This window comes from Corynebacterium comes (assembly GCF_009734405.1).
Classification (GTDB): Bacteria; Actinomycetota; Actinomycetes; order Mycobacteriales; family Mycobacteriaceae; genus Corynebacterium; species Corynebacterium comes.
Genome location: NZ_CP046453.1, coordinates 171,715 through 624,568, shown reverse-complemented (window position 1 = coordinate 624,568; position 452,854 = coordinate 171,715). Strand labels below are relative to the sequence as shown.

Below are 452,854 nucleotides of genomic sequence, written 5' to 3'. Positions count from 1 at the left end.
CGAACTGCTCGTTGGCTTCTTCCCGCAGGGTGATGTCGGTGACGAAGTAGGTGAGCTTGACCACCTGATCCAGGGTTCCACCCGCTGAGGCCAGTCGCTCCGTCATGCGTTCGAGCGCCGCGGCGAGCGCCTCCCTGCGCCCGGTGACCGGCTGATAGTCCTCGTCCACTGACAGGGCCCCGGAGACGAAGATGAGATCGCCGGCTCGCTTGGCCATCGCGTAGGGGTGGTCGGAGGTCGGCTGCATGGCAGGGGTCCTTTCGCAGGCTCTGATGAGAGCTGTCACGGTGGCAGTTTCTCCCATCCTCGCCAAGTTCCTCCTCCCCGGCCAGGAAATCCGCCGCCCACCCCCGAAGGAGCCTGAGGGTCCCGATCGGCGTTGGGCAGCGCGGCCTGGGCAGCGCCTCCGACCGTCCCGCAGCATCAGGGAGGGCCCGTCTCCTCCCTACCCGAAAGCGCGTGCCACGGGAGCTGCCTACCATGGGGTGGCATGGAGCTACTCGCACACCTGCTCAGCGCAGACCCGGCCGCCCCTCGACTGACCGTCTACAACGAGACCACCGGTGCCCGGCTGGACTTCTCCGCACAGACGCTGGACAACTGGGCCGCGAAGGTCGGGAACATGCTGCTGGAGGAACTCGATCTGGAACCCGGTTCGTCCATCGTGGTGGACCTGCCCGTCAGTTGGCAGGCCGTGGCCATCGTCCTCGGCGCCCTCGCGGCGGACATCCGGTGGGTCTTCGCCAGCGAGGGGGCCGCGGAGGTGGTGTTCACCTCGCCGTCCGCCTTCGGGCGGTGGGAGGATTCCGGCGCGGACATCGTCCTGGTCACCGACGACCCCTTCGGCCGTGGAGTCGTGGAGACCGGCGGCACCCTGCCCACCGGCACCATCGACTTCGGTCCCTCCGTCCGCTTCTACGGTGACCAGTTCTACGGCCCGGCGCCCGCACTCTTTGACGTCATCCCCACATCCCGTGCGCCCGAACGGGTCCTGTCCACGGGGTGGACCACCGCCGAAGGCCTCGTCCGGACGGTACTTGAGCCGCTGTCGGCCGGCGGTTCGGCCGTGGTGGTGTCAGGGCTGGTGGATTCCGGAAGGCTCGACGCCATCGCCACTGCGGAGAAGACGACCGTCAGGTTGTAGGTGCTACGGTTTTGGCATGGCAACGGTCACATTTGACAAGGTCTCCATCCGATACCCCGGCGCCGATCGGCCGACGGTGAAGGACCTCGATCTGGAGATCGAGGACGGGGAATTCCTCGTGCTGGTCGGCCCCTCGGGCTGTGGCAAATCCACGACGCTGCGTGCGCTGGCGGGGCTCGAGGAGGTGGACTCCGGGAGGCTGCTCATCGACGGCAAGGACGTCACCGGCGTGGAGCCCGGCGACCGGGACATCGCCATGGTGTTCCAGAACTACGCGCTCTACCCGCATCTGTCGGTGGCCAGGAACATGGGTTTCGCCCTGAAACTGGCGAAGATGCCGGCGAAACAGATCGACGAGCGGGTCAACGACGCCGCTGAGATGCTGGGCCTGCAGGAGTTCCTGGACCGCAAGCCGAAGGACCTGTCGGGCGGTCAGCGGCAGCGCGTAGCCATGGGGCGTGCGATCGTGCGCGATCCCAAGGTCTTCCTCATGGACGAGCCCCTGTCGAACCTGGATGCGAAGTTGCGTGTGCAGACCCGTGCGGAGCTCGCCGCCCTGCAGCGCCGTCTGGGCACCACGACCGTGTACGTGACCCATGATCAGGTCGAGGCGATGACGATGGGCGACCGCGTCGCGGTGCTCAAGGACGGCATCCTGCAGCAGGTCGCTCCGCCGCGAGAGCTCTACGACCGTCCCGTCAACGAGTTCGTCGCCGGCTTCATCGGTTCGCCGTCGATGAATCTTTTCCCCGGGGAGGGTGTCACGCTCGGCGTGCGCCCGGAGGCGATGCGGGTGCTCGGCGACGTCGATGAACTCCCCGCCGCCTGGTCCCTCAAGGAGGGCACGGTCGAGCTGGTGGAGGAGCTGGGTTCTGAGTCCTACGTCTACGCCACGTCGGAGGGCGTGCGCCTGGTGGCGCGTCTGGGGGATCGGGAAGTGCCGGAACGCGGGTCGCGGGTGCTCTTCGCTTTTGATCCGGGTGCCGCTCACCGCTTCGATCCGGAGTCCGGCGAGCGGCTCTGAGCACCCACCCCCGGCAAGGGGTGATCTGAAATAAATGCCCTGTCAGGTATTACCTGCGTCACTACATTTGAAGTCACCAAACGTTATGAAAGGTGACCTTCTATGAACGCCTCCATATTCAAGCGCAGGCCGGTACGTTCCCTGGCCGCAGTCGCAATCATCAGCACCCTGACCCTCGCCGGTTGCGCCGACAGCGGTGACGACACCGCAGGGACCGCCACCCAGACGGAAACGGAGACCCGCACGACGGGCGCCGCGACCGGCGAAGGCGACCGGGGCCCGATCACCTTCGCCATGGGCAAGAACGACACGGACAAGATCATCCCGATCATCGAGAAGTGGAACGCCGAGAACCCGGACGAGAAGGTCACCCTCCGCGAGCTCGCCGGTGAGGCTGACGCCCAGCGCGAGACCCTCGTCCAGTCCCTGCAGGCCGGCAACTCCGACTACGACGTCATGGCGCTCGACGTCATCTGGACCGCCGACTTCGCCGCCAACCAGTGGCTCGCCCCGCTCGAGGACGAACTTGAGGTGGACACCTCCGGCCTGCTGGAGGCGACCGTCGACTCCGCCACCTACAACGGCACTCTCTACGCCCTGCCGCAGAACACCAACGGCCAGCTGCTCTACCGCAACACCGAGATCATCCCCGAGGCTCCGGAGAACTGGGCCGACCTCGAGGCATCCTGCGCTGACGCGGAGGCCGCCGACGTGGACTGCCTGACGCTGCAGCTCAAGCAGTACGAGGGCCTGACCGTCAACACCGTCGGCTTCATGGAGGGCTGGGGCGGTTCCGTCCTGGACGAGGACGGCAACGTCACCGTCGACTCCGACGAGGCCAAGGCCGGCCTGCAGGCCCTGGTCGACGGCTACGAGAACGGCACCATCGCCTCCGCCTCCACCTCCGCGACGGAGGAGGAGACCAACCTCGCGTTCGTCGAGGGTGACACCGCCTACGCCATCAACTGGCCGTACATGTTCACCAACGCCGAGGGCGAGACCTCTCAGGTGGCCGGCAACTTCGAGGTCCAGCCGCTGGTCGGCGAGGACGGCGTCGGCGTCTCCACACTGGGCGGCTACAACAACGGCATCAACATCAACTCGGAGAACAAGGCCACCGCGCGTGACTTCATCGAGTTCATCATCAACGAGGAGAACCAGACCTCCTTCGCCGAGCTGTCCTTCCCGCCGGTGCTGGCCTCCATCTACGACGATGAGGCCCTTGTGGAGAAGTACCCGTACCTGCCGGCGCTGAAGACCTCCCTGGAGAACGCTGCACCGCGTCCGGTCTCCCCGTTCTACCCGGCCATCTCCAAGGCCATCCAGGACAACGCCTACGCAGCGCTGACTGAGGGCAAGTCCGTCGATGACGCCACCGCCGACATGAAGGCCGCCATCGAGAACGCCTCCAACTAAGTACTCGAGTCCAGGCAACACCCGCTGAAAACCTGCCCCCTCGGGCAGGTTTTCTGTGGTTCTGTGGGTGGTAACACTTTCCCTAAGGAGCAGCACATGCAGAAACGTGCCAGCCAGGCCCGCTCCGCGGCCCGGCTGATCGCCCCCGCGCTCATCGTCCTGGCCGTGGTCATCGGCTATCCCATCCTGCGCGCGATCTTCCTGTCATTCCAGGCCGACAAGAGCCTCGATCCCGCCACCGGTCTGTTCGTCGAGGGCGGGTTCGCCGGTTTCGACAACTACCTCTACTGGCTCACCAACCGCTGCATGTCGCCTTCCGGCGTCGTCAGCACCTGCCCGCCGGGTGTCCTGGCCACCGACTTCTGGCCGTCCGTCCGGATCACCCTGTTCTTCACCGTGGTCACCGTCTTCCTGGAGACCCTCCTGGGCATGACCATGGCGTTGATCATGAACCGTGAGTTCCGCGGCCGCGCCGTGGTCCGCGCCGCGGTGCTCATCCCGTGGGCCATCCCCACGGCCGTCACCGCGAAGCTGTGGCAGTTCATCTTCGCCGACCGTGGCGTCGTCAACTCGATGTTCGACCTCAACGTCAGCTGGACCACCGATCCCTGGGCCGCAAGATCCGCCGTCATCGTCGCTGACGTCTGGAAGACCGCCCCCTTCATGGCGTTGCTCATCCTCGCCGGCCTGCAGATGATCCCCAAGGAGATCTACGAGGCCGCGCGTGTGGACGGCGCCTCACGCTGGCAGCAGTTCTGGCAGATCACCATGCCGCTGGTCAAGCCCGCCCTCATGGTCGCCATCCTGTTCCGTTCACTCGATGCACTGCGGATGTACGACCTCCCCGTCATCATGATCTCCGCATCCTCCAACTCCCCCACCGCCACCATCTCCCAGCTGGTGGTCGAGGATATGCGGCAGAACAACTTCAACTCCGCCTCGGCCCTGTCGACGCTGATCTTCCTGCTCATCTTCGCTGTCGCGTTCATCATGATCCGCTTCCTCGGTGCGGACGTGTCCGGCCAGCGCGGCGTGAAGGGCCGGAAGGTGACGGGGATGCGGCGGCGTCGAGAAGCAGAGAAGAAAGAGGAGGTGACGGCATGAAACGAGCCGCACTCTGGCACTACGTGGGTGTCCTGTTCATCATGTTCTGGGGGCTCGCCCCCTTCTACTGGATGGTCGTGGTCGCGCTGCGCGACAAGGCCTACACCTTCGACACCACCCCCTGGCCGACGCACGTCACGCTGGAGAACTTCCACGACGCGCTGGCCACCGACAAGGGCAACGACTTCCTCGGTGCGATCGGCAACTCGTTGCTCATCTCCGTGGCGACGACCTCGCTCGCGGTGATCGTCGGTGTGTTCACCGCCTACGCCCTCGCGCGCCTCGAGTTCCGCGGCAAGGGCCTGGTCACCGGCATCATCCTCGCCGCCTCCATGTTCCCCGGCATCGCGCTGGTCACGCCGCTGTTCCAGCTGTTCGGTGATCTCGGGTGGATCGGCACCTACCGCGCGATGATCATCCCCAACATCTCGTTTGCCCTGCCGCTGACCATCTACACGCTGGTGTCCTTCTTCCGCCAGCTGCCCTGGGAGCTCGAGGAGGCCGCGCGTGTCGACGGCGCGTCACGCGGCCAGGCCTTCCGGCTGGTCCTGCTGCCCCTGGCCGCACCGGCGCTGTTCACCACGGCGATCCTCGCGTTCATCGCCACGTGGAACGAGTTCATGCTCGCCCGCCAGCTCTCCACGAACGCGACGGAGCCGGTCACCGTCGCCATCGCGCGCTTCTCCGGGCCGAGCGCATTCGAGTACCCCTACGCGTCGATCATGGCCGCCGGCGCCCTGGTGACGGTGCCGCTGATCATCATGGTCCTGATCTTCCAGCGCCGAATCGTCTCCGGCCTCACCGCCGGCGGAGTGAAAGCGTGAACCGGTGAGTTCGGACCCGGATCCGGGTCGGGAACGCCGCCGGGCACTGCAACACGAGACGCTGCTCGGATTCCTCGGATTCTTCGCCTTCCTGGCACTTGTCCAGGCCGTGGGGAACCTCTTCGCGCCGGAGCCGGCCCTGTGGCCCGGGGTGCTGGCCGGCGTCCTGGTCGGGCTCACGTGGTGGGTGTGGCGGCGGGGCTGAGGCCTCCGCGATTCCGAACTGCCCCACCCTCCGGCCAGCCGAGCCGGGGCCGGACCGGGTTGGGCGTGCGGCGTTGCAGACTCCGTCGCGCCCCGCGCCACCGATCGAACACATGAGTCAGTACCGGGGACGCTGCGTCGGAGGCCCGGGATAGTTTCTTACTTGTCACCGAAAGTTTCGGGGCACAACGTCCCCGGACTTCTATTCCCCCGCCGCACAAGGAGCGCTCCCATGACCAGCCCCGACTCCAACCAGCCCCAGCCTTTCAACCAGGCCTACGCCCCGGCACCCGAGCCCAAGCAGAAAAAGAAGAAGTGGCTCTGGATCGTCGGCATCGGCGCCGTGCTGGTGCTCTTCGCCAACATCGGCGGCGGCGATTCGGATGATGAGGCCTCCACCGCGGCGGACGACACCGCGGTCGAGTCAGTCGAGGCGGTGGAGACCGTCGAGGCCAACGACGTTGAGGCCGTCCCGGCGGCAGCCCCCGCCGAGGAAGCTGCCCCCGTGGAGGAACAACCCAGCACGCTGACGATCGGTGAGTCCGGCGAGACCGGCGGAATGAACGTCACCGTGGGCAACGCCCGCTTCGCCTCCGACGTGCTGGGCAACTACATCTGCACGGATGTGGCGCTGATGAACAACGCCGACTCCAAGAAGAGCTTCAACCAGTTCGACTTCGAACTGGAAAAGCCCAACGGGGTCGTCGCCAACACCACCTTCACCGGCCTGGCCATCAAGAACCTCGAAATCGCCGAGCTCAATCCCGGCGGGACCACCGACGGCACCGTCTGCTTCGACTCCGACGGCACCCCGGGCGAGTACCGGATCGTCTACAAGGGCGGTTTCTTCAACGCCCCGCTCACCTGGTCCGCGGCCCTCTAGGGCGTGTCTCCTAAAGCTCTGAGCCAGGTGAGCACAGCACAGAGCACGACGGCTCCACGATAAACCACGGCGAGTTTGTCATAGCGGGTGGCCAGGCCCCGCCACTGCTTGGCCAGGGCAAACGCCCGCTCGACAACATTGCGGCCCTTGTAGGCATGAGGGTCAAAGGCGGGCGGGCGCCCACCTTTGCTGCCTCTACGTTTACGGGCCGCGATACTGTCACGCTTTTCAGGAATGACCGCCACGATCCCCCGCTTACGCAGGTCACGCCGAATCACCGTCGTCGCGTAGCCACGGTCAGCCAGGACCGCATCCGGACGCGACCGCGCCCGCCCGGGACCCATGCGCGGGACGTGGATGTCGTCGAGCACAGCCTGAAGCATCGCACCGTCGTTGCGCTGCCCGCCGGTGACCACCACAGACAGGGGACGGCCGTGTCCGTCGACGCCGGCGTGAATCTTGCTCGACAGCCCACCGCGCGACCGGCCAATTCCATGACCTGCTGGTTCAGTCAACGCCAGCGGCAGATTCTTGTGATTCGATCGAGCCCCCTGTGTCCTGCTCGGGCCGGGTCGTGTTCGTCGCGTGCTGGTGGGCACGCGCGATCGAGGCGTCGACGGAGACGTTCCAGTCGATCTTTCCTTCCGCATCGGCCACCGTCAGCAGGTAGGTCAGGACGGCATCCCACGTGCCGTCGGCGCAGTAGCGGCGGTGCCGTTTCCAGACGGTCTGCCAGGGGCCGTATTCATCGCGGGGCAGGTCCCGCCACGGGATTCCGGTGCGGTAGCGGTAGATGATGCCCTCAACGACCAGCCGACTGTTGTGAAAGGGACGACCCCGCTGCCCATCACTGCTGGGCAGAAGGCGCTCAACCGTCTCCCACTGGTGGTCGGTCAGGACGCGAAACCGACTTTTGGTGTCACTCACCGATCCAGTATCGCCCCACCGACCAACCTATTTAGGAGACACGCCCTAGCTGATCCCCGCCCACCCCTCACTGGACTGCCAGGCCGGGGGGGATCCGGAATCCGCCCAATTCCGGCGCGGCAGGAACTATCCTGTGGAGAACACATAAGCTCCCATTCAAGGACCAGCCAATGCCCACGCCACCGGTAGCCACCACCCCGCCCGCTGGGGCAGGTCGACGTGACGCGATCAGGTGGGCCCGTTGACGGTGCGCAAGTTCGGGGTCGAGGAGGAGCTGCTTCTCGTCGATGCGGAGACTCTGGAGCCGCTGCCAGTGGCGGAGCGGGTGGTCAATCTTGCCCGGCGGTCGCCCCTCGGCGACTACGAGATCACCCGCGAGTTGAAGCAGGAACAGATCGAGGTGGTGTCGCCGCCGCAGACCACCCTCGATGGACAGCTGGCTGCCATCCGCACCGGCCGCGCCCTGGCGGAGGAGGCCGCCTCCAAGACGGGTGCCCGGGTGGTGTCGCTCCCCACTGCTCCCGGCCCGCTGACCTCCCACCTGGTGTCCACTCCGCGCTTCCGGCAGATCCAGGACAGCTTCGGAATCACCACCGCCGAGCAGCTCACGTGCGGCTTCCACGTGCACGTGGAGATCCGTTCCCGGGAGGAGGGGGTTGCCGTCATCGACAGAATCCGCGGCTGGCTGCCTGTGATCCTGGCACTCAGCGCCAACTCCCCGTTCCTGGGCGGCGCCGACACGGGATTCGCCTCCTACCGCTACCAGCTGTGGAACCGTTGGCCGACCGCCGGGCCCACAGAGATCTTCGGCTCGGCCGCCGCCTATGACCAGCTCTGCGAGACGCTGCTGGCCACCCGGGTGCCACTGGACGTCGGCATGCTCTACTTCGACGCGCGCCTCTCCCAGCGCTACCCCACCGTCGAAGTGCGGGTGGCGGACGTGTGTCTGGAGGCGGAACACGCTGCCGCGATCGCGGCGCTCATCCGGGCGATGGTGGAGACCGCCGCAGGTGAGTGGCGGGAGGGCATCCCACCCGATCAGACCCCCGGCACGCTGATCCGGACCTGGTCCTGGCAGGCCAGTCACGACGGCGTGGACAAGGACCTCATCCACCCCGCCACCCGGCGTCGCGTCCCGGCCGCTGACGTGCTCGCCAGCCTGCTCGACCACGTCCGACCCGCCCTGGTCGAGTACGGCGAGGCGGACGCAGTGTCAGCGACCCTCGAGGCGATCCTGCGCTCCGGTTCCGGGGCGCGGCGCCAGCGCGAGGCGTACGCACGGCGGCTCGACATGCACGATGTCGTCGCGGTCGCGCACGACATCACCCACCAATAGTCTGCCGCAGCCACCGCCAGGCGATGCGCAGCGCGGAATGCGGGAGGGCCAGGCATTCGCGCGGCAGCGCCACCGCCAGGTGGACCGCAGGGGTACTGGCGGCGACCACCTCCACGGGAATGCCCAGATGCCACGCCCACAGGCGGGTGCGCCACACATGGAAATCACTGGTCACGACGGTCCAGCACCGCGTGTCCGGGAGCAGCGCGTGGGCGTTCTCGAGGTTCTCGTTCGTGCTGCGGGCATCCGGTTCCCGGATGATCCGCTGCTTGTCGACGCCGCGCTCCACCAGCCATTCCGCCATCGCCCGGGCCTCGCCGTGTCCGGAGACGACGACGGTCGAGGGGGCGTCGATAAGCGAGAGGGCCTTCTCAAGCCGGGCGCGGAGATTAGGGCCGGGATATCCACGGCTCGTGCCGGCACCGAGAACCAGTATCGGCATGGGGCTCCTAGAGGAAGGACTGCGCGGTGGCACGGAGTGTGTCCGCGTGGAGGACAGCCTCAATCCTATGACGCGGGGTGGTGGCAGCGTGAAGAGACTGATGGGCGGCAATGAGCCGGCGGTGAATCCCGGCGGCCTGCTCTTCGCGCCCCTGCAGCTGCGTACCGATTCCCTTGGTCAGCATGAGCGTGTCCCAGCGGGTGATCGTCTCCGCCAGATCGAAGGAGGCGTCGCGGGCGAGTGCCTCCAGCTCAGCGTCGACGGCCCGGCTGTTCTGCGCGACCCCGCGCGCGGCCCACGCCTGAACGAGGAAGTTGCCACCGTAGAGCAGGCCCACGATGGGCACGGCGACAGCGAGCAACCAGAGCGCAATGCCCACAACCCACAGGATCGCCCCGATGAGGAAGATGACCACGGCGATCATCGCGCAGCCGGAATTGTTCTGCTTCATGAATTCAGCCACATCCACATCGCATCGGCGAGCAGATGGACGAGATAACCGGCCACCAGTCCCGCCACGATGACGGCGGCACCGATGAGCGCGAGGAGCAGAGGGTTGGGCTCGTCCCTCTGCTCCACGTAGGCGGCCACTTCCATCATGCGGGCCCGGACAGCGGTCTGTTCAGACTCGGTGGTGGCGGTGCGTCGGCGCTGACGCAGCCACCGGATGTCGTCGATCGTCGCAGGATTCATGGCCCGAACATAGCGCGGCGGCCGGACATGACCCACCGCGGGTGTTCGAACTAACCCTCGAGCAGTCGCTGCCGCAGGGCATCGTCCTTGGCCTCGACCTCTTCCGCCATCTTCTGCTGGTAGGCGGCCATCTTCTCGGTCAGGGTCGGATCTCCGGCGCCGAGGATGCGCACGGCGAGCAGCCCGGCGTTCTTCGCGCCGCCGATGGACACAGTCGCCACGGGCACGCCGGCCGGCATCTGCACGATGGACAGCAGGGAATCCAGGCCGTCGAGCTCTGCCAGCGCGCGCGGCACCCCGATGACCGGCAGCGGGGTGGCTGCGGCGATCATGCCGGGCAGGTGTGCGGCACCACCGGCACACGCGATGATGACCTTCAGGCCACGCCCGTGTGCGGACTTGGCGTAGGCGAGCATCCGCTCAGGGGTCCGGTGCGCGGACATGACGCCGACCTCCAGCGGTACGCCGAACTCGGCGAGCGCCTCAGCGGCGGGGGCGATGGTGGGCCAGTCGGAATCCGAGCCCATGATGATGCCAACGAGAGGGGTCATTTCAGTTCTCCTTTAAGCGGTGTAACCGTCGGCCCAGCGGGCGTTGACGAGGTAATCGGCGGCCAGGGTCGCTTCCCGACGCACGCGGGGAAGCTCATCACCGGAGAGGTTCACATGACCGATCTTCCGGCCCGCGCGCCAGGTCTTGCCGTAGAGGTGGATCTTGACGTGGGGAAAGCGTGCCCAGACATCCGCCATGCGGCGGGCCATGGGAAGCTCGGGGTCGACTGAGCCGCCGAGCACGTTGGCCATGACGGTGACCGGGGCGGTCCGCTCGACAGAACCCAGCGGGTAGTCCAGGACCGCGCGCAGATGCTGCTCGAACTGGCTGGTCACACAGCCGTCCTGGGTCCAGTGGCCGGTGTTGTGCGGGCGCATCGCCAGCTCATTGACGGCGATGGTGGGCTGGCCGTTGTCGTCGCGGTACTCGAAGAGCTCCACGGCCAGAACGCCCGTGACACCGAGTTCCTCCGCGACGGTCACTGCGAGCTGCCGGGCCCGCTGCGCCAGCTCGTCCGGGAGTTCCGGGGCAGGGGCGACGGCCTCGGTGCAGATGCCGTCGGTCTGTACGGACTCGACGACCGGCCAGGGCCTGACCTCACCGGAGGGGCGGCGGGCGACCATGGCGGACAGCTCGCGGACGAGGGCGACCTTCTTCTCCGCCATGAGGGGGGTGCCGGCGTCGAGAAGCTTCCCCACCAGAGCGCTGAGCTCCTCGCGGGACCCGGGGAACCAGACCCCGTTGCCGTCATAACCACCGCGGCGGGCCTTCAGGCAGACGGCGCCGTCGACGGCGTCGAAGAACGCCAGGGCGTCATCCACGGATTCGATGGCGGCGAAAGGCGGGACCGGGGCGCCGATCTCCCGCAGTCGCCTGCGCATCACCAGCTTGTCCTGCGCATTGACCAGCGCATCCGGGCCGGGCTGCACATTCACGCCCTCGCTGATCAGCTGACGAAGGTGTTCGGTCGGGACATGTTCGTGGTCGAAGGTCACCACGTCGGCGCCACGGGCCGCGGCGCGCAGATCGTCGATGTTCTTGTAGTCCCCGATCACGACGTCGGCCGCAACCTGGGCGGCCGAGGAATCAGGCGCACCAGCCAGCAGACGGATCGACTGGCCGAGCTCGATCGCCTCGGTCTGCATCATGCGTGCCAGCTGGCCGTCGCCGATCACGGCGACAACCGGCATACCGGGGACGTGGGCGTTCGGGTTTCCTGCAGGTTCAGTCACGGCCATAACTATAGCCAGCGCGATCCTTCCGCCAGTAGTTCCACGGCTCAGGCGGTGGTATTCCGACGATCCGCGGGAGCCCGTCTGTTTCCACTTCGCTCTCCCTCAACCCGCGAAACCGGGTGACACAGGCGCATAAGGGGGGTGCGGAGCGGAAAATTCCCCGCCGGAAACTCCCCGAAACTCCCGGACACCCCGGAACGCCCCCGGAAATCCGGCAGGATATTCCGCTACCAGTAGTTCATTTGTGCGGGCGGCAGCGAGGACTCGATCATCGCGGTCACCTTCTTCGCCCGCGGCACATCCGGGAAGTAGAGGGGACGGTCATAGCCCGTGATCGCCAGCGTGATTCCGCTGCGTCGTCTTTTCACCGAACGGATATCGCGGAATGGGATCGAGTCAGTGCGCGCACGCAACGCCCCGGCGCGCACCACGATCCGCCGGTCGGTGACCACGAAACGACGACGACGCGCCTTGAACAGAGGGAGAACGAATCGCCAGAGGGCCAGGACCGCCCAGATCAGGACGATCGTGTTGCGCAGCTGCGGGTCAACGGCCATGCCGGGCTGGTCCAGCCAGCCGATGAGCATCCAGGACAATCCGGTGACCAGGATGAGTTCGAGCACGGGGAAGGTGAGGACGCGCAGCGGCGACGTGAGGTCGGCGCGCACCACTTCTCCCTGGCCAGGCTGGAACAGTCCCATGTGGCGGGATCTTACCCTGACGGCACCGTCGTTCCAGAGCCGACGGCGGGCAGCCCCCGTGCCGGAGGGCGTCAGTAGTCGGCGTCGGTGCGGCGCAGGTGCGTGACGTCGCCGGCGGCGATGAGATGGCGTGATCCGTCCGCCGCGCGGAGGTCGATGCGTCCGTCCGGGGCAACGTCCGTCACGGTGCCGAATAATTCACCTGTGGGCGCCTCGACACGCACGGGCTTGCCGATGGTGATGCATTCGGCCCGGTAATCATCCATGAGGCTACGGTCGCCGGTCGCCCATTGCGCCAGACGGCGGTGCAGCGCCTCGAGCACTGCCACCGCCATGTCCTCGGCGGAGACGTCGATGCCCTGGAGTGCCAGCGAGGTGGCGTGCGGCACGGGCAGCTCCTCCCTGGTCAGGGATACGTTGACGCCGAGGCCGACGACGATGCGTGGGTCCTCGGGGAAGCCGGCGGCCTCTGCCAGGATGCCGCAGATCTTCTGCCCGTCCCACAGCACGTCGTTGGGCCACTTCAGTTCCGGACCTGCCGCGGCATGTGCCACCGAACGCACCGCGTCGAGCACCGCCAGGCCGGTGGCCAGCGGGATGGTGCCCAGCCGGTCCAACTCGGAGGCAGAAGGTCGCAGCAGCACCGAGAGGATGGCCTGGGAGCCGGGCGGGGCGGTCCACGGGCGGCCGAGTCGACCTCGGCCAGCGGACTGGTGTCCGGCGATGAGGGCGGTGAAGGCGGGGGCCGTAACGTCTGCCAGCAGGTCGGCGTTAGTGGAACCAGTGGATTCAGTCCACTGGACCCGGGCGTACTGCGGTAGGCGGCTCGCCAGACGGCGGGAAATTTCGACGGATGTCACGTGCGCCAGCCTAATGCGTCGTATCGGCCCCTTTCTGACACGCCGATGTTTTGCCCATAAAAACGTTTCACCTGCGGTTTTTCAAATCGTGATACTCATCACATGGGTTTCGTTGTGGAAACTGGCGGCCACAGGGTCTACTATTCCCAAACATGACCATTTCCTCACCTTTGACGGACCTGTCCGAGCTGGCCGACGTCACCACCACCGCCGGCAAAATCGCCGACCTGAAGCGTCGCCGTGCCGAGGCCACCTACCCGATGGGTGAGAAGGCCGTCGAGCGCGTCCACTCCCAGAATCGCCTGACCGCGCGTGAGCGTCTGGATTACCTTCTCGACGAGGGCTCCTTCGTTGAAACCGACATGCTCGCCAAGCACCGCACCACCGACTTCGGGATGGGCAAGAAGCACCCCACCACCGACGGCATCGTCACCGGCTGGGGCACCATCGACGGCCGGGAGGTGTGCATCTTCTCCCAGGACGGCACCGTTTTCGGCGGCGCGCTGGGCGAGGTGTACGGCGAGAAGATGATCAAGATCATGGATCTCTCCGTCACCACCGGTCGCCCGCTGATCGGTCTCTACGAGGGTGCCGGCGCACGTATCCAGGACGGTGCCGTTTCTCTGGACATGATCGCACGGACCTTCTACCAGAACATCCACGCCTCGGGCGTCGTCCCGCAGATCTCCGTGATCATGGGTGCCTCCGCCGGCGGCAACGCCTACTCCCCGGCGCTGACCGACTTCGTCGTCATGGTGGAGAAGACCTCCAAGATGTTCGTCACCGGCCCCGACGTGATCAAGACCGTCACCGGCGAGGAGATCACCCAGGAGGAGCTCGGCGGCGCCGATACCCACATGATCACCGCCGGCAACTCCCACTTCACCGCGCAGACCGATGAGGAAGCCCTCGACTGGGTCCATGACCTGCTCGGCTTCCTGCCGTCCAACAACCGCACCGTCGCTCCGCACGAGGAGTTCACCGCGGATCAGGGCGCGGTCTCCGAGAACCTGACCGCCGACGACCTCAAGCTCGACGGAATCATCCCGGATTCCCCCACCCAGCCCTATGACGTCCGCGAGGTCATCCAGTGTCTCACCGACGACGGTGAGTACCTGGAGATCCAGGCTCAGCGCGCCGAGAACGTCGTCATCGCGTTCGGCCGCATCGAGGGCCAGTCGGTGGGCTTCGTCGCCAACCAGCCCGCCGTCTACGCCGGCTGCCTGGACATCGACTCCTCCGAGAAGGCCGCCCGCTTCATCCGCACCTGCGACGCCTTCAACATCCCCATCGTCATGCTTGTCGACGTCCCGGGATTCCTCCCCGGTGCCGGCCAGGAGTACGGCGGCATCCTCCGCCGCGGCGCGAAGCTGCTCTACGCCTACGGCGAGGCCACCGTCCCGAAGATCACCGTCACCATGCGCAAGGCCTACGGCGGCGCTTACTGCGTCATGGGTTCCAAGGGCCTGGGCGCGGACGTCAACCTGGCGTGGCCGACCGCTCAGATCGCCGTCATGGGTGCCGCAGGCGCCGTCGGATTCATCTACCGCAAGGAACTCAAGGAGGCCTCCGAGAAGGGCCTCGACGTGCTCGAGCTGGCGAAGTCCTTCGAGCGCGAGTACGAGGACCACATGCTCAACCCGTACAAGGCCGCTGAGCGTGGTCTCATCGACGCAGTCATCCTGCCGTCCGAGACGCGCGGCATGATCGCCCGCAACCTGCGCCTGTACAAGGACAAGAACGTGTCCCGTCCGGCGCGCAAGCACGGCAACATCCCGCTCTAAACCGCTGACCATCATCCCGGTGCCTGCCCCGTCCGCGTCCCGCATGACGCGGACGGGGTCTCGCCGTCTAGACTTTAGGACCATGACTTCCACCTCCCCTGATCTCACGACCACCGCCGGAAGGCTGGCCGACCTGCGTGCCCGCCTGGCGGAGGCCGAGGCCCCGGTGGGGACCGACGCCGTTGAGGCGGTCCACGCCTCGGGCCGTGCCACCGCACACGAGCGGGCGCTGGCGCTCCTGGACGAGAACTCCTTCGTGGAGACCGACGCCCTCGCCCGCCACCGCTCCACCCAGTTCGGCCTGGACGCCCACCGTCCCCTCACCGACGGTGTGGTGACCGGTTACGGCACCATTGCCGGCCGCAAGGTCTGCGTGTTCTCACAGGACGCCACGGTGTTCGACGGCTCCCTCGGCGAGATGTACGGCGAGAAGATCATCAAGATCTACGATCTGGCCATCAAGACCGGGGTGCCGATCATCGGTATCCACGAGGGTGCGGGCGCACGCGTCGCGGAGGGCATCGTGACCCTGTCGATGTACGCGCGGATCCTGTCCCGCACCACCACGGCATCGGGGCTGATCCCCCAGATCGCGGTCGTGGCCGGCCACACCGAGGGGCTGCACGCCCTGGCACCCGTGTTCGCCGACATCATGGTCATGGTCGAGGACGGCGGTTCGCTGCACCTGGCCGCCACCGATGTGGTGGAGAAGGTCACCGGCACCGCCGCCACGCCGGAGTCGCTCGGCAGCGCTGCGGTCCACGCCACCACCTCGGGTACCGCGCACTTCACTGCGGCCACCGACCTGGACGCCATCTCCCTGGTCAAGGACATCGTCTCCTACCTGCCGGCGAACAACCGCGCAGAGGCGCCCCGCCCGGACACCGAGATCAGTCTCGAGGTCAACGGCACGGACCTCGAACTGGACTCGCTGATCCCGGATTCGGACGCCCACACCTACGACATGCACGACGTCATCCGTCGCGTAGTCGACGAGGGCAGGCTGCTGGAGCTGCAGGCCGGTTACGCCGCCAACATCATCACCGGCCTAGCCCGGATCGAGGGCCGCGCCGTCGGCGTCGTGGCCAACCAGCCCACCGAGCTGGCGGGTTGCCTCGATTCCCCGGCCGCGGAGAAGGCCGCACGCTTCATCCGCACCTGCGACGCCTTCAACATCCCCGTCGTCGAGTTCGTCGACTCCCCCGGCTTCCTGCCTGGTCAGGACGAGGAACACGGCGGTGTCCTGCGCCGGGGGGCAAAACTGGCCTACGCTTACGCCGAGGCGAGCGTGGGAAAGATCACCGTGATCACCCGGAAGGCCATCGGCCCGTCCTATGTCCTCATGGGTTCGAAGGATCTGGGCGCCGACCTCGTCTTCGCCTGGCCCACCGCCGAGATCGCCGTCACCGAGGCCCGCGCCGCAGTCGCGGCCATCGGCGGCGGAATTGACGAACAGACCTACGCCGACAACTACATCAATCCCTATCTGGCTGCCGAGCGCAGCCTCGTTGATGCGGTCATCGAGCCGTCCACCACCCGCGCCCAGCTCATCGAGGGCCTTCGCCTGCTCGACCGCAAGGTCATCCAGCAGCCGGCGAAGAAGCACGGAAACATCCCCCTGTAAGGAGCCGATCGTGACCACCACCACCAAGCCGCTGTTCAGGGTGCTCAAGGGCAACCCGACCACCACCGAGATCGCCGCGCTGACCGCCGTGCTCACGGCCCTGGCCAAGCAGCGCCCGGCCGAGGAGTCCGGTGAGCGTAACCTGTGGGGCCGCCCCGAGGACCGCCTCCAGCGCACCACGCTCTACAACCCGAATGCGTTCCGCAACGTCACCTTCTTCTGATGCGGATCGTTCTCGCGTCCGCATCCCCGTCCCGGCGGATGATCCTCACCAACGCCGGTGTGGATCCGCTCATCCGCCCGGCCGACGTCGATGAGGATGCGCTTCTCGCGTCGCTTTCCCACGCCACGCCGGCCCGCCGCGTCGCTGCCCTCGCTGAGGCGAAGGCACTGTCCGTCGCGGGTGAATTCCCCGACGATGTGGTCATCGGCGGCGATTCCATGCTGCTTCTCGACGGCCGCCTCCAGGGCAAGCCCCACACCCCCGAGAAGACCGTCGAACGGTGGGGGGAACAGGCCGGGAAGGCCGCTGAGCTGCTCACCGGCCACTGTGTGATCCTGGGTGACCGGAAGGTCGTGGAGACCACCTCCACCACCGTGCACTTCGCGGACGCCTCGGAGGCTGACATCGCCGCCTACGCGCGCTCCGGGGAGCCGCTGCAGTGCGCCGGCGCCTTCACCCTGGAGGCCCTCGGCGGCTGGTTCATCGACCGGATCGAGGGCGATCCCTCCTCCGTCATCGGACTGTCGCTGCCGCTGGTGCGCCGGGCCCTCTACTCCTTCGGGCTCGACGCAAGCCACTTCTGGACCCGCTAGAGGAACTCGGCGATCTCCTCCCACAGCAGGGGTGCCAGGGAGTAGGAATAAGGGACGCTGAGGTGGTTGCTGTCCCGGTAGACGTGGACGTTGCCGATCACCGCCGGGCAGTGGCCGTCGACACAGAACCAGGCCGAGGTGTCGACGGCCTTCGCGTTCGGCATGCCCTCGAGGTGGGCCGCCGCCGGATCGGTCGACCGGTAGAACTCGTCCTCGACCACGCCGCATTCGTGGATGTCCCCGATGTCGAGGAAGCACAGGGGCACAGACAGTTCGGAGCCGTCCTCGAAGGTCTTCCACGGGTTGTCACGCAGACCGGCGAAGGGGATGTCGTGGTCGGCGAGGAAATCCCAGAAGGTCGGGTAGGAATCGGGGACCTCCTCCATGCGGCCGCCCTGTTCGATGTAGGGGCGGGTCGTCGTGGAGATCACCAGGTCGGGGTCCGCCTCCGACAGGCGGGTGAGGACCTGCTGGTTGAACTCCACGCAGTCCGGTTCGAAGAGATCGTCGCGTTCCTCCGCGAAAGTGGGGCAGGACTGACGCACCAGCGGGATGACCCGGAAATCGTGTTCCCTGCCCAGCACGTTGAGCGGGGTGACCCACTGCTCGGCGTGGGAGCCCCCGACCAGGTAGACGTCCCGGGTTCCGTCCGGGTCGCCGAAGACGCAGTCCGCACCCCGTTCGTCGACGGGCAGGACCTGCGGATCCTCGCCGAAGAGGGAGATGCAGCCCTCGATCCAGATCTTGGAGACCATCGATCCCACCAGCTCCGGGTCGGGTTTCGGCGTCGCGTCGGGGACCTGCGCACCGATGAGGGCCCGGGCGCCGGGATACCGGGCGGCGTCGAGAAGCACGCCACCGGCGTTGTGCAGGCGCACCTGCCACACGCCCTGCACGGTGAGCAGCGCGACGAGGATGAGGCACAGCGCCCCGCCGCCGACGGCACGGGCACGCGCGGCCCCGGGGGTCCGCAGCTGCGAACGGGCGTCGCGGGCACGCCGCTCGCCTGCCATCGGGCGTCGGGCATGCTGCCGCAACGGCATCTCCACCCGACGGTGGGTGAGATCGGCGAGGAGAATCGACGCCGCCACGACCACGACACCGTGTGCGAGGGAGACGGTCTCCCGCTCCCACAGAGCGAGACTGACGATCAGCAGCGGCCAGTGCCACAGATAGAGCGGGTAGGCGATGTCGCCCAGCCACCGCATCACGCGGTTCGCCAGCCAGCCCGCGACCGGTCCCTGTCCCCCACCGAGGAGCACCAGGACCGCCCCTCCGACGGGGAAGAGGGCGGCGGGGCCGGGGAAGAGGGCGGCGCCGTCGACAAGCAGGCCGGTGGAGAGCACCATCGCCAGGCCCACCCACGTGAACATCTCCCTCAGCCGGGGATGAAAGGCCAGGCGGTGACCGTGGAGCGCCAGCAGCCCGCCGAGCGTGAGCTGCCACATCCGGGTCCACGTGGAGTAGTAGTTCAGCGGCTGGTCCACCAGGTGCATCCACCAGGCGTAACTGAAGGACACCACTGTGACCACCACCAGCAACGGACTCACCCACCGGGTGAGATCCAGCCCGGCGCGTCGGGCCCAGATCACGCCCATGGCCAGGGCGATCGCCAGCAGGTAGAACTGTCCCTGCACCGCCATCGACCAGAGGTGCTGCAGCGGACTGACCGTGCCGGAGGCGACGTTGTAGTCCGCCTGCTGCGAGGCCAGTTCCCAGTTCTGGAGGTAGAGCAGGCTGGCGGTGAACTGATCGATGATCTCCACGCGCCGCATCTGCGGCACCCACCACAGCGCGGCCACGGCCGTTGCGCCCAGGACCACCAGCAACGCAGGATACAGCCGACGCACCGTGCGCCAGATAGGCCACCACGGGTTCGGGGAAGCATCCCCGCGCCCGGCGTAGCGCAACTGAGAACCCAGGAAGAAGTAGCCGCTGAGCAGGAGGAACACATCCACGCCGCCCGAGACCCTGCCCACGAACACATGGAAGAGGACAACGAACGCGATGGCGAGGCCGCGCAGTCCATCGAGGTCGTACCGGTACGGGAGCCGGTTCACGGGTTGTCGGGCCGTCTCCACCCCGTCACGGGTTCTCGTGTCCGACGCGCCCATCATCCCTCTTTTTCTCTCGGCATTAACCCGCAAGGCTACACAGCCCGGGACGCTCAGCCGAAAAGGAAGGCTAGGCTCGGAGGACATGAAACTCAATGACATGCTCGCCCCGCCGCCCGTCCACCTCCCCGCAGATCCGGCCGCCGACTCCGACCCCGCCGCCGCCGGCACCGCGTTCGCCCACCCCGACAGCCCGCTCGTGTGGGCCACCCGCGCCGAGTCGCTTCTCGACGCCGCCGCCACCGGCAGCGACGACGACAAGCTCACCGCCTACGCCTTCGCCCGCACCGGCTACCACCGTTCGCTCGACCGTCTGCGCGCCAACGGTTGGAAGGGCTGGGGCCCGGTCCCCTACTCCCACGAATCCAACCGGGCGGTCCTGCGCTCCATCGCCGCCCTCGCCCGCGCGGCGCGGCTCATCGGCGAGGACGCCGAGTATGACCGTTGCCGCCAGATGCTCTCCGACGCAGACCCGGAGTCAGTCGCACGTCTCCTCGACAACGCACACTGACTTCTGCAGGGTGGTCGGCTCACGCGTGGCGGAAGTCCGGTTCCCGCTTCTCCGTGAAGGCCGCCATGCCCTCCTTCTGGTCATGGGAGGCGAAGGCCGCGTGGAAGAGACGACGCTCAAAGAGCACGCCCTGGGAGAGGGTGGACTCGTCCACGGCGTTGATGGCCTCCTTGACCATGGTGGTGGCCACCTTCGACTTGGTGGCGATGCCGGCGGCGACCTTGGCCACCTCGTCGAGCAGATCGTCAGCGGCGACCACGCGGGCGACCAGACCCGAACGCTCGGCCTCCTCCGCGTCCATCATCCGCCCGGTCAGACACATCTCCATGGCCTTCGACTTGCCGATCGCCCGGGTCAGCCGCTGTGAGCCACCCATGCCCGGCAGCACGCCCAGGTTCACCTCGGGCTGGCCGAACTTGGCGGTGTCGGCAGCGATGATGAAGTCACACATCAGCGCCAACTCGCAGCCACCGCCGAGGGCGTAACCGGACACCGCGGCGATGATCGGGGTCCGCGCCCGGGTGAGCCCGTCCCAGCCGGCGAACTTGTTGCTGCTGAACATCTCGGTGGCGGACGTCTGTGCCATCTCCTTGATGTCCGCCCCCGCAGCGAAGGCCTTCGCCGAACCGGTGATGACGAAGCACCCGACCTCCGGATCGGCGTCATGCTCGGTCAACGCGTCGACCACTTCATGCATGGTGACGTCGTTCAGCGCATTGAGCGCCTTGGGACGGTTGAGGGTGATGGTCAGAACGCGGCCCTCACGTGCGATGAGGATGTTCTCGTAGTCTGTGGTCATTGCCCTGCTCCTTCGTCAGCGTGGATGTGCCGTGGCCCACACTAACGGAGAACGCCGCCCCGGGGAGGGCGGCGATGGATCGGGTGGGCGTCGACAAGCGGGCGGAGCTAGGCCGGAATCTCCACAGCGAACTTCTCCACGACACGGCCGATGGCCTCCCCGGCCACCAGTTCCTGGATACCCATGTCCAGCTCAGAGGTGAAGCCGACACAGGAGCAGTTGATCTCCCCCAGGACGTAGGTGTCGGAGCCGTCCGGGGCGGTGTCGAGCATGAAATCGGCGGTCCAGATCAGCGGGATGTTGTCGCCGCCGAGTTTCTCGGCGATGACGGGGCGGACCTGCGCGAACATGTCGATGAGTTCCTGCCACGCCTCCGGCCGGTCATAGGTGTACTTCGCCCCGGAGAACAGGGTGGCGGAGAAGTTGTCGTCCCCCTCGGCGGGCTTCTTGTGCACCACGAACACCGGGTGCGGACCCACGAGGAGGATACGGATCTCCCCTTCGACGATGCGCGGCATGAAGCGCATGTCCACGAGCATGCCGTTGGCGCCGATGATGTACTGGTCGCAGAAATCCATGAACTCGCCGAGTTCGCGGATCTCGGTGTGGTTGTCCACAGCCTCGGTGGCCTTGATCTTCGTGTCCAACGGAAGCGCGGTACCCGGCGCAACGGTGGCGGCCAGCCCCTTGTCCGCGAGCTGGACGCGCCAGATGCCGGAACCGGTGGATCCACGGTTCTGCTTGAGTACACGCTCGCCGTAGGACAGGGAGGTGGGGAAGTTGTTGTGGAAGGCCTCCACGGCGTAGTACGCGGCGGTGTCCGAGGGAACCAGATCAGTGTCGCGGAGCTTGACCAGTGCGTCCTTCGCGCCGTAGGCCATCATCTCCGCCGGGGTGGACATGCCCACGAGGCCGGCGTCGGTCAGACGGGAGAGAAAGTCGAGGTAGCCCTGCTCGCCACCCGGGATGTTGCCGGGATTGACGCGGGAGATGTAGGCATCGAAGTGTCCGACGACGACATTGAAAAGCTCGTCAGCTCGCTCGGGGTGGAAGAAGAGCACCTCTGCATGCCAACCCGCATCTTTGATGGCGTTGACGATCGGCATGGTGTCTTTCCGGTGTCCGTCGATGAACTTGTCGGATCCGCCCTCAACTTCGAAGACGACGATGGCCTGGTGCACTCTGCACCCCTTTCAGGAAATATTATGGAAATGCCGACGCATGCGAAACCCGCCGATAACCTGGGACTTTAATAGCACCTACCCGGTACTGCACAGCCAGAAATCAAGGAGTAATTAACGACACAGTGAGGGGCTGGGGGTGACCACTTCGAGGGTCCTCCACTACTGTGGAAAAGACTCATAATACTTTTCGCCCAGAAAGGCGGGACCATCGTGGCCGTTCCATTCGACCCCCATCCCCCGTTCCAGGAGTACGCCCACCCGGAGCGCCTGGTTTCCGCGTCCTGGCTGTCCGCTCGCCTGGGTACGCCCGGGCTGCGGGTCGTCGAATCCGACGAGGATTCACTCCTCTACAACATCGGGCACCTGCCCGGTGCCGTGCGCATCGACTGGAACAAGGACCTCAACGACCCCGTCACCCGCGACATCATCGACGGTGAGGCCTTCGCCCGTCTGATGAGCGAGAAGGGCATCTCCCGGGACGACACCGTGGTCATCTACGGCGACCAGTCCAACTGGTGGGCCGCGTTCACCCTGTGGGTGTTCGAGATGTTCGGCCACGAGGACGTCCGGCTTCTCGACGGCGGCCGGGATGCCTGGATGGCGGAGGAGCGCGACACCTCCTACGTCGTTCCCGAATTCCCGCCCACCGATTACCCGGTCGTCGAGCGCAACGACACCAGGTACCGCGTCTTCGTCGAGGAGGTACGCGCCAGCATCGGCAGCACCACGCTCGTGGACGTCCGCTCCGCCGAGGAGTACCTCGGCAGCCTGGGCTCCGACAACGAGCCTGCGGTCGCTCCTGCCCTGCGCCAGGGCCACATCCCCGGCGCCGTGAACCTCCCCTGGCAGGACAATGTCCATCCGAACTCGCGTTTCCGCTCGCGGGCGGAACTCGAGGAGATCTACGGCGCGCTGAGCCCCGAGGCAGAGACCACCATCTACTGCCACACCGGTGACCGCACCTCCCACACCTCGTTCGTGCTCAAGCACCTCCTCGGCTTCGACAAGGTCCGTAACTACGACGGCTCCTGGGTCGAGTGGGGCAACATGGTCCGGATGCCGATCGCACGCGGCGAGGCACCGCACGCCTGAGCCCTTGAGGGCTCCGCCCGAACGGACCGTTTTGCGCGCGAAACAGATGGCGCGCCGGACTGTCCATATTCTTTTCGGGCGGCTCTACTGGCAATTCCCACAATTTTCGGGCAAAATCTCAAGACCTGACGGAATGCTCACGTTTTTGTGTGCAAGAATAGTCTGCATGCGTCGCGTGGCCGCCTCTCGGGGGCGGGTCGACGAGACCTCCAAGTGCAGCACATGAAAGGGACCCCCAAGTGGCAGTAGAGACCAAGAAGATCACGAAGGTCCTCGTGGCCAACCGCGGTGAAATCGCGGTACGCGTGATCCGCGCCGCCAAGGATGCAGGCATCGCCAGCGTCGCCGTATACGCAGAGCCGGACGCGGACGCACCGTTCGTCGGCATAGCGGATGAGGCGTTCGCCCTGGGCGGCCAGTCCTCGGCCGAGTCCTACCTCGTGATCCAGAAGATCATCGACGCCGCCGCCAAGTCCGGCGCGGACGCCGTCCACCCCGGTTACGGCTTCCTCGCCGAGAATGCGGAGTTCGCCCAGGCCGTCATCGACGCAGGCCTGATCTGGATCGGCCCGCCGCCGTCCGCCATCGCCGACCTCGGCGACAAGGTCACGGCCCGTCACATCGCGCAGCGTGCGAACGCACCGATGGTCCCGGGCACCAAGGAACCTGTGGCAGGCGCTGACGAGGTCATCGCGTTCGCCCGCGAGTACGGCCTGCCCATCGCCATCAAGGCCGCCTTCGGTGGCGGTGGCCGAGGCATGAAGGTCGCCTACTCCATGGACGAGGTCGCGGAGCTCTACGAATCCGCCACCCGTGAGGCCATCTCCGCCTTCGGCCGCGGCGAGTGCTTCGTCGAGCGCTACCTGGATCGTGCACGCCACGTCGAGGCACAGGTCCTGGCCGACCAGCACGGCAACGTCATCGTCGCAGGAACGCGCGACTGCTCCCTGCAGCGTCGTTTCCAGAAGCTCGTCGAGGAGGCCCCGGCTCCGTTCCTCAGCGATGAGCAGCGCTCCATGATCCATGAGTCCGCCAAGCAGATCTGCCGCGAGGCAGGCTACTACGGCGCCGGCACCGTCGAGTACCTCGTCGGCGCTGACGGCCTGATCTCCTTCCTCGAGGTCAACACCCGCCTGCAGGTGGAGCACCCGATCACCGAGGAAACCACCGGCATCGACCTGGTTCGCGAGCAGTTCCGCATCGCCGAGGGCCAGAAGCTGCGCTTCACCGAGGATCCCACCCCGCGCGGCCACTCCTTCGAGTTCCGCATCAACGGCGAGGACGCCGGCATGAACTTCATGCCGACCCCGGGCACCATCACCGCCTACCACCAGCCGGACGGCCCTGGTGTGCGTGTGGATTCCGGCGTCCGCGAGGGTTCCGTCATCGGCGGCCAGTTCGACTCCATGCTGGCCAAGCTCATCGTCACCGGTGAGTCCCGCGAGGAGGCTCTCCAGCGTGCCCGTCGCGCGCTCGACGAGTTCGTCGTCGAGGGCATGCCGACCGTCCTGCCCTTCCACCGCCACATCGTCTCCAACCCGGCGTTCGTCGGCAATGACGAGGGCTTTGAGATCTACACCAAGTGGATCGAGGAGGTCTGGGACAACCCGATCGAGCCCTTCGTCGACCCGGCCGATCTGCCCGAGGATGAGGACGTCCCGGCGCACAAGGTCGTCGTCGAGGTGGACGGTCGCCGCATCGAGATCGCCCTGCCGGGTCTCTTCGCGCTGGGCGGTGGCGCTGCCCCGAAGAAGAAGGCGAAGAAGCGTCGCTCCTCCGGCGGCGCTGCGGGCGCTTCCGGCGACTCCGTCGCCGCCCCGATGCAGGGCACCGTCATCAAGGTCAACGTCACCGAGGGCCAGGAGGTCACGGAGGGCGAGGTCATCCTGGTGCTCGAGGCCATGAAGATGGAGAACCCGGTCAAGGCCCACAAGTCCGGTGTTGTCGCCGGTCTGGCCGTCGACGCCGGCGCCGGTGTCACCAAGGGACTGGTTCTTCTCGAGATCAAGTAATCCCTGATCCGCATCAGACCCCGCAGGCCTCCTGCGGGGTCTTTTCGCGCTCCTGAACAGGTGGGATTACCCTGTACGTATGGGTTCCGTTCTCACTGGTTTCTCGCTTCGTCTCGCCGCCGAATCGGATCGCACCTATCTTTCCCGTCTGTTCTTCCTCACCGACGTGTTCGGTGACGAATCACAGCCCGTCGGCGATCATTATCTCGAGGATCTCGAACGCTACGTCGGCCGGTGGACTCCCGGGCAGGGCGGCGTCATCGCCCTGAGTCCCGAGGGCATCCCGGCCGGCGGCGTGTGGCTGCGCCACGGGCCCGGTCGCCCCGCCTTCGGCTTCGTCGCCGAGGACGTCCCTGAGCTGGTCATCGCCGTGGAGAATCGTTACGCAGGTCAGGGCCTCGGCTCCTCGCTCATCGACGCCGCCCTCACCCTCGCCCGCGCCCACCACCACGCGGGAGTGTCCCTCGCCGTCGACTTCGGCAACGACCGTGCCCGCGCCCTGTACGTGAAGAAGGGCTTCCGCAGCCTCGGCGCCCGCCCAGACCTGGGCTGCGAAGCGATGATCCACCGCCTGCAGAACCCGCCGCACTGACGCAGAAACCCGGGACACCCCCCTGCTGGGAGCGCCCCGGGTTCAGTCCTGCTGCTAGGCGATGACCACGATCAGGTCGCCGCCCTCAACCTTCGTCGGCAGTGCGAATGCCACACGCTCCACCGTGCCGTCGATGGTGGCCGTGATGGTGGCCTCCATCTTCATGGCCTCGATGATGGCGACGGGGTCGCCGGCCTTGACCTCATCGCCGGCCTTCGCGGTGACGGAGACGACGCCCGCGAACGGTGCCGCGACGTGGCCCTTGTTGGCGGAATCGGCCTTCTCTGCGGAGGCGGTGACGGACTCGACCGAGCGGTCACGGACCTTCATGGGCCGGATCTGGCCGTTGACGTTGGCCACGACCTGCCGCATGCCCTTTTCGTCGGGCTCACCGACTGCGTCGAGACGCACCACCAGCGGGGGACGGTCCTGCTCGGTGAGCAGGCGGATGATGCTCTCCTCGCCCTCCTTGAGCCCGTAGAAGAAGACCCGGTCCTCGAGCGCCGCGGTGTTGCCGTACTGGCGGCGGTGCTCGGCGAACTCGGCGGCCTGCTTGGGGAACAGCAGCCTGTCCAGGGTGGAGCGTCGGGTCTGGCGGTCCGGGCTGGAGAGCTTCTCCTCGTCCTCGGCGGAGACGTCGACGAGCGTGGTCGGGCCGCTGGCACGACCGGCGAGGGCCTTCTCCCGCAGGAGCGGCCAGCCGCCGGGCGGGGTACCCAGGTCGCCGCGCAGGAAGCCGATCACGGAGTCGGGGATGTCGTACTTCTGCGGGTCGTTGGCGAAGTCCTGCGGATCGACGCCGGCACCGACCAGGTGCAGCGCCAGATCCCCCACGACCTTGGAGGACGGGGTGACCTTGGTCGGCCGGCCCAGCATCTCATTGACGGCGGCGTAGTAGTCCTCGATGAGCTCGAAACGGTCCCCCAGGCCCAGTGCCTTGGCCTGCGCGCGCAGGTTGGACAGCTGGCCGCCGGGGATCTCGTGCTTGTACACACGCCCGGTCGGGCCTGGCACACCTGCCTCGAAGGGGGCGTAGAGCTGGCGGACGGCCTCCCAGTAGGGCTCCATGTCGGAGACGGCGTCGAGGGACAGTCCGGTGTCGCGGTGGGTGTCGGCGAAGGCCGCGACGATCGCGGAAAGCGAGGGCTGGGAGGTGGTGCCGGCGAGCGGGGCGGAGGCACCGTCGACGGCGTCGGCTCCTGCCTGCGCGGCGGCGAAGTAGGTGGCGAGCTGGCCGCCGGCGGTGTCGTGGGTGTGGACGTGGACCGGCAGGTCGAAGTTCTTCCGCAGCGCCTTGACCAGGCGGGAGGCGGCGGTGGGGCGCAGCAGGCCGGCCATGTCCTTGATGGCCAGGATGTGGGCACCGGACTCGACGATCTGCTCCGCCAGATTGAGGTAGTAATCGAGGGTGTAGATCTTCTCATGGGGATCCAGCAGGTTGCCGGAGTATGCCATGGCGACCTCGGCGACGGTGGTGCCGGTCTCCAGGACCGCGTCGATGGCCGGCCGCATCTGGGACACGTCGTTGAGCGCGTCGAAGATACGGAAGATGTCGATGCCGGAGTCCGCGGCCTCGTTGACGAAGGCACGGCAGACGGAGTCCGGGTACGGGGTGTAGCCGACGGTGTTGCGGCCGCGCAGCAGCATCTGGATGTTGACGTTCGGCATGGCCGCACGCAGGCCGTCGAGACGCTCCCACGGATCCTCGTGGAGGAAGCGCATGGCGACGTCGTAGGTGGCACCGCCCCAGGCCTCGACGGACAGGAGGTTCGGGGTCGTGCGGCCCACGTGCTCGGCTGCGGCGACCAGGGCGGAGGAACGGATGCGGGTGGCCAGGAGCGACTGGTGTGCGTCACGGAAGGTGGTGTCAGTGACGGCCAGGGCGTCCTGTGCACGCAGCTGCTCGGCGAAACGCTTCGGACCGAGGTCGCGCAGGAGATCACGGGAGCCGCGCGGCATCGGGGCGTCGCTCTTCGGGGGCAACTTGGTCACCGGGCGGAGCTCGGTGGGGCGCTTGCCGTGGGGGCGGTTGACCGTGACATCGGCCAGGTAGTCGAGGATACGGCCGGCCTCGTCGTCCGCCGGCGGTGCGGACAGGAGGTGAATGTGGTCGTTGATGAAGTTGGTGGAGATGCGCTTGGTCTGGAAGTCATCCTCACGCAGCAGGGCGCGCAGGAAACCGATGTTGGTGGCCACGCCGGAAACGGTGAATTCGTTGAGCGCACGCTGAGCGCGGGCCACGGCGGTGGCGAAGTCGGCGCCACGGCAGGTCATCTTCACCAGCATGGAGTCGAAGTTCGGGGAGATCTCGCCGCCGAGGGATGCGGCGCCGTCGAGGCGCACGCCCGCGCCGCCCGGGGAGCGGTAGGCGGTGATCGTGCCGGTGTCGGGGCGGAAGTTGTTGGACGGGTCCTCGGTGGTGATGCGGCACTGCAGGGCCGCGCCGTGGAGCTTGATCTTGTCCTGGGTGAGGCCCAGCTCCTTGAGCGTCGCCCCGGCGGCCAGGTGCATCTGTGCCTTGACCAGGTCGATGGAGGTGACCTCTTCGGTGACGGTGTGCTCGACCTGGATGCGCGGGTTCATCTCGATGAAGACGTGGTTGCCCTTCTCGTCGACGAGGAACTCCACGGTGCCGGCGCACTGGTAGCCGATCGACCGGCAGAACTTCACCGCGTCGGCGCAGATCTGATCGCGCAGCTTCGGGTCCAGGTGCTGGGCGGGGGCGATCTCGACGACCTTCTGGTGGCGGCGCTGCAGGGAGCAGTCACGCTCGTAGAGGTGGATGACCTCGCCGGTGTGGTCGGCGAGGATCTGCACCTCGATGTGCTGCGGGCTGATCACGGCACGCTCGAGGTAGACGCGGCCGTCGCCGAACGCCGCCTCCGCCTCGCGGGAAGCCTCGATAGAAAGCTTCGCGACGTCCTCGGGGTTCTCGATGAAACGCATACCTCGACCGCCGCCGCCGGCCACTGCCTTGACGAAGATCGGGAAGGTGAAGTCCTTGGCCATCTCGACGAGCTCGTCGATGTCGGTGGAGGGCTCGGAATCCTGCAGGACCGGCAGGCCTGCCTTCCTGGCCGCCTCGACGGCTGCGGACTTGTCACCGGTCAGGTCCAGGACCTCCGGGGGCGGGCCGATGAAGGTGATGCCGTTTTCGGCGCACTCGCGGGCCAGCTGAGCATTCTCGGAGAGGAAGCCGTAGCCCGGGTAAACGGCGTCGGCGTGGGTCTTCTTCGCCGCCCGGATGATTTCGTCGATGTCCAGGTAGGCCTTGACCGGAGATCCCTCGGTGCCGATCCGGACCGCCTCGGAGGCGAATGACCGGTGGTGGGAATTGCGGTCTTCCTTGGGGTAGACCGCGACGGTGGCGGCCCCCGTCTCGAAGGCGGCGCGGAAGGCGCGTACGGCAATTTCGCCGCGGTTGGCGACGAGCACCTTCTGGAATGCGGGCAGTGTGGGTGTGGCCACTAGGGAGATCCTTTCCGAACGCATGCGGGTCTGCACACGGGAATTTATCGGGGGTGCGTCCGAGAGATTATGGGCTCTCTTCCGTCACACATTATCGCAACAACAGAGGTGAGCCTCGGGTGGACTTTCCCCTACTCCTCAAGGATAACCGGAAAAATCCGGTCGTTCCGATGCCCGTTTCCGTCTGACGCTATCAATCCGATAGGTATGACGTATTCTTTTCCGCAGGACGGAAAGGAATATCTCGGCCGGGCGTGACGGAACCCACAGCAACATCCCCCAATCGCGGGCGCTGCCGTGGGTTCCGGTGGACGGAATGGGCTAGCGCTCGTCCATCGGGACGACCTTGCGCTGCTCCGGGCCGGTGTAGGCGGACAGCGGGCGGATGAGGGAGTTGTTCTCGAACTGCTCGACGACGTGGGCGGTCCAGCCGGCCACGCGTGCGATGACGAACAGCGGAGTGAAGAAGTCCACCGGGAAGCCGAGCAGGTGATAGGCCGGGCCCGCCGGGAAGTCCAGGTTCGGCTGGATGCCGGTGCGGACATCCATGGCGTCACGCATGTTCTCGTACATGGCGACCCACCTGGCGCCGTCGTGACGCTCGGCGAGCGCCCGGAAGGACTGCTCCATCGACGGCACGCGACTGTCACCCTTCTTGTACACGCGGTGGCCGAAGCCCATGATGAGGCTCTTGCTGTCCAGGGCGTTGTTCACCCAGTCGGCGGCCTTGGCCGGATCGTCGATCTCGAGCATGGTGTGCATGACGAACTCGTTGGCGCCGCCGTGCAGCGGGCCCTTGAGCGCGCCGATGGCACCGGTGATGGCGGAGTACACGTCGGAGCGGGTGGAGGTGATCACCCGGGCGGTGAAGGTCGAGGCGTTGAAGGAGTGCTCGGCGTAGAGGATCAGGGACTTCTCGAAGTCGCGGACGTCCTCCGGGTTCGACGCGGGCGAGTCCGGGCCGGTGCCGAACACCATCGACAGCAGGTTCTCGGCGACGCCCTTGTCCGGGTCCGGGGCGACGATGTTCTTGCCCTGACGGCGACGGATGTCCATGGCCAGCGCCATCGGCAGCTGGGCGAGGAGGTTGTGTCCGACGTGGGTGATGTGGTCGGTGTCCGGGGTGAAATGCTCCGGGTCCTTGGTACCCATGTAGGACACGGCGGTCCGCATGACGTCCATCGGGTGACAGTCGGTGGGCAGGGAGTGGATGAGGGCGATCAGACCCGGGTCGAGCGAGCGGTAGGAGCGGCCGCGCAGGTTGAACTCCTCGAGCTGCTCAGCGTCCGGAAGCTCACCGTTCCACAGGAGGTAGAAGACCTCCTCGAAGGAGCAGTGCTCGACGAGATCCTGGACCGCGTAGCCGCGGTAGGTCAGGGAGTTCGTCTCCGGCATCACCTTGGATACGCCGGTGTAGTCGGCGATGACTCCGTAGAGACCCTTGCGGACCTCGGGCTCCTGTGCGGTCTGGGTGGAGGTGGTCATGGTGCTCATCCCCTTTCGGGAGGGTGTTTCAGCGGATGAAGGTGGGCTGGTAGGTGTCGGTGGAGTAGGTGAAGACCTGCTGGTCGAACGCGTTGTATTCGTTGTACCGGAGCAGCTCGTAGAGGCGGGAGCGGTGCTGCATGCGGTCGACCCACCCGCGCTGGGTGCCGGTGACGGCGATCTCGGCGAGTGCCTCCTCGACCTGGCCCATCGCGATGCGCAGGGTGGTCACCGGGTAGATCACCGCGTTGAACCCCAGTTCCTCGAGCTGGCCGGCCGAGAGCAGTTCGGACTTCCCGAATTCCGTCATGTTGGCCAGGAGCGGCACGTCGACGGCCGCGCGGAACTTCTCGAATTCGGCCGGGGTGTGCAGCGCCTCGGTGAAGATGAGGTCCGCCCCGGCGTCCGCGTATGCCTTGGCGCGCTCGATCGCGGAGTCGATCCCCTCCACGCCGGCGGCGTCGGTACGGGCGCAGATGACGAACTGATCGTCACGCCGCTCGTTGACGGCCGCCGTGATGCGCCGGAGCATGAGGTCCACCGGCACGACCTCCTTGCCGTCCAGGTGGCCGCACCGCTTCGGGTTGACCTGGTCCTCGAGGTGACAGCCGGCGACACCGGCGTCCTCCAGTTCGGAGATCGTCCGCGCCGCGGACATGGGTTCGCCGAAGCCGGTGTCGGCGTCGACGAGCACCGGCAGGTCAGTCACCCGGGCGATCTGCCCGGAGCGGTGTGCCACCTCGCTCAGCGTGGTCAGGCCGATGTCCGGCAGCGCCAGGTCGGCGGCGACGACCGCGCCGGAGACATAGACGCCGTCGAAGCCCGCCTCCTGGATGGCGCGGGCCACCAGTGGGGAGAAGGCACCCGGCATGCGTTGAATCTTCCCGCTGTTCAGTCCGGCACGGAATGCTTTCCGACGCTCCGTCGGCGTCACCGTGGAGGAGAAGAGGCCGGCCATCAGAACAGCCCTGCCGGGATCGTGGGGGCCTGGGCCAGGACGTCTGGGCCCAGCTCGATGTTGAGCTCGGAGAGATCGGTGAGGTTCCCGGTGTTCTCCGCCGCCGCGAGGAAGCGCTCCTGCTCGGCCTCGGGGACGATCCCTTCTGCCAGGGTGCGGAACTTGGCCACGTACTGCTCGCGGGCGAAGGGGCGGGCGCCGAGCGGGTGTGCGTCGGCGACCGCGAGTTCATCCTCCACCACCGTGCCGTCCCGGAAGGTGATGACGGCGCGGGCGCCGAAGGCCTTCTCGCCCGGGTCAGTGGAGTGGTAACGGCGGGTCCACTCCGGGTCCTCGACAGTGGAGATCCTGTGCCACAGCTCGATGGTCTCCGGGCGGTTGGCACGCTCCGGCGCGTAGGAACGCTCGTGGTGCCAGGCACGGTCCTCGAGGGCCACGGCGAAGATGTACATGATCGAGTGGTCGAGGGTCTCACGTGAGGCACCCGGGTCGAATTTCTGCGGGTCGTTGGATCCGGTGCCGATCACGTAGTGGGTGTGGTGCGAGGTGTGCAGGACGATGGACTCGATGTCCCGCAGGTCCCGGCCGTCAGCGGCGAGCTGCTCGCCCATGCGGCGGGCCAGGTCGATCGGGGCCTGGGACTGGTACTCCGCGGAATGCTCCTTGGTGTAGGTGTCCAGGATGGCGCGCTTCTCCTCGCCCTCGCCCGGCAGCGGGACGGTGTACCGGTGGTCCGGACCAGAGAGCAGCCAGGCGATGACGCCGTCCTCACCCTCCCAGATCGGGGCCGGGGCCCCCTCGCCGCGCATGGCACGGTCGACCGCCTCGATGGCCATCTTGCCGGCGAAGGCCGGGGCGAACGCCTTCCAGGACGAGATCAGGCCTTTGCGGGACTGGCGGGTCGCGGTGGTGGTGTGCAACGCCTGCCCGATGGCCTGGTAGATGGTGTCCACGTCCAGGTCGAGCATGGTGCCGATGCCGGCGGCCGCCGACGGGCCGAGGTGTGCCACGTGGTCGATCTTGTGCTCGTGGAGGCAGATGCCGCGGACCAGGTCGACCTGGATCTCGTAACCGGTGGCCAGACCCCGGATGAGTTCACGACCCCCCTTGCCCGCCTGCTGCGCGGCGGCGAGGATCGGCGGGATGTTGTCGCCCGGGTGGGAGTATTCGGCGGCGAGGAAGGTGTCGTGGAAGTCGAGCTCACGGACGGCGGTGCCGTTGGCCAGCGCCGCCCACTCGGCGGCGTACCTGCCCGGCAGACCGAAGACGGAGGCGCCGCCGGTGGTGACCGGCCGGGCCTGCGCCATGACCCGGGCGGAGGTGACGGGGCGGCGTAGAGCGGAGGCGACGGAGACGGCGGCGTTGTCGATGATCCGGTTGATGATCATCTCCCTGGTCGCCTCCGGAACCTCGACGGGATCGGCGGCGACGCGGGCGATCTTGTAGGCCAGGTGCTCCTCGTAGGGGAAGTCCTCGGCGGAGCGGTGGGTACGCACGGTGTGGTTGATCATGGCGGTCGGTTCTACTCCTTGCTCAATGGCGGATGCGCTGCCGCTCACAGTAGTGCGAATCGTGTGTTGGCGGTCACAGCAAAGTCTGCGTAAAGTAGCGGCATCAGGTCACACTTTCTGCAAAACTTGTGGAAAACGCAGGTCACACACAGTTTCGGGAGCAGGACACACCCATGAGCAAGCACTTCGCGGGGGCACGCATCCGCACACTCCGCAGGACCCGCAACCTCACCCAGCAGGAAATGGCGCGCAGGCTCAGCCTGTCCACCAGCTACCTCAACCAGCTCGAGAACGACCAGCGTCCCCTCACCGTCACGGTGCTCATGGCGCTGTCCCGCCATTTCGACGTCGACCCGGCCTTCTTCTCCCCCGACCACGACGCCCGCACCGTCGGCGAACTGCGCGACGCCTTCCCCGCCGTCCCCGACGATCAGCTCGCCGACTTCGCCGCCCGCTATCCCGAGCTGGTCACCGAGGTCCTCGAGCTCGCCGAGCGCGCACCGTCGCGTGTCGACGACTCCCCCTACCGCCTCGTCCGCGACTTCTTCTACGAGGCACACAACTACATCCACGAACTCGACGTGCTCGGCGAGGAGCTGGCCGGTCGGCTCGGAGATCCCCAGCTCCGGCTCACGCGACTGTCGACGTCCCTGGACCGCGACCTCGGCATCGTCGTCCGCTTCCGCAAGATCAGCAACGGCCCCCGCCGCGTGTACCATCCGCAGACCCGCGAACTCCATCTGCGCACCGGTCTGAACGAGGCACAGCTCTGCTTCGAGCTCGCCCTCCAGTACGGGCTCACCGGCCACGCCGACCTCCTCCGCGAGCTCGCCTCCCCCCTGCCGACCGGGGAGTCTCGTGAGATCGCCGTCCTGGCGCTCGCCCAGTACTTCGCCGCTGCCGTGGTCATGCCCTACGAGGCCATGCTCGCCACCGCCGAGGAGGTGCACTATGACATCGACCGTCTCGCCGTCCACTTCGGCACCGGCTTCGAAACCACCTGCCACCGCCTGTCCACCCTCAACCGGCCCGGGGCCCGGGGAGTCCCCTTCTTCTTCGTCCGCACGGACCGCGCGGGCAACATCTCCAAGCGCCAGTCCGCCACCGGTTTCCACTTCTCCCGCTCCGGCGGCTCCTGCCCACTGTGGGTGATCCACCGTGCCTTCGAAACCCCCGGGCGGGTCACCCGGCAGGTGGCGGCCATGCCGGACGGCCGGCACTACCTGTGGATCGCACGCACCGTCCAGGGACAGGCGCACGGGTTCGGCCGGCCCCGCAAGGAATTCGCCGTGGGCCTGGGCTGCGACCTCGACCAGGCCGAGCGTCTCGTCTACGCGAAGGGACTGGACCTCTCCCCCGCCTCGGCCACCCCCATCGGGCCGGGCTGCACCACCTGCCCACGGGAACGCTGCCCCCAGCGGGCGTTCCCCCACGCGGGTCGCCAGGTGGTCGTCGATCTCGACGCCACCCTGGACTTCTCCTACACCACCTACTGATCAGGCGATGTCCGGCCCTGTCACTCCAGGTCGTCGTGCGCCACCAGACGGCGGGCGGCCTCGGTGATCGAGCCTGACAGTGACGGGTACACGGCAAACGTCTCGGACAGCTGCTTCACGGTCAGGTTGTTGGAGACCGCGATCGCGATCGGCAGGATCAGCTCCGAAGCGGTCGGGGCGACGATGACGCCGCCGATGACCAGACCCGAATTCCGGCGGCAGAACAACTTGACGAAACCGTGCTTGAGCGAACGCATCTTCGCCCGCGGGTTGGACTGCAGCGGCAGCACCACGGCGCGGGCCGAGACCTCGCCGTTCTCCACCTGCGCGTGGGTCACGCCGACGGCGGCGATCTCCGGGCGGGTGAACACGGCGGTGGCCACGGTCTTCAGTCGGATCGGGGTGACCCCTTCACCGAGTGCGTGGTACATGGCCATGCGGCCCTGCATCGCGGCGACCGAGGCCAGCGGGAACAGGTCGGTGCAGTCGCCTGCGGCATAGATACCCGAGACATTGGTGCGGGAGACACGGTCAACCTTGATGTGTCCGGACGGGGTGGTCTCCACCCCGACGTTCTCCAGGCTCAGACCCTTCGTGGCCGGGATGGAACCGATCGACATGATCGCGTGGGAACCGAAAATCTCCCGGCCATCGGTTGTCTTCACACACACGCCGCCGTCCGCGGTGCGGGTCACGGACTCCACACGGGCGTGCTTCTCCAGGGAGACCCCCCGCTGCGACAGGACGTGCTCCAGCACGTCCGCGGCGTCCGCGTCATCGTGAGGCAGGATCCGGTCACGGGAGGCGACCATCGTCACCTTCACACCCAGTTCGGCGAAGGCGGACACGAATTCGGCGCCCGTGACACCCGAACCCACCACGATGAGGTGCTCCGGGGTGTCCTCCAGGTCATAGACCTGCTGCCAGGTGAGGATGCGCTCGCCATCGGGCTCTGCGCCCGGCAGGATACGCGGGGTGGCACCCGTGGCCAGGAGTACCAGCTCGGACTCGAAGATCTCCTCCGTGCCGTCCTCCAGCGTGGCGGTGACCCGGTGCTGCAGCTGCTCCAGCTGGGACTCCGCGAAGCGACCGCGGCCGTGGACCATGCGCACGCCGGCACGCTCCAGCTGGACATGAATGTCGTCCGACTGCTCCTGCGCGAGCATCTGCACCCGCTTGTTCAGCGCGGGGAGGTGGATACGGGCACGGCCCAGCAGACTGTTCAGGCCCATGTCGTCCGCGCGGCGCAGGTCCGTCTTGATGCCGGTGCCGGCGATGAAGGACTTCGAGGGCACACAGTCGAGGAGAACCGAGGATCCGCCGATTCCCCGCTCCTCGATGACCGTCACATCCGCTCCGTATTTGGCGCCGGCCAATGCTGCCTCGTAGCCGGCGGGGCCACCGCCGATGATGACGATTCTATTGCTCAAGGGGTCTCCTCTGCGCGTCGTTGAAAATCCACGTCGGTTATGGACAACTGACCCTTGAGTCTAGACCTTAGGATAGGAACCCGCCGTTGCCTGACCCGGTTCCGGCGACCCCGCCGTACTGTTCGATGACCGAGCCGAAGAGACGGATTCCGACGCCGATCGAACGTTCATCCACATTCAGGTCACCCTGGTGCAGATCCTGCATCCTGCCCTTCCCCGACCAGCAGCCCAGCCGCGCCATCGACCCCGGCACGTGCTCCAGATACATGGAGAAGTCCTCACCGCCACTCGACTGCGGGGCCTGGACGACCGCCTGGGGATCGATGGCCCGGGCGGCGTCGGCAAGCATCGCCGTGGCGACGTCATCGTTGATCACCGGCGGGACGCCGCGCTGGTAGATGAGCTCGTGCGAACAACCCGTGGGGGCGAGCACCTGGGCGATCAGCTCCTCCATGAGTTCCTGCAGGGACCGCCACGTGGCGACGTCCGCCGTGCGGATCGTGCCCGTCAGCTGGCCCGACTCCGGGATCGCGTTCGGGGCGTAGCCGGCGTTGAGGGAACCGAACACCAGCACGGTTCCCGTCCGCGGGTCCACCCGGCGGGAGAGCAGCGCCGGCAGCTGCGTGACCAGGGAACTCAGCCCGAAGACAACGTCATTGGTCAGGTGCGGGCGTGCGGAGTGCCCACCGGGTCCGGTCACCTTGATCCGCAGCACGTCCGCGGCCGAGGTGATGGCGCCGGTACGCACACCGACCTTGCCCACCTTGAGTTTCGGCTCCACGTGGAGCCCGAAAATCGAACCGACGCCGTCCAGCCCACCCCATGCGATGACGTCCGAGGCGCCGCCCTCCATGACCTCCTCCGCCGGCTGGAAGAGCACCCGGACACCGTGCCGGAGCGCGTCCGCGTTGTCCGCCAGGGCACACGCCAGCGCCAGCGCAATCGTCGTGTGCACGTCATGCCCGCACGCATGCGCCACGCCGGGGACCGCGGAGGCGTACGGCAGCCTGGTCATCTCGGTCAGGGCGAGTGCGTCCAGGTCGGCGCGGAACGCCAGCCTGTCGCCGGTGTCCGGGCCGATGTCCACCATCAGACCAGTCCCCGGGAAGCGTCGGGGCATGAGTCCGTAGGAGTTCAGCGTCTCCTCGAGGAACTCCGTCGTCTCGTGTTCCATGTGTGACAGCTCCGGATGGGAGTGCAGGTGACGACGCCACCCGACGACCTCATCGCGGTGATTGCTGAGCCACTCATCGATACGCGCGGCGATACCCTTCACGGACTGTCCTTTCCGAAGACCTTGAGCCAAGGACCTACCGCCCCAATGCTACTCCGTGACAGGTCCCCTACCCTCTATCCCCTTCGGGCCGGACGTCTTCCGACCAGGCTCGTCGACGACCTGCGGCAGGCCGACCTCCCCGAGAGGCGGCTCATCCTCGTAGCGGGGCCCGCTACCCTGCTGGGCGAACGTGCGCCGGAACGGGCGGAGGTCATCCCCGCTTTCCGGCCAGCGGATCGAGATCCCGACCTTCTCCGCCGAACAGATGTCCGCCACCGGATGGTCACCACCCGGCAGCAACGCCGCCGGCGGGACGTCGAGGGCCCGGGCGAGCCGGTAGACGATGGACAGGTGGGGGTCCGTGGCGGTACCCGCATTGTTGAGGTTGCGCTCGATGTTGGAGATGGAGTTGCGTGAGACGTCGGACAACGACGCCAACTGCTCCTGCGTCAGCCCCCGCATCCGACGCAGCGTGTAGAGGTTCCTGCCCAGCCGGAGACCATAACTCGGCCACGGCTTCCACTCGCTTCTCTGCGCCATCCCTCCAACGTGCCCACCGGAGTGGGAGATCACCGCCCACTGCAGTGGGCAGGATCGGAGGGTTCAGCTACAGGTCGATGTTGCGGGGACCGTACAGGCGGTCACCGGCATCGCCCAGACCAGGCACGATGTAGGCGTCAGCGTTCAGTTCCGGATCGACGCACGCCGTCACCAAGCGGCAGGGCAGGCCGGAGTTCGCGAGCGCGTCCACACCCGGCTGGGCCGAAACCATGCAGATCGCGGTGATGTCCGTGGCACCGCGCTCCGCCAGCAGCCGGATGGCATGCAGCAGGGACCCGCCGGTGGCAAGCATCGGGTCCACCACGAACACGGTGCGACCGGTCAGATCGTGCGGCAGAGCCTCCAGGTAGGGAACAGGTTCGTGGGTGACCTCGTTGCGGGCCAGCCCGATGAAGCCCACCTGCGCGTCAGGGATCATCGACAGCGCCGGATCAACCATGCCCAGCCCGGCGCGGATCACCGGCACAATGATCGGCGGGTTCTCCAGCCGCGTCCCTTCCGCGAGGGCGACCGGGGTCTGGCATTCGAAATGCTCCACGGGCAGGTTCCGGGAGGCTTCATACACCAGCATGGTGCCCAGGTCAGCCAGGGCTGCACGGAAAGCGGTGTTGTCGCTGCGGTGGTCGCGCATGAGGGTGAGGCGGGAGGCTGCAAGCGGATGATCGACGATGGTTATCTCCATGGACCCCATGCTAGACCCGGCGCGACCGGCGGTAGTGTTCGTCCTGCACAAGAACATGATCGTGGAGAATCCGCAGGTTCCCGGGAACCTTCCGACCCTTTCCGCAGTCCAATTAAGGCATGAGATCCTTCTCCGTCGATCCCGACCGCGCCCGCATGCTGGCCGGCGTGCTTCTCGACGCCGCCGACCACCCACCCCCCACTCCCCTCCCCCACCCCGAGGCGTCCGCCGGGCTCGACCGGTTCGCCGCCTCCCTGCACCAGGCACTGACCCACCTGGATGACCAGACCCGGCGGGTGCATGACCGGGCGCGGGTGCTGGCGGAACGTTCCCACCGGGTCATAGATGCCGCCGAACGCACCGACCACGCCCTCGCCGCGCAGCTGGGGAGGCTGTGATGAGGGAGATCGTGTCCGCGCTCCAGCAGATCGCGGGACTCCAGCCGACGCCCCTGCCGCAGCTGAGGTTGCCCTCCTTGCCGGATTTCCAGGCCGCACTACCGCTGTGCGAGATGATCGCGGCGGGCTCACCGGGCGGGAGAACCCTGGTGGAGACGGCCCAGTCCGTCAGCGCGGACAGGGAACTGGTGTCCCGGATCAACGATTCGGCCGCCGCTCATGTCGAGGCCACCCGGGCCGAACTTCTCCATCTGGCCGGGGAGCTGGGCCAGCAGGCTCTGCAGGTGCTTCCCCGCCTGCTGGCGCCGGTGCCGGGGGCCCAGGCCGGGGGCCTGCTGGAGCTGCAGAATCTGGCCGGCAGCTTCACCCATACGGCCGCTACCCGGGTGCAGGAGCTGCAGGAACTGCTGGATCCGTTGGCGGATGACCTCGACCGGGTCAGCCGCACGGCACACACCGCACCCCTGCCGTTTTCTGCCGAGGAGCCACCGGTGGACGCAGCTGAGCAGCAACCGCAGGCCGCCGTCGAGCCCACCGGGTCGGGCGAGGCCGCTGTCGCCGCTGCCCTCAGCCAGGTTGGCACGCCCTATGTCTGGGGCGGCACCGGAAACGGCGGCTTCGACTGCAGCGGGCTGACCCAGTGGGCCTGGCGACAGGCGGGCGTGGAGCTCCCGCGGCTGGCGGAAGAACAGGACGTGGGGACGCAGGTGAGCGCGGACGAGCTGATTGCGGGCGATCTCGTGGTGTGGGACGGCCACGTGGCGATGTACGCCGGCGACGGACAGATGGTGGAGGCCGGGGACCCGGTGCAGACCAATCCGCTGCGGACCACCAACATCGGGATGGCCTTCAAGGGTTTCTGGCGGCCGACCGGATGAGACTCCGGTAGAATCCCGGCCCATGAGCTCCCGTGCGATCATCCCCGTGAAACTGTCTCTCACCGAGGGTGACTTCTACACCCTGTGGGCACCGAACTGGAAGGAGCACGGTGCCGAATGGCAGGCCTTCCTCGGCGACGACGCAGGGCTGTTCCTCTTCACCTCACCCGCGAAAATGCTGGCCTTCCTGAACTCGGGCAAGAAGCACGATCTCCGCTCGCACCCGAAGTGGAGCGCATTCGAGTCGCTGCCGGCCGACATGATCGTGCCGGAGAAGAAGGACGTCTACGACATCGTCGGCGCCCCCGCGCTGCTGGCCGGGCGACCGTCCTACGAGAACGTCTCCGCCCTCGGCCGCATCTTCCACATCGCCCGCTCCCTGGGCGAAGTCACCGCGGCCGATGACGCCGTCCTGTTCTTCGCCTCACACTCCATGCTCGGCAACGTCCACCGCGGCGCCGACCACTACGCCGGTGAGCACGGCATGGGCGAGTGGTCCGCTGTGGGCCGCACGGTGCTGGACAAATGGCAGAAGGTCGTCGAGTCCCTCGATGCGCAGGTCCGCGTCATCGACGTCGACGACAAGGAAACGGCAGAGGCACAGTCGCTTATCGACGCCGCCCGCATCGCCGCAGCCGAGGCCCGCGCGAAGGCCGAACTCGCCGCCAAGGAGGCGGAGGAGCAGGCCGACCCCTACGACTCCTCCGTCTGGGGTGCCGCCGGCATCGACCCCGTGAAGATCACCATCCAGGGGAAGTCCCTCTACACCCTGCGCACCTACGTCGAGGGCCGACCGGTGTTCCTCGGCCGCTACGGCGAGATCTTCACCTTCCCCACCCCCCGTCAGCTGGCCCGCTGGCTGGTGGAGAACGACGAGCACGACCTGGCGAACCTCGCCACCTGGGAGCAGGTGATGACCCAGGCGAACGCCGGCGAACTCGAGCTCATCGTCCACCCGGACAACGAGTACTCGTACCAGGGGCTGGCGGCGGACATCGAGAAGGGCCCCGAGGCCGTGGACACCGCCCAGATGAGCCGCGGTTATGAGCTGTTCGCCGATGCCGCCGACTGGGCAGCCGACGACTCGCTCAACTCCTACCTCCTGGCCAACCCCCGCATGCAGGACTTCCTCTCCTACATGCTCGGCTCGACCGAAAGCGCGGGCTACGTACCCTCCGCCCCCTTCACCGACCACGCCAACGCGTGGAAGGACCTGGAGGAGATGCTGGTCAAGCGGTTCTCCAGGTTCTAGGGACCGGCCGGGTCACCTGCCGCTAGGAACTTGGGTCGTCCTCGAAGTCCTGCGCCTCATAGGCCGGCAGGATCACCCGCTCAAGCAGGTCCTGCCGCTCCACCTCGGTGAGGAAGGCGCCCTGCACGGCGTTGACGGTCAGATCGAAGAATTCCTCTGGCCCGTAGCCGAAGGTGTCGGCCAGCGCGACAAACTGGTCAGTCAGCGAACCCGCGACCGTCCGATTGCCGGTGTTGACGGTGCAGGTGAAGCCGAGCTGCTGCAGAAGCGTCAACGGATGGTCACCGAGTTCCTCCGCGGCCCCCAGGTGCACCTCCAGAGTGGGGGCGAATTCCAGGGTGAGGTGGCGGTCCCGGACCCAACCGGAGACCCGTCCGGGCAGGACCCCCTCGAAGCCCTCGGTGTCGATGTAGAAGTCATCGACGAGGGCCACCGCATGGCTGAGACGGGTGGCCCCCAGCTGCACGGCCTCGGCGATGGAGTCGATGTCGCCGTCCGGGCCGGAGTGCATGGTGAAGGGGACATAGGCTTCGCGGAGCTTCCGGAAGGCATCCGCGTCGGTGCCCGCTGAGTGGACTTCCGGGCCGGCGACGTCGAAGCCGACGACCTTCCTGCCGTGGTTGCGCACCGCCAGTTCGGCGATCTCGGAGACGAGGCGGCCGCGCTGGGCGGTGAGGATGAGGCGGGCGTCGATACGCGGGACGTCGAGCCCGGCGACAGCGCAGTCCACGACCTCCTGGAGAGTGAGTCCACCCTCGGTGTGCAGTTCCGGGGAGATCCGGAGCTCGACGTAGACGACGTTGTCAGCGGCGAGTTCGGTGAGCTGATCCCGCACCTGGGCAGTGAGCGTCTCGGGGGTCTGGGCCGGGGCCCCGGCGAGATGGTCGTGGATGAGGACTTTGGGAAGGCCGGCGAGGACCTCACGGTTGACGGTCTTGCGGTCTGGGCTGATGTCGGCGGTGTCGTGCATGGTGTCCATGCTAATCCGCCGCTGCACACCGGACGCGGCCGGCTAGCGTCCCCGCTTGCGGACCACCTCGGCGCCTGCCCAGCGATCGTGGGAACCGATGAGCTGGTTGGCCGGGTTAATGGAGACACCGATGACGATCATGCCGACGAGGGCGATGAGCGAACCGATGCCCGGGACGATGTTGATGATGCGCCACCACTGACGCTTCGCGGACTGTTCCAGGCTGAGCTTCTCGCCGGTGGTGGAATCGCGGACCTCGTAACCGAAGAGGTGTTTGACCGGGGAGGCACCCGTGTACACCTCGAAGCCGAGGAAGTAGGCGAGCCCGACGAGGCTGACGATCAGCCAGCTGAGGAAACCGTCCGCGCCGAGCATCGCCGCGAGAGCGCCGGTGATCATGGAGGCGGCGAGGCCGTCGAGAAGCATCATGCCCAGCCGCAGACCCGCCCCCGGCCGGTCGGCGGGCACGGCGGACGTCGCCTGGTAGGCGGGGACCCCCGCCGTGTACTGGGAGGGGTTGGCGAAGGGGTCGGCCGCCTGACCGGGCTGCGAGGGGGTGTAGGTCGGATAGTTGTAGGGATTCGACTGGGGCGCGGGCTGAGGCTGGGACGGCGGGAAGAGCGAGACGTCCGGCAGCGTGCCGAAATTACCCAGGTAGTCCAGGTCATCCCAGGTCAGGTTCAGGGAGGCGTCCAGGGCGTCGTCATAGGTGGCGCGACGGTCCTCGGCGGCGAGGATGGCGAAAGCGGTGTGCAGCTGCCTGCGCCGGGGATCACTGTCGGGGATGGCCTGCATCTCGAGGTCGAGGTCACGTTGCGCGATGACACGTCCGAGTTCATCTGCCGAGGCAGATCGGTCCAGACCGTGGATCTGATAGAGGTTGGGGCTCGGGGAGGTCATGTCATTCACCTTGTGTCCTTGTAGTGATCGTTGATCTCAAGGATAAGGCCGTGGCAGCCGCCCCGGCATCCGGAAGGTCCCTGAGTTCCACCCGGATCTTTCCACCCTGAGGCGCGTTATTTCCGGCGCAGCAGGGCGATGGCGCCTGCGCCCACGGCGCCGAGGGCGGCACCCACACCGATGGCGGTGCCGGCGCCGGGTCCGCGGTTGATCTCCTCCCGCACCCGGATGACAGCAGGCTCCGGGGCGGGCATCTGCGCCAGACGCATCGATTCCTCGGTGCTCGCCGCCCAGGCGGAGATGTACATGACCAGGCGCCAGACCAGGTACAGGACAACCATCAGGCCGATGATCGGGCCGAAGGTCGCGCCCGCCGGGTTGGACAGCGCATTGGAGGCGAACAACGTACCGAGCTGCTTGATCAGCTCGAATGCGACTGCGCCGATCGCCGCGGCCTCCAGCCCCGAGCGGCGCGGCACCCTCGTGCGCGGCAGGTAGAACACCATCCAGGCCATGACGAGGAAGTTCGCCAGGAGACCCACGAGCAGCGCGACGCCGAAGGTCACCACGCGGATGCCGGGGATCCCGCCGAGACCGAGGAAGTCCAGGAGGTACTGCGTCGCCCCGGAACTACCGATGGCGGTGACGCCGAAGGCCAACGCCAGTGCCAGGAACAGACCCAGCAGACCCAGCAGGTCACTGGACTTGTTTTTGAGGAAGCTGCCGACCGCGGTCGGGTCGACCTTCCACATCTTGGACACGCCGTAGCGCAGGTTGTTCATCCACCCCAGGCCGGACCACAGGGCCGTCAGGGCGCCGATGCCGGCCACCGCGCCGCGCTGCTCGATGGCGGTGGTCAGAATGTCGTTGATCAGAACCCCGAGATCGCCCTCGACGGAACCGGCGATCTGGTTCTGCACCTCTGTGAGCGCCTCAGGTCGGTTCGCCAGGAAAGCGGCGGCAGCGGCGATGACGAGCATGAGGACCGGGAAGACCGCCAGGACCGAGAAGTAGGTGATGCCCGCGGAGTACTGGTTTCCACCCATCGATGAGTAGCGCTCCTGCATCCTCATCAGGTGGTCGACGAACTCTGATCTCTCGCGGACCTTGTCCACGGCACCCGGGTCATCGTCGTGCGCCCGTTCGATGCCGAATTCATCGACGTGCCGACGGTCGGGCTGTGTGCTGGTAGCCACGCGTACTCCTTAGCCGTTGATCAATCACTGTGGTGACATGTGCCATCAACGGTAGGGAAAAATGTGGCCCGGCGCACGCTGTGGGGTGGAACCGTTATGCGTGTCAGCGCAGCGGGCGGAGGAATCCGACCTTCTCGTAGACCTCCTGCACCACGGTTTCCGCGTACTCGCCGGCGCGCTCCGCCCCCTTGGCCAGGATGCGTTCGAGCTCGCCCCGGTCGGACATGAGCTCCTCGTACCGCGCGCGCAGCGGGGTGGTGAAGGCCTCGAGAGCGTCGGCGGTGTCGACCTTGAGCGCACCGTAACCGGCCCCCTCGTATCCGGTCACCAGGTCATCGATGCTCCTGCCCGTGAGCGAGGACTGGATGGCCAGCAGGTTGGACACGCCGGGCTTGTTCTCCCGGTCGTAGGTGATGACGCCGTCGTTGTCGGTGACGGCGGAGCGGATGCGCTTGGCGGAGGTCTTCGGGTCGTCGAGAAGGTTGATCAGGCCCTTGGGGTTCTCGCCGGACTTGGACATCTTGGCGGTGGGGTTCTGGAGGTCCTGGATCTTGGCGGAGCCCTCCGGGATGAAGCTCTCCGGCACGACGAAGGTCTCACCGTAGCGGGAGTTGAAACGCTCGGCCAGGGTGCGCGTGAGCTCCAGGTGCTGGCGCTGGTCCTCCCCGACGGGCACGAGCTGCGGGCGGTAGAGGAGGATGTCGGCGGCCATGAGCACCGGGTAGGTGAACAGGCCGACGGTGGAGCGGTCTGCGCCCTGTTTGGCGGACTTGTCCTTGAACTGGGTCATGCGCGAGGCCTCGCCGAAACCGGTGAGACAGCCCAGCACCCAGGTCAGTTCAGCGTGCTGCGGCAGGTGCGACTGCACGAACAGGGTGGACTTGTCCGGGTCGATGCCCAGGGCGATGAGCTGCGCGGTGCCCGCCACGGTGCGCTGACGCAGTTCCGCGGGATCCTGCTCGACGGTGATGGCGTGCAGATCGGGGATGAAGTAGAACGCGTCATAGTTGTCCTGCAGTTCAATCCACTGCTTCAGCGCACCGAGATAGTTACCCAGGTGATAGGAGTCCGCGGTCGGCTGGATGCCGGAGAGGACACGCTGGCGGGATTCGGTCGACGGGGTCTGCTCGCTCATGAAAAACGAGTCTAGCCCCGTGGCCCGGGAACGGCGAAGGCGGCGTCGATGCCCGCTTATCGACGCCGCCTCTTCCCCCCGGCGCTGCTAGAGCTTGTGGGAGGTGGGGCTGTGCTTGTCCAGGCCGATGGCGATGGCGCCGACGATGAAGGCGCCGCCGGTGGCCATCACGAGTGCGGCGACGATGGCCAGCACCGAGAAGCCGATGGCGGTGTACCAGAAGATGCCGGCGGCCAGCAGGACCGCACCGAGGACCAGGTAGATGAGAGCGCGCATGTGTGTTTCCACTTCTGTAGTACTTCAGGACAAGAAGATGTCAGTCGTTGACACATCTTAGCAGCGGGGGGCTCTAGCGGGGGCTGACTGCCCCGCCCTCATCCTCGGGCCCGGGCATCTCGTCGGGGTCCCCACCCGTCGCGTCCTCCGGGAGGGACCAGCGCTGCTTCTTCCCCTTGTTCTTACGCCCGTTGATCCTGCCCAGCAGGGAATAACGCGAGGTGTCGAAGGTGACGCGGCGCCGCGACAGGCGCAGGTTGCGGCGCGCCGCCCGGTAGGACAGGGAGGCACGCGGGTCGAAGGGGTGATCGGCTCCCTGGTAATCGAACACCGGGAGGCTGAGCCCGAAGTACATCGCGATGACACGGACGCCGAATGCCACGACCAGGGTGATCACGATGGTCCAGTTCTCGGCGACGCCCGCAGCCAGCAGGCTCATGTAGACGCCCGTGGCGATGATGGAGATGGAGGCGTACAGCTCCTTCGAGAACACCAGCGGCACCCGGTCGCTCATGAGATCACGCAGCACTCCGCCGGACACGCCGTTGACCACCGCGGCCACCGATGCGATGACGAAGCCGTGCCCCTGCTCCAGGGCGATCTGTGTGCCGATCACCGAGAAGGTCGCCAGACCCACGGCGTCGGCGAGCAGGAAGAGCTTCCGGAAGTAGTGCATGAGGAACGACAGTGACACCGTCACCAGCGCGGCGACCACCACGATGATGAGGTAGATCGGATCCTCCACCCATGTCAGGGGGTAGGTGTCCAGGATCATGTCACGGATGGTGCCGCCACCCAGGCCGGTCAGTGCGGCCAGAGCGACGACGCCGAACAGGTCCATCTTCTGCCGACCCGCCGCCAGCGCAGCGGTGATGGCCTCGGCGGTGATGCCGACGACGAAGAGGACGGTCAGCAGGTGAGCGGTGTCAATGGCGTTCATGGTCAGGCATAAGTCACATTCAGGGGGGAGTGATCGGACCAGCGGGTTTCCACGGTGGGTGCGCGGTCAACCCAGCTGCGCTCGGCACGATCGAGCATGTTCCTCGTTGCGGCCTGGTAGTCGATGCGCCAGCCGGCGTTGTTGTTGAACGCCTGACCGCGGTACGTCCACCAGGTGTACGGGCCCTCCCCCTCCGGTTGAAGACGACGGGCCACGTCAAACCACTTCGGTTCCGTGGCTGCACCCCGGATAGTACGCCCGGCGTAGTCCACCACACCGAAGTACTCCCCCAGCCCGGGCTTCTCCTGCGGAGCCTCGTCCGGGTGGGGGCCGAAGACCGAATCCATGAAGGCACGCTCATCACAGAGGAAACCCGACTTCTTCATGTTGCCCCTCCAGTTCTTCAGGTCCTCCCGGCGGTGGCAGATGTTCCAGTCGCCGCCGATGACCATGTCGGGGAACTCTTCCGCGCGCCCCTCCAGGAGAGGAGTGAACTCGTCGAGGAAACGGTATTTCTCGTCCTGCTTCTCTGAGCCTGCGGAACCCGAGGGCAGGTAGAGGGAAGCCACGCGGACCCCGTCGAAGGTGCCCTCGATCCACCTGCCGGAATCGACGAAGGAACCCAGGCCGACGCGGACGTCGTCAAGCGGGGCGCGGGACAGGATGCCCACACCCGCGCGACCACGGGCGACGGCGGGCGCACCGACGTAGTGCCAACCGGCGTCCAGCGCCGGCTGCAGCGCCTTGACGGACTCGTCGATCGTGGCCCGCACCTCCTGGAGCAGCACCACGTCGGAACTGGATTCCGCCAACCAGGCCAGCATCCCCGGGTTATCGGCGTTGCGTTGTTTGACCGCGGCGCGGATTCCGTTGACGTTGATGGACGTGATGGTCAGAGTCATGCCCGATACCTTATCGTCGAGCGTCGGCGGAGCCACACCGCAGGGAACCAGATGAGGATCGCCGCCACCGCCAACCCGGCTCCGGCCAACGCGGGGGCCGAGTATCCCAGGCCCGCGGCGATGACCACGCCGCCCAGGGCTGCGCCGCCCGCGTTCGCCAGGTTGAGTGCCGAGTGGTTGAGTGCTGCGGCCAGCGTCTGGGATTCCCCTGCGACGTCCATGAGCCGGATCTGCAGGGAGGGCACGAGGGAGGCGCCGAAGAAGCCGATGAGCGCGAAGTTGAGCGTGCCGACCACCGGATTCGCCGAACTGAAATAGAAGGCCGTGAGCACCACGGCGATCATGACCAGTGCCAGGAGAATGCCGTACTCGAGGTTCCGGTCCGCCAGTCGGCCACCGAACCAGTTGCCCAGCACCGAACCGACGCCGTAGGCCATGAGCACCAGCCACATCCACCCGAGGTCGATCCCGGCCTGCTCGGTCATCGTCCAGGATATATAGGTGTAGACGGCGAACATGCCGCCGAAGCCCACCGTGCCGATGGCCAGCGTCAGCCACACCTGCGCCCGGGACAGTGCGCCGAGCTCGGTGAGCGCGGAGGTCGGGGCCATCTTCGTCATGTGCGGCATGAGGACCCAGAGCGCGAGGAAGGTCGCCAGGCCCAGCACGGCGACCAGGACATACGCCGCCGGCCAGCCGAAGGCCTGGCCGAGGGCCTGTGCCGCGGGGACACCGGCGACCGTGGCCACGGACAGTCCCATGCCCACAAAGGCGATGGCCCTGCCCCGCTGCCCCCGCGGCGCCATCGACGCCGCGGACAGTCCCGCCACCGAGAAATAGGCGCCGTGCGGCAGGCCGGCGAGGAAGCGTGCGGCCAGGAGCAGCGGATAGTTGTCCGCCAGCGCGGCTATCACGTGACCGACGGTGAAGGCGACCATGAGCAGCAGAAGCAGGCGGCGTCGGGGCACCACGCCAGTCAGGGCCGTGATCACGGGCGCACCCACGACCACTCCGAGTGCGTAGGCGGAGATGATGTGGCCCGCCTGATCCTCCGCGATGCGGAAGTCGTCTGCGATGAGCGGCAGCAGGCCCATCGAGACGAACTCCGTGGTGCCGATGGCGAAGCCGCCGAGAGCGAGCGCAACCATGACGATGATGCGGCGGCGTTCGGTGATCTCGGTCTGCCGTGGCCGGGGCCGACGGGGCGGGATGACGGGTCGTGGGGAGCGGAGGCGGTCTTTCACGTGTGGGCATACTACGCCACAACCGGGCCCGCCACCGATCCGGCGATTTTCCTGCCGACACCCCCCGGATGCGGGGAGGCCGGGAGAAGCGGGCGCGGGGAAGCGGTCCTGGACCACACCGCTCTCCCCGAGTTCGCACCCCAGGCCGGAATGGTCATCCCAGAAAGGCCCCCACCTGGCGGATACTCAGGCCTTTCCCAGGACCCGCGCAGCTCCGCGGCCCCTCCGGAATGGCGGGGTACCCACCATTTCCGGAAAAACCCGTCCGCCCCACCCACGGCCGTCGGGAAACGAAAGGGGTAGGCTATGAACCTGTATATTGAGCCGATTACCACGAGGGAGACTCATGGCTAAGATCATCTGGACCCGTACCGACGAGGCACCGCTACTCGCGACGTACTCATTCAAGCCCGTTGTCGAGGCCTTCGCCCGCACCGCAGGCATCGATGTTGAGACCCGCGACATCTCCCTGGCAGGACGTATCCTGGCGCAGTTCCCGGACCGTCTGACAGAGGAACAGCGTGTTGACGACGCCCTCGCCGAGCTGGGCCAGCTGGCGAAGAACCCGGAAGCCAACATCATCAAGCTCCCGAACATCTCCGCTTCCGTTCCGCAGCTGAAGACCGCGATCAAGGAGCTGCAGGAGCAGGGTTATGACCTCCCCGACTTCGTCGACTCCCCGGAGACCGACGATGAGAAGGAAGCCCGCAAGCGTTACAGCGTAGTGATGGGTTCCGCCGTGAACCCCGTACTCCGTGAGGGCAACTCCGACCGTCGTGCACCGGAGGCCGTGAAGAACTTCGTCAAGAAGAACCCGCACCGCATGGGCGAGTGGTCCGCAGACTCCAAGACCAACGTCGCCACCATGGACGCCGATGACTTCCGTCACAACGAGCAGTCCGTGATCCTCCCGGCAGAGGACTCGCTCTCCTTCGTGCACATCGCCGCCGACGGCACCGAGACCCGGCTCCGCGAGGACCTCAAGGTCCTCGAGGGCGAGGTCGTCGACGGCACCGTCCTGCGCGCCGCCGCACTGCAGGAGTTCCTGGCAGCCCAGGTCAAGCGCGCCGAGGAGGAGGGCACCCTCTTCTCCGTCCACCTCAAGGCCACCATGATGAAGGTCTCTGACCCGATCATCTTCGGCTACGTCGTCCGCGTCTTCTTCGCCGACGTCTTCGCCAAGTACGGTGAGCAGCTCGAGGCCGCAGGCCTCAACGGCGAGAACGGTCTGGCCGCCATCTACTCCGGCCTCGAGGAGCTGGAGAACGGCGCGGAGATCCGCAAGGCCTTCGAAGATGAGCTGGAGAACGGCCCGGCCCTGGCCATGGTCAACTCCGCCAAGGGCATCACCAACCTGCATGTCCCGTCCGACGTCATCGTCGACGCCTCCATGCCGGCACTGATCCGGACCTCCGGACGCTGGTGGAACAAGGACGACCAGGAGCAGGACACCCTGGCGGTCATCCCGGATTCCTCTTACGCCGGCATCTACCAGGCCGTCATCGACGACTGCAAGGCCAACGGCGCCTACGACCCGACCACCATGGGCACCGTCCCGAACGTCGGCCTCATGGCACAGAAGGCCGAGGAGTACGGCTCCCACGACAAGACCTTCAAGATCGCCGCTGCCGGCAAGGTCGAGGTCCGCAACTCCGCCGGTGACGTGCTGCTGGCCCATGACGTGGCCACCGGCGACATCTGGCGTGCCTGCCAGACCAAGGACGCCCCGATCCAGGACTGGGTCAAGCTCGCCGTCGACCGCGCACGCATCTCCGGCATGCCGGCCGTGTTCTGGCTCGACCCGGAGCGCGCCCACGACCGCACAATCACCTCCCTGGTGGAGAAGTACCTGGCAGACCACGACACCGAGGGTCTGGACATCCGCATCATGTCCCCGATCGAGGCCACCAAGTTCACCGTCGAGCGCATCCGCCGCGGCGAGGACACCATTTCCGTGACCGGTAACGTCCTGCGCGACTACAACACCGACCTCTTCCCGATCCTGGAGCTGGGCACCTCCGCCAAGATGCTCTCCGTCGTGCCGCTGATGGCCGGCGGTGGCCTGTTCGAGACCGGTGCCGGAGGCTCCGCCCCGAAGCACGTCCAGCAGCTTCAGGAGGAGAACCACCTCCGCTGGGATTCCCTCGGCGAGTTCCTCGCCCTGGCAGAGTCCCTGCGCCACGTCTCCCGCACCCAGGACAACGCCAAGGCTGCCGTCCTGGCCAGCGCCCTGGACGTCGCCACCGAGAAGGTGCTCAGCGAGGGCAAGTCCCCGTCGCGCAAGGTCGGCGAGATCGACAACCGCGGCTCCCACTTCTACCTCGCGTCCTACTGGGCCGAGGCCCTGGCCGCACAGTCCGACGACGCTGAGCTGGCCGAGACCTTCGGGCCCCTGGCAGCTGAGCTGGCGGAGAACGCCGCCACCATCGACAAGGAGCTCATCGACAACCAGGGCAACCCGGTTGACCTGGGCGGCTACTATGCCCCCTCGGAGGAGAAGACCAGCGAGGTCATGCGCCCGTCCGAGACCTTCAACAAGATCATCGACAGCATGAAGTAGCAGCGTTCCGCTTCCTCACGCACCGCATGCCGCGGCTCCTCTCCGAGGGGTCGCGGCGTGCGGCGTTTCCAGCCACTTCCGCTTGTCGACGCCGCCGTGAACGGCGCATGCCCGCCCCAGCCCGGTTCGTGTCCGGGGTCCAGTTCAGGAGAGGGGCGGGCATCGTGGCGCCGGTGGAGCGTCAGCAGCAGCGGGCGCCGGGGTTCGCGTCCTGATCCGCATAGCGGGCGCGCCAGAACTCGCGCTCGGTGGGCACCGGGGCGTCGGGGTGGTGAGCCCGGAGGTGCGCGACATACTTGGCGTAGGCGGTGTCACCCATCAGTTCGGTGAGGTACCACCACACAGAGGAGGGCGCCTTCAGGAGGGTTCGGGCCAGACCTGTCATGGCAACCGGCCTAGTGGCCGACACCGTGCTTGACGGACACACCGGTCTCGGCTTCGCGCCTGTCCCACATCGCCTGGATCTCATTGTCCCGGGCGGTGGCCAGGAAGCCGGTGGGGGCGAACATGGCGGAATCGGTGTCGGGCTCCTCGGAGGTGGGGACCTCCTCGCCGCGGGCACGCTGCCGGATGGATCGGTAGCAGACCATCAACGCGGTGGTGATCACGACGAGCACCAGTCCGGCGAACACGATGGAGAGCACGCCCTGGATGAGGGTGTTGCGGATGACGGCGTCCATGGCCTCCGGGGTGGCCGCACCGCCGAAGGAGGTCAGCCCGTCCGCCTTGGCCTGGCGGTAGTTGTTGTGCTGTGCCCAGTAGCCGATCGCCGGGTTGGAGTGGAAGATCTTCTGCCAGGAGGCGGTCATGGTGACGATCACGTCCCAGGCCAGCGGGACAGCCGGGATCCAGGCCCACTTGTAGAGCCCCTTCTTCACCACGATCACCAGGACCAGAGCGAGCGCCATGGCGGCGAGCAGCTGGTTGGCGATGCCGAACAGCGGGAAGAGGACGTTGATTCCGCCCAGCGGGTCAGTGACGCCCATGAGCAGGATGGCCCCCCACAGGGAGCAGACCACGATGGTGGAGATCCAGTTGCCCGCGGTCCACGTCGGGTCCTTGAACCTGCGCAGGCCGGGGAGGGAGCCGAGGGAGTCGGTCATCATGAAGCGGGCGACACGGGTACCGGCGTCGACGGTGGTGAGAATGAACAGCGCCTCGAACATGATGGCGAAGTGGTACCAGAACGCCTTCATACCGGCGCCGCCGAAGATGTTGGCGAGGATCTCGGACATGCCGAAGGCCAGGGTCGGGGCACCGCCGGTACGGGAGACGATGGAGGATTCACCGACGCCGTCGGCAGCCTCCTGGATCTGGGTCGCGCTGAGTTCGTTGCCCGGCAGGCCGAGCGAGTTGACCCAGGCGGCGGCGGCCTCCGGGGCACCGCCGGTCAGGGCGGTCGGGGCGTTCATGACGAAGTAGAGGTGGCGGTCCAGGATCACGGCGGTGATCAGGGCCATGATGGCCACGAAAGACTCCATGAGCATGCCGCCGTAGCCGAGCATGCGCATCTGGGATTCCTTCTCCACGAGCTTCGGTGTGGTGCCGGAGGCGATCAGTGCATGGAATCCGGAGAGGGCGCCGCAGGCGATGGTGATGAACAGGAAGGGGAACAGGTCACCGGAGAACACAGGGCCGTTGCCCTCGAGGGCGAAGGAGGTGACGGACGGCATCTGGACCTCGGGGCGGGAGATGAGGATACCCACCGCCAGCAGCCCGATGACGCCGATCTTCATGAAGGTCGAGAGGTAGTCGCGCGGCGCCAGCAGCAGCCAGACCGGCATGATCGCGGCCATGATGCCGTAGCCGATCAGCGCGAAGGCCAGGGTGGTCTTGGACCACGTGAACCACTCGACGCCCCAGGAGGTGTCCGCGACCCAGCCGCCGGAGACGATGGCCAGGAGGAGCAGGGCGACGCCGATGATGGAGACCTCGGTGACCCGGCCCGGGCGCAGGTAGCGCAGGTAGAGACCCATGAACATGGCGATCGGGATGGTCATGGAGATGGAGAAGACACCCCACGGGGAGTCCGCCAGGGCGTTGACGACCACCAGCGAGAGCACCGCGATGATGATGATCATGATGGTGATCGTGGCGAGCATGCCGGCGAAGCCGCCGACGGTGCCCATCTCGTCGCGGATCATCTGGCCGAGGGAGCGGCCGCGGCGGCGCGTGGAGACCCACAGCACCAGGTAGTCCTGGACCGCACCGGCGAAGATGACGCCGAGGATGATCCACAGGGTGCCCGGCAGGTAGCCCATCTGGGCGGCCATGACCGGGCCGACGAGCGGGCCGGCGCCGGCGATGGCGGCGAAGTGGTGGCCGAACAGCACGCGTCGGTCGGTGGGGACGAAGTCCTTGCCGTCGTTGACGTACTCGGCGGGGGTTGCGCGGCTGTCCTTCGGCTTGACCACCTTGTACTCGATGAGCCGGGCGTAGAAGAAGAAAGCGATGATGTAGGAACCGACGGCGGCGAAAACCAGCCATACGGAGTTGATCGTCTCGCCACGGGCGAAGGCGATGGCACCCCAACCGGCTCCGGCCATCAGCCCGAAAACGAGGAGGGCCACTCGTGCGGTGGCGGACATCGTGCGTGGTTTCACACCGACCGGCAGGTCGGTGGCGTTGCTGTAGATCAGACTGTCGTCTGCTCTGACGTCATCTGGCTTGGTAGTCACGAGTTTGCGCTTTCTCTGCTGCGGAGACTGGGAAACCCAACCTGTCGGCGCGTATCGGTGGTTGCGCGGCGGGTCGGGCGGAAAGCTGCGAGAAGGGGTGATCGCACAGGTCGACCGGCATCCGGTCTTCCCTATCAGTAAAATAGCACCATTAAATAGGTTGTGTCACATTTTCCGGTAGAAGTCCGACAGGGCACAGCACGATCTCCCCCGCCAGCCGCGCAGCGCCGGCGGGAACGCCCCGCTCACTGCCCGGTGAGCGGGGCGTTCCCGTCGGCGGCGTCGGCAAGCCCGCGCTCCCGGAGGATGTCGGCCGAACGTCGGATGGCCTCGTAGCGCCGGATCACCAGGTATTTCGGCGGACTGAGGAGGAACTCCCATGTCCGTGGATCCTTCCTGTCGAGCACGTCGACGCTGCGGCGGTAGAGGAGGACCCAGAGCGCCATGTAGAGCGCCATGATCACGGCAAGGCCGACCGCCCAGCCGGTGCCTTCCGCCCAGACGACGTAGAAGACCGCGACGAAGACGATGACAAGGGAGACCACGTAGAGCCCGCTGCGGCCTGCGTGCAGATGGAATGTGCGGAGCATCACCGCGCCGACACCGCTGGAGAGCATCACCGCGATGAGGACGAAAAGGAAGAACAGCGGGAAGCGCCCGGCAGCGAAGACACCCACGAACCCCTCGTCGCCGGCGAAGACCGCCAGCGAGAGATTGAGCGCCAGGGCGAAGCCCGAGACGTACACGGCGTAACCGATCAGCGCAGCGACCCGGGTGCCACCCGGAATGCGGATGGCGTCGACATTGCCCAGGTCAAACTGCGCGGCAATGACTGCCAGCCTTCCGCGGGCCTCCCAGGCATCGTCCTCCACCTGCCGCTGGAAGAGACCGGTGTGCTTCCACTGCGGCAGAGATGCGTAGGTGACCAGGAACAGCAGGAAGCTGACCAGGTACATGAAAAAGATCCGCGGATGAGTCAGGCCAGGCGCCGCCTCCACGAACCCGACCCAGCCGACGCCGTGGACGTCCACTTCGCCGGCGTTCGGATGGTCCGCTATCTCGGCGAACCCGAACAGGACGGTCATCAGCAGCACAGCGAAGGCCGCGCCGAAGCTGACCAGCATCGCCATCTCCGCCTGGTTGGCGTAGGTCTGCAGATCCCGCTGTTGGGCGCGAGCCTCCTCCAGGCTGGTGGGACTCCGGGCCGCAACGGGGTCCGCCGCCGAGATCGTCGAGTTCAGCTGCACCGTGGAAGCCAGGAGGATCCCGGCGAACAGCGAGGCATAGGCGACGATGTCCGCCATCTCCAGGTTGAGCCTCAGGAAGGGGGACATCCCCTCGGGCAGGCGTATCCAACCGAGCAGTCCGCCATCTCCCCCGTAGGCATAGGCGACGGCAAGGAAGGTGGACCAGATGCTCAGGAGGAAAAACAGCGCGACCACACGGGCCACCGCCCCGACGATCCCCTGGGGCGGATGCTCTCTCCTGCCCTCCGCAAGGTTCCCGTTTGCACTTGTGGACTCCATGAACCTCTCGATTCTCCCGTTTGCTCCTGAGCAGCAGCATAGGCCCTCGGCCGGGTGAATTGATTGGCCCGGTCGATTGCCCTAGACCGAGCTGTCCATTATGGTGGGGAAAACACAATCGTTCCACAGAACCCTGAAGAGGACATCCGCATGGCGAAGTACGACAACTCCCACGCAGGCGACTGGGCTTTCGAGACCCGTTCCATTCACGCGGGTGGCGGCCTGGATCAAGACACCGGTTCCCGTAACCAGCCGATCCACATGACCACCTCCTATGTGTTCGACTCCGCCGAGAACGCAGCCAACCGCTTCAGTCTCTCCGAGGGCGGCTACATCTACACCCGTCTGAACAACCCGACCGTGGCTGCCCTGGAGGAGCGCCTCGCCTCCCTCGAGGGCGGCGTCGCCGCACTGGCCTTCGCCTCCGGGCAGGCCGCCCAGACCGCCGCGATCCTCAACCTCGCCGGCACCGGCGATCACATCGTCACCTCTCCCCGTCTCTACGGTGGCACGGAGACCCTCTTCCAGGTCACGCTCAAGCGCCTGGGCATCGAGTTCACCTTCGTGGAGAACCCGGATGACCCGGAATCCTGGCAGGCTGCCGTACGGCCCAACACCCGCGCTTTCTACGGCGAGACCTTCGGCAACCCGATCGCCGACGTCCTGGACATCCCGGCAGTCGCCGAGGTCGCCCACCGCAACAGCGTCCCGCTGATCGTCGACAACACCGTGGCCACCGCAGCCCTGGTCCGCCCGCTGGAGCTGGGCGCCGATATCGTGGTCAACTCCCTGACCAAGTTCTACACCGGCAACGGTTCCTCCATCGGCGGCATCATCGTCGACGGCGGCGCCTTCGACTGGACCGTCGAGCGTGACGGCAGGCCCGTCTTCGACCAGTTCGTCACCCCGGATCCGGCCTACCACGGCCTGAAGTACGCCGACCTGGGCGCCCCGGCCTTCGCACTCAAGGCCCGCGTCGGTCTCCTGCGCGACACCGGTGCCGCGATCTCCCCGTTCAACGCCTGGCTGGTCCTGCAGGGCCTGGACACGCTCTCCCTGCGCACGGAGCGTCACAATGACAACGCCATCAAGGTCGCCGAGTTCCTCGCCGCCCACCCGCAGGTCGAGTCCGTCAACTTCGCCGGCCTGGAGCAGTCCCCGTGGTACCCCGTCAAGGAGAAGCTGGGCCTGAAGTACACCGGCTCCGTCCTCGCCTTCACCCTCAAGGGTGACCAGAACGACCGCACCGACGCCTGGACGTTCATCGACGCCCTCAAGCTGCACTCCAACGTGGCCAACCTCGGCGACGTGCGCTCCCTGGTCGTCCACCCGGCATCCACCACCCACTCGCAGTCGGACGAGGCCGGCCACAAGCGTGCGGGCATCTCCCAGGCCACGATCCGCCTGTCCGTCGGCATCGAGAATGTCGAGGACATCATCGCCGACCTCAAGCGCGGCTTCGCCGCGGTCGCAGACGCCTAACACCCGACAGAAACAGGTAACCCATGGTTCAGCTCTCCCCTGAGGGGACACTCACTCCGGTGCACATCGGTGATTACACCACCGAGGCCGGCGTGACCATCCCCGACGTCACCATCGCCTACCAGCGCTGGGGTGAATTCAGGGGCGACGCGGACGGGAACAACAACCTCCTGCTCATCGAGCATGCGCTGACCGGGGACACTGACGTCGCAGACTGGTGGTGCGACCTCCTCGGCCCCGGGAAGGCCCTCGACACCGACCGCTGGTGTGTCATCTGCACCAACGTCATCGGCGGCTGCAAGGGTTCCACGGGACCGTCCTCGGAGCATCCCGACGGCGATGTGTGGGGATCCAGGTTTCCGGCCATTTCCATCCGCGACCAGGTGGCCGTGGAACGCCAGTTCCTCGACGCCCTGGGCATCAGCCACCTCCACGCCGTTCTCGGCGGCTCGATGGGTGGCGCCAGGGCCCTGGAGTGGACGCTGATGTATCCCTCGGTGCTGTCCTCTGCGTGCGTCATCGCGGTGTCCGCCCGGGCAAGCGCCTGGCAGATCGGCATCCAGGCCGCCCAGATCAGCGCCATCGAACGCGACCCCGACTGGCAGGGCGGGAACTTCCACGGCACCGGCCGCTCCCCCGACGCAGGCCTTGCCGCCGCGCGACGCATCGCCCACCTCACCTACCGTGGTGAGCAGGAGATGGACGAACGCTTCGGCACCACCCCGCAGACCGGCGAGAATCCCCTCGGCCCCTACCACTCCCCCGGGCAGCGCTTTGCCGTGGAGAGTTACCTGGATTACCAGGGCATCAAACTGGTCGAGCGTTTCGACGCCGGCAGCTACGTCATTCTCACCGACTCCCTCAACCGCCACGACATCGGCCGCGGCCGCGGCGGACTGAACAAAGCGCTGGCCTCCACGCAGGTCCCCACGATGATCGTCGGCGTGGACACCGACATCCTCTACCCCTATCACCAGCAGGAACACCTGTCGCGCAATGTCGGCAACCTGCTGGGCATGGCCAAGATCGTCTCCCCCGTCGGCCATGACGCCTTCCTCGCCGAATCCCGGCAGATGGACCGCGTCCTGCGCCGATTCCTCAACCTGTCCACCGCTGAGGTGGCTGCGGGCGAGGGGCGCGGCGGGTACTCGATCTAGCCGATTACCCGCCGGTCAGGAACCCAGCGCGTCCACCGAGGCGGACAGGAACGTCATCAGACCACCGAGGACGGTGGCGAAGACGGCGTCGAAACGCCGGGACCGTACGGCGAACACCCCGACGATGCGGGAATCACAGGTCATACGCACCACGGCGAGCCAGATCAGGGAGGCGCCGAGGGCGAAGGTGGCGCGTCGCCAGTGTTCGGTGACGGCATAACCGCTGGCCACCACGAGACCCAGCAGGAACAGCGCCATCCCCGTCCACTGCGCCCAACGGGGCAGGCGGGACGGCGGCGTCCCCAGGTCGTGGGGGTTGTCCAGCGGTTTACTCACCTGCGAGCAGTTCCGCCCTCTCGACGACATTGCGCACCAGGAAGGCGCGGGTCAGGGGGCCCACGCCGCCCGGGTTCGGGGAGACGTAACCGGCAACCTCCCAGACGTCGGGGTGGACGTCACCGGCGAGCTTGCCGTCGAGACGCGATACGCCGACGTCGAGTACCGCAGCGCCGGGCTTGATCATGTCGGCGGTGAGCATGTGCGGCTGGCCGGCGGCGGCGACGATGACGTCGGCGGCGCGGGTCTCGGCTGCCAGGTCCTTCGTGCCGGTGTGGCAGAGGGTGACGGTGGAGTTCTCCGAACGGCGGGTGAGCATGAGGCCGATCGGGCGGCCGACGGTGACGCCGCGACCGATGACGACGACCTTCGCACCGTTGAGCTCAACCCCGAAGCGGCGGAGCAGATGGATAGCGCCGTTCGGGGTGCACGGCAGCGGGGCGGGCTCGTTGAGGACGAGCTTGCCCAGGTTGACCGGATGCAGGCCGTCGGCGTCCTTGTCCGGGTCGATGGCGGCGAGCACAGCGTTCTCGTCGAGGTGCTTCGGCAGCGGCAGCTGGACGATGTAGCCGGTGCAGGAGGGGTCGTTGTTCAGGTCCTCGATGACCGCCAGCAGCTCCTCCTGGGAGACGTCGGCCGGCAGGTCCCGGCGGATCGAGTTGACCCCGATCTGCTCGCAGTCGCGGTGCTTCATCTTCACGTAGGAGTGGGAGGCTGGGTCATCGCCGACCAGCACGGTGGCCAGGCCCGGCACGATCCCCTTCTCCCGCAGCGCCGCCACGCGGCCCGCCAGGTCCTCGAAGATCTCGTCTCGGTAGAGCTGTCCGTCAAGTTTGATAGCAGTCACGCCCCTCATCCTAGACTCTCGGTCATGGCCACACTGCACGTCATCTTCGATAATCCGGTTATCCCGCCGAACACGGGCAACGCCATCCGCATGTGCGCCGGCACGGGCGCCCATCTGCATCTGGTGGAACCGCTCGGTTTCGACCTCAGCGAGAAGCACCTGCGCCGCGCCGGCCTGGACTACCACGACCTCGCCGAGGTCACCGTGCACGCGGATCTCGACGCCTGCTTCGCCGCACTCCCCGACTCCCGCATCTTCGCCTTCACCACCAGGGCCGGCACGTGGCACACGCAGGTGGCCTGGCGGGAGGGCGACGCGATGCTCTTCGGCACCGAACCGACCGGACTGCCGGAGGAGCACCTGGCCCATCCGCGCATCGAGCACGAGGTACGCATCCCCATGGTCCCGGGGCGCCGTTCGATGAATCTCTCCAACTCGGCGGCCGTGGCCACCTACGAGGCCTGGCGTCAGCTGGGTTTTCCGGGCGGTATGTAACATCTCCCCAGGAACAGTAGTTCGAACCTGAGGGAGTGATGACGTTGGTGATGGGACCGACCCACGCGATGAGCGGGGCCGCACTGGGATTGGCGATCGCGCAGGTGCTGCCTGCGGAATGGGGCGGCGTCACCACCGCGGAGGAGGCGTTCGTCTACGCGGGCCTGGCGGCCGGGGCGGCACTGTTGCCTGACCTGGACTCCCCGCAGGCCACGGTCGCACGTTCCTTCGGGCTGCTGTCCCAGGTGGCCTCCCGCACCATCGAAAACTTCGCCCAGGGCTTCGTGAACCTGACCCGTGGACGCAAGGACCCCCGGTGCAACAACGGCCACCGCACCCTGACCCACACGGCGTGGTTCGCACTCGCTGCGGGTGCCGGGGCCACCGCACTGATCGGGGCCTACGGAAAGTCAGCGGTGATCGGGCTGTTGTTCTTCCTGCTCAGCCTCGCCATCCGCGGGCTGCTGCCGGAATGGTCCAAGAAGAGCGACTGGATCGTGGTCACCGGCACCGCCGCCGCACTCGCCTACGGCGCCTGGTACTTCATCCCCGCGGCATCCCTGGGGCTGGTTCTGGGTTCGGCGGTGACGGCGGGTGTGGTCGCCCACCTGCTCGGCGACATGGCCACTAAACGGGGCATCCCGGTCTTCGCCCCGCTGGTGCCCCTGGGTGGGCGGCGCTGGTGGAACCTGCGCCTGCCCCGATTCCTCAGCATCCGTGCCTCCGGGCCGGCGGACAAGGCCCTGCTCCTGGTGTTCTCGGTGCTGGTCGTGGCCCAGATCAGCCTCATCGCGTCACCGCCGCTGGTCACTGCGCTGGGCTGGTAATTCCCGCTGACGCAGGGCGTCAAGGAGCGCCCGGCCGTCCTCCGGGGTGAGATCCTCACCGGCCATGCGCACCGGGCCGGGCACCAGATCGAAACGGACGGTGCACAGGCCGAACACCTGTTGCAGGGGTCCCCTCGTCAGCGAGAGCTCCTGGATGTGGGAGGGGTCGATGACCTTGACGCGTCGGGCGAGGCGGCCGCGGTGGACCACGACGGCGTCGGAAAGCAGGGTCACCGCCTGCTGGTGCAGGTCGATCGGCGAGACCCACCGGGCCACCGGCGGCGAGGTGAACGTCGGGGTGGTCGCGCCCTCCGGGCGTGCCGACGCCTCAATGGTGGCTGCATCCAGCGGGCTGACCAGCTCCAGGAGCATCAGTGCCTCCTGTCGGGAACCGACCGGGAGCAGTTGGGTGGTGCCGGAGCCCTTCTCGGTCTCCGCACCATAACCGGCGACCGAGACCTTGACGTACCACCAGCCCGGTATCCGCCACAGGATCGGCTGGTGGACGGTGACCCCGTGGATGCGGTGCAGCGGGATCGACTGACGACGCCTGTCCGCCAGGCCGTAGGAGAGGTGGAGGGTGTCCTCTGCCAGCCGGGCGGTGAACCGCCAGCTCCGGTCGATCTGGTTCCAGATGACCGGCACTATACCGAGCGCCACGGGAACAGCTGCCGCCCAGGTCAGCGGCGTGACGATCAGGCCGACGCCGACCAGCACGGCACCCAGGGACCCACCCTGCAGAACGGCACCCGTCAGGGAACGGGTGATGGGGATCTCGGGGATGATGACCCGGCCGGCCGGTGCGGCCACCGCAACGGGGAGGGCTTCGGGGGCTGCTTCGGGCGCGGTGCCGCGGGCACGCTCCAGGACCTCGCGACGCAGCTGCTCGGCGACGTCCCGTGGAAGGTAGGCGATCTCGATGACGGAGTCGCCGCCCCCGGCGGTCTCCACGCGGACCGCAGCAAGGCGAAAGATGCGGGCGATGACGGACTCCACGACGTCGACGGCCTGGATCCGGTCGTAGCGGGCGGTGCGCAACTGGGTGTTCAGCACGCCACGCCTGAGGGAGACCTCCTCGGCGGTGAGCCGGTACCCGGTGGCACGCCACCACATCTGGGAGACCACCCAGACCAGCCCGCAGGCGACCACGAAGACCGCCGCCCCGATGAGGATCGGCAGGATGTTCCCGCTGCTCAACCACCCCAGTGCCGCGCCGATCGCAGCCATGTCAATGTTGACGAAGAAGACCGCGACGGCGGCCAGGATGAGCGTCCAGAAGCGCAGCAGCGGGGTCAGCCGGTGGACCCGGCGATACTCCTCGTTCACAGTCCGCTCATCCTCTCCCTCGCCCTGACCGCCAGCCGGTCCCGCAGGGCGTCGGCGATCTCCGCGGGCAGGCCCTCGACGGAGGCGTCGGAGGTCGCCGATGCAGTGTGCAGCTCCAGGGTCTTCATCCCCAGGGAACGTTCGATCGGCCCGACGGTGACATCGACGTACTGGATGCGGCCGTAGGGGATCACCGTGAAGGTGTGCCACAGCCGCCCCTTGGTGATCAACAGCTCATCCTCGGTTTCCCGCCATCCCAGCAGCCGGACCTGCGCCGGGATCAGCCACAGCTGCCACAGCGCCAGAGCCAGGAACGTCCCCGTGCCGATGTGGAACCAGGGGCTGAACAGGAATCCAAGAGCTGCGAAGATGAGAAACACGACGACGATCCAGGGAAGCCTGCCCAGGTAGCGGGCGGTGGTCAGCTTCGGGGACACGGGATTCATGTCCCGGTGGCTGATGCTCGTTCGGTGCGCTGCCTCATCGCTCATGGGCACCACCTTGCCAGATCACCCGACCGGAACTGCGCGGGATAGGCTGGGTGCATGTCGGGTCTCGAGTACCTCATCGCCAAGCTGCCCACCGGTGCCACGATCGCGGTGATCATCGCGTTCATCTCCACCCTGGTCACCCGTGACTGGCCTCTGGGCCTGACGGACATCCTCTTCTTCCTCGGCGTATGGCTGGCGTTGAGCATCATCGCCGCGGTGATCCTCGGGGGCATGGAGATGCTCCGGGACCGGTTCTAGCGGAAATCCCGCGAACCCCGGCTGAACCACTCACCGATCGCCAGCGGTTCCAGCCCGTCCGCCACCACGGTCACCGCGCCGGTGGCGTTCTGCACGATCCCGCGCACCACCAGCACCTTCGAGGTGCGCGCGACCGTCTGCCGGCGGTTCCACAGTCCGACGGAGACCATGACGTTGATCAGTCCGGTCTCATCCTCCATGCCCAGGAAGGTCAACCCGGAAGCGGTCTGCGGACGCTGCCGGTGCGTGACCACACCCGCGACGCGCACGCGGGTGCCGTCCGGGACACCGCAAAGGGCTGCGGCGCTGAGGACGCCGGCGTCGGAAAGCCGGTCACGCACCAGCTCCATGGGTTGACGCTGGTGGGTCACGCCGGTCGCGGAGACGTCGGCGACCATGAGCTCGAGCGTGCTCATGCCGGGCAGCGGGGGGGATTCGATGGCGGAGAGCCCCGGCAGCATGCCCTCACGTTCGGTGGCGGCCACACCCGCCTGCCACAACGCCTGCCGACGGTCGATGCCGAAGCAGTCAAGCGCCCCGGCACGTGCCAGCGCCTCCACGTGCGCGACCGTCAGTTCCGCCCGGCGCGCCAGGTCCGGGATCCCCGTGAAGGGGGCCGCCTCCTCGACCCTGGCGGCCGCTGCTGAGCCGAGGCCGTTGATGAGGTTCAGCCCCACCCGGATCCCTCCGTCCACCACGCGGGCCTGCTCGCCTGATTCGTTGACGTCCACGGGCAGGATCCCCACGCCGTGGCGGCGGGCGTCCTGGATCAACGACTGCGGGGAGTAGAAGCCCATCGGCTGGGCCCGCAGCAGGCCGACGCAGAACTCCGCCGGGTAGTGGTGCTTGAACCAGGCGGAGAAGTACACCAGCGAGGCGAAGGACTGGGAGTGGGACTCCGGGAAGCCGTAGGCGGCGAAGGCGACGATCTTGTTCCACAGCTTCCCGGCCGTCTCCTCCGGGATACCGTTGGTCTCCCATGCGCCGCGGAAGAACCGTCCCTTCAACGCCGCCATCTTCGCGGGTGAGCGTGTGGATCCCATTGCCCGGCGCAGCGAATCCGCCTCCGCGCCGGTGAACCCGGCGGCGTCGACGGCGATCTGCATGAGCTGTTCCTGGAACAACGGGATGCCCAGCGTCTTGCCCAGGGCCTTCTCCAGCACGGGGTGCTCATAGGTGACCGGCTCCCGGCCGTCCCGCCGCCGCAGGTAAGGGTGCACCGACCCGCCCTGGATGGGTCCGGGACGGATGAGGGCGACCTCCACGACCAGGTCGAAGAAGGTGCGCGGCTTCAGCCGCGGCAGGGTGGACAGCTGTGCGCGGGACTCAACCTGGAACACGCCGACGGCGTCGGCACGGCAGAGCATGTCGTAGACGCCGGGGTCGGCGAGGTCGAGTTCCCAGAGGTTGACGCGGGTTCCGTGCTGCTCCCCCACCAGGTCGATCATGTGGTGCAGCGCCTCGAGCATGCCCAGCCCCAGCAGGTCGAACTTGACCAGCCCGGCGGAGGCGCAGTCGTCCTTGTCCCACTGCACCACGGAGCGTCCCTCCATCCGCGCCCACTCGACGGGCACGACGTCGGCGATCGGCCGGTCGCAGATGACCATGCCGCCGGAGTGGATGCCAAGATGCCGGGGCTGCCCCTGGAAACGCGTGGCCAGCTCCACCACCTCGGCGGGCGGTTCCGCGGTGCCCTTCGACCAGGCGTCGATCGAGCCCTGCGTGTGGCCGAGGGCGCGGGCGGCGTCGCGGAGCGCACTTTTCGTGCGGTAGGTGATCACGTTGGCCACCTGTGCAGCCTTGTCACGGCCGTGCCGTTCGTAGACGTACTGGATGACCTCCTCGCGGCGACCGGATTCGATGTCGATGTCGATGTCGGGCGGGCCGTCGCGCTCGGGCGAGAGGAAACGTTCGAACAGCAGGCGCGCGGAGATGGGTTCCACGTTGGTGATGCCCAGGGCGAAGCACACCGCCGAGTTCGCCGCGGAGCCACGCCCCTGGCAGAGGATGTCTGCATCCCGGCAGAAATCGACCAGGTCGGTGACGATGAGGAAGTAGCCGGGGAAGTTCAGCTTCCCGATCACCGCCAGCTCATGGGCGATCTGTTTCTCCGCCCTCGCCCGGACGTCATCCGTCCGGTTGGCGTATCTGCGGCGTGCCCGTTCCAGCGTCAGCTCCCTCAGCCAGGTCATCTCCGTGTGCCCGGCCGGGGTGGGGTAATCCGGCAGTTCGGGGGCGACGAGATCGAGGGTGAAGGCACACTCGCGGGCCAGCGTGACGGTCTCTGCCATCAGCTCCGCCCGGCCGGGCAGGAGGGCCGCGATCTGTCGGCCGGAGCGCAACCAGGACGCGCCCATCGGATGGAGATCCGGTTCGGCGTCCCCCAGGGAGAGCCGACGCGACAGGGCCCGCTTCGCTCCTGCCAGCCGGGCGTCATCCCGGGTGGCGGCCGCAGGTAACGCGGTGATGATCCGACGTAGACCATGCCGTCTACAACCATCCAGCTTCTCATGGTTATCCGTGTCCTCAGGAGTCATGGTCACCGCATATTCGAGCACCACATCACCCACACCGAACGCTTCGACCACCTGGTCGATTCCTTCCACCCATTCGTGCCCCAGCAACACCACACAATGGCCGTCCAGGCGCCGGGCGATCTCCCCCAGCGACGGATAGGCCACCTCCCCCTTCTCTCCGGTGGCCAGGTGGGCGTCCGACATCAGGCGCGACAGTCGGCGGTAGCCCTCGACGCCGCGGGCCAGCACCGGCAGGACACGGTCACCCAGGGCGAGTTCCGCGCCGAACACGGTCGACAGGCCCAGCGTGGCCGCGGCCTCGGCGAACTTCACCACACCGTAGAAACCGTCCCGGTCCACCAGCGCCAATGCCTCCAGGTCCAGCTCCACCGCCCGGTGGACCAGCGCCTCCGGATCGCTCGCCCCACCGAGGAAACTGTAGGAGCTCACGGCGTGCAGTTCGGCGAAGGGGACGGCGGGACGGGTGAGGGTGGGACGTCGGGAAGCGGGTGCGGCCAGATGATCGACCGGCACCGGCGTCGGCGCCTCCCGGCCGGCGAGGATGCGCTCCAGCCGGGACCAGTGCAGGGGGGCGCCACCATCGAATCCCATGCCCCACAACCTACCGCCAGTCGAATGCATGTGCCAATCATTTTCCCGCAGTTCCCGGCCACCGCCTAGACAGAGCGGTACGTTTAATGCTAGGTTTCACAACCAACTGCTCAACGAACGTCTAAGGAACCAGAAGCCATGAACTTCCGTCGCATTTTCGCCGGTGCCGCCGCATCTGCCATCGCCGCCGCGGGCCTCGTCGCCTGCTCCTCCGACTCCGACTCCGAGGGCACCGACGCCGGCGCCGCCGGAGAGACCGTCCGCATCGGCACCACCGACGCGAACCTCAAGGAGTGGGACGTCTTCGCGGACCTCGCCGAGGAAGAGGGCATCGACATCGAGATCGTGCCGTTCTCGGACTACAACACCCCGAACGATGCGGTCGCGCAGGGCCAGATCGACGTGAACAAGTTCCAGCACCTGCTGTTCCTCAACGACTACAACACCGGCGCCGGCGAAGACCTCGTGCCGATCTCCTCCACCGAGATCTACCCGCTGGCCCTGTTCTGGAAGGACCACGACAACCTCGACGGCATCGAGGGCGAGGAGATCGCCATCCCGAACGACGCCACCAACCAGGGTCGTGCCATCAACGTCCTCGTCCAGGCCGGTCTGGTCACCCTCCGCGAGGAGGGCCTGCTCAACCCGGCCCCGGCCGACATCGACACCGAGGCCTCCGAGGTTTCCGTCATCCCCGTCGACGCCGCACAGACCACCGCCGTGTTCCACGAGGGGCGCCCGGCCGTGATCAACAACTCCTTCCTCGAGCGCGCCAGCATCGATCCGCTCGACGCCATCTTCCAGGACGACCCGAACAACGAGCAGGCCGAGCCCTACATCAACGTCTGGGTGACCACCCCGGAGCGCGCCGACGACGAGACCATCAACCGCCTCGCCGAGCTCTGGAGGGACCCGGCCGTCACCGAGGCCATCATGGAGTCCTCCGGCAACACCGCCGTCAAGGTCGACCGCCCGCGCGAGGACCTCGACGCCATCCTGGAGCGTCTGCGCGAGTCCGGCGACCAGTAAGCACCACCACACACCCGTGCCCGACCCCGTCGCCTGTCCGCGGCGGGGTTTAGCATTTAACCGTCACCTTCTCCTCCTCCAAGAACGGCTCTGATCACCCGTGTCCGAACCAGTCTCTGCATCACCCACCCGGCCGCGTACCGGCACCCGCATCGAATTCCGCGATGTGACGAAGGTCTTCACCAACCAGCAGAAGACCGAGACCCGTGCCGTCGACGGCGTCACCCTCACCGTCGAACCCGGTGAGATCCTCGGCGTCATCGGTTACTCCGGTGCCGGCAAGTCCACCCTCGTCCGCCTCATCAACGGGCTGGACACCACCACCTCCGGCCAGCTGCTTCTCGACGGCACCGACGTCGCCGGCATGCCCGAGTCCAAGCTGCGCACGATCCGCCGGGGCATCGGGATGATCTTCCAGCAGTTCAACCTCTTCCATTCGCGCACCGCCGCCGGCAACGTCGAGTACCCGCTCACCCTCGCGGGCATGCCGAAGGCGGAGCGCAGGAAGCGGGTGGCGGAGCTCCTGGACTTCGTCGGCCTCGCCGACAAGGGCAGGAATTACCCCGAGCAGCTCTCCGGCGGGCAGAAGCAGCGTGTCGGCATCGCCCGCGCCCTGGCCACCAACCCCCGTCTCCTGCTCGCCGACGAAGCCACCTCGGCGCTCGACCCGGAGACCACCCACGACGTGCTCAACCTGCTCCGTGAAATCAACCGGGAGCTCGGCATCACCATCGTGGTGATCACCCACGAGATGGACGTCGTCCGGACCATCGCGGACAAGGTCGCCGTCATGGAGGCCGGCAAGGTCGTCGAGTACGGCAGCGTCTACGAGGTGTTCTCCTCGCCACGGACCAACGTGGCGAAGCGATTCGTCTCCTCCTCCCTGCGGAACACCCCCGACCTCGTGGAGGAGGAGGATCTCCTCGCCCACGGTGGCCGTCTGTTCACGATCAACCTCACCGAGGACTCCGGCTTCTTCTCCGCGGCGGCCGCCGCGCGTGATGAGGGACTGGGCATCAACATCGTCCACGGTGGTGTGACCACGCTGCAGCGCCAGTCCTTCGGCAAGATGACCGTCCGACTCACCGGCTCCCACGAGGCCATCGAGCGCTTCCGCACCACGCTCGCCCGCACCACCGACATCCAGGAGATCACGCGATGACCCACACCTATCTCGCCGCCGACTGGAACCGTCTCGGCCCCACCTTCTTCGAGGCCATCATCGACACCCTGGTCATGGTGTCCCTGACCATGGTCGTCGGCGGGCTCGCCGGCCTGGTCGTCGGTGTCCTGCTCTACACCACCCGTTCAGGCAGCATCCTGCAGTCCCGTCCGATCTACTGGGCGCTCAACCTGCTGGTGAACTTCATCCGCCCCATCCCGTTCATCATCATGATCGCGATGTTCGCGCCCCTGACCCTGAACGTCGTCGGCACCACCATCGGCAGGTCCGCCGCGATCTTCATCATGTGCATCGCCGCGACCTTCGCCGTCGCCCGCATCGTCGAGCAGAACCTCGTCGCCATCGACCCCGGCGTCATCGAGGCCGCCCGCGCCATGGGTGCCGGGCCGTGGCGGATCATCACGACGGTCATCGTCCCCGAGGCTCTCGGCCCCCTGGTTCTGGGCTACACGTTCATCTTCATCGCCGTCGTCGACATGTCGGCCATGGCCGGTTACATCGGCGGCGGAGGCATCGGTGACTTCGCCATCGTCTACGGTTACCGCGCGTATGACCTGGAGGTCACCTACGCCGCCGTCATCGTCATCGTCATCATCGTCCAGATCGCCCAGCTGCTGGGCAACTGGTTGTCGCGGAAGATTCTGCGCCGCTGAATGTGACCCCTCAGGCCAGCTTCGAGTAGAGATGCTCGGGCCGCCCCGAGGTGCCGTAGCGCAGGCGCACCTGCACCACCCCCTGGCCGGCCATCGTCGCCAGTCGACGTTGCGCGGTGGCCCGGGAGACCCCGGTGCGTTCCGCGGCCTCGGCCGCGGAGAGTTCGCCCTGCGCCAGGGCGTCGAGAAGCAGTTGTTCGGTGGACGAGCGGGAGATCGCCGTGCTGGCGGTCTGTCCGTACAGGATGGAGAGTGCCTGGTCGATCTTCTCCTGCCGCAGCCCCCGGGTGCCGGTGAGGACGTGCCGGAAGCGGGCGTAGCGGTCCAGCCGCTCACTGAGGACCTGCCGCTGGAACGGTTTGACCAGGTAACCCAGCGCCCCGGCATGCAGTGCGCGGCGGACGGTGGCCGCTTCGTCCGCGGCGCTGAGGATGAAGGCGTCCACCCCCACGCCACGGACCAGTTCGATGCCGTCCCCGTCCGGGAGGTAGACGTCAACGAGCATCAGGTCCGGCGGGTTCGCGGCCAGAACCTCCCGGGCCTCGGCGATGGTGCGCACCGATCCCTGTACCCGGAAGCCCGGCGCGGCCTCCACGATGTCGGAGTGGATGCCGGCGACCCGGAAATCATCATCGACCACAAGCACTGACCAGGTTCGAGCCATTACTCATCATCCTCTCGGAAGTTCCCGGGCAGATCCGCCGGACCGGCCATGACCCCGGGGAGCCGGGCGCCGAAAACGGCGCCCCGGCCGCTTTCTCCCCCACCACGATCGATGATCCACAGTTCCCCGCCCCGGCGGCGGAGCAGATCCCGGGAAAGCGCCAATCCGATGCCGTGGCCGTGGACACGGTCGGACCCGGTCTCCTCAGCTGCGGAAGGTTCGCCCCCGACCTCGGCCCCGGCTGCGATGCCGGGCCCGGAATCGGCGACCACCAGCACCAGCTCGGGGCCGTCATCCATGAGGGTGACCGACACCAGCCGTGGTTCCGGGGCGCGTAAAGCAGCAGTGACGGCATTGTCCACCAGGCTGCCCAGTACGGTGGCGGTGTCCTCCACCCCCTCGACCCCTTCGACGCTGCCCAGGACCAGAGTCTCATCGCGGATCTGCAGCTGCACCCCACGCTCGGCAGCCTCAATGGACTTCGCCCCGAGGAAGGACTGCAGGAAGGGTTCGGTGAGCAGATCCGCGCCTTCCAGGGGATAGTCCACCGGACCCCTGTCGCGCATGGTGCGCAGGAACTCAGCGGCCTCATCCCCGCGCCCCGCCTCGACCAGGCCGGCGGCCACGTGCATCCGGTTGGCGAACTCGTGGCGTTGCACCCGCAGCGCGGACGTCATGGCCCGGACCGAATCCAGGCGTTTACTCAGTCCCATCATGTCGGTGCGGTCGTGGAGGATGATCACCGAGCCGAGGCGTTGCCCGCCGCGCTCCACCTGCCGGGAGTCCAGATAGAGCACCCGACCCCCGACCACCACACCGTCCCGCGCCTCCCCCTTTTCCAGGGAGAGGATGACGTCCTCCGGCAGATCCAGCTCCCTCAGGGACATTCCCTCCGCCGTGGACACCCCGAACATCTTCTCCGCCTCATCGTTGCAGACCCGGATGACGCCCGATTCGTCGAGGGCGATGACTCCGTCCCCCACCCCGTCGAGCACCGCCGCCTGGTTCTGCACCAGGACGACCAGCTCCTCCGGCTGCACCCCGAGAGTCAGCTGCTCCCAACGGCGCCGCAGCAGCAGGGTCGCTCCGACGCCGATCAACAGGGCCGACACAGCGGCAGCACCGACACCGAGCAACAGCTGGGGCAGTTCATCGAAGACGCCCGCCCTTTCGAAACCGACGCTGACCTCACCCACCGGGTCCCGGGTGCCCGCCGCGAAGACCGGCACCTTGGCCCGGACCGATTCACCCAGCGTGCCGCGTTCCCAGGCGATGACCTCCTCGCCGCGGAGTGCGGCCTCGAAGCTCGTGCTCACTTCCCGGTCGAGTTGCTCCGGGTCCGGGTGCGCCATACGGATCCCCTCCCCGTCGGTGATGACCACGAACAACGCCCCCGTCCGGTCCGTGATGTCCCGGGCGTAGGCCTGGAGGGGGCCTGCGGCGAGTTCCGTCGCGGATGGGTTGGTCTGCCGGGCGGTCTCCAGGGCCACCTCGGAGCGGACCACCGGGGCCGAGGCCACGGAACGCGCGATCGACAACGCCGAGGTTTCAGTCTCATTCTTGAGCTGTTCGACCGCCAGGATGATGAACACCCCGGTGCTCGCGGCCACCACGGCCACGACGGTCGCCAGCTGCAGCAGCAGCACTCTGGTTGCGAATCGCACGTTCCCGGTCCTCTTCCCTTCCGCCGCCATCAGGTCGCGGTGACGACCACCGGCAGAACCGTCCCACCGGAGGGCACTGCCGGAAAACTCCATTTCAACACGGGTTATTCGGTTCGGACAACTATCTGATCTCAATGCGCAGAAGTGCGTTAATGCACAGTACGGAAGGCAATGCACTCAACACTATGCGAGTGAGGGACATCACTTTAGTCTGGGTCCAGCATTCCAGAACACTCACTGAAGCAAGGGAACTAGGAGTCCGGATGTACCCTCCCACCGACGTACTGCTCGCCGCGGAATACACGCTGAGCCATACCCCGTCCGACGGCATTCTCGTCGCCCTGGGATTCGCCATGATCCTCTCTTTCATGGCCCTGATCATGGTCGGCCGCTCCACCCCGATGGTCGCCCTCATCCTGGTGCCCACCGTCTTCGGACTCCTGGCCGGCGCGGGCCTCGGCATCGGCGACATGGTCCTCGACGCCATCGGCGACATGGCGTCCACCGCCGCGCTGCTGATGTTCGCCATCATGTTCTTCGGAATCATGATCAACGTCGGACTCTTCGACCCGCTGATCCGGGTGATCACCCGCACCCTGGGCGATGACCCCGCGAAGGTGGTTCTCGGCACAGCCGTGCTGGCCGGCGTCGTCTCCCTCGACGGCGACGGCTCCACCACCTTCATCATCACCACCTCCGCGATGCTGCCCATCTATCTTCGCCTGGGCATGAGCCCGGTCGTGCTGACGGTGGTCGCCGGCCTGATCAACGGCACCATGAACATCCTCCCCTGGGGCGGGCCGACGGTGCGTGCCGCGACCGCCCTGGGTCTCGACCCCTCCGAGGTCTTCGTGCCGATGATCCCTTCCCTCGTGGTCGGCGTCGTGATCGTCTTCTTCTTCGCCTGGTCCCTGGGCGTGGCTGAGCGCCGCCGCCTCGGCGGCTCCCTGGACACCTCCCGTTTCGGCGGCGAAGGCGGGACAGGTTCCGGCGGCACCGGCCCGCGCGGTGGCACGGGCCGACAGGGCAACTCGGACGACCGCACGCCCACCGGAGGCGGTGTGCTTCTCGACGACCGCGAAACCCGCACCGCAGACCTCGAGCACGTCTCCCTCAGCTCCGAGGCCGAGTCCGACCTGACCGACACCATGCTGGATCCGCACCGCGCCACCCTGCGCCCCAGGCTGATCTGGTTCAACCTGATCCTGACCGTGGTGGTCATGGTGCTGCTGGTCGCCGACATCTTCCCGCTGGCCTTCGTGTTCATCGTCGGCACCGGACTGGCCCTGGCCGTGAACTTCCCCGACGTCAAGGACCAGGCCACCGAGATCCTGTCCCACTCCTCCTCCATCGTCGGTGTGGTCTCCATGGTCCTGGCCGCCGGTGTGCTGGTGGGAGTATTCACCGGCACCGGCATGGTGGAGGCGATGGCCGCCTGGATTACCCAGATCATTCCGAGCTCCATGGGCCCCTACCTGGCCGTGATCACCGGCGTGCTCTCCATCCCGATGACCTTCTTCATGTCCAATGACGCCTTCTACTTCGGCATCCTGCCGGTCCTGGCGGAAAGCGCCACCCACTTCGGCATCGAGCCGGTGGAGATGGCCCGGGCGTCCATCACCGGCCAGCCGGTGCACATGCAGTCACCGCTGGTCCCGGCGATCCTGCTGCTGGTTTCTCTGACCAAGGTCAACCTGGGCGACCACCACAAGAAGGTGCTCTGGCGCGCCACGGTCGTCTCCCTGGTCATGCTGGCGGTCGGCGTCCTCATCGGCGTCATCCCCCTGGCCGGCTGACACCCTTCCCTGTTTCCGGTTGCGTGGCCGGGGCACCGCAACCGCGGCGCCCCGGCCACGCCCCCCTGTGTCAGGGCATGCCCCGACGGATGTGGTCGGCCGCCGACTCCAGCGCCTCCCGTCCGCCGGCGGTGTAGGCCTCCCAGTCCCGGCCTTCACCGCCGGGGCTCTGCCACTCCGGCAGCACGGAATTGACGAGCCCGGCCGGGTCAGCGTCCGGCTCCCGGCGCAGCTTCCGCGACAACGCACCCAGCGCCGCAGTGGCCCCCTCGTGGTACTTGTACGCAGGGAAACTCTGCCCCGCACGCCCCATCGCGCAGGCGGAGGTGTTTCCCGATAGCTCCGCCATCGCGGAGGCCGCCCTGTGCCGTCTTTCGGTGACGTAGGTCTGGAAGTCGCTCACACTGCCCGAGCCTAGACCTCGGTCAGCCCAGCTTGCCGGAGAGCATGTCCAGCCGGTACTTGCTCGGCCCGTCGAGGCCGATGATGTCCACGATCTTGCCGCGGCTCTGGAACTTCTGCTGGATGGCGTCGAAGGTGGCTACGGTGGACGCGTCCCAGATCTCTGCATCCGTGAGATCGATGACGATGCGTCCGACGCTTTCGCCGTAGTCGAACTGGGAGACCAGGTCGTTGGAGGAGGCGAAGAACAGCTGGCCGGTGACACGGTAGGTGCGGATGTCGGCGCGGCCGTCATTGTCGGTGTCCAGTTCGGAGACCTTCTCCACCTCGACCAGATGCGCCACGCGGCGGGCGAACAGGATCGTCGCGGTGACCACGCCCAGGACGACACCGACGGCGAGGTTGTGGGTGGCCAGCGTGCCCACGACAGTGATGACCATGACCAGCGTCTCGCTCAAAGGCATGAGCTTGAGGGTGCGCGGCTGCAGGGAGTGCCAGTCGATCGTGGCCAGCGACACGACGACCATGATCGCCACCAACGCCGCCATGGGGATCAGCCCGACCAGATCGCCGAGCGCCACCACCAGAATGAGCAGGAACACTCCGGCCAGCAGCGTCGACAGCCGGGTGCGGGCGCCGGACTGCTTGACGTTGATCATGGTCTGGCCGATCATGGCGCAACCGCCCATGCCGCCGAAGAAGCCGGTGACGATGTTGGCCACGCCCTGGCCCCAGCTCTCGCGGGTCTTGTCGGAGTGTTCGTCGGTGATCTCGTCGACGAGCTTGGCCGTCATCAGGGACTCCATCAGTCCGACGAGCGCCATGGCGAAGGCATAGGGGGCGATGATGCGCAGGGTCTCCAGTGTGAGCGGCACCGCCGGGAAGAAGAGCTCCGGCAGTGATTCCGGGAGCTCGCCCATGTCGGAGACGTTCGGCACGTTCCAGCCGGCGGCGACGACCACGGCGGTGAGGATGACGATGGTCACCAGCGGCGCCGGGATGGCCGTGGTGAGCCGGGGGAAGAGGTAGAGGATGGCAATGCCGGCGGCGAACAGCGGGTACACCATCCACGGCACGTCCCACAGATACGGGAGCTGGGTGAAGAGGATGAGAATGCCCAGCGCGTTGACGAAGCCGGTCATGACCGAGCGGGGGATGAAGCGCATCAGCTTGGCCACGCCGAGCAGTGCCATCAGGATCTGGATGACGCCGGCGAGGAGGACCGTGGCGATGAAGTAGTCCATGCCGTGATCACGCATGACGGGCGCGATGACCAGGGCGACGGCACCCGTCGCCGCGCTGATCATGGCGGGGCGGCCGCCGGTGAAGGCGATGGTGACCGCCATGGTGACGGAGGCGAAGAGGCCGACGCGCGGGTCGACGCCCGCGATGATGGAGAACGAGATCGCCTCCGGGATGAGCGCGAGCGCCACCACGAGGCCGCCGAGCACCTCCATCCGCAGGCGGGCGGGTGAAGAGAAGGCGTAGCGGAAGGAGGCGACGATACCGGTGTCGGGCATGGCAGAAGTGCTCTCTAGGTGACGAAAAGGCAGGAAGATAACCAACACCTACCGTAACGGTAGGTTCAAGCCTCGCCTGCATCGAACGCATCCCGCCCATCCGCCGGATGAAATCCTGGGGTTCACGCCCGGCGAGATGCGGGAGACCCTCGACCGGGCCCCGGCGGAGGTCTCCGAGAACTACTCGCGCTCGTCCCAGCCCAGGTCGGCCTGGTCCGGGATGACGTTGGTGGCCACCCACACGGTGCCGGTCTTCGGTTCATCGCCGCAGGAGGCGATCACACCCTCCACCTCCCGTTGTTCCAACGTGACGTGCCAGGAGCGGCCGTCGGCGTGGATGACCAGGGCGTCGGCATCCGTCTCGTCGAGCACCCGGAGGTTGCCGAAGAACAGCGTCTCCCGGGCCCCGAACAGCTCCCGGGCGACCGCGAGTTCCGCGACCTGGCCGCGCGGACCGTAGAGCCCCCGGCCGCGGTTGCCGGGATAGAAGTATTCGCCACGGACGGCGGCCTTGACCAGGGCATCGCCCGCCTCCTCGTTGAGCCGACCGTAGCTGTAACCCCAGGGCATGAGCAGCACGGACGGGGCGAAACGGTGCCCCTTGGTGTGCGAGGTCTCCCACACGACCGTCCCCGGGTTGCGCTCCGAGAGCGCCGCCGCCAGCGGACGTCCCTTGAGGGCGCAGCACACGTCCCGCTTGCCGTGGGTGCAGACCAGAATGAGGGGGCCGTCGACAGGTTCAGCGCCGTTAAGGCCTGGCCCGGTGAGATCCAGGTCGAGGATCGCCTCGGGGCCGTCCACCATGAGCAGCTCCGTCTTCGCCTGATCCGCAAAGACGAGGAACAGATGGTGGCTCTCAATCCGACGGCCGTCACGCCCCGGGTGGCGGATGAGCTGCAGGCCGACGTCCTCGCCGAGCTTCTCTTTCAGGCTTGCGGTGAGATCGTCGCCGAAGACGCCGCCGTCGAGAATGTCATGGCTCCAACCGTGCGGCCACTCCAGAATGACGTACACCCGCTGCTGTTTCGCGGAGCCGGGCAGTGGCTCACCAGGGACATCGGAGCAACGTACAGCATCAGCAGTGGTCATGGCCCCAGCCTAGCGATCCCTACCGGGACGTCGTAAAGCAAGGTCGTCACTCAGGTTCCAGCCGACGGCCCCCAGCTCACCCTCAGGTAAGACCAATATGGCCCTTGGCTCCCGTTTACAACGATTTGTTCACGATACCTCCTTAAACCCCTTTCCGGCTTCGTTCCGCCCGACACAGATGGCTACGGTGAACCACATGACTGATTCCCTTGGTCCGCTTCGCAAGCCCTCACAACGTCGTACCATCCTCGCTGCCATCCTCGCGGCGGGTTCCCTCGGGCTCGCCGCCTGCGGCACCGGGGCCGGCGCGGAATCAGAGACAGCGGAAACCTCCGACGGGGGAAACCGCCCCCTCTCCGGGACAATCCAGTCCGGCACGCTGGGCGGAACCGGAGTTGTTGCCGTCGGAAAGACCGATGTCGCCCGGAAGACCGCTCGTCCGGACACCCCTGCGCAGCTGATGGTGGAATCGGTGGAGGTGGCCAGCCACGAAGGTTTCGACCGCGTCGTCTTCCACCTCTTCGGCAGCGGCGAACCCGGCTGGTTCATCGACTACACCTCCGACCCTGCCCAGCAGGGCTCCGGCAACCCCATCGCCTTCGAGGGCGCGGTGGCCCTCAACGTCAACATCGACGGCACCACCTACCCCTTCGAGCTCAACCGGGAGGACCCGCACATCGGCACCGTCGCGGGTGCCGGTCGCGTCACGCAGGTCATCTCGGCGGGCACGTTCGAGGGCCACTCACAGTTCGTCATCGGAGTGAAGGAAAAGCTGCCCTATTCGGTGGAGGTGCTCCAGGAGCCCCACCGCCTGGTCATCGACGTCCTGCATTCCTAGAAGTAACTGGCCTCGATCCGCCAGCGCCCCACACCCCCGCCCAGCCACAGCAGCAACCAGGCGCGGGGGTGTCGCTCATCCTCGGCCTGCCCCACGACCTGCAGGCGGGCGACCTTCTGCGGCTCACTGCCCCACCATCCGGCGTCCACGGGCCAGGGTCCCGCCCAGGCCGCGACCCGGTAGCGCTCCCGACCCCAGCCCAGCGTGTGCGGGATTGAACTCAGCAACGCCTCGGCGGTGACGGTGACGTCTCCTGCCGCGGCGTCGACGAGCCGCACCAGCGACGCCGGGTGCGCCGGCCCGCCGCCCAGCCGCGCGGGCAGGGGCCCGGGGATCCGGCCAGGCCATGTCCCCCGCTTCTCGACGCCGCTCTCCTCCCCGTAGGGCACGAAATCGACCCGTTCCGCCACGCCCCGGCCCCCGACGACGCGGGGGCTCAGGACCGCGTCTGTCCCGAGGGTCGACTGAACCCGGCCGACCACCCGGCGTGCCCGGGCCCGATCACCTGCGCCCGCGCTGTGCCACAGGCTGGCCACCGGATCGGGTGGCGCGGTCTCCAACGGCTCCAGGATGAGCGAGACGATCGTCCCCGCCCCGCCTGAGGTGAGCCATCCGTCGAGCTGCCACCGCACCCGGTCGGCCGTGGCCGCCTCGGTGAGCGCCTCCCGGGTACGCCAGATCCGCTCCAGCCGGGTCCCGTCACCGAGCTCCGCGAGCACCCGCAGACGCAGACAGGACAGCCCGGCGGTGCGTAGCCGCTCATGCAGTGTGCCCGCCAGCTGGCGGGCCGCGAACGCGGCGGCGTCCACCCGGTCGATGGGGTCCTCGGGGGTGACCGACACCGACAGGTCCGTCCTCGGCAGGTCCGGAGCCACCCGACGATCAGCCGCGGCCCGGGCGATCCGGTGGCAGCGTTCCCCGGCCACCCCGAAACGGGTGGACACGGCCGTTGCGGGTAGAACAGCCAGGTCGCCCAGGGTGTGCACACCCAGCTGCCGGAGGGAAACCACCAGCGCCGCGTCACAGTGCAGGGACGTCTCGGCAGCCAGCAGCGTCACGGGTTGAGCGGCCAGAAACTCCCGGGAGCCACCGGTCGGCACGACCCGTCCCTCCCCCACGCGCGCGGCGATGAGCGCAGTGGCGATCTCATCGGCCACCCCGACGGTGGCGTCTACACCGCGGCGCGCGGCGGCGTCGACGAGCATCTCCACCGCCTCGCCTTCCGAACCGTGGAACCTGCCCGCAGCACCCGCGTCGACGATGACCAGACCGGGGCGCAGGATCTCCACCGAGGATGCCACGTCATCCAGACCTGCGGCGATGGACTCGAACATCCGTCCGTCCCGGTCCAGGTCCTCGTCCAGCACGACCAGACCCGGACACACCGCCTGCGCCTGACGCACCCGCATGTCCCGGCGCACCCCGGCCCGGCGCGCCGCCTGCGAGCACACCCGGATGCGGTGCCGGGCGGCAATCGCCAGGGTGTCGGGGAGTTCCTCATCGTCGATCCGGGCGGCCTGCACCGGCCAGTCCGGAAACCACAGGGCCGCGACGCGCACGCTACACCGTCCTCAGACCTGCAGGCCGGCCCACCGTCACCGTCGTCGACGCCGGGGGTTTCCCCTTCGCCTCGACGCGGACGGCGATGTCCACGCCACGAATCCGACCGGTGCCCTCGCCGATACCGCGGAAGGTGGTGACGTCTGCCTGAATGCGCACGGTCGGCGACGGCACCCGCGCCCCCACGAGCACGAGCGCCGCCACCCCGCCGCGGAGTTTGCCCAGCATCGGCCGGGCCCGCACCGGGGAGAGTTCGAGCGGGGCGGGCCAGCGGGCCACGACCAGATCCAGGCCCTCCACCAGCACGCCGATGACCCCGAGCGGATCGCTCCCCGGATCCGGGACGGTGATGATCTTCTCCAGCCTCCCGTTGTCGATCACACCAGCGAGAGAGAGTTCCGGCCAGCCGACCACTCCGACGTGTCCGTCCCCTGCGGTAGCCTGCACGATGAGTTGCACGATGAGCGCCGGACAGTCCGACACCTCCGTCACCGCCCGACGCGCCAGGCCGCCGCCAGGCAGTACTTTCGCCAGGTCAGAAGGAACGGGAAGAAGGTCGGGCCCGGCGATCTGAGGTTGCGCCACGGCGCCCCGGCCGCCGCCGATGGCCGCCATCCGGGAACGCAGGAACTCAACCTGCCCGGCCCGATCCAGGTCCGGGAGGTTCTCCACCCCCTGCATTTTCCGAACACCTGTTCCATTCACGGATCCAGTATGCGCCCGGAGGCGAAGCGCCGTCAACTGGTAGCGTCACACCGCATGAACGCCTATTCCGACATACGTTCGCGACAGACCCCCATCCCCACCCCTCCCCCGGTACGGACGGGAACCTCCCTGCTCATCGGGCTGGGAGTGGCGGTTCTGTCCACCGGCCTGGACCGCGGCATCCAGGTGGGGGTCATGATCATCGCGATCGCCGCCGGCCTGCTCCTCATGTTCGGACATCCCTACCGGCGCGAGATCAGGGAGTTCCTCAAAAAGAAGAACGCCGTCATCCGCCTCCGGCCCAGCCAGCTCCTGCCGCTGTTCCTGGTGTGGCTGGCGCTCATGATCGTGCCCGTCTTCGCCCCCCTGCCACTGTGGGGCACGGCCCTGGTGTGGCTGGCCACGTCCGGCTGGATGTTCTGGATCTTCCCGCACATCGACGGCACCCGGGCCCTGGCCTACGCATAGGATCTTGCCGAAAATAGACCGGTTGGTACATAAGATTACTCCCGCCCGCCCCGGCAGTTATTTTAGTCACACCAATGTGGGAAACTGCGAGGTCATCTGGTTACATGGGGAGACAGAACACGCTGACCCCCTCGCCGGACCGAGCCAGACCATGCCCCCCACCAGGAGAATACCCGGAGGGCAAACGTACAGATCGGTCTAGCGATGTCGGGTCTCCCGCTGACACAGCAAGGAGCTCCCATGACCATCTCCGCCCCAGCCCGCTCCCGGGCCGGCCTGCCGAAATGGGCGACCGGATTCGGCGCCCAGGTCATCGCCGGCCTGCTCCTCGGCCTGGTTCTGGGTTTCATCGCCCGCGCCTCTGACGCCGGCCTCCCCGATGGTGGGACAGGGCCGCTGACGGGCCTGCTGACGGGCGTCGGCAATGCCTACGTCCAGCTGCTCAAGCTGATGATCCCGCCGCTGATCTTCGCCGCCGTGGTCACCTCTGTGGCCAATCTGCGCAAGGTCGCCAATGCCGCCCGGCTGGCGGTGTCCACGCTGGTGTGGTTCGCCCTCACCGCCTTCTTCTCCGTACTCGCCGGCATCGCGGTGGCTCTGGTCCTGCAGCCGGGCGTGGGTACCTCCGTGGATCCGGGCAGCGCCGCTGAACCTGCCCGCACCGGTTCCTGGCTGGGCTTCCTCCAGTCGATCGTGCCCGCGAACTTCATGGGGCTGAATGCCTCCACCACCGCCGACGGCGGGGTCAGTCTCTCCTTCAACGTCCTCCAGCTGCTGGTCATCTCCCTGGCCATCGGCATCGCCGCCGTGAAGGCCGGTAAGGCTGCGGAGCCCTTCCTGGGATTCACGGAGTCCTTCCTCAAGGTCATCCAGGTGGTGCTCTGGTGGATCATCCGTCTGGCGCCGATCGGTACCGCGGCACTCATCGGCAAGGCGGTCTCCACCTACGGCTGGGAGGCGCTGGGCTCGCTGGGCAAGTTCGTGCTGGCCATCTACGTCGGTCTGGCCCTGGTCATGGGCGTGATCTACCCGCTGACCCTGAAACTCAACGGACTCCCGGTTCTGGGCTTCTTCAGGCGGGTCTGGCCGGTGACCTCGCTCGGTTTCGTCACCCGCTCCTCGATGGGCGTGATGCCGGTGACCCAGCGCGTGGTCGAGCGTTCCATGGGTGTGCCGCGTGAATACGCCTCCTTCGCCATCCCGCTCGGCGCCACCTCGAAGATGGACGGCTGTGCCGCGGTCTATCCCGCCATCGCGGCGATCTTCGTCGCCCAGTTCTACGGCATCGAACTCAACCTGACGCACTACCTGCTCATCATCTTCGTCTCGGTCATCGGTTCCGCCGCCACGGCCGGCACCACGGGCGCCACCGTCATGCTCACGCTGACCCTGTCCACCCTAGGTCTGCCGCTGGCCGGTGTGGGTCTGCTGCTGGCCACCGAGCCGATCATCGACATGGGTCGCACCGCCACCAACGTCACCGGCCAGGCGCTGGTCGCGGCGGTCGTCGCCAAGCGGGCGGGCATCCTCGACGAGGAGACCTGGAACGCAGCCGAATCCGGGCACGCCGCCGCGGATGCGGCGGATGATGAGCCCGCCGACGCTGCTGTGGCGGTCAGCCGGCGGGCCTGACGGACCTAGAGCCCGTCCTCGACCTCGCGTGCCCGTCTGCCCATCTCGTTGAGCCGGAGGTTCGCCCAGTTGTAGAAGGCGTGCATCCCGGCGAAAACCACCACGATGAGCAGGAACGCCGGTAGCCACCACCCCCAGGGAAGGTCGGCCTGCCACAGGACGATCGCCGTGAAGATCAGCGCCGCGATGACCACGCGGGCCGGCTGGAAGGTGTAGTCCCTCATCTAGTCCAGATCCCGGGAATGCGCCCAGCGGGTCAGGGCGTGGCGGTTGGACTGCTGTGTCTTGCGCAGGATGTTGGAGGCGTGGGTCTCCACGGTCTTGACGGAGATGAACAGCTCCCGGCCGATCTCCTTGTACGTGTACCCACGCGCCAGCAGCCGCAGCACCTCCAGCTCCCGGCGGGTCAGGGCATCCACCACCGGATCGTCGATCTTGCGGGGTTCCTCCGCCGGGTCCTCGACCACTTCCCCACCGGCGAAGGCGTCGAGGACGAAACCGGCCAGACGGGGGGAGAAGTAGGCGTCACCGGAGTGGACCCGCTCGATGGCCTCCGCCAGTTCGGGACCGGAGATGTTCTTTGTCACGTAGCCTCTGGCGCCGGCGCGGATGACGGAGATGACGTCCTCCGCCGCGTCGGAGACGCTCAGTGCCAGGAAGGTGGTGTCCACGCCCACGCCCTTGAGGACGGCGACGCCGCCGCCGTCCGGCATGTGGACGTCGAGAAGCACGACGTCGGGACGCGCGGCGTCGATACCCGCGATGGCCTCGGCGACGGTCCCGGCGTCACCGACGATCTCGACCCGGCCGCCCAGTTCAGCACGGACGCCGGAACGGAAGACGGAATGATCGTCGACGAGAAACACCTTCACCATGCCGCTCAGGATACCGGCAGCCGGTAGATCACGGAGACCTCCGTTCCCTCCCCCTCCGTGGAACGGATACGCGCCTGTCCGCCGATACGCTCCATGCGCCCCTCGATGGAGTCGCGGATACCGTGTCGGTCCGCGGGTATATCCGCGGGATCGAACCCGGTGCCGCGGTCGCGGACGAAGATGGACAGCTCTCCGGCGAGGATCTCCGCGTAGACGTCGAGCTTCTCGACGCCCGCGTGCTTCGCCGCGTTCACCATCGCCTCCCGCGCAGCAAGCACCACAGCCTTGGTGTCCTCCGTCAGCCCGGTGTCCTCGCCGACGGTGACGGGTGCGATGCGGACGCCGAAGAGATCCTCCACCTCACCACAGGCGGTCTCCACAGCGGCGAAGACCGACTGGGTGGATTTCTCTTCGGCGTCGAAGAGCCACTGCCGGAGCTCGCGCTCCTGGCCGCGGGCGAGGCGGATGACCTCGGCGGGGTCGTCGGAACGCTTCTGGATCAACGCCAGTGTCTGCAGCACGGAATCATGCAACCGGGAGGCGATCTCCGCGCGTTCCTCACTGGCCGCCTTCGCCGCCCGCTCCTCCGCGAGCGAATCCCACAGCCGCACCACCAGCGGCACTCCCAGTGCCGCCGCACCCGCCAGCGTGAGCATGACCGCGAAGATCGCCGCGGCGAATCCCCCCGACCGCTCCGCGTAGAAGATCGTCACCACAATGCCCGCGAGCATCAGCACCGCGCCGATGAAGATGTTGAGGTTACTGCGCCCGGACCCCAACCCCCGGTCATAGGCCTGCCATGCCAGCACCGCCCCCACACCCGCCAACAGCAGCGGGACGAGCACCACGGCGGGCAGCCCCGACACGAAGCTCGCGGACACGACGAAACCCGCCCCACCCACCAGCGCCAGCAGCAGATACACCGACCGCGACAACTCCCGCTCCCGCGGCGGCAGCGCCACTTCTTCGGAGGCCTTCGAGAACATCCACAGGCCCGCGTACACCGCCACCCCCAACCCCGAGAGGAAGGAGCCGATGATGAACGCCAGGCGCACGTAGAAGACGTCCACCCTCAGATGCACCGCCAGGCCACCGGCGACCCCTGCGACGACACGCCCCGAACGGGGACGCAGATACACCGGATACGGGCCGGCGCCCGGGCGGTCCGGCCCGTAGGGCACCGGGGAGGAGGGGGTGTTCATGCCCCGATCCTGTCAGAGACGCCACCCTGAGCACATCGGGGCAGACCCTGATTCCCGGATTTCAGGGTGGATCCCGATACCTTCTCCGCACGTCACGGCCCACAATGAAGCCATGACCACTCAGACCTCCTTCACCGACACCGTCCGGCGGATGTGGGACACCCGTCCTCCCCGCATCCCCTCCGAACAGGGCGGCAACTCAAAGATCGCCGGCGTCTGTGAGGGCATCGGCGTGCGCTACCAGATCGATCCGACCATCGTCCGCGTCCTGTTCGTCGTCTCACTGTTCACCCTCGGCGGAGGTCTCCCCGCCTACCTGCTCGCCTGGCTGGCCATGCCCCGCTACGGGATGTCCACCTCCCCGATGCAGGCCGTCGCCCGCCGAAAGGAACAGCTCACCCCACCGGAGCGGAAGGAACGCTCCACCGGCTGGTGGCTGATCATCTTCTTCATCCTCACCTCCGGCCTCTTCACCTCCGAGGGCACCCTCGCCTCCACCGGAATCCTGGCGATCGTGGCGCTTCTGGTCGCCTGGTGGGCGCTCCACCTGCGCACCCCGGAGCCTCCGGCCGGCCTGCTTGCCGACGCCCCCGCCCGCACCCTGCCCGACCCCGTCGACCTCTCCACCTACCTCCCCGCCGAGGGCACTGCCGTCCCCCCGGGGCGCACGTCCCCGCCCGCCTGGGACCCGCTGGGCACCGCGCCCTTCGCCTGGGACCTCCCCGATCCCGGGCCCGCCCCTCAGCCACAGCCGCGCAAGCCCCGCATCTGGCCCTGGATCGCGCTCGGCCTGCTGGGTACGCTCGGCGCCCTGACCGTCCTCGGCGGCATACTCGGGCTCTGGGTCGGCGGCAACTACGAGGACATCGCCGAGGACCGCAGCTACGCCCCGACCTCCGGAGCCGAGCTTCAGACCCACTACAAGGGTGAGATCGGCGACCTCATCGTCGATCTGCGCCGGCTTTCCGATCTCGACGACTCCCGTGACGTCACCGTCGAAGGCGGGATCGGCCCGGTCAACGTGTTCCTGCCCGATGATGTCCCGGTCGCCCTGGAGTGCGAAGAGGGCATCGGCGAGAGCAACTGCATCCCGGGCAGCTACAACGACGACGCAGCGGGCGAGACCCTGAACGTCAGAGTCGAAGGCGGGATCGGCCCGGTGCGGGTGACGGTACCGGCGGCGTCCTGACGCCACCTCCCCCACCCGGCACCCGGCGGCCCCGCCCACGGCGCGGGCCGTCGGCCGCCGACGTTGCAGAGATGTTGCCGGATTCGGGGTTCCGAGTGCGCGAACAAACAATAGGCTCAGCAGGTATGACGGTTTCACGCGGTGACCTGGCCACCCTCACCACGACCGGGCGGGACCCTCTGGGGGTTCTGAGCAGGCAGAACTCCACGCGGTTGGAGTGGCTGATCCCGCTGCGGATGACGCGGATGGCGCAGAGCCCCTTCACTTTCTACCGCGGCACCGCGGCGATCATGGCCGCGGACCACTCACGGGACCCGCACAGTGGGATCCCGGTGGTCTCCAGCGGTGACGCCCATCTGAGCAACTTCGGGTTCTACGCCACGCCGCAGCGCACCCAGGCCTTTGACCTCAATGACTTCGACGAATCCGCCTGGGCACCCTGGGAATGGGATCTCAAGAGGTTGGTCACCAGCGTGATCATCGGCGGGCGTGACACTGATCGCCCGGAGAAGGTGGTGCAGGCCGCGGCGGATCATGCGGTGAGGGCCTACGTCTCCACGCTGACCGCATCCGACGGATACAGCCCGCTGGAGCGCTACTACTCCCACTTCAACCAGGAGATGGCCCGCCGACACCTGGGGAAGGCATCGCGCCGTGTGCTGGAGGAGGCCGCCGAGGACGCCCGCAAACGCACCAGCGCGCGGGCGGCCAGGCGACTGACCGAGGACATCGGGGACGGTCGACGCCGATTCATCGAGGAACCTCCGGTGATGACTCACGTGGAAAATGAAGTCGAGCTGAACGTGGACGCCAGCTACCGGCAGTACCTGCTGTCAGCCAGTGTGGACATCCGCATGCTGCTCTCGCACTACACGATGGAGGACATCGGACGGAGAGTCGTGGGCGTGGGCAGTGTCGGCACCCGCTGCTATCTGGTGCTCATGCGCGATGAGGACGGCGGGGTGCTCATTCTCCAGGTCAAGCAGGCGATACGCAGCGCACTCGAGGAATACGGGGGATTCCCCCAGCCCTCCGCCCTGACCGAGGTCACGGATGTCTCCGGGGAAGGGGCCCGGGTGGTGGGGCTCCAACGCATCCTGCAGGCCTACTCCGATCCTTTCCTGGGGCATCTGCAGTCCTCCGGGAGGTCCTTCTACGTCAGGCAGTACCACGACATGAAGGGCAGCGTCGAAATAGAGGAGCTCAACGACGACGCCTTCAACGGCTATGCCATCGCGTGTGCGGCGGTGCTCGCCCGCGCCCACGCGCAGTCCTCCAACGCCCGGCGGGTGGTCGATTTCATCGGCGGCGGCAAGCGCATCCGACGCGCCATCGTGGACTGGTCCAACGCCTACGCCGAACTGTCACTGGAGGACTACCGGGCGTTCCTCGTCTCCGGCATGGTGGAGGAAGGACCTCGAGGCGCCTGACGTCCCTGCCGTAACCTCCCCGCGGTGATCGCCCGATGGAGATAGCACCACTTCCCGCCGACCGGGATGTAGGTTTCATCCACCCGCCAGGACCGGGCATGCAGTCTGGGACCTGCCGGTGACCTACGTGTTTGTGTGTCCAGCTCAGGGGCGTATTTCTGGACTCGCCGGTAGATGGTGGGGTGATCGACGGGTACTCCGCGCTGAAGTCGTCGCTTCCTCCGGGGCTTAGATCAGGTGAGCCCGCAGCGGCAGACCATCGCACCGCCCACAGAATGACCTAGCGAGGGACATGACGACCAGAGAAGATACCGATGGGACCGATCATCCCACGCTCACACCATCAAGATCCTGAGTCTGCAACAGCACCTTCCGGATCTACTGCGCGGACCGGGAATCTCCGTCAATGGGGAACTGCTGGCCGGAGATTGTCCGGGCGTGCGGCCCGCTGAGGAACACGGCGAGAGCGCCGATGTCCGCCGGATCCGTGAAGGCCTTGACCGACTGATTCTCCAGTGCCGCGTTCTTCTCATCCTCGACGCTGCGTCCGGACAGCTTCGCCCGACCCTCGAAGACCTGGTTGATACGCTCGCCCTTCACCGCACCCGGGTGAATGGAATTGACGGTGATGTTGTGCGGCCCCAGCTCCAGGGACAGCGTCTTCGTGAAACCGACCAGACCCCACTTGGTGGTGGAGTAAGCGATCCGATTCGCGTAGCCGAACCTTCCCGCCAGGGAGGACATGACCAGGATGGAACCGCCACCGGATTTCTTCATGAGCGGAACCGTGTGCCGGACGACATGGAAAGAACCGTTGAGGTTGACGTTGACCACGGCGTTCCAGGCCGCCGTATCGTACTCCTCAACCGGAGCGGTCGGGCCTGCGATACCTGCGTTGTTGACCAGGACGTCAAGGCCACCCCACTGCTCCTCCAAGGTGTCGACGAGGCTGGCGACGTCGGCGTCAGAGGAGACGTCTCCGCTGCTTCCACTGAGGTTCGGATAGCTGCCCAGAACGTTGTCCACCGCTTCCTGGTCGATGTCGAAGACGTGGACGTGGTGTCCCTCGGCAAGGAATGCCTGGGCGATGGCCCAGCCGATTCCGCCGGCTCCGGCGGTGATGAGTACTCGTTGCGTCATGTCCTTCTCCAATTCAGGCTGCCTGTGTGCATCGGCGTGTGGTGGCCAGGTCACGGAACCAGTCGAGGACCTCGGGGTTGTGCACGGAATCCCGGTTGACCGACTTCGAGTCTGCGTGGCCGCTGAACAAGCGCTTGAGGGGGACCTCGAGACGCTTCATCGTGTTCGTCACGGGGATACCCGGCGCCTCAATGATCTCATCGGGGACGTGGCGGGCGCTGGCGCGCGCCCGGAGGGTGCCGCAGATGCGGTCGCGGAGCGCGTCGTCAAGCACGGCCCCCTCGGCGGGCACGACGAATAGTGGCATCCAATACCCACCGCCCTCCTGCTCGATCCCGAGGACGAGGCAGTCCTCGATCTCAGCGATGTCCTGCAGGGCGTCATAGATGTCCGACGGTCCGATGCGCACGCCCTGGCGATTGAGTGTGGCATCCGCGCGGCCGTGGACGACGTAACTTCCGCCCTCGGTCACTGTGATCCAGTCGCCGTGCATCCATACCCCGGGCCGGGCCGTGAAATAGGACGACCGGTAACGTTCCCCCGACCCATCTCCCCACAGGAACAACGGCATGGAGGGCAGCGGGCGGGTGACCGCCATTTCTCCGACCTGGCCGATCAACGACTCACCGTCGTCGTCATGCGCCTCAGCGGCCACCCCGAGCAGAGGTCCCTGCAGGTACCCCAGGTGCACAGGCTCCATCGGGTTAGACCCCAGGAAACCACCGCAGATGTCGGTGCCGCCGGAGTCGGAGCCCAGGTGGACGTCCTGTTTGACCGCCTCATGCACCCACCGCCAGGTACTCGGCGGCAGCGGGGACCCTGTTGAGAGGATGGAGCGCAGAGAAGACAGGTCGCGGCCGCGACGGGGGTCCAGGCCGGACTTCTCCACCATGGACAGGTAGGCGGCGCCGGTGGCGAACATCGTCACCTTCAGGTCCGAGATGATCTGGAAGTGGTGGTCCTTGCCGGTCACCTTCGGCGAGCCGTCGTAGGTGACGATCGCGGCACCCGCCAGCAGGTTCTGCACCAGGGTGTTCCACACCATCCAGGAGGTGTTCGCGGCGACATAGTAGACGTCGCCGGGGCCCATGTCCTGGTGCAGGGCGATGCCCTTGAGGCTGTCGAGCACCATGCCGCCGTGGCCGTGCACGATGCCTTTGGGTTCTCCGGTCGTGCCGGAGGAGAAGAGGATCCACAGGGGGGCGTTGAACGGGACGCGCTCATAGTCCACCGGGGCAGGCGTGGCCACGATGTCGTCGAAGGCCACCCGCTGCCTGTCACCGTCGGCCATCATCCCCGCCGGGCGAGTCGGTTCCAGGGTACGGACGAAGATGGTGGCCTCCAGCGAGGGCAGCTCACGCTCGATCTCGGCGGTGTGGCTGCGGCGTTCCATCGCCCTACCGTTGAAAAGGTAGCCGTCGCCGGCGACGAGGACCTTGGGCTCCAGCTGGCGGATCCGGCGAACGCTGGCCTCTGCGGACATATCGGGGGAATTGATGGTCCACACCGCACCGATGGACGCCGCAGCCAGCAGACCGATGACCGCCTCCGGGATGTTGGGCAGCACCGCCGCCACGCGGTCGCCGGGCCCCACACCGAGTTCACGCAGGGTCCGGGCCATCGAGGCGACGTGTGCTTCGAGCTCGGCCCAGGTGAGCGAGTCGTGTTCCCCGTCCTCGTTGACCTGGATGATCGCAGGCGTGTGGCGGAGTGCGGGATCTGTCGCGTGGCGCAGAACATTCTCCGCGAAGTTGAGCCTCGCGCCCGGGAACCAGTCGGCGAAAGGCATGGCGTCGTCCACCAGTACCGGGGCATCCGCGAAGCCCTCACCGAGGACGTCGAAATACTCCTGGACGGCCTGCCAGAACTCACCGGTCTGTGTGACCGACCAGCCCCACAGGGTCCGGAAGTCCGGCAGGTCGCGGCCGAAGCGCTGCTCAGACCAGCGGGCGAAACGGTTCATCCGGCAGTTGTGGAGCTGGTCCTCGGTAGGGCGCCAGGTGACGGTCAGATTCTCGGGGGCGGTCAGTGCCATGCTCATGGGGGTTCCTCCGTGGGTGCGGCGGGCGTTGCGGGGTACGGGTGGGTGCGGGCTAGTCGGCCATGTCAGTGGCGGTTCGTCCGACCAGCAGGGAGAGCGCAGCCAGGCCGGCGATGGCAAGCGGGATGGCGAAGCCGATGAAGACACGCTCAGGGGCGATTCCCATGGCCAGGATGTACCCCACGATGATGGGGGCGGCGACGGAAACCAAGCGGCCGAGGCCGATCATCCAGCCGATTCCGGTGGCGCGGGCCTGGAAGGTGTAGACGGTGGGGGCGACCGCGTAGAAACCGGCGATGGCAGCCGTGGTCAGCACTCCGAGGACGAAGCCGACGGCGATGGCCACGGGGACGATGCTGAAGATCAGACCGAAGAGCAGATAGGCGGCGGCAGCGGCGAAGAGGGTCAGGAAGAGGAGGCGGCGGCCGCTGAAGCGGACCGCGAGGCCGGCGAAGAGGAAGCAACCCAGGACACCGCCGAGGTTGGCACCGATGCCCATGGTGGTGCCGAGCTGCGGATCCCCGCTGACCTGTGTCAGGATGGTGGGGATCCAGGTGTTGGCGAAGTAGTACGACGCCACCAGCAGGCCGTACCCGATCCACAGGGCGAGGGTGAGGCGCAGGGTCGGCGGGGTGAGGACCTCGCGCAGGATGCCCTTGTCGGCGGTGTTCTCCTGCCCGGCGGGAACCTGCTCCGGCAGCTCACTCAGGGGCGCCAGATTCATTCGGCCCAGGATGGCGTTGGTCTTCTCGAGTGCGCCGGCGGGGCGGCGGCCCAGCAGGTAGTGGAGGGATTCGGGCAGGAGGGCCCAGGCCGCCAGCAGGGCGACGGCCGCGAGGACGGTGCCGGCGATGAACATGGAGTGCCAGCCGAACTGGGGGATCAGCGGTCGCGAGACGAAGCCCGCGACGGTGGCGCCGATCGGGTATCCGGCTGCGTAGATGGCGATGGCGGTGGTGCGGCGGGCGTCGGAGGAGTATTCAGCGACGAGGGCGTTGAGGTTGGCCATCATGCCGCCGATTCCGAGTCCGGTGACGATGCGCCACAGGATCAGTGCACCGACGCTCGGTGCGATCACCGTGAACGCCATACCGATGACGATCACGACGAGCATCGCCAGCGTAAGGCGGCGGCGCCCCATCCGGTCAGCCAGCGGGGCGAGGACAATGGAGCCGGCCGCCATGCCGAAGAGGCTGGCGCTGAGGACGTACCCCAGGACGTCCGGACCGATGCCCAGCTCCTGCTGGATCTGCGGTGCGGCGAAGGCCATGATGCCGACCTCGAAACCGTCGAGGACGACGAGCAGCAGTGCGATGGTGACGGTGATGATCTGGAACCGGGTCATCCTGCCCTTGCGGACTTCGGAGAGAACCTGCTCCGGTCCCCGCGTGGGGGTGTGCGTCATGGTTGTCATTGTGTACCTTCCGGGCGAGCGATCTGTGACTGTAGTCGCGGGACATCTCAGGGTGTGACCGGAAGCATAGGAAGGCGGAAGTCACATTGTCACCACATTTGTCCCATATTCCTTCTATAGGAATGTAGACGAGGGTTCAAGGCGGAAAATCTAGGGAAGAATCCAGAAAGATCCCCGTTCCCCCTGCCTGTTAGCCAGCGGGAACGGGGATCCGTGGGAATTAATTCCTTAATCAGGAATCTGCGACGGACGCTTACCGAACAGGGCACTCTCCACCTGAGCAGCTGCCTCACGCAGCGCTGCCGCGTACTCCCGCACATCCTCCCGCCGGAAGCGGACGCTCGGGATGGCGACCGTCAACGCAGCCACCGGTTTCGAATCAGGGCCCAGGATGGCGACGCCGACGCCCACCACCCCCTGCTCGGTCTCCTCCACACTCAATCCGTAGCCGAGGCGCCGGACCTGGGAGAGCATCCGTTTCATCATCTTCATTGATTCCACGCGTCTGGTCGGCCACTTCAGCAGCCCGCGACGGTAGATCTCCTCGACCTCCGGGTTGGACAGGTGCCCGAGAATCGCCTTGCCCCCGGCAGAGACGAACGCCGGCATCTCGTAGTCCTTCCGCCGGGTGACCCGCAGAAGGGTGTTTGGCTCCAGACCATCAAGGAAGCGAATATTGCCCCGGCGTAGCACCATGATCTGCACGGTTTCCTGGACGCGCGCCTGCAGTTCAGCCAAGGGCCGGGCGGCGGCGTCGAGAAGCTCCGTCTCCGTTACCTCCCGCGGGCCAACATCGGACATCGCCGATCCCAACCAGTAGCGCCGTGCGAAGTCCTGGACCGCGAATCCTTGCCGAGCCAGCGTGGTCAACAGGCGGTGCGCTGTCGAAGCGGCGATGCCCAGATACTCCGCCGCCTCCTTCACCGAGATGGATTCATTGTCGCGTAAGTACAGAAGAAGCCGAAGAGCACGATCCACCGATTCCACCGGCGCCGGCCGGTCATCTGCCGGCACCCCACTTTGCGAAGTCATGTCGTGCCTTGAGCTCATTTCAGGCCGAGCGCTTTCAGCGCGTTGCCTTTGAGGATCTTCGGTCGGACCTCGTCCTTGATCGGCAGCTCCGCAAAATCGGCCAGCCACCTCTCGGGGGCAAGCAGCGGGTAGTCGGTGGCGAAGAGCAGCTTGTCGGCCAGCATGTTGGAGGCAAAGCGCACCAGCGACTCCGGGAAGTACTTCGGCCGCCACCCGGAGAGGTCGATGTAGACATTCGGCTTGTGGATCGCGATCGAGTTGGCCTCGTCCTGCCACGGCACGGAGGGGTGCGCCATGATGATCGTCAGGTCCGGTACCTCGGCGGCGACGTCATCAAGCAGCAGCGGGTTGGAGTAGCGCAGCTTGATGCCGCCACCGCCCGCCATGCCCGCCCCGATGCCGTTCTGACCCGTGTGGAACAGGGCAGGAACGCCGAGCTCGGCGAGCTTCCGCCACAACGGCAGGTACTGCGGCTCCGAAGGGTCGAAGCCCTGCAGGGAAGGATGGAACTTCATCCCCCAGACCCCCAGCTCCTCCACTTGCCGGATGGCCTCCACGATGGCGTCCTCCCCCATCCGCGGATCGACGCTACCGAAGGGGATGAGCACGTCGTTGTGTTCCTGGGCTGCCGCTACGAGATCGTCGATGGAGTTGGGAAGGTGGCCGAGCTGCGTGCGGGCGTCGATGGTGAAGATCACCGCCGCCATATTCAACTCCCGGTAGGATTCCGCGATGGCCTCGATCGAAGGGATGCGCTCCACGCCCTTGAAATAGGCGGCCGAAGCATCGAGATACTCCTGCGGCATCGAATGATGGCCGCACGTATCGGTCTCGTAGTGCACGTGCATGTCGATCGCCTCTACCGCGGCAAAATCGACGGCGGACTGATAACGCATGATGGTGACCTTTCGGAAAGGATGGTGGGATGTGAGTGGCCAGTCTAGACCTCTAGCCATGCCGACTGGCGGAATCCCTTTCCCACGAGGCTCCCCTCTTCCCCCATATCAACAGACACCCCTTCCCCTGCCCAGCCCGCCCAAATCAGACCACTACTACTAGAATTTGCAGTAAGAAGCCGCTTTTCTTGCTTTTCGACGGCGATTCCCATCACCTCACCACCGCAGAAGATATTCCTCCCAAAGGAATCTGCGACCGATGGAAGGAATCCGTCAACCCGGTTGACTGATTCTCTCTTATGTTCTTCATCGGCTCTCGTTGCTGTTACAGACTCAGGATCGTGATGGGGTGAGCGTGGGATGATCGGCCCCCATAGGTATCTTCTCTGGTCATCATGTCGGTCAAGTCCTGGGAGGTGGTGGTTCTGCCTTTCGATGAAACAGAAGCTCTGACGGTGTCAGGGACTGGCACGGACCCTGTGCCGGTGCGGGGCTCATGCAATCTCCTGAGTGGATTGGCCGGCGTCGATCACGGCGGCGGTCCTGTTCGTCTTCGTCTGCTCCAGGCTCGTCAACGACATGTAGCGTTTCTGCTGGATCCAGTCATCGTGTTGCTCCGCGAGCACCGCGCCGACCAGACAGACGACGGCGTCGCGGTGGGGGAAGAAGCCCGTCCACGAGGCCACCGACTCGCTCGTGGCGACCTGCATGCCGAGTAGTTCGCGGTAGCCCTCGGCGTTCACCCCGCCGGCCAGCAGGCCGGAGGCCTTCACTATCTGATCAAGATCCTTGGCCATCTCGGACACCTGGGACTTCGAGAGATTGTTGATTCCCAACGATGCGACCAGGTCGTTCATCCACAGGGTGGAGACACCCTTGAGGTAGCCGGTGGCGATGACCGTGGGCAGGGCCCGTTCGGCCCGGGTGTGGCTTTCCAGCAGCCAGTCGGGGAAGAAGGAGCCGGTGCGCAGTTTCGGGACGGCGACATCAACGGTGCGGACGTTGGTGCGGGAGGCGGAAGTGGTGACGTAGTCGGCGCCGCAGATCTGGTCAGCCTGGGAGGACAGGATCTGGCTGATGAAACCCTGCAAGCATCTGTCTCATCAGGTCCGGGGAGGCTTGGGACAGCAGGTCGTCGAGATAGGTCGTGGGGTCGATAGGATGGGGGCCAGCGGCCACCGTGGGTCTTGCCTTTCGAGGAGATGTAGGAGTTGATTCGAAAGGTGACTCGGGTGGTCGCCCACGTCTTCTATGGGGTCCTCGCCGGCAGTTGCAGATACACCACGCTGAAGGACACGACCCATTCCTCGGGCAATAAAATGAGCCTTCCCGGCCATCGCCCCACTCTGCAACAGCACCCTTCCGCCTATACTTGCGGGATTTCAGGTTTTCGGATCATCTTTATCCCGAAGTCGAGAGGAAGAGGCGCGCGTCGAAAATCTCTTCCGCAGACGCAAATGCGGTGACCAGCCCTGAAGGCTGATCACCGCATTGTCCGGTTGGGGGTTACTCCCACTCGATGGTCCCCGGCGGCTTGGAGGTCACATCGAGGACGACGCGGTTGACGTCATTGACCTCGTTGGTGATGCGGGTGGAGATGCGCTCCAGCACGTCGTAGGGGATGCGTGACCAGTCGGCGGTCATCGCGTCCTCGGAGGTGACCGGGCGCAGGACGATCGGGTGGCCGTAGGTGCGGCCGTCACCCTGGACACCGACGGAGCGGACATCAGCGAGGAGGACGACCGGGCACTGCCAGATCTGATCGTCCAGGCCGGCTGCGGTCAGCTCGGTGCGGGCGATGAGGTCGGCGGCGCGCAGGATCTCCAGGCGCTCCTCGGTGACCTCACCGATGATGCGGATACCCAGGCCCGGGCCCGGGAAAGGCTGACGGTTGACGATGTCCTCCGGCAGACCCAGCTCACGGCCGACCGCCCGGACCTCGTCCTTGAACAGCAGGCGCAGCGGCTCGACGAGGTCGAATTCGACGTCGTCCGGCAGACCACCGACGTTGTGGTGGCTCTTGATGTTCGCGGTACCGGTGCCGCCACCGGACTCGACGACGTCCGGGTACAGGGTGCCCTGCACCAGGTAGTCGACCTGCTCGTCCGCGAGGACATCGGCGACGGCGCGTTCGAAGGAGCGGATGAACTCGGCGCCGATGGCCTTGCGCTTGGCCTCCGGCTCGCTGACTCCCGCCAGCTTGTCCAGGAAAGCCTGTCGCTCGTCAACGGTGACCAGGCGGGCACCGGTTGCTGCGACGAAGTCGTTCTGCACCTGCTCGCGCTCGCCGGAACGCAGCAGACCGTGATCGACGAAGACACAGGTCAGACGGTCACCGATGGCGCGCTGCACCAGGGCTGCCGCCACGGCGGAGTCCACGCCTCCGGACAGGCCACAGATGGCGTGGCCCTCGGGGCCGACCTGCTCACGAACGGCGTCGATGAGCTGCTGCGCGATGTTCGCCGCGGTCCAGGTCGGCTCGAGGCCGGCGATCTGGGTGAGGAAGCGGGTCAGCACCTGCTGGCCGTGCGGGGAGTGCAGGACCTCCGGGTGGTACTGCACACCGGCGAACTTCTTCTCCACGTTCTCGAAGGCTGCGACGGGGGCACCGGCGGAGCACGCGGTGACGGTGAAGCCCTCGGGGGCCTCAGTCACGGCGTCACCGTGACTCATCCACACCTTGTGGGTGGCTGCCAGCTCATCGTGGAGCACGCCGCCACCGTCCACGACCTCGAGGTCGGTGCGGCCGTACTCACGGGCACCGGTCTCGGCCACGGTGCCGCCGAGTGCGGCGGTCATGGCCTGGAAGCCGTAGCAGATGCCGAACACCGGCAGACCCAGCTCCAGGATCGCGGGATCCAGCTTGGGCGCCTCATCGGCGTAGACGGAGGAAGGGCCGCCGGAGAGGATCAACGCGGCCGGGTTCTTGGCCTGGATCTCCTCGATAGTGGCGGTGTGCGGGACAACCTCGGAGTAGATTCGTGCCTCACGTACGCGCCGGGCGATGAGCTGGGCGTACTGGGCGCCGAAGTCCACGACGAGGACGGGGCGAGGGGTTGCGGAAGTCACGGATCTGATCCTACTACGCCGCGGTGGCAGTCCTAACTGGCGTGGTTCCCAAGGAAAACGCGGCACCGGAATTCCTCTCCCGTGCCGCGTTGCCGTGGTCGCGCTCTAGCGGTTGACCGCCAGGCCAACCTTCTGGAAGCTCTTCAGGTCGGTGTAACCGCACTTCGCCATCGCGCGACGCAGACCGCCGACGAGGTTCTGGTAGCCGAACGGGTCGGTCGAAGGGCCGTTGAGGATGGTCTCGAGGGTGGCGGTGTCGTCGAGAAGCAGGGAGGCGACGTTCTCCACCATGCCGCGCGGGAAACGTGGGTGGGCGGCGACGGCCGGCCAGTAGGCTCCTCCGCCGGCGGCCTCGGCGGCGGGGGCGAGCGGGGTGCCCAGCATCACGGCGTCGGCACCGCAGGCGATGGCCTTGGCAATGTCCCCGGAGTTCTCGATCTCCCCGTCGGCGATGATGTGGACGTACCGGCCGCCGGTCTCATCGAGGTACTCGCGACGTGCGGCCGCCACGTCGGCGATCGCGGTGGCCATGGGAACCTCGATACCCAGTGCGAGGTGGTTGGTGTTGGCGCCGCCACCGACGATGACGCCGGCGGCACCGGTGCGCATGAGGTGCATGGCGGTGGTGTAGTCAGCCACGCCGCCGGCGACCACGGGCACCTCGAGGGATCCGATGAACTCCTTGAGGTTCAGTGGCTCCCCGCCCTCGGCGACGTGCTCCGCAGAGATCATGGTGCCCTGAATGACCAGCAGCTCGGCACCCGCCTTGATCACCTTCGGGGCGACTTCGCGGGCCCGCTGCGGGCTGACGCGCACCGCGACGGTCGCGCCGGAGGCCCGGACCTCGCTGATCCGGTCTGCCAGCAGATCATCATCCACCGGAGCGGCGTGCAGCTCCTGCAGCGCGGCGATCGCGGCGGCGCCACCACGGAATTCATCGGTGTCGGCGACCGCGTTGACGACACGGGCCACGGCTGCGTCGAGATCCGCGTGACGGCCCCACAGACCTTCGGCGTTGATGACGCCCAGACCGCCCTGGCGGTGCATCTCGATGACGAACTCCGGGCTGGCCAGTGCGTCAGTCGGGTGTGACATCACGGGGATGTCGAAGGTGTAGGCGTCGATGTGCCAGGTGGTGTCGACGTCCTTCGAGGACCGGGTACGCCGGGACGGGACGATCGAGATGTCCTCCAGGCTGTAGGTACGGCGGGCCTCCCGGCCCACACCGATCTCGATGTAGTCGCGCATGTACTGCTCCGATCCTCGCTGGTGATATCGGAGGCCTACTTTACCGCACCCCTGCGGGGCCGACCGTTCGCGTCGGCTTCCCCGCCCGGATGCGTCCCCCGGCGGAAGGTTTCCCGGAACAGACGCACGGTTCCCACGACGGCCAGCAGCCAGCCGAGGATGTAGGGGGCCAAGACCGGCACCAGCCACCAGAGCGAGCGCCCGGTGTCTCCGCCGAAACCGCCGTACAGGCTGCTGATCCACATGCCGGCCACAGCGAGGACGATGATCACCAGCGACCACGCCAGCAGACTCCGGTGGCGGCTGCCGCCGAGGAAAGCGGCCAGGGTGATCAGGGCGACGCCCGCGACGATGAGCACCGAGCCTTCCAGCGGATCGAGGGTGCCGATGACCAGCCCGAGCAGGCCGATGACCGCCAATCCCCGCACCAGGTAAGCGCGTCCGGTCACGGCGACTCCCTCCATTCGTTGAGGCTCTACTTCACAGTCAACTCCCCCAGCTGCCCGTTCGTCCATGATTCTGCTTCTTGGCCCGGAACAGAAACCCGAAAGACCGCCCTGCCATCAGATGGCGGGGCGGTCAGTCAGCTCAGGAACCGGTGGGAACCTAGTGGTAGTTCGGCGCTTCGACGGTCTGCTGGATGTGGTGCGGGTGCGACTCACGCAGGCCGGCGGAGGTGATCTGCACGAACTGCTTCGTCTGCAGCTCCTGGATGGTGGCGGAACCGGTGTACCCCATGGCTGCGCGCAGGCCGCCGACCAGCTGGTGGGTGATCTGCTCAATGGAGCCACGGAACGGCACGCGACCCTCGATGCCCTCCGGCACGAGCTTGTCCTCGCTCTTCACGTCAGCCTGGAAGTAACGGTCCTTGGAGTAGGAACGCTTCTCACCGGACAGGCCACGCCCCTGCATGGCGCCCATGGAGCCCATGCCGCGGTAGCGCTTGTACTGCTTGCCGTTGACGACGACGACGTCGCCCGGGGACTCGGTGGTGCCGGCCAGCATGGAGCCGAGCATCACGGTGTCCGCACCTGCGGCCAGGGCCTTGGCGACGTCACCGGAGAACTGCATGCCGCCGTCGGCGATGACCGGGACACCTGCCTTACGGGCCGCTGCGGAGGCCTCCATGATGGCGGTGATCTGCGGGGCGCCGACACCGGCGACCACGCGGGTGGTGCAGATGGAGCCCGGGCCGATACCGACCTTGATGGCGTCAGCGCCGGCGTCGATCATCGCCTGGGCTGCCGAGCGGGTGGCCAGGTTACCGCCGACCACGTCGACGCGGTCGCCGAAGTCCTTCTTCACGCGGGCGACCATATCCAGCACGCGGTTGTTGTGGGCGTGCGCGGAGTCGACGATGAGCACGTCGACGCCCGCCTCGACCAGCTTTCCTGCCCGGTCCCAGGACTCGTCGCCGGTGCCGATGCCCGCCGCGACCAGCAGTCGACCCGACTCGTCCTTGGATGAGTTGGGGTGCTGCTCGGTCTTGACGAAGTCCTTCACGGTGATCAGGCCCACCAGCCTGCCTGCCGGGTCAACGATCGGCAGCTTCTCCACCTTGTTCGCGGAGAGAAGTTCGAGGGCCTGCTCCTTGGTCACGCCCTCCGGCGCGACGACCAGCGGCATCGGGGTCATGACCTCGGCCACGCGGCGGTGGGGGTTCGGCTCGAAACGCATGTCGCGGTTGGTGCAGATACCGACGAGGATGCCGTTCTCGTCGACGACCGGCAGCCCGGAGATCCGGAAGCGGGCGCACAGTGCGTCCACCTCGCCGATGGTCATGTCCGGGGTGCAGGTGACCGGGTCAGTGACCATGCCGGATTCGGAACGCTTGACGATCTCGACCTGCTCCGCCTGCTCCTCGGAGGAGAGGTTGCGGTGCAGCACGCCCAGACCACCCTGGCGGGCCATGGCCACGGCCATGCGTGCCTCGGTCACGGTATCCATCGCCGCAGAGACGATCGGGACACCCAGACGCAGGTTGCGGGTGAACTGGGTGGAGGTGTCAACCTCGTTGGGAACAATGTTGGACTCCGCCGGCAGGAGGAGAACATCATCAAAGGTCAGGCCCAGCAGGGCCACCTTGTTCGGATCGTCTCCCCCGGTGGACACGCGCTGATCGGTCATGAATTGTTGCTCCTTCTACGCACTGTGTGGCTACCGCAATGACTACACTGTAGTACCGTTTCCGCCGAGGTTGTTAGCGGCAGGGAATTGCCCATTGAGCTGCTCCACAATAGTGTGGCCAGTGTGAACTACAACTCGCAGATGCCGCTCGACCCGTTCGCCGATGATCCGAACGATCCGGCGTCCTTCCTGGACCCCGACGAGCCCGCTCCGCCCCTGTCCGACGAGGAGCGTGCCGGCATCACCCAGGACCTGGCCCTCGTGGCCCGCTTCAAGAAGGAACTCACCCCGCGGGGAATCCTCGGAATCTTCTTCCTGTGCGAGGAGTGCGACGACTTCCACTACTACGACTGGGACATCATGGCCGCCAACATGGTCGCCACCCTGGCAGGTGAACTCGCGCCCGTGCATGAGCCGTCCATGGAGCCCGACGTCGAGGCATATGTGCCGTGGGACTACGCGGCAGGCTATCTCGACGGGCTCAACGCCAGCTGACACCCGCCAGCCACAGGACACGTCCCCGCACCGGTTCAGTTATCTCCGGGGCGGGGACGTGTCCGTTGAGCGTGTCCTCTACTCCGGGACCTGGATCTGCGGCGGAGCCAGCGTCGGAGCCGGGATGACCGTGGTGGGGTCAACGGGGACAGGATCGACCGGCAGCGGCAGCGGCAGCGGGGAAGGCTCGACCGGCGCAGGCAGCGGGTTGGGGCGCAACGGCGGCGGGGACTGGGTCACCGTGACGGTGGCGGTGGCGGTTTCGGTCCGGACGCTGGTTTCGGTGACGGTTTCTGCGGCCGGGGCCTCTGCGACTCCGACGCCGGGTTCGCCCGGTCGAACGACTGTCGTCGTTGTCGTGGCGGTCGTTCCCGGAGCGCGGGGCGCCTCCTGCTGGGCAGGGCGCTCCGCGGGGGTGTCCTGCAGGTTCCGCAGGACCAGACGGGCCTCGTCCAGCAGCTCGCGGGTGCCGTCCATGTCACCCTCTGCCGCCAGGGAGTCGATCTCCTCCAGGGTGCCCGCCAGCTCGACCACCGCAGCCCGGTCGCTGAACAGTGAACTGGACAGGCCCCACAGCGGGGAGTCGGGCGTCGCGTTGTACACCATAGAACCCGAGCCCGCGATGACCAGGGTCGCGGCGGCGGCGCCGATGATGCCGGAGAGGAACGGGCGGCCGTTCCGGGTGCGGCGCCGGGAGGCGAGCGAGATGACCATCGGCTGCTCGTCCGCGCCCTCGATGAGCGGGGCGGGAGGCATCGGCTTGTCCACGTCCTCGCGGAGCTCGAGAAAGAGTGCGGCGAGTTCATCGTGGCCGTCCGAGGCGTCGATGCCCTGCGAGAGCTCGGTGAGGAAGGCGTCATCATCCACCAGTGACTGCAGCTGGGTTGTGATGTCACCGACGTCGGTACCGCTCTGATGACGTTTCATCACTTGACTCCCTTGTTCTCTGACTCCCGGGTCTCCTGCTGGCTGCCCAGGTTCTTGCGCAGTGTGTTCATTGCCCGGTGCTGTGCCACACGCACGGCTCCGGGGGTGCTGCCCACGATCTCGGCGGTTTCATCGGCCGAAAGACCGACGAAGACGCGCAGGATCACGATGTCGCGGGCTTTGTCACTTAATGAATCGAGAAGCGCCCTCACTCTGTTACTTCCGTCCGCCTCCAGGGCGTGATCCTCGGGCGTATCCCACTCGGTGACGACGTCGGGGACGTCGTCGGTGGGGTGCGAATGGTCCCTGGCCCTGGAGCGGTGGGCGTCGGCCACCTTGTTGAACGCGATGCCGTACACGAAAGCCATGAACGGTCGGCCCCTGTCGACGTAGTTGCCTATCGACGTCGCCACCGCCAGGCAGATCTCCTGGGCAATATCCTCGGGGGTGGGGGTGCGGCCTCCGCCGACCCGGGCCCGGGCATAACGCAGCACCATCGGGTGAATGATCGCCATGATGCGCTGGAGGGAACGGCGATCGCCGTCGACGGCCAGCGGCACAAGTTCTGCCAGCTCTACGTCGGTATCACTCACGTCCCACTCCTCCGGATAACCCGGAAGTCAGCTACCGGGCGGCCCCAGAATACCCTGTCGGCCCCGGAACGGAGATCTATTTGCCCCGCTCAGCGCATGTTCCCGGGGCACCAAGAGTTCACAAAGCATTAACCTTCACGGTTTCCGCAGGTCAGAAGGTTGCTTTCCCTGTTGGCCAACTTCAGGTAACCAGAAGGTCACAATTGGGCAACCGATTGTTCATGACCGACAGCCAGACTCCCTCATGCGCCGGAGGGCTCCACGCAATCAGCGAGTCTCCCCGTCACCAGAGTCTAACCCTTCTTTACTTAGGAGAAGAGAACATGTCACAACCCCACCTGCTTCCGGGACCCAACGCCGATTTCTGGGATTGGCAGCTCCACGGAGCCTGCCGGGGCGAGGAGTCAAATATGTTCTACCATCCGGATGGTGAGCGTGGCCGTGCACGCGCCCAGCGCGAGAACCGCGCCAAGGCCATCTGCCACACCTGCCCCGTCATCGCGTCCTGCCGCGAACATGCGCTCAAGGTCGCAGAGCCCTACGGCATCTGGGGCGGCCTGTCCGAGTCGGAGCGCCTGAGCGTGCTGCGCAACCGCGGCACCCGCCCGAGCCGCCAGAAGGTCCGCGTGACCACCCCTGCCCCCACACCCGTCAACGCCTGACACCCCGACGGGAGAATCAGAGAAGCCCGGTCAGAACCTGCAGGTTCTGACCGGGCTTCACGCCGTTCACCTAGTGGTGGTGATGGCCGTGGGCTTCCGCCCCCGGACCCTCCGGCTTGGTGACCACGGATGCCTCGGTGGTGAGGATCATGCGGGCCACGGACGCAGCGTTGACCACTGCGTTGTGGGTGACCTTCACGGGATCGATGATGCCCTGGTCGATGAGATTGCCGTACTCGAGGGTGGCGGCGTTGAAGCCTTCACCGTTGGGCCGCTCAGCGGTCTTGGCGACGACGACTGCGCCGTCCAGACCCGCGTTCTCCGCGATCCAGTAGGCAGGCTTCACCAGTGCCCGGGCGACAGCCAGGACACCGGTCTTCTGCTCACCTTCGAACTCCTCGGCGTATGCCTTGAGCTCCTCGGCGATCTGGACCAGCGCGGAACCGCCACCGGCGATGACGCCCTCCTGCACGGCCGCACGGGCCGCGTTGATGGCGTCCTCGACGCGCAGCTTGCGCTCGTTGACCTCGGTCTCGGTCGGAGCACCGACACGGATGATGGCGACGCCACCGGACAGCTTGGCCAGACGTTCCTCGGACTTCTCACGGTCCCAGGTGGAGTCGGTGTTGGCGATCTCGCGGCGGATCTGCTCGCGACGGGCCTCGACCTCCTCCGGGGTGCCGGCACCGTCAACGATCACGGTGTCGTCCTTGGTGACGGTGATGCGGCGGGCAGAACCGAAGACCTCCGGGCCGGCCTCGTTGAGGCTGACGCCGACCTCGGGGTCGACGACGGTCGCGGCGGTGACCACTGCGAGGTCATCCATGAACGCCTTGCGACGCTCACCGAAGTACGGGGACTTCACGGCGACGGCGCGCAGCGTCTTGCGGATGGAGTTGACCACGAGGGTCTGCAGCGGCTCGCCCTCGATGTCCTCGGCGACGATGAGTACCGGCTTCCCGGACTCGACGACCGTCTCCAGGATAGGCAGGAGGTCCGGCAGGGAGGAGATCTTGTTGCGGACGAGCAGCACCAGGGCGTCGTCCAGCACTGCCTGCTGGGTGTCGACGTCGGTGATGAAGTAGGGCGAGAGGAAGCCCTTGTCGAAGGAGATGCCCTCGGTCACGTCCAGGGAGGATTCGATCGACTGGGACTCCTCGACGGTGAGGACGCCGTCCTTGCCGACCTTGTCCATGGCGCCGGCGACCATCTCACCGACGACCTCATCACGCGAGGAGACGGTGGCGACGTTGGCGATCTCCGCGGAGGAGGACACCTGCGTGGCGCGCCCCTTCAGCAGCTCGACGGTCTTCTCGGCGGCGGCGGCGATGCCGCGGTTGAGCTCGACCGGGTTCGCGCCGGCCGCGACGTTGCGCAGACCCTCGGCGATGAGCGCCTGGGCGAGCAGCGTCGCGGTGGTGGTTCCGTCACCGGCGACGTCGTTGGTCTGGATGGCCACGGACTTGACCAGCTGGGCACCCAGGTTCTCGAAGGGATCCTCGACGTCGATGTCACGGGCGATGGTGACGCCGTCATTGGTGACCAGCGGGCCACCGAAGGCCTTGTCCAGGACCACGTTGCGGCCCTTCGGGCCGAGGGTGACCTTCACAGCGTCGGCGAGTGTGTCCACGCCACGCTGGATGCCCTCACGGGCTTCCTGGTTGAATGCGATGAGCTTAGCCATGAGGCTGTACTACCTCCGACTACTTTTCGACGATCGCGAGCAGGTCACGCGCGGAGAGGAGCAGGTACTCCTGGCCGTTGTACTTCAGCTCGGTGCCGCCGTACTTGGAGAAGATGACGGTGTCACCCTCCTTGACGTCCACCGGAATACGGTCGCCGTCCTCGTCCATGCGGCCCGGGCCCACGGCGATGACGGTGGCTTCCTGCGGCTTCTCCTTGGCGGAGTCCGGGATGACCAGGCCGGAAGCGGTGGTGGTCTCTGCCTCGACGATCTGGACCAGGACCTTGTCCTCGAGCGGCTTGATGGTGACGTTTGCCACGATATTCCTCCGTGAAAGTTGAGTGAGTTGAATGTGCCGGTTGCAGTGCCAGCACAGTCGTCGTCGCGGGTGAACAACTGTGGGTGAAACAACCTACTGGCACTCTACCTTCGAGAGTGCCAGCGCTCAACCTTCACGTCTGCCGGATCACATCAGTCGATCGGGAACTGGCCCAGGTTGAGCACGGCCGCGCGCCAGAAGCGGTAGTCCTCCTCGTTGTCCTCCCGGTAGTTGCGCACGGCCCGGATGCCGTCCTTGATGCGCTCGATCTCATCGAGGCCGATGTCCTGTCCCTCTGCGCCGACGAAAATGACCGGACCGGACACAGCCGCGGTCGGATCGGAGAGGAACGCCGAGTTGCCGGTGGCGGCGTGGCCACGGCCGAGGGAGGCCACCGGATTCGGCTCGGCGCCGTGCGCCTTGGCCTCGGGGTTGAACAGCGCAGCGAAGGTGCTGCCATCATCCTGGAAGGCCACCGAGACACGGCCATCGGTGACGCCGCCCAGGAACTGGGCGGCGTGTTCCAGTTCAAAGGAGACGGTGCGGTGGGAAAGGTCGGGACTGACGAGGAATCCGGTGGTCATGGAACGTCCTTCTCAAGACAAAGGTGACAGGTCCCCGTCACCGTAACCGCCCCGGGGCGGGCCCGCTCGGCGAACAGCAGGCCTCCCGGAAGCCCTCAGGCCCCGACCAGCGGAACCTCGACCTCCAGCGACGGGTCGGTGCCCACCGTGAGTTCGCTGGCAGCCGCCCCCTCGTGGATGAGCTGGGCGGCCAGCGCCGCGATCATGACGCCGTTGTCGGTGCACAGCGAGAAACGCGGCACGCGTAGCTCGATTCCCGCAGCCCCGCAACGTTCCTGCGCCAGCTCCCGCAGCCGCGAGTTCGCCGCCACTCCCCCGCCCAGCAGCAGCACCTTCGCGCCGGTGTCCTCACAGGCGCGGACCGCCTTGACGGTGAGCACGTCGCACACCGCCTCCTGGAAGGACGCACACACGTCCTCCACCGAAATCACCCGCCCCTCCCGCTCCGCAGCCTCCACATAGCGGGCGACGGAGGTCTTCAGCCCGGAGAAGGAGAAGTTGTGACGGTGGCCGCGTTCCTCATCCACCCGCTTCATCAGGCCGCGCGGGAATGCGATCGCGTCCCGGTCGCCGCGCTGCGCCAGACGGTCGATGACCGGTCCGCCGGGATAACCCAGGCCCAGCAGGCGGGCGACTTTGTCGTAGGCCTCACCGGCGGCGTCGTCGAGCGTGGAACCCAACTCATGCATCGGCCGCCCCACGGCCTCCACCTCGAGCAGCTGCGTATGTCCACCGGAGACGAGCAACGCCACCGAATGCGGCAACGGGTCGCCCTCCAGATTGGCCACCGCAACGTGACCGCCGAGGTGGTTGACGGCGTAGAACGGCACATCCCACGCAGCCGCGTAGGCCTTGGCGGCGGACGCCCCGACCAGCAGTGCGCCTGCTAGGCCCGGGCCGACCGTCGCCGCCACCGCATCGGGCTTCTCGACGCCCGCCTCAGCCAGCGCCGCCCGCATCACCGGGCCCATCTGCTCCAGGTGGGCCCGGGAGGCGATCTCGGGCACAACCCCACCGAACCGGGCGTGCTCCTGCATCGAGGACGCGACCTTGTCCGCCAGGATCTTCACCGTGCCGTCGTCAGCGAGGTCGACGACACCGACGCCGGTCTCGTCGCAGCTGCTCTCGACACCCAGGACAATCATCGTTCGCTCCTCGCCGCGCGCTTCATCGTGTATGCATCAGCCCCCGAGGGCTGGTAGTAGTTCTTCCGTTCCCCGATGCGGTGGAAGTCGAAGGCCTCGTACATGGCGATCGCGGCCTCGTTGTCGGTACGCACCTCGAGGAAGACCTCCCCGTCCAGGCTGTCGGCGAGCGCCATGAACTGCTGCATGAGCAGCCGCCCCAGACCTTGTCGACGCTGTCCGGGATCGACGCCGATGGTGTGGATCTCGAACTCGGGGTCATGCCGCGGACCCAACTGGGAGATGCCGCCGTAGGCCAGCAGATCATCCCCGTCGAACACACCCAGGTAGAGGTTGTTGGGCTGCGCGAACTCGACGACGAAAATGTCCCGCGGCCACGGGTTGTCCTCCGGGAACAGCAGCTGCTCCAGCTCGGCGCAGCGTGTGGCGTGCTCAAAATCCAGCTGCCGGATCTCCATCTACAGCTCCACTTCCGGGATCGCAGGCGACCTGGGCGCCGGCTTGGGTTCCTTCGCGTCCGGCCGACGCAGGTACAGCGGGACGAGCGGCTCCGGGGTGGCCGACAGATCAGCAACCGCCACCAGGGACTCCGCGTCCGGCGCGAGGTCATGCTTCTCCACGCCGCGGAGCGCCTCCGGCAGCTGCTCCGCCAGCTGCTCCGGCACGGAGACGACGTTCACCTCGTGCGGGAGGGCGAGTTCCGCGGGCTTGACCACGTCCGGACCAGCCGTGCGGGTCTCGCCGTCGTAGGTCGCCCAGTAGATCTCGCGGCGGCGGGCGTCGGTTGCCACCAGCCTGCGACCCCCGGGCAGTCGCCGGGCGATCGCGTCGAGGGAACACACCCCGTGGACCGGGATGCCCAGGGCGTCGCCGAATGCGGCGGCCGTGGCCATCCCTACACGCAGGCCGGTGAAAGGACCCGGTCCGCAGCCGACCACGACCGCGTCGAGGTCGGGGAAGGCCACGGCGGCGTCGGAAAGCAGGGCCCGCACAGTGGGGGTGAGCTGCTCATTGTGGGCACGCGTGCCCGGGATCACCCGGTCATGGGTCCGCCCCGTGGACGTGTCCACCAGGCCCGTGACCAGATCGGGGGTGGAGGTGTCAATCGCCAGTACAAGCACGCCCCCCAGAATAGAGCAACGCTAGTTCAGCAGTGCCCAGCCGCCCTCGGTGGTCTTGCCCAGCGGCAGCATGACGCGGGAATCGAAGTAGCCGCCGAGTTGGACGCTGCACAGGTCGACGTCGGAACGCTCGATGCGGTCGAAGGCCTGGCCGCCGTCCGCGGAACGCAGCAGCAGGTAGTTGGTGTCCTCCGGAACGCCGCCGGAACCGAGCTCGAGCTCCGAGGCGTCCGCCTCGAAGTTGGTGGCGATGCCCTCGGCGGAGGTGAAGGGGCAGACAACGGCAGCCGCGATCCACTCCTCCCCGTACAGATCCTGCGGGGACAGGCCGACAATGTTCAGGCCCTGGGCGTCGGCGGCGGCGACGGCCTGCTCGAGGGAGCCGGCGGTGTCGAAACGCGTCTCGCTGGCCATCGGACGCATCGAGATGAGCAACGCCAGGACAGCGATCCAGGCGACGATGACGATGGCGACGATGTAGCGGCCGGTGGTGGACAGGCGCACAGGGGGCTCCTCTGAGGTGTAGTGGACAGACCTGCACACGATACTCCCGCTTCCTGGGAGACCGCTGGATCTAGAGCAGCAGAAGCAGAATTATCTGGCTGGCGACGATCTTGCCGATCATCGCCGTCGGGTACACCATGGCGTAACCGCGGGAGGCGAGCTCCGTACCGGTCTGGCCGTTGAGATAGGAGATGACCGCCGGGTTGGTCGTCGCACCGGCCGCCACACCCATCGATTCATCCCAGGTGAGTTTGAGCACCAGAATGCCGAACACCGCGCACACGAGCGCCGAGGTGACGGTGATGAGCAGGCCCGCAGCCATGACGTTCAACGAGGAGGGGTCCATCAGGGCGGAGCGGAAACCGGCGCCTGCGGTGGTACCCACACCTGCGAGGAAGAGCGACAGCCCGAGGGTGTTGAGGGTGTGGACCGCGTGGTAGGGCATGGTCCAGGTCAGCGGACCCGTGCGGTGCAGCGCCCCGAGAACGAGGCCGACGACGATCGGCCCGCCACCGAACCCGAGGGAGAGCACCGACCCGCCCGGCAGCGGGATCGGGATCGCGCCCAGCAGCAGACCCGCGAGCAGGCCGACGGCGAAGGGCAGAAGATCGGGGGCTGCCAGGGATTTTTCCGAGTCCCCCAGAAAGCCGCGCACCTCATCCATCCGGTTCGGTGGGGCGATGACCCGGACCCGGTCGGAGTAGTTGAGCACGTCCTCCGGGTGAGGCACCTCCTCTGCGTCACCGCGACGGATGCGTGCGATCCGGAAACCGGCGGACACGGTGTTCAGATCCCGCAGACGGCGGCCCACCACCCGCGGGTTCGACACGGTCATGCGGGTGTAGATGAGGTCGGTGTCCTCGATCTTCACGGTGACCCGGGCACCCAGGTTGCGTTGCGCGGTCCTGATGGCCTCCTTCGTTCCGTTGATCACCAGCACCATGTCCTCGTGCAGCCGGTCCGTGGGCGCGGCGAGGGAATGCTCTCCCTCACCGTGGACGATGCGGGTGGCGATGATCTCCGCACCCGCCAACGTAGGCAGCTGCGCCACCGTTCCCTCGATACCGGGGCCGATGCGCACACCGTCCCACTCGAGCGGGGCGATGATCAGCCCCTCCTTCTCCGCGTCCGCCCGGTGGTCGACCTTGAGCAGCTTCGCGCCGATCGCGGCCACCAGGATGGAACCGATCACGGCCCCCGGGTAGGCCAGCGAATAACCGACCACCGGTTCCCCGGCGCGCGTCGGATCCACCAGGGAACCGCCCTCCACCATGGTGACGATCGCGGCCATGCCCGGGGTGGAACTCAGGGCGCCCGCGAACATGCCCGCCCCGGCGAGCTCCCCCAGCCCGAATACCCGGATGAAGCCGTAGGCCACCCCGACCAGGCCGATGATCAGCAGGATCATGAAAAGCGTCAGGCGCCAGCCCCGGGACCGGAACTCGGCGAAGAACTGCTCACCCGCCGTGAGACCGATGGCGTAGACGAACATCGCCAGGCCCAGCTGATACACCAGCGCGGGGATCTGGATCTCGGGGTTGGCCGTAGACAGCCCCAACGCCACGAAGAGCACCGCGGCCGCCCCCAGGGAGATTCCGAGGACGCGGATCTTGCCCAGGGCCAGGCCCGCGGCGAGGATGGCGACGAGGGCGATGAGCGGGTTGGCGGCGAGAAAGTCCAGCACAACCCCCATTGAACTCCGGGGCCTGAGGCTCTGCAAGTGCAGGCGGCCGCGGGCCCCGCCCCGGGTCCACCCACGCATTACCAGGTCAATGACACCATGAACGGTCTATACTGACCGAACCAGAACCGCCGCCCCGTCGACGGTCTCGAGCGGGCGCAGGAACCCGAGATCCTGCGCTCCTTCCACGACTGTCCACCCCCGGAGTCCAACTGGATCGATGCCTTGGTCACCCAAGGTTCCGCGCGGGATCCGGCGGGAGAACGTGACCTGTGGCGGAGCGGACGTGGGGCGTTTACAGTGACCTCACCACCATATCTCGGCAGGAGATTTCCGATGACCGTGCACCACTCCATCGAGACGTTCAGCTACCGCCTCTCACTCGCGCTCGTCGAGACGCTCGAGCTGCACTCCGACCACCTGCCCGGCCACAAACTCTACGGCGCGATGCTCGTGTCCACCACCGACGACCTGCTCCCCTGGTTCGCGGTGCTGGACGATTCCGACACGGTAGGGATAGAACCGCACCGCCGGTGGGCCCCGGGTGATTTCTGCACGGCTCTGAACAACCCGCTTCTCGCCGAGGTCTGCGGTCTCACCCACGACCTCCGCGACAGCTGGGCCGGCACCACTGAGGAATGGCAGCGCATCTCCCTCGTCGCGCTTTCCGACGCCCTCGGTTCCCGCCCCGTCCGCCACGCACTCCACAGCATGGGGGCCGACCCGATCCTGTACATCTTCGACGACCGGGGAGCCGGCATCGAGGCGACGACGTTCGTGGCGCTCAACGCCGGTCGGGAGTCCGAACCCTTCTACCGGCAGGCGTCGCGCTTCCTCCTCTAGCCGGCCGGCCCTCCGGCCCGGCGCCACCGTGCGGGACGGGTGTCGGGTTCGTCGTCGGTGGTGATGTACAGTGACATTGCGAGAGTGTCCAGGTCGTTGTCCACAACTTCGATCCTGAACACTCTCGCTTTGTCTTGTCAATGATCAGGCAGCCGAGTGCCCGCCCACGACGCGGTCCGGGACATCAACCCACGTGAACCGCAGCCCCGGCGGGCGCGGTGGCGGTGGCCGCCTGCCCCACCGGTTCCCGGCTGACCCGCATTCCCGCGGATCCCGCCTGCAGGCATACGTGGGCCTCCCAGGCCGGGGATGCCTGCGGATGATCGGCCCGCCGGTGGGCACCCCGTGATTCCTCACGCTCCCGGGCGGCGTGCGCCACCAGCAGCGCAGTGGTGTGCACGGCAGTAGCGTCCAGGGCGTCGTCGTCGAGCACCTGACCGGTGGGCAGAGCGGCAAGCCCCGCCATCGCCGCGTCCAGCCCCTCGGCCGTCCGCAACACCCCGACGTGAGTGTCCATGAGCTCGTTGATCCGGGCCAGGTTGGCGGAGTCGGCGAGCGGCAGGGTACGACGCGGGACGGGTTCACCGGGCAGGTCAAGGGGCAGGTCGCGCAGCCACCGCCCCAGCCGGTCGCCCATGACGAGCGCCTCGGGCACCGAATTGGAGGCCAACCGGTTCGCACCCTGTACCCCGGTGGCGGCGAGCTCACCGATGGCGAACAGTCCGGGGACGTTCGTGCGTCCCTCCATGTCGGTGGCCACCCCGCCGCACAGGTAGTGGGCGCCGGGACGCACCGGGATGGGGTCACTCACCGGGTCGACGCCGCGTTCGCGCAACATGGCGAGGATGCCGGGGAATTTCGACTCCCACGCCGCCGCGCCGAAGTGGCGGGCGTCGAGAAGCAGACACTCCTCCCCCGTGGCGGACATGTGGGCGTGCATCGCCGCGGAGACGACGTCACGCGGGGCGAGATCCGCCAGCGGGTGCACGCCGAGCATGATGCGGCGCCCGGCATGGTCGATGAGTACGGCCCCCTCGCCGCGGACCGCCTCGGACACGAGGACATCGCGCCCACCTGTGCGGGACTCCCCGGCACGGCGGTGGAGGATCGTGGGGTGGAACTGGGTGAACTCGACGTCACGCACCGTCGCCCCGGCCCGCCAGGCCATGGCCAGCCCGTCGCCGGTGGCCACGGCGGGGTTGGACGTCAACGTCCAGGCCTGGCCAGCCCCGCCGGTGGCCAGGACGACGGTCGGGGCCAGCAGGTCGCCCACGGCACCTGCCCCGTCCCGGACGCGCACCCCACAGGCGGCTCCGTGTCCGTCGGTGAGCACGTCGATGGCCCGCAGGCCGGTGCGCAGCCGCACGCTGCAACCGGGTTGATCCAGGCGCCGACGCAGGGCGTGAAGAAGCGTGCGCTCGACCTCCCTGCCCGAGCCGTCACCGCGGGCATGGAGAATCCGGCGGGCGCTGTGGCCACCCTCGAGGTGCAGGTCATAGTCGTCCCCGGCCCGGTCAAATCTGGCGCCGAGGTTGATGAGGCGGCGGATGACCCCCGGGGCGGACTCGACGAGGGTGCGCACCGCCGAGGGATCACATAACCCGGCACCGGCCGTCAGGGTGTCCGCGAAGTGAGCCCCGGCGGTGTCGGCGGCATCCCACACCGCCGCCAGCCCGCCCTGGGCCCAGTCGGTGGCGGATTCGGTCGGGTCGGTGGCGCGGGTGAGCAGCATAGCGGGGACGCCGGCCTCGGCCAGGTGGACGGCGGCGGTCAGACCGGCGGCCCCGGAGCCGATGATGACGACCCCGGTGGCCCGCTGCCAGGTGGGCGCGGGGGTGGCGAGCATGCCGGTGGTGTGGGTGGGTGTCATGGCTCCTCCTCGGGTTTTCGACCCGGAGTCGAAAACTACGCAGCATGCTAGCATCCGGGCCGTGCGCACCTCCAGGAACCCAGGCCCTCTCCGCGACCCGGAGGGTGTGGCCAAGTACCGCCACGAGGCTGTCGCGGTGCTCCTGCGGGTCGGGTTCACCGACGCCTCGCCGCGGGGCCTGGAGGTTCTGGCCTACCGGCGACGTCGCCCGCCCTTCGACGACCAGTGGGCACTGCCCAGCGGACCCGTCGAAGTCGACGAAACCCTGGGCGAGTCGGTGCTGCGCCACCTGGGGCACCGGACGGGAGTGGCCGGGCAGGTCCACCTGGAGCAGCTCGAGACCTGCGGCGCGCCGGGGCGGGATCCGTGGGACCGCACCATCGCCACCGCCTTCCTCGCCCTGCTCCCCTGGTCGGAGGGACCGGAGGCGGACGAGGATCTGGCGTGGCTGCCGGTGGCCAGCCTGCCGGACATGGCTTTCGACCACGGCAAGCTGACACAGGCGGGGGCCGAGCGGTTGCGCGCCAAGCTGTCCTACACCAACATCGCCTTCGCGCTGGCCCCGGAAACCTTCACCATCGCACAATTGCGCGACGCCTATTCGGCGGTGCTCGGGCACGAGGTCTCGGCGACGAATCTCCAGCGCATCCTCACGCGGCGCGGGCAGCTCGCCCCGACCGGTGAACGTGCCACGCCCGGCACCGGCGGCGGGAGGCCCGCTCAGCTGTACCGCTTCACCCGGCACGAACTGACGGTCACCGACCCTTTCGCCGTGCTTCGACCGCGGGAAGAAACTGCGCAGGGCGGGTAGATCCCGGCCGTCCACCCATCCGCCGCAGTCCGAGGACGAGCCCTCTTGACGTCACTCGAGAAACATCAGTCCCTGTCGTCACATTTTGAAAGTAATTGGACGCATTATTGCAATCTTAAATCGGGAGATAATCAGATACCACCCCCATATGGGGCTGATAATGGCCGCATCTTTCCCGGTTTCCACAGGATCACCTTCGCTGGCCCATACTTTCCGACCAGATTGACCTAACGTTCGAAGCACAGCACGTTCCGCCATCGACGTCGGTTTCTGCCTGTGGCCACTGCCGAAGGTGCCCGACCCCGGCGAACAGTCCGACAAGGACCCACCTCCCACAAAGGAAAAGTATGTTTAACAAACGCATTGCCGCAGCGGTCGCCGGCGCCTCCCTCGCCTCCCTCACCTTCCTCGCCCCGCCGGCTTCCGCCGACCAGATCCTCGAGATCGGGGACAAGTGCTTCGTGGAAGAGGTGGTCACCCACGAGGAGGTCGTGGGTACCCGTACCGTCGCCGAGCCCGTCGCCCGCCAGGGAGACTGGCCGATCGGGGAGGTGGAGGGGCCCGCAGGCTGGACCTTCCACCACACGGACACCACAGAAGGTCCGGGACAGGGTGCGGGCACCATCGTCGCAGACATCCCGGCGGGCACCCCGGCGGGCGAGTACACCGCAGTGGCCTACCACTTCGGTTACTCCAAGAACCAGGTCTCCGAGCCCGTCACGTACACGGTCGTCGAGGAGGACATCACCGAGAGCCGCACCTGGAACGATCGTGAAGAAGTTCCGTGCGAGGACGACATCCATGACGACACCGCCTCCGGCGACGGCTCACACTCGGGAGACTCCGGCGCCTCAGGTGCCTCGGACCAGCAGGCCGACTTCGTCGACTACAAGGTCCTGGCCCAGCAGCAGGCCATGAATGCCCCGGCCACTGCTCCCGCAGCCGTTCCCGCCGCCGCTGCCCCGGCCACCGAGGAAGTCACCCCCACGCAGGCCGCCCAGCAGATGCAGTTGGCCAACAACGGCCTCGGCGGCACCCTGATCGCCCTGGCCGTGGGCCTGGCCGCCGCTGCCGCCGGCGCCGGTCTCGTGCTCAAGCGACGGGCCAACTAGAGCACGCCAGAAAGACGGCGAAGGCGCGGCCCCTAAGCCCTCACGAGCTCCCAGGTGAAGATCCGTGCCTCGGAGTCGGGGTCACGCAGCACCGCAGTCTCCCGGTCGATCCGGATGACCAGGTAGGCGTCGGCGATCTGCTCGACCAGCCCGCCGCCCCACTCGGCGACGACGACGGCGTCGGAAAGCTCGGTGTCCAGGTCCAACGCATCAAGTTCGCCGAGCGGGTCGCCCGACGAGCCCTCGCCGAGCAGCCGGTAGGCGTCGACGTGGATGAGCGCGGGCCCGCCGACCGTGGAGCGATGCTCCCGGGCGATGACGAATGTCGGGGAGGTCACCCGCCCCTTGACCTGCAGGCCGCGGGCGATGCCCTGGGTGAAGGTGGTCTTGCCCGCGCCGAGGGGACCGTCGAGAATCACCACGTCGCCGGCCTCCAGCGCATGCCCGAGCTCCTCGCCGAACGCCTGCGTCTCCTCGGCGGTGCCCAGTTCGCGGGATCCTGCCCGGGGGAACGACGATCTCACAGCTGCACTCCACCCTCATAGGTGCGGGTGGTACGCCCGGACGGGGTACAGACGATCTCGTAGTTGATGGTGCCGGTGGCGGCGGCGAGCTCATCGGCGCTCATGCCGCCTTCACCGAAGAGCACGGCCTCATCCCCGGGGGCGACGCCGAACTCGTTGGCGCCCAGGTCCACCACGATCTGGTCCATGCACACACGCCCGACCTGCGGGTAGAGCTTTCCGCCGATACCCACCTGCAGCGTGCCCTGCCAGGCGCGCGGCACGCCGTCGGCGTAACCGGCCGGAACAACGGCGAGCCAGCCGGGTTCCGCCGCCGTCCAGGTGTGCCCGTAGCTGGTGGATTCGCCCGGCCGGACGGGCTTGACCACGGTGATCCGCCCGATCCAGCTCATCGCGGGCCTGAGCCCGTGGTCCAGGCCGGCGATCGGCTCGAGTCCGTACAGGGAGAGTCCGACGCGGACGAGCTGGTGGTGCAGGTCAGGGCGGGTCAGGGTGCCGGGCGAGTTGCACAGGTGGTTGACCGGCACCTCCAGGCCCATCTCACGGGCCAGGTCGATGGCGCGCTGGAAGGTTGCGCCCTGCTCGTCGTTCGCCGGGTGCTCCGGCTCATCGGCGCACGCGAGGTGGGAGAACAGGCCGGTGACGGTGAGGTGTTCGGCGTCACGCAGCAGCGCGAACACCTCCGCCCAGTCGGCTTCGTCGACGCCGGAGCGGTGCAGCCCGGTGTCGACCTTGACGGTGACCCGGGCGGGGACGGCGGCGTCGACAAGTGCCTGCGCATGGCGCAGCGACGGGACGCCGAGCTGGATGCGCAGGGCGAGAGCCTCCGCGAGATCCTGTTCCGGGTTCCAGATCCACGCGAGGATGGGCTTGCTGACACCCCCCTCGCGCAGCTGGACGGCCTCACTCAGGGTAGCCACGCCGAAGCAGTCGGCGCCGTTGGCCGCCATCACCTCCGCCACGCGGCCGGCGCCGTGGCCGTAGCCGTCGGCCTTGACCACCGCCATCAGCTGCGTGTCACCCACCAGCTCCTTGAGCAGACGGGTGTTATGGGCGATGGCGTCGAGATCGATACGGGTGGAGAGAAGATCCATGGGTGACATTGTGCCACCCTGGTCGCCCTGGAACACGACGCCTCCGCCCCCGACCGCACAAGGGCGGTCAGGGGCGGCGTCGGGAAGCGGGGGTTACGCGCGCACGATGTCGGTGACCTCGATGGACTCGTAGGGGCGGGTGAAGTTGTTCAGGCGCGGGACGACCGCGCCGATCCGGTAGCTGGCGACCTGCTTCGCCCAGGCGCTGAGCAGCCCGTGGATCTCCAGCTTGGCCAGGCCCTGGCCGGCGCAGGCATGGATGCCGTAGCCGAAGCCGATGTGGTCGACGGCGTTGCGGGTGATGTCGAAGACCTCGGGGTTGTCGAACTTGCGCGGGTCCATGTTGGCGGAGCCGTAGCACAGGGCGACCTGGGCCCCGGCGGGGATGAGTGTGCCGCCGACCTCGACGTCCCTGGTGGCGCGGCGGCCGAACACCGGGGCCGGGGTGCGCAGGCGGATGACCTCGGCCAGGGCGGAGGGGACCAGCGAGAGATCCTCGCGCAGCTTCTGGAACTGCTCCGGGTTCTGGCCGAGCAGGACCAGGGCGTTGCCGATGGTCGTGATGGTGGTGTCCATCCCGGCCGCGAGGATCTGGTGGACGATGTAGCCGAAGGACTCGTGGGAGATCTCTCCGCGCTCGGAGGCCTCGAAGATGGCCCGGCCGATGGAGCCTTCGGCGAGGTCCTCCCCCTGCATCTCCTCGTGGGTCCACTTGAACAGCTCGCCGGCGACGGGGAAGGAGGCCTGGGCACGCTCGTTGAGCGGGCCGAGCAGGTTGAACGCGGCCTCACCCCAGGGCAGGATCTTCTCGCGCAGACCACCCTGGACGCCGATGAGGTCGAGGACGACGGAGACCGGGAAGGCCACCGCCATGTCGGCCATGCCGTCGAAGGAGCCGCGCTCGACCATCTCGGAGACGAGCTTCTCGGCGGAGGCGTTGATGTCGTCCTTCATACCACGCAGGGCGCGCGGCGAGAGGTTGTCGGTGAGGATGGCGCGCAGCTTGCCGTGCTCCGGCGGGTCGGAGGCCAGGGAGGTGCCCGAGAGGATCTCGTTCATCTGCGGGTTGAAGGCGACGGACTTCGAGGAGAAGGTCGCGGGATCACCCAGCGCGGCGCGGACCTCCTCGTAGCGGGTGACGGCATAGGAGTCGTTGGCGGGCAGGTAGACCACGGGGCCGAGTTCGCGCAGCTGCGCGAAGACGGCGTCGTCGTTGACGGAGAGGACCTCATCCGAGAACAGGTCGATGTCGGAGGTCGGGACAGATACGCCGGGGGCGGTGGAGGACGGGGCGGACATGAGGGACACCTCTCGTAGCGGGCTGTGACTTGATCTGGGTCACAGTAAACCCGCCCCGCTTCCATCCGTCCAATGAATACTCCTAATCATGTCTATGCACACCCTGCATGTCACATGCTCGCCGCAGCAGATCGCGCAACCACCTGCGGAAAGCATCGTCACCGAGCCACGGATTCCACACCATGTCCACGCCCAGCCCCAGCATGGGAAACGGGAAATCGGCGAGATACAGGGGATAGAACTCCGCCATCCGCTCCGCCACCGAACGCCGGTGCAGGCCGACCTTGCGGGCGCCCGCAACGAATTGCGGCAGCAGAAGGTAGTCGTTGATCCGGACCTGGACGTCAACCTCGACGCCACGGTGGCGCAGCACCTCATAGGGTCGCGTGAGACGGTCCGAGATGAGCGCGACGTGCGGCCAGTCCTGCAGGGTGACGATGACATCCCGCTCATGAAACTCCGGCACGCCGCCGATGACCACCCACTCGTCGTCGAAGAGCCGCTCACGCGGATGGTCGATCTCATAACCCTCGGCGAGCAGCAGGACATCGACCCCCTGCTCGGTGAAGACCGCATCGCTCGGGATCGTGGTGGTGATGATCCGCAACCCCATCCGCGGCGCCTCCTCCTCCAGCATCGTCGTGATCGCGTGCCCGAGAATGTAGGCCATGCTCGACGACATCGCGACGGTCACCGTCCGCCTGCTCGTCTCCGGATCGAAGGCCGGCCCGCCGAGCAGACCGGCCACCCCGTGCAGCACCACCCGAAGAGGGCCGAGCAGCTCCTGCGCCCGCGGAGTGAGCAGGCTGCGCCCCCCTTCGCGGACGAGGATCTCGTCGCCGAAGAGCTTCCGGATGCGCCGCAGGGCGTGGCTCATCGCAGGCTGCGACAGCCCCACCCGTTCGGCCGCGCCGGTGACGGAACGCTCTTCGAGAATGGCGTGCAGCGACACGAGCAGGTTGAGATCCACCGAGGCCAGCTTCACCCCGAAGGTCCCGGTGGACAGCTGGACAGGGTTCTGACTATTCATATTTCGAATGTAGCGCATGCCAGTTATTCATTAGACAGATTGCGGCGAATCTGTCACGCTGTCGATCAGGAAAACATGACCTGCATCACTGAAAGGATCCCCTCATGAGTGCCACCACCCGCATCGAACTGGACCGCCCCCGCTGCGAAGGCCACGGCCTGTGCGAGGAGGCCGCGCCTCACCTCATGCACCTGGACGATGACGGCGAGCTCATCATCGACCGCGCCGAGATCGGCCCGGAAGACCTCGACGCCGCCCGCGACGCTGTCCGCGTCTGCCCCGTCGCCGCACTGAAGCTGGTGTGAGGATGTCCGCACACGTCGTCATCGTCGGCAACGGCATCGCCGGCCTCACCGCAGGCGACACCCTGCGCCGCCTCGGCTACGAGGGGACCATCACCGTCGTCGGCGAGGAGCCCCACGCCACCTACTCCCGCCCCGCCCTGTCGAAGGTGGCGCTCGCCCCGGGCGACGACCTCGACGTGGGCACCCTGCCCGCGGCCACCCACGGCGCAACCGAACTGCTCGGCCGCACCGTCACCGGCCTCGATCCGGCCAACCGTGTGGCCACGCTCGACGACGGCACCGAGCTCACCTACGACGGCCTGGTCATCGCCACGGGCTCGCACGCCCGACGCTTCACCGACTCCCCCCGCGAATACACCATCCGCTCGCTCGACGACGCTGCCCGGCTCAAGGCCAGCCTGGTCAACCGCCCCACCGTCACCGTCATCGGCGGCGGGCCGCTGGGCATGGAGGTCGCCTCCGGCGCCGTGGGCCTGGGCTGCGACGTCACCCTCATCCACCCCGGCACACCGATGGAACTGCACCTGGGACCGCTGCTCGGCGGCATCCTCACCCGGGCCGCACTCGAACAGGGCCTGAACATCATCGACTCCATGGTCTCCTCCGTCCGCGAGGAAGGAGAAGGCATGGCGGTCACCCTCACCGACGGCACCGTACTCACCTCCGACCTGGTGGTCACCGCCGCCGGCGACCTCCCCAACACCGCCTGGCTGGAAAGTTCCGGGCTGCTTGTCGACGGCCGTCTCATCGCCGACGAGCGCTGCCGCGTCACCGACTCCATCGTCGCCGCCGGCGACGTCGTACTCATCGACCGTGGCGAGGGGCCGCGCCGCACCCCCATCTGGACAGCCGCCATCGAGCAGGCCAAGGTCGCCGCCGCCGCGCTGATCCGGGGCGACGACGCCGATCCCCTGGATTTCCAGTCCTACTTCTGGACCGACCAGTGGGGTCTCAACCTCAAGATGTCCGGCCCCATCCCGCAGGGCACCGACCCGGTGGTGGTCAAGGGTTCACTCGAGGAACGCTCGGCGGTCCTCCACTGGCCGGAGTCCGGCACCGCGGCAGCCCTGAACATGCGCATGCCGATCCCCCGTCTACACACGCTGGCCCGGACCGAGCCGGCGACGCCGTAGCCCGGAGGCCGATCCGACCCCGGCTACTCCACCGTCACCGACTTGGCCAGGTTGCGCGGCTTGTCGATGTCGTCGTTGCCGCACGCGCGGGCGATGTCCGCCGCGAGGAACTGCAGCGGCACGGTGGCCAGCAGCGGCTGCATGATCGATGAGGTCGCCGGGATGCGGATGAGCCAGTTGGCGTAGGGCTCCACCGAATCATCGCCCTCCTCCGCGATGACGATGGTCTTCGCGCCGCGCGCCCGGATCTCCTGGATGTTGGACACGATCTTGGAGTGCAGCAGCTTCACGCCGCGCGGCGAGGGCACCACGACCACCACCGGCAGGTCGTCCTCGATCAGCGCGATGGGGCCGTGCTTGAGCTCGCCGGCGGGGAACCCTTCGGCATGGATGTAAGCCAGCTCCTTGAGCTTGAGTGCGCCCTCCAGCGCCACGGGGAAGCCGACGCCACGACCGAGGAAGAGCATGGTGCGCACGGCGCCGAGATCGTCAGCGATCTCCTTGACCTGGCCCTTCACTGCCAGGAGCTGCTCAATCTTGGCGGGGATCCCCTCCAGCGCGTCCCAGATCTCGCGGATCTCGTCCGGGTACTTGGTGCCCTTGGCCTGGGCGAGCGCCAGTCCGACGATGTAGTTCGCGGCCACCTGCGCGAGGAACGCCTTGGTGGACGCCACACCGATCTCCGGGCCGGCGTGGGTGTACAGCACGGCGTCGGATTCCCGCGGAATCTGGGAACCGTTGGTGTTGCACACCGCCATCACCTTCGCGCCCTGGGTCCTGGCGTGGCGGACGGCTTCCAGCGTGTCGGCGGTTTCGCCGGACTGGGAGATGGCCAGGACCAGGGTGCGCTCGTCCAGCACCGGGTCGCGGTAACGGAACTCGGAGGCCACCTCGATCTGGACGGGGATGCGCACCCAGTGCTCGATGGCGTACTTGGCCAGCAGACCGGAGTGGTAGGCCGAGCCACAGGCGACGACGAAGACCTGGTTGATGCTCTTGAGGTCATTCTCGGAGATGTTCGATTCGTCGAGGATCACGCGGCCGTCATGGAAGTGACCGGCGAGGGTGTCGCGGACGGCGGCGGGCTGCTCGTGGATCTCCTTCATCATGAAAGAGTCGTAGCCGGCCTTCTCCGCGGCGGCCAGGTCCCAGTCGATGGTGAAGGGACGGCCCTGCGCGGCCGAGCCGTCGAAGTTGAGGACCTCGTAACCGTCGGCGGTGATGACCACGACGTTGTCCTGGTTGAGTTCGACGGCTTCCTTGGTGAACTCGATGAACGCGGCGACGTCCGAGCCCAGGAACATCTCCCCGTCACCGACACCGACGATCAGCGGCGTCGAACGGCGGGCAGCGATGATCTGGCCGGGGTGGTCGGCATGGGTGAACAGGAGGGTGAAAGCACCTTCGAGACGGCCGAGGACGGCGAGCGCGGACGCCCGGAAATCGCCCGCGGTCTCCCCCTCGTTGTAGGCGCGCGCCAGCAGATGGGCCGCCACCTCGGAGTCCGTCTCGGAGGAGAGCTCGATGCCGGCCGCCTCGAGTTCCGTGCGCAGCGAGGCGAAGTTCTCGATGATGCCGTTGTGGACGATCGCCGCGCGGCCGTCATAGGACAGGTGCGGGTGGGCGTTCTCATCGGTGGGTCGGCCGTGGGTGGCCCAGCGGGTATGCCCGATGGCGGTGGTTCCCCGCATGCTGTCCTCACCGACCTCGGCGATCCGTTCCTCCAGGTTGGCGAGCTTTCCGGCACGCTTCACCAGGGAGATCCCGGCGCCGTCGGCGACTGCGATGCCCGACGAGTCATAACCGCGGTACTCCATCCGCCGCAGCGCCTCCAGCGCAATACCAAGACCCTGACGTTCACCGACGTATCCAACGATTCCACACATGGGGGAAATCGTAGACGAAACGACCGGTCCCGCGACAGGTATACCCCGCTTGCCGACGCCCGCCCCTCCCCCGCCCCGCCCCACACGCTCGCCGTTTTCCCGCAGTGTGACGTTCGCAACCTCAGCCGGACGGTATTCCACTATCCTGGGATCCGTGTCTGCGAATCTGAAGAAGCACCTGGCTCAACTGTCCAAGCGTGGCCCGCACCGCGTCCTCGTCGGCGACCTCAGCTACGCCGGAATCGCGGGCAAGGTCTATGCGCCCGCAGAGGGCAACGGCGTGCCTGCCATCGCCTTCGGACACGACTGGCTGAAGTCGGTCAAGACCTACCACGCCACCCTGCGCCACCTGGCGAGCTGGGGAATCGTGGTCACCGCCCCCGACACCGAGACCGGCTTCGTCCCTGACCACCGTGGTTTCGCCGCCGACCTGGAGACCGCGCTGCAGATCGCGGCGGGAGTGAAGCTCGGCAACGGCAAGGTGACAGTCTCCCCGGGCAGGCTCGGCGTGGCCGGCCACGGCATGGGCGCCGGCGCCGCGATCCTCACCGCCGCGAACAACCCCCGCATCAGGGCCGTCGGAGCCCTCTACCCTGCGGACACAGCCCCGCCGGCCTCCGAGGCCGCCCGTGCGGTGAAGGCCCCGGGCCTGGTCATCGCCCCCGGCCGCGTCGATCTCTTCGGCGCCGGCAACCCCGCCAAAGTCGCCTTCAACTGGGGAGGCGAGGTCGCCTACCGGGAGATCAAGGGCGGAAACCAGGCCGGTTTCACCGAGGACAACCTCCTCAAGATGGCCTTCGGCCTCGGCATCCCGCAGTTCTCCGGCCAGGAGACCGCCCGTGGCCTGCTCACCGGCTTCCTCCTGCACCGGCTTGGTGATGAGCGCAAGTACTCCGCCTTCTCCGAGGCCCTCGCTACCGCCAAGGGCGTCGAGTCCTTCACCGGTGCCGAGCTGGCCGACAAGGCCGGCATCAAGCTCACCACCAGCACCAGGCTCTAACTCTTCCGCAGCAGTCCCTGCACCCTGCCCCTCGCCGATCCCGGCCGGGGGCGTTGCGGCGTGGGCGCCGGCGGCGTGACGGCCTTCTCCACGCGCTGCTGCGACTGCGCCAGTGCCTTCTCGAACTCGATCATGCGTTGCGTGGTCCGCTGACGGAACTGTCGCGAGAACTCCTCGAATTCCATCACCATTCACCTGCCTTCCGGGCGCCACCCTGCACCGGGGTGGGCTGAGGCTCCGGCGCCACAGGTGGCACGGCCACCGGTACCGCCGTCTGTTTCGGTGGAGGCGGCGGTTCAGGCACGTCGGCCAGGTTCTGTTTCGGTGGAGGCGGCGGTTCGGGTACGTCGGCCAGGTTCTGTTTCGGTGGAGGCGGCGGTTCGGGTACGTCGGCCAGGTTCTGTTTCGGTGGAGGTGGCGGTTCGGGAGCAGGTTCCGGCACAGGTTCGGATGCAGGCCCTGGAGCGGGTTCCAGTATGCAGTCCTCGAGCGAGCTGATCAGCAGACCGACGCCGAGGAGCGCGGCGCCCACACCGACGAGTCCGAGGATCCCGCAACAGTCAGTACCGTTCGGTTCCACAGTTTCCGGCGGATCAGGTAGCTCCGGGATTTCCGGGATTTCCGGGATTTCCGGGATTTCCGGACACTCGTCAACCGGCTCCACGGACTGGGGCACTGTGGACACGGTCGGTTCCTCCACCGGCTTTTTCGGCGGCACAAGCGGCTCGGGTGCCGGCTCCACGGACTGGGGCGCCGTGGGCACGGTCGGTTCCTCCACCGGCTTCTTCGGCGGCACAGGCGGCTCCGGTGCCGGCTCCACGGACTGGGGCGCCGTCGGCGTCTGCGTGGGCTTAACCTGGCCGGAGGGTGCGGCCGGGGTGCCGTCGTCGCAGACGACCTCCGTGCGGGCGCAGGAAGCGGGCCTCTCGCAGACAGTGGTGCCGCGGGCGATGAACTCATCCAGACACGAGGCGACGGCGGTGTCACGGTCCCGGCAGCAGTCGAGGATGGTGCTGCCTGCCGAGTCGATGAGGTCCGCCCCTGCGGCGACACACTCGGCAAACTCGCGTGGATGGTTGGCCGGGTCCACCTGGTTGAGGAATGCGCACAGCTGGGTGATCACGGCGCGAAGGGCGATGAGAATCTCCTCAACGCCGGTGTCGGCGACGTCCTCGATGTCGCGGAGCGCCTCCCCGGCGTCCTCGGCGTCCCTGGCGATGTCCCCGCTGTCGTCCCGGTTGGCCAACCAATCACTGATGTTGTCGACGACCCGGCCGAGGATTTCACCGAAGGCCGCCTGCGACAGGAAGGTGAAGAGCGACTCGATGACGTCGCCCCGCACACCCGAGGTGCTGGACATTCCGACGGCGGCGCGGGTGTGCTCGACGAGTTGACCCGGGTCGAGCCCCTCCGTGGAGCTGAGCGCCCGCGAAACCGCGTCGACGGGCACCACCGGTCCGCGATAGCTCCCGCGGGAGGCATTCGCCAGCATCTGTACGATTCCCCGGTAGCCGGCGGCCGCCAGTGGTGCGGGCATCAGCGCTCACCACCGAGGTCAGCGGCCAACTGCTTGTCGACGTCGCGAAGTACCCGCACCTGCGACGCCGCGGCCTCGGCGGTGGCCCGGACGGCGTCGATACGCTCGGCGCCGACGTCATGTAGGCGCTGTAGCAGGGCGGCGATCGCGGTGCCCCGGTCGGTGAAGTCGCGGCCTGCGGTGGTGGCGGGCAACGCCGGGCTGGTGCTGATGTGGCGGGCGAGTTGTTCCTCACCATCGGCGACCAGGTGGTTGAGCGCCTGCAGCGCCCCCGTGTGGTCGAGGAAGAGCTCGGACATGAAAAGTCCCCCTTGCAGAAGTCCGTGGCTGGTGTGTCACCAACATTGGACTGCTGCAGGGGGCGAAAGGTTCCCGACGGCTTTAAACCGCTGCGACCACCGCGGCGAGGCGGCCGGCCACGCGGCGGGCCTGCTCGCTCTCGGAGGCCTCCACCATGACGCGGAACAGCTGCTCGGTACCGGAGGGGCGCAGCAGAACGCGGCCGGTGTTACCCAACTCCGACTCGGCCTCGGCCATCGACTCCCGGACGGCCGCGGACTCAAGGATGGCAGCCTTGTTGTCCACCGGCACGTTGATGAGCACCTGCGGCAGGACCTTCATCACGCTGGCCAGGTCCCTGAGGGACTCGCCGGTCTCGGCCATCCGGGCCATGAGCTTGAGTCCCGTCATGGTGCCGTCACCGGTCGTGCAGTGCACGGGCAGGACGATGTGACCGGACTGCTCGCCACCCAGGCGGTAGTCGCCGGCGTTGAGCTCCTCCAGGACGTAGCGGTCACCGACCTTCGTCTCCAGCATGGTGATGCCCTGGGCCTCCATCGCCAGACGCAGACCCAGGTTGCTCATGACCGTGGCGACGAGGGTGTTCTTCCGCAGCTCCGACTTCTCCTTCATCGCCACCGCGAGGACAGCCATGATCTGGTCGCCGTCGATGATGTTGCCCTGCGCGTCGACCGCAAGGCAGCGGTCGGCGTCGCCGTCATGGGCCAGACCGAGGTCCGCGCCGTGCTCGAGAACGGCCTTCTGCAGCTGACCCATATGGGTGGAACCGCAGTTGTCGTTGATGTTGTAGGCGTTGGGCCGGTTATGGATGGCGACGACCTCGGCACCCGCCGCCGCATACGCCTTCGGCGCGACGGCAGAGGCCGCGCCGTTGGCGGCGTCAACGACGACCTTGATGCCCGACAGATCCACCGGGGTGGCCTCCGCGAGGTGCTTCAGGTAGCGGTCCTTGGCATCCGGGGCCTCCTCGATGACACGTCCCACGCCGGTGCCGGTCGGGCCGTCGTCGGGCAGTTCCGCCATGGCAGCCTCGATCTCATCCTCCACCGAATCCGGCAGCTTACGGCCACCGGCGGAGAAGAACTTGATGCCGTTATCCGGCATCGGGTTGTGCGACGCGGAGATCATCACTCCCATGTCCGCGCCGTAGTCGTCGGTGAGGAAAGCCACGGCAGGGGTGGGGAGGACACCGACCCGCAGCACGTCCACACCCCGGGACGCCATACCGGCGGACAGTGCTGCAGCCAGCATCTCACCGGACACGCGCGGGTCACGGCCGACGATCGCGGTGGGACGACGGTCGCTCGCCGCCCGGTCCCGGGTGAGCACGTGCGCCGCCGCCGCACCCAGCTGAAGCGCCATGGATACAGTGAGATCCTTGTTCGCGAGCCCGCGAACGCCATCGGTACCGAAGAGTCGAGTCATGCAGAACAGTATGCACGTCCCCGCCCTGCTTCGCGGCAGGCGGGGCACCTGCGGGCGCTTGTCGACGCCCCGGATGGTCCTCCGGGGAGGTGCCGACCGGCCCGTTGATGAACATTGCTCACGTTGTCGGAAACGGCGAACGCCGCCCCACCGGAAGGCGGGACGGCGTCGACAAGCGAAGGCGGAGCTTAACGCTTGGAGTACTGCGGGGCACGACGTGCCTTGTGCAGACCAGCCTTCTTACGCTCAACTGCACGAGCGTCACGGGTGAGCAGGCCGGCCTTCTTCAGGGCGGCGCGGTCAGCCGGGTTGTACAGGTTCAGTGCACGGGCGATGGCCAGGCGCAGGGCGCCGGACTGGCCGGTCGGGCCGCCACCGGAGATGTTGGCCCTGATGTCGAACTGGCCGTTGCGCTCGAGCAGCTCGAGCGGCTGGAGGATGTCCTGCTGGTGCAGCTTGTTCGGGAAGTAATCCTCGAGCGAGCGGCCGTTGCAGGTGATGTTGCCGGAGCCGACAACCACGTGGATGCGGGCGATGGCGCGCTTACGGCGACCAACGGTCTGAATCGGGCCGTCGAGCTCGATCGGGGCAGCTGCCTCGACCTCGTCCTCGGTGACCTCGGGAGCGACGGCGTCGCCGATGGTGTAGGCGAACTCCTCGGTGGCGGCGGTGGCTGCCTCGATGTCGTCGGCCTCAGCCACGTTCAGGTCTTCGTTCTGGTTCTGCTCGGTCACTGTGCCACCTGCTTGATCTCGTAGGTCTCGGGCTGCTGGCCGGCGTACGGGTGCTCAGAGCCAGTGAAAACGTGGAGCTTCTTCACAGAAGCGGCGGAAAGCTTGTTGTGCGGCATCATGCCGGTGATAGCTTCCTCGATCACGCGGTCCGGACGGGTGTCCAGAGCCTTACCCAGGGTCATGGAGCGCAGACCACCCGGGTAACCGGTGTGGCGGTAGCGCATCTCACGGTCACGCTTGTTGGAGGACACGTGAACCTTGTCGGCGTTGATGACGATGACATGGTCACCGCAGTCAACGTTCGGTGCGTACTGGGGCTTGCCCTTGCCGCGCAGCAGATCAGCTGCGTGGGTGGCGAGTCGGCCCAGGACCACGTCAGTGGCGTCGATGACGTACCACTTACGGGTGATGTCACCGCTCTTCGGGTGGTAAGTAGACACTAATGACTCCTTGAAAGTCTGTCTGGGGGCTGCCGGCCGAAAAAGAACTTCGCGTGTACGTGACTGGAGCGCGGCGGCCGGTGGAGACCCGCGCGCAGTGCACACAACCGTTTTAGTGTAGGGGACCGCCCCCGGATAAACCAAACCGCCTCCGCCCGCGCTTCTCCTGGGAAAGAAGCCGGTCGGAGGCGGTTGACGGGGTGCGCCGTGGGCACTCTGGCGCGCGTGGTGGCCTGCCCGGGCCACCACACGCCGGGTCCCGGTCCGGAAATGGGTCCGCGTCTGCCCCGTGGGTACGGGTCGGTCGGGCCGGGGCCGTTCAGCAGTGCCGGTTCAGCGGGCTCAGCCCCAGCTGGCGGCAGCCTGTCGATTGACGTCACTCATCCGGTCATTGCCCTGGCTCACGGTGCGTGAGATGGTGGCCAGAATGGTGTTGAGCTCCGCTGCGGAGCGGTCCCACTTCGCCTGGGCCTCCTGATATGCCAGTGCGGAGTCTCCCTCCCAGGTCGCGACCATGGGCTGGAGCTGGGACCTGAGGTCGTCGAGGAGCGCGTTGATGCGCCCCGAGGTGGCGTTGATGTCTCCGGCGGCGGCCTCGATGGCGCCGAACTGGTACTTGATTGCGTCCATGTGTTCCTTGACCTTTCTCTGTGGTTTCCTGCCGCGCCCTAGAGCGCGAGGCCCTGGCCGCCGACGCCGGTGAAGGCCTGTGCGTTCTGGGCCTCCATGTTCTCGAAACCGCGCGCGTTGTGCCTGATGTTGTCCGAGATGCTGGTCAACGCCTCGCGCAGCTCGCGTGCGGAGGTGTGCCAGCGCTGCATGAGCTGATCGAAGGACATCTGCGCATTGCCCGCCCAGCTGGCGCGGACGCCGTCGACGACGCCCTGCAGGCGGGTCAGCTCCCCCTGCACTTCATTGTTGGTGGTGTCGACGTGGCCGGCGGTCGCCAGCATCACGTCGGATTCGGTTCTGAACAGTTGGCTCATGGTGTTCGCCCCTCCCGAGTTGATGTGAAAATGAGTCAGGTGCCGGGGTCCCTCCCCGATCGCTCCCCCGAAAAGGCCGCCAGGTGGGCCCTCTCACCAATGTTGGACTCCGAAAACATCGCCCCGGTTCCCGGTGCCGCGCAGATTCTTCCACCGGACGCGTTGTCACAGGTCAGATATTCCCCGTGAGCTCGATCGAATCAATCACCATGCGGCAGGCGGCCTCCTGCGGGACCGTCGGCGACTCCCGGGTGTGGCACCCGACCGACAACTGGTGTCCGTGCTCGATCCAGGTGCTCCAGGTGACCTCCGACCCGTCGCCGGGCAGCTCACGGTAGCGGATGATCTGCAGGCCCCGCGCCGCACGTTCGGGGTCCAGCGGATGCAGTGTGCCATCCGCGTCGATCATCGCGTGGATCTGCCCCTCCACCGCCGCCACCGGCACGGAATACACCGCGTCGGCGGCCAGGTGGATGCGCAGCCCGGGATCCTCCCCGGTCGCCAGCAGCCCGTCGTCGCGGGTCTCCAGCCGGAATCCGGCCGGCGCGACAATCCGCAGCAGCTCATGTTCCAGCACCGCCTGCGGCGGTTCCGGCGCCCTGCTTGTCGACGTCGCGCTCGTCTCCGTCTCCGCCTCCGCCGCCACCTCCCGGCTCGTGGTGGGGACCGGCGGCGGCGTCGGTTCTTCCGTCGGGCCGCTCTGGGCGCCGACGACCCACCAGCTCAGCCCCAGGATGGCCACCACCACCGCGCCAACGAGCAGCTGGAAGGGCTGGATCCCGGCGCGCAGCCGGTGGCGGCCAGACCGCTCCGTGGGCCGGGTGATCGCCACCTCGCCCGCCGGCTCAGGCAGGGGCGTCTCGTGCAGGACCTCACTGGGATAGGCCGCCACCCCCTTGTTCAGCAGGGTCCGGGTGAGCACCTCGGTGGTGGGGTCGTCAGCGTCGACGATGACCTCCACGTCCGGCCAGTCGAGGCTGCACAGCTCCTTCGCCTGGTCGATGACCGCGGCCAGGGCCCAGCCGTCGATGATGCCGGTGCCCGGCAGGTCATAACGGTAGATCGTGTCGGGCCCCTCGAAGATCGTCGCACTGTCGAGCACCGTGATGGTCAGGGTGCCGGGGACGACCGGGGCGCTCATGCCTCCTCCCCTGCTGTGGCGACCTGGCACACGCCCACCGTCTCTCCACGGACCTGCCAGGTACCCCGGCCGGGCGGTCGGGTGCGTGGACGGATGCCGAAGATGGTGCCTTCCTCACGGTCGGCGTCGAGAAGCAGGACCGCCGGGGTCTGGTCCCGGACGCCCGACAGGAACGGCCCGAACAGTGCGCGCCCGATGCCACCGGACTTGCGGGCCAGGACCAGGTGGAGGCCGATGTCACGGGAGTGCGGCAGGAGATCGGCGAGCCTGGCCAGTTCATGGTCGGCGACCAGATCAAGGTCATCGATGATCAGGAAGATCTCCGGCCCCTCCCACCAGTCGCGGGCCGCAAGCTGCGCCGGGGTGATGTCCGGGCCGGGCAGCCGGGTATTCAGCGTGGCAACCGTGTCCTTGAGCACTGCCGCGGTGACGGTGGTGGTGGCGGAGTAGGCGGCGAGCATATCCTCGTCCACCTCCCCCAGGTGCGCGCGCCGGTGGTCGATGACCACCATGCGTGCGGCCGCCCTGCCCAATCCCGCGATGCCCACCATGACCGTGGCCAGCAGCGTTGACTTCCCCGAGCCCTGCCCACCCACGCACACCAGGTGAGGGCTGCCCACCGGATCCCAGGCGAGGGTGGACAGACGCGGCCCACCCACCGCCAGGGCGATACCGGGCGCCGGTTCAAGCTCTCCCAGGCGGATGTGCGCAGGCAGCACCCGCAGCGCGGGCACCGGCTCCTGCCCTGCGGCGGTGGTGGTGATGTGCGCGAGGTCCTGGTTCGAACTCAGGGCGACGAGCATCTGCCGACCATTCGCGTCCAGGCCCCGGCCGGGGAGCGTGGGGAGTTTCTGCTGCGCCTTGCGGTCGATGAGCGAGTCCATCGCCTCCCCCAGTTTCAACTCGACGCGGTGGGTGATCAGATCGCGGATCGCCGGGCGCAGCACCGTCCACCGGGGCGTGGACACCACGAGGTGCACGCGTTTCGACGGCCCGTCAGCCGCCAACGCCGTCAACGGCTCCACGAGGTCCTCGAAGTCGGTCGCCACCGCGTGCCAGCCGTCCACCACCAGGAACGTGTGCCGTTCCTCGGGTTCCTCCACCAGTCCGGCGACCTCGTCGACGATGCGCCGGACACGTTCCGGTTCCCCACGCCCGGCCACGCCCGCCACATGCGGCAGCCGCTCGAGCGTGGCCAGCTGGTCGCCGCCGAGGTCGATGACGTAGAAGCGGATGGACGCCGTCCCGTGGGTCGCCGCCAGGGAGGCCACGATCGTGCGCAGGGCCGTCGACTTTCCCGTCTGCGGGCCGCCACACACCGCCACGTGCCCGCCGCCGGAGCCCAGATTCAGGACGAGCGGGTCCTGGCGCTGGTGGTAGGGCAGATCGATGATGCCGATGACGGCCGCCAGTTCACCGACCTGATCCGCCACCCCGGCCAGTTCGACCATCGGGGGAAGCGGAGGCAGCCACACCCGGTGCGCCGACTGCCCACGCTGTCGGGCGGTGGCGCGGGCGCGGTCGACGACGGCCTCGAGAAGCGTCGTCGACTCATCCATGACCGTCGGCGGGGCCGTGGCCTGCCCGAACTGCTCCCAGCCGGTGAACAGCGCCACCCTGCCCGGCGCGCCCGGCAGGGCGGTGACGTCACGACGCTCCAGCGGGCCGGAGACGTACGCCGCCTGGAAACGGGTGATGGCGTCGGCGTCATGTCTGAGGAAACCCGCGCCGGGCTGCGCGGGAAGATGGTGCGCATCGGTCACGCCCAGGACCTGCCTCGACTCGGCGGCGGAGAACGTCTTCAGGCCGATACGGTACGACAGGTGCGAATCCAGCCCACGCAGGCGCCCCTCCTCCAGACGCTGGCTGGCCAGCAGCAGATGCACGTGCAGCGACCTGCCCAGGCGCCCCACCGCGACAAACAGATCCGCGAAGTCCGGGTGTGCCGCCAACAGTTCAGAGAATTCGTCCACCACGATCACCAGCGCCGGAAGCGGGGCGAGATCCTCCCGTCCGGCCAGGCGGGCGGTGGTGTAGTCGGTGACGTTGGCGAAGTTACCCGCCTCGCGGAGCAGCTCCTGCCTGCGGTTGAGCTCACCGGAGATCGCGTCGAACATACGCTCCACCAGGACGGCCTCACCCGCCAGGTTGGTGATCACCGCCGAGGTGTGCGGCAGAGCCTCACAGCCCAGGAACGTCGCGCCGCCCTTGAAGTCCACCAGCACCAGATTCAGCTCATCCGGGCTGTGGGTCGCCGCCAGCGAAACCACCAGCGTGCGCAACAGTTCCGACTTCCCCGACCCGGTGGCTCCGATGCACAGCCCGTGCGGCCCCATACCGCCGTGCGCGGACTCCTTCAGGTCCAGCCGCACAGGCGTTCCCTGCGGGGTCGTCCCGATCGGCACCACCAGCCGTTGGCGGCTGAGCTCCCGGCCCGGCCACATCGTCTCCGGTGTGAGCTGTTCGATGTCCGCCAGGCCGATGAGCGAGGTCAGGTCCCGCCCGCCCGTGGTTGCGGCCACCGCATCGGGGCGCCGGAAGCGGGTGAGCGCCCGCCCCAGGATCACCGCCTCCTCCGGACGCAGGCGGTCCGCCTCGCCGAGCTTCTCCACGCCCGCCGCGGTATGCGCCGACAGCACCCCGTCCGCCGTGAGAGCCAGCCCCTCCTGCTCGACACGCATGCCCAGTGCCGTGGTGGCGCGGGAACCCACGTCGATGATCGTCGTCCACGTCGGATCATCGATGTAGGGCTCGGTCCCGGTGGTCGTGGTGTGGTCGACGATGAGGATCCGGTGCCGTGCCAGCTCCGGATGGCGGGTGTGCGGCAGCCATTTCAGCCAGCCCCACCCCGACCCCACCACCTCCACCGACACGGTTTCCGGACCATGCGCCACGACGAGCTGGGCCACCATGGCCCGCGCCAGATCCCCCGCCCCCGGGCCGGTGATGCCGAGAAAACGAAATGCCTGCAGCTGCACCGCCACCGGCATCCCCGGACATGTCCCGACGGCCTTGACCGTGCGTCGCAGACTCACCGCGCACACCGGGTCCAGGTCCTCAGCGGCCCCTGCATCCGGGACCTGCACCGGGGTGCACAACGCCGTATCCCCCAGGCCGATGCGGACCTCGAGCGTGTCAGGGTCCTCCGGTCCACGTTCCCACAGCCGGCGCCCGTCCACCTGCCCCCACAGTTCCCCCGGTTCCGGATGACGGTGAAACTCGTGCGCCCGCTGCCGGGCGGCATGGGCCAGAGCCTTCTCCCGCAGTGCGCCGAGATGGCGCAGGTAGGTCCGCCGCGTCTCGTCGGCGTCTTCGCCCGGCGGCGGGGAGAACATCATCAGCATCGAGATTCCCAGCATCAGGGGCATGATGAGCATCATCGGATTGGCACCCGCCCCGCCCAGCATCATCAGGCCGACCATGGCCACCATGCCCGCGACCATGATGACGGGCATGAGGATCCGGAGCATCGGCACCGGTGGGGGCCGGTTCGCCGCTGGAACCGGCTCCGCCGACAACGTCCCCTGCGGCAATGGCGGCGCCGGTTCACGCTCTGCGGGCGTGAGTGGCTCCACGATCGTGCCAACGGTGTCACTGACTCCGAGCATCGACATAGTCGTCCCCCTCCTGCTGGCCCCCGGGTGTGCATCCCGCCTGCTGGTCACCCCAACCAGATCAGTGGACAACGCGGATGCACGGGCGCTTGCCTGACATGTTAGGACAGGGGCCGGACACGCGCCGGGTGGACAGCCCGGCCCACCCGGGTGACAATGCCCCGTGAAGCGGTCGCACAGGGGGTGTGCCCGCGCATGCTGGACCACATCAGGGGGTAAGCGGTGTCCGTCGACCATGTCCTGCGTCTGACCGTACGTTTCCAGGTCGGTTCCTATCACCGGGAGGCGGATGTGGCGCTGCCCGCGGGCTCGACGCTCGCGGACGTCATCCCGGAGATCGTCACCCTGGTGGGCGCGCCGCGTATCTCACGGCCGTGGCAGGCGATGACGGCGGCCGGGACCGCGCTGGACGCGGCGGTGCCTCTCCATCAGACCCAGCTGGACCATGGTTCGGTGGTGGTGCTCACGCCCCGGCATGAGGCGAGTGCGCCGGTGGTGCGGGATGCGGCGGAGGCACTGGCGGAATCCGCGGGTGAGGCGGACCCGGCAGGCATGGCTGCGGCCGGGGCGGTGGCGGGTGTGGCTGCGGTGCTGGCGGTCGGCGTCGCACTCCTGCCGGCGTCCCAGGCGCTGGCGCTGGCCACGATCGCCGCGTTATCGGTCCTCACCATGAGGCGCACGACCCGAATTCTGGCGCCGGTCGCGGTACTGCTCGCAGGCCTGGCTGCCGCGGCCGCCGTGATCGAGGCCGCCCACCCCGAGGAGGTCGGCCTACCGACGACGGTGGGCCTCGCGGTCCTCACCGCCGTCGGGGCATCCTCAACGATTCTCCTGTTCACCGTCATGATCAACGGCCTCGGCGCCCGGATGGCCGCAGGGGCGGCCACCGTGCTGGGGATGGTTGCCGTGGCGGCCGGCGGGGCATTTCTACCTGCGCACGCGGCGCAGCCGGGCGTCGCATCTTCGGCGTTGGTGTTGGCCGCAGGAGTGGTGCTGATGGGACAGCTGCCGGGTCTGGCGATGCGGGGCGCGGGCCTGCGGGTGCCCCGGCTGCCGACGGCCGGCCAGGAACTGGCTGTCGCGGATGAGGTGCTGCCTGATGTGGACTCCCGTGCCCGGTGCGCCCGGCATCTGCACGAGGGGGCGACGACGGGGGCGGCGGGCGCCATGATTCCGGCACTCATTCTCATCGGTGCCCACGGGGGCGGGTTCGCGCAGGGTCTGTGCGTTGCGACGGCCGGTGCCGTTGCCCTCCACGCGGGCCGTCATCGGCAGGCCATGGCGGCATGGTCGTGGATGGCGGTGGGCCTGACGGCATGCGTGAGTGCAGCGGTGGCGGCGGCCGAACCCGGCCACCCGGTCCAGTGGGCGGTGGCGCTGATCGTGGCGGCGGTCGGGCTGAGCGCCCCGGTGTGGGCTTCCCGCGTGCGGGACCTGGAGCCGACCGCCGTGGTGTGGTGGGAGCGTGCGGAGTCGCTGTCACTCGCCGCCTGCCTGCCGCTCGCGGCGCATCTAGCAGGCCTGTTCCTGCTCATCAGGGGCCTGGGATGAGGTGCGCCGTGCTGGGCCTCTCCCTGCTGGCGTTCACCCCGGTCCCTGCTGCGGCGCAGGCCCCCGACGTCGCGTGCACGCAACCCGTCGAGGCCCTCGGCCCGGTCGGTTCCTCCACCGACATGCATCGGATCGCGGCGGGTGAGGGCGTTCGTGTCGCGGTGATCGACACCGGGGTGGCCGACCATCCGCACCTTGTGGTCGAACCTGTCGCGGATCTGGTCAGCCCGTCCTCCCCCGATCCGCATCTGGACTGTGACGGCCACGGAACGGTCGTCGCCGGCGTGATCAACGGGGTTGCACCGGGCGCAGTGATCCTGAGCATCCGGCAATCGAGCGCCCACCACCGGCAAGTCGACGGCGGCCCCGCGGGTACCCTCGCGAGTCTCGCCGACGCGATCCACCGGGCACTCGATGCCGGTGCGCACGTGATCAACGCCTCGGTCGTCTCCTGCCTCGATCCGGCAGTGCCTCTCGACGCCCGCCCCATCCACGACGCCCTCCACCGCGCCGAGACGGAGGGCGTGGTGGTCGTCGCCGCGGCCGGCAACTCGGGTTCGACCTGCCGGCCCGGGATGGTGGTGTACCCGGCCCACGAGGACACTGTGCTCTCGGTGGCGGCGGTGCACCCGGGCGACCCCCATTCGGTCGCGGACTACGTCATGCCCGGTGCCCATCATGTCAGCGCCCCCGGTCTCGTCGATGTGGGACTGTCGCCGACGGGGCGGGGCTGGGCATCAGGCGTGGTGACCACACACGGCCAGGAGACCGGTTTCGAGGGAACCAGCTTCGCGGCACCCGTGGTCTCAGGCGCGGCGGCACTGCTGCGTCAGCGTCATCCGCATGACTCGGCGGCCCAGATCCGTGACCGTATCCTTCAGGCCGCAGAACCCGGTCCCGGGGTGGTGGATCCGCACGCCACCCTCACGCATCTTTCCGGGGAGTACCGCGTGGCGGGGAGAGGCGTCGCTGTGGAGAAGGACGAGGCGGTGACGCCCCGGGCACCGGGACGGTCGGCGGCCATCCTGTCCGGGCTGGGGGTGGCGCTGCTGCTCGGGGTCCTTATCGGACCAGTCCGAGGCGCTGCGCGTAGGGGGTGAGGAAGTCGAGGCTGCCCATCTTCCATGCGCCCCAGACCACGAACATGAACACGGCCCAGATGATGAGGACGAGAACACTCACGACGGAGATGCGGAAGCGCCGCGGCTGCCGCTTGAACCAGAAGTAGAAGCGGTCATACTGGTGCACCCCGGCGCGGAGCACTCTACGAGCCCATCGCTGTTCGAGTGAGAGGATGCCCACGCCGAGGAAAGTGGTCAACCAGCCCTGACCTGGCAGGGGGATGGTGATCAGACCGATGATCAGCACCGACCAACCGATCACCAGCGTCAGAGGTCGCACCAGATAGCCGTGGCGGCCATCCTTGGCCCGCATGTGGGTGTACGCGATTCTGTCCACCCGGCGGTAGACCATCTGACGCATCGAAGGCATACGTGTATAACGAACCGCTCACCACGATCGTTCCCAGGGTTAGGTCACACCTGCGGGGAGAGTCAGTAGGCTGCCCGCAGCGCGGCCTCGGCGGTGAGTGATTCACCGTCCGGCAACAGCCGGATGACCGCCCACGGGGCAGGTACGGTGTCCGCCATCCCCAGGGCCGTCAGGCCCGCCGTATGCGGGACAGGGTGGCGCAGCCCGGTGGTGTCGATGACATGGTGGCCGTGCCCGGTGTCCACCGCGATCGCAGAGTTCGCGCTGCTGAGGAACTCATCGGCCACCCCCTCACCGGACAGGGTGACCGGGCGGTGCTCCGCAGGTCGCAGGGTGGTCACCGTCCCCTCGTCGGAGGCGCACACCGTCAGCTCGGCCGGGTCGATCCACAGCGGCATCAGGGCAGGCAGGGACAGGTCGTGGGTGGCGTCGGGATGCCCGGCCAGGTCTGCGCGGGGCACGCGGCGCACCGCCACGCCAGCGTCCGCCAGTGCCTGCGCCTGCGTCTCGCTGACCGGCGAGACACCCGAAGGCAGGCGCACCCACAGTCCGGTGCCGGTGTCGAGGATCTCCTCCGGCAGCACCTCCGGGATGGTGAGGGGATCATGCTCTGCGGCGGCGTTGAGCACCTCCACGGGCGGTACCCACCGCGGGGTGTCCGCGGTGATGGCGAGTGCGCGGCGGATGATGCGGCCCTCCGGCGAGTCCGGGTGCGGGAGTTGCCGTCGGCCGTCTGTGGTGAGCAGCCAGTCCGCTCCCCCGGCGGTGGCCAGCACACCGCGGTGGCCACCGAGCGGTGCGACGTGATCCCCGGCGGCCACCGTGACCCTGTCCTCCCCGTAGCAGGCGGACCAGGTCAGCTCCGCCTCCTGGCCGCCACCGAAAGACACCGGGGCAGGGTGGATGCCCAGGGGAACGCCGCGGTCCGTGGCGGCGAGCAGGTCCTCCCCGATGCGTGCGGGCTGCGCCGGTTCGCCCACGATGAGCCGGGCGGAGGCGAGGTTGGCCACGGGGTGGACGCGGTCGTCGACACGCACGAACAGCGCGCCGTCCACGGCCTGCAGGATCGGCGCGTCCCCGGGATTCGCCGCGGGGCGCAGCCAGGCGAGCAGGCCCGCGCCGACGGCGATGAGAACCGTGGCCACCAGGCCGAACAACACCGCCCGGTGACGGGCGGACAGCGGGTCATGGATCATCCTGATGTCGCCGAAGACCAGCCCGTGCTCCACCCGGCGACGTAGGAACCGGTGACCGGTCACCTGCGCCCGGGTCGTGGGCAGCAGTGCAGAACTCACGCCATCTCCCCCTTGATGACAGCAGTATCACCTTCAGGCTAAGGCCGGGTCGCGGGGATCTCAACCGGAGCGGGAATCAGCGCGGGGTTGCCGGGGGTTTCCAGGGCCCCCTCACCGCCCTGGTCGGGCTTGCTGGGTCGGTGGAACACGGGGTCACCGGCGGCGTCGAGAAGCAGGGGCGGCAGCTCCTCCGGGGAGTTGCCGGGCGCGCGCATCTGCTCCAGCTCGGAGTCGGTGAAGGCCTGGTTCACGGCGAAGATCGCGACGTTCCGGTCGCGGTACACCGGCGTCACGCCCCGCGTGGTCCAGAGCCCGTCGATCATCTCGAAGCGCGGCTCCTGGAAGGCCCAGAAGCTCCACGGAGAGACGAAGAAGAAGTTCACGTCCATCTCCGCGGCGGCCTTGTCCACGTTGTTGATCTGGTCCGGGTCCCCGTGGTTTCCCACACCGAGCAGGTCGGGGTGCCAGTACAGCAGATCGGTGGCGGAGGCACGGTCCACATTGGGCCACAGGTAGTGGCGCATCATCGAAGGCAGACCGTTGTAGGCGTACATCCAGCCGTGGCCGTCGGCGGGCTCCCCCATGATGATGCCCTCGTAGGCGCCCGGCTGCTCCGCCAGCCAGTCGAAGGCACGGATGTCCGCCTCGGAGACCATGCGGTCGTCCTGGCGGGGAGCGTTGATCGCCCATTCGGCGCCGTCCATGACGGTGTCGCGGGTCGCCCACACCGCGGTTCCCCAGCCGGCTCCGATGCCCAGGACGACGGACAGGGCCACGGATACCCGGGTCCAGGTGTCGTTCATTTTCAGCGGCGCCAGGCTGATGAGGCGGATGAGCACCGCCAGGCCGACACCGGCGGCGGCGAAGGTGACCAGTGCGACCGGCATGACCAGGCGGTGTGCCGTGGCGTAGTGCAGGTTGCCGATGATGTTGAGCCAGTCGCCCCAGGGCTGTCCGAAGAGCATGAGGGCGTTCGCCGTCATTGCGACGCTGAGGAACCAGAACACCGGGGCCCACAGGTTGCGGCGCCAGACGATGAGCGCCACCGCGCCGATCCCGGCCAGCCAGAGCAGAGGCGTCTGGTTGAGATCCACGAACATGTCCGTGTGGCGGGTCTGCATCTCGATGGCCTTCGTCCACGACTCCTCGCGGGTGACGTCCTCGAAAGCGGTGAAGGAGGAGACCTCCTCGCCGGCGCTGCTGCCGCTGAGCAGCTGCGGCAGCAGGAGCGCGACGCCCAGGCCGCCGGCCACCGCCAGCCAACCGACGTCCTGCAGGCGCACCGCCACCTTGCCGCGGACCGTCTCCGCAGGGCGGGACGGGGCCCACACCAGGTACAGCAGCCACCACAGTGCCAGTGCCAGCACGACGATGGTCACCGCCGAGGGATGCAGCTGTACCAGACCGAGGAAGGACATCATCGCCGCGAAGGCCGCGACCGGCCGGTAGGGCACGTGCATGAACAACGCGATAACCACACCCGCGGCAGACACCGCGGCCAGGTAAGGCCACGCGCCGACGTAGTATCCGATCCACATGAGGACCGGGGAGGCGAACACCGCGATGCCACCGATGCCGGCCGCGATCTGTGCGGTGAGCCCGCCGCGGCCGACCATCTTCCAGGCGATCATCGCCACCGACAGCGGCAGCAGCATACCCGGCAGCACGATGCTGGTGAGGTTCATCGCAGCGATGGGGCTCAGGTTCGCCGCCTCACCGACTAGTCCCGCGCCCACGTGCCAGGCCGAGGGGTAGTACATGCCGTCGCCGGTCTCGATGTTCCGGAGTTCACCCTGCCGGGTGGGGTCCGCGATGCCCTCGTCCATGAACCAGCGCACCATGGAGGCATGCCAGTGGACGTCCCAGCCCTGGACGATATTCTCCAGTTCACCCGGAACGTCACGGAAGAACCTGAGTCCCCGGTCGATGAGCAGCCACATACCCGTGAGGACTCCGGCCGCCGGCAGCAGCCACGCAGGGTCGAGCACGCCGCCCTGCCGGTTCTTCGGCAGTGGTTCATCGGATTCCGGGTCCTTCGGGCGCCGCCGTCTCAGCAGCAGGAATCCACCGTGCCACAGCATGGCCAGCACAACCACGGCCAGCCAGAAGAGCAGGAAGGTTCCCCACGTGTAACGGACGTCCAGCTGTCCGAGGCCCCACGCACCGAGGCCGAAGACGCCGAAGCTCAGCGGCACGGAGCCCGCAGCGGCCCACGGCAGCCGTAGTCCGGACACCCAACCCAGGATCGCACCTGGCACGGTGAACACCAGCGCCGCGATGAGCACCAGCGGGAACAACTCCACCCCAGACACCAGCCCTTCCGGCGAACTTCCGACAAACTCACGGCACCAGGCCGCGCAAACAAGGCATGAGTCTACAACTCGAAGCCGGCCCGCACACCTACGGACCCGCCGCAAGGCACCTCACACTTCTAGAGCACGCGTCTGTCCCGCGTGATGTGTGTGCGCGCGGCGAGATCCCCGTCGGCAGGGAAATCCACGCCGACCATGCTCAGGCCCTTCGCCGGAGCCAGCGGAATGAGCGGGGAACGTTCGCTCTCCTCGAGCAGGTGCGCCGGCAACGTTGCTTCTCGACGCCCCTCCCCCACCGCCAGGCACGTCCCCACCAGCGAGCGCACCATGTTCCAGCAGAACGCATCGGCCGTCACATGCGCCTCATAGAGCTGCGGCTCGGTCGGCGTGGACACGTCGTGCCAGGTGAAGGCCTGCAGCTCGCGGATCGTCGTGGCATGGGGCCGCGCCTTGCAGAAGGCCGCGAAGTCATGCAGACCCACCAGTACGCCGGCCGCCGACTGCATGGCGCTGAGGTCCACCGGCTTCGGCCAGTGCGCGGTGTCACGCGCCCGGGTGGGCAGCGGGCCCCGCGGGTGGGTGGTCAACCGGTAGACGTAGTGACGGCGCAGCGCGGAGAACCGTGCGTCGAACCCCTCCGGCGCGAGCGTCACGGCGTGGACGCGCACATCGTCGGGGAGAAGACGAGCCAGACGACGGACCAGGCGCATGGGATCGCCGTCGATGGTGCGCTGCTGCAGTCGGTCCGCCGGCACATCCAGGTGTGCCACCTGCCCTGCGGCGTGCACACCGGCGTCGGTGCGGCCGGCGACGGTGAGCACGGCGTCGATACGCAGGATCAGCGACAGGGCATCCTCCAGGACCCCCTGCACCGTCCGCAGTGATTCGGTGCCGTCCTGCGGCTTCTGACGGGCCCAACCGTGGAAGTCCGTGCCGTCATAGGCGAGGTCGAGGCGGAGGCGCAGCTGGTCGGTATCCATGGTGGATCAAGGATACCGACCACCCGCTACTTCCCCTCTGTGCGGGTGCTCATCCCGAGGAGGTGGTAAACGGGGCAGAAACCCTTGACCGCGGTCGCACCCAGGACTGCGGCGAGCACCAGCAGCACCAGCTGGAGGGGCTTCTTCGATTCGGGGAGGTTGACCGCGACGTTGGCTGCGACGAACGCGGCGACACCGCGCAGGGCGCGATCGAGGGGGGCTTCGTTGCGGAGCATGAGGGCTTCCTTCGATGGAACGGGTAGTGTCCCTCCATCCTACGAGCCATCCGGCACCGGTCCCCGGGAATGCGAAAACCGCACCCGACTCCCCGGACAAAGCGGGAGGCGGATGCGGTGATCAGCGAGCGGCTGAGGCCGCCGGGAGAATTACTTCTCCTCGGCCTTGGCCTCTGCCTCTGCCTCAGAGACGGAACCCGGCTGTGCCGGAGCCTCTGCGGAGACGTCGCCCTCAGCGGGCTCGGTCGGGTCGGCGGCGGTGTCCTCGGCGTTGATCTCAACGTTCTCGGACGGGGTCTCCTCTGCCGGAGACTCGTCGACGGCCTGCTTGGAAGCTGCGGCGCGGGCGGCGCGGGTGGCCTCGGAGCTCACGGTCTCCTCGAGAACGAGGGAGATCTGAGACATCGGGGCGTTATCGCCGGCGCGGTTCTCGAGCTTGATGATGCGGGTGTAGCCACCTGCACGGTTCTCGAACTTCGGGGCCAGCTCGTTGAAGAGGTAGGCCACGACGTCCTTGTGCGGAACATCAGTGAGCACCTGGCGGCGGGCGGCAACAGAGCCGTCCTTTGCCTTGGTGATCAGCTTCTCCACGTAGGGACGCAGGGTCTTGGCCTTGGCGTCGGTGGTCTTGATCGCACCGTGCTCGAACAGCGCGGCAGCCAGGTTAGAGAGGATCTTCTTCTGGTTGCTCGCGGAGCCGCCGAGACGGGCGCCCTTTTTAGGGGTAGGCATGTTGGTACTCCTCGGGTACGTATGTATTGAGCGCGTGGGCTCCCGACGTGTGCGTCGGGTGCCCGGCTGGGCGTGCTACTCGGAATCCTCGGCTGCGTCTTCGTCGATGTCGACGAAGTCGCCGGTCTCGGCGTCGTAGCCCTCCAGGGTGGAGGGATCAAAATCCTCGGGTGCGTCCTTCAGGGTCAGACCCAGGCCGGCGAGCTTGATCTTCACTTCGTTGATCGACTTCTGACCGAAGTTGCGGATATCCAGCAGGTCCGATTCGGTGCACTCTGCGAGCTCACCGACGGTGTGGATCTCCTGACGCTTCAGGCAGTTGTAGGAACGGACGGAGAAGTTCAGGTCCTCGATCGGCATGCCGTAGGCGGCGATGTATTCGGTCTCCTGCGGGGAGGGACCGATCTCGATGCCTTCTGCGGCGGTGTTGAGCTCACGGGCCAGGCCGAAGAGCTCAACGAGGGTCTTACCTGCGGACGCGACTGCGTCACGGGCGGTGATGGAGCCCTTGGTCTCGACATCGATGATCAGCTTGTCGAAGTCCGTGCGCTGCTCGACACGGGTGGCCTCGACCTTGTAGCTGACCTTCAGCACCGGGGAGTAGATCTGATCGACCGGGATACGGCCGATGTCTCCGCCGCCGGCGGTGGTGGCCGCCGGAACGTAGCCGCGGCCACGCTCGACGATGAACTCGATGTCCAGACGTGCATGCTCATTGAGGTTGGCGATGATGAGATCCGGGTTGTGGATCTCCACACCGGCCGGCGGCTGAATGTCGCCGGCGGTGACCTCTCCCGGGCCTTCCTTGCTCAGGTACATGACAACCGGCTCGTCAGAGTCGGAAGACAGGACCAGACCCTTGATGTTGAGGATGATCTCAGAGATATCCTCTTTCACACCGTTGATCGTGGTGAACTCGTGGAGCACACCGTCGATCTTGACGGAGGTGACAGCCGCGCCCGGGATGGACGACAGCAGGGTACGGCGCAGCGAGTTGCCGAGGGTGTAACCGAAACCCGGCTCGAGCGGCTCAATGACGAACCGGGAACGAGCGGGATTGATGTACTCCTCGGTGAGCACAGGACGCTGGGAAATGAGCATGAAACTCTCCTTTGTCGACGTCCGCTATTTGACGTCGTTCGGAAAATGAGGATTGCAGATGCGAAGGATTCTCTCCCGGACCGGTTTGCCGGTCCGGGAGGAAGAATTACTTCGAGTAGTACTCGACGATGAGCTGCTCCTGCAGCGGGACGTCGATCTGAGCGCGCTCGGGCAGCTGGTGCACGAGGATGCGCAGAGTGGACGGGACGACCTGCAGCCAGGCCGGCACGACGGCGTCGACGAGGCTGTCCTGTGCCTCTTCGAACCAGATCATCTCACGGGACTTGTCACGGACATCAATGATGTCGTACTGGGACACCTGGAAGGACGGGACGTTGACCCTCTTGCCGTTCACGAGGAAGTGACCGTGGGAGACCAGCTGACGGGACTGACGACGGGTGCGGGCGAGGCCTGCACGGTAGATCACGTTGTCCAGGCGGGACTCCAGCATGATGACCAGGTTGTCGCCGGTCTTACCCGGGCGACGGGTGGCCTCGGCGTAGTAGCGACGGAACTGCTTCTCCATCACGCCGTAGGTGAAACGAGCCTTCTGCTTCTCCTGCAGCTGCAGGAGGTACTCAGACTCTTTGATGCGAGCGCGGCCAGCCTGCCCCGGGGGGTAGGGACGACGCTCGAAAGCCATATCTCCGCCGACGAGGTCGACGCGGAGGCGGCGGGACTTACGGGTTACAGGACCGGTATAACGAGCCATGTTTGCTTACCTTTTCCTCTCTCTGATTGAACGCGACGGTGTGCGATTAAACGCGACGGCGCTTGGGCGGACGGCAACCGTTGTGGGGCTGCGGCGTCACGTCCGAGATGGAGGACACCTCAAGGCCGGCGGCCTGGAGGGAACGGATTGCAGTCTCGCGGCCCGATCCCGGGCCCTTGACGAACACGTCGACCTTCTTCATGCCGTGATCCATTGCCTTGCGGGCAGCACTCTCGGCAGCCATCTGAGCGGCGAACGGGGTGGACTTACGGGAGCCCTTGAACCCGACGTGGCCGGACGATGCCCAGGACACGACAGCACCGGTGGTGTCGGTGATCGACACGATGGTGTTGTTGAAGGTGGACTTGATGTAGGCGTGGCCCTGGGCCACGTTCTTCTTTACGACGCGACGGCCGGTACGGCGTGCGCCAGAGCGAGTCTTCGGAGGCATATTCTACTTCTTCTTTCCGGCGATCGTCTTCTTCGGACCCTTACGCGTACGTGCGTTGGTCTTGGTGCGCTGGCCACGGACGGGCAGTCCACGACGGTGGCGCAGGCCCTGGTACGAACCGATCTCAATCTTGCGACGGATGTCGGCCTGGACTTCGCGGCGGAGGTCGCCCTCCACCTTCCAGGTGTTTTCGATGACGTCACGAAGAGCGGCAACCTGCTCATCTGTCAGGTTGTCGGTGCGCAGGTCGGGAGAGACGCCGGTCTCCTCGAGCAGCTGGGCGGCACGGGTGGGGCCGATGCCGTAGATATAAGTGAGTGCGATCTCCATACGCTTGTTGCGCGGAAGGTCAACACCTGCAAGACGTGCCATGTGGCAGTACCTTTCGGGTTGTTTACGGTGGTTTTCTCCCTACTCATCCCCACCAAGCGATGCTTTGCCCGGACCGATGACCGGACGATGGATCGTGATTCATGGGGCTTCAGCCACCGCGGCCGAAGGTAGGTGTGGCACTCGCAGGGGCGGCGTTAAGCAACCCCGCGGCGAATGCCGTGGAGTAAGGAGGCGGTTTGTCCTACTTGTAGCGGTAGACGATGCGTCCGCGGGTCAGGTCGTACGGAGACAGCTCCACAACGACGCGATCCTCGGGCAGGATACGGATGTAGTGCTGGCGCATCTTGCCACTGATGTGAGCGAGAACTTTGTGTCCGTTGTCAAGCTCGACGCGGAACATTGCATTCGGCAGGGGCTCGACAATCCGGCCCTCAACCTCGATGGCGCCTTCCTTTGCCATATCCTCCACATTCCTGGTGCCGGCTGGTTACGGCACCTGCTGATTTACAGGTCTACTGCAGGTGCATACGCGGCAGCATATACACCAAAAAACCACAATACCTGCAGGGGCGTGGAAAACCAAAACCCCCGATCGTGCCGGAAAGCCCCCCGGCTTTCAGGCTCCCCGCTCAAATCCCCTAGTAGATGAAGACCTTGTCGCCGATCTGGAGCTCGTTGAAGTAGGTGACGGCGTCGTTCGGGGCGAGACGGACACAGCCGGCGGACTCGTAGGCGAGGTTGCCCATGTGGAAGGCGTGGCCGTTGTAGGTGAAGTAGACGGCATAGGGCATGGGCGCGTTGTTGAACTCGTAGGAGATCTCGTCCTTGACCTTACGGTTGACCCAGAAGGTGCCGCGAGGGGTCTCCTGGCCCGGCTTGCCCGGGGCGTGGCTGACGGGCCCGTAGGAGACCTGACCGTTGCGCTGCAGCCAGGTACGGCGGCCGTCGATGTCCACGCACACCCTGGCGTCGGCCGGGCAGGGGCCGTTGTTGACGACCGGGACGGGCGCCGGTGCCGGTGCCGGCGCCGGTGCCGGTGCGGGCTTGGGGCGGGCGGCCTCGGTGCGCTGGTTGATCAGCCCCGGGAAGGCCCCCTCCACGGCGGCGTCATATGCACCGAGCACGGCATTGGCGGCCTGCGGGTGCAGTACGGAAGACTGCCGGTGGAGCTGGCCGCGGGTGTCCCACGCGGCGTCACGAAGGTCTGCCTGCGAGGAACCGACGGCGCCCGAGAGGTCGGAGGAGGAGGCGGGGATCGCGGGTTGTGCCTGCGCAGCAGCAGGTGCAACCAGGAGAGTTGCGACTGTGGCGACGGAAACGAGGAGACCGTTGAGACGGCGAGAGAATGCGAGCATGTGTTGGAGTATAAACCCGGGCTTGTTACTCCACCCGACGGGACACGATTGTGAGGTCCATCTCACCTTCGGGGGGTGAGGATGCGGGGGCCTTCCTCGGTCGCGGCGACGGTGTGTTCCCAGTGCGCCGCGATGGAGCCGTCGAGGGTGACCACCGTCCAGTCGTCGTCGAGCAGTGCGGAGTCGGTCGTGCCCAGCGTGAGCATCGGCTCGATCGCCAGCACCGACCCTGCCTGGATGCGCGGGCCACGTCCCGGCCGCCCCTCGTTGGCCAGGTACGGGTCCTCATGCATCGCCCGACCGATGCCGTGGCCACCGTAACCGTCGACGATGCCGAGCTTCACGCCGAACTTCTCCTCGGCGCGGCGGGTGGCCACCTCCAGGGCGTGTGAGACGTCGGTGAGCCGGTTGCCGGGGACCATCGCCTTCAGGCCCTCGGCCAGCACCCATTCGGTCGCCTGGTTGAGCTTGTCGACGTCCTCGTCGACCTCGCCGATCCCGAAGGACCACGCCGAGTCCCCCACCCAGCCGTCCAGCGTTGCACCGCAGTCGATGGAGATGAAGTCCCCTGTGAGCAGCACCTGCTCCTCAGAGGGGATGCCATGCACGATGACGTCATTGACCGAGGCGCAGATGGACCCCGGGAAACCCTGGTAGCCGAGGAAGCTGGGGACCGCCCCCGCCTCGCGGATGACGGACTCGGCGACGGCGTCGAGTTCGAGGGTGCTCACCCCGGGGGCTGCGGCGGCCTTCACCGCCTGCAGGGCCCGGCCGACGATCTCGCCGGCCGCCTGCATCGCATCGAGTTCGCCCGGGGTCTTCGCGGCAATGGCGCGCTTCTTGGATCGGAATCCCATGGTGTGTGCTCCTGACTGGAAAAGGGGGAAGGGCCGCGGCCCGGGTGTTCTCCGGAACGCGGCCCCCATTGTCGGGCAGGTGGTTACCTGCCCAGGGCCTTCACGGCGCGGTCGTTGATCTCCTCGACCTCGCCCTCGGCCTCGATGGAGATGATCTTGTCGCCGTAGTGCTCGATGAGCGGGGCGGTCTCGTCGCGGTAGACGCCGAGACGGGTACGGATGGTCTCCTCGTTGTCGTCGGCGCGCCCGCGGGAGAGCATGCGCTCCACGACAACGTCCTCGGCGATCTGGAAGTTAAGCACGCCGTCGAGCTCATGGCCCTCTTCGGCGAGCAGGTTCTTGAGGATCTCCGCCTGTTCGACCGTCCGGGGGAAGCCGTCGAGGAGGAAACCGTCGGCTGCGTCCGGCTCCCCGAGACGGGACTTGACCATGCGGGCCGTGACGTCGGTGGGCACGAGCTTGCCGGCGTCGATGTACTGCTTGGCCTCGACACCCAGCGGGGTGCCTTCGCCGATGTTGGCGCGGAAGAGATCGCCGGTGGAGATGTGGGGCACGCCCAGCTTCTCAGAGAGGATAACGGCCTGGGTGCCCTTGCCGGCGCCGGGGGGTCCGAGGAGTACAAGTCTCATTTGAGCAGTCCTTCGTAGTTGCTTTGGAGAAGCTGGGATTCAATCTGCTTCACGGTTGTCAAGGCGACCGACACCATAATCAGGATGGCCGTGCCGCCGAAGGCCGACATGCCCGCGCTGGCGTTACCGACACCCAGATCGAGGGCGATGTTCGGCAGGACAGCGATGATGCCGAGGTAGGCGGCGCCGACGAAGAGCAGACGGTTCATGACGAAACCGAGATACTCAGCGGTCGGTCGTCCCGGACGAATGCCCGGGATGAAACCACCGTACTTCTTCATGTTATCTGCCTGCTCGTGCGGGTCGTACTGAACCGACACATAAAAATACGAGAAGAAGATGATCAGCACGAAGTACACCAGGATGTACTGCCAGGACGCGGGAGTCATGAGGTACTGGATGACGTTGCGCTGCCACCAGTTGTCCGCGACAGCGGTCGAACTGGAGTTGAAGATCTCGGTGATCAGCACCGGCATGTAGATCAGCGAGGACGCGAAGATCACCGGGATGACGCCGGCCTGGTTGACCTTCAGCGGAAGATAGGTGGACGTGCCGCCGTACTGACGGCGACCGACCATGCGCTTGGCGTACTGCACCGGGATGCGGCGCTGGCCCTGCTCGACGAAGACGACGCCGATGACCAGCAGGATGACGGCCGCGACGACGACGGCGAACACCACTCCACCCGAGGCCTGGAGGATGTTCATGCCGTCAGTGGGCAGACGGGTGGCGATACCGGCGAAGATCAGCAGGGACATGCCGTTGCCGATGCCCTTCTCGGTGATCAGCTCACCGATCCACATCACGAGCAGGGCACCTGCGGTCATCACCACGACGAGCATGATCAGATCCCACAGCGTGCGGTCCGCGGTGAGGACCTCCACACCCTGCCCCAGCAGCTGCTGACGGTCAGCCAGGGCGACGATGCCCGCGGATTGCAGCAGGGCAAGCGCCAGAGTGAGGTAGCGGGTGTACTGCATCATCTTCGCCTGCCCCGACTGGCCTTCCTTCTTCAGCTCCTCGAAGTGCGGGATGACGACGGTAAGCAGCTGCACGATGATGGACGCGGTGATGTAGGGCATGATGCCGATGGCGAAGATCGACAGCTGCAGCAGCGCGCCACCCGAGAAGAGGTTGATCAGCGAGTAGACGCTGCCCTGCTCCTGGGTGAGTTCACGCAGTCGACCACTGATTGACGCATAGTCGACGCCTGGCGACGGGATCTGCGCGCCCACGCGGTAGATGATCACCATCAGCACTGTGAAGATGATCTTCTTACGCAGATCGACGTCCTTGAATGCCTGGATGATGGCGGACACGAAGCCTCCTGGCCTCACCGCCCGACACGGAAATGCCGGGGGTGCGGGAATTGACACGATTGACTCGATCATCCTAGCAGTGACACCTGAGGCTGGCGGTGTCAAGGTTCCACACCGCGAGTCCCGGGCGGCGGGACCCGGGTGCGCGACGACCACCGGAAACGAATTTCCGTGGGCGAAACACGCAACCCCCCGTCCACCAGAAGTCTGGTGGGCGGGGGGTTGCGGTGGCGTAAGGGTCGGAGAGTCCGGTTTAGACCTCGGTGACCGATCCGCCGGCTGCTTCGATCTTCTCGACGGCAGACCGGGAGAACTTGGTGGCGGTGACGTTCAGCTTGACGCTGAGGTCGCCGTCGCCCAGCACCTTCACCGGCTGCTTCGGGCGAACGAGGCCCTTGGCGACGATGTCGGCGAGGGTGACGTCGCCACCCTGCGGGAAGGCCTTCTCGAGGTCGGCGATGTTGACGACCTGGAAGACGACCTTGTTCGGGTTCTTGAAGCCCTTGAGCTTCGGAAGACGCATCTGGAGCGGCATCTGGCCACCCTCAAATGCCATCGACACCTTGTTGCGGGCCTTGGTGCCCTTGGTGCCGCGGCCGGCGGTCTTGCCGCCCTTGCCGCCTTCACCGCGACCGACGCGGGTCTTCGGCTTGTTGGCGCCCTTGGCCGGGCGCAGGTCGTGGAGCTTGATGATTTCGCTCATGTTGTACTACTCCCCTGCCACTTCTTCGACGGTGACCAGGTGGCGCACGACGAGGAGCATCCCGCGGGTGGCCTCGTTGTCCTTCTTGATCACGGACTGGCGGATCTTCCTCAGGCCGAGGGCCTGAAGGTTGGCACGGGTCTTCGGCTTCTCGCCGATCAAACCCCTATCGAGTGTGATCTTCAGTGCCATGATTAGGCCTCCTTACCTGCGCGTGCACGCAGCATACGGGCCGGGGCGACCTCCTCGAGGGTCTTACCGCGACGTGCGGCAACCTCCTCGGGGCGAACAAGCTGCTTCAGGCCGGCCACAGTGGCATGGACGACGTTGATGGCGTTGTCGGAGCCCAGGGACTTCGACAGGATGTCCTGGACACCGGCGCACTCAAGCACCGGGCGGGCTGCGCCGCCGGCAATGACACCGGTACCCGGGGCAGCCGGGCGGAGCATGACAATGCCCGCTGCGGCTTCGCCCTGGACCGGGTGGGTGATGGTGCCACCGACCATCGGGACGCGGAAGAAGTTCTTGCGAGCCTCTTCAGCACCCTTCTGGATAGCGGCCGGAACTTCCTTGGCCTTGCCGTAGCCGACGCCGACCATGCCCTGGCCGTCGCCAACGATCACGAGAGCGGTGAAGCTGAAGCGACGACCACCCTTGACAACCTTGGAGACTCGGTTGATGGTGACGACGCGCTCGATGTACTGGTTACGCTCGTCCTGCTGCTGGTTACGACGATCGTCACGCTCGCGGCGGTTGCCGCCCTTGCGCTCGTTACGCTCGTTGGTATTGGTGTTGGTGCTGCTGGCGGCGGTGCGTCCGCCGTCACGCCGTTCACGTCCCGGCATTACGCGATCCTTCCGTTGATGTACTTGATTGCGATGGTCATTAGAACTTCAGACCACCTTCACGAGCGGCATCAGCCAGAGCGGCGACGCGACCGTGGTACTTGTAACCCGCACGGTCGAAGACGACCTGCTCAATGCCAGCGGCCTTGGCGCGCTCTGCGATGAGCTCGCCGACCTTGGCGCCCTTGGCCTTCTTGTCGCCCTCGATGGAGCGGATCTCCGGCTCCATGGTGGAGGCGGCAGCCAGGGTGTGGCCGGCCAGGTCGTCGATGACCTGGACATGCAGGTGGCGGGAGGTGCGGTGCACGACCAGACGCGGCGCCTCGGGGGTGCCACGCAGGGTCTTGCGGATACGGAAATGACGACGTGCGCGGGCTTCGCGACGGCGGGTGGAGATATCCTTGCCTACCGGCGTGCGCTTGGTGTTCTCTGCAGTGTTGCTCATGCTTACTTACCCGTCTTTCCGACCTTGCGGCGGACCTGCTCGCCCTCGTAGCGGATGCCCTTACCCTTGTAGGGATCGTCCTTCCGCAGACGACGAATGTTGGCGGCGATCTGTCCGACCTGCTGCTTGTCAATACCCGTGATGGAGAGCTTGGTGGTGCCGTCTACCGCGAAGGTGATGCCCTCCGGAGCCTCGATCAGGATCGGGTGGGAGTAGCCGAGGGCGAACTCGAGGTTCTTGCCCTTGGCCTGGACGCGGTAACCGACGCCGAAGATCTCCATCTTGATGGTGTAGCCCTCGGTCACGCCGACAACCAGGTTGTTGACGAGCGAGCGGGACAGACCGTGGAGTGCGCGGTTCTGGCGGTTGTCATCCGGACGGGTGACAACGATCTGGTTCTCCTCGACGGCGACGGAGATCGGGGCCGGGAGATCGAAGTTCAGGGTGCCCTTGGGACCCTTGACCTCAATGTTCTGGCCGTTCACCGTGGTGGTGACGCCGGAGGGGATGGTGATCGGGTTTTTACCGATGCGCGACATAGTGCTCTATCCTCCCTTACCAGACGTAGGCGAGGACTTCTCCGCCTACACCCTTCTCGGTTGCCTGGCGGTCGGTCAGAAGACCCTGGGACGTGGAGATGATCGCCACGCCCAGGCCACCGAGGACCTGCGGCAGGTTGGTGGACTTGGTGTACACGCGCAGACCCGGCTTGGAGACGCGACGGACACCAGCGATGGAGCGGACGCGGGACGGGCTGTACTTCAGCTCGAGGGACAGGGTCTTGCCGACCTTGGCGTCCTCGACCTTGTAATCAGCGATGTAGCCCTCCTGCTTGAGGATCTCCGCGATGTTGATCTTCAGCTTCGAAGAGGGCATCGACACGATATCGTGGTGCGCATGGTTTGCGTTGCGCACGCGCGACAGCATGTCGGCAATTGGGTCAGTCATGGTCATGTGTTGTGACCGTTTACCTTTCTCGTTGCGGTTCCCTTACCCACCGGGGCGTTTGCCGAATGTTCCGTCGGGCCACTTGACGCTCCCACGGACTCAATAGTCCGGGGCGCTCGCTGCCACTTTCCATTCGGTCGCCAGAATTGGCGGGGGGCCTGCAACAAAGTTGAATGTTCAGTTCTCAGGATGGACTCCGGCCCACCACATAGGCGGGGAGCACAGGTCCAGCGGTTCAGAATACCCCTCTTCGACAGCAGAACAAAATTCCGGTTGCGGTCACCTCCCTCCAGGCAAGCCCCGTCCGGCCCACCGCCGACACCCACCCCCCACCCGTCGCGACACCACCCTCCGCCAATCCGAAAAGTTGATCAAAGTTTGCCATTAATAGTCATTCCATTAACATGGCCTTGTCTCCGAAGCATAAATGCCGGAGCATGAGCACGGTTTTGAACAGCATGATCCCGTGGAAGACGGCGGGCGGGGGTCCGGTCAAGACAGGGAACGATGCGTCGACCGCGGGTATTGCTGTTTCCAACTTCCGGGATCATTCCCGGTGTGACTGAGAGAGAGTGAATGCCCTATGGGTGAATCCGAGGACATCAGCATGCCCGACCAGAAACCGAATGGACTTTCCACGCCCCTGGATAATCTCAGGAGACCTCAACGCACCCGGCGTGAGGCCCACCGGGAGGAAAACCGGCCCCCAGCCTCATCCCGGGAGCTTTCCAAGGGGTCCGCGGAGATCCCGAAGGACAGCCGGATCCGCGTCAACTGGCAGGTACTGGGCATCTCCTCGGCGATCATCCTCGCTTTCTCACTCTGGGCGATCTTCGCCCCCACCCACTCCTCGGAGACCATGCATTCGGTGGTGCTGTGGATCGGCGGAAACCTCGGCTGGATCTATGTCCTCACCGTGACGATCGTGATCGGCTTCGTCATCTGGGTCGCATTCTCCCGTGAGGGCAGCGTCCGGCTCGGGCCGGACCATTCCAGGCCCCAGTACAAACTCGTGACCTGGGTTGCCATGCTCTTCGCCGCCGGAGTGGGCATCGACATGCTCTTCTATTCCGTGACCGGTCCGATCAGCCACTACATCGACCCGCCGAACGCGGACCCGCAGAGCACCGAAGCCCTGCAGGACTCCGTCATCTGGACCATGTTCCACTACGGCATGGCCGGCTGGGCCATGTACGCACTTCTCGGCATGGCGATGGGCTACTTCGCATACCGCTGGGGCATGCCGCTGTCCATCCGTGCCGCGCTCTATCCGCTACTGGGCAAACGCGTGCGCGGAATCACCGGTGACGCACTGGACATCATCGTCCTGGTGGGCACCGTGATGGGAGTTGCCACCTCAATGGGCATCGGTGTCGTGCTGCTCAACGTCGGATTCTCCATCCTCTTCGGCCTGCCCCAGGGGCTCGGCCTGCAGGTGTCGCTGGTCGCTGTCGCCGTTGTGATGACGATCGCGGCATGCACCTCGGGCGTCGACAAGGGCATCCGCATCATTTCCGAGCTGAACCTGTGGGTGGCCGCGGCGATGATGCTCTACATACTCATCGCGGGAGAGACCGCCTTCCTGCTCAACTCCCTGGTGGAAAACATGGGACGCTTCTTCTGGACCATGCCCGAACGCATCACCCAGACCATGGGTTATGAGCTCAACGGCGGTGAATGGATGGCAGGGAACACCCTGTTCTTCTGGGCCTTCTGGCTGGCCTGGGGTCCATTCGTCGGCCTGTTCCTGGCACGCATATCGCGGGGCCGCACGCTGCGCGAGTTCGTCATCGCCGCGATCACCATCCCGGTGCTCTGCGACCTGGTGATGGTCTCCTTATTCGGCAACAGCGCCATCAACGAGGTCGTCTTCCAGGGCAACACCGCGTTTGGCCGGCTGGCCATCGAGAGCCCGGAACGGGGCTGGTACGCCCTGCTGGAGATGTTCCCCGGCGCGACATTCCTCATCGGACTGGCTACCCTGTCCGGCCTGCTTTTCTACCTGACCTCCGCCAACTCCGGCGCGATGGTCATGTCGAACTTCTCCTCCTCCATCCCGGACCCCTCAGAGGATGGCCCGAAGTGGCTGCGTATCTACTGGGCGGTCCTCACTGCGGTGCTGACCATCGCGATGCTGCTCGCCGGCGGTGTCGTCACCATGGAGTATGCGACGCTGATCTTCGCCCTGCCGGTGACGATCGTCGCCTACCTGGTCATGTTCTCCTTCACGAAGGCATTGCGTATGGAGAAGGCCGACCGGGAGGGACAGATCCTGCATCGTCGCACAGAAGCCGCGACGGGCGGTCGCGCACCCGAGCGAAATTGGCGTCAGCGACTGGCGGGCATGCGCAACTATCCCTCGGACAAGGCCATCCGCCGCTTCATCGACGACACTGTCGCCCCGGCGCTGGAGGAAGTCGCCGCAGAGTTCCAGAAGCAGGGCCACGACGCCTCCTTCGATTCAGTAAAGGACACCCCCACCGCAATCCCGACCTATTCTCTGCACGTCTCCATCCCGGAGGAACGTGCCTTCCTCTACCGCGTGGTCGCGGTGCCCACCGCCGTGCCGACCTTCGGCGCCCGCCCCTCCCCCAGGATCCAGGAGTTTCACCGCCTGGAGGTCTTCACCGGGACCGGCTCCGAAGGTTATGACCTTTACGGCCTCACCTCGGGTCAGATCATCGACGATGTCATCGACCGTTTCGAGGGCCACATCGGCTTCCTGAACTATTCCGCCGAGGTCCTCACCGCCTCTGTCCTGACCCCGCCGGTCGAGACCTCCGGGGCAGTAGACCGGCAGACGGTCACCGACCCCAGGTAGGGACCTTCCCGCATGCTTGTCGACGCCCCTTCGTGTCGCCGTCGGGGCCGGGCGCCGCCTGATGTGGCGTGCCTGATTTTGCCGCTTGACCTGGTGCAGCGACGGGAGGAGGAATAGGCTGGATAGCGTCACATATTGACAGAGAAGCGTGGAGTGGCTCAGGTCCCCCAGCAGTGCTCAGTCGGACCGATTCCGCACCATGACCGTCGCGTCGACCCGGTGCAGTCAGTCGTCCTCGGGCCGGCCCTGAGAACAGGACACCTGCCACAATGACCCTGAACCTTGAAGCAGTCTCCACCCTCCTGAGCGACCTGGATTCGACCCGCCCCGCCCGCGAGGATCTGTACGAACACTTCCATCGAACCCCCGAACTGTCGATGCAGGAGGATGAGACCTCCGCACGCATCAGGGCTGAACTCGAGGCGGCCGGTGTCGACGTCCGCCCGGTGGGCCGGACCGGGCTGGTCGCCGTGATCGAGAACGGGGCAGGCCCCGTCGTCGCCATGCGTGGTGACATCGACGGCCTCCCCGTCCGGGAGGTTTCCGGCAAGCCCTACGCCTCCACAGCCACCCAGGTCAACGAAGCCACTGGCGAGGAAACCCCGGTGGCCCACGCCTGCGGGCACGACTTCCACATCATGGGACTGCTCGGCGCGTGTCTGGCGTTCCAGCAGCACCGCGACGCGTGGCAGGGCACCTTCATCGGTGTCTTCCAGCCCGCCGAGGAGACCGCCGCCGGCGCCCGGGACATGGTGGAGAGCGGCATCGCCGAGGCCATGCCGAAGCCGGACGTCTACCTCGGCCAGCATGTGCTGGCCTCCGTCCCGGGCGGCGCCGTGGCCACCACCGCCGGCCCGGTGCTGTCGGCAGCCGCCTCCATCAGGGTGGTCGTCCACGGCAAAGGGTCGCACGGTTCCATGCCGGAGCTCGGCGTCGACCCGGTGGTGCTCGCCTCGGCCATCGTCATGCGGCTGCAGACGATCGTGTCACGTGAGGTCGCGGCCCGGGAGACGGCGGTGGTCACGGTCGGCGCGATCCATGCCGGAACAAAGTCGAACATCATCCCCGCGTCGGCGGAACTGCTGATCAACACGCGGGCTTACAACAGCGACGTCGAGAAGCACATCCACGAGGCGATCGAGCGGATCATTCGTCAGGAGTGCGCCGCCGCCCGGAGTCCGCAGGACCCGGAATTCACCTACTACGACGCCTACCCGTTGACGGACAACAACGTCGACGTCACCGCCGCGGTCCGCGGCGCCTTCGACGCCTACTTCGGGGAGAAGTCCCTCGACCTGACGCCCGTGCCCGCCTCCGAGGATTTTTCGATCATCCCGGACGCACTGGGCGTGCCGTACACCTACTGGGGCATCGGCGGATTCGCCGACATGGCCAATGCCCCGGGCAACCACAACCCGGCTTTCGCCCCGGACCTCCAGCCCACCCTCGACCTTGGTGTGCAGGCCGCCGTCGTTGCGGCCGCCGCCTGGCTGACCACGAAGGACACGTAACCGCCATGACCACTACAGCTGCAGTTCCCCGCACGAACACCTTCAAGGGTGATGACAAGGCGCTGCTGGGCATCGTCCTCGCCGTCGTCACGTTCTGGTTGTTCGCGCAGACCACCCTCAACATCGGCCCGGTGATGGCCGAGGACATGGGCATGCCGATGTCCACGATGAATATCGCCATCGCCCTGGCCGCACTGTTCTCCGGCATCTTCATCGTCGTCGCCGGTGGCCTGGCCGACCGGATCGGGCGCGTGAAGATCGCCATGATCGGCAACATCCTCAGCATCGTCGGTTCCCTGATGATCGCCCTGGCCTTCGGCGGGCTCGCCACCCCGCTCGTTCTGCTCGGTCGCATCCTCCAGGGTCTGTCCGCCGCCTGCATCATGCCGGCGACGATGGCACTGGTGAAGACCTACTGGGAGGGCAAAGACCGACAGCGCGCCGTCTCCATGTGGTCGATCGGTTCCTGGGGCGGTTCCGGACTGTGTTCCATCTTCGGCGGTTTCATGGCCTCCACCGTGCTGGGCTGGCGCTCCATCTTCATCATCAGCGCGGTCGTCTCTGTGGTGTCGATCCTGCTCATGCGCCACATCCCTGAATCCGCCCCGGCCGCCGGTTCCACCACCCGCACCGACTGGTCCGGCATCATCTCCTTCGCCATCGCCATGATCGCGCTGCAGATCGTGGTCACCCAGGGCTCCGGGATCGGCTGGACCAGCATGATCACCTGGGGTCTGGTTGCACTGTTCATCATCGCCCTGACGTTCTTCATCCGTAACGAGCAGAGGGTCTCCGCTCCGTTCGTCAACTTCGGCCTGTTCAGGAACATGGTGTTCACCGGCGCCACCATCTCGAACTTTCTCCTCAACGCCACCGCCGGCACCCTCGCCGTCTCCCTCTGGGTCCTGCAGGGCGCAGGCGGCCTGTCAGCCGCGAACGCGGGTTATCTGACCCTCGGCTACGCGATCTTCATCATCGCGTTCATCCGGGTGGGTGAGAAACTGCTGCAGAAGTTCGGCGCGAAGAAACCGATGATCTGGGGCACGCTCATCGTGCTGGTGTCCATCCTCATGCTCATGGCCACCAACGTGATGCAGGGCACCTACCAGATCCTCGCCATCATCGCGTACTCCCTGTTCGGCCTGGGCCTGGCGTTCTACGCCACCCCCTCCACCGACGCGGCACTGTCCTCCCTGCCGGAGGATCAGGCCGGTTCCGGTTCGGGCATCTACAAGATGGCGTCGTCCCTGGGCGCGGCTTTCGGCGTGGCCATCTCCGCGGCTCTCTTCACCGCCCTGCAGGAGGGCGGACTGGAGATCGTCGGCGAGGCCGTCGACTTCGTCGGCCGCCAGGACAATGTGGCGATCCGCGAGGCGGGCATGGTCGGACTCGCCGCGAACCTCATCATGGGCCTGATCGCCCTGGCCTCCATCATCCTGTTCATCCCCGACAGCGCGGGCAAGGAGACCGCCGACAGGAAGTAGCCACCTGCTCTTCAACTCCCCGGCGGGGCGGAAGGAAGGTACCCTGTCACCTGAAACCGCACCCCTGCCTTGGAGTCACCGAGATGTCCCACGCCATCCACAACGACACCCCCCACCACCGCTATGTGCTGACTGTGAACGGACAGGAGGCCGGCTTCCTCAACTACCTCCAGGTCACCGGGACCATCGACCTGGCGCGCACCGAGATCTCGGAGCAGTTCTCCGGTCAGGGCATGGCCGCGGACCTGGCGCTGCATGCGTTCGAGGACATCCACCGGCGCGAACTCAACGTGCTGATCAGCTGCCCGGCGGTGCGTTCCTTCCTCAACCAGCACCCCCGGTTCCTCGACATGGTCGTCGAACCCTGATCAGCCCCGCGGCACCCGGAGACGAAGAACACCCCCACCGAGAAAATCTCGGTGGGGGTGTTCACTCGACGTCGACCGAAGTCGGGCGTCGGTGAGCTACCTACTTCTTGAAGGGGAAACCCAGCTCGCGGAGCAGGGCACGACCCTCGTCGTTGTTGGTGGCGGTGGTGACGACGGTGATGTCCATACCACGGGGGCGGTCAATCTTGTCGACGTCGATCTCGTAGAACATGGTCTGCTCGGTGAGGCCGAAGGTGTAGTTGCCGTGGCCGTCGAACTGCTGGTCGGAGAGACCACGGAAGTCACGGATACGCGGCAGAGCCACGGTCAGCAGACGGTCCAGGAACTCCCACATGCGATCTCCACGCAGGGTGACGCGGGCGCCGATCGGCATGCCCTCACGCAGCTTGAAGTTCGCGATGGAGGTCTTGGCGCGGCGCAGCTGCGGCTTCTGACCGGTGATCAGCGTCAGGTCCTCGAGGGCGCCGTTGATCAGCTTGGAGTCACGGGCGGCGTCGCCGACACCCATGTTGACGACGACCTTGGTCACGCCGGGGATCTGCATGACGTTGTCGAAGCCGAGCTCTTCGTTGAGATTGTTGCGGATTTCCTCGCGGTAGCGGGTCTTCAGACGCGGGGTGTAGTTCTCGCTCATGCTTAGATGTCCTTCCCGTTACGGCGCGAAACACGGACCTTCTTGCCGTTTTCGTCGAAGCGGTAGCCGACGCGGGTCGGGGTGCCCTCAGAGTCGAGGACCATCACGTTGGAGACGTGGATCGGGGCCTCCTGAGTGACGATTCCGCCGGACTGTGCGCCACGCTCCTGAGAGGAGTCGGCGACGTGCTTCTTGATGCGGTTGACGCCCTCGACGAGGACCTTCTCGGTCTTCGGGAACGCCTGGATGACCTTGCCCTTGACGCCCTTATCGGGGCCAGAGATGACGAGGACCATATCGCCCTTGTGAATCTTCAACTAGATCACCTCCGGTGCAAGCGACACGATCTTCATGAACTTCTTGTCGCGCAGTTCACGTGCGACGGGGCCGAAGATGCGGGTGCCGCGGGGCTCGTTGTCGGTCTTGATGAGGACGGCTGCGTTCTCATCGAAACGGATGTAGGAGCCGTCCGTACGACGGGTTTCCTTCTTGGTGCGGACGATGACGGCCTTGACAACTTCGCCGGCCTTCACGTTGCCGCCCGGGGCGGCTTCCTTGACAGTGGCGACGATGGTGTCGCCAATGCCAGCAAAGCGTCGACCAGAACCGCCGAGAACGCGGATGCACAGAATTTCCCGTGCACCGGTGTTGTCGGCGATCTTGAGACGCGATTCCTGCTGGATCACGATGGGTCTCCTTGACCTGGATTGATGTGCGCCAGATTTCCGGCCTGGACGCACCTGGTCTGATGTATCTTGTTTCCCACGCTCATCGACGAACTCGCCTACTGAAGGCGGCCGAAGGGTCTCGGCGGAGTGTCCGGAAAACCAACCGCTCCACCGACCAACATGGTCAACTTGAACAGTGAACCATATCCGCAGGCCAGAATCCAAATGCCCGAACCCGCGCGTACCACGCGTGCAACAATGAAGATGTGATCGAGACAACGCTGGGTTCCGTGGTCCGCCTGCGAGATGCGGTGGCGGCGACCGAGTTCGCCACGAACCCGTCCGCCGCGACCGAGGCGCACTCGGTGGTCGACCAGATCGACGACTACATCCTGCCGCGCCTGGCCAACATCGACGCCCCCCTGCTGGCCGTCGTCGGCGGTTCGACGGGCAGTGGCAAATCGACGCTCGTGAACGCCATCGTGGGTCGGCAGGTCTCCACCTCCGGGGTCATCCGCCCGACGACCCGACAGCCGGTGCTGGTGGCCAACCCGGGCGATTCCGAGTGGTTCAACTCCAGCCACGTTCTCCCCGGTCTGGCCCGCGAGCAGGGCGAGGCGCGGTCCAATCCTTCGGCGACCTCACTGCGCACCGTCGCCTCGGAGGCGGTCAGCCCCGGCCTGGCGCTTCTCGACGCCCCCGACTTCGATTCCATCGACGACCGCAACCGGGCGCTGGCCTCGCAGCTGCTGGCCGCCGCCGACCTCTGGGTCTTCGTGACCACCCCCTCGCGCTACGCCGATCAGCTGGTGTGGAACTTCCTGCATGACGCGGCCGGACGCGACATCGAGGTGATCGTCGTGCTCAACCGTGTCGACGAGGACGCCCTGGCGACGGTGCCCGATGACCTGCGCCGCATGATGGCAGAGGCGGGCCTGGGGGATGCCACCCTGTTCACCGTCCCCGACGTCGGACAGGTCGAGGGCCTGCTGCCGGCGGAGGAGATCGCGCCGCTGCGCCGGCACCTGCACCACCTGGCCGAGGACGCCGCCGCCCGCCGCTCCATGGCGGCGAAGACCGTGCAGGGTGCGCTGGGCAGCGTCAGCGAACGGGTGGAACGGCTGGCCCAGGAGCGCCAGCGTCTGGAGGAGTTCGGTGCCCGGCTGGGCGAGGCCTTCGACGACACCTACGAGCGTGCCCGGGAACAGGTCATCGACGCCACCAGTGACGGCAACCTGCTGCGCAAGGAGGTGCTGCAGCGGTGGCAGGACTTCGTGGGCACCTCGGATGCGTTCCGTTCCATCGAGCGTTGGTACTCCATCGCGGTGGGACGCCTCGGCAGTTTCTTCACCGGCCGCCCCGCCCCCGTACGCGAGGTGGAGACGGAGATCGAGGCCGGCCTGCACGCCGTGGTCGTCGATGCCGCGGAGACCGCCGCCACCCGCACCTGGCTGCACCTCGGTTCGGTGGCCCCGGAGCTACGTGCCGCCGCCGATCCCTCACTCGCGCACGCCGACCCGGAGATCAACGAGCAGGCCGCCGAGCTGGTCCGCCAGTGGCAGGCCGGGCTCGTCGAATCGATTCAGGCGACCGCGGGTGACAAGCGCAAGCGCGCCCGCATCATGTCGCTGGGTCTGAACGTGATCACCGTGGCGCTGATGCTCGTCGTCTTCGCCTCCACCGCAGGTCTGACGGGAGGGGAGATCGCCATCGCCGGCGGTTCCGCGGTCGTCGGGCAGAAGATGCTGGAGACCGTCTTCGGCGAGGACACCGTCCGCCGCATGGCCCGGCAGGCCCGCGAGGACCTGAACACACGCGTCGAGGCACTCTTCACCCGGGAGCGCGCCCGCTACACGGCAGTCACCGGGGAACTGACCCGCGGCACCTCGGCGAAAGAGCTGCGGGAGGCCACCGAGGCCGCCGAGCGTGACGTGCGGAAGCAGACGGGGGCTTAAAGGGATGTTCAGCAAGAAGGCCTCATTGACGGAGCGTCTCGTCGCACTGGACGAGGCCGCCGCACTGGGTGGTGCCCGCCTCTCCCCCGCTGAGCACGCCGCCCTGGCACGGGTGGCCGACGCCGCCGGCGAGCGACGGAGACTGTCCGGCGAGCACACGGTGGTGGGTTTCTTCGGCGCCACCGGCTCCGGCAAGACCTCGCTGTTCAACGCCGTCGTAGGCGAGGACCTGGGCAGGACCGCCGCCCGTCGTCCCACCACCTCCTCTCCCCTGGCGGCGGTGTGGGATCCGGTCGGCTCGGAGGAACTCCTCGACTGGCTCAAGGTGGAGGACCGCCGCAACCGCACCGGCGAGTTCGCCCCCGACGCGGGCCCGCTGATCCTGCTGGATCTGCCCGATTTCGACTCCGTCGAACCGGTCCACCGGGAGATCGCCACGCGGCTCGCCGGCCAGGTGGACGTCCTGGTGTGGGTGACCGACCCCGAGAAATACGCCGACAGCATCATCCATGACCATTTCATCCGCCCCCACGCCTCCCACAGCGCAGTCACCCTGGCGGTGCTGAACAAATCCGACCGGCTCTCCGAAACAGACCGGAAGGTGGTGGGCCGCTCCCTGGAACAGCTGCTCAAGGATGACGGCCTGCAGAAGGTCTCCGTCATCACCACCTCCGCCCGAACGCGTTTCGGCATCGATGAGCTGCGCTCGGCCATCGCCCGGATCGCGGCCGCCCACTCCGCCCAGACGGCGCGTATCGAGGCCGACATCGCCACCGTCACCGCCCCCTGGGCCGGGCAGAAGGGACTGAAGGAGGTCCCCTCCTCCGCCAAGGAGTGGATGGACGACCTGCTTTCCGACGCCGCCGGCTCCGACCGCCTCGCCGACATCACCGCCGCCGCCTACCGCAAGCGCCTGGGGCAGAAGACCGGCTGGCTGCTCACCTCATGGTTGCTGCGCCTGCGACCCGATCCTCTGAAACGCCTGGGCCTGCGCGAGGAAGCCGACAAGACCGGTGTGCACCGCTCCTCCATGCCCACGCTCGACGCCTCCAGCCGGGCGGTGGCCAACCGCGGCGTGCGGGGTTACGCCGCCGAAGTGAGCGCAGGGCTGCCCGACCGCTGGACCAGCGCCGTCGTCGACCGCACGGAGTCCATCATCGATACCTTGCCCGAGGAACTGGACCGCGCCGCCGCGCGAACGGAGCTGCCCGCCCAGCCTTCCCGCGCGTGGGGGGTGTTCACCGTGGTCCAGTGGCTTGCCCTGCTGGCGGCCCTGGTCGGCGTTGCCTGGTATCTGCTGGCCGCGTTCCTGCCGGGCGTGCTGTACCCGCTGATGGATGACATCATCCCTGACGTTGAGGGCTGGCCCATCCCCACCCTGCTCATTCTCGGTGGGCTGTTGCTGGGCATCACGCTGGGAATGTTCACCGCGGTGCACGGCCTGGCCATCGGATCCGCGGTGAAGTGGCGGACCCGTCGTGCCCTGCGCAGAGAGGTCTCGGAGATCTCGGCGGAGACGGTGGAACAACCCCTCCTGGAGATTCGCGGGCAGTACTCACAGTTCCTCGATGCGATCCGCCTGGCGGCCGGGAAGTAGGAGACTCCCCGCCCGGTCACGCCTGACGGCGGTTGCGACGCACCAGGAAGAGGCCCGCCCCGATGAGTGCAGCGCCGAGGGCGAGCACGCCCAGGACGGACGCGCCGGTCGACGCGAGGGAGGGTAGCTTTCGTGTTGGCGCACCGGGTTCGCCTGGTCCACCGGGTTTGCCCGGAGTGTCCCCGGGATGGATCGGAGCCGGTGTGTCCGGTGTAGCCGTCGCACCGGGGATCGAGGAGCCCGAACCCGGCTTCACCACGATGGGTAGAACGGGCAGCACGATGATCGGCTTGCTGGGTTCCGGGGCGTTCTTCGCCTCGATCTCCACCGTGTAGGCCCAGGAATGTCCGTCGATATGGCCCACCGGCAGGGTGATCAGGAAGGGTGCCGCGACCGGGTAGCGCTGGCCGGGGGTGTCCGGCGGGGTCTCGGTGACGTAGTACAACCCGATCGGCAGGCCGGTGAAGTAGGCCCTGCCCTCCGTGTCGGTGGTGGCCGTGACACCCGGCTCCAGGCCGCGGTCACGCGCCTGCGCCAGGGTCATGCCCCGGGCGGCGTCCCAGCCGGCCTGCGTGGTCAGGTCGACGCCGCTCACGCGGGCGACGGTGAACACGGAGCCGCCCAGGGGTGCCAGCGGCTTGCCTTCCGAGCTCAGCGGCGGCTGGTCGTAGGGGTTGGGCCTGGCCTTGCGGATGGTCAGGTCCACGGTGCGGTCGGGGTCAATCCGGGAGATGTCCTGCTCGGTGACCACGCCGATCACCGTCCGGGCGTCCGCGGGCGCCGCCGCGGGTCCCGCACCGAGGGCGAAGGAACCGGCGGTGACGGCCACCGCGAGGGTGAGGGCACTGAGCCTGCGTCCGGTCATATCGGTCACTCCTGGTCGGTGGTGCGCGGGGTCGGGGCCGGGGTCATGTCTCCGGCGATGGCGGCAGCCGCGGCCCGGTTGCGGCGGGCGTTGCGGAGCAGCCACCAGATCAGGGCCAGCAGCACCAGGGCTGCGAAAGCCACAACCAGCCACATCCACCACTGCATGAGCTTGGCGGAGTCCTTGAACACGGATTCCTCGGCCGGGTCCATGGGCACCCGGTGGGCGTGGACGAGCAGGCGGTGGGTGTTGATTCCGTAGGGGGTGCACGTGATCAGGGTGAGCAGGTCCTCGCCCGCCACTGACCTGAGACTGTCGGTCTCATCCGGCAGGACCGTCTCGATGCCGTGGACCTCGTATTTCATCCGCTCACCGTAGGTGGAGACGTAGATGGCGTCGCCTTCCTTCACATTGATGAGGTCGTCCCACAGGGTGGCGTTGGTCAGGCCGGTGTGGCCGGTGATCACGGTGTGGTTGCCCTCGCCGCCGACGGGCAGGGCCGAGCCGTAGAGGTGACCCAGGCCCTTCTGCAGCACCGCGTCCGTGGTGCCGTGGTTGACGGGCAGACTGGACTCGATGCTGGGGATGGCCACGTGGGACATCGCGGACGCACCGGCAAGCTGCTTCAGGTACTCCTGATAATCCAGGTTGTCCTCGTTCACGCGCGCGAGCCACGGGTCGAGGATGGGGCCGTCGGTGTGCGCCTCGTTGTATGCCCGGGCGCGTTCCACCTGCTCGTTGAGGTAGACCGGGTCGGTTTCCTGCACCAGGTCCTCGTAGCGTTGCGCGGCTTCCTGCTGGACGTGGTTGTTCCACTGGGAGGCCACCACCGGGTAGAGCATGACCACCAGGCCGATGATGACCAGCAGCGCAGGCAGCAGCGCCCGACGCCGGCCGGAGCCGGGCTTCTTGCGGGGGGTGTCAATGGCGTGGGACACGGTGCGGGTTCTCCCGTGGGTGAGAAAAAATAGGTTATAGGAGCGGGGATGGTGCGCCTCCCCGCGAGGCGTTGGTGGAGGGTGGGGTGCGGACAAGCAGCGCTTATCGACGCCCCCTCCCCCTCACCGGAGGGAACCTGAGAAGCCTTTAGGCCTCTGCGGCATCCGACTTGTCGGAGTTGCGCTTCGCCGCGTAGGCGCCCGCACCGACGAGGCCGACGCCGGCTGCGATGAGCAGGCCGACACCCATGCCACCGGTGGAAGGCAGCTGGGAGGAGACGCTGGCGACGTTCTCAATCTCGACGACCTTGGTCTGGGCGTCGTCACCGAGTGCGAGACTCTGGACTGCATCCTGGGTGAAAGTGATCACGACTGGCTCAGCCAGGAGTTCGTAGCCCTGCGGAGCCTTCGTCTCGACGAGGCAGTACTTGTACGCCTCGACGCCGGAGACATTGTTGGTGAAGTCGGTGATGTGCAGGCCGTTGATGACGAGCGGGTTGTTCGCCACGGTGGTCCACTTCGACTGCCCGCCGACTGTGAGCGCTGCTCCGTCGAGAACACCAGCAGTGGTGCAGCGGTAGAGCTCGAACTCTGCACCCGAGAGGAGTTCGTCGTTCGCGTTGATCTTCTCGATCTGCAGCTTGCCGATCTTGGTATCGACTGCATTGGTCGGGGTGTCGATGTCCCCGGAGGTACCGTTGTTGGTGGTCAGATTGGCCGAGTTGGAGATCGGATTGAAGCTCTCACCATTCGGGGCACCGGCAGAGTTGATCACGGACGGAATCATGGTGATGACCTGAGCATCCTGGTTGGCACGCAGGGTCTCGAGACCGTCAACAGTGAACGTCACGGTGACCACCTGGCCTGTGACATCAACGATGTAGTCACCCGCGTCGAGGGGGCCGGTGGACAGTGCCACGGTGACATCACCCTCTGCTGGCGGAGTCAGACGCAAGTCAAGCGTGTCGGTGATGACGTACTTGTTCAGGAGCCTGGTGTTGTCGACCTGGTTCGGGATATCGGTGGTGATCGTGTATTTGATCGTGTCGCCGACATTTTCCTTGTCGTCATCGACGGCCTTGGTGGCGGTCTGGGACGAGTTCTTCGGGTAAGCGATCGGGTTGTAGTTCCACTCGATGGAGCCTCCCGTGGTGACCTTGGTCATCGGCAGGAAAGCGATGAACGGTGCGGACGGGGTGATGGAGCCCGAAACATCTATGCCGCCGACCTTCGCACCCGCAGTAGAGGTCTCCTCGACGAGGAACACGCCCTGACCCAAGGTGGTGAAAACAGCAGTTCCGTTCGCATCGGTCGTGACCGAGACAGAGCTACCCAGGGTGTAACCGATCGGAAGAGCACCGCCTGCGAAGTCCGATGCCTGGAGCCGCGATGCGGTCTGGAAGATGCCGTTGTCGGTCATGTCGATCGAGTTTCCATCAGCATCCAGGATCTCCGTGACCGTGAACTGAATGCCCTCCACCAAATCACCGAAGGTGCTGTCACCGGTGTTACCCGTCGGGGTGCCGACGGAAGTCGGGTTCAGGTACTTCTTGATGGTCAGCGAGGTGTCCGTTGCGGGGTCCACGTTGGAACCCGGGACAGTAACCGGAGTAACAGTCTCCAGAGCAAAAGCCGGGGCGCCGATGGCGGCGGTGGACAGTGCGATGCCGAAAGCGGCGACGACAGCGGCGGAGCGCTGAACGCGAGTGGTCATGATGTTCTCTTTCAAGAGAGGATGGATACGCCGGGCCCTTACAGAGGCGGGGCACCGCGTGATGAAGAGTGGGTGAGAGTTGAGGTCAACCGGTCATGGGTGGTGTCCTGTGGCTCCCGCGGCGTCGAAGGGCCCTGCTCGACGCCGGGGCTGTGGATGGTTCATCTCTTGTCCTTGTCGTTTCAGTTCTTCAGGTGGCTATGGTTCGCGACGCGCTGTCACACCAGCCGCAGCAAACAGTCCTGCCGCGATGATCAAGAAGGGCCATACTCCGATGCCACCGGTGTCCGGCAGATCTCCGATGCGCACGTTGGCCACGGTGATGACGATGGTGTCATTGGTGGGAGCAGTGCCGAGTTGCGCGGTGATCTGGCTGGACTCGTCGATCGCGGCAGTTGCCTTGCCTTGTGCGTCGCGGGTGATGTCCACCCGGACCGGGGCTGGCAGCAGGCTGTAATCCTGGGGGGACTGCTTCTCGACGATGAAGTACCTGTTGTCCGGATCAATGTCCTCGATGAGATGACGTCCGTCGGTACCTGCTGTGAAGTCCTTGATCCACTCACCGAGGAGTCCGTCCTCGTTTGCGGCATAGAGGGCGAAAACTGCGCCGCCCAGTGGGTTGGACGTGTCGTCGCCGTGCTTGATCAGCTCGATGGTGACGGGCATGTCCTTGACGATGGGGCCGCAGTCGTCGTCCGTGAAGGTGAACAGCTGTGAGGTGGTGATGGTGGCCTCGTTGTAAAGTCCCCGGCCGGGAGTGTCGTCAGTGCACATGGCCCAGTCCTCGTTGGTGGGATCCTTTTGCGGCGGGGTGTAATACACGTCGATGGTGTACTTGTGCGTCTGGCCCTTGGCGATCGTCACCGGGCCCGGCGTCAGAGTCCACGGAACCGGGGTCCCGGCAGGGAAATCAATCGGGGTGTATCCGGCCCTGTCAGAGGTGACCCTGCCCCCCATGACTGGAGTTTCGTCGGGGAAGTGCGGCGTGTCCGTCAGCGTGTAGGTGTCCGTGGCGGGCGCGGCCGGATCGTCCGGGTCGTAGGTCACCTCAACGGTGTAAGAGACCTTAAGGGTGCTTTCGTCCGGGCCGGGCTGGTTGGTGTCCTCAACGTCGATTTTTTCGTCGCCGTTGACATCGACAATGGTCTTCTTCACCTGGAGGGGGCAGGCGCCGTCCGAATCGATGTTGTTCTCCGGGACTGGGTCGAAATCTCCACCGGTGACGGTCGCGGTGTTCTCCATGCACTGACGAGAATCTGGAACGGCCGCCGCCGAGAGCTTGAACGTGGCTGTGGCACCGCCAGGCAACCTGCCGTGGGAGAAGGCAAGGGTGTTGCCGTTCAAGGTTGGCGGGGTGATCCATCCGGAGGTGCCGTAGCTGTCGACTCTCACCCCGGTGTACTTGGCGGGGACCACGTCGTCCACGGTGAATCCCCGGGAACCGTAGGTGCTGCGGTTGGTGACCTTGACGTCCCAGGTGAAGCGGCCGCCCTGGATGCCGGTGAAGGTCTTCTCGATGCCGAGGTCGACGGCTGGGGCGGCCATGAGGTGAATTTCCAGAGTCTCGGCGGTCGGATCGTTGAAATTGAAAGGAAGGTGAAGTCGAAGGTACTCGCCCGAATCGACTGCCAACTCCACCGGGATACGGATCTCGATCAGCCGATTCCCGTCCATTTCGATCGCCTGAAATTCAAGTCTGGGCTGTCCCGAAAGATACTGATAAGGCCAGCCGACGGTGTTGTTCGGGGCGATCCCGTCGTACCAGAGGCGCGGGCTGTTGGCCATCTCCAGGAAAGAGCGGTTACTGCTGTTGATGCGCACGACGATTGAACTCAGGGTCGCGGTTTCGTCGGCCCGGACGAACACGTATGCGCCACCCGCGGTACCGGCGGAACGGCTGTTGCTGTGGTTGTAGGTGGAGTCGATCTCCACTTCATCGTCCGGATGAACCTCCATGGCGTCCGGCTGCAGCGAGACAAGCGGCGCCAGCATCGCCATCGCGGAAGGTCCGGCCTCCTGAAAGAGCCCCAGTGTGGACGGAATATCCTGGGAGGCCACTGCCCGGTAATCAGCGGTGTCCTCGATCGGATCGGTGGTCAGGGTGAGGCTGATCGTCTTCGGCTCGGTACCCGGCTCGACCCGAACAAACACGTAGTCAAGGTCCACGGAATCCTCGTTGAGGTACGCGAGGGACTCGGCGGGGACCTCCTCGGCGTCGACGGTGCCGGTCTCGACCTCGTAGACATCTCCCCCACCGGAACGGGCGAGGGCAATGACGCCGTCGGCGTTCGGGGCGACGCCCGCCTCAGTCAGGTCCAGGGTGACGGTGGTGCCGAAAACGGTGCGCTCGACGGTGACACCGGGTTCCTGCACCGCCAGTGCCTCGGTGAGGGACTCGAGGGCAGGCAGCAGCTCCTCGGTCTCCTCAGTCGGGACAGAGGCGCCCGTCTCCGGGGCAGGTTCACCCAGAAACTGGTCGAGTGCGGCATCCAGCTCATCGGCGTCGGGGCCGGCGTACGGATCGGCGAGGCCCTCCTCGTCGACGGTCGCGGTTTCGGCGGGGGCGGCCGTGGCCGGGCCGGTGGAGGGGAAAGAGGCCAGCGCGAAGACGAGCAGCGCAACAGTGACGACGGCGAAGAGCAGCGCCCCGCGGGAGCGGAGGAGACCGCTCATGCGGGACACCCGCCGCTGTGGCGAACTTCCCTGTGGATTCGGCATCGAACCTCCCGTAACCTGCCGGACACTTAACGTGGAAACACTTCCGGCGAAGATTAGCCCGAATCGCGAACAGATAACGGCAAAATAAAGGGACGATAACGGGAATCGCTTTCGACAGACCCCTCAGCTACCTCCCCCACCCCCGTGCGGTGCCCCGACACCAGGGGGTGCGCAACGCCCCCAGCTGGCCTTTTCCTGTGCTTCACCGGAAAGTCAGCTGGCATAGCATGCGGCGAGAGGCATATGCGATGCTTGTCACAACAAGGATCGCGGGCGGCTTTTCCCAGGCCAGATATACCCCTGCCGCCACCCCCATCGCGTCCTCGTCGAGTTCAACCAGCATTCACGCCTCCCCCGGTGAATCCAAGCACAGCCCTGAATCGCCGAAACCCCGCACACAACCAGTGACGGTTGAGTGCGGGGCCGGGGGACGATCAGGCGTCGATAAGCAGCTGGTGCTTACTTGGCCTTCTCGACGATTTCCACGAGACGGAAGTGCTTGTCCTTGGACAGCGGACGGGTCTCCTGGATACGGACGAGGTCACCGATACCGGCGATCTCTTCTTCGTCGTGCGCCTTCACCCTGGAGCTGGTGCGCAGGATCTTGCCGTAGAGAGCGTGCTGCTTACGGTCCTCAAGCTCGACGACGATGGTCTTCTGCATCTTGTCAGAAACCACGACGCCGGTGCGGACCTTGCGTGCACCCTTCTCCTGCTGGTTCTCGTTCACGTTTGCCTCACTCATAATTAAGCCTCAGCTCCCGGAACGACGGACAGGCCCAGCTCACGCTCGCGGATAACGGTGTAAATGCGGGCGATGTCGCGCTTGACCGTGCGAAGGCGGCGGTTGTTGGTCAATTGACCGGTGGCCAGCTGGAAGCGCAGGTTGAACAGCTCTTCCTTGGCCTCGTTCAGGCGGTTATCAAGCTCAGCGGCATCAAGCTCGCGGAACTCGAATGCGGGGGTACCGGTTGCCATTAGAACTGGTCCTCCTTCTTGATGATGCGGACCTTGCAGGGCAGCTTCTGGGCGGCGCGGCGCAGAGCTTCGAGGGCGGTTGCCTCATCCGGGTAGGACATCTCGAAGAGGATGCGGCCCGGCTTGACGTTGGCGACCCACTTCTCCACGGCACCCTTACCGGAACCCATACGCACACCGAGTGCCTTCTGGGTCAGGGGGCGATCCGGGAAGATGTTGATCCACACCTTGCCACCACGCTTGACGTGACGGTTGATGGCGATACGTGCGGACTCGATCTGGCGGTTGGTGACGTAGGCCGGCTCGAGAGCCTGGATGCCGTAGTCACCGAAGGTGATCTTGTTGCCACCCTTGGACATGCCGGAACGGGTCGGACGATGCTGGCGACGGTACTTGACGCGCTTAGGGATAAGCATTCTTAACCCTCCTGATTCTGCTCTGCGCGCTGACGACGCTGGCCACCGCGGCGCGGACGACGATCGCGGTCACCGCCGCGATCCCGGCGTGCAGCCGGTGCATTGATCTCGGACTCGCGACGGCCACCAACGACGTCACCCTTGTAGATCCACACCTTGACGCCGATGCGTCCGAAAGTGGTGTGGGCCTCCTGGATGCCGTAGTCGATCTCGGCGCGCAGGGTGTGCAGCGGAACGCGACCCTCGTGGTAGCGCTCGGTGCGGGACATCTCGGCGCCGCCGAGACGACCCGAACACACGACCTTGATGCCCTTGACCTGCGGCTGGCGCATGGCGGACTGGATGGCCTTGCGCATTGCACGACGGAAAGCGACGCGGTTGACGAGCTGCTCAGCGATGGACTGGGCAACCAGGTTCGCGTTGGCGTCGATGTTCTTGACCTCGAGGATGTTGAGGGCGACCATCTTGCCGGTGAGCTTCTCCAGCTCACGGCGGATGCGGTCGGCCTCAGCACCACGACGACCAATCACGATGCCCGGGCGGGCGGTGTGAATGTCGACGCGGACGCGGTCACGGGTGCGCTCGATGACGACATCGGCGATACCGGCGCGATCCAGTCCCTTGGACAGGAAAGCGCGGATCTTGATGTCCTCAGCGACATAGTCAGCGTAGTTCTGCTCGGCGAACCAGTGGGACTTCCAGTCGGAAGTGATGCCCAGCCGGAGGCCGTGAGGATGAATCTTCTGGCCCACTTACTTGGCCCCTTCCTTCTGGCTCTCGACCACGACAGTGATGTGGCTCGAACGCTTGCGGATGTGGAAAGCACGGCCCTGAGCTCGCGGCTGGAAACGCTTCATGGTCGGACCCTCGTTGGCGTATGCCTCGGAGATGACCAGGGTGCGCGGGTCCAGGCCGAAGTTGTTCTCGGCGTTGGCCGCTGCGGAGGCGACAACCTTGGCGATGGCCTTGGATGCATCCTGCGGAGCGTACTTCAGGATCGCGAGTGCCTCGGCGACAGACTTGCCACGGACGAGGTCCAGGACACGGCCAGCCTTCTGCGAGGAAGTGCGGACGTACTTGGCCGTCGCGCGTGCGGAGGTGATGGTCTCACTCATCGCTATCGACGTCCCTTCTTGTCGTCCTTGATGTGACCCTTGAAGGTCTTGGTGGCTGCGAACTCGCCGAGCTTGTGGCCGACCATGGAGTCATCCACGAACACCGGTACGTGCTTGCGACCGTCGTGGACGGCGAAAGTGTGGCCGATGAAATCGGGGAGAATGGTGGAACGGCGGGACCAGGTCTTGATGACCTGCTTGGTTCCGGCCTCGTTCTGAGCATCCACCTTGTTGAGGAGGTGCTCATCGACGAACGGGCCCTTCTTAAGGCTGCGTGGCATATCGTTTTACCTCCTCTTAGCGCTTCTTGTTGGACCGGCGGCGACGCACGATCTGGTTGTTGGAATAACGGTTCGGGTTGCGGGTGCGGCCTTCCTTCTGGCCCCACGGCGACACCGGGTGGCGACCACCCGAGGTCTTACCCTCGCCACCACCGTGCGGGTGGTCGACCGGGTTCATCACGACACCACGGACGGTCGGGCGGACGCCCTTCCAGCGCATACGGCCGGCCTTGCCCCAGCGGATGTTGATCTGCTCGGCGTTGCCGACCTCGCCGACAGTGGCGCGGCAGCTGATGTCAACGCGGCGGATCTCGGTGGACGGCATACGCAGAATTGCGTAGTTGCCTTCCTTACCCAGCAGCTGGATGGACGAACCAGCGGAACGCGCGAGCTTGGCGCCGGCGCCCGGCTTCAGCTCGACGTTGTGGATGGTCGTACCGGTCGGGATGTTGCGCAGCGGCAGGTTGTTGCCGACCTTGATGTCGGCGTTGGGGCCGGACTCCACGACGGTGCCCTGCTTGATGCCCTTCGGAGCGAGGATGTAACGCTTCTCGCCGTCGAAGTAGTGGAGCAGTGCGATGTTCGCGGTGCGGTTCGGGTCGTACTCGATGTGAGCGACCTTGGCCAGCACGCCGTCCTTGTCGTTACGACGGAAGTCGATGACGCGGAAGCGACGCTTGTGACCGCCACCCTTGTGACGGGTGGTGATGTGACCGTGGGTGTTACGGCCGCCGGTCTTGTGGATCGGGCGCAGCAGAGACTTCTCCGGGGTCGAACGAGTGATCTCGTCGAACATGGAGACGGAGCTCTGACGGCGACCCGGAGTTGTCGGCTTGTATTTACGAATAGCCATAATGTGTCCTTTTCTCTCGACCCTTAGGAGGCGGAGCCGCCGAAGATGTCGATGGAGTCGCTGCCCTTGCGGAGCGTGACGTAGGCGCGCTTGGTGTCCTTGCGCTGGCCGTAACCGGTGCGGGTGCGCTTGCGCTTACCGTCGCGGTTAGCGGTGTTCACGGAGGACACCTTGACGCCGAAGACCTGCTCCACGGCAATCTTGATCTGGGTCTTGTTGGAGGCCGGGTTGACGAGGAACGTGTACACGTTCTGCTCCATCAGACCGTACGACTTCTCCGAGACAACCGGAGCGATGATGATATCGCGCGGGTTAGCGATCTTGGCCATTAGTTCTCCTCCTGGTCCACACCGGTGGTGCGGTTGATGAAGGCGTGCAGGGCCTCAACGGAGAACACGACATCGTCCGACTTGAGAACGTCGTAGGTGTTCAGCTGTCCGGCGTCCAGGACGTGGACTCCGGGCAGGTTGCTGGCGCTGCGGCGGGCGTTGAGGTCCTCGCGGCCGACGACGAGCAGAACCGACTTGCGGCCGGTGAGGCGCTCGATGAAGGTGCGTGCCGACTTGGTCGACGGGGACTGGCCCGGAACGAGCTCGGTGATCACGTGGATACGTGCGTTACGAGCGCGGTCGGACAGCGCGCCTGCGAGTGCGGCGGCCTTCATCTTCTTGGGGGTGCGCTGGCTGTAGTCGCGCGGCTTGGGGCCGTGTGCGATGCCACCACCGGAGAAGTGCGGAGCACGGATCGAGCCCTGACGGGCGCGGCCGGTTCCCTTCTGGCGGTACGGCTTGCGGCCACCGCCGGCGACCTCTGCACGGGTCTTGGTGGAGTGGGTGCCCTGACGGGCGCCTGCGAGCTGGGCGTTGACGACCTGGTGCATCAGAGCGATGGACACCTCGCGGTCGAAGATCTCAGCCGGCAGCTCAACCTGGCCGTCGGTCTTACCGTCAGCGGTCTGGACGTCGAGCTTCAGATTGGTCATGCGTGAGCACCGCCCTTCACTGCGGTCTTAACGGTGACGATGCCACCACGGTTGCCCGGGATTGCTCCCTTGATGAGCAGCAGGTTGGCATCAGCGTCAATCTTCTGAACCTTGAGGTTCTGGGTGGTGACGCGGTCATTACCCATGCGGCCGGCCATCTTCTTGCCCTTGAAGATGCGACCCGGGGTCGCGGCGGCACCGATGCCACCGACGCGGCGGTGTGCAGCCTGGTTACCGTGGGAGGCACCCTGGCCCTTGAAGCCGTGTCGCTTCATGCCGCCGGCGAAACCCTTACCCTTGGACTGACCGGTGACGTCGACGAACTGGACGCCGTCGAAGATCTCGACGGTGATGTCCTGGCCGATTTCGTAACCGGAAACGTCATCCACGCGGATCTCAGCCACGTGGCGGCGCGGGGTGACGCCGGCCTTCTTGTAGTGACCTGCGGCAGGCTTGGTGGCCTTGCGCGGGTCGATCTCGCCGTAGGCAATCTGGATGGCGGTGTAGCCATCGGTTTCCTTGGTGCGAATCTGGGTCACCACGCACGGCCCAGCTTCGACGACGGTGACCGGGATGACCCGGTTGTCCTCGTCGAAGATCTGGGTCATGCCGAGCTTGGTGCCCAGAATGCCCTTGATCTCGTATTCACTCATTATTTATTCTCCGCTGCCAAGTATTTCGTCGATCACTGGATGTTCACGTCGACGCTGGCCGGAAGGTCGATGCGCATGAGCGCGTCAACCGTCTTCGGCGTCGGGTCGAGGATGTCGATGAGGCGCTTATGAGTGCGCATCTCGAAGTGCTCGCGAGAATCCTTGTACTTGTGGGGAGAACGAATAACGGCGTACACGTTCTTCTCGGTGGGCAAAGGCACAGGTCCAACGACGCGGGCACCCGTACGGGTGACAGTCTCGACGATCTTCTTAGCGGATGCGTCGATCGCCTCGTGGTCGTAGGCCTTAAGCCGAATGCGGATTTTTTGTCCGGCCACGCTTATCCTCTTCCTCGCTTGTCCCACATCCGTGATGGAGCGGTGGGAATTCGCTTTTCGATTTCTCTATAACGTTGTCCGGGCAATGGGCCTGGGCACAACGCCAGTTCCTGACTGCCATGACTGGCCGGGAGGTTTCCGGGGCGATGAACAAACAACACCCGGTAGTGCTCCTGACGGGGTACAAGACCCGTGTGTCAAGTTAGGAAGGGATCAGTTATCTCGCGATAAGCGTGGGCCCTTGCGTACTGCCGCTGTTTATTTGCCATGCCCCTTCTCCGGTTCCACGCTCGGGTGTGTCCAACCTGTGAAGGCGACTTTGACCCGATTGCAGAGCCTTCCCAGCCGGTCCAGCAGGACTGTCTGACGAAGGTGTCATGTTCGCCTCACCAGCGACGATGACCACATGGCTATGCCCGGGCAAACGTCGTGTTAAAGCAACCTACGTATTAAACCATGTCACACACCCGAAACACAATCCGCCGGCTGAACTACTATGGGCATCACGCAAGCATCCTCATTGTTGTAGGAGCCACATCATGTCGGAGCAGAACCTGACGCCAGGCACGACCCCTGCCGTCCCTACCGGAGCCACCGGGACCACCGGAGTCGCCGGATCCACCGGAGCCCCCGCCTCCCGGGGGATCACCCGGATCGAGGACATCGTCGTGAGCAAGATCGCCGGCCTGGCCACCCGGGAGGTTTCGGGTGTGCACTCGCTGGGCGGGGGAACGGCCCGCGTGGTCGGCGCCCTCCGCGATTCCTTCGCCGGCTCCCCCACCCTCAGCCAGCCGGGGGTCCACGTCGAGGTGGGTGAACACCAGGCTGTGGTGGACGTGACCATCGTCGCCGAATTCGGGGTGGCCATCCATGAGCTCGCGGAGGCGATCCGCCGCAACGTCATCACCGCGATAGAGCGGATGACCGGCCTCGAGGTCACCGAGGTCAATGTCCTCGTCCACGACGTCCACCTCGATTTCGGCCCCGAAGAGGATCCCGATGCCCAGCAGCCCGACCACGCCCCGCGCGTTCAGTAGCGCCGACCCGGTCGACCGTGCCGTCGCCGACCGGCTGTCCGCCGGGATCCGCGCCCTCCCCGGGGTCGCGGGCCTGCATGCCGGCAGGTACGGCGACATCGCCCTGCTCTACCCCCGGCACCGCGTCAACGGCCTGCGCCGCACCCCCTCGGCCCTCGAAGTGCACCTCGTCGTCGACCTGGACCACCCGCGACCACTGGCGGAGATCGCGGCGATGGTGCGCGGCGTGGTGAAGCATTCTCTGGACGTCCCCGTCGACGTCCACTTCGACGAGGCCACCGGAGGACCCTCATGAGCAGGCACACACTCACCGGCGCCCTGATCGGGCTGGCACTGGCCTTCGCCGTCATCCTCGGCGGTTGGGCGGGGTTGCTCTACGCGCTCGTCTTCGGCGCTGTCGGCGGCCTCATCGGCGCACACCTGGACCGGCGCATCGATCTGCGCACCCTCTTCCGCAACCTCGGGGGTCGGGGCTGAATGGGAGTGAAAATCAGCGACCGGGCGGTTTCCCGCATCGTGGCCGCCGCCGCCGCGTCGGTACCCGGCACCATCGAACTCGGCCGCAGTCTCGAACGCCCCGCCGGCAGGACCTACCCGCGTTTCGACGTCATCGTCGACGACACCTCCCGCACCTGCAGCATCGAGGCCTTCATAGCCGTCGCCTGGCCTTCGCCCGTGACCACCGTCGCCCTGACGGTGCGCACCACCATCGCCGACTGGGTCCGCGACTACACCGGCCTCGCCGCCACCCACGTCAACGTGGTGGTCGGTCCCGTCGTCCGCGGGCGTCCCGTCCCGGCCGAGCTTCTCGACGCCCACCCCACCCGACCCCGCCTCCGCCCTGTCACCGTCCACCCGACCCCGGTCCGGCCGCCCCACACCCGACCGCCGGTGCCGCTGCGGCCGATCACCGTGAGGGGGAACCGTGTCCGCTGACCGCCGCCCCCCACGTGCGAACCCCTGGGCCCGCTACGCTGCGGTGTTCCTGGGGCTGATCCTGCTGGCCGTGGCGGTCGTCTGCGCCCGGGAGCTGTGGCTGCGTAACTCCCGGTCGATCCACTGGGAGAGCTGGGTGAATCCGATCGTCATGACCATCGGCAACGCCACCTTCCAACCCTGGATGCTTCCCGCCGGCCTGGGCGCCCTGCTTCTCGGCGGCTTCCTGGTGTGGGTCGCTGTCCGTCCCCGCACACGGACCCACCGTGCCGTCGCCTCCGAGGCATCCGTCTGGATGCGTCCCGTCGACATCGCCCGGATGCTCTCCGGCGCCGCCCTCGCCGTGCCCGGTGTGGCCACGGCCGCCAGCCACGTCTCCGGCCGCAGCGCCACCGTCAGCATCACCACCGGGTTCGGGGACGCCGATCTCTCCCCCGCCGTCGACGCCACCCTCACGCCCCTGCTGGCGGACCTGGGGCTCGACCTCAACCTGCGGGTCCGCCGGCGCCCACTGGAGGAGGCCAACCGATGAACAACCGGATCGCACTCTTTGACCGCACCGTCGTCCTCATCACCGGATTGCTCGCACTCGCCGGCGGGGCCTGGGTCATCGGGCTATTCCTCAATGTCCCCTTCGCCCAGAACCTTGCGGACCTGATCGATTTCCCCGCCTGGCGTGCCGCCCCCGAGCAGGTCTGGTTCGACCTCGCACTCGTCGGCATCCTCCTGGTGAGCGCGGTCATCGGCGGATTTCTCATCGCCCTCAACCTGCGCCGATACCGGATCAACCGGGTCGTCTCCCCCACGTCCGACGACCGCGGCACCATCGAACTCGACCTGGCCACCCTCGCCGACGCCATTGCCAGGGAGGTGGAGGAGCTTCCCCGGGTCGACGCAGTCCACGCCAACGTCGCGGATTCCTGGGACAGGCCGACGATGACCCTCACCGTCCGGGCCCGCGCCGATGCGGACGTCCCTGCCCTGCGGAGTGCACTCAGCCGGACCGAAAGACAGTTCCGCGCGGCCACGCCGGGCATTGATGTCGACACCATCTTCAAACTCCACCTGTTCCCCGTCGAGCGCTGACCGCCGCCACCGGGGAGGTGCGTTCACTCGCTGAGGGGTTCGTCCTCCAGAAGGAGAATGTCCCGGACCTCCGCGTACTCCAGTGCTCGCCCACCACCGGGGCTCCGCACCACCAGCGGCTGCCCCGGGCTGCAGGCCACGAGCGAGTCCCACGGGCGGGCCTCGTGGTCCAGGCTGCGCCGGCCCGCTGTGAAACGGTCGAAACCGTGGGAGAGGACGACGGTGTCCCCGTCCCTGAGGGTCACCAGATACACCGCGTCCCCCAGATCGCGGCGCCGGATGCCGGTGAGATCGGCGATGCCGGGATCCGGGGAGGCGTCGAGAAGCGAGATGCGCGCGAGCACCCCCAGGCGGTGATCGATCCCCTCCGCGGAGGTGATCACCAGCGGGGAACCGACGAAGGCCGGACGGATCGTGGCGTAGTCCCACACCCCGGGCTGCGCGGAGACACCGGGGCGACGGACGATGACCCGCCACGGGTCCACCATCACGCGGTGCTCGGGGGACTCGGTGAGGAGGAGGTAGCGGGAGGTGACGCGGGCGTCGACAAGCGGGAGCGTTCCGGGATGGGTGCGCTCGGTCGTGGACAGGGCGCGGAGCAGATCCTCGTCGGAGGCGCCCCAACCGACTCCCTGGTTGGCCAGGATCCCGAAAAGCGTCGGCAGGGAGAGCTCGGGCTGCCCCTCCCACGCACGGCGGACGGCGTCGAGTACGCCCGGTATGCGCATGGGGTCCTGCACGGCGGCTAGATGTTCCGGGCGGAGACGGTATTGGAGCCCGGGACAGCCTCGGCGATGTCGTTGCCCAGTGCCACGATGCGGTTGTTCTCGTCGACGTGGACGATGCGCGGCTCATACTCGAGGGCCTCGTCGAGGGTGGCCTGCAGGTAGGAGATGAGGATGACGATGTCCCCCGGGTGGATCAGGTGCGCCGCTGCACCGTTGATGCAGATCTCGCCGGTGCCGGGGCGGCCGGTGATGACGTAGGTCTCCAGGCGGGCGCCGTTGGTGACGTCGACGATCGCGACCTTCTCCCCCTCGATGAGGCCGGCTGCTGCGAGCAGGTCGGCGTCGACCGTGACGGAACCCACGTAGTTGAGGTCCGCCTGGGTGACCGTGGCGCGGTGGATCTTACTGCCGAGGATGGTTCTGAGCATGAGAAAGAAGATACCCGCAGAAACCCAAATACCAAAAGAGCCCGGAGGAAAATTCCTCCGGGCCCTTTCAGATCAGATACGTGAAGTGTATTACTTCAGGATCTTGGTGACGCGGCCAGCGCCGACGGTGCGGGAGCCCTCGCGGATAGCGAAGCGCAGGCCCTCATCCATGGCGACCGGCTGGATCAGGGTGACGGTCATGTCGACGTTGTCGCCCGGCATGACCATCTCGACGCCCTCCGGCAGCTTCACGACGCCGGTGACGTCGGTGGTGCGGAAGTAGAACTGCGGGCGGTAGTTGTCGAAGAACGGGGTGTGACGGCCGCCCTCATCCTTGGACAGGATGTAGACGGAACCCTCGAACTCGGTGTGCGGGGTGTAAGCGCCCGGCTTGATGATGACCTGGCCGCGCTCAACGTCCTCGCGCTTGATGCCGCGGAGCAGCAGACCACAGTTGTCGCCGGCCTCGGTGTAGTCGAGGAGCTTACGGAACATCTCGATACCGGTCACGATGGTGGACGTGGCCTTCTCCTTGATGCCGATGATCTCGACTTCCTCGTTCACCTTGAGGGAGCCACGCTCGACACGACCGGTGACGACGGTGCCACGACCGGTGATGGTGAAGATGTCCTCGACCGGCATCAGGAACGGCTTGTCGGTGTCGCGGATCGGGTCCGGGACGGAGTCGTCGCAGGCCTGCATGAGCTCCAGGACGGAGTCGACCCACTTCTGCTCGCCGTTCAGGGCGCCCAGAGCGGAGATGTGGACGATCGGGGCGTCCTCGTCGTAGTCCTGCTCAGCCAGAAGCTCGCGGACCTCCATCTCGACGAGCTCGATGATTTCCTCATCGTCAACCATGTCGCACTTGTTCAGGGCGACGAGGATGTAGGGAACGCCAACCTGGCGGGCCAGGAGCACGTGCTCACGGGTCTGCGGCATCGGGCCATCGGTGGCGGCGACGACGAGAATGGCACCGTCCATCTGAGCAGCACCGGTGATCATGTTCTTGATGTAGTCGGCGTGGCCCGGGGCATCGACGTGCGCGTAGTGGCGCTTCGGGGTGTTGTACTCGACGTGGGAGATGTTGATCGTGATGCCACGCTCCTTCTCCTCCGGCGCCTTGTCGATGGCGTCGAAAGCGAAAGCTTCGTTCTCATCCGGGTACGCGTCAGCCAGGACCTTGGTGATGGCGGCCGTGGTGGTGGTCTTGCCGTGGTCGACGTGACCGATGGTACCGATGTTGACGTGGGGCTTCTTACGCTCGAACTTGGCCTTTGCCACTGTATGTCCTCCTGGACTTCATGGTGGCTACGACGTTCGCAGCCACGTTGGTTGACAGTCGTCATCACCATCCGACCCTGTGACAGGTCGGCGTCAATAACGATTTCACAATGTGCCAGTTACACGATCCTAGATTTCTACCGCTGTTTTTTCAAACCGCAGCCCGGGTTTCCGGACCGTGCGAACACGGCTGTGAATCCGGGATCTCACAGGGGGTAACGGCCGGCTCAGCCGCCACCTCGAAGAAGGTGGTTGCTCAGCCCGACCGCTACCCTCCCATGATGTCGGACACACTACCCCGCTTCCCGACGCCGGCACGGGGCATCGGGAAGCATTCAGGGAAGTGGCTCCGACGGGAGAGAGATCCGACTAGTTGCCGGTGCGCTCGGCGATGATCGCCTCGGAAACGCTGGCGGGAACCTCAGCGTAGGAGTCGAAGACCATGGAGTAGTTTGCACGACCCTGGGTCTTGGAGCGCAGGTCACCGACGTAGCCGAACATCTCGGACAGCGGAACCTTAGCCTTGACCAGCTTGGCGCCGGCACGGTCCTCCATGGCGTTGACCTGGCCACGGCGGGAGTTGACGTCACCGATGACGTCACCCATGTACTCCTCCGGGGTGGTGATCTCCACGGCCATGAGCGGCTCGAGCAGAACCGGCTTGGCCTTGGCGACGGCCTCCTTCAGAGCCTGGGAGCCGGCGATCTTGAACGCCATTTCCGAGGAGTCGACGTCGTGGTACTGGCCGTCGAGCAGGGTGGCCTTGACGTTGACCAGCGGGAAGCCTGCCAGGTAGCCGTACTGCATGGCGTCCTGGATACCAGCGTCAACGGAGGGGATGTACTCCCTCGGGATACGGCCGCCGGTGACGGCGTTCTCGAAGTGGTACAGAGGGTTCTGGCCCTCCTCCAGCTCGTCCTCGCCCGGGGCGTAGGGCTCGATGGAGATGATCACCTTAGCGAACTGACCGGAACCACCGGTCTGCTTCTTGTGGGTGTACTCGAGCTTCTCGACGGGCCTGCGGATGGTCTCGCGGTAGGCGACCTGCGGAGCGCCGACGTTGGCCTCGACCTTGTACTCGCGACGCATGCGGTCGACGAGGACGTCGAGGTGGAGCTCGCCCATGCCGCCGATGACGGTCTGGCCGGACTCCTCGTCCTGGGTGACGGTGAAGGTGGGGTCCTCCTCCGCCAGTTTCTGGATCGCGGTGCCCAGCTTCTCCTGGTCGGACTTGGTCTTCGGCTCGATGGCGACCTGAATGACCGGGGCCGGGAAGTCCATGGACTCCAGGATGATCTGGTTGTCGGTGGCGCAGAGGGTGTCACCGGTGGTGGTGTCCTTCAGGCCGATCACGGCGAAGATGTTGCCCGCGCGGGCCTCCTCCACCGGGTTCTCCTTGTTGGAGTGCATCTGGAAGATCTTGCCGATGCGCTCCTTCTTGCCCTTGGTGGAGTTGGCCACCTGGTCACCCGGGACCGCGCGACCGGAGTAGACGCGGATGTAGGTGAGCTTGCCGAAGAACGGGTGCGCGGCAATCTTGAAGGCCAGGGCCGAGAACGGCTCGTCGGCGGAGGGCTTACGCACCAGGACGGTGGAGTCGTCTCCGACGGCGTGGCCTTCGACCTCGCCGATGTCCAGCGGGTTCGGCAGGAAGTCGATGACGGCGTCGAGCAGGGGCTGAACGCCCTTGTTCTTGTAGGCGGTACCGCAGTAGACCGGGTAGATCTCCGAGTTGACGACCATCTTGCGGATCGCGCCCTTGATCTCGTCGATGGTGAGCTCTTCGCCACCGAAGTACTTCTCCATGAGAGCCTCGTCGGACTCGGCGACGGTCTCCAGGAGCTTCTCGCGGTACTCCTCGGCCTTCTCCTGCAGCTCGGCCGGGATCTCCTCGACGGAGGCCTCGGTGCCGATCTCGGTCTTGCCGGGCCACATCAGGGCCTTCATCTGGAGCAGGTCGACGACGCCGTCGAAGTCATCCTCAGCGCCGATCGGCAGCTGCATGACCAGCGGCTTCGCACCGAGGCGGTCGATGATGGTGCTGACGGTGTAGTAGAAGTCAGCACCGAGCTTGTCCATCTTGTTGACGAAGCAGATACGCGGCACGTCGTACTTGGCGGCCTGACGCCAGACCTGCTCGGACTGCGGCTCCACGCCCTCCTTGCCGTCGAAGACGGCGACAGCGCCATCAAGGACACGCAGGGAACGCTCGACCTCGACGGTGAAGTCGACGTGACCCGGGGTGTCGATGATGTTGATCTGGTTGTTGTTCCAGAAACAGGTGACGGCAGCGGAGGTGATCGTGATGCCACGCTCCTTCTCCTGCTCCATCCAGTCAGTGGTGGAAGCACCGTCGTGGGTCTCGCCAACCTTGCGGTTGATGCCGGTGTAGAAGAGGATGCGCTCGGTGGTGGTGGTCTTACCGGCATCGATGTGTGCCATGATGCCGATGTTGCGGACCTTGCTCAGGTCCTTAAGCACTTCTTGTGCCACAGTCTTACCCCAACTTGTAGATCTTTGACGTCCGGGGCGGGTGTGCCTCAGGCGTCGTCGGTGGATAGTTCTCGTTCAATTCTGCCATTGATTGCCCGCGCCGGCATCAGCGGGAGAAATACTTCCCCGCATCAGGCCCTGCGGCACCCAATGATCACGCGTCATGAGCCGTCCCGAGGTATCACCCTCGAAAGACACCAATGGCCCACCGACGAGTCGGTTCACGGCCGACCCGACCGAGCCACCATGACGGTGGGCCGGTGAGAGGCGGTCGCGGACACGACTGTCGACTGGGCCATGTGTGGTTTCTGTCCTACTACCAGCGGTAGTGGGCGAAGGCGCGGTTGGCCTCTGCCATCTTGTGGACGTCCTCGCGGCGCTTCACGGATGCACCGAGACCGTTGGACGCATCCAGGATCTCGTTGGCGAGACGATCGACCATGGTGTTTTCACGACGCTGACGGGTGAAGGTCACCAGCCAACGCAGTGCCAGGGTGTTGGAGCGGCCCGGGCGGACCTCAACCGGAACCTGGTAGGTGGCGCCACCGACGCGGCGGGAGCGGACCTCGAGGTCCGGGCGGATGTTGCCCAGAGCCTTCTCGAGGGTACCGACCGGATCGGTGCCGGTCTTCTCACGGCAGGCCTCGAGGGCGCCGTAGACGATGCGCTCGGCGGTGGACTTCTTACCGTCGATGAGCACCTTGTTGACGAGCTGGGTCACAACCTCAGAGCTGTAGACCGGGTCCTTGACTACGGGACGCTGGGGAGCACGGTTCTTACGCATTCTTTACTGTCCCTTCTTGGCGCCGTAGCGGGAACGGGCCTGCTTGCGGTCCTTGACACCCTGGGTGTCGAGGGTGCCGCGGACGATCTTGTAACGGACACCCGGGAGGTCCTTCACGCGGCCGCCGCGAACGAGCACCATGGAGTGCTCCTGCAGGTTGTGGCCCTCGCCCGGAATGTAGGCGGAGACCTCAATGCCGGTGGTCAGGCGCACGCGGGCGACCTTACGCAGAGCGGAGTTCGGCTTCTTGGGGGTGGTGGTGTACACGCGGGTGCACACGCCACGACGCTGCGGGGAACCCTTGAGGGCCGCGGCGTTGACCTTTGCGGTCTTGTCGTGGCGACCCTTGCGGATCAGCTGCTGAATAGTGGGCATATCCGTCTTTCTGTGTTGATCGGCTTATCCGGCCGGATGAGCCGACCGAGAAAACTTGCTGAGAGTCTCTTTCTCGCCTGCGACGTGGCCGCACGTCTTTTAAACGTGCGAAAGCCCGTCGGCCGCTCTCGCTGGCTTACGGGGAAAGTGCAGGCCCCCACCATGGAGAAGTGGGACTAGCTGTTGACCCTACAGCAGGACAACTCTTCAGCCCAAATCCCTCCCCACCACGGCCTGCCCGGAAAGTGGGGGCCGATCGAGGAATCGCCGGTAGGACGCCGGAAATTTTCCCGGAAACTCTCCCGCAACCCCGAAAAGGGGTGCCCTTCCAGCGCCGGGACCCCCACCCAGATATAGATGGCCATCTTCGCCACCGGAGCCAAAGAACCACTACATGTAGCGATTGTGACCGCTTTCCACAACCAGCCATAGTGCCTATCGCGCCAATCATGATTACCTACATATCCGTAATTACAACTTATGGTGGATGCCGTGACCATGACTGAGAACTTCTCCCCATCCGGCCCCTGCCCGCAGAACGAGCGCCACGAACTTCCGCGTGCCGTCGACCCGGCGAGCACCATCGACGAATACCTCAACCGTTCCGACTGGCGCGTCAACGCCAACGCCAACCAGGACTACTCCCTCGGGGGGATGATCCTGAACACCTCGGGCAAGGTCGTCGCCAACTACTGGCTCGACCACGTCTTCACCGCCGAGGCCGGCTCCGCCCACCGCGACGGCGACATCCACATCCACGACCTGGACATGCTCTCCGGCTACTGCGCCGGCTGGTCCCTGCGCCAGCTGCTCGAGGAGGGATTCGGCGGCGTTCCGGGCACCATCTCCTCCGCCCCACCGAAGCACTTCTCCTCAGCCTGCGGACAGATCGTCAACTTCCTGGGCACCCTGCAGAACGAATGGGCCGGCGCCCAGGCGTTCTCCTCCTTCGACACCTACATGGCACCGTTCGTCCGCCTGGACAACCTCTCCTTCGAGCAGGTCCTGCAGTTCATGCAGGAATTCGTCTTCAACCTCAACGTGCCCAGCCGCTGGGGCACCCAGACCCCCTTCACCAACCTCACCTTCGACTGGACCTGCCCCGAGGACCTGAAGGACAACGTCCCCCTCATCGGCGGCGAGCCGGTGGACTTCGCCTACGGCGACCTGCAGCCCGAGATGGACCTGGTCAACCGCGCGTTCATCGAGGTGATGAGCCGGGGGGACGCCGACGGACGCCCCTTCACCTTCCCCATCCCCACCTACAACATCACCAGGGACTTCGACTGGGACTCGGAGAACACCCGCGCCCTGTTCGACATGACCGCCCGTTACGGTCTCCCCTACTTCCAGAACTTCATCAACTCCGACCTCGACCCCGGCATGATCCGCTCCATGTGCTGCCGCCTGCAGCTGGACCTGCGCGAGCTGCTCAAGCGCGGCAACGGCCTCTTCGGCTCCGCCGAGCTCACCGGCTCCATCGGCGTGGTCACGCTGAACTGCTCGCGTCTGGGCCACGAATACGCCGGTGACGAGAACTCGCTCCTGGCCCGGGTCACGGAGCTGGTCCACCTGGGCGTCGATACGCTCGAGCGTCGTCGCACCTTCGTCGCCGATCAGATGGAACGCGGCCTGTACCCCTACACGAAACGCTGGCTGCCCAGCCTGGACAACCACTTCTCCACCATCGGCGTCAACGGCTGCAACGAGATGGTGCGCAACTTCACCGGGGACGCCTACGACCTGAGCGATCCGCGGGGCCACGAACTGGTGCTGCGCCTGCTCGACCACATCAACGGCCTGCTGGTCGACGCTCAGGAATCCACGGGGCACCTGTTCAACCTCGAGGCCACCCCGGCCGAGGGCGCCACCTACCGCCTGGCCAAGGAGGACATCAAGCGCTTCCCGGGCATCCTCCACGCGGGCACCGACGAAGAGCCCTACTACACCAACTCCTCCCAGCTCCCCGTCGCCCACACCCCGGATCCCTTCGCAGCGCTCAGCGCCCAGGAGGACCTGCAGGCGAAGTACACCGGCGGCACCGTCCTGCACCTCTACATGGGTGCGGCCATGAGCTCGGGTGAGGCCTGCGCGACCCTGGTTCGCCGCGCGCTGAGCAACTTCCGTCTGCCCTACATCACCATCACCCCGACCTTCTCCATCTGCACCGACCACGGTTACCTCTCCGGCGAGCACCCGGAGTGCCCGCAGTGCGGCGGCCCCACCGAAATGTGGACCCGCGTGATGGGCTATTTCCGGCCGGTGTCCAGCTTCAACACGGGAAAGAAGGGTGAGTTCCATGAGCGCCTCTACTACAGCGAAGCCCACGTGTGACCTGCCGATCGCCGGGATCATCCCGTTCTCGGCGACCGACTGGCCGGGCAGGCTGACGGTCACCGCTTTCACCCAGGGCTGTCCCCTGCGGTGCGTGTACTGCCATAACCCCTCCCTGCAGGAGTTCCGCCCCGGCGCCCACGATTTCGCCGAGGTGCTGGAGCTTCTCGACGCCCGCCGCGGCCTCCTCGACGGCCTCGTCATCTCCGGCGGGGAGCCGACCGCCTCCCACGGGCTGGCTGAGGCCATCGCCGCCACCCATGACATGGGCTTCCGGGTCGGACTGCACACCTGCGGCTATGCGCCCAACCGGTTGGCGAAGCTGTTCGAGCGTCCCGACACCACCCCGGACTGGATCGGACTCGACGTGAAGGGCCTGCCGCAGGACATGCCCGCCGTGGCCGGCTGTACCCTGCCGGTCGCGCAGGCGTCCTGGCGCTCGCTCGACCTGATGGCCGCCTCGGGCATCGAACTGCAGGTGCGCACCACGCTGTGGCGGGGCTCCGTGCTCGAGGAGCATCTTCCCGAGCTGAAGGAGAAGGTGGGGGGTTACGGGCAGGAACTGGTGGTCCAGTGGGCCCGCGACTGCGACGCCGACGGCCACTATCAGGGGCAGAGCGCGGCGGCCTGAACACTCGTAACATCGGTGGCATGAGTGAAATCCCTCCCCGCCTCCGCGCCAGCGACGACGACCGCAACCGGGTCAATCTAGTCCTCAGCCAGGCCTTCTCCGAGGGCCGGATCAACTTCGAGGAGTTCGACCAGCGCACCGGACAGGTCCTCGCCGCCCGCTTCCGGGATGAACTGTCCTCACCGCTGACCGATCTCCTGCCCGACCCCACCGTGGTGTTCGACGGCCCCCTGCCGGCCGTGCTTCCCGACAACTCCCCCGCTTTTGTGGGCCGTGCGTCTCCGGCACCGGCCCGCCGTCAGGTGACGGGCGAGCAGGGCGGCAGTACCTTCAGCCTCGCCATCATGGGTGGCACCGACAGGCGCGGCGACTGGCTGATCGCACCCGTGCACACCTCGATCGCGCTCATGGGCGGCAACGGGCTCGACCTCACCGAGGCGCGGCTGGCGGCACAGGAGACCATCATCTACGCCGTCGGCATCATGGGCGGGGTGGAGATCCTCGTCCCGGAGGACGTCCGCGTCTTCAGCGAGGGGGTGGGCATCATGGGCGGCTTCGGCATCAGCACCGACCCGGAGGTGACGCTCCGCATGGAGGAGCTTCCCGCCGATGCCCCGGTTGTCCGCGTGCGCGGCCTCGGCCTGATGGGCGGGGTGGAGGTCAAGCGCGTCCCCCGTCCCTGAGCCGGCTCTGGGCCGTCAACGAGAAAAATGACCCCGTCCCACTGGCTGTGGGACGGGGCCATTGTTCATGCACCGTGACTAGAGCTGGAACTCCTCGTCCAGCGGCACGGAGGCACCGGTGAATTCGGCGTAGCCGTCATCACCGTAGATGGAGTCACCGTAGGTCGGGATCGAGTAGGCCGCGTTGCGGGCCGCCTCGGTGGGCTTGACCTCGATGTTGCGGTAACGGGAGATACCGGTACCGGCCGGGATCAGCTTACCGATGATCACGTTCTCCTTGAGACCGATGAGCTGGTCGGAGCGCTTGTTGATCGCGGCGTCGGTAAGCACACGGGTCGTCTCCTGGAAGGAGGCGGCCGAGAGCCAGGACTCCGTGGCCAGCGAGGCCTTGGTGATGCCCATGATCTGGTCGCGCAGCTCCGCCGGCTGACCACCCTCGGCACGGATCGCCGCGTTGATGCGGCGTGCCTCGGTGAGGTCGACCAGGGTGCCCGGCAGGAAGTCGGTGGAACCGGCGTCGATGACGGTGCCGCGACGCAGCATCTGGCGGATGATGATCTCGATGTGCTTGTCGTGGATGGCCACACCCTGGGTGCGGTACACGGCCTGCACTTCGTCGATGAGGTGCTTCTCGACGCCGCGGCGGCGCAGCACGCGAAGCACGTCGTGCGGGTCGGCGGGGCCGCGGAGCAGGCGCTCGCCGAGTTCCACGTGATCACCGTCGCGCAGGGTGCGCTCGATGAACACCGAGGGGTTGTTGTCCATCGGGACCTTGACCTGGGCGAGACCCTGTCGCTTGGACAGCTTCTCGTAGATCTCCTCCTCGTTGCCGTCGTCGGAGGTCAGCGTCAACTTGTAGAAGTTGCCGTCGTCCTCAAGCGCGACAGTGCCGGAGAACTCCGCGATCGGGGAGGCGTTCTTCGGCACGCGGGCCTCGAACAGCTCCTGCACACGCGGCAGACCGCCGGTGATGTCACCACCGACACCACCCTGGTGGAAGGTACGCATGGTCAGCTGGGTACCCGGCTCACCGATCGACTGGGCGGCGACGATGCCGACGGCCTCGCCGATGTCCACCAGCTGGCCGGAGGCCATGGACTTGCCGTAGCACTTCGCGCAGACACCGGTCGGGGTCTGGCAGGTCAGCACGGAGCGGACCTTGACCTCGTTGATGCCACGGGCCACGAGCTCGTCGATGGCGGATTCGGTGAGGTCGGCGCCGGCCTCGAAGAGGACCTCGCCGTCTGCACCGTTGACCTCGGTGGCCAGAACACGACCGGACACGGAGGTCTCCACCAGCGAGTGGCGGGAGTGGCCGCTGACGTTGCCGTCAGCGCCCTTGATCTCCACTGCCACCGGCACGCGGACACCCTGGCGGGTGCCGCAGTCGTCCTCGCGGACGATGACGTCCTGCGCCACGTCGACGAGACGACGGGTCAGGTAACCGGAGTCGGCGGTACGCAGAGCGGTATCCGCCAGGCCCTTACGGGAACCGTGGGAGTTGTTGAAGTACTCGAGAACCGACAGTCCCTCACGGAAGGAGGTCTTGATCGGACGGGTGATGTAGTCACCCTTCGAGTTCACCACCATGCCCTTCATGCCTGCCAGGGTCCAGATCTGGCGCATGTTACCGGCGGCACCCGACTTCACGATCATCGGAATCGGGTTGTCGTCCGGGTACAGGTCCTCGACGGCCTTACCCACCTTGTTGGTGGCGTCCTGCCAGAGCTCGACGAGACGGTCGTAACGGTCACGCTCACGGAGCGCACCCTTGACCCAGAACTTGTGCTCGATCTCGCGGGCCTCGGCCTCGTAGGTCTCGAGGATCTCCTCCTTGTTGGGGAGGACCAGAACGTCGGACATGGCGATGGTGACGCCGGAACGGGTCGACCAGTAGAAGCCCGCGTCCTTCATCTTGTCCATCGTCTGCGCGACGGTGATCATCGGGTACTTCGCGGCGAGGTCGTTGATGACGTCGCCGAGCATGATGAAGCCCGTGCCGCCGCCCTTACGAACCATGACGCCCTCGAGGTACGGGTAGTTCCACGGCAGCAGCTCGTTGAACATGACGCGACCCAGAGTGGTGTGCGCGGTCCAGACCTGACCCTGCTCCCAGCCGTCGGGGAACTGCTCCGCCTCGACGTCGGCCGGGGGACGCAGGTGGGAGATCCGCACGCGGATCGGAGCCTGCAGACCCAGGACACCACGGTCACGGGCCATGATGGCCTCGGCGAAGGACGAGTAGTCGCCCGTTGCCGGACCGTTCTCGCCGGCCGGACGGTATGCGCCCTGGCCGCCGATCTCGTCCTCCCGCTTGTTCATGGTGAGGAAGTACAGACCGGTCACCATGTCCAGACGCGGCATGGCCAGCGGCTTACCGGACGCCGGGGACAGGATGTTGTTCGAGGCGAGCATGAGGATGCGTGCCTCGGCCTGCGCCTCAGCGGACAGCGGCAGGTGGACTGCCATCTGGTCACCGTCGAAGTCGGCGTTGAAGGCCTCACACGCCAGGGGGTGCAGCTGAATGGCCTTACCCTCGACGAGCTTGGGCTCGAACGCCTGGATGCCCAGTCGGTGCAGGGTGGGTGCACGGTTGAGCATCACCGGGTGCTCGGAGATGGCCTCTTCCAGCACGTCCCAGACCTCGGGGCGCTGACGCTCGACCATGCGCTTCGCGGACTTGATGTTCTGCGCGTAGTCGTTCTCCACCAGTCGCTTCATCACGAACGGCTTGAACAGCTCGAGGGCCATCAGCTTGGGCAGACCACACTCGTGGAGCTTCAGCTGCGGACCGACGATGATGACGGAACGGCCGGAGTAGTCGACACGCTTACCCAGCAGGTTCTGACGGAAGCGACCCTGCTTGCCCTTGAGCAGATCAGACAGGGACTTCAGCGGACGGTTGCCCGGTCCGGTGACCGGACGGCCACGGCGACCGTTGTCGAACAGTGCGTCGACGGACTCCTGCAGCATGCGCTTCTCGTTGTTCACGATGATCTCGGGCGCGCCGAGTTCAATCATGCGCTTGAGGCGGTTGTTGCGGTTGATCACGCGACGGTACAGGTCGTTGAGGTCCGAGGTGGCGAAGCGGCCACCGTCGAGCTGGACCATCGGACGCAGCTCCGGCGGGATGACCGGGATGCAGTCGAGGACCATGCCGGCCGGGTCGTTGCCGGAACGCAGGAACGCGGCGACGACCTTGAGGCGCTTGAGGGCGCGCATCTTCTTCTGGCCCTTGCCCTCATTGATGATGGTGTGCAGTTCTTCGGACTCGGCCTCGAGATCGAAGTTGCGGATGAGGGTCTGGATCGCACCGGCACCCATGCCGCCGGTGAAGTAATCCTCGTAGCGGTCCATGAGCTCTTCATAGACGGTCTCGTCGATGATCATCTGCTTCGGAGCCAGCTTGATGAAGGTCTGCCAGATCTCCTCGAGACGGACGACCTCACGCTCCGCACGCTCGCGGATGTACTGCATCTCCTTGTCGGCTGCAGTCTGCACCTTGCGACGTGCGTCAGCCTTGGCGCCGGCGGCCTCGAGCTCGGCGAGGTCCTCCTCCAGCTTGGCGGCACGCTCGGCGATCTCGGACTCGGCTTCAGCCTCGACGTCCTTCTTCTCCAGGAGCATGTCCGCCTCGAGGGTGGACTGGTCGTTGTGACGGGCCTCCTCGTCGACGGAGGTGATGATGTTCGCGGCGAAGTAGATGATCCGCTCGAGATCCTTCGGAGCGAGGTCCAGCAGGTAGCCGAGACGGCTCGGGACACCCTTGAAGTACCAGATATGGGTGACCGGTGCGGCCAGCTCGATGTGACCCATGCGCTCACGACGCACCTTGGACTTGGTCACCTCGACGCCACAGCGCTCACAGATGATGCCCTTGTAACGGACTCGCTTGTACTTGCCGCAGGCGCACTCCCAGTCACGGGTCGGGCCGAAAATGCGCTCGCAGAAGAGACCGTCCTTCTCCGGCTTGAGGGTGCGGTAGTTGATGGTCTCCGGCTTCTTGACCTCGCCCTTGGACCAACGGCGGATGTCGTCGGCGGTGGCCAGGCCGATGCGGAGCTCTTCGAAGAGGTTTACGTCGAACACGTAACTCCCTTTCCCCTCCCGGTGTGGAGGGATTGAATGGCGAATATCAGATTAGAGGTTAGGAGGCGTCGACGTCGGAGCGCTCGTCGTGGGACAGGTTGATGCCCAGCGAGGATCCACCGCCGTCGAGATCGTCGTCATCGTCACCGGACAGCTCCATCGGGGTGCCGTCGGCGGCGAGGACCTCGACGTTCAGGCACAGGGACTGGAGCTCCTTGAGGAGAACCTTGAAGGACTCCGGGATACCCGGATCCGGGATGTTCTCGCCCTTGACGATGGCCTCGTACACCTTGACACGGCCGACGACGTCATCGGACTTGATCGTCAGCAGCTCCTGCAGGGTGTAGGCGGCGCCGTATGCCTGCATCGCCCACACCTCCATCTCACCGAAGCGCTGGCCACCGAACTGGGCCTTACCACCGAGCGGCTGCTGGGTGATCATGGAGTACGGACCGGTGGAGCGGGCGTGGATCTTCTCGTCCACCAGGTGGTGGAGCTTGAGCAGGTACATGTAGCCCACGGAGACCGGGTACGGGAACGGTTCGCCGGAGCGGCCGTCGAAAAGCATCGCCTTGCCGTTAGCGTCGACCATGACGTCGCCGTCACGGTTCGGCCGGGAGTTGGCGAGCAGGCCGGCGATCTCCTGGTTGGAGGCGCCGTCGAAGACCGGGGTGGCGGTCAGCGAGTTGGCCGGGACGTCGTAGAGCTCCTCAGGGAGGGTCTCGATCAGCTCGGCGTTCTCAATGGCAGCCGGGTCGACGGTCCAGCCGGCGGCGGCGAGCCAACCGAGGTGGATCTCCAGAACCTGACCGATGTTCATACGACGCGGCACACCGTGGGTGTTCAGGATGATGTCCACCGGGGTGCCGTCCGGCATGAACGGCATGTCCTCCGGCGGCAGGATCTTGCCCACGACGCCCTTGTTGCCGTGGCGGCCGGCGAGCTTGTCGCCGTCCTGGATCTTGCGCTTCTGGGCCACGTGAACGCGGATCATCTCGTTGACGCCCGGTGCCAGATCGTCGTCGTCCTCACGGGCGAAGCGACGGACACCGATGACCTTGCCGTTCTCACCGTGCGGCACCTTCATGGAGGTGTCACGGACCTCACGGGCCTTCTCGCCGAAGATGGCGCGCAGCAGGCGCTCCTCCGGGGTCAGCTCGGTCTCGCCCTTCGGGGTGACCTTACCCACGAGAATGTCGCCCGCACGGACGTCAGCACCGATGCGGACGATGCCGCGGTCGTCGAGGTCGCGCAGGACGTCCTCGGAGACGTTCGGGATCTCACGGGTGATCTCCTCGGCGCCCAGCTTGGTGTCGCGGGCATCGATCTCGTGCTCCTCGATGTGGATCGAGGTGAGGATGTCCTCCTCCACGATGCGCTGGTTGAGGATGATGGCATCCTCGTAGTTGTGGCCCTCCCACGGCATGAACGCGACCAGCAGGTTACGTCCCAGCGACATCTCACCGTTGTGGGTGCCCGGACCGTCGGCGATGACCTGGCCGGCCTCGACGCGCTCGCCCATGTTGACCAGCGGCGTCTGGTTGTAGCAGGTGCCCTGGTTGGTGCGCTCGAACTTGCGCAGCAGGTAGGTGTCGCGGATGCCTTCGTCGTCCATGATGGTGATCAGGTCGGCGGAGACGTTCTCGACGACGCCGGACTTCGGCGTGATGACCATGTCACCGGCGTCGTAGGCGGCGCGCTTCTCCATGCCGGTGCCCACGTAGGGGGCCTCGGCGCGGACCAGGGGAACGGCCTGACGCTGCATGTTCGCACCCATGAGGGCACGGTTGGCGTCATCGTGCTCGAGGAACGGAATCATGGCGGTGGCCACGGAGACCATCTGACGTGCGGAGACGTCGATGAAGTCGACGCCCTTGGCGTCGGTGACGGCGATGTCGCCGTCCTTCACACGGACCTCGATGCGGTCGGAGGTGATGTTGCCTTCACCGTCACGCTCGACGGAGGCCTGACCGATGGCGTAACGGTCCTCCTCGTCAGCGGTGAGGTAGTGAACCTCATCGGTGACCTTGCCGTCGACGATCTTGAGGTACGGGGTCTCGATGAAACCGAAGGCGTTGACGCGCGCGTAGGACGAGAGCGAACCGATCAGACCGATGTTCGGGCCCTCAGGAGTCTCAATCGGGCACATGCGGCCGTAGTGGGACGGGTGCACGTCCCGGACCTCGATGCCGGCACGCTCACGGGACAGACCGCCCGGGCCGAGGGCAGACAGACGACGCTTGTGGGTCAGACCCGACAGCGAGTTGTTCTGGTCCATGAACTGGGACAGCTGGGAGGTGCCGAAGAACTCGCGGATCGCGGCCGAGACCGGACGGACGTTGATCAGCGAGGTCGGGGTGATGGACTCCGCGTCCTGGGTGGTCATGCGCTCGCGCACGACACGCTCCATGCGGGACAGGCCGACGCGGACCTGGTTCTGGATGAGCTCACCCACGGTACGCAGACGACGGTTGCCGAAGTGGTCGATGTCGTCGGTGTTCACCGGGATGGTCTCACCGGTCGGCGAGGTCATGGCGCGCTCACCGGTGTGAAGGCGAACCAGGTACTCGAGGGTGGTGGCGATGTCTTCTTCGGTCAGGGTCATCAGACCGTCGTGGTCGCCGCCGAGGCCGAGCTTGCGGTTGACCTTGTAGCGGCCGACCTTGGCCAGGTCGTAGCGCTTCGCGCGGAAGAAGGAGTTGTCGAGCAGGGAGCGCGCGAGATCGCGGGTGGGCTGCTCGCCCGGACGCTGCTTGCGGTAGATCTCCAGCAGAGCCTCGTCGACGTTGGCCACACCATCGGACTCGAGGGTGGACATCATGATCTCGGAGAAGCCGAAGCGTTCCTTGATCTGCTCGGTGGTCCAGCCCAGGGCCTTCAGCAGGACGGTGACGGGCTGACGACGCTTGCGGTCGATGCGGACGCCGACGGTGTCGCGCTTGTCCACGTCGAACTCCAGCCACGCACCACGCGACGGGATGACCTTGACGGAGTGCAGCGGACGCTCGGTGGACTTGTCGATCGTCTGATCGAAGTACACACCGGGAGAGCGGACGAGCTGGGAGACCACGACACGCTCGGTGCCGTTGACGATGAACGTGCCCTTCTCGGTCATCATCGGGAAGTCACCGATGAAGACGGTCTGGGACTTGATCTCCTGGGTTTCGTTGTTGATGAACTCAGCAGTCACATACAGTGGTGCGGAGTAGTTGATGTCCTTGTCCTTGCACTCATCGATGGTGTGCTTGACATCCTCGAATCGCGGAGCGGACAGGGAGAGGGACATGTTCTCGGAGTAGTCCTGGATCGGGCTGAGCTCGTCGAGAATGTCCTCGAGACCACTGGTGACGTGGGCTTCCGGCCCACGCTCCTCCTGCTGGCGGGCGCGCCACTCGGGCGTACCGATCAGCCATGCGAAGGATTCACGCTGCAGGTCAAGGAGACCCGGAACCTCAATCGGCTCAGCGTTCTTCGAGAACGAATAACGCTTGGGAGTTCCGGGGATGTCGGCCACTGACTTGGTCTGGCGGGAGACTGCCAAGATGGGTCCTTCCAGCACCTCACGCGGGACGATGGTCGCTCTGGCTTGCAACCACCGAAACCGCTGGTAAATTTAGCATTCGGTCTGCTGTGGAATGAGCGTCCCCAGATAGCACAAAATCACCTTGTCAAGTCGACTTTTCCAGGCCGACAGATCAAGGTTTAGGTGATGGCCAGAGACGAATTCCAGCGCAAAGAAGCAGCCTATATCAATATCGCCGCATTGTAAAGCGCAGCGCCACGCCGGTTGTCATCCGGATTTACGCGGGGACTCTACCACGACTTTCCGGGGGCCACTCGACCACTCGGCCGGTGTCCCCCACCATCCGCTTATCGACGCCGCCGTCCCCCGAACACACCGAACGCACCCACCAGCCCCAGCAGCGCCAGGACCGCGCCGATTCCGATGACCACCTGACGCACGGTGTCCACGAGCGCGGGGTCCCGGATCTCGGCGGCCTCCCCGAGGTGAGCGTCGATCTGCTCCTGCGCCATCCGCCCCTCGAAGAGGAGCACCTGCTCGCGCTTCTCCCCGTCGACCGTGCCGTAGTAGGCGTCCACGTCCTCCCGGATCTCCACCACCAGGCCTGAGACGCGGTCCACGAGGATGTCCCGGGTGACCGAGTGGAAGAGATAACCCCGCTCCTCGTCCGGGAAGGTGGTGGTGTTGAAGGGAGAGGCGTAGAGCTCCGCCACGTTGGTCGACCCGATCTCCTGCCGGTAGCGGTAAACGGTGCGGCCGTTCATGTCGAGCTCCTCGACGAACTCCGCCGGGCGGGTCTGCCGCAGTTCGGGGTCGAACACCTCATAGGTGGTCTGCTCGGCTCCGGAGGGGAATTTCAGCCACACGCCCTCCACCGGAACTTCGCTCACCGGGCTCGCCAGCTGATCGGTGAGGGTCGCCGGAGTGGTGAACTGGCCGGTGGCGCGGTCCACGGCGAAGGTCCACACCTCGGCGGTGATGAGCCTGTCCAGCTCCTCCTGCTGACTGTCACGCATCAGGGTCTCCCCCACCCGCAGCGTCGCGGTCTCTTCACCCGCGGGGTTCTGGATCTCCATGTGCAACTGACGCGAGACAGGCACCTCGAGCACACGTCCACCCGGATCGGTCATCAGCCGCGTCTGTGCCTCGTCGTCGGTGAGCGTCCACGTCGTGGCCTTCAGATCCAGCGGGAGCCGGCTGTCCTCGTGGAGGAAACGAGGGGCCACCAGACCCGCCACCAGCAGCGTGATGCCCACGCTGATCAGGAGGAAAGAGAGGAGACGGGACTTTGGCAGCATGGAGGCGAGTCTACCTGTCGCCCGAAACCAATCCGCAGTCGACGGTGAATCGGGAAAACCCCGCTCCATCCGGGAAAGGATGGAGCGGGGTTCGCGCGAAAAAGGTTCCTCTTACTTGAGGGTGACCTTGGCGCCGGCCTCTTCGAGCTTGGCCTTGGCAGCCTCTGCATCTTCCTTGGAAGCGCCCTCGATGATGGCCTTCGGTGCGCTCTCGACGAGCTCCTTGGCTTCCTTCAGGCCCAGGCCGGAGACGAGCTCGCGGACAGCCTTGATCACGCCGATCTTCTTGGCGCCGGCATCTTCGAGCACGACGTCGAACTCGCTCTGCTCCTCAGCAGCGGCCTCTCCACCAGCGGCGCCTGCAGCGGCGACGGCGACGGGAGCGGCAGCGGTGACCTCGAAGACCTCTTCGAATTCCTTGACGAACTCAGAGAGCTCGATCAGGGTCATCTCCTTGAAGGCCTCAATGAGCTCGTCCTTGGTGAGCTTAGCCATGGTGGCTTCCTTTCTTTGTGGGCCTGATTCAACAGGCCCGGATGTGTGGGGATTGAACTGTTGCGCCGTAGTGGCGACTTACGCTTCCTTCTTCTCCTGGAGCGCAACGGCGAGCCGTGCGACCTGGGAAGCGGGGGCGTTGAACAGGCCTGCGGCCTTTGCCAGATTGCCCTTCATGGCACCGGCCAGCTTCGCGAGAGTGGTCTCGCGGTTGTCCAGCTCGGCGATGGCCTTGACCTGGTCGGCAGACAGAGCGTTGCCGTCCATGTAGCCACCCTTGACGAGGAACGCCTTGTTTTCATCGGCGAACTTCTTCATGACCTTGGCGGCGTCGACGCCCTCACCCTTGATGAAGGCGACGGCGGTCGGGCCGGTCAGGAGCTCGTCAAGACCCTCGATGCCCTGTTCCTGGGCAGCGATCTTGATAAGGGTGTTCTTGGCGACGGAGTACTGGACTTCAAGGCCGAGAGAGTTACGCAGTTCAGAGATCTGCGCAACGGTCAGGCCGCGGTACTCGGTGAGGACAACGGAGGAAGCCTCCTCGAACTTGGCCTTGAGCTCTGCGAGCTCAGCCTGGTTCTTCGCGTTTGCCATTACTTCGCCTCCTTCCAATTACGTGTCGTGTTGATCCGCCGGGACCTTCTTCAATGAAAAAGGCCCCGTGCAAGAGCACAGGGCACATCATCTCCCACAAGGAAGGTGGTGGCTCTAAAGCGTCTCCTGCGTGGGCCGTTCCAGTGTCCTGGAAGCCTTCGATCCTTTCGGATGACCGACGGTCTTCGGTGAAACTTGAGCGGGGCCTTTTTAGGGGCCGTTCAAACTTCGTTGCATAATGTTAGTGCCGACCCCCCGGATCATCCAAATCACCCGCCAACGAGGCCCGCGCCATGCGTTGCAGTACCGCCGACACAGCCTCGACGTCGGCGCCCGACTGGGTGACCAGTTCGGCGCCGCGCTGGATCGCGGCGTCGATGAGCGGACGGACGATGTCCACCCCCTCGCCGAGCAGGGTGCGCAACGCCGGCTCCAGACCGTTGTGGGCCCGCTGCACGCGCTCGTCGACGAAAGCTCCGGGGTAGGCCTGAGCCGCGACCATGAGCGGCCCGTGCGAACCTTCCACGAACAGCCGGAGGGTCACGCGGACGTAGGCGGCCAGGCGATCCCCGGGATCGGTTCCGGCCCCCTCGAGCTTCCCTGTGAGTTCCTGCAGCCAGGCGGGGATGGTCTCCAGCAGCAGCTGGATGACCATGTCCTCCCGGGAGGACACGTAAAGGTAGACGCTGGAGCGTGCCAGCCCGACTTCGGTGGCGACCTCAGCGAGGGTGGGAACTTTCCCACCCCCCGCGACGATCAACTTCTCTGCGGCGTCCAGCACCGCGCGGTGCTGGACCGCACGATGCTGGGCAACCGTGGCCTCCGAGATCCTGGGCATGCCCTGAGCCTAGTCCCCCGCGGTCAACCGCCCATCGACCATCTGATAGACGCGGTCACAGTACTCGATCACCTCGAGGTCATGGGTGACCATGACACCGGCGACCCCGAGTTCATGGCACTCGTCGGCGAGCAGTCGGACGATCTCGTGGGAGCGCTGCCTGTCCAGGGCTGCAGTGGGTTCGTCCACCAGCAGCAGATCGGGTCCACCGACGAGCGCCCGGGCGATACCGATGCGCTGCCTTTCGCCGCCGGACAGCGTGGCGGGCCGGTGACCGGCACGGTGCTGCATTCCCACGGCGGCGAGCAGTTCATCGTTGCTCCGTCGGCCGCGACGACCCAGCACCCGGGCGGCGAGCTCGAGCTGGTCCCGGGCGCGGAGTGCGGAGGGGAGGTTCCCCGAGGACTGGAAGACGAAGCCGATGTGTTCCCGACGGATCCGGGCCAGCTCGGCGTCGGCCATCCCGGTGACCTCCTCGCCCGCCACCCGGACATGGCCCGCGTCGGGCGTGGTGAGCGCGCCGGCGACCGCCAGCAGAGTGGATTTTCCGGAGCCGGAGGGGCCGACCACAGCGATGAATTCGCCGGGGTGGACCGTCATCGACACACGGTCGAGGGCATGCACCTCGGAGTCTCCGTCGCCGTAGCTGACGCGGACGTCATCGAGAACAAGAGCGGGTGTGGTCATCGGTTCTCCCCCAGTGCGGTGAGCGGATCGGTGCGGGTGACGCGGTAGACGGAGATCAGCGCACCGAGCAGTCCCGCGATGAACAGCATGGCCGCGCCGCCGAGAATCGGGCCGACCTCGGTGGCGTAGGGCATGGCGGTGCTCTCCAGCCAGAGGCCGAGGGCGACGGCCAGCGCCACGCCCACGCCGATGGAGAGCGCGAGAATGATCACGGCCTGACCGAGACTGTCGCGCAGCAGGAAGGCCCTGGTCGCACCCATGGCCCGCATGACGGCGATGTCACCGGCGCGCTGGATGGTCCAGACGAGGAAGAACGCACCGGTGACCAGAGCGGTGATGATGTAGAGGAACCACTCGATCATGGACAGCGTCATGGTTTCCGGGCCATAACCGGGCGAGGACTGGAAGCTCTCCGCCAGGGTGCGGACGTCCAGGCCCGAGGATGTGGTGAGCATCTCGACGTCCGCACCCGAGGAGCGGGCCACGATGACGGACGCCTCTTCATAGGCACGCGACGGGGCCCCCTCCCCCGTACGGGCGCCGGCATGGACCTCCTGCCAGACGTCCATCGGGACGTAGGCGAGATCAACATGGCCGAAAGTACGCTGACCTTCGGCGAAGCCGATGACGTTGAGTTCAGTCTCCAGGCGGTCGATGGTGATGGTGTCGCCGACGCTGATGCCGGCGTCCTCCATCGTCCCGGAGAGGATCACGTCATGAGGGGTCGGGGTGGGCTGGCCGTCGGCACGTTCCGGGCTCATCGTAGGCAGGCCCTCCGGCGCGATGAAGGAGCCGGGCTGGACGCCGATGAGGGTGAGGTCCACCGGCGTGCCGTCCTGGTTGCGGGCGTTGACGATGGTCAACCCCATCGGGGCCGTGTCCTCGACGCCGTCGACGGCCGCGAGGTCATCTGCCTGGTCGAGCTGCACGACGGAGCGGGTGAACGCGGAATCGGTCTGCGTGCCGTCCGCGAAGGCGATGACGTCCGCATCCAGGGCCTTCAGGCCGGAGACACCGTCGTTGACCAGTCCGGCGGTGAGGCCGGAAATGATGACGATGAGGATGGACATGAGGGCCAGGACCAGGCCCATCAGTAGAAATCGGGTGCGCGCGAAGAGCATGTCGCGCCAGGCTAGGAACATGAGGTGGGGCTCCGGTCAATGTCGGGGATTCACTGCCGACAGATCTTGCCGACATGCTGTCGCCATCTTAGCGACAGCATGTCGGCGCCCCTCACTGACCCCGGCTACGTCGACGACTACTTCTCGTCGAAGTCACTCAACGGGCCACGCACCATGGCGACCCGGGCGGCATTGAGAATCGCCAGGACGTCGATGACCTCCTGCGCGACGGCACCCATGAGCGGGGTGAGCAGGCCGAAAACCGCGAGGATCATGCCGATGATGCTCAGGGCCATACCGCCCAGGGCTGACTGCAGGGCGATGCGTCGCATCCGCGCACCGATGTGGAGCAGGTCGTCGAGACGTTCGAGGGAGGAGTCGAGGATGACCGCGTCGGCGGCCTCGGAGGTGATGTCGGAACCGGCGCCCATCGCCACGCCCACCGTCGCCACCGCCATCGCAGGCGCATCGTTGATCCCGTCGCCGAGGAACATGGTCGGGCCGCGCCGGTTGTGCTGCTCCACCAGGGCGAGCTTGCCCTCGGGGCTGACGCCGGCGTGAATTTCCTCGATCCCGACCCTGTCCGCGAGATACCTGACCTCGGATTCGCGGTCCCCGGAGATGATCATCAGCGTGTCCACGTTGTGTTTCTTCGGCAGGTGGGCGATGAAGTCATTCGCCGACGAGCGCGGTTCGTCCCGCAACCGGATCATGGCGGCGTAGTGGTCACCGACCAGGACAATCGACTCCATGCCGGAGCTGGTGACCGGGATGATGTCGCGGCTGGCGGGATCGATCTCGTAACTCGTCCGACGGTTGGTGATGCGGATGGGCCGTCCGCCGACCACGCCCCTCAGACCCTGGCCCGGTTTCTCGGAGACCTCGGTGACGTCAGGGAGCGCCAGCTTCCGCGCCTCCGCCCCCTTGCGGATCGCCTCCGCCAGCGGGTGGCGGGAGTACCGCTCCACCGACGCCGCCAACGCCAGGACCTCATCCTCGGTGAAGCCCTCCGCCGTATGGATGTCGGTGATGGCGGGACGTCCGTAGGTGAGGGTGCCGGTCTTGTCGAACATGACCGTCCTGACCTGGGAGGCGTTCTCCAGCATGCCGGGGTTCTTCACGATGATGCCGCGACGGGCCGCCAGCGAGATCGCACCGATGATGGCGACGGGCACGCCGATCAGGAGCGGGCAGGGGGTGGCCACAACGACGACGGCCAGGAAACGCGTCGGATCACCCGAGATCACCCAGCCCAGGATTCCCAGCGCCAGGGCGACGACCGTATACCAGGCCCCCAGCCGGTCCGCGAGGCGACGCATCCCGGGCCGGTTCTCCTCCGCCTCACGCAGGACGCCGACGATCTGGGCGTAGCGGGAGTCCTGCGCAGGCCTGGTGGCGACGATGGTCAACGGGGTGTCGCCGTTGACGGCACCCGACATGACGTCCGACCCCTTCGACTTGCTCACCACATACGGCTCACCCGTCAGGTAGGACTCGTCCATGCTGCCGTGGCCGTCGACGACCTCACCGTCCACGGGACACAGTTCGTGCGGCAGGACGGCGAGCAGGTCGCCCACCCCGATCTCACTGACCGGGACCTCTTCGGTCCCCTCGGCGAACGTGCCCCCCAGCAGCCGGTGCGACGTGGTCGGCGCCCGTCGGGCGAGGGCATCGAGGGTTCCCGAGGCGCGTTTCGACGCCGCCTCCTCGAGCGCCTCACCACCCGAGAGCATGAGGACGATGATGGCCGCGACCAGCCACTCCCCCAGCAGCACTGCCGAGATGATGGAGACGGCCGCCAACGTGTCCGCACCACCGCGGGTCGCGATCGCCGACCTGCCCACCTCGATCATCAACGGAATACCGCCGAGAACGACCATCAGCACGAGCGGCCAGTCCCGCGCCCAGCTCTCCAACCCGAAGCCGAACCACAGGATGAGATGCAGCGCGATGGCGACGAGGGTGGCGACGGTGATCGCCCCGTCGCGTGAACGGATGAACAGGACCCAGGGTTCAGGCGCTCGAGGAGGAGTCGTGCTCGTTGTCGCTGTGGTGGTCATACCACCATTGTTCTCCAGAAAAGGCGGACTTACCAGGAAGTACAGGCTGCCCTCACCACTTCAACCACCCTTTCTCAGGCGATTGCACTCCCCCGGAAGCATGTGGTCACATCTCCCCCGACCCATACGTTCCCATCCGCAGCGCATTCGACGGACACTGATCCGGCGCGTCCGAGTCTGGTCCCCTGGGACACCCGGTAGCTGCCGTCGACCTGCCCCACGCGGCGCAGCCACTGGGCGACGGAGGCGTTCAGGCTGCCGGTCACCGGATCCTCACCACTGCCGGCGAAAGGGACGAAGGCGCGGATCTCGAAGGCGAATGGGGCTCCCTCCGGGTAGGCCCCGATCACCCCGAACTTCAGCTCTCCCGTCACGCGGAGATCCGGCTCCAACGCCAGAACCTCAGCGGCACTGCGCAGCTGCACCACACACCAGCCGGGCCCGTTGTCCACCCACTGGTGGCCGATCACCTCCTCGCGGAGGACGCCGAGGGCGGCACAGATCCGATCCAGGGTCTCCTCCTCCAACGGGCCGCGACGGATGGTGGGCGGTGCCGCGAAGAAGAGCTGTTCCCCCGCCTGCCTGATGTCCACCAGGCCGGCCCCGCATTCCTGCACCAGCATCCCCTCGCGCCGGGGAACACCACCGTTGCCCAACCAGGCCTGCGCCGAACCGAGGGTGGGGTGGCCGGCGAAGGGCAGCTCGCCGGTGGGGGTGAAGATGCGCACACGGTAGTCGGCCCCAGGGTGGCTCGGAGGAAGGAGAAAAGTGGTTTCCGAGAGGTTCGTCCAGTTGGCGATCCGGCGCATCTCCACCTCGTCAAGCCCCTGTGCGTCGAGGATGACGGCCAAGGGGTTTCCCCGGTAGGGCTCGGCGGAGAAGACGTCGACCTGCGCGAAGTCTCGGTTTCGGCTCATGCTCCCGAGTATAGGAGCGCCGGAGCACCTCCCCGCCCCCGGTGAGGGGGAAGCCGCTCAGGACAGGAAAACGCGGCGTGAGACTTGAAGTCTCACGCCGCGTTCACGCTGGCCGGGGGTTGAGGCTTAGGCCTCGGCAGCGTAGTTCTTCTGCACCGAGGAGTCGACCGGGACGCCCGGGCCGTTGGTGGAGGAGAGGGTGATCTTCTTCAGGTAGATGCCCTTGGCGGAGGACGGCTTGATGCGGAGCAGCTCGTCGAGCAGTGCGCCGTAGTTCTCAGCCAGAGCCTTCTCGTCGAAGGATGCCTTGCCGATACCGGCGTGCAGGTTGGAGGCCTTGTCCACGCGGAAGGAGATCTTTCCGCCCTTGACGTCGGCGACAGCCTTGGCGACGTCGGTGGTGACGGTGCCGGTCTTCGGGTTGGGCATCAGGCCACGCGGGCCGAGCACGCGGGCGACGCGGCCGACCTTGGCCATCTGGTCCGGGGTGGCGATGGCGACGTCGAAGTCGATGGTGCCGGCGGTGATCTGCTCGATCAGCTCGTCGGTGCCCACGATGTCAGCGCCCGCGGCCTCAGCCTCGGTGGCCTTCTCGCCGGCGGCGAAGACGGCGACGCGGACGGTCTTACCGGTGCCGTGCGGCAGGGAGACGGTGCCACGAACCAGCTGATCAGCCTTGCGCGGGTCAACGCCCAGGCGGATGGCGACGTCGACGGTGGAGTCGAAGTTCTTGGAGGAGGTCTCCTTGATCAGCTTGGCGGCCTCGATCGGCGTGTAGTCGCGGTTCTTGTCGACCAGCGCGGCGGCGGCCTTGTATGCCTTGGAGTTCTTGCTCATTGTGCAATTCCTTCTTGGGAGGGATTGGTGTGGTCAGGCGGGCCGTAGCTGGCCCTGCCACAGTTATCGGGAGAGGGAGGGATTAACCCTGGACCTCGATGCCCATGGAGCGGGCGGTACCGGCGACGATCTTGGCGGCTGCGTCGATGTCACGGGCGTTGAGGTCTTCCTTCTTGGTCTCAGCGATCTCACGAACCTGAGCCATGGTGACCTTGCCCACCTTCTGGGTGTGCGGGACGCCGGAGCCCTTCTGCAGGCCAGCGGCCTTCAGGAGCAGCTTGGCGGCCGGCGGGGTCTTCAGCTTGAACTCGAAGCTGCGGTCCTCGTAGACGGTGATCTCAACCGGGATGACGTTGCCGCGCTGGGACTCGGTCGCTGCGTTGTAGGCCTTGCAGAACTCCATGATGTTGACGCCATGGGCACCGAGAGCCGGGCCGACCGGCGGAGCCGGGTTAGCGGCGCCAGCATCGATCTGCAGCTTGATGAGGCCAGTGACCTTCTTCTTCTTCTTGGGAGCCATCGAATTACCTCGTTCCGTGTTACCGGTAACCGCCACGATGATGACGGCAACCGTCCGGATGCCGGGCCCCGCTACCAGGACGAATGTCGCTGGATCTTCACGTATCCCGGCCACCGGGGATGAATGCCTGAATGTCGCGCACAAGACGTGCGCGCGCGATGGTCAAGCCTACGGCACGAGAAGGGCGCCGCCCAAATCGCTAGTTGATCTTCTCGATCTGGTCGTAGGTCAGCTCCACCGGGGTCTCACGACCGAAGATGGAGACCAGCGCCTGGATCTTACCGGTGGCCGGATCGATCTCGGAGATCGTCGCGGACACGGAGGCCAGCGCACCGGTGAGGATGGTGACGGCCTCGCCCACCTGGAAGTCCATCGCCAGGGTCGGCTTCGTCTGCCCCTCCGGCATCGCGACGACCTTCTCGCCCTCAGAAGTGACGGCCGCGGCCTCGCCCTCGACGGTGACGTCCTTCGGCATGAGGAACTTCGCGACGTCGCGGTGCTTCACGATGGTTGCGTTGCCCTCGTTGCCCACGAAGCTCGTCACACCCGGGGTGTCACGGACGACGGACCAGGCCTTGTCGTTCATCTCCATGCGGACGAGCACGTAGCCCGGCAGCAGCTTGCGCTTGACCGTCTTGCGCTTGCCGTCCTTGATCTCGATGACCTGCTCGATCGGCACGACGACGTCGTAGATGTACTCCTCGACCTCCAGGGTCTGGGCGCGCATGTCGAGGTTGGTCTTCACCTTGTTCTCATAACCCGAGTAGCACTGGATGATGTACCAGTCTCCCGGCTGCTTCTTCAGCTCACGGGTGTACTCGCGCAGGCGACGACGGTACTCGGCCTCCACATCCTCCTCAGTGGTGTCGCCCAGTGCCGCCGCGGCGGCAGCCAGGGAATCCTCCTCGGTCTGCTCCGGCTCAGCCTCCAGCCCGGTCGTGGTGAGATCAGACTCAGCGGCGACGGTCTCGTCGGAGTCGGCGGGGGCGTCGCCGAGCAGCTCGGCGGGATCGGTCGTCTCGGGAATGTTCTCGGATGCGAATTCTTCGCTCATGATGCTCCAGGTGTGTAGGGCAATTCGGAAAGGCCGGTTCAAGCCAGTTTAGCGGCCGCGGCCAATGAATAATCCCGCCGACCCTGGGGGGCTCGACGGGATGAAAACTGATGGTGAAGACTGTACCTAAGGAGAGAGGATCTTCTCAACTCCGAGGCCCGCCACGAAGTCCACGCTTGACACCAGCGCAGTCACCACGATGAGGAACGTGAACACCACGAGGGTGTACACAACCATCTGACGAGCGGTCGGCCAGATGACCTTCCGCATCTCCGAGACGACCTCCGGCAGGAAGCTGGTGGCGCCGCCACCCGGCTTCTCATCCTCCGGATCAGCCTTGACCACACGCTTCGCCTCGTACGACGAGGCAGTGGTGGTGCCGACGCCCGTCATCTGACGCTTGCCGGTCGGGCGGGCCGCACCGGGCTGGCTGGGCTGTTGATCGGTCACAGCACTCCTCGCAAAAGATGTCTCGTGTTCAGAACTCCGTCGAGCCTACCAGAGCCCCGTTCCGGAAAGCAGAACGGGCCGGCACTGAGGGAAACCCTCAGCGACCGGCCCGTATCGGCAGGGGCGACAGGACTCGAACCTGCAACCTACGGTTTTGGAGACCGTTGCTCTACCAATTGAACTACGCCCCTTGGTGCGCTGCCTGAACAGCACGATTCACCTTACCAGATGGTCAATTCCTTGAGAAACTACCTGCTGGCCGGCAAACCGGTAGCGATGGCGGGAATTGAACCCGCGACACAGCGATTATGAGTCGCTTGCTCTACCACTGAGCTACACCGCCTGGTGGCCGTTTCACACTTCCTCCAGCCACCGACGGTTAACCTGTGACCGAGGGAGAAAAGAAACAGAGCCCCCTATCAGAATCGAACTGATGACCTTCTCCTTACCATGGAGACACTCTACCGACTGAGCTAAGGGGGCTTAGCTTCCGAAGGATGCAGGCGCTATTTCTTTTGCCCGCTCCGTTGAAGCCTTGAACAGATTAACCTGACACGTTGGAGATACACAAATCGCCACTTCAAAGCGCATTTTCGTGCCCCTCAACAGGCCGCCGGAACCTGCTGTCCGGAACCCCTTCCGGCACCTTCCGGAGGGGACCGGGGCCGGCCGACGGCAGGCGCCGGGACCCGGGGTAACCCAGAGAACGACAAAACCCACCCGAACGAATTGTTCGGGTGGGTCTGAAGTTGTGCCAGGTACAAGATTCGAACTTGTGTAGGCGTAAGCCGGCGGATTTACAGTCCGCTCCCATTGGCCGCTCGGGCAACCTGGCGTGCACCACATGGTGCGTGACATACTCTACTACGATGTACCCGACGCTCTGCAAATCGGCAGGTCAGCGGGGCTATCCGACGCGCTGGATGGTGTAGTTGGCCAGCATGCGCAACGCGTTGGTGGCGGCGGACTCCGGGAGGCGATCCATCTGGGCCTCGGCTTCGGCGAGGTAGCGGCGGACGTCGTCCAGCGCGCGCTGGCGGCCGTTGGAGCGCCCGAGGAGGGTGAGGGCGCGTTCGACCTCGGCGTCGTCGGAAAGCGGGCCCGTGAGCAGTCCCCTGAGCTCTTCGCCGACCTCGCTGTCCTCCTCGAGGGCGTAGAGAACGGGGAGGGTGAACACGCCTTCGCGCAGATCGGTGCCGGGGGTCTTGCCGGATTCTTCGTGCGCGGAGAAGATGTCGATGATGTCGTCGACGATCTGGAAGATCATGCCGATGGCGGCACCGATGCGCGACAGGGCGTCGATGTGCGCATCACTGGCACGGGAATGGTACGCGCCGAGGTAGCCGGCGGAGGAGATGAGCACACCCGTCTTCTCGTGGATGACGTCCATGTAGTGCTCGACGGGGTCCCGCCCCTCCGCGCCGATGGTTTCGCGCATCTGGCCGGTGACCAGGCCCTGGAAGGTCGCGGCGAAATGGCCGACGGTGTGGGTGTCCAGTTCGCTCATCAGCCGGGAGGCGTGGGCGAAGAGGATGTCACCGGCGAGGATCGCGACGGCGTTGTCCCACCGGGCGTTGGCGGACTCCACCCCGCGCCGCAGATCGGCCTCGTCCATGACGTCGTCGTGGTACAGGGTGGCCAGATGAACCGTCTCCAGGACCGCGGCGGCCTTGACTACGTTCGGGGAGCCTGCTTCGGGGCCGTACTGGGAGGCGAGGAGCGTCATCATCGGACGGAAGCGTTTGCCACCGGCCTCGAGCAGGTGGGTGACCTTGTCGACGAGGAAATCCTCGCCTTTCGCCAGTTCCTCGCGCAGCATGACCTCAACCTCGGCCATTCCGGTCGCGATGCGCTCATTGAGCTCGGCGTCTCCCAGATCCACGTTCCCGGCGGGGGTGGTCTGATAGGTAGTGCCGTTGGTCATGTCGAGGTGTCCTTGCAGCGGTCTGACGGTGAGGATGATCGCACTCAACCGTAGTCCAAAGTGACCCCACCCCGTACTAAGGGGTGGCGTGGGATGCCACAATAGGTCGCATGAGTGGAAATGCCGGTCTTGTCGATGTCCTGATTGTCGGTGCAGGGCCCGCAGGTTCCGCCGCCGCGATCCACGCAGCCGAGGCAGGGCTCGAGGTCCTGCTTCTCGACGCCGCGACTTTCCCCCGCGACAAGACCTGCGGCGATGGTCTCACCCCCCGCGCCATCCATCAGCTGGGACGTCTCGGCCTGGCGGAGGCGGTGACGGCCGACTACCACAACAAGGGCCTCAAGCTGCACGGCTTCGGCGGCTCCGTCACGGCGCCCTGGCCGGAGGGGACCTACGGCACGCTCGGCTCGGCGATGCCGCGCACGACGTTCGACCACCTGCTGGTGAACACCGCCGTCGAGCGGGGCGCGACCCTGTGGGAGGGGGCGACGGCCACCGGCGTGGAGTTCGCGGGACGGCGGGTGGATGTGGTCACGGTGAGGCACGGGGGCGTCGAGAAGCAGATTCGCCCCCGCTGGCTGCTCGTGGCGGACGGGGTGCGCTCGACCTTCGGCAAGCTGCTGGGCAGGCAGTGGCACCGTGGCGAGGTGTACGGCATCGCGGCACGGTCCTACTGCACGTCACCGATGTCGGATGAGCCGTGGATCCATTCGCACGTGGAGCTCCGCGACGCCGACGGCACCGTCCAGCCCGGCTACGGTTGGATCTTCCCGCTCGGCGATGGTCGGGTGAACCTCGGCGCCGGCGCACTGTCCACAGATGCCCGCCCCGCGAAGGTGAACACGAAGAAGCTGCTCACGCATTATGCGGCGCAGCGTCGCGGGGAATGGCGGCTCGGCCCGGAGCAGGACGTCGCCTCCGCACTTCTGCCGATGGGTGGCGCGGTCTCCGATGTGGCGGGCGCCAACTGGCTGCTCATCGGCGATGCCGCGGCCCTGGTCAACCCGCTCAACGGCGAGGGCATCGACTACGGGCTGGAGTCCGCCGAGATGGCCGTGAACCTGCTGCGGCCGGGGCGCGACCTCACACTGGTGTGGCCGCACGTACTGCGCGAGACCTACGGCGAGGCGTTTCTCCTGGCGCGCACCGCGGCCCGGCTGCTCACCTACCCGCAGTTCCTGCCTTTCGTGGGTCCCCTCGGCCTGCGGGGCCCCGTCGGCGCCGGGATCATGCCGGCCGCCGCGCGACTGATGGGCAACCTCATCGCCGACGAGGACCGCGACCTCATCGCACGTGCCTGGCGGCTCGCCGGCTCCGCGGTGTCCCGGGTGCGCCGCGACACCCCCCTGTGGTCTACAACGGCTTGACCGCCGAGTGCAGGGCCACGATCCCGAGGGAGAGGTTCTGCCAGCCGGCGTTCTCCCACCCGTTGGCGTTGATCACCTGTGCCAGGCCCTCCTGGTCCGGCCAGGCGCGGATCGACTCCGCGAGGTAGATGTAGGCGTCCGGGTTGGATGAGACCAGGCGCGCCACCTGCGGCAACAGACGCATGAGGTACTCCTTGTAGGCCGTGCCGAAAACCGGCACCACCGGGGTCGAGAACTCCGCGACAGTCAGGCGGCCACCCGGCCTGGTCACCCGGGCCAGCTCCCGCAGCCCGGCCTCGTGGTCATGGATGTTGCGCAGTCCGTAGGAGATGGTCACCGCGTCGAAGGAGTTGTCCGCGAAAGGCAGCTGCATACCGTCGCCGACGACTTTCGGCACATCGCGGCCCCTGCCCGCCGCGAGCATGCCCTGGGAGAAGTCGCACGCCACGCACCAGGCGCCCGATTTCGCCAGCTCCACCGTGGAGACGGCGGTGCCGGCCGCCAGGTCCAGGACCTTCTCCCCCGGTTTCAGGTTGAGCCGCTCGCGGGTACGTCGACGCCACCGGGCGTCCTGCCCGAAGGACAGGATCGTGTTGGTCAGGTCGTACTTCGCCCCGACGTCGTCGAACATTGACGCAACGTCGAAGGGTTTCTTGTCCAGGTCTGCCTTAGCCACGATCCCGAGTCTAGGTCAGCGCGCCTCAGGCGACGCGGGCACCCAGCGCCTTGGCGGCCCACAGCGGCAACTCGGGGCGCGGGCCGAAGAATGTCAGGGGAACACGACGGGTCTCTTCGATGGCCTCACCGTAGTAGCCGAGCAGCTGCTCACACAGGGCTTCCCAGGTCTTGTCCCCCACCGAGACCCGCGCGTTCCTGCGCAGCTGCTCGTGGCGGTCACGGTGGAGCAGCCACTCGGCCGCGGCGGGAAGGTCACGGGAGAAGGTGCCGACATCGAGGAGCAGGCCGTTGTAGTGGTCCTGGATCAGATCCACCGGGCCACCGGCACGCGGACCGATGGTGGGCACGCCGGAGGCCTGCGCCTCCTGGATGGCCTGGCAGAACGTCTCGAACTCGCCGGCGTGGACGAACAGGTCCAGGGAGGCGTAGGCCCGTGCGAGCTCCTCGCCGCCCAGCGCGCCGGTGAACACGGCGTTCGGCATCAGCGACTGCAGCTCACCGCGGGAGGGCCCGTCGCCGACGATGACCAGCTGGATGTCCCGACGCCCGTGCAGGGAGACCAGGCGGGCAACGCCCTTCTCCGCGGCCAGCCGGCCGACGAAACCGACGATCTTCTTCCGGCCGGTCGGATCCCACTGGCGGCGCAGCTGCGCCGAACGCTTCTCGGGATGGAAGCGGACGGCGTCGACTCCGCGGCCCCAGTGGTGGACGTTGTTGATGCCGTGGGACTCCAGATCCGCGATGGTCAGGGAGGACGGTGCCAGGGTCAGCTGGCACATGTTGTGGATGTGGCGCGTCCAGTCCCAGGCGGCGTTGGCCAGCGGCGTGAGGTTGTACTTGGTGGCGAAACCGGCCACATCCGTCTGATACAGCGCCACCGCCGGCACCCGGAGCTGGCGGGCAGCGAAGGCGCCGGCCGCGCCGAGCACGAAGGGACTGGCCAGATGGATGAGATCCGGGCGGAAGACACGCAGAGCGTCAGTGACGGTGGCGTTGGGCACGCCGATCGGCAGCGAGTCGATCAGCGGGACACGCACCGTGGGCACCCGCACGATTTCGAAGCCGAGATATTCGCTGATCTCCTCCTGGAAATCGCGCGCTCCCGGCGCGACGACCAATGCTTCGTGCCCCTCCCGGTGCAGATGTTCGAGAACCCGGAGAACCGAGTTCGTCACACCGTTGACATTGGGAAGGAAGGACTCCGCGACGATGGCTACACGCATGCGTGACATCCTCTCCCGTCCAGGCGACATCGCCTTGATATCCAGCTTTACTCCGGGCGAACTTTCGGTGAACGCGTCGCCCGCCGGGTGGAGTGATCCACCGCCCACCACAATAGCGCCGCGAGAACCGTGGCCAGGAACGCAACACTCAGGGCCGGGATGATGGCCAGGGTCCATTGCCGACCCTCCACCTTCACCAGATCGGGGTCCGATTTCGCGTACGCCACCCATACCCGCTGCCCCTCCCCCAGCCCCGTCGGATACAGCAGTCCCGTCGGCGGGGAGTGGTAGATCCCGTCTTCGTCGCGGTACTCCACCGTGGTGCGCAGCCAGTCCGTACCCGTCACCGTCGCCAGCGCCCGGCCGGGCTCGGCGTTGATGCTCCGGTCGTTGAGCGCGGGCCCGACGACCATGGCCACGCTGCCGAGCATGGCCACGGCGTAGAACATCAGCACCAGCTGCCGCCCCCGCCGTCCGAAGCGTTCCGTCACCAGCCGACCCTCTCCCGCAGTGCCTCGTGCAGCTCTCGACGGGTGGTGCGCGTCGTGCGGGCCTCGACGACTGTCAGTCCCTCGGACGGTTCGGTGAGGGCGTCGATAAGTTCCTGCAGCGTCCCCACCTCCCGGTGATGGACGCCGTAGCCCGCACAGAGGTTGCTTATCGACGCCCCGTGCGGCGTCCCGAAGACCCGCTCGAAACTGCTCCGCAGTGGTTCCGCTCCGATCTCGAGTGTCTCGAAGATCCCACCGCCGTCATCGTTGGCGACGACGATCGTCAGGTTCTCCGGATGCGCGTCCCCGGGACTGATGAACAGGCCCCCCACGTCATGCAGGAAGGTGACGTCCCCCATCAATGCCACCGTGCGCGGGGCCCGGGGCTCTTCCGGGTGCGCGGCCTGCACCGCCAGTGCCACGCCGACGGCCTGGGACACGGTGCCGTCGATACCCGCGGCACCGCGCGGCGAATACGTGTCCACTCCGTCATAGGGCAACCCGACGAAGCTGGCGTCCCGCACCGGGTTGGACGCACCCAGCACGAGGGAGTCCCCCGTGCCCAACGTGTCGGAGACGGCTGCCGCGACATGCAGGCCGGTGAAGCCGTGGGCGGGATCAACGAGAGTCAGACGCACTGCGTCGGCGGCGAGCTCCGAGGCCGCCGAGCAGATCTTCAACCACTGCGCGGTCGGCTCACCGGTGGCCTTCACCGTCGTGCCGCGGGTCGAATCCCGGCGCGGACCAGTGAAATCCTCCGAACGCGACAACGTGATCAGGTCAATCTCGGGATCATCGAGCAGAGCGATCACGTCACGGTGCAGCGTCGGGTGCCCCACCACGATGACCTGCTCCGGCTTCGTCTCCACCACGTAGTCGTTCGCACTGACCTGCTGACGCCTGAAGACCTTGGCCGCCAGCGGGTGCACCGGATGGTACGGGGCGGGCGCCGTCGGCTCTGCGATGGTCGGGACGTCCTCCAGCCCGTCGACGGCCCACGCCTCGTCACCGGCGATGACCAGGGTGTTCCGGGTCAGATCGACCGCCACCTCGCCATGGTTCTTCGGCCGCGGCGTGGGCGCGCGATGGAGGGTACGGCTCGTCGGCTCTCCCGGCAGCTCATCGCTGACCAGCGGATCGTCCAGCTCGACATTGATGTGCACCTGGTTCCGGGTGGTGAATGCCTCCGCCAGGAACGGGACGTCCCCATGTTCCCGGATCTCGGTGGTGCCGGCATACCTGCCGAAGATCCCGACCTGGTCAATCGTCTGGCTCGCACCCGTGCCCTGCAACCTGCGGGGCCGATCCGCGCTGACCACAGCCAACGGCACGTGGGAGTAGTGCGCCTCCACCATCGCCGGCAGGCAGTTCGCCACCGCCGTACCCGAGGTCATCACCACGGCCACGTGCCGCTTCTGCACCCGCGCCAGGCCGAGTGCCAGGAAAGCGGCGCTGCGCTCATCCAGACGGACATGGACCTTGATGTCCTTGCGCGCGAGAAGCGCCAGCGAGAGCGGGGAATTGCGTGAACCGGGACAGATCACCACGTCGCTGACATGGCGGGAAAGCTGCTCGACGACGGACTGCGCCAGGTTGATCGACTCGGGTTGCATGGGCCCGAGTCTAGTTGCCGGGTCCGGGGGGCAGGGAACTCCGCTAACTCGGAGGCACCCTACTGGGCGGGCGTGGGTTCACCGCCGCCGGTGAAGCGCTCGAGAAGACCGTCGAGATCAATCCCGGGGACACCGGAGGGCAGGATGTCGCTCGGGATTTCGGTGGGGATCTCCGTGGGCAGGCGCGGGGCCTCGCGGGTGACGGTTTCGGTGAGGGTCTGGGACACCGTGGACGTGACGGTGACGGGTGCCGGCGGCTCCCGGTCAGCCTCGGCGGCGGCGTTCCGCCAGAGGAAGAAGAAGGCCACCGCGGCAAGCAGCGTCAGACCGAAGAGAATGCCCAGCAGCATGGGCAGCGCGCCACGGGACTTCTTCTCCTCCGGTGGGCGGTACGGCTCCTGATACGCGGGCTGCTGGTACTGCGGCTCCTGGTACCGGTAGTTCGGGTCCGACTCTCCCGGGAAGTACTGCCGCGGACGATCCCCGCCGGAACCACCGGGGCCACCCACCGGGCCGAGGTAGCGTGTTTCGTCGTGGCCGTCGGAGGGGTTGCGCGGGTTCATGCGGACCAAACTACACGTAACGGTGGGCGTCGCGAACCCGCTGGAACCACCAGTCGCGCCGCCCGGCGGGTGCCGCGAGGGCTGCCAGCCGGTCAGGGGCGGGCGACACGGGGTCGACGGAGAGGAAGCCGTCGATAATCTCGCGGGGAGGCGCGACGTCCTCGACGAACAGGGAACCTGTGGCCAGGCCGGCGGCGGGGGGTGGGACGTCCATGGCGTCGTCGTCGGTGAGCGTGGGCAGTGCGGCGACGGCTGCCAGGCCGGCGTTCATGCCGACGGCGGTGTCCAGGGCGGAGGCGACGGTGACGTCCATGTGGCGGGCCCGCAGGTCTGCGGCCAGGTCAAGGACTCGCTGCACGCCTCCCAGCGGGGCGACCTTGACCACGGCGACGTCGGCGGCCCTGAGGTCGGCGACGCGGTAGGGGTCGTCGCTGCGCCGGATGGATTCGTCGGCGGCGACGCGGATGAACATGCCGGAGCGCATGAACTGACTGCGCAGTTCGGCGAGCTCCTCCACCGAATGGCAGGGCTGCTCCATGTAGTCCAGCGGGCCCAGGGCGCGGGCGGCGTCGAGTGCCTCCGGGACGGTCCAACCCTGGTTTGCGTCGACCCGGATCACGGCGCCCGGGATGGCGTCCCGGACGGCCTGCACGCGGGCGACGTCGTCCGCCAGGGTCTGCCCCTTCTCCGCAACCTTCACCTTCACCACGCGGCACCCGGGGTAGCGGGCCAGGACCTCAGCCACCTGGGCGGCGGGGACAGCGGGGACGGTGGCGTTGACCTCGATGAAGGGGCGTCGGGAAGCTGGGAAGCCGACGAAGGCGGCCTCCAGACCGGAGCGGAGCCAGGCGGCGGATTCCTGTGCGTCGTACTCCAGGAAGGGGGAGAATTCCCCCCACCCGGCGGGGCCGTCGATGAGCAGCGCCTCGCGCGTATCGACGCCCCGGAACCTCACCGCCATCGGCAGTGCGACGACGTGGGCGCGGTCCAGAATCTCATCGATGGTGGGGTACATGGGCTTCACCTTAGATAAGGCGGGTTCCGGTGTCGTCGATGAGCAGGGCCTCACCGTCGCGGAGCAGGACGAGCCGATGGTCGGACCCGTAGTTCCGCACGGTCTCAGCGAACACGTCGATGGGGAACTGCGGGTTGTCGGTGCCGACGTGGGGGATGACGACGTAATCGGTCAGCCCCAGGCCCCGGTAGTCCTTGAGCCCGGGGGCGAGCGCGGACGAGTCGAGCAGGCTCACGGGTCCGATGTGCGGGCCGGCGACGACAGCACCGGCGCTGCAGCCGATGTAGGGCAGCCCGGCGGGGACGTGGCGGACCAGGACTTCATCGGCGCCGGTGGAGCGCAGAACGTGCAGGAGATCGAAGGTCTCGCCACCCGCGACGTAGACGGCGTCGGCGGAGGCGAGGGTGCGCTCGACGTCAGCGGGCGGAGTGGAACTCAGCGGCAGTTCGATGATGGTGTAGCCGGCATCGCGGAGCATTCCCCGTTCGACCTGGGCGTACGGGTGATCCGCGAAGGTTCTGGCGGCGTCCGGGATGTAGGCCACGCTGCCGGAGGCGAAGTCACGGAGGGTCTCATGCCCGAATGAGGTCAGCAGGAGCTTCATGAGGCAAGTGTACGGACCCCGAATTTCCCACAGACTGTTGCGCGCGTCACATTTGATGGAGGATGGGGGCATGACTGATCCGAAGCAGAAACTGACCGCCGCCGACGTCGAGGCCGCGGGACTGACCGGTTGGCGCCATGCCGGCGACAACATCCAGGTGGAGTACAGCACCGGGGATTTCACCACCGGGCTGCGCCTGGTCACCCTCATCGGTGAATCGGCGGACGCCGCGAACCATCATCCGGACATCACGCTCACCTACCCCAGCGTGTCCGTCACCCTGTCCAGTCACGACGTCGGTGGGCTCACCAGTCGTGACATCGACCTGGCCCGCATCATCAGCGGGCATGCCGAAGGTCTGGGGGTGACGCCCGCCTAAGCTGAACGGCATGAGCAACTACAGCACCGACACCCCCTTCGACCCCACCCAGTGGCGGACGGTCGAGGGCTTCGAGGACCTCACCGACATCACCTACCACCGCCACGTGGGCACCGATCGCCGTGACGGCACGGTCCGCATCGCGTTCGACCGTCCGGAGGTGCGCAACGCGTTCCGCCCACATACCGTCGATGAGCTCTACCGCGCGGTCGACCACGCGCGCCGCACCCCGGATGTGGGCGTGGTGCTGATCACGGGCAACGGGCCGAGCGGGAAGGACGGCGGCTGGGCGTTCTGTTCCGGCGGGGATCAGCGCATCCGGGGCCGTTCCGGCTACCGCTACGCCGAGGGCGAGACCGAGGACACCGTGGACGAGGCCCGCACGAAGGTGGAGGGTGGCCGCCTGCACATCCTCGAGGTTCAGCGCCTGATCCGGACGATGCCGAAGGTGGTGATCGCCGTGGTCAACGGCTGGGCGGCCGGCGGCGGACACTCGCTGCACGTGGTGTGCGACCTGACGATCGCCTCGCGCCAGGAGGCCCGTTTCAAGCAGACGGACGCCGACGTCGGCTCCTTCGACGCCGGTTACGGCTCCGCCTACCTGGCCAAGCAGGTGGGCCAGAAGTTCGCCCGCGAGATCTTCCACCTGGGACGGACGTATTCCGCGGAGGACATGCAGCGGATGGGCGCGGTCAACATCGTCGCGGACCACGCCGATCTGGAGGAGGAGGCCATCCAGGCCGCCCGCGAGATCAACGGCAAGTCCCCCACCGCTCAGCGCATGCTCAAGTTCGCGTTCAACCTGCTCGATGACGGCCTCATGGGCCAGCAGGTCTTCGCGGGTGAGGCCACCCGCCTGGCCTACATGACCGACGAGGCGGTGGAGGGCAAGGAGGCTTTCCTGGAGAAGCGGGATCCGGACTGGTCGGATTTCCCCTACTACTACTGACGCGCCCGGCCGCCCTTCCCCTGTGACCTCCGCCACCCCGTGTTGACATGTCATCAATGTGCCCCTACTCTTCGCTGACATGACAACATACGCAAACGTCGCGCAGCTCATCTCCCGCCTCGTCCTGGGCGTCATCCTCATCGCCCACGGCTGGGACAAGTTCCAGATCACCGGCCTGGAAGGCGTCACCGGCTTCTTCGACAGCCTCGGCATCCCCGCCGCCGCTGCCGCAGCCCCGGCCGTCGCCCTCGTGGAGATCATCGGCGGCATTCTGATCATCATCGGCGCCTTCACCCGCATCACCGGCATCGTGCTCACCCTCCTGATGCTCGGTGCCGCGGTCTTCGCCCACATCGCCCAGGGCATCTTCGTCGCCAACGGCGGCTGGGAGCTCGTCGGCGCCATCGGCGCAGGTACCCTCCTGCTGGCAGGCCTCGGCGCCGGACGATACAGCGTCGACGCCTTCCTGCCCCAGCGTCGCCAGGACGCTCCGGCCGAGAAGCAGCTCCAGAACGCCTAGACCCTCTTCATCAGCGGCGCCACCTCCCCAGGGAGGTGGCGCCGCTTTCACGTGCACCGGGCGCTACGATCAGCACTCATGAGCCACAACCTCGAGCCGTTGGCCGTCGACGCCCACGACCCCACCACGATCCTGGCCGACCTCGAGGCCGCCATCGCCGGGCAGCGCACCCTGCTCCCGGTCCCCGCGCAGGACAGCGCACGCACCACGCTCCTGATCACCTCCCAGCGCGCCGGGCGACCCATCGACGAGGACATCGCCCTCGTGGTGGCCACCTCCGGTTCGACCGGCACGCCGAAGGGCGCCCAGCTCACCGCCGCCAACCTGGTCTCCAGTGCGGACGCCACGCACCAGTTCCTCGGCGGCGAAGGCCAGTGGCTGCTGGCCCTGCCCGCACACCACATCGCCGGCCTGCAGGTGCTCGTCCGCTCGCTGATCGCCGGCATCGATCCGCACTTCCTGGACCTCTCGCAGGGCTTCCGGACCAGCGACTTCGCCCGCGCAGCCCGCAACCTCGCCCGTGCCGGCGGAAGCATCTACACCTCGCTCACCCCGATGCAGCTGGCCAAGCTGATGGACACGCTCGTGGGCATCGAGGCACTGCAGCTCTTCGACGCCATCCTCGTCGGTGGCGCCGCCCTCAACCCGCAGCTGGCCAGGTCCGCCGAAGAACTGCGCATCACGGTGGTCCCCACCTACGGCTCCTCGGAGACCGCCGGCGGCTGCGTCTACGACGGACGCCCCATCCCCGGCGCGAAAGTCCGGCTCCGGGAGGGCCGCATCCACCTCGGTGGGCCGATGATCGCCCACGGCTACCGCAACCACCCCGGCCACGAGGCCTTCGCCCAGCCCGGCTGGTTCGCCACCTCCGACGCCGGACTCATCGACGCCGGCCGACTCACCGTCACCGGCCGCCTCGACGCCATCATCGATTCCGGCGGCCTGAAGCTGCAGCCCGAGATCCTCGAGCAGGCGATGCTCGCGGTCGACGGCGTGACCGGGGCCTGCGTGGTGGGTGTCCCCCACCCGCGGCTCGGCCAGGCGATCGTCGCCGCCTACACCGGCGCCGCCTCCCCCGGCGAGGTCATCGCAGGGCTCGACCACCTGCCGAGGTGGCAGCTGCCGAAGGAACTCAGGCGCCTCGACGAACTCCCGCTCACGGGGCCGGGGAAGGTCGACCGGCGGGGCGTCGAAAAGCTCTTCTAGTCCTCGCTGCGGCTGGCTGCGACGAGCTCGGCCACATCCTCGTCGTGGTACACGCGCGCTATCTGCTCGTCGTTGCCGCCCATGAGGGTGTTGCCGATGACCAGAGCACCCCCCTGGGTCGACGGCACCACCGCGAAGTTGCGGGGGCTGGCGTACACCTGGCGGACCGGGTGGCCGGAGCGCAGCGCGCAGGCGTGGAGCCAGACGTCATCGGCGCGCGGAGTGAGCTCCATGAACACATCGCCCTGCTCCACGACGTAGGCGATGAACGACGCCGGATACAGCACGCCCGAGACCCCGGTGGCGAAGTGAAGGTAGCTGGCACGGCAGGTGTCGGCTGCGGTCCACTTGACGTAGGGCAGCAGCTTGTCGTCCCGAAGCTCGATGCGGTGGGCGCGGTAGGCGATGACGGCGTCGTCGCGCAGATCGCCGACGAAAAGCAGGCGTTCCAGGAACCACTCAGGGTAGATCATGTCGTCGTCCACGGTGGCCACCCGAACACCGGTGCCGACGACCTCGCGGAACTGGCCCCAGTACTTCGTGTGCGGACCGTAGAGGCCGTCAGAGCAACGGACCTGCAGGCCCCGGCCCACCAGACGACGCAACGTCTTCGGCCACTCGGAGTCATAGTCCTTCTTGTCCAGCCACAGCACCACCGGGGCCTTCACATGGCCGCGCACGATCGACTCCAGGGTGTAGTGCACCCGGTTGAGCCTCTCCCCGTGGGAGGTCAGGGAGATGATCACGGGACCCTCCCCGGGGAACCGCGTGCGGGAGAACCGGTTGTTCCACGCCAACGGAATCATCCGGAAGAGGGTGAAGAAGAAGCTGACCGCCTGGCCGAGCACATAAGGGATCCACATAACCCGTCCAACACTACGTTTCTTCCACCCCTCCCGCCGGACAACCCTGTCACCAGGCGCTTTCCCCGCCGGAGTGTTACTTCTCCGACATAGGCGACGGACTTCCCGCCCCGGCCCGGCGCTGAACCGACCGATGGAGGACAATAGTGGCCATGTCCGTTGATCATCACACCTACTCAGCCACGCCTCGGGACTGGTGGCAGGCGGCACGCCCGCACACCTGGCCCAACGCCTTCGCCCCCGTCATCGTCGGTTCCGGTGCCGCCGCCTACGCCGGCGGCTTCTCCTGGTGGCGGGCGCTGCTCGCGTTGGTGGTGGCGTGGGCCCTGATCATCGGGGTGAACTACGCCAACGACTACTCCGACGGCATCCGCGGCACCGACGAGGACCGCACCGGCCCGACGCGCCTCACCGGTGGCCGCCTGGCGAAGCCCGCGCACGTCAAGCTCGCCGCCTTCCTCGCCTTCGGTGCGGCGGCGGTGGCCGGCATTGCGGTGTCACTGGCCAGCGCCTGGTGGCTGATCCTGGTCGGCGCGATCGCGATCGCCGGCGCCTGGTTCTACACCGGCGGCAGGAACCCCTACGGCTACCGGGGGCTCGGGGAGGTGGCCGTGTTCATCTTCTTCGGGCTCGTCGCCGTCCTGGGCACCGAATTCACCCAGGCCGGCGCAGTGAGCTGGATCGGCCTGGGCTGCGCCGTGGCCATCGGCGCGATCTCCGCCTCCGTGAACCTGGCCAACAACCTCCGTGACATCCCCTCCGACACCGCCGCCGGCAAAATCACCCTCGCCGTACGCCTCGGCGACCGCAACACCCGCTACGCCTACACCGCCCTGGCGTCCACACCCTTCGTCCTGTCGCTGATCATGGCGGCCGAGCTCCTGCCGCTCGTCCTGGCCATCCTGGCGCTGCCCCTGGCGCTCAGCGGCATCCTCGTGGCCCTGCGCGGAGCCACCGGCCCCGCGCTGATCCCCCTGATCAAATCCACCGGCCAGGCCATGCTGATGTGGGCAGTGATCACCGGCATCGTCCTGTTCCTGAACTCCCCGGCCCTGTAGATGCAGGGAGTCATCACCGGCTTCGCCATCATCCTGGCGGTCATCGCCGTCGGCGTGATCCTCTCGCGCACCGGAGTGATCAAGGAGGACCGCGAACGCCTCGTGCTCAACCGCGTCGCGTTCTACGCCGCCTCCCCCGCCCTGCTGTTCACCGCGGTGGCCCGGTCCGATGCACAGACGTTGTTCTCGCCGGTGATCGTGGTCATCTTCTTTGCGACGCTCGCCACCGCCGCCGCCTACATCCTCGCCTCGGCCGTGTTCTTCCGGCAGGACATCGCCACGACGACGATGGGGGCGGCGTCGGCAAGCTACTTCAACTCCGTCAACATCGGCCTGCCCGTCAGCGTCTACGTCCTCGGCGAAGCGACCTACGTCGTGCCGGTGCTCGTGCTGCAGATGGTCGTGTTCACGCCGTTCATCCTGGCCGGGCTCGGTGCCGACAGCGCCAGCGAGCGCTCGCGATTCGCGCAGATCGGTGATTCGGTGCGCACGGCCGTGCTCTCCCCCGTCGTCATCGGCTCCGTGCTGGGCCTGGTCGTGGCGGTCATCGGCCTGCAGATCCCCGACCCTGTCATGCGTCCGCTGGAAATCCTGGGCGGTGCGTCGATTCCGATGATCCTCATCAGCTTCGGTGCGTCACTGCGCAACACCGCCCCGCTGGCGACCCCGGCCGACCGCCCGGGCACGATCGTCGCCACCGCCCTGAAGCTGGTGGGCATGCCTCTCATCGCGTGGCTCATCGCGCTGGCGATGGGACTCACGGAGGAGCAGCTCTACGCCGCCGTCATCCTCGCCGCACTACCCGCGGCGCAGAACGTCTACAACTTCGCCGCCTCGTACCAGCGCGGCATGATCATCGCCCGTGACACCGTCTTCCTCACCACTTTCGGGGCACTCCCGGTGATGCTGGGCATCGCGCTGCTGTTCGACCGTTAGCGGCTCTCCAGCTCCCGCTTGACCCATTCCTTGCGGGCCTTGCGCTGGGCATTCCACGCCGCCACCGAACGGTTCGCCTCCAGGCGCATCCCCTTGAACACGAGCATCGACAGCGGGAACGCCACGATCAGGGCGAGGAGGGCCGACATGACCAGGGGGACGGGGGCGTCGATGAGCACGGCGAATAGCTGGATGACGACGGTCAGCACAACGAACAGTCCGAGACGCGCACCTCCGTACTTCAGGAGCGAGACGTTCGCCCGGCGGCGGACCTGTGGATCAAGCTCCGGCGGTGCGTCGGAAGGGTGCGGGGACATCGAGTCAGGTGCAGTCACATACTGCAGCCTACTAGGGCCCGTAAGCTGAACAGGAAGAAGGAGGAACCATGGGACGTCTATTGCTCGTACTGCTCATCATTGTCGCCATTGTGCTGCTGTGGAAGGCCTTCGGGCCCTCATCCTGGAAGCGTAACCAGATCAAGGCCCCCCATACGCAGGCCATCAAGGGACCGGACGACGACGAGGAATTCCTCTGGACTCTGGAGAAGAACCGCTTCAAGGAGCGCCGCGCCCGCGAAACCGCCGAGCGGGAGGAAGAGGAACGCCGTAAGCGTGCCGAGGAACGCCACCGAAAACCCGATGAAGAACCCGGGCAGGAGCTCGACCAGGAGTCCGAAGACACGGACAAGTGAGGGTGCCCCCGGGAGGGGGTCTACCCGGGCTCGTGCCCGTCGGGCTCGAAACTCATGTGCAGGCCCAGGGCGTGTGCCACGGCGGCCACCTTCTCCCAGCGGACGCCGGTGCCGCCGTGTTCGATGGTGTGCAGGGTGGAGCGGGAGACCCCGGCCCTGTCGGCGATGTCCGACTGCAGCGCCCCGAGGTCGCGGCGACGCTGCGCCAGCTGTTCACCGAGGGCGAGCAGGACCGGGTCATCGCCGGCGGGTTTGCCGGTCTTCTTCCTGGGTGCTGATGTGCCAGTCACAGTCTCACTCCCTGTTCAGCGTTGAGCATTCTGGCTCTGAGTGTAACCCGGAAACCCTAGTTCAGACCCGCATATGAATGAAGCCCGGAGACCACCATGTTGATGAAGAAGAGGTTGAAGATCATGGTGGCCAGCGCGAGAATATTGATCCACGCCGCCTTGTGGTCACGCCAACCGGCGGTGGCGCGGGCGTGCAGGTAGGCGGCGTAGAGGACCCAGGAGATCAGCGACACGGTTTCCTTGGGATCCCAGCCCCAGAAACGACCCCATGCGGCCTCCGCCCAGATGGCTCCGAGGACGATGCCCAGGCCCAGGATCGGCAGGGTGAGGATCGCGGACTTGTAGGCCAGGGCGTCGAGCTTCTTGGCACTGGGCAGCGGCTTGGCAAGGGCACCGAAAAAGCCGTGCTCCCTGCCCTGGGGCTGCCAGATGCGCAGCAGGTAGAGCAGGGAGGCGATGCCGGAGATCATGCCGATGGCCGCGCCGATGGAGATGGTGGACACGTGGATCGGCAGCCAATAGGACTGCAGCGCCGGGACGACGGGGGCGGAGTCCGCGTAGAGCTTGGTTCCACCGAAGAAGAGCAACGTGAGAACCGGGACGAGCAGCCAGGGCCACACGATGCGCCATTCCTTGCGCTGGATGACGACGGCCGCCACAAGCATGGTGAAGGCGCTGATGACCAGGACGTACTCGTAGAGGTTGCCGAAGGGGAACCGCTCCGTGGCCAGGCCGCGCAGCACGGCGGAGGCGACGTGGACGATGATGCCCAGCCACACCAGTGACTGGGTCATCCCGCCGAATTTGTTGGCGCCGGCCTCGAGCTTCTCGATCTCCGCGGGCGTGGGCGCCCAGGCATCCGTCTCCGTCACCACATCGGCACCGCCGTCCCCGACCGCGACGAGTGCCTTCTCCTCCACGCGGGCGAGTGCACGTCGGGCGTCGATGACGCTCTGCATCCGGACGTAGTACACGAGCGCGAGCAGCAGTGCCAGGAGGTAAATGGCGAACGCCGACTGGAATGCGACGTCCGAGAAGCTGGAGAGAGTCTGATTGACAGGCATGTATGGGGACACCCTCAAAGGTCGAAGATCGGGAGTGGTACTCCAGTGACGCTACCCCACCTGAGCGGGCATATCCAACAGTCGAACGACGTTTTCTCCTACTTTAGGTGGACACCTTGAGGGCGTCTGCGGGGACGAGCTCGTCGTCGTCGATGTCGTCCTGATCAGGCAGACCGAGGAGCTCCCGGTGGATCTGGTCGAACTCCGGACCCCAGCCCGCGCGGTCCGTGCGGGCGAGGCCACCGAGCTCGACGTGGGTGCGGCCGTCGGCAAGCGGGGTGAGGCGCACCCAGATACGGCGACGCTTGATCAGCAGGGAGCCGACGAGGGCGGCGAGCATGATCACGGTGGTCGCCAGGACCCACGGCTGGAAGGGGTCACGCGAGATCTGGTAGTTCGCGAATTCGCTGGCGCCGTCGAAGGTGACGGTGGTGCCGTCGTCGAGGGTGACGGTCTCGCCCTGCAGCAGGTTGACCCTCTCGATCTTCTGCAACTGGCCCGAGTGCAGCAGCGCGGTGTCCAGGCTGAACAGCGACTGGGCGCGGCCGGTGTCCAGGCCCGCGTCGCCACGGTAGATGTCGATGGCCACCGCCGGATCATTCATCGCCGGGAACTTCGAGGTCAGCAGCTCACCGTTCTCGCCGGACCACTCCGCGGTGGGGGCGAACAGCCCCTGGATGGCGATCTGGTTCTGACGGCGCTCAAACAGGTCGGGGTACATCCCGGCGGGCGGATCGAAGCGCATGACTCCGGAGGACAGGAAGAACGTCGGGTCGTCCGGACGCCACTGGATGGTCTGGGTGCGGGACTCGCCGTCGGGCCAGGTGACCGTGAAGGTAGGTGCGAAACCGTGGCCCTGGAGGTAGACGCGGTCACCCTCGACGCGCAGCGGGTGGTTGACCTTGAGCTCGTAGTCTGTCCACTCCCCCTTCGGCAGGTTGATGTCATCGCCGACGGCGTAGGAGATGTTCGAGGTGAACATCTCGGCCTGGCCGTTGGGCAGGTAATCGGCGGCGAAGTCGTGGGCGTCGAAGCAGAAGGTGGTCAGACCCGTGCCGTCGAAGAGCGGGCCGGCCCGGAAGGAGTCGTAGTTGGCCGTCGAGGTGTTGCAGAACTCGGTGTTCTGGTCGATCGGCGGGGTGTCGTAATTGCCGGACTCGGTGACCACGATGACGTGGCCCTCGTAGTAGACCATCCGGCCGAGGGCGATGGTGGCGATCATCCCGACGAGGCCCAGGTGGAAGAGCAGGTTGGCCAGCTCCCGGGTGTAACCCCGCTCGGCGGCCAGGGAGAACCTGCCTGCGCGATCCTCGGAGGCCTTGTACTCGGCGACCTTCCAGCGCTTGAGCAGGCGTCGGGCGTCGGCGGTCACGTCCGCCATGGGCTTGTCGACCTCGCCTTCCGCGTGCAGCGGCAGCCGCGCCAGATTCCTCGGCGCCCGGGTCGGCGGGGTCTTCCCCGCGAGGTAGTGGTCCCAGGAGCGCGGCAGGATGCAGCCGATCAGGGAGATCGTCAACAACGTCAGGATGGCGAGGAACCAGGTGGACTCGAAGACGTCGAAAAGCTGCAGCGTGTCGTAGATCTCGGCGAGACGGCCGTTGTTGGCGATGTACTCGTTGACGTTGTCCTGGTTGAGGCTGCGCTGCGGTAGCAACGCACCCGGGATCGCGGCGATGGCCAGCACAAACAGCAGCACCAGGGCGGTGCGCATGCTGGTCAGCCAGTGCCAGGCCTTCTTGAGGTACGTCACGACGATGCGCAATTCCACTCCTGTTTCGGACAGTTGCTTGAGAGGGGTCTAGATGAAGGTGGCGCCGTACTCGACGGTCCACTGGCGCACGAAGTTGATGAAGTGCGCCCATGCACCGGTGAGTAGTGCGACACCGACGGCGATCATGAGGGCGCCACCGATCATCTGGATTCTGCGGGAATGATTCCGCAGCCAGCTGAAGGTGCGCATGGCCCGTGCCGAGCCCAGAGCGATGAAGAGGAACGGCAGGCCCAGGCCGAGACAGTAGGCGATGATGAGCAGGACACCGCGGGCCGCGGTCATGCCCTCCGTCCCCGCGGAGACGGAGATGATCGCCGCCAGTGTCGGCCCCAGGCACGGAGTCCAACCGAGCGCGAACACGCCACCGAGCAACGGCGCGCCGAGCCAGGTCGTCCAGCGCTTCGGCGCCAGGCGGGTATCCCTCTGCAGGGCCGGAACCATGCCCATGAACACCAGGCCCATGAGGATGGTGACCACCCCGCCGATGCGCATGAGGGTCTCCGCATTGAGGGTGAGCATGCTGATCGCCCCGAACACCGTGACGGTGGCCAGCACGAACACGATGGTGAAGCCCAGGACGAACAGCAACGCGGCGCCGGCGACGGCCCACTGGCGCTTCTTGGTCACCACGGCACCGTGCTCCGCGTCGGGACGGACCTCGCCGCCGACGACACCGGCCAGATACGACATGTAGCCGGGCACCAGCGGGACCACGCACGGGGAGGCGAAACTCACCAGCCCGGCGGCGGCGGCGGCCAACAGGGCGAACATCAACGGCCCGGAGGCGGCCATGTCGGCGAAGAGCTGTCCGACGTCGGTCATGCCTCCGCCTCAGCCAGCGGCAGGGCGACGTCCAGGATGTCCTGTTCGCTCACCTCACGCAGGAACACCGCGGCCGGGCGGTGTTCCTTGTCCAGGACGATCGTGGTCGGGATGACAGAGGTGGGTACGCCGCCGAGGGCGGCGGCGGTGCGGAACGGCGGATCATAGATCGACGGGTAGGTCACCCCGTTGTCGGTGACGAAGTCCTGCGCGATGGTCTGGTTGTAGTCGCGGACGTTGATGCCCAGGACAGTGCCGCCCAGTGGCTCCAGGGCCTCCTGGACGTTCTGCAGATCATCCACTTCGGCGCGGCACGGGGCACACCACTGACCCCAGGCATTGAGCACGACAACCTCACCCGCATAGTCGTCGAGGTTGATGGTCTCGCCCTCCGCCATGAGGGATTCGCCGCCGAGATCAGGCAGCGGGGCGCGCTCGTCCTCTTCGTAGAAGATCTCCGTCTGCCCACCGGGAGAGTGGAACTGGAAGGTGCCGCCGACGGCGACGGCATTCTTCGCGGCGTCGGAGTCCGTGCCGCAGGCGGTGAGGGTCAGGGCGGTGGCAGCGATCAGGGCTGCGACGGCGCGCGAGCGCATGTCAGATGTCCTTAGCGGGAGTCGAGTAGAAGATGTCGGAGATGCCCCGGCCCTCGAAGACGAGTGAGGTGACGGACGCGATGTCACACTGGCGGCTGGCGTGCGCGAGCGGCAGTTCCAGCACGGAGCGCTGCACCATGACGATCGGCAGCTGGTGGCTGACGAGGATCGCCTCGTGGCCCTCCGCCTTCTGGCGTGCCTTCTCCACCGCACCCATCATCCGCTCGGCGATGTCCACGTAGGCCTCGCCCCAGCTCGGCTCGAAGGGGTTGGCCATGAGCGGCCAGCGGACCGGGTTCCACAGCTGGGAACGCCAGCCCTTGGTGCGCAGCCCCTCGAAGCGGTTGCCCGCCTCGACGATCTCCGGCACTGTCTCCACGTCCACGCCGGTGACCTCGGCAAAAGGCTGGGCGGTCTCCTGGACCCGCTGGAGCGGGGAGGCCCCGAGGTAGGTGACGTCATGGCCCTCGAAGGAGCGTGCCACGCGGGCGGCCTGCGAGCGGCCGCGGGAGGACAGGTGGTATCCGGGGATGGTGCCGTAGAGGATGCGTTCCGGGTTGTGGACCTCGCCGTGACGGACGAGGTGGACGATCGTGTGCGTCATGCCTGTTCCTTATGCGGTTGCTGCTGCCGCCGCCCGAGCGGCGGGGACGAGTGCTTCCTCGATCCGGGAGAAATCTTCGTCCGTCAGGGCCGTGGACACAAACCAGGTCTCGTAGACGCTCGGCGGCGCATACACCCCGTGATCGAGCAGAGCATGGAAGAACGCCGGGAAACGGAAGGTGTCCGCCGCCTTCATGTCGGCGAAGTTGTGGCCCTCCCCCTCCGCGAAACGCACGGAGAACATCGTGGCTGCGCGCTGAATGTGGTGGGCCACGCCCTCCCGGGTCAGCGCCTCGGAGATCAGCCCCGACAGGCGGTCGGCGTGGGCGTTGAGTGTGGGGTAGATGTCCTCGGAGGCCAGGCGCAGGGAGGCCATGCCGGCGGCCATCGCCACGGGGTTACCGGACAGGGTGCCTGCCTGGTAGACGGGGCCCGAGGGCGCCAGGTACTCCATGATGTCGGAGCGCCCACCGAAGGCGGCGGCCGGCAGACCACCGGAGACGACCTTGCCGAAGGTGGTCAGGTCGCCCGCCACCCCGTCGACGCCGTACCAGCCCGACCAGGAGGTACGGAAACCGGTCATGACCTCGTCCATGATCAGCAGCGCGCCGTCGGCGTGGGCGATCTCCCGGAGGGCGGCGTTGAAGCCCTCGCGCGGGGCGACGGTGCCCATGTTGCCGGCGGCGGCCTCGGTGATGATGCAGGCGATCTCGCCCGGATGTTCCGCGAAGGCCTGCTTCACGGCGTCGAGGTCGTTGTAGGGCACGACGATGGTGTCGGCCGCCGACGCCCCGGTCACGCCCGGGGAGTCGGGGAGCCCGAACGTGGCGACGCCCGAGCCGGCCGAGGCCAGCAGCGCATCCACGTGCCCGTGGTAGCAGCCGTCGAACTTGAGGATCTTCGACCGGCCGGTGAAGCCCCGCGCCAGACGCACGGCAGACATGGTGGCCTCGGTGCCCGAGTTGACCAGGCGGACCTCCTCCACGGAGGTGCGGTCGACGATCATCTGGGCGAGTTCGATCTCCGCCAGCGTCGGCGCACCGAAGGACAGTCCCTTGAGGGTGGCCGAGCGCACTGCCTCGACGATCTCCGGGTGGGCGTTGCCGTTGAGCATGGGACCCCAGGAACAGACGAGATCGACGTACTCGTTGCCGTCCACGTCCACCAGGGTGGAACCGTGGGCCGAATCGATGAAACGGGCCTGGCCGCCCACGGAACCGAAAGCCCGGACCGGAGAGTTCACTCCACCGGGGATGAGGGTGCGGGCACGATCGTGCAGTTTCGCGGACTGCTGGGTACGGGCAGACGTCAGACTCATGCCGACCATCATACGGACGGGGTCAACCGGGGTTGAACTTTCCCCCCGCTCAGTTGACTACCTTGAGGCCGATGATTCCGCCCACGATCATCAGGAGGAACAGCACCTTCGCCACGGAAACCGCCTCCTGGCCGGTGGCGAAGGAGTAGAGGATCGTGGCCGCCACCCCGATGCCCACCCACACCGCATAGGCGGTGCCGACGGGCAGCTCACGCAACGCGATCGCCAGGCCGCCCATCGAGACGATCAGCGCCGCGAAGAAGACCACCGTCGGCCACAGTCGGGTGAAGCCGGCCGACCTGTCGAGGGCGATGGCCCACACAGCCTCGAAGGCGCCGGAGAGGACGAGAATGACCCAGGACATGAAAAACCCTTCACTGGCCGTCTTGTCGCAACACCGGGTACGGCTCCCTCGTCCGGGCCCGGGGCACACCCGGGCTCTTGAAGTCGCCTACCCTAGCCGAATCAGGCGTGCGACAGCCTCGCGGGCGTCACTGATGACGGCCGGGACGCCGACGCCTCCCGCCCAGGCGCCGGCGACCTCGAGTCCGTGGACGTCGTCGATGCCGGCACGGACCTTGTCGACGGTCGCGAGGTGCGCGGCGTCGTAACGCGGCAGGCCACCGAACCACCGCTGGACGTAGATCTCCGCCAGGCCGGCCTCGCGGCCGTCGAAGCCGGTGATACGGGCCAGATCATCGAGCGCCGTGTCCACGAGCAGGTCCTCCTCGGCGCGGACGATGGCGTCGTCGCCGAAGCGGCCGAAACTCGCGCGCACGAGAGCCCCACCCCGCTCACCGAGGTGCGGCCACTTCTTCGAGGAGAAGGTGAATGCCTTGGTCTGCACGTCGGGCTCACTGATGGCGACGAGCACGCCGGAGTTGTCGGGGAGACCGGCATCGGAGTCGAACTTCATGCCGACGACCGCACTCGACGCCAGCTTCACGGATTTCAGCGCCTCGGAGGCCTCGGGGGCGATCGACTTCAGCAGTGCCGCGGTGGTCGGCGCGGGAGTGGCCAGGATGAGGCGATCATAGGCCCCGTCGACGTTCACCCCGGGTCCTGAGATGTGGAACCCACGCAGATCACGCGTGACGGCGGCGACGAAGGCGTCGAGATGGATGTCGGCCCCCGACTTCTCCGCGAGCGCCTCGTAGGCGGTGGCGTAACCGCCCCGGAAGCCGGCGAACACCGGGACAGGGGCGGCGCCGGGGTCGCGCGGGGGGCGACGGGACTCGCAGCGCTTCACCGCGGCAGACAGGGTGACCTTCTCCCCCGCCTCCGCCAGCGCGTCGAGTGCCTCCGCCAACTGCGGGACCGTGGCGCGGACACCCAGATCATCCGCCGAACACGAGTACACCCCACCCAGCAGGGAGGACACGATACGGTCGACCACCTCGGCGCCGTAACGCTCACGCACGAGCTCCCCGACGCTGACGTCCCCGCCGACCTGCCAGTCGATGGGGTCGGCGTCGCCCTCGGCGTCGATACGCGCCGCCGTCTCGGTGGAGACGAGGTGGGCGACCGGTGCGGAGTGCGACGGAATGCCCATGACACCACCTGCGGGCAGATTCTTCAGCTCCCCGCCGGTGTAGACCAGGGAACTGGCGGCGGAGGGGCGGACCAGTTCATCGGCCAGGCCGAGCTCAACGAAGAACTCGGTGGCGTCGGAACGCAGCGCCAGGTAGGCCTCCGCCCCCATGTCGGTGGGGCCGGATTCGAAGGCCACGGTGAACAACTTGCCCCCGATGCGGTCCTCCGCCTCGAAAACGTGGATGACGGCCTCGGGGTCCGCCTTGTGGATCTCATAGGCGCTGGTCAGACCAGCCAGGCCGGCGCCGATGATGGCGTAGCGGGTGGGGGCCACGCTCAGTTCTCCTCGTGGATGATGGCGACGGCCTCGGTGATGGCCTCCGCCGGAGTGTTCGGCAGCACGCCGTGGCCCAGGTTGAAGATGTGGCCCGTGGCGTGGCCCGCCTCGATGGCGCGCGCGGCCTCGGCCCTGATCCTGGCGACCTCGGAGACGATGGCGTCGCGGCCGGCGAAGAGGATGGCGGGGTCAAGGTTGCCCTGGAGCACCTTCGGCCCGGAGACGGCGTGGATGCGCTCGGCGGCGACGTCGAGCGGCACGCGCCAGTCCACGCCCATGACCTCGGAGCCGGCCTCGCTCATGGCGCCGAGCAGCTCACCGGTGCCCACGCCGAAGTGGATGCGGGGGATCTCGCCCTGGATCTCCTCGAGGATGCGCACGGAGTAGGGCAGGACGTGCTCCCGGTAGTCACGCTCGGTGAGGAAACCTGCCCAGGAGTCGAAGAGCTGCATGGCGTCGATCCCGGCGTCGATCTGCAGACGCAGGAAGCGGCTGATCGTCGGGGTGAGGCGCTCCATGAGTGCGTGCCAGGTGGCCGGCTCCGCGTGGATCATGGCCTTGGTCTTCTCATGGTTCTTGCTCGGGCCGCCCTCGACCAGGTAGCTGGCCAGGGTGAAGGGGGCGCCGACGAAGCCGATGAGGGCCTGGGAGTCGGTGAGCTCGTCGAGGATGATCCCGATGCCCTCGGCCACCTCCGGGACGTCCGCCTCCAGGATGGGCAGGTTGTCGATGTCGGCGCGGGTGGTCAGCGCCTTGTCCATCACGGGGCCACGGCCGGGGACGATCTCCACGCCCACGCCGGCGGCACGCAGCGGCACGACGATGTCGGAGAACAGGATCGCTGCGTCGACGTCGTGGCGGCGCACCGGCTGCATGGTGATCTCCGCGAGCAGCTCCGGCATGAAGCAGGAGTCCAGCATCGACACTCCCGCCCGGGCCTCACGGTATTCGGGCAGGGAACGACCTGCCTGGCGCATGAACCACACCGGGGTGCGTTCAGGGGTACGGCCGGCGGCGGCGGCGAGGAGCGGGGAGTCAGGAATGCTACGGCGAGTCATGCCCCCCATTGTTGCCGACCGGCGGGCGGAAAACGAACCGCCGACCCGCCCGACGGGAAAAGAACTAACCGTTGTCGAGCATCTGCTCCATTTCCGCGATCTCCGCCTCCTGATCCGCGATGACCTGCTCCGCCAGCCCCACCGCCTGCGGGTTCACGCCGTCAGCGACCTGTGCGCGGGCCATCTCGACCGCGCCTTCGTGGTGGGCGATCATCTGCTCGAGGTAAAGCCGGGCACCCTCCGGCCCGGCGGCGGCATCGAGCGCGGCGAGGTCCTCCCCGGTCATCATCCCGGCCATGTCACCGTGGTCCATGTCGGGCAGAGAGCCCCCGGTCACCGGCGCCTCACCCCAGGCCTCCAGCATCGCGTTCATCCGGTCGATCTCCGGCCCCTGGGCGGCGATGACGCGCTGTGCCAGCCCGGCCACATCCGCAGGCACGCCCTCCTTGGCGAGGAGGATCTCGCTCATGTCCACGGCCTGGACGTGGTGCGGGATCATCGCCTGCGCGAACATGATGTCGGCGTCGTTGTGGTCGGCCGCCACTTCACCGTCGGCCGCGGAGGTTGCCGTGGTGGAGGTGGCGACAGTGGTCGTGCCCGGGGTGGTTTCTGCCGCGTCGTCTGTTCCGGAGGTGCACGCGGACAGGGCGAGGGCAGCAGTGAGGGTGAGGGCGGAGAAGGCGAGGGTGCGCTTCATGGTGAAACCTTTCGGGTTGAGGGGTGATGTTGAGGGGTGGGATCGTGGTTCAGAGGGTGGGGGTCAGGCGGTGACCTTCTCCCTGTCCCTCTCCGCCACTCCCGGAGCCAGCCGCCCCGGATCAAGGTCGAGGCGACGCAGCAGCTGGGCATTGAGCGCCACGATGATGGTCGACAGGGACATCAGGATCGCGCCGACGGCCGGGGACAGTACGACGCCGATCGGTGCGAGGACACCCGCAGCCAATGGCACGGCGACGATGTTGTAACCGGACGCCCATACGAGGTTCTGGACCATTTTGCGGTAGCTGGCCCGCGACAGCTCGATCATGGACAGGACGGAACGTGGATCATCGCTGGCCAGGACCACACCGGCCGATTCCATGGCGACGTCCGTACCCGCACCGATGGCGATGCCCACCTCGGCGCGGGCCAGTGCCGGGGCGTCGTTGACGCCGTCGCCGACCATGGCCACGGTCAACCCGCGCTCCTGCAGTTCGGCGACCTTCGAGTCCTTGTCCTGCGGCAGAACCTCGGAGAAGACCTCGTCGATGCCCAGGTCAGCACCGACGGCCCGGGCGACCTGGTCGGCATCGCCGGTGATCATCGCGACCCGGATTCCGCGCTCCTGCAGAGCCCTGACGGCGGCGCGCGACTCGGGACGGACGTGATCCTCCACCGCGATGGCACCGATGACGGCGCCGTCCTGCACGACATGGAGTACGCCCGCCCCGCGCCGCATCCATTCCCCGGTGCTGTCCGCCAGTCCCTCCGGGGGCGTGAGCTGCAGCGCCCGCAACATGTTCGGCCCGCCCACGAGAATCTCCGAGCCTTCGACCTCGGCGCTGATGCCCCGACCTGCGGCCGACGCGAATCCGGAACCGTTCAGCCCCAGACCGGTGGCCTCGGTGTTCCCGGCGGCCGCCGCGACGATCGCGCGTGCCACGGGGTGCTCACTGGCGGACTCGGCCGCCGCGGCAAGTGCCAGCAGCCGACCCTCGGAGATGCCCGTCGCCGGGGCTGCGGCAATGCCGGTGACGGCATGCGCACCCTCGGTCAGGGTTCCTGTCTTGTCGAAGAGAACGACGTCGATGGTCCGCATCCGCTCCAGCGCCATCCGGTCTTTGATCAGCACACCGGACTTCGCCGCACGCTCAGTGGATATGGCGATGACCAGCGGGATAGCCAGGCCGAGCGCGTGTGGGCAGGCGATGACCAGGACAGTGACCGTGCGGGTGACCACGTCATTCGGGCTGCCGACGCCGGCCCACACCACCGCGGTGATGATCGCGGTGATGAGCGCGAACCAGAACAGCAGCGCCGCGGCCCGGTCCGCCAGGGCCTGGGCCCGGGAGGATGAAGCCTGTGCGTCGGCGACCATGCGTTGAATGCCGGCCAGCGCGGTATCCTCGCCGACCGCCTCGACCCGGACGCGGACCGGGTTGTCGGTGGCCACGGTGCCTGCGACGACATGGTCACCCTCACCGCGGAGCACGGGGCGGGATTCGCCGGTGATCATGGCCTCATCAAACTCGGCCGCGCCGGAGACGACGGTGCCGTCGGCGGGCACTCTGGCACCGGAGCGCACCAGGACCACGTCCCCTGCCGCCAGCTCGGAGACGGAGACCGTTTCCAGGCCGCCGTCAACCACCCGCTCGGCGTCGTCGGGAAGCAGCTCCGCGAGCGCGTCGAGGGCGGACGATGCCGCGCCCAGGGCGCGCATCTCCATCCAGTGGCCCAGCAACATGATGGTCACCAGCAGCGCCAGCTCCCACCAGAAGTCAAGGTCGAAGTTGCCGATGCCCAGCGTGGTCACCCAGGAGGCGACGAACGCCACGGTGATGGCCATGGCGATCAGCAGCATCATGCCGGGCCGGCGTTCCTTGATTTCACGGACGCCACCCCTGAGGAAGGGCGAACCGCCGTAGAGGAAGATGACCGTGCCCAGGATCGGGGAGATCCAGGTGGATCCCGGGAATTCGGGCAGGTGGTAGCCGAGCAGGTGGGCGACCATCGGGCTGAAGAAGACCACCGGGACGCTCAGAACCAACGACCACCAGAACTTGCTGCGGAACATCGCCACGCTGTGGCCCGCGTGCTCGCCGTGCCCGTGAACCTGGTGATCGTCCACGTCGCCGGAATGGCCGGCATGGTCGGCATGGCCGGAATGGCCGCTTTCCTCGGCCCGGTGCTCATTGTGCCCGTGCTGTTCGGCGTGACCGTGGTCGTGCGGGGTCGAGCTCATGGATGCCTTCTTCCTGTTCGACGGGACTTCAGATCAGGCGGTGACGGGGTATCCGGCCATCGAGAGAGCCTGGCGGACGTCCTCCGGGGATGCGCCACCGGTGACGGTGAGGGTGGAGACCCCGCCGCGGACGAGGTCGACATGGACGTCTTTGACGCCGCTGAGCTTCTGGACGGCCTCGGTTACGCGGCGCACGCACCCGCCGCAGGTCATCCCGGCCACCTGGTAGATCTCGGATCCGGCGGTGGCGGCACGGTCAGGGACATCCGCCGCGGGGGAGCTGCCACAGCCGCAGCCGCAGCCACTGGATGGGCGGGAGTCGGTGAGGGGGAGCTGGTTGAGGGTGCGATGTGCCATGGGTCGTCGTTCTCTGTCTCTTCGAATTTGCCTTATACCAGCCAGGCTATACCCCTACAGGGTATTCTACAAGCGTTTATTCCAGGCCTTTTCCGGGCCTCGGCTCGCCCGGCTCAACGACGGAAGGTTCGTGCGGAGTTGGAGCGGGCCTCGATCAGCAACGAGGAACCCAGCATGAGGACCGTCGCCGCCATGGGGTGCAGGACACCCGCCACCGAGGCGAGCAGGGCCACGGCGTTGTAACCCCACGCGAAGATGATGTTCCGGTCGATGATGCGGCACACCCGGCGCGACTGGGCGATCAGCTGCGGGATGGCGGAGACGTCACGCCGCAGGACGATGATGTCGACGCCGTCGTGGCCCGAGAGGGTGATGTGATCGGTCTCGTCGTCGTCCCCCATGAGGATGCCGATGTCCGCGACCCGCAGTGTGGGCAGCACCGAGGAGTCGCCCACCATTCCCACTGTCGCGCCCTGGGTGTGGACGGCACGTACGGTGTGTGGCTTCTTCGACGGTGAGATTCCTGCCAGCACCTGCGAGATGCCGATGCGGTCGGCGTACCTGCGTGCCACGGGGTAGGTGTCCCGGGTCAGCATCACCGTCTCGATGCCCATGTTCTCCAGTTGTTCGACGGCCTCCTGGGCATCATCCTTGACGGAGTCGTGCAGGGAGATCACTCCCCTGTCCTTGCCTTTCCACCGCACGATCAGAGGGGTGCCGCCGGAGACGACCGCCGCGGCGAGCCTGCCTCCCAGGTCGGACATGGTGCGGGGGCGCCACAGCAGGGCCTCAACCTGGGTACTGGTCACGGTGCCGTCGGAGGCGACACCGGGGAGCTCCACCAGCCCACTGAAGTTACCCTCCCCGTCGATCTCTGCGTGGGCGACGTCGATCCAGTGCGGGATGTCCGCGCCGCCCGCGCCGGTGTCACGCGCCTCGCGGGCGGCGCGGACCAGTGCCTGGGACACCGGATGGTCCGATTCCAGTGCCAACGCACCGGCGATGCGCAGGACGAGTTCGGGGTTCTCGCCACGTGCGGCGGTGACGGTTTCCACCACCATGTCGGTGCCGGCGAGCGTGCCCACCCGGTTGAAGACCACCGTGTCGATCATCTCCGTACGACGGATCGTCGCGCCGTCGCGGATGAGGATGCCGTTGCGCACCGCCGCCTCAATGCCGTGCCGGATCGCCAGCGCGGGAGACAGCGCCAGTGCCACGGGGGCGACACTCGCCAGCACCGCCAGCGCCGTGGCGAAGGCCGCGTTGAAGTTCCCCGCGATGAGAGCCCACAGCGCGAAGTCGAGCGCTGCCAGACCGAAGGCCGCGGGGATGAGCATCGCGGCGGTGCGGGTGGACAGCAGCGTGGAGCGGTGCTGCTTGATGCTCGCGTCATTGACCCAGCGATGGACCGCCGCCAGGCGGGTGCGGTGGCCGGTGTGCACGACGCGCACCTTGATGCGCCCATTCAGGTTCCGCGATCCCGCATAGACGTAGGATTTGACCTTCACCTGTTCCAGGTCGCGCCCGCCCGTGTTGATCAGTCCCCGGCTGATGGTGCATGATCCACCGACGACTGCGCCGTCCACGGGGATCAGCTCACCGGCGTTGATGATGATGTCATCGCCGACGTTGACCTCCTGCAGGGGGAGCTTCTCGACGCCCCCTCCCGTCCTGTGCCGCGGCACCACCTCCACCGGATGCTGCGGGCCGGGGCGGCGCGCATCCATCTCCTCGAGGAGGCTGACACGCGTGCGCATGGTGAGGAGTCTGCCGGCGAGCAGCAGCACGGTCATGCCGCACGCCACGTCCAGGAAGAGCTCTCCCTCGGAGATTCTTTGGTGCTGGAACGCGAACCACTTCGGCTGGGACTGCCAGCCCAGGTCACCGGCGGCAGTGAACAGCAGCATCACGACGGACCAGATCGTCGCCGCGATGATCGCCACGGAACTGGCCGCGTCCAGCGCAGTCAGACCCCGGCGGGCCCCACCGACCATCGCGCGGTGGAAGGGCCAGGCGCCCCACGTGACCACCGGCAGCGCCAGACCCAGGGTCAGCCACTGCCACCCCTCGAACTGCAGCGCCTGGAAGTAGGACATGAGCAGCACCGGCACCGCCAGGAGCACGCACACCAGGAGACGGGTCGGGGTGAGCAGGTCCCGGGCCGTGAACAGCAGATCCTTGGGTTGGGCGCTCTCCACCAGCCGGAGTCTGTCCTCCTGATTCCCCAGGAAACCCGCCCGGCGGGCCCGTTCCAGATTACGTTCCTCCTCCTCCAGGTGACGTCGGTACTTCCACGGCAGGCGCCGCCGCCGGCGGAGGGGGCGCTCCGTCGGGTCGGGATGCATGTAACGACGCCGCAGGGAGGAGTCGGTGAGGGTCGCCCTGACGTTGAAACCCTCGATCACCGCTGCGAGGTCATCGGGATCCACGGTGTCGGGGGCGGTGATCCAGGCCGTGGCCTTGGGGAAGACGATGCGGGCACGCACACCGGGGACGGCCTCGAGTGCCGCCTCGATGACGGCGACGTCCGGAGCGCTGGTCAGTCCCACCAGTTCGAAGGCGTACGAGGCTTTCGGGCGGTCCGCGTCAATCTGGAGTTCCCCGGAATCGAGATCGAAACCCACCGCCCGGGCCGCAGCCCGCGCATCGTCGAGAGCCGACGCCACCTGATCGATTCGGTCCATAGACCGAAGACTAGTCCTCCCGGCTGCTCATCCGCCGTATGTACTCGTTGGCATCGGGCCGGAAGAGCATCACGGCAGCCACCCCCAGCAGAACAACGATGAGAACCATGGCGAACCCACCCACCTGGATGGCGAATGCTGCGGTATTGAAGAACACCGCCAGGGCGAAGACGGCGGCCAGCACGCGCCGCGAGATCCTGCCGCCGACCTTCAGCTGCGCAGCCAGGGCTGCGATCACCAGGCCGGCGATGATGTTGAACGCGCCGATGAAGCGGACATTGCGCCCGAAGGCCTGGATCATGTCCGCGGACGCCCCGGAGTCACCGGCGACATCCTGGGTGAGCACGACCAGACCGGTGAAGACCATGAAGATCGCCGCCGCCACGCTGACGTAGTAGCCCCAGCGCAGCGAGTTGGGCCAGGTGTCCCCGTCTTTTCCGGGGGACTGCTTCCGGGGACCACGGTTGGGGTCATCCGGCGAGGCGTACATCCCGGGGAACATGCTGGGCACGGCTGCTCACTTTCGTCGCGGGTCGGTCCGGTTGCCGGATTCGTCGATTTCACGGGTCCACCTGAGCGCCTCCGGCCGGAAGGAGAAGATCAGGCCCAGGACAGCGGCCACACCGACGATGATCTGCACGCTGCCGTCCAGGAGATACATTGCCATGGGAACGTCGTTGCCGCCCGGGGCGGCCACGAACAGGAGCAGGGTACGGAACCCGAAGTAGAAGCCGAAGACCAGCAGCATCCGGCGGGCCAGTCCGGCATGCCTGGAGCGCCGGTTGATCAGCACCAGCATGAACGCCAGCAGGCCCATGATCGCTATGCCGAGGGCCGCGGCGAGAAACATGGACGCGTAGACGGAGGTGGTGACCGCCCCATCTCCGAGCTCAGCGGCCTGTTCCTCCGTGAGGGCGTCCTTGGCCGCGGCGATGAACGCGGAGGGGTCCATGAGTCCGATGACGACGTTGAGTATCTGGTGGAGGATCTCCCCGCCGACCGCCACTGCGAACAGCAGCAGCAGTAGCCGGATGGTCTCCGGTTTCCGGGAGTCGGTGGTGTCCGGGGTGGTGTCAGTCATCAGCGGTTGTTCAGCACCCGTGCGGCGTCGGTGGCGAAGTAGGTGAGGATCTGGTTGGCGCCGGCCCGCTTGATGGAGGTCAGGGACTCCATCATCACCGCCTCCAGGTCGAGCCAGCCGTTGCGGGCGGCCGCCTGCAGCATGGCGTACTCACCGGAGACCTGGTAGGCGGCGACCGGCACCGGGGAGGCCTCGGCGACGGCCCGCAGGACATCCAGGTAGGGCATGGCGGGCTTGACCATGATGAAGTCCGCGCCCTCCTCGACATCGAGTTCCGCCTCCAGCAACGACTCGCGCACGTTGGCGGGATCCTGCTGGTAGGTGCGGCGGTCCCCCTCCAGGGAGGAACCGACGGCCTCGCGGAACGGGCCGTAGAACGCGGAGGCGTACTTCGCGGAGTACGCCATGATCGACACGTCCTCGTGTCCCGCGGCGTCGAGAGCTTCCCGGATGGCCAGGATCTGGCCGTCCATCATCCCCGAGGGGGAGATGATGTGGGCACCGGCGTCAGCCTGCGCCACCGACATCTTCTGGTAGAGCCCGAGCGTCGCGTCATTATCGACGACCGCACGTCCCCACCGGTCCTGCCGCACCACGCCACAGTGCCCGTGGTCGGTGAACTCATCGAGGCAGGTGTCCGCCATGATGAGCAGGTCATCACCGAACTCCTCCCGCATGGCCGCCAGTGCGTGGTTGAGCACACCCTCCGGCTCACACGACGGACTGCCCTCGGCGTCCTTGTCCTCGTCGCGGGGGACGCCGAAGAGATCGACGCAGCGCACGCCGGCTTCGAGCGCCTCATGCGCGGCGCGCTTCAAAGAATCCAGGGTGTGCTGGAATACGCCGGGCATGGAGGAGATCTCCCGCGGCTCCCCGATGCCGTCGGCGATGAACATCGGCAGGATCAGGTCAGCCGGACGAAGGGCGGTCTCTGACACAAGCTCCCGCATCGCCGGGCTGGACCGCAGGCGGCGGGGACGACGGGTGGGAACGGGCACGTACGGGGTCGACTGATCAGTCACAGCGGATGCTGGTCCTTCCGGAAACGTCAGGAGTTGGCTACTTCCAGCCATCATAGAGGTCCTGCCCGTCACGCCACCTCCGGGTCCAGCGGATTCCGCCAGAACTGGTGCAGTCCCGCCAGCAACGCGGCGTCCCGGATGACATGCGGTCCCGCAAGGTTGATCCGCAACTGATCCGGGCCGCCCCTGCGTGCGCGGATCTTCGTCACCACCGTGCGCAGTCCCTTCCGGTCCATCCGGAAGCCGTCACCCGCCAGGACGAGCGTCTCCGGGTCCATGACATCCAGTGACAGGAGGATCGCCCGGGCAATCAGGTCAGCGCGTTCGTCGAGGAGCGCACGCGCCCGGCTGTCCGTCTCCGCGAGGGCGACCAGCGAAGGAAAGTCAGGTGCATCCAGGCCTGCGCGCCGCGCGGCATGCACGACCGTCGCCTTCCCCAGGGGATGAGCGCCCGGGGCAACGTGCGCGAGCGCGCTGCCTGCGGGCACCTCCACGAAAGACTCCGGAGACTGCCCGGAGTGTGCCCGATGCACCGCCCCGTTGACGATCCAGGCGTGGTTGACCACCTCACGGGCATAGAAATACAGCGTCGAACCCGCAGGTCCGGCATCGAGGGGCGTCGCGGAGAGTTCACGGCCGGCCATCGCCGCCACGCCGGAGCTGACGGCCACCGCATGGCCGAGTGCCGCCGACAGGTGGACGCCCGGATTCACCCGGTCCCAACCGTAGGCGGGGGATGTGATCGCGCCCTGGCGATCCAGATGCGACGAGAACGCCGCCCCCACGGAGACGGGGCGGGGCAGATCCACGCCGACACGGTCGAGCGCCTGCGCCAGGCGGTCGAGCGCAACCTCCGGGGGCAGCTCCGCCACAGGAATGTCGATCGATTCCTCCCGGATCAGCCGACCCGCCCCGTCGCTGGCGGCTACGACGGTGGAACGCAGCCCCATGTGCGCCCCCCAGACCACCACGTGGCTGGCATCGACGCTGAGGCTGACGTGGGGTCGGCCGGTGCGTTCGCCGTCCGGGTCGACCGGATGCTCCTCGACCAGGCCGGCCTCCATGAGCGCCCGAACGTGCCTGGTCACGCTCGGCTGTGAGTAGCCCAACCCATCCCGCAGCATCCCCCGGGTCACACCAGGCACCGTGCGGATCTGATGGAGGACACGTGCGACGGGGGCTTCCGGCTGCCGGAAATGGCTGAGTCCGGTACCGGCGAGAGTAATGGCAGACGCGTTCACGTCCGTCAGAATAGACCTGTCAGTCCACTAATCGAAGGATTTTCCCTGGACATGCACCGGAAACAACGCAGTTCAACAGACCAGGCCAGGTGAAGGCAGTTATTTTCACTAGACAGGACAGTTCAGGAAAAGAATGAAATGTCCTCGAATTACCCGGCTCGACCGCCGTCCACTTCATTCTGACCCAAGTAAAGGGCCAGGAAACAGACCAGACGGTCCATCAGGCCGCGGAGTGACAGAATCACTCCCCTGGTCCCCGGCCGCCTCAGGCTTCGGTCGGCCTACGCCTGGCCCGACGCTTCTTGCGCGGGGGCGGGAGCTGACCGGCCGCGCGCAGGCCGGCAACGTGGCTGGCGAGGGCGTCGACAAGGTCGGGGACCTCGGCGATCTCCGGGACGACGTCGACACGCAGGCCCATCTCCCTGGCGGTGGCCGCGGTCATGGGGCCGATGCACGCGATGATGGTGCGCTGATGCGGCTTGCCGGCGATGCCCACCAGATTCTTCACTGTCGAGGAGGAGGTGAAGCAGACGGCGTCGAAGCCACCTGACTTGATCATCTCGCGGATCTCGGCGGAGGGCGGGGCGGCGCGGACCGTGCGGTAGGCGACGACGTCGTCGACCTCCCACCCACGCTCGACCAGGCCGTCCACGAGCACGTCGGTGGCGATGTCCGCACGCGGCAGCAGGACGCGACCCACCGGGTCGAGATCCTCGACATAGTCGGGGAACACTTCGACAAGGCCGGCAGCGTTCTGCCGGGTCACGTCCGGCAGCAGCTCAGGCGTCATGCCCAGGTCGCGGACCGCCTGAGCGGTCTTCGTGCCCACGGCGGCCAGGCGGACGCCGGCGAAGGAGCGGGCGTCGAGACCGAACTCGACGATCTTCTCCCACACGGCGGACACGGCGTTGACGGAGGTGAACACAACCCACTGGTAGCGGCCCTCGACAATGCCCTTGATGGCACGTTCCATCTGCGCAGGGTTGCGGGGCGGCTCCACGGAGATCGTCGGCACGGACTGCGGAATCGCGCCGTAGCCGGACAGACGGGCGCTCATCGACGCCGCCTGCTCCTTCGTCCGCGGCACCAGCACGCGCCAGCCGTAGAGCGGGCGGTTCTCCCACCAGGAGTACTTGGTGCGGTCGTCGACGCCCTTGCCCAGGGTGATCACGAGCTGGCCAGGCAGTTCCGCATCCAGTCGCCCCAGGGTGCCCAGGGTGGCGTCGTGGGTGCGTTGCAGGCGGGTGGTGCCGTTGACCGTGACGTACACGGGCATGTCGGCCCCCATCCCCCGGGCGATCAGCTCGGTGGCGATGGTCGCCAGGTCTTCTGCCGTGGCCTGCAGCACGAGCGGCTGCGGTGCGCTGGCCAGCTGATCCCAGTCGACGTTGTTGTTGGTGACGTCGGTCTCCGTGTAGGTGGAGCCCAGGCCGATGCCGGCGAAGGACGGGACCGTCGACGGCAGGGACATGCCCGGCACGATCTGGAACTCGAGCCCGGCGGCGGCGACGGCGGCAATCTCCGCCATCGTCGAATCACGGGTCAGCGGGTTGCCGGTGACCAGGCGGATGACATCGCCGGTGCCCTCGGCAAGTGCGTCACGCAGTTGCGCCACGACCTCCCGGGGTTCGAGGGACACCACGTCACGGATGTCGGCAGCGGTCGGTTCCGGCGGGCGCGGCGGACGACGACGCGCGCCGGCCTCCTTTGCTTCGGAACAGATGCGCTCGTACTCGGCTTCGGCGGCGTCGATACGCTCCTGCGGGACAGGCAGCGCGGAGGCCACCACCTCGCGAACACCACTGAGCACGCCAGGGTCGGTCACGGCAATGGTTGTTGCAGCGAGCACCTCGCGGGCACGAACGGTCAGCAGATCGGGGTTTCCGGGGCCTGCGCCGACGAAGACGACCTTTCCCGGCTGGGAGGTCTGAGGGACCATGCTCATACGGATCATTTCTAGTGTGGGACTACTCGCAACAGGTTCGGACACAGATGCACGCCCTGCTGCGGGACTAAAGGGGGCCATATCGCTCAGGGGCGTACATAGTGTGGTATTCACACCTTAATTTAGGAAGCCCGGAATACGAAAAGCCCGTTTCCGAGACTGGCGGCCGGTAGCCCCGTGACGACGGCCCTCAGAGCCGTTTCCGGACCGGGAGCGCCCGCGGGTAATCAGCCCACGAGCAGGGACAGCTCACGTGCGTAGTCTTCGGCATTGGGGGTGGAGATGATGATTCGAGTCACGGTGGCTGACTTCAGCTCCAGGATGATGCCCCGGCCCTTGCCGTGGCACACGGCGAAGGTACTGGCCCCGGTGCCGTCGGCCGCCATGAATGTTCCGGTGTTGGTGACGCCGCGGATACGGGTGCCGGGGGCGCGCCTGCCTGAGGGCACGGCCATGGCCGTGCTGCAGGCGTCCTCGACGACGGAGACCCCCGTGATCGCGCGGGTCGGGATGGTGAAGTTCGAGCGACGCGCCGCGAGCTTCTCCCACCAGTCGAGAGAGACGGTGACCTGCCGGTCGGTGATCTTGAGAACAGCCATTGTGCTGGCGAGTCTATACGCCGGAGAGCTACTTGGCGATGAGGTCCGCCGCGCCACGTCCCAGGAGGTCGGCCGCCGCCGCCTCGCCGAGTGCCACCGGATCGGTGCCCGAGCCGGTGTAGACCAGCTGCGAAGAACCGTCGAGGGCGTAGACGCCGGCGGTCAGGTGCATGGTCCCGTCTGCGTCGATGGTCGAATGGGAGGCGACGGGTGCGGTGCAGCCGGCCTCGAGTCGGTTGAGCACGATGCGCTCGGTGGTGGCGCAGCGGAAGGCCGCCGCGTCGAGGAGCCTGTCGATGGCCTCGCGGGCCTTCACGTCGCCTGCCCGGCACTCGATGGCCAGTGCCCCCTGGGCGGGTGCCGGGAGGATCACGGACGGGTCGAAGATCTGGGTGGCGCGCCCGCCCTGGCCGACGCGGGACAGACCGGCGTAGGCCAGCACGACGGCGTCGAGCTCCCCCTCGGTGACCTTGCCCATGCGGGTTTCGATGTTGCCGCGCAGCGGACGGATGTCCAGGTCCGGGCGGACCGCCTTGAGCTGGGAGATGCGCCGCGGGGCGGAGGTGCCCACGCGGGCACCTTGCGGGAGATCATCCAGGGTGAGGTTGTCCCGGGCGATGAGTGCCTCGCGGGCGTCGGCACGCACGGGCACGACAAGGTGGAAGCGCTCGTCCGGGGCGGTGGGCAGATCCTTGAAGGAATGGACCGCAATGTCGCACTCGCCGGCCTCCAGAGCCTCGCGCAGCGCCTGCGTGAACACGCCGACGCCGATGCGTTCGACGGGTGCCATGTTCACGTCGCCGGCGGTGGTCACCAGGTGCAGCTCGGCGTCGTAGCCGGCTTCGATCAGGGCGTCACGCATGTGCCCGGACTGGGTGGTGGCGAGGTTGGAACGGCGGGTGCCGATCTTCAGGGTCACGAAAAAACTCCTTGGAGGTTACTTGGTGGTGAGCTTGCCCTCGGGCAGGTCCGCGACGTCGACGGCAACGGCCGGCGCCTCGGTGGACAGCCCGAACAGCTCCTGGAGGGCGGAGTCGTAGGAGACGACGCCAGATTCGGCGGCGAGCTTCTTCACCCGCACCGTCGGTTCATGGAGGAGCTTGTCCACGACACGGCGCACCGTGCGCGTGACCTCCTCGAAATCCGGGCCGTCGATGTCCGGGGTCCGGCCACGCAGTCTTTCGAGTTCAATGTCGACGAGTTCCGCCGCGTGCCGACGCAGCGCCGACACCGCCGGCACCACATCCCGGACCCGCTGTTCGGAGGTGTACTCCCGCAGCTGCTCCGCCACGATCGCCAGCGCCGCCGTGTGGCCGGTGGCCTTCTCGCCGCGGCCCGAGATCGTCTGGTGGAGACGCTCGATGTTGACCAGGTTCACGCCGTCGAACTGGACGACCGAGTCATCGATGTCGCGCGGCATGGACAGGTCGATGAGCATGAGTTCGCGGAGGCGTTCCGCCGGGATGTCGGCGGGGGTGATGGTGAATTCATCGGCGCCGGTGGCGGACACCGCGAGATCGACCCGCGAGAGGGTGGCCGCGCGGTCCTCGAAATCCACGACCTCCGCCGCGACGCCGGCCTCGCGGGAGTGCTCCGCGAGCCGCTCCGCGCGTTCACGCGTGCGGTTGGCGATGATGAGCTTCTCGACGCCCAGCCGGCCCAGGTGGGTCGCCGCCAGCGACGCCATCGCGCCGGCGCCGAGCACCAGTGCGGTCTTCCCCTCGAGGTTGTCGATCTGCAGGTTCTCCAGGGCCTCATCCACGGCCACGGACACCATCGACGCCCCGGCATCATCGATGTCGGTCTCCGAGTGGACCCGCTTTCCGGTCTGCAGCGCGGTCTGCGCCAGCCTGTGCAGCCCCGGCCCGACGGTGCCCTTCTCGGTGGCCTCCTGGTACGAGGTGCGTACCTGGCCGATGATCTGCTGCTCGCCGACCACCATGGAGTCCAGGCCCGAGGCGACCACCATCATGTGCTCGGCCGCTGCATCGGCGTACCGGACGTACAGGTAGCCCCGCAGCGTGTCGATGTCGACGTCAGAGATCTCGTGCAACACCTCCACCACATCCTGCACACCGGAGTGGAAGGAGTTGGTGACGGAGTAGATCTCCAGGCGGTTGCATGTGGAGACGATCATCGCCTCACTGAGCGCGGGACGTTCGACGAGGCGGGAGCTGGTGTCGTGGCGGACAGACTCGTCCATGCTCAGCCGTTCGAGCAGTGCCACCGGCGCAGACCGGTGCGACATTCCCACGACGAGAACACTCACGTTTTCCTTCACCGCTTTCAACTTCACGGACGTAGTTAAGGACAGACCCCGGGGAGCTCCGTGCAGGCACCCTCGGGGTGGATCAAACAAAAGGATACCCCCGGACACCGGGAAAGCTCCATCGGCCCCACCCGGTCAGGCGAGAGCGGCCGCCAGTTCGTCATCGTCGACCTCCCAGCAGGCGAACTCCTCGCCGTCAATGACGATCACGGGCACGCGGTCCCCGAACTCGATCGCCAACCCCGGATCGTGGTCGACGTTGATCACGGTGAGCTCCAGACCGGCGGCCTCGACGATCGGCGTGATCTGGTGCTCCACGCGGGCACAGGACCCGCACGTCGTACGGATCATCAGCTCCACCGTCTCAGCCATTGTCCACCAGTCTCCATTCACCCGGGCACGCTACCCGTGTCGCGCCTACCATTGACACGATACCGCCCCACTCATCCCGCACACAGGAAGGCTCGGAACGCGCAGTGAGCCACTCCCCCGACGATCCCCTGTTCCCGGGGACACCCCAGGAATTTCTCGCCAGCTGGAGCGCCACCCGAGGCAACCTCCGCCGCTTCCTCGAGGATCGGGCGCTTCCGCCCATCGACGAAGAATCCCAGCGCACCGCCGGTGAGGCAGCCGCAGCAGCCGCCGTCCAGGAGACGTTCGGGATCGAGCTCGACGCCTTCTCTTCCGGCGTCGACTCCGTCAGCGGTTCCATCCAGGCCGCCGGCGGGTTCCGCATCAATGCCCCGGACCCCGACATCCCCCAGGACGTCGGGGCGGCCGCCTTCTTCGACGTGGACAACACCCTCATCCAGGGTTCCTCGCTCGTCGTGTTCGCCATCGGCCTGTTCCGGAAGAAGTACTTCCGCATCTCCGAGATCCTGCCCATCGCCTGGAAACAGATCAAGTTCCGCATCACCGGCTCAGAGAACGCCGCCGATGTCGCGGAGGGCCGCAACCAGGCACTGGAGTTCATCAAGGGCAAGAGCGTCGAGGAACTGGTGAGACTGTGCGAGGAGATCGTGGATTCCTCCATGATCGACAAAGCGTGGCCCGCCACCCGCGAACTGGCCCGGATGCACCTCAACGCCGGCCACCAGGTCTGGTTGGTCTCCGCCACCCCGGTGCAGCTCGCGCAGATCCTCGCTGAGCGTTTCGGTTTCACCGGCGCCCTGGGCACCGTCGCCGAGGTCAAGGACGGCCGATTCACGGGCCGACTGGTGGGTGACATTCTGCACGGGCCGGGCAAGAGGCATTCCGTGGCGGCACTCGCCGCCATCGAGCAGCTCGACCTGGCCCGCTGCACGGCGTATTCCGACTCCATCAACGACATCCCCATGCTGTCCATGGTCGGCACCGCCGTGGCAATCAACCCCGACAACAAGCTGCGGAGGGAGGCCGCCCGGCGGGGCTGGCAGATCCGTGACTACCGGAACATCCGCCGGGCCGTTCGTACCTGGGGCCTGCCGGCTCTGGCCACCGCCGCCGCGAGCCTGGGCAGCTGGCGGGTCTTCCGGCGCAACAGGCCGGAGGAGTAGCTCCCGAGGCCGTTACCGGACCCGGGAATCGCCGGAGGCCGCCGGCGCTCCCCCGAAGTGGGAGGCTACCGGCGGCCTCTGCCGTACAAGAAGATCTACTTGCCGAGCTTACGACGCTGAACGCGGGTGCGGCGCAGCATCTTGCGGTGCTTCTTCTTGGACATGCGCTTGCGGCGCTTCTTGATGACTGAACCCATGGGGTCTCCTCAGATAGAGAGTGAGTACGTACGTAACCTGCCGACTTACCTCGAGGTGCACTCTCGACCGCGCTGGCTGCGCGTTCGGACCGTCGGCACGAATGCGTTCCATCATACCGACGCCCATCCGGTCAACCAAAAAAGGCCCGCGGCGTCCACCACTCGGAGAGAGTGGTGGACGCCGCGGGCGGAGGGGAGACTTATCCGACGTCGTAGTACGAGGAGTCGAGGTAGTCGTCGACCGCCTTCTCGTGGACCCGGAACGAGCGACCCACGCGAACGGCCGGCAGGTCACCGGAGTGAACCAGCCGGTACACGGTCATCTTGGAGACTCTCATGATCTCCGCGACCTCAGCGACCGTCAGAAAAGTTCCCTTGTCTGCATTAGCCATAATCATCAACCCTTCAGCAGGTGGCGCGCTGCAGGCTTCCCCTCCCGCAGATCGGACACGCACGTGCTTGAACCAGCCTAGCGTGAATCATGTGACAGTTGCGACCCAAGTGCCGGAATTTCCTGGACTTTCCCCTCACTGGATGTTTCCGAGCTCCGCAGATCGCTTCGCGCAGGCCTCCGTGGCCCGGAAGAAAGCTCCCCGCAGTCCGGACTCCTCCAGCTCCCGCAGGGCCGCGACAGTGGTGCCCGCCGGGGAAGAGACGTTGGCACGCAGGGTCGCCGGATCCTGGCCGGAATCCGAGAGCATGATGCCTGCACCCGCGGCAGAGGTGGTGACGAGCTTCTCGGCGACCCCGCGGGTGAGGCCGAGGGAGACGCCGGCGTCGATGAGCGCCTCGGCCACGAGGAAGAAATAGGCCGGGGATGAGCCGGCGAGGGCAGTGACCGCGTCCATGTCGGATTCCGCGACGGGCAGGACCTCACCCACGGAGGACAACAACGCAGTGACCTCGGCGAGCTGCTCCGCGGTGACGAAGCGGCCCACCGCGATGGCGTTCATTCCACGCCCCACGAGCATCGGGGTGTTGGGCATGACCCTGATGATCGGGGTACCGGCGACGACGGAGTCCTCCATCGCCCCCAGCGGCACCCCCGCCGCCATGGACACCAGCACCGTGGAGACGTCATTCTCCTCGACCGCGTCGCTGATCTCCCCCAGCGCCTCGAGGGTCATGTGCGGCTTGACGCACAGGAACACCACATCGGCGTCCTCCGCCGCCTGCCGGTTGTCAGTGAGATCGCGCACTCCGTAGCGCTCACGGAGCTCCTCGCCGCGTTCCGGGCGGCGGTTGGTCACCGTGATCGTCTGGGGGTCCGTGCCTGAGTTCACGAGGCCGGAGATCAGCGCTTCGCCGATCTTTCCGCCTCCGAGCACCACAATTTTCGTCATGCACCCCAGAGTGCCATAACGGGCGATTAAATCAGCACGACAGCCAGGGGGCCGAACGTCATCACCAGGCCCACCAGCCCGGCCAGGAACATCGACAACCCGTCATTCGCGGTGCGCAGCGCCTTGACCACGCCCACCATGCCGATGGTGACCAGGACCGCCAGCACAGCCACGACCGGGCGGGAGAAGTTCTCCCACAGCATCTCGAAGCCCTTGAACACCACGACGCCGAGGACCACGCCGATGATGGTCAGCAGGATCACTCCGGTGACCGAGGTCTTCTCCCCGACCTCTGCGGGATCCTCCATCTCGTCGACATCCTGCTTCTCGACGCCGCTTTCCTCCACGTCATCGACCACCGCGATCTCGCCGGTCTGCTCCTGTGCAGGCGTCGGGGGTTCGGCCTCGACCTTGCCGAACACGACCGTCTGATCCGTGGCCGGGGTCTTCTTCTGCTCCGGTTCCGCCGGCCCGACATCCTTCTTCAGCTCGGGCTTCTTCGGCTCGGGCGCCGGGCCGTCGATGGGCACTGAGGAGTGCTTCGACTCGACGGGCTTCTCCTTGACGGCCGGGATGGAGCCGGTGAGCTCAGCGACCGAGATTCCCCCCTCATCCAGGCTGCGACGTCGGCGGCGAGGAACCTCACCGTCCTTATCGTCCCGACCGGTGCGCGCGAGCAACTCGGCGACGGTCAGTTGTTTGTCGCTCATGGTCACTTCCTTTCCTGGGGGATCTCGTCGAGACCCTTGTCGATGCGCCGGAGGATGACACCTTCGCGCAGGGCCCAGGGACAGATCTCGATCTGCTCCAGACCGAGGGCGCGCATGCTGGCCTCCGCCACGAGGGCACCGGCGACGATCTGGTGTGAACGGTCGGAGCTGATGCCCTCAAGCTCGGCGCGGTCGGCGGCCGTCATACGGGAGATGAAGGCGATGAGCTGGCGCAGACCCGGTGCGGTGAGGGTGCGCTTGATGTAGGGACCTTCAGCACTGGGTGCGGCGCCGGTCAGGCGGGCGAGGGTACGAAAGGTCTTCGAGGTTCCCACAGCGACCCCGGCACTGCCGTAGGTGCGCATCCGGCGGGCAGGTTCGACGAGTTCTGCGTCGATGTAGTCGCGCAGGAGGTTGATCTTCTTGCGTTCCGGCGGATCCGCGTCGAACCACTGGTGGGTGAGGCGACCGGCGCCGAGGTCGAGCGAGATCGCCACGTCCGGGGTCTCATCGGAACCGGTCGACAGTTCGAGGGAACCACCACCGATGTCCAGGTTGGTGATGCGCCCGGCCGACCAGCCGTACCAGCGCCGGACGGCGAGGAAGGTCAGACGGGCCTCGTCCTCACCGGAGAGGACCTCCAGGCGGACACCGGTCTCAGCCTCGACGGCGTCGAGCACGTCATTGGAGTTCGTGGCGGAACGGACCGCAGATGTCGCGAAGGGCATGATCTCCCTGCATCCGAGGGTCGACGCGAGATCGGCCGCCTCGGCGACCGCCTTCGTCAGACGCTTGATTCCCTTGTCGTCGATGGCTCCGTCCCCGTCGATGAGTTCCACGAGCCGCAGGCTCGTCTTCCAATCGCTCATTGGGGTCGGATGTCCACCATTACGGGCGTCGACCGCCACCATGTGGACAGTGTTACTGCCCACGTCCAATACACCTAGTCGCACAACACTCAGGGTAGACGGTCTAGCGTGGAGAGGTGTGAATCCCCCTCCTTCCCCCCAGGTTTTTCTGGGTTTCCCTGAAACCTCTCCCGCCGGCCGGCAGATTCTGGCCGGAGGTGAAGAAGCCCCCGACTTCCCCCGGGAATGGTTCGAATTCGTCAGCCCGGAGGATCCGCTTCATACGTACAGCGTCGATCTGACATGGATCGAATCGCACTGGACCTGCCATTTCGGCACCGAAACATGCCAGGGCATCGATTCGGGGCAGCCCGACATCGGCTGCTGTGTCCACGGTGCCTACCTTGCCGATGAGACTGACCGCGATCAGCTGTACAACGCCGTCGCCGAGATGCCGGCGAAATACTGGCAGCACCGCCCAAAGGGGGTGGACGAGCACCTCACCAGCGGCGAGGCCATCGACCTCGAACCCTGGCTGGAGTGGGGTGAACTCGACGGTGACGACGGCGAACCGGAACCCTCCCTGAAGACGAAGACCATCGGGGGCGCCTGCATCTTCGCCAACCGTGAAGGCTGGGCCACGGGAACCGGATGCGCCATCCACCAGTGGGCGGTGGCTGAAGGCCGTGACCTGACCGTCGAGAAGCCTGAGGTGTGCTGGCAGGTCCCGCTGCGCCGTCACGAGGACTACGAAGACCGGACCGACGGCCAGGAGATTCTGCGGACCGTCATCGGCGAGTACGACCGCCGCGCATGGGGCAGCGGCGGCGAGGACTTCGACTGGTGGTGCTCCAGCTCGAGCTCCTGCCACACCCATCCGGACCCCGTGTGGGTGTCAATGAAGCATGAGCTCACGGCGCTGATGGGAGAGGCCTCCTATGAGGTGCTCGCGGACCACTGCCGACGCCGCGCCGCCGCCGGCTTCAGCACCACGCACCCCGCCAGCCGGAATCAGGCCTCGAACTTGTAGCCCAGGCCACGGACCGTGACCAGGTGCTTCGGACGCGAGGGCTCTTCCTCGATCTTGGAACGCAGTCGCTTGACGTGGACGTCGAGGGTCTTGGTGTCACCGACGTAGTCGGCTCCCCAGATCCGGTCAATGAGCTGACCACGAGTGAGTACACGGCCGGCGTTGCGCAGGAGGTACTCCAGGAGGTCGAACTCCTTGAGCGGCATCGGCACCGGCTCGCCGCTGACGGTGACGGTGTGGCGCTCGACGTCCATGCGGACGCGGCCGCCCTCGAGCACCCGGTCATCCATCTCGTCGGCACCGGTGTCGGTGTCCGCCCCGCGGCGCAGGACGGCGCGGATACGGGCGATGAGTTCACGGGAGGAATAGGGCTTGGTCACGTAGTCATCCGCACCCAGCTCCAGCCCGACGACCTTGTCGATCTCGGAATCGCGTGCCGTGACCATGATGACCGGGACGCTCGAGGTGGTGCGCAGCTGCTTGCACACATCCGTGCCGGACATGCCGGGCAGCATGAGGTCGAGCAGGACGATGTCTATGTCATTCCTGTCGAATTCCACGAGAGCGGTCGGGCCGTCGCCGGCGATGACCACATCGAAACCCTCTTTACGCAGCAGGAAGGCCAGGGGGTCCGCGAGGGACTCCTCGTCCTCAACTATGAGAATGGTCGTCATGATGCTTTGTCCTTTCGACGTGTCGCCACCCGGGACACGGCCTGACGCAAAGGCCCGGTGGACGTTGCCTCTTCATCCTGCCCGGTCGGCGGGATGGCCGCCGGGGCCGGTTCAGGATGATAGATCGGAAGTTCGATGGTGAAGGTGGACCCGGTGCCGGGACGGGACCACAGCTTGATGTTACCGCCGTGGTTCGCCACGACGTGTTTCACGATGGCCAGACCCAGCCCCGTGCCACCGGTCGACCTCGACCGCGCCTTGTCCACACGGAAGAAACGTTCGAAGACGCGCTTCTGGTCCTCCGGCGAAATGCCGATGCCGCGGTCGGTGACCCGGATGAGCACGACGTCGTCACTGGTGACCTTCTGCGTCACCGACACCGGCACCGACTGCGGCGAATAGTTGATGGCGTTGGAGATGAGGTTGGACACGGCCGTCACCAGCAGCGATCTGTCACCCATGACCAGGACACCCGAGTCCGCCCCCTTGGTCAGGGTGATCTCGGCGTTGTCGGCGGCGATCTGGTTGCGGGTGAAGGCTTCCGCGATGATCTCGTCAACGGAGACGGGTTCCATCTCGGGGAGTGGTTCCGCACCCTGCAGCTTCGACAGGGAGATGAGCTCGTTGATCATGTCGGCCATGCGATGGGCCTCCTTGTGGAGGCGCTGGCCGAAATACTGGACATGCTCGGGGTCGTCCACCGACTCCATGAGCGCCTCCGCCAGCAGGGCCATGCCGCCGACCGGGGTTTTCAGCTCATGGGAGACGTTGGCCACGAAGTCACGGCGGGCGGACTCCATACGCACGTTCTCACTCTCGTCCGTGCCGTAGACGATGACGAAGCGGTCGTCGACGAGCGTGAGGGGTTTGATCAGCGCGCGTACCGACGACACCCGGTTGCCGGTCCGTCGCTTGGGCATGGACAGCTCCAGGGAGCGGGACTCCTTGTCGACGAACACCTCGGCCGCGACCTTCCGCACCTCCTGGTTGACGGAACGGTCGTGGACCAGCGCCATCTCGTGGGCGCGGGCATTCGACAGAATCACTTCCCCGCTCTGGTCGAGGACGGTGATACCCGTGGGAGAACCCTGAATCGCCAGGTGCAGGACCTGGCCGACGGTGGTGACCTGGTTGTCCTCGAGCGTCGCCGAGGAGCGGTGGCGGATGATCCGCTTCCGCGCCCAGTTCAACGTCGGAAGGGCGACGCCGGCGACGGCGACGCCCAACAGAAACGCGAGGACAGTGGACACGCGCTACAGGCTACTTGCCGCCCTGGGCCGCGACGGCGGCGGCACCGGCGGCGGCAGCCTCAGGATCAAGGTAGGTGCCGCCCGGGTTGACCACGGTGCCGTCAGCGGTGATCTCGTAGACCAGCGGGATGCCGGTCGGGATGTTCAGCGCGGCGATGTCCTCGTCCGAGATGTTGTCGAGGTGCTTGACGAGGGCACGCAGGGAGTTGCCGTGCGCAGCGACCAGGACGGTCTCGCCGTTCTTGACGCGCGGCATGATCTCCTCCTCGAAGTACGGCATGAGACGGTTAACCACGTCGAGCAGGCACTCGGTGCGCGGAATGGACTCGAGGCCGGCGTAACGCACGTCGTCGGACTGGGAGTACTCGGCGTCATCAGCCAGCTCCGGCGGCGGGGTGTCGTAGGAACGACGCCACGCCATGAACTGCTCGTCGCCGTACTTGTCCTTGGTCTCGGCCTTGTTCAGGCCCTGCAGCGCACCATAGTGACGCTCGTTGAGGCGCCAGTCGCGGATCACGGGGATCCAGTGGCGGTCAGCGGCGTCGAGCGCGATGTTCGCGGTGCGGATGGCACGACGCAGCAGTGAGGTGTACAGGACGTCCGGCAGAAGGCCGGCCTCCTTGAGCATCTGGCCACCGCGGGCGGCCTCAGCCTCGCCCTGTTCGGTGAGGTCCACGTCCACCCAGCCGGTGAACTGGTTGGACTTGTTCCACTGGCTCTGCCCGTGGCGGAGGAGAATGAGCTTTCCGTTTGTCATGTATCCAATATGCCACGTCCGCACCGGTGATGCCGGGAATCCCCCGGCCGACCACCCACGCGGCTCAGTGTCGCCCACCCGCACGCTCCCTGCGGGGCGGGCACTCCTCCACTTCCACACTCAGCGCCTCGGAATACACCGACGCCAGCTGGGAGGCCGAGGCGGACCAGGAAAAGTTCGCCGCGTGGGCGACTGCCTCGCCGGCCATCCGCAGACGGGTGTCGTCGTCGTCGAGGAGCTGCTCTATCGCGTCGGCCCAGTCATTGGTGTCGTGGCCGTCGACGAGCAGGCCGGTCTCCCCCTCGGACACCGCGACCGGCAGGCCGCCGACACGTGCCGCGATGACCGGGGTACCGCAGGCCTGCGCCTCCATCGCGACCAGGCCGAAGGACTCGTTGTAGCTGGGGACGGCGACGATGTCGGCCGCCTGGTAGATCGTCACCAGTTCCTCTGGCGGACGGGGGTCCAGGAACCGGACCCGGCGCGAGACACCCAGCTCGTGTGCCAGTTGCATGTACTGCCGCTCGGTGGCCGCCGCCCCCGATGCGCCGCCGCAGATGATCACCCGCAGCTTGCGGCCGGGATCGCGTCGAACCAGCTCGGCGGTCGCGCGGATGAGCACCTGCGGCCCCTTGAACTGCTGGAGCCTACCCACGAAGGCCACCAGCTCCGCATCCAGCGGGATTCCCAGCAGTCGGCGGGAGCGCTCGGTGTTGCGGTCCGTGCCGGGGGTGAACAGGTCGATGTCGGTGCCCGGGGAGACCACGACGATGCGGTCCGGGTCCGCGTCGTAGTGGTCGACCAGGTCCTTGGTCTCCTCATGCGTGTTCACCACCAGGAAGTCCGCGTTGTCCACCAGCTGCTGCTCGCAGATGCGCCGCGCCTCCGACTCCGGTGAATCGTCGGCGCTGCGGTGGGCGTTCTTCACCGCTGCCAGCGTATGCGCCGTGTGCACGAGCGGCACCTCCCAGAGGTCCCGCAGCAGCCACCCCACCTGGCCCGACAGCCAGTAGTGGGAGTGGATGAGGTCGTAGTCCACGTCGTTGCAGCGGTGGAACTGGACGACGCCGCCGGCGAATGCCGCCAGCTGCGTGGGCAGGGCCTCCTTCTCCAGACCGTCGTAGGGGCCGGCGACGACGTTAATCACACGCAGACCCGGCTCGACCTCCACCACCTCCCCCTGGCTCGGTCTGGTTGCCCGGGTGAAGATGTCCACCTCCACCCCCTGTCTGGCCAGCTGGCGTGCGGTGTTGAGGACGTAGACGTTCATGCCACCGGCATCGCCGGATCCCGGCTGCTGCAGCGGGGAGGTGTGCATGGAGATCATCGCAACGCGCATGCGTCCAATAGTAGGTGGCTACGTCGTTATACTGGGCCCCACCACGAAACCTGACTGGAAGGCGCACTGATGTCGGCATTCGAGACCAAGGCATGGCTGCAGCACTACCCGGAGTGGACCCCCCATTCCCTCGATTACGACGACACGACGCTTCTCGACGTCTACGACAACAACCTGGCCATCAACGCCGAGAAGTCGGCCACCTGGTTCTTCGGCCGTTCGCAGACCTACGCCGAGCTGGACCGGCAGGTCCGCCGCGCCGCCGCCGGCCTGCGCGCGTTCGGCGTGCGTCCCGGCGACAAGGTCGCCATCATCCTGCCGAACTGCCCGCAGCACATCGCCGCCTTCTACGCGGTGCTCAAGCTGGGCGCGACCGTGGTGGAGCACAACCCCCTCTACACCGCACACGAGTTGGCCGGCCCTTTCTCCGACCACGGGGCCCGGGTGGCGATTGTCTGGGACAAGGCGGCCGCCACCCTGGAGAAGCTGCGCAGCTCCACCTCCCTGGAGACCATCATCTCGGTCAACATGATCGCGGCCATGCCGAAGGTCAAGCAGCTCGCCCTGCAGCTGCCGATCAAGAGAGTCAGGGAGCAGCGCGACGCCCTGTCCTCCCCCGCCCCCAACACCGTGCCGTGGGAGGCGCTCATCGGTGCCGCCATCGGCGGCGAAGGTGGGGACATCATCTCCGAGCCGTCGGTGACGAAGGACTCCATCGCGCTTATCCTCTACACATCCGGCACCACCGGCGCCCCGAAGGGGGCGCAGCTGACCCACGGCAACCTCTTCGCCAACATGATCCAGGGCAAGAGCTGGGTGCCGGGACTCGGTGAGCAGGACGAAAGGATGCTCGCCGCCCTGCCGATGTTCCACGCCTACGGCCTGACGATGGTCGGCACCCTGTCGGTGTACATCGGCGGCGAGATGGTGCTGCTTCCGGCGCCCCGGATCCCGTTGATCATGGACGTGATCAAGAAGCACACCCCCACCTGGTTGCCGGGTGTGCCCACCCTCTACGAGAAGATCGTCGAGGCCGCCGAGAAGGACAACATCGACATCTCCGGCATCCGCAACGCCTTCTGCGGTGCCGCCACGCTGCCGGTGTCCACGGTGGAGAGGTGGGAACGCGCCACCGGCGGCCGCCTGGTCGAGGGCTACGGCCTGACCGAGACCTCGCCGGTCATCGTGGGTAACCCGATGACCGGGAAGCGTCGCCCGGGATACGTGGGAATCCCGTTCCCGGACACCGAGGTACGCATCGCCAACCCGGATGATCTCGACCTGACCCAGCCGGACGGCACCGAGGGCGAGATCCTCGTCCGTGGCCCGCAGGTGTTCCCCGGCTACCTCAACCAGCCGGAGGCGACCGCGAAGAGCTTCCACGGCGACTGGTACCGCACCGGTGACATCGGCGTGATGGAGGAGGATGGCTTCATCCGCCTGGTGGCGCGCATCAAGGAGGTCATCATCACGGGTGGTTTCAACGTGTATCCGGCGGAGGTCGAGGACGCCATGCGGGACCATCCTGACATCGTCGACCTTGCGGTGGTCGGCCTCCCGCGGGAGGACGGATCCGAGGACGTCGTCGCCTGTGTGACCCTGCGTGAGGGGGCCGCCCTGGACCCCGAGGGTCTGAAGGACTTCGCCCGCGAGCGACTGACCCGGTACAAGGTGCCGCGCACGTTCTACCACTTCGAGGAGCTCGCCCGCGATCAGATGGGCAAGATCCGTCGCCGTGAGGTGCAGCAGGATCTCCTGCGTCTGACCCAGCGTTAGTCGGCCCTGCCCTGAGCAGGAATTTCTCCACCATCCACACGAGGGACTTGCACGAGGGCATACCCCTGGGGGTATATTATTCCGCAGAGACCCCCAGTTCCCCTCAAGGAGAAACCCATGTGCTACCCCGTCAAGTGCCCCACCTGCAACAAGACCACCTGGGCCGGCTGCGGCCAGCACGTCGACCAGGTCAAGTCCAGCGTCCCCGCCAACCAGTGGTGCACCTGCGACAAATCCGCAGCCACCGCCTCGAAGCCGGGTCTGTTCTCCGGCCTCTTCAACCGTTAGGAATTCAGTAACCACAATGACCACCACTGTCATCGTCGGCGGCGTCGCCGGCGGCATGTCCACCGCAGCCCGACTACGCCGCCGCGACGAGGAGATGGAGATCATCGTCCTCGAGGCCTCCGGCTACGTCTCCTTCGCCAACTGCGGCCTGCCGTACCACGTCTCCGGCGTCATTCCGGACCGTCAGTCGCTGCTGCTGCAGACCCCGGAGTCCCTCGCCGCACGCTTCAACCTGGATGTCCGCGTGAATACCCGCGCCGTCGACATCGACAGGGAGAACAGGATCGTCACCACGGACACCGGCGACGCCATCGGCTACGACCATCTGGTGCTCTCCCCCGGCGCATCCCCGGTCATCCCGCCGATCCCGGGCATCGAGCGGGCGCTGCACCTGCGGACAGTCGAGGACGTGGACACGGTCATTGCGGCACTGAGCGAGGACGTGACGTCAGTCGCCATCATCGGCGGCGGTTTCATCGGCCTCGAACTGGCCGAGAACATGCGCCACCGGGATCTGGAGGTCACCGTCATCGAGCGGGCCCCGCAGATCCTGACGCCGATGGATGAGGAGATGGCGGCGATCGTCGAGGGGCACCTCGTGGATAACGGAGTGCGGATCATCACCAACGGCGACACCACCGACATCGGCCCGGACAGCCTCTCGCTTTCCGACGGCCGCGTCATCCCCGCCGACCTCGTCATCGCCTCGATCGGCGTGCGCCCGAACAGCGAGCTGGCCGCGAAGGCGGGACTGGCTGTCGGTGAGCGCGGCGGTATCAAGGTCGACGACCAGCAGCGCACCTCCGATCCCGTGATCTTCGCCGTGGGCGACGCCGCCGAGAAGGCGGACGCCGTCTCCGGGGAAGACACCCTCGTCCCGCTGGCACAGACCGCGAACCGTCACGGTCGCCTCGTGGCGGACATCATCACCGGCCGGGACACCCGCCGCACCTCGACCCTGGGCACCGCGATCGTCGGACTGTTCGGTATGGCCGCCGGCTCCGTGGGCTGGAACGAGCGGCACGCACGTGCCGCCGGCCGGAACCTCCGTGTCATCCACGTGCACCCCGTCGACCACGCCGGCTACTACCCGGGCGCCGAGACCCTGCACCTCAAGCTCATGGTGGACGCGGACACCGACGCCATCCTGGGCGCTCAGGCGGTAGGCGAGGCGGGCGTCGACAAGCGGATCGACGTCATCGCCACCGCCATGCGCGGCGGACTGACCGCCACGGACCTGGCGGACCTGGAGCTGGCCTACGCACCGCAGTTCGGTTCCGCGAAGGACCCGGTGAACTTCCTCGGGTACGTCAACGACAACATGGTCAACGGTGAGCGGACCGTCCAGTGGCACGAGCTCGAGGATGCGGTGGCGGCAGGCTGGAAGCTCGTCGACGTCCGCACCCCGGGCGAGTTCGCCGCCGACACGATCCCCGGCTCGGTCAATATCCCGGTCGACGATCTGCGCGGTCGCGCCGAGGAACTCAGGGACGCGAAGTCACTGGTCTTCTGCCGCGTGGGACTGCGTGGCCACGTGGCCGCCAGCCTCCTGGACAATCTCGGGATCGAGGCCGCCAACCTGGACGGCGGTTTCATGACCTGGGAACACGCTCAGGCGACTCGGGGTTAGAGTGACTGCAGCAGTATTCACTTTCGAGGAAAGGACCGGCATGAAGCTCACCCCTGAGGAAGCCAAGCCCGCCACCACCCGGCTCAAGCGAGCAGCAGGTCAGCTCAATGCCGTCATCCGCATGCTCGAAGAGGGCCACGAGTGCGAAGAGGCGGTCACCCAGCTGGCCGCCGTTGCCAAGGCCATCGACCGCGCCGGATACCTCGTCGTGGCGACCGGCATGAAGAAGTGCTTCACCGACGAGTCCCCGGAAGCCTACGACGAGAAGAAACTGGAAAAGATGTTCCTTTCCCTCGCCTAGCGGCACCAAGCTAAATCCCCAGGAAGGACCGGCCATCTGGCCGGTCCTTCCTGCGCTTCCGGAGCTTTCGGCGCATCCGCGTTCTCGACATTTCGGTTACGTAGGCGTAGGTTACGATAACGTAACCGTAAATGAGTGCCTCTTCTGAAGGATGCCTGCATGCCCCTCATCCCACTCCTCTCCCTGGACCGCCCCGCCCTGATCTTCTCCGGACAGGGCTCTCCCTGGCAGTCCGCCCTGGTGGACGCCGCCACCGCCCACCACACGGGCGACCGGCTCAACCAGCTGCTCCAGGCCGCACGGACGACCACCGGCCCGGTCGCACGGGAGATCTCCTCCACCGTTCCAGGTTCCCTCGAAAGACTCGCAGACCTGCTCTCCCCCGACGCCACCGCCGGGACCGGGACCATTGACGCCCTCCCCGCCGTGTCGGTGCCGGGCATCGTCCTCGGACAGATCGCCGCACTGGACCACCTGCGCGACCTGGGCATCAACCTCGATGAGAGCACGCTGCTCGGCCACTCCCAGGGTTCCCTGGGGGTCGTGGCCGCCCGTCACCCGGAGCAGGCCCTGGCCTTCGCCGTACTGCTCGGCACCGCACTGAGCCGGGTCGTCGGCTCCGGCGATCCGCGCTCGCGCATGCTCTCGGTACGCGGGGTGGAACGGGCGGTCGTCGAGAAGCACGCCGGCGCCGCCTGCCTGGCCGTGATCAACGGCCCCCGCCACCACGTCCTCTCCGGCTCCCCCGAGGAGCTCGCCGCCGCACAGGCCTCCATCGCGCGGGCCGTGCAGGCGCACAACGACCGACTCGAACTCCGCGAATTCGGCGGCCGCGAGATCACCGCCGCCTTCGATGAACTTCCCGTCGCCGCCCCCTTCCACCACCCGGACATGCGCGAGGCCGCCGACCTGGCAGTGGAGTGGGCCCAGCGCTGCAACATCGACCTCGGCGAGTATTCCGTCCGCGAACTGGCCTGCGCCATCCTGGTGGACCCCCACAATTGGCCCGCCCAGGTCGCCCAGCTCACCGCCGACGAGACGAAGCACGTGCTGTGCCTCGACGGCGGACTGGCGCGACTGACCGCCCCCCTGCTGGCGGGCAGCGGGATCGCGCTGATTCCGGCCGCCACCACCGTGGAGCGCGACCGGCTGGCCACCCCGGGTTCGGAACTCCCGGACGAACGTGACTGGGCCGAGTTCGCACCGCGTCTGGTCCGCCTGCCCGACGGCAGGACCTACACCCAGACCCGCTTCTCCGCGGTCACCGGCCTGTCGCCGATCATGCTCGGCGGCATGACCCCGACCACCGCCGACGCCGGCATCGTCGCCGCGGCCGCCAACGCCGGCTACTGGACCGAGCTGGCCGGCGGCGGCATGTACTCCGACGAGGTTTTCGCCCACCACAACGACGGCCTCGTCGAACTGCTCGAACCGGGCCGCACCGCACAGTTCAACACCATGTTCTTCGACCGCTTCCTGTGGAACCTGCAGTTCGGCCAGACCCGCATCGTGCCGAAGGCACGTGCCGCCGGCGCCCCCTTCAACGGCGTGACCATCTCCGCCGGCATCCCGGAGGTCGAGGAGGCCACCGAACTCCTCGCGCAGCTGCACGCCGACGGCTTCCCCTACATCGCCCTCAAACCGGGAACGACGAAGCAGATCAGGGACACCCTGCAGATCGCCGCCGCCAACCCGGACTCCCACATCCTCATGCAGATCGAGGACGGCCACGCAGGCGGGCACCATTCCTGGACCGACCTCGACGACATGCTCATGCAGACCTACGCAGAAACCCGCAGGCACCCCAACGTGCTGCTGGCCGTCGGTGGCGGCATCCACTCGCCCGAGCGCGCCGCGGAGTACATCACCGGCGCCTGGTCCCGGAAGTACGCCCTCCCGGCCATGCCGGTCGACGCCGTGTTCATCGGCACCGTCGCCATGGCCACCAGGGAGGCCTCCGCCACCGACTCGGTCAAGGAACTCCTGGTCAACACCAGAGGCGTGCGCCCGGACGAGAACGACGGCTGGGTCTCCCGGGGCAGCGGCAACCACGGCACCGCCTCCTCGCAGTCCCACCTGCTGGCCGACATCCACGAGCTGGACAACTCCTTCGCCGCCGCCTCCCGTTTCATCACCTCGCTGGACTTCGAGGAGTACGAGGGGCGTCGGGAAGAGATCATCGAGGTGCTGGGCAGGACCTCGAAGCCCTACTTCGGCGACGTGGAGACGATGACCTACGCCGAATGGGTCAACCGTTTCGTCGAGCTGGCCCACCCCTTCGTCGACCCCACCTGGGACGACCGCTTCTTCGATCTCCTGCACCGCGTCGAGGCGCGCCTCAACCACGCCGACCACGGGAAGATCGGGACGCTCTTCCCCGGGATCGGGTCCGTCGGGGATGCCCCGACCGCCGCCGCCCGGCTCCTGGCCGCCTACCCGCAGGCGCACGAGCTGCTGGTGTCCCCGCGGGACGCCGCCTGGTGGATCAACCTCAACCGCAAGCACGTCAAGCCGATGCCGTGGGTCCCCGCGCTGGACGGCGACCTGCCGGTCTGGTTCGGCAAGGACACCCTGTGGCAGGCCCAGGACGAGCGCTACAACGCCGACCAGGTCCGCATCATCCCGGGTCCGGTGGCCGTCGCCGGAATCACCCGGAAGAACGAGCCGATCGCCGACCTGCTCGGCCGCTTCGAGGACTGCGCCACCCAGGCGTTGCTCAACGCCGGCGCGCTCCCGGATGAGCAGTTCTCCCGCCTGGCCGACGCACGTGACGCGGCGGAATACATCAAGGCCGCCCCGACGATCGTGTGGCACGGGCACCTCATGGCCAACCCCGCCCACGACATGGACCGGGACGCCTACGACCTCATCCAGGACGAGGCCGGACTGTGGTCGATCCGAATCAACGCCGACTCCTACTGGGACGAGTTGCCGGAGGAGCAGCGGCCGTTCTACGTCCGCGAGGTCACCATCCCACTGGACCTGCCGGAATCCGTCGCCACCGGTGCCTCCCCGGTCGTCTCCGACGAGCGTCTGCCCAGGTCCGTCTTCGCACTCCTCGAGGGCCTGGCCGGCGTCGGCTCGATCTCCGAGACCGGCGACCACATCGACGCCATGCCCGAGATCATCGAGGGCTCGGAATCTGCGGACGCGCCCTTCGGCGTGGCCCGGTACTCCTTCACCTTTGACCCGTCGCTGCTCCCGGCCCACACCTCCGTCACCGGTGCCGCACTGGGTGCCGTCACCCCCGGCACCCCGGACGTGCTGGTCGGCCCGTGCTGGCCCGCGATCTACACGGCACTCGGCTCCGGCAGACTCGCCGACGGCTACCCCGTCATCGAGGGCCTGCTCAACGCAGTGCACCTCAACCACGTCGTCGACGTGCGCGTGCCGCTGGAAGAGCTTGCCGACGGCCGCACCATCGACGTCACCTCCAGGTGCACCGACATCTCCGAGTCCTCCTCCGGGCGCATCGTCACCGTCGAGCTGGAGCTGTTCTCGGCAGGCGAACTCGTGGCCACCCAGATGCAGCGCTTCGCCATCCGCGGCCGCGCCCGGGGCACCGACATCCCGACCCCCGCCCCCGAGTGGGGTGGCGGCAAGTCCGCGACCAAGGTCGAGACGACCCCGCGCTCCTTCATCGAGCGGGCCGTGGTCACAGCGCCTTCCGACATGACCCCGTTCGCGCTGGTCTCGGGCGACTACAACCCGATCCACACGTCCACCAACTCTGCGCAGCTGGTCAACCTCAAGGCTCCGCTGGTCCACGGCATGTGGCTGTCGGCCACGGCCCAGCACCTGGCCGGCCGGCACGGCACCGTGGTGGGCTGGACCTACTCCATGTACGGCATGGTCCAGCTCGACGACGAGGTGGAGATCACCGTCGAGCGCGTAGGCCGCAAGGGCATCCACAACGCCTTCGAGGTCACCTGCCGCATCGACGGCGAGGTGGTCTCCGTCGGCCAGGCCCTGATGGCCCAGCCGAAGACCGCCTACGTCTACCCGGGCCAGGGCATCCAGGCCGTCGGCATGGGTGAGGGCGACCGGGGCGCCTCCGCGGCGGCCCGCGAGATCTGGAACCGCGCCGAGAAGCACACCCGCGACGCCCTCGGCTTCTCCATCCGCCGGATCATCGACGAGAACCCGACCGAAGTGACCGTCCGCGGCCGGAAGTTCATCCACCCGGCGGGCGTGCTGCACCTCACGCAGTTCACCCAGGTCGCCCTCGCCGTCGTCGCCTACGCACAGACCGCCCGCCTGCGTGAGGCGGACGCCCTGGCCGCGAACTCGATGTACGCCGGCCACTCCCTCGGCGAGTACACCGCGCTCGCGTCGCTGGGCAACATCTTCGACCTCGAGTCCGTCATCGACGTCGTCTACTCCCGCGGCTCAGCCATGGGCACCCTCGTCGAGCGCGACGAGCAGGGCCGCTCCAACTACGGCATGGGCGCGCTGCGCCCGAACATGATCGGCGTCCCCGCCGACCGGGTCGAGGACTACATCGCACAGATCGCGCAGGAAACCGGCGAGTTCCTGCAGATCGTCAACTACAACATCGAGGGCCAGCAGTACTCCATCGCCGGCACGAGAGCCGGACTGGCCGCACTCAAGGCACGAGCCGACGCCGTCCGCGACCGCGCCTTCGTCACCGTCCCGGGCATCGACGTCCCCTTCCACTCCTCCGTGCTGCGCCCGGGAGTGCCGACCTTCGCCCAGAAACTCGACGAGCTGCTCCCCGCCGAGCTGGATCTCACCGCTCTGGTCGGCCGCTACGTGCCCAACCTGGTGGCCCGCCCCTTCGAACTGACCGATGACTTCCTCGAGTCGATCCGCCAGGAGGCCCCCTCCGAGCGTCTGGCCGGACGGTCCGTCGCCGACTTCGCCAGCGAGAACGAACTGGCCCGCACCCTCCTCATCGAGCTGCTGAGCTGGCAGTTCGCCTCCCCGGTCCGCTGGATCGAGACCCAGGAGCTGCTCTTCGGCGAAGTGGATCAGATCATCGAGGTCGGACTCGCAGCCTCCCCGACCCTGACCAACCTCGCCCTGCGTTCCATGGCCGTCGCGGGCACCGAACTGCCGGTGTTCAACGTCGAGCGCGATCAGGACCAGGTCATGCTCGCCGACGTCCAGGCCGCCCCGGTCATCGAGGAAGAGGTCGATGAGGCTCCCGCCGCCGCCCCTTCCCCCGCTGCAGCCGAGGCTGCTCCGGCTCCGGCCGCCACCACCGCACCGTCCGGCGGCTCGGGCTCTGACGCCCCGGCTCTCGCGTTCACCGCGGCCGAGGCGATCATGGTGCTCTTCGCCTTCCAGAACAAGATCCGCCTGGACCAGATCAACGACACCGACACCGTCGAGGAGCTGACCAACGGCGTTTCCTCGCGCCGCAACCAGCTGCTGATGGACATGTCCGCCGAGATCGGCGTGCCGGCCATCGACGGCGCCTCCGAGGCCGACGTGGCCGTCCTGCGTGAGCGGGTGAAGACCGCCGCCCCCGGCTACTCCCCCTTCGGTTCCGTCCTGGGCGAGGCCGTCACCGCACGGCTCCGCCTCCTGACCGGCGCATCCGGCCACAAGCCCGCCCACGTCGGCGAGCGCGTCACCGGAACCTGGGGCCTGCCCGCATCCTGGGTCGGCCACGTCGAGGCCGAGATCCTGCTCGGCTCCCGCGAGGAGGACTCGGTCCGCGGCGGAACGCTCGCCACCGTCCCGACCTCCGCCTCCTCCAGGTCCGACGTCGACGCCCTCATCGACGCCGCCGTCCAGGCCGTCGCGGCCCGCCACGGCATCTCCGTCTCCCTGAACGCCGGTGGCGGCGCAGGCGGCGGCGGGGTCGTCGATTCCGCGGCCCTGACCGCCTACGCCGACACCGTCACGGGCCCGGACGGTGTCCTGGCCACGGCCGCCCGCACCGTCCTCGACCAGCTGGGGCTGACCCCGGTCACCGCAGAAGCCGAACCGGCCGACACGACCGTGCTCGAGGCCGTCGAGGCTGAGCTGGGCACCGGCTGGGTCGACCTGGTCACCCCGACCTTCGACGCCGCCAGGGCCGTGCTTTTCGACGACCGCTGGGCTCTGGCCCGCGAGGACCTCGCCCGCGTCGCCCTGGGCCACAAGGACCTGCCCGTGGACCGCTTCACCGGCACCGGCGACGTCGTCGCAGCCCAGGCCAGGTGGTATGCCGGAAACGGCGCCACAGACCCGGCGCTGATGCACCGGATCGCCGAGGCGGCCGTCGACAAGCTCGAAGGCGAATACGCCGGCGACGTCGCACTGGTCACCGGTGCCGCGCCGGGTTCGATCGCCACCGCGCTGGTCGAGCGCCTGCTGGAGGGCGGCGCCACGGTCATCATGACCGCCTCCCGTATCTCCCAGGCACGCAAGGAATTCGCGCGCCGGCTCTACGCCGAGCACGCCGCCATGGGCGCTGCCCTGTGGCTGGTCCCCGCGAACCTGTCGTCCTACCGCGACATCGACGCCCTGATCGACTGGATCGGGAGTGAGCAGAAGGAGTCCGTAGGCAACGAGGTGAAGATCATCAAGCCGGCCATGACCCCGACGCTGGCCTTCCCCTTCGCGGCACCGGGTGTCTCCGGTTCGCTCGCCGACGTCGGCCCTGCCGCCGAGAACCAGACCCGACTGCTGCTCTGGTCCGTCGAACGCACCATCGCCGGCCTGTCCGGGCTGGCGCAGAAGGCAGTGGACGTCCGCGCCCACGTCGTTCTGCCGGGTTCCCCGAACCGCGGCATGTTCGGCGGCGACGGCGCCTACGCCGAGGTCAAGAGTGCCCTCGACGCCATCCTGGCCAAGTGGTCCTCCGAGGCCGGCTGGCCCGCAGGCGTCACCCTGGCGCAGGCCAGGATCGGCTGGGTCTCCGGCACCCACCTGATGGGTGGCAACGACGCCCTCATCCCGGCCGCTGAAGCCGCGGGCATCCATGTCTGGACCCCGGAGGAGATCTCCTCCGAGCTCATGACACTGGCGTCACACGACACCCGGGCCAGGGCCGCCGAGGCCCCGGTCGAGGCCGACCTCACCGGTGGCCTGGGATCCTCCGCCGTGTCCATCTCCGAGCTGGCTGCGCAGGCCCGCGCGGACGCCGCCACCACGACTCCGGACGAGGCGGCAGAGACGGCAGTGACCATCCCGGCGCTGCCCAACCTCGACAACCCGACCCAGGTCGGCGGCGTCGAGATCGGCGAGGTCACCGCGGAACTGGACGACATGGTCGTCATCGCCGGCGTCGGTGAGGTCTCCTCCTGGGGCTCCGGCCGCACCCGCTTCGAGGCCGAGTACGGCATCCAGCGCGACGGCACCGTCGATCTGACCGCCGCCGGCGTGCTCGAACTGGCCTGGATGACGGGCCTGGTCGAATGGTCCGAGGACCCGAACCCGGCCTGGTACGACGCCGACGGCAAGGAAGTCGCCGAGGAGGACATCTACGACCGTTTCCGTGACGAGGTCGTCGCCCGCTCCGGCGTGCGCACCCTGACCGACAAGTACCACCTGGTCGACCAGGGTTCCATCGACCTGACCCAGGTCTTCCTCGACCGCGACATCACCTTCACCGTCGCCACCGAGGCAGAGGCCCGCGACATCCACGACGCCGACCCGGACAAGACCCTCATCGCCGAGGTCGACGGTGAATGGGTGATCACCCGCAGGCAGGGTGCCACCGCCCACGTGCCGCGCAAGGCTACCCTGTCGCGCACCGTCACCGGCCAGATGCCCGATGACTTCGACCCCGCCAGGTGGGGCATCCCGGACCACATGATCGACTCGCTGGACCGCATCGCCACCTGGAACCTGGTCACCGCCGTCGACGCCTTCATCAACGCCGGATTCTCCCCGACCGAGCTGCTGCAGCACGTCCACCCGCTGGACGTGGGCACCACGCAGGGCACCGGCATCGGCGGCATGGAGTCCCTGCACAAGGTCTTCGTCAGCCGTTTCCTGGGTGAGGAGCGCCCGAGCGACATCCTGCAGGAGTCCCTGCCCAACGTCGTCGCCGCCCACACCATGCAGTCGCTGCTCGGCGGCTACGGCTCGATGATCCACCCGATCGGCGCCTGCGCCACCGCGGCAGTCTCCATCGAGGAGGGCGTGGACAAGATCAGGCTGGGCAAGGCCGACTTCGTCATCGCCGGCGGCATCGACGACGTCCAGGTCGAGTCCCTGGCCGGCTTCGGCGACATGAACGCCACCGCCGAGACGAAGACGATGACCGACAAGGGCATCGACGAGCGCTTCATCTCGCGTGCGAACGATCGTCGCCGCGGCGGCTTCCTCGAGGCCGAGGGCGGCGGCACCGTGCTGCTGGTCCGCGGCTCCGTCGCCGCGGAGATGGGCCTGCCGGTCCACGCCGTGGTCGCACACGCCGCCTCCTACGGCGACGGCGCCCACACCTCCATCCCGGCTCCCGGCCTGGGTGTGCTCGGCGCAGGTCGCGGCCGGGAGAAGTCGAAGCTCGCGCGTTCGCTGAAGTCGCTGGGCCTGAGCCCGGACGACGTGTCCGTGCTGAGCAAGCACGACACCTCGACCAACGCCAACGACCCGAACGAGTCGGAGCTGCATTCCCTGCTGTGGCCGGCCATCGGGCGTAACCCGGACAAGCCGATGTACGTCATCTCCCAGAAGACGCTCACCGGCCACTCCAAGGCAGGCGCCGCGCTCTTCCAGACCGGCGGTCTGATGGACGTCCTGCGCACCGGCAGGCTCCCGCAGAACGCCTCCCTGGACTGCGTCGACCCGCTCATCGCGCCGAAGGCGAAGAACCTGGTCTGGCTGCGCGAACCGCTGGATCTGGGCGAGGGCACGGTGAAGGCTGCCGCGCTGACCTCACTCGGCTTCGGCCACGTGGGTGCCCTGGTGGTCTACGCCCACCCGTCGACCTTCGAGGCCGCCGTGGCCAACGCAGGTCTGGACGTGGAGGCATGGCGCGGGCGCGCCACCGGGCGGCTGCGTGACGGCGCCGCCCGCATGCAGGCCGGCATGATCGGCCGCGCCCCGCTGTTCACCCAGATCGAGGGACGCCGCTTCCCGGAGCAGGGCGCTCACGAGGCGGAGATCAACCTGCTGCTGAGCGAGGATGTCCGTCTGGGCGAGGACGGGGTGTACCCGCGGGCCTGAGCCCCGGATCAGCTCGGGCCGGCTGCCTGACGTGAAGTGACACCGTCCACCTCCAGATAAGGGGGTGGACGGTGTCATGTGTCGTCCCAGGCCAGATCAGTCGATGGACACGCCGATCCACACCGGCTCGGGCACCAGGGTCACGCCGAAGCGCCCGCGCACCCCGTCGCGGACCTCCCTGGCCAGGGCGACCAGATCGGAGGTGCTCGCCGAGCCGCGGTTGGTCAGCGCGAGGGTGTGCCTGGTGGACAGGCGCGCCGGTGCATCCTCGCCCGGATGTCCCTTGGCGAAGCCGGCACGGTCGATCAGCCACGCGGCCGAGAGCTTGACCGTCCCCTCCCCGGCGGGGAAGCGCGGCATACGGTCGGCGTCCTCGTCACCGCGGGCCGCGCGCACGGTCGCCTGAACGCTGTCGGCCACGGCCACGTCGACCACAGGGTTGGTGAAGAAGGAACCGGCCGACCAGGTGTCGTGGTCGCCCTCCGCCAGCACCATCCCCTTGCCGCGGCGCAGGTCCAGGACCGTGTCACGGACCTGCGTCACCGGGCGTCGCCCGCCGGAATCAGTCGCACCCAGGCGGCGGGCCAGCTCACCGAAACGCAGGGGCGCGGAGAGCCCGTCCGGGTTGAGCTGCAGCTCGATCGCCAACACGACGCCCCGGCCGGTGAACTTGAGGTTGGAGTAGCGGTACGCCAGCTCCAGATCGGCGGCCGGCACCCACGACACCTCGCCGGTGGCCCGCTCCAGCAGCAGCACCCGGGTGAGCACGTCCGCGATTTCCGCGCCGTAGGCGCCGACGTTCTGCACCGGGGTGGCACCGGTCGAACCGGGGATGCCGGACAGGCACTCGATGCCACCCAGGCCCGCCTCCACCGTGGCCGCCACGACGTCGTCCCAGACGGCACCGGCACCGGCGCGGACCAGGCCGCTCGCCGGATCAAGCTCCAGCGTGTCGTTCTCCAGTATGACGGCCACCAGATCGAGGTCCCCTTCGGCGACCACGAGGTTGGATCCGCCGCCGACGACGAGAAGGGGGATGCCGGCGGCGTCGAGAAGCATCACCACCTCAGCGACCGCGGAGGTGGAGCCGCACCGGACGGTGAGTCGGGGGCGTCCACCCAGGTGAAGGGTGGTCAGCTCGGCGAACGTCGTGCGCTCATCGAGGGTCACATCCGCGATCTGCGCGAGACGCGTACGAATGTCCGGGGTCAGAGATGAATCGGTCACGGACTCAACGGTAGTCTGTAGAACATGGCATCCCGCAGTGAGAACACCGTAACCATCAACCAGCCGGCCGAGAAAGTCCACGCCGCGCTGACCAACGCCGACTACTGGGCGTTCATCGCACACCACCTCTCCCCGGAACCGGGCGAGGTCAACTCCTTCGAGTCCACCGAGGGTGGCGCAGTGGTCACCCTCTTCGAGGTCCTGCCGCTGGACATCCTCCCCGAGGCCGTCCGCGCCATGATCTCCCAGGCGCTGAAGGTCAAGCGCACGGTCACCGTCGGTCCGCTGACCGACAACGCCGCCCACATCTCCTACGCCGCCGATGTGAAGGGCACCCCGGTCGACTTCCAGGGTGAGATCAACATCTCCGGCGACGACTCCACCACCACCCTCGCGTACATCAACGACGTCTCCGTGAACATCCCGTTCATGGGCCCGGCCATCGAGCCGAAGGTCGCCGACGCCCTGGGCGACCTGTTCAGGACCGAAGGCGAACTGACCGAGCGCTGGATCTCCGAGAACGCTTAACCGCGTTCCCGGTTCCCACTGCATCATCCTCATGGCCGATCACGCACACAACCTCCACGCAGAGGAAGGACGGGGTCGGCCTTTCGGCGTCATCACCCGCGGCACGACCGGATACAACCGGCTGCGCCGCTCCGACCGGTGGGCGGTGCATCATCCGCGCGTCAGGGAGCTGCTTCTCGGCGCCCCCTCCCCCCTCGCTGTCGACGTCGGCTACGGCGCCTCCCACACCACCACCGTGGAATGGGCCGCCCGTCTGCGAACCGTGCGCCCCGACATCGAGGTCGTGGGCCTGGAGATCGACCCGGAGCGGGTCCTCCCACCCCAGGGTGGCGTGCGCTTCGAACTCGGGGGCTTCGAGCTCGCCGGGTACCGCCCCCAGCTGGTGCGTGCCTTCAATGTGCTGCGCCAGTATGACGTGGGCCAGGTCGAGCAGGCCTGGGAGTCGGTGCTGCGCAGGCTCGCCCCCGGCGGTCTGTTCATCGAGGGCACCTGCGACGAGATCGGCCGGCGCGCCGCGTGGCTGCTTCTCGACGAGCACGGCCCGGTCTCCCTCACCCTGGCCTGGGACCCCTTCGATGTGGCCGCCCCCTCCGACCTGGCCGAGCGTCTGCCGAAGGTCCTCATCCACCGCAACACCCCCGGCGAACGCATCCACGCCCTGCTCAGCGCCGCCGACGACGCCTGGAACCGGGCCGCCGGATGGGAGCCCTACGGCCCGCGGGTGCGCTGGCGCAACGCCCGTCAACAACTCCTCGACGAAGGCTGGCCCATCGAACCCGTCCGCCGGAATCTGCGTGACAACATCCTGACAGTCCCCTGGGATGCGGTTGCCCCGGGCGCCTGATCTACGGAACACTGGGCGGCATGTCATCTGCGCGCTCTGCCTCCTCGACCATCTGGAAGTTCATCGTCGGCCTGCTCGTGGCCCTGCTCATCGTGCTGCTCGTCGCGGAGTTCGGCCTGCGCTGGTTCATCGGCAACGAGCTACGCTCCAGCTTCGAGGCTCAGGCTGCGGAGGACGGGGTGACCATGACGGAGGACCCCACCATCTCCTTCGGAGCCACGCCGTTGATCCTGTCCGCGGTGCGCGGCGTTGTCCCGGAGGTGGAGGTCACCACCCCGTCCACCCTGCAGATCACCGGCCAGGAGATTCTCGGCCAGCCCGGAGCCCACGTCTTCCTCAACGATCTGGACATCTCCGACCGGGACAACCCCGTCGCTGCCCGGATGATCACCGTCGCGGAAGTGCCCGAGGAGTTCCTGCTCGCCACGATCCAGCAGTCGATGGAGGCCGGCGGGGGCGGCGGCCTCATCGGGGTTTCCGATGTCACCGCCAACCCCGCCGAGGGCACGCTGGACATCGAGTTCAACAGCGGTGTCGCCGTCCTCAACCTCCGGCCCACGCCGGTCGACGGGCAGCTCACCTTCGAGGCCTCCGGCGGTTCTTTCCTCGGCTTCGACCTCCCCGGCCAGGTCACCGGACTCATCACCGCGGGACTTCAGGAAGGCGTCAAGGAGCAGGCGGGCGAGTTCACCATCGACGAGTTCGAGGTGATCGACGGCGGGGCCCGTCTCAGGCTGAGCGGCGAGAACGTCGCCCTCAGCGAGGTGGCTGACCCACGGCAGACACAGAGCTGACGCCGACGCGGTCCGCGCCGGAATCCAGCGCAGCGATCACCCCGTCGAGGTCCCGCACCCCGGTCACCGTCAGCGGCAGCGGCATGCTTGCTGACGCCCCTGGCGCCTCCCCCAGCCAGCCCGTCGCGGTGACGAGGCGGTCGACCCCGGCCAGCCGCGCGGCCTCCGCCACCGCCGCGACGTCGGCGGGTGTGCGGGCGGGAGTCTCCAGAATGACGGCGAGCGTGACCGGGTGCGGCACCGCCTCCCGGACGGCCACGAACTCGGCCAGAAGTGTGTTCATCTCCGCCACCCCCGGATCCGGGGTCAGCCACACCTCCGCGGCCCCCTGCTGCACCGCCAACCGCGCCTCAGCCGCCTTCACCAGGCTGTGGTGGCGGCCGGTGGGGAAACCCACCACCACGGCCACCGTGAGGCCGCCGGTGTCCCCGGCCAGCTCCAGGTGGGAGGGCGACAACACGATCCCACCCAGCCCGGCGTCGCGCGCGCCGGCCACCGCCGCAGGGACGTCACCGGGTGTGGTCCCGGGTCCCACGCACATGAGAAAGGCGTGGCCCTTGAGCCACGCCAGATCCGAGGTCATGGAAGCTACCAGCTGTAGTTTCCGTTGATGATCGACTTCAGGTGCGGTCGCACATCGAACCAGTACACGCCGATGGCGACCATGCCGGCCCAGGAGAGGAAGGGCACCCGCGTGACCACGACGAAGGCCGAACCGATCAGGATGGCCACCCAGATCCATTTCGTCTGGCGGTCTCCCGCCTGGTAGGCGTCATCGCGTGTGGTCAGTGCGAGAAACGCGCCGACCACTCCGGTGATGGCGATCAGGGCGAACAGCAGCTGTTCGAAGAGCATGTAGCTGGCGATCAGAGTCATGACGGAGTTCTAGCTGTCCTTCTGGGTGTCGGTGGGTACCTCGGTGGTACTGATGACCTCGCCGTCAATCATATGCGGCACCTCGCCCTCACCGTTGGTCGAGGGTGCGGTCGGCGTGGAACGCTCCTTCTCGTCATGCCCCGCCAGCGAACCTGCCCGGCTGATGAGGTCGTCGAGGCGGCCGCGGAGCTCGTCGATGAAGGACTGCTCGCGCTGTTCATCCCCTGCGTCGGCGCGGCGGGTACGGGCCTGCTCGATCGTCTCCTCGAAGGTTTCCCTCACCGAGGCGACCGCCCGGTTGAAGGCGCCCTTCGCTTCCTCGGCCGAGGATGAGTCCTTCGTCTGGTCGGCCGCGCGTCGCACCGAACCGGCCAGATCCCGGATGATCTCTTCCGCATGGCCCGCGAAGGTGACGGACACCGCCTTGTAATCCTCGGTGCTCTTCGCCGCAGACAACCCGGAGCGGGCCTCCTGGGCCGCAGCCCGGAAGCGGCTCGCGGTGGACTCCTCGTCTTCGACCGGGCTGGGCTTCGCGTGGGCGCCGGAGCTCAGGTCGGCCTTCTCACGGTCCTCCCGGAACCGGCCGGCGAAATCGGCGACCAGGTCGCCCACACGGGAGCCCGCGGCCACCCATGCCTGGAACGGCTCCCTCAGATTATCCAGCAGAGATTTGTTCTGCTCGGGGGTCGGGGTGGTGTTGTCATTCGGGGTGGTCATTGTCGTTCACTCCTGAATTCAAGGGGTCACGCTCCGAAGAGCAGGTGATTCACAGTGTAAATAAGAAGTCCTGCAAGCGCACCGACAATCGTGCCGTTGAGGCGGATGAACTGCAGATCCTTGCCCACCATCAGCTCGATCTTGTCACTGGCCTCCGAAGCATCCCACCGTTCGACCGTCTCGGAGATGATCGCCGTGACTTCACCCGCGTAGTTGTCGGCGAGGAAAGCCGCACCGCTGGTGATCCGGCGTTCCAGGCTGGCACGCAGCTCGGGGTCGGTCTGGATGTTGCTGCCCCAGGTCAGGCACAGCTCGGTGATCTTCGTGCGCAGCAGGGAGGTCTCGTCGGTGGCGGCGTCAATGAGCGAGGCCGAGGCATTCGACCAGATCGCCGCCGCCGCACCCCGCACGGGGGTGGAGCCCATGAAGTCGTGCTTGATGCCCTCGACGCGCGCGATCATCGTCGGGTCATTCTGCAGATCATCCGCGAGTTCGTGGAGGAATCGGCGGATGGCGTTGCGTGCCTCGTGTGAGGGATCATTTGCGACGGCCGCCGTGAACCCCACCAGTTCCTTGTAGACGCGAGCGCCCACCAGTTCCTTGGCGAACTGCGGGGCCCAGGTGGGCATGCGTTCGTCGATCAGCTCGACAACGGTGCTCTCCATGCCCTGCACCTTGCGGTGCGCCCAGATCACCAGCTCCTGGATCACAGGTTCGGTACGCCCGTCCTCGATGAGGCCCGTCAGAATCCGACCTGCCGGTGGCCCCCACTGCGGCTCCGAGAGTTTGTCGATCAGCTGCGACTGGATCAGCGCCTCCGCGTCCTTCGGGTCCAGCGCCCGGACAGCGTTGGCCGTGAGACGGCCGACCTCCCTGGAAACCTTCTCCGCGTTCTTCTGCTGCGAAAGCCAGGCACCCAGGCGTTCCGGGATGTTGGCGGTCCGGACCTTCTCCGTGATCAGCTCGGCGTTGAGGAAGTTCTCCCCCACGAATCCCGAGAGAGCCTGCCCCAGCTGGTCCTTCTTCTTCGGGATGATCGCAGTGTGCGGGATGGGGATCCGCAGGGGGTGCCGGAAGAGTGCGGTCACGGCGAACCAGTCCGCCAGTCCACCGATCATCCCCGCCTCTGCGGCGGCCCGGACGTAACCGACCCACGTCGGGGCCCCGCCCGGCTGCGACTGCCACCAGCTGCACGCGAGGAAGATGATCGCCGCAACGACCAGTAGCCCGGTGACGAACGCCTTATGGCGGCGGAGCGCGCGGCGACGCCCGGCCTCAACGTCGGGGCTGGGCCCGGGGACGGGGCGGGCGTCGACAAGCGCGGTCTGGCTGTGTTTACCCATGGGCCCCATTATGGTCTCTTCGCCGGTCACAGAAGTTCCAGGGCGTACTGCACCAGACTTATCGAGGTGAGCAGCGTGATCAACGTGATCAGGACAATGATGAGGTTTCGGCGCACATCTCCCAGAGTACGAAAAAGCTCCGTCCCCTGCCCGCACGAGGCAGGAGGGGACGGAGCCGGGGCCGAAAGACGTCAGCTGCGCAGACTAGTTGTGACGGCCGGTGAGCGCCCGGTACTCACGGTAGTAACGGCGACCGTGGTAGATGAGGCCGAAACCGGCCGCACCCAGCACCACGGCGATGACCACGCCGATGATGAAGTACAGGGTGGTGTCGTACCCGGAGGGGCCCACGCCCTGGCCGAACATAACAGTGGCGGCGATCCAGATCATGATGCCGATGCCCGCCAGGGAGGTGAGCAGCAGACCCATGCCGATCCACGTGGAGGAGCGCTCCAGGGAGGAGTGCGGTGCGCCCAGGGAGTTGGGCTCATATCCCTCGATGTAGGAATCGTGCAGCTTGGGTGCGTAATCCGGGAAGGACTCGGAAGCCTGATCCGCGACCGCATAGTTGGAGGAAGCCATAGCCATTACTCGCTTTCGTCTCTCGATACTCGGTTAATACCGAGCTTAGTCGTCCTTGCCGCGGAAGGCGGCACGCGCGCGCTCCTTGGTGACAGCGGCGACGGCCGTCAGCGGGATGCCCGCCGGACAGACGTCGGCGCACTCACCGAAGAGGGAGCAGTGACCGAAGTTGGTCTCGAGCTCGTCAACCATGTGACGGGCACGCTTTCCGCGCTCCTCCTTGCCCAGGGGCATGAGGGAGAGGTGGACCAGCTTCGCACCGGTGAACAGGTGCGCAGCACCGTTCGGGCAGGCGGCGACGCAGGCGCCACAGCCGATGCAGGCGGCGTGGTCGAGGGCGAGCTCGGCAGCCTCATGGTTCATGTGCAGGGTGTCGGCATCCGGGGCGGTGCCGGCGTGGATGGAGATGTAGCCACCCTTCTGCATCACGCGGTCCAGGGAGGAACGGTCGACGACCATGTCCTTGATGACCGGGAACGCAGCGGAGCGCAGCGGCTCCAACTTGACGACGTCGCCCTCACTGAAACCGACCAGACGCTGCTGGCAGGCCGGGGTGTTCTGGCCCGGACCGTGCGGGCGGCCGTTGACCATCAGGCCACAGGTGCCACAGATGCCTTCACGGCAGTCCGAGGCGAACATGTAGGGTTCCTTGTTCTGCTCGATCAGGCCATTGTTCACATGGTCGAGCAGCTCCAGGATCGACATCTGCGGCACGGCGTCCGGGACCACGACGGTCTCGAAGGCGCCCTCCTGGGTCGGTCCGGCCTGCCGCCAGATCTCAAGTGTCAGCTTCATTACTTGTAGTTCCTTGTCTGCAGCGGGATCGATTCGAAGACGAGCGGATCAGCGTGGCGGATGAACTTGCCCTCGCCGGCCGGCTCCCACGCGGAGACGAAGCACCAGTTCTCGTCGTCACGCTCGGCCTCGCCGTCCTCGGAGAGGTGGTCGTCGCGGAAGTGGGCGCCACAGGACTCATCGCGGTCGAGAGCGTCGACGCACATGAGCTCACCGAGGTCGATGTAGTCGGCAACGCGTGCCGCGTACTCGAGCGCCTGGTTCATGTAGTTCTGCTCGCCCGGGATCTGGACGTTGGTCCAGAAGTCGGCGCGGATCTCGCGGATCTTGACGATCGCGTCCTGCAGGTCCTTGACGTTACGGGAGACGCCACAGGCGAAGTACAGCAGCTCGCCGAGCTGGCGGTGGTAGAAATCGGCACCGCGCGGGTTCGGGCCCTTGATGTTGAGCAGACGGTCGATGCGGGACTGCGCACGCTCGACAGCCTCAGCGGCCTCCGGGGAGTCTGCCGGCAGCACTGGCTCGCCGAGGTAGTTGGCCAGGTAGTTCGGGATGGTGAACGGCAGGGTGAACCAGCCGTCGACCGAGGCGGACAGCAGCGAGTTGGCGCCCAGACGGTTCGCACCGTGGTAGGTCCAGGAGGCCTCGCCGGCGGCGAACAGGCCGTCGATGGAGGTCATCTCGTTGAAATCGGTCCACAGGCCACCCATGGTGAAGTGGCAGGTCGGGGCGATGCGCATCGGGGAGGAGTAGGGATCCTCGCCGATGGCGTCCCGGTACATCTCGAACAGGTTCGAGTAACGCTCGACGATGGTGTCCTGGCCGAGACGCTCGATGGCGTCGCGGAAGTCCAGGTAGGCGGAGTTGAACAGCGGGCCGACGCCGAGACCGGCATTGATCTGCTGCGAGATCGCACGGGAGGCGACGTCGCGCGGGACCAGGTTGCCGAAGGCCGGGTAACGGCGCTCCAGGAAGTAGTCGCGCTCATCCTCCGGGATGGTGTTCGGCTCGCGGTCGTCCTTCGGGTTCTTCGGGGACCAGATGCGGCCGTCGTTACGCAGCGACTCGGACATCAGGATGGTCTTCGACTGCCAGGTCGCGTTGACCGGCAGGCCCGTCGGGTGGAACTGGATGAACGCCGGGGAAGCGAAGTAGGCGCCGAGCTCGTACGCACGCATCAGGGCGCCTGCGTTGGAGTTCTTGGCCAGGGTCGACATGTGGTACACGTTGCCGTAACCGCCGGTGGCCAGCAGGACGGCATGGCCGGTGTGGGCGACCAGCTCGCCGGTGAGGAGGTTACGGGTGACGATGCCCTCGCAGCGCTTCTTGCCCTCTTTCTCGGTGACGATCAGGTCAACAAGGTCGGCGTGAGTGAAGATCTCCACGTTGCCCAGGCCGATCTGGCGCGTGAGCGCAGAAGCGGTGGACAGCTGGAGCTGCTGGCCCGTCTGGCCACGGGTGTAGTAGGTGCGGGACACCTGGACGCCGCCGAAGGAACGGGTCGCCAGGGTGCCGCCGTACTCGCGGGCGAAGGGGGCGCCGATGGCGTTCATGTGGTCGATGACGCGGGCCGACTCGAGGGCCAGACGCCAGCAGTCGGACTCGCGGCCACGGTAGTCGCCGCCCTTGACGGTGTCCTTGACGTGGCGGTAGGCGCCGTCGTTGTCGACCTTCTTGCCGCGGGCGGAGTTGACGCCGCCCTGGGCGGCGATGGAGTGCGCACGACGCGGGGCGTCGTGGTAGGTGAAGACCTTGACGTCGTAACCCAGCTCGCCGAGGGCGGCCGCAGCGGCGCCACCGGACAGGCCGGTACCGACGACCAGAACCTTGAACTTGCGGCGGTTCAGCGGAGACACAAGGTTCATGTGCTCCTTCTGGTAATCCCACATGTCCTTGGTCGGGACGCCCTTGGGCTCAGCATTGTCCAGGACGGTGCCCGGGATAACGCCCTCAACCATGGAAGCCGGGTGGACGAACTCAGGACGAGAAGCAGTCTCGGTGTTGCTCATATTTTTCTCAAACTTCCCTTCAGGACCTAGCTGAGCCAGCCCAGTGCGATGGACAGCGGCATCACAATGTTGCCGATCATTACGATCGCCGGCACCAGGTAGGCGACGACGAGGAGAATCTTGCGCCAGCGCTTGCCGGTGATGCCCAGATCGGACACCGCGAGCCAGATACCGTGGGAGAGGTGCAGGAACAGCACCACCATCGCGAGGATGTAGAAGATGGCGACCCACCAGCGGGAGAAGCTGGCGATCATGTTCGCGTAGATCTCTCCGTGAGTGAAGGAATCCGTGGCTGCCGGAGAGACACCCATGGTCAGGTCAAGAAGGTGGAAGATCACGAACAGCAGCAGAATGATGCCGGTGATCAGCATCGTGCGGCTGGAGAAGGAGTTGAGGCCACCGACCAGGTCGGTCCGGCTGAACTTGCCGCGGGAAACGCGGGAACGACCGCTCAGGGTGAAAGCGCCGTGGATGTGCAGGACCAGGGCGACCAGGAGAACGATTCGCAGGATCCAGACGATGGATTCACGCGGGAAGATCGGCGCACCCACGGTGCGGAGGAACTCTCCGTACTCGTTGATGGCGGCGACGCCGTTGTGGTCGGGCATGTAGATCTTCAGGTTACCGACCATGTGAACCAGGACATACAGTCCGAAGATCAGGCCGGTGATGGCCATTACCAGCTTGATGGCCCAGGTCGGGTAGGACGGCCGCTCGCGCAGCGGCTTCTCAGTGATTACGCCGTGAGCGATTGCGTCACGGTCTGCGTTTTTAACAGTCATGGCACCTCCAGTGTCGCTCATACTTTACGGTCAGACTCTCGGTGGGGACCACTTTCGGGGGACCCGGCCAGGCACACTGCCCCCGTGACCTCATCCACCACAGCCGGCACATGAGGCAAGCCTTGCCTTATGTGCCGGCCAGGAAAACGGGGTAAACCACTGCCTGCCACGCCCTTCCGTCCGGACCGGCCGACAAACCAGCCCTCCGGAGGGGTTCCGCAGGATACTGTGACATTCCTCACCGCCTCGGCCGGGACCGCTCCAGCCCACCCCGATAGGTATCAAACTTTCGGTTGCTTTCGCCCCCGGGCAGGATTTCCGCCGCAACATTCACTCGTTGTTTAACTTTCTCAACACAAAGTTCGCAAACGATGTGTGGGCGTGAGCGCGGTCACGCTACTATGTCGGACATGGGAAAGACCTATGTAGGTTCGCGACTGCGTCAACTACGCCGCGAACGAGATCTGAGCCAGGCATCGCTCGCGGCCACACTCGGCCTGTCCGCCAGCTACGTCAACCAGATCGAGCACGACGTCCGGCCACTGACCGTCCCCGTTCTACTGCGCATCACAGAGGCCTTCGGCGTCGACGCGACCTTCTTCTCGCGCGATGACGACTCCCGCCTCCTCGCCGAGATCCAGGATGTCGTCCTGGACAAGGAACTGTGCCCCAACCCCGTCGAGCTGCAGGAACTGTCCGAGCTGGTGTACAACCACCCGGCCATCGCCCGCACGATGGTGGACATGCACCGTCGCTACCGGAATGTACGCGACAAGCTGTCCATCGCCACAGACACCCGGCGCCTGCCCGGCCCGATCAACTCCACCCCCGGCACACAGGCCCTGTCCATGCCGCACGATGAGGTCCGGGACTTCTTCTACTCCCGCCAGAACTACCTGGACAAGCTCGACACCTCCGCCGAAGCCATTTCCGAGGAGCTCGGCGTGGAGAGATTCTCCATCCGCGGCACCGAGGACGCCATCGCCGAGCGACTGCGCCGGCACCACGGGATCGAGATCACCACGTCCCCGGACCTCAACGGCACCCTGCACAGCCTCAACCGCGACACCGGTCACCTGCAGCTGGCCAGCAGACTCCACACCGGCCAGCGCGCGTTCCGCATGGGCATGGAACTGGCCTACCTGGAGTCTGGCGAGGACATCGAGGCGCTGGTCGCCGAGGACGCCTTCACCTCCGAGGCATCCGCGAACCTGGCTCGCAGGGGTATCGCCAGCTACTTCGCCGCCGCGGTACTGCTGCCCTACAAGAGCATCCACTCGGAGGCCGAGCGATCCGGTTACGACATCGACTTCCTCTGCCAGGTCTTCGGCGTGGGTTATGAGACCGTGTCCAGCCGGTTGTCCACCCTGCAGCGTCCGAACCTGCGGGGCATCCCCTTCACGTTCGTCCGCGTCGACCGCGCCGGCAACATGTCCAAGCGGCAGTCAGCGACCGGTTTCCATCTGGCCAACTCCGGTGGAACCTGCCCGCTGTGGAACATCTACGAGACGTTCACCAACCCGGGCACGATCCTGCGTCAGCTGGCGCAGATGCCGGACGGCCGGAATTACCTGTGGATGGCACGCACGGTGCGTCACCACCGTGGCCGTTTCGGTGACACCGGCAAGCTCTTCGCCATCGGCCTGGGTTGCGAGGCCCGCCACGCCGACCGCACCGTCTACGCCGAGGGGCTCAACCTGGACGACCTGTCCGTGGCCACCCCGATCGGCGCGGGCTGCCGCCTGTGCCCGCGGGAAAACTGCGCCCAGCGCGCTTTCCCGCCGATCCACGAGGAGATCACCATCGACGCCCACCGCTCCTCGGTCGCGCCGTACAACTAGCCCTCCCGCCGGGCCTTGTCCGTGTAGTGGCCGCTCTGCAGCCTGCGCTCGTATTCACGCAGGTTGTAGGTCGCGGAGCGGATCTCCACGTCACGGTCGAAATTGGATCCCAGCGCACCCGCCATCGCGCCAAGGGATGCGCTGAGGGCGGCGATGGACATGTAGGTGGGCAGACCGACCTGGCGTTCCAGTTCCGCCTCGAGGTAACCCACCGGGATGACCACCGCAGAGGACACGAACAACACGGCGAGGACCAGCAGGTAGAGGATCAGACCAGTCATGCCGATCGTGCCTATGGTGGCGAGATTGTCGATGCGTTCCCGCCACCGGGTCTCCTGCGTGTGGGAACGCTGCCAGAGCCGGTTGTGGATGATCAGCCACGCGGTGAAGGAGATGACGGCGAACGTGCTGATGAGCACCAGCCGGGGGAAAGACATCTCCTCCGCCAGTTTCCAGATCGATCCGTAGAAGATGCCGAAACCGCCGGTGGCGACCATCGCCGCCAGCGAACTGGACAGCACCGGCAGCAGTCGGCCGGGCTGATTGCCGCGGATCATCCCCAGGATCAGGCGCAGGGAGCGTCCCCGGTGGTCGAGGACCCGCGTCTCGACGTCTGCGGAATCATCCGATTCAGCCCCTTCCGCCAGGTCAGGCCCCCCACGCCGCACTCCCGTCAAGGCGCGGTCGTCCTCGATGAGGCTGACCAGTTCGCGCCGCAGACGGCGGGTGGTGCCGAAGGCGCCGAGGGCGGGCAGGGAGATGAGCACGGCGGCGGCGCCACGCGCCCGCTGGCTGACCACCGGACGTTCCCAGGCGGTGAGCGGCAGGTCGGTGACGTAGATGAAGCGCTCCCAGCCGTGGGTGTCCAGGATGGTGCGGGCATGCTCGGAGAGCATGACGTCTCCGTCTGGGCTCATGGGGACAGTGGCGACGCGAACCTCCACCTCCCCCACGCCGGGCCAGGTACCTGTGAGAACGCTGGTGCTGTCGTCAACGGTGTTGCGGCGGGGTTCGTCCAGCAGGTCCTGGACGATGCGGGTGACGTCACGGGAGGGTTGCCCCTCGTCCGCGAGGATTCCGATCTTGTTCATCTGAGCCGGTGCCTCCTTGAGAAAAGGAAGAAGGGGCCTCCGGTGGGAGACCCCTTGTTCGTGGGAGCGAGGTGCCCCCTTAGAAGTTGATCATGTGTCCGCTGATGCCGTGGGCGGCTTCCTTGACGGCCTCCGAGAGCGTCGGGTGGATATGGACGCTGCGGCTGATCTCCTCGGTGGTGAGGTCGTAGTTCTGCGCCAGAACCAGCTCGTTCAGCAGTTCAGAGGCGTTGGCGCCGACGAGGTGTCCACCCAGCAGCTCGCCGAACTCGGCGTCGGCGACGATCTTGGCGAAGCCCTCGGTCTCTGCCAGGCCGGTTGCCTTGCCGTTCGCGGAGAACGGGAAGGATGAGACCTTGATCTCGCGGTCCGGCCACTTCTCCTTGGCCTGCTCCTCGGTGTAGCCGAAGGAGGCGACCTGCGGGTTGCAGAAGGTGGCGCGCGGCAGCATCATGTAGTCGCCCAGGGCCTGGGTCTCGGCGCCGGCGATGGTCTCGGCGGCGACGATGCCCATGGCCTCGGCCACGTGCGCGAGCTGGAGCTTCGCGGTGACGTCACCGATGGCGTAGAGGTGCGGGACATTGGTGCGCATGAAGTCGTCGATGGCGATGGCGCCCCGGTCGGTGAGCTCGACGCCGGTGTTCTCCAGGCCGAAGCCCTCGACCCGGGGGCGGAATCCGACGGAGACGAGGACCCGGTCGACGGTGAGGGTCTCCGTCTTGTCCGAGCCCTTCTTCTGGTAGTCGACCTCGACGGAGTCGCCGTTGTCACGCACGGCGGTGGTGGCGTGGCCCGGGAGGAGCTTGACGCCCATCTTCTTGTAGGCCTTGGCGATGACCTTGGAGACCTCGGCGTCCTCGTTCGGCAGGACGCGGTCCATGAACTCGATGACCGTCACGTCGACGCCGTAATTGCCGAGCACGTAGGCGAACTCCATGCCGATGGCGCCCGCGCCGACGATGACCATCTTCTCCGGGGCGACCGGGTTGAGGATCTGTTCCTCGTAGGAGACGACGTTCTCGGAGAACTCGACGCCGCGGAGGTTGTTGACGATGGAACCGGTGGCGATGATGCAGTCATCGAAGGTGAGCACCTTGCCGGCGTCCTTGCCCTCGGTGACCTCAATGGTGTTGGCGTCCTTGAAGGCGCCGAAGCCGTCGACCTCGGTGATGCTGTTCTTCTTCATCAGGTAATGGACGCCACCGACGATCTTGTCCGACACCTGACGCGAACGCTTGTGGGCGTCCTCGTAGTTGAAGGAGACCTCGCCCTTGATGCCGAACGTCTTCTTCTCATGGGTGAAGGTGTGGGCGACCTCGGCATTCTTGATCAGCGCCTTCGAGGGGATGCAGCCAACGTTGAGGCAGACTCCGCCCCAGTACTGCTTCTCGACGACGGCAACTTTCTTGCCGAGCTGGGCTGCACGGATGGCGGCGACGTAGCCGCCGGGACCCGCACCGAGTACTACAACGTCATAATGTTCAGTCACGTCTCCCAGGATAGGTGACCGGCACACCCGTGTCACCGGTGAGTGCCCCCAAAAAACGAGAAGACGCCCCGGCCGTGTGGCCGAGGCGTCGAGAAGAAGTTGGCGACTAGAACAGGCCGAGTGCCAGTGCCGCCTGGGAGGAGGCGGAGGACATCCCGTGGACTCCCGGGCCGATGAAGGTGAAGATGGCGACGATGATCTGCTCGAAGGGGGTCATGAGTGACTTCTTTCTGTGGTTTTCTGCAGGCTTCCAGTAGTTATTAGCGCCGATTCCCGGCCAAGCGTTACAGGGGCCACCGAGAACGATCTCCCAGCATTATGACACAGCTAACCCTTGCTCACCATCCATAACTTCTGTAACTTGAATATCGCCACCATCACGGAAATCACCCCCGCACCTCTGCACTTTCGGGGGTGGGCCGTTAACATACGGGACAGTCACTACGATGTACCCCTGTGAACGCACACAGCTTCCTGCTGGCGTGCGTCGTAGAGCCAAGACAGAAACCGTACTCGGTAGAAACACGACACAAGGAAGCTACTCCATGAAGTTCCTCCGCAAGATTTCCGCACCGATCGCGGCCCTCACCATAGGCGCATCTGTTCTCGCAGCTCCGGTGTCCGACGCATCAGTGGGCAAGCCGACCCCGGATATCGTCGTCCGCGACAAGTCCACGATCACCGAGGACTCCCGCGATTGGCGCCAGGAGACCGCGGACAACGATCGCGTTCTCCATGTGGATGCATGGTCCGACTCGATGGAACGTAACATCCCCGTCGCCATCATCACCCCGGACGGCACTTTCAACGAGTCCCGCCCGACCATCTACATGCTGAACGGCGCCGGCGGCGCAGAGCAGAACCTGGACTGGATCACCTCCGCTCCGATCGTGGATTTCTACGAGGACAAGAACGTCAACGTCGTCATCCCCATGGAGGGCGCGTTCTCGTACTACATGAACTGGGCGGACGAGTCCCCGGAGCCGGGTAACGGCTACCTCGAGGGCAAGCAGCTGTGGGAGACCTTCCTGCTCCACGAGCTGCCCCAGGACATCGAGTACTTCATGAATGCCAACGGCAAGCGTGGCATCGGCGGCTACTCCATGTCCGCCACCTCATCCCTGCTCCTGGCGGAGAAGGCTGAGCAGGGCTTCTTCGACGTCGCCGGTTCCTTCTCCGGTTGCGCCGAGACCGCCAGCCCGCTGGGCTACACCACCGCCCAGCTGACCGTCGACCGTGCCGGCGTCACCGCCGCCCAGATGCTCGGCCCGATGGGCAGCCCGCACAACGTCGCCAACGACGCCCTCATCAACGCCGAGGGCCTGCGTGGCACCGAGCTCTACATCTCCAACGCCACCGGCCTCGCCGGCGAGTGGGACATGCCGGGCTACTACATCGATCAGGGCTACGACCCGAACGCAGCCTCCGCCGGTGCCGGCACCCTCATCGTCGAGGGCGGCATCATCGAGGCCACGACCAACATCTGCACTCACAACCTGAAGGCCAAGCTCGATAAACTGGGCATCCCGGCCGACTGGAACCTGCGTCCGACCGGTACCCACTCCTGGAACTACTGGATCGACGATCTGGAGAAGTCCTGGCCGACCTTCGCCCGCGCACTGAACGTCTAGTCGCAGGCCGCTGACAGGCACCGCCCACCACCCGGTGGGCGGTGCCTTCGTCTTTCCCCCGTGCCCCGCACGTAGCCTGGATGCCATGACCGACTCTTCCGAGCTCCTCCAGGCCCTCGAAATCATCGACTCCCCCGAAGCCTTGACCTGGGCCGAGGAATGGTCGACCACCACAGAGAACGCATCAGCCAACCCTGAGCTGCGCGATCGGATCCTGGCCGCGTTGGACGTGGATGACCGCATCCCCTTCGTCACCCGGCGCGGCGAATGGCTCTACAACTTCTGGCGTGACGCCCAGCATGTCCGCGGCCTGTGGCGCCGCACCACGCTGCCGTCCTACCTCTCCGATTCGCCGGAGTGGGAGGTGCTCGTCGACGTCGACAGGCTCGCCGCAGAAGAGGAGGAGAACTGGGTGTGGAAGGGAGCCCATGTGCGCACCCCGGATGCTGACCGCGCGCTCCTACGCCTGTCCCGGGGCGGCGCCGACGCCACCGTGGTCCGCGAGTTCGACCTGGTGGCGGGCGGTTTCGTGGACGACCACCCCTTCGAGCTGCCCGAAGCCAAGACCGACGTCAGCTGGATCGACCTGGACACCCTGCTCGTGGGCACCGACACCGGCGAGGGATCCCTGACCGCCTCGGGTTACCCCGCGCAGGTGCGCGTGTGGCGCCGCGGCACAGAGCTTCTCGACGCCCCCGTGTACACCTCCGGCCACCGCGAGGACGTCGCCGTGGGCGCGTGGGCGGACACCACCCCCGGGTACGGGCGGATCATCGTCTCCCGCGCGCTCGACTTCTACCGCACCCGCCAGTGCGTGGCCCCGCTCGACCCGGACGCCCCGCTCCAGGTCCTCGAGTTGCCGGAGGACTGCCAGACGACCATCCACCGTCAGTGGCTCTTCGTCGCCCCGCGTGAGGAGTACGCCGGCATCCCCGCCGGCGGCCTGGGCGTGATCGAACTGGCACGATTCCTCGCAGGCGAGCGCGACATCCGGCCGGTGTTCACCCCGACCGAACACGTGTCGATGCAGGCCACGGCGTTCACCCGGAACTGGCTGGTGCTGACGCTGCTCGATGACGTCGCCACCCGCCTGATCATCCACCCCCTCGACGAGCCCACCACGGAAAGTCGGGACCTGGAGCTGCCGACGCTGGTCACCGCCTCCGTCGTGGCCACCAGCCCACTCGACGGCGATGAGGTGTGGCTGACCACCTCCTCCTTCACCGAACCGACGACGCTCTACCGCCTGGACCTGTCCGACGGTGTGACCCCGGAGCTCGTCCGCCGCTCCCCCGCGCTTTTCGACGCGGCCGGTCTGGAAACCCGCCAGCACTGGGTGACCTCCGCCGACGGCACCCGACTCCCCTACTTCATCACCGGCAACTTCTCCCTCGGTCCGCGCCCGACCCTGGTCGGCGGTTACGGCGGCTTCGAGGTGTCCCTCACCCCCGGATACTCCGCGGTGCGTGGCATCGGCTGGCTCGAGGCCGGCCGATACTTCGTCCAGCCCAACCTCCGCGGCGGCGGCGAGTTCGGGCCGACCTGGCACACCCAGGTGGTCAAGACCAACCGGCACAAGGTCTGGGAGGACCACCGGGCCGTCCTGGAGGACCTGGTGACGCGGGGCTACGCCAGGCGGGAGCAGATCGCCATCCGCGGCGGCTCCAACGGCGGGCTGCTCACCTCCGGGGCACTCACGCAGTACCCGGAATGCTTCGGTGCGGCCGTCATCCAGGTGCCCCTGACCGACATGCTGCGCTACCACACCTGGTCGGCAGGTGCGTCCTGGATGGCCGAGTACGGTGACCCGGGGAATCCGGAGGAGCGGGCGGCGATCGAGACGTGGTCGCCGCTGCACAACGTGGCGTCGACAAGCGACTACCCGCCCGCGCTGGTGACCACCTCGACCCGTGACGACCGCGTCCACCCGGCGCACGCGCGCCTGTTCGCCCACGCGCTGCGCGAGGCCGGACAGCCGGTCGACTACTTCGAGAACACCGAGGGCGGCCACGCCGGCGCGGCCGACAACAAACAGGTGGCACGGGTGGAGGCGCTCATCTTCGAGTGGCTGAACAAGCACGTCGGATAGGTGCTCGGTAACATCTTCCACACCATGAACAACAGAAGGCTGCGCTCCACCCCCATTCCCGGCACGCGTGACGACTACACCGGAATCGACTTCAACCTCGGCTTCCACGTCCGCTCCTACCACCTGGACATCAACTACCGGGTCGGTCCGAACAACCTCAGCGGCATCGCGACGCTGCACCTGGACAACTGGAAGCCCCTCGCCTCCATGACGCTGGATCTCGCCCCCAGCATGCGCGTCACCCGCATCACCGCCCAAGGCAGCGCAGGACACACAGTGAAAGTCGCCCGCTTCCGTCAGTCGGGCGGCAAGCTGCGCATCACCTTCGCCCAGGAGATCCCGGTGGATTCCGAGTTCTCCCTGGCCATCCGCTACGCCGGCACCCCCCGCCCGATCCGCTCCCCGTGGGGCGACATCGGGTGGGAGGAACTGGAGAACGGTGCACTGGTCGCCTCACAGCCCATCGGCGCACCCAGCTGGTTCCCCTGCGACGACACCCCCGACGAGAAGGCGCTCTACGAGATCGTCGTCACCACCGACAACCCCCACGTCGTCGCCGTCAACGGCAGCCTGGTGTCGAAGAAGACCGCGGGCTCGTGCACCACCTGGCACTACCGGGTCGGCCACCCCATGGCCTCCTACCTGGCCACCGTCCAGATCGGCGAATACATCCAGCTCGGACTCTCTGCACCCGGCGACATTCCCGTCCGCGCCTGGGTCCCGGCCGAGCTGAGGGAATCAGCCCGCGAGGAATTCGCGGACCAGGCCCGCATGCTCGCCCTCTACACCGAGCTGTTCGGCCCGTACCCCTTCAACTCCTACTCCGTCATCGTCACCGAGGACGAGCTGGAGATCCCGCTGGAGGCCCAGGGCCTGTCCGTGTTCGGCTCCAACCACATCCAGGGCGACCGCACCTGGGAGCGCCTCATCGCCCACGAGCTGTCCCACCAGTGGTTCGGCAACTCCCTCGGCCTGGCGCAGTGGAACGACATCTGGCTCAACGAAGGCTTCGCCTGCTACTCCGAGTGGCTGTGGTTCGAGCACTCCGCCGGCCGCCCCGCCGACGATTCCGCCCGTGAACACTACGACGAGCTCGCCGCGGAGCCGCAGGACCTCATCATCTCCGACCCGGGCCCCCGCGACATGTTCGACGACCGCGTGTACAAGCGCGGTGCCCTGACCGTCCACGCCCTGCGCGTCCTGCTCGGCGACGCCCCCTTCTTCCGCATGCTCCGCCGCTACGTCGCCGCCGGTGCCCATTCCGTCGTCGAGCCGGTCGACCTCAAACGCGAGGTCCTCCTGGAGGCCGCGACGCTGGAGATCCCCGAGCAAGAGGTCAAGGATCTCTGGCGCGCGTGGCTCCACCAGCCCGAACTCCCCCGGTTCCCGGAACCCCGCGGATGAGAGCCCTGAGCCTGGCGACCGTTTTCGCGGCACTGTCAGGCTTCGTCGTCATCTACGTGGCCTCGTGGGCCCTGGGTAACGACGAGTTCGCGGCCTTCCAGGCCTACTGGGGCCTCTTCTTCGCCGCCACCGGTTTCCTCGACGGCATCATGCAGGAAACCACCCGCGGCGTCTCCTCCGCCCGCGACACCGGCCGCACCGGCACGGGTCGCCCCTGGCGCCTGGCCGCCACGATCGGCTCCATTGTGCTGGTTGCGGCACTGGTCATCGGCTTCTTCTGGATGCCGCTGCTCCTGCGCGGAAACGCCCCGACCTCGGTCGCGGCCACGTTCCTCGCCTTCGGCCTGTTCACCTACGCCTTCCAGGCCGTCCTCTCCGGCGTGCTCTCCGGAATGGGCCTCTGGCGCCAGTACGCCGGACTGGTCGCCCTCGACTCCGGCGTGCGCCTGCTGCTGGCGATGCTCGCCTGGCAGCTGGGCTGGGGTATGCCCGCCTTCCTGCTGATCACCGTCGTCGGCGCCCTGAGCTGGTTGTTCGTGTTGCTAGTGTCGCAGAAGACCCGGGTACGCACGCTTGTCGACGTCTCCCGGTCCGTGCTCACCCGACGCGTCGGCTCCGCGATGCTCGCCACCGGCGCGTCCGCAGCCCTGATCACCGGCTTCCCGGTGTTCGTGCAGACGACCTCCACCCCGGATGCAGGCACGGTGGCGACCGTGGCTGGCATCATCAACGCCGTCACCCTGACGCGCGCACCGATCCTGGTGCCCCTGCAGCGATTCCAGTCCGCGCTGATCGTGCGCTTTGTGGAGCATCGCGCGAACCTGTACAGCTCCCTGGCGGCCCCGATCGGCGCGGTCCTCGGCCTGGGCGTGGTCGGCGGGGCACTGGCCTGGCTCATCGGCCCGTGGATTCTGGAGAACTTCTTCAAGGACGGACTCCAGGTGCCCGGCCTGATCCTCGCGGTCCTGACATTCGCCTCCGCCTGCACGGGATCCCTCATGGTCACCGGCGCTGCCACGCTCGCCTCCGAGCTGCACCGCGCCTACGTCGCCGGCTGGATCGTCGCATCAGGGGTGGCCTTCGGCATCCTGTGGCTGGCTCCCCTGTCCCTGGAGGCCGGCGTGTGCACCGCGCTGGTCGTGGGCCCGATGGCCGGTGGTCTCGTGCATGCGGTGGCGCTGCGGGGGGCTTCTGCGGCTGGTACTGCGGACCGAAAAGACGAGCCCTCGGAAAATGTCACATAATACGAGTGCGCGTATTTTTATAGGCCCAGGCCACGGACAAAGGGGCCTCCCTGCCATGGTCGTCTTTCCGATCCTCCGCACAATCTGACATGACGTATCACCGATACAGTCACTTCGGCGCCTCCCCTTTCCCCGCAGCACTCAGGACCGCCTGACGCACCCGCCTTTTCGTGTCGGCGGTCCGTCGGAGCATCCCCGCAGAGGTCCGCAGCATCCCCCAGCCCAGGGCAGTCAGGTCTGCGGTGATCTCGGCGTCCTTGTCCCGCTGACTCCGCTGGAGGTGATGTTCGCCGTCGTGCATCAGCCCCACCTTCAGCCTCCGGTCGGCCTGATCGAACACCGTGAGCAGGGTCCTCTCCTTCCGGATCACCCCGGGCTCCCCGATAGTGCCGTCCGTGTACACGGGGACCTGAGATTCGAAGTTGACCCAGGCCAGATCACCCACCGCTTCCTCCGCCAGCAACCGGAGGATGGTCTCAGGCCTGGATTCCGCACCCGGGCAGCTCAAGGCCAGCAGCTTCTCCAGCCTTCGGGCCGAGTACAGGCCGGCCAGCCCTGTCCGGATCTCTTCGTGCCTGTACCCGAAGACGTTGCAGAAACGGTCGATGAGCTGGACGGACATCACGGTTTGCTGGTCGAGCGCCAGGGACGCGATCGTGTCCCAGGCGTGTTCCCTGTTGCCCAGCGATCTCAGGCAGGAGGCCAGCGTCTGCATGTGGTCGGTGGTCGCGACGACCGTCCCCGCCACCTGCAGTATCCGGGCCTTGTGGTGCTTCTTGCGGCGCCGCACGGTGGCTTTCAGCGCGTCGGCGGCCAGTTGCATGTCGGAGGAGCACAGAATCGTCGTGTCGGCGCCGGAAGAGAACTCATCGAGTCCGAGCAGTGCCAGAGCCGACCATTCCGCCATCAGTGAACCGGGACGTTCCCGGTGGTGGGCGATCCCGCGCTGCGCGGCGCCCACCGGGTAGGCGATACCGCGGGGGTGGAACTGGGCGTCGTATCGGGCGAGGTTCTCCGGCCGGAGGGCCCCGATCGGCACGACATGCCCGGGCGAGGCGTGTGCGTATTTCTGCAGGATGGCGGTCAGGAGGCGGGGGTCGTCGGGAAGCATCGTGTTGTGGGCGGCCCAGCGGGCGGTGAGTTCGGACAGAGGGGTGGGCAGGGTAGTCATCACCACTGTTGGACCCACCTGCGGGCGCGAAGGTTCCCGCAGCCCCGACGTATAGTGGGCACTCATGAGAACACTGCTGGTCACCGGGGGCGCCGGGTTCATCGGTTCGAATTTCGTGCACATGACGCGGGAGCGGTACCCGGAGGACCACGTCATTGTCGTCGACAAGCTGACGTACGCGGGCAACCGGGCGAATCTGGCCGGGACGGACGTGGAGTTCTTCGAGGGGGACATCTGCGATGCGGCGCTCATGGACCGGCTGGTGGGGCGGGCGGACGTCACGGTGCATTTCGCGGCGGAGAGCCACAACGACAACTCGCTGCGGGACCCGCGGCCGTTCGTGGACACGAACCTGGTGGGCACGTTCACCATCCTGGAGGCGGTGCGCCGGCACGGGAACCGGCTCCACCACGTCTCCACGGACGAGGTCTTCGGTGATCTCTCCCTGGACGACCCGAAACGTTTCACCGAGGAGACCCCGTACAACCCCTCCTCCCCCTACTCGGCGACGAAGGCCGGCTCCGACCATCTGGTGCGGGCGTGGGTGCGCAGCTTCGGCCTGAGGGCGACGATCTCGAACTGCTCGAACAACTACGGGCCGTACCAGCACATCGAGAAGTTCATCCCCCGACAGATCACCAACATTCTGGCTGGTCAGACCCCGAAACTCTACGGTACGGGCGAGCAGGTGCGGGACTGGATCCACGTGGACGACCACAATGCGGCGGTCCATCTCATCCTGGAGCGTGGCCGCGACGGCGAGACGTACAACATCGGGGCCGACAATGACCATGTGAACAACAAGGCGGTCATCGAGCTGATCTGTGAGCTCATGGACGCGCCGGGTTATGAGCACGTCGCCGACCGTCCCGGCCATGACCAGCGTTATGCGATGGATTCGACGAAGCTGCGTGAGCAGCTCGGCTGGGCCCCGGAGTACACCGACACCCAAACGGGCATGCGCGCGGGCCTCGACCAGACGATCGACTGGTACCGGACCCACGAGGACTGGTGGCGCCCGGCGAAGCAGCAGGTGGAGCAGGGATATGCGGAGAGAGGTCAATAATGCACATTGAGAACACCGACATTGAGGGCCTGATGGTGCTTCATCTCGACGTCCACGCCGACAACCGCGGCTGGTTCCGGGAGTCGTGGCAGCGCGAGACGATGACCGCGCTCGGCCTGCCGGATTTCCGTCCGGTGCAGTCGAACGTGGCCTTCAACGCGAAGGCCGGCACGACACGGGGACTGCATGCGGAACCCTGGGACAAGCTGGTGACGGTGGGTACCGGCCGTGTCCAGGGCGGGTGGTGTGACCTGCGGGAAGGTTCCCCCACGCACGGCCGGACGGTGAGCGTCGAGATCGCCCGGGACGTGGCGGTGTTCGTGCCGCGCGGGGTGGCCAACGGCTATCAGTCGCTCGAGGACGCCACAACCTACCTCTACCTGGTCAACGACCACTGGTCGCCCGACGCCGCCTACGTCAATGTCTCGCTCGGGCTCATTGACTGGCCGCTGGAGCCCACCGAGGTCTCAGAGAAGGACCGTACCCATCCGCTGCTTCTCGACGCCCCGTCCGTCCCCCCGCGCCGCATCCTCGTCACCGGGGCGGAAGGCCAGGTCGGCAGAGCGCTGCGGAAGGTCCTGCCGGAGGCGGAGTTCGTCGACCGGGATGAGTTCGACATCACTGACCCACCCGAGCGCCCGTGGCGCCAGTACTCGGCGATCATCAATGCCGCCGCCTACACCGCCGTCGATGCCGCAGAGGAGGACCGTGCCCCGGCCTGGGCCGTCAACGCCCAGGGTCCGGCGAAGCTCGCCCGGATCGCCGCGGAAAACAACCTCACCCTGGTGCAGCTGTCCACGGACTACGTCTTCGACGGCACCGCCGGCCGCCCCTACACCGAGGACGATCCGGTGGGTCCGCTCAGCGTGTACGGGGCTTCGAAGGCCGCGGGCGAGGCGGCCGCAGCGACGGCACCGAGGCACTACATCGTGCGCACCAGCTGGGTCGTGGGCGACGGGAAGAACTTCGTGGACACCATGCGTGACCTGGCAGAACGTGACATCCAGCCGCAGGTGGTCCATGACCAGAAGGGTCGCCCCACCTTCTCCGGGGACCTGGCCAGGGGCATCGTGCATCTGCTGCGCACCCGACCGGAGTACGGCATCTACCACCTCACCGGTGGCGGCGACGAGGTGGGTTTCGACGAGCTCGCCATGGCCGTGTACACCGGCCTGCACCGCGATCCGGACATGGTGCACCCGGTGAGCAGCGAGCAGTACTTCGCGGGGAAGGCGCACGCGCCGCGGCCGTCGAGAAGCACGCTGAGCACCGACAAGATCGAGGCGACCGGTTTCGTGCCGCAGAACTGGCGCGTCGGGCTGGCACTATACGTTCTATGAAGGGCATCATCCTCGCCGGCGGTTCCGGGACCCGGCTGTATCCGATCACGCAGGGCATCAGTAAGCAGCTGATGCCGATCTACGACAAGCCCATGATCTACTACCCGCTGTCGACGCTGATCCAGGCGGGGATCCGCGAGATCCTGGTGATCACCACCCCGGAGGACGCCGGAGCTTTCCGACGTCTCCTCGGCGACGGCTCCCAGTGGGGCCTGATGATCGACTACGCCGAACAGCCCTCCCCTGACGGGCTGGCGCAGGCCTTCCTCATCGGCGAGGACTTCATCGGTGACGACGACGTCGCCCTCGTCCTGGGCGACAACATCTTCGAGGGGCACCAGTTCTCCACCTCCCTGGCCGACTGCCGCAACCCGCAGGGCGGCGTCGTGTTCGCCTACGAGGTCTCCGATCCGGAGCGCTACGGCGTCGTCGAATTCGATGACCTCGGCCAGGCCGTCTCGATCGAGGAGAAGCCTGCCGCACCGAAGTCGAACTACGCAGTGGTCGGTCTGTACTTCTACGACAACCGCGTGGTGGACATCGCCCGGGGCATCCGGCCCAGCGCGCGCGGGGAGCTGGAGATCACCAGTGTCAACGAGGCCTACCTCTCACTCGGCGAGCTGCATGTCCAGCGACTGCAGCGTGGCGACGTCTGGCTGGACACCGGCACCTTCGACTCGATGAGCGAGGCCGCGTCCTATGTCGAGGTGATCCAGAAGCGTACCGGCCAGGTCATCGGCAGCCCGGAGGTCTCCGCCTACCACCAGGGCTTCATCAACGCCGCCGCACTCGAGGCCCTGGCGCAGCCGCTGCTGAAGTCCGGCTACGGTGAGTACCTGCTCAATGTCGCGCGGGACCGGTAGGGTACGGGAACATGTTGAATCTCACCGCGCTGGTGACCGTCTACCACCGTATTGACGCCGCCGAACTGACTCAGGCCCTCGAGTCCCTGGCCCGCCAGACCCGCCCCGCCGATGAGGTCGTCATCGTCGAAGATGGTCCCGTGGGTGCGCAGCTGCGCCAGGTGATCGACGGCTTCGTCTCCACACACCCCGAGGCACGGACCGTGGTGCTGGCCCGCAACGTCGGCTCCGGGCGGGCGTCGGCGGCCGGCATGGCGAACGTGTCCACGGAACTCGTCGCACGCCTCGACGCTGACGACATCGCCTTCCCCGAGCGCTTCGCCACCCAGCTCGACTGGTTCACGCGGCACCCCGACACCGACGTGCTCGGCACGTCTCTCGCCGAGTTCCACGACGACCCGGCCGAGATCGTCGCCGTGCGCTCCCTGCCACAGACCCATGACGAGATCGCCCGTTACGCGCGCATCAACTCACCCGTGAACAACCCCTCGGTGATGATGAGGGTCGCCGCCGTGGAGAAGGCCGGGGGTTACCGCGACGTCCACCATATGGAGGACTATGACCTCTACGCACGGCTGCTGTCCACCGGCGCCCGCTTCCACAACCTGCCCGAGCCATTGACGTATTTCCGCACTTCCCCGGCCCAGTTCCAGCGCAGGACGGGCAAGGGCATGTTCACCGCCGAACGGCAGATGCAGCGCAACCTCGTCTCCTACGGGCTGGTCTCCCGCCCCCGTTCCTGGGCGAACCTTGCGGTGCGGACGGCCTACCGCCTGCTGCCGACGGGCCTCCTCGCCGTCGCCTACGGCAGGTTGTTCCACCGATAGGTCCCTGTCGGGATACCATGTGGACCATCATGGACAACACCGATTTCCGGGACACCTGGCTGGTCATCCCCTGCTACAACGAGGCGACGGTCATCCAGGACGTCATCGAGAACGCCAGGAAGACCTTCCCCAACATCGTGGCCGTCAACGACGGTTCGGCCGACGACTCCGCAGCCCGCATCCACGCCGGCGGCGCCCACCTGGTCAATCACCCGGTGAACCTCGGCCAGGGCGCCAGTATCCAGACCGGCGTGGAGTACGCCCGCAGTCAGCCCGGCGCGAAGTACTTCGTCACCTTCGACGCAGACGGCCAGCACCAGGTCAAGGACGTCATCCGTATGCTCGGCCGCCTCCGCGAGGAGCCCGTGGACATCATCGTGGGCACCCGCTTCGGTCGCCCGCGCGCCGCAGACGACCAGGTTCCCCTGATCAAGCGCCTCGTGCTCAGGACCGTGGTGCTGCTCTCCCCCACCACCCGGAAGCTGGGGCTGTCCGACGCCCACAACGGTCTGCGTGTCTTCAACAGGAAGGTCGCCGACGCGATGAACATCCGCATGAACGGCATGTCGCACGCCTCCGAGATCGTCGGCATGATCGCCGACAACGGTTGGCGTGTTTCGGAGGAGCCGGTGGACATCCTCTACACCGAATACTCGATGAGCAAGGGCCAGTCGCTCATCAACGGCGTGAACATCCTCGCCGACGGACTTCTGGCCAGGAGGCTCTGACCATGATCGCAACCCTCGTGCAGTTACTGCTGCTCGCCGCCACCCTGGTGCTCGCGTTCTACTTCCTGACCAACCGCCGTAAGGCACGGGCCAAGGCCGGGGTGAAGCTCGGTTTCGTGCTCTTCATCGTCGCCGCCGTGTGGGCCGTCCTGCGTCCCGACGATCTGACCGTCCTGGCCAACTGGCTCGGCGTCGACCGTGGCACTGACCTGCTGCTCTACGTCCTGGTGGTCGCGTTCCTGTTCACCACGATGTCCACGTGGATCCGCTTCCGCGAGCAGGAGCTGCGCTACGCCCGCCTCGCACGCGCCGTCGCCCTGCAGAGTCCGGTGCTCCCTGTGCTTTCCGACGCCGAGGGAGACCGCGCCGGGCGATAGCCCGCGCGCCCTTTAGCCCCAATCGACCACACCACTCACAGCTGAGCTGGGAAAACACAGTGCCCCCGGGGCAAATACCGCGATCAGCCCTGGGAGACCTGGGTCCGGGTGCGGAAGTACTCCACGGTCTGGGCCACACCGTCCGCGATCGGGGTCAGCGGCTCCCAACCGAGGACCTCACGGGCCCGGTCGAAGCTCAACGCTGAACGGGGGACGTCACCGAGGCGGGCCGGGGCGAGCTCCGGCGCATCGGGGGCACCGACGGCCGCGGCGACCAGGGAATGCAGCTGCCGGTCGGAGGTCTCCACCGAGGTGCCGATGTTGAAACGCAGCCCGGAGCCCTTCTCGCCCGAGGCCAGGTAGAAGGCACGCACGACGTCGCCGACGAAGACGTAGTCACGGGTGTTGGAGCCGTCGCCGAAGACCCTCGTGGGCTCACCGGCGAGCAAGTGCTGGGCGAAGATGGCCACCACACCGGCCTCGCCGTGCGGGTCCTGGCGCGGGCCGTACACGTTCGCCGGGGCGATATGCGAGCAGTCCAGGTTGTAGAGGTGGCGGAAGGTGTTCAGGTACACCTCACCGGCGTACTTGCTGGCCGCGTACGGCGAGTGCGGGTCGACGGGCACGTCCTCGGAGACGGGGAACGTCTCGGGCATGCCGTAGATCGAGCCGCCGGAGGAGGTGTGGATGATCTTGCGCACGCCGTGTTTCCGGGCGGCATCCGCCAGCCGGATGGTGGCGAGGATGTTGGTGGCGGCGTCGTGGAGCGGATCGGTGACCGAGGCCCGCACGTCGATCTGCGCGGCGAGGTGGAAGATCACCTCGGGGCGGTGGGTGTCCACGAGCGCATCGAAGTCGACGTCGAGCAGGTCGGCCTCAACAAACGTGAGGTGGCCGGTGGCCTGCGCGTCGGCGAGGTTCTCCAGGCGCCCGTGGGAGAGGTTGTCCACGACGACGACGTCGTGGCCCTCCGAGATGAGCAGATCAACCAGGTGGGACCCGATGAAACCGGCGCCGCCGGTAACAAGACTTTTCATGTAGTGCACCCTAGCAGCGGCGACCGGAATTCTCAGGGGGATCCGGCCTAGTGGCCGCGCCTGATCCACTCCTCCAGGTGCGGGGCCTCCGCGCCGACCGTGGTGTGATCACCATGACCGGTACGCACGATCGTCTCCGCCGGCAGATCCAGGACCGAGGTCTTCAGCGACTCGATGATCGTGTCGAAGGAGGAGTACTTACGCCCCGTCGCACCCGGACCACCGTGGAAGAGGGTGTCCCCGGAGAACAGTTCACCGGCCTCCGGCAGATACAGGCACACAGAGCCCGGGGAATGACCCGGAGTGTTGAACACCCGCATCTGCGTACCCGCGATATCGAAGACCTGCTGGTCGGCGAGATCCTCATGGGTGACGCCGGCGTGGGTCTCGTCCCAGAGCATCTGATCACCCGGGTGGACATAGATCGGGGCGTCCAGCTTCTCGGAGAGCTCCGGGGCGACGGTGATGTGGTCGTTGTGGGCATGGGTGCAGATGATGCCCCGAACCTTGCGGCCGGCGACCTTCTCGATGATGGGGGCGGCGTCGTGGGCGGCGTCGATGATGAACACCTCGGAGTCGTCGCCGACGATCCAGATGTTGTTGTCGACGTCCCATTGCCCGCCGTCGAGGATGAACTTCCCCGAGGTCTCGACGTGGTCGATACGCAGGCCGCTCATCAGAGGACCACCACCGATCGCAGGACGTCGCCGCGCTTCATGGTGGCGAAGGCCTCCTCGACCTCACCGAGGCCGATGCGCTCGGAGACGAACTTGTCCAGCGGGAACTGACCGTTGGCGAAGAGCTGGGTGTAGGCCGGGAAATCACGCTCCGGCAGGCAGTCGCCGTACCAGGCAGGCTTCAGGGAACCGCCGCGACCGTAGAAATCGATGGCGGGGATGTCGATACGCGAGGTCAGGTTGGGCACGCCCACCATCACCATGCGGCCGGCGTGATCACGGGAGTAGAAGGCCTGACGCCAGGTGGGCATGATGCCCACGGCGTCGATGGTGACGTCGGTGCCGAAACCACCGGTCAGCTCGCGGACCGCCTCGATGACCCCGTCCTCGTCCACGCCCTTGGACACGATGGTGTGCGTCGCACCGAACTCCCTGGCCTGCTCGGTCTTGCGCTCGTCCAGGTCGACGGCGATGATCGTCGCTGCACCGGCCAGCCGGGCGCCGGCGACCGCCGCCATGCCCACGCCGCCGAGGCCGAAGACGGCCACGGACTCGCCGAGCTGGATGTCCCCGGTGTTCACGGCGGCGCCGAGGCCGGCCATGATGCCGCAGCCCAGCAGGCCGACGGCGGCCGGGTCCGCTTCGGGGTTGACCTTCGTGCACTGGCCCTCGTGGACGAGGGTCTTCTCGGCGAAGGAGCCGATCCCCAGGGCCGGGGTCAGCTCCGTGCCGTCGGTGAGCGTCATCTTCTTGGACGCATTGTGGGTGTTGAAGCAGTTCTTCGTGTCACCCTTCTTGCAGGCGCGGCACTCGCCGCACACCGCACGCCAGTTGAGGACGACGAAGTCGCCGACCTCGACGTGGGTGACGGCCTCGCCGATCTGCTCGACGACGCCGGCTGACTCGTGGCCCAGCAGGAACGGGAACTCATCGTTGATGTCGCCGTCGCGGTAGGCCAGGTCGGTGTGGCACACACCGGTGGACTGGACCGTGACGATGACGTCGTTGGGGCCCGGATCCGGAATGACGATCTCGGTCTGCTCGACCGGCGCTCCCTTGCTGCGGGCGATGATGCCGGTGACGGTGGTACTCACTTGAGTGGTCTCCTCACGTTGGTGGTTGTCTCGGTGGTCCCGAGCGTACCCATTCCAGACGTGGGAAGACCCTGGGTGAAGCCTAGGATCCGGCGATCACGCTGGCGACGTGCTCATGACCACGATCGGTCATGTGGATCGGCATGTTGCCGGGGCCTGCGTGGAAATCGATGAGTCCCGACCAGTTACGCATGTGGTCGGCGGCACACATGCCGCGGTCGCGGGTCGAGGGCTTCATGTCCAGGAACTCGGTGCCGGTGGCATGCGCCAGATCGCGCTGCATGTCCTGGGAGAGTCGCTCCCAGCGACCGACCTGGGGAACGTAGGTCCGGTCGCGGATGTTGGCGCCGAGGTGGACCAGGCAGGCATGGTCGTTCTCGGTGACGGTGGCATAACCCACGATCTGGACACGCGCGTTCGGGGCGGCGTTGCGGATGCGCTGGATCTGCGGACGCATGGCGTCAACGAAGCGGGCGCGGATCTGCTGGTCGCCCTGGCTGTCGTTGTTGTAGGTGTCGTTGAAACCGGTGGTGACCACGACACGCGCGGTGGCGGGGGTCAGCGCACCGGCGGCCAGGGCCTTGTCCACCTGGGTGGAGAACTGCGGGCCGGGCGAGATGGACGTGGTGCCGGCGCAGGAGTAGTCCCAGGCGGGCACGCCCAGCTTGTGTGCCGCACGGATGCCGTAGTTGTTGTCCGAGGTCGGGCACCCCTGGAAGCTGCTGCCGGAGCTTGCCGAAGAGCCGAGGGAGCTCAGTGAGGAGTTGGAGCTCGCCATGCCCAAGCGGTTGACCAGGTACTCCGGCGTGGGGGTGTCAGCGATGATCGAGTCGCCGAAGACCACCAGGTTGCGCTGCTGTGCCTCCGAGGCCGGTGCGGCAACGACGAGGCCTGCGAGCATCAGCGACGAGACAAGTGCCGCCAGGAGGCGGCGGGGGGCGAACGGGAGGTTGAGCATGTGGGGTCCTTACGGTCCTTGTTAACGACTGCGTATCAGCCAGTGTTCAGCATGGCGGCGGGTTTGTCACTGCAGCCACTTCAGCCACGCCGGCAGGTTACGGAATGGTCACGGAACACTTTAGCGGTTGGCAGTATGAAAGGCATCACCGTGGAGTGGTGATAATTAGCTCCGAGAAACTATGGTTGTGGACACCCGACCTGAAGGAGCCCGCCATCGTGTCCCTCGAAGCCCGTCTCCGCGACACCGCGGTCACCGCCCGCGCCCTCGGGGAATTCTTCCCGGCGGTCCTCCGCTCGGGCATCCTCGGCCTCGGCGGCGGGCTCGGCCAGGCAGGGGTGCTCGGCCGTTACTGGTTCACCACCGCCCGCGAGGTCGAACAGGGCCACCTCTCCACCCCGCACCGCATCGCGCTCATCGACGACGACGGCGAACTCACCTACCGCCAGCTCCGTGAGAACTCCCGCTCCCTGGCCCGCCACCTCGTCGGACTGGACCTCGACGACATCCGTCTCGGTGTCCTCGCCCGCAACGGCCGCGGGATCATCTACCCCCTCGCGGCCAAGGGTTACGCCGGAACCGGCATCTACCTCCTGAACGTGGGATCCTCCCCCGAGCAGCTCAGCGGCTGCATCGAGGAGAACGGCATCAACGTGCTGGTCATAGACGATGAATTCCTCGACCGGCTGGACCCCGCGGTCGTCGAAAAGCAGGACGTGCACGTCATCGTCGGCCACCAGAGCCGCGAACATGAGGACCACATCACCCTGCGCGACATCGTCGACCGCCCCTGGATCACCGAGAACGTGGCACTGCCGACGATGCCGAAGCACGGGCCCATCGTGCTCATGTCCTCGGGCACGACGGGGATCCCCAAGGGCGTCATGCGTCCGGAGCCCAAGCTGCCGCTCGTGCTGGCCGGCATGCTGAAGAAGGTCCCCTGGCGCGCGGACATCCGCGTCCAGCTGCACGCCTCCCTCTTCCACACCTGGGGCTGGAGTGCGATCAACATCGCCCTGGCGGCGCGCGCCACCATCGTCACCCACCGTGTCTTCGACCCCGAGCAGGTGTTCCGCGACATCGACGAACACCAGCTCGAGGCGATGGTCACCTCGCCCGTCTTCCTCAAGCAGATGCTGGAGGTCCCGGACAACGAGAAGTACGACACCTCCCATCTCGAGTTCATCGTCTCCTCCGGCCACGCGCTGACCCCGCACCTGGTCGAGCAGAGCATCGAACGCTTCGGCCCGATCCTCTGCAATGTCTACGGCTCCACCGAACTCACCCTCGCCTCCGTCGCGTCCGCCGAGGAGCTCGCCGCGGACCCCAGCACCTCCGGCAAAGTGGCCATCGGCACGCAGCTGAAGATCCTGGACGAGAACGGACAGCAGGTCCCCACCGGCACCATCGGCCAGATCCACCTCCGCAACTCCACCACGTTGACCGGTTACACCAATCCGGACATCCCCGTGGACAAGGTCGGTGACCTCGTCCGCATCGGCGATCTGGGTTACCTCGACGAGGACGGTCATCTCCGCGTCCTCGGGCGTATCGACGACATGATCATCGTCGGCGGCGAAAACGTCTTCCCCCGTTCCGTCGACGAAGTTCTCGACGCCATGCCAGGCATCGCCGACGTCTACTCCACCGGAGTCGAAGACGACATCACCTTCCGCAGAATCGCGACCTGGATCGTCCGCGAGAAATCCGCCCCGGGGACCGCGCTGACCGCCGACGATGTCCGCAACCACATCCGCGACAACCTCGCCGAGCACTCCATCCCCCGCGACGTCCACTTCATCGACGAGCTCCCCCGCAACGCCACCGGCAAGGTCGTCCCCCGGCTCCTGCCGGAGAGATAGGTCGGACCCGGCGGGCGATCAGCTCCGGGCGATGACCTCCGCGACATGCTCGTGCCCGCGGGCGTTCATGTGGAACGGAAGGTTGTTCGGGCCGGCGTTGACGTCGACGATGCCCGCCCAGTTACGCATGTGGTCTGCGGCGCACATGCCACGGCCCACGGTGGAGGGCTTCATGTCCAGGAATTCAGTGCCGGTGGCATGTGCCAGATCGCGCTGCATGTCCTGGGCGAGCCGCTCCCAGTGACCGACCTGCGGGACGTAGGTCCGGTCACGCAGACCACCCCCGGTGTTGAACAGGCAGATGTGATCACTGTCGGAGATCGTGGCATAACCGACGACCTGGATGCGGGCGTTCGGCGCGGCGGCCCGGATGCGCTCGATCTGCGGGACCATCGCCTCAAGAAAGATGGCACGGGTCTGCGCGACCGGGAGGATCGAGTTGCTGTAGGTGTCGTTGAAGCCGTGGGAGACCACAATGCGGGAGGTCGCCGGGGTCAGGGCGCCGCCGGAAAGCGCACGATTGACCTGGATGGAGAAATCCTCTCCCCCGAAGAACGACCTTGTGCCGGTGGCCGTGGTGCCTGAGCAGGAGTAGTCCGAGACGGGCAGCCCGAGCTTCGCGGCGGCCCGCACCCCGAAGTTGCCCCCGGAGGTCGGGCAGAACCGGCCGTCGGCGGAATCAGAGGAACCTCGCTCAGCCTTCCTCGCCAGGTACTCACCCACAGGCGGATCGGCGACCACGGAGTCCCCGAAGACCACCAGATTGCGCTGCTGCGCGTCCGCTGCGGGGGCGGAGACGATACCTGCCAGCAGGAGAAACAATGCGAGGAGAGCGGCGAAATAACCGATCCTGGTATGAGGAAACGACAGCGGCATGAGTGATCCCTAACACGGAAGTCAATGGGTTTCACTTAGTGTCATACCACGGCCGCCCCACTTGAGGGGGCCCGTGGTGGGGCGGTTCCGCCACCGACACTGGTCGCCACAGCCGAATCCGACAGGATTCTGGGGCGGCCCTTCATCAGGGCCACCCCAGAGGTGAATCAACCCGGCGGAGGGCGCCTCAGCCCTCAATCTCCTCGGGCGCGTCATCCTTCGGCGTGGCGATCTCGATCCTCCGGGCCTTGGACTGCTCGGCGGCCGGAATTCGGACGGTGAGAACGCCATGGTCATAGGTGGCCTTGGCCTCATCCGGATTCAGGTTGTCACTGAGCATGACCTGGCGGGAGTGCAATCCATGCCACCAGGCACGTGGATCAAAAAAGCCGGCCCGAAGAATGAATTCTTCTGGCCGGCCGTTTTATGGTGGAGCCGCCTGCGAGAATCGAACTCGCGACCTTCTCATTACGAGTGAGACGCTCTACCGACTGAGCTAAGGCGGCGTGGTGCTGCGCAAACAGTACCGATGGGCCATTCTAGCGCACGGTACGTGGGCGAAAAAATCGCAGGTGGGAAAGGGTCACGAAACCCCGCACGCCAGCCGGATACGCCCGATCATGCCGTCGATGGCGGTGGTCGGTGTGACGTTCACGCTGATGTGTTCACGGGCCTGGGTCACCGCATCCAGACAGGCGACGAGTCCGCTCTCACTGACGCGTTCGGCGAGGTCGCTGGAGAGGCCCTCAAAGTCCGGGTGGGTGAGCTGGACATCGGCACCCACCGAGAGCATGAGGGCGTCGCGGTAGAGGCAGGCCAGGTCGACGAGTGCGAGGTCGAGGAAGTCACGCTTGCGGCGGTTGCGGCGCGTCTTCTGGGTCTTCTCCAGGTCGCTGATGGCGCCGGCGGAACCGTCCATCGCCTTCTGGGTTCCCTTGCCGCGGCCACCCTTGCCCAGGGAGCGTTCGAGCTTCTCCAACTCTGCTGCATCCTGTTCGTCGCTCAGGTCCTTGACCTGCTTGTCCACGGACTTCAGGAATGCGGTGGAGGCCTTGAAAGCCTCGTCCCGGTGGAAGATCAGCTCGGCGAGGTTGAGGATGGTGGCACGGCGCTTCTGGGCAGCAGGGTCGGTGACCAGGTGGCGGGCCCGGCCGATGTGCCGGCCGGAGGCAACGGCGGCCAGGCGGGCGTCCTCAGGCGTGGCTCCGGTCTCCGCCACCAGCAGATCGACGATGTGCTCCACCGAGGGGTACGGGACGTAGAGGTGCCGGCACCGGGAGCGCAGGGTCGGGGAAAAATCATCCGGGTCGATGGAGGGGGCACACATCATGATGACGGTGTGCGCCGGTGGTTCTTCCACGACTTTGAGGATCGCATCGGCAGCCGGGCCGGTGAGCCGGTCGGCATCTTCGATGATGATGATCCGCCAGCCCGCCACCGTGGGAAGTTTGGCCGCCTCCTTCCGCATCTCGCGCATCTCATCAATGCTGATCGACAGACCCTTCGGGACGATGTGCAGGACGTCCGTGTGGGCGTCGGCAAGCACGTCGAGGCAGTTCCGGCAGCGACCGCAACCGAGTTCCACGGGGTCGGAGCACTGGAGGGCGGCGGCGAAGGCGACGGCCGCGACGGAGCGGCCCGAGCCTGGCGGGCCGGTGATGATCCAGGCGTGCGCCATGGCATTGCCGAGTTCGGTGACCTCGCCCCGAACCTTTGCGCGGGCGGTGGTGGCTGCAGCGAGCACCACGTCGCGGACGGCGGGAATGTCGGCGAGACGGCTGGCAACGGTGTTCACCCCACCCACCCTATTCCCCGGGGTCAAGCCATGCCCACGCGGGAGGGGCGGTGCGGTTAGAGTTAGACACCATGAAACGACTGTTGCGGGCAATCAAGTGGCTGTGGGGCACGTCGTGGCCCCTCTATGCCGCCGTGGTGCTCGTGGCCAACGTCATTGGTGCGCTGGCGATCATGCTGTTCGTGCGTTTCCTCATCCCGATGCCGGAGGTGCGCAGCTTCACCTCCGAGGTTCCCCACCTGGAGGTCATCGGGCTGACGTATCTGGCATTCGCGGTGATCGTCGCCGTGGTGGCCACGTTGTTCCTGTTCCGGCCCGTGTTGGACTGGCAGCGCCACCCGGAGGACCATGACCCGAACATGGTCCGCAACCTGGTGATGCGCCTGCCCGTCTATCAGGCGGTGGTGTGCGCGGTGGTGTGGCTGATCGGCATCGCCATCGCGATGGTCGTGGCGGCGGCGTCAAGCGGGCGCCTGTCGCTGGTCATCGGGCTGGCGACGCTGCTGGCCGGCATGGTCGTCGTGCTGATCACGTATCTGTTGGCGGAACGCCTCGTTCGACCGGTGGCGGCCTCCGCCCTGGCCCGCCGCTTCGAGGACTCCACGCTCGAGCCTCCGATCACTCAGCGACTGCGGATGACCTGGGTGATGACCACGGCGCTGCCGCTCATCGGCACCCTGCTGATCATCCTCGGCCAGAGACAGGGCTTCTTCACCGACAACGCGGCGGAGATCATCCCGGCTGTCGTCGCCCTGTCGCTGGCCGCCCTGGTGACCGGTTTCGTGGGGACGAGCTTCGCCATCATGAGCGTCGTCGACCCGATCCTGGAACTGCAGGAGGCGATCAACAGGGTGCGGCGCGGCGACACCGACGCGCAGGTCGACATCTACGACGGTTCCGAGATCGGCGTCCTGCAGGCCGGGTTCAACGAGATGATGCGCGGTCTGAAGGAGCGCCAGCGGGTGCGCGACATCTTCGGCCGTTATGTCGGCATCGAGGTGGCCAAGCGCGCCCTGGAGGAGCGCCCCACACTGGGCGGTGAGGACCGCAAGGTCGCGGTCCTCTTCGTCGACGTCATCGGCTCGACCACCTTCGCGGTGAACCACTCCCCGGAGGAGGTCGTCGAGGAGCTGAACAAGTTCTTCGAGCATGTGGTCACCGTGGTGCACCGTAACAAGGGCATCATCAACAAGTTCCAGGGTGACGCCGCGCTCGCCGTGTTCGGTGCACCCATCTCGCTTTCCGACGCCACCTCCCACGCCCTCACCGCCGCCCGCGAACTCCGGCAGGAACTCAAGGGAATGACGCTGCAGGCCGGCATCGGCGTCGCCGCGGGCCATGTCGTCGCCGGCCACATCGGCGGCTCGGACCGTTTCGAGTACACCGTCATCGGGGACGCCGTGAACTCCGCTGCCCGCCTGACCGACCTGGCCAAGGACACCCCGGGACGGGTGCTCACCAACGCGGCGACCCTGCGGGGCGCCAACGAGGCCGAGCAGGCGCGCTGGACCGTGATGAAGTCGGTGGAGCTGCGCGGGCGTCGGGAAATGACGCAGCTGGCCCGCCCGATCCGTGCGACGATGGCGGACCGTTCCTGACATGAGTCTCCTCCACCCCCGCAGGGTCCTCCTGCTCTTCATCGGCATGGTCATCATGTCCTTGGGCATCGCCCTGTCCGTGCGCAGCGACCTGGGTACCACCACGATCTCCTCGCTCCCCTACGTCCTGAGCCTCATCAGCCCACTGACGCTGGGCAGCGCATCCATCCTGGTCAACTCGGGCCTGGTGCTGCTGCAGTTCCTCATCCTGCGCCGTCGCTTCAAGCTCATCCAGCTGCTGCAGGTCCCTGTCCTCCTCGTCTTCGGCGTGCTCAACGACATCGCCCTGTGGGCCACGAGCTGGGTCAGCTACTCCGCCTACTGGCAGCAGTGGGTCCTGGTGCTCGCGGGTGTGGCCCTGCTGGGCGTGGGCATCAGCTTCCAGATCTCCGCGAACACCATCATGCTCGCGGGGGAAGCCATCGTCATGGCCATCAGCAGCGAACTCTCACGGGCCTTCGGCCAGCGCAGACTCTTCGTCTTCGGCTACGTGAAGATCGCCTTCGATGTTCTGCTGGTCCTCTCGGCGGCGATCCTGGCACTGGTGTTCCTCCGGGAGCTGGCGGGCGTGCGGGAAGGCACCTTCGCTGCCGCGCTTCTCATCGGTTTCGCGGTCAAGCGCGTGCAGCCTGTGCTCGGTCCGCCCCTGGAACGGTTCCGCGACCGCTAGCTTCTCGACGCCGCATGCTCCCCCACCTGCCCAAGGTCGAGAGGCAACGGGGGTGTGACTGTCGGGTCTTTCTCCACAGTTTTTTGTTGACACGTTCATACAGAAGGCGGTTCATCCACAGGCCGAAGCAGGACGCCTTCCCCGCCATGGAACAGACATGCGAATGTGTGGACATGGCACAGGCGAAGAAGCAGCCCACAATGACAATCACCGTCCGCCCGCTGGCACCCTCGACAGTCAAGAACAACCCCCGATCCCGTCTGCTCCGTGCTCGCGCCACCGGTGACACATACAGGCTCATCGACGGCGCCCTCGACCTGGGTCTGGTCACCGGCGACGAGGTCAATGCCGCCACCGGAAGCGACGGCGCCAGGTACCTCTCCGGTGTCGCCCGACTGCGGCCAGGAATACTGGCCGAGGTCCTCGTCTACGAACGGCTGTGTTCACATCACGCCGCCGAGTTTGTCGACCAGGTGAAGGATGATTGGCGCATCGACGGCGCATCGTCCGTCCATGAGAGAGGCGGCAGGGTCCGGTCGTTCTGGCCACCGACCATTCCCCACGAAGACGTCACGATGGCCGTGGAACTCTCAACCAGCGAATACGGACTCCCTTTCTCGCTTATCCCGACGCAGTTCCGTCCACGGTTGATCGCACACATGATCAGCTTCGGCCCACCACCGTGCATCCGGTCTGCGGCCTGAGTCAGCGCCTGGTCAACCCATCCACCATCAGAGCGTGCCCGATGACCGCCGCGACAGTCATCTTGGCGTCGAGGATCCGGTGGCCGAGGGTGTCGCCGGTGAGCACCGTCTCACGCAGCAGGGCAATGCCCTCGGAGACGAGCAGCAGGTTGCCCGCATGGCCCAGTCCCTTCGCCGGGGTGGAGCCGTCACGGAGGGCGGGATCGTCGGCGAGCGCGGACGTGGCGGAGACGAAGACACCGGCAACGACCGCGGGAGCGATGAGCTGCTTCTTCTTCCAGACGGCGAGTCCGATACCGGTGACCCAGGCGGCGGTCCGCAGACCCACACGGACGGTGGAGGGGCGGGCTCCATGGGCGATCAGCGCCGAAGAGTAGGCGGCGTGATTGGCCGCGATCCCGAACATACCCAGCACCGGCGTCTGGTCGGGGCGCTTCAATTTCACCACGTTGCCCATCAGCCCGCCGGCCATCCCGGCCAGCAGGACCGGTTCACGGTTGGTACGCAGAATGGTGGCGGCGAGCAGTGGGTGGAGGAACGGTGTCGCCGTGTTCCGCACCTTGCGCCAACGGAACACCTGCGACCAGGCGACGAGTTCACCGAGCCCCAGGTAGGCGAGGCGTTCGGGTTCCTGGCGGGAGATATTGACGGAGGCGAGCAGGGCGTCGACGCCGTCCCGGGTGTGCTTGACCATCTGGTTCATGTTCCCCAGAGTAGTCAGCGGGTGGCCCCGCCACCGGCGGCGTCGAGAAGCAGTCTTCGTCCTCGGGCACCGACCCGGAGGAGGATGCGGCGGAGAAGAGACGGCGCACCGCCGCCGTCACTCAGGCTGAAACGCGTACAGCGCGCCGAATTCGTCGGGCTGCTCGAGTCTGTCCAGAGGATCCCCCACGTTGACCGCCAGCCCGTCGACGTAGCCCGATACGCGGGCGGTCTCCAGCTGCCCGTCGGTGTCGACGACGGCAACGCAGTAGGGCGCGCCCTCGAAACCCCGGGGAGGAATACGGACGATGGTGTAAGTGTAGATGGTCGACGCCACTGTTTATTCTCCCTCGAAGATGTTGATGACACAGGTTCCGGCTGTTCCACCGAGATTGTGGGTCATGCCGACGTCTGCCTTGCCCACCTGGCGTTCGCCGGCGAGTCCACGCAGCTGAGTCACGATCTCCACAGCCTGGCTGATGCCGGTCGCTCCCACCGGATGTCCCTTGGCCTTCAGACCTCCCGATGTGTTGATGGGCATGTCTCCGTTGCGGGCGGTCCGGCCCTCAGCGACGGCATCCCCTCCTCGGCCTGCCTCGAAGAAGCCGAGATCCTCGGTGTTGATGATCTGCGTGATGGTGAAGCAGTCGTGGACTTCCGCCAGATCGATGTTCGACGCGCTTCTCCCTGCCTGCGCATAGGCGGTGGCTGCCGCCTGGCGGGTGGCTCCGAAGCTGGTCACGGTCTTCTTGCCGTGCAGGGTCAGCGCATCACCGCCGTGGCCCGAACCGGTGATGCGGACACGGCGCAGGTCCTGGTCCGTCCCCGTGCGGATGTCATCCGCGGTGAGCACCAGGAACGCCGCACCGTCAGTGACCAGAGAGCAGTCATAGAGTCCGAGCGGATCGGCGATGGCGGGCGCATTCAGCACCGTATCAACGTCAATCCTCTTACGTAGCTGGGCGTGTTCGTTGAGGAGGGCGTTGTCGTGGGAGTTGACCGCCACCTGCGCCATCTCCCTGCGCACATTGCGGTACTCGTGGAAATACCGGTGGGCGATCATCGCGAAACTCCCCGGAAAGGTCAGACCGGTCTGCGCCTCAAGCTCGGTGTCCATCGCGGATGTCAGCGCCTCTGTGACCATCGCGGTCGACTGGTGGGTCATCTTCTCGACCCCGCCGACGAGGACAACATCATGGATGCCGTAGCGGATGGCCTGGACCGCCTGCAGCAGAGCCAGGCCACCGGAGGCACAGGCCCCCTCCACGCGGAGGGCCGGGACGTGTTCGAGCCCGAGCGCCTCGGTCACCAGAGGCCCACAATGGCCCTGGCCGGTCAACTGCTGACCGGCGAAATTCCCGACGTACGCCGCCTGAATCTCGGCCGGGTCGATACCGGCTTCCTGGACAGCCTGATGTCCGGCCTCGCGGATCATGTCATGGAGGCTGCGCCCCGGGAATCTGCCCATCGGGGTTTCGCCGATACCTGCCACCTTCACTCCCCGCATGTGCGAACTCCTTCCTCGAACGACACCTCGAATGTCGTCCCGGTCTTCTCGCGGATCTCATCCTCGGTGACACCGTCGGCGATCCGCCTCAGGATAAGACGGCCGTCGGTGATGTCGAACACCGCCAGATTGGTGATGATCCTGTCCACCACCCCCACTCCGGTCAGGGGGAGTGAGCAGTTCTCCACGATCTTCGGGGATCCGTCCTTGGCTGTGTGGTCGGTGAGAACCACCACCCGGCGGGCTCCGGCCACCAGATCCATGGCCCCGCCCATTCCCTTGACAAGCTTGCCGGGTACCTGCCAGTTCGCCAGGTCACCGGTGGCGGAGACTTCCATGGCGCCGAGGAAGGCGGCCTTCATTTTTCCGGAGCGGATCATGCCGAAAGAAGTCGCCGAATCGAAGATGGCGGCCCCGGGGACCAGGGTGACGGTCTGCTTTCCGGCGTTGATCAGGTCCGGGTCCTCCTCACCCGGGTACGGGTTGGGGCCCATTCCGAGGATTCCGTTCTCACTCTGGAAGACCACGTTCACTCCCGCCGGGAGATTGTTGGCGATCAACGTGGGAATGCCGATGCCAAGGTTGACGTAGTCTCCGTCGACCAGTTCGCTGGCGGCGATGGCCGCCATCTCATCTCTTGTCCAGGTCATGGTGTCAGGCCTCCTGCAGGGGCTGGATGGGGCGCGGTCGGGTGACGAGCTTCTCGATCCCGGTGGGAATCATCGACCGGGTCAGATGGTGGACGTAGACGCACGGGGTGTGAATGTCGTCCGGATGCAGCGCACCACGGTCCACGATGTGCTCAGCCTCGGCGAAGGTGATCCTGCCGCACTCTGCGGCAACGGGGTTGAAGTTCCGTGCGGCCAAGCGGTACCTGAGGTTGCCGTCGATGTCAGCGGTGTGGGCACGTACCAGCCCGATGTCTGCTTCGATGGCCTTCTCCAGGAGGTAGGTCTCACCGTTGAACTGGGCCGTCGGTTTACCTTCCGCGATGTCGGTGCCTACTCCCGTGCGGGTGTAGAACGCCGCAATGCCGGCACCACCTGCCCGCATGCGTTCAGCGAGCGTGCCCTGGGGGACAAACTCCACATCCACGGAACCGTTGAGGTACTGCTCCATGAACAGCTTGTTTTCACCGATGTAGCTGGCGAGCACCCGGGAGATCTGACCGTCCTCCAGAAGACGTCCGAGGCCCACACCGTCAATGGCGAGGTTGTTGGAGGCTACGGTCAGATTCTTCACTCCGGATTCCCGCACAATCTCGATCAGGGTGCTGGGTATTCCGCAGATTCCGAACCCGCCCACGGCGAGTGTCATGCCGTCGCGAAGCGTCGATATCAGGTTTTCACGGATGTCGTCCGTAACTTTCGACAAAAGAATCCCTCCTCGGGATAGTTGCGGCCTGTGTGCGGCCCGGAATGCCACTGGCGCAGGAACCGCGCCGGACATTGCCGTAGAAACGTCATGTACTTCGTAGATTCCGACAACCCGTCATGTGGGGCGCCGTTCTCGGAGCTGCGGGTAAAGCCGGGAGGCCCGGGCAGGTCAGCTTGCGGTCCAGCCACCGTCGATGGTGTACGCGGCACCGGTGACCATTCCGGAGTGGTCGGAGGCAAGCCAGGTGGCCAGCGAGGCGACCTCTTCCGGTTCTACGAGTCGCTTGATCGCTGATTCCGTCAGCATGATCTCCTGGACCACCTGCTCAGGCTCAATGCCGTGGATGCGGGCCTGGTCGGCAATCTGCTTCTCCACGAGCGGGGTGCGCACGTAGGCAGGTTCAATACAGTTGGAGGTGACCCCGTGGGGGGCCCCTTCCAACGCCGTGACCTTGGAGAATCCTTCGAGCGCATGTTTGGCGGAGACGTAAGCGGACTTGAAGGCACTGGCGCGAAGTCCATGGATCGACGACACGTTGATGATCCTTCCGAAACCCCGGTCATACATGCCGGGCAGGACTGCCCGGACCAGAAGGAACGGGGCCTCGACCATGAGGCGATTGATGAGGCGCCAGGCCTCCGGATCAAATTCATGGATCGGGGCGATGCGCTGGATGCCGGCGTTGTTGACGAGGATATCCACGTCGAGTTCGAGGTCTTCCAGGGCAGCGGTGTCACTGAGGTCCGCGGCCCAGGCCTCGCCTCCGAGGTCGGCGGCGAGTGCCTCCGCGGCGTCCCCGTCAATGTCACAGACGATGACGTGGGCGCCGGCGTCGGCGAAGGCGCGGGCACAGGCAGCGCCGATGCCGGAAGCTCCACCGGTGATGAGGGCGCGACGTCCATTGAGCGACGCTCCGGAGGTGCGGGCACGGGTATCAAGATCAGTCATGATGTCCTTTCAGGTGGAGGGGGGTCAGAATGCGCCGGTAAAGGTGACCGCGGCGACGAGGAGCGCCACGACGGTGACAGGACCGGCGATGGTGATCATGGCGACGTCCTTGTAGGACTGTCGGTGCGTCAATCCACAGACGATGAGCAGGGTGACCACGGCACCGGAGTGGGGAAGGGTGTCGAGTCCGCCGGCGGCCATGGCCGTGAGGCGGTGCATGGTTTCGAGGCTGGTGCCGTCGGCCTGTGCCATGGCCTTGAGATCTTCTCCGAGCGCATTGAGTGCGATGGTCATGCCACCGGAGGAGGAACCGGTCAGGCCGGCAGTCATGGAGACGGTGACCACGGAGGTGATCACGGCATTGGCGCCCATGTTGAACACGGAGTCACGCACCAGCGCGAACGCCGCCACTGAGGCGACAACGGCGCCGTAGCCGACCTCGGATGCGGTACTGAAGACGGGAAGCATGGACTGCCTGGCACCGTCGCCGATGGCACGGAGGAGCTGCTGGCGGTGCTGGAAGTTCATCACGATGATGAGCAGGATCGCGGCGACGATACCGATGAGCACGGCCCACAGCGCGGCCCGGGACGAGAGCGCAATGCCGCCGTACTTCTCCTCGGACAGGTAGCCCCAGTCCATGGCGGGGAAAATGAACAGGGTGCAGGCGAAGTTGACCGCGAACACCGTGATCAGTGGCAGGAAGGGCACGAAACGGTTCGACGGTTCGAGGGTCCGGACCGTGGTCGCCGTCTCAGCTGCCGGTGCGCCCTCAGTGGCCGACGCGCTGTGCGAACTGGAGAAGGTTTCTCCCTTGCGTGCCATCTGGCGGCGTCGGAACTCGAGCCAGAACAAACCGAATCCGAGGATGCCGGCGGAACCGATCAGGCCGAGTGCCGCGCCCGCAAAGGATCCGGTGCCGAAGAATTGTCCGGGGATGATGTTCTGGACCTGCGGGGTTCCGGGCAGGGCGGTCATGGTGAACGTGAAGATGCCGAGCGCGATGGTCGCCGGGATGAGTCTGCGCGGGATGTCCGCCACCCGGAACAGTTCACGGGCCAGCGGGTACATGACGAAGGCGACGACGAACAGGCTGATGCCGCCGTAGGTCATCAACGCCGAGGTGATCACTGTTGCCGCGATAGCGCCGCCACCACCGACCAGCGAGGTCACCGTGCCCGCGATCGACTTGGCGTAGCCGGTGACCGTCATCAGGACGCCGAAGATGGCGCCGGTGAGGAACACCGGGAAGAAGTTGCCGACGAAATTCGCCATCGCCGGCATGAAGATCTCGGTGTAGGCCGCAAGTATCGGGGCACGCGAGAACACCAGCGCGACGACCGCGGCGATGGGAGCCGCGATGAGGACCGGGACCCCGCGGTAGGCAAGGGTGATCAGGAGCGTGAGGGAGAGCAAGATTCCGATGATCCCGAGGATCATTGGCGCCTCCTTGGAGGAGAAGGGACATGGGGGCCTCCGGCCTCCGGATGACCCTCCGCGCTCTGCGCGGGCCAGGACCATCCGATACCGGGTGACGCTCTCCAGCATGCACCCTCGGTGTGACCCAGGCTACATTTCTACGTGCAATGTTCGGAGGTCAATTTTGTAGCCACGTACCAAACGGCGCGTGGGATCACCTGCCGCGTGGCCCAGAATCGGCCTTAGCCACGGAGGCCAGAACCCACGACAGCTCGATGAGGGTGTCCACTTCCCCCAGGTCGGCACCAGTCAGCTCCATGAAGCGACGGAGCCGGTAGCGCAGCGTGTTCACGTGGACAGGGATACTCCTGGCCGCGGCCGGGATGTTCATCCTGTTGTCCAGGTACGCCTGCACCGATTCCAGCAGGTCATCGCGGAAGGCTCCCGCCGCATCCAGCGGTGCGAGGTAGCGGCGCCGCAGCATATGGGTCGTCTCCGGGCTGGTGTGAACGCCCAGGCGCCAGGACAGCTTCTCCAGATTGACCAGACCCCCCTCCCCCACGTCATCGGCGGCACGTACCGCCAACGAAGCAGTGGCGAAGGAACGCGACAGCCGCTCCAGCAGCTCAGGCTCCCCCAGACCAACGGCGATCTCGGGCCCTTCCGCCTCCGTATCAACCTCGCCGACGACGATGCCGACGATCACACTGGAACGGACGGCGGTGAGGATACGCACACCCGCCCGATCCGCCCAGGTGAGCAACTGAAGTTCCACATCGGCCCCGGAACCGGGGGACGTGGGAGCCGCCAGCGCGCGCACCGGGACGTCGGTGGGCACGTCGTACATGGCGGCACCCCACATCAGCTCCGACGTTTCCATCGCCTCCGACACCGCGTTGCCGATCCACTCCAGTCTTCGCGCCGAATCCGCGACGACCCGGGCGATTTCGCGATCCCGGTAGACGGCCGTGGCCCGGGAGGAGAAGGCGTCGCTCAACGACCACAGAAGTGTGGAGCACTCCAGGACCTGGTCAGACGGGATGTCAAAGTTCGGCGCCAGCTCGATGAGGCGGCGCAGTATCACGATCATCGAGGTCCGGAACCCGCTGAGCACGCTGCCCAGCGGAACGCCCTGCCCCATGCGCTCGATCGCCAGGGCGTCGGCCTCCGGGATGTCCTCGGCGGACGGGTCCCCACCGCTGAGGATGGTGCGGATACTCAGCTCGATGTTGCGCCGTGCCGAGGCCGCCAGCGCCTCACTGGGCACCGACTCGTAACCGGGGACGGTCTCGCGCAACTTGGTGACGGTCGTGGCGACGATGGAACCGTCCCCGTTGTGGAGTCGGTGCAGCAGCTCGCGCCATCGGGCGTCTGCCATCCGGCCGCTGGCTTCCGACGGCCCGGGGAGGCGATGGTTGTCCATGATTCGACAGGGTAATCACTGATGACCTGTCGCGCGCGGAATACTTCTGCACTTTATGACGGAGACGCCTCGGTGCCCCGCCGGATCGGCGGGGCACCGAGGCGTCGGAAAGCAGCCTATTTCTTCCGTGTGCCGGCCTTGACCACTCGCTTGGTCCCCGGGGAGGGTGCCTTCCGGGTGGTCTTCTTCGCGGGCGCCTTCTTCGCCGGTGCTTTCTTCGCCGGTGCCTTCTTTGCCGGCGCTCCGCCGTCGGCGGCCTCCTTCGCGCGGCGTTCGGACAGCAGCTCGTTGGCGCGTGCGTCCGTGATGGTCTCCGGACTGTCACCCTTACGCAGCGAGGCGTTGGTGGTGCCGTCGGTGACGTAAGGGCCGAAACGGCCGTCCTTCACGGTCATCGGTTTGCCGGAGACGTCATTGTCGCCGAGGGTCTTCAACGGCGGCTGCGCCGCGGTCCGTCCCCGGCGTTTGGGCTCCGCGTAGATACGACGAGCCTCATCCAGCGTGACGCTGAAGATCTGGTCTTCGCTGGTCAGGGACCTGGAGTCGGTGCCCTTCTTCAGGTACGGCCCGTAACGGCCGTTCTGGGCGGTGATGACCTCGCCGTCGGCGGGGTCGACGCCCACCTCACGCGGGAGACTGAGCAGTCGGATGGCGTCCTCGAGCGTGACGGAGGCAGGCTCCATCGTGCTGAAGAGGGAGGCGGTGCCCGGCTTGAGGTTATCCTCCACCAGGGCGGCGATCCGCTTCTCCTTCTGGGCGGCCGCGGTCTTGGTTTCCCAGTTCTTGGCGCGCTTGCCCTCGGCGGCACGTTGGGCGTCCTCCTCGGCACGCTCCCTGGCCACGACCTCCTCGGCGGCGGCCTCGGCGGTGACGCGCTCGTCCTCGCGCACGATCTCGGTGACGTACGGGCCGTAGCGGCCCTCCTTGGCCACGATGACGCGGCCGTTGGCCGGGTTGGTGCCCAGCTCACGTCCGCCCTGCGGGGTGGCGAAGAGCTTCTCGGTGAGCTCCAGGTTCAACTCGTCCGGGGTGGTGGTCTCCGGCAGGTTGGCGCGCTGGTACTCCGGCTCGCCTTCCGCGGACTCCCCCACCTTGCGCTCGATGTAGGGGCCGTAACGACCCACGCGGACGAAGATGGGACGACCGGACTCGTCGTCGAACAGATGCAGCGAGTTCACCGACCGGGCGTCGATGTGCTCGAGGTTCTTACCCACCAGCGCCTTCAGGCCGCCGTGGCGGGCGATGGACTCGGCGGTGCTGTCGTCCGCCTCGGCGTCGCCGAAGTAGAAGCCGGTGAGCCACTCCGTGCGGTCCTCTTCACCTGCGGCGATGTTATCCAGTTCGTCCTCCATGGAGGAGGTGAAGTCGTAGTCGACCAACGGGCCGAAGTTGTTCTCCAGGAGGCCCACCACCGCGAACGCGACCCAGCTGGGCACGAGGGCGTTGCCACGGGGGACGACGTAGCCCCGGTCCTGGATGGTCTTGATGATCGACGCGTACGTCGAGGGACGCCCGATACCGAGCTCCTCCATCTTCTTGACCAGGCTGGCCTCGGTGTAGCGGGCCGGCGGGTTGGTGGAGTGACCGTCAGCGCTGATCTGGGTGGCGGTGAGCTGGTCGCCCACCGAGAGGTTCGGCAGGCGCTTCTCTGCGTTGTCCGCGACGTCGCGGCCCTCCGCGTTCAGGGTCGTCTCCACGTAGGCACGCAGGAAACCCGGGAAGGTGATCGTGCGGCCGGTGGCGGAGAACTCGGTTTGCTCGCCGGTGCTGGCGGTGCCGGCGATGGTCACCTTCAGGGAGGTGCCCCTCGCATCCGACATCTGTGAGGCGACGGTACGCTGCCAGATCAGCTCGTAGAGCTTGAACTCCTCGGCGTCGAGCTGTCCGTGCAGCTCACCGGGGGTGGAGAAACGCTCGCCGGCGGGACGGATCGCCTCGTGCGCCTCCTGCGAGTTCTTCGACTTACGGTCGTACCTGCGCGGGGCGTCGGTGATGAAGGCGTCACCGTAGAGTTCCTTCGCCTGCTGACGTGCGGCCTGCATGCCCTGGTCGGACAAGGAGGTCGAGTCGGTACGCATGTAGGTGATGTGGCCGTTCTCGTACAGCCGCTGCGCGATCCGCATCGTGCGGTCCGAGGTGTAGTGCAGCTTCCGGCCCGACTCCTGCTGCAGGGTCGACGTCATGAACGGTGCGTACGGACGACGCGTGTAGGGCTTCTCCTCCACACCCGAAACGTGCATGTCCGCGTCCCGGAGAGCCTCGGCGAGGGCCTCGGCCTGCTGCTTGCCGACGACCACCGCCTCCCCCTTGAGCTGTCCACGGTCATCGAAGTCACGTCCCTGGGCGACGCGTCGCCCGTCAATGGTCGCCAGCTTCGCCTGGAAGTTCCGCGGATTCGCAGGGTCCTCCGCCTCGTTGCCGGTATCCAGGTCAGCGCTCAGATCCCAGTAGTCGGCGGAGACGAACGCCATGCGCTCACGCTCACGTTCGACGATGACGCGGGTGGCCACCGACTGCACGCGGCCGGCGGACAGCCGCGGCATGACCTTCTTCCACAGCACGGGGGACACTTCGTAGCCGTAGAGACGATCAAGGATCCGGCGGGTTTCCTGCGCGTCCACGAGGTTCACGTCCAACTCACGGGTGTTCTCCGCGGCAGCGAGGATCGCCGGCTTGGTGATCTCGTTGAACACCATGCGGCGCACCGGCACCGTCGGACTGAGCACCTCGAGCAGGTGCCACGCGATGGCCTCGCCCTCGCGGTCGGGGTCAGTGGCCAGCAGGAGCTCGTCGCAGAGCTTCAGCTTCGCCTTGAGGTCCGCGACCTTCTTCTTCTTGTCGGGGCTGACCACATACAGCGGGGCGAAACCGTTCTCCGTGTCCACGCCGAGACGTGCCCAGGGTTCCTTCTTGTATTTCAACGGCACGTCGGCGGCACCGCGGGGAAGGTCGCGGATGTGTCCGACCGAGGCCTCGACAATGTAGTCATCGCCCAGATAAGGCTGAATCTTCTTCGCCTTGGTCGACGACTCCACAATGACCAGGGTCTTTTTCCCTGATCCCTTCGCTTCTGCCACGGGGGAACTTCCCTCTCATTTTGCTGATGCCACTGCATGTCTGACGGGGGGTCCCGCCCTTTCCGGGTGACTTTAGCCCAGACCCGGGTATGGACAACACGTTACACAGTATTTAATGGCCCTCCTGTGGTCGGGCGACTCACGGCGAACTCACAGAGAGATCACGGGCGAAATGACGAACGCAGAAGATAGCGTCCCCTGAATGACCGACCAGATCGTGACCTGGGTGGAAACCCTGCTGACCCTCCCGGTCTTCTACCCCGTGCTTGCGCTGCTGGTCATCCTGGATTCCCTGCTGCCGCTGATCCCCAGCGAGGCGGTCCTGACCCTGGCCGGATCCTGGTCCGGCGCCCGGGGCGTGCCGGATCTGTTCACCGTCATCCAGATCGCCGTCGCCGCGGCGATAATCGGCGACAATGTCTGCTACTTCCTGGGCACCCGTCTCATCCGGGTCGTGGAACGCGTGCCCGACGACTCCACACGGGGGAGGGCTGTCTCGTGGGTCCGCCTCAACATCCGCCGCAGCGCCGGCACCACCATCATCGTCGCCCGGTTCATCCCCTGGGCCCGCTGGTTCATGACGATCATGCTCGGTTCCGTGCGCTATCCGTGGCGCTGGTTCTTCCTCTACGACACCATCGGGGTGATCATCTGGGCAGTTCAGGCCACCCTGATCGGCTACCTCGGCGGATGGGTGTTCTCCGACTACCCTCTCATCGGCATGGCCGTGGGCATCACCCTGGGAACGGTCGTCGGCCTGATGATCCAGCGGGTGCAGCAGCACATCTTCCGGAAGCAGGCCCGGAAAGAAGCCCGGAAAGAGGCCGAGAACCAACAAAGACCGCCCTCCCCGTAAAAGGGTGGACGGTCATGCGAGAAAACTGTTTCCGGCCCTACTGAAGTGCCGAAAGTTTCCTTGAAGTGCTCAAGCGAGCTTTAGAGCGGGTGGACTGCCTGGGCCTGCGGGCCCTTGGCGCCCTCGCCGACCTCGAACTCGACCTGCTGGTTCTCTTCGAGAGTGCGGAAGCCGGAGCCCTGGATCTCGGAGTAGTGGACGAAGACGTCAGCGGAGCCGTCGGCCGGAGCGATAAAGCCGAAGCCCTTCTCAGCGTTGAACCACTTCACAGTTCCCTGTGCCATGTTTTTAACCTTTTTCTTGATGTGGAGGTACGGCGTCGACACATGCCGACAACCGGGTCGTAATCGAACCCCCGAGAAACTAACAACTCCGTAACGGAGTAGTGATTCGGGTGCTCGCGCATAATTCCTTTGCGAGCACGTAAACGTAACGCACAGAACCTTGACCGAGTCCCAGTGTGTCATGGATTCTTCGCTCGCGGTAGTCTTAGAACATTTTCGGGTTGAAAATTTTGTCCCTCTCCCACGGAAAGGGGTGCTGAAAATCACTATTCCGAACCCCCTGGGCGAAGATCTCGCCGGTGAGATTTCCCGCCGTTTTCCCGCCTCCACCTGCACATACTCAACCACCATCGAGGCCCGCCCCGCGCGGACCGCAGCCTGGCCCGACTGGATTCACCCCGGTCTGAAGAATTATTTCGCCGACCAGGGAATCACCGCCCTTTACAGCCACCAGGCTGAGACGGCGGCGCTCGCGCACCAGGGAATCGACGTCGTGGTGGCCACCGGCACCTCCTCGGGAAAGTCCCTGGGATACCTCCTGCCCATCCTCACCCGCCTGGCCGATGACCCCACCGCGTGCGCCCTGTATCTGACCCCCACCAAGGCGTTGGGTTCCGACCAACTCGAGGCGGTGAGTCTCCTCACCCGTGCGGTCGACGGTCTCCGCACCATCCATCCCGCCCCCTACGACGGGGACACCCCCACCGAGGCTCGCCCCGGCATTCGCGACGCCACCAGGTTCGTGTTCACCAACCCAGACATGCTGCACGTGTCGGTGCTGGCCAACCACGCACGCTGGGCCCGGCTGCTACGGCATCTCCACTACATCGTCATCGACGAGTGTCACACCTACCGGGGAGTCTTCGGCGCGAACGTCGCACTGGTGCTGCGCCGGCTACTGCGCCTGGCAGCCCACTACGGGGCCAGTCCGACGGTGATTCTGGCTTCCGCCACAGCCAGCGATCCCGCGGCACACGCCGCCAACCTCATCGGCCGTCCCGTCACCGCCGTGACGCAGGACGGCGCTCCTACCGGCGCACGGACGGTCCTGCTGTGGGAACCGGGCTTCCTCGAGGGAGTGGAGGGCGAGCAGGGCGCACCGGTGCGCCGCGCCGCCACCACGGAGGCCGCCGGCATCATGGCCACCCTCGTCGCGGAAGGTGCCCGCACCCTGACCTTCGTCCGTTCCCGCAGGTCAGCCGAGTTGGTGGCGCTGCGCACACAGGAGGCACTGTCCTCGATGGGGCGACCGGACTTCGCACGCCGGATCGCCGCCTACCGGGCCGGCTACCTGGCGGAGGACCGCCGTCGGCTGGAACGTGAACTCGATGACGGCACGCTGCTGGGCGTGGCCACGACGAACGCACTCGAGCTGGGCATTGACGTCGGCGGCCTCGACGCCATCGTCACCGCCGGTTTCCCCGGCACGGTCGCCAGCTTCTGGCAGCAGGCCGGTCGGGCGGGCAGGCGGGGCCAGGGCTCGATCGTGGTCCTGGTGGCACGTGATGAACCGATGGACACCTACCTCATCCACCACCCCGAAGCGCTCCTGGGTCGGCCGGTGGAGCGTTCCGTGTTCAATCCCCACAACCCCTACGTGCTCCGCGGGCACATGTACTGCGCGGCCGTCGAAAAGCCATTGACCGACGAAGACGTCATCGCATTCGGGGCACAGGAGGTCGTCGACGAGCTCACCGCCGAAGGCTACCTGCGGCGTCGCCCGCGCGGCTGGTTCCCCACCCCGCTTCTCGACGCCCCCGTGACCCCCGACACCGCCCACTCCTCCGTTCACCTGCGTGGCGGCTCCGGCGAGGAGGTCATGATCGTCGACGTCTCCGACGGACGGCTGCTGGGCACCGTCGATGCGGCGCGCGCCGCAGCCCAGGTCCATCCCGGCGCGGTGTACCTGCACCAGGGTGAGAGCTTCGTCATCGAAGAGCTCGACTTTGACGACCACATTGCGCTCGCCCGCCCGGAGTTACCCGACTACACCACCTTCGCCCGCTCCACGACCGACATCCGCATCCTCGACTCCCCCGGGGACGAGGAGCTCATCAACTATTCCCCCGGTCTGTGGGTGGCCAATGTGGAGGTGGAGGTCACCGACCGGGTGACCGGTTACCTGGTCAAGCTCGCCGACGGCACGACCGCCGAACTCGTCCCCCTGGACATGCCGGAACAGCGCCTTCGCACCCGCGCAGTCTCGTACACCATCGACCCGCTCGCGCTCGCCGCCATGGGGATCACCGCCGCCGACGTCCCGGGCACGCTGCACGCTGCCGAGCACGCGGCGATCGGACTGCTCCCCCTGATCGCCACGTGCGACCGCTGGGACATCGGCGGGGTGTCCACCGCGCTGCACCCTGACACGCACCTGCCGACGGTCTTCGTCTACGACGGCAGCCCCGGCGGCGCGGGCTTCGCGGACGAAGGCTTCACCCGCTTCCCCGAGTGGATAGAGGCCACCTTCGAGGCGGTGCGTTCCTGCGGCTGCGAGTCCGGCTGCCCCTCATGCGTGCAATCGCCGAAGTGCGGCAACGGCAACCACCCGCTGGACAAGGCCGGCGCGCTGAAGCTGCTGGGCGCACTCGCGACCATGACGGGAGCTACACCGGGCCCGCCGTCGACGTGACCTCCCTTCCGCGGATACCCGTGGTGACGGAGACATCCGCTCCCACCACCTCACATCCGCTCATCGACGCTCCGTTCCGCCCCGCCACCTGCCCCGCCACGGTGCAGGCGTCCTCACCACGGGCGTGGGCGAAGGCGGCCGCAACCGCGGCGACGTCCGCCGCCACCCTGGCCTGATGGTGGGCGCTGACCTGGGCGGCGGCGCCCACCACGACCAGACTCAGGCTGATCAGGGCGGCAGCGAAGCCTGCGGTGGCGATGGTGGGCACGGCTAGCGCACCTCCACCGGGAAAACCGCCCGGTGGGTCCGGTTCCCCAGCGGCGACGGCACTGTCGCTGTGGCGGTGGCCAGACCACCGGATTCGGTGACGCTCACCTCGCCGCGCACCGGGTGATAGTCCACCCCGATGGCGTGGGAACGGGCGGCGGCCCCGGCAGCGTCGACCGCCGCCAGGTGGGCCGCCATCGTGGCGATCGCACCCACGATGAGCCCGCACACCGCGACGAGGCTGCCCAGCCCGAGGGCCGATTCGATGGTGGACATCAGACGGGGGTGTTGGAGAGGGCGTCGGTGATGATCGATTCGATCGCGTCAACCACGGCCTGCGCGTTGATGACGGCGTAGAGGACTGCGGCGAGGGCGGCGGCGGCGAGCGAACCCATGGCATATTCCACCGTGGACATGCCATCGTCGCTGGTCAGAAGGGACTTGGTGCGGGTGTAAAGGGACATGTTCTTTTCTCCTTGAGTGGTGATGGTCAGCTGAGTAGTTCGGTGCCCAGGCTGATGACCACGGGGGCCAGGCCGAGCACGAGGAAAGCGGGCAGGAAACAGGCCGTCAACGGCAGGGCGATGAGCACTCCTGCGCGTTCGGCACGGGCGGTGGCCCGGTCGGCGGCGTCGGCACGCAGTCCGGCGCTGATGCGTCCGCAGGCCTCCGACATTGCGGAGCCGGAACGCCCGGACATCCGCGCCAGGCCCGCAAGGTCACCCAGGCCGGGAAGATGGGCCACCTCCGCCCACGCACGTTCGGCCGGAACACCGATCGCGAGCAGCGCGGACACAGCACGCCAGGCGTCCCGGGTGACGGGGTCGTGGCCGGCCTCGACCAGGGCTGTGGTGGCTGCGGCGGGCGTCAACCCGGCGCGCAGGCACGCTGCGTAGAGGTCAATGTCGGCGGCGAGCGCCAGTCGATCGGGATCTGCGCCGGCGCGTGGACCGTCCCGCGGGGTCTTCGGGCTCCGGATCTGCAGGCGCCCGGCGACGCGCGGTACGGGTATGAGCAGCGCCAGCGCCAGGAGGACCAGTGTCACGGGGCAGCCCTCCCGATGATGTGGCGGGACCACACGAATCCGGTGGCCGCCAGTCCGGTACCGACGACCAGCAGAATGCCGCCCAGTCCCCCACCGAGGAGAAACCCGACGGGGTTGGCCCCCATCGCGGTGCCCATGGCGATGCCGGCGAAGGGCAGCAGGGTGAGGATCACCGCGGTGGCCTGTGGTCCCTGCAACGTGGCGGAGGTGGCGGTGCGGTGACGGAGGCGGGTGTCGATACGCAGCTGCGCCTGCTCGACCAGCGGCGCGAGGGGCAGACCGTGACGGTCCGCGAGTGACCACAGCGTTCCCAGTCCCGCCAGTTCCGGCACCGCGCTTGAGTCATCCACCAGGATGCGTGCCCCGGACAGCCCGCGTCGGGAGTGTCCGCGGACCCGGTTCAGAGTGCGGGTGATGTCGGGTGGGGCGTCCTCGGGCAGGTTCGCTGTGGCGTGTTCCACGGCTCCGGGCATGGCGCCGCCCGCGCGCAGCTCCCCGATGAGATGGCCGAGGAACGCCGCGGTGACGGTCTCCCGGCGGTGGGCCCGGCGACGCGCGCGCACCCCGTGGACCGCCCACCCGGCGGTGCCGGCGATCAGCAGCGCAGCTAACGCGACGCTGAGCCTTCCCAGCACAAGGAAGACCGTGATACCGGTACCCACCGCCAGCGGCAGCAGGGTACGGATTCTCGGCGGCGGCCCAGCCTGCAGCCGACCGGCCGGTGAGGGAGCGGTCACCGCCAGGTGAGCCGCCAGGAGGATGATCGGAATCATGCGAGGACCTGTCTGAATGCCGCGAACCCCGGGAGAGCACCCTGATCGCTGTCCCACACGGGGTGGGCCACCGCAGGATTTCCGCTGAGCAGGCCGAGCTGGTGGACGATGCGGCGACCGTCGGTGAGCCTGCGCATGACGATGACCACATCGACCGCAGCCGCCAGCTGCGAGTGCAGCGCATCCCGGTCGAGCCCTCCCAGGGCGGCGAGGGCCTCCATGCGGGCAGGAACCTCAGCGAGGGAGTTGGCGTGGATGGTTCCCGCGCCACCTTCATGGCCGGTGTTGAGGGCGGCGAGCAGATCGACGACCTCCGCCCCGCGGATCTCACCCACGACGATGCGGTCCGGCCGCATCCGGAGCGCCTGTTTGAGCAGGTCGGACATGGTGATCTCACCGCTGCCCTCGATGTTGCGGGGCCGTGCCACGAGGTTGAGCACATGCGGGTGCGGGGGCTGGAGTTCAGCGGTGTCCTCGATGCACAGGATCCTCTCCCGGTGGCTGACCTCTGCCAACAGCGCCGCCAGCAGGGTCGTCTTGCCCGTGCCTGTACCGCCCACGATGAGGAAGGCACGGCGGTGCTTCACGACGCCGCGCAGAACCTGCGCGATCTCCTCACTCACCGTGCCGCGGGTGATCAGCTGGCTGAGCGTGGTGGCCGCCTGGCGCAGAACACGCAGGCTCAGGCACGTGTGGTTGGCCGAGGGCGGTGCGAGCAGGGCGTGGATGCGGATGATGGAGCCGTCGTCACGGGCGAGGCGACCGTCAGCGAAAGGTTGGGCGTCATCGAGGCGGTGCCCGCAGGCGGTGGCCAGCCGGGTGGCCAACTGGCGGACCTCGGCATCGTCGGTGAAGGTGACCTCGGCGCGCTCCAGTCCGGCTCCCCGGTCGAACCACACCTGGTCCGGCCCGTTGACCACGATGTCGGTGATGCCCTCGAGCGCCAGCACCGCCTCGAGCAGTCCGATTCCGGTGGAGTCATGGCGCAGGCGCCGGAGCAGGTCGAGGACGTCGACGTCGGAGATGACACCCGCCTCCTCCCGGATGAGACGGGCGATGTCGGCGGCATCGTTCGTGGCGGATGAGTCCACGAGTCGGCGCTGCACCTTCTCCATGAGCGTGACAGCAGCGGGAATGCTCACGACGACACCCCCGCGTCCGCCAGAATCACCCGGGTGGTGGCGGTGAGCGCGCCGGGAAGTCGTTCCGGCAGCCCACCGAGTTCGACGGCCCTGGCGAGGCGGGGCAGGTGGCCGAGTTCGCCGATGATCCGGCATCGGGTGATCTTCGCCAGGTCCTCGGCGGTCAGCCCCGACCAGCCGCGGTGTCGGGCGATGCCGACGGTGGCTGTCCGGGTGCGGGTGAGCTCGGTGACCAGACGTGCCGCCGACGCCGCCGCACGTACCTCGGCCGGAATGAGCAGGACGACCCTGTCGCAGACATCGGTGACTGCCTCGGCGGCGGGCCCGTGGGCCGGCAGGTCGACGATGGTGATCCCGGGTGCGGCTCCCAGCGCCTCGAGCACGGGCCGCACGGACTTTCCAGCGAGCCGGAAAGAGTCGGCGATGGTGCTGCGGGCGGTGGACAGGACGGCGATGCCGTCCGGCGTGACGGGCAATGCCGCCCGGAGGTCGGTGCCGGCGATGGTCCCTTCACCCAGCCGTAGGTCAGGCCAGCGCGCACCGGGGAGGTCCTCGAGGCCGAGTAGCAGGTCGAGGCCCCCGGAGTGGTCGTCGGCGTCGATGAGCGTGACCGGGTGATGGCGGGCGGCGGTGCGTGCGAGGGCGGCTGCCAGGGTCGAGGTGCCGGCCCCGCCGGCGGATCCGCACACTCCGATGAGCGCGCCCTGCCGCCGGGCGGACACCGGGCCCTGCGCAGCGTGGCCGGGCGTCCGCCCGGAGCCGGGTGCGTGCGCGTGTCCCAGCGCGGTGAGCAGGTCGGCGGCCTGGGCGGGAAGCACGTAGGCGTTCTCCGCATGGCAGGTCAGTGCGGCGCGCCAGTCGACGGGACCGGGGTCGGCGGCGAGGAAGTGGACGCCGGGCCGCCGGTCGAGGGTGGCGACGTGACCCGCGGTATCGGCGTCGACAAGCACGGCGTGGGCGCGGGCATGGAGGCGGGAGATTTCCCGGGGGTCGATGGTGTCGATGACCCCATGACCGGTGGCGGCGGCGATGTGTGTGGCCTCGGGGTGGATGACGGGATCGCCGACGGCCACGAGAATGTAGGTGCTGCTCATGGCCTCACCATCGCCGGGACCACCCCGGCGGAACAAGAGTCTGGCCAACTGCCTGTGGACAACCCGCAATGTTGTTGACGGCTCATCACACATCTGTGGACAACTCGGCTACACCGCTGGCGTTCCCCCCACAGGTGGGGGACACTGTGTGTGGCCGGAGTTCCCGGCCGAGGCCGTCTCAGATGGACGGAAATTTAGGGACGGCCCGCGCCTCGGGGGGGTGTGCGCGGGCCGTCAGTAACCCGGCATCGGGGGGGATTGCCGGGGCAGGCCACACAGTATATCGGGGCCTTGCAAGGGGAATTATGGCACAAATACCTATCCATGACAATACCGTCCGGCGACTTTTCTCGAATAACCATTCGAGCGGCACGTGCATGTCCAGAAATGACCACACTAAGACCGCTCGTGTCACATTGGCCACTACCGAAACAATCACCCCTTACGTTTCACAGGTAGGGAGTCTAGACTTTCTCAACATGATGACCGGGTCTACGGCGAACCAGCCGGCCACCACGCAGAATTCACAGCGCGTGGCGGCCTTCTTCGACCTGGACAAGACGATCATCGCCACATCCTCCGCCTTCGCCTTCGGCCGGGAGTTCATGCACAACGGACTCATCACCACCTCCGAGGCACTGCAGATGTCCCTGGCGAAGGCCACGTACATGATCGCCGGCCAGTCAAGTGAGCAGATGGACGCCACCCGCGACCAACTCGCCGCGCTGGTCGCCGGCTGGTCCGTGCAGCAGGTGCGGGAGATCGCCTCAGAAACCATGCACAACGTGGTCACCCCCGCCATCTACGCGGAGGCGCGGGAGCTCATCGCCTTCCACCGTAACGCCGGCCACGACGTGATCATCATCTCCGCCTCCGCCTCGCACCTGGTGGACCTCATCGCGGAGGAACTGGGCATCAACCAGGTCGTGGCCACCGAACTCGAGGTCGCCGACGGGCACTTCACCGGCGAGATCCTCTTCTACTGCAAGGGCGCGGCAAAGGCGCAGGCCATCGCCGACCTTGCCGTGGAGAACCACTACGACCTCTCGGCCAGCTACGCCTACTCGGATTCCGCCACGGACATCCCGATGCTGGAGGCCGTGGGCAACCCTGTGGCAGTGAACCCCGACCGCGCCATGAAGAAGGCCGCGCTGGAGAACGGCTGGGAGATCCGCACCTTCCGCCACCCCGTACCCCTGTTCCAGATGCCCTCTCCCCGTGAGGTGAGCATCGGCGCGAGCGTCGTCGCCGTCATCACTGCGGCTGCAGCCGGCGGCATCTGGTGGGCCCAGCGCGGCCGCCGCGGTTCCGCCTGACGCTGCCCGGTTCACTAGAACGCCCGGGCGATGTCCTCCGCCTCCTGTGCACCCGAGATCCAGGACCGCAGGCACAGCTCGAGGAACTCGACGGCGCTACCCTGCGTCCATGCCCGCGCGGCCGCGGAGTACTCCTCGCGGTGGCGCAGAAGGTGAGGTTCGGGGACTGCCAGACCACGCGGATCCAGGCCTGTCGTCACGGCGGTCAGCCGGGCCGCCGCCCGGGCGATGAGGCCGGACCGCTCGCCGAACAGTCTGTGAGCCAGCAGTTCCGCGTGCACGACCTGGGGCAGCAGCACATCGTCCGCCCCCCGGTTGATCAGCACGGCCAGACGCTGCAGCCGCTCCGGCGCGCCCTCCCCTTCCGGATGGCCGTCGCCACCGGCCAGCACCGACATGCGGGCCAGCACCTGCAGCGGCGCTCGGCTGAACACGCGGGCCGAGGACTGGAGGGACCCCGGCGCGAGCATGCTGGACACGCTCATCGACGCCCCCAGGACCCCCTCCGGTACTTCATGGTCACGGGCCGAAGGATCGTCGATGAGCGCCGAGGTGCGGGCACCACGCAGCACGGATTCCGACCCGGTGAGATCGGCACGCCGCAGGGACACGGGTCGGCGGTGCACCGCCGCGATGGCGGACACCGCCTCGGCGGCGAGTACCGCCACATCGCCTAGCTCACGGAGGGGTTGCAGGGGGTCAACCGCAGACATATCCACTACGATAGCGCTGCAAGGGACGCGCATTCACAGTGAATCCGTGGCACCATGGTCAACAACGCATGACACCGCATCAGGAAGGCACATCGTGAGCAACAACGGACTTTTCACTGACGGACCGAAGGATTTCACTCCGCGGGTCAGCTCGATCCCGCTCAGCGACGTCGACAGTACCCGCCAGGGTGAAGGATCCATCGGCGATCTCGTCTCCAACGCCACGGCCCAGATGTCCAGCCTTTTCCGTGCGGAGGTCGAGCTGGCCAAGACCGAACTCGCTGGTGAAGCGAAGAAGGGTGCCATCGGTGGCGGTTTGTTCGGTGTCGCCGGCGTCATCGCCCTCTACTCCTCCTTCTTCTTCTTCTTCTTTGTCGCTGAGCTGCTGAGCATGTGGCTGGAGCGGTGGGCTGCGTTCCTGATCGTCTTCCTGGTGATGATCCTGGCTGCCGCACTGCTCGCCTTGTTCGGCTGGCGCAAGGTGAAGAAGATGGGTGCACCGAAGCGCACGATTGAGTCCGTCAACGAGCTGAAGAACCTGGTTCCGGGCCAGGCCACGAAGCGACTCGAGGGCCGCAACCGAGGCATGTACAGCTGACCTACCCCCGTACATTCCGCCCGACCGCTCCCGCACCCGGCAGCGGCCGGGCGGTTTTCGTTCCCGCGATGACAGGCCGTTGAAAGGAATCACCCTTCGTGTTCAAGCTCCACCGCCCCGCACTGTCACCCTCCGTGGTGGAGCTGGAGGGACCGTTCACCCACGAGCTGGTCCATACCCGCGGTGTGCGGCTCCATGCGGCCGTGGCAGGCGATCCGGGAGATCCGCTGGTGGTGCTGCTGCACGGCGCCTTCTCCGGTTGGTTCGACTTCCGGGATGTCATCGCCCCGCTCGCTGCCAGGGGGCTGTACGTCGCAGCTGTCGACGCCCGCGGTTACGGCATGAGCGACAAGCCGCCGGCCACCGCCGGTGGCGATCTGCGCACCGCCGCAGGAGACATCGCCGGCCTCATCCGGTCCCTGGGGCATGACTCCGCCGTGGTGGTCGGCTCCGACACGGGAGGCACCGTCGCCTGGGCCCTGGCCACCAAGTACCCCGAGTTCGTCGCCGGCCTGGTCTCGGTCAGCTCCGCCCACCCGGTGGACCTGCGCCGTGCGATCGCGGCCCGCCCCTGGAACTTCCCGTGGCTGGGCGCCCGGGCGCTGCTCTCACGCCTCCCGCTGGCCTTCCTGCGGCTGTTTCCGGGGCTCGTGGCACCCGCCTACCGGCGTCAGCTCAGACTCAACACCACGAGTGAATTCGGCCGTAGCCCCGCCTTCGAACAGGCGCTTCAACTGCGTCTGACCTCAGCACAGATCGGCAACGCCCAGCAGGCTATCCTGCGCACGAACCGTCTGCTCACCGCCGCGGTGTCGGCACGTTGGCTGCACGCACAGGTTCAGGCCCCGACGCTGCTGATCCAGCCTCCGCAGCGGCAGTGGCGGCATCTGGCCCGACGGTCCCGCGCCCGCGTCGTCGGCCCGGTCGAGGTCACCCATGTGCGGAAGACCAGGAATCTGCCGCAGCTGGAGAACCCGACCGGTTTCGTCGACGTCGTCGCTGACTTCGCCGCACGGCTCCGGTAGCGGCCCCGGTCCGGTCAGAAGTGCTAGCTGGCCACGCAGCCCTGTGTGTCCACGGCGTCGACCAGTCCGGTGACGTCACCGATCTGGCTCTGGGCCTCCCCTGCGGTGACCACGTAACCGGTGTCGGTCTGGTCGACGCTCGCACCGAAGACCACCCCTAGGACGCGCCCCTCAGCGTCCAGCAGCGGGCCGCCGGAATTACCCTGACGAATGGTTCCCCGGACGGTGTAGGCTTCGCGCTCCACCCGGCCGGAGGCATAGATGTCCGGACCGGCGATGAGCAGCTTGTCACGGATGCGGGCGGGGGCCGCCTCGAAGGGACCGGATTCGGGGAAACCCATGACGACGGCGTCGTCCCCCGACGTCGCCGGGGTGTCTGCCCAGGGCAGAACGGGCAACCCGAGGTCAGGGGCGTGAAGGACCGCGAGGTCGACGCCAGGGTTGTAGTAGACCACCTCGGCGTCGCGGACTCCCAGGACGGTGTCCAGGCGGACTGCCTGGGTGCCGGCGACGACGTGGGCATTGGTGACCACGTAGTCGGGCGCTGTGACGAAACCGGAGCCCATGAGTCGGCGGCTGCACTCGTTGGAGTCGCCCTGGATGTGGATGACGGAAGGCCGCACCTCCTCGACCAGGGCGTAGTCGTCGATCTGGATGTTCGGTGCGGCAACCTCCCGCGCGGGGGGTTCGTCGAAGGGGGAGAACAGCGGCGGAAGACCGGAGTCGTTGAGAAGCACCGTGATGCGGGCCGGCAGCTGCTCCAGCCCCGGCGGGGTGTTGCGGTCCACGAAACCCAGGACCTCGGAGTTGCGGATGCCTTGACTGACCGGGCCTGCCAGGCCGGTGGCCAGGGGGATCGAGATCAGCCACACCACGATGAGGGTGGCCGCCGCAGTGAAGACGGACCCGATGGCGGAGTCGATGGTCTGCGAGGCACGCATCCGCATCCGGTCCCGGAGCGAGGAGCCCAGTATGCCGCCGACCAGGTTGCCCAGGCCGACGAGCAGGATGATCGTGCCCAGGCCGAGGAGGAAACGCAGGGCAACGGAATCCGTCAGCTGCATGACCGGTGGGGCGAGGGCTGCGCCGATGATCAGTCCCGCGACCACACCGACCGTGGAGAGCACGGATGTGAACGCGCCCTGGCGCCAACCGGCGACGATCGCCAGGAATACAGCCAGGACGATCAGGCCGTCGACGATGAGGGCGGAGGTCACGAGTTTGTGGTGTTCCTGTCCAGTGTGCGTGCCGGAGAAGTCTCTCCGGTGATTACCGGAGGAATCTTACCCGGTTGCCCGGATCTGAATAGCGAGGTTCATTGTTACGCGACTTCGCCAGCGTGTCCTGCAGGTCCAGGGTGGTCTGCCGGTCCCAGGGCCGTTCCCAGCCGGCCTGGTGCAGCATCGCGGACAGCAGGCCTGCGGTGAATCCCCACACGAGGTAGTCGTTGATGGTGAATGCGGGCCCCTTCCACCCTGCCCACCCGACCATGAGTCGGTTCCGGGGGTCGACCAGGTCGGAGACGTAGGCGGGGAAGACGTCGTCGGCTTCGGCGGGGCTGGCCACGCCGACCTCACCGGGGGTGTGCCAGTGGCCGAGCACCGGGTGGACGGGGTATCCGGAGGCCCGGATGTGGACGGGTTCCATTTCCGCGACGGGCGTGACGGTGGAGCGGTCCAGGCCGGTCTCCTCCCATGCCTCCCGCAGTGCGGCGTCGACAGGGTTGAGGTCCGTGGCGTCGACACGGCCACCGGGGAAGGCGATCTGTCCGGAGTGGGAGCGCATCGACGGCGACCTGTGGGTCAGCAGCACTGCAGCGTTTCCTGGCGGGTAGGCCCCGAAGTGGTCGTCACCCGAGAAGAGCATCAGGACGGCGGCCGAGCGGTCGGGGGCTTCGCGGTTGGTCATGCACGCGTCAACGCCCCGGATGTCGGGATGCGAATGGGCGGCGGTCACCTCCGACACCAGCCGCCGCATCCATCGGGGCGCCCGCTCGGGATTGAGTTCCGTGTTGGTGCCGGGCTGATCCGGCTCGACATCCATCCTCATGTGCCCTCCACTGCTTCCGCGACGGCGTCCGTCAGCTCCCGGGTCGATTCAAATGACTTCGGGAACATCGCCACCTGTTCGGTGCCTTCGAACACCACCGTGATGGGGATGACACCGGGTAGACCCAGGGTACCGGCGAATGTGTTGTCGACGTCCTGGTAGCTGGCGAGATCGATGCCCAGTTCCTCGAGCATCGCCGCGCCGTTGCCCGGGTTCGCATCGGCATGCACGCCCACGACAGTGTATTCCGGGTGGGCGGCGGCGAATTCATCGAAGAACGGCAACTCATCCCGGCACGGCCCACACCACCATGCCCATACATTGACCACGGTGACGCCTTCCGCCGGCGCCTTTCCGTTGTCACCGCCCAGGCAGTCCAGCTCGACGCCGCCCGCCCCGGTGGAGGGACAGTCCGGCCGGTCCACGACGTTGCTTTGCGACGCCCCCGTGGTCACCGCAGCCGTGTCCGCCGCCTGGGGACCCCCGGCCGGCCCATTCACGGTGCGCAGCATGGCGAAGGCCGCCGCGAAGACCGCGAGGGTGAGGATGATGCCGATGACGATCGTCCAGGCGCTCTGCCGATTCATGACCACGCTCCAGGGGCAGGGTTGTAGGAGGGACAGTCCTTCGCGATGGCGCATGCGTCACACTCCGGGCGTCTGGCATGGCAGACCCGGCGCCCGTGGAAGATGAGCCGGTGGGAGAACATCGTCCATTCCTTCTTCTCGATCTGTGCGCACAACGCCTGCTCAATCCGGAGGGGATCAGCTTCCCCGGTGAGCATGAGACGGTTCGCCAGCCTGGTGACGTGGGTGTCCACCGCCAGGCCCGGCAGCCCGAATGCGTTGCCACGCACCACGAGTGCGGTCTTGCGCCCAACTCCCGGCAGCGTCACCAGGTCTTCGATGGCGCGGGGCACCTGGCCATCGAAACGCGCGACCAGGGCCTCCCCCAACCCGATGAGATGGCGCGCCTTCGCCCGGAAAAAGCCGGTCGGACGGATGATCTCCTCGATGTCCGCACTTTTGGCTGCCGCGTAATCGGCTGCCGTGGGGAAACGGCGGAACAGTTCCGGCGTGACCTGATTGACGCGGACGTCCGTGGTCTGGGCCGACAGGACCGTCGCGACCGTCAATTCCAGCGGATTTGTATAGTCGAGTTCGCAGTGCGCGTCCGGGTGAACCTCGGCCAGCTTTCGGTTGATACGGCGGGCCCGTCGGGTACGCCCCAGGTCCGTCTCGGTACCTCGGGCGGCAGAGTGGGGAAGCGAAGACGTGACCGGCATAATTGACAGTTTAGCCACGACGAGGGCCGGACATGACTGGCGTTCTCCTCGTCGCCGCTCCACTCGTCCTGACATCATGCGGCCTGCAGGTGGACAAGCTCGACTCCGTGGCCCCGTACACCAGTGACGAGTCAACCAATTAGACATTGAGTGTGATGAACCTGGTAATGTGACAAATTTCCCTCCCCCTACCTACCAGTGATCGATTACACGGTAGGGTGGTGGAAAACACACTGCGCCGGAAGTCACAGCCGTGCCCCCAAAAGGGGCCACATGCATCATTGAAGGTTCTCCCGGCGCGCTGTCTACGCATACCGAAAAATGACAGAGGAGCGACAAGTGGAAGGTGTACAGGAGATCCTGTCACGCGCCGGAATCTTCCAGGGCGTGGATCCGGTGGCCGTGGCCAACCTGATCCATGACATGGAGACCGTCCGATACCCCCGGGGAACGACCATCTTCGAGGAAGGTGAACCCGGCGATCGCCTCTACATCATCACCGCCGGCAAGGTGAAGCTGGCCCGTCATGCATCCGACGGCCGCGAGAACCTGCTCACCGTCATGGGCCCGTCCGACATGTTCGGCGAACTGTCCATCTTCGACCCGGGCCCCCGAACCTCCTCCGCAGTGTGTGTCACCGAGGTCCAGGCAGCGACCATGACCTCGGAGATGCTCAAGCAGTGGGTCTCTGATCACCCGGAGATCGCCCAGCAGCTCCTGCGCGTTCTGGCCCGCCGCCTGCGCCGCACCAACGCCTCCCTGGCCGACCTCATCTTCACCGACGTTCCCGGCCGCGTGGCCAAAACGCTCCTCCAGCTGGCCAACCGCTTCGGTTCCCAGGAGGGGGGCGCCCTGCGCGTCCACCACGACCTCACCCAGGAAGAGATCGCCCAGCTTGTGGGCGCCTCCCGCGAGACCGTGAACAAGGCCCTGGCCACCTTCGCCCACCGTGGCTGGATCCGCCTCGAGGGCAAGTCCGTCCTCATCGTGGACACCGAGTCCCTGGCCAAACGCGCCCGCTAGTGCCACTGTCCCGGTGAAAAAACCCGCCGGCCCACCTCACGGTGGCCGGCGGGTTTCTCGTTCCCAGGCTTTCTAGGCGGGCTTTTCCACGTCGAGGTAACGCAGGGCCACGCGGGTGGACTGCTCCGCGGCGTGACGCAGCACCGGGTCGACGTCGTCGTACATCTCGTCGATGAGCGTCTTGAGCTCCACGTCATCGCCCAGACGGCCGCGAATCTCCCGGATCTGGTTGAGGCGGTGCTCACGACGGTCGATGTACTTGCGGGCGTAGGCGGACAGGTCCGCACCCTCCGGACCATGTCCCGGCAGGAGGGTGATGTCCTTACCGCGCTCCTCCAGCAGACGCAGGGTGGCCAGGTACTGGCCCAGGTCGCCGTCGGTCTCGGAGATCATGGTGGTGTGACGGCCGGCGATGGTGTCACCGGTGACCACACCCTCCAGGGTTGACTCCCCCGGAACGCCCGACCAGATGAAGAAGCACACTGAATCAGCGGTGTGACCCGGGGTGTGGACGACCTCGATCTGGGGGGTGACGCCTTCGACGGTGATCACCTCGGCGTCGACAAGCGGAGTGCCCCCACCAGCACAAGCGGTCGGATCAAAAGCGCGGATCGGCGCGCCGGTGAGCTGCCGGAAACGCGGCGCTCCGTCAGCATGGTCGGGGTGATGGTGGGTGAGCAGAACCAGTGCCGCCTCCTCGGAGTTCGTACGGAGGACGATCAGATGGCCCTCGTCCTCCGGTCCGGGGTCGATCACGATGCTGCGGGTGTCCCCCTCAGCACGGATGACCCAGGAGTTCGTGCCCTCCAGGGCCGCATAGCCCGGGTTCGCACAAAGGACCACAGACACGGACGGGGTAACCGGTCGAAGCTGGCTGTAAGCAGGATGCTCCATGCGCACAAGCTTAGCCCGGTTTCAGCGACCTGCCGAACCGTGGAGCGGACTAAACCGAGATCTCCACGATGAGCTCAATCTCCACCGGCGCACCGAGCGGAAGCTCAGCGACGCCGACGGCGGAACGGGCGTGCGCGCCGGCCTCGCCGAAGATCTCCCCGACCAGATTGGAGGCACCGTTGACCACGGCAGGCTGGCCGGTGAAGCCCTCCGCGGAGGCCACGAAACCCACGATCTTGAGAACGCGGGTGACCTTGTCGATGCCCACGAGAGCATCCACGGCGGCCAGCGCATTGAGGACCGCGGTGCGGGCCAGGTCGCCGGCCTCCTCCGCAGTGACCTCCGCGCCCACCTTGCCGGTGGTGGGCAGCTTGCCGTCGACGAAGGGCAACTGGCCCGAGGTCCAGACCTGGTTGCCGGTCCGGATCGCCGGTACATAAGCCGCAACCGGGGCCGCGACCGCCGGGAGGGTGATCTGCAGCTGGGCCAGCCGCTCAGAAACGGCCGACATCAGTTCTTCTCCCGCTTCATGTAGGCGACGACATTCTCCGGGTTCGGCCCGGGCACGACGGTGACAAGCTCCCAGCCATCCTCACCCCAGGTGTCGAGTATCTGCTTGGTGGCGTGGGTGAGAAGCGGAACGGTGGCGTATTCCCAATTAGTCATGGCAGCCAGCGTACCGGGCCGGTCACATGCCGTTGAGTTCCCCGCCGGACGCGAGATACTCCGCCCAGTTGGTGATGTGCGGGTTGCTCCGCAGGAGTGCGCGACGCTGACGTTCCGTCAGGCCGCCCCACACCCCGAACTCGACCCTGTTGTCGAGGGCATCGGCGCGGCATTCGGTGAGCACGGGGCAGTGGCGGCAGACGACAGCCGCCTTCCGCTGCTCGGCCCCCCGGACGAACAGGGCATCCGGGTCACCACTACGACACTTGGCCTGGGTGATCCATTCACCCCGCTCGTAGCAGACAGGCTGCTGATCAGACGAGGAACGGAAAATCTCTCCGGCCAGAGGGGTTGCCATCATTCTCTACCTTTCAAACAGTCCAGGTGGTCCAGACTTCACATCGGCCCACACGGCCATTATGCGTGTAAGTCTATTCACAGTCTTAACATGAAGTCGAGTACGTCACACTTCCAGGGGGAAACATTAGTTCCCCCACTCCCCCCTCACTGCGTAGGGTAAGAGTCGTGTCTGTATGGAAGCCCCTGGCCAATCTACTTTCCGCCACAATCATTGCGGGTGTGGCGGGTGCGCTCGCGCTTGCCCCCGTCGCAGGTATCTCGGGGGTCGGCATCGCCCGGACGAATGAGACGATGCAGTCCAATCTCTCGGACCTGACCTACGGCGACACCCCGGGGGTGACCACCGTCACCGACGCCACCGGTCAGCCCATGGCCTGGCTGTACGACCAGCGCCGTTACGAGGTGGGAGGCGAACAGATCTCGCAGCACGTGAAGGACGCGATCGTCGCCATCGAGGACCACCGCTTCTACGAGCACGACGGCGTGGACATGCAGGGCACCGCACGCGCCATGCTGACCAACCTCCTCGCCGGAGGGGTCGAACAGGGCGCCTCCACGCTCAACCAGCAGTACATCAAGAACTACCTCCTCCACATTGAGGCGAAGACCGAGGAGGAACAGGCGGCCGCCGTCGAACAGTCCATCCCCCGCAAGCTGCGGGAAATGCGCCTGGCCGCGGACCTGGACAGGGACCTGAGCAAGGACGAGATCCTCACCGGCTACCTCAACCTGGTGCCCTTCGGCAATCGTTCCTACGGCATCGAGGCAGCCGCCCGAACCTACTTCGGCATCAGCGCCGCCGAACTCTCCGTGCCGCAGTCCGCGTTGCTCGCCGGCATGGTGCAGTCCTCCGAGGGCCTCAACCCGTACTCGAACCCCGAGGGTGCGACCATCCGCCGCGACTCCGTACTGCGGGCCATGGCCACCCACGGCTATCTCACCGCCGAGGAGGCCGACGCCTACATCGCCCAGCCGCTGGGCGTTCTCGAGTCCCCGGCCACCCTGCCGAACGGCTGCATCGCCGCCGGCGACCGCGGCTTCCTCTGCGACTATGCACTCACCTACCTCGACTCGAAGGGCCTGAGCCGGGAGCAGCTGCATGAGGGCGGCTACACCATCACCACCACCCTCGACCCGCAGACCCAGGATGCCGCCCGCGCCGCCGTGGCCCGCAACGTCGACCCCATGGCCGCAGGTGTCGCCGAGGTGATGAACGTGGTCGAGCCGGGCTCCGATTCCCGCGACATCCTCGCCATGGCCTCCTCACGCAACTACGGCCTCAACCTCGAGAACGGCGAAACCATCCTCCCGCAGCCGAGTTCACTGGTGGGCAACGGTGCGGGTTCGGTGTTCAAGATCTTCACCGCCGCCGCGGCCATCGATCAAGGCATGGGCCTGGAGACCGAACTCGCAGTCCCCGCCCGCTACGAGGCCCGGGGACTGGGTACCGGCGGCGCGGAGAACTGCCCGCCCAACACCTACTGCGTGGAGAATGCCGGCGCCTACCAGCCACGGATGACGCTGCGCGAGGCGCTGGCCTATTCCCCCAACACCACGTTCATCCAGCTCATCGAACAGGTCGGGGTGCCTGCTGTGGTGGACATGTCCGTGAAGCTGGGTCTGCGCAGCTACGAGGAGGCCGGCACCCACGACGGGGAACGCTCCATCGCGGAGTACATGAAGGCTGCGAACCTCGGCTCCTACACCCTGGGCCCCACCCCGGTGAACCCGCTGGAGCTGTCCAACGTCGGCGCCACCATCGCCTCCGGTGGCCGGTGGTGCGAGCCGAACCCCATCGCCAAGGTCACCGACCGCGCGGGACAGGAGGTCTTCCTCGAGCGGCCCGACTGTGAGGACGTCATCGACCAGGGCGTCGCCAACGCGCTGGCCGTCGGCATGTCCGACGACCTCACCATCGGCACAGGCTCGCGTGCGGCGAACGTGAACGGATGGTCGGGACAGGCCGCCGCCAAGACCGGTACCACCGAGTCCAACCAGTCCTCGGCGTTCCTGGGTTTCAACAGCGGCTTCGCGGCCGCACCATACATCTACAACGACGGCACCACCACCAGTCCGCTGTGCACCTCGCCGGTACGACAGTGCGCCGGCGGTGACCTCTTCGGCGGCCGGGAGCCGGCCGAGTCCTGGTTCCAGACCGCCAACCTCGTGCCCGCCGCCCTCAACGGCACGCTCCCCTCCCTCGACGAGCGCTACGAGCTCGGCACCACCCATGCCGTGCTCGCGGAGGTCGTGGGTCTCACCGAGGCGGACGCCCGCCGCACCCTCGAGGGGGCCGGCTACCGGGTGAACGTGCGGAGCACCGAAGGGACCCAGCCGCGGGGGCGCGTCGAACGCGCCGTTCCCGAGGGCATGCTGCGCCCGGGCGGGACAGTCACCCTGGAGATCTCCACCGGCCCGCCCGCGCGCCCGGCACCCACGGCACCGACGCCCACCGAGCGCGGCACGCGGCCTACTCCGACTCTCCCGTCGCTCACCCAGGACGACATCAACGACGTCGCGGACCAGATCCGCGACGCCCTGGGCATCTAGCCCAGCTTCGCGCGCACCGCCGCCGACAGACGCTTGCCGTCCGCCTGTCCGGCGGCTGCGTCGGAGGCGACCTTCATGACCTGCCCCATCTGCTTCAACGACACCTCGTCCGGTGCCACGCCGAGCCCGGCGGCGACGAACTTGACAGCGTCATCGACGAGAGCGGCCACGGCGGCGTCATCAAGCTGAGCGGGCTGGTAGTCCTCCAGCACCGCCACCTCGGCGAGTTCCGTCTCCGCCAGCTCGGGGCGGTTGTTGGCCGAGTAGATCTCCGCGGACTCCCGACGCTTCTTGATCTCACGCGCGATCACCTTGAGGATCTCCTCGTCGGTCACCTCGTGCTTCGTTCCTGTGGTCTCTTCAGTCTGAATTGCGGCGAGCAGCATGCGGATCGTTCCCGTACGCTCCTTCTCCCTGGCCTTCATGGCTGTCTTCAGATCGTCCCGGATCCTGCTCTTGAGTTCGCTCATGGGCCCCACGGTACTCGCCGGGTAGGGTGGGCCGGGTGAACGAGACAGCCAAGGTGACCAAGCGTATTCTCCCCCTCGCGGGTCTGGCGGGCCTCAGCGCCCTGGCCGCCGCGGGCGTCGCCGCCTGGGGAAACTCCGAACTCGACAAGTTCGAGCTCAAGGACATCACCGTCCCCCTGCTTCCGCCGGGAACGCTGCGCGGCAAGGCGGAGTTCCGCCTCCTGCACATCTCCGACCTGCACATGATCCCCGGCCAGGACACCAAGATCGCCTGGGTCAGCGCGCTTGATTCGCTCAGCCCGGACCTGGTGGTCAACACCGGCGACAACCTCTCCGACGAGCGCGCCGTCCCCGACGTCCTCCGCGCCCTCGGGCCGCTGCTGGGCCGCCCCGGCATGTTCGTCTTCGGCACCAACGACTACTGGGCCCCGCAGCTCTCGAACCCCTTCTCCTACCTCCTCAACAAGCGCCGGGCCCCCTCCTACATCGACCTACCCTGGCGCGACATGCGTGCAGCCTTCATCGAGCGCGGCTGGCACGACGCCACCCACAAGCGTGTCGAGTTCCAGATCGGCAACGTGCGCATCGCCGCCGCCGGTGTCGATGATCCGCACCATGATCTCGACGATTACTCGCTTATCGACGGCCCGCCCAACCCCGACGCCGACCTCTCCCTCGCCCTCCTCCACTCTCCCGAACCACGGGTGCTGTCCCGTTTCGCCGAGGACGGCTACCAGCTCTCACTGTCCGGCCACACCCACGGCGGCCAGCTGTGTCTGCCGGGTTCAAGGGCCATCGTGACCAACTCCGGCATCGACCGTGCCCGCGTGCAGGGCCTCCACGACTTCGGCCCCATGAAGATGCACGTCTCGAACGGACTGGGAACCTCCAGGTATGTCCCGTTCCGCCTGTTCTGCCGCCCCTCAGCCACCCTGCTGCGCATCACCGAAACCTCCCACTGAACTGGCGTTTTGTTCCCGGCCGAGGATGTGGGCTATGGTATTCCAGGTACCACGCGGTACACCGGGATATGGCGCAGCTTGGTAGCGCGCCTCGTTCGGGACGAGGAGGTCGCAGGTTCAAATCCTGTTATCCCGACCAACTGAGAAGACGGTCATGGTTTTCTGGGCTGAGAAGTTCAGGAAACCCACCGTCGAAGCAAAACCCCGCTGATTTTCAGCGGGGTTTTCGCATTGCTCCACCACGCCTTGGCTTCGAGCGGTCGCTGCAGCACCCTGCCGCCTGCAGAGACAGCATCGGCGGGCCCCCTGGTGGCGGATGGCCCGGCGGCCGGACGGCCCGCATACAGGTCGAGATAAAGCTGGAAGAGCTCCTGTCGATGTTCAGCCACCCCGGGAGTGGAGGTGTTCACAATCTCATGGCCCACCTTCCACTTCCCCGGGATGGCCGCCTCAAACAGCTCAAGTCCATTCGCCTCCGCGAGAGTCCCGGGAACCGACACCGCCAACCCCTGGTCGATACGGGTGTCGTCTTCGGCGATAACCGTGGCCACGCTCCTCAGCGCGGGGGACCCGGGATCAGCCCGGAGGTTGTCACCGATGATGAGATACTGTGCCAGGCCGCGGTAGGAAAAACCCGGATCCGCACTGTCCGCACCGTTACTGAAGGAATCCGCCAGCAGGTGCTTCCCGTACAGGGTCTTCAGCAGGGGGAGCTGCCATTTCGGGACCTCGGAGGACGCCGGTTCGTAGAAGCCGGAGAGAACGAGCAGTCGTTCCACCTCCTCACGGTGATGCGCCGCCCACGTCCCGAGGAGCCCCCCTCCGGAAAGCCCGACCACACCGACCTCATCACCGAGTCCCGTGGCGATCGTGATCGATTCATTGACGTAATCGACGAGTGCTCCGGCCTCCACCTCGCCGTGTGCCCTGGGGTCAGCTGTGCCATGCGCCGGGGCAACCGGAAGGTACACGTTGTAACCGGCCTCGAAGAAGTGCAGGGCCAGATCATCGAACTGGCTGGGACAGACCCGTATCCCGTGGAAGAAGACGACCGCACCTTCCGTCTTTCCGTCATGAGTGAGTACCCGGCTCCGGCATTCCCCGGTCACCCCCCTGGCCTCGTCGGATACCCGCTGCGCATGCACCGCCCCCATGGCCTGCCCGTAGGACATGGACGCAGAATCAGCTGTCTGCAGCTCCCGGGATCGATGGGGCCAGAGATATATCACGGCGACCGCCACGATCACGACGATGACAACCACGGCAACGGCCGACCGTCCGGTCTTCCACAGCATGCGCATGAGATGCTCCCACTCCCGGCGAATGTCAGCCCTATTCTAGATAACCCCGCCTGACCATGGAGTGGGCATGACAATGCGCCCGGAACAACTGCGGAAGGTGTTCCAGGCGCGCTGTCACACGGCCGTCGCCCGGCGCCCGCCCAGCGCCACACCCGAGACCCCGATCACCGCCATGGCACCCAGGATGGCGAGCGCAAGCCAGAGCACCTGGGAGGAGCCTCCATTACCCAGGGTGGTCAGGCCGGCGGTGGCCCAGCTCAGCGGCGAGAGATTGGCCAGGATCTGCCAACCGCCGGCGACCTCGGTGTAGGACAGGGATTTCCACACCCAGCCGACCAGGCCGATCTGGGCCAGGCCGACCACACCCGTGACAATCCAGCCGAGAACGGGGCCGAACAGGCTGAGCACCACGCGGGTGGCCATGGCGGAGGCCACCACGCCCAGAGCCAGGACCACAGCGGACGAGGCCGCGAGACCGGCGGTCAGGCCGGTGGCGACCAGCCACAGGAGCACAACGCCCAGGCTGGTGAGGCCGACGGCCGCACCGAGGAGGATCCACCAGTTGCGGGTAGCTCCGGCGAAAGCCCCACCGAGCATCACCAGGGCGGCGATGAGCAGGGCGTACATCGGGGTCAGTGCCACGGCGGGGCCATCCGCCGACTCGACGCCGGCCGTCTGGGAGACAGGCAGGGCACGCTGGGCGGCACCGATACGGTCCTGGGTGCGGGTGGCCATGTCGTCGATACGCTGGGCGCCTTCGTCGAGGGAGTCCACACCGCCGATGGCCTCGCCGATACCGCCCTGCGCCTGGGTGAGCCCGTAGGAGAGGTCCTGCGCACCGCGTGTGGCGGAGTAGACGCCATCGTGGAAGGCGTAGCCGGGGACGCTCAGCTGGTTGGCGATCTCACGGGAACCGTCCTTGAGTTGGCGCAGCTGGTCGGCGAGGGCCCCGTTGAGCTGGAGGTTCTGGACCTGCCCGCGGAGATCGAGGAGCTGGGTCCGGGCGTCCACGAGCCGGGGGTCATCGGCGCCCTCGAGCTCGCGGGTGGTGCGGTCGATGGCCTCCATGAGCTGGCCCTGGATCGCGCCGAGGCCGATGACCTGGTCGACGGCCCCGCCCACGCCGTCGGCGACCTCGGTAGCGCCTCCGCCGAGCTGGCCCACGCCGGCCTGGATCTCCACGAGCCCCTGGTGGAGTTGCTGTGCACCGACGACAGCCTCATCGACGCGGTCCGGCAGAACCGTGGCCTGTTCCCGCATCTCGGCGACACCCTCAGCCAGCTCCCCGGTGCCGGTGGCCAGGAATCCTGCCTGGGCGCCGGCCTCGCCGACGGCGCGGCGGGCGTCGACAAGCTCGGCTCCGTGGACTCCGGCGGCGGGCGCGGCGGCGGGTTCCTCGGCGCTGCTCCAGCTGCGGGCGGCGTCGAGGTGGGTGGTCGCGGCGAAAATGGTGCCGATGATCAACGGCGCCAGGAGGAGGATCGCCGTGACCCAGTGACGGGTGAGGGTGGTGGGCAGGCTCATGCCTTAAGAAAGTACTGCTCAGGAAGGGGGGAGATGTGGTAGGCGCACCGGAATATGTGACTGGTAACGTCATTCAGGATTCTTTGTGATTTTCACATGTCCCCGAGCTGATTGAGCGTGGTATCCCACCGTGACACTCATACTTGTCATTTCGCTCGCGGCGCTGGCGGTTGTTGCGGCCCCACTCGCGGTGCGTCTTCTCGACAGAAATGCAGGCTGGCCTTTAGCCGCCCTGTTCCTCACGGGAGCCGGGCTCCTGGCCAGGGAACTTCCAGCTGTGTTGGACGGCCGGCCACTGGAGTTCTCCCGGGTGTGGGTCACGGATGTGGTCGCCCCGGGGATGGACGTGACATTCTCCCTGCGTGGCGACGCGCTCGGCCTGTTCTTCGCGCTGCTGGCACTGGTGATCGGCGCGGTGGTGTTCGTCTACTCGGCCGCCTATCTGCCGAAACGGCAGGGCAACACGAGTTTCTACACCATCATGACGGCGTTCACCCTGTCGATTCTGCTGCTGGTGCTGGCCGATGACGTGGTGATCCTGTTCCTGGCATGGGAGCTGGTGTCGCTGGCTTCCTTCATGCTCATCGCCCGTTCGGGTTCAGGGGGTGAGGCCGGTTCGGTGCGCACCCTGATTCTCACGTTCGTCGGCGGCCTGACCCTGCTGGTGGCCGTGGCCATCGCCGCGAACGCCGCGGGCACGACCAACCTGCAGGGCATCCTGGCCAGTGGCTTCTGGTCGGAACGTCCGGAGGTCACTATGGCTCTGGCGGTGCTGGTGGCGGTCTCCGCCTTCACCAAGTCGGCGCAGCTGCCCTTCCACTTCTGGCTGCCGGAGGCAATGGCCGCGGCGACGCCGGTGTCGGCGTTCCTGCACGCCGCGGCCGTGGTCAAGGCCGGTATCTACCTGCTCCTGCGCTTCTCCACGGTCTTCCATGACGTGGCGGTGTGGAACGGTCTGCTCATCATCGTCGGCATGACCACGGCGGTGATGTCTGCCCTGTTCGCGGTTCAGAAGACCGACCTCAAGCAGCTCACGGCGTACTCCACGGTCTCGCACCTGGGGTGGATCGTCGCGACCATCGGCGTGGGCACGCCTGTCGCCATCGCCGCAGCAGTGGTCCACACCGCAGCGCACGCGCTGTTCAAATCCTCGCTGTTCATGCTCATCGGCGTGATCGACCACCAGGCCGGCTCGCGGGACATCCGCCGCCTGGGCCGACTGTGGGACCGCATGCCGTGGACCTTCGGGGCCGTGGCCATCGGTGCGGCGTCGATGGCCGCGGTGCCGCCGCTGCTGGGCTTCGTCTCCAAGGAGGGCATGCTCACCGCCTTCCAGGACGCACCCGCCGCCGGCCTGCTGCTCTTCGTCGCGGCGATCGGCGCGGTGCTCACGTTCACCTACTCCGCGAAAATCGTGTTCGGCGCATTCATCGACGGCCCGCGCGACATGTCCGACGTGAAAGAGGCCCCGGTCCGGCTCTGGCTGCCCGCAGCTCTCCCGGGGGTGCTCTCCCTCCCGCTAGCGTTCGCCCTCCCGGTTTTCGACGCCCCCGTCGACGCCGTCGTCGCCTCCGTCGGCGCCACCAACGAGTCACACCTGGCGCTGTGGCACGGTGTGAACACCCCGCTGCTGATATCGGTGGCGGTGCTGGTCATCGGGGCGCTGGGCGTGGTGGCACGCAAGCGGATCTGGCCTGCGCTTGAGGGCCGGAAGCTCGCCCCCGCCTCCGGCAACGAGCTGCTCTCCGCCCTCGTCCACGGCGCCACCCTGCTGGGCCGCGCGCTGGGTGCGATGGCCAACACCCTCAACCCGTCCCGTCACCTGCTGCCGCTGGTCCTCAGCGTCATCGTCCTAGGCGTGGCCACCTGGTTCACGCCGGGAGTGGACGGCATCACCCCCGCCCCGCGCGCCCCGGGCCTGGACAACCCCTGGGACCTTATTCCGCTGGCGATCATCGCGATCTCGGTGGTCGGACTGGCCGTGACCAACTCGCGCCTGACGGCGGCGGTGCTCATCGGCACCGTCGGCGTGGGCATGAGCCTGCAGATGATGCTGCTCGGTGCCCCCGACGTGGCACTGACGCAGCTGACGGTGGAGTCGCTCACGGTCATCGTCATCATGATGGTGCTGCGTTACCAGCCGAACCTCTTCCCGAAGGTGAAGTCCGGCAGACGCCAGATCGGTTCTCTGGTCATCGCGCTGCTGGCCGGAGCCGTGGCCTTCACGGGCGTCCACGCGCTCCTGGGTCGCCGCGAGCGTTCCGAGCTGGCCATGTGGTACCTCACCGAGGCCCCCGAGATCACCAGCGGACAGAACGTCGTGGCCACGATCCTGGTGGAGTTCCGCGCTCTGGACACCCTCGGTGAGCTGTCGGTCCTGGGCATGGCGGCCATCGTCATCGCCGCGGTGGCCAAATCCATGCCACGCCACCCCTTCAAGAACGGCACGCGCCCGGCGCCTTTCGGCCAGTCACAGCTCAACTCGATCCCGATGCGCAAGGTCATCATCCTGGTCATCCCGGTGCTGGCGATCCTCAGCGTGCTGGTGTTCATGCGTGGCCACCAGGACCCAGGCGGCGGCTTCGTCGCAGCCCTGATCATGGGCGCCGCCATCGGGCTCGGTTACCTCTCGAAGGGCCAGGACTCGATCATCTTCCGGGAGTCCACGCCGATCTGGTTGACGGGCATCGGCATCATCACGGCCGTGGGCGCCGGTTTCCTCGGGCTGCTGGAGGGTTCCTTCCTCTACGCCATCCACGGTTACATCTTCGGCGAGCACATGACCACCTCGCTCATCTTCGACCTGGGTATCTACCTCGCGGTGCTGGGCATGCTCACCATGGCCATCAACGCGCTGGGCGGGTACCTGCGCCCGGGCGTGGACCTCAACGATCTCGAATGGGCCCGGGTCGAGGAGGGGCCGCTGCCCGCCACCCCGGAGGTCACCGCCGATGAGGGAGCTGTGGACCCGTACCCGGCCCCTATCAACCCGGCCTCCGCTCCCCTTTCGGTGCTCAACGAGACAGACAAGGAGACGAACCGATGATCCTCGCACTGACCATCGCCGTCCTGGTCACCGGTTCTGTGTACCTCATCCAGCAGCGGGGCATGGTGCGGATCGTGTTCGGCATGTCCCTGTTGGGTCATGCGGCGAACCTGACGCTGCTGGCCGGCGGCGTGGGTTCATGGCGCGGAGAGCCCTTCCCCGACCGCACCCCGCTTGCCGACGCAGCCGACCCCCTCCCCCAGGCCTTCGTCCTGACGGCCATCGTCATCGCCATGGCCACCACCACCATCCTGCTCACCCTCGCGGCCCTGGGCCACGACGATGACACCAACGTCCCCGAGCCCGCCGACGACAACATCGGCGTCGACCCGATGGAGACGCTGGGCCGGGCGACGTCGAGAAGCACCGGAGGAAACTAGATGGACTGGACGCTCCCCCTCTTCGCGGCGATCCCGCTGTTCGCGGCGGCCGTCGCGGTACTGCTGCCATGGCGCCGGGCACGCGACGTGCTGCACATCGGCGTCCCCGTCGCCGGCATCCTCGCAGGTGGCTGGCTTTTCGCCCACACCGCGGAACACGGCACGATCGCCCACAACGTGGGCCTGTACGTCGGCGGCGTGGCCATTCCTTTCGCCGCGGACACGTTCTCGGCGATCATGATCATCACCACGATGATCGTCGCGGCGACCGCCAACTGGTTCGCCACCATCTCCGGCGAGACGGTCTCGCGCTACTACGCCTCACTCACGCTCATCCTGATCACGGGCGTCAACGGCGCGCTGCTGACCGCGGACCTGTTCAACTTCTTCGTCTTCATCGAGGTCATGCTCCTGCCCTCCTACGGGCTGATCGCCATGTCCGGCACCTGGGCACGCCTGGCCGGTGGCCGCACCTTCGTGCTGGTCAACCTGGCTGCCTCCACCCTGCTCCTGGCCGGCGTGGGCGTACTCTACGGTGTGACCGGCTCCGTGAACATCGCGGCGCTGCAGGGAGCCGCGGCCGGCAACGGCCCCGCCGTCGTGGCCATGGGCCTGGTCATCATCGCGATCGGCGCGAAGGCAGGCGTCTTCCCCGTCCACACGTGGCTGCCCCGCACCTACCCGGGCACCTCAGCCGCCGTGATGGGACTGTTCTCCGGCCTGCACACCAAGGTCGCGGTGTACATGCTCTTCCGGATCTACGTCAATCTCTTCGACCTCGAGGACCGCTGGAACTGGCTGATCATCGCCCTCATGCTGGTCTCCATGGTCATCGGCGCCTTCGCCGGCCTGGCGGAGAACTCCATCCGCCGCGTGCTGGGCTACCAGATGATCAACGGCATGCCCTTCATCCTGGTCATGCTGGCCTTCACCTCCGACGATCCGCAGCGCGCCCTGGCCGCCGGCCTGCTCTACACCCTGCACCACATGATCACCGTCGCGGCGCTCATCCTCACCTCCGGCGCGATCGAGGAGACCTACGCCACCGGTCTGCTGTCCAAGCTCTCCGGCCTGGCCCGACGCGACCCGCTGGTGGCGGCGCTCTTCGCGGCCGGCGCCTTCTCCATCGTCGGTTTCCCGCCGTTCTCCGGAATGTGGGGCAAGGTCCTCATCGTCTTCGAGATCGCCCGGACCGCCGACTGGTGGGCGTGGCTGGTCATCGCGGTGATCGTGATCGCTTCCGTCGGCGCCCTGCTGAGCATGCTGCGTGTGTGGCGCGAGGTCTTCTGGGGCCAGCCCATGCAGCGCTACCCCGACTCGCTGCGCGTGTCTACCCGCCTGATCGCGCCGTCCGCACTGCTCATGGCCGGTTCCGTGGCCATGTTCCTCTTCGCCGGCCCGCTTATCGACGCCACCCTCACCGCCACCGCCGGACTCCTCGACACCGAAGGCTACGCCTCGGCCGTCCTCGGGGACGACCCGGTGGGCGTCCCCGACATGACCGACCTCCAGGGAGGCCGCTGACATGCACCTGTTCCTGTACATCCCCTGGTGGATCAAGGAGATCTTCGTCGCCGGCTTCCAGGTCGCCTGGGCCGGGTTCCGACCGAACGCGGGATATGACCCGGTCGTGGTCCGCTACCCCCTGCGGGTGACCAGCGAGTGGCAGATCTTCTGGTTCACCAGCTCCATCACCGCCACCCCCTCCACCCTGTCGTTGGGTCTGCGCGAACCCACAGTCCCCGGTGATCCCCGCATCCTGCTTGTCCAGGCCGCCTTCGGTTCGGACCCCACCGAAGTAGTGGAAGGCCTCGCCGACATGGAGGCCCGTATGGCTCCCCACGTCCGTTCCATCGATCACGGCGTGCCCGGCCAGGGCTCCGCAGTGGAGCTCGACCCCCGGTTCTACGCCTACCCCACCGACCGGAAGGAGAAGAACCAGTGACCCCCTTCGAATGGATCCTCACGGTCTGCATCGCCGTCATGGCGCTCTCCCTGATCTCCGGCCTGGTGCTGGTGCTACGTACCTCCGACGCGCTGACGAAGGCCGTCATCAGTGACCTGGTGTTCTACACCATGATCTGCATCTTCCTCACCTGGACGCTGACCAACCCCACCTCCATCGGTTACGAGGTTGCCCTGCTCGCCGCCCTGGCCGGCGGCGTGCTGCCCACCCTGTCGATGGCACGCATCATCTCGAAGGGACGCAGGTAAACATGACCATCGCCGAAATCATCGTCTCCGTGATGGTCGTCCTGTCCACCGTCATGGTCGTGGCCACCGCCGTCGCCATGTGGCGGGCCCCCGATGCCCTCACCCGCGCCAACCTCATCGGCCCTGTCGTCGGCGTCGCCGTACCCCTGCTGCTGATGGGCAAGCTCATCATCGACTGGTCCACAACCGGCTTCGACCCGAACAACTTCATCCGGGCGATCCTGGCCATCGCCGGAGTGTGGATAGTCGGTGCCGTCGGTTCCTATTACCTGGGCAGATCCATCTACGGCGTCACCGTCGTCGACGTCAGGCACGCCGAGGACCGCGCCTACCAGCCGGGAGCCTGAGCGGTTCAGAGGTTGGCGATGGCATAGGACGCCTGGTCCGCGGTGTAGCCCTCGTAGATCAACTGGTCGTATAACCCCGCCTCGGACATCGGCGAGTAGGACTGGTACTGGCGCGCTGTCCGCAACGCGTTGGTGTTCCAGTCAGCCGCCACATTGTCGACGCCGTACTGCGCCTGACCTGCGGTGTATCCCTCAAACATGAGCTGGTCGTAGAGTCCCTGCCGGGAGAAGCCGGAGTACTCGTCGTAGCTGTCGGCGGTACGGAGCGCGTTCGCCTCCCAGTCCGCCTGTACATTGTCCACTCCGTACTGGGCAGCGTCCGGGGCGAACTGTTCAAAGATGAGCTGGTCGTAGAGGCCCTGCTTCGAGAAGCCTGAGTAGTCGAGGTAGTCAGCCGCGGTGCTCACGGCCGCCCGGTATTCCGAGGACACCCCGCCATCCGAGGTAGCGGCGGACTGCGTGGTGATGGTCTCCCCTTTCGTGGTTGCCCGGGCCGTCGTCTCGCGTTCTTCGGGTTCCTCTGGTCGGGCGACTGCCGTGGACGTCACGGTCTCGAGGGCAGAGGTCTTCATCGACGACGTCGTGCTCGACTCCGCCGCCACCGCGGTCACGGTCTGGGTGACTACCACTGTCTCAGTCTCAGCGGGGTGCAGGCGGTGAGTGCGGCGGCGGCGGCGCCGAGAAGCAGGATGGTGCGGACGGGCATGAACATGGGGCCTCCTTGGGGCACGGGATCTGGCCTCATTATCACGCGGGCCTCCGACACACCCGGTCGCTTTCCCGAACAAGCGTTCAGCATCACTCCGGGGCCCGGCAGAAGTGTCGTACGTGGCATTCCCAGGCGCAGCCCCGGTGATCAAAGAAAATCGCCCCGCCGCACCGGTCGGTGCAGCGGGGCGATGCCCTTGGTGTGGAAGTTACTTCTTCTCGGCGAACAGTTCCTTCACACGCTGGCCCAGGTTCTCGTCGACCTGGGTCCAGTACCAGTAGACGCGCTCCTCAACCTCAGAGGAGACACCCTGCATGGCGTTGGAGATGTTGTCCGCCAGGCGCTCGCGTGCGGCGTCATCCAGAACCTCGCGGTAGAGGTTGCCCGGCTGGACGAAGTCGTTGTCCTCCGGGTGCTGGATGTAGGCGGAGCGGGTCAGATCGGTGCCGTGGGAATCCGGGTTGACGTACAGGTCCGTGGCCTGACCGTAGCTCTGCCCCGAGGATGAGTCCTCGCCGTTGTCCAGGTAACCGGCACCCTTGTTGTAGCGGTTCGGGGTGTAGGTGGGCTGGTCAGCGTCGTCGAACAGGTACGCCATCTGGCCTTCGTGGCTGTAGGTGTTCACGTCGTTGATGGGACGGTTCACCGGAATGTCACGGTAGTTCGGCCCGATGCGGTAGCGCTGCTGGTCTGCGTAGGCGAAGATGCGGCCCTGGAGCATGCGGTCCGGGGAGAAGCCGACACCGGGGACCAGGTTGCCCGGGTCGAGGGCGATCTGCTCGATCTGGGCATGGAAGTTCCGCGGGTTGCGGTTGAGCTCGAAGTAACCGACCGGGATCAGCGGGTAGTCCTTCTGGGACCAGACCTTGGTCAGGTCGAAGGGGTTCCACCGGTAGTTCTCGGCGTCCTCCATCGGCATGATCTGGACCTTGACGTCCCAACGCGGGAAGTCGCCGCGCTCGATGGCCTCGTGCAGGTCCTGGCGGTGGTGGTCGGCGTTCCTGCCGGCCATCTCGGTGGCTTCTGCGTTGGTGAAGTTGTCCCAGCCCTGCTGAGTCTTGAAGTGGTACTTGATCCAGACGCCCTTGCCCTCCTCGTTGATCCACTGGAAGGTGTGTGAGCCGAAGCCGTCCTGGTGGCGGGAGGTCTTCGGGGTGCCGCGGTCACCCATCAGGTACGTCACCTGGTGAGCGGACTCCGGGGTACGGGTCCAGAAATCCCACTGCATGTCGGCGCTGCGCAGGCCGTTGCCGCCGAGTCGCTTCTGGGAGTGGATGAAGTCCGGGAACTTCATCGGATCACGGAGGAAGAAGACCGGGGTGTTGTTTCCGACGATGTCGTAATTGCCCTGTTCGGTGTAGAAACGCATGGCGAAGCCATGAACGTCACGCCAGGTGTCCGGGGAGCCCTTCTCACCGGCGACGGTGGAGAAGCGGATGGCCATCGGGGTGACGGTGCCCTTCTGGAAGAGCGCGGCCTTGGTGTACTGGGACACATCCTCGGTAATGTGCAGTTCGCCGAAGGCGCCGTGACCCTTGGCGTGCGGGATGCGCTCCGGAACCGGCTCGCGGTTGAAGTGGGCGAGCTTCTCAATCAGATGGATGTCATTGAGAATGTTCGGGCCCTGCGGACCGGCGGTGACGGAGATGTTCTCGGACGGGACCGGGGCACCGTTGTGGCGGGTGGTCTGGCCGGTCACGTTCGGGCGCTTGCCGCGATTGAGAATCTGGTCGGCGGAGTTCTGCTCGGTCATTGCTCCTCTTTCTGCTTGATAATTCATATCCCCTATTAAGGGCGTTTGATTGATAGCTTAGGTCCATTTTGTGACCCGCGCAACCTCCAACGTAGTCACGCGAGAAAGATCTCGCAGTTTGCCCTGGTAACGTCATTGACCGTGACCATGCACTCCGCCCGCAACGACGCCCGCGTCACCGACCTGGCCCTCAGAGCCGGTCGAGGCGACCGCGAGGCGCTCACGGAGTTCATCCGCGCCACCCAGGACGACGTCTGGCGGCTCCTCGCCCACCTCGGTGGCCGCGACATCGCCGACGACCTCACGCAGGAGACCTACCTCCGCGTCATGAGCGCCCTCCCCCGATTCGCAGCCCGCTCCTCCGCCCGCACCTGGTTGCTCTCGCTCGCCCGCCGAGTGTGGGTGGACAACATCCGCCACGACATGGCACGTCCCCGCAAATCCGTCACCGAGTACGAGGACGCCGCCGCCACGACCCCCGACGAGGGCGCGAACGCCTCCTCCTGGTCTGACTGGATCGACGCCCGCGCGCTTATCGACGCCCTCCCCACCGAACGCCGCGAAGCCCTCATCCTCACCCAGGTCCTCGGCTACACCTACGAGGAGGCCGCGAAGATCTCCGGCGTGCGCATCGGGACCATCCGTTCCCGCGTGGCCCGCGCCCGCAAGGACCTCATCGAGACGACGGCAGCCAACTCCGGGGAGGAGTAGGCGACCCCGGAAAGCAGAACCGCCCCACGGCAGCGATGCCGGGGGCGGTGCGAGCTTGAGGATCCGTCAGACCAGCAGCTCCGCGATCTGGACGGTGTTGAGGGCTGCACCCTTGCGCAGGTTGTCACCGGAGACGACGAGCACGAGACCCTTGTTGTCGTCGACGGACTGGTCCTGACGGATGCGGCCGACCAGGGAGACGTCCTTGCCGGCGGCGGCCAGCGGGGTGGGGACGTCGACGACCTCGACGCCGGGGGCGTCGGAAAGCAGGGCGGTGGCCTCATCTGCGGTGATGGGGCGCTCGAACTCTGCGTGGATGGTCAGGGTGTGGCCGGTGAAGACGGGCACACGGACGCAGGTGCCGGCGACCTTCAGTCCCGGGATGCCGAGGATCTTGCGGGACTCGTTGCGGAGCTTCTGCTCCTCATCGGTCTCGTTGGAACCGTCATCGACAAGGTTGCCCGCCAGGGGCAGGGCGTTGTAGGCGATGGGCGCGACATAAGGGCCGAGATCCTCCGGGGATTCGACGGAACCGTCGTGGACCAGCTCGACGTTCCTGTCGCCGACCTCGGCGGTCTGCTTCGCCAGGGTCTCCACGCCAGCGAGACCGGAGCCGGAGACTGCCTGGTAGGAGGAGATGTGGAGGCGGATGAGACCGGCGGCGTCATGAAGCGGCTTGAGCACCGGCATCGCTGCCATGGTGGTGCAGTTCGGGTTGGCGACGATGCCCTTGGCCGGGTTCTTCGCCTCCTCGCCGTTGACCTCGGAGACGACCAGCGGGACGTCCCCGTCCTTGCGCCACGCCGAGGAGTTGTCGATCACGGTGGCGCCGGCCCGGGCGAACACCGGCGCCCACTCGCGGGAGGTGGAACCACCGGCGGAGAAGAGGGCGATGTCGACGTCCGCGATGGATTCGGGGGTGACCTGGGTGAGGTCCTCCACGGTGATGTCCTCGCCCCGGAACTCCAGTACGGAGCCGGCGGAGCGCGGGGACGCGAAGAATCGGACCTTGTCGGCCGGGAAGTTGCGCTCCTCCAGGATGGAACGCATGACGCGGCCCACCTGACCGGTGGCACCGACGACAGCAATGGTGGTCATGGGTATGAATTCTCCTTCGAAGGGGGGACTAGCGGCCGGTGCCGGCGTAGACGATCGCTTCGGCGTCGCCGCCGAGTTCGAACTTCTCGTGCAGGGCGCGCGCCGCGACGTCGAGGTCGGCCTCGCGGATGAGGACGGAGATGCGGATCTCCGAGGTGGAGATCAGCTCGATGTTCACGCCTGCGTCGCGGAGCGCCTCCGCGAAGTCCGCAGTGACGCCCGGGTGGGACTTCATGCCCGCACCCACCAGGGAGACCTTGCCCACCTGATCGTCGTAGAGCACGTTGGACCAGCCGTGCCTGGCCTGCATCTTCTTCAGCAGCTCCATGGCCCGCGGGCCGTCGGAACGCGGGCAGGTGAAGGTGATGTCGGTGGTGCCGCGCTCCACGGAGGAGACGTTCTGGAGCACCATGTCGATGTTGATCTCGGCGTCGGCGACGGCGCGGAACACGGTGGCCGCCTCACCCGGCTTGTCGGGGATGCCCAGGATGGTGACCTTGGCCTCGGAGTTGTCGGTAGCTACGCCGGTGAGAACTGCTTCTTCCACGGGGATATCCTCCATCCAACCGGCAACGAGGGTGCCGGGATCATTGCTGTAAGACGAGCGAACTCGCAGGGGAACATTGAACGCGCGTGCGTACTCCACGGCGCGCAGGACCAGGATCTTCGAACCGACGGCCGCCAGCTCGAGCATCTCCTCGAAGGAGAGCTTCTCCAGCTTCCGGGCGTTCGGCACGATGCGCGGGTCGGCGGTGTAGATGCCGTCGACGTCCGAGTAGATCTCGCACACGTCGGCATTCAGTGCCGCCGCGAGGGCCACCGCCGTGGTGTCCGAGCCGCCGCGACCCAGGGTGGTCACGTCGCGGGTGTCCTTGTTCACCCCCTGGAAACCGGCGACGATGCAGATCTTGCCCTCATCCAGGGCCTCACGCACCCGCCCCGGGGTGACGTCCACGATCCGGGCATTGCCGTGCCGTTCCGTGGTCAGGACACCGGCCTGCGAGCCGGTGAAGGACTGCGCCTCCGCTCCGAGGGACTCGATCGCCATCGCGACCAACGCATTGGAGATCCGCTCACCCGCAGTCAGCAGCATGTCCATCTCACGGGCCGGCGGGACCGGGTTGACCTGGGACGCCAGGTCTAGGAGCTCGTCGGTGGTGTCGCCCATCGCGGAACACACGACGACGACATCATTGCCGGCTTTCTTGGTGGCGACGATCCGCTCCGCGACTGCGCGGATACGTTCCGCGGTCTCCAGAGAGGAGCCTCCATATTTCTGAACGATCAGAGCCACCGTGCGGCCACCTTTCGTCGTAGGGTGCACAAAGTTCTGCTTCATCGTACCCGTAGACCACGCTCCCGCATTATTTGCGTCACAGGTTCCCGCGTGCGCCTGACCCTGCGGAAAGGCCGGGTTTCACTAAGGTTGAGCGCGTGCACAGCAATCTGCTGGCCGTGCTCTTCGCACTGGCCTCCGCCCTCACCATCGCGTGGGGAACTGTGGTGCGCCACAGAATCGCGGAAGAGGCCCCCGCGGACGGCTCCCTCAGAAGCTCCCCGTTCCTGAACGCCATCAGCCGCCCCCTGTGGTGGGCGGGCACCGGCACCGCCCTCCTCGGCTATGGACTGCAGGTCGTCGCCCTGGGCTTCGGCACCCTGCTGGTGGTCCAGCCTGTCCTCGTCCTGTCACTGATGTTCACCCTGCCGCTGTCCGCGAGGTACGACGGGCGGCGGATCTCCACCTCCGAGATGTTCTGGGCGGGACTGCTCACCGCCGCCGTCGCGGTGCTGGTGCTCCTGGGCAGGCCACTGCCGGGTGATCCGCAACCACCGCTGGAACGTTGGTTGCCTGCGCTGATTGTCGGGGGCGTCGTGCTCGTCTCCCTGGAACGTTTCGCCCAACGTCAGATCCGGCGGGAGAAGGCCCTGCTCCTGGGCATCGTCACCGGAGCACTCTTCGGCTACGTCGCAGTGTTGAGCAAAGCGTTCGTGGACATCTTCATCCACGGCGGGGTGTGGGCGATATTCACCAACTGGGAGACCTACGGCCTCATCCTCGGGGCAACCCTGGGCACCATTGTCCAGCAGTACTCCTTCAATGCCGGCGCGCTGAAGAACTCCCTGCCCGCCATGACCATCTCCGAACCCATCGTCGCGTTCAGCCTGAGCTACCTGGTGCTGGGTGAGAAGTTCCAGGTGAGCACCATCTCCGGCTGGGCGTTCATGGGTCTGGCGCTTCTCGCGATGATCATCTCCACCGTGGTGCTGTCCCGGAAAGGCGTGGGTTAGGGCTCAGATCGCCCACTCGAAAACGGCGAGCATGTAGGCCGAGAACCACGCGCCGAAGACCACCCATGCGGCGGCTGCTGCCACCTGCCAGCCCCGGGGAAGTTTCTCCGCACCCCACAGCACCCAGGGCAGGAGCAGGATCACCGCCGGCAGGAGGAGACGAGGCCGGGAGTGCATGATGCCGTCGGAAAGCAGGACAGTGGCGACCATCGCGGCGGCGAACCACCACACCTCCAGGGGCATGCGGCCCCGGGCAGCCACGAGTGACACCAGTGCCGCGACCATGACGCCCACCGACAGGAGATAACCGCCCTCGCCGCTGGTGGTGAGCACCATCCACACCCAGCGGAGCGTCGCGACGCCGAAGTCGAAGCCGGAGTGCCAGCCCGCCTCCTGGATGCCGAAATAGCCCCCGACATCACGCGTGTGCCAGCTCGCCCAGGCGAGATAACCGAGAAGCGCTGAGGGCGTCAGAGCCAGCCATGCCCACGCACGCCGGTCCCGGCTCGCCTGCAGGAGCACAACGAGTCCGAACACACCGATCAGCGCCACTGCGGTCAGCCGGATGAACCCGAGCAGGAGGATGAGGCCGGCGGCGGTCCCCCAACGGCGGTCCATGAGCGCCACAACCGACCAGAAGGCGAGGGCCCCGAAAAGCGCCTCAGAGTACGGCATCGAGAAGGTGATGGACATCGGCGCAGAAGACACCAGAATGCCCGCACCGATCCGACCAGCCCGACCCGCCCCCATGCGGGCTGCGATGGCCATGACACCTGCGGTCATCGCCACGCCCGCCACGACGTTGACCACCGTGGCGGCCGTCGACATGTCCAGCCCGGCCACCTGATGAACCAGTCGGACCAGCGCCGGGAAGCCCGGGAAGAACGCCAGGGTGCGGTGATGCACGGGGACGTCAGTGTTCAGGTCAGCTTCGAAGTAGCCGAACTCCGCGATGGCCAGGTAATACTTCGAGTCCCACCCGGTCAGCAGGCCCGCGGGCGGATCACCGTTGGCCCGGGCCATGACACCAAGAGTGAAGAGGCGGAAGGCGACGCCGAGAAGGAACACGAAGGCCGCGTCGGCAAGCAGACGCAGCCTGGAATCACGGGTGGCCACCGCGCCATCCTAACTATGATCGGGGGTGTCAACACCTCAATCGTCAGGAGAATTCATGCTCAGCATCATCCCGCTCCCTTTCATGCTGCTCATCGAGGGTCTGACCTCCTCGATCGTGCCGGTGCTCCCGCTCCTCAACTCCCCCACCTGAGCCGCCGACGCCCTCGTTTTCCATCGGCCGCGGCAAACCCGACGGTCGCTGTGACACTCCTCTGACATTGCCCGGACCGTCATTGGTGGTGGACGCAGAATATCCGCGCCGCTACAATGGCGTGTGGCTTGTTCATCAATAGAAAGGACACGGATTATGTTCCACGGTTCCTCTGAGGTCGCCGGCTGGCTCTCCAGCCCCTTCGTCTTCGCCTGGGATTTCGTCACCTGGCCGTTCCGCGTGGTCAGCTCCCACTTCTAGTTCGATTCTCCACAGACCCCTGGACATCGTCGAAATTCGGCAGGTGACCAGGGGTTTTCCCAATTCTTCGCAGAAGTGTGTTGTCTCAGACACTTTCCGGTGTAGGATTCCCCACATGTACTTCCGCGCGAACCTCCTTCTTCTTCGCCGCGGCGGGTCCCAGGTCCACTAAGAAACGACCGGCAGCCCGTCGCGGGGTGTGGTGCTGCCGGTCGTTTCTCCCGTTGATCAACAGCGGCGAGACCTCCCCGGCTACTACAGTGAAGGCCATTGACGGCCCCTGGCAGCCACATGAAGAACCGAAAAGGAAAACACCATGTCCCCGAACGACTCCTTTATCTCCGCCCCCTCCGAGATCCGCACCCCGGACGGCCCGCGCCGCGAGGACCAGCCCGCCTGGAACAAGCAGCGCAACTCAGCCATGCCGGTACACCGCTACCGCCCCTTCGCGGAGGCCGTGGAGAATATCGTGCTGCCGGACCGTACCTGGCCCGACAAGAAGATCACCGTCGCCCCGCAGTGGTGCGCCGTTGACCTGCGCGACGGCAACCAGGCGCTCATTGACCCGATGAGCCCGGAGCGCAAACGCCGCATGTTCAACCTGCTGATCCAGATGGGCTACAAGGAGATCGAGGTCGGCTTCCCGTCCGCCTCCCAGACGGACTTCGACTTCGTCCGCGAGATCATCGAGAAGAACATGATCCCGGATGACGTCACCATCCAGGTGCTCGTCCAGGCCCGTGAGCACCTCATCCGCCGTACCTTCGAGGCCTGTGAGGGCGCGAAGAACGTCATCGTGCACTTCTACAACTCCACCTCGGAGCTGCAGCGCCGTGTGGTGTTCCGCAAGGACAAGCAGGCCATCAAGCAGCTGGCCGTGGACGCGGCTGCACTGATCAAGGGCATCGCCGAGGATTACCCGGACACCAACTGGCGCTGGCAGTACTCCCCGGAGTCCTTCACCGGTACCGAGCTGGAGTTCGCCCGCGAGGTGTGCGACGCCGTCACCGAGGTCATGGAGCCCACCCCGTCCCATCCGATGATCATCAACCTGCCCTCCACGGTCGAGATGATCACCCCGAACGTCTACGCCGACTCCATCGAGTGGATGCACCGCCACCTGGCGCGACGGGACTCCATCATCATCTCGCTGCACCCCCACAATGACCGTGGTGAAGGCGTCGCCGCCGCCGAGCTGGGCTACCTGGCCGGCGCGGACCGCATCGAGGGCTGCCTGTTCGGCAACGGTGAGCGCACCGGCAACGTCGACCTGGTCACCCTGGGCCTGAACATGCTCACCCAGGGCGTCGACCCGCAGATTGACTTCTCCGACATCAACCAGATCCGCAGCACCGTCGAGTACTGCAACCAGCTGCGGGTCGCCGAGCGCCACCCCTACGGCGGCGACCTGGTCTTCACCGCCTTCTCCGGCTCCCACCAGGATGCCGTGAACAAGGGCCTGGACGCCATGGCATCCCAGGTCAAGCCGGGCGCCGACAGCACCGAGGTCAGCTGGGACGAGCTGCGCGGGACCACCTGGGAGGTCCCCTACCTGCCCATCGACCCGAAGGACGTCGGCCGGGACTACGAGGCCGTCATCCGTGTGAACTCCCAGTCCGGCAAGGGCGGCGTCGCCTACATCATGAAGACGGACCACGGCATGAACCTGCCGCGCCAGATGCAGGTGGAGCTCTCCAACGTCGTCCAGGCGGTCACCGACTCCGAGGGCGGCGAGGTCAACTCCAAGAACATGTGGGACATCTTCGCCACCGAGTACCTGGATGTGCGCGAGCCCGTGGAGCAGGTCTCCGTCCACGTGGAGAACGCCGAGACGGACGAGGACCAGGCATCGGTCACCGCCACCGTCATCCACGAGGGCAGGGAGGTCAGGATCACCGGCACCGGCAACGGTCCGGTCGCCGCCTACGCCAACGCCCTCGAGCAGCTGGGCATCGACGCCGAGGTCCAGTCCTACTCCCAGCAGTCCCGTTCCGCGGGTGACGACGCCGAGGCAGCCTGCTACATCTACGCCACCGTCAACGGCTCCGCCGCCTGGGGTGTGGGCATCGCCGGTTCCATCACCCGCGCCTCCCTCAAGGCCCTGACCTCCGCAGTCAACCGGGCCCTGGCCAGCAAGGCCTCGGTCCTGGCCGGCGGGGTCTAGGTATCACCGGGATCTGAAGGGGGGTGCGCACCCGCGCACTCCCCCTTTTTGCTTCTCGACGCTCCGACCGGATCACCGTCCGGACCCTCCTTCCTGGTGAACTAGACTCTGAACAATGACAATGACCAACGGTGACACCGAGCAGGACGCCCTCGCCGCCGAAGTCACTGAATTCCCCTTTGCCGCAGTGACCATCCAGGCCACCGGGATCCACCCGTCGACGGCCCGCCTCGTCGCGGTCGACGTCCTCACGTTCAACGAGGACGGGGAGATCGGCGAGGAATTCCACGCCGTGCTCAATCCGGGCAGCGATCCCGGACCGCACCACTACCACGGGCTGACGCACGAGGAGGTCGCGGAGGGCCAGCGTTTCTCCCAGGTGCTCAGGACCCTCAACCGCCTCATCGACGGCCGCACGATCGTCGTCCACAACGCTCCCCGGGTGTGGGGCTTCATCGTCTCCGAGGCCCGGCGCGCGATGAACGCCGCCGCCCGCACCAACCGTTCCCGCGGGCGGGGCCGCGGCCGGGGACGGCGTCGTCGCCAGCGGGTGGGGCACGTGCCGAAGCCGGCCGCGATCGTCGATACGCTCGCTTCCGCGCGTCGCCAGCAGATCCCTCTGGAAGACACCCGCCTCGCCGGGCTCGCCCTGGCGCTCAAGGTGGAGGCCGAATCGCCCGTCGCCACCGTCGAACGCGCAAGGCAGCCGGAGCATGAGACGACGCGGGAGACCAACGACATACTCATCGACGTCTTCTTCGCCATCCGTGACAACGGCGAGCTGTCCACCACCCTGCCCGCCGACCTCCGGGCAGACCGCTTCGGTCTGCAGCGTTCCCACATCCGTGTCGACGCCATGGAGGCTCCCCGCCCCCACCCCAACCCGGGGGTCCATGTCATCGGCCGGAATCTGGTGCGCGGCATGGAGGTCGTCGTCGCCCCGGAGGTGGAGGTGGATCCGGATGTCCTCATCGAGGCGACATTGAAGGCGGAGCTGGTCTACTCCGAGAAGCTCACCCGCACCACCAGCCTCGTGGTGTGCAACGAGACCACCGATCTGCGGGGCAAGGCCATGCACGCCGCACGCAAGGGCATCCCGCTGCTTGCGGACACCGCGTTCCTCGACGCGGTGTCGCGCGTACAGAACAGGGCCGGACGCTAGTACTACTGTGGTGGCATGAGTTCCACAACTTCCGGTGTCCTGCGCCGCTTAAGATCAACGGCGGCATCCACCGCCGCCCGGCTCGCCACCACCGCCTCCCGCCTGACCGGCCGTGGAGCTGGCGGCATGATCGGCGGACTGGTGGCCAATGCCATCGATCCGACCATCATGGAGAAACTCAGTCGCGGCCGCCCGGCCGTGCTGGTCACCGGCACCAACGGCAAGTCCACGACCACCCGGATGCTTGCCGCCGCGATGCGTGAGAAGTACACCATCGCCACCAACGACGGCGGCGACAACATGGACGCCGGCATCATCTCCGCGCTCCTCGCCGGCAAGGACGCCACCCACCTCGTCCTCGAGGTGGACGAACTCCACGTCCCCGCCGTCGCCGACCGGCTCACTCCCTCGGCCCTGGTGCTGCTCAACCTGACCCGTGATCAGCTCGACCGCGTCGGTGAGATCAACAAGATCGAACGCGCCCTGCGCGGCGCGGTGAACAGTCACCCGGACATGCTGGTCATCGCCAACTGTGATGACGTGCTGATGACGTCCGTCGCCTTCGACGCCCCCAACGTCGTGTGGGTCGCGGCAGGTGCCGGCTGGACCGGCGACTCCGTCTCCTGCCCCCGCACCGGCGGACACGTCGTCCGCGACGCCGACGACTGGTGGGCAGTCAAGCCGCTTCCCGACGGTCGCACCTTCCGTCGCCCCACCCCCACCTGGACCGTCACCGACGACGGCCTGGTCTCACCGCACGGCGAATCCGCGCTGAACCTCAGACTTCCGGGGCGCGCCAACCGCGGCAACGCCACCCAGGCGATCGCCGCCGCTGTCGAGGGCTTCGATGTTCCGCTCTCCCGTGCCGTCCTCGCCGCCGAAAGCGTGGACAACGTCGCCGGCCGCTACTCCACCATCCGTTTCGGTGACCGCAACATCCATCTGCTGCTGGCCAAGAACCCGGCCGGCTGGCAGGAGGCCCTGTCCATGGTCGACCGCTCCGCAGACGGTCTGGTCATCGCGGTCAACGGGCAGGTCGCCGACGGTGAGGACCTCTCCTGGCTCTGGGACGTGCGTTTCGAGGACTTCGAGGGGCTCGCGGTCAAAGCAGCCGGCGAACGAGGCACCGACCTCGCCGTCCGCCTGACCTACGCCGACATAGACCACGAGCTTCTCAACGACCCCCTCGAGGCGATCCTCGCCTGCCCGCCCGGGCGCATCGAGGTTCTGGCAAACTACACCGCCTTCCGCGACCTGAAGCGGGCACTGACCAAGGAGAATGACCGTGGCTGAGCAGCTGACCATCGGACTCGTCCTGCCCGACGTTCTGGGCACCTACGGCGACGACGGCAACGCCCTCGTCCTGCGCCAGCGCGCCCGCATGCGCGGTTTCGAGGCGGAGATCCAGTCGATCCAGCTCGGCGAAGCGGTTCCCGACGACCTGGGCGTCTACTGCCTCGGCGGCGGCGAGGACTCCGCACAGACGCTGGCGGCAGAACACCTCCTCACCGACGGCGGCCTCACCCGCGCAGCCTGGTCGGGACGTCCCATTCTGGGCGTCTGCGCCGGCATGCAGATCCTCGGCGAATCCTTCCGGGCCGGCGGACAGAGCGTGGACGGTCTCGGGCTCCTCGACGCCACCACCGTCAGCCTGCAGCAACGTGCCATCGGTGAAGTCGCCGCCACACCCACCAAAGCAGGGATCACCGCGGAGCTGACGGAGCCGCTCACCGGTTTTGAGAACCACCTAGGGGCCACCCTCCTCGGTCCGGGCGCGGAGCCGCTCGGCCGGGTCACCCGCGGCACCGGAAACTGCGACGTCGCCGCCTCCGCGGACGTGGCTGACGGCAGCCGCCAGCGCTTCGCCGAAGGTGCCGTGCAGGGCAGCGTCATCGCCACCTACATGCACGGACCGGTCCTGGCCCGCAATCCGCAGCTCGCCGACCTGCTGCTCGCCCGTGCGCTGGGCATCGCCCTGGCGGACCTGGAACCACTGGAGATTGGCGTGGTCGACCGACTGCGCCTTGAGCGTCTGAAGTAACCGGGGTCCGGACGCCTCGGCTGCACTTCACCAGCTCTTCATGAATGTGTCCGCCGTAGTCAGAGAGGATGTCCAGATGAGTCGCATTCTGTCGGCAGTGGGGGTTGTCCTCACCACTGTGGTACTGGGAGGCTGTGGGGCGATCCCGGTCGACGTCGACGGGACCTTTGACCGCGCCCGGGGCGGCACTCTCGTCGTGGGGGTTTCTGAACACCAACCCTGGGTGGTGATCGACGAGGAGACCAGCGAGGCCACAGGCATCGAGGCCGACCTGATCAGGAGCTTCGCCGGGGACATCGATGCCGAGGTGGAATGGCGACCCGGCCCCGAGTCGGTGCTGGCAACTGGAATCAAGGACGGTGAGCTCGACATCGTCATCGGAGGGTTGACCACTTCTTCCCCTTGGTCCTCCCTCATGGCCATGACGCGCCCTTACGCGAAGGTACCCTCAGCCGGTGGGCAGGAGGAGCAGATGGTCATGGGTGTGCGGATGGGCGAGAATGAGCTGCTGTCAGAACTCGAACGCCATCTCGCTCGCGAACAGGGGGAAGTACGATGAAATGGGTCAATGACGCTGACGCCGGCCCTCTCGGAGGCCCCCTCCCAGCCGGGCCGCAGAAGGCACTCGCGAAGGCCATTCATCTCGAATGGATCACCATCGGCTTCCTGGTCCTCTCCGTCGTCGTGGTGGGAATGGTCGCAGGGCAGTCGCAGGCGATGCAGGCAGCCTGGGCGGAGGACTCATTGTCGCTGCTGCCGCCGATCGCTTTCCTCATCGCGGCACGGGTCATTCGCATCCAGCCCAGCATCAGGCATCCCTACGGCCACCACCGCTCCATCGGGGTCGCCCACCTGGTTGCCGGCACTGCCCTTCTGCTCATGGGCAGTATCGTCCTGATCTCCTCCCTCATCGGGTTGATCAGTCTGGAGAAACCGCCCGTCGGCACGACCGTGCTTTTCGGACACCAGTTCTGGGCCGGTTGGCTCATGATCGCCGTCATGGTCCCCACCGCAATCATCCCGGTCATCCTCGGCAGAATGAAGCTCAAGCTGGCCGAAGAGCTCCACGACAAGGTGCTGCGCGCAGACGCCGACATGAATAAGGCCGACTGGTCCACCGCGGTGGCCACCATCATCGGCGTGCTCGGCATCGGAATCGGACTGTGGTGGCTGGACGCGGCAGCCGCGATCCTGGTGGCCGCATCGATCGTCTTCGACGGCGTGACCAACGTCAAGGCATCCATCGAGGATCTCACCGACACCCGCGCCACCCGCTTCGATGACTCCGAGGAACACCCGCTCATTGACGAGGCAGAAAAAGTCACGCGTGCTGTCCCGTGGGTCAGACAGGCTGCCGCCCGTGTGCGCGACCAGGGCCATGTCTTCCATGTGGAGATGTTCGTCATCCCGGAACCCGGCCAGGATCCGAGCCTGACCCAGTTAATGGAGGTGCGTCGAAGTCTCCTCGGCCTGCACTGGAAGATTCATGATGTCGCAGTCATCCCCGTTGGCTCAATTCCCGGCTATCTGCTGGCGGATGAGGCACTGGAGGGCTGAAAGCGCATGAGTCTGCCGTCGGACCCCACTGGGGGGAACCGACGGCAGGGTCGTCCGTCCGATGTCAGTGAGCGGTTTCAGCGGACGGAGTAAGGCGCGGGAGGAATGACAGACCCACCATGGCGGCACCGAGACCCAGGTGGAGCCAGTTGTCGGCGTCGTTGAGCGGGACGAAGTTCGCCGGCGAGCCATGGTCGATGAGCAGTCCGTAGACGAACAGTGCCAGGTAGATCAGCCCGCCGACCAGCAGGAAGGCGCGGGCACCGCCCGCGGACCGGGACATCGCGATACCCGCGACGCCGAAGAGCAGATGGACGATGTTGTGGAGGATCGACACCTGGAAGACTCCCAGGAGCATCGCCTCGGATTCGTGGCCGGCCATCTGCAGTGCGTCGTAGTTCGTGGTCAGGCCGGGAATGAAGCCGGCGACACCGACCAGGAGAAAGACAACTCCGACGATGAGTGCGACGATCTGTACCGGGGAACGTCCCGCGCGGACACGGGGTCGGTTGGTGACTGACATGGGAAACCTCTCATCTCGGCCGACCGCGGAATCGACAGGATCGGGTCACGCGCTGCCGAGCCGATGCAGACCGCGGAGCCTCACAGCTGTTCGAGCATCTCTCAGCGCTCTCAGCGCACTGTGATCAACATAACAATATCCGGGGATGGAACCCATAAGTTGCGGAACATTGTTATCGATTAGATCTTCAGCCGACCGCTCAGGGCACGGGAGAGGGTCAACTCATCGACGAACTCAAGGTCGCCGCCCAGCGGCATACCCGAGGCCAGACGAGAGACCGTGAGGCCCGGGAAGTCCCGGAGCAGGCGCGCGAGGTAGGAGGCGGTCGCCTCACCCTCCGTATTGGGATCGGTGGCGAGGATGACCTCATGAATGTCGGGGGCCGAATCGTAGATCCGGGCGGCCGGGGTCGAATCCGCGAGCTCGCGGTCCGGGAGCACCCCACCGATGCGCTGCAGCAGCTCCGCGATGTGCAGATCCTTCGGGCCGACGTTCGCCAGCGGATCGAGGGCTCCCCCGAGGACGTGGTACCGGCCGTTGAACTCGCCGGTGCGCTCGATGACCTGGATGTCCTTCGGCTCCTCAACCACACAGACCATCCCGCGGTCACGACCCGAGTCTGCACAGATTCGGCAGACCTCCTCGCGGGAGACGTTGCAGCAGATGCGGCAGAAGGTCACTCCGTCACGAACCGCCTCAAGGGCCGCGGTGAGCCGGTTGATGTCATCGGGTTCGACACTGAGCAGGTGGAAGGCTATGCGTTGCGCGCTCTTCGGGCCAACGCCGGGTAACCGGGAGAGCTCATCGATGAGGTCCTGGAGCGGTCCTTCAAACACGTCGGCTTCCGACACCTTTCAGTTCAGGTTGCGCGCCACGGGTACCCGGCCGCGCCGTCCGATCCAGGATAGTGCCTGCGGCCGCCGTCCCCGAACCGCCCCTCAGGAGAGCGGCATGAGCCGGTCGCGTTTGCTGGCGTGGAAGAGTTCGGGCGAACCATCGAATTCGGTGTATACGCGGGCGGGACGCCAGGTCTCGCGGGCGTGGTCAAGATCCCGGACGGCGGCCGCGAGGAAGTCGGCGATCATCTTCAACGCAGGCGGCTCGCAGGTCGGACACGAGTTGACCTCATAGACGAGCAGTTCGCCGGTGTCGAGGTTCTCGGCGATGTCCACTCCGCCGATCAGCGTGCCTGCCCCGCGTGAGGCCCGTTCCGCCAGCTCAATGATGTCCTCGGTGAGCGGGCACATCTTCATCAGGCCACCAGCCAGCACGTTGGTGATCCACCGGCCGGGCGGGGCGTAGCGGTACATGGCGAAGACAGCCCGGTGATTGACGGTGTACACGCGGATGTCACGGCCCGGGTTCTCGATCCACGGCATCGCGTAATACGATCGCCCGTCATGCGCGATCCGGTCGATGAATGAAGCACGTTCTGCGGGGGTGGCGATACGCTCGATGCCACGCCCACCATGGCCGAAGAGCGGCTTGACCACGACCGGACCATCCAGATCATCCAGCCAGGCGCGGAATTCGGCGGTGTCCGAACCGGAGATGACCGGGTAGAACAGGGCTCCCGCAGCGGCGAGCATCGAGCTGTCGAGCAACTTGTTCTGTGCCCGGAAGAGAGTGAGTGCGTCGTTGATCACCGGCACGCCGGCACGCGCGAAAAGATCGAGCTGGATCATGCCGGGCAGCAGCAGATCATCGAGCACCCAGCCGACGACGAGGTCCGGTTCGAGTTGTCGACCGTGGACCGTGAGCATGATGCGCCCGCGGTCCAGGCGAATAACCAGATCAGCAGGGTGGACGCGGACGACCGCCACACCCCGGTCCCGCAGTGCGGGGAACAGGATGTCGTGGTCCTCCTCGTCGATGTCGTCACCCAGGAACAACACGAGCGGGCGGTCAGGACCGGTGGGATCCGTGAAGAACGGGTCGTCGAGTCGACTCAACATGGCTCACCTCTTATGGGTCGGTGAGCGCCACGCTACCCGAGTTGAATACTGCGGGGGTCGACTTCCGGCACCCGATCAGCCCAGCATGCCGCCGAACGGGTCTCCCCCCTGGGAGAGCGGACCCATCTTCTGCGCGGCGAGATCGCCGGCCTTGGCGTGCGCGTCCTGGAAGGCTCCCATGACCAGATCCTGAAGGGTCTCCACGTCCTCCGGGTCCACGACCTGCGGGTCGATGGTCACGTTGGTGACCTCGCCGCCACCGGTCATGGTGACGGTGACCAGGTTGTTGCCGGCGGTACCGGTCACCTCGGAGGCGAGGATCTCCTGCTGTGCCTGCTGCAGCTTCGCCTGCATCTCCTGCGCCTGGGCGAGAATCTGGGACATATCCGGCTGGGTCATGACTGGCCTTTCGTTGTGTGAAGTGAACGCGCGCAAGTCTACCGGCTCACAGACGCCGTGCGTCGAGCTCCTGCTCCAGCAGCTCGACTGCGATTGTCGTCGCGTCTCGACGGTCGAACGTGCCCGGTTCCTGGGCCGCCTCGACCATCATCTCCTCTTCCTCCCGACGGGATGGCTCCGACGCAGGCGCCGGTTCCGGTGCAGGCTCCCGCGGCGGGGCCGGTTCAACATCGTCATCCATGGGCTCCGGCGGAAGAGGGACACCGTCGTCGAAGGACGGGCGGGCGGCCCGCTCGGCCATCTTGGCACGGCCGCGTTCAACGGCAGCCTCCCACGGCCGGCGCTGCGACTCTTCCCCGGCCGACTCAGGCGCCGCCGTCGGCTTAGGAACCGGCTGGGGTGTCGGTTGCGGGGCCGGGGCGGGCTCTCCACCCAGCGCGCGCGGCCTCCCCCACGTCGGCACCGGCTCAGGTGCCGGGGTCGGAGTCGGGGTCGGAGCGGGCGCCGGGGCAGGGGTCGGGACCTCGGTGACCCGAGCGGATTCGCGGGACTCGCGCTGCGGGTTCCACGCCTCCTTCTTCGGCGGCTGCGCCGCGAAACCGGCGGCCGCCGGATCGGTGCCGATCACGCAGTGCACCTTGAGCTCGCGTTTCACCTCTTCAGATACGACAGCGGCGATGTCTTTGTTGTTCGACTCCGCGTTGAGACGTTCCGCCAGGGCGCCTGTGTTGTGTCCGAGAATGAGGGTGTCGTCGCGCAGGCCCAGGACACGGGATTCTGCGAGCATGATGCCGGCGATCTTGTTGCGCTCGGAAACCATCTGACGAATCTCCGACCAGCGCGAACGGAGCGCCGCAACCGGGTCGGTGGGCTCGGGCCGTCGGGGAGTCTCAGGTGCCGGGGGCGGGGTGGGAACGGTCTTCGGCGGTGCCGGCGCCGGCACCGGGTCAGATGCAGGTGCGGGTGAAGGGCTCGCCTCCGGCTGCTTCGGGGCCTCCTGCACACCCTTCTCGGCGGCCTCGCGGGCACGGCGGGCGGAGGGCCGTTCGAAGAGCTTTCCGCCGTTCTGCCGGGCAGGCGCGGCAGCAGGGGCCGCCGACGCGGCCGTGGCCGCAGCCGCCGCCACCCCCCCGGCGCTCTGGACCGGGGCAGCGGGAAGGAGCAGGTGCGCGCAGAGGATCTCCAGGAGCAGGCGAGGAGAGGTGGCGCCCCGCATGTCGGCGATGCGGTCATTGGTGGTGGCGGCCAGGTGAGCGAGCTGCCCGGCGGTGAAGGAGGCGGCCTCCTCGCGCAGGATCTCCGCCCGGTCGGCCGGGGCGTCAACGAGCCCGAGGTCGAAGGCCTCCGGAACTGCCTGCAGCACCATCAGGTCACGGAGGCGCTCGAGCAGGTCCTCGACGAAGCGACGCGGGTCATGGCCCGCCTCGATGATGTCATCGACGGTGGTGAACAGGGCGGCGCGGTCACCGGTGGCGAGGGCGTCGACGGCGGCGTCGATGAGCGAGAGGTCCGTGACACCCAGCAGGGGCAGCGCAATCTCGTAGGTCAGCCCGTCGGGGCCGGAACCGGCGATCAGCTGGTCCAGGATGGAGAGTGCATCACGCGGTGAGCCTCCGCCGGCGCGGACAATCAGCGGATAAACGGAGTCCTCGACGTGGATTCCCTCGTCTGCGACCGTGCGCTCCAGCAGCCCACGCATCGCCTGGGGGGTGAGCAGGCGGAACGGGTAGTGGTGGGTGCGGGATTTGATCGTGCCGATGATTTTTTCAGGCTCGGTGGTGGCGAAGATGAAGATGACGTGTGCGGGGGGCTCCTCCACGATTTTCAGCAGTGCGTTCGCACCCGCGCCCGAAATCATGTGGGCCTCATCGATGATGTAGACCCGGTAACGGGACTCGGCCGGCGCAAACTGGGCCCTTTCCCGGAGTGAACGCATGTCATCGACGCCATTGTTCGATGCCGCGTCGATCTCCATGACATCGAGGTTGCCCGAACCGCCGGGTGCCAGCGACACACACGAGGAGCACACACCACACGGGGTGGAGGTCGGCCCTTCGACGCAGTTCAAGGAACGTGCCAGGATGCGGGCCGAGGACGTCTTACCGCAACCACGCGGCCCCGAGAAGAGGTAGGCGTGGTTGATGCGGCCGGAATCCAGGGCCACCGACAGGGGACGGGTCACCTGCTCCTGTCCGACGACGTCGGCGAAGGAGGCGGGACGGTACTTCCGGTATAGAGCCACGTCGAACAGCCTACCCGGGGAGTCAGCGCCGCCAGTCGAGAAGATCAATGCCCGCCTCGCCCAGCGCCTGCTGCAGCCCGCCGGGGCCCTCCTCCACCGCGTAGGCGTACTCGGCGTCGGTGAGCATGACCAGCTGAAGAAGGACCGTGAGGCGACCCCCCTCGGTGAAACGCGGGGTTTCGCCGCCCCACAGATACGGCGGAACGAACAGGCCGTGCATGACGCTCACGTCCTGCAGGCCCGCCTTCCCGGCGAGGTTCGGCAGCATGGTGCCGGGTTGCGCGGGGAGGATCCCGTTGACGTCGGAAAGCATCGTCGCGGCGGCCGCAAGAGTGTCGGCGAGCTGCTGTTCCTCCGCGCGGGCGACCAGGATCAGCTCGGAGCGCACCTCTTCGCCGCCGTCGACCGCGACCAGTCCCGTATCCACGTCCGAGAAACCCACCGTCAGCGCCACCCGCTGGCCCTCGCCCAGGTCCGCCACCGCCGAGTCTGCCCGGAACTCCAGTTCAGCCGGGATGAGCTGGTCGAACCAGTGGGTGATCTGCGCCCGGTCCAATTAAGCCCCGAGCTTTTCGACGGCCGCGAGCAGCACGCAGGTGGCCACGCCGTCCATCGCGACCTCGAGCTCCTCCACCGGCGGCAGGGAGGGGGCGAGGCGGATGTTGCGGTTGTTGGGATCATCCTTGAGCGGGAAGGAGGAACCCGCCCCGGTCAGGGCGATGCCGGCTTCCTTGGCCAGCTCGACGACGCGGGACGCGGTGCCGTCAATGACGTCGAGGGAGATGAAGTAACCACCCTCCGGTTCGGTCCAGCGGGCCACCTCGTACTCGCCGAGGCGGTCCTCCATGATCTCCACGACACGGGCGAACTTCGGGGCCAGAGAGCCGGCGTGCTTGCGCATCACGGCACGGACCCCCTCCGCGTTGCCGAAATAGCGGGCGTGCGCCAGCTGGTTGACCTTGTTCGGGCCGATACCGCGGACACCGGCGATCTTGAGGTACCAGTCGAGGTTCGCCTTGGATGAGTGGAAGAAGCTCACGCCGGCGCCGGCGAGGGTGATCTTCGAGGTCGAGGACATCGCCCAGAAACGGTTAGGGTTGCCGGCCTCCTCCGCGAACGCCACCACGTCGTGGATCGGGGGGAACTCGCCCGTCAGCGTGTGCACCGCGTAGGCGTTGTCCCAGACGATGCGGAAGTCCGGGGCGGCGGTCTCCATGGTGGCCAGTTCGCGGCAGACCTCCTCCGAGAAAGTGATGCCGGTCGGGTTGCCGAACGTCGGCACCGCCCACATGCCCTTGACCTGCGGATCCTTCACCAGCTCCTTGATGGCCGCCACGTCCGGGCCATCCTCGAGCATCGGGACGGTGACCATCTCGAAGCCGAAGTGCTCGCTGATGGTGAAGTGGCGGTCATAGCCGGGGACGGGGCAGATCCAGCGGACCTTCTCCTCGTCCTTCCAGGCACGCTCCGAATCGTTGTTGCCGGAGGCATAGGACCAGGAGACGAGGTCGAACATGATGTTCAGCGACGACGCGTCACCGGCCAGGAGGTTTTCCGGGTTCACACCCAGCACCTCTGCCCACAGCTCACGGATATCGCGGATGCCCTTGAGGTTGCCGTAGTTGCGCACGTCCTGGCCATCGGCATCGATGTGGTCGCCCTCGCCGGGGAGCGCCAGAAGGGACTCGCCGAAATCGAGCTGTTCAGAGGAGGGCTTTCCCCGCGTCAGGTCAAGCTTGAGGTTCTTCGCCTTCAGCTCTTCATAATCGGCGCGGACCTGCGCCGAGAACTGTGCCAGGCGGTCTGAATCGAAGTCGAGGAGCGTCATGTTGAGGGCCTACCTTCCGTGGGGAGTGTACGGCCACAATGTTAGACGCAAAGAGAAAATAAGGGGATCCCGCGCACCCGCCAGAGCTCGTTGACCCTTGCTGCATTCCTGCCCTGGGGGAGTTCACAAGATGGACGCCGCACGGGATCCTGCCGATAACTCTAACCCATTCCCCGGCCCGCAGGCCAACTCACCCACCGGCCGGGCACGGGGTTCAGGGGCATGACCTGCGATTTGTGTTTTTCCGCCGACCTTGTGTATTGTTTTGCGAGAACACAGCAGCCGTGCTGCAGTGTTCGGCCTGGAGGATTCGACTAGCGGCCTATGTCACACGCCTGGAACGCGTGCGGGGAGAAATCCCCTCAAGGGTTCAAATCCCTTATCCTCCGCCACAGCAAAGCCCCTGGGTGACCAGGGGTTTTTTGCGTTTCCAGGTGGATTTTACTGGACCTGGGCCGCCTCCAGCTCACTCACACGCCCGCGCAGTTCCCGTTCGCGATGCCAGCGCTTGGTCACGTCACGGAGAATGGCGGCAATGCCCTCGATGGTGCCCTGGGAATCCTTGAGCATGGTGATGGAGAACTCCAGCGAGACGATGCTGCCGTCCTTACGCAGCCCGGGCACGGCGAGGGGGTCAGCGCCGTAACGGGTCAGACCGGTGTCCATGACGCGGTACCAGCCCCGCCAGTGCGGCTTGCGATGTTTTTCCGGGACGATGATGTCCAGACGCTCCCCCAGGGCCTCCTCGGCACTCCACCCGAAGATGCGCTCGGCACCGACGTTCCACAGCCGGATGGTTCCGTCGCGGTCGGCGTAGATGACGGCGTCCTGGGTGGTGGTGACGATGCGTGCGGCGATCTGATCCTGACTCATGGTGGCCTTCCTCGCATATGTACGGTTGGGCCCGAAGATACCCAAACGGTCAGCGCCACACCAGGGGTTCACGCGGAAGGTCCTCCGGGCGGAACACCTTGAGCAGCTTGTTCAACGTGGACACCCCCGGGTAGCCGAGGGAACCGGCGAGCTTCTCGATGATGTGGTGGACCGGTTCCTCCAGCATCATCTCCCTGAGGGTGACCGCGCCGTCGCGCTTGGCCAGTCGTTGGCCGGCCTCGTTGACCACGAGTGGGACGTGCACGTATTCGGGCACCCTGATGCCGAGCAGGCTCGCGAGGTACGCCTGGCGTGGGGTGCTGGGCAGCAGATCATCGCCGCGGACGACCTGGTCGATGCCCTGGAATCCGTCATCGACGACGACGGCGAGGTTGTATGCCCAGTCAGTGTCCTGCCCGCCGCGGCGCAACACGAAGTCATCGATCTCGGTGGTGTAGTCGCCGTGGTAGAAGTCCCGGATGGTGAAGGTGTCCACCTCCGAACGCAGGCGCAGTGCCGGGCTGCGGCCCTCCCGGGCGAGTGCTTCCCGACGCTCCTCCCGCTCGGCGTCGGAAAGCTCCCGGCAGGTTCCCGGGTAGCTGCCGGGGGCGGAGTGGGCGGCGCGGGGAGCGTCCTGGATCTCCCGGCGCGAGCAGTAGCACTCGTAGACATGGCCACGGGCCGTGAGCAGGTCGAGCTCCCGCTGGTAGGCATGAGAACGCTCCGACTGGTAGAGAATGTCGCCGTCGAAGGTCAGGCCCAGGGTGAGCAGGTCGTCGATCTGACGGTGGGCGGAGTCGATGGTCGAGCGCTGGGTGTCCACGTCCTCCACACGCAGCAGGAACTTCCTGCCGGTCTGGCGGGCGAAGAGCCAGGCGATGAGCCCGGTCCGGAGATTGCCGAAGTGGAGGTCACCACTCGGCGAAGGGGCATAGCGGCCAGCGTGCTCAGTCATGACCCCAGGATAGCGATGTGCGACCATGTCTCACATGACCAGAACAGAGGCGCAGTTCATCCCGCTGCAGCGTACCTACTACCCCGTCATCGTGGCGCTCTTCATCGCGGTGTTCCTCATCTCCAACATCCTGGCCACCAAGGGCGTGGCCATCGGTCCGCTGATCACGGACGGAGCCTTCTTCCTCTTCCCCCTGGCCTACGTCCTGGGCGACGTGCTGGCCGAGTGCTACGGCTTCAAGGCCGCCCGGCGCGCCATCTTCACCGGTTTCGCGGTGACGCTTCTCGCCGTGGCGTCCTTCTACATCGCGATCTGGCTGCCACCGGCCGGCTTCTACGAGTCCCAGGACGAGTTCACCCACGTCCTGGGTCTGGTGCCGCAGATCGTGGTGGCGTCGCTGGCCGGTTACGTCGTGGGGCAGCTGCTCAACTCGTGGGTGCTCGTCGCCATCAAGCGTCGTACCGGCGAGAAGTCACTGTGGGCCCGCCTCATCGGTTCGACCGTCGTGGGAGAGTTCGGCGACACGCTGCTGTTCTGCCTCATCGCAGCCCCGGTCATCGGCATCTCGACGGCGCCTGACCTGCTCAACTTCGTCATCGTCGGTTTCCTGTGGAAGACGCTCATCGAGGTCCTGCTCCTGCCGGTCACTTACGCGGTGATCGGGTGGGTGAAGAAGCGGGAGGGTTACGGCTTGGCCGCGTAGTAGCGGCCCAGGAACTCGTCGCGGTATTCCTCGAAGTAGCCGCCGTCGATCGAGAGGCGGATGTTGTCCACCAGCCGGATCATGAAGCTCAGGTTATGGATCGTGCACAGGGTCATGCCGAGGAACTCGTTCGCCTTGAACAGGTGGCGGATGTAGGCCCGGGAGTAGTTCTCGGAGACGTACCCGCCGAACTCCTCGTCGATGCCCCGGAAGTCACGCTTGAAGCGTGCGCCCTCGAGATTCATCCGGCCATCCAGGGTGTAGACGCCGCCACGACGTGCCAGCCGGGTGGGTGCCACACAGTCGAAGGTGTCCGCGCCCGCCTCGATGGCGGTGAACATGTCATCCGGCTCGGAGATGCCCAGCAGGTGGCGGGGCTTGTCCTTCGGCAGTTCGTCGCAGACCCAGCCGACGATGGTGCCCAGGTTCTCCTTCTCCAGGGCACCCCCGATGCCGAAGCCGCCGAAGCCGCGGTGGCCCTGGTCGACGGCGGCGTCGGAAAGCTCCACGAGGCCGCGCGTGGCCTGGCGACGCAGGTCCTCATAGTGCGCACCCTGGACGACGCCCCACAGGGACTGCAGGGGCTTGTCCGCGCGCTCGTGGGTGAGACGGTCGTGCTCTACGAGGCAGCGCTGCGCCCAGCGGCGGGTGCGCTCGACGGAGGCCTCCTGGTACTCACGCGTGTCCATGAGGGTGGTCAGCTCATCGAAGGCGAAGAGGATATCCGCGCCCAGCTGGTGCTGGATCTGCATGCTGATCTCGGGCGTGAAACGGTGACGTGAACCGTCGATGAAGCTGGTGAAGTCAACGCCGTCCTCATCGACCTTGGCCATGTTCTTCTTCGCGGGCAGATGGCCGTTCGCCATGGCTTCCGCAGCATCCATGGAGATGGTCTTCTGGAAGCCGGAGCCCTGGCTCATCACCTGGAACCCGCCCGAGTCGGTGTAGGTGGGTCCTGACCAGTTCTCGAAGCGGCCCACTCCCCCGGCCTCGTCGATGAGGTCCGCACCAGGCTGCAGGTAGAGGTGGTAGGCGTTGGACAGGATCGCCTGCGCGCCGGTCTCCCGGATCTGCTCCGGCGTGAGTGTCTTCACGGTCGCCTTGGTGGCCACGGGGATGAACGCCGGGGTGGCGATGTCCCCGTGCGGGGTGTGGATGACGCCGGTACGGCCGTGCCTGCCGGGGCCGGATTCGAGTTCGGTGCCGAGGGTGAAAGAGAGATCCGTCATGATGCCACCGTACCCATCTGCTTCCGGTGCTCCTGCTCTGCGGCGTGCCTGGCCTCCCACTCCTTCTCCAGCGCGGTGCCCTCGATGTCCATGCGGGGGATGAGCCGGTTGAGCCAGCGCGGGATCCACCAGGTGGCGTTGCCCATGAGGAACATCGTCGCGGGTACCAGCGCCATGCGGATGAAGAAGGCGTCGAAGAGCACGCCCGCGCCCAGGGCGAAACCGAAGATCTGGATGAACGGCAGGGGCTGGTCGATGAAGGCGGCGAACACGGCGATCATGATGAGCGCGGCGGCGGTGACCACGCGCGCGCCGTTGGTGAAACCGATGATGGTGGCCTGCTCCACGGCATCGAGCTTGGATACCGCCCGGGGGGTGTCGGAATCCGGGTCCGCGCGTTCCTTCACCCGCATGCTGATGTAGTGCTCGCGGATGCGGGTGACCAGGAACACCTGGTAGTCCATGGCCAGGCCGAAGGTGACGCCGATGAGGAAGATCGGCATGAACGAGATCAGCGGGGCGGGGGTGTTCACCAGGCCCCACAGGCCCTCCTGCCACACCAGCACCGTGATGCCGAAGGCCGCGCCCACCGAGAGCAGGAAGCCCAGGCCGGCGACGACCGGCACCATCACGGAGCGGAAGACGCCCAGCAGCAGCAGGATCGCCAGGCCGACGACGATGGCCAGATAGACGGGCATCGCGCCGGAAAGACGTTCGGTGATGTCCATCTGGACGGCGGTGAGGCCGGTCAGGCCGATCTCCGCTCCCGTGGCGTCCGAGATCTGCACCGCCTGCTCGCGCAGAGCGTGGGAGACCTGTGCCGTGTACTGGTCGTCGGGACCGGTCTGCGGAGTCACCAGGATCTGGGCCGCATTAGTGTCGGCGTTCATGCCGATGAGCTGCGCGTGCTTGACGCCGCCGACGTTCTTCAGCTGGCCGACCGTGTAGAGGAAGGAGCTGGTGACGGCTGCTTGACGACGGTCCACCGGCGCATCCTCCGTCGCCATCGATTCCTGCGCCAGGATGAGCGGCTGAAGCGCCGGAGCATCGACGTTGATGTCATCCCCGTCGACGATGACCAGGAAGGGGGCGTTGACGCCCTCGCCGAAGCCCTCCGCCATGAGGTCCGCGGACTTGCGCTGCGTGGTGTCCAGGTTGGAGGTGGAGTCCGAGGGCAGCGACAGTTCCATGTTGAGCACCGGGTAGGACATCGCGCCCAGGGAGAGCACGACGACGGCCATGACCAGCCCCGGTGCGCGGCGGACGAAGTGAATCCACCGGTTACCCATCGTGGGCCGCTGGCTGCGTGGACGACCCTCCCGGATGTGCTTCTTGGGCCGGTTGCCGGCCACCCCGGGCACCCGGCCGGCGAAGGTGCGGTCACCGAGGATGCCCAGCAGGGCGGGGATGAAGGTCAGCGCCACGAGCACTGCGACGAACACCGTGAACGCGGCGGACAGCCCCATGGCGGTGAGGAACTCGATGTTGACGATCACCAGCGCCGCCAGAGCGATGATGACCGTCGCGCCGGCGAAGACGACCGCCGACCCGGCGGTGCCCACCGCCATGCCGGCCGCCTCGTCGGCGGCCATGCGTTCCCTCTCGACCCGGTAGCGGGAGAGGATGAACAGCGCATAGTCGATGCCGACGGCCAGGCCGATCATCACGGCCAGCACCGGGGTGATGTTGTTCAGCTCGACGAACGCGGTGGCGATCATGATCGCCAGGGCGCCGATTCCCACGCCGATCACGGCGGTGAGCACCGGCAGCCCGGCGGCCAGGAGGGAACCGAAAGTGAAGATGAGCACCACGAAGGCGATCGCCAGGCCGATGATCTCACTGCTCGTCTTGATCTCGATGGGATCACCGAAACCGGCTCCACCGGCCTCGACCCCGATGCCGGCGTCACGCCCCAGATCCATCGCGTCGTTGACGATCCGGCGGTGTTCGTCCGTGACGTCCATCGACGAGGCGACGTCGATGGTGAAGGTGGTGTAGCCGATGCGGCCGTCCTCGGAGAGCATCCTGAGGTTGTCTGCGTCGGCGCGGGCGGTCTCCTCCGGCAGTCCCTGCTCGGTCATCATGGAGATGACGCTCTCCTGGAGGGCCGGGGAGACCTCGACCGGGTTGCCGAAGCGCTCCGTTCCCGTGAGGTCCGGCAGGTTGTCCTCGATGTGGCCGACGACCCTGTCGATGGCCGCCGAGTTCTGCGGTTCCGACAGGGTCTGCCCCTCCGGGGCCGCGAACACCACGTTCACACCGGCCGCGTTGACGGGGTTACCGCCTTCGGGGAATTTCTCCACCAGGGTGTAGGTCGCGTCGATGGACGGGGTGCCGCCGATGGAGAACTGGTTGGAGAAGGGTTTCTGGAAGGTCATCGCAGCACCCGCGACACCGGCCAGGGTCACCAGCCACAGGAGGATGACGATCCACTTGTGGTGAAAGGACCAACGGCCCAGCTTGAACAGAAATTTAGCCACGGGGTTTGGGCTTCCTCACCACTGTCGACGATCAAACAGGGACAGTCTACCGAGGTCGTCGGCAATAACAGAAGGCCCCGACTCTCGTCGGGGCCTTCAGCTGCGGTGGCGGAGGGATTTGAACCCTCGGTTGGGGGTTACCCAACAATCGCTTTCGAGGCGATCACCTTCGGCCGCTCGGACACGCCACCTTACTCAGGCCGATAACCGACCTCGGTCAAGAGTAAACGAGTGGGTCCGGACGTGCCAAATCACCGGCGCCGGGTCAGTGGCGCTTGTCGTCGTCCTGGAAAGCGCCGAGGACCCGGTCGCCGGCCTCCTTGGCCTTGTCGCCGGCCCTCTCAGCGCCCTCCTTGATGTCGGCCTTGGTCTGGTCGGCCTTTCCCTCGGCCTCCAGTCGCTCATTGCCGGTCGCCTTGCCGAAGCCCTCCTTGGCCTTGCCGCCGAGGTCCTTTGCCTTGTTCTCGAATGTGCTCATGATGTTCACTCACTTTCGTGGATCAGATCGGTGTGCATGTTCCTCCCACGGTAACGACATATGACGAATCTCGCATAACATCAACGTAACGATCCGAAGAAATCCCCCAACAGCCCTGCGCACTCCCCCTCGAGCACGCCTGCGCGGACAGCGGGGCGATGGAGCTGACCGGGGGCACGGACGGCGTCGATGAGCGAGCCGCAGGCGCCGGTCTTGGATTCGAAAGCGCCGAAGATGAGCTCGCCCACGCGTGCGCCGAGGATGGCGCCGGCACACATGGTGCACGGTTCGAGCGTGACCACGAGGGTGCAGCCCGTCAGACGCCAGGAGTCGCCGTGCTTCTCGACGCCCCTGCGTATCGCCAGCATCTCCGCATGGGCGGTGGGATCGCGGTCAGCCTCGCGACGGTTCGTGCCCGTGGCCAGCTCCCGCCCGTCAGGGCCGAAGAGGACGGCGCCGACGGGGACGTCTCCCTCAGGTGTGGTGCGGGCGACCTCGATGGCGCGGCGCATGAGCCGCTCGGCACGGAGCAGATCTTCCTCACGGGGCAGGACGCTAATCGTCGATCCCCACGGCGGCGATGAACTCGTCGGCGAACCCCAGCTCCTCGGCGATCCGGATGAGCTGCTCCGTGGGCCACGTATCCGTGTCATCCACGATCACACCGAGCACCTCCTCGCTCAGGCCCAGGTCAGCGAGCAGGTCAAAATCGCCGTCCGCCCAGCCGTCGACCTCGTCGAGCTCGTCCGGGTCCAGGTCGGGGATCTCCGCGTCGAGCTCCTCGAGCACGGAGGCGGCGAAATCATCGTCCACCGCCATCGTCGCGTCCGACAGCAGCGCCTGCACACCGTTGGGGTTGGGGCGGACGATGACAAAGTAGTCGTCGTCGACGCAGAGCAGAGCAAATGCCGGGCCTTCGCTGCGCAGAGCCCGAACCGCCCGGACGGAGGCGTCCAGCGAGGAGAAGTCATCGTCAAAAGCACGCACCACCCACTCACCCTCCGTGCGGGTGACCGTGACGGCGAAACTCTGGCCGTACTCCTCGTGTTCCATACGGGTGAGATTAGTCTGCCTGTGCCACACTTGTCAGGTGACCTCGACGAACCTTTCCCGCTCCATCTGCATCCTCGGCCTCGGCCTCATCGGCGGATCCCTCATGCGCGACCTCGCCGCTCAGGGAGTCCACGTCTACGGCTACAACCGCTCCGCATCCGGTTCCCGTGCCGCCACCGACGACGGCTTCGACGCCTCCGACGATCTCACAGCCACGCTCCGGCGTGCTGAACAGGACAAGGCGATCATCGTCCTGGCGACGCCGATGCCCGCCATCCCGGGGCTCCTTGACGCCATCATCGAGTTCGCCCCCTCCTGCGGCATCACCGACGTCGTGTCCGTCAAAGCCGCGGTTTATGAGCTGATCAGGGAGCGCGGACTGGAGGACCGGTACGTCGGCAGCCACCCCATGGCCGGCACCGCGGAATCCGGCTGGAACGCCTCCCGTCAGGGCCTGTTCACCCGCGCAGCCTGGGTGATCACCTACGACCACGCCGCGGACGCCTCCGACGAGTGGATCGCGCTGTGGACCGACGTCGCCCACATGATCCTCGGGGTGGGCGCCGACGCCATCCCCGCCCGAATCGGGCGGCACGACGCCGCAGTCGCCAGAGTCTCCCACCTCGTGCACATCTTCGCCGAGGCCCTCGCCATCGTCGGCGACAACGGCGGCGCACTGGCCCAGTCACTGGCGGCCGGCAGCTTCCGCGACTCCACACGTGTCGCGGGAACCCAGCCTTCACTGGTGCGTGCCATGTGCGAAACCAACGCCGAGGCAGTCGTCCTCGCCCTCGACGAAGCGCTCGACCTGCTCCATGACGCCCGCGACTCCCTGGCCAAACCACTCCCCGACATCACCACGCTCGCCGAGACCGGTTACGCCGCCCGGGTGCGTTTCGAGGCCCGCCACGGTGCCCGCGGTGAGTCAGTGTCCCCCGTGAAGATCTCCTCCCGCCCGCTCCTGCGCCTCAACCCGGGTGCACCGGGCTGGGTCCGCCAGCTGGAGCAGGCCGAGACCCTGGGCGGACGGATCGACATCTTCTAGGGCCGCGCCCCAGCTCCGGGGCGCAAGGGCTTCGAGATGAGGATGGCGATGGCTTAACACCGACTTCTCGCCACCGGACACCACCGTGATGTCGGGGTGTCGAGCGACGAAGTCAGGGTGGCGAAGTCGGTGTGTTGCCACGACCACCAGAGCCCAAGGGCCTCCCCGCACAGCAGAAACCCCAGACAGGAAATCTGTCTGGGGTTTCTCTTTGGTGCGCCCGGAGGGATTCGAACCCCCAACCTTCTGATCCGTAGTCAGATGCTCTATCCGTTGAGCTACGGGCGCCCGGCGTTGTTCCCGGCTACTGCCTTGCAACGAGGACTAACACTACATGGCAGCCCGGAGAACAAACAAATCAGCTGGTCAGAAGGAGTTTAGATGACCAGGCCGAAAACCGGGATGGCGACGAAATAGGTCGCCAGGGTAATCAGAACGACCGCGATGAGGTTGAGCCAGACGCCGCCCTTGAGCATGTCGCCGATCTTGACGTAACCGGAACCGAAGGCGATGGCGTTCGGCGGGGTGGCCACAGGCAGCATGAACGCACAGGTGGCGGACAGTGCGACCGGGATGGTCAGCAGGAGGATGTTCATGTCGGTGGCACCCGTCAGGCCGATACCGACCGCAACACCACCCATGATGGGCAGGAAGGTGGCGGCGGTGGCGGTGTTGGAGGTGAACTCCGTGAGCACCAGAACAAGGGCGGCGACGGCGGCGATGAGCAGGAAGGTCGGCAGGACCTCCAGAGCCTTGGCCTTCTCACCGATCCACAGGGACAGGCCGGTGGCGGTGAACATGCCGGACAGGGAGAGGCCACCACCGAAGAGCAGGAGGACGTCCCAGGGAAGATCATTGGCGGTCTTCCAGTCGAGGATGCGCACGCCGGTCTTCGGGTCCGCGGGGATCGCGAACATCAGCAGGCCGGCGATGATGCCGACGAGCGCGTCGTTGTAGCCGACGTCCACACCGAGCCAGTCGATGACGAGCGGGATGAAGATCCAGGACAGGGCGGCGGCCACGAAGATGATCGTCACGATGATCTGCGGGCGGCTCCAGCGACCCATCTTCTCGATCTCGTGGCGGATGAGTTCACGGCCGCCCGGGATCTTGTCCATCTCCGGCTTGAACACGGTGATCAGCACCAGCCAGGCGAGGATGGTGAAGATCACGGCAACCGGGACGCCGACCATCATCCACTGGCCGAAGCCGATGGTGATGCCGTGCGCCTCCTCCATGTAACCGGCCAGCAGGGCGTTCGGCGGGGTACCGATGAGGGTGCCCAGCGAGCCGATAGAGGCCGCGTAGGCGATGGCCAGCATCAGGCCGGTGGCGAACTTCTTCTGGTGGTGCATGCCGCCCACCAGGCCGGCGGTCAGGTGCAGGACGGACATGCCGATGGGCAGCATGACCACGGCGGTGGCGGTGTTGGAGACCCACATCGACAGGAAGCCCGTGGCGATCATGAAGCCCAGGATGAGACGCTTGGGACTGGTGCCCACCGCCAGCACGACGGCGAGCGCCATGCGGCGGTGCACGTCCCAGCGCTGGAGGCCCAGTGCGAGCAGGAAGCCGCCGAGGAAGAGGAAGATCGTCGAGCTGGCGTAGGGCGAGCCCACGTCCGCGAAGGTGGCCACCTGAGAGAGCGGGAAGATGGCGATGGGCAGCAGTGCCGTAGCTGCCAGCGGGATGGCCTCCGTCATCCACCAGGCACCCATGAGCACAGTGGTGGCGGCGACGACGCGCATGGCCTGGTGGGAGTACTCGGACTCCGGGTCCGCACCGGCGGACTGGAGGACGGTCTCCGCGGCATCAGCCGGGAAGAACAGGTAGACGAGCCCGGCCAGAATCAGGCCGACGATGATGCCGAAGGCCTGGCGGTGCCATTCGCGGGGGTCGCGAGCCTCGTCGAGGTAATCAGGTGCCGGTTCGACCTGATCTCCCACCTCTGGGGCCTGAAGAGTGCTCATGATAATGCTCGATCCTTCTCTCGAAGTACGTGGACAGGAGCTGGAGTGCTCACACTTGCTGGGAGATACCTAAGTGGAGCGGAGCACTTTACGCCAATTGGGCGACTTGAGTCACCCGTACGCATACCGCACACTCACCTGGCGAAACAGCAGAAGAACTACACGAGCTCCCCCCTAGTTCGGGGGGAGAAGAAAGGGGTCGCGCGACAGTTTATAGGCCCATCACAGATTTTGCGATGAGGAAATACACAACAAGACCCGTGGCATCGCTGAGAGTGGAAATGAACGGGTTGGAGAACACCGCCGGATCAGCGCCGACCTTCTTCGCGATGATCGGCATGACCCCACCCACCGTCGCGGACATGGTGCACACCAGGAACAGCGTGGACCCGATGACGATGCCGATGTCCAGGCCGAACACCAATGACGCCAGGATGAAGCCGATGGCGCCGAGCAGCGCACCCAGGAGCATGCCGACTCGCAGCTCGCGCCATGCGACGGAGAGGACGTCGCGTGGACGGACGTCGCCGAGGGCGAGGGCACGGGTGACGGTGGTGGCGGCCTGGTTGCCGGTGTTGCCACCGGTGCCGGTGAGCAACGGGATGAAGAGGCTGAGCACAACGGCCGCCGCGAGGGTGTCCTCGAAGGCGCCCAGCACCTGGACCGTCAGAAGGGCGGAGACCGCCAGGACGAGCAGCCACACGATGCGTGACCGCACGACCCTGAACAGCGACGTCGAAAGGTACGGCTGCTGCAGCGGCTCATGGGCGCCGGAACGTGCGGCGTCCTCGGAATCGGCCTCCTCAACGATGTCGACGGCGTCATCGAAGGTGAGCATGCCCACGAGCCGACCGGATTCGTCGATGATGGGCATCGCCAGAATATCCAGCGGCAGGAACCAGCGGGCGGTCTCCTCCGCATCATCGTGTGCGCCGGCGAACACGGGCTCATCCATCAGCTCCGCGACCCCGGCCGAGCCTTCCGCGGTGAACAGTTTCCGCAGAGAGGTGACGCCGACCAGCAGTCGGTCGCGGGAGATGATCGGCAGGGTGTAGATCGTCTCCACATCATCGGCCACCAGACGCAGTTTCTCCAGCGTCTCGTCGACGCTCATGTCTTCGTAGATGTGCGGCACCTCCGGTGACATGCGACGACCGATGGAGCCCCTCGGGTAGCCGAGGACCACCCCGGTGATGTCACGTTCGGAGTCGTCGAGGGTGCGCATGAAGCGTTCGGCGATCTCCGCGGGCAGTTCGTCGAGAAGCGAGACCCGGTCATCCGGATCCAGTTCCGCGAAGAACTCATAGACGGCCCGGTCGCCCAGCGCATCGATGAGGTCGGCCTGGTGCGCGGCGTCGAGGGCGTCGAAAACCTGGATCGACCGACGACGTGAGAGAAGCCGCAGCACCACAGCCGCTCTCGTCGCCGTCGAGCGCTCGACGAGCCGCACCACGTCCCGGATCGGAGGTTGATCGAGCATCGCCGACAGTTCGGCCGCGCGTTCCGGCGGAACGTCCTCATCGGAACGGAGGATTCTTTCCAGCGCGTTGACATCGGTCACGATGGAACCTCCCTCAGGTCAGGGCCCACCGCTCAGCAGGCTTATCCGCTGGTCAACGGTAGTCCTTTTCCGGAGATGCGGCCATTTCCCTACCGCGAGATGAGCTGGAACGACGCCCCCTGAGGGTCGGCGACGGTGGCGATCCGACCGAAGGGCGAGTCGACGGGGCCGTCGAGAAGCTCCCCGCCGAGTTCACGGAGCTTCTCGACACCCGCGTCCACATCCGCCACCTCCACATACATCCGCCAGAAACTCGGGGTCCCGGCCGGCATGAGACTGTTGGCCTCACCGATTCCGGCGGCGTCGGTCGACGCGTACCGGACCCCCTCCCCCGACTCCCCCGTCTCCCAGCCCGCCACCTCCCGGTAGAACTCCACAGCGGCGTCGAAATCCATGGTCATGACCTCGAACCACGGCGGGGTGCCGGGCCCCGCGTCCCGCATCAAACCATGGAACTCATCCGCCTGCCACAGGCCCACCACCGCCCCTGCCGGATCCGCAATGACGGCCATCATCCCGAAGGAGCCGACCTTCATCGGCGCCAGCAGAACCGTGCCCCCGGCCGCGGCGGCCTTTTTCACGGTGGCGGCGATGTCGTCGGCCTTGAGGTACACCGTCCACGTGGTCGGCGACTGCGGCTCCCCGGTCGGACCTTCCGGGCCCATGAGTGAGCTCATCGCCCCGCCCACCTGCCTGCCCCCGCTGCTGATGATCAGGTAACCGCCGAAGTCTTCGCCGGCGCTGGCGAACTCCCAGCCGAGGAGCTCGCGGTAGAAGGTCTGGGCGGCGTCGATATCGTGCGTGGACAGGTCCATCCAGACAGGGTCGCCGTGCTTGATGTCGGACATGAGGGTTGCCTCTCGTGAGGAACGACGCGGCGGGAAGGTGACCGCCCCCACAATTCTATGGGCCAGAATGGGCGGCGGGCCACATCCTGGCCCGGACATGAAGAAACCCCGGGCAAACCGTAGTTTGCCCGGGGTTTCACTCGTGCGCCCGGAGGGATTCGAACCCCCAACCTTCTGATCCGTAGTCAGATGCTCTATCCGTTGAGCTACGGGCGCGCGGAGACGAGAGGATTCGAACCTCCGGCCCGCTGTTAGGCGGGCAACTCATTAGCAGTGAGTCCCATTCGGCCACTCTGGCACGTCTCCAGTTCCGCCACTTCTCAGTGGTGAGACTCCAGGTATCGTACCTGGCGACAGGCCCCCCGATCAAACCGCGATAGACTCCGGTGTCATGATCCGCCCTGACCTCTCCGCAATGCCCGCCTACGTCCCCGGTACCCGCCAGCCGGATGCGCTCAAGCTCTCCTCGAATGAGGTCACCACGACCCCGCTGCCGGCCGCCGTCCGGGCCATGGCCGAGGCCGCGGCGGGAGCCAACCGCTACCCGGACATGTTCGCCACCGACGTCAAGCAGGCCCTGGCGGAGAACCTGGGGCTGGAGGCCAACCAGATCGCCGTCGGCTGCGGCTCCTCTGCCCTGTGCCAGCAGCTGGTGCAGATCACCGCCACCCCGGGCGATGAGGTCATCTTCCCGTGGCGCAGCTTCGAGGCGTACCCGATCTTCGCCCGGGTCGTGGGCGCGACGCCGGTCGCGGTCCCGCTTCTCCACGACGGCCGCCACGACCTCGACGCCATGGCCGACGCGATCTCGGAGCGCACCCGGCTGATCTTCCTGTGCAGCCCGAACAACCCCTCCGGAACCGTGATCACGCAGGGTGAGTTCGACGAGTTCATGGCGAAGGTCCCGGCTGACGTTGTGGTGGGACTCGATGAGGCCTACTTCGAGTACAACCGCGCCGAGGACACCGTCGTGGCCACCGAGGCCATCAACCGGTACCCGAATGTCGTCGGCCTGCGCACGTTCTCCAAGGCCTACGGCCTGGCGGGGGTGCGCATCGGTTATGCGTTCGGCTCGCCGGAACTGATCAGTGCCCTGGACAAGATGGCCATCCCCTTCGGCGTGAGCTCCGTGGCCCAGGCCGGGGCGCTCGCCAGCCTCGACGCCGCCGACGAACTGCTGGAACGCACCGAGGAGACCGTCGTGCAGCGCGACCGCGTGGCTGACGCGCTCGGCGCACGCCGCAGCGAGGCCAACTTCATCTGGCTGCCGGGTGTGGATTCGACGGATGTCGCGGAGCGTCTCGCCGCGCAGGGCGTGCTGGTCAGGGCCTTCCCGGAGGGCGTACGCATCACGGTGACCACCAGGGCCGAGACCGATCAACTGCTTGAGGCGTGGCGTGCCGCCGGTCTGTGACCCATGATGGAGGCATGATCGGTATCCTGCGCTTCCTCCTGAACATCGTCATCACGGCCATTGCCCTCTATCTGGTCACGCAGTTCGTCCCGGGCGTGTATGTCACCCCGCCGGACGACCCCTGGGCATTCATCTGGGTGGCGCTGCTGTTCATCGTGGTCAACGCCGTGGTGGGCCCCGTCCTGCGACTGCTCGGAATGCCCTTCACCATCCTCACGCTGGGCCTGTTCGCGCTGGTCATCAACGCCGTTCTGTTCCTGCTCGCGGGCTGGCTCTCGGAAGCGCTCGGCCTGGGGCTGAGCGTGGACGGCTTCGTCCCCGCTCTGTTGGGCGCGATCGTCATGGGCATCGCGACGTGGGTGATGGGGCTCGTGCTGGGTACCGTCGGCCTCAAACGCTGAACCGGGCTCAGCCGCCGGCAAAGGGCGGTAACACGTCGACCCGCGTCACGCCCGTCAGGGGCGTGGCGCGGTCGCTGTTCCGGCCGTCGACGAGGAACGTACAACGCTCGAAGATCTCCCTGAGGGACATCCCGGAATCGGTGGTTCCCCGGTGGTGAGCCGCGCGGTCGTCGAGAAGCTCTCCGAGCGTGGCTGCGGTGACGCTCTCGCTCCCGACCCCTGCGGCGGCGCGGGCAGCGGCAAAGTAATGGATTTCCACGCTGTCCAGCATGCCATCACCGCGGATAGCATGGAGGGCATGCGTTCTCCCGAAGATCACCTGGTCGCAGTCCGCGAGGCCGTTCCGCCCCGCCGGGTGGTCGCGGTCCCGCTTGTAGACACCCCCGGACGCATCCTCGCCCGCGACATCATCGCCCAGCACCCCTCACCGCGCTTCGACAACTCCCAGATGGACGGCTTCGCCCTGTCCGCACAACAGGTGAGTCAGGCCCCCGCCGAATTCAGCGTGGGCGAGACCCTGGCGGCGGGAACCGACCCGGACGGACCGTACCCTTCCGGCATCGGTGACCGGATCGTGCCGATCATGACCGGCGCGAAGGTCCCCCGGGGCACTGCCGCGATCGTCCCCGTGGAGGCCTGCGATCCGCCCTCGTTCCCCGCGCCGGGCGCCATGATCCGGGTCACCACCGCCCCCGTCCCCGGTCAGTTCATCAGGGCAAAGGGTTCGGACATCGCAGCAGGTCAGCCCCTCCTGCGCGCCGGAACGGTGCTCGGCCCGGTGGCAGTCGGGGTGCTGGCCGGGCAGAACCTGGCGGACGTGGAGGTCCTGGAGCGGGCCCGGGTGATCATCTGTACCGGGGGCGCGGAGATCGGCGGAACGGGCACCGCCGGTATCCCCGACGCCAACGGACCGATGCTCGAGGCACTGTGTGAGCGCGCCGGCATCGAGGTCGTCGCCCGGCTGCACACCGACGATGACCCGGCGCGCCTGCGCGCGGATCTGGCAGCCGCCGTGGAGTCATGTTCGCCGACGGCCGTCATCACCTCGGGAGGCATCTCCGCGGGCAAGTTCGAGGTGGTCCGCCGCATGTTGGCGGGCTCCGGCTGGTTCGGGCACGTGGACCAGCAACCGGGCGGTCCGCAGGGGTTGGCCTCGTTTCAGGGCGTGCCCGTGATCTGCCTGCCCGGAAACCCGGTGTCCACGCTGGTCAGCTTCCGTCTGTTTGTCGCCCCCGTGCTGGGGACCGCTCCCGAGACACTCACCATGCCGCTGGCGGAGGACACCCCGGGCCTGCCAACCCGGGACCAGTTCCTCCGGGGGCGGCTGACCACCCGCGGCGCACAACCGGTCGGCGGAGCAGGCTCGCACCTGCTCGCCCAGGCGCTCGGGGCGGACTGCCTGATCCGCATCCCCGCCCCCGGCGGGCTGGTCGCAGGCGACCACGTTCAGGTCCACCGGCTCTAAGGTGGACCGCATGACCCGAACCGGCATCGTTCTCGTCGCCTCCACCCGGGCCGCCCGCGGGGACTACCCCGACCGCTCCGGCCCGATCCTCGTCGATTTTCTGCGCGCCCAGGGTGTGGACACCCCGGACGCCCGGGTGGTCGCGGACGTGGACATCGACGGGGCCGTCGACCGAGCCCTGGCGGAGAACCCCTCGGTGCTGCTGACCTCAGGTGGCACGGGGGTCACGCCGGACGACCGTACCGTCGACGTCGTCGCCCCGCTGCTCGACCGGGAACTGCCCGGCATCGTCCAGGCCTTCTACCACCGGGGGTCGGCGACTGTGCCCACGGCGGTGCTCTCCCGCGCGGTCGCCGGGGTGGCGGGGTCGACCTTCGTCATGACACTGCCCGGCTCCACCGGCGGCGCCCGGGACGGCTCGACCGTGCTGGAGCCGATCCTCACTCACCTTCTCGACCAGCTGGAGGGACACCATGAACACTGATCCCGCATACGTCGCCGAACAGACCGGCGTCGTCGTCTCCGCGACCATGACCGAGACCCCCCTCGAGTCCCTGCTCGCCGACGCCCGCGCTGTCACCACCACCGACGCCATGGGCGCCGTGATCACCTTCGAGGGGGTGGTCCGCGACCATGACGGCGGGCAGCGGGTGTCCGGCCTGCGCTACACCGCGCACCCCACGGCCCCCGAGGTCATCGCCGTCGTGGCCCGGGAGGTGAGCAACGAGCACCCCGCCGTGCGCCTGTGGACGGCCCACCGCACCGGCGACCTGGCCATCGGTGAGCTGGCCTTCGTGGTCATCGCCGCCGCCGCGCACCGCCGTGCCGCCTTCTCCGCGGCCGCCGAGCTGGCGGACCGGGTGAAGGCCGAGGTGCCCATCTGGAAGGAACAGGAGCTTCTCCACGGCGCCTCCCAGTGGGTGGGCCTGGAATGACCTCCCTCTCCCGCTACCGCCGGCAGATCTCACTGCCGGACTTCGGCGTCGTCGGACAGGAGGCACTCTCCCGCTCACACGTGGCCGTCATCGGCGCCGGCGGCCTCGGCTCCCCCGCCCTGCTCTACCTCGCGGGGGCAGGCGTCGGGCGCGTCACCGTCATTGACGACGACGCGGTCGACCTCTCCAACCTCCACCGCCAGGTCATCCACCTCGATGCCGGCGTAGGACAGCCCAAGGCCGGGTCCGCGGCCGCGGCGATGAACGCCCTCAACCCGGAGATCACCGTGACCGCGGTGACCGGGCGTCTGACCTCCTCCAACGCGCTGGAGCTCCTGGGCGATGCGGATGTCGTCCTGGACGGCGCCGACAACTTCGACACCCGCCACCTCGCTTCCTGGGCCTGCGCCCGGCTGGGCATCCCCCACGTCTGGGCCTCGATCCTCGGCCACGACGCCCAGCTCTCCGTCTTCCACGCCGGCCACGGACCCATCTACGAGGACATCTACCGTGAACCCCCCGCTCCGGGAGTGGTGCCCAACTGCGCACAGGCGGGTGTCCTCGGCCCGGTCGTCGGCGTCGTCGGCTCCGCCATGGCGTTGGAGGCCATCAAGCTGCTGACGGGACTGGGCAGGCCGCTGACCGGACGGCTCGGCGTCTTCTCCGGACTGGACGGCACGTGGGAGTACGTGCCGGTCGTGGGAACGCAGGCGACGCTTGAGCAGGTGCTCGCGGACGGCCCCGTCACCTCCCCGGCGCTTCCTCCGGTGCCCGAGATCACCGAGCTTCCCTACGCCCCCCTGCTCATCGACGTCCGCGAACCCCACGAGTTCGCCGGCACCCGCATCCCGGGCGCCCTCAACGTCCCCCTCGGCACCGTGCTCGAAGGCGACTGGGTTCCCCCGGCACCGGAGTCCGGCCGGGACGTGGTCATCTACTGCGCCGGCGGCATCCGTTCGGCCCGAGCGGTCCGGGCTCTCGCCGAACGCGGGGTGACCGGGCCAGTCAGCCTCGCCGGGGGCATCGACGCCTGGCTCGAACGGCAGGGCTGAGTGGCCCCACCTGCGGGTGGTTGTCCACTTCTCAAGCAGAGAAAGGGCCTCCCACCAACGTCGGCGGAAGGCCCTGTACTGCGGAGACGGGGGGATTTGAACCCCCGGAGGTTTGACCCTCGCTGGTTTTCAAGACCAGTGCATTCGGCCGCTCTGCCACATCTCCTCGACGCCGACGAAGACTCGCGGCGACAGGCCTCCACATTACCTGAGCCACCCCCCGGCCCCGAATTTCCCTACCCTGGGATGACATGAAGGCGATTCAGCTGAACAATCCGGAAGATCCGCGCTCGCTCGCGCTCGTGGAGACCGACACCCCGAAGCTCAGGGACGGTGAAGTACTGGTGAAGGTGCACGCCGCCGGTGTGAACCGGGGCGACCTGCTGCAGGCGCGCGGGCACTACCCCCCGCCGCCGGGGGCGTCGGACATCATCGGCCTGGAGTGCTCCGGCGTCATCGAGGACCCGGGCACGACCGGCCGCACCATCGGCGAGGAGGTCGCCTGCCTGTTGGCTGGTGGCGGATACGCCGAGTATGTGGCGGTTCCGGAAGGTCAGCTCATGCCGATTCCTGAGGGCTACTCCCTGACGGAGGCCGCCAGCGTGGTGGAGGCGGCCTGCACGGTGTGGTCCAACCTGGGGATGCTCGCCGGTGTGCAGGAAGGTCAGACGGTGCTCATCCACGGCGGCGCGGGCGGCATAGGTACGTTCGCGATCCAGCTGTGCAAGCAGTTGGGCGCCACCGTCGCCGTGACCGCAGGCTCCGCGGAGAAGCTGGAGACGTGCCGCGAGCTGGGCGCCGACATCCTCATCAATTACCGGGAGCAGGACTTCTCCGAGGAGCTCAAGGGACGGTGTGACGTCATCCTCGATATCATCGGCGCGAAGTACCTGCGCCAGAACCTCCGCTCGCTGGCCGCGGACGGCCAGCTCATCATCATCGGCCTGCAGGGCGGCGTGAAGACCGAGATCAACCTCGGTGCCCTGCTGCCGCGCCGCCTCTCCGTCCGTGGCACGACCCTGCGCGCCCGCTCCCTGGCGGGCAAGGCGGAGGTCGTCGCCTCCACCGTCGAACACGTGTGGCCGATGCTTTCCGACGCCCGCATCACCCACCACATCCACGCCACCCTCCCGCTGGCGGACGCCGCAAAGGCCCATGACCTGCTCGATTCCGGGGCGGTCACCGGCAAGATCGTGCTGGAGGTCTAGGCCAGGGAGGCGACGACCCGGGTGAGGTGCTCGAGGTCGTGGCGGGTGGTGTACGGGCTCAGCGAGATCGTGACGGCACCACCGACCTCATCCACGCCCATGTCGATGAACAGCTGAGCCGGGGGCAGGATGGTGGTGACCAGGCCGTTGTCCAGAAGCCGCTGGTGGACGGTCCGGGCGGGGACGCCCCTGACGGCGAAGGACAGCCGGGGGATCCGGTCGGAGCGTCCGCCGTCGCCGGCCTCGCCGGTCACGCCGAGGATGTGCACGGCCGGCAGGGCACCGAGGAACTGCTGCAGTTCCTCGGTCAGGGCCTGCAGGTACCCGGACATCTCCCCCATGGCACGCTGCAGCCGGGTGCGTCGGGTTCCGCCGGGGCCGGTCTGGTCGGCGATGACGTCCACCAGGGTGGGTACGCCGCCGGCGAGCGCGGGCGAGACGGGGATGTTCAGGACGGGATTGAGGCGTCGGAACATTGCGGTGTCCCGGAATACCAGGGCCGCAACCTGGGGGCCACCGAGGGCCCCGACGTCCAGTGCGACGATGTCGGCGTCCCACTCGCCCACGTCGAGGGGGCGGTAGGGGGCGTAGGAGGAGACGTCGACAAGCACCCAGGCCCGGGAGCGGGCGCGGGTGCGTTCGACGATCTCAGCCACGGGCGCGACGGTGCCCAGGTAGCGCTGGGCGGCGGAGAGCGCGACGAGTCGGGTGGAGCCGTCCACGAGTTCGGTGTACTGCGAGGCCGGCAGCGTGCCCGTGCCCAGGTCGGGCTGAGCCCGACGGATTCGCACGCCGGTCTCCTCGAAGGGGGAGACCAGGTCGGGATGGTCCAGGCCGGAGAGCACCGCCGAGGAGGTCGAACGGAGCAACGGACGCATGGCGCGGGCCAGCGAAATGTAGAGGGCGGGCAGGCTGGGCCCCAGAACGACGCGGTCCGGGGTGGCGCCACAGAGGTCGGCGACGGCGGTGCGGGCGGAGTCGAGAAGCAGGGCGCCCTCGAGGCGACCGGGCTCGTGCGCGCGGGAATGGGAACCGGAGGATGTCTCCGCTTCGGCGACGCTGCCGGCCAGGCGGAAGGACCGGGACACCGCCGCCGATACCCGCTCAGGGATCTGCGGGCACTGGTGCGCGTTGAGGTAGGTCCACCCGTCGCCGAGAGACACGTACTGCCCTCTCACCCGGGCGACGTCATAGGCCATTAACGACACTCCTTCCGACACGTGTGTCCAGTATGCCCCGTCCAGGGCCCAGATGCACCATCGCCCCCGAGGCGTGCAATTCGGCCGGAAAGTCCTGCTAGGGACCCATGTGACGTAGGTCAAATCTATCCCAATTCCCATGGAATTCACAGAGTGAGGGTTGCGACTGACCCGCCGTGCACCAGATGCCCCTCAACGGCGCCCGCGGGGTTAGGGTTGTCGGTGTGCAGGAACAATCCCCCTTCCGAAACCAGCAAGTCGAGCAGCAGTTGCGTGCCGACGTCGCCCGTATGACAGCGGGCGTCGACACCGATCCCCCCGTCTCCAGGTCCAAGACCTTCGGCGCGGCATGGAATGACCTGGTCCGCGGATTCCGCCAGCACGAACTGTGGCTGCAGCTCGGCTGGCAGGACATCAAGCAGCGCTACAGTCGCTCCACCCTGGGTCCGCTGTGGATCACCATCGCCACCGGTGTGATGGCCCTCGCCCTCGGCCTGCTGTACTCGATGCTCTTCCAGATTCCGCTGGCAGACTTCCTGCCGCACGTCACGGTGGGCCTGATCATGTGGGGCTTCATCTCCGGCTGCATCAAGGACGGGGCGGAGATCTTCATCGACAACGAGGGCCTGATCAAACAGCTGCCCTCGGCACTGAGCGTGCACGTCTACCGGCTGGTGTGGCGCCAGGCACTGTTCCTCGCCCACAACCTGGTCATCTGGTTGATCCTCATGCTCATGTTCCCCCGGGACCTCGGCTGGGAGGTCCTGCTGGCCATCCCCGCGATGGCGCTGCTGATCCTCAACGGGGTGTGGGTGGCCATGTTCTTCGGTATCGTCGCCACCCGCTACCGCGACATCGCCCCGCTGCTGGAGGCCATGGTGCAGCTGCTCTTCTACGTCACCCCCATCGTGTGGACCACCCAGACGCTCAAAGAACAGGGCGGCGACATCGCCCAGCGTGCCCTGCTCGCGGAGATCAACCCGCTGTACCACTACATGGAGATCATCCGCGCGCCCCTCATCGGCCAACCACTGGCCGCCTACCACTGGTGGATCGTCCTGGCCTGCACAGCCGTAGGCCTCATCCTGGCGCTGCTGGCCATGAAGCAGTGGCGGTTCCGCGTCAGTTACTGGGTCTAGGAGGATCCCTTGGTTTCCATCGACACCTACAACGCCTGCGTCGACTTCCCCATTTTCGACGCCAAATCGCGTTCCATGAAGAAGGCCCTCCTGTCCACCGCGGGCGGTGCCATCGGCCGCAACCAGGACAACACCGTGGTCGTTGAAGCGCTCAAGGACATCAACCTGCATCTGCGTGAGGGCGACCGCGTCGGACTGGTCGGCCACAACGGCGCGGGTAAGTCGACGCTGCTGCGCCTGCTGTCCGGCATCTACGAGCCCACCCGCGGGTCCGCCGACATCCGCGGCCGCGTGGCCCCCGTCTTCGACCTCGGCGTCGGGATGGACCCGGAGATCTCCGGTTACGAGAACATCATCATCCGCGGCCTCTTCCTCGGGCAGACGCGCAAGCAGATGAAGGCGAAGATCGACGAAATCGCCGACTTCTCCGAACTCGGTGAATACCTGAACATGCCGCTGCGCACGTACTCCACCGGCATGCGCGTGCGCCTGGCGCTCGGCGTGGTCACCTCCATCGAGCCCGAGATCCTGCTTCTCGACGAAGGCATCGGCGCCGTCGACGCCGCCTTCATGGCCAAGGCCCGCGTCCGCCTGCAGGAACTGGTGGAGCGCTCGGGCATTCTGGTCTTCGCCTCCCACTCCAATGACTTCCTCGCCCAGCTGTGCAACTCCGCGCTGTGGATCGACCACGGCCATGTGCGCAAGGCCGGTCTTGTGGACGAGGTCGTGGAGGCCTACGAGGGCAAGGGCGCCGGCGACTACGTCCGCTCGCTGCTCCAGCGTTTCGACGAAGAGCAGTAACCGGAGCGCTGGCGGGGGCGACAAGATAATACCTCGGAAACCCTGCATTGCCCCTCTTCAGAGGGGCATTTTCCGTTTCCCGCGCTCCCCCCGCCCCACCGCAACGATGAATCAAAATTTGCGCATGCAGAGCATGAACTTATGTCTTCCGTTATGGTCATTCGGGATATTGCTGCCGACCAGAAACACAGGAAATGGCAGCATTCAACCCACGTAACGCGCTTCGCGCACAGAACACCGGGCAGCCGATCAGTCCAGGGGTGAGCCCGGTTTCAACTTCAAGCTAAGGATTCTCGAATGCGCTCTCTCCGCGTTGCAGCTGTGGCCGGCCTGTCCGCCCTTGCCATGACCCTCGGAACCACCACCATCGCCTCCGCCCATAACCACGAGACTGTCACTCAGGGCGAACACAAGATTCCCGTCGAGGACCACACCCCGGCCCATAAGAAGGAGACCACCGGCCTCGGCTCGGCCGGCGCTTCCTCCCACCTCGGCACGATTGATGAACTCGAGGCTGACCAGCCGGCCAACGGTGTCGCCATCTTCGGTTCCTCCAAGGACTTCGACGACGTCCCGAACTGGGCCAAGCTGCTCTACGGCACCACCGTCCTCGGTGCCATCGCCACCGCCCTCGGGATCATCGTGGGCCCGATCCACAACTTCATCGTCCATGGCCCGCAGGCCTGAGTCGAGGCCCCTTCCCATCTCCATTTTCCCGAAAGGTTTTAAATCCATGCATAAGTTCCGTAGGGCCGCCATTGCCGCCGCCACCGTGGTCAGCGTGAGCCTCGCCGGCACCGGCGTCGCCGTTGCCGACGACAGCAGCCTCAGCTTCCCCACCTCCTCCGAGCTCGGCTACGAGAGGGACGCCTACAGCATCGAAGACGGCAAGGCTGTCATCGCCGATGAGAACCAGATCACCGGTCAGGATGGTTTCGGCGAGGTCCAGGCCAAAGACCAGCCCGCGTGGTTCACCGACTGGAAGGATGCCGTCGCCACTCTCGGCCTGACCACTCTGCTCGGCGCCGTGATCGGCCTCGTCAACTGGCTGAAGTTTCAGGGCATCCTCCCCTACTGAGCAACGCTGAAGAGATATCCGTCCTGAAACAGGCACTCCCCCGCCGGGTGGGTGCCTGTTGCCCGCGCAGCTCAGAGCCCAACCCGGAAACCGTGGCACAATGATCCCCATGTCAACAGCCCCCCTGTCACGTTCCGGCACCACTGCTGCGGTGATCGTCACCCACAAGAGAGTCGAGCTGCTGCGCGCCTCCCTGGAGAAGGTGGTCAACCAGACACACGCGGTGGACTGGGTGATTGTGGTGGACAACGGCTGCGAGAACGAGGTCAAGACCCTCGTCGCGGAGCTGGCCGGTGAACGCGCCGTCTACCTGCCCAGCCGGACGAACCTGGGCGGCGCGGGCGGTTTCGCCTACGGTTTCCTCACGGCACTCGCGCTGGGAGCCGACGCCATCTGGTGCGCCGACGACGACGGCCGTCCCGCCGACGAGCTCGTCCTGGCCGCACTTTTCGACGTCGCCGAGACTCACCGTCTCCACGAGGTCTCGCCGGTCGTGTGCAACATCGACGACCCCGACAAGCTCGCGTTCCCGCTGCGGCAGGGCCTGGTGTGGCGCCGCAACCGCGCGGACCTGGAGGGGGATTTCCTCCCCGGCATTGCGAGCCTGTTCAACGGTGCACTGATCAGCGCACGGGCGATGGAGATCATCGGCGTCCCCGACTACCGCTTGTTCATCCGCGGCGACGAAGTCGAGTACCATCGCCGCTTGGTCCGTTCGGGGCTCTCCTTCGGTACGGCGCTGACCACGGCGTACCTGCACCCCGACGGCTCGGACGAGTTCAAGCCGATCCTGGGCGGAAAGATGCACACCCAGTACCCGGACAATGAGTCCAAGCGCTACTTCACCTACCGCAACCGCGGCTACATCATGAGCCAGCCCGGCATGCGCAGACTGCTGCCGCAGGAGTACGCCCGCTTCGGCTGGTTCTTCCTGGTGCAGCGTCGGGACCCGAAGGGGTTCTTCGAGTGGCTGCGCCTGCACAGTCAGGGCCGCAGGGAACGATTCACTCGCCCGACTACCGGAAGATGAACACCCGCTGGACGATGAAGTTGATCACCGTAGCGGTGCCCTGGGCGATGAGGAAGGCCACCACCACGGCCACGGAGTTGTTCCAGTCCCAGTCGCTGAACAACCGGTAGAACACGGTGTGCAGGCCGACGTTGACGAAGTAGGTGACCGTATAGAGCCCGGCCACCTGCAGAAATCGGCTCAGTGACGGTTCCGCCTGGAACGTCCAGCGCCGGTTGATCAGATACGCGGTGATGGTGCCGAAGATGAAGCCGACGGAACGCGCCAGAACCGGACCGGCGCCCAGGAGCACCTGGAGGATGAACGTCAGCCCGAGGTCGACGATCGCCGAGACACCGCCGGAGATGATGAATCGGATGGCCTGGATCCGCAGGCCCTTTTCCTTGGGTTGTACCTCTGTTACCACGAGGCATTACCCTACCCCGGAACGCTGTCTATTCCCGCAGAAGTTCGCGGTAGATGTCGAGCCGCTCGACGGGGGAGAGCGCATCAGGGCCGTAGCCCCCGACTTCGGCGAGCCTGGTCAGGGACCGGACGCACAGTTCACGGATGCGTGCACCCGTGAGCGGGGTGCCGTCGCCATCCTCCCAGCCGAGGGCCGCCATGGTGGTTTCCAGGACGTGGTTGCCCAGGAGTTCATCGCCCATGCAGGCCAGCCCCAGGACCACCGACCAGAAGGCGTCACGGGCCGGCGGGTCCGTCTCCACGGGTAGGCCCCCGAGGACGTTCGCCACGTCCTCCGGCAACCCGACTTCGCGCGTGAGGTCGAGCGCCTGGAGCAGGGGGACGAAGTCGAAGATGCCGGAGCGGTCGATGATGCCGCGCACGGCCGGTGTGGTGACCATGAGCACTTCGCGGATGGTGGTGGTACCCGTCAGCTCCGCATTGATGGCCGCAAGATCGAATTCCGTGCCGCCGAATGCGCCTGAACCTCCCACACACAGTGCCCGCGGGGTTCCGGTGTCGCGCGGATAGGACTCCACTGCGGTGACGATGATGTCCCACAGGCCGAAATGATAGGCAATGGAGTCCCCTTCGTCGCTGAGGTGGAGGTGGAGTTCGTCGGCGGCGTCGAGTCGTTTGTCGCGGTCCTCGAGGGAGGAGAAGTGCCAGGGGGTGGCGCCGCGTTCCTCCTGAAAGCCGAAGGAGGCGACCAGGACATCATGGAGATCGGCGAGGTGGAGGGCGTCATTGACCCCGATGTGGCGGTGGACCTCCGCGTCCGCCCGCACGTTTGCCGCCCGGAGGATCACGGTGCGCCGGAGCCTCTGTCTACGGGCACGCGCGGCCGTCAGGTCGACGACCTGGCCGACTCTGCGCGCTCCGTTGGATGACATGCCACCCAGGGTAGCGATTTTCCTCAGCCCAGCGGCAGCGGCAGCGCCTCTGCACCGAACTGCTCCTGGAGGTATTTCCGCGACCGGCGCTGGCTCTCGATGATGTGCCACGCCTCCACGAGCTCCGCCACCGCCGTCGCATAAGCCCAGGCGCGCTGACCTGCCGGTTCACCGTGGTAGGCCGTGGCGAGCACGTCGAGGTCGACGGTTTCGGGGGCGTCGAAACGCGGGAGCGTGAGCTGCGGATTAGCCTCCTTGGCGGCCTTTGCCGCGGCCTTAAACTCAGCGAGCTGCTTCTCGATGCCCTCCCGGATCACCCTCAAACCGTCCCCGTCCGTGTCCAGGACGTGCGCGTCCGCGGTGAGGTCGGCGAGCCGGTACCGGTCGATCTCCCCCGGCCCGAGCAGCCACGCACCCGAAAGCAGGCCGGAAGCAGCAGGCGCGTCCGGCGAGGTCTGCACGTGCCATACGGCGGTCATCTCCCCCTGCTTATCGACGACCGCAATCACCCGGGGCCCACTCATGCCTGCCGGACCCGGCGTTGATGGGCGATCTCGGAGACGGCGAAGACGAGGACCGTCGCCACGCCCCCCATCCAGGTGTTGGGGCGGGAGACACCGCGGTGCCGCAGCCAGGCGACGATGCGGCGCTGAAGCGCGGCATCGAGACGCACGAGCGCGACGATGACCAGCAACGCCACGACGATGACGGTCCACGTCTTCAGCGGTGACGCCGTGGAGAAGTCACCGGGCGGAGTGTCCGACTCCGGACCGGGTACCGATCCGATGTCGCCGATGGATCGGCGCAGCTGGTCGACCATCAGCGCAGGATCATTGTCCGGATCCTCATCGAAGGAGTTGAGCACAGCCACCAGCGCCGCACCCCCGACGCCGATACCCGCCGTAACCAGGGCCCGCAGCGGCCGGGAAGAAAGATAGTCGGGCAGCGCCACGGCGGTTCCCACCATGCCGGCCTGCGCGATCCGGCCCGCCAGCGTGTCATCGAGACTGTAGTAGTCGGTCATGCCACCAGCCTATCCCGTCGTCTGCACATGATCAGGGCTGTCTACGCTGGAGGCATGTTCGGAAAAAAGAAGACCCAGGACAAATACGACGAGGACAAAGACCTGCGCGAAGGCCGCTTCGTTGCCGCCGAGCAGACGAACCTCCCGCTCAACGACTTCATGACCCGTCTCATCTCCCAGGAGCTGCCCCTCCTCGACAGCCACGAACGCACCGACATCTACCGCCTGCTACGCGAATACGCCGAATCCGGCGGGGCCGTGATCACCTCCCAGGAGGAACTGCCTACCCGGATCCGCGAGATCCTGGACCTCTGACCCCCCGCGGGACCCCGCAGCAGTGGAGGGTCGCACCCGGAAAAAGAGAACGTCCCGCCTTCTCAAGAAGGCGGGACGTAGGTTGGGGTGCTGACTGGGAAGCTCTGTTCCTTATTAGCGGAGGAACCAGAAAAGTCCGCGGAAGAGGTACCAGAAGGCACCGTAAAGAAGTGTTGACATGACAGTGGATCTCCTTTCGGTTGTCACCGGGCGGACAAAGTATCGGGGCCATTGCCCGGACACTACCCGGCGATCTGCATTCATTATCACCCCTGCATCCCCGGCAAGGCAAGGGTCTGTCAGCGTCGAATTGGCGGGAATAAGACCTATGGAACCGAATACTATGCATAGAAGGCATTTGCGCAGTCAGGGCTCTATTTCCCCGGCAAAAGTAGGCCCCCATCGGCAGCCACAGCCCGTCCCGGGCACCCCCTTATAGGGGCATCGCACGCTGACGGTTGACATAGGTGCAGGTAGAAGCCCTGCCCATGCCCGGGATGCTGATCGGAATGCATAAACGTCCGGCAATGATTTAGCCCATTCAGGAGCTTGGGCCGACAATCCCTTTCGCAGTCTTTGCAGGCGGTGGGAGCATATACATTTAGTTGATGAATGTCCGCCCATTCAGGACAATAAGCTACATTTCCCTCTTGTCCGGATATCAACTCCCAGCATGCCGGAGTGGAATTGCAGCCTTTTAACATGCTTCATTGCGTCATTAATGGACGGCAGCGAAATTTCCATTTCGACACCCCCGCACCAAGCCCTTCCGGAGCGCCTGTGGGTCAGCCTTCTGCACACTTCTCAGAATTCACACCTCGCCCGTCCGCGGATGCATAAATAATGATGCAAGCGCAGCCAAGGCTGGCGCGGCCATCCTTTCCACGCCGCGAGGGGTCCCCGCGCCCGTCGGAACGAACCCCCGCCCCGGGCGGAGAGCATTGCCGCCGGGAGGCGCGCCAGGAGCGCTTCGCGGCGCGTCAGGACCAGAGGCCCCGCCCAGGAATCACAAAAAAGCTCCCACCGTGGCGAACCACGGGGGAGCTTCTAAAGTCAGCCTCTCAGGGAAAATCCTGCCCATGGACAGGATTCAAACGGTGAGGCCGGGACTCAGAGAGTCTTAGAACAGGCCAGCGATGCTGTCCAGGACGGTGACGATGGCGTCGAAGAAGCCGCCGACGAACTCACCGAAGATGTTGACGACGTCAGAAGAAAGCTCGAACATATTGATCTCCTAGATCCAATCGAATGACACGAGCCTTATGGTCCGTGCCGTTGATCCAAGAGTGACACATCACGGCCAGCGCATTCAAGTCGCCGAACCATTTTCGGGCAGCAGAAAGTGGGCCTTCAGCGAAGGCCTGAGTCGACATATGTCAAGGTCATGTGCGTTAAATTAACGGCCGCTTAGCGGCGAGAAAGAACTTTTAAGACAGGACCAAAAACGCCCCTTTTTGGGGGAGATTCTCATTTAGGCAATCCTCGGCGGTCGACACCGCCCAGCCACCCGGACAACTTCGGCCCGATGCCGGAACCACTGCCCTGTGAGAACTTAAATCTGAAAATAGCACTGCTATCGGATCTCCACAACGAGACGTTTCATTTCGCCGGAAACCCAGTCACCCAGTCACCCCCGGCCACCCCCGGCTGGTTGAGAAAATCGCGCCGGCCTGGAATTTTCCGGAGTTCCACCAGGCCCCACCCCGCCAGTTCCACCCGCTGCCTATTTGTGAAATTGGTCGCACCAATGAGAAATTCCCTGCTTCCGGGCCTCTGATGTCGGGACGCACCGCTACGCTGGGTTCCGCTCATCATTCCTGTCGAAAGAAGAATTCGGAAGATGGAACTTCAGACCACCACCCAGTCCCTCACCGGATGGGGCCGTACGGCTCCATCCACGGCGCACGTCCTGGCTACGCCTGACGTCGAGAAGATCATCGCGGCCGTGGCGCAGGTCGCCGACGACAACGCCGACAAGCCCGCCCACCTCCGCCGCGGCGTCATCGCACGCGGCATGGGACGCTCCTACGGCGACCCGGCGCAGAATGCCGGCGGCCTGGTCGTCGATATTCAGCCGCTGAACAAGATTCACTCGATCGACCCGGATTCCGCCATCGTCGACGTCGACGGCGGTGTGACCCTCGACCAGCTGATGAAGGCTGCGCTCCCCTACGGCCTCTGGGTTCCGGTCCTTCCGGGCACCCGTCAGGTGACCATCGGTGGAGCGATCGGCCCGGATATCCACGGCAAGAACCACCACTCCGCCGGTTCCTTCGGCAACCACGTGACCTCCATGGAACTGCTGGTGGCCGACGGTCGGGTCCTGCACCTGGAGCCGGAGGGCTCCGCAGATGACCCGGACGGCACGCTGTTCTGGGCGACGGTCGGCGGTATGGGCCTGACCGGCATCATCCTGCGGGCCACGATCCGGATGACCAAGACGGAGACCGCGTACTTCATCTCGGACACCGACCGTACGGAGAACCTCGAGGAGACCGTCGCGTTCCACTCGGACGGTTCGGAGCACAACTACACCTATTCTTCTGCGTGGTTCGACGCGATCAGCCCGGAGCCGAAGTTGGGTCGCGCCACCATTTCCCGTGGTTCGCTGGCCACCCTGGACCAGCTCAAGGAGCTGGCCCCGAAGCTGGCGAAGGATCCGTTGAAGTTCAACGCGCCGCAGCTGATGACGGTGCCGGACATCTTCCCGTCGTGGACGATGAACAAGCTGACGATGAACGCCATCGGCCAGGCCTACTTCATGATGGGCTCCCCCGCGCGCAACCAGATCAAGAACCTGACGCAGTTCTACCAGCCGCTCGACCTGATCGGCGAGTGGAACCGCGGCTACGGCTCGGCCGGTTTCCTGCAGTACCAGTTCGTGGTGCCGATGGACGCCGTGGAGCCGTTCAAGGAGATCATCCGCGACATCCAGCGTTCCGGCCACTACTCGGCACTCAACGTGTTCAAGCTGTTCGGTCCCGGTAACCGCGCCCCGCTGTCCTACCCGATGCCGGGCTGGAACGTCTGCGTGGACTTCCCCATCCGTCCGGGCCTCAACGAGTTCCTCGACGACCTGGACCGACGTGTCATGGAATTCGGCGGTCGACTGTACCTGGCCAAGGAGTCACGCACCTCCGCAGAGAACTTCCACCAGATGTACCCGGGCATGGAAGGCTGGCTGAAGACCCGGAACGAGATCGACCCCACCGGTGTCTTCGCTTCCGACATGTCTCGCCGCCTCGAACTGAACTAGCACAGGAGTCCCAGAAAATATGCTCAACGCAGTGGGCCAGGCCCAGAACATTCTGCTGCTCGGCGGCACCTCCGAGATCGGTCTCGGTATCGTCGCTGAATTCCTCGACCGCGGCCCCGCCCGCGTGACGCTGGCAGCCCGCAAGGACTCCCCGCGTGTCGCGGCCGCAGTGGACCAGATCATCGACGCCGGAGCTACCGAGGTCGACGTCGTCGACTTCGACGCCACCGACTTCGCGTCCCACCCTGCGGTCATCGACGCCGCATTCGCGCACGGTGACGTGGACGTGGCCATCGTGGCGTTCGGCACCCTGGGCGACCAGGAGGCGCTGTGGCAGGACCAGGCCGCGGCCGTCGCCTCCGCACAGACCAACTACACCGGCCCCGTGTCGGTGGGTGTGCTGCTGGGCCAGCGCTTCAAGGAGCAGGGCCACGGCACGATCGTCGCCCTGTCCTCGGTCGCGGGCGTACGCGTGCGCCGCTCGAACTTCGTCTACGGCGCCTCCAAGGCAGGCGTCGACGGCTTCTACACCCAGCTCGGCGAGGCCCTCCGTGGCACCGGCGCGAAGGTGCTCGTGGTCCGCCCGGGTCAGGTCCGCACCAAGATGTCCTCAGGTGGCAAGGAAGCACCGCTGACCGTCGACGTCGACGACGTGGCCAAGGCAGCCTTCGAGGGTGTGGTGAAGGGCAAGGACATCATCTTCGTCCACCCGGCTTTCGAGGCCGTCGCCGCAGTGTTCAACGTGATCCCGCGAAAGATCTTCCGCAGGCTACCCTTTTAGGCATGCCAACGACCACCGAGGACTACACCACTGATCAACTGAGCCGGCGAGGAACCCTGACGGGTATCGCCGTCGCGGGATTCGCGGGTGCGGTGGTCACCCTCGCCGCCTGGTTGATCCTCCGGATGACCAGTTGGCCGGCGTTCAACACGTCGAACATGACGTTCGCGTTGTCGACGGCCGTGACCGTGGCCACCCTCGTGTCGGTGGGCGCGCTCACCATCGCCTGGCTTCTCGACGAACAGAAGGTGACCCGGCGCCAAGAAGCGGACGGGGCTCAGCCGGGGATCCGGCGGCCACGGTGGCGTGTGGTCCTCACCTACGTCGTCGCCTACCTGTCGCCCGCCGCGCTGGTCATCTCCACGACGGCGATTCCGCTGTCCGCGACGCGCCTCTACCTTGACGGCATGCAGGTTGACCAGCGTTTTCGCACGCAGTTCCTCACCCGCATGACCGAAACCTGGGCCAACCAGGACATGAACTACATCGACCTGCCCAGCTACTATCCTTTGGGCTGGTTCTGGGGTGGCGGAAGACTGGCCAACCTCCTCGGCATTCCGGGGTGGGAGGTCTACCAGCCGTGGTCGCTGATCTCCTTCGCCGTGGCCGGCTGCATCCTCATTCCGGTGTGGCAGCGACTGACCGGTTCGCTGCCGGTGGCGGTGGCGATCGCGCTGGTCACCCTCTGCGTCACCCTGGTGATGGGCCCGGAGGAACCCTACGGCGCGATCGTCGCCATGGGTGCGCCGGCCGCCACCGTCATCGTCGGGCGGGCACTGCTGGGTTCCTGGTTCGCCACCGCCGCGATGGTGCTCTTCCTGGGGGTGTCCGCGACCTTCTACACCCTGTACACGGGCGTGGTGGCGTTGTCGGTGGTGGCCACCGCCGCCCTGTTCGCTGCCCTGTTCTTCCGTTCCTGGAAGCCGCTGGCCCACCTGGTGGTCATCGGCGTGGGTTCGATCCTCATCGCACTGATCACGTGGGGGCCGTACCTGTGGCTCACCGTCTCAGGGCATCCGACCGAGGGTTCCGCGGCCCCGCACTACCTGCCGCTCGACGGCGCGCAGATCCCCGTGCCCTTCCTCTCCCTGTCTGTGGTCGGTCTCCTCTGTCTGTTCGGCCTGATCTGGCTGGTCGTCCAGGCCACTGACCTGGACGCCCGCAGCATGGGCATCGCGCTCGTGGCCTTCTACCTGTGGGCCGTCGGTTCCATGGTGTTCACCCTGGCCGGAACAACGCTGCTGGGTTTCCGCATCGACGTCCTCATCGTGCTGCAGCTGGCCACCGCCGGTGTCCTCGCGCTCGCACAACTGCGACTGGTCGGCGTCGAAACCCTCTACCCCGACAGTCTCAACGCACGCGCCCGCCGCTACGTCACGGTGGTGATGGTGCTCATCCTGTGCGGCGGCGGCCTGCTCTACGCGCAGCAGATCCCGGTGGAGAACCAGCGCGCCATCGACCACGCCTATTCCGACACCGACGGCTACGGCGAACGTGCCGACCGCTTCACCCCGGACTCCAGCAGCTACTACCCCGAGATCGACGCGGAGATCCGTTCCCACGGACACGATCCCCTGGACACCGTGTTGTTCACCGACGAGATCAACTTCCTCTCCTTCCACCCGTATTTCGGATTCCAGGCCTTCACCAGCCACTATGCGAACCCGTTGGGCCAGTTCAAGGCACGCAACGAGACCCTCAACGACTGGGCGGCCGGCTCGTGGGAGGAACTGTCGGATCCGGAGGACTTCGACGACGCGCTCAAGGGCACCCCGTGGCGCGGGCCGGACGTCTTCATCCTCCGCGGCACCCTGGATGAACCTGCAGGTGACGGCCTGGACGCGGGATGGAAGTCCCACCTCGCCGAGGACATCTACCCCAACAATCCGAACGTCCGCTACCACGGCATCCATTTCAACCCGGAGGTGTTCCGTGCGGATATGTGGCATACCTCCCAGATCGGCCCCTTCGTGGTGGCGACCCGGGTAAAGAACCCGGCCTGACGTAGACTCCACTTCTGTGTCTGCAACTGCCGTGTCTAACCGTGAGACGTCACCAGCTACCCCGAGGGGCCGGGACATCGCCCCGGAGTGGCTGAAGAACGTCGCGATCATTTCGGGCCTGCTCGGGTTCGTCCTGTTCCTGCTGACTCCCTTCCTCCCGGTCAACCAGACCCAGTCGTCCTTCTCCTGGCCGCAGGGAGACAGCCTCAACTCGGTCAACGCCCCGCTGGTGTCGTTCTCGCCCGAGCGCCTCGACATCGCGCTTCCCGTCGCCGGCGCCATGGAAGGCCTCCGGGACGGCCAGTCCCTCCTGTTGTCGACCCTGCCCGCCGATTCCACCGACGCCACCTCACGCGGCCTGTTCGTCCGGTCCTTCGACGGTGGTCTGGACGTGGTCGTCCGCGACCAGGTCCCCTTCGAACTCACCGAGGACGAGGTGGCCGAGCTTCCCGACGACGCCGTGCTCACCATCTCCTCCACCGAGGATGAGACGGTCGTCTCCATCCCGGGCGTGCGTGACTCCGAGGGCGAGCCCCTCGAGGGGGTAATCGACGAGGAGGACGTCCGCCCGCAGGTCACCGGCATCTACACGGAGATCGACGACACTGACGGCAACTACTCCTCGCTCGTCGAGGCCGGCCTCACCGCCGACGTCGAGATCAACTCACGGTTCACCTCCACACCGTCGGCCCTGAAATACCTCGTCATGTTCAGCGGCCTGGCATGCGTGCTGGTCGCACTCTGGGCGCTGCACCGGATGGACCGCCTGGACGGGCGGTCGTCGAGACGCTTCCTTCCGGAAGGCTGGTGGCGTCTGCGTCCCCTCGACGGCGTCGTCGGTTTCGTCCTCTTCTACTGGCACATCTTCGGCGCCAACACCTCGGACGACGGTTTCATCCTCACCATGGCGAGGGTCTCCGAGAACGCCGGTTACATGGCGAACTACTATCGCTGGTTCGGCGTCCCCGAATCCCCCTTCGGCTCGCCGTTCTACGACATGCTGGCCCTGATCAGCCAGGTTTCCACCGCCTCCGTCTGGATGCGTGTGCCGGCGCTCATCTCCGGGCTCGTCATCTGGTTCGTGCTGTCGCGGGAGATCATCCCCCGCCTCGGCGCGCGTATCGACGGCCGACAGGTCGCCCACTGGACCGCCGCCATGGTGTTCCTGGCCTTCTGGCTGCCCTACAACAACGGCACACGCCCCGAGCCGATCATCGCCATGGGGGCGCTGCTGACGTGGGCCTCCTTCGAGCGCTCCATCGCCACCTCGCGCCTGCTGCCGGCCGCCATCGGCGTGATCATCGCGACGATCGCACTCGGTGCCGGACCCACCGGACTCATGGCGGTCGCCGCCCTCCTGGCCTCCCTGTCCAGCCTCATCCGCATCATCAACCGACGGCTGCCGCTGCTCGGCGCGGGCGCAGGGGCGTCAAGAAGCACGATCTTCAAGGCGGTCGCCGCGATGATCGCGCCGTTCCTTGCCGCCGGCACCGCCATCCTGCTCGCGGTCTTCGGCGACCAGACGCTGGCATCCGTGATGGAATCCATCCGCGTCCGCTCCGCCAAGGGTCCCGCCCTGAACTGGTACGAGGAATGGGCCCGCTACCAGACCCTCATGGAACAGACCGTCGACGGCTCACTCACCCGCCGCTTCGCCGTGCTCATGCTGTTCCTCTGCCTGGCTATCGTCATCGCCGCGATCCTGCGCAACGGCCGCGTCCCGGGTGCCGCGAAGGATCCCTCGCACAGGCTGGTGCTGATCATCTTCGGCACCATGTTCTTCATGATGTTCACGCCGACCAAGTGGACCCACCACTTCGGCGTGTACGCGGGCATCGCCGGAGCCCTGGCGGCGCTCGCCGCCGTGTCGCTCAGCCACATGGCGCTGCGCTCGACCCGTGCGCGCACCCTCATGATCGGCACCGTGATCTTCCTCATGGCGATCTCCCTGGCCGGTATCAACGGCTGGTGGTACGTCTCCAGCTTTGGCGTCCCGTGGTTCGACAAGACCGTGCAGTTCAAGGGCTTCGAGGCCTCCACCCTGGTCCTGTTCATCGCCCTGGCGGTCCTGGTCCTGGGTACGCTCCAGTCCTTCGTCAGCGACGTGCGTACCGCACGCGCCGAACAACAGGGGACACTCAAGCAGCTCGAGGCCGAGGAAGCCCGCAAACGCTCCCGCTGGACCGGCGTCGCCGCTGCCCCCATCGCCGTGGCCAGCGCATTGATCGTCCTGTTCTCCATGGCGTCCTTCGCCAAGGGTTTCATCTCTCAAACGCCGGGCTACTCCATCGGCATGGGCAACCTGCGTTCCCTGACGGGAAACACCTGCAGCCTCGCCAACGACGCCCGCGTGGAGACCAACTCCAACGACTCCTTCCTCACCCCCGTCGGCGACGTGGAACTGGGCGACTCCCTCGAATCCGAGGACAACCGCGGCTTCGAGGCCAACAACGTCCCGCCGTCCATCAGCCAGGACGCAGTCTCCACCGCCTCCGTCGGCGCCATCGCCGACTCCGACAACGCCGGCGGTTCCGACGAGGCCACCGGCCAGGAGACCGGCAACACCGGCGGCGTGCGTGCAGACATCGGCGTCAACGGCTCCCGCGCCAGGCTCCCCTTCAACCTCGACTACTCACAGGTCCCGGTCGTGGGCTCATGGACCTCCGGACCGCAGTACCCCGCCAGCATCACCACCGCCTGGTACGAACTGCCCGAGCACACCGACGAAGCCCCACTCATCGTCGTCTCCGCCGCCGGCCGCATCGAACACCATGACATCAACGGCGTGCTTCACGACGGCCAGGAACTCACCCTCGAGTACGGCGTCCGCGGCGACAACGGCCGGGTGACCGACGTGGACGAAACCGAGCTCCTCGACATCGGCCCCCAGCCGTCCTGGCGCAACCTCCGTCTGCCCATCGACGCATTGCCCGACGAGGCCAACGTCATCCGCATCACCGCGACCGACCTCAGCCTCGACCCCGAGCAGTGGCTCGCCTTCACCCCGCCCCGCGTTCCCACCCTCGACTCCCTGAACAACGTCATCGGTTCCGAGGACCCCGGCCTGCTCGACTGGTCCGTCGCCCTGCAGTTCCCCTGCCAGCGCACCTTCGACCACTACGCAGGTGTCGCCGAGATCCCCGAGTTCCGTATCTCCCCGGATCACCCGGGCAAGTCAACGCTGACCCCGTTCCAGGACTACGACGGCGGCGGCGTCATGGGCACCGCCGAGGCCGTCAACTCCTCCTACGAGCTGCCCAGCTACACCCACCTCGACTGGCACCGCGACTGGGGTTCCATCGAGATCTACGAACTGCGCCCCAACTCCGCCGGCGACGTCCCGGAAGAGGCCGAGATCGACTACGAACTCATCCAGCGCCCCGGTTGGTGGAAGCCCTCGGAGATGAACATCAACACGGGTGGCTAGGTAGCAGCACCCGAAGAAGCCCGGTGCGGGATCGTCCCCCACCGGGCGTTTCCAACTCGCTCCCCCCTCAGGCCCGCTCACGGCCCCGGGAGCGGGCCTGAGGGGGTGCGGAGTAGAAGATCCGGCCTCTGTCAGACCCCCAACGGCCGGTCCGTGGGGGTCACGGCGGCAGGAAGGGCGGTCTCGCCCATGAGGTCGGCGTCCACGGCTGCGGCGGCGGCGCGCCCCTCGGCGATGGCCCAGACGATGAGCGACTGACCACGTCCGTTGTCGCCGGCGACGTAGACGCCGGGGACAGTGGAGCGGTAGGACTGGTCCCGCACGATGCGGCCCTTCTCGTCGATCTCCACGCCGAGTTCGGCATGCAGTCCATCGCGGGAAGCGCCGACGAAGCCGAGCGCGATGAGGACCAGGTCGGCCGCCACCTCGAAATCGGTGCCCTTCACCGGGATGCGTCGGCCGTCGATGACCTTCACCTCGTTGCCGTGGATCGTGCTCACGTGGCCGTCCACGCCGGAGAAGGAGACGGTGTTGACGGAGAACATACGGTCCCCCAGTCGAGAGCCCACACCCCGGGAGGCCAGACCGAGTGCCACGATCTCATCGGCGGACTCGTCGCCGGTGATGACGTACTCGCCCTCCTCGTGGGCGGTGGCCTGCCGCCAGACCAGGGGGTGCATGGGCCAGGGGGTGGAGGCGGCGCGTTGGCGGGGCGAGCGGGGGCGGATGTCGAACTGCGTCACGCTGGCCGCACCCTGGCGCAGGGCGGTGCCGAAGCAGTCGGTGCCGGTGTCGCCGCCGCCGATGATGACGACGCGCCTGCCGCGGGCGTCGATCGGCGGAGTGTCGGAGGAGGCCAGGGGCAGGTACTCCATGGCCTGGTGGATGCCGCGGAGTTCGCGGCCCGCAACGGGGAGTTCCCGGGGGACGGGGGTGCCGGTGGCGAGGACGGTGGCGTCGAAAAGCGAGAGGTCGGCGGCGGTCGGTGACGTTCCGGTGCGGAAGACGGTGCCTTCGGCGCGCATCTGGTCGAGACGACGGTCGATGAAGCGGGACTCCATCTTGTACTCGGGGACGCCGTAACGCATGAGGCCACCGGGCTTCTCATCGCGTTCGAAGACGGTGACGCTGTGCCCGGCGCGCGTGAGCTGCTGCGCGGCGGCCAGACCGGCGGGGCCGCTGCCTACGACGGCGACGGACATGCCGGTGCTGAAGCTGGGGACCGCGGGAACGTCCCAGCCCTCCTCGAAGCCGCGTTCGGCGATGGCGAGTTCGATGTCCTTGATGGTCACGGCGTCGTCGTTGATGCCGAGCACGCAGGCGCCTTCGCAGGGGGCGGGGCACACGCGGCCGGTGAACTCGGGGAAGTTGTTGGTGGCGTGGAGCCGGTCCCAGGCCTCCTTCCACCGGTCCTGGCGGACCAGGTCATTCCATTCGGGGATGATGTTGCCCAGCGGGCAGCCTGCGTGGCAGAAGGGGACGCCGCAGTCCATGCAACGGGAGGACTGTTCGGTGTGTTGGCCTGCGGATTCATGGTCGTGGACTTCCCGCCAGTCCAGGAGGCGGAGCGGGACGGGCCGGTGTGCGGGTTCGTTGCGGCGGTGATTCCGGAAGCCGTGCGGGTCAGCCATGGTGGACAACCTCCTTGGTGTGGATGAGGGCGTGTCGGTAGTCGCGGGGCATGACCTTGACCAGGTCACGCGCCTGCCAGGGGGTGGTGGAGCCGGTGAGTCGACGGTGGCGGTCGATGATGTTCTCGAGGAAGTCGATGTCGCTCTCACTGAGCTTCTCGACGTCCACCAGCCCCGGGTTGATCTTCCTGTCGAGGTCGCCGACGGGAGCGAGGTAGGCGATGCCGCCGGACATGCCTGCGCCGAAGTTGTCGCCGACCTCACCGAGGACGAGGACGCGGCCACCGGTCATGTACTCACATCCGTGGTTGCCGATGCCCTCGACGACTGCGGTGGCGCCGGAGTTGCGCACGCAGAAGCGTTCGCCCACGCCGCCGCGGATGAAGATCTCACCGCTGGTGGCGCCGAAGCCGATGACGTTGCCGGCGATGATGTCGGGGGTCTCCCCCGTGAGCTGGGGAGGTGATTCCGGGTGTGGGCGGACGATGACCCGGCCGCCGGACAGCCCCTTGGCGACGAAGTCATTGGCGTCACCGACCAGGTCGAGGGTGAGGCCGGCGGGGATGAAGGCACCGGCGGAGTTGCCCGCGGAGCCGGTGAGCGTGACCCGCACGGTGTCCTCCGGCAGGCCACGGCCTGCGGTCAGGCGGGTGATGCGAGAACCGGTCAGGGTGCCCACGGTCCGGTCGACGTTGTGGATCGGGTAGGCCAGGTCGATGCGGGAGTGCGCGCCGGTGGCGGCGGATTCGATGGTGGCGGCGGCGTCGGAAAGCAGTCGTTCATCGAGAACTCCCTCGAGGCCGGTCTCCTGTCGGGTGGTGCAGCGCGGGGCCTGTCCGGGGAAGAAGGGGGATTCGGGGGTGTGCAGGAGCGGGGAAAGGTCGAGTCGGGCGGCGCGCGGGTGGGCGGTGACGAAGGCGTCGTCGGTGCGCTGACGCAGGATCTGGGCCTGGCCGACGGCCTCGTCGATGCTGCGGAAACCCAGTTCAGCGAGGTGCTCGCGGACTTCCTCGGCGAGGAAGGTGAAGAAGTTGACCACGTGCTCGGCACGCCCGCTGAACTTCGCGCGCAGTTCCGGGTTCTGGGTGGCGATGCCCACGGGGCAGGTGTCGAGGTGGCAGACGCGCATCATGATGCAGCCCTGGACGACCAGGGGTGCGGTGGCGAAACCGAACTCCTCGGCGCCCAGGAGGGTGGCGACGATGACGTCTCGGCCGGTCTTGAGCTGGCCGTCGCACTGCACGCGGATGCGATCCCGCAGGCCGTTGAGGAGCAGGGTCTGCTGGGTCTCGGCGAGCCCGAGCTCCCAGGGGCCGCCGGCATGCTTGAGACTGGTCAGGGGGGAGGCGCCGGTGCCGCCGTCGTGGCCGGAGATGAGGACGACGTCGGCGTGTGCCTTGGCCACGCCTGCGGCGACGGTGCCCACGCCCTGCTCGGCGACGAGTTTCACGTGAACCCGTGCATCAGGGTTGGCGTTGCGCAGGTCGAAGATGAGCTGGGCGAGGTCCTCGATGGAATAGATGTCATGGTGCGGCGGCGGGGAGATGAGCCCGACGCCGGGCGTGGTGATGCGCACCTTGGCGATCCAGGGGTAGACCTTCTCCGGCGGCAGCTGACCGCCTTCGCCGGGCTTGGCGCCCTGGGCCATCTTGATCTGGATGTCGGTGCAGTTGTTGAGGTAGTGGCTGGTCACGCCGAAGCGGCCTGAGGCGACCTGCTTGATCGCGGAGCGCTTCCAGTCGCCGTCGGGGCCGGGCTGGAAGCGCTCCGGATCCTCGCCGCCCTCGCCGGAGTTGGACATGCCGCCGAGCCGGTTCATGGCGATGGCCAGCGTCTCATGGGCCTCGGCGGAGATGGAGCCGTAGGACATCGCCCCCGTGGAGAAGCGCTTCACGATGGCGCTCACGGGCTCCACCTCCTCGAGCGGCACCGGCGGGCGGTCGGGGGTGAACTCGAGCATGCCGCGCAGGGTGGCCAGTCGGGTGGACTGCTCGTCGACAGCGCGGGTGTAGTCGCGGAAGATGGCGTACTGGCCGGTGCTGGTGGCGTGCTGCAGCTTGAAGATGGTCTCGGGGTTGAAGAGGTGGTACTCCCCTTCGCGACGCCACTTGTACTCGCCGCCCAGATCGAGCTTCCGGTGGGCGAGCTCCTCGGGTCGGGGCAGGAACGCGGAACGGTGGCGTGCCTCGACGTCGGCGGCCAGCTCCGCCAACCCGACGCCGGAGATCGGGGAAGGAACGCCGCCGAAGTAGGTGTCCAGGAGGTCCCTGGACAGGCCCGTCACGTCGGCGAGCTGGGCACCGCGGTAGGAGGCCACGGTGGAGATGCCCATCTTGGACATCACCTTGAGTACCCCGGTGGCCGCGGCGGTGACGTAGTTGGTGCAGGCCTCATCGAGGCTCAGCTGGCCGAGCCTGCCCTTCATGCGCAGCTCGTCGATGGTCTCGAAGGCCATGTACGGGTTGACGGCGTCGGCGCCGAAGGCGACGAGCATGGCCAGGTGGTGCACCTCGCGGGCGTCACCCGACTCGACGATCAGGGAGGCCCGCGTGCGGGTGCGCTCGGCTACCAGGTGCTGGTGCACGGCCGAGGTGAGCAGGAGGGACGGGATCGGGGCGAAGCGCTCGTCGGACTCACGGTCGGAGAGGACGATGAGGGAGGCGCCGCCACTGATGGCTGCGCCCACCTCGCGCAGGACGCGGCCGATCGCCTCGCGCATGCCGGCACCGTGGTGGGCGACCGGGTACAGACCGGAGATGACCTCCGCGTGGAAGCCCGGCCATTCGCCCTGGTCATCGGCGTGGACCAGGGTGGCCAGGTGATGGTTGTCGATGACGGGGGCGTCGATACGGATGCGGCGCGCGGCGTCGGCCGTCGGGTTGAGCACGTCGGACTGGGCGCCGAGGAGCGTGACCATGGAGGTGACGGGCTTCTCGCGGATCGCGTCGAGCGGCGGGTTGGTCACCTGGGCGAAACGCTGGGAGAAGAAGTCGTAGAGCATGCGTGGGCGGCTGGAGAGCGCCGCGATGGGCGTGTCTGAACCCATGGATCCGATGGCCTCGGCGGAGTTCAGCGCCATGGGGCCGATGATCAGTTCGACGTCCTCCTCGGTGATGCCGAAGACACGCTGACGCAGCACCGCGCGCTCGTGCGGCATGTACTCGTAGCGGGTCCTGGGCAGGTCGTCGAGAGGCACGAAGTTCCCGGTGATCCACTCGCCGTAGGGGGCGGTGGTGGCCAGCCGCTCCTTGATCTCGCTGTCCTCGACGATGCGCCCCTCGGCGGTGTCGACGAGGAACATCTTCCCGGGCTGCACACGGGTCCGCTTGATCACGTTGGCGGGTTCCACCTCCACGACGCCGGCCTCGGAGGCCATGATCACGGTGTCATCGGCGGTGATCCAGACGCGGCCGGGGCGCAGGCCGTTGCGGTCGAGGACGGCACCGATGAGCGTGCCGTCGGTGAAGGCGACGGCCGCCGGCCCGTCCCAGGGCTCCATGAGGCAGGAGTGGTACTCGTAGAAGTCCCGCAGCTCAGGATCGATGGTGGGGTTGTGCTCCCAGGCCTGCGGGATCATCATGGCCACGGCGTGCGGGAGGGAATAGCCGCCGAGGTGGAGGAGTTCGAGGGCTTCGTCGAAACGCGCGGTGTCCGAACCCGTGGGGGTGCAGACGGGCAGGACGCGCTCGAGGCTGCCGAGCTCCACCGAGTTGATCAGGGCCTCGCGGGCACGCATCCAGTTCTCGTTGCCGGTGACGGTGTTGATCTCACCGTTGTGGGCGACCAGGCGGTACGGGTGCGCCAGCGGCCAGGAGGGGAAGGTGTTGGTGGAGAAACGTGAGTGAACGAGTGCCAGGGCGGACTCGAGGCGCGGATCGCTCAGGTCCGTGTAGAAGGTCGCGAGCTGCGGGGTCGTGAGCATGCCCTTGTAGATGATGGTGCGCGCGCTCAGCGAAGGGAAGTACACGGTGTCCTCGCCGTTCTTCGAACCGAGTTCGCGCTCGCAGCGCTTACGCACGAAGAACATCACCCGGTCCAGTTCGATGCCGGCGTGGTCGTCTGCGGCGAGGAAGATCTGGTGGAAGGACGGCATGGCGGCCAGCGCCATCGATCCCAGTCCGGTGGGGTCGACCGGGACCTCGCGCCAACCGAGGACGGTCGCGCCCTCCGCTGCCGCGATGCCCTCGATTTCGCGGCGGGCATCGAGCCAGGCCATGCGGGCGGCGGGGAGGAAGGCGATGCCGGTGGCGTAGGTTCCGGCGGCGGGCAGCTCGAAGTCGAGGACCTCGCGGTAGAGGCCGTCCGGGATCTGCAGCAGGATGCCGGTGCCGTCGCCGGTGTCGGCTTCCGCTCCCGCGGCCCCGCGGTGGTCGATGTTGGCCAGGATCTGCAGGCCCTGGTCCACGATGCTTCTCGACGCCCGTCCGCGCAGGTCAGCAACGAAGCCGACGCCGCAGGCGTCGTGTTCGTGGGCAGGATTATAGAGCCCCTCTGGGTGCATGGTTGCCTCCTCGCAGTTATCTGTCTGTCGATCTACAGAAAACTACATCCGAGCCTGTCGCGCAATAGGTAATAGGTCGGGAGTGAGAGATTTCACTGGGTTCCCCGGCTGCGCCGACAGGGAAGACCTGGCCTCACCACCCCACAACGCGGGCTACCCTTGAGTCAGACACTGACGGCCCCACTCCCCCGCACCCGGCACCGCCCACCAGAAGAGGGACAGAGAATGTCTTTTCAAGAAGCAATGGAGACCACCGGGAAGATTGTCGATGTTGCCGGGGTCGTGGCGATCGTCCTGGGCATAGTCGTGGCGAGCCTCATCGCCGGCGGCGCCCTGCTCCGCAGACGGAGAGACCAGGACATCTACCACCGCTACCGGCAGCGGCTGGGACGTTCCATCCTCCTCGGTCTGGAACTGCTCGTCGCCGCCGACATCATCCGGACCGTGGCGATCACCCCCACCTTCACATCGGTGGGGGTCCTGGGGCTGATCGTGCTCATCCGGACCTTCCTCAGCTTCTCCCTGGAACTGGAGATCACCGGCCGCTGGCCCTGGCAGAAGGAACCGAAGCCCGCCCCGGCGCAGGCCGTCAGTCCGGCAGGTTCGGCTGGAACCTGAGACCCTCCCCCGCCACGATCCGGACCGCCCCACCGACCTCGGCGCACTCCACGTCGAGGTCCTTGTGCATGATCCTGACCACGCCCTCATCCCGCAGGTCCGCGGCCACGTCCCGCACTGCCGTCATGAGATCACGCCATTGATCACCACCGACCACCCTGGCGACTTCGCCGGGACACAGCGACCCTTCACCACGGGCCCGCGCGAGCGTCCTGATCGTCGCGGCGATGCGCTCCCTGCGCCCCTCCCCGGTGGGCTCCCACCACGGGTCGCCCCGCTCACCCAGGGCCACTTTCGCGTCGTGGACCATCACACGCGCGGCGTCCTTGTGCGTGCGGACAAGACGCCGCCCGGTCATCAGCGCGGAGACGAGCTCGGATCGCAGGGCTTCGGGAATCGACGGATCCGCCGCACGCCACCGCCGACCCTTGACCACGATGTAGCGGCCGTCCTCCGTGTGTTCCACGCCCCCGCTGGTCATGTGCCCGCCAGCTGCCCCACCGAGGTGAGCGGCACCGGTGTGAAGGCATAGGACCGGTCCGCCCGGCAGGCCTTGTGCGCGCGGATCCACACCACGATGATCAAGGGGTACATCACCAGCGAGACGACGATGTAGTTGGCTATCATCATCCAGCCCGCCGGGTAGAGCAGATTCCACGCGAAGTGCAGGGCGAAGGCCACCAGCAGCCAGCCGGCGGCGGTGCGCAGACGCCAGGAGGTGGATCGATTCGCGGTGAATACCGCCAGGCCGAGGCCCCAGCCGGCGAGCGCAGAGAAGATGATGTGCAGCCCGGGGCCCGCGAATACGCGGACCCCCCATATCTCCAGGGCACCGACGGCATCCGTGTTCGGGTCGAGCAGGGCGCCGAAAGCCCCGTAGAGGGCGTTCTCGGTGACCTCGAAGCCGAGGCCGACCACCGCGCCCGTCATCAGACCGTGCCAGGGCCGGTTGAGGGCCCGGAAGCTGAAGAGGATCACCCCGACGCCGAGCGCCTTCGAGATCTCCTCCGGGTACGCCCCGCCCAGGGACGCCACCAGGAACTGCAGGCCGAGGCGGTCGGTGATCGCCATGACGGGGACACCGCCGATCATCACCAGCAGAAAACTCACGCCACCACCCCACAGGAGCGCGGCCGCGACCCAGCGCCAACCCGCGCCGACGCGGTCCGGCCACATCGGCGAACGGCTCAGCAGCCACAGCACGAGAGCGAGGTAGAGCACCGCGAACAGCACGCTCAGGGAGGCTCCCACCGGGGACACGAGGAAGTTCACCCCGATGAAGTACAGGAAAACCGGGGCACCCAGGATCATGCCCAGCACCAGCGACACACGGAACAACCGGCTCATCGGGAACCCACCTGCACCATCTCGAAGGGAACGACGATCTGCCCGCTGTCCTCGAACGTCGGGACGGCGATCGCCTCCTTGACGATCTCCGGCAGACCCTGCCCCGTGAACTTCCCCCACACCGTGTCGGCGATGGGGACGATCTGCTCGCCGGGGCCGGTGAGCACCGCCACCATGGTGAGTCCCTCGTGCTCCCCCGTGCCTTCCAGGGACATGCCCAGGGAGCTGGAGCGGGCGTCGATGAGCATGCGGGCGTCGCCCTCCCGGAGGATCTCGGCGCCCGCCGGAGGAAGACCGGAGGAGATGGCGCGCATCATGCGACGCAGGGTGCGGTCGGGATCCGTGCCTCCTTCCGCGATCATCGTCGCCACGGAGACGGAACCGCAGGTCCAGCCCTCCACGAGCACGTCCGTGTCGGGGCGGCACGTCAGATCCAGCGGGATCGACCAGCTGTAGCCGGTCATCCCGAGGCGGACGTCCGATGAAACGGCCCGCGTCGGCACGATCGGGAGCAGCACGGCGGGCAGCAGCAGGACGACGGCGGTCACCCCGAACAGCGACCACCACCATCTGTTGTCCGTGGTCGGCTGGAGGCGATAGGAACTCATGGATCACAGACTATCGGGGTTGGGCTCGCCTAGAGTTGGGTGCATGAATGACCTCTACGCCTACGTCAACGGCCCCTGGCTCGCCACCCACGTGATTCCCGAGGATCGTGGCGTCGACGGCACCTTCCACAAGCTTCGCGACGACGCCGAACTCGACGTCCACAACATCGTGGAGACCGATACCGGTCGCGCGGGCACCCTGTTCTCCTCCTTCATGGACGTCGACGGCGTCAATGCCGCCGGCATGGCCCCCCTCGACGCCGACCTCGACCAGCTCAGCGTCGCCGACGCGGTGGAGTTCGCGAAGCGGCTCGGCGAGCTCGAACGCCTCGGCGTCGCCGCCCCGCTCACCTTCTGGGTGGAGAAGGACTCCAAGTCCGAGGACGCCATCGCCTACCTCGTCCAGTCCGGCCTCGGCCTGCCCGACGAGGCCTACTACCGCGAGCCGCAGCACGCGTCCGTCGTCGCCGCTTATCGCCGCCACGTCGCCGACATGCTGCAGTTCCTCGACCCCGCCCGCCTCTTCGGGCTGAGCCCCGAGGTGGCGACCGAGCGCATCGTCGCCCTGGAGACCGAGATCGCCGCCGGCCACTGGGACGTGGTGTCCACCCGCGACGCCGTGAAGACCTACAACCCGACCGACTTCGACAAGCTGCCCGGCATCATCCGCACCCTGCTCGCGGGTACCGGCCTGCCCACCCAGCGTGTCGTCTCGATGATGCCCCCCTACGTCGACCACCTCGCGGGCCTGCTCACCGACGACCGCCTCGCCGACTGGCAGCTGTGGGCCACCTGGCACATCCTCCGCTCCCGCGCGGGTGTGCTTCCCGAGGAGGTCGGGGCCAGGAACTTCGAGTTCTACGGCACCCTGCTCTCCGGCGCGACCCAGCAGCGCGACCGGTGGAAGCGCGGCGTCGGGCTGGTGGAGTCCCTGGTCGGCCAGGAGATGGGCAAGGTCTTCGTGGAGAGGCACTTCCCGCCCAGCTCCAAGGAGGACATGCTCGAGCTCGTCGACTACCTCGTGGAGGCTTACCGCAGGCGCATCGCCCAGCTGCCGTGGATGACCGAGGCCACCCGCGGGCGCGCCCTGGAGAAGCTCGACCAGTTCAAGGCCAAGATCGGCTATCCCGACGTGTGGCGCTCCTACGAAGGCCTCTCCTTCGGCACAGGAGGCGGCTCGCTCCTGGACAACGTCCGTGCCGCCTCCGCATTCCTGCAGGATTACGAACTGAACAAGATCGGCAAGCCGGCGGATCGCGAGGAATGGTTCACCACCCCGCAGACCGTCAACGCCTTCTACAACCCCGTGGTCAACGACATCACCTTCCCCGCCGCCATCCTCCGCCCGCCCTTCTACTCGCCCGAGATGGACGCCGCCGAGAACTTCGGCGCCATCGGCGCCGTCATCGGCCACGAAATCGGCCACGGTTTCGATGACCAGGGCTCACAGTACGACGGCCACGGCAACCTCCGGTCCTGGTGGACCGACGAGGACCGCGCCGCCTTCACCGGCCTCACCGACAAGCTCATCGCCCAGTTCAACGGCCTGATCCCCTCCGTGCTCCGCGACGCCGACATCGAGTCCGAGGGCGTCAACGGCGAGTTCACCCTGGGCGAGAACATCGGCGACCTGGGCGGACTCGGCATCGCGGTCGCCGCCTACCACCTCTACCTGGAGGACCGCGGCATGACGTTCGAGACCTCTCCGGTCCTTCCGTTCGTGGTGGAGGGCGGGGATCCCGCACTCGCCGAACGTGAGTTCAACGGCCTGCAGCGCCTGTTCCTCTCCTGGGCACGAATCTGGCGCACCGCCATCCGCCGGGAGCAGGCCCAGCAATACCTGGCGATCGACCCCCACTCCCCCGCCGAGTTCCGCTGCAACGTCATCAGCGCGAACATCAACGAGTTCTACGAGGCATTCCCCGAAATCCGGGAGGGCTCTCCGATGTGGATCAAGCCGGAGGACAGGGTGACCATCTGGTAGAAAATATGTTCTATTTCCTGGGTTGACAAGCCCTTCCCGTGAGGTATCATCGAACATGTAGACGGAAGATGTTCGGGAGCGCTTCACGGGGGTGGGCATGTCGACGACACAACACGCAGCAGACCTGGTGGCCCAGGTTGCCGCCGGCATGACCGGCCTCTCCGAGCTGATGGCCGACCCCGCCCGCGTGGTCTTCGACGAGGTCGCCGACTCCTTCGAGGAACTCGAACGAGTGCTCAACGCCAAGGCCGCCCTCGACGCCGCCTTCGCCTGGCTGGCGGAGCAGTCCCCGGAAGCCGGGCAGCGGGTCGGCTCCACCCGAGGTTTCGATTACCTGCTGGCGGGCCTGGGGCTGTCGAAGAAGGAGGCCGCCGCGAGGCTGCGCACGGGACGTCATCTCTTCGACCCGCCGGCACCTGCCCCGGCGCCTGCGCCCGAACCGGCGGAGTCGGAGGAGGAGCACCGGGCGAGGGAGGCCGCGGAACGGGAGAAGGCCGACAGGGAGCGGAAAGCCCGGGAGGAGGCCCGCAGGCGGGCTCAGCACCGCTCCGCGGAGATCCTCGGGGTGATCAGTCAAGAACTGGCCAACCTCAACGAGCACGCCGATCCCGGGTCCGCACAGCTGTACAATCTGGCGCTGGCCGAGGCCGGGCGACGCACCCCGGAGGACCTGCGGTCCTGGCTGCGCGACAAAGTCACCCAGGCCAACCAGGCAGGCATGCCCGACCTGTTGGCGGCTTACCGTAAACGCTTCCTCCACCTGGGGGAGGCGGATGCTGACGGCGGGCGCCGGGTCACCGGGTATCTCCCGGCCGGGGACGCCGCAAAACTCGCGGCGGCCCTGGCACCGGGGCTGCGGGCCGGGGTGAACCTGCCGGACCCCACAGGCAAGGATCCCCGGACACTGTCCCAGCGGGCCGTCGACCAGCTCTCGGTGGTCCTGGACCGGTACCTGGCCAACCAATCGACGGCCACCCGCTACGGGGTGGGGTCGGTGTTGTTTTCCGTCACCGCCGAGGACGTGGAGTCGCTGTCGGCGCATTCCACGTTCAGCACCAACACCGGGGACACGCTGAACCTGATCGACGTGCTGCGCCTGGGGGCGGCGAAATTCGATGTGATGGCACTGCATGACACCGACGGCCAGCCCTTGGCACTGGGGCGTGGGGTGAGACATGCGAGTTTCTTCCAGAAGGTCGCCCTGTTCGCCGCGCAGGGGGTGTGCGGGTGCCCGGACTGCGTTACCGCCGCGGTGCACGGTGATGCCCACCACCTCAAGCCCTGGGACCGGGGCGGGCCGACGGATCTGGTGAACCTGATGCTGATCTGCCGGCCGCACCACGCCGACAACGACGACTCCCGCTCGGGGGCGGGCGGGAAAGGCCATGCCGATCGGTGCCCGACGACCGGACGGGTGGGTAGACGGGCTGGGCCTGGCCAGCCGCTGCGGTTCAACACCACCCATGCGCAGGACCGGTCCGCCGGAGCCAGAATCAGGAACAGACGGGACAAGGCCCCCGCGGACCGGGCGGCAGGCTAGGCCCGGATGCTCAGCTCGGCGACCACGCGCTGCTTTTCCGGCATCGACGGCAACCAGCCGATCAGGTGGAGACGCGGGGTGTTGGCGTCGACACCCGTGGTGTTGCGGCGACGCAGCAGGTGCGGGAGGCGGAGCTCGAAGGAACGCACACGACCGTCGATGTTCACGGTACCCAGGGCGCGCTGACGCGTGACCTCGCGGAGCTCGACATCCCGGACCTCGACCTTGTCCTCCGTACCGGAACCCCGGAGGTTCAGGACCGCAGGCACGCCATCGGAACGGGTCGCGCCGTCATCCCCCTCAAGGATGGTGCGGATGAACTGGGCCACAGCCACCGGATCCCCGAGGGCGTTCGACACCCACCGGCGGCCGAGTACGCTGTGCGTCATCTCGGTGAGCGTGTGCTCGGGGCTGATTTCCTCCGCACGGTAGGTCACGGGAAGCTGGACGGTGCGGCCGTCGATATCTGAACCGACGAGCACTTCAATTCCCACCTCATCGTCGGGATCCACCAGACGGTAGGAACCGAGAAGAGTCACGATCCCCGCGAACCGGACCGCGATATCTTCTTTGGATGGGCTGAGTTCTGCCTGGTGGATGTGCGCTACACCGCTCATAGATGTACTCCTGCCTTCCGTGTCTGTGTTTGTTCCCAGACTAGCCCGATTGAACTGTGAGCGTGCCCCTACCGAGGCAACTAGGCTGGTCGCCATGACCGACACTTCCGACCAGCCCAGCAGGCCCCACGAGCAGTTGCAGGAAGAGCAGTTCCGCGCCGAGTTCCAGGTCGGCGGCATCGACCGTTCACTGCCCGCCGAGGAGCAGCTCGAGCAGCTGTACTCGTACATCGACGCCCACTACGAGATGCCCGACTTCACCCCTCCGTGGAAGGGCGGAACGGGGGATCCGGACCCGGCGGACAACTACATCGCCCGCCTGCCGGACCGGATCACCCATACCGCGATGCTCATGCTCGGCTCGGGTCTCGACCACTCGATGCCGGGTGTCGTGTGGTCCGAAGGCGTCGAGGTGGAGGAGGTCCCGGAGGTCGGTGGCCGCCTGTTCACCCCGACCGAGCCGACCGGCGCATGGGCCATCAGCTTCCACTCGGGCGGCTGGTGGCGGGGCTCGGGCAACGCGCTGGAGATCTCGTGGCGACCGGAGGTGGCCGCCGCCGCGCAGAAATCCGGGACCGTGATCCTCGATCTGGATTACCCGCTCGCCCCGCAGAGCACTCTCGAGGAGATGAACCGGATGGTGCGGAAGGCGGCGGGTGTGGCAAAACATCACAACGCGACGTCACTGACCGGGTGGGGCTACTCCTCCGGCGCCGCCCTCGCCGCGATGAACGCCCCGCTTTTCGACGCCCTCGTGCTCACCTTCCCCGACCTCGACAGCGTGGCCGGTCTCCCCGACGAGATCCGGGCCGGCCAGTCGATACCCGAACCGGCAACCTGGCCGCGCACGCTGGTCCAGGTGGCGCTGCAGGATGAGATCGCGGGCAGGCCGACGGGCGTCGACATGCATGAGATCCGCGGCTACGTTTCCCGCCACCGGGTGTCCACCCCGGAGGTGGCGCGAGAGAAGATCGCCGACGTGGCGGAATTCCTCCGCGCTCAGTCCTCCCGGTAGCGCATCCGGAGGTCGCGGCCGCGTTCCTCCATCTTTTCCCGGACCTCGTCTTTCCGATCGGATCGGCGGGTGGAGCGGGGGCGGAGCTGGATCTCCCGTTCCGCCTCCACGCCTTCCCTGAGTTGGCGGGCACGCTCGGTCTCAGCGTCGACGTGCACCCCGAGGATGAGCATCGCGTTCGCCGCCCACAACGCAAACATCAGCGCCAGGAGGGTGCCGATTGCACCGTAGGGGCTCAACGATGCGAAGAACACCAGATAGAGATAGAAGAGGACGCTGACCAGCGCAAGCCCGAGGAGGGCGACGAGCGCGCCGATGCCGAACCACCGGAAACGGGCCTGCTTCACGTTGGGGGTGGTGTAGTAGAGCACCGCGATGAGGACGACGACGAGCCCCACGATCAGCGGCCATTTCAGCCATTTCCACACGGGCAGGAAGCCGCCGAGCAGGTAGTCGAGAACACCCGACAGGCCCAGGGGTCCGGCGAGCGGGCCCAGGGTGGCGTTGACCACCGTCTCATTGAGCATGACCGACACCAGGACCCCCACCGTTCCCAGCAGCAGGACAAGGGTGGTCGCGAGCATGGTCCCGATTCTGGTGATGAATCGCCGCCCCTCCGTCTGTCCGTAGACGATGTTGGCGCAGCGCGAGAACGCCTGCACGTACGCCGATGCGGACCACAAGGCGACGGCAGCGCCGACCATCAGACCGACGAGGCCGCCGGCCGAGGAATCGATGACCATTCCCACGACGTCGCCGACCGCCTGCCGGTATCCGGCCGGGATGTAGGTGCCGATGAAATCGGTCGACAGCTCAGAGACCAGCTCCGCGTTGTTCGCCAGCACGAGGGTGGCGATGGAGTAGATCGCCAGGCTCGTGGGGGCGAAGGTCAGGAGTGTGAAGAAGGTGAGCATGGCCGCCTTGTCCAGTCCCCCACCCAGCCAGAATTCTCGGACCGTACGGCCGGCGACGAACCGCCAGCCCTGGTGGCTGAGCCGAGGACGCGACATCAGGTCAGAAGGTCGTCGCGTCGATGACGAAGCGGTAGCGCACGTCCGAGGCGATGGTGCGGTCGTAGGCCTCGTTGATGTGCTCGGCGCCGATGAGCTCAATCTCGGCGGTGATGTCGTGGGTGGCGCAGAAGTCGAGCATCTCCTGGGTCTCCCGGATGCCACCGACCAGCGAGCCGGACAGCGATCTGCGCTGCTGGGTGAACATGCGGGCAGGGGCCTGCAGGGGCTCGCCGGGCAGGCCGAGCTGGACGAGTGCGCCGTCGAAACGCAGCAGGCCAAGGTAGGCGGCGGTGTCCAGGTCGACGGAGACCGTGTTGAGGATGATGTCGAAGTGCCGGCGCAGGTCCTCCGGCAGGCCGTCCGCGGTGGAGACGTGACGGGTCGCGCCGAACGAGAGGGCGTCATCCCGCTTGGCGGTGGAATGGGAGAAGACGGTGACCTCCGCGCCCATGGCGGCGGCGATCTTCACGCCGACGTGCCCCAGGCCGCCCATGCCGATGACGCCGACTCGTTTGCCCGGGCCCGCGCCCCAGCGTCGGAGTGGCGAGTAGGTGGTGATGCCCGCACACAGCAGCGGGGCGGTCGCCGCCGGGTCGAGGCCTTCCGGGACACTGACGACGAAGGACTCCCGCACCACGATGGCCTGCGAATATCCCCCCTGTGTCAGTTCCTCGCCGTCGAAGCCGCCGTAGGTGGGGGTGGGCCCCTCGTCGCAGTAGGAGATCTCGCCGGCCAGGCAGGCGTCGCATTCCCCGCAGGAGTTGACGAAGCAGCCGACGCCGACCCGCTCGCCTTCCCGGAACGTGGTCACCGCGGGCCCGACCGCCTCGACGATGCCGACGATCTCATGCCCCGGGACCAGCGGGTAGGCGCGCTCACCCCAGTCCCCGCGCATGGTGTGGATGTCGGAGTGGCAGATGCCGGCGAACTCGATGCGGATGCGCACGTCGTCCTCACGAAGCTCGCGACGTGTGACGGTCACCGGCTCCAGTGGTGCTGCGAAGCCGGGGGTGCCCCATGCGCGGACGGTCAGTTCAGTCATACGGCCAGGGTAGTTGCTCCAGCGGCAGGTCCGCATGCTGACGCGGCCATCCCGGTACGGGATCCCCTCCTCGTCCCAGTACGCGGCGGCGCGGTCGGCGACGGCCGAGGTGCCGTCGGCGCGCACGACCCGCCACCAGCAGGTCAGGTGGCCGTAACCGGCCATGATCCGGCCGACCTGGCGGGGGCCGGTGCCCGCCAGCACGGCGATATCTCCGTAGCTGGCCACCCGTCCCGCCGGGACCCGGTCCACCACCTCAAGGACCCGGGACGTCAGGTCACCCAGTTCGAGCGCCCCGCTCAGAGGGAGAAACCCTCCAGCGGGTCCGACTCGCGGATGTCCTCTTCGGCAGGCTCGTCCACCTCGCAGAGGGTGACGGTCGCGCCGGTGGAATCGGCGATGATGCACATGCGGCCGAACTCGGAGTCCCAGGGCTCGCGGATGATCTGACCGCCCAGCTCCGGGACCTTCTTCACCGTCTCATCCATGTCGAGCACGCCCAGGTAGGACTGCCAGAAACTCGGGACCTGCGGCGGGAATGCTCCCTCGGCCTTCCAGATGCCCGCGAACGGGGCACCCTCCACCATGGCGGTGGTGTAGGTGAAGCCTTCTCCGGCTTCCACGGCCACGAGCTCCCAGTCGAGCAGAGCGTGGTAGAAGTCGACGGCCGCGTCGAAGCCCGCGGTGGCGGTGAGCTCGTGCCACACCGGGGTGCCCGGCTCGCCGGCGGCGATGAAGGCGTCCTCGCCGGCCGGTTCGATGAGGCCGAACATGGCGCCTGCGGCGTCGACAAGCACGCACATCCGACCGAGGCTGACCTCGGTGGGCTCGAGGAGAACACGGCCGCCCAGGCCCTTGACCTGCGCGACCTGGCCGTCGATGTCATCGGCGAGGAAGTAGGTGACCCACGTGTCCGGGAACCCTCCCCCGTCCTCGGGCTGCGGGATGAAGCCCGCGACGGGCAGACCCTGGACGCGCGCGATGCGGTAGTCGTCCCCGGTGATCTCCCATCCGAGGATCTCCGAGTAGAAACGAGCGGACTTCCGCACGTCAGAGGTGGTCAGGTCGATCCAGTACGGCATGCCGCCGACGGCCTCGAAAGCTGGCATCTAGAGGTTTCTCCACTTCTCGGGGTCAAAATCATCGTCGGCGGTGGCCTCGTCGAAGTAGTCTTCCTCGTCCTCGGCCGCCGACGTCACACGCGCGCAGGCGTCCGCGATGCATACGAGATCACCGTGGCGCAGTGTCCGGCCGCGGCGGGTGTCCGCCTCACCGTTGACGGTGACCTGACCCTCGGCGATCAGCTGCTTGGCCTCGCCGCCGGTGGCCACCAGGCTGGCCAGCTTGATGAACTGGCCGAGCTTGATCGTCTCATCGCGGATCGCGACATCATGGGCGTGCATGGTGGCCAAGTCTAGCCGGGGCGGGGCGGGTCCCGCGCACGGCCATGGGGATCACCCCAGGCCGGTCACACCCTCGACGAGCATGTACAGCGCGAGTCCCACGAACACGAGGCCGGTGAGGACGTCGATGGCCCGCGCGTTGCGCAGCAGCCGCTCCGAGAGGCTGCGGACCGCGAAGGCCAGGACCATGAACCACACGACACCCGTCGCCATGAGCACCACCATGATGAGCAGGCTCCACTCCCAGCCCATGCCCGGGCGGATGAACTGGGCGAACACCGCGCCGAAGAACAACACCGCCTTCGGGTTCGACAGGTTGGTCGCCGTGCCGATGCGCCAGGCACGGGCCGGGGAGTAGACCTCCCCGGCGTCCCCCTCCCCGGCGGGCCCTTCCCCGCCCGGCTGCTCCCGCTGTCCGGACAACCCCGAACGTAACGCCCCCGCCCCCATCCACAGCAGGTAGGCGCCGCCGAGCACCTGCAGGACGGCGAGGATCCCCGGGCGGGAGTTGAGCAGCGCCGAGAGCCCGAGCATGGACGCGGCGATCCACACCGCGGTACCGGTCATGATGCCCAGCCCCGTCCAGACGCCGGCGGTGCGCGAACGCACCCCGAGGCGGATCACCTGCGCGACATCGGGGCCAGGTGACACGATCGCCGCCACCCACACGGTCAGCAGCGACAGGAACAGAGAGGGGGTCACACCCCGCAGTCTAAGCCCGTGAATTTAAAGCCCGGAATTCAGGCCTGGTCCCTCGGCATGATGTTCATCGTGTCGATGTTCACGTGCTTCGGCAGCGACGCCACCCAGCGGATCGCCTCCGCGATGTCCCCGGCGGTGAGGTTGAGCTTGTCCGCGTAGACGGCCTCGGCCTTGGGGGCGTCACCCTTGAAGCGGACGAGGGAGAAGTCGGTGGCCACGCGGCCCGGATCGATCTCGGTGATGCGGATCGGGTTGCCGGCCTCCTCCATGCGGAAGGCACGGGTCAACGCGCGCAGGCCGAACTTCGCGGCGTTGTAACCGGAGCCGCCCGGGTAGGCGGTGAAGGCTGCCATGGAGCCGATGTTGATGATGAGTCCCTCGGCGGCGTCGATGAGCGGGAGCAGCGCACGGGTGACGCGCACGACGCCGAGGACGTTGGTGTCGTACATGACCTGCCAGTCCCCGAGGTCCGCCTCGCGCAGGGTGTCCAGACCCAGGGCGCCGCCGGCGTTGTTGACCAGCACGTCGACGCGGCCGAACGCCGCCACCTCGGCGGCGAAGGCGGCCACCGACTCTTCGGAGGTCACGTCCAGCTCGATGGCCGTGCCGCCGGTGCGCTCGGCCACCTCCGCAATCCGGTCGAGGCGTCGCGCGGCGACGACGACGTGGAACCCGTCGGCGGCCAGTGTGTCCGCGGCCGCCGCGCCAATCCCCGATGAGCCGCCGGTGATCACGGCGATTCTTCTGTCCTGGTGTCCTGTGTTCTCTGTCATGGGCGCTATTGTGGCATGAACCACACTGGAGGAGTGGGCGCCCGGCGAAACGCTGCCACGACCCACCTCGGCCGAGGACCCATGAAGAGACCCGTACCGCAGATGACAGGCACCGATGTGCCCGGTGATGAGCCGTCGGAGCGCTCGGTCGCCTTCGGGTTCGAGGATGTCGCGAACGAGGACGTTCACTGGCCCTCCGTCCGGGCCCGCCTGGCAGAGGTCGGCGCCACGGCAGTCACACTCGCAGTCGGCCGTGCCGACTGGCTGGCATTTCCCTGGGCAAGCGCATCCAAATGGGAGTCCTCCGCCGTGGCCGGAACCGGACGGGATTTCGTGGCGGAAGCTCTGGCCGAACTCGACGGCCTCGCAGCCACCCTGGTCGTGGATGCCCTGGCTCCGAGAGCCATCAGCCTGGACCCGGGCATCGCAGGCCGGACGGCCGATGGCGAATCCTCGCCGGATTTCCTGTCGGTGTCCGCCCTCGACGGCGGCTACTTCGGCACGCACCTGGAGGCCATGTGCCGGGAGGTCGCCCGTCGGTACCGGCCGGAGAGGATAGCGCTGACGGAGCTGATGTTCGACGACGCCACGTTTAGCCGCGACGATCTGGCCCACTTCGTCCGGCATACGGGCCGCCCGGGATTTCCCCTCGCCAAGAACGGGGAGATTGACGTCAATCACCCGGACATCCACCGCTGGCGGTGCGAATCGTTGGTTCGGCTGCTGGGCCGAGTATCGGGGCAAGTCGCCGAGTTCGATGTAAGGGTGGATATGGATGTGCGCGTTCCTTGGGGGAATCCCGACGGTGACCGGGCAGACTCAGGCCATGACTACGCCCTGCTGCTCGAGTCCGTCGACCGCATCGTGGTCTGGAACTACTTTGCGCTGGCAGATGCGGATCCAAGCTACGGCGCCGATCTCACCCGCTCACTCCTGCGGCGCTTCGGGGACCGTTTCGTGATATCAACCGGGTTGTGGAGCAGGGAAGACGGCGTCGTGTCCCCGGAGGATATGACAACCAGCCTCCGGGCGGTCGCGGCGGCCGGAGGCCGGTCGGTGTCCGTCATTCCCACCAGCCTGATGGCGGAGGAGCACTGGGAGGCCCTTGCGGAGCTCTGGGCCGGCGCCCCCTGACTCACGCCTGACGGAGGGTGACGTTGATCCGCCCCTCCGCCACCCCGCACCCGGCGGGTGCGGTGCCCGGGTGGATCCGGGGCACCCCGTGGTACGCCCGGCGGGCCGGCCCGCCGAAGACGAGGAGGTCGCCCGACATGAGGAGAACGTCGTCCCAGGGCCTGGTCCGGCCCTCCGTGTTACCCATCCGGAACAGGGCCTCGTCCCCGATGGACAGGGAGATCACCGGCGCGGGCGAGTCCTCCATCGCGTCGACGTGCAGTCCCATCGACGCCCCCGGCGGGTAGTAGTTCACCAGGGCCACGTCGGCCCGGTAGGCGGCGGCCCACGGGGCGAGGGCCGGGCTGATCCGGGCGGCGGCGAGAAGCGCACGGCGGGCGAGTTCCTGCCACCCCGCAGGCACATCGGGCGCCTCGACCCCGCCGGCGCCGCGGGGGACGTAGCGGAAGGGCTGCGAGAGATACGCCTGGCCCAGCGTCATCAGGTACGCACTGGTCATGCCGTCGCCGACCGGCACGCGGCGCATGGCCGCCGGAGTTCCCGCCGCCTCGCGGGCGAGGCTGCGGGCGTGCGTCACCACCGCCTCCTGCTCACCGAGGGTGAGGAAGCCCGGCAGGTGCGCGACTCCGGCACGCACCTCGTGCGGCGGGCGGGGCAGCGGGGCGTCGAAAAGCATGGACAACGGGTGCCTCCTGACACAATGGGACCCATGAGCTTCAACCCGGAAACCTACTCCACCCTGGCCCGCCTCCGCATGGGCACGTGGTGCGTCCCGGTGGACGGACTCCATGCCTGAGCACTTCGACCTCGAACGCATCGGCCGGGGCCTGCCGGTCGCTGACACGATCGCGCGGCTGCCCGGCCTGCTCACCGGGCGCCGGACCCTGGTGGTGCAGGCCCCGCCGGGCACCGGCAAGACGACGCTGGTGCCGCCCGCCCTGGCGAACCACGTGGACGGAAAGGTACTGGTCACCGCTCCCCGGCGGGTGGCGGTGCGCGCCGCAGCCCGCCGCCTCGCCCACCTCGACGGGTCGCGCCTCGGCGAGCGCGTCGGCTTCACCGTCCGGGGTGAGCACCACCCGGGCAGCCTGGTGGAGTTCATGACGCCGGGCGTGCTGTTGCGCCGACTCATGTCCGACCCGGAGCTCGGAGGTGTCGCGGCGGTGGCGGTGGACGAGGTCCATGAACGGCAGCTGGACACCGACCTGGTGCTGGGCATGCTGCTGGAGCTGGTGCAGCTGCGCGAGGACCTCACGGTGACGGCGATGTCGGCGACCCTGGACGTCGACAAGTTCGCGACGCTCATGGACGCCCCCGTCCTGGAGACGGCGGCCGTGACCCACCCGCTGACCGTGCGTTACCGGCCGCATCCGGGCCGGGCCGGCTGCACCCGGGAGTTCCTGGACCACCTGGCGGCGCAGGCCGTCGGGCACGGGGATTCGGTGCTCGTGTTCGTCCCCGGGGTCCGCGAGGTGGAGTACGTCATGTCGCGTATCCCCGGCGCGCTGCCGCTGCACGGCTCGCTCAGCCCCAAGGAGCAGGACGCGGCGCTGACCCCCGGCGACCGGCCGCGGGTGATCGTGGCGACCTCCATCGCCGAGTCCTCGCTCACCGTCCCGGGGGTGCGCGTGGTCGTCGATTCGGGCTTGTCGCGTGTTCCGCGTCGCGACGCCACCCGCGACATGACCGGCCTGGTCACCGTCTCCGCGGCGCAGTCGACGGTGGATCAGCGTGCGGGCCGCGCCGGGCGTGAGGGGCCGGGCACTGTCATCCGCGCCTACACGCAGGCCGATTACCAGCAGCTTCGCCCGCACATCACCCCGGAGATCGCCACCAGCGACCTCACGCAGGCAGCCCTGACCCTCGCCGTATGGGGCACACCCCGGGGCGTCGGGCTTCCGCTTGCCGACACCCCTCCCGCCCCCGCCCTCGACGCCGCCGAGACGGTGCTGCGCGGCGTCGGCGCCGTCGGCGCCGACGGTGAGGCGACCCGTCTGGGCCGCCAGCTGGCGGCCATGCCCGTCGATCCCCGCCTGGGCCGCGCCCTGGTGGAGTGCGGCCCGGCGGCGGCCCCGGTGGTCGCGGTCCTGGCGGACTCCCCCCGTGGGGACATCGCCCGCGCGTCCGCCCCTGCGCGGGAGGTGCAGCGTCTGCGTCGCCTGGTGAAGGGTGGCAGCGGCGAGTCGGACCCGGGCGTGATCACCGCCCTGGCCTTCCCCGGACGAGTCTCCCGGCGGGTGGGCGAGGAATATCTGCTGGCCAGCGGCACCCGCGCCGTCCTGCCCGGTGATCTGGGCCTGACGGGGGCGGAATGGCTCGCCGTCGCGGAGGTGACCCGCAGCGGCGGTACCTCACGCGAAGGCCGGGCAGGGGCGACGATCCGCGCGGCCGCCCGACTGAGCGAGGAGCAGGCCCGGCAGGTCGTGGGGGAAACCTCGGAGATTCTGGCGACCGTGGCAGACGGAAAGGTCCGCGGCCGCCGGGTCGTGCGGCTGGGGGCAATCGAACTCAGTTCCACTCCGGTGCAGGTACCTCCCGAGGAGGCAGCGGCAGCGCTGGCGGCGTCCGTCGCCAGGGAGGGGCTGGACATGTTCCGCTTCTCCGACGCCGCCCGGAACCTACGCGACAGACTCGCATACCTGCACCAGCAGCTCGGTGATCCGTGGCCGGACGTCGAGTCCGCCGATCCGATGAGGTGGCTGGGCCCCGAGCTGGGGAGGATCGCCCGCGGTACGTCGATCCGTGGGGTGGACATGTACCCCGCCCTCCAACGACTCCTCCCCTGGCCCGAAGCCGCACGCCTGGACGAGCTCGCCCCTGAACGGCTGCGGGTGCCCAGTGGCAACCGGCACCGTGTGGACTACTCCACCGGCCGCCCTGTTGTCAGTGTCAAGCTGCAGGAATGCTTCGGGTTGTCGGCCTCCCCCGAGTGCGCGGGGATGCCGGTGCTTTTCCACCTGCTATCCCCGGCAGGGCGACCGTTGGCGGTCACCGACGATCTGGCCAGCTTCTGGTCCGGACCGTACACCCAGGTCAGGGCGGAGATGCGCGGTCGATATCCCAGGCACCCGTGGCCGGAGGACCCGTGGACGGCACCGGCGACGGCGCGGACGAAGAAGAAGTCCTAGTCCTCAGAGGACTCGATGAGCCGGAAGTTGGCCGGCATGTCCGCGACGTCGAAGGCTGCGGCCGCCCCCGCGAGGGTGGGGAGGGCCTCTGCCGAGGCGGTGACCTCCAGGTCGTCGTTGCCGTAGACCTTCGCCAGGAAGAACTCCCCGGCGAGGAAGTCAAGGGCGGCGTTCTCGTCTCCGGCGACGTCGTCGGGAGCAGGGACACGCAGTGGATTGATGACTGTTGTCGTACTCATGACGTCGACGATAAGGACGTCAACTGAAAATTTGCTGCCAGGTGAGCAGGGAACTCATGACAATCACCACCAGCAGCAGTGCCACCCGCACCAGTGCCGCCCCGCCACCGAGCACGGTCCGCGCCCCCAGCTGCGCGCCGACGATGTTGGCGACCGCCAGGACGAGTCCCAGCTGCCACCACACGTGCCCGCCCCACGCGAACACGAGCAGGGCCCCCAGGTTGGTGGAGGCATTCACCACCTTCGCCATCGCCGCCGACCTCAGGAAGTCCTGCGACAGGAGCGCCGTGAACGCCATGATGAGGAACATGCCGGTGCCGGGCCCGAAGATGCCGTCATAGAATGCGATCACCCCCACCGCGAGCAGCACCAGCCAACGCCGCCAGCGGCCGACCTCTCCCCCGCCGGCGCCGGTGCCGAAGGAGGGACGCAGCGCGACGAAGGTACCCACCGCCAGCAGCAGGACGATGATGAGGGGGCGCATGACCGCGGCGTCGATGAGCGAGGCAGACAGGGCACCGGCACCGGAACAGACCATTGCGAGCACCACATACCAGGGTGTGATGCGGGGCCTGACCCGCCGGACCAGCGTCCACGCGGCCGAAGTCGTGCCGGAGAGCCCGACCAACTTGTTGGTGCCCAGTGCGGTCGCCGGTGCGAGACCGGGCACGACCGCCAGCAGCAACGGGATGAGCACCAGCCCACCGCCGCCGATGACGGCGTCGACCCAGCCCGCGACGGCCGCGCCGCCGATGAGTACCGCCCACAGTTCAGGTTCCACACGACGATTGTCCACCCCTGACGGGGGGAACACAGGACGGACCCGCCGGGCGAGTATCGTGCTCAATCATGAGATCAGTGGCGGCGCGGTGGGCGGTTGTCCTTCCCGTCTCCCTTCTCCTCGGGGCACTTTTTGAATGGCTGAACGTCCCCGCCGGCTGGATCCTCGCCGGCATCCTCGCCGCCGGCGGCATGGCCCTGTCCACGGGCGAGGAACTCCCGCTCAACCGGACCGTGGAACGCGGCGGCCGGGGCACCATCGGCATTCTGGCCGGCATTCCGCTGGTCGGGGTGCCGCTGGCGGAACTCAGGGAGTATGCGTTGCCGGGTGTCGTCGTGGCCCTGTTCATCGTGGTGTTCGGCGTCGGCGGCGGGCTGCTGCTCTCGCGTGCGGAACGCGCCATCAGCCGCGAAACCGGCATCCTGTCCATGCTCGCCGGCGGCTCCTCGGTCATGCCCGCCCTGGCCCGCGACCTCGGCGCCGACTTCCGCTACGTGGCACTCAGCCAGTACCTGCGACTGCTCGCGGTCTCGATGACGTTGCCCCTGGTCACCGTCTTCTTTGCGACGCCCGCCGGCGCCGGCGCCGACCCTGCCGGCCCGGAGGTCACTCCCTGGATGTTCCCCGCGATCGCACTCATCGCCTTCTTCGGCTTCCACGTTGCCCGACTCCTGCGGCTACCGTCCCCCGGAGTGTTCGGTCCGCTGCTGCTCACCCTCCTCGGCGGAGTCCTCCTGCCGACGGAGTGGAGCCTGCAGCCACCGGAGTTCTTCCGCGTCTACGCTTTCCTGGCCGTCGGCTGGATGTGCGGCGGCGGGCTGTCGATGCCGGCGTTGAGGTTCTTCGCGCGCCAGCTCCCGGCGACGATCCTGTTCATCGTCCTGCTCAGCGTCGCGTGCGCGCTGCTGGCGATCCCGATCATGCACTGGGTGGGCATCACCTACTTCGAGGCCTACCTGGCCACCAGCCCCGGTGCGATCGAGACGGCTCTGGCATTGTCCTCGGAGGGGGGCGCGGGCCCGTCGGTGGTGACGATCCAGCTCATCCGCCTGCTGGGTGTCCTGCTCATCGCCGGTTACCTGCCGCAGATCCTCCGTCTCCTGAGCAGGGGTCGCTGATGCGCTGGTTGATTGTCGCGCCGGTCTCCGTCGGGCTGGGTCTGCTGTTCAGCTACTGGCACGTGCCGGCGGCGTGGATTCTGGCGGCGATCCTCTCCTCGGGCGCGATGGCCCTGTCCACCGGCAGGGAGCTGCCCGTCAACCCGGGGGTCTTCCGCTTCGGCCGCGGCATCATCGGCATGCTCGCCGCCCTGCCGCTGGTCGGAGTCCCCCTCGGGGTATTGGGCGGGTACCTGCTTCCGGGCCTGTTCGTCGCGGTGGTCACCCTGGCCATCGGCGTCGGCGGTGGCCTGCTGCTGGCCGCGAAGGAGCGCGCCGTCAGCCCCGAGACCGGCATCCTCTCCATGCTCGCGGGCGGTGCGTCCATCATGCCCGTGCTGGCGAAGGAACTGGGCGCCGACTACCGTTTCGTCGCCCTCGGCCAGTACCTGCGTCTGCTGGCGGTGTCGGTCTCCCTGCCGCTGGTCACCACCTTCTTCTCGACGCCCGCCGAGCACACCGCACCAGATGAGCCCCCGGTGGTCTGGTTCATGGTCGTCGCGATCGTCCTGATCGCCTACTTCGGCGACGCTGTGGGACGCCTCATCCGGTTGCCGGTGCCCAGTGTCCTGGGGCCGCTGGCCATCACCGTGGCCGTCGCGCTCCTGCTCCCCGAGGACCTGAGCCTCCTGCCACCGGAACTCTTCCGCATCCTGGCGTTCCTGACCATCGGTTGGATGTGCGGCGGCACCCTCTCCTTCCCCGCCCTGCGGGCTTTCGCCCGTCAGCTGCCCGCCACGGTGACGTTCATCGTGGTGGTCATCGGCGCCTGCGCCCTTACGGCGGTACCGCTGACCTGGTGGCTCGACATCACGTATTTCGAGGCGTATCTGGCCACCAGTCCCGGGGCCCTGGAGACGGTGCTCGCCCTGTCGAGCGAGGGCGGCGCCGGACCGGTCGTCGTGGCCGTCCAGATGATCCGGCTCATGGCGGTGCTGGCGATCGCCGGGTGGCTCCCTCAGGTGATCAGGCTGCTGACGCGGGGGCGGTAACGTGGCGTCATGTCAACCATCCGTGTGATCCGTTCCGCCGAGCGAGACATCTGGCGCGACTCCGCGCTCATCTCCCGGCAGTCCTTCCCCGCCACCGGGAACTTCGACCTGGCCGCCAACGCCTTCGGCCTGCTCCTGGTCCACAATGACGACGTCGTAGCACCCGGCGAGGGCTTCGACATGCACCAGCACGACAACGTCGAGATCGTCACGTGGATCGTCGACGGTCGGCTGCGCCACCGCGACAGTGGCTCAGGCGACGCCACCGAACTCGGGGCAGGGTCGGCCCAGCACATCAGCGCGGGCTCCGGGGTGCGGCACTCGGAGGTCAACGCCGCCGGCTACACCAGCCGGAGCCATGTCCGGGTGGTGCAGTCCTGGCTGCCCGCGGACACCCGGGACACCGCCCCCTTCCACTCCTCCCATGACTTCAACGCGGCCCTCGCCGGGGGCGGGCTGGTCCCGGTCGCGGGGCCGGACTCACCCCTCCCGTTGGGCACCGGGGGAGCCGCCCTCTACGCGGCGCGGCTCACCTCGGAGGTGACCGTCCCGGCGGGCGCCTTCATACATCTCTACGTGATCCGCGGACACGTCGCCGTGGCAGGAGAGCACCTCGGGGAGGGCGACACTCTGCGAGCCACCGACGCAGGCCCACTCACCGTCGTCGGCGAGGGCGAGATTCTGGTGTGGGTGATGGAGCGGGGTAACTAGCCCTCGAACTGACGCACCTCGATCGGCTGACCACACGCGGCGGACGCCTCGCGGGCGAGGTCCTCCGCCGCCGCCCGGTCGGCCACATCGATGATCCAGAAGCCGCCCAGCTGCGCCCCCTCGTGGGCCGGCCCCTCGGAACGGCTGTCGGCAGTGACCACGACGGCGTCGGGAAGCAGGGCATTGACGTGGACGAGGACGCCGTCGGAAAGCAGCCGCTCATTGAAGGCGCCGACGGCTTCGAACGCGGCCTTCATGTCATCCTCGGACGCGTAGGGAGCGGTGCCCGGGACGTGATGGACGGAGAGCATGAAGTTGGTCATGCGGCGATTCTACGGCTGACCCGGGATCAACGTCCCGGGGTGGACGATGGGGACTGTCATGCGCATCGCACAGCTGGAGAAGCTGGGCATATCCGGACGACAGCGCGCCCCCGGCGCCTAGTCCAGGATCTGCTCCCGCAGGATGGACATGGGGATGGAACCCAGGGAGAGGGCCTCGCGGTGGAACTCAGGGACGGTCATGCCCTGTGCGACGGCGTCGGCACGCGTCTGCTCCCACAGTCGCTGACCCAGCGCGTAGGACGGGGCCTGGCCGGGCCAACCGAGGTAGCGGTTGAGTTCGAAACGTAGGTTGGCCTCGTCCATGGCGGTGTTCTCCCGCAGGAAGGCCTTGGCGTAGGTGGCGTCCCACACCATCGTGCCCTCCGGAACCTTCTTGCGCAGGTGGACGCCGATGTCCAGGACGACGCGGGCGGCGCGGAGCCGCTGGGCGTCGAGAAGCCCCATGCGGGTGCCGGGATCCTCGTGGTAACCGAGTTCCGCCATGAGCTGCTCGGCGTAGAGCGCCCAGCCCTCGCCGTGGCCGGAGTTCCAGCACGCGACGCGACGCCACAGGTTGAGGTTGTCACGCTCGACGAGCGTCTGGCCGATCTGCAGGTGATGGCCCGGTACGCCCTCGTGGAAGACGGTGGACAGCTCCTGCCACGTATGGAAGGTCTCCTGACCTTCCGGAACGGACCACCACATGCGGCCCGGGCGGGAGAAGTCGTCGCTCGGCGGGGTGTAGAAGATGCCGCCGGTGCCGGCCGGGTCGATCTTCGCCTCGATGGTGCGGACCGGCCCGGGGATGTCGAAGGCGGTGCCGTGGAGGTCGGCGATGGCGTCGTCGGCGGTCCGCTGCATCCACTCCAGGAGCTCATCCTTGCCGCGCAGGGTGTAGCGGGGCTCCTCATTGAGCTTCCGGTACGCCTGCCGCACGTCATCACTGCCGTAGAGCGAGCGGGCGATGGCCTGCTGCTCCGCGTCGATCTCGCGGAGGCGCTCCAGGCCCCAGAGGTAGGCCTCGTCCAGGTTGACGGAGTCTCCGACGAACAGGTGGGAGAAACGCTGGTAGCGCTCGCGGCCCACGGCGTCCTCGCGCGGGGCGTGGGTGGCCAGCTGCTCGGAGAGCCAGTCGGCCATCTCGGCGAAGGCCGCCTTCGCGGTATCGATCTCGGGGGTGTCCTTGTCCACGCCGAGGTTCTCCAGCAGCGAGGGTGACTCAACCAGGTCCTGGCACTGCGAGTACACCTCGTCGATCTGGCGGACCGGGGCGACGTGGCCGTGGCCGGCGGCCTCGGAGAGTGACTCACGGTAGCCCGCCAGCGCTGCCGGCACCTTCGACAGCCGCGAACGGATGGCGTCGATCTGTTCCGCGGTGTCCGTGGGCATGATGAGGAGCGTGTCCCTGATCGTCTGCACGGGGGAGGCGATGTTGTTGAGCATGGCCAGGTCCTCACCGTGGTGGTGCAGGTCCAGGTCCAGGCAGAGGCGGTCACGCAGGACGGCGGCGGTGACGCGGTCGACCTCGTCGAAGTCGTCCTCGTCGTCGGAATCATCGGTGCCGTCGTCGAAGGCGTCGACGTCGGCGATCATCTCGCGGGTACGGTCGGCGACAGCCTCCCAGTAGGCCGGGGAGAAGTCCTGCAGTTCACCGTCATAACCGGGGATTCCCCAGGCGGTGGCGTCGGTCGGAGACAATGCCGCCAGGTCATGGACGAATCCCTCACAGGACGCGTCGAGCAGCGATGGTGAGCGCTCGGCGGTGTCGATGGTGTAGGGAGTCGAATTCACGGCGATTTCGGAACTCATGGCTCGTCAGTGTAGCGGGGGTGATGCCACTAGTCCCATTTTCGACGGGGAGCACAGGTAGCGTGTGCCTCATGAGGACCGACCAGTTCGCCGATGCCCTCTCACTTGTCCGTGACGCCGGGCGCGTGGAGATCTTCACCGGGGCGGGCATGTCCGCCGAATCCGGACTCGATACCTTCCGCGATGCCCGGACCGGCCTGTGGACGAAAGTCGATCCGGTGGCGTTCGCCTCCGTGGACTCCTGGGCCCGCGACCCCGAACCCATGTGGGCCTGGTACCTGTGGCGCGCAAGCGTGTGCCGGGGGGCGTCTCCCAATGCCGGGCACCGTGCCATCGCCGAATGGGCCGATCTGCCCGGCGTGTCCGTGGGCGTGACCACCCAGAACATCGATGATCTGCACGAACGTGGCGGAGCCCGGGACGTCGTCCATCTCCACGGCTCACTCTTCGACTACCGGTGCACCGTCTGCTCCCGCCCCTGGCGCGGCGCGGTCGACTACCCCACGGAACCGGTGGCACGACAGGCCCCTCCCGCCTGCCCCCGTTGTGACAGCATCATCCGCCCCGGGGTCGTCTGGTTCGGCGAGAATCTCCCGCAGGATGAGTGGGATCGTGCCGAGGCCCGGATGACGGCCGCCGACCTCGTGGTCATCATCGGCACCTCCGGCGTGGTCCAGCCGGCGGCCGGCCTGCCCGCCCTGGCGAAACAGTTCGGGGCGAAGCTCCTGGAGATCTCCCCGGAGGAGACGGAGCTGAGCCGTATCGCCGACGTCTCCTGGCGCAGCACCGCCGCCCGGGGCCTGCCCGAACTGGTCCTGGGTCTCACGCTCTGAGCCTCCGGGCGCAGCGCCCCTGCACCACGGGCTACCATTCCCCACCGTGAGCATCCGTGACCTCTTCGCCGACACCCGCCCGCTGCAGGTACCCGCCTACCGGCGACTGTGGACGGCGAACATCGCCACCACGATCGGCGCGCAGCTCACGGTGGTGGCGGTGCCGGCACAGATCTACTCCATCACCGGCTCCTCCGCCTACGTGGGACTCTCCGGGCTCTTCGGCCTGGTGCCGCTCGTGGTCTTCGGGTTGTACGGCGGGTCGATCGCGGACAGCTTCGACAAGCGGAAGGTGCTCATCGTCTCCACGCTGGGCATGATCCTCACGGCCCTGGCCTTCTGGGGGCTGACGGCCGCCGGCAACACGAACGTCTGGTGGCTGCTGCTGACGTTCTCGCTGCAGCAGGCCTTCTTCGCCGTGAATCAGCCGACACGGACGGCGGTGTTCCGGTCGATCCTGCCCCTGGAGCAGCTGCCGGCGGGCGCCGGCCTGAACATGATGCTCATGCAGGCAGGGGCGATCGTCGGCCCGCTGACAGCCGGCGCGCTCATTCCCTTCATCGGTTACTCGTGGCTGTATGCACTGGATGCGGCGCTGCTCATCCCGACTCTGGGCGCGGTGCTCGCCCTGCCCGCCCTGCCGCCGAAGGGTGCGGCCACGCGCGCCGGGTTCCGCTCGGTGGTGGACGGCCTGACCTACCTGCGCACGCAGCCGGTCCTCCTGGTGGCGATGCTGCTGGACCTGATCGCCATGACCTTCGGCATGCCGCGGGCCCTGTACCCGGAGATCGCCGCGGTGAGCTTCGGCGAGCACGGCGAGGGCGGGATGATGCTCGCGCTCCTCTATTCCTCCATGGCCCTCGGCGCGGTACTGGGTGGGCTGCTCTCCGGATGGATCTCCCGCGTGGTGCGGCAGGGCCTGGCGGTGATCGTGTGCATCCTCGTGTGGGGCGCGGCGGTGATCGTGGCGGGCGCGGCCGTCATGGTCAGCCCCGGCGCGGTGACGGTGTGGGCGTGGCTGGTCATCCTCATGCTGGTGGTCGGTGGCGCGGCGGACATGTTCTCAGCGAGCCTGCGTACCGCGATCCTCCAGCAGTCGGCGGCCGAGCACGTGCAGGGACGCATCCAGGGCGTGTACATCGTCGTGGTGGTGGGTGGCCCACGCCTGGCGGACGTCCTGCACGGCTGGGCTGCGGAACCCTTCGGCGTGGGGCTGGCGACGCTGCTGGGCGGTGTCCTGGTGATTGTGGGCACGCTCCTCTGCGCCGCGCTGGTCCCGGGCTTCACCGGCTACCTGAAGCCGGTGCCGCGGAACGTCGACGAGCAGGCACCGGAGAACTGAGCTGTCTATTTTCATAAAGAATAATTAGACAGCGCTGTCTGAATAGTTGTAGTATGCCCGCATGGCCACCGTCTTCTCCCGTCCCCGCACTCCAGCGGCGAAGTCTCTTCATCTGGTGCGGCTGAACCAGATGGTCACCCGCAGCGAGCTCGTCGAGGCGACCGGCCTGTCCCAGCCCACCATCACCCGGGCCATCACGGCCCTCATCGGCGCAGGCCTCGTGCACGAACGCACCGACCTCACCCGCTCCCAGGGCCGTGGACGTCCGACGATCCCGATCGAACTGACCAACCACCCGGCCCTCCACGCCGGCATCGCCGTGGGCACCTCGACGACCTACATCGGCCTCTTCGACACCCGCGGCCGCACCATCCGCGACGCCGACGTGCCCACGCCCGTCGCCGAGCTCACCGAGTCCGACTTCATCGAGCACGTCATGGCCGGCCTCAACCGGCTCACCGCCGGCCTGGAACGCCCGCTCGCCTCGGTGGGTGTGACCACCTCCGGCCGCGTGTCCGAGGACGGGATCGTCGACGCCCCGAACCTCGGGTGGCACGGCGTGGACTTCGTCGGCCGCCTGCGCTACCAGTTCTCCGTCCCCGTCGTCGTCGCCGCCGCGGTGCCCGCGATCCTGGGGTCGGAGATCCAGTCCGCCGACCTGCCCACCGGCACCATGGCGTTGTTCGCCGACGACTCGATCGGCGCGGCCGTCGCCGACGAGCAGGGCGTGTCCCAGATCGATCTGCCGGCCCACGCCCGCGACCTGACCACCGCCGCCGTCCTGCAGGGTCGCTGGCCCAGCATCCGGGCGGCGGCCGCCGACCCCGCGGCCCGCCCGCTTCTCGACGACCGCGCGCGACGTCTCGCGGCGCTGACCGCGGACGTGGCGAAGCAGTACGAACCGTCCACCATCGTCGTCGCCGGTTCCGCCTTCATCGATGACCCGGCCGCCCCCAAACTCTTCGCCTCCGAGGTGCGTGCCCGGCTCCCCGAGGTGCAGATGCGGCTGATCCCCACCCACCGCGAGATCGTGCGCGCGATCGCCCGCGCGGTGGCACTCGACCAGATGCTGCGCGAGCCCCTGGCGCTGTACGCGAAACCGGCCGGTTCACCCGCCGCCCGGCGCTGATCGGGCCGGTCGGGTTCCCGGGCCGAACCAGTTCCTGAGCGCGTCCCCGAGAGGTTCCTCCGCCCCGTCTTCGACCCAGGCAACGTGGCCGTCAGGGCGGACGAGGACGGCCGTGGGGGGCGCGACCTCCCCCAGGACCGGCAGTTCCCAGACACCACGGAATTCAGCGTCCACCGCGCGTACCCGATCCGCCCACGACGAGGCGTCGATGCGCCGGGGGCCGGCGAAGTCGATCAGCACGGGCCTGGCCTCGTACAGAAGGGCATAGACCCGGGTCGATCCCGCCGAGGTGACGATGTCGAGGTCCGGCATCCGCCGCCCGAGAAGCGGATGCCCTCCCCCGAGGTCGTAGGCCACATCCAGCCCGTGGATGAGCGCGCCAATCTGCGTCCGGGCGGGGGCCGTCAGCAGAAGGTCGCCGAGGATGTCATTCAGCGCAGCGGTGCGGGGGTCGCCGCGCTGGAGGGCCGTCTGCGCCATGGAGAGCCGGAGCGCCCGCGCCCCTGCCGGATGCCGCTCCGCCTGATAGGTGTCCAGCAGGGACGGTGGCGAGACGCCCTTGAGCACCTGGGCGAGCTTCCATCCCAGGTTGACGGCATCCTGGATGCCCAACCCGATCCCCTGGCCGCCGGCAGGGTAGTGGATGTGCGCCGCATCGCCGGCGAGCAGGACCCGCCCGTTCCGGTAGGCCGCAGCCTGTCGGGTGGCGTCGGTGAACCGCGAGAGCCAGGTCGGGTTGTGCACACCGAAGTCGGTTCCGTAGACCGATGCCAGCGCGTTGCTGAGATCGGTCATGGTCGGTTCGGTGGCCGGGCCGAGCTGCCTTTCCGTCGTCACGACCCGGTACGTGCGCCCGTCCGGCATCAGATGGAATGCGTGTATCCCCGACTCGTCCTGGCGGAAACCGGGCGGCGGCTCCTGCGTGACCTCGACCTCGGCGATGAGGTTGCTGCGCGTCGCCTCCCACCCGGGAAACTCGATGCCGGCCGCCTTGCGGATCACGCTGCGGCCACCGTCCGCCCCGATGAGCCAGCTCGCCCGCTTCGTGCCACCGTCCCGGAACGCGACGTCGACGCCGCCGCCGTCCTGGACGAATCCGGTCACCTCCCGCCCGCGTTCGACCCGGACGCCGAGCTGTTCGATCCAGTCCGCGAGGATCGGCTCGATGCGGCTCTGCCACAGCGCCAGCCCGTAGGGGTGCCGGGTGGGAAAGTCGCTGATGTCCACCACGGAGGTGCCGAAACGGGCGGTCTGCGCGGTCTGTCCTTCCGCGAGGAACCGCTCGGCGATCCCGCGTTGGTCGAGGATCTCGATGGTGCGCGAATGGAATCCACCCGCGCGGGACCCTGCCAGCTCTGATGTCGTGCGCCGTTCCCCGACAGTCACGTCGACGCCCGCCAACGCCAGCTCACCAGCCAGCATCATCCCCGTCGGCCCGCCACCGACCACGATCACGTCAGTCATCGTTTCGCCTTCCTCGCCCATCCCAGTTGGCCACGTCCGCGCAGCTTAAGACGCCACGGGGCGGGCGGCAAGGCCCCGCCGGGCAAAGTTCCGCATCATTTTCCGGCGTCGTCCGACTGCGGGTCCTTCCGGGACCGGGTGCCGGTGCCCCGGATAATGCCCGGCCCCCACCATCCGCGGCCTATACTCATGTCCCATGGTTTCCCGGATGCGTACCCGCCACTTCGCCCAGGCCAAGGCCGAGGGCAGGAAGATCTCCTGCCTGACCGCCTATGATGCCCCTACTGCCGCCATCTTCGACGAGGCAGGCATCGACCTGCTCCTCGTCGGAGATTCCGCCGCGAATGTCATTCTCGGCCAGGATTCGACCCTGTCGATCACCATCGAGGAGATGATGACGATGGCCACCGCCGTGGCGCGGGCCTCGCAGCGCGCTTTCGTGGTGACGGATCTCCCCTTCGGCTCCTACGAGATCTCCCCGGCTCAGGCACTGGAGACGGCTGCCCGTTTCATGAAGGAGACCGGTGTGTCCGCGGTGAAGATCGAGGGCGGCGTGGAGATCGCCCCCACGATCCGCACCCTGGTCAACGCCGGTATCCCTGTCATGGCACACATCGGTTACACCCCGCAGTCCGAGCACGCCCTCGGCGGCTACATCGTCCAGGGCCGGGGCGAGGCTGCGGCGAAGCTGCGCGAGGACGCACTCGCCGTCCAGGAGGCCGGCGCCTTCTCCGTGGTGCTGGAAATGGTGCCGGCGGGCATCGCCGGAGAGATCACGCGTGAGCTGTCCATCCCCACCGTCGGTATCGGCGCGGGGTCGGCCACAGACGGCCAGATTCTCGTGTGGACCGACGCCTTCGGTCTCACCCGTGGCCGCACCCCCCGTTTCGCCCGCCGCTACGCCGAGGTCGGCGATGTGCTTCTCGACGCCGCCCGTTCCTACCTCGCTGACGTCGAGGCCGGCACCTTCCCCAATGAGGAAGAATCCTTCAAGGACGAGAAGTGACCATCCTCGCGCGCTCGATCACGAAACTCCGCTCCGCAGTCGCCTCCCTTGAGGGCTCTGTCGGGCTGGTGCCCACCATGGGGGCCCTCCACAGCGGCCACGAACAACTGATCGCGAGGGCCGCCGAGGAGAACACCTCGGTGGTGGTGAGCATCTTCGTCAACCCGTTGCAGTTCACCGACCTCGGGGACTGCGAAGACTTCCGCAACTACCCGCGCGACCTGCGGGCCGACCTGGCCCGCCTAGAACGCCTGGGCGTCGACGTCGTCTTCGCCCCCACGGAGGCCGAGATGTACCCCGGTGGCGTGCCCCAGGTGTGGGTCCGCACCGGTGACATGGGCGAACGCCTCGAGGGCGCCTCCCGACCAGGCCACTTCGACGGGGTGACCACGGTGGTGGCCAAGCTCTTCCAGCTCATCCAGCCCGACCGCGCCTACTTCGGGGAGAAGGACGCCCAGCAGCTGGCCATCATCCAGCGCATGGTCGCCGACCTCAACTTCCCCGTGACCGTGCGCCCGGTGCCGATCATCCGCGGCGAGGACGGCCTGGCCGAGTCCTCCCGCAACCAGCACCTGACGCCGGAGGCCCGCCAGCAGGCACTGGTCCTGCCGCGCACCCTGGCGGCGTTGCGGGAACGCGCCACCGCAGGTCAGCCCCTGAAGCTGGAATCCGCGCGTGCGCAGCTGCGCACCGCCCCCGGTGTGGAGCTGGACCACCTCGAGATCGTCGACGCCGCCACGCTGCTGCCTGTCGACGAGGTCGGCGCGGGGGCACTGGCCGTGGCCGCGATCCACGTCGGCGGCACCCGGCTCATCGATAACGCGCGACTGCTTCCGCCGCTTTCCTAGCGTAGGGCCCGACCCCGGTGATCGTCGCCGAACCGGGGCCGACCCAGTCGCCGTAGCCGACCAGGTGGAGGGGCACGCCTGTGTCCAGGAGCTTCCGGAACGGGCGGATCGCCGGGCGGAAACCGGTGCACCAGATGAGGTGGTCCGCGTCGACCTCATCGAGACTGGTGAACTGCGGCGTCGGCGTGAGGCGCCCCTCGTCGCGGGCCTTCTTCACTGCGGGCAGCACGACGATGTCGCCGAGTTCCGAGTCCGCACCCGGATCCTCCTCCCCGCGCAGGATCGCCAGGGCGCGGAGGCTGTTGCGGCGGAAGAGGACGCGCCCGTCGATGTCATCGGGCATCCAGCGAGGCTCCTTGCGGGTGTACCAGGTGACGTCCGCGACGTCCACGAGCTCCGCCGCGATCTGCGCCCCCGAGTTGGCCGACCCGACCACCGCCACCTTCGTCCTCCGGAAGGGCCCGGGTCCGGGGTAGTTCGCCGAATGCCACTGGCGGCCCGCGAAGGTACCCGGGTACACCGGCACGAAGGGTGCGGACCACGTCCCCGTCGCGGCCACCACCTGCCGAGCCTGCCACTCACGGTCCCCGGCGCGCAGATGGAAGACCTCGCCGTCGTGGGTGACCGTATCCACCGTCACCGGACGGACAACCTGCAGGTCATAACGTTTTTCATAGTCGGCCAGGTAGTCCACGACGTGGCTGGCCGGCGGGAAGCCGTCATAATGCGGCATCGGCTTGCCGGGCAGGTTGGAGAACTCCGACGTGGAGAACAACGTCATCGACGGCCACACATGCAGCCAGGCTCCGCCGGGGGTGGGCTGGGCGTCCAGCAGCAGGGGCGTGATCCCGGCGCGCTGGAGGTAGTAGGCGGTGGCCAGGCCTGACTGGCCGGCCCCGACGATGATCACTTCGTGCATGTCCACGTCCGTCTCTGTCATCCGGAATCCGCCGGAGGATGAGGTCCCCCCGGCGGCTGTCACCGGCACTACGCCGCCTGCGTGAGTTCCCTGTCGGCGTGCTCCAGGGCATTATAGGTCGCCTCGAAGGCCTCGCACACGTCGTCGGGAACGGCGTAACTGCCGGTCACGGCCCGCAGCTCCCCGAAGAGCTCGGCGCTTCGCGCGGTGTCTGCACGCACAAGCTCCTCGGCGATCTCACGGACGCGGGTCATCTCCGGGTGGTGGGCGCCGTGCACGCGCTCGACGATGGGGGCGAGCTTGACGGCCCTGGCCAGGTGCGGGTTGGTCATGGGAGGGGTTCCTTTCGCTGGTTTTTCTGCTGATGAGTTCAGCGTATGACCCGCCCGCAGATATGTCCTTGACCTGGATCAAAGATCGGAGTGCATCGGGCCGAAGGCGTGCGTGGGCGCTGCCACGGCGAGTGGCTTCATGATGTCCTCTCCCCTGCCTCCCGGCGAAAAACCACGGCCATGAGCGGCCCCGCAACGATCAGCGTCAGCCAGACGAGGGTGATCACCGCTATCTCGAAGGTGTCACCCCGGTCCATCCCCCGCGCCACCGATACCACCCCCAGCGCCACCAGGACAGCCACGAAACTCAGCGGCAGCAACCAGCGCAACGCCCTCTCCGCCCTGCCTCCACCCACGAACACGGGCGCGAGCGAGAGCAGGGCGATGCTCATCAGGATGTACCCGAGCTCCTCCAGAGCGATGAACACACCGTTGGGGTTGTACTGGGTGAGCAGCGCCCAACCGTCCAGCTGGTTCTTCTCCAGATTCAGCTGCATCACGGTGAACTGGAGGAAGTAGTTGCTGAGCAGCACCGTCGCGGACATGATCGCCACGGACAGGCCGACCAGGCTGAAGACCCGGCGGTGCGGCGGCGCGTGCTCATGCACCGCCGCGATCAGGGTCACGAAGGACAGCATCAACAGCATCGCAGGAATCATCCACAGGTAGTCCCCCGGCCACTGGGCGGCGATGGTCTCGGTGGCGAAAGGATAGGGCTCTTTGTCGGGCAGGGCCATCAACGCCAACCCGAAGGTGAGCACGGTCAGGACGGTGGTCGTCACGGCGGCGATGACGCCGAACCGCGGGGTGGCTGAGGACTGCGGGTCGCCGGACATGCCGAACCTGCCTTCGTCGGGATGGGCTCCTGGTGCCTCCAGACTAACGCCGGCTACTCCCCCAGCGCAGCGTTGTGGCGCTTCGAAAGCTCCACGTAACGCCCCGCGTGCGGGATGAAACCGGCGGACTGCTCCTCACTGAGTTCGCGCCTGATCTTCGCCGGAACGCCGGCGGCCAGGGCACGGTCGGGGATCTCCATGTCCTCGAGGACCACGGCACCGGCCGCGATGAGCGCGCCCTCGCCGATGACGCTGCGCGAGAGCAGCGTCGACTTCATTCCCACCAGCGTGCCGTTGCCCACCGTCGTCCCGTGGACCAGCGCCATGTGGCCGACGGTGACGTCGTCGCCGAGGATGCAGGGCGCGTTCCCGTCCACGTGCAGGACGGAATTGTCCTGGATGTTGGTGCGGGCGCCGATGCGGATGGCGTTGACGTCGGCACGCAGGACGCAGCCGTAGAAGACGGAGGAATCCGGGCCGATCTCCACGTCGCCGATGATGACGGCCGTCGGCGCGATCCAGGCGGTGGGATGGATCCTGGGGGTCTTTCCCTCGAACTCGATGATCATGTCAGAGCCTCCTTGACGGATTCAGGGCCGGTGAAGAGTACGGCCCGCAGGCCGGACTCCTCCGCGGCCTTCACGTTGACCGGGTCGGCGTCGAAGAACACCGTCTCCTTCGCGTGCGCACCCATGGCGTCCAGCGCGACGGCGAAGGCGCGGGGGTCCGGTTTGATCAGGCCGATGTCGCACGACATCGTCACCGCGTCGAATTTCTGGAGCCACCCGTGTTCCGCACGGGCGCGTCTGGCCAGGCCTGCGGGGACGTTGGAGAGGATGCCGCAGCGGACGCGGTCGTCGATGAGCGAGAGAACGAGATCGACCATCTCCCGGTCCTCCGCCATGGAGGAGGACCAGTCCGCCTCCACCGCCTCTGCGATGTCGAAAGGCTCCAGGCCTGCACGAACCTGCAGCTGACGCCAGAAACGTTCGTCACCGACCTCGCCGGAATCGTAGGCCGGCCGCAGGTCCTCATAGACGGGCCAGATGCCGGCGTCGCCCCCGACGGCAAACTCCACGCGGCGCCGACCGGCGTCGGTCCGCTCCTTCAGCAACACCCCGAAGAGATCAAACAACAGAGCACTCATACATTCACTCTACGTAAATACACTGGGGCGGCATGATCGATTTCACGGCACCGGCAGACCACGTGGCACCCCGACTCCTCGGCAGCGTGGTGACGATGCGCGGCGTCTCCGTCCGACTGACCGAGGTCGAGGCCTACCTCGGAGCGGAGGACGAGGCCGCCCACACCTTCCGCGGCCGGACCCCACGCAATGCCGCGATGTTCGGACCCCCCGGGCGGCTCTACGTCTACCTCTCCTACGGCATCCACATGGCCGGAAACATCGTGTGCGCGCCGGAAGGCACCGGCCAGGGGTGCCTCATGCGGGCCGGTGAAGTGGTTGCGGGTCTGGAACTGGCGAGGGAACGACGCGGCGACGTGCCCGCCGAAAAGCTGGCCTCCGGACCCGGGAACCTGGGCAGGGCACTGGGGCTGTCCCTGGCGGACAACGGCGTGCCAGTGCCACTGAAGCTTCCCGACGTCGTGCCGGAGTTCGTGCGCGGACCGCGGGTGGGGATCTCGAAGAACGTGGACGCTCCCCTACGGTTCTGGATCCCCGGCGACCGGACTGTGTCGGCGCGGCGGGGGCCCGCCGCCCGACGACGCTGAATGTCCCTTCACCCGGCGAGTGTGCCGATCCGGAACACCTCCCATTCCCGGGGTGCGGGCAAAATGAGATGAGCGTGAGATAGTGGCCTGAGACACTCCCCTCCTATTGGGATGACGCAGCACACACGCGAAATCCGCAGCCCCGCGCATGAGAGAAGGAACGCACATGTCAACTGACTTCGACGGCAAGGTCGCACTCGTATCCGGAGCAGGTTCAGGCATCGGCGCCGAGACCGCCAAGATCCTGGCCGCCCGCGGCGCATCGGTCATCCTGACCGACGTCAACCTCGAGGCCGCCCAGAAGATCGCCGAGGAAATCACTCAGGCCGGTGGCGAGGCCACCGCCTTCAAGGCCAACGTCGCCAACCCCGAGGACGCCAAGGCATCCGTCGCCTTCGCCAAGGAGACCTACGGCGCCCTGCACCTGGCCTTCAACAACGCCGGCATCGTCGGCGCGGAGAAGCACGTCGCCGACCTCGAGATCGAGGACTGGCAGAAGGTCATGGACATCAACCTCAACGGCGTCTTCTACGGCCTGAAGTACCAGATCCCCGAGATCCTGGCCTCGGGCGGCGGCGCGATCGTCAACACCTCATCCATCGCCGGTTTCATCGCCGTGGAGAACCTGTCCCACTACACCGCCTCCAAGCACGCGGTGGCCGGCCTGACCAAGACCGCCGCACTGGAGTACGGCAAGCAGGGCATCCGCATCAACTCCGTGCACCCGGGCTACATCATGACCCCGCTCATCGCACAGTGGACCGACGTGGCACTGGCCCCGCTGGAGGCACTCCACCCGATCGGACGCCTGGGTCAGCCCGAGGAGATCGCCGAGGTCGTGGCCTTCCTGCTCTCCGACAAGGCCTCCTTCGTCAGCGGTTCCCAGATCGTGGCCGACGGCGGCTTCCTCTCCGTCTGATCCTTGACGCGCGGATCGACGGGAACGGGCGCTTTCCGTGTGGCTCCCCCGCCTGCACCCTGTGGGGTGGGGGTGTGCCACGTAGGATGCAGTCATGTATTCCCTGACAATTCGCCGCGAGGCCGAGGCCGACATCCCCGCGATCCGCGACCTGACCTCCCGCGCATTCGTCGACAAGCCCTATTCCAGGCAACGCGAGGCGCAGATCGTTGAGTCGCTTCGCGACGCCGACGTGCTCACCCTCTCCTTCATCGTGGTGAAGGGGCCGTATGTGGCCGGCCACGTCGCCGCCGCCCCCGTTGAGATCAGCGACGGCACCCCGAACTGGTACTTCGTGGGCCCCATCAGTGTCGCCCCCGAGCACCAGGGAGAAGGCGTCGGCTCCCTGCTCATGGAGCGCGCCCTGGAGGAACTGCGCAAGCTCGGCGCGGGCGGCGCAGTCGCCCTCGGGGACCCGAACTACTACGGCCGTTTCGGGCTGGTCAACGTCCCCGATCTGGTGTACCCGGACTACGATCCGCAGTACTTCATGGCGCTCCCCCTCGCCGACGACACCACCCCCACCGGCGAGGTCAGATTCCCCTTCGGCTTCAGGTCCTGAGGGCGATTTCCCGGTTGCCGTACTCGTAGCGGCGCCTCTCCCCCGCCTGGTAGACACGCCCCGGCGCGTCGGGGCGCAGGGTTCCCGCCGGGCCCGCCTGCATTTTCACCTCGATGACCACCGGCGATGCGCAGTGGATGAGCAGTTCCTGCCCGGAATCCAGTCGGAAGCGCAGCCCCGAGTCGCGCCACCATTCCCACTCGATCGATTCCTCGAGCCTGTTGATCTGCGCGATCCGGTCCTGGATCCGCGTGATCTCCACGATCCGTCCGGCGAGCTCGTAGGCGTCCCCGCCCGGGTCGATGCCCGTGAGCGGGTGAACGGTGAGCACGGATTCAACGCGCTCGCCGTCGGGGAAGTCGATGACCTGCTCCACGAACTCGATGGTGATCCAGCCCTGTTCGAACTGCAGCCACACGCCGAAGGCCCCGATGCCCTCATCCAGTTCCAGGTCTGTGCCGTAGGCGAGGAGCCGCCGGCCGACGAGATCGCCCAGCCGGGCGAGGCCCTCGGGCGCCAGGAAGGTTTCGGTGGTCATCTCAAGCCCCTTCGTAGATCGGATTCCCCTGCCAGCCTACGGACGCCCCGACCGGATGATGCCCACTGCCGCGAAGACCATCAACGCGACACCGGCGATCCATGCGGTCCATGCCGCACCGGCGTGAGTGGAAAAGCCGCCCAGCCACGGTGTCGCGCAGAGCACTGCGCCGACGGCGATCATGGCCTTCTCGGAATCCCGGGAGGACGAGGTCACCAGCGCCCAGACGGCAACCAGGAACCCGATGACGCCGAGCGGAACGAACCAGCTGACGAGCTCAGCCGTGGTCCACAACGGGGTCAGCACAACAACCATGGCGATGACCAGGTTGATCTGGTCGTGCCATGGGCGGGTGGCCGGATCGCCGGCCCTGATGGCCAGGGCATCGTGGGTGGTGCGGGAAACAGTCTGGACGGTCAATAGATTCGTGTTCCTTTCAGAGTGAACGTTGAATATCAAAAGGAACCCACCCCAGGCAGGTTCCCATTTTCAGGCCCTATAATTAGCCCCCGATAAATAGTATCACCATATCTCTCCGGCGCAACTTCCCCTCCACCCACCCTTCAGCACTGCCCCGCCCCGGACCGCCACGCCTCACGGATCATCTCCTCGAGCACCTCAAGGTTGATGTCCTCCGGCTTGTTCACGTAGAGGCACGCCACGCGGGCCGTGTGTTTGCCCAGCCGCTCGAGGAAACGGGCCTCAAGCGGCAATCCGTAGAGCGTCAGCTTCGCCTTGCGCGGGCTGAATCCCACCCGGAAGGTGTCACCCTCCCGGCCGGTGGCGTAGCGGTAGTGCATCTGCCCGTACCCGATCATGCTCGGCCCCCACATCACCGGTTCCTCTCCGGTCGCGCGGTGGAAGATCTCCAGCAGCAGCCGACCGTGCTCCACCCGGCGCGGCGCATCCAGCCCCTCGATGTACTCCGCGGGCGACTGCCCGGTCACATGGGTCCGGATGTCACCGGCGCTGTCCCCGGTATGCCCGAGGGTGAAGGTCGCGGCGCGCGCCTCGGGCGCGGGGGCGTGGGCAAGCGACATACCCCGATCAAGCAGCGCGGCCTGCAGCCGCTCCAGCCCCCGCTTTCCGACACCGTGCAACTCACGCAGCGTGGAGTAGTCGACGCCGTCCAGCGCCTCCAGGTCCGGGTAGCCTGCCCCGGCGAGAGCGCGAAGGGTGGCGGCCGGGACGCCGGGGATGGTGTCAACTGCTGTACCCATGGGCGCGAGTGTAGGCGGAGGCTTCCGCTGCGGCTTTCTCCTGCGCGGTGGGGAGCGCGCCAGTACTGTCGCTTCCATGGCACTTGCAGACATCGCACGCAGGGTGGAACGCACGATCAATTCGGTCGGCACGCGTCGGAAAACTGCGGCGGGCTGGCGGCCCACCGTCACGGGCTTCGCCGGCTACGGTTCCCAACGCCGCGTCCACGTCCTCGGGCGGGTGCTCATGCAGGATCCGGCCGACCTGAAGAACGACCCCGAGAACCTCCGCGAGCAGGCGCAACGCGGCTGGCGTCAGTTCATGACCATCCAGGTCCGCGACCTGCCCGTCGCCGTCCGCATCGGCGATCGGGTCGTGCACTCGCAGTCCAACAACAACGGCTACATCGATGTGCTGGTCGAGGACCACGGCCTGGAGCCCGGGTGGCACGAGGTCACCATCGAGGCGGAAGGCGCGGAACCGGTCCAGTCGTCCGTGCTCATCGTCGAACCCACCGCCCGGGTCGGGCTGGTCTCCGACATCGACGATACCGTCATGGTCACCTGGCTCCCCCGGGCATTGATCGCCGCCTGGAACTCCTGGGTCCGCCACACCAACACCCGCCGGCCCGTACCCGGGATGGCTGATTTCTACCGGGAGATCCTCCGTGAACACCCCGGAGCCCCCGTCTTCTACCTCTCCACCGGCGCCTGGAACACCTACGGAACCCTGATGACGTTCCTCGGGCAGCACAACCTGCCCACCGGGCCCCTGCTGCTCACCGACTGGGGTCCGACCCCCACCGGCATGTTCCGCTCCGGCGCGGAACACAAGAAGGTCCAGTTGCGCAACCTCATCATCGAGTACCCGGACATCAACTGGATCCTCGTCGGCGACGACGGCCAGCACGATCCCCTCATCTACGGCGAGGCCGTCTTCGAACACCCCGACCGCATCGGCGGCGTGGCCATCCGCCAGCTCTCCCCGGGCGAGCACGTCCTCTCCCACGGCACCGCCGCACCCCTGGAAGGCTCCGAACCCAACCCCCGCAACGAGGTACCCACCATCTTCGGCGAAGACGGCCACGCATTGCTGGCGGAGTACCGGAGGAATCCTTTCCCGGGGTAGGTGGGTACGGCGGGGTGGACCCCTACACGGCATAGGTGCGTGCCAGGTATTCATGCCTTTCCACGCCATGTGTGAATGTTTAGACCACTATCCATTCTCCACAGATGGTGAAACAAATGGATGAGGGGGCAAACTGCGGATGATGATTGCCTGGCCGCATGTTTCCCACGAGAGTCTCCCCTGGGCTTCCAGCGCCCCGTTGTCCGTCCGCGCCCGGGCGAAACAACCCACCGAGTACGAATCCTCCCTGGTCCCGGGCATTGCAGAGGCCCCACCCACTCTGCACCCTGACACCCTCGCCGCCGTTGACCGCGCCACCATCGCCGTCACACGATTCGACGCTGCTCAGGCCGCCTCGACACTTCCCTTGACACCACTGCTGCTACGCGGCGAATCGGCGGCCTCCTCCCGCATCGAACAGCTCACCTCCTCGGCGCGGCGCATCCTCGAGGCGGAACTGCTGGATACCGATGGAACAGGTAACGCCGCCCTCATCGTGGCCGCAACCGCACAGATGTCCGCCGCCATCACCAGCAACGACCCTCCCGGGGAAGCCGCCGTCCTCCACATGCACCGACTCCTGCTCCAGGGCAGCCAGCCGGAGATCGCCGGCCGTTACCGGGAGGAGGCGGTGTGGATCGGCGGCAGCGACGCCCATCCGGTCGACTCCCTGTTCACTGCCCCGCATCACCGCCACCTGCCGGTACTCATGGCGGATCTGCAGAGCTGGATGCGGCGGCGGGACGTCCCCGCCCTGGTGCTCGCCGCCATCGCCCACGCCCAGTTCGAGACGATCCACCCTTTCGTCGACGGCAACGGCCGCACCGGCCGCGCACTCATCCACACGCTTCTGCGCCACCGGGGCCTGACCGTCAACGGCACCCTTCCGCTGTCCGCCGGCATTCTGCGCAGCCCTGACTCCTACTTCGACGCATTGACCAGTTACCGCGCGGGCAACATCGACCCTATCGTCCGTCTCATCGCTGACGCCGCCCTCCGCGCCACGGAGCTGGGCACCTGGCTCGGGCGGGAGATCGCCGAGATCCGCGGCAGCTGGAATGAGCAGGTCACGGCCCGACGCGATGCCACCGACTGGCGTGTCCTCGACGTCCTCATCCGGCAGCCGCTTGTCGACGTTCCCGGTCTCGCCGCCGAACTCAACGTCAGCACAGCGAACACCGGCAAGGCGCTGGAACGCCTCGAGGCCAACGGCATCGTGCTCAGCGCCCAGGTGGCCAGAAACCGCCGGGCGTGGCGGGCACCGGAGATCCTCGAACTTCTCGATGAGTTCGCAGAGAAGGCCGGGCGGCGGGAGGTCCCGAGGGTAGAGGCCGAACCGCCCTCCCGATAGGCTCAATCCTCATGATCACTGGCTCCCTCCGCAATCAGGTTGACCACATCTGGGATGCGTTCTGGGCCGGCAGCATCTCCAATTCGATGACCGTCATCGAGCAGTTCACTTACCTGGGGTCCGACCCCCACCAAGGAGTCACCTAGTGCAGGAGCTTTTCCCCACCCACCCGGTCCCCTTCTACCGCGGCCCCGTGGAGCTGGCGTTCGGTATCCAACCGGTGATGGTTGAGGGCAACACCGCCCGAGCCGCCATGTGCCTGGGTCCGTGGGCGCTCCGGGAGGACGGTTCCGGAGTCCATCAGGGAGCCACCGGTGTGCTTGTCGACGACGTCACCGCCTACGCCGTCCTCACCGCCCGAGGCGACGACCAGTGGGGCGTCAGCTCGCAGATCAGCGTGGACTTCCACTCCCCCATCCGCGCCGACATGCGACAAATCGTCTGCACGGCGCAGGTCGACCACGTGGCCGGCGACTGGGGCTTCAGCAGCGGCCGGGTGGTCGCGGACAGCGGGGAGCTGATCGCCACCATCGGCCAGCGCGTGAAGTTCTTCCCCAGCGACGAGTCCCCTCACCGGACGGCGGGCCTTCCGGCGGATGCGACGACGTGGCTGACCTCGCTCGACTCCCACCTGGAACTCATCCGGCAGGACGGGACTCACCGGGAGTTCCTCCTCCGTGCTGATCCAGGCATGCGGAACGTACTGGGGACCCTCCACGGCGGGGTCAGCCTGGCCTTCTCCGAACTCGCCGCGCGTCGGGCCGCCGAATCCTCCGGAGGCTCTTCGCCGGAGAAATTCCTTCCCGCCTCCATCCGCATGTCCTACCTCCGCCCCGGCATCGTGGACGGCAACCCCAGGATCACGGCGGAGGTCATCCACCGGTCCCGGACCGTGGCGACGGTGGAAACCCACATACTCAACCCGGACGGTAAGGCCGCGACTCACGGAGTGGTGACCCTGCACAAGGTTCAAGGGGCCTGAGCGCCTACTCCCCCAGGAACCGGACGACCGCCCCCGCCATCCCTTGCGGATCCTCGATCATGGGCAGGTGCCCGGTGGGCAGTTCTGCGGTCCAGGTGGCGCCGAGGCGCTGTGCCGACTGTTGCTGGAGCTTCAGGGGAAGCTCACGATCCGCAGTGGTGAACAGGTAACCACGCTTGATCTCCCAGGGTCCGGTACCGGTGCGATCCAGATACAGGCGGCTCGATTCCGGCACGAACTCCTCGATGACTCGCCCCGTGATCTCCTCGGGGAGCCCGTGTGCCAGGCCGCGACGGATTGCCGAGGCCGGTGGGCGGGTGCCCATCAACCTCATCGTCACGCTGAGAATCCACCGGTTGGGGATCGGCACATCCCGGATGAAGGAGCGGCCCGGAGCCGGAATGACGGCGCTGACAGCCAGGAGCCCTTCCACGCGCTCGGGCACACGCCGTGCCACCTCCGCCGCGATCACGCCCCCGGAGGAATGCGCCACGATCAGGAACTTCCCGGCCGGAGCGGACTCGATCGCGGCGTCGACGTACTCGTTCAGGCTGGCCCGCACGCCCGAAGCCGGGTGGGCCGCCACCCGGTCCCCGGGCCGGTCGCCGAGGTGGTGGCGCACGTCGTCCCAGATCCAGGCGGGCAGACCGCTGCCGCCGATGAACAGGATCGGAATGCTCCGGATGGTCATGGTTTCACAGTATCCACGATCCACCCGCCGCATCAGTTCATCGACATCAGCCCCATGGTCTCCGGCAGCCACAGGGAGATCTGCGGGACGAAGACCACGACGAACAGCGCGATGATGATCGCCACCAGGAAGGGCCAGAGCTTCGCGATCACGGTCTCAATGCGCAGTCCCGCGACCTGAGCGCCGACGAAGAGGACGTTGCCCACCGGTG

General features: G+C 66.9%; 443 protein-coding genes, 12 tRNA genes, 1 other RNA gene, 2 pseudogenes and 1 riboswitch (2 of these 459 running past the window's edge). Of the genes and pseudogenes, 158 read left to right on the top strand and 300 right to left on the bottom strand.

Features of this window, described 5'->3' with window-relative positions; genetic code table 11:
* Positions 1–247, bottom strand: the 5' portion of a protein-coding gene (locus tag CETAM_RS03080; protein WP_156227036.1) for a RidA family protein. 107 nt of this gene lie to the left of the window's left edge; only the first 247 of its 354 coding nucleotides appear in the window; it begins with the start codon at positions 245–247; its stop codon lies beyond the left edge, outside the window.
* Positions 248–490: 243 nt separating this feature from the next.
* Here CETAM_RS03080 and CETAM_RS03075 point away from each other — a divergent pair, with 243 nt between their 5' ends.
* From CETAM_RS03075 to CETAM_RS03045, 7 genes are all read left to right on the top strand, one after another.
* On the top strand, positions 491–1,144 hold the full coding sequence (locus CETAM_RS03075; protein WP_156227035.1) for a TIGR03089 family protein: 654 nt from the start codon (positions 491–493) through the stop codon (positions 1,142–1,144).
* Between the two features lie 16 nt (positions 1,145–1,160).
* Positions 1,161–2,168, top strand: coding sequence for an ABC transporter ATP-binding protein (locus tag CETAM_RS03070; RefSeq protein ID WP_156227034.1), 1,008 nt, complete (start codon positions 1,161–1,163; stop codon positions 2,166–2,168).
* A 102-nt stretch (positions 2,169–2,270) separates the two neighbouring features.
* Positions 2,271–3,584 (top strand): ABC transporter substrate-binding protein, encoded by a 1,314-nt coding sequence (locus CETAM_RS03065; protein WP_156227033.1) that lies wholly within the window; start codon positions 2,271–2,273, stop codon positions 3,582–3,584.
* Positions 3,585–3,680: 96 nt separating this feature from the next.
* Positions 3,681–4,688: a carbohydrate ABC transporter permease gene (locus CETAM_RS03060; RefSeq protein ID WP_156227032.1), complete on the top strand. Its 1,008-nt coding sequence runs from the start codon at positions 3,681–3,683 to the stop codon at positions 4,686–4,688.
* Positions 4,685–5,512, top strand: a complete 828-nt coding sequence (locus tag CETAM_RS03055) for a carbohydrate ABC transporter permease (RefSeq protein ID WP_156227031.1) — start codon at positions 4,685–4,687, stop codon at positions 5,510–5,512. The genes CETAM_RS03060 and CETAM_RS03055 overlap by 4 nt, the downstream gene beginning before the upstream one ends.
* Before the next feature lie 4 nt (positions 5,513–5,516).
* Positions 5,517–5,717 (top strand): hypothetical protein, encoded by a 201-nt coding sequence (locus CETAM_RS03050; protein WP_156227030.1) that lies wholly within the window; start codon positions 5,517–5,519, stop codon positions 5,715–5,717.
* 231 nt (positions 5,718–5,948) lie between these two features.
* Positions 5,949–6,599 carry a DUF4352 domain-containing protein gene (locus CETAM_RS03045; protein WP_156227029.1) on the top strand — a complete coding sequence of 217 codons (651 nt, stop codon included), beginning with the start codon at positions 5,949–5,951 and terminating at the stop codon, positions 6,597–6,599.
* Here CETAM_RS03045 and CETAM_RS13920 read toward each other — a convergent pair.
* Positions 6,596–7,114: an IS5 family transposase gene (locus CETAM_RS13920; RefSeq protein ID WP_197085747.1), complete on the bottom strand. Its 519-nt coding sequence runs from the start codon at positions 7,112–7,114 to the stop codon at positions 6,596–6,598. The two genes, CETAM_RS03045 and CETAM_RS13920, sit on opposite strands and share 4 nt — an antisense overlap.
* Positions 7,107–7,526, bottom strand: coding sequence for an IS5 family transposase (locus tag CETAM_RS13915; protein WP_197085748.1), 420 nt, complete (start codon positions 7,524–7,526; stop codon positions 7,107–7,109). The genes CETAM_RS13920 and CETAM_RS13915 overlap by 8 nt, the downstream gene beginning before the upstream one ends.
* Positions 7,527–7,773: 247 nt before the next feature.
* Between CETAM_RS13915 and CETAM_RS03035 the strand changes: the two genes are divergently transcribed.
* On the top strand, positions 7,774–8,862 hold the full coding sequence (locus tag CETAM_RS03035; RefSeq protein WP_156227027.1) for a glutamate--cysteine ligase: 1,089 nt from the start codon (positions 7,774–7,776) through the stop codon (positions 8,860–8,862).
* Here CETAM_RS03035 and CETAM_RS03030 read toward each other — a convergent pair.
* The 7 genes from CETAM_RS03030 to CETAM_RS03000 form a co-directional block, all read right to left on the bottom strand.
* A complete protein-coding gene (locus tag CETAM_RS03030; RefSeq protein ID WP_156227026.1) occupies positions 8,849–9,304 on the bottom strand; it encodes a YdcF family protein in 456 nt (151 codons plus the stop codon). The two genes, CETAM_RS03035 and CETAM_RS03030, sit on opposite strands and share 14 nt — an antisense overlap.
* Before the next feature lie 7 nt (positions 9,305–9,311).
* Positions 9,312–9,755: a hypothetical protein gene (locus tag CETAM_RS03025; RefSeq protein WP_156227025.1), complete on the bottom strand. Its 444-nt coding sequence runs from the start codon at positions 9,753–9,755 to the stop codon at positions 9,312–9,314.
* Complete coding sequence (locus CETAM_RS03020; protein ID WP_156227024.1) at positions 9,752–9,997, bottom strand: hypothetical protein; 246 nt, start codon at positions 9,995–9,997, stop codon at positions 9,752–9,754. Before CETAM_RS03020 ends, CETAM_RS03025 begins: the two co-directional genes overlap by 4 nt.
* A gap of 50 nt (positions 9,998–10,047) precedes the next feature.
* Positions 10,048–10,548 carry a 5-(carboxyamino)imidazole ribonucleotide mutase gene (gene purE, locus CETAM_RS03015; protein WP_156227023.1) on the bottom strand — a complete coding sequence of 167 codons (501 nt, stop codon included), beginning with the start codon at positions 10,546–10,548 and terminating at the stop codon, positions 10,048–10,050.
* Positions 10,549–10,560: 12 nt separating this feature from the next.
* The gene (locus tag CETAM_RS03010; RefSeq protein WP_269076384.1) at positions 10,561–11,781 is read right to left on the bottom strand and encodes a 5-(carboxyamino)imidazole ribonucleotide synthase; all 1,221 of its coding nucleotides are present in this window, start codon (positions 11,779–11,781) and stop codon (positions 10,561–10,563) included.
* A 230-nt stretch (positions 11,782–12,011) separates the two neighbouring features.
* A complete protein-coding gene (locus tag CETAM_RS03005) occupies positions 12,012–12,485 on the bottom strand; it encodes a PH domain-containing protein (protein ID WP_156227021.1) in 474 nt (157 codons plus the stop codon).
* 71 nt (positions 12,486–12,556) lie between these two features.
* On the bottom strand, positions 12,557–13,345 hold the full coding sequence (locus CETAM_RS03000) for a biotin--[acetyl-CoA-carboxylase] ligase (protein WP_156227020.1): 789 nt from the start codon (positions 13,343–13,345) through the stop codon (positions 12,557–12,559).
* Between the two features lie 152 nt (positions 13,346–13,497).
* Here CETAM_RS03000 and CETAM_RS02995 point away from each other — a divergent pair, with 152 nt between their 5' ends.
* The 4 genes from CETAM_RS02995 (at position 13,498) to CETAM_RS02980 (ending at position 17,569) form a co-directional block, all read left to right on the top strand.
* The gene (locus tag CETAM_RS02995) at positions 13,498–15,129 is read left to right on the top strand and encodes an acyl-CoA carboxylase subunit beta (protein ID WP_156227019.1); all 1,632 of its coding nucleotides are present in this window, start codon (positions 13,498–13,500) and stop codon (positions 15,127–15,129) included.
* A gap of 82 nt (positions 15,130–15,211) precedes the next feature.
* The gene (locus tag CETAM_RS02990; protein ID WP_156227018.1) at positions 15,212–16,753 is read left to right on the top strand and encodes an acyl-CoA carboxylase subunit beta; all 1,542 of its coding nucleotides are present in this window, start codon (positions 15,212–15,214) and stop codon (positions 16,751–16,753) included.
* 10 nt (positions 16,754–16,763) lie between these two features.
* Entirely contained in the window at positions 16,764–16,976 is a 213-nt protein-coding gene (locus tag CETAM_RS13800; RefSeq protein WP_407923947.1) for an acyl-CoA carboxylase subunit epsilon, read from the top strand.
* Positions 16,976–17,569 (top strand): Maf family protein, encoded by a 594-nt coding sequence (locus CETAM_RS02980; RefSeq protein ID WP_156227016.1) that lies wholly within the window; start codon positions 16,976–16,978, stop codon positions 17,567–17,569. The genes CETAM_RS13800 and CETAM_RS02980 overlap by 1 nt, the downstream gene beginning before the upstream one ends.
* Here CETAM_RS02980 and CETAM_RS02975 read toward each other — a convergent pair.
* Entirely contained in the window at positions 17,566–19,683 is a 2,118-nt protein-coding gene (locus CETAM_RS02975) for an acyltransferase family protein (protein WP_156229342.1), read from the bottom strand. The two genes, CETAM_RS02980 and CETAM_RS02975, sit on opposite strands and share 4 nt — an antisense overlap.
* A gap of 85 nt (positions 19,684–19,768) precedes the next feature.
* On the opposite strand from CETAM_RS02975, the gene CETAM_RS02970 reads away from it, so the two are divergent.
* Positions 19,769–20,194, top strand: a complete 426-nt coding sequence (locus CETAM_RS02970; RefSeq protein WP_156227015.1) for a DUF3151 domain-containing protein — start codon at positions 19,769–19,771, stop codon at positions 20,192–20,194.
* A gap of 19 nt (positions 20,195–20,213) precedes the next feature.
* Here the strand turns inward: CETAM_RS02970 and CETAM_RS02965 are convergent, their stop codons facing one another.
* Together CETAM_RS02965 and CETAM_RS02960 are read right to left on the bottom strand one after the other, a co-directional pair.
* Positions 20,214–20,993: an enoyl-CoA hydratase gene (locus CETAM_RS02965; protein ID WP_156227014.1), complete on the bottom strand. Its 780-nt coding sequence runs from the start codon at positions 20,991–20,993 to the stop codon at positions 20,214–20,216.
* 107 nt (positions 20,994–21,100) lie between these two features.
* Positions 21,101–22,174: a Cj0069 family protein gene (locus CETAM_RS02960; RefSeq protein ID WP_156227013.1), complete on the bottom strand. Its 1,074-nt coding sequence runs from the start codon at positions 22,172–22,174 to the stop codon at positions 21,101–21,103.
* A gap of 213 nt (positions 22,175–22,387) precedes the next feature.
* On the opposite strand from CETAM_RS02960, the gene CETAM_RS02955 reads away from it, so the two are divergent.
* The 3 genes from CETAM_RS02955 (at position 22,388) to CETAM_RS02945 (ending at position 25,873) form a co-directional block, all read left to right on the top strand.
* Positions 22,388–23,269, top strand: coding sequence for a sulfurtransferase (locus CETAM_RS02955; RefSeq protein WP_156227012.1), 882 nt, complete (start codon positions 22,388–22,390; stop codon positions 23,267–23,269).
* A gap of 239 nt (positions 23,270–23,508) precedes the next feature.
* Positions 23,509–25,281, top strand: a complete 1,773-nt coding sequence (locus tag CETAM_RS02950) for an acetyl/propionyl/methylcrotonyl-CoA carboxylase subunit alpha (RefSeq protein WP_156227011.1) — start codon at positions 23,509–23,511, stop codon at positions 25,279–25,281.
* Positions 25,282–25,360: 79 nt separating this feature from the next.
* Positions 25,361–25,873, top strand: a complete 513-nt coding sequence (locus tag CETAM_RS02945; RefSeq protein ID WP_156227010.1) for a GNAT family N-acetyltransferase — start codon at positions 25,361–25,363, stop codon at positions 25,871–25,873.
* Between the two features lie 54 nt (positions 25,874–25,927).
* Here CETAM_RS02945 and CETAM_RS02940 read toward each other — a convergent pair whose 3' ends face one another.
* The 4 genes from CETAM_RS02940 to prpD all read right to left on the bottom strand — a co-directional run bounded on the left by CETAM_RS02940 (position 25,928) and on the right by prpD (position 33,295).
* Positions 25,928–29,365 carry a pyruvate carboxylase gene (locus tag CETAM_RS02940; RefSeq protein ID WP_156229341.1) on the bottom strand — a complete coding sequence of 1,146 codons (3,438 nt, stop codon included), beginning with the start codon at positions 29,363–29,365 and terminating at the stop codon, positions 25,928–25,930.
* Positions 29,366–29,662: 297 nt separating this feature from the next.
* Positions 29,663–30,835 carry a bifunctional 2-methylcitrate synthase/citrate synthase gene (locus tag CETAM_RS02935; RefSeq protein ID WP_407923946.1) on the bottom strand — a complete coding sequence of 391 codons (1,173 nt, stop codon included), beginning with the start codon at positions 30,833–30,835 and terminating at the stop codon, positions 29,663–29,665.
* 19 nt (positions 30,836–30,854) lie between these two features.
* Positions 30,855–31,784: a methylisocitrate lyase gene (prpB, locus tag CETAM_RS02930; protein WP_156227008.1), complete on the bottom strand. Its 930-nt coding sequence runs from the start codon at positions 31,782–31,784 to the stop codon at positions 30,855–30,857.
* Positions 31,784–33,295: a 2-methylcitrate dehydratase PrpD gene (gene prpD / locus CETAM_RS02925; RefSeq protein ID WP_156227007.1), complete on the bottom strand. Its 1,512-nt coding sequence runs from the start codon at positions 33,293–33,295 to the stop codon at positions 31,784–31,786. The genes prpB and prpD overlap by 1 nt, the downstream gene beginning before the upstream one ends.
* A 173-nt stretch (positions 33,296–33,468) precedes the next feature.
* Between prpD and CETAM_RS02920 the strand changes: the two genes are divergently transcribed.
* On the top strand, positions 33,469–34,791 hold the full coding sequence (locus tag CETAM_RS02920) for a short-chain fatty acyl-CoA regulator family protein (RefSeq protein ID WP_156227006.1): 1,323 nt from the start codon (positions 33,469–33,471) through the stop codon (positions 34,789–34,791).
* 20 nt (positions 34,792–34,811) lie between these two features.
* Here CETAM_RS02920 and CETAM_RS02915 read toward each other — a convergent pair whose 3' ends face one another.
* From CETAM_RS02915 to upp, 4 genes are all read right to left on the bottom strand, one after another.
* A complete protein-coding gene (locus tag CETAM_RS02915; protein WP_156227005.1) occupies positions 34,812–36,221 on the bottom strand; it encodes an NAD(P)H-quinone dehydrogenase in 1,410 nt (469 codons plus the stop codon).
* Between the two features lie 67 nt (positions 36,222–36,288).
* Positions 36,289–37,497 carry an amidohydrolase gene (locus CETAM_RS02910; protein WP_156227004.1) on the bottom strand — a complete coding sequence of 403 codons (1,209 nt, stop codon included), beginning with the start codon at positions 37,495–37,497 and terminating at the stop codon, positions 36,289–36,291.
* Positions 37,498–37,545: 48 nt separating this feature from the next.
* Positions 37,546–38,037, bottom strand: coding sequence for a helix-turn-helix domain-containing protein (locus tag CETAM_RS02905; RefSeq protein ID WP_156227003.1), 492 nt, complete (start codon positions 38,035–38,037; stop codon positions 37,546–37,548).
* A gap of 67 nt (positions 38,038–38,104) precedes the next feature.
* Positions 38,105–38,740, bottom strand: coding sequence for a uracil phosphoribosyltransferase (gene upp, locus CETAM_RS02900; RefSeq protein ID WP_156227002.1), 636 nt, complete (start codon positions 38,738–38,740; stop codon positions 38,105–38,107).
* A 119-nt stretch (positions 38,741–38,859) separates the two neighbouring features.
* Here upp and CETAM_RS02895 point away from each other — a divergent pair, with 119 nt between their 5' ends.
* Genes CETAM_RS02895 through CETAM_RS02885 form a run of 3 tightly spaced genes read left to right on the top strand, consistent with a single transcriptional unit; the run spans position 38,860 to position 41,268 of the window.
* Positions 38,860–39,138: a hypothetical protein gene (locus CETAM_RS02895; protein WP_156227001.1), complete on the top strand. Its 279-nt coding sequence runs from the start codon at positions 38,860–38,862 to the stop codon at positions 39,136–39,138.
* Entirely contained in the window at positions 39,138–40,016 is an 879-nt protein-coding gene (locus CETAM_RS02890; RefSeq protein WP_156227000.1) for a C40 family peptidase, read from the top strand. The genes CETAM_RS02895 and CETAM_RS02890 overlap by 1 nt, the downstream gene beginning before the upstream one ends.
* Before the next feature lie 22 nt (positions 40,017–40,038).
* The gene (locus CETAM_RS02885; RefSeq protein ID WP_156226999.1) at positions 40,039–41,268 is read left to right on the top strand and encodes a hypothetical protein; all 1,230 of its coding nucleotides are present in this window, start codon (positions 40,039–40,041) and stop codon (positions 41,266–41,268) included.
* A gap of 22 nt (positions 41,269–41,290) precedes the next feature.
* Here the strand turns inward: CETAM_RS02885 and CETAM_RS02880 are convergent, their stop codons facing one another.
* From CETAM_RS02880 to CETAM_RS02845, 8 genes are all read right to left on the bottom strand, one after another.
* Complete coding sequence (locus tag CETAM_RS02880; RefSeq protein WP_156226998.1) at positions 41,291–42,238, bottom strand: adenosine deaminase family protein; 948 nt, start codon at positions 42,236–42,238, stop codon at positions 41,291–41,293.
* Positions 42,239–42,280: 42 nt separating this feature from the next.
* Positions 42,281–43,138, bottom strand: a complete 858-nt coding sequence (locus tag CETAM_RS02875) for an RDD family protein (protein ID WP_156226997.1) — start codon at positions 43,136–43,138, stop codon at positions 42,281–42,283.
* 116 nt (positions 43,139–43,254) lie between these two features.
* Positions 43,255–44,334, bottom strand: coding sequence for a YhjD/YihY/BrkB family envelope integrity protein (locus CETAM_RS02870; protein ID WP_156226996.1), 1,080 nt, complete (start codon positions 44,332–44,334; stop codon positions 43,255–43,257).
* A gap of 103 nt (positions 44,335–44,437) precedes the next feature.
* On the bottom strand, positions 44,438–45,469 hold the full coding sequence (gene trpS / locus CETAM_RS02865; RefSeq protein WP_156226995.1) for a tryptophan--tRNA ligase: 1,032 nt from the start codon (positions 45,467–45,469) through the stop codon (positions 44,438–44,440).
* A gap of 87 nt (positions 45,470–45,556) precedes the next feature.
* On the bottom strand, positions 45,557–45,745 hold the full coding sequence (locus tag CETAM_RS02860) for a hypothetical protein (protein ID WP_156226994.1): 189 nt from the start codon (positions 45,743–45,745) through the stop codon (positions 45,557–45,559).
* Between the two features lie 73 nt (positions 45,746–45,818).
* Positions 45,819–46,685, bottom strand: coding sequence for a trimeric intracellular cation channel family protein (locus CETAM_RS02855; protein ID WP_156226993.1), 867 nt, complete (start codon positions 46,683–46,685; stop codon positions 45,819–45,821).
* Between the two features lie 2 nt (positions 46,686–46,687).
* On the bottom strand, positions 46,688–47,587 hold the full coding sequence (locus CETAM_RS02850; RefSeq protein WP_156226992.1) for an exodeoxyribonuclease III: 900 nt from the start codon (positions 47,585–47,587) through the stop codon (positions 46,688–46,690).
* Entirely contained in the window at positions 47,584–48,735 is a 1,152-nt protein-coding gene (locus CETAM_RS02845; RefSeq protein WP_156229340.1) for an MFS transporter, read from the bottom strand. The genes CETAM_RS02850 and CETAM_RS02845 overlap by 4 nt, the downstream gene beginning before the upstream one ends.
* 442 nt (positions 48,736–49,177) lie before the next feature.
* On the opposite strand from CETAM_RS02845, the gene CETAM_RS02840 reads away from it, so the two are divergent.
* Positions 49,178–51,391 (top strand): NADP-dependent isocitrate dehydrogenase, encoded by a 2,214-nt coding sequence (locus CETAM_RS02840; protein WP_156226991.1) that lies wholly within the window; start codon positions 49,178–49,180, stop codon positions 51,389–51,391.
* A gap of 181 nt (positions 51,392–51,572) precedes the next feature.
* Here the strand turns inward: CETAM_RS02840 and CETAM_RS02835 are convergent, their stop codons facing one another.
* The 3 genes from CETAM_RS02835 to CETAM_RS02825 form a co-directional block, all read right to left on the bottom strand.
* A complete protein-coding gene (locus tag CETAM_RS02835; RefSeq protein ID WP_156226990.1) occupies positions 51,573–51,776 on the bottom strand; it encodes a YbdD/YjiX family protein in 204 nt (67 codons plus the stop codon).
* Between the two features lie 10 nt (positions 51,777–51,786).
* The gene (locus CETAM_RS02830) at positions 51,787–53,979 is read right to left on the bottom strand and encodes a carbon starvation CstA family protein (RefSeq protein ID WP_156229339.1); all 2,193 of its coding nucleotides are present in this window, start codon (positions 53,977–53,979) and stop codon (positions 51,787–51,789) included.
* A gap of 335 nt (positions 53,980–54,314) precedes the next feature.
* Positions 54,315–55,595, bottom strand: a complete 1,281-nt coding sequence (locus CETAM_RS02825; protein WP_156226989.1) for a hypothetical protein — start codon at positions 55,593–55,595, stop codon at positions 54,315–54,317.
* Between the two features lie 150 nt (positions 55,596–55,745).
* Between CETAM_RS02825 and CETAM_RS02820 the strand changes: the two genes are divergently transcribed.
* Positions 55,746–57,077 (top strand): O-acetylhomoserine/O-acetylserine sulfhydrylase, encoded by a 1,332-nt coding sequence (locus CETAM_RS02820; RefSeq protein WP_156226988.1) that lies wholly within the window; start codon positions 55,746–55,748, stop codon positions 57,075–57,077.
* 23 nt (positions 57,078–57,100) lie between these two features.
* Complete coding sequence (gene metX / locus CETAM_RS02815) at positions 57,101–58,234, top strand: homoserine O-acetyltransferase MetX (protein WP_156226987.1); 1,134 nt, start codon at positions 57,101–57,103, stop codon at positions 58,232–58,234.
* A 15-nt stretch (positions 58,235–58,249) separates the two neighbouring features.
* Here metX and CETAM_RS02810 read toward each other — a convergent pair whose 3' ends face one another.
* Together CETAM_RS02810 and CETAM_RS02805 are read right to left on the bottom strand one after the other, a co-directional pair.
* The gene (locus tag CETAM_RS02810; protein WP_156226986.1) at positions 58,250–58,600 is read right to left on the bottom strand and encodes a DUF3017 domain-containing protein; all 351 of its coding nucleotides are present in this window, start codon (positions 58,598–58,600) and stop codon (positions 58,250–58,252) included.
* Positions 58,563–59,417: a bifunctional methylenetetrahydrofolate dehydrogenase/methenyltetrahydrofolate cyclohydrolase gene (locus CETAM_RS02805; RefSeq protein ID WP_156226985.1), complete on the bottom strand. Its 855-nt coding sequence runs from the start codon at positions 59,415–59,417 to the stop codon at positions 58,563–58,565. Before CETAM_RS02805 ends, CETAM_RS02810 begins: the two co-directional genes overlap by 38 nt.
* Positions 59,418–59,441: 24 nt before the next feature.
* On the opposite strand from CETAM_RS02805, the gene CETAM_RS02800 reads away from it, so the two are divergent.
* Positions 59,442–59,912, top strand: a complete 471-nt coding sequence (locus CETAM_RS02800; protein ID WP_156226984.1) for a tRNA (cytidine(34)-2'-O)-methyltransferase — start codon at positions 59,442–59,444, stop codon at positions 59,910–59,912.
* Positions 59,913–59,950: 38 nt separating this feature from the next.
* Positions 59,951–60,739: a metal-dependent hydrolase gene (locus tag CETAM_RS02795; RefSeq protein WP_269076383.1), complete on the top strand. Its 789-nt coding sequence runs from the start codon at positions 59,951–59,953 to the stop codon at positions 60,737–60,739.
* On the opposite strand, the gene CETAM_RS02790 is transcribed toward CETAM_RS02795, so the two are convergent.
* Both CETAM_RS02790 and CETAM_RS02785 read right to left on the bottom strand, forming a co-directional pair.
* Positions 60,707–62,065 carry a PH domain-containing protein gene (locus CETAM_RS02790; protein WP_156226983.1) on the bottom strand — a complete coding sequence of 453 codons (1,359 nt, stop codon included), beginning with the start codon at positions 62,063–62,065 and terminating at the stop codon, positions 60,707–60,709. The two genes, CETAM_RS02795 and CETAM_RS02790, sit on opposite strands and share 33 nt — an antisense overlap.
* The gene (locus CETAM_RS02785) at positions 62,062–62,511 is read right to left on the bottom strand and encodes a PH domain-containing protein (protein ID WP_156229337.1); all 450 of its coding nucleotides are present in this window, start codon (positions 62,509–62,511) and stop codon (positions 62,062–62,064) included. Before CETAM_RS02785 ends, CETAM_RS02790 begins: the two co-directional genes overlap by 4 nt.
* A 99-nt stretch (positions 62,512–62,610) precedes the next feature.
* On the opposite strand from CETAM_RS02785, the gene CETAM_RS02780 reads away from it, so the two are divergent.
* Positions 62,611–62,814: a hypothetical protein gene (locus CETAM_RS02780; RefSeq protein ID WP_156226982.1), complete on the top strand. Its 204-nt coding sequence runs from the start codon at positions 62,611–62,613 to the stop codon at positions 62,812–62,814.
* Here CETAM_RS02780 and CETAM_RS02775 read toward each other — a convergent pair.
* On the bottom strand, positions 62,811–65,942 hold the full coding sequence (locus tag CETAM_RS02775; RefSeq protein WP_156226981.1) for an error-prone DNA polymerase: 3,132 nt from the start codon (positions 65,940–65,942) through the stop codon (positions 62,811–62,813). The two genes, CETAM_RS02780 and CETAM_RS02775, sit on opposite strands and share 4 nt — an antisense overlap.
* A gap of 138 nt (positions 65,943–66,080) precedes the next feature.
* Between CETAM_RS02775 and CETAM_RS02770 the strand changes: the two genes are divergently transcribed.
* From CETAM_RS02770 to CETAM_RS02760, 3 genes are all read left to right on the top strand, one after another.
* Positions 66,081–66,971, top strand: coding sequence for a MetQ/NlpA family ABC transporter substrate-binding protein (locus CETAM_RS02770; RefSeq protein WP_156226980.1), 891 nt, complete (start codon positions 66,081–66,083; stop codon positions 66,969–66,971).
* A gap of 100 nt (positions 66,972–67,071) precedes the next feature.
* Positions 67,072–68,133, top strand: coding sequence for a methionine ABC transporter ATP-binding protein (locus tag CETAM_RS02765; protein WP_156226979.1), 1,062 nt, complete (start codon positions 67,072–67,074; stop codon positions 68,131–68,133).
* Positions 68,130–68,807 (top strand): methionine ABC transporter permease, encoded by a 678-nt coding sequence (locus CETAM_RS02760; RefSeq protein ID WP_156226978.1) that lies wholly within the window; start codon positions 68,130–68,132, stop codon positions 68,805–68,807. The genes CETAM_RS02765 and CETAM_RS02760 overlap by 4 nt, the downstream gene beginning before the upstream one ends.
* A gap of 10 nt (positions 68,808–68,817) precedes the next feature.
* Here CETAM_RS02760 and CETAM_RS02755 read toward each other — a convergent pair whose 3' ends face one another.
* Together CETAM_RS02755 and CETAM_RS02750 are read right to left on the bottom strand one after the other, a co-directional pair.
* Entirely contained in the window at positions 68,818–69,471 is a 654-nt protein-coding gene (locus CETAM_RS02755) for a response regulator (RefSeq protein ID WP_156226977.1), read from the bottom strand.
* Positions 69,471–71,135 (bottom strand): sensor histidine kinase, encoded by a 1,665-nt coding sequence (locus CETAM_RS02750; protein WP_197085784.1) that lies wholly within the window; start codon positions 71,133–71,135, stop codon positions 69,471–69,473. Before CETAM_RS02750 ends, CETAM_RS02755 begins: the two co-directional genes overlap by 1 nt.
* A gap of 263 nt (positions 71,136–71,398) precedes the next feature.
* Between CETAM_RS02750 and CETAM_RS02745 the strand changes: the two genes are divergently transcribed.
* The gene (locus CETAM_RS02745; protein ID WP_197085783.1) at positions 71,399–72,931 is read left to right on the top strand and encodes a CitMHS family transporter; all 1,533 of its coding nucleotides are present in this window, start codon (positions 71,399–71,401) and stop codon (positions 72,929–72,931) included.
* A 70-nt stretch (positions 72,932–73,001) separates the two neighbouring features.
* Here the strand turns inward: CETAM_RS02745 and CETAM_RS02740 are convergent, their stop codons facing one another.
* The 3 genes from CETAM_RS02740 to CETAM_RS02730 form a co-directional block, all read right to left on the bottom strand.
* A complete protein-coding gene (locus CETAM_RS02740; RefSeq protein WP_156226976.1) occupies positions 73,002–73,334 on the bottom strand; it encodes a hypothetical protein in 333 nt (110 codons plus the stop codon).
* Positions 73,335–73,356: 22 nt separating this feature from the next.
* Positions 73,357–74,853, bottom strand: a complete 1,497-nt coding sequence (locus CETAM_RS02735) for a SulP family inorganic anion transporter (protein ID WP_156226975.1) — start codon at positions 74,851–74,853, stop codon at positions 73,357–73,359.
* 180 nt (positions 74,854–75,033) lie between these two features.
* Entirely contained in the window at positions 75,034–75,942 is a 909-nt protein-coding gene (locus tag CETAM_RS02730) for a sucrase ferredoxin (RefSeq protein ID WP_156226974.1), read from the bottom strand.
* 196 nt (positions 75,943–76,138) lie between these two features.
* On the opposite strand from CETAM_RS02730, the gene CETAM_RS02725 reads away from it, so the two are divergent.
* Positions 76,139–76,780 (top strand): AMIN-like domain-containing (lipo)protein, encoded by a 642-nt coding sequence (locus CETAM_RS02725; protein WP_156226973.1) that lies wholly within the window; start codon positions 76,139–76,141, stop codon positions 76,778–76,780.
* Here CETAM_RS02725 and CETAM_RS02720 read toward each other — a convergent pair.
* Both CETAM_RS02720 and CETAM_RS02715 read right to left on the bottom strand, forming a co-directional pair.
* On the bottom strand, positions 76,777–78,339 hold the full coding sequence (locus CETAM_RS02720) for a DNA polymerase Y family protein (protein ID WP_156226972.1): 1,563 nt from the start codon (positions 78,337–78,339) through the stop codon (positions 76,777–76,779). The two genes, CETAM_RS02725 and CETAM_RS02720, sit on opposite strands and share 4 nt — an antisense overlap.
* A gap of 1 nt (position 78,340) precedes the next feature.
* Positions 78,341–79,021, bottom strand: a complete 681-nt coding sequence (locus tag CETAM_RS02715; protein ID WP_197085782.1) for a hypothetical protein — start codon at positions 79,019–79,021, stop codon at positions 78,341–78,343.
* Positions 79,022–79,099: 78 nt separating this feature from the next.
* Here CETAM_RS02715 and CETAM_RS02710 point away from each other — a divergent pair, with 78 nt between their 5' ends.
* Both CETAM_RS02710 and CETAM_RS02705 read left to right on the top strand, forming a co-directional pair.
* Positions 79,100–79,513 (top strand): hypothetical protein, encoded by a 414-nt coding sequence (locus CETAM_RS02710; RefSeq protein WP_156226971.1) that lies wholly within the window; start codon positions 79,100–79,102, stop codon positions 79,511–79,513.
* Between the two features lie 240 nt (positions 79,514–79,753).
* Positions 79,754–81,145, top strand: coding sequence for a dicarboxylate/amino acid:cation symporter (locus tag CETAM_RS02705; protein ID WP_156226970.1), 1,392 nt, complete (start codon positions 79,754–79,756; stop codon positions 81,143–81,145).
* 5 nt (positions 81,146–81,150) lie between these two features.
* Here the strand turns inward: CETAM_RS02705 and CETAM_RS02700 are convergent, their stop codons facing one another.
* The 3 genes from CETAM_RS02700 to CETAM_RS02690 are packed head-to-tail and all read right to left on the bottom strand — an operon-like array spanning position 81,151 to position 83,222.
* Positions 81,151–81,369: a hypothetical protein gene (locus tag CETAM_RS02700; protein WP_156226969.1), complete on the bottom strand. Its 219-nt coding sequence runs from the start codon at positions 81,367–81,369 to the stop codon at positions 81,151–81,153.
* Positions 81,370–82,020: a LuxR C-terminal-related transcriptional regulator gene (locus CETAM_RS02695; RefSeq protein ID WP_156226968.1), complete on the bottom strand. Its 651-nt coding sequence runs from the start codon at positions 82,018–82,020 to the stop codon at positions 81,370–81,372.
* Positions 82,021–82,025: 5 nt separating this feature from the next.
* Positions 82,026–83,222: an ATP-binding protein gene (locus tag CETAM_RS02690; protein WP_156226967.1), complete on the bottom strand. Its 1,197-nt coding sequence runs from the start codon at positions 83,220–83,222 to the stop codon at positions 82,026–82,028.
* 112 nt (positions 83,223–83,334) lie between these two features.
* Between CETAM_RS02690 and CETAM_RS02685 the strand changes: the two genes are divergently transcribed.
* Both CETAM_RS02685 and CETAM_RS02680 read left to right on the top strand, forming a co-directional pair.
* Entirely contained in the window at positions 83,335–84,411 is a 1,077-nt protein-coding gene (locus tag CETAM_RS02685) for a PspC domain-containing protein (RefSeq protein ID WP_197085781.1), read from the top strand.
* Between the two features lie 125 nt (positions 84,412–84,536).
* A complete protein-coding gene (locus CETAM_RS02680) occupies positions 84,537–85,841 on the top strand; it encodes a DUF2252 domain-containing protein (protein WP_156226965.1) in 1,305 nt (434 codons plus the stop codon).
* Between the two features lie 17 nt (positions 85,842–85,858).
* Here the strand turns inward: CETAM_RS02680 and CETAM_RS02675 are convergent.
* The 11 genes and pseudogenes from CETAM_RS02675 to guaB all read right to left on the bottom strand — a co-directional run.
* A pseudogene (locus CETAM_RS02675) lies at positions 85,859–86,118 on the bottom strand (DDE-type integrase/transposase/recombinase); the annotation flags it as partial.
* A 101-nt stretch (positions 86,119–86,219) separates the two neighbouring features.
* A complete protein-coding gene (locus tag CETAM_RS02670; RefSeq protein ID WP_156226964.1) occupies positions 86,220–86,981 on the bottom strand; it encodes an SDR family oxidoreductase in 762 nt (253 codons plus the stop codon).
* Between the two features lie 13 nt (positions 86,982–86,994).
* Positions 86,995–89,022 (bottom strand): acetoacetate--CoA ligase, encoded by a 2,028-nt coding sequence (locus CETAM_RS02665; protein ID WP_156226963.1) that lies wholly within the window; start codon positions 89,020–89,022, stop codon positions 86,995–86,997.
* A gap of 52 nt (positions 89,023–89,074) precedes the next feature.
* Positions 89,075–90,427 (bottom strand): MFS transporter, encoded by a 1,353-nt coding sequence (locus CETAM_RS02660; RefSeq protein ID WP_231587557.1) that lies wholly within the window; start codon positions 90,425–90,427, stop codon positions 89,075–89,077.
* 237 nt (positions 90,428–90,664) lie between these two features.
* Positions 90,665–91,468 carry an IclR family transcriptional regulator gene (locus tag CETAM_RS02655; protein ID WP_156226961.1) on the bottom strand — a complete coding sequence of 268 codons (804 nt, stop codon included), beginning with the start codon at positions 91,466–91,468 and terminating at the stop codon, positions 90,665–90,667.
* A 14-nt stretch (positions 91,469–91,482) separates the two neighbouring features.
* Complete coding sequence (locus tag CETAM_RS02650) at positions 91,483–92,364, bottom strand: amidohydrolase family protein (RefSeq protein ID WP_156226960.1); 882 nt, start codon at positions 92,362–92,364, stop codon at positions 91,483–91,485.
* Between the two features lie 494 nt (positions 92,365–92,858).
* Positions 92,859–93,543: pseudogene (locus CETAM_RS02645) on the bottom strand (transposase).
* 327 nt (positions 93,544–93,870) lie between these two features.
* The gene (guaA, locus tag CETAM_RS02640; RefSeq protein WP_156226959.1) at positions 93,871–95,433 is read right to left on the bottom strand and encodes a glutamine-hydrolyzing GMP synthase; all 1,563 of its coding nucleotides are present in this window, start codon (positions 95,431–95,433) and stop codon (positions 93,871–93,873) included.
* Positions 95,434–95,538: 105 nt separating this feature from the next.
* Entirely contained in the window at positions 95,539–96,681 is a 1,143-nt protein-coding gene (locus CETAM_RS02635; RefSeq protein ID WP_156226958.1) for a GuaB3 family IMP dehydrogenase-related protein, read from the bottom strand.
* A gap of 35 nt (positions 96,682–96,716) precedes the next feature.
* Positions 96,717–97,130, bottom strand: a complete 414-nt coding sequence (locus CETAM_RS02630; RefSeq protein WP_156226957.1) for a hypothetical protein — start codon at positions 97,128–97,130, stop codon at positions 96,717–96,719.
* A gap of 157 nt (positions 97,131–97,287) precedes the next feature.
* Complete coding sequence (gene guaB, locus CETAM_RS02625) at positions 97,288–98,808, bottom strand: IMP dehydrogenase (protein ID WP_156226956.1); 1,521 nt, start codon at positions 98,806–98,808, stop codon at positions 97,288–97,290.
* Between the two features lie 123 nt (positions 98,809–98,931).
* On the opposite strand from guaB, the gene CETAM_RS02620 reads away from it, so the two are divergent.
* Positions 98,932–99,303: a DUF5319 domain-containing protein gene (locus tag CETAM_RS02620; RefSeq protein ID WP_197085779.1), complete on the top strand. Its 372-nt coding sequence runs from the start codon at positions 98,932–98,934 to the stop codon at positions 99,301–99,303.
* A 78-nt stretch (positions 99,304–99,381) separates the two neighbouring features.
* Here the strand turns inward: CETAM_RS02620 and CETAM_RS02615 are convergent, their stop codons facing one another.
* Both CETAM_RS02615 and CETAM_RS02610 read right to left on the bottom strand, forming a co-directional pair.
* Complete coding sequence (locus CETAM_RS02615; protein ID WP_156226954.1) at positions 99,382–100,230, bottom strand: hypothetical protein; 849 nt, start codon at positions 100,228–100,230, stop codon at positions 99,382–99,384.
* Positions 100,230–100,823 (bottom strand): sigma-70 family RNA polymerase sigma factor, encoded by a 594-nt coding sequence (locus tag CETAM_RS02610; RefSeq protein WP_156226953.1) that lies wholly within the window; start codon positions 100,821–100,823, stop codon positions 100,230–100,232. The genes CETAM_RS02615 and CETAM_RS02610 overlap by 1 nt, the downstream gene beginning before the upstream one ends.
* A 323-nt stretch (positions 100,824–101,146) precedes the next feature.
* Here CETAM_RS02610 and CETAM_RS02605 point away from each other — a divergent pair, with 323 nt between their 5' ends.
* On the top strand, positions 101,147–101,485 hold the full coding sequence (locus CETAM_RS02605; RefSeq protein WP_156226952.1) for a WhiB family transcriptional regulator: 339 nt from the start codon (positions 101,147–101,149) through the stop codon (positions 101,483–101,485).
* Between the two features lie 70 nt (positions 101,486–101,555).
* Here the strand turns inward: CETAM_RS02605 and groL are convergent, their stop codons facing one another.
* The 8 genes from groL to CETAM_RS02565 all read right to left on the bottom strand — a co-directional run bounded on the left by groL (position 101,556) and on the right by CETAM_RS02565 (position 108,526).
* Complete coding sequence (groL, locus tag CETAM_RS02600; protein ID WP_156226951.1) at positions 101,556–103,169, bottom strand: chaperonin GroEL; 1,614 nt, start codon at positions 103,167–103,169, stop codon at positions 101,556–101,558.
* 19 nt (positions 103,170–103,188) lie between these two features.
* Positions 103,189–103,488, bottom strand: a complete 300-nt coding sequence (gene groES, locus CETAM_RS02595; RefSeq protein ID WP_156226950.1) for a co-chaperone GroES — start codon at positions 103,486–103,488, stop codon at positions 103,189–103,191.
* Between the two features lie 152 nt (positions 103,489–103,640).
* Positions 103,641–104,072, bottom strand: a complete 432-nt coding sequence (locus CETAM_RS02590) for a hypothetical protein (protein WP_156226949.1) — start codon at positions 104,070–104,072, stop codon at positions 103,641–103,643.
* Between the two features lie 95 nt (positions 104,073–104,167).
* The gene (gene tsaD / locus CETAM_RS02585) at positions 104,168–105,217 is read right to left on the bottom strand and encodes a tRNA (adenosine(37)-N6)-threonylcarbamoyltransferase complex transferase subunit TsaD (protein ID WP_156226948.1); all 1,050 of its coding nucleotides are present in this window, start codon (positions 105,215–105,217) and stop codon (positions 104,168–104,170) included.
* Complete coding sequence (rimI, locus tag CETAM_RS02580) at positions 105,214–105,675, bottom strand: ribosomal protein S18-alanine N-acetyltransferase (RefSeq protein WP_156226947.1); 462 nt, start codon at positions 105,673–105,675, stop codon at positions 105,214–105,216. Before rimI ends, tsaD begins: the two co-directional genes overlap by 4 nt.
* Positions 105,676–106,338: a tRNA (adenosine(37)-N6)-threonylcarbamoyltransferase complex dimerization subunit type 1 TsaB gene (tsaB, locus tag CETAM_RS02575; RefSeq protein WP_156226946.1), complete on the bottom strand. Its 663-nt coding sequence runs from the start codon at positions 106,336–106,338 to the stop codon at positions 105,676–105,678. It lies immediately after the preceding gene.
* 21 nt (positions 106,339–106,359) lie between these two features.
* The gene (locus CETAM_RS02570; protein ID WP_156226945.1) at positions 106,360–106,842 is read right to left on the bottom strand and encodes a hypothetical protein; all 483 of its coding nucleotides are present in this window, start codon (positions 106,840–106,842) and stop codon (positions 106,360–106,362) included.
* A gap of 70 nt (positions 106,843–106,912) precedes the next feature.
* Positions 106,913–108,526: an aspartate:alanine exchanger family transporter gene (locus CETAM_RS02565; protein ID WP_156226944.1), complete on the bottom strand. Its 1,614-nt coding sequence runs from the start codon at positions 108,524–108,526 to the stop codon at positions 106,913–106,915.
* Between the two features lie 333 nt (positions 108,527–108,859).
* Here CETAM_RS02565 and CETAM_RS02560 point away from each other — a divergent pair, with 333 nt between their 5' ends.
* Positions 108,860–109,366 carry a hypothetical protein gene (locus CETAM_RS02560; RefSeq protein WP_156226943.1) on the top strand — a complete coding sequence of 169 codons (507 nt, stop codon included), beginning with the start codon at positions 108,860–108,862 and terminating at the stop codon, positions 109,364–109,366.
* Between the two features lie 184 nt (positions 109,367–109,550).
* On the opposite strand, the gene nadB is transcribed toward CETAM_RS02560, so the two are convergent.
* Positions 109,551–111,236 carry an L-aspartate oxidase gene (gene nadB, locus CETAM_RS02555; protein WP_156226942.1) on the bottom strand — a complete coding sequence of 562 codons (1,686 nt, stop codon included), beginning with the start codon at positions 111,234–111,236 and terminating at the stop codon, positions 109,551–109,553.
* A 61-nt stretch (positions 111,237–111,297) separates the two neighbouring features.
* On the opposite strand from nadB, the gene CETAM_RS02550 reads away from it, so the two are divergent.
* Positions 111,298–112,047, top strand: coding sequence for an NUDIX hydrolase (locus CETAM_RS02550; protein WP_231587556.1), 750 nt, complete (start codon positions 111,298–111,300; stop codon positions 112,045–112,047).
* Between the two features lie 347 nt (positions 112,048–112,394).
* Positions 112,395–113,159, top strand: a complete 765-nt coding sequence (locus tag CETAM_RS02545; protein WP_156226940.1) for a hypothetical protein — start codon at positions 112,395–112,397, stop codon at positions 113,157–113,159.
* 32 nt (positions 113,160–113,191) lie between these two features.
* On the opposite strand, the gene tsaE is transcribed toward CETAM_RS02545, so the two are convergent.
* The 4 genes from tsaE to CETAM_RS02525 all read right to left on the bottom strand — a co-directional run bounded on the left by tsaE (position 113,192) and on the right by CETAM_RS02525 (position 117,106).
* Positions 113,192–113,683, bottom strand: a complete 492-nt coding sequence (gene tsaE, locus CETAM_RS02540) for a tRNA (adenosine(37)-N6)-threonylcarbamoyltransferase complex ATPase subunit type 1 TsaE (RefSeq protein WP_156226939.1) — start codon at positions 113,681–113,683, stop codon at positions 113,192–113,194.
* Positions 113,680–114,777, bottom strand: coding sequence for an alanine racemase (gene alr / locus CETAM_RS02535; RefSeq protein ID WP_156226938.1), 1,098 nt, complete (start codon positions 114,775–114,777; stop codon positions 113,680–113,682). The genes tsaE and alr overlap by 4 nt, the downstream gene beginning before the upstream one ends.
* Before the next feature lie 93 nt (positions 114,778–114,870).
* Positions 114,871–116,076 (bottom strand): cytochrome P450, encoded by a 1,206-nt coding sequence (locus CETAM_RS02530; protein WP_156226937.1) that lies wholly within the window; start codon positions 116,074–116,076, stop codon positions 114,871–114,873.
* Between the two features lie 82 nt (positions 116,077–116,158).
* Complete coding sequence (locus CETAM_RS02525) at positions 116,159–117,106, bottom strand: LysR family transcriptional regulator (RefSeq protein WP_156226936.1); 948 nt, start codon at positions 117,104–117,106, stop codon at positions 116,159–116,161.
* A gap of 104 nt (positions 117,107–117,210) precedes the next feature.
* Here CETAM_RS02525 and CETAM_RS02520 point away from each other — a divergent pair, with 104 nt between their 5' ends.
* Complete coding sequence (locus CETAM_RS02520) at positions 117,211–117,411, top strand: ferredoxin (protein ID WP_156226935.1); 201 nt, start codon at positions 117,211–117,213, stop codon at positions 117,409–117,411.
* Positions 117,412–117,413: 2 nt separating this feature from the next.
* A complete protein-coding gene (locus tag CETAM_RS02515) occupies positions 117,414–118,544 on the top strand; it encodes an NAD(P)/FAD-dependent oxidoreductase (RefSeq protein ID WP_156226934.1) in 1,131 nt (376 codons plus the stop codon).
* A gap of 23 nt (positions 118,545–118,567) precedes the next feature.
* Here CETAM_RS02515 and glmS read toward each other — a convergent pair whose 3' ends face one another.
* Positions 118,568–120,430 carry a glutamine--fructose-6-phosphate transaminase (isomerizing) gene (glmS, locus tag CETAM_RS02510; RefSeq protein WP_156226933.1) on the bottom strand — a complete coding sequence of 621 codons (1,863 nt, stop codon included), beginning with the start codon at positions 120,428–120,430 and terminating at the stop codon, positions 118,568–118,570.
* A 154-nt stretch (positions 120,431–120,584) separates the two neighbouring features.
* Between glmS and CETAM_RS02505 the strand changes: the two genes are divergently transcribed.
* Positions 120,585–121,430, top strand: coding sequence for a poly(ethylene terephthalate) hydrolase family protein (locus CETAM_RS02505; protein WP_156226932.1), 846 nt, complete (start codon positions 120,585–120,587; stop codon positions 121,428–121,430).
* Here the strand turns inward: CETAM_RS02505 and CETAM_RS02500 are convergent.
* From CETAM_RS02500 to eccCa, 10 genes are all read right to left on the bottom strand, one after another.
* On the bottom strand, positions 121,427–121,621 hold the full coding sequence (locus CETAM_RS02500; protein ID WP_231587555.1) for a hypothetical protein: 195 nt from the start codon (positions 121,619–121,621) through the stop codon (positions 121,427–121,429). The two genes, CETAM_RS02505 and CETAM_RS02500, sit on opposite strands and share 4 nt — an antisense overlap.
* A complete protein-coding gene (locus CETAM_RS13910; protein WP_156226931.1) occupies positions 121,615–122,967 on the bottom strand; it encodes a hypothetical protein in 1,353 nt (450 codons plus the stop codon). Before CETAM_RS13910 ends, CETAM_RS02500 begins: the two co-directional genes overlap by 7 nt.
* Positions 122,967–123,266, bottom strand: coding sequence for a hypothetical protein (locus CETAM_RS02490; RefSeq protein ID WP_156226930.1), 300 nt, complete (start codon positions 123,264–123,266; stop codon positions 122,967–122,969). The genes CETAM_RS13910 and CETAM_RS02490 overlap by 1 nt, the downstream gene beginning before the upstream one ends.
* Before the next feature lie 82 nt (positions 123,267–123,348).
* Complete coding sequence (gene glmM / locus CETAM_RS02485) at positions 123,349–124,692, bottom strand: phosphoglucosamine mutase (RefSeq protein WP_156226929.1); 1,344 nt, start codon at positions 124,690–124,692, stop codon at positions 123,349–123,351.
* Between the two features lie 188 nt (positions 124,693–124,880).
* Positions 124,881–125,426 carry a 30S ribosomal protein S9 gene (gene rpsI / locus CETAM_RS02480; RefSeq protein WP_156226928.1) on the bottom strand — a complete coding sequence of 182 codons (546 nt, stop codon included), beginning with the start codon at positions 125,424–125,426 and terminating at the stop codon, positions 124,881–124,883.
* Positions 125,423–125,866, bottom strand: coding sequence for a 50S ribosomal protein L13 (gene rplM, locus CETAM_RS02475; protein ID WP_156226927.1), 444 nt, complete (start codon positions 125,864–125,866; stop codon positions 125,423–125,425). Before rplM ends, rpsI begins: the two co-directional genes overlap by 4 nt.
* A gap of 342 nt (positions 125,867–126,208) precedes the next feature.
* Positions 126,209–126,496 carry a WXG100 family type VII secretion target gene (locus tag CETAM_RS02470; protein WP_156226926.1) on the bottom strand — a complete coding sequence of 96 codons (288 nt, stop codon included), beginning with the start codon at positions 126,494–126,496 and terminating at the stop codon, positions 126,209–126,211.
* Between the two features lie 38 nt (positions 126,497–126,534).
* Entirely contained in the window at positions 126,535–126,852 is a 318-nt protein-coding gene (locus CETAM_RS02465; RefSeq protein ID WP_156226925.1) for a WXG100 family type VII secretion target, read from the bottom strand.
* Between the two features lie 172 nt (positions 126,853–127,024).
* Positions 127,025–127,993: a type VII secretion-associated protein gene (locus CETAM_RS02460; RefSeq protein WP_156226924.1), complete on the bottom strand. Its 969-nt coding sequence runs from the start codon at positions 127,991–127,993 to the stop codon at positions 127,025–127,027.
* On the bottom strand, positions 127,990–131,448 hold the full coding sequence (eccCa, locus tag CETAM_RS02455) for a type VII secretion protein EccCa (protein WP_231587554.1): 3,459 nt from the start codon (positions 131,446–131,448) through the stop codon (positions 127,990–127,992). Before eccCa ends, CETAM_RS02460 begins: the two co-directional genes overlap by 4 nt.
* On the opposite strand from eccCa, the gene CETAM_RS13790 reads away from it, so the two are divergent.
* The 3 genes from CETAM_RS13790 (at position 131,447) to CETAM_RS02445 (ending at position 134,258) form a co-directional block, all read left to right on the top strand.
* Entirely contained in the window at positions 131,447–131,704 is a 258-nt protein-coding gene (locus tag CETAM_RS13790) for a hypothetical protein (protein ID WP_231587553.1), read from the top strand. The genes eccCa and CETAM_RS13790 overlap by 2 nt on opposite strands.
* Positions 131,705–131,829: 125 nt before the next feature.
* A complete protein-coding gene (gene eccD / locus CETAM_RS02450; protein ID WP_156226923.1) occupies positions 131,830–133,158 on the top strand; it encodes a type VII secretion integral membrane protein EccD in 1,329 nt (442 codons plus the stop codon).
* A complete protein-coding gene (locus CETAM_RS02445) occupies positions 133,155–134,258 on the top strand; it encodes a S8 family serine peptidase (protein WP_156226922.1) in 1,104 nt (367 codons plus the stop codon). The genes eccD and CETAM_RS02445 overlap by 4 nt, the downstream gene beginning before the upstream one ends.
* Here CETAM_RS02445 and CETAM_RS02440 read toward each other — a convergent pair.
* The 21 genes from CETAM_RS02440 to rpsH form a co-directional block, all read right to left on the bottom strand.
* Entirely contained in the window at positions 134,221–134,649 is a 429-nt protein-coding gene (locus tag CETAM_RS02440) for a TIGR02611 family protein (RefSeq protein ID WP_156226921.1), read from the bottom strand. The two genes, CETAM_RS02445 and CETAM_RS02440, sit on opposite strands and share 38 nt — an antisense overlap.
* A gap of 62 nt (positions 134,650–134,711) precedes the next feature.
* Positions 134,712–135,944, bottom strand: a complete 1,233-nt coding sequence (gene eccB, locus CETAM_RS02435; protein WP_156226920.1) for a type VII secretion protein EccB — start codon at positions 135,942–135,944, stop codon at positions 134,712–134,714.
* Positions 135,945–135,982: 38 nt separating this feature from the next.
* On the bottom strand, positions 135,983–138,247 hold the full coding sequence (locus CETAM_RS02430) for a DUF6541 family protein (RefSeq protein WP_156226919.1): 2,265 nt from the start codon (positions 138,245–138,247) through the stop codon (positions 135,983–135,985).
* Between the two features lie 128 nt (positions 138,248–138,375).
* On the bottom strand, positions 138,376–139,236 hold the full coding sequence (truA, locus tag CETAM_RS02425; RefSeq protein ID WP_156226918.1) for a tRNA pseudouridine(38-40) synthase TruA: 861 nt from the start codon (positions 139,234–139,236) through the stop codon (positions 138,376–138,378).
* 26 nt (positions 139,237–139,262) lie between these two features.
* The gene (locus CETAM_RS02420; RefSeq protein WP_156226917.1) at positions 139,263–139,472 is read right to left on the bottom strand and encodes a YgaP-like transmembrane domain; all 210 of its coding nucleotides are present in this window, start codon (positions 139,470–139,472) and stop codon (positions 139,263–139,265) included.
* A 150-nt stretch (positions 139,473–139,622) separates the two neighbouring features.
* Positions 139,623–140,204, bottom strand: a complete 582-nt coding sequence (gene rplQ, locus CETAM_RS02415) for a 50S ribosomal protein L17 (RefSeq protein WP_156226916.1) — start codon at positions 140,202–140,204, stop codon at positions 139,623–139,625.
* 75 nt (positions 140,205–140,279) lie between these two features.
* A complete protein-coding gene (locus CETAM_RS02410; protein WP_156226915.1) occupies positions 140,280–141,305 on the bottom strand; it encodes a DNA-directed RNA polymerase subunit alpha in 1,026 nt (341 codons plus the stop codon).
* Positions 141,306–141,411: 106 nt separating this feature from the next.
* Entirely contained in the window at positions 141,412–142,017 is a 606-nt protein-coding gene (gene rpsD / locus CETAM_RS02405) for a 30S ribosomal protein S4 (RefSeq protein ID WP_156226914.1), read from the bottom strand.
* A 46-nt stretch (positions 142,018–142,063) separates the two neighbouring features.
* Complete coding sequence (gene rpsK, locus CETAM_RS02400; RefSeq protein ID WP_156226913.1) at positions 142,064–142,468, bottom strand: 30S ribosomal protein S11; 405 nt, start codon at positions 142,466–142,468, stop codon at positions 142,064–142,066.
* Positions 142,469–142,471: 3 nt separating this feature from the next.
* Entirely contained in the window at positions 142,472–142,840 is a 369-nt protein-coding gene (rpsM, locus tag CETAM_RS02395; RefSeq protein ID WP_156226912.1) for a 30S ribosomal protein S13, read from the bottom strand.
* Between the two features lie 202 nt (positions 142,841–143,042).
* Positions 143,043–143,261, bottom strand: coding sequence for a translation initiation factor IF-1 (infA, locus tag CETAM_RS02390; protein ID WP_003854422.1), 219 nt, complete (start codon positions 143,259–143,261; stop codon positions 143,043–143,045).
* Between the two features lie 178 nt (positions 143,262–143,439).
* The gene (locus tag CETAM_RS02385) at positions 143,440–144,156 is read right to left on the bottom strand and encodes a L,D-transpeptidase (RefSeq protein ID WP_156226911.1); all 717 of its coding nucleotides are present in this window, start codon (positions 144,154–144,156) and stop codon (positions 143,440–143,442) included.
* A 62-nt stretch (positions 144,157–144,218) separates the two neighbouring features.
* Positions 144,219–145,013 (bottom strand): type I methionyl aminopeptidase, encoded by a 795-nt coding sequence (gene map, locus CETAM_RS02380; RefSeq protein WP_156226910.1) that lies wholly within the window; start codon positions 145,011–145,013, stop codon positions 144,219–144,221.
* A gap of 83 nt (positions 145,014–145,096) precedes the next feature.
* Positions 145,097–145,642, bottom strand: coding sequence for an adenylate kinase (locus CETAM_RS02375; RefSeq protein WP_156226909.1), 546 nt, complete (start codon positions 145,640–145,642; stop codon positions 145,097–145,099).
* On the bottom strand, positions 145,639–146,961 hold the full coding sequence (secY, locus tag CETAM_RS02370) for a preprotein translocase subunit SecY (RefSeq protein ID WP_156226908.1): 1,323 nt from the start codon (positions 146,959–146,961) through the stop codon (positions 145,639–145,641). Before secY ends, CETAM_RS02375 begins: the two co-directional genes overlap by 4 nt.
* Positions 146,962–147,214: 253 nt before the next feature.
* Complete coding sequence (gene rplO / locus CETAM_RS02365; RefSeq protein WP_156226907.1) at positions 147,215–147,664, bottom strand: 50S ribosomal protein L15; 450 nt, start codon at positions 147,662–147,664, stop codon at positions 147,215–147,217.
* Between the two features lie 6 nt (positions 147,665–147,670).
* Positions 147,671–147,856 carry a 50S ribosomal protein L30 gene (gene rpmD, locus CETAM_RS02360; protein ID WP_156226906.1) on the bottom strand — a complete coding sequence of 62 codons (186 nt, stop codon included), beginning with the start codon at positions 147,854–147,856 and terminating at the stop codon, positions 147,671–147,673.
* Between the two features lie 2 nt (positions 147,857–147,858).
* Positions 147,859–148,509, bottom strand: coding sequence for a 30S ribosomal protein S5 (rpsE, locus tag CETAM_RS02355; protein WP_156226905.1), 651 nt, complete (start codon positions 148,507–148,509; stop codon positions 147,859–147,861).
* A gap of 40 nt (positions 148,510–148,549) precedes the next feature.
* On the bottom strand, positions 148,550–148,954 hold the full coding sequence (gene rplR / locus CETAM_RS02350; protein WP_156226904.1) for a 50S ribosomal protein L18: 405 nt from the start codon (positions 148,952–148,954) through the stop codon (positions 148,550–148,552).
* Between the two features lie 2 nt (positions 148,955–148,956).
* Entirely contained in the window at positions 148,957–149,493 is a 537-nt protein-coding gene (rplF, locus tag CETAM_RS02345) for a 50S ribosomal protein L6 (protein ID WP_156226903.1), read from the bottom strand.
* 16 nt (positions 149,494–149,509) lie between these two features.
* Entirely contained in the window at positions 149,510–149,908 is a 399-nt protein-coding gene (gene rpsH, locus CETAM_RS02340) for a 30S ribosomal protein S8 (protein ID WP_156226902.1), read from the bottom strand.
* 601 nt (positions 149,909–150,509) lie between these two features.
* Here rpsH and betT point away from each other — a divergent pair.
* From betT to CETAM_RS02320, 4 genes are all read left to right on the top strand, one after another.
* Positions 150,510–152,723 (top strand): choline BCCT transporter BetT, encoded by a 2,214-nt coding sequence (betT, locus tag CETAM_RS02335; protein ID WP_231587552.1) that lies wholly within the window; start codon positions 150,510–150,512, stop codon positions 152,721–152,723.
* Positions 152,724–152,992: 269 nt separating this feature from the next.
* Entirely contained in the window at positions 152,993–154,234 is a 1,242-nt protein-coding gene (locus CETAM_RS02330) for an amidohydrolase (protein WP_156226900.1), read from the top strand.
* 5 nt (positions 154,235–154,239) lie between these two features.
* On the top strand, positions 154,240–155,718 hold the full coding sequence (locus tag CETAM_RS02325; protein ID WP_156226899.1) for an MFS transporter: 1,479 nt from the start codon (positions 154,240–154,242) through the stop codon (positions 155,716–155,718).
* An 83-nt stretch (positions 155,719–155,801) separates the two neighbouring features.
* Entirely contained in the window at positions 155,802–156,086 is a 285-nt protein-coding gene (locus CETAM_RS02320) for a GNAT family N-acetyltransferase (protein WP_156226898.1), read from the top strand.
* A 100-nt stretch (positions 156,087–156,186) separates the two neighbouring features.
* Here CETAM_RS02320 and rplE read toward each other — a convergent pair whose 3' ends face one another.
* Genes rplE through rplN form a run of 3 tightly spaced genes read right to left on the bottom strand, consistent with a single transcriptional unit; the run spans position 156,187 to position 157,427 of the window.
* Positions 156,187–156,741, bottom strand: a complete 555-nt coding sequence (rplE, locus tag CETAM_RS02315) for a 50S ribosomal protein L5 (protein ID WP_156226897.1) — start codon at positions 156,739–156,741, stop codon at positions 156,187–156,189.
* A 2-nt stretch (positions 156,742–156,743) separates the two neighbouring features.
* Positions 156,744–157,058: a 50S ribosomal protein L24 gene (gene rplX, locus CETAM_RS02310; RefSeq protein WP_156226896.1), complete on the bottom strand. Its 315-nt coding sequence runs from the start codon at positions 157,056–157,058 to the stop codon at positions 156,744–156,746.
* Complete coding sequence (rplN, locus tag CETAM_RS02305) at positions 157,059–157,427, bottom strand: 50S ribosomal protein L14 (protein ID WP_156226895.1); 369 nt, start codon at positions 157,425–157,427, stop codon at positions 157,059–157,061. It abuts the gene before it with no gap.
* A 248-nt stretch (positions 157,428–157,675) separates the two neighbouring features.
* Here rplN and CETAM_RS02300 point away from each other — a divergent pair, with 248 nt between their 5' ends.
* Both CETAM_RS02300 and CETAM_RS02295 read left to right on the top strand, forming a co-directional pair.
* Positions 157,676–159,364 (top strand): dynamin family protein, encoded by a 1,689-nt coding sequence (locus CETAM_RS02300; protein ID WP_156226894.1) that lies wholly within the window; start codon positions 157,676–157,678, stop codon positions 159,362–159,364.
* Between the two features lie 4 nt (positions 159,365–159,368).
* The gene (locus CETAM_RS02295) at positions 159,369–160,961 is read left to right on the top strand and encodes a GTPase (protein WP_156226893.1); all 1,593 of its coding nucleotides are present in this window, start codon (positions 159,369–159,371) and stop codon (positions 160,959–160,961) included.
* 16 nt (positions 160,962–160,977) lie between these two features.
* Here CETAM_RS02295 and CETAM_RS02290 read toward each other — a convergent pair whose 3' ends face one another.
* The 15 genes from CETAM_RS02290 to rpsJ all read right to left on the bottom strand — a co-directional run bounded on the left by CETAM_RS02290 (position 160,978) and on the right by rpsJ (position 172,811).
* Positions 160,978–161,826: a SpaH/EbpB family LPXTG-anchored major pilin gene (locus CETAM_RS02290; protein WP_156226892.1), complete on the bottom strand. Its 849-nt coding sequence runs from the start codon at positions 161,824–161,826 to the stop codon at positions 160,978–160,980.
* Positions 161,827–161,831: 5 nt separating this feature from the next.
* Complete coding sequence (locus CETAM_RS02285) at positions 161,832–162,764, bottom strand: class C sortase (RefSeq protein ID WP_231587551.1); 933 nt, start codon at positions 162,762–162,764, stop codon at positions 161,832–161,834.
* Positions 162,765–162,912: 148 nt separating this feature from the next.
* The gene (locus tag CETAM_RS02280; RefSeq protein ID WP_156226891.1) at positions 162,913–164,478 is read right to left on the bottom strand and encodes a SpaH/EbpB family LPXTG-anchored major pilin; all 1,566 of its coding nucleotides are present in this window, start codon (positions 164,476–164,478) and stop codon (positions 162,913–162,915) included.
* Positions 164,479–164,676: 198 nt separating this feature from the next.
* Positions 164,677–167,151 (bottom strand): SpaA isopeptide-forming pilin-related protein, encoded by a 2,475-nt coding sequence (locus tag CETAM_RS02275; RefSeq protein WP_156226890.1) that lies wholly within the window; start codon positions 167,149–167,151, stop codon positions 164,677–164,679.
* A gap of 504 nt (positions 167,152–167,655) precedes the next feature.
* A complete protein-coding gene (gene rpsQ / locus CETAM_RS02270; RefSeq protein WP_156226889.1) occupies positions 167,656–167,940 on the bottom strand; it encodes a 30S ribosomal protein S17 in 285 nt (94 codons plus the stop codon).
* Positions 167,941–167,942: 2 nt separating this feature from the next.
* Complete coding sequence (rpmC, locus tag CETAM_RS02265) at positions 167,943–168,173, bottom strand: 50S ribosomal protein L29 (RefSeq protein WP_156226888.1); 231 nt, start codon at positions 168,171–168,173, stop codon at positions 167,943–167,945.
* On the bottom strand, positions 168,173–168,589 hold the full coding sequence (gene rplP / locus CETAM_RS02260) for a 50S ribosomal protein L16 (RefSeq protein WP_156226887.1): 417 nt from the start codon (positions 168,587–168,589) through the stop codon (positions 168,173–168,175). The genes rpmC and rplP overlap by 1 nt, the downstream gene beginning before the upstream one ends.
* A gap of 2 nt (positions 168,590–168,591) precedes the next feature.
* The gene (gene rpsC, locus CETAM_RS02255; protein ID WP_156226886.1) at positions 168,592–169,341 is read right to left on the bottom strand and encodes a 30S ribosomal protein S3; all 750 of its coding nucleotides are present in this window, start codon (positions 169,339–169,341) and stop codon (positions 168,592–168,594) included.
* Positions 169,342–169,704 carry a 50S ribosomal protein L22 gene (gene rplV / locus CETAM_RS02250; RefSeq protein ID WP_156226885.1) on the bottom strand — a complete coding sequence of 121 codons (363 nt, stop codon included), beginning with the start codon at positions 169,702–169,704 and terminating at the stop codon, positions 169,342–169,344. It abuts the gene before it with no gap.
* A 2-nt stretch (positions 169,705–169,706) separates the two neighbouring features.
* Positions 169,707–169,985 carry a 30S ribosomal protein S19 gene (gene rpsS / locus CETAM_RS02245; protein ID WP_156226884.1) on the bottom strand — a complete coding sequence of 93 codons (279 nt, stop codon included), beginning with the start codon at positions 169,983–169,985 and terminating at the stop codon, positions 169,707–169,709.
* 16 nt (positions 169,986–170,001) lie between these two features.
* Complete coding sequence (gene rplB, locus CETAM_RS02240; RefSeq protein ID WP_156226883.1) at positions 170,002–170,838, bottom strand: 50S ribosomal protein L2; 837 nt, start codon at positions 170,836–170,838, stop codon at positions 170,002–170,004.
* Between the two features lie 23 nt (positions 170,839–170,861).
* Positions 170,862–171,167, bottom strand: a complete 306-nt coding sequence (rplW, locus tag CETAM_RS02235) for a 50S ribosomal protein L23 (protein ID WP_156226882.1) — start codon at positions 171,165–171,167, stop codon at positions 170,862–170,864.
* Complete coding sequence (rplD, locus tag CETAM_RS02230) at positions 171,167–171,820, bottom strand: 50S ribosomal protein L4 (protein WP_156226881.1); 654 nt, start codon at positions 171,818–171,820, stop codon at positions 171,167–171,169. The genes rplW and rplD overlap by 1 nt, the downstream gene beginning before the upstream one ends.
* Positions 171,817–172,473, bottom strand: a complete 657-nt coding sequence (gene rplC, locus CETAM_RS02225) for a 50S ribosomal protein L3 (RefSeq protein WP_156226880.1) — start codon at positions 172,471–172,473, stop codon at positions 171,817–171,819. The genes rplD and rplC overlap by 4 nt, the downstream gene beginning before the upstream one ends.
* Before the next feature lie 32 nt (positions 172,474–172,505).
* Entirely contained in the window at positions 172,506–172,811 is a 306-nt protein-coding gene (gene rpsJ, locus CETAM_RS02220; RefSeq protein WP_003848085.1) for a 30S ribosomal protein S10, read from the bottom strand.
* 539 nt (positions 172,812–173,350) lie between these two features.
* Between rpsJ and CETAM_RS02215 the strand changes: the two genes are divergently transcribed.
* The 6 genes from CETAM_RS02215 to CETAM_RS02190 are packed head-to-tail and all read left to right on the top strand — an operon-like array spanning position 173,351 to position 175,870.
* Positions 173,351–173,848: an Asp23/Gls24 family envelope stress response protein gene (locus tag CETAM_RS02215; protein WP_156226879.1), complete on the top strand. Its 498-nt coding sequence runs from the start codon at positions 173,351–173,353 to the stop codon at positions 173,846–173,848.
* Positions 173,811–174,143: a hypothetical protein gene (locus CETAM_RS02210; RefSeq protein WP_156226878.1), complete on the top strand. Its 333-nt coding sequence runs from the start codon at positions 173,811–173,813 to the stop codon at positions 174,141–174,143. The genes CETAM_RS02215 and CETAM_RS02210 overlap by 38 nt, the downstream gene beginning before the upstream one ends.
* Complete coding sequence (locus CETAM_RS02205) at positions 174,140–174,325, top strand: hypothetical protein (protein ID WP_156226877.1); 186 nt, start codon at positions 174,140–174,142, stop codon at positions 174,323–174,325. Before CETAM_RS02210 ends, CETAM_RS02205 begins: the two co-directional genes overlap by 4 nt.
* A complete protein-coding gene (locus CETAM_RS02200) occupies positions 174,326–174,784 on the top strand; it encodes an Asp23/Gls24 family envelope stress response protein (protein ID WP_156226876.1) in 459 nt (152 codons plus the stop codon). It abuts the gene before it with no gap.
* Positions 174,774–175,316: a DUF6286 domain-containing protein gene (locus CETAM_RS02195; RefSeq protein WP_156226875.1), complete on the top strand. Its 543-nt coding sequence runs from the start codon at positions 174,774–174,776 to the stop codon at positions 175,314–175,316. The genes CETAM_RS02200 and CETAM_RS02195 overlap by 11 nt, the downstream gene beginning before the upstream one ends.
* Complete coding sequence (locus CETAM_RS02190; protein WP_156226874.1) at positions 175,313–175,870, top strand: Asp23/Gls24 family envelope stress response protein; 558 nt, start codon at positions 175,313–175,315, stop codon at positions 175,868–175,870. Before CETAM_RS02195 ends, CETAM_RS02190 begins: the two co-directional genes overlap by 4 nt.
* A gap of 23 nt (positions 175,871–175,893) precedes the next feature.
* Here CETAM_RS02190 and CETAM_RS02185 read toward each other — a convergent pair whose 3' ends face one another.
* From CETAM_RS02185 to rpsL, 6 genes are all read right to left on the bottom strand, one after another.
* Complete coding sequence (locus CETAM_RS02185; protein ID WP_156226873.1) at positions 175,894–176,598, bottom strand: hypothetical protein; 705 nt, start codon at positions 176,596–176,598, stop codon at positions 175,894–175,896.
* Between the two features lie 17 nt (positions 176,599–176,615).
* A complete protein-coding gene (panD, locus tag CETAM_RS02180; RefSeq protein ID WP_156226872.1) occupies positions 176,616–177,026 on the bottom strand; it encodes an aspartate 1-decarboxylase in 411 nt (136 codons plus the stop codon).
* A gap of 90 nt (positions 177,027–177,116) precedes the next feature.
* Positions 177,117–178,307 carry an elongation factor Tu gene (tuf, locus tag CETAM_RS02175; RefSeq protein ID WP_156226871.1) on the bottom strand — a complete coding sequence of 397 codons (1,191 nt, stop codon included), beginning with the start codon at positions 178,305–178,307 and terminating at the stop codon, positions 177,117–177,119.
* Between the two features lie 369 nt (positions 178,308–178,676).
* A complete protein-coding gene (fusA, locus tag CETAM_RS02170; RefSeq protein WP_156226870.1) occupies positions 178,677–180,800 on the bottom strand; it encodes an elongation factor G in 2,124 nt (707 codons plus the stop codon).
* A 316-nt stretch (positions 180,801–181,116) separates the two neighbouring features.
* The gene (gene rpsG, locus CETAM_RS02165; RefSeq protein ID WP_156226869.1) at positions 181,117–181,584 is read right to left on the bottom strand and encodes a 30S ribosomal protein S7; all 468 of its coding nucleotides are present in this window, start codon (positions 181,582–181,584) and stop codon (positions 181,117–181,119) included.
* Between the two features lie 3 nt (positions 181,585–181,587).
* A complete protein-coding gene (gene rpsL, locus CETAM_RS02160) occupies positions 181,588–181,959 on the bottom strand; it encodes a 30S ribosomal protein S12 (RefSeq protein WP_042620700.1) in 372 nt (123 codons plus the stop codon).
* Between the two features lie 498 nt (positions 181,960–182,457).
* Between rpsL and CETAM_RS02155 the strand changes: the two genes are divergently transcribed.
* The 3 genes from CETAM_RS02155 to CETAM_RS02145 are packed head-to-tail and all read left to right on the top strand — an operon-like array spanning position 182,458 to position 185,607.
* On the top strand, positions 182,458–184,293 hold the full coding sequence (locus CETAM_RS02155) for a ribonucleoside triphosphate reductase (protein ID WP_156229330.1): 1,836 nt from the start codon (positions 182,458–182,460) through the stop codon (positions 184,291–184,293).
* On the top strand, positions 184,259–184,924 hold the full coding sequence (locus CETAM_RS02150; protein ID WP_156226868.1) for an anaerobic ribonucleoside-triphosphate reductase activating protein: 666 nt from the start codon (positions 184,259–184,261) through the stop codon (positions 184,922–184,924). Before CETAM_RS02155 ends, CETAM_RS02150 begins: the two co-directional genes overlap by 35 nt.
* Positions 184,925–184,944: 20 nt before the next feature.
* Positions 184,945–185,607, top strand: a complete 663-nt coding sequence (locus tag CETAM_RS02145) for a DUF1707 SHOCT-like domain-containing protein (RefSeq protein WP_156226867.1) — start codon at positions 184,945–184,947, stop codon at positions 185,605–185,607.
* Between the two features lie 78 nt (positions 185,608–185,685).
* Here the strand turns inward: CETAM_RS02145 and CETAM_RS02140 are convergent, their stop codons facing one another.
* The 19 genes from CETAM_RS02140 to CETAM_RS02050 form a co-directional block, all read right to left on the bottom strand.
* The gene (locus CETAM_RS02140; RefSeq protein WP_156226866.1) at positions 185,686–189,696 is read right to left on the bottom strand and encodes a DNA-directed RNA polymerase subunit beta'; all 4,011 of its coding nucleotides are present in this window, start codon (positions 189,694–189,696) and stop codon (positions 185,686–185,688) included.
* A gap of 58 nt (positions 189,697–189,754) precedes the next feature.
* The gene (gene rpoB / locus CETAM_RS02135) at positions 189,755–193,255 is read right to left on the bottom strand and encodes a DNA-directed RNA polymerase subunit beta (protein WP_197085778.1); all 3,501 of its coding nucleotides are present in this window, start codon (positions 193,253–193,255) and stop codon (positions 189,755–189,757) included.
* A 311-nt stretch (positions 193,256–193,566) separates the two neighbouring features.
* The gene (locus tag CETAM_RS02130; RefSeq protein WP_156226864.1) at positions 193,567–194,517 is read right to left on the bottom strand and encodes a DUF3068 domain-containing protein; all 951 of its coding nucleotides are present in this window, start codon (positions 194,515–194,517) and stop codon (positions 193,567–193,569) included.
* A 111-nt stretch (positions 194,518–194,628) separates the two neighbouring features.
* Positions 194,629–195,012, bottom strand: a complete 384-nt coding sequence (rplL, locus tag CETAM_RS02125; protein ID WP_156226863.1) for a 50S ribosomal protein L7/L12 — start codon at positions 195,010–195,012, stop codon at positions 194,629–194,631.
* 78 nt (positions 195,013–195,090) lie between these two features.
* Positions 195,091–195,606: a 50S ribosomal protein L10 gene (gene rplJ, locus CETAM_RS02120; protein WP_156226862.1), complete on the bottom strand. Its 516-nt coding sequence runs from the start codon at positions 195,604–195,606 to the stop codon at positions 195,091–195,093.
* Positions 195,607–195,847: 241 nt separating this feature from the next.
* Complete coding sequence (locus CETAM_RS02115) at positions 195,848–196,444, bottom strand: TetR/AcrR family transcriptional regulator (protein WP_156226861.1); 597 nt, start codon at positions 196,442–196,444, stop codon at positions 195,848–195,850.
* Between the two features lie 9 nt (positions 196,445–196,453).
* Positions 196,454–197,131 carry an ABC transporter ATP-binding protein gene (locus CETAM_RS02110; RefSeq protein ID WP_156226860.1) on the bottom strand — a complete coding sequence of 226 codons (678 nt, stop codon included), beginning with the start codon at positions 197,129–197,131 and terminating at the stop codon, positions 196,454–196,456.
* Positions 197,128–198,273: an ABC transporter permease gene (locus tag CETAM_RS02105; protein ID WP_156226859.1), complete on the bottom strand. Its 1,146-nt coding sequence runs from the start codon at positions 198,271–198,273 to the stop codon at positions 197,128–197,130. Before CETAM_RS02105 ends, CETAM_RS02110 begins: the two co-directional genes overlap by 4 nt.
* Before the next feature lie 116 nt (positions 198,274–198,389).
* Entirely contained in the window at positions 198,390–200,312 is a 1,923-nt protein-coding gene (locus tag CETAM_RS02100) for a heavy metal translocating P-type ATPase (RefSeq protein WP_156226858.1), read from the bottom strand.
* 74 nt (positions 200,313–200,386) lie between these two features.
* On the bottom strand, positions 200,387–201,229 hold the full coding sequence (locus CETAM_RS02095; RefSeq protein ID WP_156226857.1) for a PhzF family phenazine biosynthesis protein: 843 nt from the start codon (positions 201,227–201,229) through the stop codon (positions 200,387–200,389).
* Positions 201,230–201,355: 126 nt separating this feature from the next.
* Positions 201,356–202,066, bottom strand: coding sequence for a 50S ribosomal protein L1 (rplA, locus tag CETAM_RS02090; RefSeq protein ID WP_156226856.1), 711 nt, complete (start codon positions 202,064–202,066; stop codon positions 201,356–201,358).
* Between the two features lie 82 nt (positions 202,067–202,148).
* Complete coding sequence (rplK, locus tag CETAM_RS02085; RefSeq protein WP_156226855.1) at positions 202,149–202,586, bottom strand: 50S ribosomal protein L11; 438 nt, start codon at positions 202,584–202,586, stop codon at positions 202,149–202,151.
* A gap of 199 nt (positions 202,587–202,785) precedes the next feature.
* A complete protein-coding gene (nusG, locus tag CETAM_RS02080) occupies positions 202,786–203,640 on the bottom strand; it encodes a transcription termination/antitermination protein NusG (protein WP_156226854.1) in 855 nt (284 codons plus the stop codon).
* A 126-nt stretch (positions 203,641–203,766) separates the two neighbouring features.
* Complete coding sequence (secE, locus tag CETAM_RS02075; protein WP_156226853.1) at positions 203,767–204,090, bottom strand: preprotein translocase subunit SecE; 324 nt, start codon at positions 204,088–204,090, stop codon at positions 203,767–203,769.
* Between the two features lie 118 nt (positions 204,091–204,208).
* Positions 204,209–204,281 (bottom strand) — tRNA-Trp (locus tag CETAM_RS02070).
* 80 nt (positions 204,282–204,361) lie between these two features.
* Positions 204,362–204,433: transfer RNA gene (locus CETAM_RS02065), tRNA-Met, on the bottom strand.
* A 67-nt stretch (positions 204,434–204,500) separates the two neighbouring features.
* A tRNA-Thr gene (locus CETAM_RS02060) sits at positions 204,501–204,573 on the bottom strand.
* A 269-nt stretch (positions 204,574–204,842) separates the two neighbouring features.
* Positions 204,843–204,925 (bottom strand) — tRNA-Tyr (locus tag CETAM_RS02055).
* Between the two features lie 72 nt (positions 204,926–204,997).
* Entirely contained in the window at positions 204,998–206,014 is a 1,017-nt protein-coding gene (locus tag CETAM_RS02050) for a polyprenyl synthetase family protein (RefSeq protein WP_156226852.1), read from the bottom strand.
* A gap of 110 nt (positions 206,015–206,124) precedes the next feature.
* Between CETAM_RS02050 and CETAM_RS02045 the strand changes: the two genes are divergently transcribed.
* The gene (locus CETAM_RS02045; RefSeq protein WP_156226851.1) at positions 206,125–207,381 is read left to right on the top strand and encodes a geranylgeranyl reductase family protein; all 1,257 of its coding nucleotides are present in this window, start codon (positions 206,125–206,127) and stop codon (positions 207,379–207,381) included.
* Here CETAM_RS02045 and CETAM_RS02040 read toward each other — a convergent pair.
* From CETAM_RS02040 to CETAM_RS02010, 7 genes are read right to left on the bottom strand one after another with little or no spacing between them, the layout of a single operon-like run.
* The gene (locus CETAM_RS02040) at positions 207,368–208,057 is read right to left on the bottom strand and encodes a demethylmenaquinone methyltransferase (RefSeq protein ID WP_156226850.1); all 690 of its coding nucleotides are present in this window, start codon (positions 208,055–208,057) and stop codon (positions 207,368–207,370) included. The genes CETAM_RS02045 and CETAM_RS02040 overlap by 14 nt on opposite strands.
* 25 nt (positions 208,058–208,082) lie before the next feature.
* Positions 208,083–209,282 (bottom strand): glycosyltransferase family 4 protein, encoded by a 1,200-nt coding sequence (locus tag CETAM_RS02035; protein ID WP_156226849.1) that lies wholly within the window; start codon positions 209,280–209,282, stop codon positions 208,083–208,085.
* A 47-nt stretch (positions 209,283–209,329) separates the two neighbouring features.
* Positions 209,330–209,731: a DUF3592 domain-containing protein gene (locus CETAM_RS02030; protein WP_156229329.1), complete on the bottom strand. Its 402-nt coding sequence runs from the start codon at positions 209,729–209,731 to the stop codon at positions 209,330–209,332.
* Positions 209,732–209,769: 38 nt separating this feature from the next.
* Positions 209,770–211,386, bottom strand: coding sequence for a 2-succinyl-5-enolpyruvyl-6-hydroxy-3-cyclohexene-1-carboxylic-acid synthase (gene menD, locus CETAM_RS02025; protein WP_156226848.1), 1,617 nt, complete (start codon positions 211,384–211,386; stop codon positions 209,770–209,772).
* 59 nt (positions 211,387–211,445) lie between these two features.
* Positions 211,446–211,949: a hypothetical protein gene (locus tag CETAM_RS02020; RefSeq protein ID WP_156226847.1), complete on the bottom strand. Its 504-nt coding sequence runs from the start codon at positions 211,947–211,949 to the stop codon at positions 211,446–211,448.
* 10 nt (positions 211,950–211,959) lie between these two features.
* Positions 211,960–212,964 (bottom strand): o-succinylbenzoate synthase, encoded by a 1,005-nt coding sequence (locus CETAM_RS02015; RefSeq protein ID WP_156226846.1) that lies wholly within the window; start codon positions 212,962–212,964, stop codon positions 211,960–211,962.
* 10 nt (positions 212,965–212,974) lie between these two features.
* Positions 212,975–213,568 carry a Type 1 glutamine amidotransferase-like domain-containing protein gene (locus CETAM_RS02010; RefSeq protein WP_156226845.1) on the bottom strand — a complete coding sequence of 198 codons (594 nt, stop codon included), beginning with the start codon at positions 213,566–213,568 and terminating at the stop codon, positions 212,975–212,977.
* A gap of 70 nt (positions 213,569–213,638) precedes the next feature.
* On the opposite strand from CETAM_RS02010, the gene CETAM_RS02005 reads away from it, so the two are divergent.
* The 4 genes from CETAM_RS02005 to menE all read left to right on the top strand — a co-directional run bounded on the left by CETAM_RS02005 (position 213,639) and on the right by menE (position 216,622).
* Positions 213,639–213,947, top strand: coding sequence for a 4a-hydroxytetrahydrobiopterin dehydratase (locus tag CETAM_RS02005; RefSeq protein ID WP_156226844.1), 309 nt, complete (start codon positions 213,639–213,641; stop codon positions 213,945–213,947).
* Positions 213,948–213,957: 10 nt separating this feature from the next.
* Positions 213,958–214,896: a 1,4-dihydroxy-2-naphthoyl-CoA synthase gene (locus tag CETAM_RS02000; RefSeq protein ID WP_156226843.1), complete on the top strand. Its 939-nt coding sequence runs from the start codon at positions 213,958–213,960 to the stop codon at positions 214,894–214,896.
* A gap of 79 nt (positions 214,897–214,975) precedes the next feature.
* A complete protein-coding gene (locus CETAM_RS01995; RefSeq protein WP_156226842.1) occupies positions 214,976–215,416 on the top strand; it encodes a DoxX family protein in 441 nt (146 codons plus the stop codon).
* Between the two features lie 78 nt (positions 215,417–215,494).
* Positions 215,495–216,622 carry an o-succinylbenzoate--CoA ligase gene (menE, locus tag CETAM_RS01990; protein WP_156226841.1) on the top strand — a complete coding sequence of 376 codons (1,128 nt, stop codon included), beginning with the start codon at positions 215,495–215,497 and terminating at the stop codon, positions 216,620–216,622.
* On the opposite strand, the gene CETAM_RS01985 is transcribed toward menE, so the two are convergent.
* Positions 216,619–217,485: a glycosyltransferase gene (locus CETAM_RS01985; RefSeq protein ID WP_156226840.1), complete on the bottom strand. Its 867-nt coding sequence runs from the start codon at positions 217,483–217,485 to the stop codon at positions 216,619–216,621. The genes menE and CETAM_RS01985 overlap by 4 nt on opposite strands.
* A gap of 152 nt (positions 217,486–217,637) precedes the next feature.
* Here CETAM_RS01985 and CETAM_RS01980 point away from each other — a divergent pair, with 152 nt between their 5' ends.
* Together CETAM_RS01980 and CETAM_RS01975 are read left to right on the top strand one after the other, a co-directional pair.
* Positions 217,638–218,543: a 1,4-dihydroxy-2-naphthoate polyprenyltransferase gene (locus tag CETAM_RS01980; RefSeq protein WP_156226839.1), complete on the top strand. Its 906-nt coding sequence runs from the start codon at positions 217,638–217,640 to the stop codon at positions 218,541–218,543.
* Positions 218,544–219,479 (top strand): AEC family transporter, encoded by a 936-nt coding sequence (locus CETAM_RS01975; RefSeq protein WP_156226838.1) that lies wholly within the window; start codon positions 218,544–218,546, stop codon positions 219,477–219,479.
* On the opposite strand, the gene CETAM_RS01970 is transcribed toward CETAM_RS01975, so the two are convergent.
* A complete protein-coding gene (locus CETAM_RS01970) occupies positions 219,476–219,796 on the bottom strand; it encodes a DUF4229 domain-containing protein (protein ID WP_156229328.1) in 321 nt (106 codons plus the stop codon). The genes CETAM_RS01975 and CETAM_RS01970 overlap by 4 nt on opposite strands.
* A 68-nt stretch (positions 219,797–219,864) precedes the next feature.
* Here CETAM_RS01970 and CETAM_RS01965 point away from each other — a divergent pair, with 68 nt between their 5' ends.
* Positions 219,865–220,170 carry a hypothetical protein gene (locus tag CETAM_RS01965; RefSeq protein ID WP_156226837.1) on the top strand — a complete coding sequence of 102 codons (306 nt, stop codon included), beginning with the start codon at positions 219,865–219,867 and terminating at the stop codon, positions 220,168–220,170.
* A 20-nt stretch (positions 220,171–220,190) separates the two neighbouring features.
* Here CETAM_RS01965 and CETAM_RS01960 read toward each other — a convergent pair whose 3' ends face one another.
* The 23 genes from CETAM_RS01960 to CETAM_RS01850 form a co-directional block, all read right to left on the bottom strand.
* The gene (locus CETAM_RS01960) at positions 220,191–220,460 is read right to left on the bottom strand and encodes a helix-turn-helix domain-containing protein (RefSeq protein ID WP_156226836.1); all 270 of its coding nucleotides are present in this window, start codon (positions 220,458–220,460) and stop codon (positions 220,191–220,193) included.
* 56 nt (positions 220,461–220,516) lie between these two features.
* Positions 220,517–221,524 (bottom strand): c-type cytochrome biogenesis protein CcsB, encoded by a 1,008-nt coding sequence (gene ccsB / locus CETAM_RS01955; protein WP_156226835.1) that lies wholly within the window; start codon positions 221,522–221,524, stop codon positions 220,517–220,519.
* A 103-nt stretch (positions 221,525–221,627) separates the two neighbouring features.
* On the bottom strand, positions 221,628–223,235 hold the full coding sequence (locus tag CETAM_RS01950) for a cytochrome c biogenesis protein ResB (RefSeq protein ID WP_156229327.1): 1,608 nt from the start codon (positions 223,233–223,235) through the stop codon (positions 221,628–221,630).
* An 87-nt stretch (positions 223,236–223,322) separates the two neighbouring features.
* The gene (locus CETAM_RS01945) at positions 223,323–224,117 is read right to left on the bottom strand and encodes a cytochrome c biogenesis CcdA family protein (protein ID WP_156226834.1); all 795 of its coding nucleotides are present in this window, start codon (positions 224,115–224,117) and stop codon (positions 223,323–223,325) included.
* Positions 224,114–224,713: a TlpA family protein disulfide reductase gene (locus CETAM_RS01940; protein ID WP_156226833.1), complete on the bottom strand. Its 600-nt coding sequence runs from the start codon at positions 224,711–224,713 to the stop codon at positions 224,114–224,116. The genes CETAM_RS01945 and CETAM_RS01940 overlap by 4 nt, the downstream gene beginning before the upstream one ends.
* A 1-nt stretch (position 224,714) precedes the next feature.
* Positions 224,715–225,317, bottom strand: coding sequence for a histidine phosphatase family protein (locus tag CETAM_RS01935; RefSeq protein WP_156226832.1), 603 nt, complete (start codon positions 225,315–225,317; stop codon positions 224,715–224,717).
* A 9-nt stretch (positions 225,318–225,326) separates the two neighbouring features.
* Entirely contained in the window at positions 225,327–226,634 is a 1,308-nt protein-coding gene (gene hemL / locus CETAM_RS01930) for a glutamate-1-semialdehyde 2,1-aminomutase (protein WP_231587550.1), read from the bottom strand.
* A 49-nt stretch (positions 226,635–226,683) separates the two neighbouring features.
* Entirely contained in the window at positions 226,684–226,998 is a 315-nt protein-coding gene (locus tag CETAM_RS01925) for a DMT family transporter (RefSeq protein WP_156226831.1), read from the bottom strand.
* 12 nt (positions 226,999–227,010) lie between these two features.
* Positions 227,011–227,076: riboswitch (guanidine-III (ykkC-III) riboswitch) on the bottom strand.
* A gap of 9 nt (positions 227,077–227,085) precedes the next feature.
* Positions 227,086–228,501 (bottom strand): protoporphyrinogen oxidase, encoded by a 1,416-nt coding sequence (locus CETAM_RS01920; RefSeq protein ID WP_156226830.1) that lies wholly within the window; start codon positions 228,499–228,501, stop codon positions 227,086–227,088.
* A 2-nt stretch (positions 228,502–228,503) separates the two neighbouring features.
* Positions 228,504–229,562, bottom strand: a complete 1,059-nt coding sequence (hemE, locus tag CETAM_RS01915; RefSeq protein WP_156226829.1) for a uroporphyrinogen decarboxylase — start codon at positions 229,560–229,562, stop codon at positions 228,504–228,506.
* Positions 229,563–229,626: 64 nt separating this feature from the next.
* On the bottom strand, positions 229,627–230,259 hold the full coding sequence (locus CETAM_RS01910) for a DUF305 domain-containing protein (protein ID WP_156226828.1): 633 nt from the start codon (positions 230,257–230,259) through the stop codon (positions 229,627–229,629).
* 63 nt (positions 230,260–230,322) lie between these two features.
* A complete protein-coding gene (locus CETAM_RS01905; RefSeq protein WP_156226827.1) occupies positions 230,323–232,503 on the bottom strand; it encodes a heavy metal translocating P-type ATPase in 2,181 nt (726 codons plus the stop codon).
* A 33-nt stretch (positions 232,504–232,536) separates the two neighbouring features.
* The gene (locus CETAM_RS01900; RefSeq protein ID WP_156226826.1) at positions 232,537–232,860 is read right to left on the bottom strand and encodes a heavy-metal-associated domain-containing protein; all 324 of its coding nucleotides are present in this window, start codon (positions 232,858–232,860) and stop codon (positions 232,537–232,539) included.
* Between the two features lie 113 nt (positions 232,861–232,973).
* Positions 232,974–235,544, bottom strand: a complete 2,571-nt coding sequence (locus CETAM_RS01895) for a heavy metal translocating P-type ATPase (protein WP_156226825.1) — start codon at positions 235,542–235,544, stop codon at positions 232,974–232,976.
* A 10-nt stretch (positions 235,545–235,554) separates the two neighbouring features.
* Positions 235,555–236,055, bottom strand: coding sequence for a hypothetical protein (locus CETAM_RS01890; protein WP_156226824.1), 501 nt, complete (start codon positions 236,053–236,055; stop codon positions 235,555–235,557).
* 6 nt (positions 236,056–236,061) lie between these two features.
* On the bottom strand, positions 236,062–236,625 hold the full coding sequence (locus CETAM_RS01885) for a hypothetical protein (RefSeq protein ID WP_156226823.1): 564 nt from the start codon (positions 236,623–236,625) through the stop codon (positions 236,062–236,064).
* The gene (gene hemB / locus CETAM_RS01880; RefSeq protein WP_269076389.1) at positions 236,625–237,623 is read right to left on the bottom strand and encodes a porphobilinogen synthase; all 999 of its coding nucleotides are present in this window, start codon (positions 237,621–237,623) and stop codon (positions 236,625–236,627) included. Before hemB ends, CETAM_RS01885 begins: the two co-directional genes overlap by 1 nt.
* A 92-nt stretch (positions 237,624–237,715) precedes the next feature.
* Positions 237,716–238,888, bottom strand: a complete 1,173-nt coding sequence (locus CETAM_RS01875; protein ID WP_197085777.1) for an ROK family transcriptional regulator — start codon at positions 238,886–238,888, stop codon at positions 237,716–237,718.
* A 265-nt stretch (positions 238,889–239,153) separates the two neighbouring features.
* Positions 239,154–240,833, bottom strand: a complete 1,680-nt coding sequence (locus tag CETAM_RS01870) for a bifunctional uroporphyrinogen-III C-methyltransferase/uroporphyrinogen-III synthase (RefSeq protein ID WP_197085776.1) — start codon at positions 240,831–240,833, stop codon at positions 239,154–239,156.
* A gap of 227 nt (positions 240,834–241,060) precedes the next feature.
* Complete coding sequence (locus tag CETAM_RS01865; RefSeq protein ID WP_156226819.1) at positions 241,061–241,432, bottom strand: hypothetical protein; 372 nt, start codon at positions 241,430–241,432, stop codon at positions 241,061–241,063.
* A gap of 28 nt (positions 241,433–241,460) precedes the next feature.
* Complete coding sequence (gene hemC, locus CETAM_RS01860; RefSeq protein WP_156226818.1) at positions 241,461–242,351, bottom strand: hydroxymethylbilane synthase; 891 nt, start codon at positions 242,349–242,351, stop codon at positions 241,461–241,463.
* Between the two features lie 18 nt (positions 242,352–242,369).
* On the bottom strand, positions 242,370–243,701 hold the full coding sequence (locus CETAM_RS01855) for a glutamyl-tRNA reductase (RefSeq protein ID WP_156226817.1): 1,332 nt from the start codon (positions 243,699–243,701) through the stop codon (positions 242,370–242,372).
* Positions 243,702–243,836: 135 nt separating this feature from the next.
* Positions 243,837–244,073 (bottom strand): glutaredoxin family protein, encoded by a 237-nt coding sequence (locus tag CETAM_RS01850; RefSeq protein ID WP_156226816.1) that lies wholly within the window; start codon positions 244,071–244,073, stop codon positions 243,837–243,839.
* A 104-nt stretch (positions 244,074–244,177) separates the two neighbouring features.
* Here CETAM_RS01850 and CETAM_RS01845 point away from each other — a divergent pair, with 104 nt between their 5' ends.
* Positions 244,178–245,236: an HAD-IB family hydrolase gene (locus tag CETAM_RS01845; RefSeq protein WP_156226815.1), complete on the top strand. Its 1,059-nt coding sequence runs from the start codon at positions 244,178–244,180 to the stop codon at positions 245,234–245,236.
* A 95-nt stretch (positions 245,237–245,331) separates the two neighbouring features.
* Here the strand turns inward: CETAM_RS01845 and CETAM_RS01840 are convergent, their stop codons facing one another.
* The 5 genes from CETAM_RS01840 to CETAM_RS01820 all read right to left on the bottom strand — a co-directional run bounded on the left by CETAM_RS01840 (position 245,332) and on the right by CETAM_RS01820 (position 248,439).
* On the bottom strand, positions 245,332–245,433 hold the full coding sequence (locus CETAM_RS01840; protein WP_003855542.1) for a 30S ribosomal protein bS22: 102 nt from the start codon (positions 245,431–245,433) through the stop codon (positions 245,332–245,334).
* A 200-nt stretch (positions 245,434–245,633) separates the two neighbouring features.
* Positions 245,634–245,825: a helix-turn-helix domain-containing protein gene (locus tag CETAM_RS01835; RefSeq protein WP_156226814.1), complete on the bottom strand. Its 192-nt coding sequence runs from the start codon at positions 245,823–245,825 to the stop codon at positions 245,634–245,636.
* Positions 245,826–245,960: 135 nt separating this feature from the next.
* Positions 245,961–246,776, bottom strand: coding sequence for a pyrroline-5-carboxylate reductase (gene proC, locus CETAM_RS01830; protein ID WP_156226813.1), 816 nt, complete (start codon positions 246,774–246,776; stop codon positions 245,961–245,963).
* A 26-nt stretch (positions 246,777–246,802) separates the two neighbouring features.
* Complete coding sequence (locus tag CETAM_RS01825; RefSeq protein WP_156226812.1) at positions 246,803–247,486, bottom strand: hypothetical protein; 684 nt, start codon at positions 247,484–247,486, stop codon at positions 246,803–246,805.
* Positions 247,487–247,488: 2 nt separating this feature from the next.
* Positions 247,489–248,439 carry a Ppx/GppA phosphatase family protein gene (locus CETAM_RS01820; RefSeq protein WP_156226811.1) on the bottom strand — a complete coding sequence of 317 codons (951 nt, stop codon included), beginning with the start codon at positions 248,437–248,439 and terminating at the stop codon, positions 247,489–247,491.
* A 34-nt stretch (positions 248,440–248,473) separates the two neighbouring features.
* On the opposite strand from CETAM_RS01820, the gene CETAM_RS01815 reads away from it, so the two are divergent.
* The gene (locus CETAM_RS01815; RefSeq protein WP_156226810.1) at positions 248,474–249,364 is read left to right on the top strand and encodes a hypothetical protein; all 891 of its coding nucleotides are present in this window, start codon (positions 248,474–248,476) and stop codon (positions 249,362–249,364) included.
* Here the strand turns inward: CETAM_RS01815 and CETAM_RS01810 are convergent.
* The 4 genes from CETAM_RS01810 to mshA all read right to left on the bottom strand — a co-directional run bounded on the left by CETAM_RS01810 (position 249,346) and on the right by mshA (position 253,384).
* On the bottom strand, positions 249,346–250,038 hold the full coding sequence (locus CETAM_RS01810; protein WP_156226809.1) for a response regulator transcription factor: 693 nt from the start codon (positions 250,036–250,038) through the stop codon (positions 249,346–249,348). The two genes, CETAM_RS01815 and CETAM_RS01810, sit on opposite strands and share 19 nt — an antisense overlap.
* Positions 250,035–251,288, bottom strand: a complete 1,254-nt coding sequence (locus tag CETAM_RS01805; RefSeq protein WP_156226808.1) for a sensor histidine kinase — start codon at positions 251,286–251,288, stop codon at positions 250,035–250,037. Before CETAM_RS01805 ends, CETAM_RS01810 begins: the two co-directional genes overlap by 4 nt.
* 10 nt (positions 251,289–251,298) lie before the next feature.
* Complete coding sequence (locus CETAM_RS01800) at positions 251,299–252,045, bottom strand: phosphoglyceromutase (protein WP_156226807.1); 747 nt, start codon at positions 252,043–252,045, stop codon at positions 251,299–251,301.
* A gap of 64 nt (positions 252,046–252,109) precedes the next feature.
* Complete coding sequence (mshA, locus tag CETAM_RS01795; RefSeq protein WP_156226806.1) at positions 252,110–253,384, bottom strand: D-inositol-3-phosphate glycosyltransferase; 1,275 nt, start codon at positions 253,382–253,384, stop codon at positions 252,110–252,112.
* Between the two features lie 69 nt (positions 253,385–253,453).
* Between mshA and CETAM_RS01790 the strand changes: the two genes are divergently transcribed.
* From CETAM_RS01790 to CETAM_RS01775, 5 genes are all read left to right on the top strand, one after another.
* A complete protein-coding gene (locus CETAM_RS01790; protein ID WP_156226805.1) occupies positions 253,454–255,160 on the top strand; it encodes a long-chain-fatty-acid--CoA ligase in 1,707 nt (568 codons plus the stop codon).
* A gap of 117 nt (positions 255,161–255,277) precedes the next feature.
* Positions 255,278–255,448: a hypothetical protein gene (locus CETAM_RS13695; RefSeq protein WP_197085775.1), complete on the top strand. Its 171-nt coding sequence runs from the start codon at positions 255,278–255,280 to the stop codon at positions 255,446–255,448.
* Between the two features lie 16 nt (positions 255,449–255,464).
* The gene (locus CETAM_RS01785; protein WP_156226804.1) at positions 255,465–257,078 is read left to right on the top strand and encodes an FAD-dependent oxidoreductase; all 1,614 of its coding nucleotides are present in this window, start codon (positions 255,465–255,467) and stop codon (positions 257,076–257,078) included.
* Positions 257,079–257,118: 40 nt separating this feature from the next.
* Positions 257,119–257,379, top strand: coding sequence for a metal-sensitive transcriptional regulator (locus CETAM_RS01780; RefSeq protein ID WP_156226803.1), 261 nt, complete (start codon positions 257,119–257,121; stop codon positions 257,377–257,379).
* Positions 257,380–257,538: 159 nt separating this feature from the next.
* Positions 257,539–266,505 (top strand): type I polyketide synthase, encoded by an 8,967-nt coding sequence (locus CETAM_RS01775; protein ID WP_156226802.1) that lies wholly within the window; start codon positions 257,539–257,541, stop codon positions 266,503–266,505.
* 96 nt (positions 266,506–266,601) lie between these two features.
* Here the strand turns inward: CETAM_RS01775 and CETAM_RS01770 are convergent, their stop codons facing one another.
* Positions 266,602–267,732: a UDP-N-acetylmuramate dehydrogenase gene (locus CETAM_RS01770; protein ID WP_156226801.1), complete on the bottom strand. Its 1,131-nt coding sequence runs from the start codon at positions 267,730–267,732 to the stop codon at positions 266,602–266,604.
* A gap of 24 nt (positions 267,733–267,756) precedes the next feature.
* Between CETAM_RS01770 and CETAM_RS01765 the strand changes: the two genes are divergently transcribed.
* Genes CETAM_RS01765 through CETAM_RS01755 form a run of 3 tightly spaced genes read left to right on the top strand, consistent with a single transcriptional unit; the run spans position 267,757 to position 269,898 of the window.
* On the top strand, positions 267,757–268,260 hold the full coding sequence (locus tag CETAM_RS01765) for a DUF2505 domain-containing protein (protein WP_156226800.1): 504 nt from the start codon (positions 267,757–267,759) through the stop codon (positions 268,258–268,260).
* Between the two features lie 31 nt (positions 268,261–268,291).
* Positions 268,292–269,104, top strand: coding sequence for a class I SAM-dependent methyltransferase (locus CETAM_RS01760; protein WP_156226799.1), 813 nt, complete (start codon positions 268,292–268,294; stop codon positions 269,102–269,104).
* Between the two features lie 20 nt (positions 269,105–269,124).
* A complete protein-coding gene (locus CETAM_RS01755) occupies positions 269,125–269,898 on the top strand; it encodes an LmeA family phospholipid-binding protein (RefSeq protein ID WP_231587549.1) in 774 nt (257 codons plus the stop codon).
* Here the strand turns inward: CETAM_RS01755 and CETAM_RS01750 are convergent.
* From CETAM_RS01750 to CETAM_RS01715, 8 genes are all read right to left on the bottom strand, one after another.
* Positions 269,861–270,481, bottom strand: coding sequence for a 2-deoxyribose-5-phosphate aldolase (locus CETAM_RS01750; RefSeq protein ID WP_156226798.1), 621 nt, complete (start codon positions 270,479–270,481; stop codon positions 269,861–269,863). The genes CETAM_RS01755 and CETAM_RS01750 overlap by 38 nt on opposite strands.
* Before the next feature lie 5 nt (positions 270,482–270,486).
* Positions 270,487–270,774, bottom strand: coding sequence for a DUF2516 family protein (locus CETAM_RS01745; protein WP_156226797.1), 288 nt, complete (start codon positions 270,772–270,774; stop codon positions 270,487–270,489).
* Between the two features lie 9 nt (positions 270,775–270,783).
* Positions 270,784–271,491 carry a CGLAU_01105 family protein gene (locus CETAM_RS01740; protein ID WP_156226796.1) on the bottom strand — a complete coding sequence of 236 codons (708 nt, stop codon included), beginning with the start codon at positions 271,489–271,491 and terminating at the stop codon, positions 270,784–270,786.
* 26 nt (positions 271,492–271,517) lie between these two features.
* Complete coding sequence (locus CETAM_RS01735) at positions 271,518–272,834, bottom strand: DUF445 domain-containing protein (protein WP_156226795.1); 1,317 nt, start codon at positions 272,832–272,834, stop codon at positions 271,518–271,520.
* 204 nt (positions 272,835–273,038) lie between these two features.
* A complete protein-coding gene (locus CETAM_RS01730; RefSeq protein ID WP_156226794.1) occupies positions 273,039–273,416 on the bottom strand; it encodes a hypothetical protein in 378 nt (125 codons plus the stop codon).
* Between the two features lie 45 nt (positions 273,417–273,461).
* The gene (locus CETAM_RS01725) at positions 273,462–274,211 is read right to left on the bottom strand and encodes a succinate dehydrogenase/fumarate reductase iron-sulfur subunit (protein ID WP_156226793.1); all 750 of its coding nucleotides are present in this window, start codon (positions 274,209–274,211) and stop codon (positions 273,462–273,464) included.
* Positions 274,211–276,220 carry a fumarate reductase/succinate dehydrogenase flavoprotein subunit gene (locus CETAM_RS01720; protein WP_156226792.1) on the bottom strand — a complete coding sequence of 670 codons (2,010 nt, stop codon included), beginning with the start codon at positions 276,218–276,220 and terminating at the stop codon, positions 274,211–274,213. Before CETAM_RS01720 ends, CETAM_RS01725 begins: the two co-directional genes overlap by 1 nt.
* A 26-nt stretch (positions 276,221–276,246) precedes the next feature.
* Positions 276,247–277,002, bottom strand: a complete 756-nt coding sequence (locus CETAM_RS01715; protein ID WP_156226791.1) for a succinate dehydrogenase cytochrome b subunit — start codon at positions 277,000–277,002, stop codon at positions 276,247–276,249.
* Positions 277,003–277,412: 410 nt separating this feature from the next.
* On the opposite strand from CETAM_RS01715, the gene ramB reads away from it, so the two are divergent.
* Positions 277,413–278,843 (top strand): acetate metabolism transcriptional regulator RamB, encoded by a 1,431-nt coding sequence (gene ramB / locus CETAM_RS01710; RefSeq protein ID WP_156226790.1) that lies wholly within the window; start codon positions 277,413–277,415, stop codon positions 278,841–278,843.
* Here ramB and CETAM_RS01705 read toward each other — a convergent pair.
* Positions 278,840–279,934 carry a hypothetical protein gene (locus CETAM_RS01705; RefSeq protein ID WP_156226789.1) on the bottom strand — a complete coding sequence of 365 codons (1,095 nt, stop codon included), beginning with the start codon at positions 279,932–279,934 and terminating at the stop codon, positions 278,840–278,842. The genes ramB and CETAM_RS01705 overlap by 4 nt on opposite strands.
* Positions 279,935–280,013: 79 nt before the next feature.
* Positions 280,014–281,423: a dihydrolipoyl dehydrogenase gene (gene lpdA, locus CETAM_RS01700; protein ID WP_156226788.1), complete on the bottom strand. Its 1,410-nt coding sequence runs from the start codon at positions 281,421–281,423 to the stop codon at positions 280,014–280,016.
* Positions 281,424–281,968: 545 nt separating this feature from the next.
* Between lpdA and CETAM_RS01695 the strand changes: the two genes are divergently transcribed.
* The 4 genes from CETAM_RS01695 (at position 281,969) to CETAM_RS01680 (ending at position 287,791) form a co-directional block, all read left to right on the top strand.
* Positions 281,969–283,054 carry an alpha/beta hydrolase gene (locus CETAM_RS01695; RefSeq protein WP_156226787.1) on the top strand — a complete coding sequence of 362 codons (1,086 nt, stop codon included), beginning with the start codon at positions 281,969–281,971 and terminating at the stop codon, positions 283,052–283,054.
* 85 nt (positions 283,055–283,139) lie between these two features.
* Positions 283,140–285,143, top strand: coding sequence for a prolyl oligopeptidase family serine peptidase (locus tag CETAM_RS01690; protein ID WP_156226786.1), 2,004 nt, complete (start codon positions 283,140–283,142; stop codon positions 285,141–285,143).
* A gap of 24 nt (positions 285,144–285,167) precedes the next feature.
* Positions 285,168–286,547, top strand: a complete 1,380-nt coding sequence (locus tag CETAM_RS01685) for a M1 family metallopeptidase (protein ID WP_156226785.1) — start codon at positions 285,168–285,170, stop codon at positions 286,545–286,547.
* Entirely contained in the window at positions 286,544–287,791 is a 1,248-nt protein-coding gene (locus CETAM_RS01680) for a polysaccharide biosynthesis protein (protein ID WP_156226784.1), read from the top strand. Before CETAM_RS01685 ends, CETAM_RS01680 begins: the two co-directional genes overlap by 4 nt.
* A 109-nt stretch (positions 287,792–287,900) precedes the next feature.
* Here the strand turns inward: CETAM_RS01680 and CETAM_RS01675 are convergent, their stop codons facing one another.
* Positions 287,901–288,962: a hypothetical protein gene (locus tag CETAM_RS01675; protein ID WP_156226783.1), complete on the bottom strand. Its 1,062-nt coding sequence runs from the start codon at positions 288,960–288,962 to the stop codon at positions 287,901–287,903.
* Positions 288,963–289,026: 64 nt separating this feature from the next.
* On the opposite strand from CETAM_RS01675, the gene rfbB reads away from it, so the two are divergent.
* The 6 genes from rfbB to CETAM_RS01645 are packed head-to-tail and all read left to right on the top strand — an operon-like array spanning position 289,027 to position 294,163.
* A complete protein-coding gene (gene rfbB, locus CETAM_RS01670) occupies positions 289,027–290,028 on the top strand; it encodes a dTDP-glucose 4,6-dehydratase (RefSeq protein ID WP_156226782.1) in 1,002 nt (333 codons plus the stop codon).
* A complete protein-coding gene (rfbD, locus tag CETAM_RS01665) occupies positions 290,028–291,368 on the top strand; it encodes a dTDP-4-dehydrorhamnose reductase (RefSeq protein WP_156226781.1) in 1,341 nt (446 codons plus the stop codon). The genes rfbB and rfbD overlap by 1 nt, the downstream gene beginning before the upstream one ends.
* Positions 291,365–292,231, top strand: coding sequence for a glucose-1-phosphate thymidylyltransferase RfbA (gene rfbA, locus CETAM_RS01660; RefSeq protein ID WP_156226780.1), 867 nt, complete (start codon positions 291,365–291,367; stop codon positions 292,229–292,231). The genes rfbD and rfbA overlap by 4 nt, the downstream gene beginning before the upstream one ends.
* Before the next feature lie 11 nt (positions 292,232–292,242).
* Positions 292,243–293,058 (top strand): glycosyltransferase, encoded by an 816-nt coding sequence (locus CETAM_RS01655; protein WP_156226779.1) that lies wholly within the window; start codon positions 292,243–292,245, stop codon positions 293,056–293,058.
* A 29-nt stretch (positions 293,059–293,087) separates the two neighbouring features.
* The gene (locus CETAM_RS01650; protein WP_156226778.1) at positions 293,088–293,786 is read left to right on the top strand and encodes a glycosyltransferase family 2 protein; all 699 of its coding nucleotides are present in this window, start codon (positions 293,088–293,090) and stop codon (positions 293,784–293,786) included.
* A gap of 2 nt (positions 293,787–293,788) precedes the next feature.
* Entirely contained in the window at positions 293,789–294,163 is a 375-nt protein-coding gene (locus CETAM_RS01645) for a DUF2304 domain-containing protein (RefSeq protein WP_156226777.1), read from the top strand.
* 83 nt (positions 294,164–294,246) lie between these two features.
* Here CETAM_RS01645 and CETAM_RS01640 read toward each other — a convergent pair whose 3' ends face one another.
* From CETAM_RS01640 to CETAM_RS01625, 4 genes are all read right to left on the bottom strand, one after another.
* Positions 294,247–295,200, bottom strand: a complete 954-nt coding sequence (locus CETAM_RS01640; RefSeq protein WP_156226776.1) for an NAD-dependent epimerase/dehydratase family protein — start codon at positions 295,198–295,200, stop codon at positions 294,247–294,249.
* 47 nt (positions 295,201–295,247) lie between these two features.
* Positions 295,248–295,877 (bottom strand): MBL fold metallo-hydrolase, encoded by a 630-nt coding sequence (locus CETAM_RS01635; RefSeq protein WP_156226775.1) that lies wholly within the window; start codon positions 295,875–295,877, stop codon positions 295,248–295,250.
* Complete coding sequence (locus CETAM_RS01630; RefSeq protein ID WP_156226774.1) at positions 295,877–296,971, bottom strand: S-(hydroxymethyl)mycothiol dehydrogenase; 1,095 nt, start codon at positions 296,969–296,971, stop codon at positions 295,877–295,879. The genes CETAM_RS01635 and CETAM_RS01630 overlap by 1 nt, the downstream gene beginning before the upstream one ends.
* 82 nt (positions 296,972–297,053) lie before the next feature.
* The gene (locus CETAM_RS01625; RefSeq protein ID WP_156226773.1) at positions 297,054–297,929 is read right to left on the bottom strand and encodes a GDSL-type esterase/lipase family protein; all 876 of its coding nucleotides are present in this window, start codon (positions 297,927–297,929) and stop codon (positions 297,054–297,056) included.
* Between the two features lie 218 nt (positions 297,930–298,147).
* Here CETAM_RS01625 and CETAM_RS01620 point away from each other — a divergent pair, with 218 nt between their 5' ends.
* The gene (locus CETAM_RS01620) at positions 298,148–299,791 is read left to right on the top strand and encodes an AMP-binding protein (RefSeq protein WP_231587548.1); all 1,644 of its coding nucleotides are present in this window, start codon (positions 298,148–298,150) and stop codon (positions 299,789–299,791) included.
* A gap of 18 nt (positions 299,792–299,809) precedes the next feature.
* Here the strand turns inward: CETAM_RS01620 and CETAM_RS01615 are convergent, their stop codons facing one another.
* From CETAM_RS01615 to CETAM_RS01600, 4 genes are all read right to left on the bottom strand, one after another.
* Positions 299,810–300,667: a GDSL-type esterase/lipase family protein gene (locus tag CETAM_RS01615; protein ID WP_156226771.1), complete on the bottom strand. Its 858-nt coding sequence runs from the start codon at positions 300,665–300,667 to the stop codon at positions 299,810–299,812.
* A gap of 187 nt (positions 300,668–300,854) precedes the next feature.
* Positions 300,855–301,025: an Hsp20/alpha crystallin family protein gene (locus CETAM_RS01610; RefSeq protein ID WP_269076382.1), complete on the bottom strand. Its 171-nt coding sequence runs from the start codon at positions 301,023–301,025 to the stop codon at positions 300,855–300,857.
* A 72-nt stretch (positions 301,026–301,097) separates the two neighbouring features.
* Positions 301,098–301,173, bottom strand: a tRNA-Thr gene (locus CETAM_RS01605).
* Between the two features lie 77 nt (positions 301,174–301,250).
* Positions 301,251–302,462 carry a DNA polymerase III subunit delta' gene (locus CETAM_RS01600; RefSeq protein WP_269076381.1) on the bottom strand — a complete coding sequence of 404 codons (1,212 nt, stop codon included), beginning with the start codon at positions 302,460–302,462 and terminating at the stop codon, positions 301,251–301,253.
* 71 nt (positions 302,463–302,533) lie between these two features.
* On the opposite strand from CETAM_RS01600, the gene CETAM_RS01595 reads away from it, so the two are divergent.
* From CETAM_RS01595 to CETAM_RS01585, 3 genes are all read left to right on the top strand, one after another.
* A complete protein-coding gene (locus tag CETAM_RS01595) occupies positions 302,534–304,060 on the top strand; it encodes an adenylate/guanylate cyclase domain-containing protein (protein ID WP_156226768.1) in 1,527 nt (508 codons plus the stop codon).
* A 1-nt stretch (position 304,061) separates the two neighbouring features.
* Complete coding sequence (locus CETAM_RS01590; RefSeq protein ID WP_156226767.1) at positions 304,062–304,730, top strand: YczE/YyaS/YitT family protein; 669 nt, start codon at positions 304,062–304,064, stop codon at positions 304,728–304,730.
* A 200-nt stretch (positions 304,731–304,930) separates the two neighbouring features.
* On the top strand, positions 304,931–305,434 hold the full coding sequence (locus tag CETAM_RS01585) for a hypothetical protein (RefSeq protein ID WP_156226766.1): 504 nt from the start codon (positions 304,931–304,933) through the stop codon (positions 305,432–305,434).
* 1 nt (position 305,435) lies between these two features.
* On the opposite strand, the gene CETAM_RS01580 is transcribed toward CETAM_RS01585, so the two are convergent.
* The 9 genes from CETAM_RS01580 to topA all read right to left on the bottom strand — a co-directional run bounded on the left by CETAM_RS01580 (position 305,436) and on the right by topA (position 315,887).
* Positions 305,436–306,137, bottom strand: coding sequence for a lysoplasmalogenase family protein (locus CETAM_RS01580; RefSeq protein ID WP_156226765.1), 702 nt, complete (start codon positions 306,135–306,137; stop codon positions 305,436–305,438).
* Positions 306,138–306,254: 117 nt separating this feature from the next.
* Positions 306,255–306,473, bottom strand: coding sequence for an OB-fold domain-containing protein (locus CETAM_RS01575; RefSeq protein ID WP_156226764.1), 219 nt, complete (start codon positions 306,471–306,473; stop codon positions 306,255–306,257).
* A 3-nt stretch (positions 306,474–306,476) separates the two neighbouring features.
* Positions 306,477–307,643 carry a thiolase domain-containing protein gene (locus CETAM_RS01570; protein ID WP_156226763.1) on the bottom strand — a complete coding sequence of 389 codons (1,167 nt, stop codon included), beginning with the start codon at positions 307,641–307,643 and terminating at the stop codon, positions 306,477–306,479.
* Positions 307,631–308,293 carry a CoA transferase subunit B gene (locus CETAM_RS01565; protein ID WP_156226762.1) on the bottom strand — a complete coding sequence of 221 codons (663 nt, stop codon included), beginning with the start codon at positions 308,291–308,293 and terminating at the stop codon, positions 307,631–307,633. Before CETAM_RS01565 ends, CETAM_RS01570 begins: the two co-directional genes overlap by 13 nt.
* Before the next feature lie 4 nt (positions 308,294–308,297).
* Complete coding sequence (locus tag CETAM_RS01560) at positions 308,298–308,960, bottom strand: CoA transferase subunit A (RefSeq protein WP_231587547.1); 663 nt, start codon at positions 308,958–308,960, stop codon at positions 308,298–308,300.
* Positions 308,961–309,188: 228 nt separating this feature from the next.
* A complete protein-coding gene (locus CETAM_RS01555; protein WP_156226760.1) occupies positions 309,189–309,968 on the bottom strand; it encodes a 3-hydroxybutyrate dehydrogenase in 780 nt (259 codons plus the stop codon).
* Between the two features lie 24 nt (positions 309,969–309,992).
* Positions 309,993–311,408, bottom strand: a complete 1,416-nt coding sequence (locus tag CETAM_RS01550) for a GntP family permease (protein WP_156226759.1) — start codon at positions 311,406–311,408, stop codon at positions 309,993–309,995.
* Positions 311,409–311,601: 193 nt separating this feature from the next.
* On the bottom strand, positions 311,602–312,810 hold the full coding sequence (locus tag CETAM_RS01545) for a PucR family transcriptional regulator (protein ID WP_156226758.1): 1,209 nt from the start codon (positions 312,808–312,810) through the stop codon (positions 311,602–311,604).
* 116 nt (positions 312,811–312,926) lie between these two features.
* The gene (gene topA, locus CETAM_RS01540; RefSeq protein WP_156226757.1) at positions 312,927–315,887 is read right to left on the bottom strand and encodes a type I DNA topoisomerase; all 2,961 of its coding nucleotides are present in this window, start codon (positions 315,885–315,887) and stop codon (positions 312,927–312,929) included.
* Between the two features lie 202 nt (positions 315,888–316,089).
* Here topA and CETAM_RS01535 point away from each other — a divergent pair, with 202 nt between their 5' ends.
* A complete protein-coding gene (locus tag CETAM_RS01535) occupies positions 316,090–316,743 on the top strand; it encodes a DedA family protein (RefSeq protein WP_156226756.1) in 654 nt (217 codons plus the stop codon).
* A gap of 80 nt (positions 316,744–316,823) precedes the next feature.
* Here CETAM_RS01535 and CETAM_RS01530 read toward each other — a convergent pair whose 3' ends face one another.
* Complete coding sequence (locus tag CETAM_RS01530) at positions 316,824–317,027, bottom strand: cold-shock protein (protein WP_156226755.1); 204 nt, start codon at positions 317,025–317,027, stop codon at positions 316,824–316,826.
* A gap of 262 nt (positions 317,028–317,289) precedes the next feature.
* Here CETAM_RS01530 and CETAM_RS01525 point away from each other — a divergent pair, with 262 nt between their 5' ends.
* Entirely contained in the window at positions 317,290–319,659 is a 2,370-nt protein-coding gene (locus CETAM_RS01525; RefSeq protein WP_231587616.1) for a DEAD/DEAH box helicase, read from the top strand.
* Here CETAM_RS01525 and CETAM_RS01520 read toward each other — a convergent pair.
* Genes CETAM_RS01520 through ssd form a run of 7 tightly spaced genes read right to left on the bottom strand, consistent with a single transcriptional unit; the run spans position 319,634 to position 323,980 of the window.
* A complete protein-coding gene (locus tag CETAM_RS01520; protein WP_156226754.1) occupies positions 319,634–319,927 on the bottom strand; it encodes an Rv3654c family TadE-like protein in 294 nt (97 codons plus the stop codon). The two genes, CETAM_RS01525 and CETAM_RS01520, sit on opposite strands and share 26 nt — an antisense overlap.
* Before the next feature lie 2 nt (positions 319,928–319,929).
* Entirely contained in the window at positions 319,930–320,202 is a 273-nt protein-coding gene (locus tag CETAM_RS01515) for a hypothetical protein (RefSeq protein WP_156226753.1), read from the bottom strand.
* Positions 320,202–320,390, bottom strand: a complete 189-nt coding sequence (locus CETAM_RS01510; RefSeq protein WP_156226752.1) for a DUF4244 domain-containing protein — start codon at positions 320,388–320,390, stop codon at positions 320,202–320,204. Before CETAM_RS01510 ends, CETAM_RS01515 begins: the two co-directional genes overlap by 1 nt.
* A gap of 26 nt (positions 320,391–320,416) precedes the next feature.
* On the bottom strand, positions 320,417–320,971 hold the full coding sequence (locus CETAM_RS01505; protein ID WP_156226751.1) for a type II secretion system F family protein: 555 nt from the start codon (positions 320,969–320,971) through the stop codon (positions 320,417–320,419).
* Positions 320,968–321,744, bottom strand: coding sequence for a type II secretion system F family protein (locus CETAM_RS01500; RefSeq protein WP_156226750.1), 777 nt, complete (start codon positions 321,742–321,744; stop codon positions 320,968–320,970). The genes CETAM_RS01505 and CETAM_RS01500 overlap by 4 nt, the downstream gene beginning before the upstream one ends.
* On the bottom strand, positions 321,741–322,859 hold the full coding sequence (locus CETAM_RS01495) for a TadA family conjugal transfer-associated ATPase (RefSeq protein ID WP_156229323.1): 1,119 nt from the start codon (positions 322,857–322,859) through the stop codon (positions 321,741–321,743). Before CETAM_RS01495 ends, CETAM_RS01500 begins: the two co-directional genes overlap by 4 nt.
* Positions 322,860–322,882: 23 nt before the next feature.
* A complete protein-coding gene (ssd, locus tag CETAM_RS01490) occupies positions 322,883–323,980 on the bottom strand; it encodes a septum site-determining protein Ssd (RefSeq protein ID WP_156226749.1) in 1,098 nt (365 codons plus the stop codon).
* A 479-nt stretch (positions 323,981–324,459) separates the two neighbouring features.
* Here ssd and CETAM_RS01485 point away from each other — a divergent pair, with 479 nt between their 5' ends.
* Positions 324,460–325,296: an HAD family hydrolase gene (locus CETAM_RS01485; protein ID WP_156226748.1), complete on the top strand. Its 837-nt coding sequence runs from the start codon at positions 324,460–324,462 to the stop codon at positions 325,294–325,296.
* A gap of 14 nt (positions 325,297–325,310) precedes the next feature.
* On the opposite strand, the gene CETAM_RS01480 is transcribed toward CETAM_RS01485, so the two are convergent.
* Positions 325,311–326,009: a Fic family protein gene (locus tag CETAM_RS01480; protein WP_156226747.1), complete on the bottom strand. Its 699-nt coding sequence runs from the start codon at positions 326,007–326,009 to the stop codon at positions 325,311–325,313.
* Between the two features lie 91 nt (positions 326,010–326,100).
* On the opposite strand from CETAM_RS01480, the gene CETAM_RS01475 reads away from it, so the two are divergent.
* Both CETAM_RS01475 and CETAM_RS01470 read left to right on the top strand, forming a co-directional pair.
* The gene (locus CETAM_RS01475) at positions 326,101–326,607 is read left to right on the top strand and encodes a phage holin family protein (protein WP_156229322.1); all 507 of its coding nucleotides are present in this window, start codon (positions 326,101–326,103) and stop codon (positions 326,605–326,607) included.
* Between the two features lie 98 nt (positions 326,608–326,705).
* Positions 326,706–327,632 carry an alpha/beta fold hydrolase gene (locus CETAM_RS01470; protein ID WP_231587546.1) on the top strand — a complete coding sequence of 309 codons (927 nt, stop codon included), beginning with the start codon at positions 326,706–326,708 and terminating at the stop codon, positions 327,630–327,632.
* 23 nt (positions 327,633–327,655) lie between these two features.
* On the opposite strand, the gene CETAM_RS01465 is transcribed toward CETAM_RS01470, so the two are convergent.
* The 4 genes from CETAM_RS01465 to nth are packed head-to-tail and all read right to left on the bottom strand — an operon-like array spanning position 327,656 to position 330,966.
* Positions 327,656–328,849 (bottom strand): MarP family serine protease, encoded by a 1,194-nt coding sequence (locus CETAM_RS01465; protein ID WP_156226746.1) that lies wholly within the window; start codon positions 328,847–328,849, stop codon positions 327,656–327,658.
* A 52-nt stretch (positions 328,850–328,901) separates the two neighbouring features.
* Positions 328,902–329,681, bottom strand: a complete 780-nt coding sequence (locus CETAM_RS01460) for an NUDIX hydrolase (protein WP_156226745.1) — start codon at positions 329,679–329,681, stop codon at positions 328,902–328,904.
* Positions 329,678–330,268 carry a TlpA family protein disulfide reductase gene (locus tag CETAM_RS01455; protein ID WP_156226744.1) on the bottom strand — a complete coding sequence of 197 codons (591 nt, stop codon included), beginning with the start codon at positions 330,266–330,268 and terminating at the stop codon, positions 329,678–329,680. Before CETAM_RS01455 ends, CETAM_RS01460 begins: the two co-directional genes overlap by 4 nt.
* A complete protein-coding gene (gene nth, locus CETAM_RS01450) occupies positions 330,265–330,966 on the bottom strand; it encodes an endonuclease III (RefSeq protein ID WP_156226743.1) in 702 nt (233 codons plus the stop codon). Before nth ends, CETAM_RS01455 begins: the two co-directional genes overlap by 4 nt.
* 339 nt (positions 330,967–331,305) lie before the next feature.
* On the opposite strand from nth, the gene glxR reads away from it, so the two are divergent.
* The gene (glxR, locus tag CETAM_RS01445) at positions 331,306–331,989 is read left to right on the top strand and encodes a CRP-like cAMP-activated global transcriptional regulator GlxR (protein WP_156226742.1); all 684 of its coding nucleotides are present in this window, start codon (positions 331,306–331,308) and stop codon (positions 331,987–331,989) included.
* Positions 331,990–332,061: 72 nt separating this feature from the next.
* Here the strand turns inward: glxR and CETAM_RS01440 are convergent, their stop codons facing one another.
* Genes CETAM_RS01440 through CETAM_RS01425 form a run of 4 tightly spaced genes read right to left on the bottom strand, consistent with a single transcriptional unit; the run spans position 332,062 to position 333,907 of the window.
* Complete coding sequence (locus CETAM_RS01440; RefSeq protein WP_156226741.1) at positions 332,062–332,883, bottom strand: MBL fold metallo-hydrolase; 822 nt, start codon at positions 332,881–332,883, stop codon at positions 332,062–332,064.
* Between the two features lie 49 nt (positions 332,884–332,932).
* A complete protein-coding gene (locus CETAM_RS01435; protein WP_156226740.1) occupies positions 332,933–333,394 on the bottom strand; it encodes a RidA family protein in 462 nt (153 codons plus the stop codon).
* A complete protein-coding gene (locus tag CETAM_RS01430) occupies positions 333,394–333,549 on the bottom strand; it encodes a DUF4177 domain-containing protein (RefSeq protein WP_156226739.1) in 156 nt (51 codons plus the stop codon). Before CETAM_RS01430 ends, CETAM_RS01435 begins: the two co-directional genes overlap by 1 nt.
* A gap of 22 nt (positions 333,550–333,571) precedes the next feature.
* Positions 333,572–333,907, bottom strand: a complete 336-nt coding sequence (locus tag CETAM_RS01425) for a WhiB family transcriptional regulator (protein ID WP_156229320.1) — start codon at positions 333,905–333,907, stop codon at positions 333,572–333,574.
* A gap of 167 nt (positions 333,908–334,074) precedes the next feature.
* Here CETAM_RS01425 and CETAM_RS01420 point away from each other — a divergent pair, with 167 nt between their 5' ends.
* Positions 334,075–336,459: a penicillin-binding protein gene (locus CETAM_RS01420; RefSeq protein ID WP_156226738.1), complete on the top strand. Its 2,385-nt coding sequence runs from the start codon at positions 334,075–334,077 to the stop codon at positions 336,457–336,459.
* On the opposite strand, the gene CETAM_RS01415 is transcribed toward CETAM_RS01420, so the two are convergent.
* Entirely contained in the window at positions 336,456–336,929 is a 474-nt protein-coding gene (locus CETAM_RS01415) for a GatB/YqeY domain-containing protein (protein WP_156226737.1), read from the bottom strand. The genes CETAM_RS01420 and CETAM_RS01415 overlap by 4 nt on opposite strands.
* Before the next feature lie 65 nt (positions 336,930–336,994).
* Here CETAM_RS01415 and CETAM_RS01410 point away from each other — a divergent pair, with 65 nt between their 5' ends.
* Positions 336,995–337,891, top strand: a complete 897-nt coding sequence (locus tag CETAM_RS01410) for a metallophosphoesterase (protein WP_231587614.1) — start codon at positions 336,995–336,997, stop codon at positions 337,889–337,891.
* Between the two features lie 62 nt (positions 337,892–337,953).
* Positions 337,954–338,030, top strand: a tRNA-Pro gene (locus CETAM_RS01405).
* Between the two features lie 37 nt (positions 338,031–338,067).
* Here CETAM_RS01405 and CETAM_RS01400 read toward each other — a convergent pair.
* Positions 338,068–339,186: an alpha/beta fold hydrolase gene (locus CETAM_RS01400; RefSeq protein ID WP_156226736.1), complete on the bottom strand. Its 1,119-nt coding sequence runs from the start codon at positions 339,184–339,186 to the stop codon at positions 338,068–338,070.
* A gap of 120 nt (positions 339,187–339,306) precedes the next feature.
* The gene (locus CETAM_RS01395; RefSeq protein ID WP_156226735.1) at positions 339,307–340,716 is read right to left on the bottom strand and encodes an ABC transporter permease; all 1,410 of its coding nucleotides are present in this window, start codon (positions 340,714–340,716) and stop codon (positions 339,307–339,309) included.
* 130 nt (positions 340,717–340,846) lie between these two features.
* On the opposite strand from CETAM_RS01395, the gene CETAM_RS01390 reads away from it, so the two are divergent.
* From CETAM_RS01390 to CETAM_RS01365, 6 genes are read left to right on the top strand one after another with little or no spacing between them, the layout of a single operon-like run.
* Positions 340,847–343,762: a DUF4040 family protein gene (locus tag CETAM_RS01390; protein ID WP_156226734.1), complete on the top strand. Its 2,916-nt coding sequence runs from the start codon at positions 340,847–340,849 to the stop codon at positions 343,760–343,762.
* Positions 343,759–344,142 carry a cation:proton antiporter subunit C gene (locus CETAM_RS01385; RefSeq protein WP_156226733.1) on the top strand — a complete coding sequence of 128 codons (384 nt, stop codon included), beginning with the start codon at positions 343,759–343,761 and terminating at the stop codon, positions 344,140–344,142. The genes CETAM_RS01390 and CETAM_RS01385 overlap by 4 nt, the downstream gene beginning before the upstream one ends.
* The gene (locus tag CETAM_RS01380; protein ID WP_156226732.1) at positions 344,143–345,666 is read left to right on the top strand and encodes a monovalent cation/H+ antiporter subunit D family protein; all 1,524 of its coding nucleotides are present in this window, start codon (positions 344,143–344,145) and stop codon (positions 345,664–345,666) included.
* Between the two features lies 1 nt (position 345,667).
* Positions 345,668–346,087, top strand: a complete 420-nt coding sequence (locus CETAM_RS01375; protein WP_156226731.1) for a monovalent cation/H+ antiporter subunit E — start codon at positions 345,668–345,670, stop codon at positions 346,085–346,087.
* The gene (locus tag CETAM_RS01370) at positions 346,084–346,356 is read left to right on the top strand and encodes a cation:proton antiporter (protein WP_156226730.1); all 273 of its coding nucleotides are present in this window, start codon (positions 346,084–346,086) and stop codon (positions 346,354–346,356) included. The genes CETAM_RS01375 and CETAM_RS01370 overlap by 4 nt, the downstream gene beginning before the upstream one ends.
* 2 nt (positions 346,357–346,358) lie before the next feature.
* On the top strand, positions 346,359–346,703 hold the full coding sequence (locus CETAM_RS01365; protein WP_156226729.1) for a Na+/H+ antiporter subunit G: 345 nt from the start codon (positions 346,359–346,361) through the stop codon (positions 346,701–346,703).
* Between the two features lie 5 nt (positions 346,704–346,708).
* On the opposite strand, the gene CETAM_RS01360 is transcribed toward CETAM_RS01365, so the two are convergent.
* Both CETAM_RS01360 and CETAM_RS01355 read right to left on the bottom strand, forming a co-directional pair.
* Positions 346,709–347,332 (bottom strand): Ltp family lipoprotein, encoded by a 624-nt coding sequence (locus tag CETAM_RS01360; RefSeq protein WP_156226728.1) that lies wholly within the window; start codon positions 347,330–347,332, stop codon positions 346,709–346,711.
* A 288-nt stretch (positions 347,333–347,620) separates the two neighbouring features.
* A complete protein-coding gene (locus CETAM_RS01355) occupies positions 347,621–349,165 on the bottom strand; it encodes a catalase (RefSeq protein ID WP_156226727.1) in 1,545 nt (514 codons plus the stop codon).
* A gap of 147 nt (positions 349,166–349,312) precedes the next feature.
* Between CETAM_RS01355 and CETAM_RS01350 the strand changes: the two genes are divergently transcribed.
* Positions 349,313–349,876, top strand: coding sequence for an RNA polymerase sigma factor (locus CETAM_RS01350; protein WP_156229318.1), 564 nt, complete (start codon positions 349,313–349,315; stop codon positions 349,874–349,876).
* 66 nt (positions 349,877–349,942) lie between these two features.
* Here the strand turns inward: CETAM_RS01350 and CETAM_RS01345 are convergent, their stop codons facing one another.
* Together CETAM_RS01345 and CETAM_RS01340 are read right to left on the bottom strand one after the other, a co-directional pair.
* Entirely contained in the window at positions 349,943–350,974 is a 1,032-nt protein-coding gene (locus tag CETAM_RS01345) for an aspartate-semialdehyde dehydrogenase (protein WP_156226726.1), read from the bottom strand.
* Positions 350,975–351,002: 28 nt separating this feature from the next.
* Positions 351,003–352,268, bottom strand: a complete 1,266-nt coding sequence (locus CETAM_RS01340; RefSeq protein WP_156226725.1) for an aspartate kinase — start codon at positions 352,266–352,268, stop codon at positions 351,003–351,005.
* A 140-nt stretch (positions 352,269–352,408) separates the two neighbouring features.
* On the opposite strand from CETAM_RS01340, the gene CETAM_RS01335 reads away from it, so the two are divergent.
* Positions 352,409–353,263 carry a DMT family transporter gene (locus CETAM_RS01335; protein ID WP_156226724.1) on the top strand — a complete coding sequence of 285 codons (855 nt, stop codon included), beginning with the start codon at positions 352,409–352,411 and terminating at the stop codon, positions 353,261–353,263.
* A gap of 3 nt (positions 353,264–353,266) precedes the next feature.
* On the opposite strand, the gene CETAM_RS01330 is transcribed toward CETAM_RS01335, so the two are convergent.
* The gene (locus CETAM_RS01330) at positions 353,267–354,379 is read right to left on the bottom strand and encodes a hypothetical protein (RefSeq protein WP_231587545.1); all 1,113 of its coding nucleotides are present in this window, start codon (positions 354,377–354,379) and stop codon (positions 353,267–353,269) included.
* Positions 354,380–355,107: 728 nt separating this feature from the next.
* Between CETAM_RS01330 and leuA the strand changes: the two genes are divergently transcribed.
* The 6 genes from leuA to CETAM_RS01300 all read left to right on the top strand — a co-directional run bounded on the left by leuA (position 355,108) and on the right by CETAM_RS01300 (position 361,715).
* Positions 355,108–356,955 carry a 2-isopropylmalate synthase gene (gene leuA, locus CETAM_RS01325; RefSeq protein WP_156226723.1) on the top strand — a complete coding sequence of 616 codons (1,848 nt, stop codon included), beginning with the start codon at positions 355,108–355,110 and terminating at the stop codon, positions 356,953–356,955.
* Positions 356,956–357,070: 115 nt separating this feature from the next.
* Positions 357,071–358,117 carry an exonuclease domain-containing protein gene (locus CETAM_RS01320; RefSeq protein WP_156226722.1) on the top strand — a complete coding sequence of 349 codons (1,047 nt, stop codon included), beginning with the start codon at positions 357,071–357,073 and terminating at the stop codon, positions 358,115–358,117.
* Between the two features lie 15 nt (positions 358,118–358,132).
* On the top strand, positions 358,133–359,410 hold the full coding sequence (locus tag CETAM_RS01315; RefSeq protein ID WP_156226721.1) for a Mur ligase family protein: 1,278 nt from the start codon (positions 358,133–358,135) through the stop codon (positions 359,408–359,410).
* The gene (locus tag CETAM_RS01310; protein ID WP_231587544.1) at positions 359,403–360,158 is read left to right on the top strand and encodes a type 1 glutamine amidotransferase; all 756 of its coding nucleotides are present in this window, start codon (positions 359,403–359,405) and stop codon (positions 360,156–360,158) included. Before CETAM_RS01315 ends, CETAM_RS01310 begins: the two co-directional genes overlap by 8 nt.
* A 76-nt stretch (positions 360,159–360,234) precedes the next feature.
* Positions 360,235–360,717: a transporter substrate-binding domain-containing protein gene (locus CETAM_RS01305; RefSeq protein ID WP_156226719.1), complete on the top strand. Its 483-nt coding sequence runs from the start codon at positions 360,235–360,237 to the stop codon at positions 360,715–360,717.
* Positions 360,714–361,715, top strand: a complete 1,002-nt coding sequence (locus tag CETAM_RS01300) for a cation transporter (RefSeq protein ID WP_156226718.1) — start codon at positions 360,714–360,716, stop codon at positions 361,713–361,715. Before CETAM_RS01305 ends, CETAM_RS01300 begins: the two co-directional genes overlap by 4 nt.
* Before the next feature lie 64 nt (positions 361,716–361,779).
* On the opposite strand, the gene CETAM_RS01295 is transcribed toward CETAM_RS01300, so the two are convergent.
* From CETAM_RS01295 to ffs, 8 genes are all read right to left on the bottom strand, one after another.
* Positions 361,780–362,238 (bottom strand): DUF4383 domain-containing protein, encoded by a 459-nt coding sequence (locus CETAM_RS01295; RefSeq protein ID WP_156226717.1) that lies wholly within the window; start codon positions 362,236–362,238, stop codon positions 361,780–361,782.
* A gap of 179 nt (positions 362,239–362,417) precedes the next feature.
* Positions 362,418–363,074 carry a recombination mediator RecR gene (gene recR, locus CETAM_RS01290; protein ID WP_156226716.1) on the bottom strand — a complete coding sequence of 219 codons (657 nt, stop codon included), beginning with the start codon at positions 363,072–363,074 and terminating at the stop codon, positions 362,418–362,420.
* Between the two features lie 102 nt (positions 363,075–363,176).
* Positions 363,177–364,193, bottom strand: coding sequence for an ATP-grasp domain-containing protein (locus CETAM_RS01285; protein ID WP_156226715.1), 1,017 nt, complete (start codon positions 364,191–364,193; stop codon positions 363,177–363,179).
* A 75-nt stretch (positions 364,194–364,268) separates the two neighbouring features.
* The gene (locus CETAM_RS01280) at positions 364,269–364,592 is read right to left on the bottom strand and encodes a YbaB/EbfC family nucleoid-associated protein (RefSeq protein ID WP_156226714.1); all 324 of its coding nucleotides are present in this window, start codon (positions 364,590–364,592) and stop codon (positions 364,269–364,271) included.
* A 46-nt stretch (positions 364,593–364,638) separates the two neighbouring features.
* On the bottom strand, positions 364,639–366,834 hold the full coding sequence (locus tag CETAM_RS01275; protein WP_156226713.1) for a DNA polymerase III subunit gamma and tau: 2,196 nt from the start codon (positions 366,832–366,834) through the stop codon (positions 364,639–364,641).
* Positions 366,835–366,856: 22 nt separating this feature from the next.
* A complete protein-coding gene (locus CETAM_RS01270; protein WP_231587543.1) occupies positions 366,857–367,390 on the bottom strand; it encodes a suppressor of fused domain protein in 534 nt (177 codons plus the stop codon).
* A complete protein-coding gene (locus tag CETAM_RS01265) occupies positions 367,391–368,662 on the bottom strand; it encodes an aminotransferase class I/II-fold pyridoxal phosphate-dependent enzyme (protein WP_156226712.1) in 1,272 nt (423 codons plus the stop codon).
* A gap of 55 nt (positions 368,663–368,717) precedes the next feature.
* Positions 368,718–368,816: signal recognition particle sRNA small type (gene ffs / locus CETAM_RS01260), an RNA gene on the bottom strand.
* Between the two features lie 149 nt (positions 368,817–368,965).
* Here ffs and CETAM_RS01255 point away from each other — a divergent pair.
* Positions 368,966–369,054: transfer RNA gene (locus CETAM_RS01255), tRNA-Ser, on the top strand.
* A gap of 49 nt (positions 369,055–369,103) precedes the next feature.
* Here the strand turns inward: CETAM_RS01255 and CETAM_RS01250 are convergent.
* Entirely contained in the window at positions 369,104–369,535 is a 432-nt protein-coding gene (locus CETAM_RS01250) for a PAS domain-containing protein (RefSeq protein WP_156226711.1), read from the bottom strand.
* A gap of 49 nt (positions 369,536–369,584) precedes the next feature.
* Complete coding sequence (gene gluQRS, locus CETAM_RS01245; protein ID WP_156226710.1) at positions 369,585–370,490, bottom strand: tRNA glutamyl-Q(34) synthetase GluQRS; 906 nt, start codon at positions 370,488–370,490, stop codon at positions 369,585–369,587.
* A 34-nt stretch (positions 370,491–370,524) separates the two neighbouring features.
* Here gluQRS and CETAM_RS01240 point away from each other — a divergent pair, with 34 nt between their 5' ends.
* Entirely contained in the window at positions 370,525–371,193 is a 669-nt protein-coding gene (locus CETAM_RS01240) for a queuosine precursor transporter (RefSeq protein ID WP_231587542.1), read from the top strand.
* Here the strand turns inward: CETAM_RS01240 and tgt are convergent.
* From tgt to CETAM_RS01210, 6 genes are all read right to left on the bottom strand, one after another.
* Positions 371,175–372,422 (bottom strand): tRNA guanosine(34) transglycosylase Tgt, encoded by a 1,248-nt coding sequence (gene tgt / locus CETAM_RS01235; RefSeq protein ID WP_156226708.1) that lies wholly within the window; start codon positions 372,420–372,422, stop codon positions 371,175–371,177. The two genes, CETAM_RS01240 and tgt, sit on opposite strands and share 19 nt — an antisense overlap.
* Entirely contained in the window at positions 372,419–374,902 is a 2,484-nt protein-coding gene (locus CETAM_RS01230; RefSeq protein ID WP_156226707.1) for an MMPL family transporter, read from the bottom strand. Before CETAM_RS01230 ends, tgt begins: the two co-directional genes overlap by 4 nt.
* A gap of 103 nt (positions 374,903–375,005) precedes the next feature.
* Positions 375,006–375,093, bottom strand: a tRNA-Ser gene (locus tag CETAM_RS01225).
* A gap of 74 nt (positions 375,094–375,167) precedes the next feature.
* Positions 375,168–375,380, bottom strand: a complete 213-nt coding sequence (locus tag CETAM_RS01220; RefSeq protein ID WP_156226706.1) for a CsbD family protein — start codon at positions 375,378–375,380, stop codon at positions 375,168–375,170.
* A gap of 80 nt (positions 375,381–375,460) precedes the next feature.
* Positions 375,461–375,892 carry a nucleoside deaminase gene (locus CETAM_RS01215; RefSeq protein ID WP_156226705.1) on the bottom strand — a complete coding sequence of 144 codons (432 nt, stop codon included), beginning with the start codon at positions 375,890–375,892 and terminating at the stop codon, positions 375,461–375,463.
* Between the two features lie 43 nt (positions 375,893–375,935).
* On the bottom strand, positions 375,936–376,433 hold the full coding sequence (locus tag CETAM_RS01210) for a tRNA adenosine deaminase-associated protein (RefSeq protein WP_156226704.1): 498 nt from the start codon (positions 376,431–376,433) through the stop codon (positions 375,936–375,938).
* Positions 376,434–376,470: 37 nt separating this feature from the next.
* On the opposite strand from CETAM_RS01210, the gene CETAM_RS01205 reads away from it, so the two are divergent.
* Positions 376,471–377,478 carry a prephenate dehydrogenase gene (locus CETAM_RS01205; RefSeq protein ID WP_156226703.1) on the top strand — a complete coding sequence of 336 codons (1,008 nt, stop codon included), beginning with the start codon at positions 376,471–376,473 and terminating at the stop codon, positions 377,476–377,478.
* 212 nt (positions 377,479–377,690) lie between these two features.
* Here the strand turns inward: CETAM_RS01205 and CETAM_RS01200 are convergent.
* From CETAM_RS01200 to CETAM_RS01175, 6 genes are all read right to left on the bottom strand, one after another.
* Positions 377,691–377,766: transfer RNA gene (locus CETAM_RS01200), tRNA-Arg, on the bottom strand.
* An 89-nt stretch (positions 377,767–377,855) separates the two neighbouring features.
* Positions 377,856–379,448, bottom strand: coding sequence for an SLC13 family permease (locus CETAM_RS01195; RefSeq protein ID WP_156226702.1), 1,593 nt, complete (start codon positions 379,446–379,448; stop codon positions 377,856–377,858).
* Positions 379,449–379,659: 211 nt separating this feature from the next.
* Positions 379,660–380,937 (bottom strand): magnesium transporter, encoded by a 1,278-nt coding sequence (gene mgtE, locus CETAM_RS01190; RefSeq protein WP_407923977.1) that lies wholly within the window; start codon positions 380,935–380,937, stop codon positions 379,660–379,662.
* Positions 380,938–381,098: 161 nt separating this feature from the next.
* Positions 381,099–381,857 (bottom strand): VOC family protein, encoded by a 759-nt coding sequence (locus CETAM_RS01185; protein WP_197085773.1) that lies wholly within the window; start codon positions 381,855–381,857, stop codon positions 381,099–381,101.
* Positions 381,858–382,000: 143 nt separating this feature from the next.
* Positions 382,001–382,073, bottom strand: a tRNA-Arg gene (locus CETAM_RS01180).
* A gap of 1 nt (position 382,074) precedes the next feature.
* Positions 382,075–382,163 (bottom strand) — tRNA-Ser (locus CETAM_RS01175).
* Between the two features lie 85 nt (positions 382,164–382,248).
* Here CETAM_RS01175 and hisC point away from each other — a divergent pair.
* Both hisC and CETAM_RS01165 read left to right on the top strand, forming a co-directional pair.
* Positions 382,249–383,271, top strand: a complete 1,023-nt coding sequence (hisC, locus tag CETAM_RS01170; protein WP_156226700.1) for a histidinol-phosphate transaminase — start codon at positions 382,249–382,251, stop codon at positions 383,269–383,271.
* Positions 383,272–383,285: 14 nt separating this feature from the next.
* Positions 383,286–383,672 carry a phage holin family protein gene (locus CETAM_RS01165; protein ID WP_156226699.1) on the top strand — a complete coding sequence of 129 codons (387 nt, stop codon included), beginning with the start codon at positions 383,286–383,288 and terminating at the stop codon, positions 383,670–383,672.
* A 7-nt stretch (positions 383,673–383,679) separates the two neighbouring features.
* On the opposite strand, the gene CETAM_RS01160 is transcribed toward CETAM_RS01165, so the two are convergent.
* Positions 383,680–383,943 carry a MoaD/ThiS family protein gene (locus CETAM_RS01160; RefSeq protein WP_197085772.1) on the bottom strand — a complete coding sequence of 88 codons (264 nt, stop codon included), beginning with the start codon at positions 383,941–383,943 and terminating at the stop codon, positions 383,680–383,682.
* A 27-nt stretch (positions 383,944–383,970) separates the two neighbouring features.
* Between CETAM_RS01160 and CETAM_RS01155 the strand changes: the two genes are divergently transcribed.
* From CETAM_RS01155 to CETAM_RS01140, 4 genes are read left to right on the top strand one after another with little or no spacing between them, the layout of a single operon-like run.
* Complete coding sequence (locus CETAM_RS01155) at positions 383,971–385,137, top strand: molybdopterin molybdotransferase MoeA (RefSeq protein ID WP_156226698.1); 1,167 nt, start codon at positions 383,971–383,973, stop codon at positions 385,135–385,137.
* 10 nt (positions 385,138–385,147) lie between these two features.
* Entirely contained in the window at positions 385,148–385,621 is a 474-nt protein-coding gene (locus CETAM_RS01150; RefSeq protein WP_156226697.1) for a MogA/MoaB family molybdenum cofactor biosynthesis protein, read from the top strand.
* A complete protein-coding gene (locus CETAM_RS01145) occupies positions 385,611–386,072 on the top strand; it encodes a molybdenum cofactor biosynthesis protein MoaE (RefSeq protein ID WP_156226696.1) in 462 nt (153 codons plus the stop codon). The genes CETAM_RS01150 and CETAM_RS01145 overlap by 11 nt, the downstream gene beginning before the upstream one ends.
* Positions 386,069–387,124, top strand: a complete 1,056-nt coding sequence (locus CETAM_RS01140) for a ThiF family adenylyltransferase (RefSeq protein WP_156226695.1) — start codon at positions 386,069–386,071, stop codon at positions 387,122–387,124. Before CETAM_RS01145 ends, CETAM_RS01140 begins: the two co-directional genes overlap by 4 nt.
* Before the next feature lie 81 nt (positions 387,125–387,205).
* On the opposite strand, the gene CETAM_RS01135 is transcribed toward CETAM_RS01140, so the two are convergent.
* Positions 387,206–387,290 (bottom strand) — tRNA-Ser (locus CETAM_RS01135).
* 85 nt (positions 387,291–387,375) lie between these two features.
* Between CETAM_RS01135 and CETAM_RS01130 the strand changes: the two genes are divergently transcribed.
* Positions 387,376–388,332 (top strand): NAD(P)H-quinone oxidoreductase, encoded by a 957-nt coding sequence (locus tag CETAM_RS01130; protein WP_156226694.1) that lies wholly within the window; start codon positions 387,376–387,378, stop codon positions 388,330–388,332.
* On the opposite strand, the gene CETAM_RS01125 is transcribed toward CETAM_RS01130, so the two are convergent.
* Positions 388,329–389,531 carry an aminotransferase class V-fold PLP-dependent enzyme gene (locus tag CETAM_RS01125; RefSeq protein ID WP_156226693.1) on the bottom strand — a complete coding sequence of 401 codons (1,203 nt, stop codon included), beginning with the start codon at positions 389,529–389,531 and terminating at the stop codon, positions 388,329–388,331. The genes CETAM_RS01130 and CETAM_RS01125 overlap by 4 nt on opposite strands.
* A gap of 224 nt (positions 389,532–389,755) precedes the next feature.
* Here CETAM_RS01125 and wzm point away from each other — a divergent pair, with 224 nt between their 5' ends.
* The 5 genes from wzm (at position 389,756) to glfT1 (ending at position 393,579) form a co-directional block, all read left to right on the top strand.
* Positions 389,756–390,670, top strand: coding sequence for a galactan export ABC transporter permease subunit Wzm/RfbD (gene wzm, locus CETAM_RS01120; protein WP_407923941.1), 915 nt, complete (start codon positions 389,756–389,758; stop codon positions 390,668–390,670).
* A gap of 9 nt (positions 390,671–390,679) precedes the next feature.
* Positions 390,680–391,471: a galactan export ABC transporter ATP-binding subunit Wzt/RfbE gene (gene wzt, locus CETAM_RS01115; protein ID WP_156226692.1), complete on the top strand. Its 792-nt coding sequence runs from the start codon at positions 390,680–390,682 to the stop codon at positions 391,469–391,471.
* A gap of 297 nt (positions 391,472–391,768) precedes the next feature.
* On the top strand, positions 391,769–392,158 hold the full coding sequence (locus tag CETAM_RS01110; RefSeq protein WP_156226691.1) for a hypothetical protein: 390 nt from the start codon (positions 391,769–391,771) through the stop codon (positions 392,156–392,158).
* A gap of 46 nt (positions 392,159–392,204) precedes the next feature.
* Positions 392,205–392,549: a hypothetical protein gene (locus tag CETAM_RS01105; RefSeq protein WP_156226690.1), complete on the top strand. Its 345-nt coding sequence runs from the start codon at positions 392,205–392,207 to the stop codon at positions 392,547–392,549.
* Between the two features lie 100 nt (positions 392,550–392,649).
* On the top strand, positions 392,650–393,579 hold the full coding sequence (glfT1, locus tag CETAM_RS01100) for a galactofuranosyltransferase GlfT1 (protein ID WP_156226689.1): 930 nt from the start codon (positions 392,650–392,652) through the stop codon (positions 393,577–393,579).
* Here the strand turns inward: glfT1 and CETAM_RS01095 are convergent.
* Genes CETAM_RS01095 through CETAM_RS01080 form a run of 4 tightly spaced genes read right to left on the bottom strand, consistent with a single transcriptional unit; the run spans position 393,566 to position 395,940 of the window.
* Positions 393,566–393,985: a GtrA family protein gene (locus tag CETAM_RS01095; protein ID WP_156226688.1), complete on the bottom strand. Its 420-nt coding sequence runs from the start codon at positions 393,983–393,985 to the stop codon at positions 393,566–393,568. The two genes, glfT1 and CETAM_RS01095, sit on opposite strands and share 14 nt — an antisense overlap.
* Before the next feature lie 28 nt (positions 393,986–394,013).
* The gene (locus tag CETAM_RS01090) at positions 394,014–394,916 is read right to left on the bottom strand and encodes a hypothetical protein (RefSeq protein WP_197085771.1); all 903 of its coding nucleotides are present in this window, start codon (positions 394,914–394,916) and stop codon (positions 394,014–394,016) included.
* A gap of 23 nt (positions 394,917–394,939) precedes the next feature.
* A complete protein-coding gene (locus CETAM_RS01085; RefSeq protein WP_156226687.1) occupies positions 394,940–395,440 on the bottom strand; it encodes a hypothetical protein in 501 nt (166 codons plus the stop codon).
* Entirely contained in the window at positions 395,437–395,940 is a 504-nt protein-coding gene (locus tag CETAM_RS01080; RefSeq protein WP_156226686.1) for a hypothetical protein, read from the bottom strand. The genes CETAM_RS01085 and CETAM_RS01080 overlap by 4 nt, the downstream gene beginning before the upstream one ends.
* Positions 395,941–395,994: 54 nt before the next feature.
* On the opposite strand from CETAM_RS01080, the gene CETAM_RS01075 reads away from it, so the two are divergent.
* The 5 genes from CETAM_RS01075 to CETAM_RS01055 all read left to right on the top strand — a co-directional run bounded on the left by CETAM_RS01075 (position 395,995) and on the right by CETAM_RS01055 (position 405,722).
* On the top strand, positions 395,995–396,255 hold the full coding sequence (locus CETAM_RS01075) for a hypothetical protein (RefSeq protein ID WP_197085770.1): 261 nt from the start codon (positions 395,995–395,997) through the stop codon (positions 396,253–396,255).
* A 1,840-nt stretch (positions 396,256–398,095) separates the two neighbouring features.
* On the top strand, positions 398,096–399,511 hold the full coding sequence (locus tag CETAM_RS01070; protein ID WP_156226684.1) for an FAD-binding oxidoreductase: 1,416 nt from the start codon (positions 398,096–398,098) through the stop codon (positions 399,509–399,511).
* 19 nt (positions 399,512–399,530) lie between these two features.
* The gene (locus tag CETAM_RS01065) at positions 399,531–400,292 is read left to right on the top strand and encodes a decaprenylphospho-beta-D-erythro-pentofuranosid-2-ulose 2-reductase (RefSeq protein ID WP_156226683.1); all 762 of its coding nucleotides are present in this window, start codon (positions 399,531–399,533) and stop codon (positions 400,290–400,292) included.
* A gap of 2 nt (positions 400,293–400,294) precedes the next feature.
* A complete protein-coding gene (locus tag CETAM_RS01060; protein ID WP_156226682.1) occupies positions 400,295–402,295 on the top strand; it encodes a galactan 5-O-arabinofuranosyltransferase in 2,001 nt (666 codons plus the stop codon).
* Between the two features lie 16 nt (positions 402,296–402,311).
* Positions 402,312–405,722, top strand: a complete 3,411-nt coding sequence (locus CETAM_RS01055) for an arabinosyltransferase domain-containing protein (protein ID WP_197085769.1) — start codon at positions 402,312–402,314, stop codon at positions 405,720–405,722.
* A 131-nt stretch (positions 405,723–405,853) separates the two neighbouring features.
* On the opposite strand, the gene CETAM_RS01050 is transcribed toward CETAM_RS01055, so the two are convergent.
* A complete protein-coding gene (locus CETAM_RS01050) occupies positions 405,854–407,353 on the bottom strand; it encodes a glutamate synthase subunit beta (protein WP_156226681.1) in 1,500 nt (499 codons plus the stop codon).
* Entirely contained in the window at positions 407,346–411,854 is a 4,509-nt protein-coding gene (gene gltB, locus CETAM_RS01045) for a glutamate synthase large subunit (RefSeq protein ID WP_156226680.1), read from the bottom strand. Before gltB ends, CETAM_RS01050 begins: the two co-directional genes overlap by 8 nt.
* 225 nt (positions 411,855–412,079) lie before the next feature.
* On the opposite strand from gltB, the gene CETAM_RS01040 reads away from it, so the two are divergent.
* Entirely contained in the window at positions 412,080–412,472 is a 393-nt protein-coding gene (locus tag CETAM_RS01040; protein ID WP_156226679.1) for a DUF1622 domain-containing protein, read from the top strand.
* Here CETAM_RS01040 and CETAM_RS01035 read toward each other — a convergent pair.
* Genes CETAM_RS01035 through CETAM_RS01025 form a run of 3 tightly spaced genes read right to left on the bottom strand, consistent with a single transcriptional unit; the run spans position 412,444 to position 414,427 of the window.
* Positions 412,444–412,953 carry a DUF3253 domain-containing protein gene (locus CETAM_RS01035; protein WP_156226678.1) on the bottom strand — a complete coding sequence of 170 codons (510 nt, stop codon included), beginning with the start codon at positions 412,951–412,953 and terminating at the stop codon, positions 412,444–412,446. The two genes, CETAM_RS01040 and CETAM_RS01035, sit on opposite strands and share 29 nt — an antisense overlap.
* Complete coding sequence (locus tag CETAM_RS01030; protein ID WP_156226677.1) at positions 412,950–413,819, bottom strand: PrsW family intramembrane metalloprotease; 870 nt, start codon at positions 413,817–413,819, stop codon at positions 412,950–412,952. The genes CETAM_RS01035 and CETAM_RS01030 overlap by 4 nt, the downstream gene beginning before the upstream one ends.
* Complete coding sequence (locus CETAM_RS01025) at positions 413,816–414,427, bottom strand: hypothetical protein (RefSeq protein ID WP_156226676.1); 612 nt, start codon at positions 414,425–414,427, stop codon at positions 413,816–413,818. Before CETAM_RS01025 ends, CETAM_RS01030 begins: the two co-directional genes overlap by 4 nt.
* A gap of 43 nt (positions 414,428–414,470) precedes the next feature.
* Between CETAM_RS01025 and CETAM_RS01020 the strand changes: the two genes are divergently transcribed.
* A complete protein-coding gene (locus tag CETAM_RS01020) occupies positions 414,471–416,411 on the top strand; it encodes a M13 family metallopeptidase (protein ID WP_156226675.1) in 1,941 nt (646 codons plus the stop codon).
* A 97-nt stretch (positions 416,412–416,508) separates the two neighbouring features.
* On the top strand, positions 416,509–417,951 hold the full coding sequence (locus CETAM_RS01015) for an HNH endonuclease signature motif containing protein (RefSeq protein WP_156226674.1): 1,443 nt from the start codon (positions 416,509–416,511) through the stop codon (positions 417,949–417,951).
* On the opposite strand, the gene CETAM_RS01010 is transcribed toward CETAM_RS01015, so the two are convergent.
* On the bottom strand, positions 417,948–418,568 hold the full coding sequence (locus CETAM_RS01010; protein WP_156226673.1) for a CG0192 family protein: 621 nt from the start codon (positions 418,566–418,568) through the stop codon (positions 417,948–417,950). The two genes, CETAM_RS01015 and CETAM_RS01010, sit on opposite strands and share 4 nt — an antisense overlap.
* Before the next feature lie 94 nt (positions 418,569–418,662).
* Here CETAM_RS01010 and CETAM_RS01005 point away from each other — a divergent pair, with 94 nt between their 5' ends.
* Complete coding sequence (locus tag CETAM_RS01005; protein ID WP_156226672.1) at positions 418,663–419,583, top strand: alpha/beta hydrolase; 921 nt, start codon at positions 418,663–418,665, stop codon at positions 419,581–419,583.
* Here CETAM_RS01005 and CETAM_RS01000 read toward each other — a convergent pair.
* From CETAM_RS01000 to CETAM_RS00975, 6 genes are read right to left on the bottom strand one after another with little or no spacing between them, the layout of a single operon-like run.
* Positions 419,568–420,593 carry a YihY/virulence factor BrkB family protein gene (locus CETAM_RS01000; RefSeq protein WP_156226671.1) on the bottom strand — a complete coding sequence of 342 codons (1,026 nt, stop codon included), beginning with the start codon at positions 420,591–420,593 and terminating at the stop codon, positions 419,568–419,570. The two genes, CETAM_RS01005 and CETAM_RS01000, sit on opposite strands and share 16 nt — an antisense overlap.
* A 4-nt stretch (positions 420,594–420,597) precedes the next feature.
* On the bottom strand, positions 420,598–422,046 hold the full coding sequence (locus CETAM_RS00995) for an alcohol dehydrogenase catalytic domain-containing protein (protein ID WP_156226670.1): 1,449 nt from the start codon (positions 422,044–422,046) through the stop codon (positions 420,598–420,600).
* Positions 421,938–422,747 (bottom strand): VOC family protein, encoded by an 810-nt coding sequence (locus CETAM_RS00990; RefSeq protein WP_156226669.1) that lies wholly within the window; start codon positions 422,745–422,747, stop codon positions 421,938–421,940. Before CETAM_RS00990 ends, CETAM_RS00995 begins: the two co-directional genes overlap by 109 nt.
* Positions 422,748–423,041 carry an RNA-binding S4 domain-containing protein gene (locus tag CETAM_RS00985; RefSeq protein ID WP_156226668.1) on the bottom strand — a complete coding sequence of 98 codons (294 nt, stop codon included), beginning with the start codon at positions 423,039–423,041 and terminating at the stop codon, positions 422,748–422,750. It lies immediately after the preceding gene.
* Between the two features lie 51 nt (positions 423,042–423,092).
* Positions 423,093–423,743 (bottom strand): LysE family translocator, encoded by a 651-nt coding sequence (locus tag CETAM_RS00980; RefSeq protein ID WP_156226667.1) that lies wholly within the window; start codon positions 423,741–423,743, stop codon positions 423,093–423,095.
* 38 nt (positions 423,744–423,781) lie between these two features.
* Positions 423,782–424,516: an SDR family NAD(P)-dependent oxidoreductase gene (locus CETAM_RS00975; RefSeq protein WP_156226666.1), complete on the bottom strand. Its 735-nt coding sequence runs from the start codon at positions 424,514–424,516 to the stop codon at positions 423,782–423,784.
* An 81-nt stretch (positions 424,517–424,597) separates the two neighbouring features.
* On the opposite strand from CETAM_RS00975, the gene CETAM_RS00970 reads away from it, so the two are divergent.
* Positions 424,598–425,650 carry a hypothetical protein gene (locus CETAM_RS00970; protein WP_156226665.1) on the top strand — a complete coding sequence of 351 codons (1,053 nt, stop codon included), beginning with the start codon at positions 424,598–424,600 and terminating at the stop codon, positions 425,648–425,650.
* 1 nt (position 425,651) lies between these two features.
* Here CETAM_RS00970 and CETAM_RS00965 read toward each other — a convergent pair whose 3' ends face one another.
* Positions 425,652–426,326 carry an alpha-ketoglutarate-dependent dioxygenase AlkB gene (locus tag CETAM_RS00965; RefSeq protein ID WP_156229310.1) on the bottom strand — a complete coding sequence of 225 codons (675 nt, stop codon included), beginning with the start codon at positions 426,324–426,326 and terminating at the stop codon, positions 425,652–425,654.
* Positions 426,327–426,438: 112 nt separating this feature from the next.
* Between CETAM_RS00965 and hrpB the strand changes: the two genes are divergently transcribed.
* Positions 426,439–428,778 carry an ATP-dependent helicase HrpB gene (hrpB, locus tag CETAM_RS00960; RefSeq protein ID WP_156226664.1) on the top strand — a complete coding sequence of 780 codons (2,340 nt, stop codon included), beginning with the start codon at positions 426,439–426,441 and terminating at the stop codon, positions 428,776–428,778.
* Here hrpB and CETAM_RS00955 read toward each other — a convergent pair.
* Both CETAM_RS00955 and CETAM_RS00950 read right to left on the bottom strand, forming a co-directional pair.
* Positions 428,775–429,017, bottom strand: coding sequence for a hypothetical protein (locus CETAM_RS00955; protein WP_156226663.1), 243 nt, complete (start codon positions 429,015–429,017; stop codon positions 428,775–428,777). The two genes, hrpB and CETAM_RS00955, sit on opposite strands and share 4 nt — an antisense overlap.
* Before the next feature lie 19 nt (positions 429,018–429,036).
* Positions 429,037–429,798 carry a TSUP family transporter gene (locus CETAM_RS00950; RefSeq protein WP_156226662.1) on the bottom strand — a complete coding sequence of 254 codons (762 nt, stop codon included), beginning with the start codon at positions 429,796–429,798 and terminating at the stop codon, positions 429,037–429,039.
* 68 nt (positions 429,799–429,866) lie between these two features.
* Here CETAM_RS00950 and CETAM_RS00945 point away from each other — a divergent pair, with 68 nt between their 5' ends.
* The 3 genes from CETAM_RS00945 to CETAM_RS00935 are packed head-to-tail and all read left to right on the top strand — an operon-like array spanning position 429,867 to position 432,658.
* Entirely contained in the window at positions 429,867–430,916 is a 1,050-nt protein-coding gene (locus CETAM_RS00945; protein ID WP_156226661.1) for an AbrB family transcriptional regulator, read from the top strand.
* On the top strand, positions 430,916–431,947 hold the full coding sequence (locus CETAM_RS00940; protein WP_156226660.1) for an AbrB family transcriptional regulator: 1,032 nt from the start codon (positions 430,916–430,918) through the stop codon (positions 431,945–431,947). The genes CETAM_RS00945 and CETAM_RS00940 overlap by 1 nt, the downstream gene beginning before the upstream one ends.
* Before the next feature lie 9 nt (positions 431,948–431,956).
* Positions 431,957–432,658, top strand: coding sequence for a pirin family protein (locus tag CETAM_RS00935; protein ID WP_156226659.1), 702 nt, complete (start codon positions 431,957–431,959; stop codon positions 432,656–432,658).
* Here CETAM_RS00935 and CETAM_RS00930 read toward each other — a convergent pair.
* Together CETAM_RS00930 and CETAM_RS00925 are read right to left on the bottom strand one after the other, a co-directional pair.
* A complete protein-coding gene (locus CETAM_RS00930; protein ID WP_156226658.1) occupies positions 432,655–432,981 on the bottom strand; it encodes a YciI family protein in 327 nt (108 codons plus the stop codon). The genes CETAM_RS00935 and CETAM_RS00930 overlap by 4 nt on opposite strands.
* Positions 432,982–433,098: 117 nt before the next feature.
* Positions 433,099–434,790 (bottom strand): DUF885 domain-containing protein, encoded by a 1,692-nt coding sequence (locus CETAM_RS00925; protein WP_156226657.1) that lies wholly within the window; start codon positions 434,788–434,790, stop codon positions 433,099–433,101.
* Positions 434,791–434,861: 71 nt separating this feature from the next.
* On the opposite strand from CETAM_RS00925, the gene CETAM_RS00920 reads away from it, so the two are divergent.
* From CETAM_RS00920 to CETAM_RS00910, 3 genes are all read left to right on the top strand, one after another.
* Positions 434,862–435,623 (top strand): NAD-dependent deacylase, encoded by a 762-nt coding sequence (locus CETAM_RS00920; RefSeq protein ID WP_156226656.1) that lies wholly within the window; start codon positions 434,862–434,864, stop codon positions 435,621–435,623.
* 46 nt (positions 435,624–435,669) lie between these two features.
* A complete protein-coding gene (locus tag CETAM_RS00915) occupies positions 435,670–436,965 on the top strand; it encodes an MFS transporter (protein ID WP_156226655.1) in 1,296 nt (431 codons plus the stop codon).
* 61 nt (positions 436,966–437,026) lie between these two features.
* Positions 437,027–438,094, top strand: a complete 1,068-nt coding sequence (locus tag CETAM_RS00910; RefSeq protein ID WP_156226654.1) for an ROK family protein — start codon at positions 437,027–437,029, stop codon at positions 438,092–438,094.
* Here the strand turns inward: CETAM_RS00910 and CETAM_RS00905 are convergent.
* The gene (locus CETAM_RS00905) at positions 438,074–439,558 is read right to left on the bottom strand and encodes an FAD-dependent monooxygenase (RefSeq protein WP_156226653.1); all 1,485 of its coding nucleotides are present in this window, start codon (positions 439,556–439,558) and stop codon (positions 438,074–438,076) included. The genes CETAM_RS00910 and CETAM_RS00905 overlap by 21 nt on opposite strands.
* Before the next feature lie 196 nt (positions 439,559–439,754).
* Here CETAM_RS00905 and panB point away from each other — a divergent pair, with 196 nt between their 5' ends.
* Together panB and panC are read left to right on the top strand one after the other, a co-directional pair.
* Positions 439,755–440,564 (top strand): 3-methyl-2-oxobutanoate hydroxymethyltransferase, encoded by an 810-nt coding sequence (panB, locus tag CETAM_RS00900; RefSeq protein ID WP_156226652.1) that lies wholly within the window; start codon positions 439,755–439,757, stop codon positions 440,562–440,564.
* A 2-nt stretch (positions 440,565–440,566) separates the two neighbouring features.
* The gene (panC, locus tag CETAM_RS00895) at positions 440,567–441,412 is read left to right on the top strand and encodes a pantoate--beta-alanine ligase (protein ID WP_231587679.1); all 846 of its coding nucleotides are present in this window, start codon (positions 440,567–440,569) and stop codon (positions 441,410–441,412) included.
* Here the strand turns inward: panC and CETAM_RS00890 are convergent.
* From CETAM_RS00890 to CETAM_RS00870, 5 genes are all read right to left on the bottom strand, one after another.
* Entirely contained in the window at positions 441,375–442,352 is a 978-nt protein-coding gene (locus tag CETAM_RS00890) for an FAD-dependent oxidoreductase (protein WP_156226650.1), read from the bottom strand. The two genes, panC and CETAM_RS00890, sit on opposite strands and share 38 nt — an antisense overlap.
* 47 nt (positions 442,353–442,399) lie before the next feature.
* Positions 442,400–442,663 (bottom strand): iron-sulfur cluster repair di-iron protein, ric, encoded by a 264-nt coding sequence (locus CETAM_RS00885; protein WP_156226649.1) that lies wholly within the window; start codon positions 442,661–442,663, stop codon positions 442,400–442,402.
* Positions 442,664–442,800: 137 nt separating this feature from the next.
* A complete protein-coding gene (locus tag CETAM_RS00880; RefSeq protein ID WP_156226648.1) occupies positions 442,801–443,499 on the bottom strand; it encodes a hypothetical protein in 699 nt (232 codons plus the stop codon).
* Between the two features lie 53 nt (positions 443,500–443,552).
* Positions 443,553–444,068 carry a gamma carbonic anhydrase family protein gene (locus tag CETAM_RS00875; protein WP_156226647.1) on the bottom strand — a complete coding sequence of 172 codons (516 nt, stop codon included), beginning with the start codon at positions 444,066–444,068 and terminating at the stop codon, positions 443,553–443,555.
* Positions 444,065–444,646 (bottom strand): HAD family hydrolase, encoded by a 582-nt coding sequence (locus CETAM_RS00870; protein ID WP_156226646.1) that lies wholly within the window; start codon positions 444,644–444,646, stop codon positions 444,065–444,067. The genes CETAM_RS00875 and CETAM_RS00870 overlap by 4 nt, the downstream gene beginning before the upstream one ends.
* A 32-nt stretch (positions 444,647–444,678) precedes the next feature.
* Here CETAM_RS00870 and CETAM_RS00865 point away from each other — a divergent pair, with 32 nt between their 5' ends.
* From CETAM_RS00865 to CETAM_RS00855, 3 genes are all read left to right on the top strand, one after another.
* A complete protein-coding gene (locus CETAM_RS00865; RefSeq protein ID WP_156226645.1) occupies positions 444,679–445,233 on the top strand; it encodes a DNA-3-methyladenine glycosylase in 555 nt (184 codons plus the stop codon).
* Positions 445,234–445,399: 166 nt separating this feature from the next.
* Positions 445,400–446,152, top strand: coding sequence for an SDR family NAD(P)-dependent oxidoreductase (locus tag CETAM_RS00860; RefSeq protein WP_156226644.1), 753 nt, complete (start codon positions 445,400–445,402; stop codon positions 446,150–446,152).
* 94 nt (positions 446,153–446,246) lie between these two features.
* Entirely contained in the window at positions 446,247–446,753 is a 507-nt protein-coding gene (locus CETAM_RS00855) for a GNAT family N-acetyltransferase (protein WP_156226643.1), read from the top strand.
* Here CETAM_RS00855 and CETAM_RS00850 read toward each other — a convergent pair.
* The 3 genes from CETAM_RS00850 to CETAM_RS00840 all read right to left on the bottom strand — a co-directional run bounded on the left by CETAM_RS00850 (position 446,743) and on the right by CETAM_RS00840 (position 448,511).
* Positions 446,743–447,291 carry a hypothetical protein gene (locus CETAM_RS00850; protein ID WP_156226642.1) on the bottom strand — a complete coding sequence of 183 codons (549 nt, stop codon included), beginning with the start codon at positions 447,289–447,291 and terminating at the stop codon, positions 446,743–446,745. The two genes, CETAM_RS00855 and CETAM_RS00850, sit on opposite strands and share 11 nt — an antisense overlap.
* 36 nt (positions 447,292–447,327) lie before the next feature.
* On the bottom strand, positions 447,328–447,711 hold the full coding sequence (locus CETAM_RS00845) for an SPW repeat domain-containing protein (RefSeq protein WP_156226641.1): 384 nt from the start codon (positions 447,709–447,711) through the stop codon (positions 447,328–447,330).
* A gap of 143 nt (positions 447,712–447,854) precedes the next feature.
* Positions 447,855–448,511 (bottom strand): DUF1801 domain-containing protein, encoded by a 657-nt coding sequence (locus CETAM_RS00840; RefSeq protein WP_156226640.1) that lies wholly within the window; start codon positions 448,509–448,511, stop codon positions 447,855–447,857.
* Between the two features lie 76 nt (positions 448,512–448,587).
* Here CETAM_RS00840 and CETAM_RS00835 point away from each other — a divergent pair, with 76 nt between their 5' ends.
* From CETAM_RS00835 to CETAM_RS00825, 4 genes are all read left to right on the top strand, one after another.
* Positions 448,588–449,619: an App1 family protein gene (locus CETAM_RS00835; protein WP_156226639.1), complete on the top strand. Its 1,032-nt coding sequence runs from the start codon at positions 448,588–448,590 to the stop codon at positions 449,617–449,619.
* Positions 449,620–449,761: 142 nt separating this feature from the next.
* Positions 449,762–450,970, top strand: coding sequence for a Fic family protein (locus tag CETAM_RS00830; protein ID WP_231587538.1), 1,209 nt, complete (start codon positions 449,762–449,764; stop codon positions 450,968–450,970).
* Between the two features lie 11 nt (positions 450,971–450,981).
* Positions 450,982–451,116 (top strand): hypothetical protein, encoded by a 135-nt coding sequence (locus tag CETAM_RS13905; RefSeq protein ID WP_269076393.1) that lies wholly within the window; start codon positions 450,982–450,984, stop codon positions 451,114–451,116.
* The gene (locus tag CETAM_RS00825; protein WP_156226638.1) at positions 451,116–451,952 is read left to right on the top strand and encodes a hotdog domain-containing protein; all 837 of its coding nucleotides are present in this window, start codon (positions 451,116–451,118) and stop codon (positions 451,950–451,952) included. The genes CETAM_RS13905 and CETAM_RS00825 overlap by 1 nt, the downstream gene beginning before the upstream one ends.
* 4 nt (positions 451,953–451,956) lie before the next feature.
* On the opposite strand, the gene CETAM_RS00820 is transcribed toward CETAM_RS00825, so the two are convergent.
* On the bottom strand, positions 451,957–452,643 hold the full coding sequence (locus tag CETAM_RS00820; RefSeq protein ID WP_197085767.1) for an alpha/beta fold hydrolase: 687 nt from the start codon (positions 452,641–452,643) through the stop codon (positions 451,957–451,959).
* A 32-nt stretch (positions 452,644–452,675) separates the two neighbouring features.
* Positions 452,676–452,854: the end of a TRAP transporter large permease gene (locus tag CETAM_RS00815; protein WP_156229308.1), read on the bottom strand. It continues 1,138 nt past the right edge of the window; the window shows 179 of its 1,317 coding nt (coding positions 1,139–1,317); its start codon lies off the right edge, out of view; its stop codon occupies positions 452,676–452,678.

What these genes read in the sequence shown, in the direction of transcription:
- CETAM_RS02680 (WP_156226965.1), top strand. Translation starts at nt 84,537, where the DNA reads ATGACGGTTTCACGCGGTGACCTGGCCACCCTCACCACGACCGGGCGG.
- CETAM_RS02130 (WP_156226864.1), bottom strand. Translation starts at nt 194,517, where the DNA reads ATGCTGCCAAAGTCCCGTCTCCTCTCTTTCCTCCTGATCAGCGTGGGC.
- CETAM_RS03045 (WP_156227029.1), top strand. Translation starts at nt 5,949, where the DNA reads ATGACCAGCCCCGACTCCAACCAGCCCCAGCCTTTCAACCAGGCCTAC.
- CETAM_RS02460 (WP_156226924.1), bottom strand. Translation starts at nt 127,993, where the DNA reads ATGAGCGCCCCGGTCGTCCCCGGCACCCTGACCATCACGGTGCTCGAC.
- CETAM_RS01300 (WP_156226718.1), top strand. Translation starts at nt 360,714, where the DNA reads ATGAAATGGGTCAATGACGCTGACGCCGGCCCTCTCGGAGGCCCCCTC.
- CETAM_RS01215 (WP_156226705.1), bottom strand. Translation starts at nt 375,892, where the DNA reads ATGCGCCGCGCCATCGAGGTCGCCCGCACCACACCTGAGGGAGACGTC.
- groL (WP_156226951.1), bottom strand. Translation starts at nt 103,169, where the DNA reads ATGGCTAAGCTCATCGCATTCAACCAGGAAGCCCGTGAGGGCATCCAG.
- CETAM_RS01515 (WP_156226753.1), bottom strand. Translation starts at nt 320,202, where the DNA reads ATGTCCACCATCGAATCGGCCCTCGGGCTGGGCAGCCTCGTCGCGGTG.
- rpmD (WP_156226906.1), bottom strand. Translation starts at nt 147,856, where the DNA reads ATGGCACTGAAGATCACACTCGATAGGGGTTTGATCGGCGAGAAGCCG.
- CETAM_RS02895 (WP_156227001.1), top strand. Translation starts at nt 38,860, where the DNA reads ATGAGATCCTTCTCCGTCGATCCCGACCGCGCCCGCATGCTGGCCGGC.
- CETAM_RS02795 (WP_269076383.1), top strand. Translation starts at nt 59,951, where the DNA reads ATGACGTTGGTGATGGGACCGACCCACGCGATGAGCGGGGCCGCACTG.
- CETAM_RS02970 (WP_156227015.1), top strand. Translation starts at nt 19,769, where the DNA reads ATGAAACTCAATGACATGCTCGCCCCGCCGCCCGTCCACCTCCCCGCA.
- CETAM_RS02785 (WP_156229337.1), bottom strand. Translation starts at nt 62,511, where the DNA reads ATGAATCCCGTGTCCCCGAAGCTGACCACCGCCCGCTACCTGGGCAGG.
- CETAM_RS02320 (WP_156226898.1), top strand. Translation starts at nt 155,802, where the DNA reads ATGTCCCACGCCATCCACAACGACACCCCCCACCACCGCTATGTGCTG.
- CETAM_RS01535 (WP_156226756.1), top strand. Translation starts at nt 316,090, where the DNA reads ATGACCGACCAGATCGTGACCTGGGTGGAAACCCTGCTGACCCTCCCG.
- CETAM_RS02745 (WP_197085783.1), top strand. Translation starts at nt 71,399, where the DNA reads ATGTACCCTCCCACCGACGTACTGCTCGCCGCGGAATACACGCTGAGC.
- CETAM_RS01635 (WP_156226775.1), bottom strand. Translation starts at nt 295,877, where the DNA reads ATGAGCGGCCTGCGTATCGACCACGTCGAGACCTCGGGGAAGTTCATC.
- rpsG (WP_156226869.1), bottom strand. Translation starts at nt 181,584, where the DNA reads ATGCGTAAGAACCGTGCTCCCCAGCGTCCCGTAGTCAAGGACCCGGTC.
- CETAM_RS02850 (WP_156226992.1), bottom strand. Translation starts at nt 47,587, where the DNA reads ATGACTCTGACCATCACGTCCATCAACGTCAACGGAATCCGCGCCGCG.
- CETAM_RS00880 (WP_156226648.1), bottom strand. Translation starts at nt 443,499, where the DNA reads ATGTCCGGCGACCCGCAGTCCTCAGCCACCCCGCGGTTCGGCGTCATC.
- CETAM_RS01925 (WP_156226831.1), bottom strand. Translation starts at nt 226,998, where the DNA reads ATGTCCTGGGTCATTCTCGTCCTCTCCGGCGCCTTCGAGGCTGTGTGG.
- CETAM_RS02010 (WP_156226845.1), bottom strand. Translation starts at nt 213,568, where the DNA reads ATGAAGCTCCTGCTGACCTCATTCGGGCATGAGACCCTCCGTGACTTC.
- CETAM_RS02760 (WP_156226978.1), top strand. Translation starts at nt 68,130, where the DNA reads ATGACCCACACCTATCTCGCCGCCGACTGGAACCGTCTCGGCCCCACC.
- CETAM_RS02190 (WP_156226874.1), top strand. Translation starts at nt 175,313, where the DNA reads ATGAACAACCGGATCGCACTCTTTGACCGCACCGTCGTCCTCATCACC.
- CETAM_RS02990 (WP_156227018.1), top strand. Translation starts at nt 15,212, where the DNA reads ATGACTTCCACCTCCCCTGATCTCACGACCACCGCCGGAAGGCTGGCC.
- CETAM_RS02975 (WP_156229342.1), bottom strand. Translation starts at nt 19,683, where the DNA reads ATGGGCGCGTCGGACACGAGAACCCGTGACGGGGTGGAGACGGCCCGA.
- CETAM_RS01195 (WP_156226702.1), bottom strand. Translation starts at nt 379,448, where the DNA reads ATGAGCACTCTTCAGGCCCCAGAGGTGGGAGATCAGGTCGAACCGGCA.
- rplW (WP_156226882.1), bottom strand. Translation starts at nt 171,167, where the DNA reads ATGGCCAAGATCGCTAACCCGCGCGATATCATCATCGCTCCGGTTGTC.
- CETAM_RS01080 (WP_156226686.1), bottom strand. Translation starts at nt 395,940, where the DNA reads ATGACCGACTACTACAGTCTCGATGACACGCTGGCGGGCCGGATCGCG.
- prpD (WP_156227007.1), bottom strand. Translation starts at nt 33,295, where the DNA reads ATGATCAACCACACCGTGCGTACCCACCGCTCCGCCGAGGACTTCCCC.
- CETAM_RS01825 (WP_156226812.1), bottom strand. Translation starts at nt 247,486, where the DNA reads ATGAGCGACAAACAACTGACCGTCGCCGAGTTGCTCGCGCGCACCGGT.
- CETAM_RS01745 (WP_156226797.1), bottom strand. Translation starts at nt 270,774, where the DNA reads ATGACTCTGATCGCCAGCTACATGCTCTTCGAACAGCTGCTGTTCGCC.
- rplK (WP_156226855.1), bottom strand. Translation starts at nt 202,586, where the DNA reads ATGGCTCCCAAGAAGAAGAAGAAGGTCACTGGCCTCATCAAGCTGCAG.
- hisC (WP_156226700.1), top strand. Translation starts at nt 382,249, where the DNA reads ATGATCCGCCCTGACCTCTCCGCAATGCCCGCCTACGTCCCCGGTACC.
- CETAM_RS02920 (WP_156227006.1), top strand. Translation starts at nt 33,469, where the DNA reads ATGAGCAAGCACTTCGCGGGGGCACGCATCCGCACACTCCGCAGGACC.
- CETAM_RS02800 (WP_156226984.1), top strand. Translation starts at nt 59,442, where the DNA reads ATGGCCACACTGCACGTCATCTTCGATAATCCGGTTATCCCGCCGAAC.
- CETAM_RS01675 (WP_156226783.1), bottom strand. Translation starts at nt 288,962, where the DNA reads ATGACTACCCTGCCCACCCCTCTGTCCGAACTCACCGCCCGCTGGGCC.
- eccCa (WP_231587554.1), bottom strand. Translation starts at nt 131,448, where the DNA reads ATGCCCGTCATCATGGTCGCGGGCATGGTGGCCATGGTCGGCCTGATG.
- CETAM_RS02520 (WP_156226935.1), top strand. Translation starts at nt 117,211, where the DNA reads ATGAGTGCCACCACCCGCATCGAACTGGACCGCCCCCGCTGCGAAGGC.
- CETAM_RS02050 (WP_156226852.1), bottom strand. Translation starts at nt 206,014, where the DNA reads ATGACCAACGGCACTACCTATCAGACCACCCCCGCCGGGAACGTGGAT.
- CETAM_RS01140 (WP_156226695.1), top strand. Translation starts at nt 386,069, where the DNA reads ATGACCTCCCTCTCCCGCTACCGCCGGCAGATCTCACTGCCGGACTTC.
- CETAM_RS00990 (WP_156226669.1), bottom strand. Translation starts at nt 422,747, where the DNA reads ATGCCAGCTTTCGAGGCCGTCGGCGGCATGCCGTACTGGATCGACCTG.
- CETAM_RS01220 (WP_156226706.1), bottom strand. Translation starts at nt 375,380, where the DNA reads ATGAGCACATTCGAGAACAAGGCAAAGGACCTCGGCGGCAAGGCCAAG.
- CETAM_RS01440 (WP_156226741.1), bottom strand. Translation starts at nt 332,883, where the DNA reads ATGGAGCATCCTGCTTACAGCCAGCTTCGACCGGTTACCCCGTCCGTG.
- CETAM_RS02755 (WP_156226977.1), bottom strand. Translation starts at nt 69,471, where the DNA reads ATGGCTCGAACCTGGTCAGTGCTTGTGGTCGATGATGATTTCCGGGTC.
- CETAM_RS01615 (WP_156226771.1), bottom strand. Translation starts at nt 300,667, where the DNA reads ATGCCGCTGTCGTTTCCTCATACCAGGATCGGTTATTTCGCCGCTCTC.
- rfbD (WP_156226781.1), top strand. Translation starts at nt 290,028, where the DNA reads ATGCACATTGAGAACACCGACATTGAGGGCCTGATGGTGCTTCATCTC.
- CETAM_RS01800 (WP_156226807.1), bottom strand. Translation starts at nt 252,045, where the DNA reads ATGACAAACGGAAAGCTCATTCTCCTCCGCCACGGGCAGAGCCAGTGG.
- betT (WP_231587552.1), top strand. Translation starts at nt 150,510, where the DNA reads ATGCCCGACCAGAAACCGAATGGACTTTCCACGCCCCTGGATAATCTC.
- CETAM_RS02385 (WP_156226911.1), bottom strand. Translation starts at nt 144,156, where the DNA reads ATGCTCGCATTCTCTCGCCGTCTCAACGGTCTCCTCGTTTCCGTCGCC.
- CETAM_RS02730 (WP_156226974.1), bottom strand. Translation starts at nt 75,942, where the DNA reads ATGACCACTGCTGATGCTGTACGTTGCTCCGATGTCCCTGGTGAGCCA.
- CETAM_RS02715 (WP_197085782.1), bottom strand. Translation starts at nt 79,021, where the DNA reads ATGCAGGGGGTGGAGAACCTCCCGGACCTGGATCGGGCCGGGCAGGTT.
- CETAM_RS02515 (WP_156226934.1), top strand. Translation starts at nt 117,414, where the DNA reads ATGTCCGCACACGTCGTCATCGTCGGCAACGGCATCGCCGGCCTCACC.
- CETAM_RS00975 (WP_156226666.1), bottom strand. Translation starts at nt 424,516, where the DNA reads ATGACAGAGAACACAGGACACCAGGACAGAAGAATCGCCGTGATCACC.
- CETAM_RS01560 (WP_231587547.1), bottom strand. Translation starts at nt 308,960, where the DNA reads ATGACACTCGCCGTGGGCGGGTTCGGAATCTGCGGAATACCCAGCACC.
- CETAM_RS02280 (WP_156226891.1), bottom strand. Translation starts at nt 164,478, where the DNA reads ATGACCACTCGCGTTCAGCGCTCCGCCGCTGTCGTCGCCGCTTTCGGC.
- CETAM_RS01570 (WP_156226763.1), bottom strand. Translation starts at nt 307,643, where the DNA reads ATGCGGGGAGTGAAGGTGGCAGGTATCGGCGAAACCCCGATGGGCAGA.
- CETAM_RS02470 (WP_156226926.1), bottom strand. Translation starts at nt 126,496, where the DNA reads ATGGACGCAATCAAGTACCAGTTCGGCGCCATCGAGGCCGCCGCCGGA.
- CETAM_RS01835 (WP_156226814.1), bottom strand. Translation starts at nt 245,825, where the DNA reads ATGGCTAATGCAGACAAGGGAACTTTTCTGACGGTCGCTGAGGTCGCG.
- CETAM_RS02705 (WP_156226970.1), top strand. Translation starts at nt 79,754, where the DNA reads ATGACCATCTCCGCCCCAGCCCGCTCCCGGGCCGGCCTGCCGAAATGG.
- CETAM_RS01295 (WP_156226717.1), bottom strand. Translation starts at nt 362,238, where the DNA reads ATGTCAGTCACCAACCGACCCCGTGTCCGCGCGGGACGTTCCCCGGTA.
- rplE (WP_156226897.1), bottom strand. Translation starts at nt 156,741, where the DNA reads ATGAGCGAGAACTACACCCCGCGTCTGAAGACCCGCTACCGCGAGGAA.
- CETAM_RS01185 (WP_197085773.1), bottom strand. Translation starts at nt 381,857, where the DNA reads ATGTCCGACATCAAGCACGGCGACCCTGTCTGGATGGACCTGTCCACG.
- CETAM_RS01085 (WP_156226687.1), bottom strand. Translation starts at nt 395,440, where the DNA reads ATGAGTGGGCCCCGGGTGATTGCGGTCGTCGATAAGCAGGGGGAGATG.
- CETAM_RS00965 (WP_156229310.1), bottom strand. Translation starts at nt 426,326, where the DNA reads ATGCTTTTCGACGCCCCGCTGCCCCGCCCGCCGCACGAGGTGCGTGCC.
- CETAM_RS01980 (WP_156226839.1), top strand. Translation starts at nt 217,638, where the DNA reads ATGTCCGTTGATCATCACACCTACTCAGCCACGCCTCGGGACTGGTGG.
- CETAM_RS00875 (WP_156226647.1), bottom strand. Translation starts at nt 444,068, where the DNA reads ATGATCATCGAGTTCGAGGGAAAGACCCCCAGGATCCATCCCACCGCC.
- CETAM_RS01590 (WP_156226767.1), top strand. Translation starts at nt 304,062, where the DNA reads ATGAGTCTCCTCCACCCCCGCAGGGTCCTCCTGCTCTTCATCGGCATG.
- CETAM_RS01975 (WP_156226838.1), top strand. Translation starts at nt 218,544, where the DNA reads ATGCAGGGAGTCATCACCGGCTTCGCCATCATCCTGGCGGTCATCGCC.
- rplB (WP_156226883.1), bottom strand. Translation starts at nt 170,838, where the DNA reads ATGGCTATTCGTAAATACAAGCCGACAACTCCGGGTCGCCGTCAGAGC.
- CETAM_RS01025 (WP_156226676.1), bottom strand. Translation starts at nt 414,427, where the DNA reads ATGAGTTCCTATCGCCTCCAGCCGACCACGGACAACAGATGGTGGTGG.
- CETAM_RS02770 (WP_156226980.1), top strand. Translation starts at nt 66,081, where the DNA reads ATGAACTTCCGTCGCATTTTCGCCGGTGCCGCCGCATCTGCCATCGCC.
- CETAM_RS02035 (WP_156226849.1), bottom strand. Translation starts at nt 209,282, where the DNA reads ATGCGTGTAGCCATCGTCGCGGAGTCCTTCCTTCCCAATGTCAACGGT.
- CETAM_RS01885 (WP_156226823.1), bottom strand. Translation starts at nt 236,625, where the DNA reads ATGACTGACACCACCCCGGACACCACCGACTCCCGGAAACCGGAGACC.
- CETAM_RS00910 (WP_156226654.1), top strand. Translation starts at nt 437,027, where the DNA reads ATGGCCACCGTCTTCTCCCGTCCCCGCACTCCAGCGGCGAAGTCTCTT.
- rpsK (WP_156226913.1), bottom strand. Translation starts at nt 142,468, where the DNA reads ATGCCTCCGAAGACTCGCTCTGGCGCACGCCGTACCGGCCGTCGCGTC.
- CETAM_RS01020 (WP_156226675.1), top strand. Translation starts at nt 414,471, where the DNA reads ATGAATGACCTCTACGCCTACGTCAACGGCCCCTGGCTCGCCACCCAC.
- CETAM_RS00885 (WP_156226649.1), bottom strand. Translation starts at nt 442,663, where the DNA reads ATGACCAACCCGCACCTGGCCAGGGCCGTCAAGCTCGCCCCCATCGTC.
- hrpB (WP_156226664.1), top strand. Translation starts at nt 426,439, where the DNA reads ATGCCTGAGCACTTCGACCTCGAACGCATCGGCCGGGGCCTGCCGGTC.
- CETAM_RS01555 (WP_156226760.1), bottom strand. Translation starts at nt 309,968, where the DNA reads ATGACTGATCTTGATACCCGTGCCCGCACCTCCGGAGCGTCGCTCAAT.
- CETAM_RS01415 (WP_156226737.1), bottom strand. Translation starts at nt 336,929, where the DNA reads ATGAGCGAACTCAAGAGCAGGATCCGGGACGATCTGAAGACAGCCATG.
- glfT1 (WP_156226689.1), top strand. Translation starts at nt 392,650, where the DNA reads ATGATCCCCATGTCAACAGCCCCCCTGTCACGTTCCGGCACCACTGCT.
- ccsB (WP_156226835.1), bottom strand. Translation starts at nt 221,524, where the DNA reads ATGCCTGTCAATCAGACTCTCTCCAGCTTCTCGGACGTCGCATTCCAG.
- CETAM_RS01730 (WP_156226794.1), bottom strand. Translation starts at nt 273,416, where the DNA reads ATGGCTTCCTCCAACTATGCGGTCGCGGATCAGGCTTCCGAGTCCTTC.
- CETAM_RS02880 (WP_156226998.1), bottom strand. Translation starts at nt 42,238, where the DNA reads ATGCACGACACCGCCGACATCAGCCCAGACCGCAAGACCGTCAACCGT.
- CETAM_RS02685 (WP_197085781.1), top strand. Translation starts at nt 83,335, where the DNA reads ATGACCACTCAGACCTCCTTCACCGACACCGTCCGGCGGATGTGGGAC.
- CETAM_RS13905 (WP_269076393.1), top strand. Translation starts at nt 450,982, where the DNA reads ATGATCACTGGCTCCCTCCGCAATCAGGTTGACCACATCTGGGATGCG.
- CETAM_RS00925 (WP_156226657.1), bottom strand. Translation starts at nt 434,790, where the DNA reads ATGAGTTCCGAAATCGCCGTGAATTCGACTCCCTACACCATCGACACC.
- CETAM_RS02015 (WP_156226846.1), bottom strand. Translation starts at nt 212,964, where the DNA reads ATGTACCCCACCATCGATGAGATTCTGGACCGCGCCCACGTCGTCGCA.
- CETAM_RS01995 (WP_156226842.1), top strand. Translation starts at nt 214,976, where the DNA reads ATGACAACATACGCAAACGTCGCGCAGCTCATCTCCCGCCTCGTCCTG.
- CETAM_RS01455 (WP_156226744.1), bottom strand. Translation starts at nt 330,268, where the DNA reads ATGAATCGGCAGAGCGCCTGGACGATCGTCATCGGCATCATCCTCACC.
- purE (WP_156227023.1), bottom strand. Translation starts at nt 10,548, where the DNA reads ATGACCCCTCTCGTTGGCATCATCATGGGCTCGGATTCCGACTGGCCC.
- CETAM_RS02290 (WP_156226892.1), bottom strand. Translation starts at nt 161,826, where the DNA reads ATGACCGGACGCAGGCTCAGTGCCCTCACCCTCGCGGTGGCCGTCACC.
- CETAM_RS02840 (WP_156226991.1), top strand. Translation starts at nt 49,178, where the DNA reads ATGGCTAAGATCATCTGGACCCGTACCGACGAGGCACCGCTACTCGCG.
- CETAM_RS00840 (WP_156226640.1), bottom strand. Translation starts at nt 448,511, where the DNA reads ATGGGTACAGCAGTTGACACCATCCCCGGCGTCCCGGCCGCCACCCTT.
- rpsQ (WP_156226889.1), bottom strand. Translation starts at nt 167,940, where the DNA reads ATGAGTGAGGCAAACGTGAACGAGAACCAGCAGGAGAAGGGTGCACGC.
- CETAM_RS01210 (WP_156226704.1), bottom strand. Translation starts at nt 376,433, where the DNA reads ATGGAACACGAGGAGTACGGCCAGAGTTTCGCCGTCACGGTCACCCGC.
- CETAM_RS01350 (WP_156229318.1), top strand. Translation starts at nt 349,313, where the DNA reads ATGCACTCCGCCCGCAACGACGCCCGCGTCACCGACCTGGCCCTCAGA.
- CETAM_RS01690 (WP_156226786.1), top strand. Translation starts at nt 283,140, where the DNA reads ATGACCGACTCTTCCGAGCTCCTCCAGGCCCTCGAAATCATCGACTCC.
- ramB (WP_156226790.1), top strand. Translation starts at nt 277,413, where the DNA reads ATGGGAAAGACCTATGTAGGTTCGCGACTGCGTCAACTACGCCGCGAA.
- CETAM_RS01750 (WP_156226798.1), bottom strand. Translation starts at nt 270,481, where the DNA reads ATGACCTCGGATCTGGCGTGGCTCAAGGGCCACGCCTTTCTCATGTGC.
- panB (WP_156226652.1), top strand. Translation starts at nt 439,755, where the DNA reads ATGGTTTCCCGGATGCGTACCCGCCACTTCGCCCAGGCCAAGGCCGAG.
- CETAM_RS00820 (WP_197085767.1), bottom strand. Translation starts at nt 452,643, where the DNA reads ATGACCATCCGGAGCATTCCGATCCTGTTCATCGGCGGCAGCGGTCTG.
- CETAM_RS01950 (WP_156229327.1), bottom strand. Translation starts at nt 223,235, where the DNA reads ATGCGCACCGCCCTGGTGCTGCTGTTTGTGCTGGCCATCGCCGCGATC.
- CETAM_RS01050 (WP_156226681.1), bottom strand. Translation starts at nt 407,353, where the DNA reads ATGGCTGACCCGCACGGCTTCCGGAATCACCGCCGCAACGAACCCGCA.
- CETAM_RS02710 (WP_156226971.1), top strand. Translation starts at nt 79,100, where the DNA reads ATGAACGCCTATTCCGACATACGTTCGCGACAGACCCCCATCCCCACC.
- CETAM_RS02465 (WP_156226925.1), bottom strand. Translation starts at nt 126,852, where the DNA reads ATGAGCCAACTGTTCAGAACCGAATCCGACGTGATGCTGGCGACCGCC.
- CETAM_RS00920 (WP_156226656.1), top strand. Translation starts at nt 434,862, where the DNA reads ATGAGGACCGACCAGTTCGCCGATGCCCTCTCACTTGTCCGTGACGCC.
- CETAM_RS02690 (WP_156226967.1), bottom strand. Translation starts at nt 83,222, where the DNA reads ATGAACACCCCCTCCTCCCCGGTGCCCTACGGGCCGGACCGCCCGGGC.
- CETAM_RS02890 (WP_156227000.1), top strand. Translation starts at nt 39,138, where the DNA reads ATGAGGGAGATCGTGTCCGCGCTCCAGCAGATCGCGGGACTCCAGCCG.
- CETAM_RS00865 (WP_156226645.1), top strand. Translation starts at nt 444,679, where the DNA reads ATGATCGATTTCACGGCACCGGCAGACCACGTGGCACCCCGACTCCTC.
- truA (WP_156226918.1), bottom strand. Translation starts at nt 139,236, where the DNA reads ATGGATACCGACCAGCTGCGCCTCCGCCTCGACCTCGCCTATGACGGC.
- CETAM_RS03065 (WP_156227033.1), top strand. Translation starts at nt 2,271, where the DNA reads ATGAACGCCTCCATATTCAAGCGCAGGCCGGTACGTTCCCTGGCCGCA.
- CETAM_RS01010 (WP_156226673.1), bottom strand. Translation starts at nt 418,568, where the DNA reads ATGAGCGGTGTAGCGCACATCCACCAGGCAGAACTCAGCCCATCCAAA.
- CETAM_RS00860 (WP_156226644.1), top strand. Translation starts at nt 445,400, where the DNA reads ATGTCAACTGACTTCGACGGCAAGGTCGCACTCGTATCCGGAGCAGGT.
- CETAM_RS01720 (WP_156226792.1), bottom strand. Translation starts at nt 276,220, where the DNA reads ATGAGCAACACCGAGACTGCTTCTCGTCCTGAGTTCGTCCACCCGGCT.
- CETAM_RS01945 (WP_156226834.1), bottom strand. Translation starts at nt 224,117, where the DNA reads ATGACCGACGTCGGACAGCTCTTCGCCGACATGGCCGCCTCCGGGCCG.
- CETAM_RS02045 (WP_156226851.1), top strand. Translation starts at nt 206,125, where the DNA reads ATGAGTGGAAATGCCGGTCTTGTCGATGTCCTGATTGTCGGTGCAGGG.
- CETAM_RS01740 (WP_156226796.1), bottom strand. Translation starts at nt 271,491, where the DNA reads ATGACCACCCCGAATGACAACACCACCCCGACCCCCGAGCAGAACAAA.
- CETAM_RS01365 (WP_156226729.1), top strand. Translation starts at nt 346,359, where the DNA reads ATGACCATCGCCGAAATCATCGTCTCCGTGATGGTCGTCCTGTCCACC.
- CETAM_RS01110 (WP_156226691.1), top strand. Translation starts at nt 391,769, where the DNA reads ATGCGCTCTCTCCGCGTTGCAGCTGTGGCCGGCCTGTCCGCCCTTGCC.
- CETAM_RS01005 (WP_156226672.1), top strand. Translation starts at nt 418,663, where the DNA reads ATGACCGACACTTCCGACCAGCCCAGCAGGCCCCACGAGCAGTTGCAG.
- CETAM_RS02830 (WP_156229339.1), bottom strand. Translation starts at nt 53,979, where the DNA reads ATGTCCGCCACCGCACGAGTGGCCCTCCTCGTTTTCGGGCTGATGGCC.
- map (WP_156226910.1), bottom strand. Translation starts at nt 145,013, where the DNA reads ATGGGATTCCGATCCAAGAAGCGCGCCATTGCCGCGAAGACCCCGGGC.
- CETAM_RS01430 (WP_156226739.1), bottom strand. Translation starts at nt 333,549, where the DNA reads ATGACTAATTGGGAATACGCCACCGTTCCGCTTCTCACCCACGCCACC.
- CETAM_RS00830 (WP_231587538.1), top strand. Translation starts at nt 449,762, where the DNA reads ATGATTGCCTGGCCGCATGTTTCCCACGAGAGTCTCCCCTGGGCTTCC.
- CETAM_RS01545 (WP_156226758.1), bottom strand. Translation starts at nt 312,810, where the DNA reads ATGGACAACCATCGCCTCCCCGGGCCGTCGGAAGCCAGCGGCCGGATG.
- hemE (WP_156226829.1), bottom strand. Translation starts at nt 229,562, where the DNA reads ATGACTCGCCGTAGCATTCCTGACTCCCCGCTCCTCGCCGCCGCCGCC.
- CETAM_RS02665 (WP_156226963.1), bottom strand. Translation starts at nt 89,022, where the DNA reads ATGAGCATGGCACTGACCGCCCCCGAGAATCTGACCGTCACCTGGCGC.
- CETAM_RS01285 (WP_156226715.1), bottom strand. Translation starts at nt 364,193, where the DNA reads ATGTTGAGTCGACTCGACGACCCGTTCTTCACGGATCCCACCGGTCCT.
- CETAM_RS01460 (WP_156226745.1), bottom strand. Translation starts at nt 329,681, where the DNA reads ATGAGGATGGATGTCGAGCCGGATCAGCCCGGCACCAACACGGAACTC.
- CETAM_RS01250 (WP_156226711.1), bottom strand. Translation starts at nt 369,535, where the DNA reads ATGAGTCAGGATCAGATCGCCGCACGCATCGTCACCACCACCCAGGAC.
- CETAM_RS01495 (WP_156229323.1), bottom strand. Translation starts at nt 322,859, where the DNA reads ATGGAGAAGGTGCAGCGCCGACTCGTGGACTCATCCGCCACGAACGAT.
- CETAM_RS01145 (WP_156226696.1), top strand. Translation starts at nt 385,611, where the DNA reads ATGAACACTGATCCCGCATACGTCGCCGAACAGACCGGCGTCGTCGTC.
- CETAM_RS01380 (WP_156226732.1), top strand. Translation starts at nt 344,143, where the DNA reads ATGGACTGGACGCTCCCCCTCTTCGCGGCGATCCCGCTGTTCGCGGCG.
- CETAM_RS01155 (WP_156226698.1), top strand. Translation starts at nt 383,971, where the DNA reads ATGCGTTCTCCCGAAGATCACCTGGTCGCAGTCCGCGAGGCCGTTCCG.
- CETAM_RS01070 (WP_156226684.1), top strand. Translation starts at nt 398,096, where the DNA reads ATGGAACTTCAGACCACCACCCAGTCCCTCACCGGATGGGGCCGTACG.
- rplJ (WP_156226862.1), bottom strand. Translation starts at nt 195,606, where the DNA reads ATGGCAAACGCGAAGAACCAGGCTGAGCTCGCAGAGCTCAAGGCCAAG.
- CETAM_RS02700 (WP_156226969.1), bottom strand. Translation starts at nt 81,369, where the DNA reads ATGAGGGACTACACCTTCCAGCCGGCCCGCGTGGTCATCGCGGCGCTG.
- CETAM_RS02615 (WP_156226954.1), bottom strand. Translation starts at nt 100,230, where the DNA reads ATGAAACGTCATCAGAGCGGTACCGACGTCGGTGACATCACAACCCAG.
- rimI (WP_156226947.1), bottom strand. Translation starts at nt 105,675, where the DNA reads ATGGAGATCCGGCAGCTGGATTTTGAGCACGCCACACGCTGCGCCGAG.
- CETAM_RS02655 (WP_156226961.1), bottom strand. Translation starts at nt 91,468, where the DNA reads ATGACTTCGCAAAGTGGGGTGCCGGCAGATGACCGGCCGGCGCCGGTG.
- CETAM_RS02155 (WP_156229330.1), top strand. Translation starts at nt 182,458, where the DNA reads ATGACTGAGAACTTCTCCCCATCCGGCCCCTGCCCGCAGAACGAGCGC.
- CETAM_RS01900 (WP_156226826.1), bottom strand. Translation starts at nt 232,860, where the DNA reads ATGGCACATCGCACCCTCAACCAGCTCCCCCTCACCGACTCCCGCCCA.
- CETAM_RS02855 (WP_156226993.1), bottom strand. Translation starts at nt 46,685, where the DNA reads ATGAACGCCATTGACACCGCTCACCTGCTGACCGTCCTCTTCGTCGTC.
- CETAM_RS01065 (WP_156226683.1), top strand. Translation starts at nt 399,531, where the DNA reads ATGCTCAACGCAGTGGGCCAGGCCCAGAACATTCTGCTGCTCGGCGGC.
- rplR (WP_156226904.1), bottom strand. Translation starts at nt 148,954, where the DNA reads ATGAGCAACACTGCAGAGAACACCAAGCGCACGCCGGTAGGCAAGGAT.
- CETAM_RS01640 (WP_156226776.1), bottom strand. Translation starts at nt 295,200, where the DNA reads ATGAAAAGTCTTGTTACCGGCGGCGCCGGTTTCATCGGGTCCCACCTG.
- CETAM_RS02205 (WP_156226877.1), top strand. Translation starts at nt 174,140, where the DNA reads ATGAGCAGGCACACACTCACCGGCGCCCTGATCGGGCTGGCACTGGCC.
- CETAM_RS02635 (WP_156226958.1), bottom strand. Translation starts at nt 96,681, where the DNA reads ATGCGCGACTACATCGAGATCGGTGTGGGCCGGGAGGCCCGCCGTACC.
- CETAM_RS01895 (WP_156226825.1), bottom strand. Translation starts at nt 235,544, where the DNA reads ATGGACCGAATCGATCAGGTGGCGTCGGCTCTCGACGATGCGCGGGCT.
- CETAM_RS02275 (WP_156226890.1), bottom strand. Translation starts at nt 167,151, where the DNA reads ATGAGCGGTCTCCTCCGCTCCCGCGGGGCGCTGCTCTTCGCCGTCGTC.
- CETAM_RS02590 (WP_156226949.1), bottom strand. Translation starts at nt 104,072, where the DNA reads ATGACCACCGGATTCCTCGTCAGTCCCGACCTTTCCCACCGCACCGTC.
- CETAM_RS02980 (WP_156227016.1), top strand. Translation starts at nt 16,976, where the DNA reads ATGCGGATCGTTCTCGCGTCCGCATCCCCGTCCCGGCGGATGATCCTC.
- CETAM_RS02965 (WP_156227014.1), bottom strand. Translation starts at nt 20,993, where the DNA reads ATGACCACAGACTACGAGAACATCCTCATCGCACGTGAGGGCCGCGTT.
- CETAM_RS01680 (WP_156226784.1), top strand. Translation starts at nt 286,544, where the DNA reads ATGAGAGCCCTGAGCCTGGCGACCGTTTTCGCGGCACTGTCAGGCTTC.
- CETAM_RS01965 (WP_156226837.1), top strand. Translation starts at nt 219,865, where the DNA reads ATGGGACGTCTATTGCTCGTACTGCTCATCATTGTCGCCATTGTGCTG.
- CETAM_RS02490 (WP_156226930.1), bottom strand. Translation starts at nt 123,266, where the DNA reads ATGTCCGAGCTCTTCCTCGACCACACGGGGGCGCTGCAGGCGCTCAAC.
- nusG (WP_156226854.1), bottom strand. Translation starts at nt 203,640, where the DNA reads ATGAGCGAAGAATTCGCATCCGAGAACATTCCCGAGACGACCGATCCC.
- CETAM_RS01425 (WP_156229320.1), bottom strand. Translation starts at nt 333,907, where the DNA reads ATGGCAACCCCTCTGGCCGGAGAGATTTTCCGTTCCTCGTCTGATCAG.
- CETAM_RS02845 (WP_156229340.1), bottom strand. Translation starts at nt 48,735, where the DNA reads ATGGTTGCGCTCGCTCTCGGCGGCTTCGCCATCGGCACCACGGAGTTC.
- CETAM_RS02185 (WP_156226873.1), bottom strand. Translation starts at nt 176,598, where the DNA reads ATGCGCATACCGGGCGTACTCGACGCCGTCCGCCGTGCGTGGGAGGGG.
- CETAM_RS01705 (WP_156226789.1), bottom strand. Translation starts at nt 279,934, where the DNA reads ATGAACAAGATCGGAATCCTCGCGGACGAGGGGCAACCCTCCCGTGAC.
- CETAM_RS02295 (WP_156226893.1), top strand. Translation starts at nt 159,369, where the DNA reads ATGTTCAGCAAGAAGGCCTCATTGACGGAGCGTCTCGTCGCACTGGAC.
- rplV (WP_156226885.1), bottom strand. Translation starts at nt 169,704, where the DNA reads ATGAGTGAGACCATCACCTCCGCACGCGCGACGGCCAAGTACGTCCGC.
- menD (WP_156226848.1), bottom strand. Translation starts at nt 211,386, where the DNA reads ATGCAACCCGAGTCGATCAACCTGGCGCAGTCCGTCGTCGAGCAGCTT.
- CETAM_RS02420 (WP_156226917.1), bottom strand. Translation starts at nt 139,472, where the DNA reads ATGCTCCGCAACGAAGCCCCCCTCGATCGCGCCCTGCGCGGTGTCGCC.
- CETAM_RS02995 (WP_156227019.1), top strand. Translation starts at nt 13,498, where the DNA reads ATGACCATTTCCTCACCTTTGACGGACCTGTCCGAGCTGGCCGACGTC.
- CETAM_RS02005 (WP_156226844.1), top strand. Translation starts at nt 213,639, where the DNA reads ATGACTGATCCGAAGCAGAAACTGACCGCCGCCGACGTCGAGGCCGCG.
- CETAM_RS02695 (WP_156226968.1), bottom strand. Translation starts at nt 82,020, where the DNA reads ATGGTGAAGGTGTTTCTCGTCGACGATCATTCCGTCTTCCGTTCCGGC.
- CETAM_RS02905 (WP_156227003.1), bottom strand. Translation starts at nt 38,037, where the DNA reads ATGGCGCAGAGAAGCGAGTGGAAGCCGTGGCCGAGTTATGGTCTCCGG.
- CETAM_RS01165 (WP_156226699.1), top strand. Translation starts at nt 383,286, where the DNA reads ATGATCGGTATCCTGCGCTTCCTCCTGAACATCGTCATCACGGCCATT.
- CETAM_RS01565 (WP_156226762.1), bottom strand. Translation starts at nt 308,293, where the DNA reads ATGACCTGGACAAGAGATGAGATGGCGGCCATCGCCGCCAGCGAACTG.
- CETAM_RS01375 (WP_156226731.1), top strand. Translation starts at nt 345,668, where the DNA reads ATGCACCTGTTCCTGTACATCCCCTGGTGGATCAAGGAGATCTTCGTC.
- CETAM_RS01790 (WP_156226805.1), top strand. Translation starts at nt 253,454, where the DNA reads ATGTCGGCATTCGAGACCAAGGCATGGCTGCAGCACTACCCGGAGTGG.
- CETAM_RS02030 (WP_156229329.1), bottom strand. Translation starts at nt 209,731, where the DNA reads ATGTTCTACGCCGTGGCCATGCTCGGCAGCGTGGCCATGGTCGTCGGG.
- CETAM_RS01625 (WP_156226773.1), bottom strand. Translation starts at nt 297,929, where the DNA reads ATGCTCAACCTCCCGTTCGCCCCCCGCCGCCTCCTGGCGGCACTTGTC.
- CETAM_RS01775 (WP_156226802.1), top strand. Translation starts at nt 257,539, where the DNA reads ATGCCCCTCATCCCACTCCTCTCCCTGGACCGCCCCGCCCTGATCTTC.
- CETAM_RS02885 (WP_156226999.1), top strand. Translation starts at nt 40,039, where the DNA reads ATGAGCTCCCGTGCGATCATCCCCGTGAAACTGTCTCTCACCGAGGGT.
- CETAM_RS01280 (WP_156226714.1), bottom strand. Translation starts at nt 364,592, where the DNA reads ATGACCCAGCCGGATATGTCCCAGATTCTCGCCCAGGCGCAGGAGATG.
- rplD (WP_156226881.1), bottom strand. Translation starts at nt 171,820, where the DNA reads ATGACCAATCTGAAGCTCGACGTCCAGACCGCTGACGGTAAGACCGAC.
- CETAM_RS02020 (WP_156226847.1), bottom strand. Translation starts at nt 211,949, where the DNA reads ATGAACCCGCGCAACCCCTCCGACGGCCACGACGAAACACGCTACCTC.
- CETAM_RS02200 (WP_156226876.1), top strand. Translation starts at nt 174,326, where the DNA reads ATGGGAGTGAAAATCAGCGACCGGGCGGTTTCCCGCATCGTGGCCGCC.
- CETAM_RS01715 (WP_156226791.1), bottom strand. Translation starts at nt 277,002, where the DNA reads ATGACTGTTAAAAACGCAGACCGTGACGCAATCGCTCACGGCGTAATC.
- mshA (WP_156226806.1), bottom strand. Translation starts at nt 253,384, where the DNA reads ATGCGCGTTGCGATGATCTCCATGCACACCTCCCCGCTGCAGCAGCCG.
- CETAM_RS00935 (WP_156226659.1), top strand. Translation starts at nt 431,957, where the DNA reads ATGTCAACCATCCGTGTGATCCGTTCCGCCGAGCGAGACATCTGGCGC.
- CETAM_RS03005 (WP_156227021.1), bottom strand. Translation starts at nt 12,485, where the DNA reads ATGGGACTGTTCCAGCCTGGCCAGGGAGAAGTGGTGCGCGCCGACCTC.
- leuA (WP_156226723.1), top strand. Translation starts at nt 355,108, where the DNA reads ATGTCCCCGAACGACTCCTTTATCTCCGCCCCCTCCGAGATCCGCACC.
- CETAM_RS01655 (WP_156226779.1), top strand. Translation starts at nt 292,243, where the DNA reads ATGTTGAATCTCACCGCGCTGGTGACCGTCTACCACCGTATTGACGCC.
- CETAM_RS01695 (WP_156226787.1), top strand. Translation starts at nt 281,969, where the DNA reads ATGAAGTTCCTCCGCAAGATTTCCGCACCGATCGCGGCCCTCACCATA.
- CETAM_RS02560 (WP_156226943.1), top strand. Translation starts at nt 108,860, where the DNA reads ATGACCGTGCACCACTCCATCGAGACGTTCAGCTACCGCCTCTCACTC.
- CETAM_RS03060 (WP_156227032.1), top strand. Translation starts at nt 3,681, where the DNA reads ATGCAGAAACGTGCCAGCCAGGCCCGCTCCGCGGCCCGGCTGATCGCC.
- CETAM_RS01725 (WP_156226793.1), bottom strand. Translation starts at nt 274,211, where the DNA reads ATGAAGCTGACACTTGAGATCTGGCGGCAGGCCGGACCGACCCAGGAG.
- CETAM_RS02325 (WP_156226899.1), top strand. Translation starts at nt 154,240, where the DNA reads ATGACCACTACAGCTGCAGTTCCCCGCACGAACACCTTCAAGGGTGAT.
- CETAM_RS00835 (WP_156226639.1), top strand. Translation starts at nt 448,588, where the DNA reads ATGGCACTTGCAGACATCGCACGCAGGGTGGAACGCACGATCAATTCG.
- rplC (WP_156226880.1), bottom strand. Translation starts at nt 172,473, where the DNA reads ATGAGTGAATACGAGATCAAGGGCATTCTGGGCACCAAGCTCGGCATG.
- CETAM_RS00855 (WP_156226643.1), top strand. Translation starts at nt 446,247, where the DNA reads ATGTATTCCCTGACAATTCGCCGCGAGGCCGAGGCCGACATCCCCGCG.
- CETAM_RS01585 (WP_156226766.1), top strand. Translation starts at nt 304,931, where the DNA reads ATGACAATCACCGTCCGCCCGCTGGCACCCTCGACAGTCAAGAACAAC.
- CETAM_RS02940 (WP_156229341.1), bottom strand. Translation starts at nt 29,365, where the DNA reads ATGCGTTCGGAAAGGATCTCCCTAGTGGCCACACCCACACTGCCCGCA.
- CETAM_RS02110 (WP_156226860.1), bottom strand. Translation starts at nt 197,131, where the DNA reads ATGACCACACCCGCTCTTGTTCTCGATGACGTCCGCGTCAGCTACGGC.
- CETAM_RS02810 (WP_156226986.1), bottom strand. Translation starts at nt 58,600, where the DNA reads ATGTCGTCGAGAGGGCGGAACTGCTCGCAGGTGAGTAAACCGCTGGAC.
- CETAM_RS01760 (WP_156226799.1), top strand. Translation starts at nt 268,292, where the DNA reads ATGGCCGATCACGCACACAACCTCCACGCAGAGGAAGGACGGGGTCGG.
- CETAM_RS01865 (WP_156226819.1), bottom strand. Translation starts at nt 241,432, where the DNA reads ATGGCTGTTCTCAAGATCACCGACCGGCAGGTCACCGTCTCTCTCGAC.
- CETAM_RS01685 (WP_156226785.1), top strand. Translation starts at nt 285,168, where the DNA reads ATGAACAACAGAAGGCTGCGCTCCACCCCCATTCCCGGCACGCGTGAC.
- CETAM_RS01090 (WP_197085771.1), bottom strand. Translation starts at nt 394,916, where the DNA reads ATGTCATCCAACGGAGCGCGCAGAGTCGGCCAGGTCGTCGACCTGACG.
- CETAM_RS01595 (WP_156226768.1), top strand. Translation starts at nt 302,534, where the DNA reads ATGAAACGACTGTTGCGGGCAATCAAGTGGCTGTGGGGCACGTCGTGG.
- CETAM_RS03025 (WP_156227025.1), bottom strand. Translation starts at nt 9,755, where the DNA reads ATGAAGCAGAACAATTCCGGCTGCGCGATGATCGCCGTGGTCATCTTC.
- CETAM_RS01985 (WP_156226840.1), bottom strand. Translation starts at nt 217,485, where the DNA reads ATGTGGATCCCTTATGTGCTCGGCCAGGCGGTCAGCTTCTTCTTCACC.
- CETAM_RS01485 (WP_156226748.1), top strand. Translation starts at nt 324,460, where the DNA reads ATGATGACCGGGTCTACGGCGAACCAGCCGGCCACCACGCAGAATTCA.
- CETAM_RS01015 (WP_156226674.1), top strand. Translation starts at nt 416,509, where the DNA reads ATGTCGACGACACAACACGCAGCAGACCTGGTGGCCCAGGTTGCCGCC.
- proC (WP_156226813.1), bottom strand. Translation starts at nt 246,776, where the DNA reads ATGACGAAAATTGTGGTGCTCGGAGGCGGAAAGATCGGCGAAGCGCTG.
- panD (WP_156226872.1), bottom strand. Translation starts at nt 177,026, where the DNA reads ATGCTCAGAACCATCCTCGGCAGTAAGATCCACCGCGCCACGGTCACC.
- CETAM_RS01395 (WP_156226735.1), bottom strand. Translation starts at nt 340,716, where the DNA reads ATGAGCCTGCCCACCACCCTCACCCGTCACTGGGTCACGGCGATCCTC.
- CETAM_RS01000 (WP_156226671.1), bottom strand. Translation starts at nt 420,593, where the DNA reads ATGTCGCGTCCTCGGCTCAGCCACCAGGGCTGGCGGTTCGTCGCCGGC.
- CETAM_RS01315 (WP_156226721.1), top strand. Translation starts at nt 358,133, where the DNA reads ATGAGTTCCACAACTTCCGGTGTCCTGCGCCGCTTAAGATCAACGGCG.
- CETAM_RS02605 (WP_156226952.1), top strand. Translation starts at nt 101,147, where the DNA reads ATGTCACAACCCCACCTGCTTCCGGGACCCAACGCCGATTTCTGGGAT.
- CETAM_RS01125 (WP_156226693.1), bottom strand. Translation starts at nt 389,531, where the DNA reads ATGGCCTATGACGTCGCCCGGGTGAGAGGGCAGTACGTGTCTCTCGGC.
- glmS (WP_156226933.1), bottom strand. Translation starts at nt 120,430, where the DNA reads ATGTGTGGAATCGTTGGATACGTCGGTGAACGTCAGGGTCTTGGTATT.
- CETAM_RS02440 (WP_156226921.1), bottom strand. Translation starts at nt 134,649, where the DNA reads ATGCCTTCGATGCGTCAGATGGTCTACCGCCGGGTGGACAGAATCGCG.
- CETAM_RS01780 (WP_156226803.1), top strand. Translation starts at nt 257,119, where the DNA reads ATGAAGCTCACCCCTGAGGAAGCCAAGCCCGCCACCACCCGGCTCAAG.
- rplA (WP_156226856.1), bottom strand. Translation starts at nt 202,066, where the DNA reads ATGAGCAAGAACTCCAAGGCATACAAGGCCGCCGCCGCGCTGGTCGAC.
- CETAM_RS00955 (WP_156226663.1), bottom strand. Translation starts at nt 429,017, where the DNA reads ATGAGTACGACAACAGTCATCAATCCACTGCGTGTCCCTGCTCCCGAC.
- CETAM_RS01385 (WP_156226733.1), top strand. Translation starts at nt 343,759, where the DNA reads ATGATCCTCGCACTGACCATCGCCGTCCTGGTCACCGGTTCTGTGTAC.
- trpS (WP_156226995.1), bottom strand. Translation starts at nt 45,469, where the DNA reads ATGAGCGAGCAGACCCCGTCGACCGAATCCCGCCAGCGTGTCCTCTCC.
- ssd (WP_156226749.1), bottom strand. Translation starts at nt 323,980, where the DNA reads ATGAGCAGCACCTACATTCTCGTGGCCGTCGGCGATCCCGTCATCCAC.
- CETAM_RS02825 (WP_156226989.1), bottom strand. Translation starts at nt 55,595, where the DNA reads ATGGAGTCCACAAGTGCAAACGGGAACCTTGCGGAGGGCAGGAGAGAG.
- CETAM_RS01500 (WP_156226750.1), bottom strand. Translation starts at nt 321,744, where the DNA reads ATGATTCCGATCATCCTCCTGGCGGCTCACCTGGCGGTGACCGCTCCC.
- CETAM_RS03055 (WP_156227031.1), top strand. Translation starts at nt 4,685, where the DNA reads ATGAAACGAGCCGCACTCTGGCACTACGTGGGTGTCCTGTTCATCATG.
- CETAM_RS03030 (WP_156227026.1), bottom strand. Translation starts at nt 9,304, where the DNA reads ATGCCGATACTGGTTCTCGGTGCCGGCACGAGCCGTGGATATCCCGGC.
- CETAM_RS01550 (WP_156226759.1), bottom strand. Translation starts at nt 311,408, where the DNA reads ATGATCCTCGGGATCATCGGAATCTTGCTCTCCCTCACGCTCCTGATC.
- CETAM_RS02100 (WP_156226858.1), bottom strand. Translation starts at nt 200,312, where the DNA reads ATGACCACCACAGCGACAACGAGCACGACTCCTCCTCGAGCGCCTGAA.
- CETAM_RS02875 (WP_156226997.1), bottom strand. Translation starts at nt 43,138, where the DNA reads ATGACCTCCCCGAGCCCCAACCTCTATCAGATCCACGGTCTGGACCGA.
- CETAM_RS01435 (WP_156226740.1), bottom strand. Translation starts at nt 333,394, where the DNA reads ATGTCGGCCGTTTCTGAGCGGCTGGCCCAGCTGCAGATCACCCTCCCG.
- tgt (WP_156226708.1), bottom strand. Translation starts at nt 372,422, where the DNA reads ATGACGGATCTCTCTTTCACCCTCGGCACCGAACTCGAATCCGGCCCC.
- CETAM_RS01030 (WP_156226677.1), bottom strand. Translation starts at nt 413,819, where the DNA reads ATGAGCCGGTTGTTCCGTGTGTCGCTGGTGCTGGGCATGATCCTGGGT.
- rplO (WP_156226907.1), bottom strand. Translation starts at nt 147,664, where the DNA reads ATGAGCGAAATCATCAAGCTCCACGACCTGCGCCCGGCCAAGGGCGCC.
- CETAM_RS02735 (WP_156226975.1), bottom strand. Translation starts at nt 74,853, where the DNA reads ATGCCCGACACCGGTATCGTCGCCTCCTTCCGCTACGCCTTCTCTTCA.
- CETAM_RS01940 (WP_156226833.1), bottom strand. Translation starts at nt 224,713, where the DNA reads ATGCGCTCGCGCGCCGTCGCAGCCCTGATCGCTGCCACCGCCCTGACC.
- rpsL (WP_042620700.1), bottom strand. Translation starts at nt 181,959, where the DNA reads ATGCCCACTATTCAGCAGCTGATCCGCAAGGGTCGCCACGACAAGACC.
- CETAM_RS00970 (WP_156226665.1), top strand. Translation starts at nt 424,598, where the DNA reads ATGAAGAGACCCGTACCGCAGATGACAGGCACCGATGTGCCCGGTGAT.
- CETAM_RS00945 (WP_156226661.1), top strand. Translation starts at nt 429,867, where the DNA reads ATGAGATCAGTGGCGGCGCGGTGGGCGGTTGTCCTTCCCGTCTCCCTT.
- rpsD (WP_156226914.1), bottom strand. Translation starts at nt 142,017, where the DNA reads ATGGCTCGTTATACCGGTCCTGTAACCCGTAAGTCCCGCCGCCTCCGC.
- CETAM_RS00985 (WP_156226668.1), bottom strand. Translation starts at nt 423,041, where the DNA reads ATGCACGCCCATGATGTCGCGATCCGCGATGAGACGATCAAGCTCGGC.
- CETAM_RS02780 (WP_156226982.1), top strand. Translation starts at nt 62,611, where the DNA reads ATGTCGGGTCTCGAGTACCTCATCGCCAAGCTGCCCACCGGTGCCACG.
- CETAM_RS02545 (WP_156226940.1), top strand. Translation starts at nt 112,395, where the DNA reads ATGTTTAACAAACGCATTGCCGCAGCGGTCGCCGGCGCCTCCCTCGCC.
- CETAM_RS02670 (WP_156226964.1), bottom strand. Translation starts at nt 86,981, where the DNA reads ATGACGCAACGAGTACTCATCACCGCCGGAGCCGGCGGAATCGGCTGG.
- rfbB (WP_156226782.1), top strand. Translation starts at nt 289,027, where the DNA reads ATGAGAACACTGCTGGTCACCGGGGGCGCCGGGTTCATCGGTTCGAAT.
- CETAM_RS02935 (WP_407923946.1), bottom strand. Translation starts at nt 30,835, where the DNA reads ATGAGCACCATGACCACCTCCACCCAGACCGCACAGGAGCCCGAGGTC.
- CETAM_RS01840 (WP_003855542.1), bottom strand. Translation starts at nt 245,433, where the DNA reads ATGGGTTCAGTCATCAAGAAGCGCCGCAAGCGCATGTCCAAGAAGAAG.
- CETAM_RS01650 (WP_156226778.1), top strand. Translation starts at nt 293,088, where the DNA reads ATGGACAACACCGATTTCCGGGACACCTGGCTGGTCATCCCCTGCTAC.
- CETAM_RS03020 (WP_156227024.1), bottom strand. Translation starts at nt 9,997, where the DNA reads ATGAATCCTGCGACGATCGACGACATCCGGTGGCTGCGTCAGCGCCGA.
- CETAM_RS02215 (WP_156226879.1), top strand. Translation starts at nt 173,351, where the DNA reads ATGTCGGAGCAGAACCTGACGCCAGGCACGACCCCTGCCGTCCCTACC.
- rplF (WP_156226903.1), bottom strand. Translation starts at nt 149,493, where the DNA reads ATGTCGCGCATCGGTAAAAACCCGATCACCATCCCCTCCGGCGTCACC.
- CETAM_RS02860 (WP_156226994.1), bottom strand. Translation starts at nt 45,745, where the DNA reads ATGCGCGCTCTCATCTACCTGGTCCTCGGTGCGGTCCTGCTGGCCGCC.
- CETAM_RS01905 (WP_156226827.1), bottom strand. Translation starts at nt 232,503, where the DNA reads ATGAGCTCGACCCCGCACGACCACGGTCACGCCGAACAGCACGGGCAC.
- CETAM_RS02650 (WP_156226960.1), bottom strand. Translation starts at nt 92,364, where the DNA reads ATGCGTTATCAGTCCGCCGTCGATTTTGCCGCGGTAGAGGCGATCGAC.
- upp (WP_156227002.1), bottom strand. Translation starts at nt 38,740, where the DNA reads ATGGAGATAACCATCGTCGATCATCCGCTTGCAGCCTCCCGCCTCACC.
- tsaD (WP_156226948.1), bottom strand. Translation starts at nt 105,217, where the DNA reads ATGATTGTCCTGGGTGTCGAGAGCAGCTGCGACGAGACCGGCGTCGGT.
- CETAM_RS02095 (WP_156226857.1), bottom strand. Translation starts at nt 201,229, where the DNA reads ATGAGCCGAAACCGAGACTTCGCGCAGGTCGACGTCTTCTCCGCCGAG.
- CETAM_RS01035 (WP_156226678.1), bottom strand. Translation starts at nt 412,953, where the DNA reads ATGACCAGCGGGGGCGTGGAACACACGGAGGACGGCCGCTACATCGTG.
- CETAM_RS01060 (WP_156226682.1), top strand. Translation starts at nt 400,295, where the DNA reads ATGCCAACGACCACCGAGGACTACACCACTGATCAACTGAGCCGGCGA.
- CETAM_RS01105 (WP_156226690.1), top strand. Translation starts at nt 392,205, where the DNA reads ATGCATAAGTTCCGTAGGGCCGCCATTGCCGCCGCCACCGTGGTCAGC.
- infA (WP_003854422.1), bottom strand. Translation starts at nt 143,261, where the DNA reads ATGGCAAAGGAAGGCGCCATCGAGGTTGAGGGCCGGATTGTCGAGCCC.
- CETAM_RS01850 (WP_156226816.1), bottom strand. Translation starts at nt 244,073, where the DNA reads ATGGCTGAGACGGTGGAGCTGATGATCCGTACGACGTGCGGGTCCTGT.
- CETAM_RS01040 (WP_156226679.1), top strand. Translation starts at nt 412,080, where the DNA reads ATGTCTTTTCAAGAAGCAATGGAGACCACCGGGAAGATTGTCGATGTT.
- CETAM_RS02105 (WP_156226859.1), bottom strand. Translation starts at nt 198,273, where the DNA reads ATGTTCCTAGCCTGGCGCGACATGCTCTTCGCGCGCACCCGATTTCTA.
- CETAM_RS00905 (WP_156226653.1), bottom strand. Translation starts at nt 439,558, where the DNA reads ATGACTGACGTGATCGTGGTCGGTGGCGGGCCGACGGGGATGATGCTG.
- CETAM_RS02115 (WP_156226861.1), bottom strand. Translation starts at nt 196,444, where the DNA reads ATGCCCAGGATCTCGGAGGCCACGGTTGCCCAGCATCGTGCGGTCCAG.
- hemL (WP_231587550.1), bottom strand. Translation starts at nt 226,634, where the DNA reads ATGAGTCTGACGTCTGCCCGTACCCAGCAGTCCGCGAAACTGCACGAT.
- gltB (WP_156226680.1), bottom strand. Translation starts at nt 411,854, where the DNA reads ATGCACCCAGAGGGGCTCTATAATCCTGCCCACGAACACGACGCCTGC.
- CETAM_RS02145 (WP_156226867.1), top strand. Translation starts at nt 184,945, where the DNA reads ATGAGTGAAATCCCTCCCCGCCTCCGCGCCAGCGACGACGACCGCAAC.
- CETAM_RS02150 (WP_156226868.1), top strand. Translation starts at nt 184,259, where the DNA reads ATGAGCGCCTCTACTACAGCGAAGCCCACGTGTGACCTGCCGATCGCC.
- CETAM_RS01580 (WP_156226765.1), bottom strand. Translation starts at nt 306,137, where the DNA reads ATGAACCAGATGGTCAAGCACACCCGGGACGGCGTCGACGCCCTGCTC.
- CETAM_RS01935 (WP_156226832.1), bottom strand. Translation starts at nt 225,317, where the DNA reads ATGACGCACACGATCGTCCACCTCGTCCGTCACGGCGAGGTCCACAAC.
- CETAM_RS01240 (WP_231587542.1), top strand. Translation starts at nt 370,525, where the DNA reads ATGACCAGAACAGAGGCGCAGTTCATCCCGCTGCAGCGTACCTACTAC.
- CETAM_RS02410 (WP_156226915.1), bottom strand. Translation starts at nt 141,305, where the DNA reads ATGCTCATTTCCCAGCGTCCTGTGCTCACCGAGGAGTACATCAATCCC.
- CETAM_RS01160 (WP_197085772.1), bottom strand. Translation starts at nt 383,943, where the DNA reads ATGCTGGACAGCGTGGAAATCCATTACTTTGCCGCTGCCCGCGCCGCC.
- CETAM_RS02820 (WP_156226988.1), top strand. Translation starts at nt 55,746, where the DNA reads ATGGCGAAGTACGACAACTCCCACGCAGGCGACTGGGCTTTCGAGACC.
- CETAM_RS01305 (WP_156226719.1), top strand. Translation starts at nt 360,235, where the DNA reads ATGAGTCGCATTCTGTCGGCAGTGGGGGTTGTCCTCACCACTGTGGTA.
- CETAM_RS03070 (WP_156227034.1), top strand. Translation starts at nt 1,161, where the DNA reads ATGGCAACGGTCACATTTGACAAGGTCTCCATCCGATACCCCGGCGCC.
- CETAM_RS01400 (WP_156226736.1), bottom strand. Translation starts at nt 339,186, where the DNA reads ATGCTGTGGAAGACCGGACGGTCGGCCGTTGCCGTGGTTGTCATCGTC.
- CETAM_RS01075 (WP_197085770.1), top strand. Translation starts at nt 395,995, where the DNA reads ATGTTCGGAAAAAAGAAGACCCAGGACAAATACGACGAGGACAAAGAC.
- CETAM_RS01755 (WP_231587549.1), top strand. Translation starts at nt 269,125, where the DNA reads ATGTCATCTGCGCGCTCTGCCTCCTCGACCATCTGGAAGTTCATCGTC.
- CETAM_RS01320 (WP_156226722.1), top strand. Translation starts at nt 357,071, where the DNA reads ATGACAATGACCAACGGTGACACCGAGCAGGACGCCCTCGCCGCCGAA.
- rpsE (WP_156226905.1), bottom strand. Translation starts at nt 148,509, where the DNA reads ATGCCGGGACGTGAACGGCGTGACGGCGGACGCACCGCCGCCAGCAGC.
- CETAM_RS01810 (WP_156226809.1), bottom strand. Translation starts at nt 250,038, where the DNA reads ATGACGACCATTCTCATAGTTGAGGACGAGGAGTCCCTCGCGGACCCC.
- guaB (WP_156226956.1), bottom strand. Translation starts at nt 98,808, where the DNA reads ATGACCGATCAGCGCGTGTCCACCGGGGGAGACGATCCGAACAAGGTG.
- CETAM_RS02835 (WP_156226990.1), bottom strand. Translation starts at nt 51,776, where the DNA reads ATGACAGGTCTGGCCCGAACCCTCCTGAAGGCGCCCTCCTCTGTGTGG.
- CETAM_RS01530 (WP_156226755.1), bottom strand. Translation starts at nt 317,027, where the DNA reads ATGGCACAGGGAACTGTGAAGTGGTTCAACGCTGAGAAGGGCTTCGGC.
- prpB (WP_156227008.1), bottom strand. Translation starts at nt 31,784, where the DNA reads ATGGCCGGCCTCTTCTCCTCCACGGTGACGCCGACGGAGCGTCGGAAA.
- CETAM_RS01480 (WP_156226747.1), bottom strand. Translation starts at nt 326,009, where the DNA reads ATGTCTGCGGTTGACCCCCTGCAACCCCTCCGTGAGCTAGGCGATGTG.
- rplP (WP_156226887.1), bottom strand. Translation starts at nt 168,589, where the DNA reads ATGCTTATCCCTAAGCGCGTCAAGTACCGTCGCCAGCATCGTCCGACC.
- CETAM_RS00930 (WP_156226658.1), bottom strand. Translation starts at nt 432,981, where the DNA reads ATGACCAACTTCATGCTCTCCGTCCATCACGTCCCGGGCACCGCTCCC.
- rpsM (WP_156226912.1), bottom strand. Translation starts at nt 142,840, where the DNA reads ATGGCACGTCTTGCAGGTGTTGACCTTCCGCGCAACAAGCGTATGGAG.
- rfbA (WP_156226780.1), top strand. Translation starts at nt 291,365, where the DNA reads ATGAAGGGCATCATCCTCGCCGGCGGTTCCGGGACCCGGCTGTATCCG.
- CETAM_RS01265 (WP_156226712.1), bottom strand. Translation starts at nt 368,662, where the DNA reads ATGACGCTCCTCGACTTCGATTCAGACCGCCTGGCACAGTTCTCGGCG.
- CETAM_RS02330 (WP_156226900.1), top strand. Translation starts at nt 152,993, where the DNA reads ATGACCCTGAACCTTGAAGCAGTCTCCACCCTCCTGAGCGACCTGGAT.
- nth (WP_156226743.1), bottom strand. Translation starts at nt 330,966, where the DNA reads ATGCCGGTCACGTCTTCGCTTCCCCACTCTGCCGCCCGAGGTACCGAG.
- alr (WP_156226938.1), bottom strand. Translation starts at nt 114,777, where the DNA reads ATGGATCTTCTCTCCACCCGTATCGATCTCGACGCCATCGCCCATAAC.
- CETAM_RS02945 (WP_156227010.1), top strand. Translation starts at nt 25,361, where the DNA reads ATGGGTTCCGTTCTCACTGGTTTCTCGCTTCGTCTCGCCGCCGAATCG.
- gluQRS (WP_156226710.1), bottom strand. Translation starts at nt 370,490, where the DNA reads ATGACTGAGCACGCTGGCCGCTATGCCCCTTCGCCGAGTGGTGACCTC.
- CETAM_RS01510 (WP_156226752.1), bottom strand. Translation starts at nt 320,390, where the DNA reads ATGTCCCTTTACACCCGCACCAAGTCCCTTCTGACCAGCGACGATGGC.
- CETAM_RS01970 (WP_156229328.1), bottom strand. Translation starts at nt 219,796, where the DNA reads ATGTCCCCGCACCCTTCCGACGCACCGCCGGAGCTTGATCCACAGGTC.
- CETAM_RS13910 (WP_156226931.1), bottom strand. Translation starts at nt 122,967, where the DNA reads ATGCCCGCACCACTGGCGGCCGCCGGCTACCGGGGAATCGTACAGATG.
- rplL (WP_156226863.1), bottom strand. Translation starts at nt 195,012, where the DNA reads ATGGCTAAGCTCACCAAGGACGAGCTCATTGAGGCCTTCAAGGAGATG.
- rpsH (WP_156226902.1), bottom strand. Translation starts at nt 149,908, where the DNA reads ATGACCATGACTGACCCAATTGCCGACATGCTGTCGCGCGTGCGCAAC.
- glmM (WP_156226929.1), bottom strand. Translation starts at nt 124,692, where the DNA reads ATGACTCGACTCTTCGGTACCGATGGCGTTCGCGGGCTCGCGAACAAG.
- CETAM_RS02445 (WP_156226922.1), top strand. Translation starts at nt 133,155, where the DNA reads ATGAGGTGCGCCGTGCTGGGCCTCTCCCTGCTGGCGTTCACCCCGGTC.
- CETAM_RS01785 (WP_156226804.1), top strand. Translation starts at nt 255,465, where the DNA reads ATGACCACCACTGTCATCGTCGGCGGCGTCGCCGGCGGCATGTCCACC.
- CETAM_RS01645 (WP_156226777.1), top strand. Translation starts at nt 293,789, where the DNA reads ATGATCGCAACCCTCGTGCAGTTACTGCTGCTCGCCGCCACCCTGGTG.
- rplQ (WP_156226916.1), bottom strand. Translation starts at nt 140,204, where the DNA reads ATGCCTACCCCTAAAAAGGGCGCCCGTCTCGGCGGCTCCGCGAGCAAC.
- CETAM_RS01765 (WP_156226800.1), top strand. Translation starts at nt 267,757, where the DNA reads ATGGCATCCCGCAGTGAGAACACCGTAACCATCAACCAGCCGGCCGAG.
- CETAM_RS01150 (WP_156226697.1), top strand. Translation starts at nt 385,148, where the DNA reads ATGACCCGAACCGGCATCGTTCTCGTCGCCTCCACCCGGGCCGCCCGC.
- rpsS (WP_156226884.1), bottom strand. Translation starts at nt 169,985, where the DNA reads ATGCCACGCAGCCTTAAGAAGGGCCCGTTCGTCGATGAGCACCTCCTC.
- CETAM_RS00890 (WP_156226650.1), bottom strand. Translation starts at nt 442,352, where the DNA reads ATGACAGAGACGGACGTGGACATGCACGAAGTGATCATCGTCGGGGCC.
- CETAM_RS02530 (WP_156226937.1), bottom strand. Translation starts at nt 116,076, where the DNA reads ATGTCCGCCCCGTCCTCCACCGCCCCCGGCGTATCTGTCCCGACCTCC.
- CETAM_RS00940 (WP_156226660.1), top strand. Translation starts at nt 430,916, where the DNA reads ATGCGCTGGTTGATTGTCGCGCCGGTCTCCGTCGGGCTGGGTCTGCTG.
- CETAM_RS02375 (WP_156226909.1), bottom strand. Translation starts at nt 145,642, where the DNA reads ATGAGACTTGTACTCCTCGGACCCCCCGGCGCCGGCAAGGGCACCCAG.
- CETAM_RS01355 (WP_156226727.1), bottom strand. Translation starts at nt 349,165, where the DNA reads ATGACCGAGCAGAACTCCGCCGACCAGATTCTCAATCGCGGCAAGCGC.
- CETAM_RS02775 (WP_156226981.1), bottom strand. Translation starts at nt 65,942, where the DNA reads ATGGGATTCGATGGTGGCGCCCCCCTGCACTGGTCCCGGCTGGAGCGC.
- nadB (WP_156226942.1), bottom strand. Translation starts at nt 111,236, where the DNA reads ATGACACCCACCCACACCACCGGCATGCTCGCCACCCCCGCGCCCACC.
- metX (WP_156226987.1), top strand. Translation starts at nt 57,101, where the DNA reads ATGGTTCAGCTCTCCCCTGAGGGGACACTCACTCCGGTGCACATCGGT.
- CETAM_RS01735 (WP_156226795.1), bottom strand. Translation starts at nt 272,834, where the DNA reads ATGGGTAAACACAGCCAGACCGCGCTTGTCGACGCCCGCCCCGTCCCC.
- CETAM_RS01345 (WP_156226726.1), bottom strand. Translation starts at nt 350,974, where the DNA reads ATGACCACCATTGCTGTCGTCGGTGCCACCGGTCAGGTGGGCCGCGTC.
- CETAM_RS03075 (WP_156227035.1), top strand. Translation starts at nt 491, where the DNA reads ATGGAGCTACTCGCACACCTGCTCAGCGCAGACCCGGCCGCCCCTCGA.
- rpmC (WP_156226888.1), bottom strand. Translation starts at nt 168,173, where the DNA reads ATGGCAACCGGTACCCCCGCATTCGAGTTCCGCGAGCTTGATGCCGCT.
- CETAM_RS00850 (WP_156226642.1), bottom strand. Translation starts at nt 447,291, where the DNA reads ATGACCACCGAAACCTTCCTGGCGCCCGAGGGCCTCGCCCGGCTGGGC.
- CETAM_RS02660 (WP_231587557.1), bottom strand. Translation starts at nt 90,427, where the DNA reads ATGACGCACACCCCCACGCGGGGACCGGAGCAGGTTCTCTCCGAAGTC.
- CETAM_RS02525 (WP_156226936.1), bottom strand. Translation starts at nt 117,106, where the DNA reads ATGAATAGTCAGAACCCTGTCCAGCTGTCCACCGGGACCTTCGGGGTG.
- CETAM_RS02000 (WP_156226843.1), top strand. Translation starts at nt 213,958, where the DNA reads ATGAGCAACTACAGCACCGACACCCCCTTCGACCCCACCCAGTGGCGG.
- CETAM_RS02725 (WP_156226973.1), top strand. Translation starts at nt 76,139, where the DNA reads ATGACTGATTCCCTTGGTCCGCTTCGCAAGCCCTCACAACGTCGTACC.
- menE (WP_156226841.1), top strand. Translation starts at nt 215,495, where the DNA reads ATGAGCCACAACCTCGAGCCGTTGGCCGTCGACGCCCACGACCCCACC.
- CETAM_RS13695 (WP_197085775.1), top strand. Translation starts at nt 255,278, where the DNA reads ATGTGCTACCCCGTCAAGTGCCCCACCTGCAACAAGACCACCTGGGCC.
- CETAM_RS01870 (WP_197085776.1), bottom strand. Translation starts at nt 240,833, where the DNA reads ATGAGCATGGTCCCTCAGACCTCCCAGCCGGGAAAGGTCGTCTTCGTC.
- CETAM_RS00870 (WP_156226646.1), bottom strand. Translation starts at nt 444,646, where the DNA reads ATGAGTGCTCTGTTGTTTGATCTCTTCGGGGTGTTGCTGAAGGAGCGG.
- CETAM_RS02210 (WP_156226878.1), top strand. Translation starts at nt 173,811, where the DNA reads ATGCCCAGCAGCCCGACCACGCCCCGCGCGTTCAGTAGCGCCGACCCG.
- CETAM_RS13790 (WP_231587553.1), top strand. Translation starts at nt 131,447, where the DNA reads ATGAGGATCCGGAGCATCGGCACCGGTGGGGGCCGGTTCGCCGCTGGA.
- CETAM_RS02500 (WP_231587555.1), bottom strand. Translation starts at nt 121,621, where the DNA reads ATGGTGATGGAATTCGAGGAGTTCTCGCGACAGTTCCGTCAGCGGACC.
- CETAM_RS01130 (WP_156226694.1), top strand. Translation starts at nt 387,376, where the DNA reads ATGAAGGCGATTCAGCTGAACAATCCGGAAGATCCGCGCTCGCTCGCG.
- CETAM_RS01910 (WP_156226828.1), bottom strand. Translation starts at nt 230,259, where the DNA reads ATGAAGCGCACCCTCGCCTTCTCCGCCCTCACCCTCACTGCTGCCCTC.